Below are 461373 nucleotides of genomic sequence, written 5' to 3' on the forward strand. Positions count from 1 at the left end.
AGAGGTGCGGCGAGGCTCCAAAACTGTGGGAGCGGCTTTAGCGCGATTCCTGCAAACGAAAACATCAAGAGCATCGCGGCTAAAGCCGCTCCTACAGAAGAGAGCTGATCGAGCTGAAACGCTTTAAACCACCTTCAAATTCCGTGCATACCAGGGCCGTCTCGGGCTGCGTTTGAGCAGCTGCGGCACCTCGTCTTCGCCACTGAGCGCGATCCTTAGCGCCAGCTTCATCACCTCGACCTCCATTTCAGCCGCCTGGCCTGCAAACGCCGCAGCGCTCCTGCTCAGCCGGCCCGCAGCCGTGGGTCAGCGGGCCGAGCCACGGGTCGGCCACCTCGACCCAGCGCCCCGGGGCAAACCAGTTCACGCCGTTCACGTCGCGACGCAGCACCTCGCCCGGATGGTGCCGCTCATGCGCCTGGAACCAGTCTTCAACCCGCGCATCCAGCCAGGCATGAAAGCGCCAAAACACCGGGTTGATGTGGGAGGAAAACGGGTCGCCGAGAAAATCGTTCTCGGCACGAAACCAACGCGGGGCGTAATCGGATTGCTCGCGATCCCCGGTTATGGGCATGCCGTTGGACGGGTCTCGGGTCACCGTGGCCCAGCGCATATGCAGCCAGTCGTGAATATTCAACTCCACCTCGGAACCGAACTGGGCGAGCGTCAGGCGACTGAGGTATTGGGGGTCCTGGTACTGCGATTCCCAAACCTGAAAGTTGCTGTAGTGGGTGTCGTGGGCCTTGATCTGGGCGAGCCACTGACTGAGTTCTTCGTCGTCACTGGCTACCCAGGCTGGCGGTACCGAGTTGCCGTCGTGGTTGTCGTAGTAACGGATAAAACCCTGGCGGTCGCGCTCGATAAATACCGGCGGCTGTGGCAGTTCCTGCCAGGTCGGTAAGTCGGACTGCAATGTCCGGGCGCGGCCGAGCATATGGCGGTGCATAAACAGAAAATCCTCGCCCGAGCCGTTCAAGTGCTTACGTCGGCCCCGCGCGCCACGCTCGGCGTCGCGCGGGCCGGGCTGCCAGCCCAGGCCGCGCAGGGCTTTGCGTTTGTCGTCGTCCAGGCGTCGCCATTTGTCGCGGCTCGCATGCCACAGCTGATGAAACAGCCGGTGCTGCGGCGACACCAACCAGGCCAGTAGCGCAGGCGCCAACGGCGTTCGCTCCCGGGCCTCGGGGAACGCGCGTTTGATGGCGACGAATTGGCAAGCCTGTTCCGGCAAGGCCAAAGGCCGCTGCAAATCGCGTATCGAACCATTCAACGAGGCACTACCGGCATCGCTCCACCCGCCCCACACCTCGTCCAACAGCGCAGTGAATTCGTAGCGCGGCACGCCGTTATCACCCAGCAAGCGCCAACGCAATTGCCCTTCAGGCATCCCGGTAAGGTCGCCTTGCACCCGGTATTCGGCCGGTTTGTCGCTACGCAAGGTGCTTGGCAACCCCAAATAACCTCGCACCGCCCGCCCGCTGGGGCCTACGTCCAGCAGCAGTTCCACGCTCTGCGCCAAACCCAGCATCTGACGGTCCATGCCGCTAAAGCGGATATCCCAGATACCCCGCAACTGATCAGCGAACCGCGCGAGCGGCGGCGCTGCCGATTCCACTGTGGCCTCGTCCGGCGTCAGGCGCTGCCCCGGCTGCAAGAGGTCGTCGAAATCACGCTCGCGGCGCGCGTAAAGCACGGCGGGAATGGCCGCGCCGGTGACCACCAGCCCAGCCATAAAGCCCTCGTCGGGAAAACCTCATCGCGCACTCATCAATCCAGACCTGATCCAGCTAGAACGTCTGCTGCGCCAAGAAATTTAGCGGTGCGGTGCACCTCGTCCGCTAAATTTTCCGGCGCCTGGCTCGTTCCTCCCAACAGCACACCTTTAGCCGTTGGTTCGAGCATGAAAAACACCCGTCGTACCTTGCTGGTTGTCTCGCTTTTACTGGTGCTCGCGGTTGTTGGCGCGGCGGCCTGGTTCTTCTTTGTGCGTCCCGCACCGCCGTATTCAGCCGAGGTCATGCGCCGCGCCAACGCGCTGCAAGAACGCATTGTGTCGTTCGATAGCCATATCACCGTGCCGGTAGATTTCGGCACCGAAGGCAACGAGGCCGATAAAGACGGCGAAGGCCGCTTCGACCTGATCAAGGCGGCGCGCGGGCGATTGTCCGGCGCGGCACTTACCGTATTCGGCTGGCCGGAAATCTGGAACGGCCCGAACGCGCCGCACCGCCCTACCCCGGCTTTTGTCGATGAAGCGCGCCATCAGCAAGAGCTGCGCTACACCATCATCACCGGCATGGTTCGCGACTTTCCCAATCAGGTCGGCATCGCCTACACGCCCGCCGACTACCGCCGCCTGGCCAACGAGGGCAAGTTCGCCATCTTTATCAGCATGCTCAACGCTTACCCGCTGGGTGACGACCTCAGCCTGCTCGACACCTGGGCCGCGCGCGGCATGCGCATGTTCGGTTTTAGCTACGTTGGCAATAACAGCTGGGCAGACTCTTCGCGGCCGCTGCCGTTCTTCAACGACCGCGCCGATGCACTCGAGGCCTGTCGGCCCTGGGCGAACAAGCGGTGGCGCGATTGAACGAGCTGGGCGTGATCATCGACGTGTCGCAAATGTCGACTCTCGCACTGGAAGACGTTGCCCGCCTGAGCCGCACGCCGCTGGTGGCTTCGCACTCCGTGCCCCGCGCCTTCGTCGACATTCCACGCAACCTCAGCGACCACGAATTGCAGCTGATCAAAAACAGCGGCGGCGTGGTGCAAATTGTCGGGTTCCCCGCCTACCTGCGCCCCCTCAGCCAACCGACCGTAGACAAGCTCAACACCCTGCGCGCGCAATTCGACCTACAGCCTCTGGACGGCGCCGCCAATGCGTTGATGCCCGGCGATCCGGTGATCGCCACCTGGCCCGAGGCGCGCTTTGGCGAGTACGCCGGCGCGCTGTACAAAATCCTCGAAGAGGAGCCGCTGGCGGGCCTGAAAGAGTACGGCGATGCCATCGACTACACGGTAAAAAAAATCGGCATCGACCACGTCGGCATCGCCTCGGACTTCAACGACGGCGGCGGCCTGGACGGCTGGCACGATGTCGGCGACACCCGCAACGTCACCGCCGAACTGCTCAATCGCGGCTACTCCGATGCCGACATTGCCAAGCTCTGGGGCGGCAATTTTCTGCGCGTCTGGGAACAGACCCAAGCCAGCGCCACCCGCTGATTACCACCGCGTTTCCAGGAATCGAGGCTAAAGCCTCTGCCACAGTAAAACGCCGCCAAACGGGAGCTCCATGACTGATCGCCGCACGTTTCTCAAGCAGGCCGGTTTACTGGCCGCAGCCTTGCCCATGGGCGCCCCGGTCTTTGCCGACGACTCGTCGGCGCTCGCCTTCAGCAGCAATGCCGCCGAGAAATGGCAGCAACTGCGCGCCCTGTTCCCACTCGATTACAGCCTTGCGCACTTCTCGACGTTTCTGCTCACTTCGCACCCGAAACCGGTGCGCGATGCCATCGCCCAGTTTCGCGCCGAGCTGGACCGCAACCCCGCCGCTGCCGTGGATTACGAAAGCGAAGCCATCTGGAAACACGAGGACAACGCGCGCAACTGGGCAGCCAATTACCTCAACGTCACGCCGGCGCAAATCGCCCCTCACCGGCAGCACCACCGAAGGCCTGGCGCTGATCTATGCCGGTATCCACATTCGCCCGGACCAGGAACTGCTGACCACCGAACACGAACACAGCTCAGCCTACGCCGCCATGCGTTTTCGCAAGCAGCGAGAAAACACGCAGATGCGTGAAATTCGCTTGTTCGACGAGCCGCAGGGCATTTCAACCGAGCAGATTGTGCAGCGTTTAAAAAGCGAACTGCGCCCGAACACCCGCGTGTTGGCGCTTACCTGGGTTCAATCGGGCAGCGGAGTGAAGTTGCCGATTGGCGAAATTGGCAAGATGGTGCGCGAACACAACCAAGGCCGTGACGAAGCGGATCGACTGCTGCTGTGTGTCGATGGCGTTCATGGTTTCGGCATCGAAAATGTCACCTTCGCCGACCTGAATTGCGACTACCTGATTGCCGGTGCGCACAAGTGGCTGTTCGGGCCGCGCGGCACCGGCATCATCTGCTCGGCCACGCCGACCATGGCCAACATGACGCCCACGGTTGGCAGTTTTTCGCGCGCCGACGACACCTTTGGTTCGGTGATGTCGCCCGGCGGCTACCACAGTTTTGAACACCGCTGGGCCTTGGGCAAAGCCTTCGAGCTGCACCTTTTATTGGGCAAGGCGGACGTGCAAGCGCGCATTCATGGCCTTAACACCTACCTGAAACAGCGATTGAAAACGGTCAAGGGCGTGCAATTGGTCACACCTGAAAGCCCGCAGTTTTCCTCCGGCTTCACCTTTTTCAAAACGCCCTTAGTGGATGAAGACGCCATTGCCGCCTACCTGACGCGCAACGGCGTAATTGTCGATGCCGTTAACCGCGACGTCGGTCCCGTGGTGCGCATGGCGCCGAGTTTGCTCAACACCGAAGCGGACATCGACCGCGCCATCAATTTGCTAACCAAACAGCTGTGAGAAACCGTTTATGAAAACCCTGCTTATTGCCGCGCTGCTGCTGATCGCACCGCCTGCGAATGCTGCCGACACACACGCTGTGGGCAGTGTATTTCGCGACTGCAAAGACTGCCCGCAGATGGTCGTACTGCCTGCCGGCACGTTCACCATGGGCACCCCAGAAAACGAAGTGGGCCGCCAGCCCGATGAAGGCCCGCTGCACCCCGTCACCTTCGCCAAACCGTTCGCCATCAGCCATTTCCAAATAACGGCGGGCGAGTGGGACGCCTATGTCAAACAAGCAAAAGTGACCATCGCCGATGGCGACGAGCGCCCTGGTCGCGCGTGCGTCGCCAGCAAACCGCGCTACCCGCAGGCACCCAAGCAGCCAGCGGTGTGCATGAGCTATGACGACGTAAAAGCCTACGTCGCCTGGCTGTCGAAGAAGACCGGCAAGCACTACCGCATGCTCAGCGAAGCCGAGCGCGAATATGCGGCGCGAGCCGGTTCTGCCGGGCCATTTCCGTTCCCCTTTGATGAAGGCGCCGACTATGGCATTAGCAAACACGCCAACACCTACGGGCCGGCGGATGGCTTCAGCTACACCTCGCCGGTCGGCAGTTTCCCAGCCAATGCCTTTGGCGTGTATGACATGCACGGCAACGTGTACGAGTGGGTGGCCGATTGCATGCACGACGGCTACGTCGGCGCGCCGAGCGATGGCAGCGCGTGGATGGAAGCCAGCTGCGAGTACCACATGATTCGCGGCAACGACTGGACCGAGGCACCGATTTTTTCGCGGTCGGGAAACAGGAATTATCGCGAGCCGTATGTGCGTGGCGATTGGTTGGGCTTTCGAGTCGCGCGCGAGCTGTAGGCGCCAAGCAGAAGCAAAGCATCGCGGCTAAAGCCGCTCCCACAGATGCTCTGTTTTTTCTGTGGGAGCGGCTTTAGCCGCGATTCCTGAAAAAGAAGAACGCCAAGCTGTCTCCTAATCTGCCGACCCTCCCCGCTAAATTTCCCCTCCCCTCACCCGTCTTTTCCTCAGGCGATCACGCCCGCGCCCTTTCAGGAAAAGCCGATGACCACCCCCACCCCAGCTGCCCCCAGCGCCGTTCGCGAACTGCTCACGCTGCTCAAGCCGTTCTGGCCGTTGGCCACGGCCTGCGTGGTGTTGGGCATACTCGGCGGTTTGAGCATCACGGCATTACTGGCAACGATCAACAATGGCCTGCACGCGCAAAACGGTATGAGCACAGGCGTGGTCATGGCCTTCGCCGGATTTTGTCTGGTGGCGCTGGCTAGCTCGATTGCGGGGGATATCGGCACCAATTACATCGGCCAACACATCATCGCCCGCCTGCGTAAAGACCTAGGTGCTAAGGTGCTGTCGGCGCCCATCGAGCAGATTGAGCGCTTCCGCAGCCATCGCCTGATACCGGTGCTGACCCACGACGTCGATACCGTCAGCGACTTCGCCTTTGCCTTCGCGCCGCTGGCCATTGCCTTTACCGTCACGCTCGGCTGCTTGGGCTACCTGGCCTATTTGTCATGGCCGATGTTCCTGATTACCGCCGTGGCCATCGTGATCGGCTGCACCGCGCAGTTTTTTGCGCAATCGCTCGGGTTGCAGGGTTTTCACCAGGCGCGCGAAGCCGAGGACGACCTGCAAAAGCACTACCGCGCCGTGGCCGAAGGCGCCAAGGAACTGCGCATCAACCGGCCGCGCCGCCAGCGCATGTTTACCCAGCAGTTGCAGGCAACGGCTGAACATATCTGTCGTTTACAGATCCGCTCCATCAGCATTTTCGTCACCGCCAAGGCCTTCGGTTCCATGCTGTTCTTTGTGGTCATCGCCCTGGCCATTGCCACGCAAAGCCTGTGGTTCAACAACGATGCCGCGGTCATCAGCGGCTTCGTCTTGGTGCTGCTGTATATGAAAGGCCCGCTGGAAACCCTGCTCGCCACCTTGCCGATTGTTAGCCGTGCCCAAGTGGCGTTCAGCCATATCGCCGAGCTGTCGCGGTTGTTCTCCTCGCCGGAGCCGCACTTGCTGCTGGACAACCCGCAAACCGCCCCGCCCACGCCCCTGCGCGGCATCGAATTGCGCAATGTGGCCTATGCCTTTCCCGCCGTAGAAGGCGCATCGGCGTTTCATCTTGGGCCGGTCAACCTCAGGGTCGAGCCCGGCGAAATTCTGTTTATCGTCGGCGACAACGGCAGCGGCAAAACCACGCTGATCAAGCTGCTGCTCGGCTTGTACGCGCCGCAGCAAGGCGAGGTGCTGCTTAACGGCCAGGCGATAACGGCTGAAGAACGAGACGATTACCGCCAGTTGTTCACCACGATTTTTGCCGATTACTACCTGTTCGACGACCTGGTTCAAGGCGAGCACGCCCTGCCCGCCGATGCCGGCAAATACTTGCAGCGCCTGGAAATCGCTCACAAGGTCAGCGTGCGCGACGGGGCGTTCACCACCACCGATTTGTCCACCGGCCAGCGCAAGCGCCTGGCACTGGTGAACGCCTGGCTCGATGGGCGGCCGGTGCTGGTGTTTGATGAATGGGCCGCCGACCAAGACCCGGCCTTCCGCAAGATTTTCTACACCGAGCTGCTGCCCGACCTGAAGCGCCTGGGCAAAACCATCATCGTGATCTCCCACGACGACCGCTATTTCGACCTCGCCGACCAAGTGGTGCACCTGCAAAACGGTCAGCTGCAGGCCGCTGCGCATCCCGCCTGAGTAAAAAAGTTCAGAAATCGGAAAATTATTTTTCCGGTTTCCGCCCCCAGCCTCGTCCTATAAATGCGAACCTAACTCAACAACATGCACGGAAGATCATGATGTCCTCCACGAAGCACCTTTCACCACGGATGAAGCTGATGCTTCAGCGCACCTTGCGCCCGTCTTTGTTGGCCAGCAGCGTTGGTCTGTTCCTCGCCAGCCCGTACGCGGCGATGGTGCAGGCCCAGGACGTCGCGCTGGATATTCCAGCACAGTCACTCTCCAGCGCCCTGCAAGAGCTGGGTCGCCAAGGCAATCTGCAGATTCTTTACAGCCCGGACCTGGTCGGCAATCGCAAGAGCGCGGCGGTCAAAGGCAACTTCGCACCGGCGATCGCGCTGGACGTGTTGCTGCGCGGCACCGGCATCAGCTACCAGATTCGCGGCAACAGCGTGACGCTGCTCAAGGCCGACCAGAGCGCCATGGAATTGGGCGCCACCGCCATCGTTTCCAATGGCCTGGGCGAAACGACTGAGGGCACCGGTTCGTACACCACGGCGGCTACCAGCACGGCGACGAAGATGCCGCTGTCGATTCGCGAGACGCCGCAATCGGTCAGTGTGATCACCCAGCAACGCATGCGTGACCAGAACATGATCAGCCTGGAAAACGTTATTTCCGAGGCGCCGGGCGTGCTGTTTAAAAAGAAGAGCAACTCCTCGGACGACGAAGTGGGTATTTTTTCCCGCGGGCTGAAGATCGAGAATTTTCAGGTTGATGGCATCCCGACCGTGTTCCAACCGGAGATGAAAAGCCAGGACAACGACTTGGCCGTCTACGACCGTGTCGAGATCGTGCGCGGCTCCACCGGTTTGCTCAGCGGCACCGGCAATCCGTCGGCCACCATCAACATGGTTCGCAAGCGCCCAACCCGTGAATTCCAGGCATCTATTCAGGGCAGCGCCGGCTCGTGGGACAACTACCGCACGGAAGTAGACGTTTCCGGCCCGCTGACTGAAACCGGCAACGTGCGCGGCCGCATGGTAGCCGCGTACCAAACCGCCGACTCGTTCACCGACCGGCTAAGCACCGAGCGGCAAGTGGCCTACGGCATTCTCGAAGCGGACCTGACCGAGCGCGATACCGTCAGCTTCGGCATCGACTACCAGGTGAAAAACTGCAACGCCTGCGGCTACTTCGGTTTCCCGGCGTTCTTTAGCAACGGCAACCGGACCGACTTCGATCGGGACTATAACTCCGCTACTGACTGGAGCCATGCCGACCGCAAACGCACCTCGATTTTCACCACCTATGAGCACCGTTTCGATAACGATTGGTTGGCGAAAGTGGCCTATACCAACACGCGCGACGACAACGATGTGGAATACGGCTGGTTTAGTAGTGAAGGTTATCCCGATCAGGAAACGGGCGCCGGTACGAGCCTGTATTTCGCCAAGTGGCCGAGCAAGCCCGAACAAAACGCCATTGACGCCTATGCCACCGGGCCTTTTTCCTTCCTCGGGCGCGAGCATGAGTTGATGTTTGGCGTCAGCGCGAATAAATACCGGGCCAACGTCGATGCCAACCCGCTGTGGCGCTTTTATGACCCGACAATCACCTGGGACCCTACCATTCCCAACGTCTACAACTGGCACGGGAACATTGCTCGCCCACCTATCGAGCGCGAAGGCCGGGTTAAATATGAACAACGCAACACCGCCGCCTACGCCGCAGTGCGCTTGAAACCAACCGATGATTTGTCGGTGATCCTGGGTTCGCGCTTGAGCTACTTCAAACTCGATCAATCCACTCAATACGACTGGGATCCGGGTGTGGAATACGCACCCGATGACGGCAAGCGCAAGGAAACCGGCGAGGTCACTCCTTACGCCGGCGTGGTGTACGACCTCAACGACACCTATTCGGTGTACGCCAGCTACACGAAGATTTTCAAACCGCAGACCTCACAAACCATTGAGGGCAAGTTCGTCGATCCGGCTGAAGGCGACAGTTACGAAATCGGCAGTAAAGCCGAGTACTACGGCGGCAAGTTGAACCTGTCCGCTGCGCTGTTCGAAACCAAGCTATCCAACTACCCAGCTTCCACTGAGTTCGGCGATCAGTTGGGCAACAGCTACGTCAACCCGACCAACCTCAAGGTCAAAGGCGCTGAGGTGGAATTGGCGGGCGAAGTGCTCCCCGGATGGCAGGTGCAGGCCGGCTACAGCCACGTCACCAGCTACTACCCCGATGGTGTCGATGTGAACGTCGGGTTCCCGAAGAACACGGTGAAGATGTTTTCCACCTACAACTTCCAGGGCGAGCTGAACCGTCTGACATTAGGCGGTGGGGTACGTTGGGAAAGCGCGACGAGCTACGACAACATCGGCGTATTCGGCCCGGACAACCCCGTCACCGCCAAACAAGAAAGCTACGCCCTGGTCGACGTGCTCGCGCGCTACAAATTCGACGAGCACTTCACCGGCACGCTTAACGTCGATAACGTCTTCGACAAGGAGTATTACGCCAGTACCAGCGTGTACAGCGACTTGTACGGCGAGCCCCGCAGCGTTACCGCCACGCTGCGCTGGGAATACTGACCCCGCGTACCCGCCCAGCAAAAACCGCTTCGCTTGAAGCGGTTTTTTTTCGCCCAAAAAACCTGAACCCCGCTCCTGCCGTCCAGTCGGAACTAGTACTGGACGCCGCCCGACCGCAGCTGTCGCGCTGGCACCGCTCCGTCCACCCCCATTCAGCGAGGAGACAGCATGAAAGCCGTGGTGTTTCACGACGTCGGCGATATTCGCCTCGAAGACGTTCCCGAGCCGACCCTTCAAGCGCCCACCGACGCCATCATTCGCATCACCGCTTCGGCCATTTGCGGCACCGACCTGCACTTCGTGCGCGGCACGTTCAGCGGTATGGTCAAGGGCACCATTCTTGGCCACGAAGCGGTGGGTATCGTCGAGGAGCTGGGCAGCGACGTGCGCAATTTGCAGATTGGCGACCGCGTCGTGGTGCCCTCCACCATCGCCTGCGGCAACTGTTCTTACTGCCGCGCCGGTTATTACGCCCAGTGCGACGTCGCCAACCCCAACGGCAAAACCGCTGGCACGGCATTCTTTGGCGGCCCGCAGGCGACAGGCCCGTTCCACGGTTTGCAGGCCGAAAAGGCGCGCATTCCCCACGCCAATATCGGCTTGATCAAATTGCCCATGGAAGTCAGCGACGACCAGGCGATTCTGCTTTCCGACATTTTCCCCACCGGCTACTTCGGTGCCGAAATGGCCGAAATCACGCCCGGCGACACCGTCGCGGTGTTTGGTTGCGGCCCGGTCGGCCAGTTCGCCATTGCCAGCGCGAAACTGTTGGGCGCCGCTCGGGTGTTTGCCATCGATCACCTCGACGACCGCCTGCGCATGGCCCGTGAGCAAGGCGCCGAAACCATTAATTTCGACAAGGAAGACCCGGTCGCCACCCTGCTTCGCCTTACCGATGAGATCGGTGTGGACCGCGTGATCGATGCCGTCGGCGTCGACGCCAAGCACTCGCGCTGCCACCACGGCTCGCCGTTGCAGGAAGGCGCGTTCCGCGAAGAAATGGCCGCGGTAAGCCCCACCACCCACCCCGACGGCGACAACTGGCATCCCGGAGATGCGCCCAGTCAGGTGTTGCAATGGGCGGTGGCGGCGCTGGCCAAAGCTGGCACGTTGTCGATTGTGGGCGTCTACCCGCCGCAGATGAACAGCTTCCCGATTGGCGCGGCGATGAACAAAAACCTCACCATCAACATGGGCAACTGCCATCACCGTAAATACATCCCCAAGCTGATCGAACTGGTGGTCAGCAAGCGCATCGACCCAGCGGCAATCCTCACTCAGATCAAGCCCATGAGCGATGCCATCGAAGCCTTTAAGCAATTTGATCGCCGCGCCAGCGGCTGGATCAAGGTTGAGTTGCACCCGCAAAAGCAGCACAGCGTGCGCAGCGGCGATGAAGAAACTATCAGCGACACAGCCGTGTCCCACGCGCTGCATAACCCGGACTGAACAATGGCGGCCATTCGAATCGGGATATCCGGCTGGCGTTACGGGCCATGGCGCGGCGAGTTCTACCCAGAGGGGCTGGTGCAGAAGAAGGAGCTCAAATTTGCTTCGCGGGCAGTGAACAGCATTGAGGTCAACGGCTCGTTTTATGCCCTGCAAACGCCTGAGCGCTATCGCGGCTGGGCAGCGGATACGCCGGACGATTTCGTTTTCAGCATCAAGGCGCCGCGCCTGATCACTCACATCAAGCGCCTGCGCGACATCGAACAGCCCATGGCGAACTTCTTCGCCTCCGGTCTCGGTCAGCTGGACACACGCCTGGGGCCCCTGCTCTGGCAGTTTCCGCCGACGTTCAAGTACGACGCGGTGCTGATTGAGGAATTTTTTCAGCAATTACCGACCACGCGGCGCGCCGCGAAAAAAATCGCCAGCGGGTGCGACGAGCGCCGCCAGGTTGAGGGGTATCAAGACTGGCCTGGCAAGCTTCCGATGCGACATGCCATGGAAATTCGTCACGACAGCTTTGTGAACGACGACTACATCGCCCTGCTGCGCAAATACAACGTCGCCCTCGTGGTGGCCGATGCCGCGAAGAAATGGCCGTACGCCGAAGACCTCACCAGCGACTTCGTTTACATGCGCCTGCATGGCGACAAAAAGCTCTACGCCAGCGGCTATTCAGCGCCCGCGCTAAAACGCTGGCACGACCGCATCGAAGCCTGGAGCCACGGCAAACAACCCGCTGACGCGCACCTGATCAGCCCCGACAGCAAACCCAAGCGCGGGGCGCGTGACGTTTATTGCTACTTCGACAACGACATCAAAGTGCGCGCGCCGTTTGATGCGCGCCAGTTGCTGGAGTCGTTCGGCCTCGCCGCCGCGCTGGCGACAAAACCCGGTGAATTACCACAAGGAATCGAGTTATGACCACCGTCACTTCCGTGCCCCTGCCCGTGAATCAGCTGCGGCCCGCCGTGCACAGCGTGCGCATTCTCACCGTGAACATGCACAAGGGTTTCACCTTCTTCAACCGCCGTTTCATCTTGCCCGAGCTGCGCGACGCGGTGCGCACCATGGATTCCGATCTGGTGTTCTTGCAGGAAGTGCACGGCACCCACCAAACCCATGCCAAGCGCTACAGCAACTGGCCGCCGACGCCGCAGTACGAATTTCTCGCCGACGCCATGTGGCCGCAATTTGCCTATGGCCGCAACGCGGTTTACCCGGACGGCGACCACGGCAATGCGCTGCTGTCGAAATTCCCGATTCTGCGGCACGACAACCTCGACGTGTCCGTAGGTGTGCATGAACAACGTGGCCTGTTGCACAGCGTGCTGGATGTGCCAGGACACCGCGAGGTGCACGCCATTTGCGTGCACCTGGGCCTGCGCGAAGGCCACCGTCAGAAGCAGCTGGAACTGCTCTGCACGCTGCTCGATGCACTGCCAAAAGACGCGCCCGTGATTGTTGCCGGCGACTTCAACGACTGGCGCTTGCGCGCCGATGCCGTGCTGGCCAACGCCGGCATGCAGGAAGTGTTTATGCAGCACTACGGCGCCCCCGCGCGTAGCTTTCCCGCGCGCTGGCCGCTGTTGTGCCTCGACCGAATTTATATCCGCAACGCCCAAAGCCATGAGCCGCAGGTGTTGTCGACAAGGCCGTGGTCGCATTTGTCCGACCATGCGCCATTAGCCGTGGAGGTTCGCCTATGAAGTACGAGTGGCGTGAAGGAAATGAAGTACAGCTGCTGATTAATGGCGAGGAATTCTACCCACGCGTGTTTGCCAGCATTCAGGCCGCGCGCAAGGAAGTGCTGCTGGAAACCTTCATCATCTATGAAGACAAGGTCGGCGAAGAGCTTCGCGACGTGTTGATCGCAGCGGCCAAACGGGGCGTGCACGTGGAGGTGACCGTGGATGGCTACGGCACCGCCGACATCGGCAAGCCCTACGTGGCGGCGCTCACCGAAGCCGGCGTGAAGCTGAACATGTTCGACCCGCGCCCGCGTGTGCTCGGCATGCGCACCAACCTGTTCCGCCGTCTGCACCGCAAAATTGTCGTGGTGGATGCTGAAGTCGCGTTTATTGGTGGCATCAATTTCTGCGCCGACCACCTCGCCGACTTCGGCCCCATGGCCAAGCAAGACTACGCCGTGCAAGTGCGCGGGCCGATCGTTACCGACGTTCACCGTGCCGCGTTGGAACTGCTCGCCTGGCGCCGTGGTGAACGCCCAGGGCAACAACCGCCCTCGCCCGCCAATCATTTTCGCGGCACCGTGCGCATGCTGCTGAGCCTGCGCGATAACGAGCAATACCAAGACGACATCGAACAGGCCTACATGAGCGCCATTCGTTCCGCCAACTACCGGCTGGTGATTGCCAACGCCTATTTTTTCCCTGGGTATCGCCTGCTGCGGGAACTGCGCAACGCGGCCCGGCGTGGCGTGAAAGTGACGCTGATCATGCAAGGCATGCCCGACATGCCCGTGGTGCGCCTGTGCACGCGCCTGCTCTACAACTACCTGCTGCGTGACGGCGTGGTGATTCACGAATACTGCCAGCGGCCGTTGCACGGCAAAGTGGCCCTGGTGGACCACGAATGGGCGACCGTCGGCTCCAGCAACCTCGACCCGCTGAGCCTATCGCTGAATCTTGAAGCCAACCTGATCATTCGCGACCACCGCTTCAACCAGCAACTGCACGACCACCTCACCGAACTGGCCAACGCCAGTTGCAAACGCATCAGCCTGGAACGCGTTATGCGCGGCTACTGGTGGCGGGCGCCGATCATCTTTCTCACGTTCCACTTCTTGCGGCATTTCCCGGCGATTGCCGGCTGGCTGCCGGCCCATTCGCCGCGCCTGAAACCCCTGGTGGTCAAGGACGCCGTCGCGCTGCAACAACAACCGGAAAGCGACATGAACCTTAAGGCGGAGGAAAGCCGATGAGCGCCAATACCGCCACTGCCGAGCAGGAAAAGCCGCAACCCGCCTGGAAAATCTGGGCCAAACGGCTGCTCAATGTTTTCTTCTTTTGCCTGGTGCCTGTGTTGCTCTACCTGCTGGTGAAAAACCTCAACTGGCAGGAAGTGAAAACGGCGCTGCACGCCTTCAGCGCGAAAACGCTGTTACTGGCTCTGCTTGCCAGCGCCGTGAGTTACGCGGTGTACAGCTGCTTCGACCTGATCGGCAGCCACTACACGGAACATAAGCTGCCGGCCCGGCAGACCATTCCGGTGACGTTCGTGTGTTACGCGTTCAACCTGAACCTCAGCTCCTGGGTCGGCGGCATCGCCATGCGCTACCGGCTGTACTCGCGGCTGGGGCTGGACGTGCCGACCATCACCAAGGTCATCAGCATCAGCCTGCTAACCAACTGGCTTGGCTACATTTTGCTTGCAGGCGGGGTCTTTTCGCTGCGACTGGTGGACCTGCCCGAACATTGGAAAATCGGCGAATCCACCCTGCAACTGATCGGCTTCGCCTTGCTTGCAGCATCGGCGGTGTACTTGTTCGCCTGCAAATTCAGCAAACGCCGCAACTGGCATTTCGGCAAACAGGAAATCACCCTGCCCAGCCTGCGCATGGCCGGCGCCCAAGTGGTGCTCGGCACGCTGAACTGGGGCTTCGATGGCGGCGATGATCTTCATCCTGCTGCCCGACAAAGTCTCGTACTGGGACATCCTCGGCATTCTGCTCATCAGCAGCATCGCCGGCGTGATTACCCACATTCCTGCCGGGCTCGGCGTACTGGAAGCCGTCTTCATCGCCCTGCTGCAACACCAGGTCGACAAAGGCTCGATTGTGGCGGCGTTGATTGGCTACCGGGTCATCTACTTCCTGATCCCGTTGGCGGTGGCCGTGGTGGTTTACCTGGTGCTGGAAAAGCGCGCCAAGCACATTCGTACTTCGCAGGACGACTAACCCCAAAAAGCATCGCGGCTAAAGCCGCTCCTACAGAAAAAATAAAGATCCTGTAGGAGCGGCTTTAGCCGCGATGCTCTGAACGTAGATGTGTCGTTTCGACGATTCCGACAGGCACAAAAACCATCGCGGCTAAAGCCGCTCCCACAGAGTAAGCAGTTACCCGTAGGAGCGGCTTTAGCCGCGAGATTTTTACTAACGCCCACCGCGCATTTACGGTTTCAACACCAACGTCCCCAACGGCGGCAAGCTGAGGCTCAGCGATTGCGGCTGGCCGTGCGCTTGCGCGTCGTCGGTATGCACGGCGCCTCGCGAGCCTGCGTTCGAGCCTGAGAATTGCTCATCATCGCTGTTCAGCAACACCTGCCATTCCCCCGCCTGCGGCACGCCGATGCGGTAGTGTTCGCGCGGTACGGGGGTGAAGTTGTGCACCACCAGTAACGGCGCGCCGTCGTCGCCGTGGCGCAGCCAGGCGTACACACTGTTGGCAGCGTCGTCGCCGATCAGCCACTGGAAGCCTTCGGCGCGGCCGTCGCGTTGGTGCATGGCCGGGTATTGGCGGTACAGCTGGTTAAGGGTTTTCACCAGATTTTGCGTGCCTTGGTGTTCGCCGTAGCGCAGCAGGTACCAGTCCAGTTCATGGTCGTGGCTCCACTCGCGCCACTGGCCGAACTCGCAGCCCATAAACAGCAATTTCTTGCCGGGATGCGTCCACATAAAGCTCAGGTACAGACGCAGGTTGGCGAATTTCTGCCAGCGGTCGCCGGGCATTTTGTCGAGCAACGAGCGCTTGCCGTGCACCACTTCGTCGTGGGAAATCGGCAGGATGAATTGCTCCGTAAATGCGTACAGCAACCCGAACGTCAACTGGTTGTGATGATGCTGGCGGTTGACGGGGTCTTCGGCAATGTATTTGAGGCTGTCGTGCATCCAGCCCATGTTCCATTTGTAGGCGAAGCCCAGGCCGCCACCTTGGGTGTCATGGCTGACGCCGGGCCAGGCGGTCGACTCTTCGGCAATCACCAGTGCGCCGGGCACTTCGGTGTGCACCACGTCGTTAAGGTGACGAAGGAAGTCGATGGCCTCGAGGTTTTCGCGGCCGCCGTGGCGGTTGGGAATCCACTCGCCCTGTTTGCGTGAATAGTCGCGGTACAACATCGAGGCCACGGCATCCACGCGCAAACCGTCGATGTGGTACAGGCGCAACCAGTGCAGCGCGGAAGCCAGCATATAGCCGTGCACTTCATTGCGGCCGAGGTTGTAGATAAAGGTGTCCCAGTCCTGGTGGAAGCCCTCGAACGGGTGCGCGTATTCGTACAGCGCCGTACCGTCGAAGCGTGCAAGGCCGTGGCTGTCAGTCGGGAAATGCGCAGGCACCCAGTCGAGAATTACGCCGATGCCGGCGCAATGGCAGGCGTCGACGAACGCGGCAAATTGCGCCGGCGTGCCGTACCGCGCGCTGGGGGCAAATTGCGACAGGAGTTGGTAGCCCCACGAGCCACCAAACGGGTGCTCCATAATTGGCAGCAGTTCGACATGGGTAAAACCCATCTCGTGCATGTACGGAATCAGCTGGTCGGCCAGCTCCGGCCACTGCAACACGCGGCCGTCGTCGTGACGCCACGAGCCGACGTGCATTTCGTAAATCGACAATGGCTGGTTATGCGCCTGATGCTGCGGGCGGTTTTCGATCCACTGCTGGTCGTTCCAAACAAACTCCAGCGGCTGCGCCACCACCGAACCGGTGGCGGGTGGATGCTCGGTTGCCAAGGCGATTGGGTCGGCCTTGAGCGGCAGCACGCCGTGGCTGCCGAGAATTTCGTACTTGTACACCTCGCCCGGACCAAGGCGTGGAATGAAGATTTCCCATACGCCCGACGGATGCCGAGCGCGCATCACATGGCGGCGGCCGTCCCAGCCGTTGAAGTGACCGACCACCGAAACACGCCGCGCATTGGGAGCCCACACGGCAAACCGCACGCCGGGAATGCCGTCCACCTCGGCCAATTGCGCGCCAAAGGCTTTGCCAAGATCGCGGTGATTGCCTTCATTGAACAGGTAAATGTCCATGTCGCCGAGCTGCGGGCCGAACGAATACGGGTCTTCTATCTCTTGCTCGCCCGCGCCCCAACGGATGCGTAAGCGGTAGCGGCACAGCTCGGCCGGGCGGATGGTGAACATGCCCGGCACTTCACCCAGGGTCATGGCGCCGAGGTTTTCGCCGTTGTTGGCGTCGATTAAATCGACCCCCAAGGCGCCTGGCAGGTAAGCGCGAATGATCGGCCCCTGCTCGTCGCGATGCGGGCCGAGAAACGCAAACGGATCAGCGTGCTCAGCGCGTACCAGCGCCTGCACTTGCTCGTCAGGCAGGCTGCTGCCACGCGGGGCCAGCACATTGGAATCAATCATCGTGCAGCACTCCCCAACAGGTTTTGCCCCAGTTCCACCAAGCCCTGCACCGGCACGTTCAGCCAGTCGGGACGGTAGCGGGCTTCATACAGAATTTCGTAGGCGGCTTTCTCCAAGCTGAACAGCGTCATGGCCGCCACTTCGCCGTCGCGCTCATGCCAGGCGTGCGGCAGGTCGGCGGCAGCCAGGCGATACGCTTCCTGGAACGCCGTGCGCGCTTGGGTGCGATAGCTTTCCGCGACGTTGCGGCGCACCTGTTCAGCCTCGGGCGAAGCATCGGTGCTCTGCGTGTTGCGGATGGCCATGGCGGCGGCGTAGTCGAACGAACGGATCATGCCAGCCACGTCTTTCATCGGGCTGTGGCGCATGCGGCGCTCTTCCAGGCTGCGGGTCGGCTCGCCTTCGAAGTCGATCAGGTAAGCGTCGCCCTGCACCACCAGCACTTGGCCCAAATGCAAGTCGCCATGAACGCGAATACGCAACCCGCCGAGGCATTGCTTGGCCAGTTTGCCCACCGCTGCCAGCAGCGGTTTGCGGTTGGCCGCCAGCCATTTCACCGCGTCAGCGTTGGCGCTGCTGCTCGCGGCGACCACATCCAGCGCTTCTTCTAATTGCGCGCCGATGCTGCGCGACCACTCTTTCACATCGTCCTCGGTGCTGGTCACGCCACCGAAGTCCGGGTTATCGCTGGGTTGCGCGAGCACACTGTGCATCTCGCCCAAACGACGACCTAGCATGCGCGAAAACGCCGCCAATTCGACGCTCGCCGGGGCCACGCCTTCGTCTGCATCGTTGACGGCCGGCGCCGCAAGCTGGTCGCGAATGGCCCGTTCCAAGGTGTTCTGCGTCCACAGCCAGGCATCGCCTTGGTTGCTCAGGAATTGCTGCAACACCATCAAAGTGTGCGGCACGCCTTCGTTATCCACCCGACGCACTTCACCCAGCAGCTGCGGAATATTGGCGAAGCCCTGCGCGGTCAGGTAGCCACCCATTTCGGTTTCCGGGTGAATCCCCGGCATCACGCGGCGCACCAGCTTAAGCACCATGCTCTCGCCAATCAGCGCCGAGCTGTTGGACTGCTCGGCCGATACCAGATTGATCTCTTCATCCGGGTTGTCGGCTAGCGCCAACAGCTGCGGGGTCGGCAGAAATTGCAGCTCGCAGCCGCCGGAGGTGAGCGTCTGGCTTTCGCGCAGATAACGCACCACCTGCTGGCTGAATTCGCCGAGGGTGAAGGCGTCGGTCAACAGCCCCACCTCGCGACCCCGACGCAAGCGGGCCAGTGCCAACTGTTGCGGTACGGTGCTGCCGGCGGTGTTTTCCGCCACGTAGCTGAGCGGCAGTTGATAGTGCTCAACATGCTCGCCGCTGCGCACTTGCACTTCGCTGAGTACGCTGCGCGCGCCAAACGGCACGGCGTACAGCAATTTGTATTCGGCGTTGGCGGCATCGTCCAGCGCTGAGAACCAGCGACGTTTGGGCAGGTACGCCGGCAACGACTCGCGGCTCAGGGTCGTGCTGCAGCGCGCCTGCATCAGTTCATTGAGGTCACGTTTGATAACCAACGTTGGAAGTTCGGGCATACGGTCCACCGGCGGCACGTGCCACGCAGGCATCTGTGCTTCTTCAGCAAGCAAGAACCAATAAAAGCCATAGGGCGGCAGGGTCAGCAGGTAGTTCAGCTGACCGATTGGCGGGAACGACGTACCGCCGACCATCTCCACCGGCACCATGCCGTTGTAGGCCGACAGCTCCAGCTCGGCAGCCTGCGCAGCGCGCGACACGTTGGCCACGCACAGAATAATTTCGCGCTTGCCGTCGACGCCTGTGTACTCACGCAGGTACGCCAGAATGCGGCGGTTGGCCGGTGCGAGCATTTTCAGGGTGCCGCGCCCGAAGGCTTTCTGTTGTTTACGAATGGCGAGCATGCGCCGCGTCCAGTTCAGCAACGAATGGGTGTCGCGCTGCTGGGTTTCGACGTTGATGCTCTGGAACCCGTAGAGCGGGTCCATGATCGGCGGCAACACCAGGCTGGCTGGGTCGGCGCGTGAAAAGCCGCCGTTGCGGTCGATAGACCACTGCATCGGCGTGCGCACGCCGTCGCGGTCGCCGAGGAAAATATTGTCGCCCATGCCAATTTCGTCGCCGTAATACAGCGTCGGCGTGCCCGGCATCGACAGCAGCATGCTGTTAAGCAACTCGATACGCCGACGATCACGCTCAACCAATGGCGCGAGGCGGCGACGAATACCCAAATTGATCCGCGCGCGCCGGTCGGCCGCGTAGTAATTCCACAGGTAATCGCGCTCGTCGTCGGTGACCATCTCCAGCGTCAATTCATCGTGGTTACGCAGGAAAATCGCCCACTGGCAGTTGTCGGGAATTTCCGGGGTCTGGCGCAGAATGTCGGTGATCGGAAAGCGGTCTTCCTGGGCGATGGCCATGTACATACGTGGCATCAGTGGGAAGTGGAACGCCATATGGCACTCGTCCCCGGGACCGCCGTTTTCACCGCCAAAATACAGCTGAGTGTCTTCCGGCCACTGATTGGCCTCGGCCAGCAACATGCGATCCGGGTAGGTGGCGTCCAACTCCGCGCGAATCTTCTTCAGCACGTCGTGGGTTTCGGCGAGGTTTTCGTTGTTGGTGCCTTCGCGCTCAATCAGGTACGGAATGGCGTCGAGGCGAAGACCGTCCACACCCAAATCGAGCCAGAAACGCATCACGCTCAGCACTTCTTTGAGCACCTGTGGATTGTCGAAATTCAGGTCCGGCTGGTGGGAATAAAACCGGTGCCAGAAGTACTGGCCGGCGACCGGGTCCCAGGTCCAGTTGGACTTCTCGGTGTCGAGAAAGATGATCCGCGTTTCCGGGAATTTCTGGTCGCTGTCCGACCACACGTAAAAATCCCGCGCCTTGGAACCGGGCTTGGCCCGCCGCGCTTTTTGAAACCACGGGTGTTGGTCCGACGTGTGGTTGATGACCAACTCGGTGATGACCCGAATGCCGCGCCGGTGCGCCTCGGCGATAAAACGCTTGGCGTCGGCCATGGTCCCGTAGTCGGGATGCACATCGCGGTATTCAGAAATATCGTAACCATCGTCGCGCCGTGGCGAGGGGTAAAAACGGCAGCAGCCAGATGGTGTTCACGCCCAGATCGGCAATGTAATCGAGCTTGGCAATCAAGCCCGGGAAGTCACCGATGCCATCGTTGTTGGAGTCGAAGTACGACTTCACGTGCACCTGATAAATCACCGCGTCCTTGTACCAGAGCGGGTCATTGATAAAGGCGGCAGGCCGGCGTTTTTTACTGCGTCTGTCGACTGGCGCTTTGCTGCCAGTTGGAGTTTTTTCGTTATTCGCTGCGTCGCTCATTGCGTATTCCCTTAGCCGGTTACGCGCACACGCCAGATACCGAATGGCTGGTGCCACGGCTCAATGCGCATCCATTGGGTTTTGCCATACCAAGTCCAGGTGTGGCCGGTCATCAAATCTTCGCCATGCAAATTGGCGTCGTCGGGCAGCCCGAACTCCCAGAGCGGCAGTTCGAAATGGGCTTCCTGAGCGTTGTGCGGGTCGAGGCTGACGGCCACCAGCACGAAATTGCTGAGGTCGGCCGTGCGTTTGCCAAACAACAAAATGTTGTCGTTGTAGCAGGTGTAAATCTGCAGCCCGAGGTGGGTTTGCAGCGCCGGGTTTTGCCGGCGAATGCGATTGAGCTGGGCGATTTCACTAACGATATTGCCCGGCTGCTGATAATTGCGCGGACGGATCTGGTACTTCTCCGAATCCAGGTATTCCTCTTTACCCGGCACCGGCGCCGACTCACAGATTTCAAAGCCCGAGTACATACCCCACAGCCCGGAACCCATGGTCGCCAACGCGGCGCGAATCAGAAATCCAGCGCGGCCATTGTTGTGCAAAAAGGCCGGGTTGATGTCCGGCGTATTCACAAAGAAATTCGGCTGATAGCAATCGCGCCATGGCGCTTCGTTCAGCTGCGTGAAGTACTCAGCCAGCTCGGCTTTGGTGTTGCGCCAGGTGAAATAGGTGTAGCTCTGGCTAAAGCCCACCTTGCCCAGGCGCGCCATCATCGCCGGCCGGGTAAACGCCTCGGCGAGGAACATCACCTCAGGGTGAGTGGCGCGGATATCGGCGATCAGCCATTCCCAAAACGGCAAAGGTTTAGTGTGCGGGTTGTCCACGCGAAACAGCGTCACGCCCTGCTCCACCCAGCCCTTCACCACATCGCGCAGCGCCAACCACAAATCCGGCATGGCGTCTTTGGAATAGAAGTCGACGTTAACGATGTCTTCGTATTTCTTCGGCGGGTTTTCAGCGTGACGAATGCTGCCGTCCGGCCGCCAACTGAACCAACCCGGATGCTCTTGTAGCCACGGGTGATCGGGCGAGCACTGAATCGCGAAATCCAGGGCAATCTCCAGCCCGTGTTCTTTGGCGGCCTGAACCAGCGCGCGGAAATCTTCAAAACTGCCGAGCTGCGGGTGAATAGCATCGTGGCCGCCATCTTTACTGCCAATGGCATACGGGCTGCCAGGATCATTGGCGCGGGCTTGCAAAGAATTATTGCGACCCTTGCGGTGCGCCTTGCCGATGGGATGAATCGGCGGGAAATACAGCACATCAAAACCCATATCGCGCACATACGGCAGGCGCTCAATCACATCGCGAAAGGTGCCATGGCGGTCTTCATCATCGGTTACCGAGCGGGGAAACAGCTCATACCAACTGGCGAACTCCGCCAGCTTGCGCTCGACATCCAACGGATATGCCGGGCTGTTCACACGGTGCGGATGAGCCTCGGTGTGGCGCATGGCCTCGGTGGTTTCGGCGGACAGGAAAAACGCCACGCGCTCGTCCACCGACTGGGTGTCTTGCAACGTGCGCAAGCGTTCGGCCATCAGCTCGGCATGTTCGGGGCCAGCGTTTTCAGCGGCGCGGCGTAACAGCAATTCGCCTTCTTGCAGCTCGAGGGTGATGGGCACGCCGGCGGAAAACTTCTTCAGCAGTTCATAGGTGAACGTACCGTAGACATCCCACCAGGCTTGCACGGCAAATTGATAGCGCCCGGGTTGGCTGGGGGTGAACTCGCCCTGCCAGAGGTCGTTGCCCAAAGACTGCAACGGCACGCGGTGCCATTTTTCTTCCAGCTCGGCGCGCCAGAGGATGGACGCGTCAATCTTGTCGTGGCCATCGGTGAAAATCACCGCGCTCACCGTCACGGCAGAGCCGGCGATGCCCTTGGCGGCAAAGCGGCCGGCCTCGACCACGGGCGTCACCGCCTCAATGGCAATGCGCGGCAACTGCAAGGCGTCATCCAATTGCAAGGTGGCAGCCTGACGTTCAGCAACCTGATTGAGGGGGGCCAACGGGCTGGCGTGCGACATCGAATCGGGCTCCTTCTTAGCAAACAGCCGCCACCCGTGGTGGAGAATGGGAGGCGGCTGGTTGGAGTTCGTCATCCCTGGCGAAACAGGGGGCGTACAGTTCCGAGCCCCGTGTTTGAGCAAAAGTTCAGGGATTTGATGGATTCATTGGCCAGGCAATGGTGTTTGCAGGGATCGCGGCTAAAGCCGCTCCTACAGAACCCACGAGGGCCGTGGGATGGGCTGGGGGGCATTGCGTTTTATGCGCGAAATTGAGTAGCGCGTGATCTGGCTCGTGATCTGGCTTGTGATCTGGCTTGTGATCTGGCTTGTGATCTGGCTTGTGATCTTCCGCTCTTGATTTTGATCTGCCCCGCGAGGTTTATCGCAGGCCGAGTGGAGTCGTTGCGTAGGGGGTTGAGCGGCCGGGAGCCGCGAGAGGCGTGTCGGGCCAAGGATGGCCCGTCTCGCCGTGCCCCCGGAGTAACGACGGAGCGAGGGAACCTGGAGCGCAGCGGAGGGCCAAGGTAGGAGCTAGACCTTTTGGTTACTTTTGGGTGGTCCGGCAATCCGGCAATGCCAAAAGAAGCTCGCGCGTAAGGCGCGAAACAAAAACGCTCAGGGCGCGCGGTAATGAATACCTGCGCATAGCTTCAGCATTCGGTCTTGCTTTCAAATCTGAGGCGTTCTTCGTTACCACGGTTGCGCGGCATTTTATTTCGCGCCTTACGCGCGAGTCACTTTTAGCATTGCCGGTATGCCGGACCACCCAAAAGTAACCAAAAGGTCTAGCTCCTACCTTGGGTCTACGCTGCGCTCCGACTTCCCTCGCTCCGTCGCCGCTCCGGGGGCACGGCGCAACGGGCCGTCCCTGGCCCGATGCGCCTCTCGCGGCTCCCGGCCGCTCAACCCCCTACGCAACGACTCCACTCGGCCTGCGATGAACCTCGCGAGGTAGATCAAGATCACGGTCAAAAGCGGTAGATCACAAGCCCAATCAAAAGCGGTGAAGCAAGATCAAAAACTCGCGGCTAAAGCCGCTCCCACAGAGTTCACGTGGACTTGGGAGCGGCTTTAGCCGCGATGCTCCCGATTCGCCTAGACCGCCCCGGACCCAATCGATACAGTCCGCGCCCATGCCTATCGCCTACCTCAGCCTATTCGCCAGCGCCTTCATCGCCGCCACCCTGCTCCCGCTGCAATCGGAAGCGGTGCTGGCCGGCCTGCTCCTGGCCGGCAGCTACTCGCCCGCCGCATTGGTGCTGGTCGCCACCATTGGCAACGTGTTGGGCTCGCTGGTGAACTGGGCGCTGGGGCGCGGTATCGAGCGCTTCCGCGAGCGCCGCTGGTTTCCCGCCAACGAAGAGCAGTTGCTGCGCGCTCAAGGCTGGTACCAGCGTTAGGGCTGCTGGACGCTGCTGCTCAGTTGGCTGCCCGTGGTAGGCGACCCACTGACCCTGATCGCCGGTGTGATGCGCGAACCGCTGTGGCGATTCGTGCTGCTGGTAACTATCGCCAAAGCCGGCCGCTACCTGGCATTGGCGGCCGTGGTGCTCTACGCCTAACGCTAATCATCCAGCGGCGCAGGTGCCGGTGCCGGTGCCGGTGCCGCAGCGTCCGCCGGCTTGCTCGCTTCTCTCTCACGCATCGGCATCTCGTCCACCGCGCTGAACAGCTGCTTCGGGTCGATCGCACCGGAGTGCTCCAGCTTCTTCTCGCCGTCCTTGCCAACCAGAATCACTTTCGCATCGGCGCTGGCGCCCAGCTTCAGCGCGCGAATCAGGGCCATGGTGCTTTGCGGGTCGAGGTCTTTGCCGTTGCGTTGGCCGATCGTGTTCACCACGGTGTAGAGCACCATGTTGCGTTCTTTAAACGCGGCTTCATTAGCAGGCTCTTTCAGCGCGGCCAGCAGCTTGACCAGTGCCGGGTCGGCGCTGCTGTTGGCGATCACGATAAGCGGCCGCGACTGGCCCCGGTCGGCCGCGAGCGGGCTATCGTTATCGTCGGCAAACGCCGGGCCGCTGAGCGCGACCATCAACGCCAGACTGAATGAGCGCAAAAACATACACACCTCCGTTGAAAAAACCGTCCCGTCAAAGATTGCCGTAACGGGGCAAAGGTTCACTGGACGGTGGAGATGGGCGGGAATTTTTTCGGTTAATGGATGGGCGATTGTGCACGCAGCCCCCTCACCCTAATCCTCTCCCCGAGGGGCGAGGGGACTAAAAGCAGACCGCGCTTTGGCTCCCCTCTCCCGCTCGCGGGAGAGGGGCTGGGGGTGAGGGTCGGCCTTTACTCGCTGCCCTCACCCGCCCGACGTCGAAACAACGGCCGTGGCTCAATGGCCGAACGCCCATACACCACGCTCATGCCCGTCAACCCTCTCAACGCATCCTCTACAGACTTGTCCGCACGCACGGCAAAGCTGTCGAAGCCGCACTGGCGCATGTGGCTAAGCTGATCGCGCAACACATCGCCCACGGCGCGCAATTCACCGCGCCAACCCAAGCGTTGGCGCAATAAGTACGCCTGGCTGTAACCGCGACCATCGCGAAAGCTGGGAAAGTCGATGGCGATCAACGCCACGCCAGCGAACGGCAGGTCGAGCGTTTCCACGTCATCGTCCGGCCCCAGCAGCAAGCCGTTGCCAGGCTGCCAGGCAGCCAGCGGCACAATTGGGGTGGCGTCGGCCCGGTCGATCACGGCCTGGCCATTGATCAAGCGAATCAGGTTGCTCAGTGCCACCACCTCCGCCCGGTAGACGCGTTCTTTAAACGGTTCCAGGCCGATGCGCTGCACGGTGTCGACGAAGCGTTCCTGCACTTCCCGGTAGTCGGTGAAGGTATTCACGATGCGTTCGATCACCTGCGGCACCTGCTCGGCGGCGAACGAGGGGCCGATGACTTTGCCCAGCGCGGCGTGCTGCCCCTGCGCGCCGCCCAGGGTGATCTGGTACCACTCGCTGCCGTTTTTATCGACGCCCAGAATGCCGATGTTGCCGATATGGTGATGGCCGCAGGCGTTCATGCAGCCGGAGATGTTCAGGCTCAGATCGCCGATGTCGTGCAGGTAGTCGAGGTTGTCGAAGTGCGCCTGAATCGCTTGCGCCACGGGGATGGATTTGGCGTTGGCCAGCGAGCAGTAGTCGCCGCCCGGGCAGGCGATCACGTCCGTGAGCAGGCCGATATTTGCTGTGCCCAGCCCGTGCTCGCAGGCGGCTTGCCACAGGGTGTAGAGGTCGCGTTTGCGCACGTCGGGCAGCACGATGTTTTGTTCGTGGGCGATGCGAATTTCGCCAAACCCGAACGCCTCGGCCCAACTGGCCACCGCGTCCATTTGTGCGGCCGTGACGTCTCCCGGTGGTAACGCAGCGCCCGGTTTGGTCGACAGCACCACGGCGGCATAGCCTGGCACTTTATGGGCGTGCACGTTGCGCTCGGTCCATTGCGCGAAGGCCTTGCTGTTAGCCAACTGCGTGCCGAAGTCCAGGTCTATCGCCGGCAGCGACTCGTAACCTGGCGGCACAAACGCGGCGGCCACGCGCTGGTATTCGGCTTCGGTCAGCTCGGCCGGGCCGTCTTTGATGTGTTGCCACTCGCGCTCCACCTCGGCGGCAAAAGCTTCGATGCCCAGGGCTTTCACCAGGATTTTGATCCGCGCTTTGTATTTGTTGTCGCGCCGGCCGTGGCGGTTGTACACGCGCAAAATCGCTTCCACATACGACAACACGTGCTGCCAGGCCAGGCCGTCGCGAATCGTCTGCGACAGAATCGGCGTGCGCCCCAAACCGCCGCCGACCATTACCCGCAGCAGCAGCTCACCGGCGTCGTCGCGGTACAGGTACAGACCGATGTCATGCATTTGCACGGCGGCGCGGTCTTCGTGCGCCGCACACAGGGCGATCTTGAATTTGCGCGGCAGGAACAGGAATTCCGGATTGACCGTCGACCACTGGCGCAAAATTTCCGCCAGCGGGCGCGGGTCGAGCAATTCGTCTGCCGCCACGCCAGCAAAGGCCTCGGTGGTGATGTTGCGCACGCAGTTGCCGGAGGTCTGAATCGCGTGCATCTGTACCTCGGCCAGGCGCGCGAGAATGTCTGGCACTTGCTCCAGTTCAATCCAGTTGAATTGAATATTTTGCCGGGTGGTGAAGTGACCATAGCCACGGTCGTAGTCGCGGGCGATGGCCGCCAGGCAGCGCAACTGCACGGCACTCAGCGTGCCGTAGGGAATAGCCACCCGCAGCATGTAGGCGTGCTTTTGCAGGTACAGACCGTTCTGCAACCGCAGTGGCAGAAACTCGTCTTCGCTCAGTTCACCGCTGAGCCGGCGCTGCACCTGGTCGCGAAACTGCTCGACGCGCTCGAACACCAGCGCCTGGTCGTAATCGTCGTATTGATACATGCATCTGCCCCCGAATAATGCCAGGGACTATGCCGTGCCTGCCGCCTTACAAAACAGCGGCAGATAACGCGATTAAATGCGGATCAGATGCCGACACTTCAGCCGGCAAAGTGCCGATTGGCCACGCGCTGCAAGCCCAGGTTCTCGCGCAACGTAGCGCCTTCGTACTGCTCGCGAAACAGCCCCTGGCGCTGCAATTGCGGCACCACCTGATCGACAAAATCATCCACGCCGCCCGGCAAATGGGTGAACAGGATATTGAAGCCGTCCGCCGCCCCTTCGTGGTACCACGCGGCCAATTCATCGACGATATGCGCCGCTGTGCCGACTACCAGGCGATGGCCGCCGGCCCCCAGCGTGCGCAGTAACTGGCCGACCGTGGGCCGTTCGCGGCGGATCAGGTCGAGCACCAATTGCTGACGGCTTTTGTGCCGCTCGGTAGTGGGCGGCTGTTCCGGTATCGGTACAGGTGCGTCCAGCGGCAACGCGGCCAGGTCAATGCCCAGATCGAGCAGAAAGCTCAGTTGTTTGAGCGCGCTGCGGGGGTCGACCAATTCCAGTAACTGCTGATGTTTTTCCTCGGCCTCGCTGGCGGTGCGGCCGACGATGGGCGACACGCCGGGGAAGATTTTCAGCGCATCCGGCGTTCGTCCAAACCGGCCGCGCGCGCGTGCAAGTCCTGATAAAACGCCTGCGCCTCGCCCAGGGTTTGCTGCGCGGTAAACACCAACTCGGCGCTGCGGGCCGCCAGTTCCCGGCCCGTGTCCGAAGAGCCAGCCTGGGCAATCACGGGCCAGCCTTGCACCGGACGCGGCGCGTTCAGCGGGCCTTGCACCTGGAAGTGCCGGCCACGGTGGTTGAGCACCCGCATGCGGTTAACGTCCAGCCAGGTGCCGCTGGCTTTATCGAGCACAAAGGCATCGTCGGCCCAGCTGTCCCAGAGGCCGGTGACCACGTCGAGAAATTCCTCGGCGCGCTCGTAGCGTTCGGCGTGTGCCAACGGTTGGTCGTGGTTGAAGTTCTCGGCGCCGACCAGCGCTGGGACCAGGTTCCAGCCGGCGCGGCCGTTGGACAGTTGGTCCAGCGAGGCGAAGCTGCGCGCCAGGTTGTACGGCTGGTTGTAGCTGGTGTTGGCGGTGGCGATCAGGCCGATATGGCGGGTCACCATGGCCAGCGCGGGCAGCAGAATCAGCGGGTCCCAGCGCAAGCTGTACGGCCCGCACGCCAGCACCTCGGGGTCGAGTTCGCCGACGCTGACGTTGTCGTTGAGAAACAGCGCATCGAAGCGCCCGCGCTCCAGGGTTTGCGCGTAGTGCTGGTAGCGCTGAATGTTCAGCGAGGCATCGGCGTCGGCCTGCGGGTGGCGCCAGGCGCCGGTGTGGGCGCCGCTGCCAGACAAGAAGGCGCCCAGGCGTAAACGTCCATCGGCATTAGCCATGGGCGTGCTCCGGCGTTTCCACGGCTTGCGCCGACTGGCGGCGCAACAACAGCACCACCCCGGTTAACGCCACAGTCAGCACCAGGGCCAGGAACACCATCACTGCCTGATAACCGTGCAAAAACGCCTGCTGAACCCAGCCATTGAGCACCTCGGGCGCCTGGCTCAGGTGCTCCGTCAGCAAAGCCACACCCTGCTCCGGCTGGGCCACGGCGGCGTTGACCCAATCGGCCTGACTGCTGCTGACAGCGCTCAGCTCGCGCGCGGCGAAAAAGCGGTACACGCCCACACCTATCGCCAGGCCAAGCCCGCCGCCAATGTTGTGCAAGGTCATCAGCGAGCCCATGGCCACCGAGCTGATCGTCGCCGGCACCGAGCTCATGCCCAGCACCGTTGACGGCCCCAACACGCAGGCCCAGCCCACGCCCATGAGCGCGAAGGCGCCGAGCAGGTAAACCAGCGAGGTGTGGGTGTCGAAGCCCGTTTGCAGCAAGGCGGATACGACAAACAGCGCCAGGCCTGCCTGGATGAGTAACGCCGGCCCTTTGCGGTCGACCAAACGCCCCACCACCGGCGACAGCACCGCCACGCCCAAGGTCGTCGGCAGCAATAAAAGCCCGCTGGTTTGCACGCTGTCGCCCCGAATCAGCGCCAGGTACAACGGCATCACAAAGAACGCCAGGCAGTAGAAAACCGCGAGGGCAAAGCTGGCCACAACGGCCGCCACAAAACGGCGATTGGCAAACAGTGTCAGGTCGACAATGGGCGCCCTCACCCGACGCTCCACTTGAATAAACGCCACCAGCGCCAACGCCGCTACGACCAGCAACGCCAGGCTGATCGGCGACGTCCAACCCCAGGCGCCGCCCTGCACAATCAGCAGCACCAGGCTTGGCAGGCCGATCAACAGCAACAGCGCGCCCCAGCCGTCCAGGCCTTGGCCCTCGCCGCGCGACTCGTCCACCGCCCAGGCGCAAATCGCCAGGCTGAGCAGCACAAACGGCACGTTAAGCAGGAAAATCCATTGCCAGCCCAACGCACTGGCAATCACCCCGCCCAGCACCGGGCCGCTGGCCAAGCCCACGCCGTTAACGCTGAACAGCACGCCAAAAAGCGCGGCCTTGTTCACTGGCCGGGAAGGCATTCGCCACAATCGCGCCAGAGGCCGTGTACAGCACCGCGCATGCCAAGCCTTGGGCGACGCGGGCGGCGATCAGCAGGTCGATGCCCGTGGCGACGCCGGCCGCCAACGACGCCACGCCGAACACAGTCAGGCCGATAAACAACACGCGCTTGCGCCCGTATAAATCGGCCAGCCGACCGACCAGCACCATAAAACTCGACAGCGCCAGAATGAAGCCGTTGATCACCCACTGCAGCGCCTCGAACGAGGTGCCAAGGTCGGCCTGCAACGCCGGCAAGGCGGTGTTGACGATGGTGAAATCAACGCAGCCCAGAAAACTGGCGACGCTCACGCCAAACAAGGCCCACCATTTGCGTTGCGGTTGCGCAAAAACGCCCATGGATTACTCCTTAAAAAGTAAATAACGCGGGCGGCTCGGCCACCCGCCAAAAAAACGCCCAGGCCTATACGGCAATCGCCGTGTGCGACCACGCCGGGTGCACCACGCCGGGCAGGCTGAAGGGAATGGGAATGCCGCGCTTTTTGAACTTCAGCGGCAGCCAATGCACGCGCTCCGGGTGCACCGGTTCGATCAACAGTTCGCGGGCCGTGGCCATGGCGTGGGTCATCTGCTGCGGGTAAATGATGAAGTCGTAACCCTGCTCAGCCCACAGCGGCAAAATGATCGGAATTTCTTCCAGAATGTATTCGCGGCACTGCGCGGCGGCCTGTTGGGTATCCGCTGCCGGGTCACGCAACAACAAGCGCTCGATAAACACGCCAATGGTGGTGTCGATGGCCGCGCGCAAGCGGCTGTCGGGCTGGGCGTACACCTCGTTCACCTGCAAGCGCAGGTCGGCGTAGCGGTCGGAGGCCAGCTCTTCATTCCAGCGGCTGATGGTGACTTTCGCCTCCAGGCCGTCGAGGTATTTACGATTGCGCTTAAGCCACGCCTCGCCATCACGAATCGACGCCGACAACGCCAGGCCCGGCGACTTGCCGTGTTTGTTGTGGCGTTGCAGGGTGTCGGCCACCACCACTTTCACTTCGCTGAAGCCGGACTTGTTAATCAGGTGCACGGTGGAGCTGAGCTTTTGTTCCTCGTGGTATTCCTGCCCCACGCTCACCGCTAGCACGCAGCGTTTGCCGGTGAAATCCAGTTCTTCACCGCCCTTGTTGAAATACGCTTTGAGATTGATCGCTTCCACATCGCTCATGGTCGTTAGCTCCAGTAGGCCAAAGGTTGGTCGTCGCCGAAATAGCCGATAAACACGCCAAGGGTGACGCGCGTGCTGGTGGCCGAGGGGCGCACCGCATGAATCAGGCGGGGGTTAAGCAGAATCAGGTCGCCGGGTTCTGGCTTGATCACAAAGTCCGGCGGCGGCAGCAAATCGCGCTCGATGCCATAGGCGCGGGTGCCACGCAGGCGCTCGTATTGTTCCTCGTCGGGCTCGATGCCCCAGATTTCCAACTCGCCGCCGTCCTCCGGGATTTCCAGGTAAATGTTGGTCGACAGCTGAGTGAGCAAACGCGGCTCGTGATCGCTGGGCGCGTTGCGTTCGAGGTTGTCGGTGTGCGGCGTAAGGTCGACTCCGCTGCCCTGAAACCGGGCGATGCCGACAAAGCATTTCTCGCCGTTTACATCCAGCAACCGCGCGCCCTTGGGCCACACCTCATCGAGCAGCAAACGCAGGTCATCGATGGGCGACGCCAGCGGGCGAAAGGTGTCGCGAATCTTGCGGATATTGGTCAGCGCCTGGGCGTGATACTCCTGGCGACTGTGCTCATCGCCGATTTCGATATAGGCCTTGCCCAGGCGATTGAATTCTTTCTGCTCCGTGAAGGTGCCGCGCAACTCATGACGAGCCAGGCGCTCGCGGGCCAGTTGCACGGTGTCCACTGGGCAAAAACCCTTGAGGCGCACACCGTAAGAACGCTTGTGCAGCACGTCGGCGATATGCGACGGCTGTAGTTGATCGGCAGTAAGGGTGGTGAACATACAAACTCCTGAACGTCCCTGAGTGGAATGGATGGTCGACCAACAGCGGGTTGCGTCACGGGCAACTCAGGTCTTGCAACGGACTCGCTTTGCTCTCTGTAGGAGCGGCTTTAGCCGCGATTGGCCGGGCCTGGAAACGGTGGGCTCGGCCAAGAGCATCGCGGCTGAAGCCGCTCCTACAGGTTTTGCGTTGGGTCATGAGGCTCCGGCTAACTCACTTGCTTTCTGTGGGAGCGGCTTCAGCCGCGATTGGCCGGGCCTGGAAACGGTGGGCCCAGCCAAGAACATCGCGGCTGAAGCCGCTCCTACAGGTTTTGCGTTGGGTCATGAGGCTCCGGCTAACTCGCTGTGCTTTCTGTGGGAGCGGCTTTAGCCGCGATTGGCCGGGCCTGGAAACGGTGGGCTCGGCTAAGAGCATCGCGGCTGAAGCCGCTCCTACAGGTTTTGCGTTTGGTCATGGGGGCGGTTCCTGGTTGAATTGGCGGGCGAAGAAGCCGCTGGCGTCGAACGGCTGGCTGATGATCCCTTCGGCTCGGTACAGATCGGCGGTGCGTTGCACGTCGGCGATTACTTCGGCGTCGATGGGCACGCGGTGCGGTTGCGAGTAGCGGTTGGAGCGGCTGTGAATCTCGACCGGCAAACCGCTGTGGCGCGCCTGGATGGCGGAGAAGGCTGGCTCGTTGGCGTTGGCCCACACGTACGCCCGGGCCAGGCGCTGGAGGAAATCGGCCAACAGCCCAGGCTTGTCGCGAATCGCCGTGTCGTTGGCCACCAGCAACATGTTGCCGGCAAACAAGCCTTCGCCACTGACGAGCACCCGCGTGCCGCCCTCGACCTGGCTCATGCTGGTGTAGGGGTCCCACGTGGCCCAGGCGTCGGCCTCGCCGTTGGCCAGCAGACCTCGGGATTCGGCCGGTTGCAGGAAAATGAACTGCGCGTCCTTGCCCGTCAGCCCTGCCCCACGCAGCGCCGCCAGCGCCAGGTAATGGCCGATGGAGCCGCGCGTGGTGGTGATTTTCTTGCCCTTCAAACTCGCCGCATCACGCAGCGGCGAGTCCTGATTCACCACAATGGCCACTGCCGTTTGCGTGACCTGCACGCGCACCACGCCCACGGTTTTCAGCGGGGCGCCGGCGCCGGCGGCAAACACAAACGGCGCATCGCCCAGCGTGCCGATATCCACCGCGCCAGCGGCCAGCGCTTCGGCGGTAGGCGCCGCCGCACCGAACGAGGCGAACTCGATGCGGTACGGCAGGTCTTTCAACTCGCCGGCCGCTTCCAGCAGAATTTTCAGCGAGGCCTTTTGGCTTGAAACCCGCAGCAGCTCCTCGCCCTGAACACCCGGGGCAAGGGTCAGCAGCGCAGCCAATAGCACGGTGAAAGTCTTCATCAGAACGCCAGGCTCAAGCGGCCGTAGTAGTAACCGCCGCCCAGGCCATAGGGCGAGAACATGCCGTACTCATAAGTGCCGGCCCACGGCACGATGCCGATGCTGTCCGGGTATTCGTCGAACAGGTTGTTGGCGCCTACGGCGACGGTCACGTTCTGCGTGAGGTCGTACGCCACGTCGATGTCGGTAATCCATTTCGGACTGTAGGTGCGGTCGTTGGCCGGGTTGTTATTGCCCTCGGTGTATTCGCCGTAGCGGCTCACGGCCAGGTTCACGTTCCAGCTATCGAGCCGGTAGTTGGTGGAGAAAATCCACTTGTCCTTGGGCGTGGCCTTGGTCAGGTCGGTTTGCTGCTGGCGGTCGAACAACACGTAGCCGCTGCCCAGGCTGGACAACTCGCCCGGCGTTTCGGCCAGGTCACGAATAGTGGTTTTGTTGTGGTTGTACGCCACGCTCCACTTCGCCTGGCCGTACTCCTCGAAGTTCTGGCTGTAGTCGAGCACCAGGTCGATGCCCTTGGTGCGCGTGTCGGCGGCGTTGGCGAAATACTGCCCCGCCAGGTTCGGCGCCAGACCGGCGTTGACCAGAATCTGCGACACCGCAGGGCCCGACAAAATGCCGGTTTGCAGAATGCGGTCATCGATGTCGATCAGGTAGAAGTCGGCCGTAAAGCGCAGGCGCTCGATGGGCTCAGCGGTCAACCCGAGGCTGTAATTGCGCGACTTCTCCGGCTTGAGGGTTTCGGCGCCCAAGGCGATGGCTTCCGGCGAACCGGGTCGCATCTGCTTGGTTCGCGCTGTAGTGGTGGCACCGCCGCCGAGGAACTGGGTCACCGAGCTGGTGGACGAGGAACACGTTCTGCGCCAACGACGGCGCACGGAAGCCATTGCTCACCGCTGCCCGCACGGCGTAACCCGGCAGAAATTCATAACGCGTGGTGAACTTGCCGCTGGTGGTTTCGCCGATGTCCTGGTTGTACTGCTCCTGACGTAAAGCGAAGGCGGCGTACCAGTTGGACGTCACGTTCAAACCGAAATCGACGTACGCCGCGCCGCTGTGGCGAATCTGGTCGCCGGCATCTTCGGGGTTGGTGCCGTTTACCGAGAACAGGCCCGGGTCGGGACGTCGGCCCGCGTACTGCCCGGTCGGAATCACGTAGTTGCCGTAGTTATACGAATTCGCTTCGCCCTCCCCCAGCTCGTATTTTTCCCAGCGGTACTCAATGCCGAACGAGGTTTCCAGCGGGCTGCTCCAGCCGATATCCAGCGCGCGGGTGAAGTCGAGGTTGTTGGTCCATTGATCAAAGATTTCGTCGGCCAGATGAAAGCGCTGCTGACTGAAATCCGGGCCGTTGGAAATGTTCAGGTTGTTGTCGGTGTAGAGCTTGGCTTTGTCGCGGCCATAGGTGGTCGACAGGTCCCAATCCCAGTCGGCCAACAGGCCTTTGGCGCCCACGGCGAATTGGTAGTCGGTTTCCTTTACCTCGCGAGTAGCCTGGCCGCCTTTCGGATAAGGCGCGCCGGCCACGCCGTTGAGCGCGGTGATGTCGGTTGGCGCGCGATGGCCGAGCACTTTCTTGCCGTCGCGATAGCTGAAGGTCGAGAACGAATACAGCGTCACGTCGTTTTGCAGCGGCAACTCAAGGTTGTAAGCCGTGCTGGCCGTGCGGTCGCGGCCCAGTCCGTACTCCTCGCCCCAGCCGTGGGTTTGGCTGGTGCGCGGGTCGGGTTGGCCATTGGCGAGCGTGCCGTAGTTGCCGACCACAGAACCCGAGCGGTCGTAGGGTTCTTGCGACTTGGCATCGAACGACAGGTTAAAGAAACCGCCATCGCCTAACGGCAAACCCAGGTTGGCCGCTTCGTGCCCTGTGGTGCCGTCGCCGCTGTAGTACTGGCCCAACGAGCTGTCGGAGGTGACGCCCGAGTTGTCTTTCTTGAGGATGATATTGATCACCCCGGCGATGGCATCCGACCCGTACTGCGCCGCCGCGCCGTCACGCAAAACCTCGATGCGCTCGATGGCAGCGGTCGGAATCAGGTCCAGATCCACCGGCACCGCCGCCGTGCCCACCCGCGCATTGTTGTTAATCATCGCCGTGTTATGCCGGCGCTTGCCGTTCACCAGAATCAGCACCTGATCGCCACCCAGCCCGCGCATGCTGATGCCACGCACCAGAAACGCCGTGCCGCCGCCGTTAATGGTTGGCGCGTTGAACGAAGGCAGCAGCCGCGTGAGGATGTCCTTGAGGCCGTTCTGGCCGGTTTTCTCCAACTGCTCCGCCGTGATCACATCAATCGGCGCCGGGCTGTCGGTCACGGTGCGCGGCTGGCTGCCGCGTACGCCGGTGACCACCACGGTATCGAGCGTCGGGTCATCGGCCAGGGCGGTAATCGGCACGCCCGCCGCCAGCAAGGCAGCACTGATAGACGACAAAGCAAAGGTTTTACTGAACGCACTACGCATTGAAAAACTTCCTGTTTAAAGCGCCTGGGGCATTTAGTGTTTGGCGGCAGCGGTTGGGGTGGTGTCTGGCGCGGTGGCGGCGATGGCCTCCACCTCGATCAACGCACCGGGCAGCACCAAGCCTGCGACTTGCACCGTGGTGCGCGCGGGTTTGAGCGGTTGTTTGTCGGTGCCGAAAAACTGCCGGAAGCCGGCCTGCAAGCCATCGAAATCCAGGCGTCCGCCCTTGGCCGGGTCGGCGACCAGGTACACGTTCAGCTTCACCACATCGCCAAGCGTCAGGCCGCGTTGCGCGAGCACCGCTTCGATTTTGCGAAACACCGCCACAGTCTGTTGTTCGGTGCTGCTTGCGGCGTGCAAGTCATCTTTGCCGGCCTTGGGGTCAACCGGATCCGGCAGAATTCCGGACACGTACGTGAGCTGGCTGCTCGGCGGCAGCGTGACCGCTTGCAGAATCGGCGAGTTCGGATAAGTAGACGGCACCCGCTCGATACCGGCGGCCTGAGCGCCGCCGGAAACGGCACCGGCCGCGCATAGAATCCCCAACCCCAGCAGGGCTTTTGGTGTGAAAGGCATGGCAGTACTCCAAGGTTTTTATCGCCAGCCTCGGAGGTCCGCTACCTGGCACATCATGGTTATCGGTCGGTAAAAAAGGCGCGGCGGGTTCAGGCCGTTTGCCGGTAAGGCGTGTGTTGCACACGCTCGAAAAGGTTGCGCACCACCCGGCGTGCGGCGCCGGCGGCGGCCTCCTGCCAAATGCCCACGCCACTGTGGGCGAGGCCATCGCTGGTCAGGTGAATGCGGCCCTGGGCCTGGTTGAGCAGGCTGTACGCCGGCTCGGCCACCTCATGGTTAATCCACGGCCCTAAGTTGTACGGAATACGGCTCCAGGCGACGGCGAGCGGATTGCGCAACTCGGCCGAATGGCCCGGATGCAGCAACTCCACCGCCTGTTTTGACGCGGCGATCTGCTCGGCAATGCTCTTCTCACCAAAGACCCGCGCGGTTTCGCCGTTGTTGTAAGCGGCAATCAGAATGCCCTGCTCCTGATTGAACCCGCCGCTTGGATACCAGAGGCCCGACGCCTCCTGATTCACAAACGAGAGGCCGCCATAAATCTGGTAATCGCGCTCCCAGAACCGCCGCGACTGCCACGCCACCTTGTTGGCATAGCCAAACTGCACCGCGCCAATCGCCTGCTGCACCGGCGCGGTGAAGTTGGTGTCCAGCTTGGCCAGCAACGGCAGCGGCAAGGCCACCACCGCGTAGTCCGCCGTCAGCGTGTGCTCGCGCCCGGTTTTGCGCGCCACATAGGTCACCTGCACGCCGTTGTCCTGGTTATGAATCGCGCGCACTTCACTGCCCAGGCGCAAGGCACCGCCCAGGTGTTTTTCGAAGGCTTTGGGAATGCGGTCCATGCCGCCGACCGGCTGAAACATGGTCGGCGAGAACTCCGGGTACTCATCAATCATCAACGCATTGGCCAGCGCCGGATTGAGCAGCGTGCGCAGCGGCAACGGCTCATTCTTCTGCGCCACCTGCTCGCCGGCACCGGGCCAGACTTTGTAGCCCGAACGGGCCGAACCGATGTACTCAAGCTTCTCCGACAAATCGCCAAACGTGCGCAAAAACTGCAACAGCGCGCGTTGGTCATCGGCATTCAATTCATCATTCAGCGCCTGACGATTCACCGCCTTGGCCAGCAGCTCCGCCACATGGCCACGGCTGTCATTCACCGCCTGACGAATCTGCATCGGCGGCTCGGCCAGGTTCGGCCGCACCAGCGCGTTGCGGCTGGTATTGACCAGCACCTCCAACTCCACGCCCAGCTCGCGGCAGTAGCCGAGCATCAACTGATGGTGGCTAGGCAAACGGGCCGGGCCGGCATTGAAATAAAACCCATCGGCAAAGTTCGCCACCTGCACCGTGCCGTCGGTGTACTCAACGCGGTCACCCTTGCGCAGCGTCCAATTGCGACCGCCAACGCGGTCACGGGCCTCAAGCACCGTGACGTTAAAGCCAGCCTTGCGCAGCTCGTAGGCACTGACCAAACCGCCGATGCCGGCGCCGATCACCACCACGCTGGCGCCCTTGCCAACCTGGGCCGAGGGCAAGCTCGCATAATTTTCCGGGCCGCTGGTTGGCTGAGCGAATGCCGGGCTCAACAACCCCAGCGCCCCCGTCGCGCCATACGCCGCCCGGTAACCGCCGATGGCGGCAACCCGTGCAATTAGCGCTCTTCTGGTCAGTGGCATCCCTGTTTCCCCATCGTCTTGACAGGCCGATCCGGCCTGGCAACCTATATCGCGCATTGTTATAGAGCGATGCGCTTAGGCTGCTAAATTCATCTATGGTGGCCATGCTACTGACGGTTACAAAATGTGAGAAATACATTTTAGGCATATGCAAATATTAAAGTGTTTAATCTTATGCGGCGTGCAAGCTGCAAGAAATGCATAACCTGAGAGCGTTATATTTCGCGGAAAGCATCGCGGCTGAAGCCGCTCCTACAGAGTGTGCGATCTGTAGGAGCGGCTTTAGCCGCGATGGGTTTGATAGCGCCACGAAAACAGCGCCCGACGGAAAGCTCTCGATTCCGGCCAGTGACAACGTTCTCCAATCGCACGCGAGACGGAACCAAAACGTCCAGCACACGCGGTAATGAATACGTTCGCCGATCCACCGGGTAAGGCTTGAGATTCTGGATTCCCGCCTACGCGGGAATGACGGGGGATCTTTCAAGCACCACCGTCATTCCCGCGTAGGCGGCGGTCCGACGATTCGGAGTCCAGGCTTCTGGCCAGTGACAACGTTTTCCAATCGCACGTGAGGCGAAACCAAAAGGTCCAGCACACGCGGTAATGAATACCTTCGCCGATCCACCGTGTACGGCTTGAAATTCTGATCCCCGCGTTCGCGAGGATGACGGTGGTGTTGGAATAATCCTCCGTCATCCTCGCGAACGCGGGGATCCAGAGTTTCGGCCAATAACGACGTTCTCGAATCGCGTAAGGCGGAACCAAAGCGTTCAGCGCACGCGGCATAAATGCTTTCGCCGGTCTAACGTGGCGGCTTGAGATTCTGGATCCCCGCGTTCGCGAGGATGACGGTGGTGTTGGAATAATCCTCCGTCATCCTCGCGAACGCGGGGATCCAGAGTTTCGGCCAGTAACGACGTTCTCGAATCACGTGAGGCGGAATCGTCACTCCCGCTTAGACGTCGATCTGACGTTCCCAATTCCCTCAATTGCCTCGCCCAAACCAAACCGCACGACAAGCCAATCCCCCATCCGCCGATAAACCTCATCAACCTCCCCCGTCACCGCCCCCATCCGCAAAAAATCATGGGTCAGTCCCTCACACTCAAGCACCTCAACCGCCACTCCCTCATCCCTCAATCGCTGCGCATACGCCCTGCCCTCATCCACTAACGGATCAAACCCGGCAATGGCCATACAGGCCGGCGCACTCCCCGTCAGGCGGCGCGCCAGCAGCGGTGAAAATCGAGGGTCGAACCGGTCTTCCGCGGTGCGTTGGTAGTGCTGGTAAAACCACTCCAGCGTCTGGCTTTCCAGCAAGTAGCCTTCGGCAAACAGGGTCATCGATTCGCTGATGCACGAGGCATCGGTCACGGGGTAGCAGAGCAATTGCCCCACAGGTTTAAGCGCCACCAACGCCGGCTCATGCTCAGCTTGCGTGGCCAGCACCGTGGCCAAGGTGGCGCCGACGCTGTCGCCACCGAACACCACCCGCTGTTTATCCAACCCATGGGCAGCGGCCTGCTCGGCCAGCCAGGCGATTGCGTCGGCAGCGTCGTGCAAGGCGGTAGGAAATTTGTGTTCTGGCGCCAGACGGTAGTCCACGGCCAGCACGGCGCACCCGGCACGCTGGGCAAATTCGCGGCAGACCCCGTCGTGGGAATCAAGGTCGCCCAACACAAAACCGCCGCCGTGCAGGAACACCAATACGGGTAACGGCGAATCACTGTGCGCCGGCCGGTAAAGCCTCCAGCCCAACCTCATAGCCGTCACGGGCGATGCAGCTCAGCGCTTCGGCCTGCACGCCTACAGGCGCAGCCCAACGCAGTTGTTCGGTGGTGGCGGCGAATACCGCGCGGGCTTCGGCGACTGGCAGTTGGTGCAGCGGTCGTGTGGTGGCGCGGTCGGCGAGGTCGAGAAAGGCGTCGATGTCGGCGTTCAAGGGCATGGCGTTACGCCTCCGGTTGCAGCAGGTGAATGAGGTGGGCCTTGCAGGCGTCCATCAGCCGTTCGATGCGCTGGGTGCGGTAGCGGCGGTTGCTGAAGTTGCAGCGCAGGTACAGCTGCCCGTCGCCGATTTGCGCCACCACTTCCAGTTCGTTGGCAAGCGGCGCATGCGGGCCGTGCTCGTCGCCAACCGGTTCGTTGGCGACGGTAAACGCAGTGCTCGCGGGGCCGAAGTTGGCGTTGGCCTGGCCGAGGTAGCTGAAGCTGACGTGCGGCGTATTGGCGAATTCATTGCGTAAGAAACCGAAGCCAACGCCGTTATCGGGCACACCGTTCAGCGCTTGCTGCACGGCCGCGAGATTCGCGCTCAGGCGCAGGGGAAATTGGCTGGTGAACCAGCCGAGGGTACGGCTAACGTCCGGCGCGCGGTCGTCGTTAACGCGGCCATGGGTTTCCAGTTCAATGGCCACGCTGTCACGGCCGGTCCAGTCGCACAGGGCGCTGGCAAGCGCGGTGAGCAGCAGTTCGTTTACCGCTGCTTTATGGGCTTGCAGGCCTTCGCTGCTGAGCGTTCGGCTAACCGTGACTTGATGCTGCACGATGTTGCTGCCGCGCGGGTTGTCGCAGGGCCAGTGGTCGCCCTCGCCCGCTAACTGTTCGCGCCAGAAGTCGCGCTGCTCGTCAGCCAGAAGCGGCACCTGCGCCTGCCAATGTTCGATCCAGGCGCGGTAGCTGGCGGTTTTTTCGGGCGGGTTGCCGGCGTAGGCCTGGAGCAGGTCTTCGCTCAGTACGCGCCAGGAGACCAGGTCCATGGCCAGGTGATGCACCACCAACAACAACCGCTCGCTGCCGTCCGCCAAGGTGGCGTGAACGGCGCGTAACAGCGGGCCCGTTTGCAGGTTTAGGCTGCGCTGGGCACGGTTGAATAGCGCCAGCAAGGCCGCCTCGTCCGCCACGGTTTCTTCCCACAGCAGCGTGTCGTTATTGACCGGCCCGTAGGCCTGACGCCACTGCCCGCGCTCTTCGCTAAAGCGCAGGCGCAGGCTGTCGTGATGGGCCACCACCGTCGCCAGTGCGCTGCGCAGCGCCTCGCGGTTCAGCGGCTGTGTGGCGCGCAGCAGCAGGCTTTGGTTGAAGTGCTGCGGCTGACTGGTATGCCGGGCAAAGAACGCGGCTTGCACGGGCAGCAAGGCGAACTGACGGTCGTCCACGGGCACGAAAACAGGCGCTCCAATCACTGCCGACTGCGGCTGCCCCAGCAACCCGACAATGGTCGGTTCGCGCATCAGGTCGCGCAGTTTCAATTGCAGTTGCAGCGCCGGGTGATTTCGCACGCGCGAGATCACTTGCAGGCTAAGAATCGAGTCGCCGCCCAGTTCAAAGAAGCTGTCGGTAATCCCCACCTGTTCCACCTGCAACACCTCGGCCCATATCTCGGCCAGCAGGCGTTCCTGTTCAGTGCGCGGCGCTACATAAGCGCTGCTGGTGAAGCTCGGTTCCGGCAGCGCGTTGCGGTCGAGTTTGCCGTTGGGAGTGACGGGAAATGTGGCCAGCACCAGCACTTGCGCGGGCACCATATAGTCGGGCAGTTGCTCACGCAGTGCCGCTCGCAGCGCTTCGCCGTTTGCATTTTCGCCGCTGACTACATAGCCAATCAGCTGTTTGCCCGAAGCGCCATCGCGGGCGATCACCAGGGCGTCTTCCACGCCCGGCTGGCGGCGCAAGCTGGCTTCCACTTCGCCCAGTTCAATTCGGAAGCCGCGCACTTTCACTTGATGGTCGATGCGCCCCACGTAGTCGAGTACGCCGTCGGCACGCAGGCGCACCAGGTCGCCGGTGCGGTACAGGCGCGCGCCCGCTTCGCCAAACGGGTCGGGCACGAAGCGTTCGGCGGTAATCTCGGGCCGCCCGTGGTAACCGCGCGCCACGCCGTACCCGCCGATGTACAGCTCGCCGGCAAACCCGGCCGGCAACGGGTTGAGGTCGACATCCAGCACATGCAACGAACGCTGCCCCACTGCTTTGCCGATGGGCGCATACGCCGCCTCGCAGCGCCCGCTCAGCGGCACGCGCCAGAGCATGGGCGTGACCACGGTTTCGGTCGGGCCGTAGCCGTTGGTGAAGTACGTCGGTCGCAGCGCTGCTTTCACTTGCTCGAAGCTCTGCTCCGGCACCGCGTCGCCGCCAAAGCAGTAGGTGTGTACCGCCGGTGCCGGCACGCCGCTGGCTTCGATGTATTCGGCCAGTTGCTTGAGATACGCCGGCGGGAAGCAGGCGATGCTGATGCGCTGTTCATGCAGCACGGCGCAGGTGTGTTCGGGCGTCCACAAGGTGCCGTCGCGAATCACCAGGGCTCCGCCGCTGGCCAAGGTGCTTAGCCAGCGCTCGTGGGCGCCGTCGAAGGCAAACGACATAAACAGCAGTTCGCGGGTGCTGGCATTCATTTCGTACAGCTGGGCAATCGCCTGGCAGTGCATGCTCAGCGGCCCATGGGTGACGGCCACGCCTTTGGGGCGGCCGGTGGAGCCGGAGGTGTAGATGAGGTAGGCAAGGTTATCGGCCAGCAGCGGCGAGGCCAGCGCGCGGCTGTCGCCGTCGGTGGACAACAGGTCCAGCGCGACCACGCCCACGTTGGGCGGAATCGGCAAGGTGCCCTGCACCTCGCTGCGGGTAATCAGCAGCGCCATGGCCGAGTCGTCGATCATGTAGGCCAGGCGTTCGGCCGGGTAGTCGAGGTCTAGCGGCACATACGCGGCGCCGGTTTTCATCACCGCCAGCAGCGCCACGATCATCTCTACCGAGCGCGGTAACGCCACGCCCACCACCACTTCCGGCGCCGCGCCACGCGCTTGAAGCACACGCGCCAGTCGGTTCGCGGCGCTATCCAGTTCGGCATAACTCAGCTGCGCATCGCCGCATGCAATCGCCAGGGCGTGCGGTTGTTGCCCGGCCTGCTCGGCGATCAGGTCCGGCAGTAGCTGCGCACGATGGCTCGGCGCAGGGGCAGCGCTCCAGTGTTGCAGCTCGGTCAGCGTCGCGGCGGGCAGCCGTTGCAGATTACCCAGGCGCTCCTGCGGCGCGTCCAGCATGGCCTCCAGCGTCGCTTCCATGAGCGCACGAATCTGCGCCACGCCCTGCTCGCTGAAGCTGGCGCGCAGGTACATGTACTCGATCATCAGGCTGTCGCCCAAGTGAACGGCCAAGTCCATAGCAAAGTTGGTCACGCCCAGATCCTTCGATGCACCAAAGCTCAGCCCAGCCGGCTCAGCCTCGCGCAAGCGTTGGTCGATGGGGTAGTTCTCGAACACGATAATGCTGTCAAACAACGCCTGCCCGCCCAGCCCGGACCAGCGCTGCACGTCGGCCAGGGGCGCGTGGGAATAGGCGCGGATATCGAGGTTGTAGGCCTGTAGCTGTTGCAACCACGTGTCCAGCGGCTGCTCGGCGTGCAGGCTCTGAATCACCGGCAAGGTATTGATAAACAGCCCGAGCATGCTGTCGGCGCCGGGCAGGCTTTCCGGCCGGCCCGCCACCGTGGCGCCAAAGCTCACGGTGCGTTGGCCGGTGTAGCGTTGCAACAGCAGCAGCCAGGCGCCCTGAATAAAGGTGTTCGGGGTAATGCGCAGCCGCCGGCAATGCTGTTGCAACCGCGCCGTCCACGCGTCGTTCCAGTTGGAATACAACGCGGCGTGGCCGTTTTCCTCGCTGACGTGACGCGGGTATACGGCCTGGCTCAGGGAAGTCGGTTCGACGTTTGCCAGCTGCGCGCGCCAGAAGCCTTCCAGGGCACTTTTGTCCTGGCTGTGCAGCCAGGCGATAAAGTCGCCGTAGCGCCCGGGTGTGTCGTGCAGCGGACGGCCGGCGTAGTGCTGCAGCACTTCGGCGAACAAATTCGAACTGCTCCAGCCGTCCATCAACAGGTGGTGGCTGGTCCAGATCATGTGGAAATGCTGCTCGCCCAGCTGCACCAGCAGCATGCGTTGCAGCGGCGCCTGGTCCAGCGCAAAACCGCGCGACGCTTCCTGCTGTGCCAGCTCGGCGAGCGCCTCGTCGTTCACGGCACGCTGGCGCCAATCGCGAATTTCCAAGGGCATGCGCGCCTGTTTGTGCACCACTTGCAGCGGCTCGCTGAGCTCGGCCTGCCAGTGGAAACTGGTGCGCAGCACGCCGTGGCGCGCGGTAACAAACGCCCACGCCGCTTCAAAACGCGCCACGTCGAGGCCAGTCACCGGCAGGCTCACCTGGTTGATATACAGCGCTTCGCCGCTGTCTTCCAGGGTGTGAAAGAGCATGCCTTTTTGCATCGGCGACAGCGGGTACACGTCTTCGATATCGCTTTCAGCTACCGGCAGCGAAGCGCGTTGCATGGGGTCGATTTGAATGCGCTGCACGGCCGGTTGCGCCGCTGAACCTGTGACGGCAATGCCCGCCAAGTTGGCGATGGTTTGCTGTTCGAACAGATCACGCGGGCCGAGGGCGATGCCCGCTTGGCGAGCGCGGCTGACGATTTGGATGGAAATAATCGAGTCGCCGCCCAGCTCGAAGAAGTTGTCTTCGATGCCGACCTGCTCGACGCGCAGCACGTCTTGCCAGATGGCGGCGAGTTGCATTTCCAGCGCATTACGCGGCGCAACATAGGCGTGCTGCGCCACGCTCTGCTCCGGCACGGGCAACGCCTTGCGGTCGAGCTTGCCGTTGGGCGACAGCGGCAGCGCCTCCAGCAGCATCCATTGGCTCGGCACCATGTAATCGGGCAGGTGCTTGAGCAGCGTGGTTTTCAAGTCGGCAACCTCGGCGCCCTGCTCGGCCACCACATAGGCGACCAAGTAGTTGCCGTGGCTGCCGCTGTGCGCCACCACCACGGCGTCGCGAACGTTGGGTTGCTCGTGCAGCCGCGCTTCGATTTCGCCCAGCTCAATGCGCAGACCACGGATTTTCACTTGATGGTCGATACGCCCGGCGTATTCGATCACGCCGTCTTCGCGTTGGCGGGCCAGGTCGCCGGTGCGGTACAGCCGCTGCCCGACGTGGAACGGATCGACCACAAAGCGTTCCGCAGTCAGCGCCGGACGATGGTGATAACCGCGCGCCAGGCCGATGCCGCCCAGGTACAGCTCGCCGGTTACGCCGGGGCTGACCGGGTTTAATTCGCCGTCCAGCACATAGGTGTGCAGGTTGGCGATGGGCTGGCCGATGGGCACGGCGTCGCGGCCTTCTTCGACGCAGGTCCAGTGGGTGACGTCGATGGCGGCTTCGGTCGGGCCATAGAGGTTGTAGAGCCCAGCGCTGGGCAGCAACGCCATGGTTTGCCGTTGCAACTCGACCGGCAACGCTTCGCCGCTACAGATAATCCGCGTGAGGTTCTGGCACTGAACGGCCAGTTCATCACTGATAAAGGCCTGCAACATGGAGGGCACAAAGTGCAGCGTGGTGATGTGCTCTCGGGTGATCAGCTCGACCAGTTTTGCAGGGTCGCGGTGATCGCCGACGCCGGCAACCACGAGACGCGAGCCAACCATCAGCGGCCAGAAAAACTCCCACACCGACACATCGAAACTGAACGGCGTTTTTTGCAAAACGCTGTCGCTGACATCCAGCGCGTAGGCCTCTTGCATCCACGCCAAGCGGTTGTACAGCGCGACATGACGGTTACCCGCGCCCTTGGGTTTGCCCGTGGAACCGGAGGTGTAAATGACGTAAGCGAGGTTTTCCGGGTGCAGTTCAACGTTCGGGTTTTCGGCTGATTGATGCGCCCAGGCGTCCGGCGTATCCAGCGTTAAACACGTCAGTCCAACAGGGATCGGCAGTGCGTCGAGCAGGTGCGATTGGGTCATCAGCAAGCCGATGCCGCTGTCTTCAAACATGTACGCCAAACGGTCTTGCGGGTACTCCGGATCGAGCGGCACGTAAGCCCCGCCCGCTTTAAGAATGGCGAGCAACCCCACCACCATTTCCACACTGCGCTCGGCGGCAATACCCACCAGCACATCGGCACCAACGCCCAAGGTTTTCAGGTGCTGGGCCAAACGATTGGCCTCGCTGTTCAGTTCGCCATAGCTCAATGCCGTGTCGCCAAAGACCAAGGCCGGCGCCTGCGGCTGGCGGGCTGCTTGCGTTTCAAACAGCTGATGCACAAACGGCACGTCCGGGTAGTGTTTCGCCGTGTCGTTCCAGCTGTTCACCACACGGGCGTGATCGGCTTCCACCAGCAATGGCACGTCGCCGAGGGCGCGTTCGGGCTGGTGCATAAACTGCGTGAGCAGGCGCACCAGTTGGCCGGCGATGCGCTGGATGCTGTGGGCGCTGAAGTGCTCGGTGAGGAAGTGGAAACCCAGCTCAAGCTCGGCGCCCACCTGAGCGATCAGCGTCAGTGCATACCCGCTCTGTTCGCTGTACGCCAGGTTGGCAAACTTCAGCCCGCCCGGCGCGGCGGCCAGGGCGTCGGACACCGGGTAGTTTTCGAACACCAGCAAGGTGTCGAACAAGGCTTCGCCGTTATGCCCGGCCAGGCGTTGCAGCTCGGCCAGCGGCATGTGTTCGTGCTCACGCAGGGCCAGGTTTTGCGCCTGCACCGCACGGGTCCACTGCACGGCGTTGAGCGCCGGCGGCGGGCTGGTCACTACCGGCAAGGTGTTGATAAACAGCCCTAGCTGTTCCTCGATGCCGGCCAATTCCACCGGCCGGCCAGACACGGTGGCCCCAAACGCAACACAACCCTGCCCGCTGTAGCGTTGCAACAGAACCGCCCACGCCGCTTGCAGCAGGCTATTGAGCGTCACTTGCTGCTGACGGGCGAAGGCTTGCAGCGCATGCGTGAACGCCGCGCCGAGGTTTACCAGGTGCGCGTCTTGCCCTGGCTTGGCGTCCGGGTGGTGACCGCAGGCCAGCGCCAGGCGCGTCGGTTCTTCCAGCGGCGCCAGTTGCTCTTGCCAAAGGCCAGGCTGGCGGCGCGGTCTTGGCGCTGTAGCCAGCCGAGGTAGTCGGCGTAATCGCTCGACGGCGCCGCCACCGCTTGCCCGGCGTAGGCTTGCAGCACTTCGCCGAGCAGGCGTGAATTGCTCCAGCCGTCCAGCAAAATATGGTGGCTGGTGTAGATAAGGTGATAGCGCTGAGCGCCCGTGGGAACCAGGGCCAAGCGCAGCAACGGCGGGCGCGCCAGGTCGAAGCCGCGTTGCAGTTCGGTGGCGGCGACGGCGTCGGCATCGCTGCCGTGCGGGCACACCGAAACCTCCAGCACAGCTTGACGGTGGATGATCTGCCGGGGCGTTTCCAGGCCGTTGTCCCACACGAAGCCGGCGCGCAACAGTTCATGGCGGTCCACGGCCTGCTGCCAGGCGGCGGTAAAACGCGGCACATCGAGGCCGTGAATATCCACGCGCATCTGGTTGATATAGGTCGGCCCATTGGGCTCGTACAGGCTGTGGAACAGCATGCCCTGTTGCATGGGCGACAGCGGGTAGACGGTCGCGATCTGCCGTGCCGGCACCGGCAAGGCGTCGAGTTGCGCCTGGGTCAGTTCGGCCATCGGCACATCGCCTGGCGTAAGGCCGGCGTTGTCGTCGACCAGGCAATGCTCGATCACCGCCACCAGCGCCTGCTGATAGGCGTCGGCCAGTTGCTGAATGCGCGCCTCGCTGAACATCTCGCTGCTGAAGGTCCAGTTCAGGCTCAGCTCGCCGCCATACACCTGCCCGTCCACGCTCAGCCAATTGCCCAGCGGCGCCGCCTCGTCCTGCCCGGCGCCACGGCCTTCGTCGGCCGGCGTCCATAGGCTGTCGGCGGCGAAGTCGGCGTCGAACTGGCCGAGGTAGTTGAAGGTGATGCGTGGCTGCGGCAAGGCGGCAAGCACCTGCTGAATCTCGGCGCTGGCGCAGTAGCGCAGCAGACCGAAACCCAGGCCTTTGTCGGGAATGTTCTGTAGCTTTTGTTTGCTGTGCTTGATCGACGCCGCCAGGTCCGCCGACGGTTGCAGGCACACCGGGAACAGGGTGGTAAACCAACCCACGGTGCGCGACAGATCGATGTCGGCGAACAGCTCTTCGCGGCCATGGCCTTCCAGTTGAATCAGCGCCGAGGGTTGCCCGCTCCATTCGCATACCGCTTGCGCCAGCGCCGTCAGCAGCAGGTCGTTGACCTGGGTGCGATAGGCAGCCGGTGCGTGTTGCAACAACTGCCGGGTGTGCTCGGCGCTCAGCCGTGTGGCCACGCTGCGGGCGTGACGTTGCTGCAGCGAACCGGCAGGATTGTCAGCCGGCAGGTCATGCGGCGCGTGCGCCAGTGCCTGCTGCCAGTAGGCGAGCTGGCCGCCCATGGCCGCGCTGACAGCGTGCTGCTGCAAGCGCCGGCCCCAGGTTTGGTAAGCGCTGGTTTTCGCCGGCAGACGACCCTGGCGGTAAGCGCTTTGCAGGTCTTCCAGCAGAATGCGCCACGACACGCCGTCCACCACCAAGTGATGAATCACCAGCAGCAGCCGTTGCGTGCCATCGGCCAGGTGCAGCAGCGCCGAGCGCAGCAGCGGGCCATCGCTGAGGTTGAGGCTGCGTTGTACTTCGTTGCAGTACGCCGGCAACTGTGCGACGTCGTCGAGGTGCGTTTGCCAGAGCAACCCATCGTTGCCATCAAGCGCCGCGTGTTCCTGCACCCAGCCCTCGTCCACTTGGCGATAACGCAGGCGCAAGGCGTCGTGATGGTTCACCACCGTGCTCAGCGCCAGTTCCAGCAAGGCGGCATCCAAGGCTTCGACCGGCGCCAGCAGCAGCGACTGGTTCCAGTGCTGACGCTGGGGAATGGCCGTGGCAAAAAACGCCTGCTGAATCGGCAGCAGCGGCGCCTCGCCGGTCACCGGTCCCTGCTCCACCTGCAACGCTTCACTGCGCTGCGCCACGCCAGCCAGGCGGCGCACGGTCTGGTGCTGGAACAAATCGCGCGGGGCGAAGCGGATGCCGGCCTGGCGGGCGCGGCTGACGATCTGAATGGAAATAATCGAGTCGCCACCCAGCTCGAAAAAGTTGTCATCGACGCCCACTTGTTCAACGCGCAGCACCTCTTGCCAGAGGGCGGCCAGTTGCTGTTCCAGGGCATTGCGCGGCGCTTGGTAGGTCGTTTGTGTGGGCGCCGCTTCGTGCTTGGGCAGCGCTTTGCGGTCGAGCTTGCCGTTCGGCGACAGCGGCATCCGTTCCAGCAGCTGCCACAGCGTGGGCACCATGTAGTCGGGCAATGTGCTGAGCAGACTGGCCTTGAGCGCGTGCAAGTAGCCGCCTTGTATCTCGGCCTCGGCACGGGCCAGGGTGTCCGGCTCCGGCACCACGTAGGCGAGCAATTGCTTGCCGTCTACCGCGACCACCACGGCTTCGCGCACGGCCGGCAGCTCGTGCAGCCGCGCTTCGATTTCGCCCAGCTCAATGCGCAGGCCACGGATTTTCACTTGATGGTCAATGCGCCCCGCGTATTGGATAACGCCGTCTTCGCGTTGGCGCGCCAGGTCGCCGGTGCGGTACAGGCGTTGGCCGGCACGAAATGGATCGACCACGAAACGTTCGGCGGTCAGTGCCGGACGACGGTGATAACCACGCGCCAGACCCACGCCGCCCAGATACAGCTCGCCGGTTACGCCGGTGCTGACGGGGTTCAGTTCGGCATCCAGTACATAGGTGTGCAGGTTGGCGATGGGTCGGCCAATGGGCACCGCATCCTGGCCTTCTTCGAGGCAGGTCCAGTGGGTTACGTCGATGGCGGCCTCGGTTGGCCCATACAGGTTGTAAAGGCCGGCGTTGGGCAGCAGCGCGAGGGTTTGCCGTTGCAGTTCCACGGGCAAGGCTTCGCCGCTACAGATAATCCGTTTCAGGTTCTGGCATTGCACCGCCAGTTCGTCGGCGACAAAGGCCTGCAGCATCGAGGGCACAAAGTGCAGCGTGGTGATGCCCTCGCGGGTAATAAGCTCCACCAGTTTTGCCGGGTCGCGGTGATCGCCCACACCGGCAACCACCAGCCGCGAGCCAACCATCAGCGGCCAGAAAAACTCCCACACCGAGACGTCGAAACTGAACGGTGTTTTTTGCAAAACGCTGTCGCTGGCGTTCAGCCCATAGGCTTCCTGCATCCAGGCCAGACGGTTGTACAACGCCACATGGCGGTTGCCGGCGCCTTTGGGTTTGCCGGTAGAGCCGGAGGTGTAAATCACGTACGCGAGGTTTTCCGGATGCAGGGTTACATCCAGGTTTTCGCGTGCCTGGCTTGCCCATGCGCCGGGCTCATCCAGCGTCAGACAGCTCAGCCCGGCGGGAACCGGCAACGCTTCCAGCAGGTGCGATTGCGTCAGCAACAAGGCGATGCCGCTGTCTTCGAACATGTAGGCCAGACGGTCCTGCGGATACTCCGGATCCAGCGGCACATAAGCCCCGCCCGCTTTAAGAATGGCCAGCAAGCCGACCACCATTTCCACGCTGCGCTCGGCGGCGATACCCACCAGTACATCGGCACCCACGCCAAGGGTTTGCAGATGCCGGGCCAGACGATTCGCCGCCTCGTTCAGTTGCCCATAGCTCAACGCTGTGGCGCCAAACACCAGCGCGGGCGCGTGCGGCTGGCGCATCACTTGCGCTTCGAACAGCCGGTGCACAAACGGTGCATCCGGATAGCGCCGCTGCGTCTGGTTCCAGCCGATCAGCGCCTGCTCACGCTCCTGCTCGCTGAGCATCGGCAGTTCGCCCAAGCGCGCATCCGGCGCGGCGACGATGGCGTGCAGCAGGTTCTGCCAGTGCTGCGCCATCCGCTGAATACGCGGCGCGGCAAACAGGTCGGTGGCGTAGATAAAATCGGCGCTAATGCCGCCAGGGTGCTCGGTGCAATCCAGACTCAGGTCAAATTGCGCGGTCGGCATCGCCCATTGCACCTGGCTTATTTGCAAGCCCGGCAGGTGCATGCCCTCGCCCGCTGCGGCGCTTACCTGGTGGTTGAACAGCACTTGGAACAGCGGGCTGTGGCTGAGGCTGCGTTCGGGTTGCAGGGCGTCGACCAGTTGTTCGAAGGGCAGGTCCTGATGGGCTTGGGCGTCTACGGCCGTTTGCCGCACGCGCTTGAGCAGGTCGCGGAAGGAGGCCTGGTTGCCGACGGTTGCGCTCAACACCTGGGTGTTAACGAAAAAGCCCAGCAGCCGCTCGGTTTCGCCCCGGTTGCGGTTGGCCGAGGGCACGCCAACGCGAATCTGCGTTCGCCCGCTGTAGCGCTGCAACAGCAACTGGAACGACGCCAGCAGCGCCATAAACGGCGTGCAGCCTTCGCGCTGCGCCAGTTGCTTGATGGCTGCGGCCAGGGCAAACGGCAGGTCCACGCTCAGGCGCGCGCCCTGCCCGGAGCGCTGCGCCGGGCGCGGCCAGTCGCCGGGCAATTCCAGCAGGGTTTCGCCACCGGCCAATTGTTCGCGCCAGTACGCCAGTTGCCGCGCGCCCTCGCCGGCTTCCATCCACTGGCGCTGCCAGGCGGCGTAGTCGGCGTATTGAATCGGCAGCGGTGGCAGCGCGTCTTCAATGCCCAGGCGACGGTTCTGGTACAGGCCGATCAGCTCTTGCACCATCAATTCCATGGACCAGGCATCGGACACGATGTGGTGCTGCACGATCAGCAACACCGCGTCGTCGTCGGCGATTTGTAACAGCTGCACGCGCAGCAGCGGCCCGTGCTCCAGATCAAACGGCCGCTGCGCCTCGCGGCTGATTGCTTCGGTGATGGCCGGCAGTGCCGCGCCGGGCATGGGGACGCGTTCAATCGCCACCGCCGCCGCTGGTTGGATGCGTTGCTGCGGCTGGCCGTCGCGCAGCTCGAACGTCGTGCGCAAGGTGTGGTGACGTGCCACCAGTGCATCGAAGGCATGTTGCAGGGCGGCGAGGTCCAGCGCGCCTTGCAGGCGAATGGCGGTGGGCATGTGGTACGCGCTGGTGTCCGGCTGCAGTTGCCAGAGAAACCACTGGCGTTGCTGGGCGTAACTCAACGGCAAGGCATCGCGCTCGCAGGCCGGCACGATGGGCAAGCGGCCGACGTTAACGCCCTTCTCCGTCAGTTTCTGAAACAGTTCACGGCGCTTGGCAAAGCCCAGCCCTTTGATGCGGTCGACCAGTGCTTGCGTGTGTGCCGAGGGCTGCTTGAGCATTACGCCTCCTCCAGTTCGTCGAGGGTGGCGAAGATGGCGTCGTAGTCGTCTTCGACGCTGCCGTGCTCCCTGCTCTTTTCAATGGACGCGGCCAGTTCGGCCACGCTGCTGGCGCGGTAGAAGTCCTGCATGGGCAGCTCGACGCCGAGGGTGTTTTTCAACCGGGAAATCACTCGAACCAGCAGCAGCGAATGGCCGCCGAGTTCGAAGAAGTTGTCGTGCCGGCCAACGCGCTCAACATCGAGCAGTTCTTGCCAGACCGCCGCCAGCTGCATTTCCAGCTCGCCCTCGGGGGCGACGAAATCGCCGTACACGGCCTGGCTTTCAATCGCCGCCAGCACCTTGCGATCCAGCTTGCCGTTGGCGTTCAGCGGCATGGCCTCGAGCACCACCCATTGCTGCGGCACCATGTAGTCCGGCAGCTGGCGCTTGAGCGCCGCCTTGAGGCGATCACGCAACGCGCGTTGAAGCGCCTCGTCGGCGCAGGGCTCGTTGGTGGTGACGTACGCCACCAGATGCCGGCCGCTGGCTTGATCCTGGGCGAGCACGGCGCACTCGCGCACCTCGGGCTGCTCGCTCAGGCGCGCTTCGATTTCGCCGAGCTCGATGCGCAAGCCGCGAATTTTCACCTGATGATCGCGCCGGCCCACGTACTCCAACACGCCATCAACGCGGCGCCGCGCCAGATCGCCGGTGCGGTACAGGCGTTGGCCCGGCGTGCGGGCGTAGGGGTCTGGCACAAAGGCCAGCGCGGTGCGAACCGGGTCGCCGACATAACCGCGCCCCACCCCCGTGCCGCTCACGCACAACTCGCCCACGGCGCGCGTGCCGACCAGCTCCAACTGGCCGTCGAGCACGTGCAGCGTGTTGTTGTCGGTGGGCAAGCCGATGGGCAGATAGATGCTCGCGGTATGCGCCTCGCTGATGGGCGTCAGCGCCACATCGTCCGAGCACTCGGCCGGGCCGTAGGCGTTAATCAGCGGAATATGCGGGTAACGCTGCAACCAGCGCCGCGCCAGTTCCGGCGGCATCGCCTCGCCGGTGGTCAGCAGCCAGCGTAGGTTGGGCAAGGCATCGGCCTCGCCGTCCAACATGCCTTGAATCAGCGACGGCACGCTTTCCAGCACGCTGATGCCAGTGGCATTCACGTGCGCCAGCAGCGCCTGAGGATCGTGGGCGATGGCGTCCGGCACAATTTCCACCCGCGCGCCGCACAGCGCAGCGGTCAAGAACTGCCACACGGAAATATCGAAACTCTGCGACGCGGTCTGCGCGATGACATCGTCTTGGCTCAGGCGCAAATACGGCAGCTTGCTCAGCTGGTTATTGAGCATGCCGGCCTGCTCGACCATCACGCCCTTGGGCTGGCCGGTGGAGCCAGAGGTGTAAATGACATAGGCCAGGTGACGCGGGCCGATGGGCAGGTTTGGCGCGCTGGCGTGGCTGGTCTGTTGCAGCTGTTCCCAGACCAAAAGCTGCGGCCGCTGGCTGGCCTCGACGGCGGCGAGCAACGGTTGCAACGCCGGCACGCATTCGGCGGTGCAAACCAGCACGGGCGCGCGGCTCAGGCTGAGGATGTGGCGCAAGCGTTCGGCCGGCAGGTGCGGGTCCAGAGGCAGGTAGCCGGCGCCAGCTTTCAGGGTGCCGACGATCATGCCCAGCAGCGGCAAGCCGCGCTCGGCCAGCAACGCCACCGGTTGGTCCGGCTGTACGCCAGCGCGCAGCAGCGCCTGGGCCATGCGGTTGGCGGCGCTGTCGAGTTCGTGGTAATGCCATTGCTCGCCGCCGCAGCGGGCAGCCAATCGGTCGGCGTGCGCCCGTGCCTGTTGTTCGAACATGGTCGCGTAACCGTGCTGCAACGGGTAGTCGCGGGCGGTCTGGTTGAAATCGTCGAGCAACTGCCGGCGTTGTTCAGGGGCCAACAACGGCAACGCATCAAAACGCTGTTGCGGCTGTTCGGCCAGTTGCAGCAGCAGGAAATTGAAGTCGGCCAGCAGCTGCTCGACGGTGCTGCGCTCGAACCAGCGCTGGTCATACGACAGATGCAGACCCAGCGCCTGGCCTGGGTAGATCACCACCGTCATCGGGTAGTTGGTGTGGGTGCGGCCGGAGTCTGAGCTGACGTTAAGGCTTTGCGCCTGCTCCATTACGCCTTCTTCAACGGGCGCGTTTTCGAATACAAACAGGCTGTCGAACAGCGGCTGCCCCTTGCCGATTTCGCTGCACGCTTGAATGTCCACCAGCGGCAAATGTTCGTGCTCGCGCAGGCGCAGGTTGAGGGCGAACAGCGCTTGCAGCCATTCGCCAACGCTTGTCGCACTGCCGGCCTCAGGCAGATGCACGCGCAGGGCGATGCTGTTGATAAAGAGGCCAACAGTGCGCTGCATGTCCGGCATATCGACCGGGCGCCCGGCAACCGTCACACCAAACAGCACGTCGCGCTCGCCGCTGTAACGGTGCAGCGTCAGCGCCCACGCCGCCTGCACCAAGGTGTTGACGGTGAGTTGCAGACGCTGCGCGGTGGCTTGCAACTGCTGGGTCTGTTCGCGGCTCAGCTGGGTTTGCACGTCGCCAATCAACGAATGCCCGGCCTCACGCAGCGGCTGACGGTCGAATGGCAGGCCCGTGGGTTGCTCGAAGCCGGCAAGTTGTTCGCGCCAGAAGCGTTCCGAGGCCGGGCGATCTTGCTGCTGCAGCCAGGCGATAAAGTCGCCGTAGCGCGAAGCCGGCGGCAAGGCGGCGCTGCGGTTTTGCGCCAGCGCCGCGTACTCGGCGAAGAACTCGTCCATCAGCAGCGAACGGCACCAGGCGTCGATCAGAATGTGGTGATTGCTCAGCACAAAACCGAAACGCTGGTCGCTCAACTGGATCAGGCGCAGGCGAAAAGGCACGGCGTTTTGCAGGTCGAAGCCGGCACCACGTTCGTCCGCCAGCATGGCGAACAGCTTGCCTTCGTGCTCGTGGGCCGGCACCTGGCGCCAGTCGTGAATCTGCACATCCGGCGTGGCCACGCGCTGCACCACTTGCACCATGCGCTCGCCCACGTTCCAGGAAAACCGTGTGCGCAGCGCGTCGTGACGCTGGGCCACGGCTTGCCAGGCGCGGCGGAAACGCTCGGGGTCGATGGCGCTGTCGACGGTGTAGCAGTACTGCATCATGTAAATGCCGGAGCCGGGCTCCAGCAAGGTGTGCATCAGCAAGCCTTCCTGCATCGGCGACAGCGGGTAAATGGCCTCGACCTGGCGCAGGTCGAACGGCAGCTGTTGCAACTGCTGCTGCGTGAACCCGGCCAAGGGGAAATCGCTGAGCGTGGCGCCGCCTGCTCTATCGCTCAGGCAATGGCTGATTACCGCGCGCAGTTCTTGGCCATACCGCTCGGCGAGCGCGGCGATGTCGGCTTCGGCGAACATCGCGCGGCTGAAGGTGAAGCCCAGTTCCAGCTCACCGTTCAGCACCTGGCCGTTGATGCTCAGCCAGTTGCCGAGGCGGTTGTCCGGATTCTGCAAAGCACCGATGGCTTCGTCAGCCGGCGCAAACAGGCCGTCGGCGGCCAGGCTCTGGTCGAACTGGCCGAGGTAATTGAACGTCACGCGCGGCTGCGGCAATGCCGCCAGCACCGCTTGTTGCTCAGGCGTGCCGAGGTAGCGCAGCGCGCCAAAGCCGATGCCGTTGTCTGGCACGGCGCGCAGCTGTTCTTTGATGGTCTGAATCGACTCGGCCAGCTCGGCGGCCGGGCTCAGCGCCAGGGGAAACAAGCTGGTAAACCAGCCGACACTGCGCGACAGGTCGATGTCCTCGAACAGCGCTTCGCGGCCGTGGCCTTCGAGCTGAATCAAGGCGCTGGGCTGGCCGGTCCAGTGGCACAAGGTGCGCGCCAGTGCCGTCAGCAGCAAATCGTTTACCTGGGTGCGGTAGGCGGCGGGCGCTTGTTGCAGCAGTTGCCGCGTGTGCTCGGCACTCAGGCGGCAATACAGGCCGTGGCTGTGTTCCAGGTTCAGGCTGGCGCCGGCACGGGCGGCCGGCAACTCGGCGCTGATGCGCTGCAACGCGTGCTGCCAGTGAGTGACCGAAGCCGCGCCTTGTTGCTGGGTCCATTGCGCCAGGCGCTCGGCCCAGCGCTGTTGGCTCGGCGCCGGGTCAAGCGTTTGCCCGGCGCACAGTGCGTGTAAATCTTCCAACAGCACGCGCCAAGACACGCCGTCCACGGCCAGATGATGGATCACCAACAACAGGCGCTGAGTGCCGTCGGCCAGGGTGAACAACACCGCGCGCAGCAGCGGACCCTGACTCAGGTTGAGGCTGCGTTGTGCCTGCTCGGCAATGGCGGTGAGTTCGCTGGCAGTGGCGACATCGCGCTGCCACAACACGTCGCTGTCGACCACCGATCGTGTGCGCGCCAGCCAGCGATCCTCGTGCTGATAGAAGCTGAAACGCAGCGCCTCGTGCTGTTGCAGCAAGGCGTTCAAGGCGCGCCCGAGTGTGTCGGCGCCCAGTGGCTGACGCAGGGTCAGCAGCACCGCCTGGTTGTAATGCTGTGGTTGTTCCAGGGCCATTTCGAAAAAGCGCTGCTGCACGGGCAGCAGGCGAATGTCAGCGCTGCTGGCGACGGCTGCGACCGCTTTAGCCACCACCGGTTTAGCGACCTGCGCCAGTTGCGCCACGGTCTGCTTTTCAAACAGTTGGCGCGGCGTGAGCTTGAGGCCCTGGCGCTTGGCGCGGGCGATGATTTGCAGACTCAGAATCGAGTCGCCGCCCAGTTCGAAGAAGTTGTCGTGCACGCCCACCTGCGCGACTTTGAGCACGTCCTGCCAGATCGCCGCCAAGGTGCTTTCCACCTCATTACGCGGTGCCGCATAGGTGAGTTGCTGCACCTGCGGGCTGGGCAAGGCGCGGCGATCGAGCTTGCCGTTGGCAGTGAGCGGCAGGCGCTCCAGGGTGAGGATGTGGGCGGGAATCAGGTAGTCCGGCAGCAGGGTTTGCAGCTGGTCCTTGATGGCCGCTGCCGACACATCGCCTACGCAATAGGCGACCAGTTGCAGCTGCTCTTGCACCGGCTGAGCCAGCACGGCAGCGTCGCTGATGCCGGGCAGTTGGCGCAGCACTTTTGCCACTTCACCGGGCTCGACGCGGTAGCCGCGAATTTTCACCTGATCGTCGCTGCGGCCGAGGAAATGCAGCACACCATCGGCGCTGCGGCGCACCCGGTCGCCACTGCGGTAAGCGCGTGAACCGGGCGCGCCAAAGGGTCCGGCACAAAGCGTTCGGCGGTTAGCGCCGGCTGGCCCAGGTAGCCGTCGGCAACGTTGGCGCCGCCGATATACAGCTCGCCGGCCACCCGTTCTGGCAGCGGGTTCAGAAAAGCATCCAGCACCTGCACCTGAACGCCAGGCAACACGGCGCCGAGCGGTACGTTGCCTTCCAGCAGCTCGCCGGTTTGCTCATGAGTGAGCACGCCGACGGTGGTTTCGCTCGGGCCGTAGTGGTTGATAAAGCGGCACGCTGGCTTGAGCTGGCGCACCCGCTGATACAGCGCCTGCGAGCACGCCTCGCCGCCCACCAGCAACGCGTGGCTGGGCAATACATCGCTGGGGTTCGCCGCTTGCAGCAAACCGTTGAGGTGGCTGGGCACAATCTTCAGCACGTCGATGTGCTCGGCGGCCATATAGGCGGCGAAGCGATCCGGGTCGAAGCCGAGCTCCGGTTCCACCACATGCAGCGGTCGCCCGGAACACAGCGCGCCAAACACCAGGGTGTGGCCGAGGTCGGCGGCAATGGTGGAGACCAGCGCCATGCTCGCGCCGGCCGGCAAGGCCAGGCGATCCAGCACGCCGTCAACATAACTGGCGAGCGCGCCGTGGTTGACCACCACGCCCTTGGGCTGGCCGGTTGAACCGGAGGTATGAATCACATACGCCGGACTGTTTGGCTGCAGCACCACCGGAAATGGCGTGGCGTTGGCGGGCCATTGCTGCGGGGCGTAAGCCAGTACGGCGCCGCCCAGTTGCTCGCGGCGCTCATCGTCAGCGGCGAGCACCACCAGCGCGGCGTTGGCGCGTTGCAGCATGGCCACTACACGCTCGGTCGGCGCTTTCACATCCAGCGGCATATACACGGCGCCGGCTTTCAGCGTCGCCAGCAACGTCACCAGCCAGGGCATCGAACGGTCCAACAGCACCGCCACCGGCATGCCCGCGCGCACGCCACGGTGTTGCAGATGGGCGGCCAATGCGTTGGCCTGAGCCTCCAGCTCGGCGTGGCTCAGGCGAAGGTCGCCGCACACCGCCGCCAGCGCCTGAGGCTGCTCGGCCACCTGCTTATTCCAGCGCTCCAGCACGGACGGCAGCGCAGCGCGGCTAACCGGTGCGGTCGGCACCGGCGTGTTGTTCAGACTGCACAGCGGCGCGTCCGGCTGGGCAAGTACCTGTTCGAACAACTCGCGCAGGCTGGCAATAAACCCGTCGATGCTGGCGGGTTGGTACAAGTCGCTGGCATAGGTCATTTCACCCAACACGGTGGCGCCGGTGTCGGTGATATCCAGCGCCAGATCAAAGTGCGTGCCGACTTTGTGCAGCGGGTATTCGCTAATGCTCAGCCCCGGCAGCTGCAAGGCTTCGCGCGTTTGCAGGCCGACGTTCTGGTTGAACTTGGCCTGAAACAACGGGTTGTGCCCGAGGCTGCGCTGCGGCTGCAACGCCTCGACCAGTTGCTCGAACGGCAATTGCTCATGGGCCTGCGCCGCCAGGCTGGTTTCGCGAATCTGTGCGAGCAAACTGGTGAAGCTTTGGCGCCAGTCGATTTGGCAGCGCAGCACCTGCGTGTTGATAAAAAAGCCGATCAGGCCTTCCACTTCTTCCCGGCCGCGGTTGGCATTCGGCACGCCGATGCGGATGTCGTGCTGGCCGCTGTGGCGCGCGAGGAATAAGCCGTAGCCGGCCAAGACCAGCATAAACAGCGTGCTGGCCTGGCTGCGCGCCAGCGCCTGCATGCGCTGCGATAGCGTTGCGCCAAAGTCGAAGCGCACGGTGGCGCCGGCATAGCTTTGTACCGGCGGCCGGGGGAAATCCGCGGCTACGTCCAGCAACGGATGCTCATCGCCCAACTGCTCGCGCCAGTAGGTCAATTGCCGCTCGCCCTCGCCCGCCTCCAACCAGCGCCGTTGCCACAGCGCGTAATCGGCGTATTGCACCGGCAATGCCGCGAGGCTGCCCGGGCCATGCTGATAAAGCTGCACGAATTCGCGCACCATCACGTCCATCGACCAACCGTCGGAGACGATGTGGTGCATGCACACCAGCAGCACGTGTTCGTCGCTGGCGAGGGTGATCAGGCTGGCGCGCAGCAGCGGGCCATTGAGCAAGTCGAACGACTGCGCGACGCCGGCTTCTACCAGCGCTTGAACCTGCGCTTCGCGCTGCTCGGCGGGCACTTGGCTCAGGTCGCTGCGCTGCACGACGAGGGGCTGCGCCGGCAGCACTTTTTGCTCGGCCTGCTCGCCCTCGAGATGAAACACCGTGCGCAGGGTTTCGTGGCGTTGCAGCAAACCGTCGAACGCCGCTTGCAGCCGTTGTTCGTCAAGCGCGCCGTGCAAGCGCAAGGCGGCGGCCATGTTGTAGGCCGCGCTGTGGGGCTCCATTTGCCAGAGGAACAGCAGGCGCTGCTGCGCGTACGACAGCGGCACATGCGGCTGCTGATGACGGCTGGCGACGATGGGCAGCAGGCTGAAATCCTTGCCGTCTTGCTGCAATTTGGCGAGGAACTGGCGACGTTGTTCGAGCGACAACCCGATGAACTTTTCGGCGATGCGGGCGGTGGTGTTCGGGGTCATGCTCAAACCTCTTCCAGGGAATTCATAAACGCTTCCATCTCGTCCCAGTCCTGGGCGTTGTGCGGTTGCTGCGCGGCTAACTCGTCGGCCAAGTCAGCCAACAGCGGCCGCTCGAACAGGCTGCGCAGCGGCAGGCTGACGCCCAGTTCGCGCTTGATGCGCGCAACCACTTGCGCGGCCAATAGTGAATGGCCGCCGAGGTCGAAAAAGCTGTCGTCCAGACCGATACGCGGCACCTGCAACACCTCGCTCCAGATCGCCGCGAGGCTGATTTGCAGCTCGCTTTGCGGCGCGCGGTAGTGCCGCTGTAATTGGCTGGGGTCGGGTTCTGGCAAGGCGTTGCGGTCGAGCTTGCCGCTGGCGGTGAGCGGCATTTTGTCCAGCAACAGCCAGTGGCTCGGCACCATGTAATCCGGCAGCGCGGCTTGCAGGCGGGTGCGCAGTTGCTGGCGGAAGGCTTGCTGCGCGGCGGCATCGTTGAGGTCGATGTGTTCCGCTACCACATAGGCCACCAGCGTGGCGCCACTGCCCAGGTCGGGCGCCAGCACCAGCGCTTCGCGCACGCCTTGGCACTGTTGCAGGCGCGCTTCTACTTCGCCCAGCTCCAGGCGGAAGCCGCGAATTTTCACTTGATGATCGACGCGGCCGATGTACTCCAGCGCGCCATCGGCACGGCAGCGCACGCGGTCGCCGCTGCGGTAAAGGCGCTGGCCGGGCGTGAACGGGTCGGCAATGAAACGCTGCGCCGTCAAGGCTGGCTGGCCGTGGTAACCCTGGGCCAAACCAGGGCCGCCGATATACAACTCGCCGATCACGCCCTGCGGACACAGGTTGAGGTCGGCGTCGAGCACATATAGGCGCGTGCCAGGCAACGGTCGACCAATCGGAATGCCGCGCCAAGTCACCTGCTCGGCAGCCAGCCCCGTGCAGTCGTGAATGCTCGACACCACCGTCGCCTCGGTCGGCCCATAGGTATTGAGCAGCCGCACCGCACCCAGCCCGGCCTGCTGCGAAAAGCGCAAACCGTCCACCGCCATGGCTTCGCCGCCGACGTGAATCTGGCGCAGATTGCCGAATGAACGGGCTGGGCCTTTGGCGAAATCCTTGACCAGCATGTGCCAGTACGCGGCGGGCAAATCCGCCACGGTGACGCCGTGTTGCTGCACGGCGTGCAACCAGGTTTCGCTGTCCCACGGGCGTGAATCACGCAGCACCACGGCGGCGCCACGCAGTAACGCGGGGTAAAACTGCTCGACGAAGCCATCGAAACTCACCGTGGCAAATTGCAACACACGGTCGGTGGCCTGGAGTTCGCTGTAATCCGCCGCCAGTTGGCTAAACCCGGCGAGCGCACCGTGGCTGACGGCCACGCCCTTGGGTTGGCCGGTGGAGCCGGAGGTGTAGATGACGTACGCGAGTTGCTGGGGATGAATCGGCAGATTGAGGTTTTCATCGTTGCCGATTTGCTGCACAGCCACGCGGGTGACGCCGGGCAGTTCAAACGCCTGCGGCTCATCGCTGAGCAGCCACTGCGCGCCGCTGGCCGCACAGACTTGCGCCAAGCGCTCGGTGTGGGTGCTGGAATCCAGCGGCACATAGGCGGCGCCGGTCTTCAGTACCGCCAGCAGCGCAACCGGCAAGCTCAGGTGACGCCCCGGCATAACGGCCACTAAGCTGCCGGCGCCGACGCCCAACGCGCGCAAGTGCCGAGCCAAGCGGTTGGCGCTCTGATTCAGTTCGCGGTAGCTCAAGGTGGCTTGGCTGTACGCCAATTGCACCGCCAACGCGTGCGGCGTGCGTTCGGCTTGCTGTTCCAACAGCTGATGCACCGGTGTGTCGGCCGCCGGCATTTGCAGGTAGGCATTGTTGGCGTGCTGGCGTTGCACATCGGCGTCAGTCAGCAGCGGCATAGTGCCGATGGCGGCCTCGGGCGTTTGCGTCACGGCGCGCAGCAACTGGCACCAGTGCGCCGCCAGCTGCTCAATGGTCTGGGCCTCAAACAGGTCGGTGGCGTAGGTAAATGCCGCCAGCAGGTGCTCGCCCTCCTCGCGGGTTTCCAGCATCAGATCGCTGGCGGCTGCATGCTGACGGCCATTCGCCGCGCCCTCGTGCGCCTGCAACAGCGCCACCTGAAGGCCGCCACTCAGCTGCATGGCAGTGACATCGCTAACCAACGGCTGATGATTGAACATCACCTGAAACAGCGGGTTGTGGCTCTGGCTGCGCGACGGCTGCAACGCCTCCAGCACGGCATCGAACGGCAGCTCCTGATGGGCTTGTGCAGCGGTGCTCGCCTGCTTCACCTGCGCCAGCAATTCACTGAAGCGCAACGCACCGCTGAGCTGGCTGCGCAGCACCTGGGTGTTGACGAAAAAACCGATCAACCCTTCGCTTTCCCGGCGCGTGCGGTTGGCAATCAGGCCGCCGACGCGGATGTCTGTTTGCCCGCTGTAGCGATGCAGCAGCACGTTGAAACTGGCCAGCAACACCACAAACAAACTCACCCCACTGCGCACGGCCAGCGCCCTGAGCGCCTGTTGCAAATCGGCATCCACCCGCAGCTCCAAGCGCGCACCGGCATGACTGGGCACGGCTGGGCGCGGGTGATCAGTGGGCAATTCCAGCAACGGATGATCCTCGCCCAGGTGTTCGCGCCAATAGTCCAGCTGCCGCTCGCGCTCCCCGGCCTCCAACCAACTGCGCTGCCACAGCGCGTAGTCGCGGTACTGCACCGTCAGCGCGGGCAATTGCAAAGGCTGCCCGGTGGCGAAGGCGTCGTAACCGGCCATGAACTCCTGAATCAGAATGTTCATCGACCAACCGTCGGCGATGATGTGGTGCATGGTGAGCAGCAGCACATGCTCCTTGTCCGCCAGGCGCAACAGCTGCACCCGCAGCAACGGGCCGGTGCTCAGATCAAACGGCTGCGCCGCCTGCTGCGCGGCCCAGTGCTGGGTTTGTTGCTGTTTGGCGGCGGCATCCAGCGCGCTTAAATCGGTGAACTGCACGGTCAGCTCGGCGTGTTCCGCCACCTGCTGAAACGCCACGTCGCCGCGCTGAACGAAGGTACTGCGCAGACTTTCATGACGCTGCACCAGCGCCTGAAAACTGCGCTGCAAGGCGTCCCTGTCCAAGGTGCCCAGCAACCGCACCGCACTGGGCAAGTTGTAGGCCGCGCTGTGCGGCTCGAGCTGCCAAAGGAACCACATGCGTTGTTGCGCATACGACAGAAAATCCCGCTCGGCGTGGCCTGGCATCGAGACGATGGGATAGCTGCTGAAATCGATTCGCTCATCGCGCAGCGCCGCCAAAAACAAACGGCGCTTTTCGGCGGGCAACTCAAGGAAACGGCGGGCCAGGGAAGATTCAATCGTGCTCATCAGTCGTCCAATCGAAAAGGCGAGCGGGGATTCCGCAATACCCAATGGACGAAAAATGGTGAGGGGGATTTAGGGGGAAGTTGGGGATCGCCGTTTCCAGGGAATCGCGGCTAAAGCCGCTCCCACAGGACGGCGAATTGGCTTGTAGGAGCGGCTTTAGCCGCGATGCTGTTGATCTACCGCTTGTGATCTGGCTTGTGATCTACCCGCCCCATTCATCGCAGGCCGAATGGAATCGACGCGTAGGGGGTTGAGCGGCCGGGAGCCGCGAAAGGCGTGTCGGGCCATGGATGGCCCGTCTCGCCGGCCCCCGGAGCGGCGATGGAATGAGGGAAGTCGGAGCGCAGCGTAGACCCAAGGTAGGGGCGAGCTTTTTTTGCTTACTTTTTCAGCGACTGGAAAAAGTGAGTCGCGCGTAAGGCGCGAAACTAAACGTTCAGCACACGCGGTAATGAATACCGACGCACTTCACATCGGTGTACGGCTTGAGATTCTGGATCCCCGCGTGCGCGAGGATGACGGAGGTTTTGGTTGAAATTCGCGTAAGGCGCTAAAGCAAACGTTCAGCGCACGCGGTAATGAATTCCTGCGCACTTCACATCGGTGTACGGCTGGAAATTCTGGATCCCCGCGTGCGCGAGGATGACGGAGGTTTGGGTTGATATTCGCGTAAGGCGCGAAGGCCATGTTCAGCCTGACGGTGTTGACCGCCGCCTGCGCGAGGATGATCGAAACTCAGATCAGAATCGCGGCCCATAAAAAAACCCGGCCGAAGCCGGGTTTTTTTCATCAAGCCAGACTAATTACTTAGCCTGAGCCTCAACTTCCGCCTCAACGCGACGGTTTACAGCGCGACCTGCATCGGTAGCGTTATCCGCAACCGGCTTGGACTCGCCATAACCCACAGCATTCACGCGATCACCGCCTACGCCATACTGGTTAACCAGCACGTCACGAACGGCGTTGGCACGACGCTCAGACAGTTTTTGGTTGTAGGCATCAGTACCCACTGAGTCCGTGTGACCTTCGACAGTGGTCGAGGTGTCTGGGTATTGCTGCATGAAGTCAGCCAGGTTTTTGATGTCGCCGTAGCTTTCTTCTTTGACTTTCGATTTGTCGAAGTCGAATTTCACGTCCAGCTCAACACGCACCACTTCAGCCACTGCTGGGCAGCCGTCAGCGTCGACGGTCACGTTGGCAGCGGTGTCTGGGCACTTGTCGACGTTGTCGCACACGCCGTCGTTGTCGCTGTCGGTGCAGGTAGCAGGCGCTGCAGCAGCCGGAACCGGCTCAGCCGCTTTCTTGCCACCGCCGAAGTTCACACCGATACCGACGCTTGGCGCCCACTCGGTGTTGCCTTGGTCGATGTTGTACTGCGCTTCAACGCCGGCACGGGCGTAGAAGTTTTCAGTGAAATACAGCTTCGCCCCGCCGCCCAGGTTGGCGAAGGTGGAACGGTCGCGGCTGTTGCTTGCGTTCTGGTCGATGCTCTGGTCAGAGAAGCCAGCCGACAGGTACGGACGCACCATGTCGCCAGGGGCATTGAAGTGGTACAGGGCGTCCAGCGCAGCGTTAGCGCCTTTCACGTTGGTACCGCTGTCTGTACGGGCGTTATGAACTTCGTCGTAGCCCAGTCGCAGCTCTACGTCGTCGGTGAGGAAGTAGCCAATCGAGCCGCCGAACAGGTTGCCGTCATTATCAAAATCACGGGTGCTGTCGAAGTACTGTTTCTTGGCGAAGCCTTCAATCTCAACCGCACCTTGGCCTTGAGCCAACGCTTGGAAAGAGCTGGCGGCGATCAGCGAACCGATTACAACGCCTAAGGTGTTTTTCAATTTCATCCGTAAAGTCCCCATTCAGATTGTGCGCAGTTAAACCAATACAAATTCTCGACTAGGACAACGTAGTAGAAGAACACCACTGCCGCGAACCCTAGCCAAACAAATTTTTACAACTGGCCCTACGCCAGCCGTGGCCTCTAGCTTGCTCAACTGAGATATCGGCGAAATTCTTTCGGTTCAACAAATAAATTCAGGTTGGCCAAATTCGACCGTTTGGGCAGATTTCCGGCCGGCCGCGCAACCCAATCGCCGCACCTAAGCTAATAACCAAATAGTATTTATTTGTTACTTCTTAGAACCATTATTCTCTGCGTCACCGGACCACCGGACCTCTCTTCCTTATTAGTCACTGTCCAGTGGTCCGCCCGCTCTTCTCAGCGCTGCGGAGCCCGTTGAGGAGTATAAAAATGAAAGCGCTCACCCCGCTCCGCCTGCTGGCCGCCCTGGCCATTTCCAGTTTCGCGTTAAGCACCCAGGCCGCCGATTTCACCGTTGCCTACCAAACCACTGTCGACCCGGCCAAAGTTGCCCAGGCGGACGGTGCGTACGAAAAGGCCAGCAACAGCAAGATTGATTGGCGCAAGTTCGACAGCGGCGCCGAAGTGATTACCGCCGTGGCCTCCGGTGACGTGCAGATTGGTTACGTCGGTTCCAGCCCACTGGCTGCCGCTGCAACCCGCCAACTGCCCGTGCAAACTTTTCTAATCGCCACCCAGATCGGCGCCGCCGAGGCGCTGGTGGCGCGTAATGGGTCGGGCATCAATTCCCCGCAAGACCTGGTCGGCAAAAAGGTCGCCGTGCCGTTCGTTTCCACCGGCCACTACAGCCTGCTGGCTGCGCTCAAGCACTGGAACATCGATCCGAAGCAGGTTGAAATCGTCAACCTGGCACCGCCAGCCATCATTGCTGCCTGGCAGCGTGGCGACATCGACGCCACCTACGTCTGGGACCCGGCGCTGGGCAAGGCGAAGGAAAGCGGCAAGGTGCTGATCACTTCGGGCGAACTGAGCAAGCTCGGCGCGCCGACGTTTGATGCCTGGATCGTGCGCAAAGACTTCGCCGCCAAGCACCCTGAAATCGTTTCGGCGTTCGCCAAGGTCACCCTCGACGCTTACGCCGATTACCGCAAAGACCCCAAAGCCTGGCTCGCCGATCAAGGCAACATTGCCAAAGTGGTGAAGCTCTCCGGTGCCAAAGCCGACGACATTCCCCTGCTGCTGCAAGGCAACGTGTTCCCGCTGGCGGCTGACCAGGTTACCGCCCTGGGTTCACCGACCACCCAAGCGATCACCGACACCGCGGGCTTCCTCAAGGAGCAAGGCAAGGTTGACGCCGTGCTGCCGGATTACTCGCCCTACGTCAGCGCCAAGTTCATCCAGAACTGACCCCACCTTTATTCCAGCCCTGGCGGCAGTGCCGACCAGGGCTGTTTGCGGGAGCACGACCATGAGCTTGTCCTTTTCCCGCCGCCTGCTGGCTACTCTGGTGATCGCCGGCCTGAGCGTTTCTGCTCAGGCGCAAGACATCATCATCGGCTACCAAACCGGCATCGACCCCAGCAAAGTGCCGCAAGCCAATGGCGGTTATGAAAAAGCCATCGGCGAAAAACTCGACTGGCGTCGTTTTAACAGTGGCGCCGAAGTGGTTACCGCCATTGCCTCTGGCGATGTGCAGATCGGCAACCTCGGCTCCAGCCCGCTGGCCGCCGCAGCGACACGGGGTCTGCCAATCGTGACCTTTGTGGTCGCCGCGCAAATTAACTCGGCCGAAGCCTTGGTGGTGCGCAACGCCAGCGGTATTCAAAAGCCGGCGGACCTGGTGGGCAAAACCATCGCCACGCCGTTTGTCTCCACGTCGCACTACAGCCTGCTGGGCGCGCTGAAGCACTGGAACATCGACCCCACCAAGGTCAAGGTGGTCAACCTCAACCCGGCGCAAATCACCGCCGCGTGGAAGCGCGGCGACATCGACGGCGCGTTCGTTTGGTCGCCAGCGCTGGGCGAAATCAAGAAAGACGGCAAGGTGCTCACCGACGCCGCCGAAGTCGGCACCTGGGGCGCGCCCACCTTCGAGGTTTGGGTAGCGCGCAAGGACTTCGCCGAGAAGCACCCTGAAGTGTTGGCCAAGTTCGCCAAGGTCAGCATCGACGCCTACACCGCCTACAACGCCAACAAGGCGGCGTGGACGGCCGATTCCGAGCAGGTGAAGGAAATCGCCCGCCTGACTGGCGCCAATGCTGCCGACGTGCCCGAGCTGCTGGCCGGTTCGACCTTCCCGGAAAGCGCCGAGCAGAAAACCCTGCTCAACGGCCAAACCGCCAAAGACATCGCCGCCACCGCCGTTTTCCTCAAGGAACAAGGCAAGGCCGATGGCGTGCTGGCCGATTACTCGCCGTATGTGAGCAGCCAGTTCGTGCAGTGAGTTCAGCGACTACCACGAACCTGTAGGAGAGGCTTCAGCCTCGATTCCTGAAAACGACAATCCAGGCACGCCTCCCCCCACAGCGGCCCCATCACACAGAGAGACACCTCACATGGCCTTACTCCAACTGGAGCGCATCAGCGCACGGTATCCGGGCAATTCTGCCCCGGTGCTGGCCGACATTTCCCTGACCCTGGGCCCACAGCAATTGCTGGTGGCGCTCGGGCCGTCTGGCAGCGGCAAAACCTCGCTGCTTAATTTGATTGCCGGTTTCGTCGCGCCGAGCGGTGGCCGCATCACGCTTGATGGCGTGCCGGTGCAAGGCCCGAGCGCCGAGCGCGGTGTGGTGTTTCAAGACGACGCCCTGCTGCCCTGGCAAAACGTGTTGGACAACGTCGCCTTCGGCCTGCAACTGGCGGGCGTGGCGCGGCCGGCGCGGCAAGCCAAGGCGCGTGAAATGCTCGCACTGGTCGACCTTGCCGGGTTTGAACAGCGCCAGGTTTGGCAGTTGTCGGGCGGACAGAAACAGCGCGTCGGCCTGGCCCGCGCCCTGGCCGCCGACCCACGGGTGCTGCTGATGGACGAACCCTTCGGCGCGCTCGACGCCTTTACCCGCGAACAGATGCAAGAGCTTCTGCTGCAAGTGTGGCAACGCAGCGCCAAGCCGGTGTTCCTGATTACCCACGACATCGAAGAAGCCGTGTTTCTGGCCACCGATCTGGTGCTGCTGGCGCCCAATCCGGGCCAGATTGTCGAGCGGCTGCAGCTGGATTTCGGCCAGCGCTATGCCGCCGGCGAACCGGCACGGGCGATCAAGTCGGATCCGCGTTTTATCGAAACCCGCGAGCACGTGCTGGCGCAGGTGTTTTCACAACGTTTGGCCATTCAAGCGGAGGCCCGCGCATGAGCAGCTACGAAGCCAGCCTGAGCACCAGCAAAACCAGCCCCGCGCTGGATGTGTTGCCCCAGTCGAAACCGCAGCGCCCGGCGCTCACCACCCGCCTCATCAGCGTGCTGACCCTGGTCGCACTGCTGGCACTCTGGTGGGCTGTCACCGCCTTCGGCCTGATCGAACCGCTGTTCCTGCCGCCGCCTTCGGCCGTGCTGCAGAAGGGCTGGCTGCTGGCGACCACCGGTTACATGGAATCGACGCTGTGGCAGCACTTGGGCGCAAGCCTCGGGCGTATTGGTTTGGGTCTGCTGATTGCGGTACTCACCGCCATTCCCGTGGGCATCGCCATCGGCCGCCACCGCATTGCCCAGGGCATTCTCGATCCGCTGATCGAGTTTTACCGCCCTATTCCACCGCTGGCTTATCTGCCGCTGATCGTTATCTGGTGCGGCATTGGCGAACTGTCGAAAGTGCTGCTGATTTACCTGGCGATATTCGCCCCAATCGCCATTGCCACCGCCACCGGTGTGCGCACCGTCGACCCGGCCAAACTGCGCGCCGCGCAGTCGCTCGGCGCCACGCGCGGGCAGCTGATTCGCCACGTGATTCTGCCCAGCGCCCTGCCCGACATTCTCACCGGTGTGCGCATTGGCCTGGGCGTCGGCTGGTCGACGTTGGTGGCGGCCGAGCTGATCGCGGCCACCAGCGGCCTGGGTTTTATGGTGCAGTCAGCGGCGCAGTTTCTGGTCACCGACGTGGTGATCCTCGGCATTTTGGTCATCGCCATCATCGCCTTCGCCCTGGAAATGAGCCTGCGCGCCCTGCAACGCCGCCTCGTACCCTGGCACGGCCAAAGCCACTGACGCGTCGGCTATGACCGACGCGCACCCGCCCTTGTGCGCACACCCTTTTTGCACCACCACTGCCACGTAAGAGAACGACCATGAGCCTGCACATCACCCCCTTGAGTTCCGCCCTGGGCGCCCAGGTTGAAGGCGTTACCCTCAGCGAGCCGCTGAGCGACGCCAACCGCCGCGCCATCGAGCAGGCGCTGCTGGATCATCAGGTGCTGTTCTTCCGCAACCAGCCCATCACGCCGCAGCAACAAGCGCGCTTTGCCGCGCAGTTCGGCGACCTGCACATTCACCCGATTTACCCCAACGTGCCGGAACAGCCCGAAGTGCTGATTCTCGACACCGCCGTCACCGATGTGCGCGACAACGCCATCTGGCACACCGACGTCACCTTTCTGCCAGAGCCGGCGATGGGCGCGGTACTGAGCGCCAAGCTGCTGCCGGCCAAAGGCGGCGACACCCTGTGGGCCAGCGGTATTGCCGCGTATGACGCGCTGTCGGCGCCGCTGAAAAATCTGCTTGATGGCCTGACCGCCACCCACGATTTCACCCGTTCGTTTCCGCTGGAGCGCTACGGCAGCACGCCGAAAGACTACGCACGCTGGGACGAAACCCGGCGCAAGCATCCACCGCAATCGCACCCCGTTGTGCGCACCCATCCGGCGAGCGGGCGCAAGGCGCTGTTTGTGAGTGAGGGCTTTACCAGCAAGATCAACGAACTCGAACCTGCCGAAAGCCAGGCCCTGCTCAACTTCCTGTTCGCCCACGCCACCAAACCCGAATTTTTCGTGCGCTGGCGCTGGCAGGAAAACGACATCGCCTTTTGGGATAACCGCGTGACGCAGCACTACGCGGTGGATGATTACCGACCGCAACGGCGGGTGATGCAGCGCGCGACGATATTGGGCGACCGGCCGTTTTAGAGAGCGTCCAGGCTTGCCGCTTGCCGTTGATGCTCGTCCCAAGGCGCTGGGGTGGGAGAAAATGCCGTCCTGCCCAAACGCAAAAAAAGCCCGCACTCGGCGGGCTTTTTCGTTGTGGCGATTAATCAGCCAGCAATTTTGCGATCCAGCGAGAACTTGCCGGCGCCTTCCACCAGCAGCGTGGCGCTGATAACGGCCAGAATCAGCGCGTATTCAAAGCCGTTGGTGGCCATAAAGAAGCCGTTGCCGATGTGCACCGCGAAAATGGCGACCAGCATGGCGATCACCAGCGACAGGGCCGCTGGGCGCACCAACAAACCGATTACCAGGGCCAAGCCACCAAAGAATTCGGCGCTGCCGGCCATCAGGGCCATCAGGTAGCCCGGGGTGATGCCGATGCTTTCCATCCACTGCCCGGTGCCGTCCAGGCCGTAGCCGCCGAAAAGACCGAAGAGTTTTTGCGAACCGTGGGAAGCGAACGTCAGACCGGTGACGACGCGAAGAAGAGTGATGCCCAAACCTGCACGAGTGGCGAGTACGGTGTTGATCAGCTTGTTCATGGTGCGTTCCTTGTTGAGGCTAAGTAGGTGTTGGTGGGCGTATTCTAAATAATCAATTCGATACGACTAGCGGCATTTTCGCGTTAAACCTATCTAATTTGTAGATGTGTCATTGTTTTTATAGCGAGATTTGCAGGGTTCGCCAGCAAGCTGGCTCCTACCATTCCGGTGTCGGCGGGAAGGCGTTATTTCTTGGTAGTCGCTACTTTCGCTTTGGGGATTAGCTGCTCGCGCTCGCGGTCGTACGCCAGGTAGTACTTGTTCACCGCGTTGACGTAGCTGACCACGCCCATGCCCACCTGCTCCATGGCGATGCGTTCCACTTGGAAGAACCACTGGTTAGGGTTCAGACCACGTCGTTTGGCTTCAGCGCGAAAGCCCTGCACGCGCTGCGGGCCAAGGTTGTAGGCGGCGAGCACAAAGGCCATGCGCTCGCGCTCGTTGATTTGCGCGCTACTGAAGAAGTTGCGGCGAATGCGCGCCAGGTACTTGGCGCTGGCCTGCACGTTGCCCTCCAGACCTTTTACATCGCTGATGCCAACGCTGCGCGCGGCCGCCGGGGTGATTTGCATCAAGCCGGTAGCACCGCCGCTGCCGCGAGCCGCTGGGTTGAGGGTCGATTCTTTGAATGCCAACGCGGCGAGGGCCAGCCAGTCGATGTCCTGCTCGTTGCCGTAGCGCTGCAGCACCGGGCGCACTTTCTCCAGGCGCTGCCGGTCGCTGCGCGCCAGCGGGTCATGGACTTTATAAATGCGGCGGTAAATGCGCTGGAAGGCGACGTCCTGATCGGTTGGCGTGCTATAGCCGCTGAGAAAACGGTCGATGGCGGCCCGCAGCATGGGCGCGTCCGGCCGCACGAACCAGTTGATATCGCCCTGCTCGCTCAGCACCAGTTGCCGATCGATGCGCAGCTTGGGCATCACTTTCAGCCAGCGCTCGGCAATCGGCAGCTCGACAGCGGTGTACGGGAAAATCCCGGCCTCGACCATTTCGAGCACGTCTTCGACGGCCAGGCTGGGGTCGACCCATTCAACGCTGATGGGCGCCAATTTGCGCAACGCCAATTGCTGGTTGACGGTTTCCAACGCCTCCGCCGCCGCGCTACCCGCCGGCAATGCCAGGCTGCGGCCCGCCAGTTGGTCAAGGCGCTGATAGCGTTTGCTGCCTTGGCGAGCAACGAGCACCAGCGGCACTTGGGCGCGAATCGCCACGCTCGGGCTGACGTCCTGGCCGCTGCGGGCGTTAAGCAATTCGCCGGGCACCACCAAATCGCCCTCGCCGCGCTGCAAGGCGCCGAGCAATTGGTCTTTGGCTTTGGGGATGATCTTCAGGGTTAGCGGGCGGCCGTCGCGGGCGTTGCGGTTGAGGTACTGCTCGAAGGCGCGTAGGCGGTGGTATTCAAGGCCGATGGCTTGGCCTTTTACTTCGCCGGAGCTATTACGGCTCTGGTTGACCAGCACTCGCAATACGCCGCTGCTGCGAATTTTACTGAGGTCGCGCACCTGACTCGGATGCTGCCAGCCTTCCTGCGGCCCGGCCAAACGCGCAGCCGCCGGCAACGGCAGCAGCACCAGGCACAGTAAAAGCAGCAACGCTCGGGTCATTCAGTCTCCAGATGCCACGCCTACCAACGGACGCGGCACCATCAATATCGGCCGCCTAAAAGTGGCGGCACCGGGGCGGGTTCCCCGGCAAAGGGCGCGGAGGGTCGCACAGCGCTCGGCAGGACGCCAGCCTAAGCGTGTATCAACTTTAACAAGCGCTCATAAATAGCTGTATTTTATAGCTTTATAGATGTTCATGGGGAGATGGTAAGCTGCACCGCTCCGCAGTGAGGTAGCACGATGCAACTCATCGACATTGGCGTCAATCTGACCCACGACAGCTTTGCCCAGAATTATGAAGCAGTGCTCGCCCGCGCCTTTGAGGCCGGCGTGCGTCAATTGCTGCTCACCGGCACCAGCCTGGAGGGCAGCGAAAAAGCCCTGGACCTGTGCCGCCGCGCCGACGAAACCGGCGCGCGGTTGTTCAGCACAGCGGGCGTCCACCCTCATGACGCCAGCAGTTGGACCGGCGCAACGGCCGGGCAACTTCGCGCCCTATTAAAAGAAGACCGCGTACGCGCCGTTGGCGAATGCGGGCTGGATTTTAACCGGGACTTTTCGCCTCGTCCGTTGCAGGAAAAAGCCCTGGAAGAACAGTTGGCCCTGGCCGTGGAGCTGAAGATGCCGGTGTTCCTGCACGAGCGCGACGCCAACCAGCGGCTGCTGGAGATACTGCGCGATTACCGCGACCAGTTGCCGGCAGCTGTGGTGCATTGCTTCACGGGGAAAAGCGGGCGCTGTTCAGTTACCTGGATTTGGACTTGCACATCGGCATCACCGGCTGGATTTGCGATGAACGTCGGGGCACCCATCTGCATCCACTGGTGAAGGAAATTCCGGCCGGCCGCCTGATGCTGGAAAGCGACGCGCCCTACCTGTTGCCGCGCACATTGCGCCCCAAACCGAAGAACGGCCGCAACGAGCCGGCGTATTTGCCTGAGGTTTTGAAAGAAGTGGCAACGCATCGGCAGGAAACGCCGGCGTATCTTGCAGCGCATACCACTGACTGCGCGCGGGCGTTTTTCGGTTTGCCCGTGGTTGAGGCGCCTGGCGATTAACAGTCAGAACGGGGTCATGTGGGCAATCATCGCGGCTAAAGCCGCTCCCACAGGTTGGGCGCTCTGCGGGGCGGCTTCGCGTTTTACCGTTCCCGCATCCTCAATTCCCCGCTATTGATCATCCAGTGCGTAAACGCCGCCAGCGACACCTGATAGCTGCACACCACCAGCGCACTGGCCCCGGGCCGGTAATTTTCGAAGTAGCAGTTGAGCACCAGGGCGCGCCCATCCTCGGAAACGCTCAAGCCCTCCTCGCGGTAGTGCAATTCGCCGTCATGGCGTTCGATGTCTTGGCGCACCACGAGCACCGGTTGCGGGGCACTAGCCATGGCTTACTCCAGTTCGCAGCCGCGATAGCGCTCGGCCGCGTTCACAGCGCCTAATTTTCCTTCCGCTACCAACCGCGCCCGGGCAGCGGCGGTGGTAGTCGCGCAAGGCGCTGTAGTAGTCGGGCCCGGTTTCCAGTTGATCGGTGAGCGGCAGCGCTTCGGCGCGGCCATCTACGGTGGAGCCAACTGTGTTAATGGTGCCGATGGTGGCCACGGTGTCGCTGTTATCGCCGAACGGGGAAAACAGGAAGTTGGCCACCCGCCCGACGCTGTCGCGACTGTTGGCCGAACCCAGCAGTGGCCATTCCAGCACCGGACCGTCGCCAATGCCCCACACACCAAAGGTCTGGCCGAAATCAGCCTTGTGATGCACCAGCCCCATGCGCCCGGCTGTGTCGAACAGACCCGCCACGCCCAACAGCGTGTTTATGGTGAACCGCCCCACAGTGTTCATGGCCCGCTGGCCGTTGCCTTGCAGCACGTCGTTCACAAATACCTTGGGCTCGGCAAAGTTCGCGGCGAAGTTATGCACGCCGTCTTGCACCGGCTGCGGCAATTTGGCGTAGCCACGGGCCACCGGCTGCAGCACGTATTCATCGGCTACGCGGTTGAAGCCGAACACGCTGCGGTTGACCGGCTCGAGCGGGTCGCGCAGTTCATAACCAATCGCCGCGCAATCAACCTGACGCTCCGTATGGCTGCACCCCCACCAGTGGCGCCAGCACCGCACATACGCCCAGAAGCTGAACCGCTTTTACTGCCGACATAACGCTCTCCTTTGACTGAATGCCGGCGAGCTTGGCGGGTGGTTTTTGCGCGAAGATGTCTGCTTGATGGCGGCGCGGCAGCAATGTTGCACGGTTGAAATATATGACCGGTCGGGGCAAATGGTTTTAGATAGCGGCCTGCCCCACCACCGGAACCGACCACCTGTGAACCGACTGCTGATCGTGGACGACGACGTCGAAATCCTGGCCTTGCTGAAGAAGTTTTTCGTTCAACACTCGTACGAGGTGGCGGTCGCCACCGATGGCGACGCCATGTGGGCCGCCATCGCCCGGCAGCGTCCGGATGTGATTGTGCTCGACGTCATGCTGCCCGGTCAGAGCGGCCTGAGCCTGTGCCAGCGGCTGCACAGCGAGTGGCGAATTCCGGTGATCATGCTCACGGCGATGGCCGAACTGAGCGACCGCATCATCGGCCTGGAGTTGGGCGCCGATGACTACCTGAGCAAGCCCTTCGATGCCCGCGAGCTACTGGCCCGGGTACGTGCGGTGCAACGCCGCGCGGGCGAGGCGCCCAAACCGCTCACTGATAATGAACGGCCAATAGTGATATTTGCCGACTGGCAACTGGACGTTACCCGCCGCGAATTGCGCTCTCCCGACGGCGTGATGATTCCGCTGTCGGCGGGCGAATTCGAGTTGCTGCTGGTATTCGTCGAGCACCCCGGGCGCATTTTGAGCCGCGAACAGTTGCTCGACCTGTGCCACGGTCACGCCCATGACGCGTTCGACCGCAGCATTGATGTGCAAGTAAGCCGCCTGCGCCGCAAGATCGAGCCCGACAGCAAACGGCCGGACATCATTCGCACCGTGCGCAACGGCGGTTATCAATTCAGCCCTAACGTCAGCCGTCGATGAACTGGCCGCGCCGCCCCACCGACACCATCGCCCGCTGGATCGCCCTGACCATCGCCTTGGCAATGGCCGCTGCGCTCGTGCTGAATCTGGTGTTTACCCAATTGGCTGGCGTTTGGGCCAAGCCGGCGCTGCCCCAGAGCGGACTATTGGAGAAGATCGCGCTCAGCGCACGCATCATCGAAGCCGCGCCTGCTGACATGCGCCTGGAATTGGCTCGGGCCAGCGGTGAAGCGAACTTTGTCGTCAACTGGTTTAGCGAGCGCAAACAAATCGACCTGCCCGCCACCGTGGACGGTTACGAAGAAGGTGATGCGTTGCTGCACAAGCTGCTCGGCCCTGCTGCCATCAGCGTTGAAGGTTACAGTCCAGACGACTGGCCAGCGCCCAATCGCGACCGGCCTTACGTGTTGGTGATGCAATTGCGCGATCACAGCTGGCTGACCTTTACCGCGCCAGATCGCAGCTGGGGTCTGGACCCGGCCGTGCGCCTGGCGATTATTGTCAGCCTTGGCTTGATCGCCATCATCGCCGTCGCCTGGTTTGCCACCCGCCAACTGGCCTTGCCGCTGCAACAATTTGCCAACGCGGCGCGACGCTTGGCAGTGATTTTCGGGCGCCGCCCATCGAGCCAATCGGGCCGCAGGAAATTCGCCAGGCGATTCTCGCGTTTAACGCCATGCAGGCGCAGATCCAACATTTCGTGGCAGATCGCTCCCAGATGCTGGCGGCTATTTCCCACGACCTTCGCGCCCCGCTCACCCGCATGCGCCTGCGCGGCGAGTTCATTGAGGACAGCGAGCAGCAGCGCAAACTGTTCCGCGACGTGGACGAGATGCAAAGCATGATCAACGCCGCGCTCGACTTCTTCCGCGACGATGCCCGGCTGGAAGTGGCCACGCCGTTCGACCTGGCCGAATTGCTGCAAACCTTGCGCGACGACTACCGCGACCAGGCCATCGAGCTGCCTTTTAGCGGACCGTCGAAGCTGGTGTACACCGGGCGTCCGGTGGGGCTGAAGCGGGTGATGACCAACCTGGTGGACAACGCCCTCAAATACGCGCACTCGCCTGCGCTGTCGCTGCGCACAACAGATGCCGGCATTGAAATTGAGGTTAACGACAGAGGTCCCGGCATTCCGGAACATGCGTTGCAGCAGGTATTTGAGCCCTTTTTCCGCCTGGACAGTTCAAGGAATCCCAATTCTGCTGGGGTCGGCCTAGGCCTTTCGGCAGCACGAGCCATCGTGCGCGAACACGGCGGGGAGTTACAGCTGGTCAACCGCGCCGACGGTGGGCTGTCGGCACGGCTCTGGCTGCCGTGGAATGGATGAACTCAGTTGGCCGGCACCGTGTGAACTTCAATTTGCAGGCGCAGTGCAGTTCGTAGCGCATTGAAGATGGCGGCCAGGTTATCCATGTTGGGATTGCCGGTGGGCGACAACATGCGGTGCAGGCTTTTGCTCGGTTTTTGCGTTTCGACGGCGAGCTGTTCGAAGCCGATGGTGGCGTTCACCAGATCGCGCAGCACCAGACGCGCAACGTCGGGTTCGCCATTAAGGAAAAGTGTGGCGGCTTCGTGAAGCAGAGATTGGGCGAACGCCGGTTCGCGTTCAACGCGGTCGACGATGGTTTGTTTGAAATCGCGGGTTAGCGCCATGGTGGCGTCTCCTCTATGCCGGCTCCGCTGGCAATCAGCTCGGCTTTACGTGCTTTGTATTCTGCGAACAGCGCTTGTGCCTTGTGGATGTCGGCGGGCTGAGTGGCTTTGGTGCCGCCGCCGAACAAGACGATCAACGTGTCGCGTTCCTTTGCCAGGTAAATGCGATAACCCGGCCCCCAATCGATTCGGTACTCGCCAATACCGCTGAACCACTTGATGGCTGACGTATTGCCCAACTCCATCCGGACCAGCGCAATAGACACCTTCGTAGCTGCCTGAATAGACAGCGAATCGAACCATCGCTTATAGGGGCTGGACTCATCCTTGCGTAAATACTCAACGACTCTTGGCATTCGAATAGTAACCTATGTGTTACTTAGTGGTAAAGCTGATAATCCATTTATCAGCCGAACCAGCATGCCAAGCGCTGCGCGGCTTGCCCGCAGGACTCATTGGAGTTGGGTTTGGGAAGGATCTAGCTAAAGAAGGAGTAATGGCGGCTCGCGCCTAGGCCCGCGCGAAGCATTTCGCGTTTTTCTGAAAGCGCCCGACCGATCGCGGTCGAGCACGGCTTTCTACGCAAGGATCACGTGCCCGCTTTCGCCGCGATGACGGCGCATTGTGGCAAACAGCGTGATTGAGCTTTTTGCGACTTACCACGCCCCACTAATCTGCTCCGTCAACGGCATTTGCTCGCCCAGCTTGAAGCTGCGCACACCGATGCTGGCTTTCTGCGGGCAGTAGACGGCGCGGCAGTTGTCGCCAAGGTCTTCGGCAACCAAACGATCGGCTTGGGCGGAAATACGCAGCACGCATTGGCTGGTGCTTTCCTGATAGCTGTAAACCCCAGGGCTCTGTTTTTTGGCGACGCCGCGCATGCGGCAGGTGAGGTCGTCGCGCCCGGCGGCGGTCAGCGCGAACTTCAGCGTGCCGTCGAGCAGGTTGATTACTTCGATGGTGTCTTGGCCGTTGACCCTTCGACCATCGGGTATTTCCAGCCAATCAGCGTTTGCGGGCAGTACAGCAATAAGCAGAAGCAGCGAAACCACACACTTGGAGTACATGGCAGAGATTCCTTAAGCCAGGGCGGGAGCCTGGCAATGTGCGCGTTTGTCGGCGGTATAACGCAGAACGCCGACGCCCCATAAGTGGTGGCGTCGGCGCAGTGGTTAGACAGCTCGGTATTATTTTGTTTTTTTCGCGCTGGCTGCGTGAAGTGCAGTCAGTTGGTCCGAAGCGGACTGCAACCTGGCCTTGATTGCCAGCAGTTCATCCTGACGTTCAACAATCACTCGCTTCGCCGGGCAACGGCCGGTAAGACCGCGCAGCAACATGATGCTGCCCAAGGCAGCGCGCACACTGCCTATCACGCCCCCGCGGCGCAGGCCGGTGCCAACCATGGCGGCACCGCTGGTAATGCACATTGCGCGTTCCCAGCCATGAACATTTTGCGGGTGGGCCTCGAGCTCGCGGGCCAACGCTTCAAAAGCGACCATAACCTTCTCCTTGTTTTCGTTCGGTGGCCGTAACGACAGTTCGTCACGCCCTACACAACCGACCGGTTCCGATGGCAAGCGTTCACTGTTTGCGGTTTTGTTACTGTCAGGCGTAGCGCGCGTCTTGCGGTTGCGGCAGCTCGGGGTTTTCGCCCGGTTCGCCACGGGGCAGTTCTGGCGGCACGTCATCGGGCACTTCTGGCGGGGTTTCGTCCGGCACCTGGGCGTACAACTCTGGCAGGCGCACCACAAACTCTTCGCCAGCCAGGCGGTCGCTAAAGAAACTTTCCAATACTTTTTGTCGATGCGTTCATGGTCGCCTCCTGCTTTAAACGACGGGTTTAAGACGGGTTAGAAAGAAATACGACGGCGGTTGAACAGGGTCTGCATGGCGCGCAGGCTCAGTTCCTGACCGCTGTAGGTCGGAAGCTTGTGCGCGGTGCAGTGAGCGCTGGTGCCGCTCAATGCGTTATCGCGGATCAGCACTTCGCGTTTGATGCTCAGAATTTCGTCGTTGGCAGCGGCTTGGCTGTAAACGGTTTTTCCGGCGATCACTTTGATCAGCGCTTCGTTATTGGCGCTTTTCAGGGCCAGCACAAAGGTGCCGTCCGGGCGTGGTTGCAACGACACGTCATGGCTTGGGAAGGCAGATACATAAAGATCGGTAAGAAGTTGCATGACGTGCTCCTGAAGAAGGTCTATTCGCTCAGGACTAAAATTGCAAGATGAACGCCAACCTGCAGAAACTATTTTTCTCGTTATATTTCAATCACTTGAAAAACCAACAAAGCGTGCTTCGCAGGCAATCTGCACGAAGTACCCGGTTGGCCATCATGCAAATTGCATCCTGAAACCACCTGAACCCCCTCGCCCTGCCCCGGTCACTAAAACACGCTTAGCCAACAGAGCCCTTTCCGATGCTTGAGGATTTTCAACGCCAGTTTCCTATCGCCGAATTGAAAACAGTGCTCGCCGCTGCCATCACCGTCTTGGTGCTAATGCTTGCAGCACGGCTGGTAACCCGGGTCCTTGCGCGCCTGGCCAAACCCTTTGCGTTTCCTCGTGAATTGGTGAGGCAGCTACGCGATCCGGTCTGCGTGCTGTTGCCCCTGCTCGGGCTGCAAACTGTGTGGACTGCAGCCGACGACAGCTTCCGCCTGATCGGCCCGCTGCGCCACGTCACCACCTTGGCCATCATCGGCGCCTTTACCTGGCTGGGCCTGCGGGCGGTGGCCGCGGTGCAGGAGATGATCCTGATTCACAACCCGGTGGACATCGCCGACAACTTGCGCGCCCGCCGCATCCAAACGCAAACCCGCGTGCTGGTACGCACCCTGAGTTTCTTCGTCCTGCTGTTCGGCCTGGCCGCCATGCTGATGACCTTCCCCAGCGCCCGCCAATTCGGCGGCAGCCTGTTGGCGTCGGCGGGGGTCGCGGGCTTGGCGGTGGGCTTCGCGGCCAAGCCGGTTTTGGGCAATCTGATTGCGGGCCTACAAATCGCCATGACGCAGCCTATCCGCCTGGACGACGTGGTGATCGTCGAGAACGAATGGGGCCGAATCGAGGAAATCACCGGCACTTACGTGGTTGTGCGCATCTGGGACGACCGCCGCCTCATCGTGCCGCTGCAATGGTTTATAGAGAATCCGTTTCAGAACTGGACCCGCTCCTCGTCCTCGCTAACAGGCGCCGTCATCTTCTGGGTCGACTACGCCATTCCGCTTGAGCCGCTGCGCAAGGAACTCGAACGCCTGCTCAAGCAAGTGCCGCAATTGTGGGACGGCCGTGTCAGCGTGCTGCAGGTGGTCGACACGTCCGACCGCGCCATTCAACTGCGCGTGTTGGTGAGCTCGCGCGACTCGTCCAGCGGCTGGGACTTGCGCTGCTATATCCGCGAGAACCTGATCAATTTCATCAGCCACAAACACCCCGATTGCCTGCCGCAATTGCGCGCTGCGTTTCAAAGCAGTCCGACCCACCACGTGGTGGATCCCCACGTGCACGAGCCGATTGCCGAACCGGAACGCCAACCCCCCGTGTAATCGGCCAGCGCGCCTTGCCGCCGCTGCGCACGACGAGCGGTTGACTGGGAAAAAAGTAGAAACTTTTTCGCGGACCGGCCAGTCAGCACTTACGTAGGGGCAAGACCTGTTCCGACAGGGCCAAACCACTCCAACACACTTATTCGAATTCGTATTGGCGTAGCCGATGCGAAGCGTTTTTTTACGCGACTGACAATCTTTTTTTGCGCGGTCGACTTAGCGAAATGAGCGCCGGCTCGTGAACGACCGGCGCCACGGGAGGAACACATGGGAACTGCACTAGCGATGGAACGGTTAGACGATTTCGCTTCGATTGTCGCCCCCAAGGCTCAACCTCCGGTTGAAAGCACCAAGCCAAAAACGCTGTATCCCAATAAGAAAAAAATCCTCTTCGTGACGTCCGAGCTGGCTGACTTGATCAAGGTGGGCGGCCTTGGCGATGTGTCCGCTGCCCTGCCCCGCGCCCTCTCCGGCCAACATGACATTCGGGTGCTGATTCCCGGCTACCCGCAAGTGCTGGAAAGCGGCCACCCGCTGCGCGTGATCGGCGAAGTTAAAGGCCATGCCGCGCTTCCTTCGTGCAAGATCGGCCGCATGGACTTGCCCGACGGCCTGATCGTGTACGTGCTGATCAGCCCCGAGCTGTACGAGCGCGAAGGCACGCCCTATGGCGACGTCAACAGCCGCGACTGGCCAGACAACCATATCCGCTTCGCCCGTCTGGGCATGGCCGCTGCCGACATCGCCGCCGGCACCGCCTGCATCAGCTGGTGCCCGGACCTGGTCCACGCCAACGACTGGCCGACGGCCCTCACGCCCGCCTATATGAAGTGGCAGGAGCAAGACACGCCCTGCGTGTTCACCATTCACAACCTGGCCTACCAGGGAATGATCGACATGCATTGCAGCCCCGAACTCGCCCTGCCGCCGGAAGCCTGCGGGCCGGAAGGCATGGAGTTCTACGGCAAGCTGTCGCTGCTCAAGGCCGGCATCACCTACGCCGACCACATCACCACCGTCAGCCATACCTATGCCCAGGAAATCACCACCGAGGCGTTCGGCTGCGGTATGCAAGGCATGCTTCAGGTGAAGACCAACGAGGGCAGCCTCAGCGGCATCACCAATGGCATCGACGAAAGCTGGGACCCACGCACCGACACCCACCTGATTGCCAACTTCAGCATGCACAACCTGGGCGGGAAGAAACAAAACGCCGAATACGTCGAGCAGCTGTTTGGCCTGGATGCCGATAGCGGCCCCCTGTTCGCCGTGGTCTCGCGTCTGGTGCAGCAAAAAGGTATCGACCTGACCCTCGAAGTGGTCGACACCATCGTTCAAGGCGGCGGTCGCCTGGCGGTGATCGGTCGCGGTGAGCCGGAGCTGGAACAGGCCCTCACCGAAATGGCCAAACGCTACCCCGGTCGGGTCGGTGTGAAAGTCGGCTTCAACGAAACCGACGCCCGCCGCATGTTTGCCGGCAGCGACTTCCTGCTCATGCCGTCGCGCTTCGAGCCGTGCGGCCTGAGCCAGATGTACGCCCAGCGCTTTGGTTCGCTACCCATCGCGCGCAAGACCGGCGGCCTGGCCGACACCATCGAAGATGGCGTCACCGGCTTCCTGTTCCGCGACGCTACCGCCGAGAGCTACAAAGACGCGGTGCAGCGCGCCCTCACGGTTTTCCAATACCCCGAGCTGCTGAACGCCATGCGCTGCCGCGCCATGGCCTCGCCGCTGTTCTGGAAGCAGTCGGTTGAACCCTACGACCGTCTGTACAAAGACCTGCTGCAACAAAAAGCCGCCCGTGCGCGAGGGCAATGGTGATGTCGGCGCCGACCACCCGGCCGGCACACGGCGCCCTCCCCGTAGCGGAGGGACTCACCCGCTTCGCGCTCTGGGCACCGCAAGCCAACACGGTTGACGTGGTGTTTGCCGATGGCAGCGCGCAGCCCTTGCAGAAAGAGACCGAGGGCTGGTTTCGCGCCGAGCTGCCTTGCCCGATTGGAGGCGCGTACGCCTACCGCATCGACGGCGGCCAGCAAGTACCCGACCCCGCCTCTCGCGCCCAGCAAGACACCGTGCACGGCTTCAGCCTGGTAACCGACCCCACCGCCTACGCTTGGCAACAAGCCGACTGGCGCGGCCGGCCATGGCACGAAACGGTGTTGTACGAAGTGCATGTAGGACTGCTGGGCGGCTTTGCCGGTGTTGAGCAGCGGCTCGCCGATTTACGCGAGCTGGGCGTCACCGCCATCGAACTGATGCCGATAAACCAGTTTCCCGGCGAACGTAACTGGGGTTACGACGGCGTGCTGCCGTTTGCGCCGCAGCACAACTACGGCAGCCCCGATGAGCTGCGCCATCTGATCGACACCGCCCATGGCTTGGGCCTGATGGTGTTTGTCGACGTGGTCTACAACCACTTCGGGCCAGACGGCAATTACCTCGGCTTGTACGCCAAGGATTTCTTTCGCGAAGACATCACCACGCCTTGGGGCCCGTCTATCGACTTCCGCCGCGCCCAGGTGCGTGACTTTTTTATCGAAAACGCGCTGATGTGGGTGCACGACTACCGCGTCGACGGCCTGCGCTTCGACGCGGTGCACGCCATCAGCGAGAAAGACTTTCTGATCGAAATGGCCCAGCGCCTGCGCGCCTCGGTGCCCCTGGATCGTCACCTGCACCTGGTGCTGGAAAACGAGCACAACAGCGCCGAATTGCTGCAAGCCGGCTTCGATGCACAGTGGAACGACGACGGCCACAACACCTTGCACGTGTTGCTCACCGACGAGCACGAGGGCTACTACCAGGATTATTGCCAGCAGCCGACCGAGAAACTCGCCCGCTGCCTGCAAGAAGGCTTCGTCTACCAGGGCCAGGAAAATCGTCACGGGCACACCCGTGGCGAACCCAGCGGGCACCTGCCGCCCACCGCCTTCGTACTGTTTCTGCAGAACCACGACCAAGTGGGCAACCGTGCCTTTGGCGAGCGGCTAAGCACCCTCTGCGACCCGGACGCCTTGAAGGCCGCCACTGTGCTGTTGCTGCTGTCGCCGATGATTCCACTGTTGTTCATGGGCGAGGAATGGGGCTCACGCCAGTCATTTCTATTCTTCACCGACCACCATGACGAACTGGCCGTTGCCGTGCGCGATGGCCGGCGCAACGAGTTCAAAGACTTCGCCGTGTTCCAGGATGCTGCCATCCGCGACAGCATTCCCGACCCGAACAAACTCGGCACCTTCAACGCCTCGCTGCCCGACTACGCGCCGGACATCGAGCCCAGCCATCAAGCCTGGCGCATTTACTACCGCAAGTTGTTGGAGCTGCGTCAGCAGCTAATCGTGCCGCTACTTCCCGGCAGCCGCCCCGGCCATGTGCAAGTGCTGGGCGACAAAGCCGTGAGCGCCAACTGGACGCTGGGCGACGGCAGCAAGCTGCGCATTGACCTCAACCTCAGCAGCCAGCCCGTCAGCGCCCCGCCGTTGGGGCCGGCGGCGCGCGTCATCTTCGGCAACCGCATCGACTTGCACGCTGCGCAACAAGGCTTGCGCGGCCCATTTAGCGCATTGGCATCATTAGAGGAAAGCGCATGAGCGACGAGCAACTGGCCAGCCTGTCTACCGCAGCAGGACTGAGCGTCGACTGGGTAGACGCCAACGGCCGGCCGCAACGCGTAGATCCCGACGCCCAACGAGCGTTGGTCGAAGCCCTGGGATACGCGGCCCAAAGCCCGCAACAAATCGCGGCCAGCCTGGCGCACCTTGAACAGCAACAGCACCGCCGCGAACTCGATCCGCTGCTGACCCACGAGATGCACAAGCCGCTGTCACTGGCCAGCGAGTTTGGCGCCAACACGCCCTTCAGCCTGCATTTGGAAAACGGCCGTCGAGTGGACGGGCGTCTCGATGGCCACGGCTGCCTGCCGGCCATTGCCGACTACGGTTATCACCGCCTGCAAATTGGCGAGCGGCTGATCACCGTCGCCGTCGCCCCGCCCGCCTGCCTGAGCGTGGAAGAGTTGACCGACGGCCAGCGCCGGCACATCTGGGGCCTGACCGCACAGGTGTATTCGCTGCGCCGTAATAACGACGGCGGGCTCGGCGATATGCAGGCGCTTGCCGACCTGGCGCGCAGCGCTGCCCACCATGGCGCCGACGCGCTGGCCATCAGCCCCATGCACGCCATGTTCAGCGCCTGGCCGGGCCAGTACAGTCCGTACTCGCCCTCCAGCCGCTTACTGTTCAACGCCTTGCACGCCGCGCCAGACATGATTCTTGGCGACGCGGCCGTCAACGACGCGCTGCAAATCTGTGGCCTGCACGACAACCGCAAACAGCTCGAAAGCCTCGACCTGGTCGACTGGCCGGGCGTCACGGATAGCCGCCAGCGCCTGCTGCGCCAGCTCTATCAAACCTTCCGCGACCAGCACAACGCGCTGACGCCGGACTTCGATAAGTTCTTGCTGTGCGGCGGCGACGCACTGTTGCAGCACTGCCGCTTCGAAGCCTTGCAGGGCTTTATGGTGCGCAACGAAATGTCCGGCGACTGGCGCACCTGGCCGGAGCATTACCGCGACCCGCACCATGCCAATGTCGACCTGTTCGCCGCCGACCACGCCCAGGAAGTTGGCTACCACGCCTTCTGCCAATGGTTGATGGCGCGCAGCATGGGCCGCGCCCAGGCCGCTGCGTTGAACGCCGGGATGAAAATTGGCCTGATCGCCGACCTGGCCGTGGGTGCCGATGGCGCCGGCAGCCAGGCCTGGTCGCGCCAGGACGAACTGTTGCAAAGCCTCACCGTTGGCGCGCCACCCGACATCCTCAACCGTCAGGGCCAGAGCTGGGGCATCTCGGCGTTCTCACCAGACGGCTTGCGCCGCAACGGTTACCGCGCCTTTATCGAAATGCTGCAAGCCAACCTTGCCCACGTAGGCGGTGTGCGCATCGATCATGTGATGGGCTTGCAACGCCTGTGGGTGATTCCGCAGGGCGCGCCGCCGCAAGCCGGCGCGTACCTGAACTATCCGCTCCAAGACTTGCTGCGCCTGGTGGCGCTGGAGTCGTGGCGCAACCGCGCACTGGTGATTGGCGAAGACCTCGGCACTGTGCCCGACGGTTTGCGTGAAGAACTCGGGCGAAGCCGCCTGCTCGGCATGCGCGTGCTGCTGTTCGAGCAAAAGGACGGCGCCTTTATTCCCGCACCGCAGTGGCCGGACGACGCGTTGGCGACCACCACCACCCACGACCTGCCCACCCTGCACGGCTGGATGCAAGGCCGCGATATCGAATGGCGGGAGATGGCCGGGCAATCGACGCCCGAACAGAGCGTCGACGACCGCAGCCATCGCCACTGGGAAAAGCACAACCTGCACAAAGCCTTTCAAGACTGCGCATTGCTGCCCATTCGCGACAACAGCATCACCGAGCAACTGGACGCCAGCGTCTCGTTCCTCGGCAGCACGCCGGCGCCATTGGTGCTGCTGCCGTTGGAAGACGCCATGGGCGAATTCGAACAACCCAACCTGCCCGGCCCCGGCGACACGCACCCCAACTGGCGCCGCCGCTGGAGCATGAACGCCGCCGATATGCTCGACCGCCCCGAACCGAGCCAACGGCTGGAACGCCTCGACCAAGCGCGCCGCGCCCGTGATCACTTAGCGCCATCGAGACACCGCAATGACTAAGCCACTACGTCCACTGACGGCCACAGTCCGTCTGCAATTTCATAAAGACTTCACCCTCGACGACGCCGTGCCGCTGGTTCGCTATTTCGCCGACCTGGGCATCAGCCACCTCTATGCCTCGCCCATTCTCACCGCGCGGCCCGGCTCTACCCACGGCTACGACGTGGTCGACCCGACTCGCATCAACCCGGAATTAGGCGGCGAAGAAGCGCTGCTGCGCCTGGTAGCGGAGCTGCGTGCCCATGGCATGGGCTTGCTGCTGGACATCGTCTCCAACCACATGGCCGTGGGCGGCGACGCCAACCCGTGGTGGCTCGACGTACTCGAATGGGGCCCGACCAGCCCCTACGCGAATTTCTTCGACATTCAGTGGCGCTCCCACGACCCGCTGATGGTCGGCCAACTGCTGGTGCCCTTCCTGCGCACCGATTACGGCGAAGTGCTCGGCGCCGGGGAAATCGAACTGAAGTTCGAAGCCGAAACCGGCAGCTTGTATGCCCAGCACTACGAACACCGCTTCCCGCTCTGCCCTCCCACCTACGCCGACGTGCTGAAGACCAGCGAAGACGCGACGCTGCAAGCCTTCGCCGCGCGCTTCGAAAGCCTCGACGTCGACCCCATGGCCTGGGCACAGCGCCCGACAAATTCGCGCGGATCTTGCCGAGGCGGTCCAGGTGCCGGACGTGGGCTTGGCGCTGGCCGAGGCGGTCAGCCACTTCGAAGTGGTGAGCGGCAAAATCGACGACAGCGGCAGCATTGACCAATACGCCTTCGACAACCTGCACCGCCTGCTCGAACGCCAGCACTATCGCCTGGCGAGCTGGCGCACCGCGGCTGACGACATCAACTGGCGGCGCTTCTTCGACATCAACGAACTGGGCGGCTTGCGGGTTGAGCGCAACCGCGTGTTCGAAGCCACCCACGCGAAAATTTTCGAGCTGATTCAGCGCGGCTTGGTGGACGGGCTGCGCATCGACCACGTCGATGGTCTGGCCAACCCCGGCAGCTACTGCCGCAAACTGCGCCGGCGAGTGAACGGCTTGCTGAACAAACGCCCGAGCGAGCTGCGCGACGCTCAGGGCAAGGCGCTGCCGTTCCCGATTTATGTGGAAAAAATCATCGGCGCCGGCGAGCAGTTGCCCACCAACTGGGCGGTGGATGGCACCACCGGCTACGAATTTATGAACGAGGTGTCGCTCCTGCAGCACGACCCCATTGGCCAACTGCAATTGGCCGACCTGTGGGAAACCCGCAGCGGCCGAACCGCCAACTTTATGGACGAGGTGCGCGAGGCGCGAAACCTGGTGCTCAACGGCACCCTGGCCGGCGACCTTGAAGCGCTGGCGCAGGGCTTGTTGTTGGTCGCCCGCGATGACGTTTATACCCGCGACCTGACGCTCGGCTCCATCCGCCGTGCGCTGCTGGAATTGATCGTGCACTTCCCGGTGTACCGCACCTATGCCGGCGGGCATGGCCGTTCCGAGCAGGATCAGCTGTTCTTCGCTCAAGCCTTGGAAGCCGCGCGCAACAACCTCAGCGAAGCCGACTGGCCGATTCTCGACTACCTCGACCGCTGGCTGGGTGGCGAAGCACTGCGTCAGTTGCCCCCAGGCCCGGCGCGCCGGCAGCGGCAGAAAATGCTCACGCGCTTTCAACAACTCACCTCGCCCGCTGCCGCCAAAGCCGTGGAAGACACCGCGTGCTACCGCAGCGCCGTGCTGCTGTCGCGCAACGATGTGGGCTTCGACCCGCAGCACTTCAGCGCGCCGGTGGCCGAGATCGAAGCGAGCTGGCAACGCCGCGCCGAGCACCTGCCCAACAACCTGCTGACCACCGCCACCCACGACCACAAACGCGGCGAAGACACCCGTGCGCGCTTGGCGGCCATCAGTGAGCGCTCAACCTGGCTGGTGGAGCACATCGACCGCTGGTGGCCGATGGCGGCGCCGCTGCGCCAAGAACTCACCGACGGCATGGCGCCGAGTGCCGGCGACGAAATGATGCTGTACCAAACCCTGCTCGGCAGTTGGCCCCTAGGCCTGGCTGGTGACGACCAAACCGGCCTGGACGCCTACTTCCAGCGCTTGGTTGGCTGGCAGGAAAAAGCGCTGCGCGAAGCCAAACTGCGCAGCAGCTGGAGCGCCAACAACGAGGCTTACGAAGGCGCTTGCCGCAGCTTCTTGCAGCAACTGCTGCAAAGCCCCGAAGCCCTGGAATTGCGCAAAGACATCGCCAACGCGGCGGCCTCGCTAGCGCCCGCCGGCGCCCTCAATGGCCTGGTGCAGACGCTGCTGCGCATGACCACGCCCGGCGTACCCGACCTGTACCAGGGCGCCGAATTCTGGGACTTCAGCCTGGTCGACCCGGACAACCGCCGCCCGGTGGATTTCGCCGCGCGCCAGGGCGCCTTGAGCCAGCCCAAAGCCATTAGCGAGCAGCTTGCGCACTGGGCCGACGGCCCGTTGAAACAGGGCCTGATTCGCCACACCTTGCACCTGCGCGCCTGCCAGCCACAGGTGTTTTCGGCCGGCAGTTACCGGCCGCTGACCGTCGCTGGCAGTCAGGCCGACCGCGTGTTGGCGTTCGCCCGTTATGTCGACGATGAGCAGTTTGTGATCGTGCTGGTACCGCGCCTGGCCGCGAACCTGCTCGGTGACAGCGCCACGCCATTGATTCCTGCCAGCGCCTGGGGTGACACGCACCTCGTGCTGCCGCCCGAACTCAGCCGTCACACGCTGATCAGCGCTTTTACTGCCAGCAGCCACACCCCGGTGGACGGTCGCCTTGACGTCGCCCACCTCCTGCGGGATTTCCCGGTCACTTTGCTTCACCCCTTTCAGGAGCCTCGGCCATGAGCATCGACGAAAAACGCGTTAGTGAATTCGCATTCCAAATCTGGGAATCGGAAGGCAAACCCGAAGGCCAAGCCGAACGCCATTGGCAAATGGCGCTGAAGCTGGCCGCCTCCGAAGCCGGCGTGCCGGCCGCGAAGAAAACGGTCAAAGGTAAAACCTTGCCGGCGCCGAACCCGGCGATTCCAGCGGCGAAAAAACCGGCCGCCAAGGCTGAAAAACCCGCGTTGCTGGAAGCCAAGCCAGCAAAACCTGCGGCGAAAAAAACCGCCGAAAAATCACCTGAACCGAAAGCCGCTGCGCCAGCCAAATCTACTGACAGCAAGCCCGCTAAACCGGCTGCCAACAAACCAGCCGCGGCAAAAAAACCGGCCGCCAAACCGCCTAAGGCCTGAATCACAGGCTAGTCGGCGTGAAGTGATCGTTATCGGAATTCAATGTTGAATCGAAGGAATCGTCACCCATGACCAAGCCGCATAAATCGCCCACTGGGGCGCCGCAAGTCGTGCGGCAATCGCGCATTTCTGAAGGCCATCCGTTCCCCCTGGGCGCAACCTGGGATGGCCTCGGCGTCAACTTTGCGCTGTTCTCCGCCCATGCCACGAAAGTGGAGCTGTGCCTGTTCGACAGCACCGGTGAAACCGAACTCGAACGCATCGTGCTGCCTGAATACACCGACGAAATCTGGCACGGCTACCTGCCCGACGCGCACCCCGGGCAAATTTATGGCTACCGCGTATACGGCCCGTACGAGCCCTCGGCCGGGCACCGTTTCAACCCCAACAAACTGTTGATCGACCCCTACGCCAAACAGTTGGTTGGCAAGCTGAAATGGTCTGAAGCGCTGTTCGGCTACACCATCGGCCACAAAGACGCCGACCTCAGTTTCGATAAGCGCGACAGCGCCAAATTCGTGCCGAAAAGCAAAGTTATCGACCCAGCGTTCACCTGGGGCGAGCGCCCCCATGTGCGCGTGCCGTGGGACAGCACGATCATTTACGAAGCCCACGTGCGCGGCACCAGCATGCGTCACCCCGCCGTGGCTGAAAACCTGCGTGGCACCTACGCCGGACTGATGAACCCGGACCTGCTGCAGCACATCAAAAAGCTCGGCGTTTCCACCATCGAGCTGCTGCCCGTGCACGGGTTTGTCGACGACAAACACCTGCTCGAAAAAGGCATGAACAACTATTGGGGCTACAACACCATCGCCTTCTTCGCGCCCCACGCCGGCTACTCGGCGAGCGGGCATATCAACGAATTCAAAGAAATGGTCGCCCACCTGCACGACGCGGGTTTGGAAGTGCTGCTCGACGTGGTTTACAACCACACGGCCGAGGGCAACGAGATGGGCCCGACCCTGAGCATGCGCGGCATCGACAACGCCAGTTACTACCGCCTGCTGCCCAGCGATAAACGCCATTACATCAACGATTCCGGCACCGGCAATACGCTGGACCTGAGCCACCCGTGCGTGCTGCAAATGGTCACCGACTCGCTGCGCTATTGGGCCACGGAAATGCGCGTGGACGGTTTCCGCTTCGACCTGGCGACCATTCTCGGCCGCTACGCCGATGGCTTCGACGAGCGCCACAGCTTCTTGGTTGCCTGTCGCCAGGACCCGGTGCTGAGCAAAACCAAACTCATCGCCGAGCCGTGGGACTGCGGTCCCGGCGGCTATCAGGTCGGCGGCTTCCCGCCGGGCTGGGCCGAGTGGAACGACCGCTTCCGTGACAATGTGCGCGCGTTCTGGCGCGGCGACGAAGGCCAAGTCGCCGAACTGGCAAGCCGCCTGACAGCGTCCGGCGACCTGTTCAACCAACGCGGCCGCCGCCCGTTTGCCTCGGTGAACTTCATCACCGCCCACGACGGTTTCACCCTGCGCGACGTGGTGTCGTACGACCACAAACACAACGACGCCAACGGTGAAGACAACCGCGACGGCAGCGACAACAACATCTCGTGGAACCACGGCGCCGAAGGCCCGACCGACGACCCGGAAATTCGCACCCTGCGCCTGCGCCAGATGCGCAACATGCTGGCGACGTTGCTGCTGTCCCAAGGCACACCGATGCTGGTGGCCGGCGACGAATTCAGTCGCACCCAGGGCGGCAACAACAACGTGTATTGCCAAGACAACGAGATCGGCTGGGTGGATTGGGAGCTGGACGACGAAGGCCGCAGCCTGATGGAGTTCACGCGACGGGTCATCAGCCTGCGCAAAGCCTTCCCGATCCTGCGTCGTGGCCGCTTCCTGGTTGGCCAGTACAACGAGGAACTCGGGGTCAAGGACGTCACCTGGCTGTCGCCGTGCGGCAACGAGATGACTGAAGAGCAGTGGCAAGACCCTCATGCCCGCTGCCTGGGCATGCTCATGGACGGTCGTGCGCAACCCACCGGCATCCGCCGCAAAGGCGCTGACGCGACCTTGCTGCTGGTGCTTAACTCGCACCATGACGTGGTCAACTTCACCCTGCCGGAAGTCGCCCAGGGCATGAACTGGAAGTGCTTGTTGGACAGCAATCGTCCCGAAGACCACAGCCACGAAGTGTTCGAGTTTGGCGACGAGTTCACCGTCACCAGCCGTTCACTGTTGTTGTTCGAGCTGCAGCGCGACGCCAACGCGTAACGCTGGCCCTCAACGGAGACCGCCGCATGGAACGTCACTACAGCGACGCCGACCTGCAGGCGTTTCTCGCCGCCCTCACCTGCCCGGTTCGACAACCGGGCCAGGTGCTCAAACAGTTGGTCAACGAAGGCCTCGACCGCCTTCCCTATCCCGCCAGCGGCGCCACGTTGCACCGCTGGCGCGGTTTGGCCAGCGTCGCGGCGACTGATCTGAGCCTGTGCAAACTCTACGAAGGCCACACCGACGCCTTGGCCATTCTGGCCGAGGTCGATTGCGTGGACCAAGCCGCGCGCTACGCCATGCCCGCCGACAGCACATGGGGCATGTGGGCCGCAGAACCGCCGCAGGCAAAAGTGCATATCAACTCGCGCACCTCCGCCCAGGATGTTCGCCTGGACGGGCGCAAAGCCTGGTGTTCCGGCGCCACGCAGATTAGCCACGCGCTGCTTACGTGCTGGGACGAAGAAGGCCAACAACAGCTAGTCGCCGTTTCCCTGCAACAGCCAGGCGTCACGGTGCTGGACGAGGGTTGGCACGCCGTCGGCATGGCGGCTACCGGCAGCGTGTCGGTGAATTTCGAACAGGCGCGCGGGCATTGCATCGGGCCTCCGGGCGCCTATTTGCAGCGTCCGGGTTTCTGGCAAGGCGGCGCAGGTATTGCCGCGTGCTGGTTTGGCGCGGCCCAGGCGGTGGGTGAAGCCTTGCGCCGCCATTGCCTCGCCCATGCCGAACCCCATGCATTGGCGCACTTGGGCGCGCTGGACACCGCGCTTAGCGCCGCTGCCGACGGCTTGCGTGCCGGCGCCCAGTGGGCCGACGACAACCCCTACGCCAACGCGGAACTCCTGGCGCGGCGCTTGCGCAGCCTGTGCGAGTGGGCCGCCAACCGGGCGCTCGAGCATGTGGGCCGAGCGCTTGGCGCGGCGCCTTATTGTTTGGATGAAAAATTTGCCCAACTGCTGGCAGACCTGCCTGTCTATCTGAGACAGAGCCATGCAGAACGCGACCTCGCCGCTCAGGGTGAGCGGGTTGCAGATGAACCGGAAGGAAGCTGGATGATATGAAGCCCAACCTGATCAATAGCCAGCTTATCGGTACGCCCTTACACGCCTGGAACCAGTCCCGGCGCCTTGCGGATGTCGCCCCGATCAGCATCGACGAACTGATGCCGGTGGGGTCGCGCGCCGTCATCGTCGCGCCACACCCGGACGATGAAGTCCTGGGCTGCGGCGGCCTGCTGCAACAGTTGGCGGCGCGCCATATTCCGGTATTGCTGGTTTCCGTTACCGCTGGCACGGCGAGCAACCTGGGCTCGCATTACTGGACGCCGCAACGCCTGAGCATCGCCCGCCCGCTGGAAAGCGCACAGGCCCTGCGCCGCCTTGGCCTGGACCAAAGCCAATACAAATGGCTGCATGCCGGGCTGCCCGATACCCAAGTTCACCTGTTCCAGCACGACCTGACGCAGTTTCTGCTCGGTTATCTGCTGCCCACCGACGTGCTGTTTACCACCTGGCGCGAAGACGGCCACAGCGACCACGAAGCCACCGCTGCCGCTTGTTTGCAGGCTGCTGAACGCCTCGACGTGCCGGTCAAGGAAATTCCGATCTGGGCCTGGCACTGGGCCCATCCTGAAGACGCACGAATTCCTTGGGAACGTGCCCGCAAGCTGCCTCTGGACACCTGGACGCAGGCGCGCAAACGCCACGCCATTCAAGCCTTTGCCAGTCAGATTCACGCCGACCCGCAGGCTGATTTGCCACCCGTATTGCCTGCCTGCGCCGTGGAGCGCTTGCAGCAGCCGTTCGAGTTGATCTTTGTTTGAGGGGCGCGTCATGAGCGTGGCGGATAGCTACTTTGAAGGCCTTTTCCGCGCCGATGCCGACCCTTGGGCCATGCGCACACGCTGGTACGAACGGCGCAAACGTAATCTCACCCTCTCGGCCCTGCCCCATCACCGCTACCGCAGCGTGTTGGAGCTGGGCTGCGCCAACGGCGAGCTGAGCGCGCGGCTGGCCAACCGCAGCGGGCAACTGCTGTGCTGCGACACCTCGACCACCGCTTTGGAGATCGCCCGGGCCCGGCTCGGGCAGCGCCATAACGTGCAGTTCTGGCAGGGCCGGCTGCCCAAAGAATGGCCGCCCGGTAAATTCGACCTGATTGTGTTCAGCGAGCTGGGTTACTACCTGGACAGCACCGACCTTACCCAACTGATTTTCACCATGCGCTACGCCCTGGCACCGGGCGGCACGCTGGTCGCCTGCCATTGGCGCCACCCCATCGACGGGTGCCCGCACACCGGCGATGAAGTGCACAACGAATTGCACAAACTGCTGCGCATGCCGCGCCTGGTCTGGCACCAGGAAACGGATTTTTTGATGGAGGTGTGGAGCGAAAACCCCGCCTCTGTTGCTGAGCAAGAAGGCCTGATCAGGAGAGAAACATGATTGGAGTAATCATCCCGGTACACAACGAAGAGGCCCTGCTGGGCAAGTGCCTGCAAGCCGTGCAACGCGCCGCCGCGCACCCAGAGCTGAACGGCGAAACCGTGCACGTTCTGGTGGTGCTCGACAGCTGCACCGACGCCTCGGCGCACATTGCCCTGCAATTCGACGTGGCGACCCTGGCGGTCGATGCCCGCAACGTCGGTGAAGCGCGCCTGCAAGGCATCCGCCTGATGCTCGACCAAGGCGCCCGCTGGCTGGCCTGCACCGACGCCGACAGCGAAGTGGCCGAAGACTGGCTGGTGGCGCAGCTGCGCCAGGGCACCGATGTGGTGTGCGGCACCGTGCAGATCGCCGACTGGGGCGATATCCCCGACGAGGCCCAAGCGCTGTACCGCGCTCGTTATCACAACGGCGATGGGCATCGGCATATCCACGGTGCAAACCTGGGCTTCAGTGCGCTGGCCTATACGCGCGCCGGTGGGTTTGAACCGTTGGTAGTCGATGAGGATGTGGCGTTGATCGGCCGCTTCAAGCGACCGGCGCGAGCATTGCCTGGTCGGCACTGCCGCAAGTGACCACCAGCGCGCGGTTGGATGTACGTATGGCGGGCGGTTTTGCCGATTATCTGCGCGGTTTGGCATATGAGCCGCAAGCCGCTTAGCTAAAACGGACCGCCGCCTGCTCGCGCTCACAATGGGACTGTTTCCCCGATTGTAGGAGCGGCCAGGCGGCGATCCGCTTGAGTCGCCATTGCTGCAACCCTCGTTCTAGCCTCTAAACCCCACCCGCTTGGCCACCATCTCGCCAAACTCCGCCACCGGCCCCTGCAAATTGCCGAGAAAGCGCGGGTGCACCAGCCACAGGTCGATCACCGGCTTGAAATCGCTCACCGGCACAATTTCCAGGCGTTGCCGATGGCTGCTGTTTTCCAGCAGCGGCATTGGCACCAGGCCGTAGCCGAGGCCGTTGGCGATCAAGCCCAGTTGCAGCTCGGTGCCAAAGGTTTCCAGGTTCACTTTCAGTGACAGCCCCTCCGCACTCAGCGCCCGTTGCAGGCCGGCGCGAAAGCCGCAGCCGTCGGGGTTGAGCACCCAGCCGCGTTGGTAGCAGTCGGCGAGTTTGTAGCTGCGTTTGCGCACGTCGCCTTTGGCCGCGACTACCACCAGGTTCATGCGCGCCAGCGAGCGGCCGACCATCGCTTCCGGGAACACTTTGCCGGCGGGAAACAGCGCGGCCACGGCGTCCAGTTCACCGTTCTCGATTTTGCCGAGAAGATGGCTACCCCAGCCCGTCGAGACTTGCGCCTGCAGGTCGGGATACAGCGTTTTCAGCTGGCTGAGGGCATCGAGCAGCACCACGTCGCCGATGGTTTGCGGCACGCCCAGGCGCAGGGTGCCGGTGGGTGCGGCGTCGCTTAATACCAACTCGCGCAAGGCGCCCATTTCGCGCTGCACGTTCAAGCACTGCTCATACACGCGCATGCCCAGCGACGTCGGCTTCAGCGGCTTGGTGTTGCGGTCGAGCAGATTGGCGCCCAGGTCGTCTTCGAAGTTCTGCACGCGCCGCGTTATTGCCGGCTGGGTGAGTTGCAGGGTTTCGGCGGCCTGGCTGATGGACTGACTTCGGATGACGGCCACGAAGGCGTCAATATCGTCTATCTTCATTCTTTTTTCACATAATAAAATAGTGGAAAAATACCAGTTAAGAATAATACCTTTCGCCTGCAGAGGGATAGCGTGATCCCTAACGGATTAATCCAGGCGGAGGGAACCATGGCACAAAACAGCAACGTTGCTCGCTTGCGGGGGTTTATCGGCGGCTTTGCCGACCTGCTCGACGCGCGCCCACAGGAAGATGTGCTGATCGAACGCGGCGCGCAGCTGCTGGGTGACTTGGTCAGTGTCGACGATTGGCTTGCGGCCGCTTTCGCCCAGCCCAGTGCCGAGCGTTATCAGCAATACCTGCTGCATGTCGATTCGGCGCAGCGTTTCAGCGTGGTCGGCTTTGTCTGGGGCCAGGGCAGGAAACACCGGTCGCATGACCACCGCGTCTGGGGCCTCATTGGCATGTTGCGCGGCGCTGAAGATGCCCAGGGGTTCAGCCGCGCCAGCAACGGTGCCTTGCAGCCCAGCGGCCCGGCGCAGCGATTGACGCCCGGCCAGGTGGAGGCTGTGTCGCCGCGCATCGGCGATATCCATCAGGTGCGCAACGCGTTCAGCGACCGTACCTCCATCAGCATTCACGTCTACGGCGGCAACATCGGCGCGGTGAAGCGCGCGGTATACCTCGCTGACGGCAGCGAAAAGCCGTTTATCTCCGGTTATGCCAACGACCACTTGCCCAACATCTGGGACCTGTCCAAAGAGAACCCTGCGCCATGAGTGACTTTGCCCATCGTCAGTACGCGGACCTTCGCACCGCCCTGCTCGCCCGCCAGGAATTGGCGCTGCTGGACGTGCGTGAAGAAGCGCCCTTCGCCGAAGCCCATCCGCTGTTTGCGGCCAATGTGCCGCTGTCCAAGTTGGAGGTGGAAATCTATGCACGCGTGCCGCACCGCCATACGCCGATTACGGTCTACGACGACGGCGAAGGCCTGGCCGAGCGGGCGGCTGAACGCATACTCGCCCTGGGTTACAGCGACGTGGCGTTGCTGCAAGGTGGTTTAAGCGGCTGGCGCGAAGCCGGTGGCGAGCTGTTTCGTGACGTTAACGTGCCGAGCAAAGCCTTTGGTGAACTGGTGGAAAGCCGTCGGCACACGCCCTCGTTAGCGGCCGAAGAGGTGCAGGCGCTGTTAAGCGAAAAGGCCAATGTGGTGGTACTCGATGCGCGGCGGTTCGACGAATACCAGACCATGAACATCCCCGGCTCCATCAGCGTGCCGGGCGCCGAATTGGTGCTGCGGGTGCGCGAGCTAGCGCCAGACCCCAGCACCCAAGTAATCGTCAATTGCGCCGGCCGCACGCGCAGCATCATTGGCACCCAGTCGCTGGTAAACGCCGGCATTCCCAACAAGGTGGCGGCGCTGCGCAACGGCACCATCGGCTGGACGCTGGCCGGCCAGACGCTGGAACACGGCCAGGCGCGGCGCTTCAACCACGACACGCCAACGCATTTGCCCGCTGCCCGCGACAGCGCCCGTCGGGTCGCGGAACAAGCCGGCGTGCGCGAAGCCACGCTGGAGCAGTTGAGCGCTTGGCAGGCCGACGATAGCCGCACCACTTACCTCTTCGATGTACGCACGGCCGAGGAATACGAAGCTGGGCATTTGCCCGGCGCGCGGTGGGTTGAAGGCGGTCAACTGGTGCAGGAAACCGACCACGTCGCCAGCGTGCGCGGCGCCCGCCTGGTGCTGGTCGACAATGACGGCGTGCGCGCGCCCATGAGTGCGTCGTGGCTGGCGCAAATGGGTTGGGAAACGTGGGTACTGGCGCCACAGCCTGTGCAGTCATTCACCGCCACAGGCCCGTGGCAAGCGCCTCTGCCAGCCATTGCGAAGGTGGACAGCATCACAGCGCAAACCCTCAGCGAGTGGCAACAAACAGCCGGCACCGTGCTCCTCGATTTCACCAGCAGCGCCAACTACGTCAAACGCCACATCCCCGGCGCTTACTGGTTATTGCGGGCCCATCTGCGCGAAGCGCTTGAGCTATTGCCGGTGGCAGAACGGTATGTGCTGACGTGCGGCAGCAGTCTGTTGGCGCGATTTGCAGCGGCTGATTTGCAAGCCCTAACGAGCGTGCCGGTGAGCGTATTGGAAGGCGGCACCGCCGCGTGGATTGCAGCCGGCTTGCCGCTGGAGGCAGGCGAAACCCACTTGGTTTCGCCACGTATTGACCGCTATCGCCGCCCGTATGAAGGCACCGACAATGCGGTGGCGGCGATGCAGGGGTATCTGGATTGGGAATACGGTTTGGTGGCGCAACTGGAACGCGACGCCACTCATGGTTTTTTCGTGATCTGACGGCTTGCACCAGCCAGGGCACCGATGCGCCCTGGCACGCCAATCAGGCAACTTTGAACTGACGGACCAACTGACTCAGGTCTACCGCCAGGTACGAAAGCTCGCCGCTGGCAATGGTGGTTTGCTGCGCGCCTTCGTTGGATTGCGACGCCAGGTCGCGGATGCTGATCAGGCTGCGATCCACTTCATAGGCCACATGGGTTTGCTGCTCGGCAGCCGTGGCGATCATCAGGCTGCGCTCGTTGATCTGCTCAATCGCCTGATTGATCAGCACCAGCGCCGCGCCGGCCGCAGCCGACAACTCTTGCGTGCGCCCGGCCTGTTCGCTGGTCAGCGCCATGGCTTCAAGCGCGGCGCCGCTGCGGGTGTGGATGCCGGTGACCATGGTTTCGATGTCCTGGGTGGCAGACTGAGTGCGCCGCGCCAACGCCCGCACTTCATCGGCCACCACGGCAAATCCGCGCCCTGCCTCGCCGGCTCGGGCCGCTTCAATGGCGGCATTGAGTGCGAGCAAGTTGGTTTGCTCAGCCACCGAGCGGATCACCGCCAGCACCTTGTTGATATCCGTGGCAACGCCGGCCAACTCCTCCACGCTGCTTGAGGTGTCTTGCACGCTGTCCACCATCTGCGCGATGGCGGCGAGGGTTTCGTCCACTCGCTCGCAGCCATGGTTGGCCGCCGCGCTGGTTTGGGTGGCCACTTCCAGCGCACCGGCGGCGTTGCGAGCAACTTCTTCGATGGCCGCACTCATTTGCGTAACCGCCGTAGCCGCCAGTTCCACTTCCGACGCCTGGCGCTCCATGCCCTGTGACGCGCCTTCGGTGATGCAGTGCATCTGTTCCGAGGTGGCGGCCAGTTGCGCGGAGGAATCGCTGATTTTGCCCAGTGCCTGGCACAGGTTGTTTTGCATGGTTGCCAACGCTTTAAGCAGGCGCGCCATTTCGTCATTACCGTCGACGATCACGGCGCCGCTCAAATCGTTGTCAGCAATTCGCTCGGCGATGGCCAGCGCCTGGCGCACCGGCTTGAGCACGCTGCGGGTGTACAGCCAGGCCATGCCAATGCACACCAGAACGGCAAACACGTTGTAACCGATTACCCACACAAAGGTGTCGTCGTAGGCGCGCTTGGCCTGGGCACTGTAGTCAGCGGCCAGTTCGTTTTTGGCCGCGGCGAAGTCCTTGATCTGCTGTTGCAACGCGGCGCTGCTGCCACGCAATGTGGCTTCGTTGAAGGCGGCAGCGCCAGCCACGTCGCCCGCATCGATCAGGCGCAAATACTGTTCCTGATTGCGGTCGAACAGCACGACCGCTGCACGCAAGGTGTCCAGCGCAGTCTGCTCATCCGTACTCAAGGGCAGCGCGGCGATGCGGTCGAGGTTGGCGTCGATCTTGGCGCGCCAACGCTGAATCTCGGCGGCGGCCGCCTCGCGTGAATCCTGGGTTTCCACGGCGTTGCGCAAAATGCTGTCGGCGGCGTTGATTTTGGAAAAGTTGCTGTCCAGATCACCCAGCTCCTTAACGGCCGGCACGATCTGCATCTGGAAGTAGGTGCTGACATCGTTCAGCGTGCTGGCTTGGCGCAGCGCGGCGAAACCGAGCCCGGCAATCACCACACAAAACAGGCCGAAGCACAGGGTTGAGCGAAAGCCGAGGTTAATCCGTCGAAGCATCATGAGAGTCGTCCAGTGGGGTGGGAAACCACATCGCACCGGAAAGCAAGCAGCGGCTTCAGATAGGTGCGAAGTACAGGACTGAATTAGGCTCGCGAAAGGGTCTGCGGATTAATGCGAAACGGATTACACCCGTGTAGGGCGATACCACAAAGCGGGCCACCCAGGACCAGTAACAAGTGCGCCAGCCCTATCACCTCACCGGCGCATACCGCGCCATCACCTCCACCACCCACTCAATAAACACCCGCAGCTTCAAACTCACATGCCGGTTCGGCGGATACGCCAGGTAAAGCGGCATCGGCTCCATCTGCCAGTCTTCAAACAGCGGCACCAACTGCCCCGCCGCCACCGGCGCTGTGGCCATATAAGCCGGCAGCCACAACATGCCCAAGCCGGCAATACCGGCGGCCAGATACGCATTGCCGTCGTCTACCGCCAGCGCGTACCGGCCCCGCAAATGCACGGTGTCGTCTGCCTTGTGCAAGGAATAGGGCAAGGTTTTGCCGGTTCGCGCCCACAGGTAGCCGACCACGCGGTGCGCCGACTCTTCCAGGTCGCGCGGGTGAGCCGGGGTGCCCATGCGCCGCAGATAGTCCGGCGCGGCGTACACGCCCAACTGCAAATCGCCGACCTTGCGCGCCATCAGCGATTGGTCGAGCAGCTCGCCGCCGCGCACCACGCAGTCCACCTTCTCGCCGATCAGGTCGACCATGCGGTCGCTCACGCCCATGTCGATCTGAATATCCGGATAGCGCGCGTAAAACTCAGGCAACGCCGGTATCAGCAAGGTGGTCGCCAGCGGACTGGGCACATCGACCCGCAGCCGGCCGCGCGGCGCCGTGGCGGCACTCGACAGACTGGTCTCGGCATCGTCCAGCTCGCCCAGCAAGCGCACCACGCGCTCGTAATACACGGCGCCATCGGCGGTGAGGTTGAGCTTGCGCGTGGTGCGGTTCAGCAGCTTTACCCGCAGCCTGGCTTCCAGTTGCTGAATCAGCTGCGTGACTGTGGTTTTGCTCATGTGCAGGGTGTCGGCGGCCTTGGTGAAACTGCCCGCTTCCACCACCCGGGCGAAGGCCAGCATTGCGTCGAAACGGTCCATGGGCGGGTTCCTTGGCGGCTTGATTGTTTGGAAAGCACAAACAGTGCTGGCCAAGGTTGCGCGTTTATTGACTGCAGGCCAAGACCTAGAGTGGCCGCACATCCACTGATACGAGGCTTTGCCATGAACAACCGCGACGTCGTTTTCCCCGAAGGCCGCCAGGCGCTGTACGAGATCAACCGCTACTCGCCAGCCGTTCGCTCCAACGGTTTTCTGTTCGTTTCCGGCCAGGTCGGCAGCCGCGAAGACGGCTCGCCGGAACCGGACCTGCTCACCCAGGTGCGTACCGCTTTCCGTAACCTCAACGCCGTGCTCGCCGCTGCCGATTGCACCTTCCACGATGTGGTGGACGTAACGGTATTCATCGTCGACCCGCAGGAGAAATTCGAAGCCATCTGGACCGTGGTGCCCGAGTTCTGGGGCGAAGCACCGTTCCCGAATATCACCTGCGTGGGCGTGACCTGGCTGTACGGTTTCGACTTTGAAATCAAAGTCATCGCCAAACTGCCGAACGGCGCCTGAGCATCATCAAGTCGTCATAAAGCCGGTTCACCCTACTTCCACGCAGCTTATTGCGTGTGTGCTCGATAATTTGCCGACCCTGGGTTGGCATTTTTTTTGACCGGCTGAAACCCAGCCGCAGGAGGCGAACATGGACATCGCAGTACAAAAACAGACGACCGCTAACCGTGAAACCTGGATGGTCACCACCGGCAACATGGCCATTTCCTTTTCCGACCAGGATTCGGCCATGCACTTCGCCGACAAACTCAAAGAACGCGTAGAAGCGCCGCATCCGCTTCTGGGCGAGGTGCTGTTGTCCACTTATGCCGGGCTTGGCGAGGCCGCGCAGTAAGGCAAGCACAGCGGCGATTTATTCTTGCAACCAAAGCTCAGCGGCCTGGGTCAATGAGGCAACAGCTGGCCGATAACGGAACCAAACCGTCGTCAGCCAGCCATCAAATCGCAATATCGCCGCCCTACAGTGCAGCCTCGAATTCAGGAGTAAGGCTTGTGAATCGCAGCATCCGTAACCTGTGCAAAACCCTCGACAACGTTGCCGCCAACAATCAAACCGCCGCCATCGCCATGATGCGAGCCGCCGAAGCGAGCAACGATCAATTGCTGAAACAGCAGCTGCTTAATGTGATTCACCGTCTGAACGTCGACGCCGAATTGCTCCAGGCGGCTCGCCACGAAATTGCCAGCGAAGGCCTGAAACGCGCCTGAGTAGTGCCCCCCGAGCGCCTGCAATGGGCGCTTCGGGCTGATATCGAACTTGCAGTTTGCAATCGCCTCCCCGCCTCACCATGCAGTCTGCAAATACTACGGTGATATCAGCGTAAGCTAACTGCTTGATTTTAAAAGGCTTTCATCCCAGTTAAAAATTGGCACGCCTGCTGCTCTCTTGTTTGCATCTCAAACAAAAATCGGAGAGCACAAACAATGCAACTGGCGATCAACTACCTCTTCCAATCCTTCCCAGACCAACAAGTGGCCGTGACCCCTCGCCCGGACGGTACGCTGCTGCTGAATTTGCAGTGCGGCGAGCAACAGATCACCAAGGTGATTGCCAGCGAAGCGGTATTCAACGAAGCCAAAATCAAAGACGTGGTGCGCGACATTCAGCGCGACATGAAGCTGGCCTCTGGCGAGCTGTGCTGGAAAGGCGCCGGTGCTCATTGGGTGTGGCAACGCCTGCCCACCTATGAAGGCCCGATCCACGTCACCAAGGCCAAGCGCCTGTCCCAGCGTCCACTGGCTCACATGCGTCCGCATCTCAATGCGGCCATGTCGGCCTAAGCGTCGCAGCACGATTTCCCTCAGCGATAGACTTGCCCGGCTCCGTAAGGCGCCGGGATTTTTTTGCCCAGCATCAGGAGACCATTCCCATGCGCGCACTGACCTATCACGGAAGCCATAACGTCAAGGTCGACAACGTACCCGACCCCATCATTCAAGAGCCGGACGACATCATTCTGCGGGTGACCGCCACCGCCATCTGCGGCTCGGACTTGCACCTGTATCGCGGCAAGATTCCCGCCGTAAAACACGGCGATATTTTCGGCCATGAGTTCATGGGCATCGTCGAAGAAGTTGGCAGCGCGGTGACTGCCGTGGCCAAAGGCGACCGCGTCATCGTGCCGTTTGTGATTGCCTGCGGCAGCTGCTTCTTCTGCGACATGAACCTGCACGCGGCCTGCGAAACCACCAACCCGGACCGTGGCGCCATCCTTAATAAAAAGCAGATTCCCTCGGGCGCAGCGTTGTTCGGCTACAGCCATTTGTATGGCGGCATGCCGGGCGGTCAGGCCGAACTGGTGCGCGTGCCGAAGGCCAACGCCGGACCGTTCAAAGTGCCGGATGAACTCGACGACGAACGCGTGCTGTTCCTGACCGACATTTTGCCCACCGGCTACCAGGCCGCCGTAAACGCGGGGATAAAACCAGGCAGCAGCGTCGCCATTTACGGCGCCGGGCCGGTCGGTTTGATGTCGGCGGCTTGCGCGCGACTGCTCGGCGCCGAGCAGATTTTCATTGTCGACCAGCACCCCTATCGCCTCGACTACGCCATGCGCACCTACGGCGCGATACCGATCAACTTCCGCGACGTCGACGACCCGGCCGCCGCCATCATCGAGCAAACGGCCGGCCACCGTGGCGTGGACGCGGTGATTGACGCCGTGGGTTTTGAAGCCAAGGGCAGCACCACCGAAACCGTGCTCTCCACCCTGAAAATAGAAGGCAGCAGCGGCAAGGCGTTACGTCAATGCATCGCCGCTGTTCGCCGTGGCGGCACCGTGAGTGTGCCGGGCGTGTATGCCGGCTTCATCCACGGCTTCCTGTTCGGCGATGCCTTCGACAAAGGCCTGACCTTCAAGATGGGCCAAACCCATGTGCACGGCACCCTGCCGACCTTGCTCGAACACATTCAACGCGGCGAGCTGCACCCGGAAATCATCATCAGCCACCGCATGAACCTGTCCGATGCGGCCGAGGGCTACAAGATCTTCGACAAAGCCGACGACGAATGCCGCAAGGTGATTTTGCGGCCCTGATCCACCGGGTAAAAAACGAGACCTTATGGCCAAGAAATCCGCTGCCGCCGACACGCTGCGCATCGCCACCTTCAACGTCAACGGCATCAACACACGCCTGTCGGCATTGCTGGCCTGGCTGCAGCGCGAGGCGCCCGACATCGTTTGCCTGCAAGAGCTGAAAGCCGCGCAGCAAAAGTTTCCCGCCAGCGCGATACGCGAAGCCGGTTACGGCGTGATCTGGAAAGGCCAGCCGGCATGGAACGGCGTGGCGATTCTGGCCAAAGGCATGGAGCCGTTGGAAATCCGCAACGAACTGCCCGGCGACCCGGACGACACCCAGAGCCGCTACCTGGAAGCGGCGGCTCATGGTGTGGTCGTCGGCTGCTTGTACTTGCCCAATGGCAACCCGCAACCGGGGCCGAAGTTCGACTACAAACTGGCGTGGTTTGAACGTTTGATCAGCCATGCCGAAGGCTTGGTCGACAACGGTCACCCCGTGGTGCTGGCCGGCGACTTCAATGTGGTGCCCACCGACTTCGATATCTACAACCCCAAATCCTGGCGCAAGGACGCGTTGCTGCAGCCGGAAAGTCGCGAGTGTTACCAACGCCTGCTGGCTCAGGGTTGGACCGACTCGCTGCGCGAGCGCCACCCCGATGAGCCGATCTACACCTTCTGGGATTACTTCCGCCAACACTGGCAACGCAACAGCGGTTTGCGTATCGACCACTTGCTGTTGAGCAAGCCGCTGGCCAAGCGTTTGGTCGACGCCAACGTCGACCGCTGGGTGCGCGATCAAGAACACGCCAGCGACCACGCCCCCACCTGGATCACGCTCAAGCGCTGACGACCCGCGACGAAACGCAACGAACTCCCGCCAACCGGGGCAGGTCATCTGCTTAGCAAGCAATCCACTACCACCCGCAGCGGAGAACCCCATGGCAGGCACGTTGGTATCGCTGGGCAGCATTAACGCGGACTTCCAATTGCGCGTGAACGACGCCCTGAGCGACGTCGAAACGCAACTGGCCACCGGCTTTGCAAGGCGGCCGGGTGGCAAGGCCGCCAACACGGCGTACATCGGTGCCCTGTTCGGTCATCGCAGCGTATTACTGGGCCGCGTGGGCAACGATGACCTGGCCGAACAAGCCCTGGCGCCGTTGCGCGCGGCCGCAGTCGAGCTGAGCGGTGTCAGCCGTTCCCATACAGAACCGACCGCCGTGTCGATGATTGTGGTGCCGCCCGATGGCAAGAAGCAGATCGTGCTGGCCGCCAATGCCAATGATGAATGGGACCCGGCCGCCCTCGACGTGGCACTCGAGCCGCTAAATGGGCTGACGGCGCCTGCTTGTCTGGTGGTCGATTGCGAAGTGCCCACTTGGGTGGTCGAGCACGTGGTGCAGCAGGCGCACCGCCTGCACATTCCGGTGATCCTCGACCCCTCCTTCCCCGACCGTGTGCCGCCTGCCCTGCTCCACGGCCTGACCGCAATCACCCCCAATTGCGAAGAAGTGGCCGCGCTGTTGGGCCTGGAACCTGGCGAACTGAACGAGCTTGAAGCCCTCGCCCACGCCGCCCGTGAACTGTGCGCACGCGGAGTGAAATTGGCCTGCATCAAACTTGCCGATGGCGGTGCCGTCATGGCCTACGAGCAACGGGTTTTCTATGTGCCGGCCGCCGAAGTCAACGTGGTCGACAGCACCGGCGCCGGCGACGCCTTTACCGCCGTGCTGGCCATCACATGGCTCGAAGGCCTGGCGCCGTTAGAAACCGTGGCGTGGGCCGTGGCCGCCGCGCAACAGGCCGTCACCGGCTATGGCTCGCAGGAAGCCTACGCCGACCGTGAACACCTCGAAGCCCTGGCCGGGCAGCGGTTTTTCCAGGCGCGGGAACTGCTCAATGATTGACCACTGTGGCGGCGCGATGCTCGCCTTCGCCGCGTTCGACCCCCACGATGAACGTCGCCGCGAAGCCCTGTTCACCCTTGGCAACGGCGTGCTGACCTGGCGTTCCAGTGCGCCGGAAGCGGCCTTCGGCGGCGCGCCGGGCATGCGCTACGCCGGCCTTTACCGCGGCGGCTGGTACGACGCCGCGCCGCGCTCGGTCAATGGTGTAACGCAGACTCTGGAAGCGCTCGTTAACCTGCCCGACCCCTTCGGCCTGAGCGTTTCGCTGGACGGCGAGCAGTGGTTCACCGGCGAGGCGCTGGACTATCAACAGCACCTCGACCTGCGTGCCGCGCAGCTCAATCGCACGTTAAGTTTTCGCTTGGGCGAGCGACACATTCAGCTGCATGAAGAACGCCTGGTGAGCATGGCCGAGCCGACGCTCGCCTTGCTGCGCTGGACGCTCAGCAGCGACCAGCCGCTGCCGCCGTTGCACGTTCGTTCGCTGTTGGACGGCGGCGTCAGCAACAGCCTGGTCAGCGGCAGTCATCCGTACGAAGGCTCGCGCTTGCGACCGGGCACCTTTACCCACCGCGCCGATGGCCATGCGCAGGTGCGCGCCCGGTTAATTTCCGCTATCGGCGAGGTGCTGGTGGCCTGCCAACTGCGAAGCGACGAGCCGCTGAATTGGCGCAGCGACATCCAAGCGCAGCGGCTTATCCAGCACACCGTGATCGAGCAACCCGGCACCCGCGTCACCCTGGAAAAACGCGTTCGGGTGTTGGTGGATGACGAGATTCCGGCCGGCACGGTGGAACTGCCCACCGCACCGTTTGCCAGCTTGCGTGCAGCGCATCAGCGCGCTTGGGAAACACTCTGGCGCGCTGCCGATGTGCAGCTGGACGACACCGTACTCGATACGCCGCTGCGCCTGGGCGCCTGGCATGTGCTGCAAGCCGCCTCGCCACTGAGTGCCGAGCGCGACCAGAGCTTTCCGTCACGCGGTTGGCACGAGGGCTATTTCGGGCAGATTTTCTGGGACGAGCTGTTCGCCTATTCGTTTCTTTCCAGCCGCCTGCCGGCCATTACGCTGAGCATGTTGCGCTACCGCTACCGGCGCCTGGATGCCGCCCGCGAAAACGCGCGCCAGGCCGGCCTAGAAGGCGCCCTGTTCCCGTGGCGCAGCGCCCGCAGCGGCCGCGAGCAAACGCCGCCGTTCAACTACAACCCGCTATCGGGACGCTGGATGGCCGACCACACGTACCTGCAACGGCACATCGGTGCTGCCGTGGTGTATGGCGTTTGGCAGCACTATCAAATCAGCGGCGAGAAAGAGTTTTTAGCCGACTGGGGCGGCGAAATGGTGCTGGAGATCGCCCGCTGCTGGGCCAGCCTGGTCAGCTACGACGAAACCCTGGAGCGCTTTGTCATCAATGGTGTGATTGGTCCCGACGAATACCACACGGGCTACCCGCACACCGGCCAGCCGGGCTTGAACAACAACGCCTACACCAACCTCATGGCTGCCTGGGTGCTGCACCGGGCCGTGGATTTATTGCACTGTCTGCCAGCCGACCTGGAAGCTGCGTTGCGCAGCCGGCTTCAGCTCAAAGACAGCGAAGTCGCACACTGGCGCCATATCGGTTCACGGATGTATCTACCCTTTCTACCCGACGGCGTGCTCAACCAGTTCGACGGCTACGAGCACCTGCAACCGGTGCCGAGGGAATGGATGACCACCGAGCACCCGCGTCTGGACTGGATGCTCGAGGCGCGCAACGACTGCTGCGAGTGCTACCAAGTCAGCAAGCAGGCCGACGTGCTCGCCTTGTTTCATCTATTCCCGCCAGCCGAGCTCAGCGACCTGTGTGAACACCTTGGCTATCACTTCGACGTGCCCGCCATGCGCCGCACCGCCGACTTCCATCTGGCGCGACTGAGCCACGAATCGAGCCTGTCGAAACTGGTGTGTGCCGGCGCGCTGGCTCACTTGAACCCGCAAGCCTCGTGGGACAGTTGGTGCGATTGCCTGCGCACCGACCTCGACGCCCCGGCCGACAGCGGCACCCTCGAAGGCGTGCACCTGGGCGCCATGGCCGGTTCGCTGGACGTGTTGCAGCGTCATTACCTGGGCCTGCACCCCACCGCTGAATGCCTGCGCATATTTCCTGCCGTGCCGCCCGCGCTCGACGGCGTGCACATGGGCTTCACCTTTCAAGGCCGCTACCTGCGCGTGCAACTGCGCGACAAGGTGCTGAGCCTGCACCTGGCGGAAAACGCCGAGCCATTGGACGTCTGTCACCCCGGCGGTAGCGAAACGCTGACCCCCGGCGCGGTGTTGCGTCTGGACTGCCACGCGCCAGCGGCGCACTAAACGAGGATGGGCTAATGAACACACTGAGCGGACAAATCGTTATCGTCACCGGCTCGGATTCGGGCATGGGCCGCGCCATGGCGCTGGCCTTCGCCCGAGAAGGCGCCGACGTGGTGATCACCTACCACAGCGACCAAGAAGGCGCGCAATCAACCCTTGATGACGTTAAACGGCGCGGCAATCGCGCGCTGATGCGCCAGGTCGATGTCGGCGATGAAAGCAGCGTGGTAGAGCTGTTCAACGCCGTCACCGCCGAGCTCGGCACGCCGACCGTTTTGGTCAACAACGCCGGCATTGGCATGAGCAAAGCCTTTATCGAGCTGACCGCCGAGGACTTCGATAAAACCATCCGCACCGACCTGCGCGGGCCGTTCCTGTGCAGCCGCGAATTTGTCCGCCTGCGGGAAAAAGCCGGTGGCGGCGGGAAAATCCTCAACATCACCTCGGTGCACGACTCCATCCCCAGCCCCGGCAACGTGCCCTACGGCGCAGCCAAAGGCGGCCTGTTGACCATGACCCGCAGCCTGGCTCTGGAACTGGCGCCGATGGGCATCAACGTCAACGCCGTAGCACCCGGCATGATCGACACGCCGATGACCCACAAACGCCTGGAAGACCCGCAAACCCGCACCAAAGAGCTGCCGAATATTCCCTTCAAGCGGCCCGGCCGTCCGGAGGAAATCGCCGAGATGGCGCTGTTTCTGATCGGACCGGATTCGGCGTATATCACCGGGCAGAATTTTGTCGTGGATGGCGGCTTGGAGATGAATTGGGGACAAGGGGCTTAAGCAACGTGAAAGCTGGGCTTCGCTTGAAACGAAGCCCAACGAGCCAGCGTTACAAAATCGGCTTTCCGCCCGTTACCCCATAGCGCGTGCCGGAGATGTAGCTGCCTTCATCCGAAGCCAACAGCACATAAATCGGCGCCACTTCCACCGGCTGCCCAGGCCGACCCAACGGGGTTTGCGAGCCAAAGCTGGTGATGTCTTCTTCGGTCATGGTCGAGACAATCAACGGCGTCCAGATCGGTCCCGGCGCCACCGAATTTACGCGGATGCCCTTCTCGCCCAACAACTGCGCCAGTCCGGCAGTGAAGTTAGCGATGGCGCCTTTGGTGGTGGCATAGGCGAGCAAGGTTGGCTTCGGTGTGTCGGAGTTGACCGAGCTGGTGTTGATGATTGAGCTGCCCGGTGCCATGTGCGGCACGGCGGCTTTGCAGATGCGAAACATGGCCGTGATGTTGATATCGAAGGTGCGCACCCACTCTTCATCGGGGATATCGGCCAAGTCGCTGTGGGTCATCTGGAACGCGGCGTTGTTGACCAACACGTCGATGCGGCCAAAGGTTTCCACGGTCTTGGCCACCAGCTGTTCGCAGACGTTTTTGTCGGCGATATCACCGGGCAGCAACAGGCACTGACGCCCAGCCTGCTCGACCCAACGCGCGGTTTCCTTGGCGTCTTCGTGCTCGTCCAGGTAGGCGATGGCCACGTCCGCGCCTTCACGGGCGAAGGCGATGGCGACGGCGCGGCCAATGCCGCTGTCGGCGCCGGTGATCAGCGCAATTTTATTGGCTAAGCGATGGTGGCCGGTGTAGCTCTGCTCGCCGCAATCGGGGTACGGCTCCATACGGGTTTGGCTGCCTGGCACGGCTTGTTTTTGCGAAGGGAATGGGGGCGTTGGGTACTCTTTCATCGGTTCGCTCCAGTCAGTTGATCGAGTAGGGTCGACTGACGGCGCGCGGTGGCCGTTCAACTTTTACGATGAGGGGCGTGGAGCTTTCGGTCGAGTCTGGGGATGGCGATTGCAGGTCAGACCAATCGCGGCTAAAGCCGCTCCCACAGTAGAGCTCCGGTGCTGGCCGGCATCGGCATCAAACCGCTTCCACCGACCCTGTGGGAGCGGCTTTAGCCGCGATGCTTTTCAAGACTCCACTGGAATGATCGAAATCTTGCCGTTCTTCTCGACAATCGCGAATTTGATCTGCTGCAAGCTCACCAGCCCCTGTTTTTCCCGCGCGGCTTCGAGAATATCCTCCTCACGCAGGTGCATGGCGCGCAGGCGGCTCTGTAGCGGCACGCCGTTTTCTACGACGATGGTAGGCGAGCCCTCCATCCATAAATCAAACGACGGCCAGCGGTATTTCAGCCGCGACAGCACCACGTCGATGGTCACCAGCGTGACGATCACCAAGGCGGCGTTGGTGAAGGAAAAGTCGTCGCCCAGCAGCGCCTGCTGGGTGGCTTCGCTGATGATCAGCAGCAAGATGAAATCGAAAATAGTCAGTTCCGACAACGAACGACGCCCGGCAAAGCGCAGGATGATCAGCAGCGCAAAGTAGATACCAGCGGCGCGTAATACAGCGTCCATAAAGGCCTCGAATCACGGGTAGATAAACTGGTTGAGCGTCACGCTGCCGCCCGGTCCACGCACCACCGAGCGATACGCGCCGACGCCGTCAGAGCGCACGGCCAAGTGCACCCGTACCTGGCCGCCAGCGTCGGCGCGAAGCGCCAGCTGCATGCCGGTTTTGTCGAAGGTGGCGGCGTTTTTCGCCGGTGGCGTGATGCTTTCCACGGTCAGGCCGTCGAGCAATTCGCCCTCGATACGCAACGGCAGGTCGGCGTTGGGCGCGCCGCGCAGGTCGACAACAATCACGGACGTGGCGCCGTTGCGCAGAAAGCGTTCGTAACTCACGGCCAGCTGATCCTGGCCAGTGCTGGCCTGGCTGCTGCTCAACAGGCCTTTGGAAAACAGCCCGAGCAATGTCAGCAGCACCAGCACGGTCATGCCCACCAGGCCGAGGCGTTCGAGCAGCCATAAGCGCCGCTGTACGGCCATGTTTTCGTGCACCGGCGTGAGGCGGCTGCGCGCATCGTGTTCAGTCAGTTTTACCCGGAACATGCCCATGGTTCGGCTCCTCCATAAAAATGGACTGAGCCGGCGCGGCAATGGTTCGAGGTGTTTGCTAGGGTGAGGCGCTGCACTGAAACCAAGCGAACCTATCGGCCGGTGTGCCCCTCTTAACTGAACCGAAACCGCCAAGGTGCCTGCATGGAGCTGGTGATAGCTCGACCCGAAGGCCTGTATTGCCCACCCGGTGATTTTTACATCGACCCGTGGCGCCCCGTGGAGCGCTCGGTCATCACCCACGCCCACGGCGACCACGCGCGCACCGGCAACCAACGCTATCTGGCGGCGGCGCCGGGCGAAGGCATTTTGCGTTCGCGCCTGGGGCAAGACATCAACTTGCAAACGCTGCCCTACGGCGAGCGCCTCAATCACCACGGCGTGACCTTGAGTTTTCACCCGGCCGGCCATGTGCTGGGTTCCGCGCAGGTGCGGCTGGAATACCAGGGCGAAGTCTGGGTGGCCTCCGGCGACTACAAGGTCGAAGCCGACGGCACCTGCACGCCATTCGAGCCGGTGCGCTGCCACACGTTTATTACCGAGTCGACCTTTGGCCTGCCGATTTACCGCTGGCAGCCGCAGCGCGAGATTTTCGCCGGCATCGACAGCTGGTGGCGCGACAACGTCGCCGCCGGACGCGCCAGCGTGTTGTTCGCCTATTCCTTCGGCAAGGCGCAGCGGATTCTGCATGGCATCGACGACAGCATCGGGCCGATTCTCGTGCACGGCGCCGTCGAGCCGTTGAATGCGGTTTACCGCGAAGCCGGCGTGCGCATTCCCACCACGTTGTATGCCGGCGACATCGCCAAGAACGACCCACTGTTGCGCCAGGCGCTGATCCTGGCGCCTCCCTCTGCTGCCGGCAGCACCTGGATGCGCCGCTTCGGCGAGTACAGCGACGCCTTCGCCAGCGGCTGGATGTTGCTGCGCGGCACACGTCGGCGTCGTGGCGTAGACCGAGGCTTTGTGCTCTCCGACCACGCCGACTGGCCGGGCCTGCTCTGGGCCATCGAGCAAACCGGCGCCGAACGGGTGATGGTCACCCACGGCCAGGTCAACGTGCTGGTCCGGCATTTGCGCGAACAGGGCCTCGACGCGCGCGGTTTCAAAACCGAATACGGCGATGAAGACGATGCGCAGGTGCCCGAATGAAAGCCTTCGCCGAGCTGTACGCGCGCCTCGACGCCACCACCTCCAGCAACGCCAAGTTGCAAGCCATGCAGGACTACTTCGCCGGGGCCGAGCCAGGCGACGCGGCGTGGGCCACCTACTTTCTCGCCGGCGGCCGGCCCCGCCAAGTGGTGCCAACCCGCGTGCTGCGTGAACTGGCCAGTCGCTTGGCGGGGCTGCCCGATTGGCTATTCGAAGAAAGCTACCAAGCGGTCGGCGACTTGGCGGAAACCATCTCCCTGCTGCTGCCCGAAGCCGAGCACAGCAGCGAACACGGCCTGGCCTGGTGGCTGGAAGAACACCTGCTGCCGCTGCGCGGTTTGCCGCCGGAAACCCTGGCCGACCACCTCCCGCCGCTGTGGGCGCAACTGGACCGGCAAAGCCTGATGGTCAGCCTGAAACTGCTCACCGGCTCGTTTCGCGTCGGCGTCTCCAAGCTGCTGGTCACCCGCGCCCTGGCGGCATTGGCGGGCATCGATGCCAAGCGCGTGGCGCAGCGGTTGGTGGGCTACACCGACTTGTCGCACCGTCCCACTGCCGCGCGTTACCTGGCGCTGATTGCCGCCGAGTCCGACGACGAACACGCCCAGCGCGGCGGCCAGCCGTATCCGTTTTTCCTCGCCCATCCGCTGCAACAGGAGCTCGACAACTTCGACACGGTACTCGGCCCGGTCGAGGACTGGTTGGTGGAATGGAAGTGGGATGGCATTCGCGCACAGCTGGTTAAGCGTGAAGGTCGCCTGTGGATCTGGTCGCGCGGCGAAGAGCTGGTGACCGAGCGCTTCCCCGAGCTGCACGAGCTGGGCGAGGCGCTGCCCGACGGCACCGTGGTCGACGGCGAGCTGGTGGTGTGGAAACACGACAGCGACAAAGCCTTCGGCATTCAACCCTTCGCCCTGCTGCAACAACGCATCGGGCGCAAAACCCTGAGCAAGAAACTGCTCGATGACGTGCCCGTGGTGCTGCTCGCCTACGACCTGCTGGAGTGGCGCGGCGAAGACTGGCGCAGCCGCACCCAGGACGAGCGCCGCGCGCGCCTGGAATTGTTGGTAGCGGAGATGGGCGATGAACGCTTGCGCCTGTCGCCCGAGGTGCGCGGCAGCGACTGGGCCGACCTCGCCCGCCAGCGCGAAGCCTCTCGCGAGCTGGGTGTGGAAGGCATGATGCTCAAGCGCCGCGACTCGCTGTACGGCGTCGGCCGCACCAAGGACATGGGCCTGTGGTGGAAGTGGAAAATCGACCCGTTCAGCATCGACGCCGTGCTCATCTACGCGCAACGCGGCCACGGCCGGCGCGCCAGTTTGTACAGCGACTACACCTTTGCCGTGTGGGACGACGCCAGCCCTGGCGAGCGCGTACTGGTGCCGTTCGCCAAAGCCTATTCCGGGCTCACCGATGAAGAAATGCGCAAAGTGGACGCCATCATCCGCAAGACCACGGTAGAGAAATTCGGCCCGGTGCGCAGCGTCACGCCCAGCCTGGTCTTCGAACTGGGCTTCGAGGGCATCGCCCTGTCCAAGCGTCACAAGAGCGGCATCGCCGTGCGTTTTCCGCGCATGTTGCGCTGGCGCACGGACAAAACCGTGGACCAAGCCGACACCCTCGCCACCCTGCAGGGCCTGCTGTGACCAGCCCCGCCAGCGCCTGGTTTGCGCTGCGTCAGTGGGAAACCTTTCCCCTTTCAAAAAGGAGGTGTGGGCCGCCGTGAAAGGCGGCGAGTCCGGCTTGCTGCACGCCACCACCGGCGCGGGGAAAACCTATGCCGTGTGGTTCGCTGCGCTCAATCGCTTCGCCAAGATTCCCGCTGCACTCCGCGCCCACCGCGCGCCCTCGAAAACCGACAGTGGCGCCGCTGACCGTGTTGTGGATTACCCCCATGCGCGCCCTGGCCGCCGACACCGCGCGCGCTTGCAGGCGCCGCTGGATGATTTGCACATTCACTGGAGCGTGGGCCTGCGCACCGGCGACACCGGCAGCGCCGAGCGCGCGCGGCAAAGTCGCAAATTGCCCAGCGCGCTGATCACCACCCCGGAAAGCCTGACGCTGCTGCTTACCGGCGCCAAAGCCCGCGACACCTTCGCCAGCGTGCGCATGGTGATCGTCGATGAATGGCACGAACTGCTCGGCAACAAGCGCGGCGTGCAGCTGCAGTTGGCCCTGGCGCGCCTGCGGCAATGGACGCCGGAACTGATGGTCTGGGGCTTGTCTGCCACCCTCGGCAACCAACCCCACGCCATGGAAGTGCTGATGCCGACCGGGCGTTTGGTGCAAGGCAAAATGGCCAAAACCTTGCGCGTCGATACCCTGCTGCCGCCCGGCATCGAACGCTTTCCTTGGGCCGGCCATCTGGGTTTGCGCATGTTGCCGCAGGTGGTTGAAGAGCTGGAAAGCAGCAGCACCACACTGGTGTTCACCAATACGCGGTCGCAAGCGGAAATTTGGCACCAGGCGCTGCTCGAAGCGCGTCCTGACTGGGCGGGCTTGCTGGCCTTGCACCACGGTTCGTTGTCACGTGAGGTGCGCGACTGGGTGGAACTGGCTCCCAAGCAAGGCTCGCTGAAAGCCGTGGTGTGCACCTCCAGCCTCGACTTGGGCGTGGACTTTCTGCCAGTGGAGCGCGTCCTGCAAATCGGCTCACCGAAAGGCGTGGCGCGCCTGATGCAGCGTGCCGGCCGCAGCGGCCATGCGCCAGGGCGGCCTTCGCGCGTGACCTTGGTGCCGACCCATGGCTTGGAACTGCTGGAGTCGGCGGCGGCGCAAACGGCAGTCGCCGAGCGCCGAATCGAGGCGCGCCAGTCGCCGGAAAAACCCCTCGACGTGCTGGTTCAACATTTGGTCAGCATGGCCTTGGGCGGCGGCTTCATGAGCGAGGCCATGCTCGCCGAAGTGCGCAGCGCCTGGGCTTACCGCCAGCTCACCGACGAGGAATGGGACTGGGCCTTGGCGTTTATTCGCCATGGCGGCCACTCGCTCACCGCCTACCCCGACTACCGCCGCGCCGAACCCGACGCCGACGGCCGCTGGCGCGTGCCGGATGCGCGCTTGGCGCGGCGGCACCGCATGAGCATCGGCACCATCGTCAGCGATGCCAGCCTGAGCGTGAAGTACTGGACCAAAGGCGGCAGCGGCGGCTCGATTGGGCAGCGTCGAAGAAGGCTTTATCGCCCGCCTGCGCCCCGGCGACGGCTTCCTGTTCGCCGGGCGCCTGCTGGAACTGGTGCGGGTGGAAAACATGACCGCCTACGTGCGCCGCGCCACCGGCAAAAAAGCCGCGGTGCCGCGCTGGAATGGTGGGCGTATGCCGCTGTCCAGCGAGCTGGCCGACGCCGTGGTCGACAAACTCGGTGCCGCCGCCGAGGGCGAATACGCCAGCGATGAGATGCGGCTGTTGCGCCCGTTGCTCGCGGTGCAGGAGAGCTGGTCGGCGCTGCCAACGGCGCACACCTTGCTTGCCGAAGTGGTGAAATCACGCGAAGGCTGGCACCTGTTTCTGTACCCGTTCGCCGGGCGTTCCGTGCACCTGGGGCTGGCCAGCCTGCTCGCCTGGCGTCTGGCCGAAGGGCAACCGCTGAGCTTTTCCATCGCCGTTAACGACTACGGCCTGGAACTGCTGTGCGCCAGCCCCATCGACTACGCCCACGCCCTAACCCCGGCGCTGTTCAGCACCGAGCACCTGTTGCGCGACGTGCTCGCCAGCCTGAACGCCGGCGAGCTGGCGCGTCGCCGCTTCGGCGAAATCGCCCGCATCGCCGGGCTGGTGTTTTCCGGCTACCCCGGCGCGGCCAAAAGCGCCCGGCAACTGCAAGCCTCCAGCGCCTTGTTCTTCGACGTCTTCCAGCAATACGACCCGAGCAACCTGTTGCTGACCCAGGCGCAACAGGAAGTGCTGCGCCAGGAACTGGAAGTTCAGCGCCTGCAGCACACTCTAGAACGCCTGCAAACGCGGCGCCTGGACGTGCACGTGATCAAACGCGCCACGCCCCTGGCCTTCCCGCTGCTGGTGGAACGTTTTCGCGAAAGCCTCAGCTCGGAAAAACTGGCCGACCGCATCAAACGCATGGTGCAAGACCTGGAAAAGCCGCCGGCCCTGGCGGCTACGAAGCCGAAACCGACGCCCGATTCGCCATCGACAACGAGCGCCCTGCCCCACGCAAAGGCCGCGCCCCGCGCCAAGGCAAAGACGGCCGACCCCGTCCCGTTAAGGAGCGTCCCTGAGCGAACATCTGCCCGTGCAACTGGCTGGAACTGAACTCTGGCTACTCGCCGACAAAGCCATCTGGTGGCCCGACTATCAGGCGCTGCTGATCGCCGACCTGCACCCTGGGCAAGGCCGCCACCTACCGCCAACTGGGCCAACCCGTTCCCCACGGCACTACCGCTGAAAACTTCCAACGCCTCGACCAACTGCTGCACCGCTACCCCAGCCGGCGGCTGATCGTACTTGGCGACTTTCTCCACGCCCGCCAAGCCAAAACCCCGCCACCTTGGCCGCCCTGCAGCAATGGCGCAGCGGCCATGTGGCCATGGACATCACCCTCATCCGCGGCAACCACGACCTGCAACGCTGGCGATCCCCCGGCGCATTTGGGCATCGAAACCGTCGCCGAGCTGCTACTGGTGGGCCCGCTGGCCCTGCAACATGAACCGGACGCCCACGCCACCCACCATGTTCTGGCCGGGCATGTGCATCCTGCGTATCGCCTGCGCGGCAAAGGTCGGGCAGAGCCTGCAGGCTGCCGCGCTTTTTGATTGGCGAACGGGTGAGCCTGATGCCCGCGTTTGGGAGTTTTACTGGCGCATGGGCGTGTTGCCTGAGGATGGGGAGCGGGGTTTTGTGGTGGGGGATGGTGGGGTTTGCGGGTGGTTTAAGGGGCAATCGCCTTTAGCAGGGATGTTAAAAAACACCTTCGCCGATCTACCGCGTACGGCTTGAGACTCTGGATCCCCGCGTTCGCGAGGATGACGGTGGATTTTTCAAACACCACCGTCATTCCCGCGAAGGCGAGAATCCAGAGTCTCGGAGCGGAGTGCAATGGCGGGTTCTTCACGTCGCAATAGACACCTATGCCTCGATTGCTTTGCCCGGCGGGAGATACTGGATCCCCGCGTTCGCGAGGATGACGGTGGTGTTTGGTAAATCCTCCGTCATTCCCGCGCAGGCGGCGGTCCGACGATTCGGAATCCAGAGTTTCGGAGCGAAGTGCGGTGGCGGGTCTCGCGAGGATGACGGAGGCGCCGTTACCGGCCTCAACCAAACCCCAACGGAACAACCCCACTCCCCACCGGTCTCTAGCCATACACCAAGCCCGCAAAAAAACAGCAACCCCCATCGCCCTGTGACATCCCCCCTCCCACACGGCAAACTACCCCCACACCGGAGCCGGAGTGCCCCTGTCCACCGCTCCTCTTTATGGAAAACAGAATGCGCCACAGACAAGTCATCAACGCCTCCGTCAGCCCCAAAGGCAGCCTGGAAACATTGTCCCAACGCGAAGTGCAACAACTCAGCGAAGCCGGTTCCGGCAGCATCTACGATCTATTCCGCCAGTGCGCCCTGGCCATCCTCAATACCGCGCGCCCATATCGATAACGCCAAGACCATCCTCGACGCCTATAAAGATTTCGAAGTGCGCATCCACCAGCAAGACCGTGGCGTGCGCCTGGAGTTGTTGAATGCGCCGGCCGACGCGTTCGTCGATGGCGAAATGATCGCCAGCACGCGCGAGATGTTGTTCAGCGCCCTGCGCGACATCAAGCTTACACCGAGAACGAACTCGACAGCCAACGCATCGACCTGGACACCTCACAGGGCATCACCGATTACGTGTTCCACCTGCTGCGCAACGCCCGCACCCTGCGCCCCGGCGTGGAGCCGAAAATCGTGGTGTGCTGGGGCGGTCACTCGATCAGCACCGAGGAATACAAGTACACCAAGAAGGTCGGACATGAGCTGGGCTTGCGTAGCCTCGACGTGTGCACCGGCTGCGGCCCCGGCGTGATGAAAGGGCCAATGAAGGGCGCGACCATCAGCCATGCCAAGCAACGCATCACCGGCAGCCGCTACCTGGGCCTGACCGAGCCGGGCATCATCGCCGCCGAGGCACCGAACCCGATCGTCAACGAGCTGGTGATTCTGCCGGACATCGAAAAACGCCTGGAGGCGTTCGTGCGGGTCGGTCACGGCATCATCATTTTCCCGGGCGGCGCCGGTACGGCCGAAGAGTTCCTGTATCTGCTCGGCATTCTGATGCACCCCGACAACCAGGACCTGCCTTTCCCCGTCATCCCCACCGGGCCGAGAAGCGCCAAGGCGTATTTCCGAGCAGCTGCACGCGTTTATTGGGGCGACGCTGGGGGAATCGGCGCAGGCGCATTATCAGATCATTGTCGACGACCCCGCTGAAGTGGCGCGGCAGATGACGCTCGGGCTGAAGCAGGTGAAACAGTTCCGCCGCGAGCGCAACGACGCGTTCCACTTCAACTGGCTGCTGAAAATCGATGAAGGCTTCCAGCGCCCATTCGGGCCGACCCACGCCAACATGGCCGCGCTGAAACTCAACCGCAGCATTGCCCCACATGAGCTGGCGGCGACTTTGCGTCAGGCGTTTTCCGGCATTGTGGCGGGCAACGTGAAGGCGACCGGCATTCGTCTGATCGAAGAGTTCGGCCCTTATGAAATTCTATGGCGACCCCGCCGTAATGTGAGCCGCTGGACAAACTGCTGCAAGCCTTCGTTGAGCAACACCGCATGAAACTGGCCCGGCGGCGCGGCCTATGTGCCGTGCTACCGCGTGATTAACGGCTAACCCCCCCGTACCTGTGGGAGCGGCTTTAGCCGCGATGTTTTGTAGGAGCAGCGCGGTTAATCGCCCTCCCACAGAGAGCACTTGAGGTCCCCCATGCGCGAATTCCATTTCTACGAACCCAAACTCGGCCACGGCATGAAGCACGACCTGCTCAATTCCATCGTCGCCCCACGGCCGATTGGCTGGATCTCGTCGCAGAGCCCCGACGGCGTGCTTAATCTGGCGCCGTACAGTTTCTTCAATGCCTTCAACTACACACCGCCGATCATTGGATTTTCAAGCATCGGCTGGAAAGACAGCGTACGAAATATTGCGGCCAGCAAAGAGTTTGTCTGGAACCTGGCCAGCCGCCCGCTGGCGGAGCAGATGAATGCCTCGTCGGCGCTGGTGGCGCCTGAGGTCAACGAGTTCGAACTGGCGGGCCTCGACACCGCGCCCTCGCGCCTGGTGAAACCGCCACGGGTGCTGGCCAGTCCGGTGTCTTTCGAGTGCCGGTTGAGCGACATCGTGCAGCTGCAGAAGGCCGACGGGGGGCTGATCGATACCTGGCTGGTGTTGGGCGAAGTAGTGGCCGTGCACATCGACACGGCGGTGTTGGAAGACGGCGTGTACAACACGGTGTTGGCGCAACCGATCATGCGAGGCGGCGGCCCGACGGACTATTTCGCCATCGAAGAAAGCCAGCGTTTCCACATGCATCGCCCGGTGGTGGACAAATAACCGCAGCGCTTTTACTGCGGGTTTCCGCTGCCCTGACGAAACCCGCTTGCCGGCGCAAAAATATCGCTCGAACCTTCCAGCCGCTGCGCCCTTCTACTTAACACCGCAGCTTCTTACAGGATGTAACTCATCATGCTGGAACCCTTCTACTCGCCGCTACGCGCGTGTCCACGTACGACCTGGACCGCCCACTCACCAACGCCAGTGGCTTTTTTTTCCAGCGCGAACAACGCCTGTTTCTAGTCACCAGCCGCCACGTGGTTGTCGACGCACCGACCGGAGCATCACCCGAGCCGGCTGGAAATCGAGTTGCACACCAATAAGGACAACCTGGCGGAGTCCATCGGTTTTTCCATTCCGTTGTTTAAAGACGGTAAGAGCCTGTGGCGTCAGGGCACCGATTCGGGCGGTGAAATTGACATTGCCGTTGTGGAAATCGAACGCAGCGCGCTGCCGCCAACCACCGCGTACCTGGCCTTCACGCCCGAGCACCTGGCCGATCTGACCAAGCCCATCGAAATTGGCAGCCCCTTGCTGGTGGTCGGCTTTCCGCTGGGTTTTCACGACACCTTGCACCACATGCCTGTGGCGCGTCAGGCCAGCATTGCCTCGGCGTTTGGCCTGCGTTTCAAGGGCGAAGGTTATTTCCTCACCGACGCGCGCACGCACCGTGGCTCTAGCGGCGCACCGATTGTGATGCGCATGGCCGCCGACGATAACCGCGAGCTTCCGTGGCTGCTGCTGGGCGTGCATTCATCGCGTCTGGACGTTAACCGCGATCAGGAACTGGACGAAGCGCTGGGCCTTAATTGCGCCTGGTATTCCGATGTGCTGATGACCCTGACCGAGTAAATCGCGGGTGGCGGTATCGGTTTTCGTTGTGTAAGGTTGCCGGCGGGTGTCACGGCTGCGGTTCTGCAGCCGGGCAGGTTTTTTGTGTTGGTCGGGCCGCCGCACAGTCTGGAAAAAGTGAGCGACCATGAACCGACCCCCTTCCCCCAAAGGCTCTTCCGGCTGCGCGCCGCGTAGCCGACAAAGCGTTTAGCGCCCTCGAGCATTTCCTTCATATCGAAGCCGTCAGCGGCATCGTTTTGATGCTCGCCGCTGCCATCGCCCTGATCTGGGCAAACTCTTCAGCAGCCGACAGTTACCACCACCTCTGGCACATGCCCGTCAGCCTTGGTTTAGGCGATTGGCAGCTTTCACAGTCGCTGCATTTCTGGATTAACGACGGCTTGATGACCGTGTTCTTTCTGGTGGTCGGCCTGGAAATTCGCCGCGAAATTCACGAAGGCGCCCTCGCCACACTCAAGCTGGCGACGCTGCCAATGGCCGCCGCGCTCGGCGGCGTAGTGGTGCCAGCGCTGATCTACGTTGCCCTTAACGCTGACCCAAACCTGCGCTCCGGCTGGGCCGTGCCCACGGCCACCGATATCGCTTTTGCCATGGGCGTGCTGGCCTTGCTGGGCAAATCGATTCCGCCGTCCGTGCGGGTATTTTTGCTGGCGTTGGCGATCATCGATGACATTGCCGCCGTGCTGATCATTGCCGTGTTTTACTCCGGCGGCCTGGAGCCCATCGGTTTCCTGATCGCCGCTGCCGGCATTGTGCTGGTGCTGATCTTTCAGCAAATCGGCATTGGCTCCGCGTTTGCCTATGTGCTGCCCGGCGCCATTTTGTGGTTCGGCCTGTTGAAAACCGGCGCCCATCCCACCCTGGCCGGCGTGGTGTTGGGTCTGATGACGCCAGTGTTTTCCCGCCCCGATACCGAGGGTCCGCTGGACAAGGCCAGGGGCGCCCTGCACAACCTGACGCACCGTGCCGAGGAAGACACCGGCGAGGTCTTGCACTCGGTCAAACAGCTGCGCACCGCACAGCGCGAACTGTTGCCGCCGGTGATTCGCGTGCAGGCAGCGCTGCATCCGTGGGTGGCCTACGGCGTGATGCCGCTGTTCGCCCTGGCCAACGCCGGCGTTAGCCTGGGCGGCGTCGACCTCAACAATTCAGCCTCGCTGACGGTGATGTTCGGCGTGCTGTGTGCGCTGGTGATTGGCAAGCCAATTGGCGTGATGTTCAGCACCTGGCTGCTGGTGCGCCTGGGCTGGTGCGTGCTGCCGCCGGGCATGACGTGGTCGTGGCTGGGCTTGATCGGCTGCCTGGCGGGCATCGGCTTCACCATGTCGATCTTTATCGCCTCACTGGCCTTTACCGACGATGGCCTACTCAGTGCCGCCAAGCTCGGTGTGCTGCTCGCCTCGGCCATTGCCGCGACGCTCGGCCTGATAATTGGCGCCATCGTGGTTCGCCGCGCCAAGGCGAACCCTGCCTAGACCCGCCCAAACCACGCCGTCTGTGGGAGAGGCTTTAGCCTCGATGCTTTTTGAGCTTTAAAAGCAGGCCGTGGCGGCTAACGATAAGCCGCCACCCTCGCCAGCCACGCTTCGTCGTCATCCAGCGCCTCGATGGCCTTGTTCAGCGCCGGCACTAAGCGTGCGTAGGCAGTGGGCACCAGTAGGTGACGCTGATAGCGACTCAGCGGCCCGGCAACAAACAACTGGGCCTGCAGGGCGGGTCGTTCAAACCAGAAAAACTCCAGCGTGCGCTTGCCGACAACGGTGGCATCGATCCAACCGCGTTGCAGGCGTTCGACATTGACGCGCTCATCCACGCTGTCTTGTCGACTGACCGATCCACTCGTCAGCAGCGGCGTCAGCTCCGGGTAATAGTGCCCGGCCACCAAGCCCAAGCGATGCCCCTGCAGCGTGGCAAGCGTGAGCCGTGAGACCTCGCCGCTGTTGCGCGACACCAGCAAATTGACGTCATCGATAAACGGCTCGGTCAGCGTAAAAGCAGGCGAATTGGGAAACCACGCGGGGCCCACGCCGAGCACCAGCCCCGGCAGCCGGCCCTCGTTCAACTGACGATCCAGACGCCGGCGAGGAATCTCGCGCACGGCGAAGTGGTAATCCGGCATCAGCGCTTCCAGCCGCTGCGCCAGGTCGAAATACAGCCCTTTTTGGGCGGCGTAATCTACGACGTAAGGCGGTTTGTTCTGGTAGCAAAACAAGGTGATGTCTTCAGCAGCCGATGCCGCCGCACTGTGCACAAGCCAGACCACAGCCCAGAACATTGCTCTCACCGCACACCCCTGTTTTGCCGAATCGTTACCGATTGACTATAGATCAGCAGGCGCGTGCGACATGCCGCACTGCCTATCAGCGTTTTCACCTTCGGCTTGGATGCCTGGGTGGAGGACGGTATAAGGAACGCCACGAAATAGACGTGTTTGATTGGCTACGGATGGGGACACATGGCGCAGTGGCTCAAAGGTGACGAGCAGATGGTGGAGCGGATTCGGGCCTACGACTGGGCCTCGTCGCCGCTGGGGCCGATCGAGGATTGGCCTGATGTGTTGAAAACCACTGTGGCCCTGAGCCTCGGTTCAAGCTTCCCGCAAGCCATTGTTTGGGGCGACAGCCTCACTACCCTGCACAACCAAGCCTTCAATCAAATTCTCGGCAATAAACCCTCTGCGTTGGGCCGCTCGTTCAGCGACGTGTGGAGCGAAGCGTGGCCCGATATCAGCGCCTTCGCCGACGCCGCATTTGCAGGCCAGGCCACCTACCTGGAAGACTTCCCGCTGCTGATCGAGCGCGGTGGCGCGCCTGAACAGGCCTACTTCACCTTCTGCTACAGCCCCATTCGCGACCACACCGGCAAGGTCGTTGGCATCCTCGACACCGTGGCTGAAACCACGGCCACGGTGGTCGCCAACCAGCGCCTGGCCTTTCTCGATGGCCTCGGGCGTGCGGTGGCAACGGCCACCAGTGCCGATGTGATTCTGGCCGCCACCACGCGCATGTTGGCCCAGCAGTTGGGGCTGTCGAATTGCGCCTACGCCGACATGCATGCCGATGAGGACGGCTTCACCATTCGCGGCGATTGGGCAGCGCCCGGCTCGCCGCACGTTCTGGGTATTTACCGTCTGGCAGACTTCGGCGCACTGGCCGTGCGCAACCTGAACGCCGGCTTGCCGTTGATCATCCACGACAACCTGGGCGAGCTGCCCAGCCACGAATCGGCGGCATTTCAGGCCCTTGGCATCACGGCAACCATTTGCATGCCACTGATCAAAGATGGCCGCCTCACGGCCTTGATGGCTATTCACGACAACGTGCCCCGGCAGTGGACCGACGCAGACCTGGGCCTGCTTCGCGAAGTGACTGAGCGTTCGTGGGCGCACATCGAACGAGTGCGCGCCGACGCCGAACTACGTGAAGCGGTGAACGCGCTGGCCACGCTCAACAGCACCCTGGAAGAACGGGTGCAGGAGCGCACGGCGCGGCTGGTCGAAACCGAAGCCGAGCTGCGCCAGGCGCAGAAATTGGAGGCCATCGGACAACTCACCGGCGGCGTGGCCCATGACTTCAACAACTTGCTGACTATCATCCGCTCCTCGATCCACTTCTTACGCCGCACCGATCTGCCACTGGAACGCCGCAACCGTTACATCGACACCATTTCCAACACCATCGAGCGCGGCGCCAAGCTCACCGGCCAACTGCTGGCCTTTGCTCGCCGCCAACCGCTGCATCCGCAAGTGTTCGAAGTGGGCCAACGCCTGGAGGCCTTGCACGACATGCTCGACCTCGCCGCCGGTGCGCGAATTCAGGTGGTGCTGGAATTGCCAAGGCAGCCCTGTTTTGTCCGGGCCGATCTCGGTCAATTGGAAACCGCGCTGATCAACATGGCCATCAACGCCCGCGACGCCATGGGCGGCGAAGGGCAACTGACGGTGCGCCTGACGTGCAACCAGCGCATGCCATCGGCCTCCCAGTCAGCGGCCGAGGCCGGCTTGCTGGCCGCGATTGCCGTTACCGACACCGGTGCCGGAATCGCCCCAGCGGTGATGTCGCGAATATTCGAACCCTTCTTCACCACCAAGGAAATTGGCCAGGGCACCGGTCTTGGCCTGTCGCAAGTGTTTGGCTTCGCCAAGCAATCGGGCGGCGACGTCGACGTGTACTCCGTGCCTGGGCAAGGCACCACGTTCACCCTGTTTCTGCCGCAGGTGGAAGCGCAAGCCGGGCTTACTGAACCTGCCCCGCCACCGATGCTGCAGACCCTGCATGGTGCGCGGCAGCGAGTGCTGGTGGTGGAAGACAACCGCGAGATCGGCAGCTTTGCCGCCGACATGCTGCAAGACCTGGGCTACGACGTAACCTGGGCCAGCACTGCCGAAGAAGCCCTGCAACGCATGGGGCCTGAGGCGCTGGAATTCGATGCCGTGTTTTCTGACGTGATGATGCCCGGCATTGGCGGCCTGAACCTGGCCACCGAACTGCGCCGCCGCCGCCCCGGTCTACCCATTATTCTCACCTCCGGTTACAGCCAGACGTTGTCCGCCGGAGGCTTCCAGGGTTTCGCGTTTCTGCGCAAACCGTACTCGGCTGAACAGGTGGCGCAGATGTTGAGTGCGGCGCTGAATCGTAAGGATTAGTGCACGTGCTACGGCCGCGTCGTCAAAATCGGCGTTCACCATGCAAGCCTGGATCCCGAATCGTCGGACCGCCGCCTGCGCGGGGATGACGGTGGTCTTTAATGCAACGCCGTCATTCCCGCGTAGGCGGCGGTCAGACGACCTGGGATCCAGGCTTAAACAAAGCTATCTAAAAAACCACCGTCATTCCCGCGCAGGCGGCGGTCCGACGATTCGGAATCCAGGCTCGTTCATGTATCGGTACTCGTCTAAACCCCTCCAGCGTGCATGCGCTTAAAACCAAAAAAACCTACCCCAACTCACCCCACCGTACCGCTCGGCAAATAATCGAAACCTTCCGCCAAACCCACCCGTCCACTTATTAGCGACGACCCGTTCGCGTCACAGTGGAGAAAAATGGAATGAACACTACCCCGCTCAAACACTTCGGTCTGGCTTGCGTTCTCAGCTTCAGTGCCCTGGCAAGTGCCGTGGCCGCCGAGTCCAACTCCTTCGTTGAAAACGCCACCCAAGGCGGCATCCTGGAAATTGAAGCCGCCAAGCTGGCGCTGGAAAAAAGCAAAAGCACCGACGTGCGCGAGTTCGCCACCACCATGCAGGCGGACCACACCAAGGTGAATCAAGAGCTCACCGCCCTGGCCAAGAAGCAGAACATCGAAGTGCCAGACGAAGCGTCGATGATCGACAAAGCCAAAAAGCTGCTGCTGGAAATGCGCGACGAGTCGTTCGATAAGGGCTACGCCGGCAACCAGGTAGCCGCCCACGAACAGACCATCGAGCTGTTCAAGAAACAAGCCGAGTCCAAAGAAAACCCAGAGCTGCAAGCCTTCGCCAAAGAGAAGCTGCCCGCCCTGGAACATCACCTGGAAATGGCCAAACAGTTGAAAGCCAAGCACGACCACTAAGCCCAGCGGAGGTTGTATGAACGCTCAACACACCGCGCCGCCGGATCGTGACGGCGCCACGCTCGACGCCGAGCAGTGGCCCGCTCAGGACACGCCGGCCGATACCCGAGGCCTTCCCGGGTATCCGCGTCAGCAAGCCGGCAAGCAGGTCGATTCCGAAGCGGACTTCGATCCTGATTCGCCGGACCTTGCCGATCCGCAAATCGACCCGAGGCATCCACCGCGCATTCCCGACGATGCGCCGGACCCACGGGCTGAGAAGCGCGCGCCAAGCGATGAGTACCCGCCGTACGAAAAACCCTGAGGTCGCTAACGCTTGCGTTAGCCCCTGTCGTTCACGTTAAGGAAAGCTGTCCATGCCACTGCACTATGTCGCCTGCTTGGCAGACTTGCCCGACGGCCAGATTGGCCAGGGCAAGATCGGTGAGCAATCGTTGATTCTGTTGCGAACCGGCGACACGGTGCAGGCGTTTCAGGGCAATTGTCCGCACGCCGGCGCGCCGTTGGCCGAGGGCGCGGTGTGCAATGGACGCCTGATATGCCCGTGGCACAAAGGCACATTCCGCCTCAGCGATGGGCACGTGTGCGAACCGCCAGCGCTGGAAGATTTGCAGCGCTATGCGGTGACCATTCGCGACGGCCAGGTGTATGTGGACGATCAACCGCTGCCTGCCTCAACCGACAAATCCCAATCACCAGACGAGCGTTTATTCGCCATCGTCGGCGGCGGCGCTGCGGGTACGGCAGCGGCTTCGGCATTGCGCGAGCACGGCTTTGCCGGCCGCCTTCTGCTAATCGACCGTGAAGAAGCACCGGGCTTTGATCGCACGGTGTTAAGCAAATTTGTCATCGCTGGCGAGATGGCGCCGGCGCAGATTCCCGATCTTAAAAACGATGACTATTACCGCGAACAGCGCATCGAGCGCGTCCACGGCCATGTCAATCGCATGGACGCCCAGCGACGCGAAATCGAACTAAGCGATGGTCGCCTGTACCGATACGACTCGGCGCTACTGGCCACCGGCGCCAAGCCGAAAACCCTCGACCTGCCCGGCGCGCAGTTGGACAACGTGCATGTGCTGCGCTCGCGTGCGCATGCCGCGGACATCCTGCACGCCACGCTACCGGGTGATCGGGCGGTCATCATCGGCGACAGCTTTATCGGCCTGGAGGCGGCCAGTTCGTTGCGCAAACGTGGCCTCGGCGTCACCGTAATCGCCCGCCACGAAGTGCCGTTCGCCAAGCAGTTCGGCATTGAGGTGGGCCGCGCCATCCGCCTGCTGCACGAGAGCAACGGCGTGGTGTTTCGCGTGGGAGAAGAAGCCGTGAGCTTCGAGGCCGACGAAGCCAATGAAGACCAACATGTGAAGGCGGTGCGCCTGGCCTGCGGCGAGCGCATCGCCGCCGACCTGGTGCTGGTCGGCGTGGGCGTGAGCCCGGCAACAGACCTGTTGCAAGGCCTGCGCTTATGCGACGACGGCGCGCTGGTGGTTGACCAACATATGCGCGCCGCGCCCGGGCTGTGGGCGGCTGGCGACATCGCGCGCTTTCCCTTGGCCGATGAGCACCTGCGCATCGAGCATTGGCGCGTAGCCCAGCAGCACGCGCGCATTGCGGCGCAAAACATGCTCGGCGGCGAAGTGGCCTACGACAGCGTGCCGTTCTTCTGGACCCAGCATTTCGGCAAGCGTTTCGACTACCTTGGCCACGCAAAAGACTGGCAGGAAACCGTTATTGAAGGAGATCTGGTGAACCTGCACTTTATCGCCCTGCTCTGCAGCCATGGCCAGGTGGAAGGCGTGGTGGCGTGCCAACGACAGGCGGCGACGGCATTGTTGGCTGAACGTATGCGTGAACCGCTGTCGGTCGAGCAAGCGCTGAGCTTGGTCCGCCAATGCGACGGTGAGACGGGTTAAACCTCGTGGGCAGGCCCGCCTAGACGGGCTCACCAGGTTGCTCGCCAGGTTGATTGGATCGGCCGGCTATTTGGGGAAAATGCCGGTGATGGTAATGCCGTAGTCCTTCAGCAGCTTCAGCGGCAGCTCGGTCGCCTCTTCCTGTGGATCACCAAATTCGCCCTTCTCCAGATTCTGCTCGGCCCATTCCCAAACGTATTCCACCGCTTGCTCGACGCTCGGCTTTTCGTCCTGCTCGACATCCAGAACGGAGGTGTTTTGGTCCCGGTTGTAACTGATCACCCAATGGGTCATACGCTGATCTCCGCGTTAAATGTGTCGGTGTCTTAGCTGCTGACTGGCGCAACGCCAGATCGGTTCAGGGAGGTTTGTAACCGCATCCATTCGTGGTCGAAGTTCGCCGTCTACGTCGTTATCTGCTTGAAAACTTGAACTTTCCGAGCCATGGCTTCCTCTCAAGCCCATGCACGACATGGCGTTCGCCGCCGTCTTAAAGGAATAGGAGTTTTCCAATGCCGGAACAGGCATGGCCTGAGCGCAAGCCGTCGACCGTCGCGATTCTGCTGGCCATTGCCGCCTGCCTGGCGCTCGCTGGCTGTAACGACAAACAGCAATCGCCGCCCCATACCCGCGTGCTGGTGCAGAGCGTAAAACCCGGTGATTTCAGCGACCAAGTGGAGCTGACCGGCGACATTCAGGCGCGCGTCGAAGCGCAGCAGTCTTTCCGTGTCGGCGGCAAGATCATCGAGCGCATGGTCGAGGTCGGCGATCGGGTGAAGGCCGATCAAGTGCTGGCGCGCCTCGACCCACAAGAACAGCAAACCAACGTCGACAACGCCCGCGCCGCCCTGCAAGCGCAAGAGGCGCAGCTGCGTCTGGCTGAAGTCAGTTTTAAACGCCAGCAACAGCTGCTGCCCAAGGGCTACACCAGCAAAAGCGAATTTGACCAAGCGCAAGCGCAGTTGCGCTCCAGCCGTAGTTCGTACAGCGCCGCTCAGGCGCAGCTGGCCAACGCCCGCGACCTGCTCACCTACACCGAACTGCGCGCCTCCGCCGATGGCGTAATCACCCAGCGTCAGGCGGAGGCCGGGCAAGTGGTGCAAGCCACGGTGCCGATTTTCACCCTGGCCCGCGCGGGCGAGCGCGACGCGGTTTTCGATGTGTACGAATCGCTGTTCAACGCTGAGCTGGCCGAACAACCGGTGACCGTCAGCCTGCTGAATCGCCCCGCCGTCACCGCCCAAGGCAAGGTGCGCGAAATAACCCCGACCATCGACGCGCAAAGCGGCACGGTGAAGGTCAAGGTGGCGCTGGAAAATGCACCCGAGGAAATGAACCTGGGCGCCGTGGTCACCGCCACCGTGCGCCCGAAAACCAGCAACCGCGTGGTATTGCCATGGTCGGCGCTGTTTAAAAGCCAGAATCAGCCAGCCGTGTGGCTGGTGGATGAGCAGCAGAAAGTCACCCTGCAACCGGTCAGCGACGTGGCGTATGGCAGCGGCACGGTGATGATTGGCAAAGGGCTGGCAGCAGGCCAACACGTGGTTGTCGCCGGTGGGCAGTTGCTCCACCCGGGACAAGTGGTGGAAATCGCCACGCCGGACAAAGCCGCCGAACCCGAAAAAGCGAAAATCGCCGCGCCGCCACCGGCTGATAAACAGCTGGAGGGCGCGCAATGAATCGTTGCCTGCCGCTCGCTGTGTCGCTATTGCTGGTCCTCGGCCTAACCGCCTGCTCTGACGAAGAACCGCCAAAACCGGCGCCGCGTCCAGTGCTCTACAGCGTGGTCAGTACCCAGCAGCAAGCCACGGTGGGCCGCTACGCCGGCACCATCGAAGCGCGTTACGAAACCACCGTCGGTTTTCGCACAAACGGCCGCATCGCCTCGCGCGCCGTGAACGTCGGCGACAAAGTCGACAAAGGCACCCTCCTCGCCACCCTTGACCCTAGCGATCAGGAAAATCAGCTGCGCGCCCGCGAAGGTCAGATGGCCAGCGCTAACGCCCAGTGGATTGACGCGCAAGCCGACGCGCGTCGTCAGCAGGAGCTGTTCGACCGCGGCGTGGGCGCCAAAGCCAACCTCGACGACGCGCAAACACGCTTGAAAACGGCGCGCGCCAGCCTCGATCAAATGGCCGCCGATGTGCAAAACGCCAAAGACCAGGTGGAGTACACCCGATTGCTCAGCGACTTCCCTGGTGTGGTCACCGCCTGGCGCGCAGAAACCGGCCAAGTGGTCGCGGCCGGCCAGGAAGTGCTGACCCTGGCCCGCCCCGACGTACTCGAAGCGGTGTTCGACCTGCCTGACGAACAAGTGGCGCAATTGCCCGCTGACGCGCGCTTTACCGTGCGCTCGCAGTTGCAGCCGGACGTTCAGGCCCAGGCACAGGTTCGCGAAATGGCACCGCAGGCCGATCCCACCACTCGCTCGCGACGCGTGCGCCTGAGCTTAATCGACAGCCCGGAAGAACTGCGCCTGGGCACCACCGTGAACATCGAGCTGAGCAGCCAGACGCCTGCTCACAGCACCTTGCCGGCCAGCGCATTGATTGCGGACCGGGTCGAAAACGGCCGCGCGCACGTGTGGGTCATCGACCCTACGAGCCTCGCGGTCAATCAGCGGGCCGTGCAGGTGTTAAGTCGTGAAGGCGACTCGGTGGTAATTGGCGAAGGCCTACGCGACGGCGAGCACGTGGTGCGCGCCGGCGTGAATAGTTTGCAACCCGGACAAGTCGTCAAGCTGGACCCAGGAGCAGTGCAATGAGTCGGGAAACGGGCGGTTTCAACCTGTCGGACTGGGCCCTGCGCCATCAATCGTTAGTCTGGTATTTGATGGCGGTTTCCCTGGTCATGGGGATTTTTTCCTACTTCGAATTGGGTCGCGAGGAAGACCCCCTCATTCACCATCAAAACCATGGTTATCCAGACCCGTTGGCCGGGCGCGACGGTGAACGACACCCTTTACCAAGTCACCGACCGCATCGAAAAGAAACTCGAAGAACTGGACACCCTGGACTACGTGAAAAGCTACACGCGGCCCGGCGAGTCGACTGTGTTCGTGTACCTGAAAGACACCACCAACGGCAAAGACATCCCCGACATCTGGTACCAGGTGCGTAAGAAAATCACCGACATTCAGGGCGAATTTCCCCAAGGGTTACAGGGGCCATTCTTCAACGATGAATTCGGCGACGTGTTCGGCAGTATCTACGCCTTCACCGGCGACGGGCTGAGTTACCGGCAACTGCGCGATTATGTGGAACAGGTGCGCCTGGATATCCGCAGCGTCGACAACCTGGGCAAGGTGCAGTTGATCGGCGAACAAAACGAAGTGCTGTACCTGAACTTCTCCACCCGCAAGCTGGCGGCGCTGGGCTTGGACCAAAGCCAGGTGGTGCAAAGCCTGCAAGCGCAAAACAGCGTGACGCCATCCGGTGTGATTGAGGCCGGGCCCGAGCGCATTTCGGTGCGCACCTCGGGCGAATTCCGCTCGCAGGAAGACCTGCAAGCGGTGAACCTGCGGGTTAACGATCAGTTTTATCGCCTGGCCGACCTGGCTACCATCGAGCACCGTTTTCAGGATCCGCCGGAATCGTTGTTCCGCTTCAACGGCCAACCTGCCATCGGCTTGGCCGTTGCCATGCGCGACGGTGGGAACATTCAGACCTTCGGTAAGCAATTGCACCAGCGCATGGAGGAAATAACGGCGGAGTTGCCGGTCGGCGTCGGCGTGCATCAAGTGTCGAACCAAGCCGAAGTGGTGAACAAAGCCGTAGGCGGTTTCACCAGTGCGCTGTTCGAAGCCGTGGTGATTGTGCTGGTGGTGAGTTTTATCAGCCTGGGCGTGCGCGCCGGCTTGGTGGTGGCGTGCTCCATTCCGCTGGTGTTGGCCATGGTGTTTGTGTTCATGGAATACAGCGGCATCACCATGCAGCGGATTTCGCTCGGCGCCTTGATCATCGCCCTCGGCCTGCTGGTGGATGACGCGATGATCACCGTGGAAATGATGGTCACGCGCCTGGAGGCCGGCGACACCCGCGCCCAGGCCGCCACTTACGCCTACACTTCCACGGCTTTCCCGATGCTCACCGGCACGTTGGTGACGGTGGCAGGCTTTGTGCCGATTGGTCTGAACGCCAGCTCGGCGGGCGAATACACCTTCACCCTGTTCGCCGTGATTGCCGTGGCGCTGTTGGTGTCGTGGCTGGTGGCGGTGTTGTTCGCGCCGGTTATCGCCGTACACGTTTTGCCGGAATCGCTGAGCCACAAAAAAGACAAAGAACCCGGCCGGCTGACCCGAGGCATGGACCGTGGTTTGAAATGGGCGATGCGCCATCGCTGGCTAAGCATCGGCCTCACGGTGGCACTCTTCGTCACGTCCATAGTGCTGATGCAATTCGTCCAGCAGCAATTCTTCCCCTCCTCCGACCGCCCGGAATTGCTGGTGGACCTTAACCTACCGCAAAACAGCAGCCTGGAGGAAACCCGCCAAGTCGTTGACCGTTTGGAAGCGACCATCAAGGACAGCCCCGACATTCAGCGCTGGAGCACGTATATCGGCGAGGGCGCTGCGCGCTTCTATCTGCCGCTCGACCAACAACTGCAAAACCCCTTCTATGCCCAGCTAGTGATCGTCAGCAAAGACCTGGAAGCGCGCCAACGCCTGGCCGCTGAACTGAAGGCCCGTTTGCGGGAAGACTTCGTTGGCATCAGCAGCCTCGTTCAACCGTTGGAAATGGGCCCGCCTGTAGGACGGCCGATTCAGTACCGCATCAGCGGACCCAACATCGAACAAGTGCGCGAATACGCCATGCAAGTGGCCGGTTTGCTCGACGGCAACGCCGATATCGGCGACATGATCTATGACTGGAACGAGCCTGGCCGGGTGCTGAAAATCGACGTGGCGCAAGACAAAGCCCGGCAGTTGGGGCTGTCGTCACAAGACGTGGCGCAGACCATGAACAGCGTGGTGACCGGTGCGAATGTCACGCAGGTTCGCGACAGCATCTATCTGATTAACGTGGTCGGCCGTTCCGAGGAAGGCGAACGACGTTCTCCTGAAACCTTGGAAAACCTGCAAATCACCACGCCGCGTGGCACCTCGATACCCTTGCGCGCATTCGCCACGGTCAGCTACGAGCTAGAGCAGCCACTCGTTTGGCGCCGTGATCGCAAACCCACCATCACGCTCAAGGCGAGCGTCCACGGCGATAAGCAGCCCACCGATGTAATGGCCGAATTGCAGCCGAAGATCGACGAGTTCGCCGCGAAGCTGCCAGCCTCGTATCGGATCAAACCGGGCGGCACCGTGGAAGAAAGTGGCAAGGCGCAAGGACCGATTGGCAAAGTCATACCGCTGATGCTGTTTTTGATGGCGACCTTTCTGATGATTCAGCTGCAAAGCGTGAAGAAGCTGTTTCTCGTTGCCAGCGTCGCGCCACTGGGCTTGATCGGCGTGGTCGCCGCGCTGCTGCCCACCGGCACACCGCTGGGCTTTGTGGCAATTCTTGGCGTGCTCGCGCTTATCGGCATCATCATTCGCAACTCGGTGATTCTGGTGACGCAAATTGACGAATTCCGCGAGGCAGGTTCAGACGCGTGGGATGCCGTAATTGAAGCGACTCACCACCGAACCCGCCCCATTCTGCTCACCGCTGCAGCGGCGAGCCTGGGCATGATTCCCATCGCACGCGAAGTGTTTTGGGGGCCGATGGCCTTTGCGATGATCGGCGGCATCATCAGCGCCACCCTCCTGACCCTGCTGTTCTTGCCGGCGTTGTACGTCGCTTCATACCGCATTCAAGAACCAGCGCGGGAAAGCGCCCAACGTGGCGGCGAACCTTCCGAGGTGCGTTAGCTGGACAACAATGCGTCGTGCGGAAAAGGGAACCGAACGGCGCATTCTTCCTTCTCACGTTATGCCCGTCCGCGCAGCCCGCGGGACGATGCTCAACGACAGAGAGCCCGGATGAACACAAAACGCGCCGTCGCACTGCTGACCCTCGACACGCCACTGGCCGACCACGAGCGCGCGGTTCAGCAGGTACTGGCAGAGAAAATCGGCGACCTGCTCGGTCTGCCCGTACAGACGTCTCCCGAAAAAAACAGCGCCTGTTATTGGATCCCCAGCGAAACGGTAACGGGCGTCCAGCAGATGAAGGCGCTCGGGATCGCCAGCGCCGAGGATTTCTTCGGCGGCGCCGTGCGGTTCCCCTTCATGGCGACCAAAGCCATTAGCCACCCCTTGATCGAGCAGCCGACCGTGACGCCCGAAGGCTGGACCGCGCAGTTTCACCAACAGGCGGCCGATGCGGTATTGCGCGGCGCCACGGTGTTTGACCTGAGCGATGCCGAGCGGGCCGGATCGGCCCTGCTGGCGCATGGGCCCGTGCGGATAAAAGCCGTGCGAGGCAAAGCCGGTCGAGGTCAGACGTTGGTGGAAAACGCCGCTGAACTCAGCGCGTGTTTGCGCCAGGCGGATGCTCAGGAAGTCTCGGAATGGGGTCTGGTACTGGAGGAACACCTGAAGGAGGTGGTGACGTTTAGCGTGGGACAAATCCAAGTCGCCGGGCTCGTCGCCAGCTATTACGGCTCGCAACGCTTAACCCAAGACGACAGCGGCGCGCAGGTGTACGGCGGCTCTGATTTGATGATCGTGCGCGGCGGCTATGAAGCGCTTGATGCGCTGCCGTTATCCACGCACGCCCGTTTGGCGATTAAGCAGGCCGTTACGTATGAACAGGCCGCGTTCGATTGCCTGGGCCTGATCGCCTCGCGTCGCAACTACGACATTGCCCAGGGCATTGACGCCTTGGGGGAAGAACGCTCTGGCGTTTTGGAACAGTCGTGGCGCATCGGTGGCGCCAGTCCTGCTGAAGTCTTCGCGCTGGAAGCCTTGCAGCAACACCCCGAAATCCTGTGCCTGAAGGCAAGCACCTACGAAACATATGGCGATGACGCCCCAGCGGGTGCGACGCGCCTGTTCCAAGGCGAGGTTGCGCCCCACGGCACTATCAGTAAATTCGTAAAGGTTGACCTCAATGCCTGCCCATAGCCAGACCATAGACATTCAAGTTGATAACGAAACAATCGCCGGAACCCTGATGTCCCCGGAACAGAAAGTGCCAGGCATACTTTTCGTTCATGGTTGGGGTGGCAGCCAACAGAGGGACTTGGCACGCGCCAAAGGCATCGCCGGATTCGGCTGCGTATGCCTGACCTTCGACCTGCGCGGCCACGAGCGCACGTCCGGCAGTAAACAGACGGTGACACGGGAACAGAACCTGGCGGACATCGTTGCAGCTTACGACCAATTGGCGAGCCATCCCGCAATCGATCCGGACAAAATCGCGGTGATCGGCAGTAGTTACGGGGGGTATCTGGCGACGTTTCTTACCGACATGCGTCCGGTACGGTGGCTCGCATTGCGCGTGCCCGCGTTGTACTGGGACGAAGAGTGGACGGTGCCCAAACAGCTTCTGGACCGCGAGCGCCTGGCGCGTTACCGGCGCACGCTGTGCTTGCCAGAACAGAATCGCGCCCTGGCCTGCTGCGCAAAATTCAAGGGGGACGTGCTGTTAGTGGAGTCGGAGCACGACGACTATGTGCCCCACACCACGCTGATGAGCTACCGCGCTGCTTTCGAAAAGGCTCACTCGCTTACCCATCGCATCGTGGACGGCGCCGATCATGCGCTCAGCCAGGACAGCGACCAAAAAGCCTACACCTCGATTCTCAACAGTTGGATTGGGGAAATGATCATGGGCGCGAGAACCGCAGACTATCCCCATCATTCCGCTATCTATTCGTAAGTGTGGCGAGTCAGTGCAAGGTGTACGCCGGCTCCAGGCCGTTATCTAGGCAGCTGGTCTCGCTGCAAAGCGGATCGGCAAGACGATCAAATTGAAAACCGCTGCGGTAGATCACCACATTACGAAAGCTGCTTAGTGTTTTGAGTGCGTCGGTGTATTCATGCCCTAGAAGACGACGGTTAATCAGCACTCGGTCAAACGGCTTGCCGCCAAAGTCGATCAACGAAAGCAGCTCATCCAGCGTGCCGACCGAAGCAATGCCGAAACAGCCGGCGTTATTCATGAGTTTTTCGACGTTGGCGCGAACCAGCGGGTCGGCGTCGGCAATCAGGATGCGCATGTGCTTGGCTAACATGGTCAAAGCTCTTAAAGAATGAGCCGGCAAGTCTCCTTAGGGTGACCAATCTATTGAATTCGATGTTTCCTCAAAGGCGGTAGGACATTACCTCTCGAAGCGTTCCAACCCGTCGGCAACCATGGCTAATTCCTTCACGAGCGCCTGCAAATGGCCTTCCAATTCCGCCTGCGATGTTTGCTCCTGACAGGCACGATTCAATGCTGCTGCCGCACGCTGCGCGCCAAAAGCTCCGATGTTTCCGGCAGTGCCCTGCAGCGTATGAGCTAGGCGCGTAGCCAACACGGTGTCATTCGCCTCGACGGCGGCATGGAACTCCGCCGAGAAGTCCTGCGCTTGTTTGCGAAACATCTTCAACAATTTGGTGTAAAGCGCCGCGTTGTTCATGCAAACGGACAGGCCCGCTTGAACATCTACACCGGGAAGTGTCCCAAATGTTTCGGAAACCGGTTCGGGCTCAGTCGAGGCTTGCGCATTGGATGAAATAGGAACTGGTTTAATCCACTTGGCGATTGTGGTGAACATGCTCAAGACATCGAGAGGCTTGGTGATGTAATCATCCATGCCCGCTGCCAGCGCCTTCTCACGGTCGCCTTTCATAGCGCTGGCCGTCATGGCAATAATCGGAATTTCCTGTGTATTCAGATCGGCGCGTATGTGCTGCGTGGCGGTATATCCGTCCATCACCGGCATCTGGCAGTCCATCAAAATGAGACTGTATGAGCGGTCTTTGGCGAGAAAGTCCAGCGCACGCTGGCCATTGCCAGCCACCACAACCTCGGCGCCAGCCTGGGCGAGCAATGCCACCGCCAGCTCCTGATTCATCTCGTTATCTTCAACGAGAAGGATGCGATGGCCGGCCAAGCGCGAACGAAGATCAATGGATACGTTGTCGTCTCGAACCTTACGGGCAGGCATCGGCTTGGAATGACTTAGGGCTTCGCTGAGCGAGCCCGCCAGTTTGGCGGCGGTCAACGGTTTCACCATCACGGCGTTGAACGCTTCAGCGTCTTGCACCTGAGCACTGCCCTCACCGCCAGCTGAGCCGATCAGAATAGCCCGCACGTCGCGATGGCTTGGCCGCTGCCGAATGAGCCGCAAGCAGTGCGCCCCGCCCATGATAGGCATGTGTTCGTCGAGTAAGATGAGATCGTACCGCCTACCGGAGCGCTCCATTTTATCGATGGCAATCAGTGCCTCGATTCCGTTGGCAACTTGATCAACTTGCATTCCCAACGACAGGCCCATCGTCGCAACAATTTCCCGAGCTGACGCATTGTCGTCAACCAACAGTGCGCGGATATCGCTCAGTGAATTCGCAGTCGACGATAATAAGGTGCCCGGCGCTTCGACGCAGTCGAGATCGACGTGAACATGGAAGATCGAGCCCTCGCCGTACTGGGACTCCACCCAAATTTGGCCGTCCATCAATTCCACCAATTGCTTGCAGATAACAAGCCCCAGGCCACTGCCACCGTACCGTCGAGTGGTAGATGAATCCGCCTGGGTGAAACTATTGAACAGCTTCGCCCTTTGCTCCTCGGTAAGCCCTATCCCGGTGTCTTTGACCCAAAAATGCAACGTGAGCCGTTTTTCTACAGCCTCTACCAATTCGACCCCGACGATGACTTCACCCCGGTCGGTGAATTTCACCGCATTGTTGCCCAGATTAATAAGCACCTGCGCCAAACGAAGTCGGTCCCCTACTAACAGAGCGGGAACATTGGCCGAGATATCAAAGAGCAACTCGATGTTCTTCTGATTGGCCCGAAGACTGATAGCGTTTGAAAGATCCTCAAAGGCATCTTCCAAGCGGAACTCTTCGTGCTCAATCTCCATCTTCGCTGACTCGAGCTTGCTGAAGTCCAAAATGTCATTTATCAAATCCAGCAACGAGTTAGCGGCCTGGTGAACTTTTTCAATGTAATTACGTTGCAGCGGATCCAAATCGCCCCGCAGCGCCAATAACGACATGCCCATAATGGCGTTCATGGGCGTGCGGATTTCATGGCTCATATTGGCCAGGAATTCACCCTTTATCTTATTGGCAGACTCGGCGGCGCTCATCGCCGTAGACATTTCCCGCTCGGCTACTTTCTGCGCCGTAATATCGATAAGCCATCCAAGCGTGCCGGTCTCACCCAAAAAATCGATGCGGAGAAAGTTAACTAAGACGTCGCGAATTTGATGGTTGTTGTCATAAACCTGCGTTTCATGCTGTTCCACCACTCCTTCACGGCGCAACATGTCGCGCAATTTTTCCCGTTCATCAGGGCGGACATATAGACGCGGCATGGGCACATCGACCCGGACATCGAACGTATTGGTGAACAGAGGATTGGCAAACCTGACAATGCCAGTAGTCCCGATCTGAAGATCGTCGGCAATAATGCACACCGCGACGGGGGCGTTATCTAAGATCAATTGAAGGCGTTGATGTTGCCGGGCTATTTCTAACGAATCGCTGCGGCGGATACGCATATCCGCCAGCCGCCGAAGGAAAAACCACATTAATAAACCGCAGGATCCGGCGGTTAAAAAAGAAATCCAGAATCCTTCCTTAAAGCTGTAAACCGGAGCGAGCGCGCTGATTGTGACGAGCTTCCATTTACCGCTGGGATCATTCCAATCGACCGGAGCTGACGAGACAGCGTAACGCTGACCTTCGATGGTTACGGTATCTTCAGACAGGTTGAAAGGTAGCGCTCTGACCTTGCTTTCATCGTCAAAATACGCGCCGAACTGCTTGGTTTCCGCGATTTCCTTTATTTGCGCAGAACTTTTTGGCTCTGTCGTGCGCAGGCTCCACTCCAAGCGCCCGGAAGTAAACACAATTCCTTGGGGAGAAATCACTAAACCGATGCGAGAACCGTCATCTTTGACGAAATCTCCTAATTCACTGGCTTCAAATCGCCCCACCACGGCGCCTGTCACCTCATCCGACGCAGCCTCCAAATACACGGGGGCCGCCACGTAATACACAAGTCGGCCGGACACGGGGCTCACACCGCCGCTTACGCTTGGCAGCCCCTTCATCGCCTGTTGGAAATAGGGACGATTGCGAACGTTTACCCCAATCGGCGATATGTTTTCACCGCTCCAATCACTTTTGACCACTCCTTCCCCGTCGACGACAAAGGCGAGACTTGCGCCCACGCGCTTAGCGATTACCTTCAGGGCCGGTTGGGCGATATTGAATTGTCGAGCGTGGCGGATGTCCGGCTCTAGTGAAGCGGTCCTAACCGAGGAGTTAATTAACCCCGCCAACAGCAGCGCTCCCATCCCTTTGCCGTTTAACGTAACGCCTTCAAGGCTGAACGCATTTTCTCGGATCAGCGCCCGCTCCGCGTCACGAAACCGCCCCTCCACCATTAGCCGATAAGCTTCGGTGGCCGCGAAACCAAGCACACACGACAACGACAAAGCCCCCACAAGAACCGGAACACGGTAAGCCCCAATCCACTCAGAAATTTTATTCACCTGGATACTCGTAAAAGTTAAAGAAGCGACAAGCAAAGAATTGGTTAGCTTGGCTTAAAACTGTAGCACCACAATTCGCTAGACGTGGTGCAAAAACTTTAAATCGATTTGAGCGGCGCGCAGCAAAATAGCGGATATAGGGATTTTCCTACAGATCAGGAAGAGTCGTTGTACATCGCCAGAATTAAGCGGGTGCGATATTTCGGCTACTTAACTCGCGTAGGAACACCTCAATGTCCCAGCCGAAAATCCTTATCTCCGAAAGCCACCCCCTTGCGCAACAAGCGTTAGTAAGCGTTTTAAAATCGCTCGGGCACACAAAGCTTCATGTTGCACCTACGAATGACATCGCAGAAAAATTCATCTTGGAAGAAAAGTCATTCGACATACTATTTTTCTCATTAAGCTCAGCGAATTGCTCCGCCCTGAACTTTTTACGTCATGCAAACCGTACCGGAGCCATTCGAACCGTAATCTTCGTCACCGATGTGTCGGCAGATATTTATACCGCTCTATGCAAACTCGCAAAGTTTTCGGGGATTCACGTAGCTGGACGTCTGGGCAAGAAATACACAAAACGTGAGTTACAAGCGGCATTAGAAAGCGCATCCGTACGAAAACCGCAATCACAATCTATTTCGCGGAGCAAGATGCCGTCTGCAAAAGCGGTGGCGGCAGGTGCACTAAATGATGAATTCATTCCATACTTCCAGCCAAAAATAGACCTCGACTCCATGAAAATAGTCGGAGCCGAGATACTAATGCGTTGGAAACATCCAAAATTAGGCATTATCGGCCCACAAATCTTTATTGATCTAGCGAAGCGCTTCGGCCACTTGGACGCAATGACGTTTTCAATTTTTCAGAGCGCGCTAGAATTTTTAAATCATAAAGACTTGGACAAAGAATTTAAACTCTCAATAAATATAGACGCCGCCCAACTTACTCGGCCCGCTTTCAGCTCAAAAGTATTAAAGATCCTGAAAGCCAACCATGTTCGCCCGGATGCCGTGATTTTAGAAATCACCGAAACCGGGCTTCTTAAATCACCGGCTGAGTGCTACGCCAATTTAATTCATTTACGGACGATTGGCTGCGGTATATCCATCGACGACTTTGGAACAGGACTTTCTTCGCTGCAGCGAATCTGCGAGATACCCTGCACCGAAATCAAACTAGACATGAGTTTTGTGAAAGATATCGTCCTAAATAAGCGAACTCAACTAGCCGTAGCCAGTATGGCTCACCTCAGCCAACAGATGGGAGTATCACTGGTAGCTGAGGGTATCGAAACAGTTGAGCAACTAAGACTTCTTCAGGACCTAGATTGCCAGTTCGGACAGGGCTACCTATTCTCACCCGCTGTGTCAGGCGAAAAATTAATTGAATGGATGTCGAGTCGCAAAATGGAGGATCAGTTTCTTTTACTTTGATCATGCAATTCTGGACCAATCCGGCCACGAGCATGAACTGCATTTGTAAAGTTCAGGAAAATCAAAGGATACATCTGAGCGAGAGCGTCGATGTCGACGAGCCGTCACTCCCAGAAATGGCAGAAAAAACGATGCACGCCCACCCGCGTACACAGCTAAGCCGGTAGAAATGAAATTTCCTACATGGTTTAAAGAAAACAATTTAATAAAGCTGAACTAAACTCGACCGAGGAGTTGCCGTTAATGGGGAACATAATGGACCGTAAAGACGCGATGGATGGAATTTCGGTATCAGGAAAATCTTTCAAACGGGAAGCAGATGGAAACGTTGAGCAATCAGCGAATTTTCCTACCCCGAGAACGGATCGCGCCCACTGCAAAAAGACTTCATTAAATGTTCTATTAGTGGACGACCACCCAGCCAACCTGCTGATACTAGAACAACAACTTATATTCCTGGGGCATACAGCCCAAAGTGCGGAAAATGGAGCTCAGGCGTTAATGCTCACGTACCAAACGCAATTCGACCTGATCATCACCGATTGTAGAATGCCGGTAATGGATGGGTTCGAGTTAACCAAGCAACTCCGAGCGCAGGAAAAAAATCTAGCACAGTCGCTTTACTGGATCGTAGGTGTAACTGCAAGTACGGACGAGGATGAACGCAGCTACTGCATTAAGGCGGGAATGAATGATTGTCTTTTCAAGCCAGTTGGTGCATTGGAACTCGAAAACTGCATTAAAAGGCTTGAGGGACCGATCAACCCATCGACTTCAACTGAGCCAAAGCATATCTCGCAGCTGGTTGACGATAAGAGCATCCACGCACTAACAAACGGCGACGATGACCTAAAATCTCTTTTCCTGCAGCAGTTATACACCACTAACCAAGTTGACCTAAACAAACTCTATGGATACTTGAAGTTGTTAGACTGGGAGGAATTCTCGTTCATGACGCATCGTGTGAAAGGCGTGGCTAGGCTAATTAACGCCAAGTCACTAGTTGATTCGATCGAGAAATACGAAAAAGCGATGAACATCGACAATCAACCGTCTGATATTACAATCATCGCTACCGCAGTATGTTGTGCAATTGAAGACCTACAGCGATCGCTTGAGATAGAAATTGGCGCTTCGTAACCATAAACCATCAGAAGTTAATAACGGAAATACAATGGGAAAAGTACTCATCGTCGACGACCACCCCGTAGTGCGGATGGCTGTCAGGCTTTTATTAGAGCGCGAAGGCCATACATTACTAGGCGAGACGGATAATGGTGTAGACGCTTTGACCGTGATCCGCACTCAGCGGCCTGACTTGATTATTTTGGATATCGGCATCCCAAAAATCGACGGATTGGAAGTTCTAGCCCGAATCAGTACATTAAAACCAAGGCCGCGGGTGCTTATCTTAACCTCACAGCCGGCCGACTTATTGGCGTTTCGTTGTATGAAAGCCGGGGCGGCAGGTTTTGTAACGAAAGGCGACAATCTTGAGGAACTGCAGCGCGCCGTTTGGGCGGCCCTCTCCGGATATAGCTTTTTCCCTACTGACATTCTCAGCACCGTCAACCCCACTATTACTGATAGCAGCGAGCAATCAATGCTTAACAGTCTGTCAGACCGCGAAATAATGGTGTTGCAAATGCTCGCCCAAGGGAAATCGAACAAAGAGATTGGTGACTCTCTGCTCCTAAGCAACAAGACGATCAGCACTTACAAAACTCGCCTTCAACTTAAGCTCAACGCTTTCAACTTAGTTGCTCTCGTAGACTTCGCTAAACGCAATGGATTGGGTTAATTAGCGAAATTTAGACGCTTTCCAAATTACTTCGGCCTCTTGCGCTTCGGAACCCTCCTGCATCGGTTCGACTGGGCTAACCTTAATCTCACTAATTACTTAGATGGTTAAGGGAGCGCAGGAAGCGCATGCTCAGTATTTTATTAGCTAGCGACCGAATTACGGTACGGAAACATTTTCAAAAAATCTGCGAGGTTTCTGGGTTACATGTCTGCGGCGAAGCGCTGAGTTTGGAGGAGACAGCAGCGAAATGCGCGCTACATTCGCCGGACGTGGTGATCCTTGGGTTCCGTTGCTCGGTATCACGCCAGACAGAAACCATCCTGGAAATATCCCGCCTCTCCAACGAGATCAAGGTGCTCATATGCACCTCCCGCGACTCCTATCGGTCTACTCAAGCTTTTATCAGCGCGGGAGCGGCTGCGCTGGTACCCCGCCAGTGCACCAGCGCAGAATTTCTAAAAATACTTTCAGGAGCCACCGCAGGGTTCAGCATGGTGCCGATTAGGTCCTTACAGCACACGAAGGTAAAAATTGCGTACCGCACCGCCGAGTCACTCGCCAAAGTGAATTTAGTGGAACCCTAGCGTCTGCCGCCCCGGCCACCCTGGTTCGATGTTGGACGAACCCACTCAGACCGCTTATCCATTTTTCAGAACGCCTGAACGTAACACAGGCCCAATTCCTGACACCTTCGATAAGGGAATTTACGATGAATAGGCTCGCCTACGCTTTGCTCTTGATGCCTGGATTGCTAATGATCGGTCCTAGCAGCCTAGCGGCTGATGCTATCGATAGTACTGGCCCGAGCTCCACTCCAGGCCCGACAAACCCTACACCTCCAACATTACCCACTCCGGGTACCGGCAAGAGTGACAGCAACGGACCTGCGACCGATGTCGAGGGCCGTGACAGCGCTCCACGGCCAGGCACAGACGGAACCGGGATAGAAGACGCCCCCTCATAGCGTTTTAAAGAGTTCTCCAAACGAACCCGGCACCGAACCTGAGCGAAAGACTGACAATAAGTAACCGGTCGAGCAAAACGCTGGCCGCCCTCCGCTATCCCTCCTCCCGCCGAGTGGCTTGCCGCTCGGCGATCAGCGCGTCCTGGCTAGAACTTTTTTAGAACCTTATGTATCAGACCTATAACCTGATATTAGGCGAGAGTTCCTGGCTATCTCCGCCTAGCCCCGCTGAGCAGCGCAACACGGTTCCTCGCCGCTGGCGCTGCGAGAGGAATAAGAATGACAAGCCCCCTGCTTCAGCGTTATTTGAAGGTTCGCCGGCACAGCGAATCGTTAGTCGCAACACTCACCGATGAGGACATGGTCGCGCAATCCATGCCCGATGCCAGCCCCGCCAAATGGCATCTAGCGCACACGACTTGGTTCTTCGAAACCTTCGTGTTAATGGTTCATCGACCCGGATACAAACCTTTCGACCCCGCTTACGCTTACCTTTTCAACTCCTATTACGAGTCCCTCGGCCCACGGCAACCACGCCCCCAGCGTGGCGTGTTAACGCGACCGGCTATGACGGAAATTCGCCGCTACCGTGACTACGTAGATGAGCACATCCAAGCGCTAATGGGAGAACCTGCGCCGGCCGAGTTAACGGGCCTGTTTGAATTGGGCCTCGCACATGAACAGCAGCATCAAGAGTTGCTGTTGATGGATATTCTCCATCTTTTCAGCCTGTCGCCCTTGAAACCTGCTTACAGCGAAGAGTGGCGCACGCCACAAAATGACCGCCCCGGCCAGTTTCAGCTAATGGCCGGCGGCATGGTCGAACTCGGCCACATTGGCGACGAGTTCTCTTTCGATAATGAAAACCCGCGCCACGCCACGTGGCTTCAACCCTTCGAAATCTCCGATCGACTGGTGACCAACCGCGAGTGGCTCGCCTTTATGGCTGATGACGGCTATGCCCGAGCCGAATTCTGGCTCGCCGATGGTTGGAGCAAGGTTCAGGCTGAAAGCTGGCAAGCCCCACTGTACTGGCAGCGACTCGAAGGCGATTGGCAGCAGATGACCCTGGCGGGCGCGCAAAAGATTTGTCTCGACGCCCCGGTGATGCACATCAGTTATTTCGAAGCTTGCGCCTACGCCAGTTGGGCGAATGCTCGACTTCCAACCGAAACGGAGTGGGAGATCGCCGCTCGCTCAGGGCTACTGGAGCAAATCGATGATTGCGCCTGGCAATGGACCCAGAGCGCGTATACGCCCTACCCCGGTTTTAGACCGGCGGCGAGTACCGTAGGCGAATACAACGGAAAATTTATGGTGAGCCAATTGGTGCTTCGAGGCGGCGCCTGCGCAACACCTCCCGGGCATTCGCGCCTCAGCTACCGAAACTTTTTCTACCCGGGCCAACGCTGGATGTTTTCTGGTTTGCGCTTAGCCCGCGACCTGTCGTCGCATCAAAACCAAACCGAGGCTGACGAGCATCAACACAGCAGTGACTTCGCCAAAGACGTGCGCGTAGGATTTTCTGCAGAATCAAAAACCTGGCGCCCAAGTATTTTTATGATGCCGTCGGCTCGGAATTATTCGAGGCGATCTGCCAGACGCGGGAGTATTACCCCACTCGCGCAGAAACCGCCCTGTTAAAAGACATCGCTCACGAGCTATCCACCTTCATTCCCGATGGAGCCGCGTTGATCGAATTTGGCAGCGGTGCCAGCGTTAAAACACGGCTGCTGCTCGAGGCCTCGCCACAGCTCGACGTATACATTCCACTGGATATCAGCGCGTCGGCGTTGCACAAAGCAACGGAACAACTTCAGCATGCCTATCCAGCGCTGTGGGTCGCCCCTGAAATTGGCGATTTCTGCCATCTAAAAGATTTGCCCGCCGCCGCACGAACACGTCCTCGAGTAGGATTTTTCCCGGGATCCACGCTCGGCAACTTTTGCAAGCGCGACTCCGTAGATTTCCTACGCAACGTGCGGCGTTTTTTGGGTGAAGGCGCACGGCTGATCCTCGGTCTGGATATGCTCAAAGACATCGCCACACTCGAAGCGGCGTACGACGACGCCGACGGCATCACCGCTCAATTCAACAAAAACCTGCTGGCCCGCATCAATCGCGAGCTGGACGGCAATTTTGAACTGGAACAATTCCTTCATCTGGCGCAATGGAACCCCCAGCAAAGCTGCATGGAGATGTTCCTAGTAAGCACGCAGGACCAAGACGTTTACGCTGCAGGCGAAACATTCCACTTTGCCGAAGGTGAGCGCTTACACACCGAGTGCTCGCACAAGTACACCCCGGACTCGGTAGCGCGCTTGGCTGAATCCGCAGGTTGGACCTTAGAACGGCAATGGTTAAGCCCTGCGCCGCAGGTGGGCATCTTCGTACTACAGGGCTGAGCGCATACGGAAAAAGCCCTGCAACTTAATAGCTGCGGGGCTTTTTGATTTTCTATGTTGTTGAGCATTTGACGAAAGCGCGCTCACGCTGTCGCTTGGTCACGCGCACTTCTATCGACTACCCGCTACCAATTCGCCAATGGGCTAGCCACTACGTGCTGTAACGCTCGCTCGTGGCCGCAATAACTTTGTTTGCGATAAAACATAGACAAAACAGACGAAGATAATAATTAGAGTTAACGAATAAAATGTTGCCAGCGACGGAATCGCCGACGGTAGTTGTACGATAAAGGCGACGCCTTCAGTGTCCATGACGTGACCAACAACACCCCAGAACGCGCCGCTTACCGCACTTAAAACCACTACCGGTATATAGGTTGCCAGAATAACCATGTTCGAATTAACGGCGTTAGCTGGCGTTATCAACTCAAGTGACACATGGAAGGCTTGTAAAAAGCACTGTTGCATAGACCCCTACATTGAGTGCCCCAGTGGACGCTGGGACGGCTCCCAAGCGTAGGGAGCGCGACACAGAGCAGTAGCAGTGCGAACGCCCCGACCAAGCTGATAAGTACAATATTAATAGCGCGCATATTATTCACCCCTGAACCAGGGCCGATACTGGCCGTTAGATATTCATTTTGGGCAAACGAACTAACCAGCCGATGCAGTTAATTGGCATGAGCACCACACCAACTAACGTTTTTAGCTTTAATATGCTGCGCTGCGCCACAAGATCTAAGCCACATTTGAAATGAGACATACACAGCAAGCGGAATAGAAATCCAAAAAAATACATATCCAAAAAAATAACCGGCGAGCCAGCTCTTGATATCAAGATCCCCCCACATACATGGTTGCGGTGCCCCCTTGCCGCCTTGACACCCGAAATAGTGATAGAGGTAAAGGCTAAGTTTCCACCACCCAAGAAACAGGGCACTGGGTATCCAGATAAACACATAACGAACGGTCCATTGCACGCGTCTGACATCCTTTTCTGTTCACGCAGCCCAACGGCGCGCTAGCGCATTTTCCCGGGGGATGGTCATTTCCTAACCAATATTATCGGCCATCGATAGAGAGAAACCCACGTTCCGACGTCGCTCGACACCCGCAATCTTCTAAAAGCAAAAAAGCCCCGAAAACTTCTCAGTTTTCAGGGCCTTAGGCGTTTCAATATGGCGGTGAAGGAGAGATTCGAACTCTCGATACGATTTCTCGTATCCACACTTTCCAGGCGTGCTCCTTAAGCCACTCGGACACTTCACCGTGTCTCGACGACGGGTTAGGTCTGTCGAAGGCGCGCTAATCTAGCCGAAGCGTTCGCTAAAGGCAAAGTTTTTTTAACGGATTCATGCGGTTAAGCGAAGGTGCTGTTCGAAGAATGCAGCTCAAGTGCGTCGGTTCCATAGAAGTCCAGCGCGACCGTACGGTCAGCCTTAGCGCTTTACCTGCCGTCTGCGCCTCGGTAACGTCTGCCCACCTTATATAGCTGCCCGAGCAAGGATTTGTGCCATGAGCGATCTGATCAGTTACCAACTCGATGACGGAATTGCCACCCTGACGCTGAGCAATGGCAAGGTCAATGCCATTTCTCCCGATGTGATCGCGGCGTTCAACGCGGCGCTGGATCGGGCTGAGCAAGACCGCGCGGTGGTGATTATCACGGGCCAGCCGGGCATTTTGTCGGGTGGGTACGATTTGAAGGTGATGACGTCCGGTCCAGAGAACGCCATTAACCTGGTCGCCGCCGGTTCTACCCTCGCCCGCCGCATGTTGTCGCATCCGTTCCCGATCATCGTGGCGTGTGGCGGTCATGCTGTGGCCAAGGGTGCGTTCATTTTGTTGTCTGCCGATTACCGCATCGGCGTAGAGGGACCGTTCAGCATTGGTCTGAACGAAGTGCAAATCGGCATGACCATGCACCACGTGGGTATCGAGCTGGCGCGTGATCGTGTGCGCAAGTCGGCGTTCCACCGTTCGGTTATCAATGGCGAGATGTTCAATCCGCAAACGGCAGTGGATGCCGGCTTCCTTGATACCGTGGTCCCCGCCGAGCAGTTGATGGCAACCGCGGTTGCCGCCGCGCAGCAGTTGAAGAAAATCAATATGAAGGCGCACAAGAACACCAAGCTCAAGGTTCGCAAAGCGTTGCTGGAAACCCTGGACTGGGCGATTGAAGAAGACAAGAAGCACGCGGTTTAACCACAATCGTGCAAACGAGCCCGGCCATCGAGCCGGGCTTTTTTATGGCGCAAAGCCCCGTAACGCCTGGCTTGCAGCTTGTAACAAAACGCCCAACGAACGGTCATTGCTGAAAATAGTGCACATCCGTACACTGCGCGACCTCTTCCGAAACGGGCGTCTCAATGCTTTTCTTTCTGCGCATGTTGCTCATGGGTCTGCACTTTGTTCTGGCAGGCGTGTTGGGCATTTTGATTGGCCTGTGCCGTCCGTTTAACCCTGATAACAGTCGCCTCTGCGCTCGCCTCTATTCACGCCCCGCCTTGTGGATCCTGCGGCTCAAGCTCAAAGCTGAAACCGAAGCGCTGCGCAACCAGTCGGCGTCGTGCGTCTACATTGCCAACCACCAGTCCAACTACGATCTGTTCGTGTTGGGCGCCGTGGTGCCCAAACGCACCGTAAGCATTGGTAAAAAGAGTCTGAAGTGGGTGCCGTTTTTCGGGCAGTTGTATTGGCTCGCCGGCAACGTGCTGATCGACCGTGGCAACGCGGCCAAAGCCAAGCACGCCATGCTGACGACCACCGAGACCCTTCAGCATAAAGACACGTCCATCTGGGTTTTCCCTGAAGGCACACGCAATTTGGGCAACGGCCTGCTGCCGTTCAAGAAAGGCGCGTTCCAGATGGCGATCGCCGCTGGCGTGCCGATTGTTCCCGTGTGCGTGAGCACGTACAGCACGCACATGCAGCTCAATCGTTGGAACAGCGGTTGCGTAACCATCCGTTCGCTGCCAGGCATTTCCACCAAAGGCATGACGGCAGACGACATTCCCGCCCTCATGCAGCAGTGCCATGAGCAGATGCAGACGACCATCGCCGAGCTGGATCGCGAGATAGCGGCGCCCGCCTTGGCCACCAGCAAACCTGTGCTGCCTTAAGCGCCCGATGCTCGTTAATAAAAAAGCCCCGCCCTGCGGGGCTTTTTTATTAACGCTCGCTTACGGTGGTGCCGCGTTCAAGCGCTTAAAAATTCAGGTTCTGCACGGAGCCGTCTCGTCGCTGCGCTTGTCATAGCCTCAGCGATACACGTCAGCGATACACCATGCGCGCCATGCATTACCCTTGGCGCCATGCGCAAAGCGCCACTCAAAACCGGAGCGTACGGATAACAACCATGACAAGCGTCGTTGCAGCAGCGGTTTATTCCCAAGGCAAAAAAGTTACCGACATCAAGCTCGACGAGGGCAAAGCCTGGGCGGCCAAGCCCGATCATTTTGTTTGGATTGGGCTTCACGATCCAGGGCAGCGCCGAGCTGCTGAACCTGCAGAAGCAATTCAACCTGCATGAATTGGCGATCGAAGACGCCCTGCTTCAGCACACCCGACCCAAGCTGGAAACGTTCGGCGATGCACTGTTTATGGTGCTGTACTCGCCGGTTATGGAAGACGACAAGCTGGTGTTCGTCGAAACCCAGCTGTTCGCCGGCAAGGGCTACGTAATCAGCTGCCGCTACGGCAATTCGCCGTCCTACGCTCGCGTCAGACAACGCTGTGAAGCGCAGCCAATAATGCTCGAGCATGGCGAAGATTTCGTGCTGTATGCCCTGCTTGGTTTTGTGATCGAGAACTACCGGCCGCGTCTGGAAGAGTTCAACGCCAAGCTGGAAGACATGGAACAGCATGTGCTGCGCAATCCGCTGAGCCAGGAGGATGTCGAGCGCATCCAACGCATGCGCCGCCGCTTGTTGCGAATCCGCCGTTACATCGCGCCGATGGTGGAAATCTGCACCGAGCTGCAGCAGCTCGACTTCCCCTTCATTGATAAGCACATGCGCCCGTACTTTCGTGACGTGCAGATTCATGTGCAGCGCTTGATGGAAGACCTCACCGGTCTGCGGGAAATGGCCGATCACGCCATTGAGATCGGGCTGCTGTTGGAGTCATCCCGACAGAGCATTACCCAGCGAAAATTCGCCGCCTGGGCAGCGATTCTGGCCTTTCCCACGGCGATTGCCGGCGTGTACGGCATGAACTTTCAATACATGCCCGAACTCACCTGGCACTACGGTTACGCCGGGGTGATGACGGTCATTACCGTGGGCTGCGTCGGTTTGTTTGCCAACTTCAAACGTATGGATTGGCTCTGAAACAACGAGGCTGAACCGGCTTCTCAACGCCCTTATGGCGCGGCAAGAAGAAGGTTCAGCCTCGGCATTACCTACGCGTTGCGCGCAAGGCGTAGCGGATTAATTGCCCGATTTGATCTTGTTCCACAACCGCGTGCGGATGCGGTCGGTGGCCAGCGGCATGGCTTCCAGGGCAAACATCGTTTTCATCGTGTCTTCGCTCGGGTACACCTTGGTGTCGGCTTTAAGCTCCGGGCTCACCAACGCATCGGCCTTTTCGTTGCCGTTGGCGTAGCGCACGTAGTCGCTGATCGGGGCCATCACTTTCGGGTCGAGCAAGTAGTTCATGAAGGCGTAGGCGGCTTTCTCGTCTGGCGCATCGGCTGGCATCGAGACCATATCGAACCACATCGGCGCGCCCTCTTTCGGAATCACGTAGCCGATATCCACGCCGTTTTTGGCTTCTTTCGCACGGTTAGCGGCTTGCATGATGTCGCCCGAGAAACCGACAGCCACGCAAATCTCGCCGTTGGCCAGATCGGTAACGTACTTGGACGAGTGGAAATAGCGCACGTACGGGCGAATCTGCATCAGCGTGGCTTCGGCCTTTTTGTAGTCGGCCGGGTCTTTGCTGTGATGGGGCAAGCCGAGGTAATGCAGGGTAATCGGCAGCACTTCAGGGCCGTTGTCGAGAATCGCCACGCCGCATTCGCTGAGCTTTTTCATGTTCTCGGGCTTGAGAATCAGGTCCCAGGTATTGAGCGGCACGTCGCCCAGCACCGCTTTCACTTTGGCCACGTTGTAACCGATGCCAGTGCTACCCCACAGGTACGGGAAGCCGTATTGGTTGCCCGGGTCGTTGGTTTCCAATGCTTTGAGCAGCACCGGGTTGAGGTTGCTCCAGTTCGGCAACTGGCTCTTGTCGAGCTTTTTCAGCGCGCCGCCCTGAATCTGACGGGCCATGAAGTGGTTGGAGGGAAACACCACGTCGTAACCGGATTTGCCGGTCATCAACTTGCCGTCCAGGGTTTCGTTGCTGTCGTACACGTCATACACCGAGGCGATGCCGGTGGCGGCCTGGAAGTTCTTCAAAGTGTCTGGCGCGATGTAGTCGGACCAGTTGTAGATCTTGACGGTGTCGGCAGCCTGACTGACCGAGGCCACGAGCATGAGCGGAGCGATGAACTTGAGCATGGTGTTATCCAGGTATTTTTGTTTTTAGGGAGCGTGTGCGGCTTATTTGAAAATAAGCACGTAGGTTTTTTCGTACGGTCTCTTTGATGTCCCAGACGCCAACGGTGTTGGCCGGCATCATCAGCGCGTCGCCGGCGCTGATTTCCATGGGTTCACCGCCGTCCGGGGTAAAGGTGCAACGGCCGGCGATGATGTGGCAGAACTCCTGCTGCACGATCTGGCGGCGCCACACGCCAGGGGTGCATTCCCAGATGCCGGTTTCCACGCCGTCGTCGCGCTCCACGCAGGTGGTCGACGCCACAGCCACGACTTCGCTCAGGGGCACGGCCACCGGGAAGGATTCTTCGAGCACGGCAGCGGGGGTGTTTTTGAAATGGGTGATGGTCATGGGTTTACTCATTCTTCGGTTAAACAGTGATCAGTCCCCTCTCCCGCTTGCGGGAGAGGGCTAGGGAAGAGGGAGCGGATTCGCGCCGGGCAAAACGTTGCGTAACGCCCTGGCCCTCTCCCCCGGCCCCTCTCCCGCACGCGGGCGAGGGGGGTGAAGGGCGTTGATTTCATAAACCCTTCCGCAAACCCCGCCAGCCCTTGGGCGAAGTGGCGGCGCCAGGGTGCGCTGCCGGGGTCGGCGAGCACTTTGTCTTCGTGGACGAAGCTGCGGATGATGGCGTTGTAGCCGAGCCAGCGGCACGGTTCAGGTTCCCAGGTGCGCAGGCCGTGTTTGATGCTGCTGTCCAGCTTGCACCACGGCTGGCGAGTCCAGAACGCTGGTTTCGCCGAGAATCAATTGCGCCAGGGTGCGCCCGCCCAGGTTGCTCGCGCCCACGCCTTCGCCGCCGTAGCCACCGGCCGGCGCCACCTGGTTTTTGCGGTCGCAGATCATGTGCGGATGGAAGCGACGCGACATGCCCAGGTTGCCGCCCCACGAGTGGGTGATCGGCACTTTCTTCAGCATCGGGAACAGTTCACCGAACAGGTAGCGGCGTAGCTCGACTTCACCTGGCGTAAGGCTCGAGTCCTGGCGCAGCTTGCCGCCAAATTGGTAACCGCCACGGGCGCCGAGTACCAGCCGGTCGTCTTTGGTGCGTTGCCCGTAGGTGACTTGACGACTGGCTTCGCTGAAGGCCTGACCCCGATCCAGGCCGATTTCCGCCCAGGTCGCGGCCGGCAGTGGCGCGGTGGCGACGATCAGGCTTTGCACCGGCAATTGATAGTTGCCCAGCGGCGGCAACGTCACGGAATAACCTTCCACCGCCGGCACCACCCACTGCGCGCGCACTTCGCCTTGCGCGGTGCGCACCACGCCGGGCTGCCACTGGTTCACGCGGCTTTGCTCAAATATCTGTACGCCCATGCGCTCAACCGTGCGGGCCAGGCCGCGTACCAGTTTGGCCGGCTGAATGGTCGCGCAATGGGGGGTGAAGATGGCGCCGTAAGGCTTGGCGACGCGCAGTTCCTGGTTCAGTTCGTTGACTGACAGCCAGCGGTAGTCGGCTTCGGTGGTGCCGTTAGCGTGCAGGGCGCGCAGTTGGCTCCGCAGCGACGTCTCTTGCTCTGGGTAACGGGCGGCGGTGTAAAGGATGCCGGCCTTGCGGTAGTCGCAGTCGATGCCTTCACGTTCGAGCACCTGGCCCACTTCATCGGGAATGTGGTGCAGCAGGTCGAGCGACTCATGCCGAGCGGCCGGCGACAATCCCGCCAACAGGCGGTCCTCGCCCAGGATGTTGCCCATCAGCCAGCCGCCATTGCGCCCGGACGCGCCGAAGCCGGAGATCTCGGCGTCGACCATCACAATGCGCAGTTCAGGCGCTTGGCGTTTGAGTAGTAGGCGGTCCACAGGCCCGTGTAACCGGCGCCGATAATGGCCACGTCCGCTTCGACAGTGCCGGTTAATGGCGCTCGCGGAATCAGCGGCTCGTCGAGCTGATCCATCCACAGACTTACGTTGCGCCACGCGCTCATGTACCGCTCCAGAAACTGTTCGCCATCGAGTGGCGCAGAGACTAGAGGCTAGATTCGCGGCGTGTCTTGCGCGCGGCCCGCGAAGAAATTTGTTAGCCGGCACGCTGTTTGAGGTATGCCTTGGGCGTGAGCCCGGTGTGCTGGCGGAAGCAGCTGTAGAACGCCGACAGCGAAGTTGAAACCCGCGGCAAACGCCAGGTCGTCGATGCGCACCGGCCCGGCAGCGTTGTCGATAGCAGCCAGCAAATGCTGCAAACGCGCGTGGTTTACATAGCGGTAGAAGCTCTGCCCCAGCACTTGGTTGAGCAAGTAGGAAATCTGGTTGCGGCTGTAGCCGGTGGCGCTGGCCACGTGTTGCAAATTTAAGTCGGGGTCCAAATACGGCTGATGCTGCTGGAAGTAATGCTGCAAGTCATCGGCTAGAAACCCCAGCTGCCGCGCCGACAAACCCAGGCGGCTGATGGCCAGGCGATTGTCCACCGCCTCCTTATTACCGCTGCCGCTGGTTTCGTGCATCAGCGAGGCGTATTCGTTCACCTGCCAAATCAAGCCGTCGCGCACCGTTAATGCCTCGCTGGTGCGAAACGACACCAGCCCTTCGCCGCCGCGCAAGGTGATGCGGTACTGAATAAAGGCGGTGTCACCGTCTACGCGAATGCGGTCGCTGTGCTCCAGCGCTTCTTCCGGCGCGCGCGGCATGGTGGCGAGCACGTAGTCGCGCAGCTCAGCCAGTGCCAGCACACGGTTTTGGAAGAAGTCGTGGTACTCGACGTCCGGGTGATACAGCGCCATCACCCCGTCGAGGTCGCGGTTTTCCAGCAATAGTGATAGCGCAGCACCACGTCGCGGGTGATATCGGTCTGTTCCGGGCTGTCGAAACGCTCGGTCGGCGATACGGCGAAGTTGGGGCTGCGCGCCATGGCCCACGGCTGAGCCGCGGTCCAGTCGATCAGGCCGAACTGCCAGGTCGCCAGAATCAGCAAGCCGAAGGCAATGCGGTACCAGGCGAACAGCGCATGGCTGTGGTTGGCGATGAACTTCAACAAGCCGCGCACGGCGATCATGGCGAAGATAAACGCGGTGACGAAGCCGATGGCAAACACCGGCAAATCACTTTGCTGGAACAGATCGCGGTACTTGTAGCCCGAATACACCGCCGCGCCGACCATGGTCGGCATCGCCAGAAAGAAGGAAAACTCAGTAGCCGTTTTGCGCGAGAGGCCGAACAGCAGGCCGCCAATAATCGTGGCGCCGGACCGCGAGGTGCCGGGAATCATCGCAAGGCACTGGGCAAAGCCGACCTTCAAGGCATCTTTCCAGGTCATTTCATCGACCGTTTCGGCGTGCACCACATGCTGGCGGCGCTCGGCCCACAGCATGATCACACCGCCAATCACCAGCGCGGCCGCCACAGTGATGGGGTTGAAGAGATAGTGGTGAATCAGGTCGGCGAAGATCACGCCCAGGATCACCGCCGGGAAGAAGGCAATCAGCAAGTTGCCGGTAAATCGCTGCGCCTGACGGTCTTTAGGCAGCCCCAGCACCACGTCAAAGATCTTTTTACGGAATTCCCAGACCACCGCCAAAATGGCGCCGAGCTGAATAATGATGTTGAACGCCATGGCCCGTTCGCCGCCGAAATTCAGCAGGTCGGCGACGATAATCTGGTGCCCGGTACTGGAAATCGGCAGGAACTCGGTAAGCCCCTCAACAATCCCCAAAATCAACGCCTGCGCAGCGTCTCCAAGATCCATGCAGCTTCCCCCATCGGCAGTGCCCCGCACCGCCCTCAAAATGTTGTCGACGAAAAAGTGTCGGACGAAAAAACCACGCCCCAGCAAAAGGCGTCAGCGCCCGGGCAAACCCCCTGCCCTGTCGACTGAAAATGCCCTGCAAGCGCTTGGGAATGCCACTTTGGCGCCGAAATGTAGCAGACAACTCCTACCGATGCTGCTGCCTTTACCTACATTTCCCCTGTACTGTTGCAAAGCCATCACCAGCGCCTACTTTCAAGGCAGCACAACAACAAAAACGGTTGGAGTTCCGCACCATGCAAACCTTGCGCAAACTACCGATTCATCGTCGGCTTTGGCTCATTCTCGCTGTCGCGTTGGTCATGCTGGTCGGCCTTGGCCTGTTGATGCTCAAGCAGATCAACCACGACCTGCACTCGGCCAAGGTTCAAAAGACCCAACATGTTGTGCAAAGTGCCACCGGCGTACTGACTTATTTTTACGGCCTGGAAACCGCCGGCACGCTGACGCGCGAGCAGGCGCAGAAACAGGCGATGGAAGCCGTGCGTGGCTTGCGCTACGCCAAAGATGATTATTTCTGGATCAATGATCTGGGTCCGAAAATGATCATGCATCCCACCAACCCGAAACTCGAAGGGCAAGACCTCAGCGCCCTGAAAGACCCCGACGGCAAATTCCTCTTCAACGAGATGGTCGCCATCGCCAAGGCCAAAGGCTCGGGCATGGTCGAATACCGTTGGCCGAAGCCGGCGCCAGTGAGCCCGTGCCGAAAATCTCCTATGTGCAGCTGTTCCAGCCGTGGAACTGGATTGTCGGTTCCGGCGTGTACAGCGACGACATGCAGGCCGAATTCCGCGAACAGGCCATGAGCGCCTCGATGCTGGGCTTGGGCATCGCCATCATCGTGGCGCTGGTGGTGCTGTACATCAGCCGCAGCATTACCCGACCGCTCAACGAAGTGGTCAGCGCCATGGCCAACATCGCCAGCGGCGAAGGCGACCTGACCCGCTCGCTGACCAGCGATGGCGACGACGAACTGGCTGACCTGGCCAAGCACTTCAATACCTTCACCAACAAACTGCGCACCGTGATCAGCCAAATGCTGCAAGCCGCGACGGCACTCAACCAGTCCGCCGACACCCTGGGCAGCGTCGCCACGCAATCGCAACAAGATGCGCAACAACAAGCCATGCAAATGGAACAAGTGGCCACCGCCATCAACGAGGTCACCTATGGCGTGCAGGATGTGGCCAAGAATGCCGAGCAAGCTTCCGGCGAAGTGCAAGGCGCCGAGGCCAATGCCCAGCAAGGCCAGGCCAACATCGAGCGCAGCCTGCAACAGGTGAACAAACTCTCCGGCACCATTAATGAAGCCGTGGAAGTGATCCAGTCCTTAGCCCAGGAAACAACCCAGATCGGCGGCGTTCTGGAAGTGATACGCTCCATCGCCGAACAAACCAACCTGCTCGCCCTTAACGCCGCCATCGAAGCCGCGCGGGCCGGTGAACAGGGTCGGGGGTTCGCGGTAGTTGCCGATGAAGTTCGCTTACTGGCCCAACGCACGCAGAAGTCGACGGCCGAAATCCAAGGGATGATCGAGCGCCTGCAAAGCAACTCGCAGGCGGCGGTAAACGTCATCAACGAAAGCAGCAAAGCCTCGCAACTGACCGTCGACCAAGCGCGCCAGGCCGGGGAAAGCCTTAACCAGATCAGCCAGTCGTTACGCAACCTGACCAGCCTGAACGCCTCGATCGCCAGTGCTACGTTGCAACAGGCGCATGTGGTTGAAGACATCAATCAGAACGTCACCGACGCCGCCAGCCTGGCCCACAACACGGCAATGGCCGCCGAGCAATCGAGCAGCGCCAGCCAGCACCTGAATCAACTGGCCGATGAGTTGAACCGGCTACTGCGCCAATTCCGCGTATGAGGACTGCATGACCAGCATGGAACACCAGGAGATCAACCTCCAACAGCCGGAAAACCAGGACCTGATCTGGGATATGGAAAGCATGGCCCGGCGTGAGCTGGCCGAGCGTTTTATCCGGCTGTTCGAGAACCGCTTCTGCGTGTATTCCGAATCGGTGCGCCAGCTCTACACCAACTACACCCTGCACTTCCCCACCGACCTGGGGCGCAAAATGGTGGTACTGCCCAACGCCTACGCGTTCCACGACACCCTGCACGGCATCGACGCGGCGGCCGTGCGCAAAACCGGGCTGTGCGTATTGCCCGGCGTATTGGTCGGCAAACCGGGGCTGCTGCTGAGCACGGAAATGAAAGACGACGGCAGCACGCCGAAAACCATGCCGTTCAAACCGGCGCTGGCGCAGATCATCAACAGCCAAAAGAAGCTCGGCGATGTGTTCCTGCCGATCATGATGAAAGGCGACCTGCGCGAGTTTGACCAGCAGATGCCCTACATCCACCTGCACCGCTTGCAAGTGAACAAGCTCACCCACCTGTCCACCTTCGAGCGCGACGACATCCACCAGACCATCACGCGCAAGATGCTGATGCTGTATCGGCAGGCGGATAGTTTGGTGTGTTGAGGAGCACGATCAACAACCGCGCCCCCACGCGCCCGAGCCCGTCACCCCGGCCACCTGCGTAACCCCGACGCCCCCGTAACTCCCGACACCCGTCACCGTCACCCCCGCGAAGGCGGGGTCAAATTTCGACTCGGCCGACGATCTTCGTTCCAGTCGAGGGCCGAAGAATCGAACGAAAAGCGTCTTTCAGTCCTGACTCACCGCCCCAATCTTGTGAATCGACAAATCCGCCCCGTAGTACTCGTCTTCCTGATTCAAGCGAATCCCACTGGTGGCCTTCAACACGCCGTACACCAGCAAGCCACCCAGCAGCGCCACCACTACGCCGAGCCCGGTGCCAATTAGCTGGCTGATAAGGCTCACACCACCCAGCCCGCCAAGCATCTGCTGACCAAAAATGCCGCAGGCGATGCCGCCCCACACGCCGCACAAACCGTGCAGCGGCCAGACGCCGAGCACGTCGTCGATGCGCCACTTCGCTTGGGTGGCGGTAAACGCCCAAACGAACAAAGCCCCGGCCACCAAGCCGGTCACCAGCGCGCCCACCGGGTGCATCAGGTCGGAACCCGCGCAGATCGCCACCAGCCCGGCAAGCGGGCCGTTGTGCAGGAAGCCTGGGTCATTGCGGCCGACAAACAGCGCCGCCACGGTGCCGCCGACCATGGCCATCAGCGAATTGACCGCCACCAGGCCGCTGACGCCCTCCATGGTTTGCGCGCTCATGACGTTAAAGCCGAACCAGCCGACGATAAGAATCCACGAGCCCAGAGCCAGAAACGGAATGTTGGACGGCGCGAATGCCACCAGCTTGCCGTCGCGATAGCGCCCGTTACGGCTGCCCAGCAACAGCACGGCGCCAAGCGCCAGCCAGCCGCCCATGGCGTGAACCACCACCGAGCCTGCGAAGTCGTGGAAGCTGGCGCCAAAGCGCTCGGCCAGCCAGGCCTGGAAGCCGAAGTTGCCGTTCCAGATCAGCCCTTCGAAGAACGGGTAAATAAACGCCACAATCAGCAAGGTCGCGCACAGCTGCGGGCCGAACTTGGCGCGCTCGGCAATGCCGCCGGAAATGATCGCTGGAATGGCGGCGGCGAAGGTCAACAGGAAAAAGAACTTCACCAAGGCGTAGCCGTGGTCGGCAGTCAGCTCAGCTGTCGGCACCAGGAAGGTCACGCCATATGCCACCCAGTAGCCAACGAAGAAGTAGGCCAGCGCCGACATGGCGAAGTCGGAGATGATCTTCGACAAGGCGTTCACTTGGTTCTTTTGCCGGACTGTGCCAACTTCCAGAAACGCGAAACCGGCATGCATGGCCAGCACCATGACGGCGCCGAGCAGAATGAAGACCGTGTTGGAACCGTGGATCAGGGTTTGCACGGCGCTGTTAAGGTTTTCCATCGATGAAGCGACTCCGGCAGCGAAAAAGCACAAAGCGGCTCAACGCACCACCCGCACGCACCATGATGACGCCACAGCGCACCAGTTCTGCTCAAGCGAGCGAACCGATTTAGAACCAGGGAAACGGGCAGATAACGTGAGCGATCAGTTCTTTTCTTTATTTTTCATTCGGTTGAGCAACACTGTTGCCACCTGGGTTAACGCAGAAAATGCGCGATTACGGCGCAATTGCTGGGCGTTGCGCACCAGCACAATGCAAGCGCTATACCAGCTGCATCGGCCGGCCAGCGAGCGCGCGGCGGCCGTTATTAGATGGAACCATCCATCGGAGCGGCAACTCGAAACCCAAAGACCTACACTCACCGACCCCACCACGGAGAACCACTATGGTTAGCAAGGCCAATGAACGTGCTCAGGAAGAGCTTGTCGCCGAATTCCAAGCCCTGATCGCAGACACCGAGAAGCTGCTCGAACACACCGCCAGCCTGGCCGGCGCCGAAGCAGACGAATTGCGCTTGAGCATTCACGACAGCCTCAAGCGCGCCCGCGACACCCTGCAACTCACCGAGTACACCGTGCGTGAGCGTGCTGAAGAAGCCTTGGCTTCGACCGAAGCCTACGTTCAGCAAAACCCTTGGCAGGCCGTCGGCATCAGCGCTGGCATCGGCTTCCTGCTTGGCCTGCTGGCTACCCGTCGCTGATCATGAGTGACGGAATGGAATCCCTACCCCCACCTCCGCTGCAAGGCGTCGGCCCATCGCCCAAGCGACTGGGCGCGGCGTTTTTGGGCTTGTTGCACAGCCACGTCGAACTATTCGGCATTGAGCTGCAAGAGCAAAAAAGCCGCAGCCTGAACATGCTGTTGTTCGCCGGCTTGGCCCTGGTTTTCGCCCTGCTGCTATTGCTGGGGTTGTCGGCGCTGGTGCTGATTCTGGTGTGGGACAGCTACCGTCTCACGGGCATTATCGGTTTGTGTGCGTTCTACGCCTTGGCAGCGCTGTTTTGTGGTTTGCGCCTGCGCGCGGCAGTCACCGACGAATCGTCCCTTTCAGCGCCACGCTCGAAGAGCTGGCCCGTGACCGTGAGCGCCTGATGCCATGAATCCTGCCAAACCTACCCGCCAGGAATTGCGCAAACAGCTGGTTCGTTTGCGCATGGAAATGCACCGCCACGAACTGCGCCACGAAACCCAGCAACTGCTGCACCCGCTGCGCAAAATGCGCGGTACGGCGAGCAGTTGGCAAAGCAGCCTCAGCACCAGCCGTGCGCCGTTGTGGGGCATGGCCGGGGTTTCGTTGCTGGGCTTTTTCGGCGGCAAAAGCAAAAAAACTCAGCCGTTGGCTGAAAATCGGCCTGGGCCTTTATCCGCTGGTTGCCGTTGCGCTGAAGAACCGCAAACAGGTCTAATCCGGCCCATGTAGGGCGCTGTCCTACAACTGGCCACTTTCTTGCAAACGCAACGTGATGAACAGCAACGGCGCTGTTCATCGCCTTGCCGTGTGCGGGCTGAACTGCCAACCGCTACTAAGGATGTGACTGTGATCGACGGGCAACCGCTTGCCTGCTTCCAGCCGTTTATAGATACCGCCACCGGGCGTATCGCCGGTATCGAAGCGCTGGGCCGCCTGCAGCAAGACGACGGCCGCCTGGCGTCGGTAGGGCCTTTATTCGCTGACCCCAAATTCCCCATGGCCGCCCTGCGCCGCCTCGACCGTGAAATTCGTGCCGACGCCCTGCAGCGCTTCCATGGCGCCCCGGCTGACTGGTTTCTCAGCATTAATATTTCGCCGCGCTGGATTGGCCGCCTGCGCCCGAACCAACCGTTGCCCAGCTTGAAGCAACTGGAAAAATACGGCGTCTCTCCCGAGCGCATCGTCTTTGAAATTACTGAGCTCGGCGGCGGCAGTTGCGCTTGCCGGAAGTGGTGGCGCGCTACCGCGAAGCGGGCGCACGTATTGCCATCGACGACTTCGGCGCTGGCTACTCGCAGCTCGACCGCGTGCTCGCCTTGCAGCCCGACATTCTCAAGCTCGACATGCGCCTGTTCCAGGAAGCCGCGCGCGGCGGACCGAGCAGTGAAGTGGTCAAAGCCCTAGCGCAAATGGCGGAAAAAACCGGCTGCTGGATCATCGCCGAAGGCGTGGAAACCGAAGCCGAACTGGACTTCGCCCTCGGAATGCGGGTCGCGCTATGTGCAGGGTTACCTGTTCGCCAAACCCGAGCGTGAGTTCTTTCCCGCCGACGCCTTCGTCGAGCGCTTCGCCGAGCTGCGCAACCGTTATGTGCGCAATAAACTGTCGGAGCGCGCGCGCCTGGTTTCCCTGCGTCAGCAGCTCAGCGGCTTGATGAACAGCTTCAAGACCTGGGCCGAAGCCGACGCCCCCTTGAGCGCCCTGCCCGCACCCACCGACTACCCCTGGCTGCTGCGGGTTTACCAATGCGACCCCAACGGCACCCAGCTCACGCCGAACCTGGAATGGACCGGCACTGGCTGGCGCGAAGACGGACGCTACCTCGGACATAACTGGTCATGGCGCCCTTACTTCTATCAATTGCTGGCCGAAGGCTGGGATGAACGTCGGCTGATTCTTTCATCCACCTACCGCGACGCTACGAGCAACCAGTACTGCCTCACCGCCGGGCAATTTATCGACAACGGGCAACGGTTGTTGCTGTTGGATATTGATGTGGCGGGTTTGTAAAAGCTCGAGGCTAAAGCCTCTCCCACAGTAAAACTTGATGCCCCTGTAGGAGAGGCTTCAGCCTCGAGCTCTTCAATTCAAGACCGCAATCACCCTTGCAGCCAACCCCGGAACCGGGAAGCTAGGCGCCATCAGCCACTGAACGGCGAGGACAGGCCTTGGACTGGCACACACTGCTCAACCGCGAACGACTCGGCAAACCCACTTACAGCGCCACCGAGTTGGGTCGCAGCCCCTTTCACAAAGACCACGACCGCATCATCTTCTCCGGCGCCTTTCGCCGGCTGGGCCACAAAACCCAGGTGCACCCCGTGTCGAGCAACGACCACATACACACCCGCCTGACCCACTCACTGGAAGTCAGCTGCGTGGGCCGTTCGCTGGGTATGCGCGTGGGTGAAATGCTGCGCGATGCCCTGCCGGATTGGTGCGAACCGAACGACCTGGGCATGATCGTGCAGTCGGCGTGCCTGGCCCACGACATCGGCAATCCGCCGTACGGCCACTCCGGTGAAGATGCTATTCGGCACTGGTTCCAACAGGCCGCTGGGCGTGGCTGGCTTGATGGCATGAGCGAGGTGGAGCGCCAGGACTTCCTGCATTTCGAAGGCAACGCCCAAGGTTTTCGTGTGCTCACGCAGCTGGAATACCACCAGTTTGACGGCGGCACTCGGCTGACTTACGCCACCCTCGGCACCTACCTCAAATACCCTTGGACCTCGACGCACGCCGAAGCGCTTGGCTACAAAAAGCACAAGTTCGGTTGCTACCGCAGCGAGTTGCCGTTGCTGGAGCAAATCGCCGCCAAGCTCGGCTTGCCGCAGCTGGAACACGAACGTTGGGCGCGCCATCCGCTGGTGTATCTGATGGAAGCGGCCGACGACATTTGCTACGGCCTGATCGACCTGGAAGATGGCCTGGAAATGGAGCTGCTTGATTACCCCGAAGTGGAATCGGTGTTGCTTGGCCTGGTCGGCGACGACCTGCCGGAAACCTATCGCCTGCTCGGCCCGCATGACTCGCAGCGGCGCAAGCTGGCGATTCTGCGCGGTAAGGCCATCGAACACCTGACCAACGCCGCCGCCCAGGCTTTCGTCGAGCAGCAAGACGCCCTGCTCGCCGGCACGTTGCACGGCGACTTGGTGGAACACATGCACGGCGCCGCCAAGCGCTGCGTGCTCGGGGCGAAAAACATGGCGCGGGAGAAAATCTTCCAGGACAAGCGCAAAACCCTGCACGAGATCGGCGCGTACACCACGTTGGAAATTCTGCTGAACAATTTCTGCGGTGCGGCCCTCGAACTGCACAGCGGCGAAAGCCTGTCGTTTAAAAACCAACGCATTCTCGACCTGCTGGGTTACAACGCGCCCAAGGCGGACTGGACGCTGCATCGCTCGTTCCTGCGCATGATCGACTTCATCGCCGGCATGACCGACAGCTACGCCACCGAAATGGCAGCGGAAATGACCGGGCGCTCCAGCCCGGTGTAATGGGAATGTTGAACGCTCTGGAATAGAAACGCTTATGCCCACGCTCTTGCGGCAACTGTTCAGTTGGCAATCCGGCCCGCCCGCCTGGGGCCCGCCATGGTGGCGATGCTCGGCTGCGCGTTGCCGCTGATTCTTGGATTGTTCAGCGGTCACCCTGGTTTTCTGTGGGCTGCCGTGGGGGCTTTCCAAGCGGCCAAGGCCAACCCGCTGCACCGCTTTGGCATGTTGCGCATGTTGCTGCTGATCGGCCTCGGGGCGTGGAGTGCCGGCCTGGGGTTTTGGGGCGCGGATCATCCCTTGATCAGCCTCGGCTTGTTTGCCCTGTTCGGCTTTTTGCTGGCCTGGCTGCAACGCTTCGGCGCCGAGGCCGGCAAGCTTGGCATCGGTTTGGCCATCTGCCTGTGCCTGGGCCAAGGCCAGCACGGGGTCGGCAACCTGACCAATCCCTACGCCGTCGGCATGCTGTTTATTCTTGGCGGCCTTTGGGTGACCTTGCTGGCCTTCGCCCTGCGTGGCGGTGCACGGCCTGCGCATGTGGCCGCGGATGCCGCGTCTGGTCGGCATCTTGAAAGTGCTGCGCCGCCACGCCAAACGTCAACCGCGCCGTCAATGGCTGCTGCACGCCTTCAGTTGCACCCTGGCGTTCGCCCTGGCCGGCCTGACCGTTGAACTGGCCGACCTGCCGCGCGGCTACTGGCTGACCATTACCGTTATCGCCACCTTGCAGCTCGAATTCCAGGGCAGCCTGGTGCGCGCGCTGCAGGCGAGCCTGGCCAGTTTTTGCGCCGCGTCGCTGCTGATTTACTTTGGCCACAGCCTGCAAAGCCCGCCGGTGATGGTGGCGGTGATGCTGCCCTTAATCGCCATGAGTCGTGCCTTTCAGGCCCATCACTACGGGCTGTTCGTGCTGCAAACCACGCTGTGTTTCCTGCTGCTCACTGAAAGCCTTTCCCATGACTGGCACTTGGGTCAGGTGCGGGTGCTCAACACCTTGACCGGCGTGGCAATCGCCCTGTCTGTGGCGTTGCTGATGCATTGGGTTCGGCATTACCTGAACCAATACCTCAACCGCCGTCAGAGCAACCAGCCGGAGCCTGCGCCCGTTACCGTCACGCCCTCTTCGCAAGAGTGACGCACGCACGCTTTTGCCCCGGCAGAAAAGCCATCCGTTCACTATGCTTGCCTCTTGCTTCGGTACGGGGTTGAGCGCAGCGATACCCGCGAACAATCGGAGCAAAAGATTTCCCTCTGCGCTGTTCAAGGAGTGATGCGCAATGAGCAAGTCCCGCCGCGTGGAACGCCGCTACTCGCTGCACGTGCACATCAGTGTGCTGTTTACCTTTTTACTGCTGATCACCGGCATCGTGCTGGGCCTTTTCAACTACCGGCAAACCACGCAAATCATCTACTCCAGCAGCGCCGAGTTGTTCAGTCGGATTCAGGAAGACGTCCAGCACGACCTGCTCAATACCTACCAGCCGATTCGCCACCTCCTCAGCCTGCTTGCCCTGCAAGAGCAAAACCACGGCACCGACCACTATCAGCGCATGGCGCTGCTGCCCTCGTTTGCACAAGCGCTGCGCGACAACCCGAAACTGGCCTCGCTATTTCTCGGCTACGACGACGGCGATTTCTTCATGGTGCGCCCGCTGCGCACGCAAGCCTTGAAGGACAAATTCGACGCGCCGCAAAACGCCGCGTACCAGGTGTGGTCCATCGATCGCGTGGGCGAATCCGCGCAAACCGAATCGGCGCAGTCGGAATCGGCCTACTACGATGCCGAACTGAACCTGATCAGCCGCCGGCAGAATCTCAAAGAACGCTACGACCCCCGCAACCGCAGCTGGTTTGCCAGTGCGTTGAGCCGCAAAGAGCAGATCACCACGGCGCCTTATGTGTTTTTCTCCACCGGCAATGTCGGCACCACCCTGGCCCGTGCCACGGGCGAACATGCGGTGATTGCCGCGGACCTGACGCTGGATGATTTGTCCGCCACGCTGGCCAAACACAAAATCACGCCCTCCACCGAAGTGGTGCTGTACGACGGCAACGGCAATGCCATCGCTTACCCCGACAGCAGCCGCCTGATTGTGCAAAGCGAAAAAGCCCAGTTGGCCAAAGCCCGCGACCTGAATCCGGTGCTGGCCGCCCTGCTGGACCGCGACCCAAACGTAGCCTTACGCGGCATCCGCCTGGACCAGCGCGACTGGGTGGTCTCGCGCAGCCATTTGATCGAAGGCGGGCCGCAAGGCTTGGAGCTGGCGTTGGTGGTGCCCAAAGACGAATTGCTCGCCGATGCCTACCGTATTCGCTGGCAAGGCGCGCTGGTGACGCTGGCCATTTTGCTGCTGTGCCTGCCGTTGGGCTGGCTCAGCTCGCGGCTGATCATTCGCCCACTGCGCGACCTGGTGCGCGAAGCCGAAGCCATCCGCCGCTTCGACTTCAGCCAACCCAGCAGCGGCCATTCGCCGATTCTGGAAATCGACCAACTCGCCACCTCAATGGCGCGCATGAAAGAAACCATCGCCAGCTTTCTGAACATCGCCTCCAGCCTGTCCGCCGAAACTCGCTTCGATACGCTGCTGGCACGCGTGTTGGAAGAAACCGTAGAAATCAGCGGCGCCCAAGGCGGGCTGATTTATCTGATCGATGCCGACACCGGCAGCCTAGAGGCCAAGGGTCTGATCCTGGACAAACAGACCCGCGAGCTGGAGCCCTTTCATCTGGCCAGCTACCCGGCCGCCGCCGACGACCTACCCGATTGGCTCGACGGCCCGGCCAACGGCGGCGCCAGTAGCACGCGCAGCCTAGAGCTTCGATCAGGCCGGCGCGTTGCGCGACATCTTCCTGAAACTGGACAGCCCACGGCTGCACCTGGCCGCCACGGGTTTGCACAACCGCCAAGGCCAGACGCTCGGCGTATTGGTGCTGTTGCAGCGCGACACCGGCCACGTCGACGATCAAGCCATGCTGCGGCCCGAGCGCATTGCCTTTGTCGAAGCGGTGTCTCGGCGTAGCGGCGCTGTGCATCGAAAGTCAGCGCCTGTTGGAAAGTCAGAAAAAACTGCTGAATGCGTTTATTCAGTTGATTGCCGGCGCCATCGACGCCAAGAGCCCGTACACCGGCGGCCACTGCCAACGCGTGCCGGAGCTGACACTGATGCTCGCCCGCGCTGCCGCCAACAGCGACGAGCCAGCCTTTGCCGCCTACCAACCCACCGACGAGCAGTGGGAAGAGCTGCACATCGCCGCCTGGCTGCACGACTGCGGCAAAGTCACCACGCCCGAATACGTGGTGGATAAAGCCACCAAACTGGAAACCCTTTACGACCGCATCCACGAAATTCGCACGCGCTTCGAAGTGCTCAAACGCGACGCCTGGATCAGCTATTGGCAAGGCGTGGCCGGTGGCGGCGATGAAGCGCAACTGGCGGCATTGCGCGATGACCTGCTCGCCGCGCTGGACGACGAATTCGCCTTTGTCGCGCGCTGCAACCTGGGCGGTGAAGCGATGGCCGAGGCGGACCTGGAGCGCCTGGCACAGATCGGTATGCGCACCTGGACGCGCACCCTGGACGACCGCCTGGGCGTGTCGTGGGAAGAAAATCAGCGCCAGAGCCGCACCCCAGCACCCGTCCTGCCAATCAGCGAACCCTTGCTGGCCGACAAACCCGAGCACCTGTTCGAGCGCGGGCCCAAAGACAGCGTGCCGGTGGACAACCCGTGGGGCTTCAAACTTAACGAGCCCACCTACAAATTCAATCGCGGCGAACTGTACAACCTTGGCATCGCGCGCGGCACGCTGACGGCTGAAGAGCGTTACATCATCAACAACCACATGGTGCAGACCATCATGATGCTCAGCCATTTGCCGTTCCCGCCGCACCTGGCCAACGTCACCGAAATCGCCGGCGGACACCACGAAAAAATGGACGGCACCGGCTACCCCAAACGCCTGCGCCGCGACGACATGAGCCTGCCGGCGCGGATGATGGCAATTGCCGATATTTTCGAAGCGCTGACGGCCGTGGACCGCCCATACAAACGCGGCAAAACCTTGTCGCAGGCCCTGGGCATCATGGTCGGCATGGCCAACGGCGCGCACATCGACAAAGACCTGTTCGCCCTGTTCGTCCGCAGCGGTTTGCACCTGGAATACGCCCAGCGCTTTTTGCAGCCTGAGCAGATCGATGACGTGGATGTGGAGGCGTTGCTGGCAAAGGTAGCGTGAGCGCCGCCGCAACCTGCTAGGAGCCAGCTTGCTGGCGAACCCTGCAAACGACGATGCGGGGCGATCCGCGTTTGCCTCCTTCGCAGGCAAGCTCGCTCCTACAAAAGCGCTGGCGGGATCAGCGTTTTCAGGAAATCGCGACTAAAGTCGCTCCCACAATGAAAGCAGTCCGTGAGTCGCCAATGCGAATCAGCGAAAACAACAAAGGGGCCCGTAGGCCCCTTTGTTTTACATCTGCTTAAACCGTAACGGCTTAGGCGTGTTCAGCGTTGATTTCGGTCTCTGGGTACCAGACGTCGATCAACGGGCTGGCTGTGTAGTCGGTGACTTCACTGCGGCCCTTGAGCCAGGCTTCAACGGCGGCGCGTTGTTCCTCGCTGACCGAACCGCGTTTGGCCAGGCAAACCAGACCGTAGTCTTCGCCGCCAACATAGCCCAGGCCGTTGTCTTTCATGGCCACACGCAGGAATTCGTCGAGGAAAGCGTCGATGTCCGCTTCGCTCAGGTCCGCCTTGAGGTTCAGGTTCAGCTCGAAGCCGAGCTCCTGGAATTCATCTACGCAGAGTTTTTTGCGCAGGCGGCGGGAACGGTTAGTAGCCATGGAACAATCCTCAAAAGTGATAACGCGCGGCACTTTACCAGCAAAGGCTGCGCCGTGCCCGACTCTCTGCCGGGCGCCCGTAATGCAGCGGACAAAATTGCACCACTACTCGGCAAACTGTAGAACGCTTCGGGCATAATGCCGGCACTTTCTCCGCGCATTTGGGAACCTGTGAGCCCAAGCGCTTTCTTCTTTACGCCATCTTTCTTTTTTGGCCCTTGCCTGAAGGGTTTCTGCCAATGATCAAATCGTTTCGCCACCTCATCATCGCCAGCCTTTTGTTACCCGCCGCGCTGCCGGCATTTTCCGCCCCGCTCAACACCACCCTGCCCGCCTCCGTCCAGAAAGCCATGAAAGCCGGCAAGATCGGCAACGACTCGCTCTCCGTTGTGACCTTGCCCGCTGACCGGCGCCGGCACCCCCACCATCATTAACGCCGATGTCTCGGTGAATCCGGCTTCCACCATGAAGCTGATCACCACTTACGCCGCCCTGGAATTGCTCGGCCCCACCCATCAATGGAAAACCGAGTTCTACGGCGACGGCCCGCTCAAAGACGGCGTGCTCAACGGCAACCTCTACCTTAAAGGTGGCGGTGACCCGAAGCTGAACATGGAAAAACTCTGGCTGCTGATGCGCGACCTGCGCGCCAACGGTGTGCTGCGGGTAACGGGCGATCTGGTGCTGGACCGGTCATTTTTTGTACAGCCGCAACTGCCGGTATTCGATGACGACGGCAAGGACGACAACAAGCCCTTCCTGGTGACGCCCGACTCGCTGCTGGTAAACCTCAAAGCCGTGCGCATGATCACCCGCGCCGAGGGCGGCAAGGTGAATGTGATGATGGAGCCGCCGCTGACCAATGTGCGCATCGACAACCGCGTCAAGTACGTGGCCAAAGGCAAGTGCGCCGGCGACGTGCGCTACAACCCGGTCACCGAATTCGACGGCACCACCTTGGTGGTCACCGGCCAGCAAAACGAAGGCTGCAACACCCAGTCGTACTTGTCGCTGCTCGACCACGCGGGCTACGCCGCTGGCGCCGTGAGGGCGATCTGGCAGGAACTGGGCGGCACCATCATGGGTAAAGACCGCATCGACCTCGTGCCCAAAAGCGGCACCTTGCTCGCCCGCGCCTTTTCGCCGGACCTCACCGAGATCATCCGCGACATCAATAAATTCAGTAACAACACCATGGCGCGCCAGCTGTTCCTGAGCCTGGGCGCCGAATTTCGCAACAGCGCCGATGGCGACGACGCCAAGGCGGCGCAACGGGTGATTCGCCAATGGCTGGCGAAAAAAGGCATCACCGCCACCCATCTGGTCATGGAAAACGGCTCGGGGCTTTCCCGTGCTGAGCGGGTCAGCGCGCGGGAAATGGCGACGATCCTGCAAACCGCCTGGAAAGGTCCGTACGCCGCCGAGTTCATCAGTTCGCTGCCCATCGTCGGCATGGACGGCACCATGCGCAAACGCCTGAAAAACACACCGCTGAATGGCGATGCACACATCAAGACCGGCACCCTCAACACCGTCCGCGCCATCGCCGGCTTCAGCCGCGACGCCAAGGGCGAGACCTGGGCGGTGGTCGCCATCCTCAACGACCCACGCCCTTGGGGCGCCTCGGCGATCCTCGATCAGGTGCTGCTCGACCTGTATCGCCGCGCGGATTGATAAATGCATCGCGGCTAAAGCCGCTCCTACAGACTCCCGGACCTTGTAGGAGCGGCTTCAGCCGCGATCCCTGGAAACTCCATTACCCGACAACATTAAGCATCCCCCTACGGCGCGACGGGAAATTGGCTACAGATGATTCCCCCCGGCAGCAGATTGCCCAGTACTCGCCAAACAACCGGCAACCCGGCGGCAAAAATCAGCCGCAAACACCTCAAACACAATCACAACCCATTGTTTTATAACGCATTTATAAGACAAATCCGCACCTGGCACACTATTCGCTATAGGCACCTTGTCGCCGCATTTCGCGCATGAGGTTCCCCCGACATGGTCCCGCCAAGCAAAACAAATACAATCGACTTTGACGCCGCCAAACTGCAGCGCTTGGGCTTTGCCAGCAACCGCAGTCAGTCGCTGCGTCCAGTCTCGTTGGCGCAATTGCGGCAGAAGCTGAACCTGCAATTGCAGACCAGCCTGGAAGTCGAGCGGATCCTGGAAATCTTCTTTCGCGAGGTGCAACGCCTGGTGCCGCTGCACGCTGTGGCGTATCAACAGCCCTCCGCTGACCTGCGTCTGGAGCTTGGCGTGCGTGCTACCCACTCGGCCGGCTACCGCTTGAACCACGACGGCGAATACTTGGGCGAGCTGATCTTTCGCCGCAACCAGCGCTTCTCTGAAGAAGAATTGAGCCAACTGGAATCGCTGCTGGCGTGCATGCTGTTTCCATTGCGCAACGCCCTGCTCTACCGCAAAGCCGTGCAGTGCGCGTTGCGCGATCCATTGACCGACACCGGCAACCGCATCGCCATGGACCAGGCCTTGCAGCGCGAGATCGACTTGGCGCGCCGCAACCTGCAACCGTTGTCGGTGCTGATGCTCGACGTCGATCATTTCAAACACATCAACGACACCCACGGCCACAGCACCGGCGACGAAGTGCTGCGCGCCATGGCCGATACGCTGAAAGCACAGCTGCGCAATATCGATATGATTTTCCGCTTTGGCGGCGAAGAGTTTCTGGTGCTGCTGTCCAACACCAGCCGCGAAGGCGCAGCGATGGTCGGCGAGCGACTGCGCTTCGCCGTGCAAGAATTGCAATGCACCGCTCAGGGCCAGCACATTGATGTATCGGTCAGCCTCGGCTGCGCCTGCCTATTGCCGGGCGAATCAGTGGACAGCCTGATGCGCCGCGCGGACAACGCGCTGTACGTGGCCAAACGTGAAGGCCGTAATCGCTTGACCATGGCGGGTTGAACACACGCCGTCATTCGCGCGGGAATGACGGTTGGTTTTTACGGCGGTGAACCTCAACGCGAAAAAAAAGGCCAGTCAATCGACTGGCCTTTTCCGTTACAGCGCAACCCGACTTATTGCTCTTCGGGCGCTTCTTCCGGCATTTCTTCCGGGGCTTCTTCGTCGAGCGCGCCAGCGTCTGGCAATGCTCTTCGTCCGGTACGTAGCCTTCCGGCTGCTCTTCACCGGCACCGCCGCCCAGGCCACCGGCCTTGGACATCACCAACATGGCGAACTCTTCCACCGACATTTTCTGGTCGTTGAAGGTGACTTCGTTGTTGGCGTAATGCAGGTTCGATTCGAGCTTGTCGCCTTTGAGCACGATCATCTCGGTAGACAGCGCCATGCCGCTGCCCATCTCGGTGAACATGGCGGCTTGGTCGTCGATGGCCTTCTGGTCGGTTTCGCCGGCAATTGCCGCCTGAACGCGCACGCCATCACCGATCACGGCTTTGTCGATCGACAGTTTGGCATCGAGCTGCGTCAGCACTTGCTTGGCCATTTCTGGCGGCGGCAGGTCGAAGGACGTCGGCTTGTTGAAGTCCATCGCCAGGCTCACCAGCGCTTCGCCGTGGGCGGTTTTAACGCTGAATTTCTCCAGCGCTACGTGCGGTTTACCGGCCAGCAATTGGCCGACGTCGGCTTTGAGCTTTTCTTCTTCGGCTGGGGTGAACGCCATGTCTGGCGCTTCCTGGCCGAGTGCCTGGGCTTGCTGCACCGGCGCCAGTTTGTCTTTGTAGAGGTTGACCAACGACTGCACGGCAGCGGCGTCGAAGTCTTTCATGCGCCAGATCATGTGCAGACCGGCGATGTCTTTGCCGTCGAAGCTGACCTGTTCAATGTCGTAGGAGACATGACCGGCCAACTTGCCGTCATTTTCTTCAAAGGTGCCGGCCTGAGCGATATTTTTGATCACTACCGGCGGCTTGCCGGCCACGGCGATCGAGGCAGTGGCCAGCTTGACGCTGCTGTCGCCGAGGTAGAACTCACCGCTGCCCAGCTTTTGATCGCTGTCTAGGGTCAGGTCTTTCAGCTCGATTTTGATGGCTTCGCCATTGGCGTCGGTGCCGCTCAGTACCAGGCTGTCCATGCCGCCGGTCAGGGCCACGTCTTTAGCGTGGGCGCTGGCGTCGACTTCCAATTTCAGGCCGGAGAATTTGACGTTCTGCCCTTCCTGCGGCGCGAAGTCCAGCGGGGTCAGTTCGATGGTGCCGGTGGTGGACTGGTCGTAGCCGAGGCTGACCTGGCCGGTCAGTGGCGACTCGCCTTTGGCGGCGTCGAACCATTTCTGCGTCAGTTCGTTGGGTTCCAGCGCGTAGTTGCTGGTGGCCAGAACCGGCCAGAGGTTGAGCTTTTTCAAGCGCGCGGCGGGCAGTGGGCCGTGTTGGATGTTGTCGACCAGCAGCACTTCCATATGACGGGCCTCGCCTTCAGAGGCGGGCATATCCAGGGTCAGCTTGTAGTGCGCGGTGCTGGTGAACAGGTGGCTGTCGAGCGACAGCAGTTCCAGCTTGCTGGTGATGCCGGTGCCCAGCAGCGCATCGGCGCCTTTCTGGTTAGCTTCGGCGATGGAGTTCTGCAATACGGTGGGCAATTGGGTGCCGGTGTACCAGGCGCCTGCGGTACTGATGACGCCTACCGCAACGATGATGCCTGCAGCGATTCCTGCTGATTTTTTCATGAGTCGACTCAACGAATGTCCATGTTTATGTATGCGCCTTCCTGGCCGGAGGAGACCCGTGCGCCACAGGCGCCGCACAGCGAAAGCGGCGGCGATGGTAGCACTGTGGCGCGGTTCGAGGCTGTGTCGCTTATCGCTCTTCGAGAATTTTCACCGTGGGCGTGGTTGGGTCGGTCTTGACCCAGTCCGTGAGCAGGCTATACGCCACCGCCAACAAGGTCGGCCCGAGGAACAAGCCCATAAAGCCGAACGCCAACAAGCCGCCAAACACCCCGAGAAGCACCACCACCAGCGGCAGGTTGCCGCCACGGCTGATCAGGTACGGCTTGAGCACGTTGTCTACGCCACTGACGATAAACGTGCCCCAGACACCGAGGAAAATCGCGAAGCCGTATTCGCCTCTCCATGCCAGCCACACCGTGGCGGGAATCCACACCAGCGGCGGGCCCATGGGAATCAGGCTGAACACGAAGGTCAGAATGCCCAACAGCAAGGCGCCCGGCACGCCGGCAATCCAGAAACCAATCAAGGCCAACACCGCCTGGGCAGCAGCGGTGCCGATCACGCCATTGACCACGCGTTGCACGGTGCCGGCCACCAGGTGCTGGTAATAATCGGCGCGCTCACCGATCAAGCGGTGCAGGCCTTTGCTTACCAACGCCGCCATGGCCGGGCCGTCGCGGTAGAAGAAAAACACCAACACCAGACTCAGGGTCAGCTCCAACATGCCGCCGCCGATTTTGGCGCTGCGGGCTAGCAGCCAGTTGCCCACTTCGCCGAGGTACGGTTTCACGCTGGCGAAAATCGCCGCGCCTTGCTGGTCGATGGTCATCCACCAGCCCACCAGGCGCTCGCCGAGCAACGGCACGCGGCCCAGCCATTCGGGCGGCGCCGGCAGGCCTTGCACTTGCAGGTCTTTGACCAGGTTGACGGCATCGCGAACGTGGTCGGCCAGGTTGAAGCCCAACCACACCAGTGGCACCGCCACCAGCACCATCCAGCCCAGGGTCAGCATGCCGGCGGCCAACGACACGCGGCCACCCAGCCAACGCGTGAGCAGCGGCATCAACGGCCAACTGGCAAAGGCCAGCACGGCGGCCCAGAACAGCGCTGAGAAGAACGGCGCCAACACCCAGAGCGCAGCGCCCAACAGGGCCAGCAAGAGAATCTGGACCAGCAATCGGTCGTTATTGAGCATGTAAAGCTCCGAAGGGATGGGTAGCGATCTGGATGTGGCGACAGGGATAAAACTAGCGCAGCAGCTTAAAGGATAGGCCGTCGTTTTGCGCTGCATCGATTTCCAGGCGCGCCGCCCGCACGCGCTGCGCCACCAACGCATCGCGCCAGGCCTGAGCGTGTTTGCCAGAGAGGCTCACGCGTAGAGTGCTGTCCTGATTAAGGGTGCGCCCCAACAGCTCGGCCCAGGCCGCCACCGGCTCACCGTCCAGGGCGGCGAAATCCAGTTCACCGGTATTGCGCAATTGCCGCAGCAAAGTCGCCGGCCCGGGCAGCAACTCGCCGAGCGCAGCGCCGTTATCCAACTGCTCCACATGCAGATACGCCCGACGATTGCCGCGCGTGATGCTGTACAGCGCCACCAAGGTATTCTGCTTTGGCTCCGCCAGACGCAGCAGCAAATAGGCTTGCTGATCATCAGCCCCTAGCAGCTTGGCGTTACCAAACACTGAATTCGCCCACAGGCTGCTGGAGCCACACTCGCGGCTTTCGCACCAATACAGCACCTCGGCGCCCTGCTCTTGCAGCGCATCGCGGGCCGCATTGAACGCTTGTCCGGAAGTGTGCTCGGGCGGCAATTCATAGGTAACTGAGCGCATATAGCCGAGGCTGTCGACCTGGCGCTCATAGCGCAACGTGCCGCTGATGCGGCGGATGGAACCGAGGGGATAGATGCGTTCTTGCGCGGGCACATCGCGAAAGTCGACGATTTCGGCGCGGGGGAAGCGCGGCAGAATGTCCAGGTCCTGACTGCCGGGCAGATCCGCAGCAAGGGTGGCAGAACTAGCCAAGGCAGCCAGGGCGATGGCCAACAGGCGGTACACGCGCATAAAAGGTCTCGTTGTTCGTGTCAGCAAACGGGGCAGCCCTAACGAGCGCTGCCCGGCGAAGTCGCCCAGACTCCGCAGTTGCCCGGAGCAAGTCAAGACGCGGAAAAAAACCTATTGAAACAGGCTGCTACCGCTTCGGCGCCGGCTTCGTCGTCCAGATGCAAATGATGGCCGCCGGCCAGGCGCTGCACCTCGAATGGCAACCCCTCCAATGCCGACACCACCGTCGGCTGCGCATGCAACATGCCGCCCTCGGCCACCACCAGGCAGGCTGGACACGCCACGCTGCGCACAAACACCTCGGTGTGCGCCTGGGTAAAACGCAGCGGCGACGGCAGCGTCAGGCGGCTGTCGGTGCGCCAGGTGTAACCGCCAGGCACCGGCATCAAGCCGCGCTGAGCCAGCAACTGCGCAGCCTCGAAACTGACGCCGCCAACGCCTTTCATCCGCGCCTTAACCGCTTGCTCCACCTTCTCGTACACCGGCTTGCGCTTGCCCGCCAACGCCAGTTGCTCACGCAACGCCGACCCGAGCTTGGCCGGCGCGGATTCTGCCTCACCGGTGAACGGCACTAACCCATCGATAAGCGCCAGCCGCTCAATGCGCTCGGGCATCGAGGCCGCGAGGAACACCGAAACAATCGCGCCCATCGAATGCCCCAACAAGGAAAAACGCGACCAACCGAACTGCTCCGCCACCAGCAACACGTCGTAGGCGTAGTCCCACATTTGATAGTGCGCGCCGGCCGGCCGGTGATCGGAATGGCCGTGGCCGGCAAAATCCAATGCAATGATGCGCAGCCCTTCCAGCTTGGGCGCCAGGCGGGCGAAGCTCATGGCGTTGTCCAGCCAGCCGTGCAAGGCGATAACCGGCTTGCCGTCTTCAGGGCCGAACACATGGGCCGACAGTTCGATGTGCGGCAGGCTCAGGCGCACTTCTTCAAAGGAATAATTCATGCGGACTCCAGGCGGGCTTGCCAGCGATCAAACAGGGATTTGAGCAACTCGGCGGTCGCTTGTGGGCGCTCCAGCGGAAACATGTGCCCGCCCGGCAGCGTCAGGTACTGGCAATGCGGCAAGCGCCGAATCGAGCGGGTGTGATGAGGCAACACCACGCGGCTGTGGCGGCCACGCACCATCGCCAACGGCACCTGCAACTGCTGCGGCCGCCCCGGATTGCTATGGGGCACGCTGCGATAAATGCTGATTTCGGTGGCCGGGTCGAACAACAGTCGCAGGCCTTCGCCGTTGGCTTGCAGGCCGTGCTGCACGTAAGCGTCGAGGCAGTCCGGATCGAAGCGGCGAAACAGCGATTTGGCCGAAAAATAATCGCGCGCCTCGGCGATATCGCTGAACTCCTCACGGCGCCCCAGCGTACGACCGGCCGGGGTGATGCGATCAATAAAACCAAAGCGCTTGGCGGCGCGAATGACAATGCGGTCGGCCAGGGTAAGCACCGGCGAATCGAGCATCACCACCCCGCGATACAACTCGGGATGACGCAACGCCGCGTGGTAATGCAGCACCCCGCCTAACGAATGCCCAACCCCCCACACCGGCTCTGGCCGTTCGCGCAGGTGATGCACCAGCTCGTCGACAAGGTTTCCCCAGTTGTCATCCACCGGGAAACGCGGGTCATGGCCGTGTTGCGGCAAATGCGAGACCTCGTATTCCGGCGCCAGCGCGGCGAACAACTTGCCGTACGTGGCTGACGGGAAACCGTTGGCATGGGCGAAAAAAACCGATTGCGGCATACAGGGAAGCTTCCAGGACAAACCTGTGGCGATTGTCCGTAAGCGGTGGCGGCGCGGCAATGACTGTAAGTGCCGGGAATGATGGCAATACGGCCAGGGAGTATGGGCGCGAGGATTCGCGCGCCCGGGCATCGAAGAGCATCGCGGCTAAAGCCGCTCCTACAGAGTTGCGTGGATGCTGTGGGAGCGGCTGGGCGGCATTCCGCTTTAGCCGCGAGTTTTTCATCTTGCGTCACAGCCGTTGATCTTGCTTCAACGCTTTTGATCTTGCTTGTGATCTGCCCCGCACCGTTTATCGCAGGCCGAGTGGAGTCGTTGCGTAGGGGGTTGAGCGGCCGGGAGCCGCGAGAGGCGTGTCGGGCCATGGATGGCCCGTCTCGCCGTGCCCCGGAGTAACGACGGAAGGAGGGAACCTGGAGCGCAGCGTAAGGCCAAGGTAGGAGCTAGACCTTTTGCTGACTTTTGGGGCAATGCCAAAAGTCAGTCGCGCGTAAGGCGCGAAATAAAATGCCGCGCAACCGTGGTAATGAAGAATTCTTTTGGTTTAAAAGCAAGGTCGAATCTTGAAGTCGAACGCAGGTATTCATTACCGCACGTGCTGAACGTTTTTGTTTCGCGCCTTACGCGCGAGTCACTTTTGGCATTGCCCCAAAAGTAACCAAAAAGTCTAGCTCCTACCTTGGCCCTCCGCTGCGCTGCGGGTTCCCTCGCTCCGTCGCCGCTCCGGGGGCACGGCGCAACGGGCCGTCCCTGGCCCGATGCGCCTCTCGCGGCTCCCGGCCGCTCAACCCCCTACACGTCGACTCCACTCGGCCTGCGATAAACCTCGCGAGGTAGATCAAAATCAAGAGCGGAAGATCACGAGCCAGATCAATAGCAGTAGAAGCAGATCAAAAACCTCGCGATTGAAGCCACTCCCACAGGGTCGATGGAACCTGTGGGAGCAACTTTAGCCGCGATGCTTCTAACCGGTCACACCGGCGGCGCCATATCCCCCAACGGCACAATCGCCATGGTCAGACGCGAAATACAGCTCGGCTTCCCCTGCTCATCCGTCAACCGAATATCCCAAACATGCGTCGTACGCCCCAAGTGAATGGGCCGCGCCACGGCCGTGACGCGCCCGCTGCGCACGCCGCGCAGGTGGTTGGCGTTTACTTCCAGGCCCACACAGTAAAACTTGGAGCTGTCGATACACAGGTAACTGGCGGTGCTGCCAAGGGTTTCGGCGAGCACCACCGAAGCGCCGCCGTGCAGCAGACCGTAGGGTTGGTGGGTGCGTGAGTCGACCACGATGCTGGCGGTGATCGACTCGTCATCGAAGGCGTCGAAACGGATGTCCAGCACTTCGCTGATGGTGTTCTTGCGCAGGCTGTTAAGGGCCTGCAGATCGGGGGTTGTGCGCCACAGGCTCATGCCGGTTCCTTCTTGTCAGTCATGCCAAACCAGGGCTTCGCGCCGGCCCGACCATTCGGCAAAGCGCGCGGCGTAAGCGTCTTCTACCACGCTGCGTTTGATTTTCAGCGTGGGTGTGAGGAAGCCGTTGTCCACTGCCCACACTTCTTTGAGCAGCACCAGGCCGCTGAGTTGTTCGTGCTTGTCGAGCGCGGCATTAACGTCGGCCAGCAGCGTTTTGAAGCTGCCTTCTAGCGCCGGTCGCGAGCCATTCAGGGCTTCTTCCCGGCCCACGTCGGACAGCACACACAAGGCCATCGGCTGTGGCATGCCATCGCCGACTACACAAACCTGCTCGATACGCGGATGCACGGCCAAGAGGTTTTCGATGGGTGCCGGGGCGACGTATTTGCCTTTGCTGGTCTTGAAGATCTCCTTGATGCGGCCGGTCAGGCGCAGGTAGTGCTCGCTGTCTTGCTCGCCTTTGTCGCCGGTGCGCAGAAAGCCGTCTTCGGTGATGGTTTCGGCGGTGCGTTCGGGGTCTTTGTAGTAGCCCTGCATAGTCGCCGGGCTGCGTACTTGCACTTCGCCCAGTTCGCTAATGCGCACTTCCACGCCGGGGCTGGACTGGCCGATCCAGCCGGGGCGGTTTTTGCCTTTGCGGCAGATGTGCGAGTAGCCGCAGTTTTCGGTCATGCCGTATACCTCGAGCACATCCAGACCCAAGCGCTGGTACCAATGCAGCAACGCTTCGGGCACCGGCGCGGCGCCAGAAAGCGCGTAACGCACGGCGTCCAGGCCCAGGCCGGCGAGCACTTTGTGGCCGACGCGTTTGCCGATAAACGGAATTTTCAGCAGGAAATCCAGGCGCTCGGCGGGCATTTTGCTGTACACGCCCATCTGGAATTTGGTCCAGATGCGCGGCACGCCGAATATCAAAGTCGGGCGTGCGCGGCGTAGGTCGACGAGAAAAGTGTCGAGGCTTTCGGCAAAAAAGATCGTTTCGCCGGCGTACAAGGAATTCAGCTCGACGAACATGCGCTCGGCCACGTGGCACAGCGGCAGATACGAGAGCAGGCGATCGTCTTCGGTGGCTTGGAACAGCTCGGTGCCGTGGCCGGCGGCAAAGGCGAAGTTGCCGAAGTTGTGCATCACGCCTTTGGGGGTGCCGGTGGTGCCGGAGGTGTAGACGATGGTGGCGAGTTGGTCGTGGGCGCCGATGGGGTTGTCGCGGATCGGCGTGCAGGCTTGCAAGTCGCTCCACTGCACGTCGAAGGTGCCTTCGGGGTGCAACGGCAAGGCGATGGTGCGAATGCCTTCAGGAATGCCCGGCGCCATGGTCGGCCAGTCGTCGAGCTTGCCAACAAACACCAGCGCGGCTTCTGAGTGGGTGAGCACCTGGCGCACAGAGTCGGCGGTGAGGTTGGGGTAAAGCGGCACCGACACATGGCCGGCCATCCAGATCGCCAGGTCGGTGATGATCCAGTGCGCGCAGTTTTTCGACACCAGCGCAATGCGGCTGCCCATCGGCAGCTCCTGGGCGCGCAGCCAGTTCGCGGCGCGGCGGGCTTGGTCGCCGACATCCGACCAGCTCAGTTCCAGCACCTGGCCGCCTGGTAACGGCTGAACCATGTAGCGTTTATCGGGATGGCGAGCTTCGCGTTGGAAGAAAATCTCTAAGGGCAACACAGCAGCATTCGTCACAGGGCCTCCTCCTAATTATTTTTGTGGGGAAACAACATGCGGACTACAACGTGTGAAACGGGAAACCTTGAAACCAAAACCAGCGAGTCAAAGAAAAAACCAAGCACTTGCTTGGTTGGACTATTCCACGGCAAATGCGAATCGCGCAAGGGGAGAAATGTTTAGAACTGTAGCCAAGCCAAACGCGGCCTTTTAGCGCCCTGCCCGCGCTTACCACCTGGCGCACCATGTGGGACTTTTCTGAGGCACAATAGGCGACGCTTTTTTTATCGCCCGGACCGTTCATGTTCAAACTTTTCCCGCTCCAGCGCGCCGCCCTGGCGCTCGTGCTGGCAGGTGTTGCCGGCTGTTCCTCCAACAACAAAGCCGTTTATGAGCACGAAAACTTCGCTGACTCCGGCACGTTTTCGCGCAACTACGCCAGCACCGACGCTGCCTCCTGCGAAGCCGCGCGCCGTGCCTTGTTGAGCCAGGGTTACATCATCACCAGCGCCGACCCGAAGCAAATCAGCGGGCACAAAAGCTTCCAGCAGTCGGGCGACGACCACCTGGAAATCACCTTTAACGTGGTGTGCACGGACGGCGGCGCTTCGGACCATCACTCGACGATGTTTGCCAACGCGCTGCAAGACCGTTACGCCCTGAAGAAACTCAACAACTCTGCCAGCCTGGGCGTAGGTGTGCTGGGTTCGGTGTCGATGCCGATTGGCTCGACGGATGATTCGCTGGTGAAAGTGGCCAGCGAGACGGTGTCGTCGGCGAAATTTTACGAGCGCTTCTTTGCTCTGGTGGAAGTGTTCCTGCCGCCGCCGGTAAAAGCCGCAGAGCCTGCGCCGGAGCCTGTGCCAGTTCCGCAGCAGCTCGGCGTTCCGGAACCGCAGGCCGCCGCGCCTGCCGCAGCGCCGGCTATTCAGCCAGAAGTAACGCCGGTAACTGAGCCGGCGCCCGCGCCGAGCGTTGAACCGTTGGACGAGCCGCCGCTGGAGCCGATGATCATCCTGCAGCCCAGAAGTGAAGTGCCCGCCGCTACGCCCTGACGTCGATTCCGGCCCGTAGCAGCCAGCTTGCTGGCGAACCCTGAAAACATCGGCTTAAGGCGGTGGCGCGGTTCGCGAGAGAGCTCGCTCCTACAGAAACGGCAACAGCCGCGCCGCTACTCCGGATGGTTCAGCGACACCAGTTCCATCAGCCCGGCCGCTGCAAAATCCCCTTCCAGTTCTACCAAGCTCGCGGTGCGCAAGGCCACCGGTTCCTGGCGATGCCCGTGAATCAACAGCCCGGCCAGCTCGCCGAGAAACGGGTTGTGGCTGACCAGCAAAATCTCCCCTTCCTCCCGCTCATCCAGGTACGCCAAGGCGTCGCGCACGCTGCTTTCGGGCGTGGCCCATGGCGCCGCGCCCACCGCGCCGCGAAAGGCGATGGCGTTGCGAACCAGGTCGGCGGTTTGCTGCGCGCGCAGGTACGGGCTGGCGAGAATGGCGCTGATGGCCTGCCCTTTCAGGCGCTCGGCGCTGCGCAGCACTTCATCGCGACCGCGCGGGGTGAGGGGTCGCTCGGCATCGGTTGCGGCTTGGGGAAAGGCTTCACCGTGGCGCAATAACCACAGGCGCATCAGAGCTTGGGCTCTTCGTCGCGTACCGGGTGCGGCGCGGGCGGAATGCTATGGGCCACTTCGCCGTCCGGCGCACGGGCGGTGGGCCAATCGGCGAACGGCCAGGGTTTTTCTTCGGTGTTGAAGGTGCCGAAACGGCCGATCTGCGCCAGGTACTGGCTAACGCTGTCGCCAAAGGCCAGCAACGTGGCGTTGGGTGCGCCGTAGAACAGGCGATAGCCCAATTGCAGCAGGACCACGAAGCCCAACAACGTCGCGGCAACTTGCCAACACAGGGTGAACACCAGCATCCAGATGATGCGCAAGCCAATGGACTCACGCTCGAGGTTCTTGTTGAGGGTGTCGCTCATGGCATGTTCCTTTTCAAGAAACGGTCAGAAACCGGTGGTGGAAATAAAGTCGACGTCGGTTTTCGGCTCGGCCAGCATCAGCCGCTCGATCACCTGCGCCAGCGTGCGCCCTTCGAAGAGAATGGCGTGCAAACCGGTCACCAGCGGCATGTAGGTTTGCAGTTCTTCGGACTTCACCTTGAGCACTTTCAGGGTGTTTACACCTTCGGCCACTTCGCCCAATCGGGTTACGGCGTCTTCAAGGCTCAAGCCTTCGCCCAAGGCATAGCCAACCTGGAAGTTGCGGCTTTTCGGCGACGAGCAGGTGACGATCAAGTCGCCGACGCCGGCCAAGCCCAGAAAGGTCATGGGGTTGGCGCCGAGCTTGACGGCGAAACGAGTCATTTCCGCCAAGGCGCGGGTAATCAACATGCTCTTGGTGTTCTCGCCCATTTCCAGCGCAGCGGCCATGCCGGCGATGATGGCGTAGACGTTTTTCAGCGCCCCGCCCAACTCCACGCCAAAACGGTCGGCGCTGGCGTATACGCGGAAGGTGCGGCCATGTAAGGCGGCTTGCACGCGCTGGCAGAGTTCGTCGTCTTCGCTGGCCACTACCGTTGCGGTCAGCTCATGGCCGGCGATTTCCTTGGCCAGGTTTGGCCCGGACAACACGCCAATGCGCGCCTGTGGCGCGATTTCTTCGATGATTTGGCTCATCAGCTTGAACGTCTGCGCCTCGATGCCTTTGGTCAGGCTGACCAGCATTTTGCCGGCCAGCACTTCGGCGAACGGCTGCAGCACGGTACGCAGGGCGCTGGACGGCAACGCTACAAATACCAACTGGCACGCGCTTAGCGTGGCGGCGAGGTCGGTTCCGGGGACCACGTTCGGGTGAATTTTCACGCCTTTGAGGTAACGCGGATTTTCGCGGTTGGTGCGAATGGCCTCGGCCTGCTCGGCGTCGCGCATCCATTGGTGCACCGGGTTGCCGTTCTCGGCCAACAAGTTGGCGATGGCGGTGCCAAAGCTGCCGCCGCCCAGAACGGCAATGGCGGGTACTGCGATGGAGTGCTGATCTGTCATAACCAATCCGTAGTGAGCCATCGTGCGTGGCGAGCTGCCGGCATTATTACGGAGCAACCGGGCCGCGGCCAGTGTTGCACGCTACCCTTGGACAGGCCGTGGGCAAAAACCGCTAGTGCTGCGCAAAGGCGCTGCGCCGATGGCGGTTTGAACAGGTAGACTTGCCGGTTTTCACAGAACGCCCCCGCAGCACTAAGCATCGGTACGGTTCTTAGCTGCGACAGAGAACGTCGAACGTAGCGAGCGCAGCGTTTTTGAAAGGAGAGTTTTGATCCCATGAACCTTCGCCGAGGCTGGGACATCCACACCCGCACACAGCTGATCAGCGTAGGCCCGGCCCTGTTGCTGACGCTGTTACTCACCGGTTTTTTTACCTTTGTGCGCTTGCAAGACCTGCGTCAGGAGCTGAACCACACCGGCCAACTGATCGCCAACCAGCTGGCGCCCGCGACCGAATACGGCGTGATTGCCGGCAATATCCAAGTGCTCAACACCCTGCTCAAGGCCACGCTCGATACGCCCCATGTGCGCTTTATTGAAGTGCGCGACCGGCAAGACAATATTCTCGCCTACGAAGAACAAGCCTCCCCGCAAGACAAAAGCGCCACGCAGGTGGAAATTTTCCACGCGCCCATTCATTTGCAGCGGCTGGCGTTGAGCAAAGACATGCCCTACTCCGCCGGCGCGGGCGGCAATCACCTCGACAACGACTACCTCGGCCGCGTGGTGGTGGGCATGTCTAACGATGCGTTTAACAGCCAGCAGCAGACCATTCTGCTCAAGGCCACGGTGCTCGCCCTCTTCGCCCTGCTGCTGACCTTTCTGGTGGCCCGGCGCCTGGCGCGGCGGTTATCGCAACCGATCAGCACCATGGCCGATGCGGTGAAGGCGATTCAGGCCGGCAACTACCGCACCGCCCTGCCGGAGGTCGACGACAACGAGCTGGGTGGCCTGGCGCGGCACATCAACAACCTCGCCAGCGCCTTGGAACAAGCCAGCACCGAGCAGCAGCAAAGCATCGCTCAACTGGTGAAGGCGCGAGAAGAATCGGAGCAGGCCAACCGCGCCAAGTCCGACTTCCTGGCGATGATGAGCCACGAATTGCGCACGCCCATGAACGGCGTGCTGGGCATGTTGCAGTTGCTGGAAACCACGGAAATGACCGACGAGCAGGCCGAATACGCGGCGCTGGCGACGGAGTCCACGGAGCACTTGCTCAAGGTCATCAACGATATTCTCGACTTCTCGCGAATCGAGCGCGGCGCGCTGGAGTTGGAGCGCATCACCTTCAACCTGCTGGACCTGATCCAGAGTTCGGCGCAGGTGTTTCAGCACAGCGCCAGTCAGCGCGGCCTGACGTTGCAGTTGGATACCCAGGCCGGCCTGGAGCAATTGGTGGTCAAAGGCGACCCCACGCGCATTCGGCAAATTCTGGTCAACCTGCTCGGCAACGCGCTGAAGTTCACCGAAGAAGGCAACATTCGGATCGAAACCCGCTGGCAGGCGCTCGACAACGAGGTGCTGTGGTTCAGCTGCGCCGTGCGCGACAGCGGGATCGGCCTTTCCCCGCAGCGCTTGGAGCACATGTTTGACGCCTTCCAGCAGGCCGACACGTCTATCTCGCGGCGCTACGGCGGTACCGGACTCGGGCTGCCCATAGCGCGCACCTTGGCCGAACGTATGGGCGGCACGCTGAACGCGCAGAGCCAGGAAGGCAGTGGTTCGGTGTTCACCTTGGAAATTCCACTGCCGTTCGCCCGTCAAAGCGAACGCCCCGCCGAGCAAAGCGTGGACGACGCCAGCTCCGGCAGCGGTCATAAAGTGCTGCTGGTCGAAGACAACCCGGTGAACCAGACGGTGATCGAAGCCATGCTGCGCAGTTTGGGTTACCAGGTCAGCCTGGTCGGTGATGGCGCTCAGGCGCTGAGCAGCGTGGAGCGCCACGAGTTCGCCGCCGTGCTGATGGATTGTCGGCTGCCGGTGATGGACGGTTATGAAGCGACGCGGCAGATCCGCCGCCTGGTTGATCGGGCCGATCTGCCGATCATCGCCCTGACTGCCAATGCATTGCAGGGCGACCGCGAGGCGTGCCTGCAAGCGGGCATGAATGACTATTTGGCCAAACCGTTTAAACGCGCCGACCTGCAACGCATCTTGCAAGCCTGGGTGGCACCCCGACCTTTGGCGAGTAGTCAGAGCAACGCGTGAAAACGGAACATGCCGGGCTGTCACATACTCGTAATAGCGTTACAACATTGTGCTCAACAGGGTGAAACCCAGCCGCCGCAGACAGTGGTAGAGTGCGTCGGGCACGGTGTGGGGCATGGCTCTTGAGGGCGCACGGAACATTCGGTGTACAACTGTGCTCAGAGCCTGTGACTTTCATTTCAACGCAACAGTCTATGACTACGCTGGTCGCGACAACGCCCTACAAAACGGGCAATGCAGTGAACGTTCGCACCGGCCTAGATGATTCGCTTAGCCCTGCCGCACGGGGATTATTGAGGAGCTCGCATGTCCAAACAGAACGCTTACACTCGGGAAGACTTGCTGCGCTGCAGTCGTGGCGAGCTATTCGGCCCAGGTAACGCGCAACTGCCCGCCCCCAACATGCTGATGGTCGATCGCATCACGCATATCAGCGACACCGGCGGCAAATACGGCAAAGGCGAGTTGGTTGCCGAACTCGATATCAACCCGGACCTGTGGTTCTTCGCTTGCCACTTCGAAGGCGACCCGGTGATGCCAGGCTGCCTGGGCCTGGATGCCATGTGGCAGTTGGTAGGTTTCTACCTCGGCTGGCAGGGCAACCCCGGCCGCGGCCGCGCCCTGGGTTCGGGCGAAGTGAAATTTTTTGGCCAGGTGCTGCCCACCGCCAAGAAAGTCACCTACAACATTCATATCAAACGCACCATTAACCGCTCCCTGGTGTTGGCGATCGCCGACGGCACCGTGAGTGTTGATGGTCGCGAGATCTACAGTGCCGAAGGTTTGCGCGTCGGCCTGTTCACTTCCACTGATAATTTTTAAGGGTTATCCGCATGCGTCGCGTCGTGATCACCGGTTTGGGCATCGTCTCCTGCCTGGGCAATGATAAAGACACCGTCTCCGCCAACCTGCGTGCTGGCCGTGCCGGTATCCGCCACAACCCGTCCTACGCTGAAATGGGGCTTCGCAGCCACGTTTCCGGCTCCGTTGACCTGAACCTTGAAGAGCTGATCGACCGCAAGGTGTTCCGCTTCATGGGCGACGCTGCCGCCTACGCTTACCTGTCGATGGAACAGGCGATTAAAGATTCGGGTCTGACCCCGGAACAGATCTCCAACCCGCGTACCGGCCTGATCGCCGGTTCCGGTGGCGCCTCCACCATCAACCAGATGGAAGCCATCGACACCCTGCGCGAAAAAGGCGTTAAACGTATTGGCCCGTACCGCGTAACCCGCACCATGGGCAGCACCGTGTCGGCCTGTTTGGCGACGCCGTTCCAAATCAAAGGCGTGAACTTCTCGATCTCCTCGGCCTGCGCCACGAGCGCGCACTGCATTGGCCAGGCGATGGAGCAAATTCAGTTGGGCAAACAAGACGTCGTGTTTGCCGGCGGTGGCGAAGAAGAACACTGGAGCCAAAGCTGCCTGTTCGACGCCATGGGCGCCCTCTCCACCCAATACAACGACACCCCGGAAAAAGCCTCTCGTGCTTACGACGCCAAGCGTGACGGCTTCGTGATTGCTGGCGGTGGCGGCATGGTGGTAGTCGAGGAACTGGAACACGCCCTGGCTCGCGGCGCCAAGATTTACGCCGAAATTGTCGGCTACGGCGCCACCTCCGACGGCTACGACATGGTTGCCCCAAGCGGCGAAGGCGCGATCCGCTGCATGCAGCTGGCGCTGTCCACCGTCGACGGCCCGATTGACTACCTCAACACCCACGGCACTTCGACGCCGGTGGGCGATGTGGCAGAAATCAAAGGCGTGCGCGCAGTGTTTGGCGACAAAGCGCCGCCAATCAGCTCGACCAAAAGCTTGTCTGGTCACTCCCTGGGCGCCGCCGGCGTGCATGAAGCGATCTACTGCATGCTGATGATGGAAGGCAACTTCATTGCCGGCTCGGCCAACGTTGACGAGCTGGACCCGGAAGTGGCTGACATGCCAATCGCCACCAAAACCCAGGAAAACGTCACGCTTAACCACGTGATGAGCAACAGCTTCGGCTTCGGCGGCACCAACGCCACGCTGGTGATGAAGCGCTGGGCGGGTAAGTGATCTGATTTAGCGATCACGCAAAATCGAGGCTGAAGCCTCTCCCAAAACAGCTGAATTTCACTGTGGGAGAGGCTTCAGCCTCGATGCTGTTGAAGGCATAAAAAAACGGGGCTCACCAATGTGAGCCCCGTTTTTTTTATGCGTGTAATTCAAAAAGCATCGCGGCTTAAGCCGCTCCTACAGACCGTGTTTAGTCTGTGGGAGCGGCTTCAGGCTTACTTTGGCTTGCGACCAAACCCTGGACGCTGACCCGACCCACTCGCCGGCCCGCTGCGCTTGGGCGCTGGCTTGCGTGCCGGGCGATCGGCCAATTCGATACCCACACGCACCGGCTTGGCCGGACGTTTCTTGTTGGTGTCGCTTGGACGCTCCGCTACCGGTGTGCCACGACCACGCGGTGCGGAATCGGGACGTGGGCCGCTGCGTTGCGGACGCTCGCCATTTCCGAACGAGGCGTACGAACCGGACGCTCAGCACCTTCACCACGCGGTGTACGGGCCGGACGATCAGCACCCTCGCCACGAGGCGCACGAACCGGACGATCAGCACCCTCGCCACGCGGCGCACGAACCGGACGCTCAGCGCCTTCACCACGCGGTGCACGGGCCGGACGCTCAGGGCCGCCGTCCAGCGCTGGGCGCAAGGTGCGCTGCGGACGCTCGCCACGGCCAACCGGCTTGGCCGATTTACGCTGCAAGCGGTCGAGTTTTTCTTTGGTTTTGAGCTTCATGCCTTGCTGCTGCACGGACGCCAGGCCCACTTCAGCGGCAAGAATGTCCACTTCGCTCTGGCTCATTTCACGCCAGCGGCCCATGGTCAGGTCGGAGGTGAGAAACACCGGGCCAAAACGCACGCGCTTCAGACGGCTGACCACCAGACCCTGGGATTCCCACAAGCGGCGAACCTCACGGTTACGGCCTTCCATCACCACGCAGTGGTACCAATGGTTGAAGCCTTCACCGCCAGGCGCTTCCTGAATGTCGGTGAAACGCGCCGGACCGTCTTCGAGCATCACGCCGGTCTTCAGGCGTTCGATCATTTCCTCGTCCACTTCGCCACGCACACGCACCGCGTATTCACGGTCCATCTGATAGGAGGGGTGCATCAAGCGGTTGGCCAGCTCACCGTCGGTGGTGAACATCAAAAGGCCGGTGGTGTTGATGTCGAGGCGACCAATGTTGATCCAGCGGCCATCTTTGGGCCGTGGCAAACGGTCGAAAACGGTGGGACGCCCTTCCGGGTCGTCGCGGGTGCAGATCTCGCCGTCGGGCTTGTTGTAGATCAGCACGCGGCGGGTTTCTTCGCTGATTTCTTCGCGTTTGAGCAAACGCCCATCGACGGCGATGGCGTCGTGCAGGTCAACGCGTTGACCCAAGGTGGCGACATTGCCGTTCACCTTGACCCGACCTTCGGCAATCCAGGCTTCAACGTCGCGACGTGAACCCATGCCAATACGGGCCAGGACTTTCTGCAGTTTTTCCCCTGCTGGGCTGTATTCTTCCGACTCACTCATTCTGGGCACCTCCCGGTGTAGGTAACAATTCGCCGCCGGCGAGGACTCGCCAGCGGGCGCGCATCATACGCTGCGCCGCCTTTCAAGCCCTAGCGCAGGATGTCGCAGGTGTAAGGCCTTTCCTTTATTTCATCGCCGATTACGGCCATGCCTGCACGAAGTCATCAATCGACAGGTCTTGCGGTGTGCGCAATTCCCGCTCTGGTGTGCCCAGATACAGGAAGGCGATGATCTGCTCGTTGTCAGCCAAGCCTACAGCCTTTGGCCACCCGCGCGTTGTACGCCATGTCACCGGTGCGCCACACGGCGCCAATGCCCTGGGCGTGAGCGGCGAGCAGAATGCCGTGGGTCGCGCAGCCTGCGGCCAGCACTTGTTCCTGAGCGGGTACTTTGGCGCTTTCCTGCACACGGGCGATCACGATCACCATCAGGGGCGCTCGCAGCGGCATGGCCAAGGCTTTGGCCAGGGCTTCGGGCGGCGCATCGGCACCGAGCGCCGAAGCAAACAACTCGCCCAAGCGATTACGCGCACTGCCTTCCACGGTCAGGAAACGCCACGGCCGCAATTGGCCATGGTCCGGTGCGCGCAATGCGGCGCGAAACAGCACTTGGCGCTGCAATTGATCCGGCGCAGGTTCAGTCAGTCGGGGGGCGGAAACACGGTTGAGCAGAGCGTCGAGCGCATCCATGGGGACCATCTCCTGAATAAGTACAGCGGGCATTCTAGTGGGGTAAACGGAAAATAACCGGGCGGATTTATCCGCCGTTTGCCATTGAGACCGTGCTCGCGCAGAAACCGCGCGCCTTGCCGGGCGTGATATCGCTAGAATGTGCGACTGTCCTTTCCAGAGCCTGTCTGCATGGTCTCACCGACGCTGCGCACCATTGGTTTCATCATCGGCATTTTCCTTATCACCCTGGCCATCAGCATGGTCGTGCCCGTGGTGACACTGCTGATCTTCAACCGCGCGGCGGAGATCAACACCTTCCTGTGGTCCAGTCTGATCACCTTTCTCGCCGGCCTGGCCCTGGTGCTACCCGGCAAGCCCGAACATGTACACCTGCGCCCGCGCGACATGTACATGCTCACCGTCAGCAGCTGGATTGCCGTGTGCATTTTCGCCGCGCTGCCGTTCTTGCTGACCCAACACATCAGCTACACCGACTCGTTTTTTGAAAGCATGTCTGGCATCACCGCCACCGGCTCCACGGTGTTGAGTGGGCTGGACAGCATGTCACCGGGCATTCTGATCTGGCGCTCGCTGCTGCACTGGCTCGGCGGCATCGGTTTTATCGGTATGGCGGTGGCGATTCTGCCCTTGCTGCGCATCGGCGGCATGCGCCTGTTCCAGACGGAATCGTCCGACCGCTCAGAGAAAGTCATGCCGCGCTCGCACATGGTGGCCAAGTACATCGCCCTGGCGTACACCGGCATCACCGTGCTCGGCACCCTCGCCCTGTGGTGGGCGGGCATGAGCTTTTTTGATGCGCTGAACCACGCCATGTCGGCGATTTCGACCGGCGGATTTTCAACCTCCGACCAGTCTCTGGCGCACTGGCCGCAACCGGCTGTGCATTGGGTGGCGGTGGTGCTGATGATTCTCGGCAGCCTGCCCTTCGCCCTGTACGTCGCCACCCTGCGCGGCAACCGTCGGGCGCTGCTGCGCGATGAACAAGTGCGGGGCTTTTTTGGCTTGTTGTTCACCACCTGGCTGGTGATGACGCTCTGGTACTGGCTGACCACTGATCTGCCCTGGTACGAAGCGCTGCGCCACGTGGCCGTGAACGTCACCTCGGTAGTGACCACCACGGGCTTCGCGCTGGGCGATTACAGCCTGTGGGGCAACTTCTCGCTGATGATTTTTTTCTACCTGGGGTTTATTGGCGGCTGCTCTGGCTCGACGGCCGGCGGCATCAAGATTTTCCGCTTTCAGGTGGCCTACATCCTGCTGCGCGCCAACCTGCACCAGCTGATCCACCCGCGCGCGGTAATCAAACAAAACTACAACGGCCACCGCCTCGACGAAGACGTGGTGCGCTCGATTCTGACCTTTTCGTTCTTCTTCGCCATCACCATCTGCGCCATGGCGCTGGGCCTGTCGCTAATGGGGTTGGATTGGATTACCGCTCTGACCGGCGCCGCAAGCACCGTGTCGGGCGTGGGTCCGGGTCTGGGCGAAGTGATTGGCCCGGCGGGCAACTTCGCCAGCCTGCCGGACGGCGCCAAGTGGCTGCTGTCGTTCGGCATGCTGTTGGGGCGGCTGGAAATCATCACCGTGTTGGTGCTGTGTGTTCCAGCGTTCTGGCGGCACTGAGAACGTCCTGCGCCGAAACCCAAAGGCCCGGCGCAGCGTTACGAGACTTAGCGCAACTGCGACGGCGACTTACGGACGATTTTGATCGAGTGCGTAAGGGTTGGTTTGCGCGTCACGCTGATGGCTTTGCGTGACACGGTGTCGATGGTGATGTTCCAGAAGCCGCTGCTGGGCACCACGATTTTGGCCGGGAACTTGTCGAACGCGCCGCCGTGGTAAGTGTGCCGACCGCCGTTTTTGAAGCTGCGGAAGTTGGCGTCGTTCATCAGGCGGATGTTGCAGGTTTGCGAGCAGTCGATCACGACAATGTCGTCTTCGTTGAGGTGTTCGCGCTGGTGTATGTACTTCATGAAGGCTCCGCACGGCGTTGCAAGAACGAGCGTAAGTAAAAGGGCAAAAAATCGAGGCCGCTAGTATGGCGGACGGCGGGCCTCATGGCGATCTTCGACTATGGTTGCAACAAGGGATGCGAACCAACGGAGCGCACGATGGACAAGCCCAACGACCACGATAAACCGCCAACCCTCTGGCAAGTGTTCCACAGCGTAATGGCCGCCGCGTTTGGCGTGCAAAGCGGCAAGAACCGCGCCCGCGACTTTCGCCACGGCAAGCCCAGCCACTTTATTTTTATCGGTCTGCTGTTCACCGGCCTGTTCGTGGTGGTGCTGTTCGCGCTGGTGAAACTGGTGCTGCACCTGGCGACGAGTTAGTCGCCGACTTACTGCAGCAGCGGCCGCAGCGAGAATGCGTAATCGCGCAGCGTCGGCTGGTTTTTCAGCGTGTAACGGCGAAAATCGACGCCGAAGTTATCGGTGCCGGCCACCCGCTTCGCCAGATTCGCGGCCTGGGTTTCGTTGAGGCTGACGTACATAGTTAGCGTGCGGTCTTTGCCGCCGTGCTTGGCGAAATCCACACCGTTTTCGTAGTCGTGCAGCATCACCAGCGCCCAGCCGCCGATGGTGAACTGGCCGCTCACCAATATCTCCAAGCGCCCGTCGATTCGCGCCTGCAACGCTTCAAGGCTGGAATTGATGGCGGCGAAGTGAATGTCTTTACCCGGCACCAAACCTGACTCTTCTGCGGCCTGCATCGCACCAAAGGCCATGTCATCGCTCGCCGCCCACACCATGTTGATGCCGCGATAACGCGGCAATAGCGTGCGCGCCTGGTCATACGCGCGTTTGCGCTGCCATTCGCCATACGCCAGCACTCGCAAACGAACGTCCGGATTTTCAGCCAAGGCTTTTTGCAACCCGCGCTCACGCAACTGGCTGGACGGCGTTTGCTTGATGCCGCCGAATGCCAACATTTCCAAGGGGCCATCCGGATGCCGCTCGCGGGCACGCTGGATCAGGCTGGTGGCCAACATGTAGCCGGCCTCGGCGTCGTTGGGCACCAGGCTGCCGATCCAATCGGGGTAGGTTTCTCGGCTGCTGCCGATCACGCGTTGCTGGTCGGGCGTCAGGGTGTTGCTGACGGCAAACAGCTTCACCCCGGAATCCTTGGCCAAGCGCAGAATTTCCGGGGCGGCGTATTGTTCGTTGATAAATAGCAGGTAGTCGGGCTTGTGGTCGCCCTGCAGCACATCGCGTGCTTGCTCCAGCATCAGGTCGCGGTCGCGCTGGGCGTCGAGCACGGTCAGCTGCATGCCCAGATCGCTGGCAGCGGCCTGCATGAACTTGACGTAGCCATCCCAGAATTCCTCACCGGTCTTACCCGGATTAAGAAACACCACGCTAGCTGCGTTGACGCAATTCCATGCGAGTAATCCCACTACCGCTACGACGGCGCGCACCAACCGCTTCAACTTCATGCACTCATGCTTGACCCAGCCGCGCAGTATACGCAGTTGTGTAGTGGCTATCTGTCACCACTTGTCAGCAAATGCTTACAAGCCTTGTCGGCTTTCCCTACTGGTGGCTCACCCAGAACACCGCAGTAGATACCGCCAGCGCAATAAGAATGAGGATGGCCCAGGCGTCTACCACGCTGTCGCGGGTGTTTTCGAAGGGTTCGTGATTGGCGTGTTCGTCGTGGACGTGAGAATGGTCGGTCATGGCTGGCCCTGTTGTTGTGGTTTTGGGATGGTCCGCTTTGCAGTTAAGACCACCTCTGGCGCGCCGACAAATCAGCCACGCATCGCGGCGTAAACCGCGATGCGCTATAGGCTTACAACACTTCTTTCAGCAGATGCGCCATGGTGTGAAACGCCCGCGCGGAAACGGTGGGGTTGTACTTCATCATCGGCAGGTTGTCGGCGCTGGGGTCGGTAAACGAATGCACCGCGCCGCCGTAGCTGACCAACTGCCAATCGACGCCAGCGGCGTCCATTTCAGCCTCGAACGCCGGAAGCTGCTCTTTGGGCACCAACGGATCGGCCGCGCCGTGCAACACCAGCACCTTGCCTTGGATGTTCTTCGCATCATCCATGTTGGGCGTGTCCAGCGTGCCGTGGAACGACACTGCTGCTTTCACCGGCGCCCCGTCGCGGGCGAGCTCTAGGGCGCAGCAGCCGCCAAAGCAAAAACCGAACACCGCCAGTTTGTCGCCCGCCACGGCGGCGTGGGTCTGGCTTTGCAGGACGGTCAGGCTGGCTTGCATACGCGTGCGCAACAGCGCGCGGTCATTCTTCAGCGGCATCATGGCGGCGGCCGCTTGTTCGTGGCCGTTCGGGCGGACTTCGGCGCCGTAGATGTCCGCAACCAGCACCACATATTCCGTGCCGGCCACCTTCTTAGCCAGCTCGACGGCGCCGTCGGTCACGCCCATCCAATTCGGCGCCAGCAGCAGGCCAGGGCGCGCGGTGGTGACGCTGGCGTCGAAGACCAATTGGCCTTCGTAGGCGTGGCCGTCGACGGTGTAAGGCACGGGGATAACGCTGAAGTTGGTCATGCTTGGCTCCTTGGTTTCGGATTCGGTGTGGGATTCTGTGGGATTTCTGTAGGAGCGACTTTAGTCGCGATCCCTGGAAACGGTGATCGACTGCAGATCGCAATCGCGGCTAAAGCCGCTCCTACAGCGAACGCGTCGGCCTAGACGCCCGCGTGCCTTGCCTTGTGTGGGAGCGACTTTAGTCGCGATCCCTGGAATCGGTGATCGGCGGCAGATCGCAATCGCGGCTAAAGCCGCTCCTACAGGGGATGCGTTCGCGTTGAGGCATGCGCCCAGCCTAAAAAAATAAAACCCGCCGAAGCGGGTTTTGTTTTAGCGCCAGTGGTTAAACCGACAGCTCGACAAGCAGCTTGTTCAGCCGGCGAACATATGCGGCCGGGTCTTTCAGGCTGTCGCCGGCGGCCAGCGCCGCCTGGTCGAAGAGGATGTGCGACAGGTCGCCAAACCGCTCTTCGCTTTGCTCGTTGTCGAGTTTCTCGATCAGCGGGTGCGCCGGGTTGAATTCAAAGATGGGCTTCGAATCCGGCACTTTCTGCCCGCTCGCTTCCAGAATCTGGCGCATTTGCAGCCCCAGATCCTGTTCGCCGATGGCCAGAATGGCGGGCGAGTCGGTGAGGCGGTGGGAAACCCGCACTTCGCTCACCTGGCTGCCCAGTGCGGCTTTCAGGCGTTCAACCAAGCCTTCTTTGGCCTTGGCCGCTTCTTCCTGGGTTTTCTTGTCTTCTTCCGAATCCAGGCTGCCCAGGTCGAGGTCGCCACGGGCCACGTCGACGAATTGCTTGCCGTCGAAGTCGGTGAGGTAGCTCATCAGCCACTCATCGATACGGTCGGTGAGCAGCAGCACTTCGATGCCTTTCTTGCGGAACACTTCGAGGTGCGGGCTGTTTTTCACCTGGGCGTAGCTTTCGCCGGTGAGGTAGTAAATCTTGTCCTGGCCTTCCTTGACGCGGGTCAGGTAGTCGGCCAGGCCAACGCTCTGCTCGCCGCTGTCGTCGCTGGTAGAGGCGAAACGCAGCAGGCCGGCAATCTTTTCTTTATTGGCGAAGTCTTCCGCCGGACCTTCTTTGATCACCTGACCAAAGTTCTTCCAGAAGCCCTTGTATTGCTCAGGCTCGTTTTTCGCCAACTTCTCCAGCATGTCCAGCACGCGCTTGGTCAGCGCCGACTTCATGGAGTCGATGATCGGGTCTTTCTGCAAGATTTCGCGCGATACGTTGAGCGACAGGTCGTTGGAATCGACCACACCCTTCACAAAGCGCAGGTACAGCGGCAGGAACTCGTCGGCCTGATCCATGACAAACACGCGCTGCACGTAGAGCTTCAAGCCTTTCGGCGCTTCGCGGTGGTACAGGTCAAACGGCGCGCGGCCCGGCACGTACAGCAGCGAGGTGTATTCCAGCTTGCCTTCGACCTTGTTATGGCTCCAGCTCAGCGGGTTCTCGAAGTCGTGGGCGACGTGTTTGTAGAACTCTTGGTATTCCTCGTCCTTCACCTCGGTGCGCGGACGGGTCCACAGCGCGCTGGCGCGGTTGACGGTTTCCCATTCAGTTTCCGCAGGCGCGTCTTCACCCTCCTGCTCTTTGGGCAACTCAATCGGCAGGGCGATGTGGTCGGAGTATTTCTTGATGATGTTGCGCAGGCGCCAGCCATCGGCGAACTCGTTTTCGGCGGCCTTCAAGTGCAGAACAATGCGGGTGCCGCGTTCGGCTTTCTCAACGGTGGCAACTTCAAACTCGCCCTCGCCTTTGGACGTCCAGTGCACGCCTTCGCTGGCCGGTGCGCCGGCGCGGCGGCTGAACACTTCAACCTGGTCGGCGACAATAAACGCCGAATAGAAGCCCACACCGAACTGGCCGATCAGGTGCGAATCTTTCTTCGCATCACCGGACAACTGCTTCATAAAGTCGGCGGTGCCGGACTTGGCAATGGTGCCCAGGTGGGTGATGGCGTCTTCGCGGCTCATGCCGATACCGTTGTCCTCAAGGGTCACGGTGTTGGCGGCCTTGTCGAAGCTGACCCGAATACGCAGCGCATCGCCGCCTTCCAGCAGCGCCGGGTTGGCCAGCGCTTCGAAACGCAGCTTGTCGGCGGCGTCGGAGGCGTTAGAGATCAACTCGCGAAGGAAGATTTCCTTGTTGGAATACAGCGAATGGATCATGAGGTGCAGCAATTGCTTCACCTCGGTCTGGAAGCCCAGGGTTTCTTTTTGAGTTTCCACACTCATGGTCGTTTAACTCCAAGCAGATGGCACAAGCCGTAAACCGGCGATGACCAACAGATGGGGGCAACGACTTGGATTTCAAGTGGTTAGGTTGGAGGGGGGTGCTGGGGCTATCGCGGCTAAAGCCGCTCCTACAGGTTTCCGAACTCGCCACGATTGACGGAGTGTTGGAAAGCCGTGGCTGGAGGCTGCGCCCTACCTGTAGGAGCGGCTTTAGCCGCGATGGTTTTGGGCTGGGTGCATGACTTTAGACTCTGGATCCCCGCGTTCGCGAGGATGACGGAGGTTGTTAGGGGAGGACATCATCATTGCCGCGAAAATGGCTGCCCGACGATGAGTCATCAAGCGCAATCGCCTCCCCCTCTAAGGCTCCAACAACTCAATCGACGTAATCTGCGCCGGCACCACCGAAAAACTCGCGCCGCCCTGCCCCTTCAAGTTGCGCTGCACCACAATCTGCCCGTCAGTATCGATGCCATTAAACCGACCCTCCACCATGCTGCCGCGCTCGGTGACGATGCGCATCTGCAAGTTCTGGTAGCGGCTCGGGTTGCTCTGCAAGCGCTCCAGACTGAACCGCACGCGGCGGTCCAGTGAGCTGGCCGGCGCAGCCGGAGCGCCCGCCAGCGACGGTTTCTCGGCCGGCTCAGCGGCAACCGCCTTGGCCTTTTCTTCCACCTGATACCGATCACCCACCACAACCCAGCCCAGCGTCGGGCTTTTACGCAGCGCCACCGGCAATTGCTGCGTCTGTCCATCAATCTGCGCCTCTACCTCCAGACTCATGGTCGACGCCGGAAAATTCACCACAGGCAAAATGCCCAGCTCAACACGCTGGGTGGCGTAGCGCCGTTTCAGGTAGTCGGTGATCACGTATTCCAGCGTTTCCCGCGAGTCGTAGCGGGTGTCGACCTTGTTGTCTGCATAGCGCAGGTGGTCGGTAAACAGCTCTACCGTGCCGCTCAGGGTGGTTTTGAACTGCGGCGGCAACACCAGGTGGAAGTCGCCCGCCAGCTTGTTTGGGCCTTGCGGCTCGAGCTTCAAATGCAGGGTGTAGGAATGGTTCAGGCGGCGCGCTTCGGGCAATTCCTGTTCGGGCAGCAGCCAGCTCAGTTGCACTTCCGGCAAGTTGCCGGTGTCTTGCGGCAGCACATCCACGCGCACCGGGGCGTTGCCGGCTTTGGCCAGGTTGGGCATGCGGATGGTGACTTCGCGGCGGGCAAAAATGTCTTCGCCTTCGCGCAGGCTCAGCACGCCGTCAATTAACTCGCCTTGCTGGGGCGCGAACGGTTGGCCGTTAAGGCTACCGCGCAGGTGAATCGCCAACTCCGCCGGCGCCTGCGCCGGCGTGCGCGCCCAGTCCAGGCTGAGAATGGCCTGCAAACGCTGGGTATCCTGATTGGCCAGCAGCGTGAGCCCGACAATCAGCGGAATAAACCCCAGGCCGCTGAGCATCACCGCCTTGCGCGCCACTCGCCAATGGCGCAGCACGAAGGCCAGGGTCAGCGGCGGCAACAGGCTGCCCAGGCCCCACAGCAAACTGACGTCAAACGCCAGAATCACCAACCACACCAGACCGACCAGAATCAGCAGCAACCCGCCGAGGATCAGCAACGCATCCATCTACACATCCTTATCCAGTTGGCCCGCCCGCAAACACCTTCAGCAACCGCGCGGTTATGGCTCATCTACCTTGAAGTGCGCGCGTGCCGTGGCAATCGGTTCACTGCGCGTGGTTTGCCAGGCAGTAATCGCCACGTTCGCCACGCGCCGGCCCTGGCGCCACACCTGGCACGAGGCGAAGGTGTCACGATAGTGACCGGCGCGTAGGTAATCTATCGAGAAGTCGATGATTTTCGGAAAGTGCGGCGTGCCCATGAACATCAGCAAATGCAGCATGGCGCTGTGCTCCATAAAGCCCGCAATCACGCCGCCATGAATGGCCGGCAGAATCGGGTTGCCGATGCTGTCTTTGTTCGCCGGAATGCGGAACACCATGTCATCGCCCAGGCGCAGGCACTCAATGCCCAGCAGCTTGGCGTACGGCGTCAGTTCCAGCAGCTCGTCGTAGTTATTGCTCTGGTGCGCGGCCTGCACCACTTGGCTCAGGTCTAGCGGCGGCAAAGTGTTCTCGCTCATGCCTGACCTCCATCAATCGCGCCCTTCAATTGCTCAGGCTTGAGCGCCGAGCTTTTCAACGCCGTGTCGCCCTGCGGGCCTTTGCCCATGCGCATAAAGGTGCCGACCACATTGGCGATGGGCTGCGAGGGGTCGTCCTGATAGGCGTAGCCGCGGGTAAAAATGATATTGGGCGTCACGCGATAGCACTCGGCCACGCCGAACACGTCTTTATTGGGCTCGGCGGGGCGCATGTAATCGATGCGCAGGTCCAGCGTCGGGCAGATTTCGAAGTCCGGCAGCACGCAGATGGTGGAAATGCCGCAGGTGGTGTCCATCAGCGTGGTGATGGCGCCACCGTGAATCACGCCGGTTTCCGGGTTGCCGATAATTTGGCGGCTGTACGGCAAACGCAGGGTCAGGCGCTCGTTGTCGATGGCATGCACGGTCAAGCCCAATACCTGACAGTGGCGCAACGCCGAGAGGAAACGCTGAGCGCGCTCTAGAATCAGGCTATTGCTCATGTTCAAGGCCTATCTCATTGATCCATAAGGGCCGCATCATACCTGTCCCGACTTAGGTTTGAAGATAGACAGCGACTTTGGTTGGAACTTCGCGCAGCAGGTCACGCTCCAAAAACGCAGCGATGAGAAAAATCGCCCCAATAAAGCGAAAAAGGACCCGAGCCCATGAAAAACCCAATTGCCTACGCCCTGCTGCTTGCCGCCACCATGACCCTGGCCGCCTGCGACAACACCCCAGAAGACAAAATGGAATCCGCCCGCGAATCGGCCCAAGACTCCGCCGAATCCGCACAAGACGCCGCCAACAAAACTGGCCAGGCCATCGAGCAAAAAGCTGAAGAAGCACACGACGAAGCCACCAAGTAATCGCTTACCCGTGACGAAAACCGGAGCCACAAGCTCCGGTTTTTTTATGCCTGAAATTCAGCGCATCGCCGGGCCATACATAAATCGGCCCCCTCTCCCGCTCGCGGGAGAGGGCTGGGGTGAGGGCAACATTCTCCGCCCCATCGAAAACTCGGGATCCCCGCCTTCGCGGGGGTGACGGAGGTTTCACTCCAGCACACTGCCATTGCTCCAATGCTGCTACCGTTCGCCCCGCCTGTTTTCAGAACTCAAACCCATGAAACGCCAACGCCCTCCGCGCCTGCTCTCCTCGCCCCCTGCGCCGGCCACCCCGCCCGTGCACCCGGACATCTGGCTTGCCGACGAAGGCCCGGACATCGGCGCCGCCAACGGTGCGGCGACGCTCGCGTTCATCTTTGTATTGGTGGTCACGTTGCCGGTATACGGCCTGGCCCTGCTCTTGATCACCGCCGTCGAAGCGGCGAAAGGTATTCCGCTTTCCTATGCACAAAGCCTCACGGACCCGACGCTTTTGGTGCCGCTACTGGGCACAGCACTGCTGGCGGCGGGGTTGCTGCGCTGGGGCGCTTCTTCGCAGAAAGTGCTGAGACTTACGTTCGACAGCCCGCAACAGGTACTACGCGCCACCGTGCGGCGGCCGCTGCGCAAGCCGGTTGAATGGTGCGTACCGTTCGCGGATATCCACAGCGTCACGCCTTACGTGATGGCCAGTTACGACAGGCATGGGCATTTCCACCTGACCTTTAAAGCGCCGAACGGCAAATGGATAACGCATCAGTTTGGCTGGCACATGCCACTTGAGCAGGTGGACTTTCACGCGGCGTGGTTGCGCGGGTTTATTGGCGAGCGCATGCAGGACGTGTTGAATCTGGATTCGTGACGGGAAGAGCCGGAAGCCACTTGCGAAAATCACCTCTGGCCCTGTAGGAGAGGCTTTAGCCTCGATGCTCTTTTGGATCAAGAGCATCGCGGCTAAAGCCGCTCCTACAGAGAGTTTGCGATCCCTGCAAACGGTACTTAGCGCTTTTTCTTCTTTTTGACCTTGCCGCCCATGGCCTTCAAGCGCACTTGCGCTTCAGCCAGCACGTCGCGTTTCTCAGGCTTGTCCATTTTCTTCCAGGCTTTGATTTCATCCCTACTGCGCCCACAGCCAATACAAATCCGTTCTTCGAATTCGCACACACTGATGCAAGGATTCTTGGTATCGCCCATTCGGTAATCACTCAGTCTCGGGAATATTCCTGCTCTTCTCGGATGGCGCGTGCCAGCGCTTCTTCTTCGCTCTCTTCTTCAGGCTCTGGCGCCGGCGGCGTTACCACCTGCGTGGCGACTTTATGGCGCAGCACTTCCAAGGCCTCTTCCGCCGACATCGGCTCTTCGACTTCGTCGTCTTCAGCCAGCGCCATATCGGCGCGCGCTTGCAGGCTTTCGGGTACCGGTGGGTCGTAGTCGTCGGGCAAATCGTCGAAGTCGGTTTTCAGACCTTGTTCCATGGAGTCCAGTTCGGCCAGCAGGCTGCCGAAGCTTTTCTCTTCGCTCGGCGCCGGTGCCGTGCCCTCTTCGCCTTCGCCGGCCATGTCGGCGCGGGCTTGCAGGCCCTCGGGTACGGGCAGGTCGTCGGTGTCGAAGCCAAGCATGGGTTCGGGTTCGAGTTCGCGCAGGGCGGCGAGCGGCGGCAGTTCGTCGAGGTTTTTCAGGTTGAAGTGGTCGAGAAACTGCTTGGTGGTGGCGAACATGGCCGGTTTGCCGGGCACGTCGCGGTAGCCGACGACGCGGATCCATTCACGTTCGAGCAGGGTTTTGACGATCTGGCTGTTTACGGCCACGCCGCGGATGTCTTCGATTTCGCCACGGGTGATCGGTTGGCGGTAGGCAACCAACGCCAGGGTTTCAAGCATGGCGCGCGAATAGCGTTGCGGGCGCTCTTCCCACAGGCGGCCGACCCACGGCGCGTAGATTTCGCGCACTTGCAGGCGGTAGCCGGTGGCCACTTCCTTGAGTTCAAAGGCGCGGCCCGAGCAGGATTTTTCCAGGAGCGTGAGGGCCTTTTTGAATACGGCAGGTTCGGGCCGCTCGGCTTCTTCGAACAGCTCGTACAGGCGCTCCAGGGACTGCGGTTTGCCGCTGGCGAGCAGGAACGCTTCGAGCAGGGAGGCCAGTTCTTTGGGTTCGTTGAGGTTCATGCTTGGTCCAGTCTCACTCTGCACGCGCACGCACGTGAATCGGCCCGAAAGATTCGTTTTGCACGAGCTCCACAAGCTGTTCTTTGATCAATTCCAGCACGGCCATAAAGGTCACGACCACGCCCAGCTTGCCTTCCTCGGCCAGGAACAGGCTCACGAAGGGCACGAAGCCGGCGCCTTTGAGGCGTTCCAGCACTTCGCTCATGCGCTCGCGGGTAGACAGCGCTTCACGGGTGACCTGGTGGCTTTCGAACATGTCGGCGCGGCGCAGCACTTCGGCCATGGACAGCAGCAGTTCTTCCAGGCTGACGTCGGGCAGCAGTTTGCGCGCGCGCGCTTCGGGGGCGTCGAGGCGCGGCACGGTCAGGTCGCGGCCTACGCGGGTGAGCTGGTCGATGCCTTCGGCGGCGGCTTTGTAGCGTTCGTATTCTTGCAGGCGGCGGATCAGCTCGGCACGCGGATCGTCTTCTTCTTCCTCGGCTTCGCTGGAGCGCGGCAGCAGCATGCGCGATTTGATTTCGGCGAGCATGGCGGCCATTACCAGGTACTCGGCGGCCAGCTCCAGGCGCACGGACTGCATGAGTTCGACGTAGCCCATGTATTGCCGGGTGATTTCAGCGACCGGGATGTCGAGCACGTCGATGTTCTGTTTGCGGATCAGGTACAGCAGCAGGTCGAGCGGGCCTTCGAAGGCTTCGAGGAACACTTCCAGGGCGTCGGGCGGAATGTACAGGTCCACCGGCATTTCGGTGACGGCTTTGCCGTAGACCAGGGCGAAGGGCAGCTCTTGCTGGGCGCCGGCCTGGCTGTCGACTTCGCTGGGGGTGGTGTCCTGCATAGATTCCTTAACGCGTACTGAGGGCGGCGGGTTAACGGTAATTCAAACCCATGGCGGCGCGTACTTCTACCAGAGTTTCGCGGGCTTCGTCGCGGGCGCGCTCGGCACCTTCGGCGAGAATATTGCGCACCAGCTCGGGGCTGTCCTGGTAGTCCAGTGCGCGCAGTTGCAGCGGTTTCAGTTCGGCTTTTACCGCTTCGATTACCGGGCCTTTGCAGTCGAGACAGCCAATGCTGGCGCTGCGACAGCCCTGTTGGGCCCAGTATTGGGTGGGTTCGTCGGAGTAAATCTCGTGCAACTGCCATACCGGGCAGCGCGTGGGCTCGCCGGGGTCGTCGCGGTGCACCCGCGCCGGGTCGGTGGGCATGCGCCGCAGTTTGTCTTCGATCTCGGCTGCGGTGTCGCGCAGGTAAATGGCGTTGCTGTTGCCGCCCTTGAGTGGCGAGGTGGCCATTTTTCCGCCGTCCAGCCCGGTCATGCGCGGCGCCGCGCTGAGCAGGGCTTGGGGTTCGGGCAGCAGCACTTTGCCGCCGCCTTCGAGGTAGCCGTACAGGCGCTCTTTGTCGCCGAAGGTGATGCTTTGCACTTCTTTGAGCAGCGCGCGGGCGGTGTCCAGGGCTTCGCTGTCGCCCTGTTCCTGATAGGCCTTGCGCAGGCTGTTGTAGAGCTTGGCGGTCTTTTTGCCGAGTCGCAAAATGGCGGCTTCGGCTTTGGCTTCGAAGCCTGGCTCACGGCCGTATAAATGGTTGAAACGCCGCGCCACTTCGCGGGCGAATTCCACGTGGGGCAACTGGTCGGCGCCCACCGGCACCAGGCCGGCGCGGTACAGCAGAATGTCGGCGGCTTGCAGCAGCGGATAACCGAGAAAGCCATAGGTGCCGAGGTCTTTGTGGTGCAGTTGGTCTTGCTGCTCTTTATAAGACGGCACGCGTTCGAGCCAGCTCAGCGGACAAATCATCGAGAGCAGCACATGCAGTTCGGCGTGTTCGGGCACTTGCGATTGAATGAACATGTTCGCAGAACTGGGGCTGACGCCGGCGGCCAGCCAGTCGACGGCCATGTCTTGAACGTGTTCGGCGATCTGGCCGACTTCGTCGTAGTGAGTGGTGAGCGCGTGCCAGTCGACGATGCAGAAAAAGCAGTCGTACTCGTGCTGCAGCTTCACCCAGTTTTTAAGTACGCCGTGGTAGTGGCCCAGGTGCAGCCGGCCGCTGGGACGCATGCCAGACAGTACGCGGCGTTGGGCATCGATCACGCTCAAGCGACAGTTTCCGTCGGCATTCAGGCATCGGCCTCGAAGGGCGTGGGGTCTCCGCAGCCAACGCGCACCAGCACCACTTCGTCATCGACCAGGCTTACCACTGTGGAAGCTTCCAGCCCGCCGAAGCCGCCGTCGATAATCAGGTCGACCTGATGTTCGAGGATCTGGCGCATGTCGTAGGGGTCGCTCATGGGCTCTTTTTCGCCCGGCAAGATCAGGCTGGTGCTCATCAGCGGCTCGCCGAGTTCTTCCAGCAGCGCCTGGGCGATGGGATGGCTCGGCACGCGCAGGCCGATGGTGCGGCGTTTGGGGTGCAGCAGCATGCGCGGCACTTCACGCGTGGCGTTGAGAATGAAGGTGTACGGCCCCGGCGTGTGGCCTTTGAGCAGGCGGAAGGCGCCGGTGTCGACCTTGGCGAACAGGCCCAGCTGCGACAGGTCGCGGCAGACCAGGGTGAAGTTGTGTTTGTCGTCGAGCTGGCGCAGGCGGCGGATGCGCTCGACGGCGGTTTTGTCGCCGATGTGGCAGCCAACCGCGTAGGACGAGTCGGTGGGATACACGACCACGCCGCCGGCCTTGATGATTTCGACCGCTTGCTTGATCAGCCGCGCTTGCGGGTTTTCCGGGTGCACCTGGAAAAATTGACTCACGGGAGCTCTCTTATCAAAGGCCGGCAGTTCAGCCGGCAGCAGCGTGTTGGACATGATCGAACCGCAACCACAAAGGCGCGAGGTCGTCGGGCAACGGGCGGTACATGCCCAGTTCCGACCAGTCTCCCGGCGCGTGGAAGTCACTGCCGACGCTGGCCAGCAGACCAAATTCACGAGCAAGAATTGCCAAGCCGCCGATTTGCTCGGCTGGCTGCATGCCGTTCACCACTTCCAGCGCCTGACCGCCGGCGGCGACGAAGTCGATCACCAGTTTGCGGCGTTTGCTGCGGGTGAAGTCGTATTGCCAGGCGTGGGCCAGGCTGACCCATGCGCCGGCTTCGCGCAGGGTGCCGACGGCTTGTTCGAGCGTTGGCCAGTGCTGTTTGACATCGCCGAGCTTGCCCGACCCCAGCCATTTGCGGAACGCTTCGCCGCGATCTTTAACGTAGCCGGCGCGCACCAGGAAGTCTGCGAAGTGCGGGCGCGCCGGGGCGTTGCCGCTGTCGCCGAGTTCTTGCTGAATGGCGCGGGCGCCGTCCAGTGCGCCGGGCATGCCTTTGAGGGCCAGGCGCCGGTCGATTTCTTCGGCGCGTAACCAACGGCCGCTGTGCAGGTCGGAAATGGCTTGAACCAGTGCAGGAGCATCAGCAGCAAAACCGTAACCGAGCACATGAATCGTCGCGCCGCCCCAGGTGCACGACAGTTCGATGCCGTTGACCAGTTGCATGTCCAGTTTGGTGGCGGCGGCGCGGGCTTCGTCGAGGCCTTCGAGGGTGTCGTGATCAGTCAGGGCCAGAACCCGCACGCCGCGCTCATGGGCGCGGGCGACCACCACGGCGGGCGCGAGGGCGCCGTCGGAAGCGGTGCTATGGCAGTGCAGGTCTACAGTCATCAATCAGAATCTCGGTCATTGGCCACTGTTTGCAATAGATCGCGCAGGCGGCAAACAGTTAGTACGAAAAAAACCGCGCGGCGGCACAAAGTCTGCGCCCCTGCGCCTAGCTCTACGGTTCGGGTTTGTTATTATGCCGGCACATCCAGCTTCTGGCTTGCCACTGTGAAACAATTCCTCGACTTCATCCCGCTCATCCTGTTTTTTGTTGTTTTCAAGCTTGAACCCCGCGCCATCGACCTCTTCGGTCATACCTACATGCTAGGCGGTATTTTCAGTGCCACCGCCGTGTTGATCGCCAGTTCCGTGGTGGTTTACGGCATTTTCTTCATCGTTCAACGCCGCCTCGAGAAAAGCCAATGGCTGACGCTGATTGCCTGCCTGGTGTTCGGCAGCCTGACGCTGGCGTTCCACAGCGAAACCTTCCTTAAATGGAAAGCGCCGGTGGTGAGCTGGCTGTTCGCCCTGGCGTTCCTGGGCAGCCATTTCATCGGCGACAAGCCGCTGATTCAACGCATGATGGGCCACGCCGTGAGCCTGCCGGAGCCGATCTGGGTGCGCCTGAACATCGCCTGGATCGTGTTTTTTATCGTCAGCGGCTCGGCTAACCTGTTTGTCGCCTTTACCTTCCCGAGCATCTGGGTGGACTTCAAAGTATTCGGCAGCCTGGCCATGACCGTGCTGTTCCTGATCGGCCAGGGCATTTTCCTGGCCCGCCATATCCACGATGGCGACGCTGACGCCGCCACGCCCAAGACTAAGGACTGACATGCTCTACGCGATCATCTCCACCGACGTAGCCAACTCCCTGGAAAAACGCCTGGCCGCCCGCCCTGCTCACCTCGCGCGTCTTGAGCAATTGAAAACTGAAGGCCGTCTGGTACTCGCCGGCCCGCACCCGGCCGTAGACAGCACCGACCCCGGCGCCGCCGGTTTCAGCGGTAGCCTGGTGGTGGCGGAGTTCGAATCGCTGATCGCCGCACAAAGCTGGGCCGACGCCGACCCGTACAGCGCCGCTGGGGTGTACGCCAACGTGATCGTCAAACCGTTCAAGCTGGTATTGCCGTAACCCCCAGGCAACCGTTGCCCTCAACGTTACTAAGGAAAGTCGATGCGCCAAGGCCCTGTGTTCCTGTTGTTCGCTGCATCGTTGTTGATTGCCAACGCTTACGCCGAAGAAGCCGCGCCCGCCCCGGCACCGGCTGTTAATGAACAGGTGCAGTTGCAGGGCCAGGTCGACAGCCTTGAGCAACGCCTGGCTGAGAGCGAGCGCATGCGCGCCGAGCTATCTACTGAAATGCAAGGCAGCGCCGAGTCGCGGGAAAGCGCTCTGGTGAGCCGCCTGCGCCAGGAAAACCAGCGCCTGAAACTGCAACTCAAGCAAGCGCAGGCCAGTCAGCAGGCGCCGCTGTTCAGCGAAGAACAAACCTGGTTTGCCGTGGGCGCAGTGGTCACGCTGGTGGCGTTGCTGTGCGGAGCGCTGCTGCGGGGCGGCCGCAAAACCCGTCGCGAATGGACCAACTGAACCGCCTGATCCGAGTTAAACGCCGCCTATGTCAACTCTCCTACTGATCGACGATGACGTGGAACTGTGCGAGCTGCTGAGCAGCTGGCTGGGCCAGGAAGGCTTTCACGTACGCGCTTGCCACGACGGCCGCAGCGCACGCGCGGCGCTTAGCAGCGAGTCACCCGCCGCCGTGGTACTCGATGTGATGCTGCCCGACGGCAGCGGTTTGGAATTGCTCAAGCAGCTGCGCAGCGACCACCCGGATTTACCCGTACTGATGCTTTCAGCCCGAGGCGAACCGCTGGACCGCATTCTTGGCCTGGAACTGGGCGCTGACGATTACCTGGCCAAACCCTGCGACCCCCGCGAACTCACCGCCCGCCTGCGCGCCGTGCTGCGCCGCAGCGTGCCGGTGGCCACGCCCAGTCAGTTGGAACTGGGCGATCTGGTCTTCAGCCCGGTGCGTGGCTCCGTGACGATTGCCGGGCATGACGTGGTGCTCACCGTGTCCGAAAGCCGCCTGCTCGAAGCCCTGCTGCGCCAGCCTGGCGAGCCGGTCGACAAACAGGAACTGGCGCAATTGGCCCTGGGCCGCAAGCTCACCCTGTACGACCGCAGCCTGGACATGCACGTGAGCAACCTGCGCAAGAAAATCGGCCCGCACACCGACGGCCGCCCGCGCATTCTGGCGCTGCGCAGTCGCGGGTATTACTACAGCGCGTGAGCTGTTGCGCCCGGTGTGGGAGCGGCTTGAGCCGAGATGCTTCTGAGCCTGAAAAGCATCGCGACTAAAGTCGCTCCTACAGAAGCCAGGTTGTATGTCAGTAACCTGCGCCATGGCCTTTACCTAAGCTTTACCCACCCCTGACCGCGCCTGACCTTGCGCTCCCTAGACTGGGCACATCCGGCAAATACGCCGGTTTGCAGACAAGGAGATACCTCATGCGCAAGACCCTCATCGCCGCTCTGTTCGCCGCTGCCCTGCCAACCATGACCATGGCCATGCCGTCACCGGGCGAAGAAGGCCCACGCCACATGATGGACGGCGGCCCACGCGGCGAACACCGCGGCCCGGGCATGTTCCGTGACCTGGACCTGAGCAAGGAACAACGCAAAGCCATTGGCGAGATCATGGGCGAGCAAATGCACAGCCGTGACGAAGTGACCAAGCGTTACCTCGACAAGCTGCCCGAGGCCGACAAAAAGGCCATGCATGACGAAATCAAAGCCAAGCGTGAGGCCACCAACGGCAAGATTCGCGCACTGCTTAACCCTGAACAGCAGAAGGCGTTTGATGAAAAGCAAAAGAAAATGGAAGCTCGCCGGGCGGAATGGCAGGAGTTTCAGGCTTGGAAGGCTAAGCAGGGGAAGGTGCAGTAAGGTTGGTGTGAGTCGGGGGCGGGTTGACGGTTAGTTGAGTCGTTTCCGGATTTGCGCATGGAATGTAGAGTCGCGCAGAAATCAGTACGGCTTGAGACTCTGGATCCCCGCCTGCGCGGGGATGACGGAGGTTTTTATACCGTCCACCGTCATTCCCGCGAAGGCGGCGGTCCGACGACTCGGAATCCAGAATTCTGGACGTTGCACAGATTGATGCACGACTAGAGAGCCTGGATCCCCGCGTGCGCGAGGATGACGGAGGTTTTTAAATAGTCCTCCGTCATCCTCGCGCATGCGGGGATCCAGAATTTTGAACGTTGCACAGCCTTCAAACCGTAGACCATCTGCCCCTAACATTAACCGGCCACACCCCAACCCAACCGAGCCCTCCTCGGCTGGGTTTTATCCGTTAAACAGGAGTCCACGTGCGCTCACTCTTTTGGCGAATCTTCGCCAGTTTCTGGCTAGCCATCGTGCTGGTAGCCGGCCTGTCGATGCTGCTAGGCCGCGTGCTCAATCAGGACGCCTGGATTCTCAGCCAGCACCCCGCGCTCCAAGGCGTGCCGGAAGACTGGGTGCGTATCTATGAAAGTGAGGGCCAGCAGGCGGCGCAGGATTATCTGGAGCAGCGCAAACGCGATTTCCACATCGACACGCAGGTGCTGGACGACAACGGCAACGTGCTGATTCAAGGCACTTTCCCCCGTCGAGCCGCCGCTTTTTGAGAAGCGCCAACACGACGACCCACGCCGCCTGCCGTGGCGCCGAATAACCACCGACTACACCAGCCCCAGCGGCGAAACCTATCTATTTATCTACCGCATCCCGCACCCGGAACTGGACAACTGGCACCGTGGCAGCCTGCTCTGGCCGTTGAGTGCGTTGTTTATCGCCTTGGTGGTGCTCACGGCCCTGAGCCTGCTGCTGACGTTGTCGATCACCCGCCCGCTCGGCCAATTGCGCGGGGCGGTGCATGACCTCGGTCAGGCGGCGTATCAGCAGCACACTCTGGCTCGCCTGGCGAATCGGCGTGATGAGTTCGGCGTGCTGGCCGGCGACTTCAATCGCATGGGCGAGCGTTTGCAAGATTTGATCAGCAGCCAGCGTCAGCTGCTGCGCGATGTGTCCCATGAGCTGCGTTCACCGCTGGCGCGTTTGCGCATTGCCTTGGCGCTGGCCGAACGCGCCGGGCCGGAGGAACGGGCGAAGCTGTGGCCGCGCCTGGAGCGCGAGTGTGATCGGTTGGAAGCGCTGATTAGCGAAATTCTCGCCCTGGCGCGCATGGACGCCAACCTCGGCGCTGCGCAGCCGGTGGATATCGCCGCGCTGTTGAAGAATCGCCAGGAAGAAGCGCAGCTCAACGAGGCCGAGCAAACGGTGACGGTGGAGGTTGAACCGGGCCTGACGCTGGCCGGCTGGCCAGACATGCTCGAACGCGCGCTGGATAATCTGCTGCGCAACGCCCTGCGCTTCAACCCCGCGGGGCAGCCCATCGAATTGCGTGCGGAGCGTGTGGGAGAGCAGGTGCGCTTGAGCGTGCGTGACCACGGACCGGGCGTGTTGCCCGAACATGTGGCGCGGCTGGGGGAACCGTTTTTCCGTGCGCCGGAGCAGAGTGCGCCGGGGCATGGTCTGGGTTTGGCGATTGCCCGTCGTGCGGCGGAACGGCATGGCGGCACGCTGGAACTGGCCAATCATGCCGAGGGTGGATTTGTGGCGAGTTTGGTGTTGCCGGTTGTGCATTCGGAGCAAAAGCATCGCGGCTAAAGCCGCTCCCACACGGGTCTTTGGGGGTTTGTGTAGGAGCGGCTTTAGCCGCGATCCAACAGCGTGCCGCCCCGCCGTTCCCACAGAACTCCTAAGACCTGTGGAAGCGGCTGGGCGGCACTCCGCTTTAGCCGCGATCAAGCAAACGCGATTATTCAGCCGTCCAACAACGCCAACGCATCCTTACTCACCTGCGTCACCCGCGCCCAATCGCCCGCCTTGGTCCACGCGCTGTCGAGCATCCAGCTACCGCCTACGCACATCACGTTCGGCACGGCCATATAAGCCAACAAGTTGTCGGGCTTCACGCCGCCGGTGGGGCAAAAGCGCACTTGGTTAAACGGCCCTCCCAAGGCTTTTAACGCCGGAATACCGCCGCAGGCTTCGGCCGGAAACAGCTTGAAGCGCCGATAGCCCATGGCATAACCCAGCATCAAATCCGACGCCCCGCCAGCCCCCGGCAGGAACGGCACCGAGCTGTCGACGGCGAAGCGCAGCAGCTCGGCGGTGCAGCCGGGGCTGACGATAAATTGTGCGCCCGCCTCCTCCGCCGCCTTGAACATCTGCGTGTCGAGAATGGTGCCAGCGCCGATGCACAGGTCCGGGCGTTCCTTGCGCAGCAGGCGAATGGCGGTGAGGCCGTGTTCCGAACGCAGGGTGATTTCCAGGGTGCGCAACCCGCCTTCGGCCAGCGCGTCGGCCATGGGCAGAATCTGCGCTTCGTTGTCGATGGTCACCACGGGAAGGATGCGCGCCTGACGGCAGATGGCATCAATCTGTGCGGTTTTTTCATCCATGCTCGGGGTCACGCTGTTGAGGAGTGTCATGTCAGGGGCACCAGTAAATGGACAGCGGCGAGCGCAGGAAGGCACGGATTGGCATGGCGTGAACGTCATCGCCCGCCAATGCGGCTTGCAAGGTGTCCAGCTTGGCTGGGCCTTGCAGGGCAAGAAATATCGAGCGCGCCGAACCCAGTATCGGCAGCGTCAGGGTGATGCGTTGATGCGGCACGGTCGGCGCCAGCATTGACAGGCAGCGCTGCGGGCAATCGGCGCTGAGGGCCGAGGCCAGCAACGGGCTGTTGGGGAATAGCGAGGCGGTATGACCGTCGTCGCCCATGCCCAGCACGAGTACATCAATCGGTTGCGGCAGTTCGCTGAGCGCGAGCTCCGCGCCAGCCACCGAAGCGTCGAGCGACGCCGGGCTGCGGTACAAGCCGATGAAATGTGCACGCGCCGCATCGCCGCGTAGCAAGTGGCGTTTTACCAACGCTTCGTTGCTGTCGCTGTGTTCGGTGGGCACCCAGCGCTCGTCAGCGAGGCTGACGACAACGCGCGCCCAGTCGAGCTTTTGCGTGCTCAGCGCGTCGAGAAACGCCGCCGGACTGCGGCCGCCGGACACCACCAAACTGGCGAAATCGCGTTCACGCAACGCCGTACTCAGGGCCTCGGCCACTGCTTCGGCCAAGTCGTGTGCGTGCTGTGTTGCCGATGCCTGGCTAAACGCCTGCACACCAGCGGGGAATTTCAGTTCAGAGATCGCCATACCAGGACCTCCCATCACGGGTAATCAGCGCCATGGCCGCCATGGGTCCCCAGGACCCGGCCGCATATGGCTTGGGTGGGTCGCCGAGCTGTTTCCAGCCGGCGATTAACTGGTCGCACCACAGCCAAGCGTGTTCGACCTCGTCTTTGCGCACGAACAGGTACTGGTTGCCTTGCGTCACTTCCAGCAACAGCCGTTCGTAGGCATCGGGAATGCGTGCTGCCTTGTAGGTTTCGGAGAAGTTGAGCTGCAACGGGCCGCTGCGCAGTTGCATGCCTTTATCCAGGCCCTGATCTTTGGTCATCACTTGCAGGGAAATGCCTTCGTCCGGTTGCAGGCGAATGATCAGCCGGTTGCTCACCAGCGGCCGTTGTTCCGGCGCGAAGATGTAGTGCGACGACTCTTTGAAGTGAATAACGATCTGCGACAGCTTCTGCGGCATGCGTTTGCCGGTGCGCAGGTAGAACGGCACGCCGGACCAGCGCCAGTTGCGAATTTCCGCGCGCACCGCCACATACGTTTCGGTATCGCTCTGCAGGTTGGCGTTGTCTTCTTCGAGGTAGCCCGGCACCGGTTTGCCGGCGCTGCTGCCCGCCACGTACTGGCCCCGTACCACTTGGCGGCTGAGCTGTTCCGGGGTGATGGGCGCCAGCGCTTTAAGCACTTTCACTTTCTCATCACGAATGCTGTCGGCCGACAGGTCGCTGGGCGGGTCCATGGCGATCAGGCAGAGCAGTTGCAGCAGGTGGTTCTGAATCATGTCGCGCAGTTGCCCGGCCTGATCGAAGTAACCCCAGCGCCCTTCAATGCCCACCACTTCGGCCACGGTGATTTCCACGTGGGAAATGTGGTGCTGGTTCCACTGGGTTTCGAACAGGCTGTTGGCAAAACGCAGGGCAATGAGGTTTTGCACCGTCTCTTTGCCCAAGTAATGGTCGATGCGGTAGATCTGGCTTTCCGGGAAATGCGCGGCGACGGCATCGTTGATGGCGCGTGACGATTCCAGGTTGTGGCCGATGGGCTTTTCCAGCACCACGCGGGTTTTCTCGGCCAGACCGCAAGCGGCGAGGTTGGCGCAGATGGCGCCGTACACGAACGCCGGCGTGGCGAAATAGGCGATCAGCGTGTCGGCAGTGCCCACTTCGTTCACCAGCGCGGCGTAATCGTCCGGCTGGGCGAATTCCATGCTGATGTAGCGCAGGCGCTGGCGAAAACGTTCGAGCACTTCGCCGTCCAGGTCCATGACCGGGATGTAGCGGTGCATCCAATCATCGATAAACGCCAGGTGTGTAGCGGGTTCGCCCTTGTCCCGGGCCAGGCAGATGATGCGCGTATCGGCGTGCAGCAAGCCGGCGCGATCAAGCTGATACAGGGCGGGAAAGAGCTTGCGCAACGCCAGGTCGCCCAGAGCGCCGAACAGGATAAGGGTGCAGGGTTTTGCAGTGATCACGGGCATGATATTTGTTCTTTTATCAAGTATTGGAAGAAATACCGCGTTAACCGGCTGAAATCAAGCTTAAATGTTGTAAACAAAACAACATTTTGCCCATCTCACTGTCGACAGTGGCCGTTTGCAGGGCCTCACAGTTAGGATAGGCCGCCCTGCCCGCGCCTCAAGCGTAGCGGCTGCAATTGGCCCGTATCACCGAGGAAACCAGATGGAACGCGTGCGTAACCTGTTGGAGCAGATCCAAAGCCGACTGGCCGAGCTGAACAAAGCCGAACGTAAAGTGGCGGAAGCCATTCTGCGCAGTCCGCAACAGGCCACCCGTTTCAGCATCGCCACCCTGGCCCAAGAAGCCCAAGTGAGCGAGCCGACGGTGAATCGCTTTTGCCGCTCGTTTGGCGTCAGCGGTTACCCCGAACTGAAAATGCAGCTGGCGCAAAGCCTGGCCAGCGGCGCGGCATATGTAAGCCGGGCAGTGGAAGCCGACGATGTGCCCGAGGCCTATACCCAGAAGATTTTTGGCAGTGCCATCGCCTCGCTCGACAGCGCTTGCCGCCAGCTTGATCCGCAGAAAATCAGCCGCGCCGTGGACCTTCTGATTCAGGCCCGGCAAATCAACTTCTTCGGCCTCGGCGCCTCCGCCTCGGTGGCGCTGGATGCGCAGCACAAATTCTTCCGCTTCAACCTCGCCGTCACCGCCCATGCCGACGTGCTGATGCAACGCATGCTCGCCTCGGTGGCCCATACCGGCGATTTGTTCGTGATCATTTCCTACACCGGCCGCACCCGTGAACTGGTGGAAGTGGCGCGCGTGGCCCGCGAAAACGGCGCCTCGGTGTTGAGCCTGACGGCAGCCAATTCGCCGCTGGCCAAGACCAGCACCTTGAGCGTGGATATTCCCCTGCCGGAGGACACCGACATTTACATGCCGATGACCTCGCGCATCATCCAGCTCACCGTGCTCGACGTGCTTGCCACCGGCGTAACCCTGCGCCGAGGCGTGGATTTCCAGCCGCATTTGCGCAAGATCAAAGAGAGTTTGAATGCCAGCCGGTATCCGAATGAGGATGATCCGGGGTAGTTCATTTCTATATCGGCGTTGCGCCAATCGCGGCTGAAGCCGCTCCTACACGTCGTGCAATTTGTGGGAGCGGCTTTAGCCGCGATGCTTTTAAAGGTCACACCGCCCGAACATGCAAGCGCAACTCCGCCTCTTCCCCCGGCCCAATCGTCACGCTGTCTTCCCGGCAACTCGCCGCCTGCACCGAGACAAACCCCAACGCCTCATGCCAACCGACATCGGCTAACGGCCGCGCGCCGGGGTGCCAGATCACGGTGTTGGCGCCGCCGCTGGTGTCGATCTGTAACCGGCGCCGCCACAGTTGGTCATCCAGGTCGATGCGCCCTGCCCGCCGGTACACGCGGTGGCAGCCGTTGTCCAAACGCAGCGGGCTGTTTTGCTGGAAGTCGTCGCGCAATAACAGGTCGTAGCCGTGCGCGCGCTCCAGGCCGCGCAGCGCCACCTGGGCCATGTCGCCCACGCGCCAATAGCCGTGTAAGGCATGGCTGAGCTGGCACGGTTCGCTGTCCTGATGCTGGGTGACCAGGCGCAATTTCAGCTCGGCGCCCAGTTCGGCAAACAGTTCTACTTGCCACTCGCACAAGTCCAACCGCCAATGCAGGCGCACGCCGGTGGCGTCGGCTTCATGGCTGATCAACTCCCAGTCGCTGAGCCGCGCCCAGCCATGGGACGGCCAGCCGCTTTCGGTCGGGTGTCGACTGAACCACGGCCAGCACACCGGCACACCGCCACGGATGGCGCCATGTTTAGGCCAGCGCGCGGCGCACCACAGCCAAGGCCGTTGGCCGCGCGGTTGGAAATGCAGCAACTGCCCGCCCTGCCGGCTAAACACCGCCTCGCAGGTGGGATGGCTGATTAGAAAAAGGTCGCGCTCCTGATGGCGCGTCCAACTGAAAAGGGGCTTGCCGGCGTCAACCAGCAGGGCGTGCAGAGGGTTGTCCTCTATACGCATCTGCTCGCTGGCCGCCACAAGTTCCGGGCGCGGCACGATAGGCCTGACTGTCTTTCGGCTCATCGACCGCGCTCAGGCATCACTTCCACCAGTATTCGACTTGCGCACCAAAGTTTGAGCCGTGCAGATCGGTGCCAAAGGCGCCGGTGTCGAGACAGTGCCGAACCCGCTGCGACCATGCTGGCCGAGCGTTGGGCTGCTTCGTTCCAGCTTGCGTAGGTGTAATACAAGCGGAATTCAGGACGGGTGGTGAAGCCCGGACCCATCGGCGACCACGTCGGGGCGACGGTGAATTTGGTCAGCTTGCGCGTACCGCCAGGGGCTTCAACCTGGTCGCGGCCCAGTTCGGTGACGAACTTGAAGGTGTCGGTAATTGCATACACCGGACGCACGCCAACGGAGAGCCAGTTCTGGTCCTGGCCGTCTTCGCGCTTGTCTTTTTCGTAGACGATTTCGAACTGACCGCCGAAATGTTTGGTCACCTGCCAATCGAAGAATTCCACCACGCGCCAGTTGGTTGCACTGTCGTCCAGCGTCGGATCGCCGGTGTAGCCAAGACCAGTGCCGGGGCCGACGCCGTATTGGAAGGCCAGGGTGTTAACGCCGCCGAGGAATTCTTTCTGTTTGTGCTGCACGGTTACCGAGTAACCGCTGTGGGCGTCGGTGCTGTCGGGCTTGTCGATGTAGCTGACGCCTACTTGCACGGTGCCGTTGGGGTTGGTGTTGAAGCCGTCGACGTTGAAGTCGTGACGGTTGATGTACGGTTCCTGGTCGTAGTTGTCTTTACGCGAGAACACGTAGCTGTACTTCAGGTCACCGATCTGAACTTCGTCGAAGCCGAAACCGGTGGCGCTCTGGTTCCAATAGTAGAAGTCGGAGATATGGATGTCGTTTCGTTTGTAGAAACGCCGACCGGCCCAGAACGAACCGCCATTGAGCGCGGGCATGTTGCTCCACTCGGCGTACATCTGGTTCATGCGGGCGAAGCCGTAGTCGCCAGTGTATTTCGGGGTTTTGTCGTACTGGTTGTAGAGCTGGGCCATGCCCTCGACGCTCAACACCGAACCGTCGTCGAGCTTGAACAGGTCCTGACGCAGGTCCAATTCAGTGTATTGCTCGCATTCGTTACCCAACCGGTATTTGGACTTCGCGCCTTGCAGCTGGAAGCACTGCTGGCCGGAACTGTTTACCGAGGTGCCGATGCCGTTACGGGTATAGCCGCTGAACTCCAGGGCCTGGGCCGACCACGGGAACATTGCCAGGGCGCACGGCAGTGCCCAGAGACTTTTTTTCATTGTGCTCATATCCACTCCACTCATTTTTATTGTTGTTGCGCTTCGGATAACGGTTGCGCGTCGGTACATATCAAGGGCCCCGCCTTGCGGTGGGGGTACTGCTTAAATCGGTGTTTGCCCTATCGCGGCTAAAGCCGCTCCTACACGGTTTTGTAGGAGCGGCTTTAGCCGCGATGCGCTTAGCCTTCGCGCGGAATCAACCGCGTCACACGCCCTGCTTTTTCAGCGGGTTGCGACTTTCCCAGCAGCCCCAGGCGCTCTCCACTCTTGGCGTCGAACAGCAGCACTTTGTCCGGGTCGAATTGCAGCTCCAGGGTGTCGCCCACACGCGGCGCCATGTCCGGTGCCAGGCGGCAGCAGACTTTGGTTTGGTTGAGGTTGACGAATACCAGGGTGTCGGGGCCGGTCGGCTCGATCACTTCCACTTCGGACAAAATGCTCGGCAGGCTGGAGCCGGCCGCAGCCAGGCAAATTTGCTCGGGGCGAATGCCCAGAATCACTTCGCGGTTTTCCAGCCCTTCGTCCTGCATGGCCAGCGGCAACTCGCAACGCGCCTGCCCGGAATCCAGCAGTGCCAACAGACGGCCGTCGCGACGTTGCAGGCGCAGGGGAATGAAGTTCATGGGCGGCGAACCAATAAAGCTCGCCACGAACAGGTTGGCCGGGTCGTTGTAAATCTGTTGCGGGGTGCCGAATTGCTGCACCACGCCATCTTTCATCACCGCCACTTTGTCGCCCAAGGTCATGGCTTCAATCTGGTCGTGGGTGACGTAAACGGTGGTGGTTTTCAGGCGCTGGTGCATCAGCTTGATTTCGGTGCGCATCTCAACGCGCAGCTTGGCGTCGAGGTTCGACAGCGGTTCGTCGAACAGGTAAATCTTCGGCCGCCGTGCCAGTGCCCGGCCCATGGCCACACGCTGTTGCTGGCCGCCGGAAAGCTGGCCCGGCTTGCGCGCCAGCAGGTGTTCGATCTGCAGCAGCTTGGCCACGCGAGACACTTCTTCTTCGATGGCCGCCGCGCTCATCTTGCGCATCTTCAACCCGAAGGCGATGTTCTCGCGCACGTTCATGGTCGGGTACAGGGCGTACGACTGAAACACCATGGCAATGTCACGGTCTTTCGGGCTCATGCCGCTGATGTCAGCGCCGTCGACGAGAATCTCGCCACCGGTAATATTTTCCAGGCCGGCGATGCAGTTCATCAGGGTCGATTTACCGCAGCCAGACGGGCCCACCAAAATCAGAAACTCGCCGGACTCGATCTTCAGTTCGATGTCTTTGAGGGTGTCCGGCAAGCCGCTGCCGTAGGTTTTCTTGACGTTTTTAAGTTCGAGAGTTGCCATGTTTCACCCCTTGACCGCGCCGGCCGTGAGTCCACGCAGGAAGTACTTGCCCGCGACGATGTAGACCAGCAGCGTTGGCAGGCCGGCGATCATCGCCGCCGCCATGTCTACGTTGTATTCCTTGGCCCCGGTGCTGGTGTTCACCAGGTTATTGAGGGCCACCGTGATCGGTTGAGCGTCGCCACTGGCGAACACCACACCAAAGAGAAAGTCGTTCCAGATCTGGGTGAACTGCCAGATGAGGCAGACCATGATGATCGGCACCGACATGGGCAGCAGAATCCGCCCGAAAATGGTGAAGAAGCCGGCGCCGTCGAGGCGCGCGGCCTTGACCAGGGCATCGGGAATCGCCACGTAGAAGTTGCGGAAGAACAGCGTGGTAAAGGCCATGCCGTACACCACGTGAATCAGCACCAGGCCGGTGGTGGTGTTGGCCAGGCCGAGTTTGCCGAGGGTGAACGAGGCCGGCAGCAGCACGGTCTGGAACGGCAGGAAGCAGCCAAACAGCAGCAGACCGAAGAACAACTGCGACCCGCGAAAGCGCCACATCGACAGCACGTAGCCGTTCATGGCACCGATAAAGGTGGAGATCAGCACCGCTGGCACGGTGATTTTCACCGAGTTCCAGAAGTAGCCGCCGACGATGTCCCAGGCCTTGATCCAGCCGATGCCGTCGATCATTTGCGGCCAGCTCAGCAGGTTGCCGGTGCGAATGTCGTCGGGGCTTTTGAAACTGGTCAGCAGCATCACCACCAGCGGCACCAGGTACACGGCGGCGGCGCCGAACAAGGTGACGTAAATCGCCAGGCGGCTGAAGCTGAACGACGTTTTACCGTACGGGCGGGCCATTGGGCTTACAGCAATGGAATCAGTCATGGCGTTTGTTCCGCAGCTCGGAGTACAGGTACGGCACCAGAATGGTCAGGATCGCGCCCAGCATCAGCATGGCGCTGGCTGAACCGATGCCCATCTGGCCGCGGCTGAAGGTGAAGGAATACATGAACATCGCCGGCAGATCGGACGAGTAACCAGGACCGCCTGCGGTCATGGCCGCCACCAGGTCGAAGCTCTTGATCGAGATGTGCGCCAGAATCATGAAGGCGCTGAAAAACACCGGCCGCAGACTCGGCAATACGATGCGCAGGTAGATGGTCGGCAGGCTGGCGCCGTCCACTTGTGCGGCGCGAATAATCGATTGATCAACACCGCGCAGACCGGCGAGGAACATCGCCATCACAAAGCCCGAGGCCTGCCACACGGCGGCGATCACCAGGCAGTACACCACGCGCTCCTGATCCACCAGCCAGTCGAGGCGGAAGCCTTCCCAGCCCCAGTCACGCAGCATTTTGTCCAGGCCGAGGCCCGGGTTGAGCAGCCATTTCCAGGCGGTACCGGTGACGATCATCGAGAGCGCCATCGGGTACAGGTAAATGGTGCGAATGAAGCCTTCTTTGCGAATGCGCTGGTCCAGCAGCACCGCGAGGAACACGCCGAGTATCAGGCTGATGGCGATAAACATGCCGCCAAACAGCACCAGGTTTTTACTCGCGACCCACCAGCGGTCGTTGTCGAGCAGGCGCACGTATTGCTGCACGCCGACCCACTTGTAGCTCGGCATGAAGCTGGAATTGGTAAAGGACAGAATGAACGTCCAGAGGATGTATCCGTAGAAGCCCACCAGAATCAGCAACATGCTCGGCGCGACGACCAGTTTCGGAAGCCAGCGCTGCAAGGTGTCGAACGGTGAGGCCTTGTTAAATACCGCCACGGTGCTCATCGGCATAACCCAGTCTTAGAGAAATTCAGTCCAAACGCTCCCCGCGACGCAGGCGTGGCCGTTGTCGAGGGGCTGCCGAGGCAGCAGAGCGTTGGAGGTAAAGCTGCCGGCGAACCGGCAGCGGTCAAGCACTTACATCGCGGCCTTGATAGCCGAAGCCATCTGCGCACCGGCCTTGGTTGGGTCGGCGTTCTTGTCGCTCATGAAGTTGGTCACCACATCGAAGATCGCCCCTTGTACCGCCAGGGAGGTCGCCATGTTGTGGGCCATGCTTGGCTTCAGGGTGCCGGCTTTGTCGGCGGCCTTGAAGTCGGCCATAGCGGCCTGGCCACAGCTGTCGAACTTGGTCATATCCAAGTCGTCACGCACCGGGATCGAACCTTTGTTCTGGTTGAACACGTACTGGAATTCAGGCTCGAGGATGATCTTCGCCACTTCGTTCTGCGCAGCGATGTTGCCCGGCGTGTTGTTCTTCGCCGAGAGCTTGAACATGGCCAGCGAGTCGATGTTGTAGGTGAAGCTGCCTTGCGTACCTGGGAACGGCACACACTCGAAGTCGGTGCCGGCTTTCTTGCCTGCCGCGCTCCACTCGCTCTTGGCCCAGTCACCCATGATTTGCATGCCGGCTTTGCCGTTGATGACCTTGGCCGCTTCCAGGTTCCAGTCCTGGCCGGTGCCGTCCGGATCCATGTAGCCCTGAAGTTTTTTCAGGGCTTTGAACACTTCGGTCATTTTGGCGCTGGTGAGGGTGTCTTCGTCTTGCTCGATGAACGCTTTGGTGTAGCCGTCTGCGCCCATGATGCTCAGCACCAGGTCTTCAAAGACGGTGCTGTCTTGCCACGGTTGACCACCGTGAGCCAACGGAATGAAACCGGCGGCCTTGAATTTTTCAGCAGCGGCGAACAGTTCGTCGAGGGTAGTCGGCGCCTTGTCGATGCCAGCTTTTTTCATCGCGACGGGGTTGATCCACAGCCAGTTAACGCGGTGAATGTTCACCGGTACGGCCACGTAGTGATCGTCGTACTTCATGGTGTCGGCGACGGTTTTGGACAGCAATTTGTCCCAGTTATTGGCCTTGGACACATCGTCCAGCTCGGTCAGCAAACCGAGGGCGCCCCAGTCTTGCAGGTCAGGGCCTTTGATCTGGGCGGCGGAAGGTGGGTTGCCGGAAACGGCGCGGGTTTTCAGTACGGTCATGGCAGCAGCACCACCACCGCCGGCCACGGCACTGTCTTTCCAGGTGTAGCCGTCTTTTTCCACCAGTTTGCGCAGCACGTCGATGGCTTTGGCTTCACCGCCAGACGTCCACCAGTGCACCACTTCTACAGTGCCTTTGGACTCTGTAGGGGCATCGGCGGCAAGGGCGCTGAGGGGAAATAGGGAGGCGAGGGAAATAACAGCGGCGAGTCGGTTGATCGCGTTCATCTGAAGTACCTTCTTGTTGTTATACAGGCAAGTCGGAAGCTTGCGTTGCGATGGATTCTAATCAAGCGTTTTAGCTCCTGAGGTAACGAAGGGACGCGTAAATGTCACAGCTCCGTGACAAAACTTTTAGGTTCTTGGCACTAGCCTGGAAAGCTCGGCCAGCGCGGCTGTGAGGCTCGGCGCCAGGCCAATTTGCGGCAGGCAAACTGCCTGATACGCGTGATACAAATCCGGTTTTCCCGCCCAAATAGTGGCCGATGGCACGTTGTGAACATCCAGCTCGTGGTGCCAGCTGCCCTGCTCGCGGTCGATGAAATAAGCCTCGATAAAATCCCAGAACCGCCGGTACCACACTTCATAACGCTGCTCGCCGGTGCGCTTGAGCAGCGCCGCCGCCGTGGCGCTCGCCTCGGCATGCACCCAGTGCAAACGGGGGCGCACCACGGGCTTATTTTGCCAATCCAGCGTGTAGACCAACCCCGGTGCCCCATCGACATTCCAGGCGTAGCGGCAGGCCGCATCGAACAACCCAACGGCGTCATGCAGCAGCCAATCGGGCGCTGCGTAGTTGGCGCGTTGCAGCGAAGCTTCCAGGTGCAGCACCAACCGGGCCCATTCAAATGCGTGGCCGGGCGTGGTGCCGTATGGGCGAAAACCATCGGCTGGATTGGCCAGGTTGTAATCCAGTTGCGGCTGCCATTGACGGTCGAAATGTTCGATGACGCCGTAGCCGTTGTCGGCCGCGTGGCCATGAATCAGTCGCTCAACCATCCGCAGCGCGCGCTCTAGCCAGCGGGTTTCGCCGGTGGCGTCGGCCAGGGCGAGGAATGCTTCGGTGCCGTGCATATTGCTGTTGGCACCGCGATACGCTTCTTCGTCGGTCCAGTCGCGAGCGAAGGATTCGCGTAGCGCGCCCTCCTCCTCGCTCCAGAAATATTCATCAATTATCTGCACCGCCTGCGCCAACAACTGCCCGGCACCCGCAGCGCCCGCTTGCAGCGCTGAGCTGGCGGCCAACGCCACGAACGCATGCAAATAAGCGGCTTTGCCAGTGTTGCCGTCGCGGTGTTCAGCCACCGCAAACCAGCCGCCATGCTCGGCATCGCGCAACGGCCCGAGCAACGCGGCGACGCCGTGCTCAACCAACTCCAGGCAACCGGGAATGCCCTGCACATGAGCCATGGCGAAACTGTGGGTCATGCGCGCCGTGTTCATGGTTTCGGCCACCGCATCGGCGGGCAAACGACCCTGCGCATCGAGGTTGGCAAAGCCCTGCGCAACCCGAGCGGCCTTGGCAAAACTCAGCAAGCGCAGGCCCTCGGTTTGCAACCAAACGTGGTGCGCGGGGGCATGCAGCCAGCTGGAAAAAATTCGCGTCGATGCGGTCGCCGGTCATGGGCGTTCCCTGTTTAAGTGGGTTGGCGGTGAGGTGCGCCAAATTCTACGCAGCGTATGAGCGAGAAATTCCGATTCAGTGCCAAGAAAAGTGTCACGGGTCTGTGACAAATGCCCGCGCTAGAGGCGCTGCGCGGATGTGGGGCGGGGAACCGTCAGCCGCGCGGGTCGGCTGACGGGTTTTGCAGAAGGCGTTACTGACCGGCCGGTTGGCTTTGCGCCGTGGCTTGGGTGACGTTGCTGCCGGCCGGCACGCTGCGCGTGAGCCAGACGTTGCCGCCGATGGTCGAGCCTTTGCCCAACGTGATGCGCCCCAGAATGGTGGCGCCGGCGTAAATCACCACGTCGTCTTCCACAATCGGGTGACGCGGCTGGCCTTTGTGCAGCTGGCCATTTTCGTCGGCGCTGAAGCGTTTGGCGCCCAGGGTCACGGCTTGGTAAATGCGCACGTGGTTGCCGATGATCGCGGTTTCGCCGATCACCACGCCAGTGCCGTGATCGATGAAAAAACTGTGGCCAATTTGCGCGCCAGGGTGAATGTCGATGCCGGTCGCCGAGTGCGCCAGCTCGGCACTGATACGCGCCAACAATGGCAAACCGGCGCGGTACAAATGGTGCGCCATGCGATGGTGAATCACCGCCAGAATGCCGGGGTAGCACAGCAGCACCTCGTCGACGCTGCGGGCGGCTGGGTCGCCTTGGTAGGCGGCGATTACGTCGCTGTCGAGCAAGCGGCGAATGCCGGGCAAGGCGCTGGCGAAATCCCGAACGATGGCCACTGCTGCCGCCTCGCCATTAGGCTCTTCGCCGCGGTGACGCGCCGCGTAAGCGAGCTCCAGGCGCACCTGAATCAGCAGGCAGTTAAGGGCGTTATCGAGGGTGTGGCCGACGTAGAAATCTTCGCTTTCCTGACGCAGATTGCTCGGCCCCAACCGCATGGGAAACAGCGCGCCAATCAGCCCATCGAGAATATTCGCCATGGCCTGACGCGACGGCAATTCGCGCCCCACTAACTCGCGCGAACGGCCCGTGCTACTGCGCCACTCGGCGCGCACCGCATGCAGTTCGCCGACGATTTTCTCCAGCTGCCAATTCACCGGTTGGCTGACGGCCTCGGTGGGCGTTGGCGTCAGCTTATCGAGGCCGGCATTGAGCAGTTCAGACATGGCAATCCCAAGGCGCGAGGCCGAATTAGGCGGGATGGCTACTCTAAGTCGCGGCTCGGAAGGCGCCTAAATAATTAATTCGTTTAGGCATAGAACGGAATCGTCTAGCCCGACGCCATTCTGTAGGAGCGGCTTCAGCCGCGATGCTCTTAAACGACGTGCTAGGCAGGTCTGGCCAATCGCGGCTAAAGCCGCTCCTACAGGATGGCGGGGGAACGCTCAACTTCCATGCCCCTGCGCCATCGCCACGATCACTTTGCGTTTGCCGGTGAAGGTAGAGCGGGCGTGGGCGGCGAGCATGTTGTCGAGCATCAGCACATCGCCGGCTTGCCAGGGAAAGCGGATTGCGCAATCGTCGAGCACGCTGCGTATTTCATCCAGCAGGCTGTCTTCGATGGGGCTGCCGTCGCCGTAGTAGACGTTTCGCGGCAGGTCTTCTTCATCAACGATGTCCAGCAGGTTTTCGCGGATGTCGGCCGCCAGGTTGGAGAGGTGAAACAGGTGCGCCTGGTTGAACCACACGTCTTCCCCCGTCACCGGATGCCGCGCCACGGCTTGGCAAATCTGGCGGGTGCGCAGCTCGCCGTCGTCTTTCCATTCACAGGTGATGGCGTGGCGCGCGCAATAGGCTTCGACCACGGCCGGGTCGTCGCTGTTGAATACTTGCTCCCACGGCACGTCGAGGCCATTGCCGAAGTTGCGTACGTACATCAGGCCGTGACGGTTAAAGCGCTCGTGAATGCGCTGGGGAGTGCGGCGGAAAATCTCACGGCTGTCGGCAATCGGCGTTTCGCCGCCGGTTTCGGCGGCGATCATGCTGTAGAACCAAATCTTCATCGGCCATTCGCGGGTGTAAGCCTGCTCGTTGTGCAGTGGAATGCGCTGATGGGCCGGGTATTCGGTGGAGGTGTAAACGCCCTGCGTCACGTTGCTGCGCGGCGTGGAGCCGAATTCGTAATTGAGCAGGTCGTGACCAAAGCCGGCGGCGAAGGCGCGGAAACGCTCGGGCTCGCCCACCTCGAAACCGCGAAACAAAATGCCGCCCGCCTTGAGCAAATGGCTGTCCACCAGCGGCCGGATTTGCCCAAGCATTTCCAGCAAATCCAAGCCCGGCGCGGGCGCCTGAATCAGCAGTGGCAGCACGCCGCCGCTACTGAGCAGCGGCCTGATCGTCAGCGCCGGGGCAATGGCGTTCATGCCAGCGCGTCCACTGCAGCGGCGAACGCGCGGGCGAAGCGCGCGGCCACTTCATCGATCTGTTCGGCGCTGATAATCAGCGGCGGCAGAAAGCGCACCACGCTGCCATGGCGGCCGCCGAGTTCCAGAATCAGTCCGCGCTTGAGGCACTCCGCTTGAACCCGCGAAGCCAGCGCCGTGAATGCAGGCGGATGGCCGAGGTTGTCGACCCTGCCGCGCGGGTCCACCAGTTCAACGCCGAGCATCAGGCCGCGCCCTCGAATGTCGCCCATCTGCGGATAGTCCCGTTGCAGCGTGCGCAAATGCTCGGTCAGCCGTTCGCCCATGGCCGTGGCGTGGCTGGCGATGTCGTGTTCGCGCAGGTAACGCAGCACGGCGGAACCAGCCGCCATCGCCATTTGGTTGCCCCGGAACGTGCCGGCATGGGCGCCGGGTGCCCAGGTGTCGAGCCACTCGCGATACACCACCACGGCCAACGGCAGGCTGCCGCCGATGGCTTTGGACAGCACCACTACATCGGGAATGATGCCGGCGTGTTCAAAGGCAAACATTTTCCCGGTGCGGGCAAAGCCGCTTTGTATTTCATCAACGATCAGGGCGATGCCGGCGCGTTCGGTGATCCGTCGCAGGCCTTGTAGCCACGCAATGTCGGCAGGAATGACACCGCCCTCGCCTTGCACCACTTCCACAATCACCGCTGCTGGCAACAGCACGCCGCCTTCGGGATCGTTGATCAGGTTTTCCAGGTAATTGAGATTGACCTGCACGCCCTGCTCGCCGCCGAGGCCAAACGGGCAACGGTAGTCGTAGGGATACGGCAAAAACTGCACGCCATTGCCGAGCACCGCACCCAAGGGCTTCTTCGGGCCGTGGTTGCCCATCAGATTCAGCGCGCCGAGGCTCATGCCGTGGTAGCCGCCCTGGAACGACAGAATGCCGCTACGGCCGGTAGCCGTGCGCACCAGCTTCAGCGCGGCTTCCACCGCGTCGGTGCCCGTGGGGCCACAGAACTGGATTTTTGCCTCGCGGGCCAGGCCTTCGGGCAGCACGGCGAAGAGGTCTTGCACAAACTGGTCTTTGACCGGCGTGGTCAGGTCGAGCGTGTGCAGCGGCAGTTCGTCGTTGAGCACTTGGCGAATGGCGTCGATCACCACCGGATGGTTGTGGCCCAACGCCAGGGTTCCAGCGCCGGCGAGGCAGTCGATAAAGGTGCGGCCTTCGACGTCTTCCACGTAGATGCCACGGGCGCGCTTGAGTGCCAGAGGGATGCGCCGCGGGTAGCTACGGGCGTTGGATTCCTGGCGCTTTTGCCGCGCCAGCAATGGGCTTTCTTCGAAGTGGTAAAGCGCTTCTTCCGGGGCGGTGACACGCGAGGCGGCGACTTGCATGGGGTGTGGAACTCCGTGGGTAGGCAGCGACGCAACCAAAGGCGCGCCCGCGCGTTCGGTGGCTGTTGGAAGAAGGGACGTGTGGGTGGGGGGGAAATTTAGGCGGAAAGGGTTTTGCGCTGGGGAAAAGTGGGCAGGTATTCAGACCTGACCCATCATTCGAAAAAAACCTCCGTCATTCCCGCGAAGGCGGTGGTCCGACAGTTCGGGATCCAGCGTTTCCAGTCGTACACGGTGTGAAGTGCGGCGGTATTCATTACCGCATGTGCTGACCTGACTCATCACTCGAAAAAAACCTCCGTCATCCTCGCGAATGCGGTGGTCCGACAATTCGGGATCCAGAGTCTCAAGCCGTACACCGGTGTGAAGTGCGGAGCTATTCGTTACCGCGTGCGCTGACCTAACTCATCACTCGAAAAAAACCTCCGTCATCCTCGCGCACGCGGGGATCCAGAATCTTAAGCCGTATGCATATGGCACGGGCGGCGGTATTCATTACCGCGTGCGCTGAACGTTTTTGTTTCGCGCCTTACGCGCGACTCACTTTTTCCAGTCGCGGAAAAAGTAAGCAAAAACGCTTGCCCCTACCTTGGGTCTCCGCTGCGCTCCGACTTCCCTCCCTCCATCGCCGCTCCGGGGGCACGGACTAGGCGTCCCCGCGATAAGGGCCATCCATGGCCCGACACGCCTTTCGCGGCTCCCGGCCGCTCAACCCCCTCCACGTCGACTCCACTCGGCCTGCGATGAATGGGGCGGGTAAATCACAAGCCAGATCAAAAGCGGTAGATCAGAAGCGGTAGATCAAAAAAACATCGCGGCTAAAGCCGCTCCCACAGGTTATTCGCCGTCCTGTGGGAGCGGCTTTAGCCGCGATTCCTGCAAACACCAATCTCAAAACGGCCGACTTCCCGCCAAGCTGATCCGTTTAAGGTTACGCCGCTCTTTAGCGTCAAAGGCGTTGCGGGCATGCAGGGTGGCTTGGTTGTCCCAGTAGACGATGTCGCCGACCTGCCATTTGTGGGTGTAGTAGAGCGCGGGGTTTTGCAGGTGTTGGCGCAGGCGGGCGATCAGTTCTTGGCCTTTTTCGGGGTCGTAGCCGGGGATTTCCACTTCGGTGTGCACGCTGAGGAAGAGCAGTTTTTTGCCGCTGTCGGGGTGTACGCGTACCAGCGGGTGCTCGGTGCCTTGGATGGGTTCGATGTCGGGCGTTCGGTAGGTGGCGAAGGTGCCGCCGTAGCCGCCGCTTTTCAGGCGTACGAAGGGGTTGTAGTTGATCAGGCGTAGGCCTTCGATTTCGGCTTTGGTGGTTTCAGGCAGCGTTTCGTAGGCCAGGGCCAGGTTGGTCCAGCTGGTCTCCCCGCCCTTGCTCGGCACTTCCAGCGCGTAGAGCAACGAGCCGGCTGAGGGCGTGGGCGTCCATTGGTGGTCGCTGTGGGCGGGCAAGGCGAAGTTGCCCAGTTCACCGCCTTCGGTATTGGCGACGCGAACGATGGCCGGCGCTTTGCCGTCGGCGCCGGAGGACAGTACGGGAATGTCGGCCGGTGGCTGAAATACCGAGCCGAAGTAGCTGGTGAAGTGCAGGTACTGCGGGTCGTCCAGTTGCTGGTTTTTGAAGATCAGAATGTGGTGGTCGCGCAGGGCTTGTTTCAGCGCCAGTACCTGCTCGGCAGTCAACGGCTGGCGGGCGTCGAGACCGTGCACTTCGGCGCCCAGCGGGGCGTGGTGCAGCGGCACGATGGCGAAAGCGGGTTCGGTGTGGCGCAACGCGGTGGCGGCGTGGCTCATGGTGCAGTTTCTCCAGGTGTGAAAAGCCCGCCGCACTCGACGGGCTACTGAGTGGCTCAGGCTTTTTTGATGGTGTGGCTGCGCTGACCGTTAACGCCGTAGGGCACTTCGCCGTGCAGGGTCACGCGGCGCACGATGCGCGACTGGTTGCCGTAGTCGTCGACGGCGTAGTGCTGGGTGGAGCGGTTGTCCCAGATCGCCACGTCGCCCACTTGCCAGGTCCAGCGCACGGTGTTTTCCAGGCGCGTGACGTGGCTTTGCAACAGGTTGAACAGGTGCGCCGAGTCTGGCGCGCTGTAGCCTTTGATGCGTTTGACGAAATGCCCGAGCAACAAGCTGCGCTCGCCGCTGACTGGGTGCACGCGCACGACCGGGTGCTCGGTTTCGTACACGGTGGAGGTGAAGACTTTGCGGTAGTGCTCGGCCGCTTCGACCTGAGCGTTGGGCTTGATGGCGGCGTAGTCGTATTCGTTGCTGTGGATGGCCACCAGTTTGTCGGCCAGCTCTTTCAGCTCGCTCGGCAGGTGTTCGTAGGCGGTGGCGGTGTTGGCCCAGGTGGTGTCGCCGCCGTATTCGGGTACGACTACCGAACGCAGAATCGAGGCTTTCGGGTAGGCGTCGACGAAGGTCACGTCGGTGTGCCAGGAGCTAGCGCGCGCGCCTTTGGCGGAGTCCAGTTCGAGCAGGAAATGGGTGCCGTCTACCACCGGCACGGTCGGGTGTGCCACGGGTTCGCCGAGCAGTTTGGCGAAGGCTTCCTGGCTGGCGTCGTCGAGATGAGTCTGGCCACGGAAGAAGATGACTTTGTGTTCGACCAGCGCTTGCTGGATGGCGGCAACGGTGTCGGCATCCAGGTCGGCGGACAATTTCACGCCGCGAATTTCGGCGCCGATTCGGCCGGCCACGCGGCGAATGTCCAGGTGCAGGGTGTTGCTCAGGGGAGTGGCCAGTGCTGCATTGCTCATGGGTGGTTCCTCACTTTCGGCTTGATTTTTTAAGGGCAGGCTCGGGGTTAAAAGTCGTAACGCAGGGTCACGCCGGCAGTGCGCGGCTGACCCACCGACGCGGTGTAGGCGCCGTTCAGGTAGGCAAAGGCGCTCAGGTAATACTCTTTGTCGGTGGCGTTTTTCAGCCACAAGGAGGCGTCGAGCTGGCCGTCACCGAGGTCGGTTCGCACCCCGGTTGAAAGGTTGACCAGGCCGTAGCCGTCGATTCGCGAGAGGTCGGAGTTGTCTAGCGTGCCTTCGGCTTCGGAGCGGTACGAATAGCTGGCGTTGACGTACGGTTCGAAGCCGCCGTCGGTTTGCCATTTGTATTCGCCGTTGATGTTGCCAATCCACTTCGAGGCGCCGACCACGGGCTCGCCGGTGAGATCGCAGGTGGCTGGCGCACCGGGTGCCGTGGACACTTCGCCAGGGCATGGGGCGTTTTCGAACGACAGGTAGGTGACGTCGTTGTACGAGCCGTTGACGTTCACGGTCAGGCCGCGCGTCAGCAGCGCCGTGGCTTCGAATTCCACGCCACGGCTGCGCACACTCCCGGCGTTGGCGAGCACTTGTACGAGGTTGGTGCTGCCGGCCGGTTGATACAGCGTGGTGGCCTGATAGCCGTGGATGCCGGTCCAGAACAGGTTGGCGTTCAGCAACAGTCGCCGGTCCAGCAATGTGCTTTTGAAGCCCAACTCGGCATCGTTGGCGCGCTCAGGGCCGACCAGCAAAGAGTCGGCACCGGCCGTTGGCGCGCTGGCGACTGCCAGGTTCACGCCGCCGGATTTCTCGCCATGGGACAGGCTGGCGTAGCCCAACACTTCGTCGCTGAATTTGTAACTCAGGCTCAACAATCCCGATGGCGACGCGTTGTGCAGGCTCAGGTCGCCAGAGTCGTAGGCACCCAATTGACGGTTGCGCACGGTCAGCCCGGCGCCCGTAACAGGCGCGCCGCCCTCTGGTGTGAAACGTTCGACCTTGGCTTGTTTCTCTTCATAGGTGCCGCGTAACCCGGCGGTAAAGTCCAGGCGGTCGGTGAGGTGGAAGGTGCCTTGGCCGAACAGCGCGTAGCTGTCGGTAACCACTTTGCCGTTGGCTTTGGTCGACACGTTATTCAGCGCGCCCAAGCTGTTCTGCGGGCTTGGTAACAGGAAACGGTCGGCATCGGGGCCGTAGTCGGTGAAGGTTTTGTTGCCCAGGTTTGAATTGAAAACGTAGGCACCGACGACGTAATCGAAGAAGCCGCCGGTGGGCGATGCCAGGCGAAATTCCTGGGAGAACTGGCGGTCGTGAACTTCCACGCCGGTGTTGTTGATGGCCGACACGTCGAGGCTTTCGTCGTTGGCCGGGGTGAAGTGCCAGTAGCGGTAGGCACTGACCGAGGTGAGCGTGTAGCCGCCATTGAGGTTCCAGTTCGCCTCTACCGAACTGCCGCCCTGGTGCACGCTAACGTTTTGCCGACCATTGATATTCACCACCTGGCGATCACGGTCGTACACCGGCGAGGCGCCGACCAGCGCCGCGCGGCTGCGGTACAGCGCCGGCGCGCCGTAGACGACCATGGTGCCGGTGCTGGAATCCTCCTCATTGTAGTCATTAATCCAACGCAGGCTGAAGTCGTCGTTGGGCTGGAACAACAACTGCCCGCGCACGCCCTGGCGCTCGCCGCCGTTGAGGTCGTCGCCGTTATAAATGTTGTGGGTGTAGCCATCGTCGCGGGTGCGGTAGGCCGACAGGCGCCCGGCCAGGGTGTCGGTCAGGCCGCCGGATACCGTGCCCTTACCTTGGAAATAGCCGTTCTCGCCGCCGGACACTTCCACCGTGCGCTCGGGGCTGAAGGTGGGTTTTTTCGTGCTGATATTGAGCACACCCGCCGTGGTGTTCTTGCCGAACAACGTGCCTTGCGGGCCGCGCAGCAGTTCGATTTGTTCGATGTCGAGCATGTCGAACACGGCCATGCCGGGGCGGCCTAGGTAGACGTTATCGAGGTAAATGCCGGCGCTGCCTTCCAGGCCGTCACTGGCCGGGTTATTGCCGATGCCGCGCACCGCCACGCTGGATTGGCGCGCATGAATAAAAGCGACGTTGACGCTGGGCAGCACTTGCTGCAGATCCTGCACGCGGTAGATGCGCTGGGTTTCCAGAGTCGCGCCGCTGAGGGTGGTGATCGGCGTGGGCACGTCTTGGGCGTCTTCTTCGCGGCGTCGGGCGGTGACGGTGACTTTCTGCAGGGCCGTATCGCTTTTTGCGGTTTTGCCGGCAGTGGCCGTGGCAGCAGCGCCCTCCTCGCTGGCGCCGGTATCGACGGTTTCGCTGGCCCAGGCACCGGCACTGCTCAGGGCCAGAATCAGGGTCAGGGCATAGTCCGGGGTGGCGACGCGGCTCAAGCTCAAGGGCCGCGCCAGGCGCTGGGTAAACGGGTGACTGGTCGAACGCATCGTGCACATCCTTATCTGCTCGTTTGCCCGAACGGCGGGCAAAACGATCCCCCACCGCGCAATCGCGGTGCTCGAAAAATTGGCTGGGTTAACGGGGCGAGTACGTGGGCGCGAGGCCTACGTCTGCCGGTTTTTTAGGCCTGGCAACACAGGCGCATGCTGCCGTCGGTACGGGCTCGGGCTAGACGCAGACGATGATTAAGCGAATTGCGGTGCTGTGTGGCCATGCGGCTCCCCTTGTGCGCGTCGCCATATTCATATTCGTTTATGTTCTAACCAATACAAACATGCTTTGTTGACGGAATAAGAGCCTGCATTTAAAACCAGCACCCATACAGCAGCAAATGCCTTCGACTTATTTTTTCGATGCCAGGAAAGCATATGGATCTCAGACAACTGCGCTATTTCATAGCCCTACTGGAGCACCGCAGTTTCGTGCGCGCAGCCGATGCCATCGGCATTACGCAGCCGGCGTTCAGCCGCAGCATTCAAGGCTTGGAACAGGAATTCGGCTGCGCCCTGGTGGACCGTGGCAACAAAGACCTGCGCCCCACGCCCGAGGGCCAGGTAGTGCTGCAACACGCGCTGCGCCTGGTGCAAGGCGCCGCCAACCTAAGCAGTGAAATTGAGCAGATGACCAAGCTCGACGCCGGCGACCTGCGCTTCGGCTGCGGCCCGGCGCCGGCCGTGCAGCTGGTGCCGTCGGCGGTGGCGCGGTTTCTTCAACTCTACCCGCGCGTAAACCTGGGGTTCGAGGTGGACAACTGGGAGAAACTCGGGCGCAGCCTGGCCCGCGATGAAATTGAATTTTTCGTCGCCGACATCACCCAGTTCGAAGCCGACCCGAATTTTCAGACGCAAGCCATTACCCCGCGCCGGGGCATGTTCTTTTGCCGGCCGGGGCACCCATTGCTGGCCAAGGAAAGCCTGTCGACCAACGACATGTTCGACTACCCGCTGGCTTCGCCGAAAATTCCCGCCGGTGCGCGCAAGTTCATCGCCAACCTGAGCGGGCGCAGTGACTTCGCCCCCAGTGTCACCTGCGAGCATATTCCGGCGCTGGTGCAGATCGTGCGGCACACCGATGCCATCGGCATTGGCACCGAGGAAGCGTTTCATCAAGAGTTGCAACGGGGCGAACTGCTGCCCCTGTACTGGCGCAACCTGCCGACCGATATCGACAGTCTGCAAGCGCGCTGCGGCGTGGTCAGCCGCGCCGGTTATCGGCTTTCAGCAGCGGCGCGGGCAATGATCGCCATGCTGGTGGACGTTGACGCCGAGCTGGGCCAGCCGCCGCGTTTTCAGGCAAACGCCTGTGCGTGAGGGCTGGCGGTAATGGCATCGACAGCGCCGACGGCGCCGCTGAAAGTGTGCAGGTCGATTTCGCGAACCAGGTACTCGCCGATCAAGCCGCCCAGCACTTGCAGCGGCGGTTGGCACAGGTAGGCGTTCAAGGCATCGGTGGACTGCCAGGTGCCTTGCAGCAGCCACAGTTGCTGATCGGTGAGGGAACGTTGCAGCGAATACGCCAGGCAACCCGGCTGGCCGCGCGACTGGCTGACCAACTGTTGCAAGCGGCCTTCCAGCTCGGTGCGGGCGCGTGGGGTTTCACTGGCTTTGATAAATACCAACGTGCTGACTTGCTCAGACATGAGTCGTTCTCCTTGAAAGTCAGAAACAGAATCGCGGGACGCTGGCCGGGCGGCCGTGCGTGATTTCCACGCTTGCCAGATTACGCAGTGGCGCGCCGGGGAGTTATCCGTTTCCTGCTTTCGTTTTGCCTAATCCTGCAAATGTCTGTCGAGCACTGAGCCGCGCTTGCGCAGGCTAAGGCCATGGGGATTACGGCGTTTATCCAATCCTGTCTTATGCTTGCCTAATCCTGCTCAAACACGCGGCGGGCGCTAGGCAAACGGCGCTCGCGTGCGCAAGCTGCGCGGCAGGATCGAATCACCCTCGATTCAGGTGCTTGTTTATTGAAGGAGGCCCGTATGGAAACCGAAGTCCAGCAACGCCAACACGAATTGGCGACGTTGATTCAACGCTTCACGCCTGCGCAAGGCCCCTTTCAAACCGCCATCGGGCCGCTGAGCCTGATTCGCATCGACGAGCCCACGCCCATGGCGCGCGGCGTGCACAAACCGGCGTTGTGCATCATTGCCCAAGGCCGCAAAGAAGTGACGCTGGCAGGCGAAAGTTATGTGTACGACGCGCTGAATTTCCTGGTGGTGTCGGTCACCTTGCCGATCACCGGACGCGTCACCGAAGCCTGCCCGGACAAGCCTTACCTGTGTCTGCGCCTGGACCTCGACCCGGCGGAAATCACCCGCATGATCACCGACGTCGGCCCCGTGGGTTTGCCGGCACGCCCTGCCAGCCGGGGCATGTACGTCGACCGCATCGACGCCTCGTTGCTCGACACCGTGCTACGCCTGACCCGCTTGCTCGATACACCACGGGACATCGCCATGTTGGCGCCCCTGGCCCTGCGGGAAATTTACTACCGCTTGCTGCGCAGTCCGCAAGGTCAGCAACTGATCGAAATCGCCATGGCCGACAGCCAATCCCACCGCATTACCCGCGCCGTCGAATGGCTTAACTGCAACTTCGACCAGCCGCTGCGCATTGAAGACTTGGCGCGCGTGGCCAACCTCAGCGTCTCGGCCCTGCACCATCGCTTTAAGGCCGTCACCGCCATGAGCCCGCTGCAATACCAGAAGCAACTGCGCCTGCAGGAAGCGCAGCGGCTGATGATGAGCGAAGGCCTGGAAGTGGCGGCGGCCGGTTACCGTGTCGGCTATGAAAGCCCGTCGCAGTTCAGCCGCGAATACCGTCGTCTGTTCGGCGCGCCGCCGTTGAAAGACTTGGCACGCCTGAAGAACATCGCGTAGCTACGGCGCCACCGGCGGCGTGTACTGCAAGGTGGTGCCCAGCGCCCAGAGCAAAAACAGCACCAGCGGCGTGTGCACCAGCAATTGCACAAACGAGAAGCCGATCAGGTCACGTGCGCGCAAGCCCAACACGCCCAGCAGCGGCAACATATAGAACGGGTTGATCAGATTCGGCAGCGCCTCGGCGGCGTTGTAAATCTGTACCGCCCAACCGCGGTGGTATTGCAGCTCATTGGCCACCTGCATCACGTACGGCGCCTCGATAATCCACTTGCCGCCGCCCGAGGGAATAAAGAAACCGAGCACCGCCGAGTACGCGCCCATCAGTAGCGCGTAGGTGTCGTGGGAAGCGATTTGCACAAAGAACGTGGAAATGTGGTGCGCCACCGTCTGGCCGTCGCTGCCGTTGACGGTGGTCATCAGCGCGGCGATGGAGCCGTACAGCGGGAACTGAATTAGCACGCCCGTGGTGGTCGGCACCGCGCGCGCCACGGCATCAAGAAAACTACGCGGCCGCCAATGCAGCAACGCACCGACCATCAGGAACAGCAGGTTGTACGTGTTCAAGCCAGAGATGGCGACGATGGCCGGCTTGCTGGCGAACTCCTGGGCCAGCCAACCGGCGGCCAACAGCACCAGCAGAATAATCAGCAACGGGCTGTGCTCCAGCCACTCGCCGGGGCGGCTTGGCTTTTCCAGCTTGGCGACCGTGAAGCTGGGGTCGATGCCGCACGCTTTGGCATCACGCGCACTGGTGGCGCTGGGCGCCGTGACGTAAGCAATCACCAGTGACACCACCACCAACGCCAGCAGCAACACGCCGGACTGCCAGAGAAAAATGGTTTCGGTAAACGGAATGACGCCGGTGATCGCCAGAATGGAAGGCGGCAAGCTGGTGGGGTTGGCTTGCAACTGCGCCGCTGACGACGACAGCCCCAACGCCCACACCGCGCCCAAGCCCAAATACGCCGCCGCGCCGGCTGCGCGGTAGTCCATATGCAGCTCTTCGCGACGCGCCAGCGCACGCACCAGCAGGCCGCCGAACACCAAGCTCAAGCCCCAATTGAGCAACGAGGCGGCCATGGAAATCAGCGCCACCCAGGCCACCGCCGAGCGCCCGTTTTTCGGCACGCGGGCCAGCACGTCGATCAATCGCGATGCCGGCCCGGAACTGGCCACCACGTAGCCGCCGATAACCACAAAGGCCATCTGCATGGTGAAGGGAATCAAGCTCCAGAACCCATCGCCAAACGCTTTCGCCGCCTGTGCCGGCGGCGCGCCCATCGCCAACACCGCCACGGTAACCAACAGCACTGCCAAGGTGGCGAACACCCAGGAATCCGGGAACCAGCGCTCCGCCCAATTGGAACAGCGCATGGCGAAACGGGCGTAGCGGCTTTTTTCGACTTGAGTATTCACGGCGAACCTCATGTTTGTTGTGTTGTTGGCTCGGTCTGCGCGACCGCATCGCAGCTAAAGCCGCTCCCACAGTTCGCACCACCTGTAGGAGCGGCTTTAGCCGCGAAGCTTTTTCCAGCCAGATGCTCTAGACCGCACAGTGTGGTAGTTCCACGCCGCTGCGTTTAGTTCCACCTGTATGCGTGGGCGCGGGTTTTCTGGCACGCTGGCGCCCTCCTCTGCACCAAGGCCCACGCCCATGAAAGACGCCGACAACCTCAAGGACTACAAGCAGGTACGCCAACTGGCGATCCGTTCGTTGTTCGAGATTGTTGAGCAGTCGAGCGAGGGCACGGTGATTGTCGATAAAGAGGCGCGCATCGTCTGGATGAACGAGCGCTACGCCCACCGCTACGGCCAGCCAAATGCCAAAGCGGCGGTCGGCCAGGAAGTGGAAAAAGTCATTCCCGGCAGCCTGATGCGCCAGGTAGCGGAAACCGGCGAGCCGATCTTGTTGGACATGCTCGACACCCCGAACGGCCCGTTGGTGGTCATGCGTCTGCCGATTCACGATGCGGCGGGCAAGGTAATCGGCGCCATTGGTTTCGCCCTGTTCGACCAACTCACCCGCCTGGCGCCGCTGGTCACGCGTTTCACCCAGATTCAAAAAGAACTCGCCTCGACCCGCTCACTGCTGCAAGCGCGGCAGGCGAAGTACAGCTTCTCGAACTTCATCGGTACCAGCGCCCGCAGCCTGGAAGTGAAGCGCCATGCGCGGCGGGCGGCCGGCAGTGAAAGTCCGGTGCTGTTGCTGGGCGAAACCGGCACCGGCAAGGAACTGCTCGCCCATGCCATTCACAGCGCCAGCACGCGGGCTTACAAACCCTTCGTCAGCGTTAACTGCGCGGCCATTCCTGAGATGCTATTGGAAGCGGAATTCTTCGGTACAGCCCCCGGCGCGTTTACCGGCGCCGACCGCAAGGGCCGCTCCGGCAAGCTGCAACTGGCCGAAGGCGGCACGCTGTTTCTCGACGAAATAGGCGACATGCCGTTGGCGCTGCAAAGCAAACTGCTGCGGGTGTTGCAAGAGAAAGAATACGAACCGGTGGGCTCGAACCAGATGTTGCGCAGCGACATCCGCCTGATCGCCGCCACCTCGTTGGACTTGGAAACCGCCGTGGCCGACGGCCGCTTCCGTGCCGACTTGTACTACCGCCTGAACGTGCTGCCGATTCAGGTGCCCGCCTTGCGCGAACGGCTGGATGATTTGCCGGCGCTGTGCGATGCGATTCTCGATGAGCTGCTATTGCGCGACGGGCGCGGGCATTACGAACTGGGCGGTGACGCACTAGGGTTGCTGGCCAGCCATGCGTGGCCCGGCAACATTCGCGAACTGCGCAACGTGCTGGAGCGCGCGGCGTTGCTGAGTGATGAGCCGCTGCTGACGGCTGCGGCGTTGCGCACGGCGATTGGGCGGTTTAGTCCGGTGCCGGCGGCTCAGTCGGCGCCGCGGGCAATGGGCGAGCAGGACTTCTACCGCGCCCGGGCGGCGTTTGAGCGCGAGTTGATAGAACAGAGCCTGGCGGCGCATAACGGCAACGTGATTGAAGCGGCCAAGGGATTGGGGCTGGGGCGGTCGACGTTGTACAAGAAGATGGTGGCGTTGGGGATTGGCGGGAATTAACGCAGATCGGCTCCCCTCGCCCGCTTGCGGGAGAGGGGCTGGGGGTGAGGGCCGGGGAAAACGCTGATCCAGTTCTTACACGGCATCTACGTTGAGCCTGCCCCTCACCCCAACCCTCTCCCCGGAGGGGGCGAGGGGGCTGATCGTGGATGCTACAGGTCCGCATATCGGCTCCCCTCGCCCGTCTGCGGGAGAGGGGCTGGGGGTGAGGGCCGGGGAAAACGCTGATCCAGTTCTCACACGGCATCTACGTTGAGCCTGCCCCTCACCCCCAACCCTCTCCCCGCAGGGGCGAGGGGAGCTGATCGTGGATGCTACAGGTACGCATATCGGCTCCCCTCGCCCGCTTGCGGGAGAGGGGCTGGGGGTGAGGGCCGGGGCAAACGCTGATCCAGTTCTTACACGGCATCTACGTTGAGCCTGCCCCTCACCCCAACCCTCTCCCCGGAGGGGCGAGGGAGCTGATCGAGTCCGACCTTAACCCGTCAAACCTTCAACAACCGATCCCGCAATTTCTGAATCTCGTCGCGCATCTGCGCTGCCGCTTCGAATTCCAGGTCCCGTGCCAGTTGGTACATCTTCTCTTCCAACTGACGAATGCGTTTGTTGATTTCACTCGGCGAGCGCAGTTCGGCTTCATACCGCGCGCTTTCTTCGGCCGCCTTGGCCATGCCTTTGCGTTTGTTGCTGCGCGAACCTGGCACCACGGCGCCTTCGAGGATGTCTTGCACGTCCTTTTTCACGCCCTTCGGGGTGATGCCATTGGCCAGGTTGAAGGCGATCTGCTTGTCCCGGCGTCGTTCGGTTTCGCCGATGGCGCGTTCCATGGAGCCGGTCATGCGGTCGGCGTAAAGAATGGCGCGGCCGTTGAGGTTACGCGCGGCGCGGCCGATGGTTTGGATCAGGGAGCGCTCGGAGCGCAGGAAGCCTTCTTTGTCGGCGTCCAGAATCGCCACCAGCGACACCTCGGGCATGTCCAACCCTTCACGCAGCAGGTTGATGCCCACCAGCACGTCAAACGCACCAATGCGCAGGTCGCGGATGATTTCCACGCGCTCCACAGTGTCGATGTCCGAGTGCAGGTAACGCACCCGCACGCCGTGGTCGGAGAGGTAGTCGGTGAGGTCTTCGGCCATGCGTTTGGTCAGGGTGGTGACCAGCACGCGCTCGTCAATGGCGCTGCGTTTTTTGATTTCCGAGAGCAGGTCGTCCACTTGCGTGGTGGCCGGGCGCACTTCGATTTGCGGATCGACCAGGCCGGTTGGGCGCACCACCTGTTCGATCACGCGGCCGGCGTGCTCGGCTTCGTACGGGCCGGGCGTAGCGGAAACGAAGATGGTCTGCGGGCTGATGGTTTCCCACTCGTCAAAGCGCATCGGTCGGTTGTCCAGCGCTGACGGCAGGCGGAAGCCGTATTCGACCAAGGTTTCCTTGCGCGAGCGGTCGCCTTTGTACATGGCGCCCACCTGCGGCACGCTGACGTGGGACTCGTCGATCACCAGCAAGGCGTTGGCCGGCAGGTAGTCGAACAAGGTCGGCGGCGCCTCGCCTGAGCCACGACCGGAGAGGTAGCGCGAGTAGTTTTCGATGCCGTTGCAGTAGCCCAGCTCGATGATCATTTCGATATCGAAGCGGGTGCGCTGTTCCAGACGTTGCGCTTCCACCAGTTTGTTGTTGGCGCGCAGGTAGTCGAGCCGTTCTTTAAGCTCGACCTTGATGTTTTCCACGGCGCTCAGCAGGTTTTCCCGTGGCGTGACGTAGTGGCTTTTCGGGTAAAGGGTGTAGCGCGGCAGCTTGCGCAGCACCTCGCCGGTGAGCGGGTCGAACGAGGCGATGTTTTCGATTTCTTCGTCGAACAGCTCAACGCGAATGGCTTCCAGGTCCGATTCCGCCGGGAAGATGTCGATCACATCGCCGCGCACGCGAAAGGTGGCGCGGGCGAAGTCGATGTCGTTGCGGGTGTATTGCAGGTCGGCCAGACGGCGCAGCAGTTCGCGCTGGTCCATGCGGTCGCCACGGTCCAGGTGCAGGACCATTTTCAGGTACGACTGCGGGTCACCCAGACCATAAATGCACGACACGGTGGTGACGATGATGGCGTCCGAGCGCTCCAGCAGCGCTTTGGTGGCGGACAGGCGCATCTGCTCGATGTGGTCGTTGATCGAGGCGTCTTTCTCGATAAAGGTGTCCGAAGACGGCACATACGCTTCGGGCTGGTAGTAGTCGTAGTACGAGACGAAGTACTCGACCGAGTTGTTCGGGAAGAAGCTTTTGAACTCGCCGTACAACTGCGCGGCCAGCGTTTTGTTCGGCGCCAGCACCAGCGTCGGGCGCTGCACCTGGGCAATGACGTTTGCGATGCTGAAGGTCTTGCCCGAACCCGTTACGCCCAGCAGCGTTTGATGGGAAAGCCCGGCTTCCAGGCCTTCCACCATTTGTCGAATCGCTTCTGGCTGATCGCCAGCCGGTTGAAAACGGGTCACTAACTGAAACTGCGACATTACCTACCTCGACAAAAGGCTGTGACGCAGCGAAAAACCCTACGTCATACCTGGCGAAATGCGTGCGACGTTATCGCCCCACGCAACCTTGGTCGCTATACTAGCGGCCCACTTGCGCAACCCCTAACACCGGGGTTGTTTTGGTTTACCACCCTCTTCTTCGAGCTCCCGCATCATGAGTTTGTTCTCTGCCGTCGAAATGGCTCCGCGTGACCCTATCCTTGGTCTCAATGAAGCATTCAACGCCGACACCCGCACCACCAAGGTAAACCTTGGCGTGGGTGTGTACTGCAACGAAGAGGGCCGCATTCCGTTGTTGCGCGCCGTGGCCCAGGCTGAACAGGCGCGTATTGCGGCACACGCACCGCGCGGCTACTTGCCGATCGAAGGCATCGCTGCCTACGACCAGGCCGTGCAAACCCTGATTTTCGGCGCCGACTCGGCGCTGCTCGCCGAAGGCCGTGTGGTCACCACTCAAGCCTTGGGCGGCACCGGCGCGCTGAAAATCGGCGCGGACTTCATCAAGCGTCTGCTGCCAAACGCCGTGGTTGCCATCAGCGACCCGAGCTGGGAAAACCACCGCGCGCTGTTCGAATCCGCTGGCTTCCCGGTGCAGAACTACCGCTACTACGACGCCAGCACCCATGGCGTGAACCGTGCCGGTCTGCTCGAAGACCTCAAAGCCCTGCCCGCCCGTTCCGTGGTGGTGCTGCACGCCTGCTGCCACAACCCGACCGGTGTTGACCTGGGCACTGACGATTGGCTGAACATTCTCGAGGTGTTGAAAGAGCGCGAGCACGTGCCGTTCCTCGACATCGCCTACCAGGGTTTCGGCGATGGCATTGAAGAAGACGCCGCCGCCGTTCGCCTGTTCGCTAAATCGGGGCTGACCTTCTTCGTTTCAAGCTCGTTCTCCAAATCGTTCTCGCTGTACGGCGAGCGTGTAGGCGCGTTGTCGATCGTCACCGAGTCGAAAGAACAAGCCGCCAAGGTGCTGTCGCAGGTTAAACGCGTCATCCGCACCAACTACTCCAACCCGCCAACCCACGGCGCCACCGTGGTTGCTTCCGTGCTCAACAGCCCGGAACTGCGCGCATTGTGGGAAGAAGAACTGGGCGAAATGCGCAGCCGTATTCGCGACATGCGCGTGGCCATGGTTGAACAACTGGCCGCCTTGGGCGCCAAGCGCGACTTCAGCTTCGTAGCGCAACAGCGCGGCATGTTCAGCTACTCCGGTCTTACCGCCGAACAAGTTGAACGCCTGAAAAGCGAATTCGGCATTTACGCCGTGAGCACCGGCCGCATTTGCGTGGCAGCGTTGAACAAAAGCAACCTCAACGCCGTGACCCAGGCCATCGCCGCCGTCCTCTGAAAAACGACCTAGGGAAGCTTGCGCAGGCTTGACTTCCCTTTTTGAATCAGTAGGATACGCACCGTTGCCGCAAGGCAGCTGTTCCGCGATAGCTCAGTTGGTAGAGCAAATGACTGTTAATCATTGGGTCCCTGGTTCGAGTCCAGGTCGTGGAGCCACATTCAAAGCCTCGGTTTAGCCGGGGCTTTTTTATGGGTGGTACAAAAGATCAAAAGCATCGCGGCTAAAGCCGCTCCTACAGGGTTGCGTTTTAAACTGTGGGAGCGGCTTCAGCCGCGATGCTCTTAGCGATGCCGCAAGCGATAAACCCGCTCATCCAGCCGGCTTAACCCGCGCTGCAAAAACTTCCAGTTCTCTTCGGCCTGCAAGCCGTTTTCGATGTGCAGCAGCTGCGGCTGCCAATCGTCAAGCAAATTCAGCACCTCTTCATCCGGCACCGAAAACGGCGGGCCGTCCATTTGGCTTTGTTCGTAGTCGAGGCTAACGAGCAGTCCCTGGCAGCCACTCGGCACGATGCGGGTTAAGTGCTGCGCATAGGCTTCGCGCATAGCCGCTGGGAAGGCGATCAAGGCGGCGCGGTCGTACAGGGCGGTGCAGTCGCGCACGTCTTCGGCGGTCAGGGCGAAGATGTCGCCGCACCACAACTCAAGGTTGCCGGCCTGATAAATACGAAACGCGCCATGCTCGCGCACCTGCGGTTGCAGGTGCTGTTCGCTGAAGAAGTCTTGCACCGCCTGCTCGATCAGTTCCACGCCGAGCACACGCAAGCCCTGCCCCGCCAGCCACAGCAAGTCCAGACTTTTGCCACACAACGGCACCAACACCTGCGCGCCGTCCGCTACGTTCAGCTGCGGCCAGTACTGCTGCAAGTAGGGGTTGGCCGTGGCGGCGTGGAAGCCAATCTGGTTGTTTTGCCAGCGTCGTAGCCAGAAGTCGGGCTGCATGGATTGCCTCGCTTTTTCGATCAATGTGCTCAAAATTTTATACTGGTTTTCGATAGATCCAAGCTTGAAGATGCGCCCATGTTTTTCGAGGACTCAACCATGTCGTTGCCCAGTCTGTTTATTTCCCATGGCTCACCCATGCTCGCGCTGCAGCCCGGTGCCAGCGGCCCGGCGTTGGCTAAGCTGGCGGCTGAGTTGCCGCGCCCAAAGGCGATTCTGGTGGTGTCGGCGCACTGGGAAACCAATCAGCTGTTGGTCAACAGCAATCCGCAACCGGATACCTGGCACGACTTCGGCGGCTTCCCGCCTGAGCTGTATGCCGTGCAGTACCCGGCGCCCGGCGCGCCCGACGTCGCCAAAGCCGCGCGCGATTTATTGCTGGCCGCCGACCTGCCGGCCCAGCTGGATGCCAGCCGCGTGCTCGACCACGGCGTATGGGTGCCGCTGCTATTGATGTACCCCAACGCCGATATTCCGGTGGCGCAGGTATCCATCCCCACCCGCCTCGGCCCAGCGTTTCAGCACAAGGTCGGCCGCGCGCTGGCGAGCTTGCGTGAGCAAGGGGTGTTGCTGATTGGCTCCGGCAGCATCACCCACAATCTGGGCGAACTGAATTGGCGTGCCGGCCCGGAGGTGATCGAGCCGTGGGCTAAAGCGTTTCGCGACTGGATGGTGGAGCGCCTCGCAGCCAACGACGAAGCGGCCCTGCTGGATTACCGCAGCCAGGCGCCGTTTGCGGTGCGCAGTCACCCGCGCGATGAGCATTTGCTGCCGCTGTACTTCGCCCGTGGCGCCGGCGGTGCGTTCAGCATTGCGCACCAGGGCTTTACCCTCGGCGCGCTGGGCATGGATATCTACCGCTTCGACTAATCGCCCAGCCATAAAAAAGGTGCGCTCGTGGCGCACCTGGGGGTGAAGCGAACAGCTCTATGGGAAACGCACCCTCGCTTGTGACGGGGGCGCGGTTGGCGGGCGAACCCGCGAACATCACAGCGGCGTCAGCAACTCGCCGCGCTCAGCAAAACTCTGCAAGTTGGCCAGCACCAACTCTTCCATCTGCAACCGGGTTTCTTCCGTGGCGCTGCCAACATGGGGCAGCAACATGACGTTATCCATCTCCAGCAACGCCGCCGGCACCTTGGGCTCGGCTTCGAACACGTCCAGCCCTGCCCCGCCCAGCGTGCCGTTTTGCAACGCCGTCACCAGCGCCTGCTCGTCGATCACAGAGCCGCGGGCGACGTTGATGACGATGCCTTTCGGCCCTAACGCCTCGAGCACCTGTGCGTTGACGATATGGTGCGTCGCCGCCCCGCCTACGCACGTCAGCACTAGAAAGTCGGCCCAGCGCGCCAACTCCACCAAGCTGGCTTCGTAGGTGTAGGGGCTGTCTTTGAGTGGCGAGCGGTTGTGGTAGCGCACGTCCATGTCGAACCCGCTGGCGCGCTTGACCACCACTTGGCCAATGCGCCCCAAGCCGACAATGCCCAGGCGCTTGCCGCTCACCCGACGGGCCAAGGGGAAGTTGCCCTTCAGCCAACCGCCGGCGCGCAAGAAGCGCTCGGACGCGGCGAGTTTGCGCGAGGTATCGATCATCAGGCCCATGGCCAAATCGGCCACGCAATCGTTGAGCACATCCGGCGTGGTGCTGATGGCGATGCCACGGTCACGGGCGGCGTCGACGGCAATCGAGTCGTAGCCAACGCCAAAGCTGCAGATGGCTTTCAGGTTGGGCAAGGCCGCAAGTTGCTCAGCGGAGCAGCCGAAGCGAGCTGAGGTGGCGAGCAGTTCGAACTCGGCGCCGTGGCTTTGCAGGAAAGCCTTGGGGTCGGGTTGTTGCCACAGCGCGGTGACGTCGAAGCGCTCGGCGAGGTTGTGCTGGAAACGCTCGGTCAGCGGGCCGACCTGGAGAACCTTGGGGGTGGTCATGCGTGCTCCTGGCAGATGTTATTTTTCAGGAATCGAGGCTAAAGCCTCTCCCACAGGAGACGCGATTCGGTGTGGGAGAGGCTTTAGCCTCGATGCTCTTAAGCCGCCGGCCTCAAGTAATCGGCGCCGGGTTGAACAGGGTAATGTCGTTGTGCAGTTTGTGCTGCTCGGCCCAGGTTTTTTCTTGCCGCTGGCGACATCCAGGTAGTAGTGGAACAGCTCCCAACCCAGTTCTTCGATGCTGGCACGGCCCGTGGCGATGCGGCCGGCGTCGATGTCGATGAGGTCGGGCCAGCGCTGGGCCAGCTCGGTGCGGGTCGATACCTTTACTACCGGCGCCATGGCCAAGCCGTACGGCGTGCCGCGGCCGGTGGTGAACACGTGCAGGTTCATGCCGGCGGCCAATTGCAGCGTGCCGCAGACGAAGTCACTGGCTGGCGTCGCGCAAAAGATCAGGCCTTTTTTCTCGAAGCGCTCGCCTGGGCCAAGCACGCCGTTGATGGCGCTGTTGCCGGATTTGACGATGGAGCCCAACGACTTCTCAACGATGTTCGACAGCCCGCCTTTCTTGTTGCCCGGCGTGGTGTTGGCGCTGCGGTCGGCTTCGCCTTTGGCCAAGTAGCGGTCGTACCAGTCCATTTCGCGCACCAGTTCTTGCGCCACTTCCTTGGTTTGCGCCCGCGAGGTGAGCAGGTAGATGGCGTCGCGCACTTCGGTGACTTCCGAAAACATCACCGTGGCGCCGGCACGCAGCAGCAGGTCGCTGGCGTAGCCCAGTGCCGGGTTGGCGGTGATGCCGGAAAAGGCGTCGCTGCCGCCGCATTGCATGCCCAGAATCAGCTCGGAGGCCGGCACGGTTTCGCGGCGGCGCTGGTCGAGCTTTTTCAGGCGCACTTCGGCCAGGTCCATGATCTGTTCGATCATTTCGGTGAAGCCGTGGCTGGAGTCCTGCAGGCGGTAGAGCCACGGTTCGCTGAGGTCTACCGATGGGTCGTTTTCCTGCATCACCTGCCCGGCTTGCAGCTTTTCGCAGCCCAGGCTGATGACCAGCGCTTCGCCGCCCAGGTTGGGGTTGCGCGCCAGGTTGCGCACGGTGCGAATCGGGATGTACGCGTCGGTGGCGGTAATCGCCACGCCGCAGCCGTAGCTGTGGGTCAGCGCCACCACGTCGTCGACGTTCGGGTACTTGGGCAGCAACTCGTCCTTGATGCGTTTCACCGCGTGGTCAAGCACGCCGGTGACGCACTGCACGGTGGTGGTGATGCCGAGAATATTGCGCGTGCCCACGGTGCCATCGGCGTTGCGGTAGCCCTCGAAGGTGTAGCCCTCAAGTGGCGCCGCCTGCGCTGGCACTTCGGTGGACAGCGGCAGGCTGTCCAGCGGTGGCGCTGTGGGCATGCGCAGTTGGTCTTCCTGCACCCAACTGCCACGGGGGATCGGCTTCAAGGCGTAACCGATGGTTTGCCCGTAGCGAATGATGCGCCCGCCTTCGGGAATATCTTCAAGGGTGATCTTATGGCTTTGCGGCACGCGCTCGAGGGTGGTCAGGCCATCGGCGAAGGTGGTGCCGGCTGGCACCCCTTGGTCGTTGACGACGATCACCACGTTATCCAGCTCGTGCAAACGGATGTAGCGCGGCGAGTCGGAATGTTCAATTAACTGCATGACACTCGCTCCTCAGGAGTGGGCTGGTGTGAGTTCTGCGCTGCGTTGAGCGCCGCCGCTGGTAGGCGGCTCTTTGAGTTCAACGCGCTGAATCTTGCCAACGATAACCAGGTAGCTGAACACCGCCAGCACGGCGTTGGCGCCCACGAATACCAAAGCCCATTTGAACGAGCCGGTAGCGGCAATGATGTAGCCGATAACAATGGGCGTGGTGATCGAGGCGATGTTGCCGAAGGTGTTGAACAGGCCGCCAGACAACCCGGCAATCTGTTTTGGCGAGGTGTCTGCCACCACGGCCCAACCCAATGCGCCGATGCCTTTGCCGAAGAACGCCAGGGTCATAAACCCTACCACCATCCAGTCGGCATCGACGTAGTTGCAGAACACCATGGTGGTCGACAAGGTCAGGCCGCAGACGATGGGCAGCTTACGGGCGAAGGTCAGCGAATGGCCTTTGCGCAGCAGGTAGTCGGAGATCAAACCGCCGAGCACGCCACCGATAAAGCCGCAGATGGCCGGCAGGCTGGCGATAAAGCCGGCTTTGAGAATGGTCATGCCGCGTTCCTGCACCAGGTACACGGGGAACCAGGTGAGGAAGAAGTAGGTAATGGCGTTGATGCAGTACTGGCTCAGGTATACGCCGAGCAGCATGCGGTTGGTCAGCAGCTGGCGAATGTAGTCCCAGCGCGGGCCATCGTTTTTGCGGGTCTGGTCCATGTCGACCAGGCCGCCGTTGCTTTCGATGTGGTCGATTTCCGCCTGGTTGATGCGCGGGTGTTCCTTAGGGTTGTAGATGGTCTTCATCCAGATGCCGGAGAAGATGATGCCGAGCACGCCCATGACCACGAACACGTGCTCCCAGCCCATGGCGTGCACGATCCAGCCCATGATCGGAGCAAACAGCGCGGTCGCGAAATACTGCGCCGAGTTAAAAATTGCCGAGGCCGTACCGCGTTCTGCGGTCGGAAACCAGGCCGCCACAATGCGCGCGTTGCCGGGGAACGACGGCGCTTCGGCAAAGCCCACCATAAAGCGCAGCACGAACAAGGTGGTCACTGCCCAGGCCACCGGCAAACCGCCGACGAAGCCTTGCAGCAAGGTGAACAACGACCAGATGAAAATGCCGGCCGCATAGACTTTTTTCGAGCCGAAACGGTCGAGCAACCAGCCACCGGGAATCTGCCCGAGCACATAGGCCCAGCCAAAGGCGGAGAAGATAAAACCGAGGGTGACGGCGTCAATGCCGAGGTCTTTCTGCAAGCTGGAGCCGGCGATGGAAATAGTCGCGCGGTCGGCATAGTTGATGGTGGTGACCAGAAACAGCATCAGCAGAATCAGGTAACGCACGCGAGTCGGTTTGGTGTCATGCATGGCAAGTTGCTCCCACGTTTTTTTGTTTTCGAGCGAGGCGCGCAATCAGCGCACCAGGCAAGGTCGCTTGTTATCGAAGGTCCAGTTGGGAATCAGGAACTGCATGGCCACGGCATCGTCGCGGGCGTTCAAGCCCATGCCCTGATACAGCTCGTTGGCTTTGGCCAGCGCGTCCCAATCCAGCTCGACACCCAGGCCCGGCGTCTTCGGCACCTGCACCAGACCGCCTTCGATTTTCAGCGGGTTGCGGGTCAGGTGCTGGCCGTCCTGCCAGATCCAGTGGGTGTCGATGGCGGTGACTTTGCCCGGCGCGGCGGCGGCCACGTGGGTGAACATCGCCAGGGAAATATCGAAGTGGTTGTTGGAGTGCGAACCCCAGGTCAGGCCCCAGTCGTTGCACATCTGGGCGACGCGCACGGAACCTTGCATGGTCCAGAAATGCGGGTCGGCCAGCGGGATGTCGACCGATTGCAACTGAATGCAGTGGCCCATCTGGCGCCAGTCGGTGGCGATCATATTGGTGGCGGTGAGCAAGCCGGTTTCGCGGCGGAACTCGGCCATTACTTCACGACCGGAGAAACCGTTTTCGGCGCCGCACGGGTCTTCGGCATAGGCCAGCACGCCGTGCAGATCACGGCACAGGCTGACCGCTTCTTTCAGCGACCAGCCGCCGTTGGGGTCCAGGGTGATGCGAGCATCGGGAAAGCGCTCGGCCAGGGCACGAATCGCTTCCACTTCGGCAGCACCAGTTTGCACGCCACCTTTGAGTTTGAAGTCGTTGAAGCCGTAACGCGCATGCGCGGCTTCGGCTTGGCGCACGATGCTCTCGGGGTCGAGCGCCGGCTGGTTGCGCACGCGAAACCAGGCGTCGTCGGCATCGTCTTCGCTGCGGTAGCCGAGGTCGGTTTTGTTGCGGTCGGCGATGTAGAACAAATAGCCCAGCATTTCCACCGCGTCGCGCTGCTGGCCTTCGCCGAGCAGTGCCGCCACGGGCACGCCGAGGAACTGGCCGAGCAAGTCGAGCAGTGCCGACTCCAGCGCGGTGACGGCATGAATGGTGATGCGCAGGTCGAAGGTTTGCAGGCCGCGGCCGCCGCTGTCGCGGTCGGCGAAGGTCTGGCGAACCTGGTTGAGCAAACCGTTGAAGTTGCCGATGGACTGCCCCAGCAACAGGCTGCGGGCATCTTCCAGGGTCTGGCGAATGCGTTCGCCGCCCGGCACTTCGCCAACGCCAACATGGCCAGCGCTGTCTTTGAGAATGAGGATGTTGCGGGTAAAGAACGGACCGTGGGCGCCGCTCAGGTTGAGCAGCATGCTGTCGTGGCCGGCAACCGGAACCACTTGCAGCTCGGTAATTACGGGCGCGCTGGCGATCGCCTGCGCTGGGCTTGCTGTGCTCATAACCGTTTCCCTATTTATTTTTATGCGGGGACTGGCTGAATTTCGTGTGTATCGGGCGAACGCGTCGCCTGGTTCGCGAGCGAGCTCGCGCCTACAACAGACGGAGCAGCAGGCGCTGCCCCGTCTTCGGGGTTAGCCGATGTAGGTGGTTTTAACGGTGGTGTAGAACTCGGCCGCGTAGCGACCTTGCTCGCGCGAACCGTAGGACGAGCCTTTACGGCCGCCGAACGGCACGTGGTAATCCACGCCAGCGGTAGGCAGGTTGATCATCACCATGCCGGCCTGGGCGTGACGTTTGAAGTGGTTGGCGTACTTCAGCGAGGTGGTGGCGATACCGGCCGACAAACCGAATTCGGTGTCGTTGGCCATCGCCAGTGCTGCTTCGTAATCCGCCACTTTCACCACGTTGGCCACCGGGCCAAAGATTTCTTCGCGGCTGATGCGCATCTCGGCCGAGCTGTCGGCAAACAGCGTTGGCGCCAGGAAGTAACCTTCGGTGTCGCAGGTCACCAAGCCGCCGCCAGTCACCAGACGGGCGCCCTCTTCCTGACCGATGCCGATGTACTTCATGTCCTGGTCGAGCTGGGCCTGGGAAACCACCGGGCCGATGTCGGTGCCGGCTTTCAAGGCGTGACCGACTTTGATCGACTTCATGCGCTCAGCCATGGCTTCGACAAATTTGTCGTGGATGCCGGCGGTAACGATCAAGCGGCTCGAAGCGGTGCAACGTTGGCCAGTGGAATAGAAGGCGCTTTGAACCGCCAGCTCCACCGCCACTTTGAGGTCGGCGTCGTCGAGGATGATTTGCGGGTTTTTGCCGCCCATCTCCAGCTGCACTTTGGCGCCACGGGCCACGCACTGAGCGGCAATGTTACGACCCACGCCCACGGAACCTGTGAAGCTGATGCCGTCCACTTTGCTGTTCTGCACGATGGTTTCACCGACCACACGGCCTGCGCCCATCACCAGGTTGAACACGCCAGCCGGGAAGCCGGCGCGGGAAATGATTTCGGCAATCGCCCAGGCGCAGCCCGGAACCAGATCAGCCGGTTTCAACACCACGCAGTTGCCATAGGCCAATGCCGGTGCCACTTTCCAGGCCGGAATGGCGATGGGGAAGTTCCACGGGGTGATCAGACCGACCACGCCCAGCGGCTCGCGGGTGACTTCTACCGATACGCCGGGGCGTACCGAGGCCAGCACTTCGCCGGCCTGACGCAGGCATTCGCCGGCGAAGAATTTGAAGATGTTGCCAGCACGGGTCACTTCGCCGATGGCTTCGGGCAGGGTTTTGCCCTCTTCACGGGCCAACAACGTGCCGAGCTCTTCACGACGGGCAAGAATTTCGCTGCCGACTTTATCCAGCGAATCGCTGCGCGCTTGGATGCCGGAGATCGACCAGGCCGGGAACGCGGCGCGGGCCGCTTCGATGGCTTCGTTTACCTGGGCGGCGTCGGCCTGGGCGTATTCGCCGATGACATCGGCAAGGTCAGACGGGTTGACGTTTTTCGAGTAGCTGGCACCGGCCACCCATTGGCCGCCGATGTAGTTGTCGAAACGCTGTTGTTGATTGGCCACGAGGAAAGCCTCCTTTAAAGAAACGGCAGCCGCTGAAGAGCGGCTGGCTGTTTTTGAACCCGACTTATTGCGGGCCTTGGGCGTGGATCAGAGCGGCGAGTTGTTCGTACTCGTCTTTGCTCAGGTCGGTCAGCGGAGCGCGAACCGGGCCGGCGTCGTAGCCGGAAATCTTGGCACCGGCTTTAACGATACTCACGGCATAACCGGCGCGCTTGTTGCGGATGTCGAGGTACGGCAGGAAGAAATCGTCGATGATTTTGCCGACGGTTTCGTGATCGTCACGGGCGATGGCATGGTAGAAATCCATGGCCGTTTTCGGGATGAAGTTGAACACCGCCGAGGAATAAACCGGTACGCCCAGTGCTTTATAAGCAGCGGCATACACTTCTGCGGTTGGCAGGCCACCGAGGTAGCTGAAACGGTCACCGAGGCGACGACGGATCGAGACCATCAGTTCGATGTCGCCCAGGCCGTCTTTGTAGCCGATCAGGTTCGGGCAACGCTCGGCCAGTTGTTCCAGCAGCGCTGGCGTCAGGCGGCAGACGTTACGGTTGTAAACCACCACGCCAATTTTTACCGACTTGCACACTTGCTCAACGTGCAGTGCCACGCCGTCTTGGCTGGCTTCGGTCAGGTAGTGCGGCAGCAACAGCAGACCTTTGGCGCCCAGGCGCTCAGCTTCTTGCGCCATCTCGATGGCTTGGCGAGTCGGGCCACCGACGCCAGCCAGAATCGGCACACTGCCGGCGCAGGTGTCTACTGCGGTTTTGATAACGGAGGAATATTCGCGGTTGGTCAGCGAGAAGAACTCGCCGGTACCACCTGCTGCGAACAAGGCCGACGCACCGTATGGCCCGAGCCATTCCAGGCGGCGGATATAGGATTCGGGGTTGAAATCGCCAGCCGCGTCGAAGTCAGTCACTGGGAAAGACAGCAGGCCGGAAGAGAGGATGGACTTCAGTTCTTGTGGATTCATTATTCGAACACCCTGTAAAGCGCGTAGTGGATTAAGGCGTGGCAGACCGATTGCCCTGATGCAAAACGAAAACAACGGGATCAATCGCAAACGCAGAGTTACGTTATCGTACAACTGTTGAGACTGTCATCCTCTTTTCTTAGCCGCTCATCTACGACTATAGGCGTACTGGTGTAGGAAACGTTCGCTGCCTTAGCCTAGAAAGGCAAGCCCGACTCGGCTATAGCCATTGAGCTAGAAGGGTTACTACCAAAGGCGCGTGACTCGCCGGTCGCGTTTCCCGATGACCGTTTATGTAGTCTAACGAGCAACCGAGGTGAGGAATTTTCTACCTAAGTCGCGTTGACAAACTTTACGGGGGCTGTTGATAATCGAGTCCAAGTCATACGACAACCGATAACAGCGCACCTCCCCTGGGTCTGTTATCCGAACGAACAAACCCATAAAAACAAACACAAGAATTTCAGGGACCAGTCATGACCACTCCAACTCCCTTCAATCGCCTTCTACTCACCGGTGCCGCTGGCGGCCTGGGCAAAGTGCTGCGCGAAACCCTGCGTCCTTACACCAAGGTGCTGCGCCTTTCCGACATCGCCGACATGGCCCCGGCCGCTGGCGAGCATGAAGAAGTGCAGCGCTGCGACCTCGCCGACAAACAAGCCGTGCACGATCTGGTTGAAGGCGTCGATGCCATTCTGCATTTCGGCGGTGTGTCGGTTGAGCGGCCGTTCGAAGAAATCGTCGGCCCGAACATTTGCGGCGTTTTCCACATCTATGAAGCGGCTCGCCGCCATGGCGTAAAGCGCGTGATCTTCGCCAGTTCGAACCACGTGATCGGCTTCTATAAGCAAGACGAAAAACTCGACGCCCTTTCCCCTCGCCGCCCGGACAGCTACTACGGTTTGTCCAAGTCCTACGGCGAAGACATGGCCAGCTTTTACTTCGACCGCTACGGCATCGAAACCGTGAGCATCCGTATCGGCTCCTCGTTCCCGGAACCGCAAAACCGTCGAATGATGCACACCTGGCTGAGCTTCAACGACCTCACCCAACTGCTCGAACGCGCCCTGTATACGCCCAACGTCGGCCACACCGTGGTCTACGGCGCCTCGGCCAACGCCACGCAATGGTGGGACAACCGCCTGGCCAGCCACTTGGGCTTTGAGCCCAAAGACAGCTCGGAAGTATTCCGCGCCAAAGTCGAGGCGCAGCCAATGCCGGCCGCTGATGACCCGGCGATGGTTTACCAAGGCGGTGCGTTCGTAGCGGCTGGCCCATTCGGCGACGACTGAGCCGCCCTGCTCTACCGCTGTAGCTGTTCTCATAAAAACAACACAAGAGAATGCGCTGTCATGGAAGCTGAACTGATTGTCGACGCCCGCAATGCCACCGGCGAAAGCCCGGTGTGGAGCGTGGCCGAACAAGCCCTGTATTGGGTGGATATTCCCGCCCAGCGCCTGCATCGCTGGGCTGCCAGCGATGGCCAGAGCACCAGTTGGCAAGCGCCAGAAATGCTCGCCTGCATTGCCCGCCATGTAGACGGCAGCTGGATTGCCGGCATGCAAAGCGGCCTGTTTCGCCTGAGCGCCAAAGACAACGGCAGTCTCGCCAGCAGCCCGCTCGCGGCGGTCAAACACGCCCACGCCGATATGCGCTTCAACGACGGCCGCTGCGACCGTCAAGGCCGCTTCTGGGCCGGCACAATGTTGCTCGACATGGCCGCCGGTTCACCGGTCGGCGCCTTGTATCGCTACAGCGCCGAGCAAACCGAACCGCTGACCGCGCAACTCACCGATTTCATCGTGCCCAACGGCCTGGGCTTTAGCCCGGATGGCCGCACCATGTACCTGTCCGATTCGCACCCCAGCGTGCAGAAAATCTGGGCCTTCGATTACGACATCGACAGCGGCACGCCGCACAACCGTCGCCTGTTCGTCGACATGAACCATCACCTGGGCCGCCCCGATGGCGCCGCCGTAGACGCCGACGGCTGCTACTGGATTTGCGGCAACGATGCCGGCCTGGTGCACCGTTTCACCCCCCAGGGAAAGCTCGACCGTTCCCTTGCCGTACCGGTGAAAAAACCGGCCATGTGCGCCTTTGGCGGCGCCGGGCTGGACACCTTGTTCGTCACCTCCATCCGCCCCGGCGGCGACCTCAGCGACCAGCCGTTGGCCGGTGGCGTGTTCGCCCTGCAGCCCGGAGTAAAAGGCCTGGAGGAACCGTTGTTCGCCTGCTGAACAACACGCCTGCGTCCCGATAACAAAGCGTCACCCAAGCCACCCGCAAACAAAAACAAAACCGGAGCTTTACGATGAACTTCAAACGTACCTTGCTGACCGCCGCCCTGCCCCTGGTGTTTTGCCTGTCCAGCAGCGCCCACGCCCTGAACATCAAATTCGCTGAGGTGCACCCCACCGGTTACCCGCCTGTCGTGGCTGAGCAAGCCATGGGCAAAAAACTCGAAGAACAATCGGGTGGCGAAATCACCTTCAAAATGTTCGCAGGCGGTGTGTTGGGTTCGGAAAAAGAAGTGGTTGAACAGGTGCAGCTCGGCGCCATTCAGATGACCCGTGTAAGCCTGGGCATCGTCGGCCCGGTTGTGCCGGATGTGAACGTGTTCAACATGCCGTTTATCTTCCGCGACCAGGCGCACATGCGCGCCGTGATCGATGGCCCGGTTGGCCAGGAGATTCTCGACAAGATCACCAACTCCGACTTCAACCTGGTGGCCCTGGCGTGGATGGATGGCGGCACCCGCAACCTCTACACCAAGAAACCAGTACGCAAGATGGCCGATCTCAAAGGCATGAAAATCCGCGTACAAGGCAACCCGCTGTTTATCGACACCATCAACGCCATGGGCGGTAACGGCATTGCCATGGCCACCGGTGAAATCTTCACCGCCCTGCAAACCGGCGTGATCGACGGCGCAGAAAACAACCCGCCAACCATGCTTGAACACAACCACTACCAGAACGCCAAGTTCTACACGCTCACTGGCCACTTGATTCTGCCGGAGCCGGTAGTGATCTCGAAAACCACCTGGGAAAAGCTCTCTCCCGAGCAGCAAGCCCTGGTGAAAAAACTGGCCCGTGAAGCGCAGTTTGAAGAACGCAAACTGTGGGATGAAAAATCCGCCAGCAGCGAAGCCAAACTGAAAGCGGCCGGCGTGGAATTCATCACCCTGACCGACGCTGAGAAGAAAGAGTTCGTCGACGCCACCGCGCCAGTCCGTGCGCAATACGGCGCGCCGTACGCCGAGCTGATCAAACGCATCGAAGCCGTTAAATAAAAAACTACTGCGCTCGGTTAGGCGGCGTTAAAGACAGATTCAAAAATGCTCATTGGCTACAGCCACCTGTCTTTTGCGCCTTGCCTAACCTTCGCTCGCTACGTTTTTACGCAATCGCAATTCAACAAAGCAGAAACACTCCCTCACCCTGACAACGCTGCTGGTGAAGTCCCATGAGAAACACGCTGTTGAGCATTAATGACCAGCTGTATCGACTCTGCATCGGCATTGCCGGGCTGTCGATTCTGGTCATGACTCTGATAATTCCCTGGGGCATCTTTGCCCGCTACGTGCTTGGCAGCGGTTCCAGCTGGCCTGAGCCCACGGCCATCTTGTTGATGGTGGTGTTCACCTTTTTCGGCGCCGCCGCCAGCTACCGCGCCGGTGCCCACATGGCTGTAAACATGGCCACCGAGCGCATGCCACCGGCTGTGCGTCAGGTACTGTCGGTTGTGGTGCAGCTGCTGATGGCGCTGATCTGCGTCTTCATGATTACCAAAGGCGCCAAGCTGTGCGCCGGCACCTGGAACCAGTTTCTGGGTGAAATGCCCGCGTTGCGCGTTGGCATCTCCTACCTGCCGATTCCAATTGGCGGCGTGATCACACTGATTTTTGTCTTGGAAAAACTCTTCCTGGGTGACCAGAGCAAGCGTCGCGTCATGAGCTATGACGTTGAAGAACCGATGGAGGCCAAATAATGGACGCGCTCATACTGCTCGGCAGTTTCGTTGTGCTGATCATGATCGGCATGCCGGTGGCGTACGCCCTGGGCCTGTCAGCGCTTATTGGCGCTTTCTGGATCGATATTCCGTTCGATGCGCTGATGATTCAGGTCGCAGGCGGCGTGAACAAATTCTCCCTGCTGGCCATTCCGTTCTTCGTACTGGCGGGCGCAATCATGGCCGAGGGCGGCATGTCCCGGCGCCTGGTGGCGTTGGCAGGCGTGTGCGTCGGCTTCGTGCGTGGCGGTCTGTCGTTGGTCAACATCATGGCCTCGACGTTCTTCGGCGCCATCTCTGGCTCGTCGGTAGCGGACACCGCTTCGGTCGGTTCAGTGCTGATTCCAGAAATGGAAAAAGCCGGCTATCCGCGCGAATACTCCACTGCCGTAACCGTCAGCGGTTCGGTACAAGCGCTGCTCACGCCGCCCAGCCACAACTCGGTGCTCTACTCGCTGGCTGCCGGTGGTTCGGTATCCATTGCGTCGCTGTTCATTGCCGGCATCGGTCCGGGCCTGCTGCTGAGCGCCGTGATGATGGTGCTGTGCATGGTGTTCGCCCGTAAGCGCAACTACCCGAAAGGCGAAGTGATCCCGCTGCGCCAGGCCATTAAAATTGCCGTTGAAGCGCTGTGGGGTTTGATGGCCATGGTCATCATTCTCGGCGGCATTCTGTCGGGCGTGTTCACCGCAACCGAGTCCGCTGCCATTGCGGTGCTGTGGTCGTTCTTCGTGACCATGTTCATCTACCGCGACTATAAATGGCGCGACCTGCCCAAACTGATGCACCGCGCGGGTCGGACCATTTCCATCGTGATGATCCTGATCGGCTTCGCCGCCAGCTTCGGTTACATCCTCACGCTGATGGAAATCCCGACCAAGATCACCACCGCGTTCCTGACCCTGTCAGACAACCGCTACGTGATCCTTATGTGCATCAACGTGATGCTGCTGATGCTCGGCACCGTCATGGACATGGCGCCGCTGATCCTGATCCTCACCCCGATTCTGCTGCCAGTGGTAACCGGTATCGGCGTCGACCCGGTGCACTTCGGCATGATCATGCTGGTGAACCTGGGGATCGGTTTGATTACGCCACCGGTGGGTGCGGTGCTGTTTGTCGGGGCTGCGGTGGGCAAGGTGTCCATCGAGTCGACCGTGAAAGCGCTGCTGCCTTTCTATGCCGCACTGTTCGCTGTGTTGATCGCCGTTACTTACATTCCAGCTATCAGCCTCTGGCTGCCAAGCGTGGTGCTCTAACCCGAACGTACGTCCTGTAGGAGCGGCTTTAGCCGCGATGCTCTTGACCCTCAAAAGCTCGCGGCTAAAGCCGCTCCTACAGTGACCCTCGGTTCCAAATGGATCCTTTTGTTTTAAGCAGCATTGGCCGCCCCCGTTTTCTTAGGTGCGGCCTTTTTTATAAGGATGGTCATGCCTAGCTCCGCCCTCTTCCCCCGTCATATCGCCGTGCTGATTCTGGCCCTGCTGGCCAGCAGCTTCGCCGGCAACCACATCGCCGCACGGATTGCGTTCGATCACGACACCGGCTTGTTGCTGGCGATTCTGTGTCGCTCGGGCGTGACCACGTTGGTGCTGGCGGGGCTGGTGTGGTGGCGGCGTGATTCGTTGCAGCTGCCCGCCGGCACCTGGCCGTGGCAGTTGGCGTTGGGGCTGTTGATCGCCACTCAGAGCTTTTGTGTGTATTCGACCGTGGCGCGTATTCCGGTGGCGTTGGCGCTGTTGATCGTCAATATCGCGCCCATTTTGTTGGTGCTGCTCACCTGGGCACTGGGCGGCGCACGGCCGACCCCGGGCGCCATGTTGCTGATGGGCGTGATTCTGTTTGGCCTGGTATTCGCGCTGGATGTGCCTTCGCGGCTCAACGGCGTGGACGACGGTATCGAGTGGGTCGAAGGCGTGCTGTTCGGTATTGGCGCGGCCATGGTGTTTGCCGTGGCGCTGTGGATTACCGACCACAAACTCGCCGGCATGGTCGGCACCGTGCGCAGCATGTTGACCATGCTCATCGTGTTTTCCAGCGTGGCCATTGCCGGCGTCAGCGGCGTGATGCCGGGCGGCCTCGGCTTGCCCTCGGCGCCCACCGGCTGGGTCGCGCTGGCGTGTTTGGTAGTGCTCTATGGCGTCGCGTTTTCCACCTTGTTCATCTGCATGACGCGCTTGGACATGGCGCGCAACGCGCCCGTGATGAACGTCGAACCGGTGGCCAGCCTGGTGTTCGGCTGGCTGATTCTGGGGCAGTTGCTCAGCCCCGGACAGATCATCGGCGGGCTGATTGTGGTGAGTGGCATTGTGCTGCTGACCTACCGGCGCAGCGGTCCGCGCCGTGGCTGAGGCCAGTTATTCCTGGCCGGCCTGGGCGGCTTCGTGGGCCTGACGCAGCCGTTCGCGGCTGTTGGTCAGGTGCAGGCGCACAGCAGCGCGAGCTGCATCGGAATCCTGGCGGGCAATGGCTTCGAAAATCTGCTCGTGCTCACGTTCAAGCCGGGCCATGTAATGGCGCTGATCATCATGGGCCAGGCGCGCCGAATTGATCCGCGTACGCGGAATGATGCTGGTACCCAGGTGGCTCATGATGTCGGTGAAATAGCGGTTGCCGGTGGCTTCGGCAATCAGCAGGTGAAACTGGAAATCCGAGGCCACCGCATCGCCCGAATGAGCCGCGCTTTCGCGCAAGGCATCCAGCACTTCACGCATGGCTTGCAGCTGCGCCGCGGTACGACGCTGCGCCGCCAGGCCAGCCGACTCCACTTCCAGGCTGATACGAAATTCGAGAATGGCCAACACGTCGCGCAGGGTGACGATGGTTGCCGGGTCGATGCGAAAACCGCTGGGGCTTGGGGTGTCGAGCACGAAGGTGCCGATGCCGTGACGGGTTTCCACCAGGCCCGAGGCCTGCAAACGCGACAGGGCTTCGCGCACCACGGTCCGGCTAACGCCCTGCGCTTCCATGATGGCCGACTCGGTGGGCAGTTTCTCACCCCGCTTGATCAAGCCATCGCGAATCTGCTGCGACAACTCGGTCACCAACTCTTGAGCGAGGCTGCGATGCTTGCGGCGCACACGTGGCTGGGGGCTTGGGATTTCCATGTCGACGGTCTTTCTCGGCTAACGGGCAGGCGGCCATCATATCCCAGCGGTTGTACGATGACACCCCTGCAAACGCGGCAAATCTGCGGCATAACGACACCAATGCGCACAGCAACGTGCGCCTTTCCCTACAGGCTGATGACCCCATGAATGCTAGCGATTTCGTCAGTATCGAAGACGCCCTCACCCGCCTCACCGTGGCCCCTTCCATTGGCGGCAGCCTGGTGGCCTGGAAGCGCCTGAGCGATCAGCTCGATTTGCTGCGCCCATGCCCGCCGGATATCGAAGGTCCACGGCAACTAGGCTGCTACCCATTGGCGCCTTGGTCCAACCGCATCAGCAACGGTGGCTTCGATTGCCCGCAAGGCTGGCTGGCACTGGAACCCAACGCCGCCAACGATCCCTTACCGATTCACGGCAGCGCCTGGCAGCAAGCGTGGCAGGTGGTGGAACACGGTCAGTCGAACCTGGTGCTGCGGCTGGACAGCAGCCTGCCGTTCGCCTACCGCGCCGAACAACATATTCGCCTGAACAACGGACGCCTTAGCATTCAGCTTCAGGTCACTCACCTGGCCGAACAACCGTGCTGGCATGGCCTGGGCTTGCATCCGTATCTACCGCGCACAACAAGCACGCGCTTACAGATTCATGCAGACCAGGTATGGCTGTGTGATGAAGGACGGTTGCCGACCGAACTGACTGAGCTGCCGCCAGCGTGGAATTTCCGCGACGGCGCCTCGCTACCGAACGAGCTGGTGGATAACGGCTTTACCGGCTGGGATGGTCGCGTGTTGATCAGCCAGGCGGATGCTGGCTATGAACTGGAAATGCAGGCGACGGGCAGCGAATTCTTTCTGCTGTTTTGCCCGCTCGATAAGCCGTTCTTTTGCGTGGAGCCGGTGAGCCATCCGGTAAACGCGCACCACCTGCCAGGGCGGCCGGGGTTGCGGTTGTTGGCGCAGGGAGAATCGTGTGAGCTGGGGTTTGAAGTGCAGTATCGGGCGCTGGTTTAGGCCGGCCGCCGCAGCCGTTGTAGGAGCGAGCTTGCTCGCGAAGCGCTTAACCCTCAAAAGCTTCGCGAGCAAGCTCGCTCCTACGGGATCGGCGAACATTCGCAGTCATTCGCGAGTGCGGTTGGCCGCGATGAATCAAACCCCAATCAAATAGCAGTCGACCCACCATCCACTGCCAACGAATGACCCGTGGTAAACGCGGCGTTGTCGCTGCACAGGTACATCACCGCGGCGGCAATTTCCTCAACCTTGCCGATACGGCCGACCGGGTGCATGGCGGCGACGAAGTTGGCTTTGGTTGGATCGGCCTCGTGGGCACGGCGGTACATGTCAGTGTCGATCACGGCCGGGCACACGGCGTTCACGCGAATTTTCTTCTTCGCATATTCAATCGCTGCCGATTTGGTCAGGCCGATCACGGCGTGTTTCGAGGCCGCGTAAATGCTCATCTTCGGCGCAGCGCCAAGGCCGGCCACCGAGGCGGTGTTGACGATGGCCCCGCCACCCTGCGCCATGATCAACGGCAGCTCGTACTTCATGCACAGCCACACGCCTTTGACGTTGACGCCCATGATCGCGTCGAACTCGGCTTCGTTGCCTTCAGCCACGCGGCCTTTTTCGATCTCGATGCCGGCGTTGTTGAACGCGTAATCCAAACGGCCATATGCCTCGACCACACCGGCCATCAGCGCTTGTACTTCCGCGTCTTTGGTTACGTCGCAGCGGATAAACGTGGCGTCGCCGCCGGCCTCGCGAATCAACTGCACCGTGCCTTCGCCGCCCGCTACGTCCACATCCGACACCACTACTTTCAGGCCTTCGGCCGCGTAAGCCTGCGCTGTGGCTCGGCCAATGCCGTTGGCACCGCCGGTGACCAGAGCAACCTGGCCGGAGAAAGTCATGCCCATTCCCTTATCCCTCTTTAGTGGTATCGAATTGTTCTGGCTGGCAAGTCTAGCCAGCCCCACGCACCGCGCGTCAGCACTATTGAAGGCCGCGAGTAGCCGTAATCCAGCGCAGTGATAAAGCACGGCGGCTGACCATTTAGCAGATGGATAAGCCTGCATTCCGCTAACGACCAAACCTTGCCCTCGGGCCGGCGGAGGTCTATCACCACTGTTTCCCTGCCACGAGTGAATGCCATGACCACCCAACTCAATCGCCAATTTCTGCTCGCCCAACGTCCCGTGGGCCTGCCGAGCCGCGACACATTCAGCTATGTGGAAAACGCAGTCGGCGAACCCGGCCCCGGTCAGATTCTGGTTAAAAACGAATACCTGTCTCTGGACCCGGCCATGCGCGGCTGGATGAACGATGCCAAGTCGTACATCCCGCCGGTGGGTATTGGCGAAGTGATGCGCGCGCTTGGCGTGGGCAAAGTAATCGCCTCGCAAAACGACAAATTCCCGGTCGGCACTTATGTGAACGGCGCACTGGGCGTTCAGGATTATTTCCTTGGCGAGCCCAAAGGCTTCTATCCGGTAGACCCTAATCGCGCGCCCCTGCCGCTGTACCTCTCGGCACTGGGCATGACAGGCATGACCGCCTACTTCGCGTTCCTGGATGTGGGCCAGCCAAAAGAAGGCGACACCGTGGTGATTTCCGGCGCGGCCGGTGCGGTGGGTAGCGTGGTCGGCCAGATCGCTAAAATCAAAGGCTGCCGTGTGATCGGCATCGCTGGCGGCGCCGAGAAGTGCAAGCTGCTCAAAGACGAGCTCGGTTTTGACGGCGTCATCGACTACAAAAACGAAGACCTGCACGCCGGCCTGAAACGTGAATGCCCGAAAGGCGTCGATGTGTATTTCGATAACGTCGGCGGCGAGATCCTTGACGCCGTGCTGACCCGCATCGCGCCGAAAGCACGCATCGTCATCTGTGGCGCCATCAGCCAGTACAACAACAAAGAAAACGTAAAAGGTCCGGCCAATTACCTGTCGCTGCTGGTCAACCGCGCACGCATGGAAGGCTTCGTGGTCATGGACTACGCCAGCCAATTCGCCGACGCCGCCAAAGAAATGGGCGGCTGGATGGGAGCCGGCAAGTTGAAGAGCAAGGAAGACATTGTCGACGGTCTGGAAACGTTCCCCGAGACCCTGTTGAAACTGTTCAGCGGTGAAAACTTCGGCAAGTTGGTGTTGAAGGTCAGCTAATTTAAACCCGCACCAATGCCCAATAAAAAAGCCTGGTGGCGGGTGACCGCGACCAGGCTTATGTTCGGATAATTACCGATCAGTAGATGACTAAAGCGTGTGTGACGGTGCCGATACCGATTTTTTTGACACTTTCACGATTTCAATTTTTTTGACTGCCAAGTTGTTGGATAGCTTACGGGACAGCGCGGCAACCACGCCTTTCTGTGAAGTAGCGTCTCCCACCGCTGATGAGTCTCTCAACACAGTGATTTTTGCGGTTCTAGTTGTATAGTCGTTAGGCGTGACAAACTGGCCAGCGACGTATTCCAGCCGACCACCGCCGAGATCCTTGAGCAGCAATGTATTCACTGGGTACTTTTGCAGCAGTTTATTGGCTTTAACCTGTGAACCGGAGTTGTTAGCCGAGTCGACGACTATTCGGTTCTGATATTTGGCTGGAACGTAACTCAGCTTTCCATCGTTCTGACCTTTCCAACCAATCAGTGATGAATTGGTTTTTTTAGCTTCCAGTGAGTTCATATAAATCCCAGGGTCGGCCACGTCGCCTTTACTTAACTCGCCCCAGCGCGGATGAAACTTCCCTGTCTCAAAATCTTGAAAGGCTGGGGTCAGGTTATAGACCCTTGAATTATCGATACCCGCTAATTCTTGGAGTGTCGGAATTAGGCGGCCGTTATGTTCGGAAATTGTTGTATGAAGCGCACCGAATGAACCGATCGTTCCCGGTCCGTTCAGACCTGGTAGTTTTTTTATGTTCCACGCCATGTATTTGTTGCGAAAATCCCTGTCGTAGTCGGGTCCAGTAAGCTCCTTTCGGCGAACATCAATAGGATAGATGTTGATGCCTGCTCTCATCGCGTCAATCAGCGTCTGACTATACGAACTGGAAAAATCTTCGCGACTTGAATAGAAATCAACAAGCCCGCGCAAAATTTCAGGATCTCTCCTCAGACGAGGACTAATTGTGGAAGTATCTAAATAATGCTCGACCGAGTCGTAACCTTTTTCCTTTACCAACTTTAGGACATTTTGCCCTCCATTGACCGCTAAATCCCTACTAAAAGGAACGTCTTCCACTAGCAGATTCTTTACCATTCCATCAGCAATTAGACTGCGGATGACTGTGTGCTGATCTGCAAAACCGTGATTTTCGCCAAACAGGACGGGGCCGTTAGAAAGTTGCGTTGAGACTTTATTTCTTATCTGCCGTAAGAAGTCATAACGCTCGCCGCTGATTGTCTCATTGGACTCGTACCACCTAACTATCTTCGCCTTGTAAGGCGTATTGGCCGATTCAAAACCGTCAGTGATCTTATTCGCCGCATCATCAGAGCTGCTGGATTGCGGCGCTTGCGCTTCTTTCGCCTGGGGCATTGCCCCTTTCCCATCAGCCGCTTTGGTTGCACCTTTTTTCGCAAGTGCGTTGTTGTCCGTTGCATCAACTTCGTAACGCTTGCCGTCCTTGTTAATGGCAATGGGTTTTTCGAAACCCTTGACTCTAACGAACGGCAAATCATCTTGCAGCTGGCCAGCCAAGCAGTTAGTACGGCAGCCGTTCAGTGTTAACTTATCTACCGGCTTGCCGAACTGGGATTCCACTTCTTTAACGAAACCGAGTACTTCCGTCGCATTCGCTGCGCCGATATGGTTTCCGATGCCATGTCCAACCACTTGCACTTTAAGCGTTTGCGTCGGATTCACTTGAGGCTCCCCGCCCACCAGAATCAAGCTGCCGTCTTTCAACCGAGCATATTGAGTGGTGTTGAAAGGATGCTTCTGGGCGAGATTTGCCGCGGCCTCGCGCACAACCTGATCTGTACCCACCTGCACCACAACGTGATGAGCATCGTCTGATCTCAACCGCGCCGTATCGAAAACACCGCCGGTCCGCTTGGTTGGCGCAGTGTTGTTAGCCTTACGCCTTAACACCGGCTCTGCAACGCTGCTCTCACCAGCCACATCGGTTTGCGCAACATTCTTCGCGGGACGGCTGGCAACGGGGGGCCCTTTCTTGGTCGCGCCGGCAACACTGCTCTCACCAGCCACATCGGTCTGCGCAACATTCTTCGCGGGACGGCTGGCAACGGGGGGCCCCTTCTTGGTCGCGTCGGCAACACTGCTCTCAACGGCCGCCGTGGTTTTAGGCGGCACGAGCATGTTTTGATATGGACTTTCTTCAGTGCTTCCTTTGCTCGTGTCTTTCAAGTTGGCATAAACATGTTCATCGGCATCGAAGCGTCCAGAGGCTAGATCCTTCGAGTATTCCAATAATTTCTCGTACTGCACGGCCGTCTGAACCATTAAATTGGCGATCTCGATCACCGGCACGCGATTGACGGCGCTGGATACCGTGGCGCCGGTGCTGCGATCCAGCAAAATTTCTGCGGTGGCCCAACTTGGAACAGCGGCCACCCACATAGAAAGTGCGAGATGCTTAATCGAAAAAGCCGGCGGTTTAGGTGCAACTGCACTAGCAGCAGGCCCCTGCCGCTGCCCAGGTTTGCGTTGGGCAGTAGCGATTTCGGCGACCGGAATTAAAAAACCTAAGGGTTTGCTGAAGATGAGGCGAAAACAATGTTTGTTCATAATGAGCTCAAGTTAAATAATCGTGATTTTGATTGCAGAAACCGGTTCTATATAAGCCGCCCTCCGCAACGCTAGTCGCCTTCTTCTTTTTGTTTAGGCGAAACTTTCGGGCTCGCCGACGAAGCCTCGCTCTTGCTTTGCTGCTTTATTTTTTGTTGGTTTTCCTTTAATTCCCGCGCGATTTTCTCCTCAAGTAATAACTTTTCGCGCCGGTCCGACTCCTGCTCGATAGGAGTTACACCTGAGGGATAATAAGATGTCGGTTTATCGGCACTAGCGGGGAGGCACACAAGAAGGGTAAAGCCGCCCACAGCAACGCCTGCGGCGTACTTTCGCAGCCACTCCTGACAACTCACGGTGAAAATATAAGACTTCCAGCTTTTTATATGCACGGCAGCAGTTCTATGCGGCGAAGAATAAAACTAAAGCTACGCCAAACAAGACAACGCGTGTGCAAGGGGCGACCGTGCCAAATGTATGAAACCTCCCTTAAAACAAGGGAAACTAATAAAACTACCGGCTGTTATTTATTTCAGCAGAAAAAATCGTACATAACGAAGTATTGTTTCTACAACAAGTAACGTACATTCATCGAGCGCAATGACCCTATCTTTCACGACTACAAATAAAAAAGGCCCGCAGCATGCGGGCCTTTTTATTTGTAGTCGTAAGTTATGCAGCGTTGGCTTCCATGGATTGCCGCATGGCCAGCGCATCTTTTGGCAAATGCCGCGCGGCCTGAATCAATGCCAACAGGGTCAGCAGCATCGCGATCGGTATAAGGTACATCGCGTCGTGCAAGCCAACCGCTTTAAACGCCTCGCTCATTTCGGCAGCACCTGCGGCATACATCGCTGAATGCGCGAAATGGTCGGACAGCCAACCAACCACGACTGGACCAAGCCCACCACCGAGCAGGTACAGACCGGCAAAGAAAAGTGCCATTGCGGTTGCACGCAGTCGCGGTTCGATTACGTCTTGAATCGAGGTGTAAACACAGGTGTAGAAGTTGTAGGAAAACAGCCAACCAAGACTAAAAATTGCCACGAACAAAGCAATGCTTCCGGCACCAAGCGATAACGCCCAGCCTGTCGCGACCGTAGAAATGGCCAGCGACGCCGCAGCCATCCACAGACGACCACGCTCGGAACGTTGGTGCGCCTTGTCGGCAAACCAGCCGCCGACCGTCAAGCCAACAAGCCCGGTAATGCCGACAATGATGCCGGTAGCAACTGCGGCCTGCCCCAGCGGCATCAGGAAGTAGCGCTGCAGCATCGGCACCATGAACGAGTTACAGGCATAGGTTGCGAAGTTGAAGCACAGCCCGGCGACCACCAGCCACCAGAATGTACGGATGCTCAACACCTTGAGAACCGGGCGATCGACCTTGACCGCCGCCACTTGCACCACCTCGGCCGCGCCACGCTGTGGTTCGCGGATGAAGAACATAAAGACGGCCAGGATCATGCCCGGAACGGCGGCGATGAAAAATGGCGCCCGCCAACTGCCAAAGGCTTCCACCATCGCACCGATGGTAAAGAAGGCGAGCAACAAGCCCAGCGGCAGGCCCAACATGAAAATACCCATGGCACGGGCGCGCTTGTTGGCGGGAAAGAGATCGCCGATCAGCGAGTTGGCGGCAGGCGCGTAACTTGCTTCACCGATGCCAACGCCCATGCGCACCAGAAGAAAGCTCCAAAATCCCGAAACGAAGCCGTTAACCGCAGTCAGACCGCTCCACACCATCAGTCCCCAGCCCATGATTTTGCTGCGCGAACCAGTGTCGGCCATGCGCCCCAACGGCACGCCGGCGATCGCGTAGACGATGGTAAAAGCGGTGCCAATCAGGCCGAGCTGCAGGTCGCTCAGGCTCCATTCATGGCGCAAGGGCTCGATGATGATCGCCGGAATGCTGCGGTCGAAGAAATTGAACAGGTTCGCAAGGAACAGCAAAAACAAGACACGCCAAGCATTGGCCGCCTGAGTAGCACTGGACATAAAGGAGTTCTCTTTTGTTGTTCTTATCTACGCTGACGTCGCCGCTACGCAAAAAACTGTAGGACAAAGCCCGAGGGTCCAATCTAGAGCCTCTGCGATGCGGTGTCTGTGAACATTCGTAAACCTTATGTAACGCGATTTTTTCTCGCTTTCTGCGCGGAGCTCTGGCGGAACGCGGCAGTTACCGCTGGTCGAAACGGCTTGCCAGATCTATACGATATATCTTACGTTATATCTTAGAAACCCGAGACGAGAGTAAAACGATGAGAGACCACCATCACCATCCCTTCCATATGCGTGAAACCGATGAGTTCGAACGCCGCCCCGGTGGGCGCGGCGGACGCGGACCACGGGTGTTTGCACCAGGCGATTTGAAACTGTTGTTGTTGGCGCTGATCGCTGAACAACCCAGCCACGGCTACGACCTGATCCGCCGAATTGAAGATATGTTTGAAGGCGCGTATGCCCCAAGCCCAGGGGTTATTTACCCAACGCTAACCTTTCTTGAAGAAAGCGACCTGATTGCCGGCGATGCGCAGCACGGCAAAAAGCTCTACACCGCGACCGACACTGGCCGCGCCTCGCTCGCTGAGCAGCAAGTGGCGCTGGACGGGCTCAGGGTGCGCTTGGAAGTCAGTAAACGCTCAATGCGCGGCCATGACCGGCCGGCACAAATTCACGAGGCGGTGCATAACCTGCGGCACGCGTTGCAGCTGCACCATGGGCAATGGAGCGAGGCGGAAATCATCCGCGTGCGCGATTTGCTGAATGCCGCCGCCACCGCCATCGCTGCCGGCCCACAGCCGGCTCCAACCAACCCGGAGAGCGCGCAATGACACAACCCAACGCAGCGGGCATTCACCGCGTGATGCATGAAATTAAACGTCGTCGCCTGGATGTGATCCGCGTTACCGAGCTGACCCCCCATATGCGCCGCATCACCCTTGGCGGCCCGGACCTAGCGGGTTTTATCAGTTTGGGAAGCGACGACCATATAAAACTGTTTTTCGCCCAGACACCGGAGCAGCAAGCGGCGCTGGAAGCACTCCACGCTGGAGCGGAAACCGAGGGGCCCAAGCCGGCGATGCGCGACTACACGCCGCGCCGTTACGACGCGGCGGCGGGCGAGTTGGATATCGATTTCGTGCTGCACGGCGACGGCCCCGCTTCCACCTGGGCAGAGCAGGCAGCACCGGGGCAGCACCTGTATGCAGGCGGGCCACGCGGTTCGATGATCGTGCCCGACATGTTCGACAGCTACTTACTGATCGGCGACGAAACCGCTCTGCCCGCTATTGCACGGCGCCTAGAGGAACTACCGCCCGGGCGTCAGGTGCTGGCGTTGATCGAAGTGGCCGACGCCGCCGAGCAGCAAACCTTGCGCAGCGCGGCGAACGTGGCGGTGCAATGGTTGCACCGAGACCAGGGGGAGAATCTGCTCAGCGCGGTGAAAACCATCACGCTGCCGAGTGGCTCGCTGTACACCTGGATCGCCGCGGAGTCGGCAACATCGCGTCGCGTGCGTCGCGTACTGCTCAATGACTTCGGTGTTGACGAGAACTTTCTGAAGGCCGCTGGCTATTGGAAGCTCGACAGCACTACTGAGGACTAAGCATCCCGGCGCTGCGCCATTGCGAAAGCCAGGCCAGGGAAGCGTCGGTCCCCTCGCTGGGGCGGTATTCGGCACTCAGCCAGCCCGTGTATCCGGCCTGGCGCAACGCCTCCAAGGCCGAGGCGAAATCAATGCTGCCGGTGCCTGGCTGATTGCGGCCAGGACAGTCGGCGAACTGTACGTGGCCAATCACTCCTGCCAAATCGGCAATTGCCTGAGACAAATCCAGGCCCTGGCGCGCCATGTGGTAAAGGTCGAGCTGGGCGGCGAAATTTTCGTGATTCACGGCGTTGACTAGCGCGCGCAATTGCTCCGGCGTGTTGATTAAGAAGCCTGGCATATCCAGGGGATTGATCGCCTCGCTGAGCACTTTAATTCCCAAAGGCCGGAAGGCTTCGGCTGCCATCCGCACGTTATCGACGAGCGTCGCAAGCGCTTGGTCGCGGCTCACGCCTTGAGCCAGGCGCCCTGGCAACACGTTGACACATTGCGGGCGCACCATGGCAGCGTAGGTAAGCGCCTCCTGCAAAGCCTGGGCAAACGCCTCGCGACGCTCGGGCACGGCGGCCAGGCCTGGGCCGCCAGAGGCAAGGTCGGGCGCAGCGATGTTGAGTAGTAGCAACGGCAGCCCGGCAGCCGCCAAGGCTTCCTTGAACTGAATAGCCGGGACTTCATAGGGATATTGCACTTCGACGCCTGAAAAACCCGCCGCAGCGGCAGCGCCGATACGCTTGAGCAGCGGTAGCTCGGTGAACAGCAGGGAGATATTGGCCGCGACGTTCATCAATGCTTCTCCCGGTACAGTTCAATAAGCGTTGCCGGGTCGCGCTCAAGATTGCCGACGTTGGCGCCATGCAAGCGCATCAGTTGCGCAGCCAATGCGCTGATCGGGGTACTTGAGTCATGCTCACGAGCAAGTTTCACGGCAGTATCCAAGTCTTTCAGTAAGGTGCGCACATGCCACTTGATGGGCTCGAATTGGCTCGCGGCCATTTGCGGCGCGAGAATTTGCAGCGGCTTGGAATCAGCGAAGCCACCGGCCAAAGCTGAAGCCAGCACACCCGCATCGACGCCGGATTTTTCCGCTAGCGCGACGACTTCAGCAATCACCAGCGCATTGCAGGAAACGATCATTTGATTGCATACCTTGGTGACTTGGCCCGCCCCTACGGAGCCCATACGGGTGAGACGCTGCCCCAGGTTCATCAGGACAGGGCGAACGCGCTCAATGTCCACTTCGCGCCCACCGGCCATAATGGTCAATGTGCCCGCCTCGGCACCGGCCACGCCTCCCGATACCGGAGTGTCCAGCCAATGCATGCCAGTACGGCTTTCCAATTCAGCGGCCATTTCCCGGGTGGCGGCAGGTTCCAGGCTGGAGAAATCGACAAGTAACTGCCCCGCTTTCGCGCCGTCCTTTACGCCGTTTTCGCCGAACACGACCTTGCGCACGACGCGCGTATCGGCGAGGCACAACATCACCACATCGGCGTGAGCGCACAGCTCGGCAGGGGTGCTGACCTGGCGGGCACCGGCGGCTACCAACGGCGCGCATTTCTCCGGTGAACGGTTCCAGACGGTCAGGGTGTAGCCGGCCGACAACAACCGCTGACACATGGGCAGCCCCATCAGGCCGATGCCAGCAAAGGCAATAGAAGGAAGGGACGCGTGCATCGAAGACTCCAACGGCGGCAGAAAACGGCCATCTTAACGCTCGCCCTCTGCCGCCGGCACCCCAATAAAAAGCCCCGCATAACGCGGGGCTTTTTATTGGCTAAATCGAATGCTTAGAAACGCTCGATTTTCGCCTTGGCTTCCAGTTCGGCGCGGAACGCAGCGAAGTCTTGCTGGCCACTGCGCGACGCGAGGAAGCGGCGGTACATCGCCTTGTCTTCTTCGCTCAAGCTTTCCTTCGGCTCGCTGACACCTTTGAGCTGCACGACGACATAGTCGCCGTTAGCCAGGGTGACGCCGGTGAAGGTGGGTTTGTCGGCCGATTCCGGTTTGCTCATGCGAAACAGCGCCTGCAACACGGAAGGTTCGATACCTTCCTGGCTACGGGTTGCAGCTTCCACGACCTTCCAGTCTTGCTGACCTTTGGCCTGAGCGACTGGGGTTTTGCCCTCGCGCAGATCAGCCACCATCGCCTTGCCTTTGGTTTCCACCGCCTCAGCGGCGCGCAATTGAATCAAGTGCTCGCGAATCGCAGCGGTGACTTTTTCAAGCGGCTGCTGCTCGGGCCTTTTGTGCTCTTTGACGCGCACAATCACCACGGTGTCGGGATCGAGTTCGATGGCTCCGCTGTTCGAGCCTTCTTCCAACACTTCCGGGCTGAACGCTGCCTGCAACACCTGACGGTTCGCGGTCAGACCCTCTCCCCCTTCGCGACCGAACGGCGCGCTGGTTTGCACCTGCAGGCCCTGTTCTTGCGCGGGTTGGCTGAGGTCCGACGCTTCGAATGCGGAGTCTTCGAGCGCCTTGCTGGCCTCAACGAATTTCTGCTCAACCTGCGCGGTTTTCAGCTCGCGGGTCAGTTTATCTTTCAAGCTGGCGAGGGTCGGTATTTCGGGTGCCTGAACGCCCAGCAACTTGATGATGTGCCAGCCGAAACTGCTGCGTACCGGGGCCGAAACAGCGCCTTTGTCCAACGCATAGAGTGCTTCTTCGAAGGCAGGATCGTAGACACCTTTACCGGCATAGCCGAGGTCGCCACCGCTAGCTTTGGAGCCTGGATCTTCGGACAGCTCTTTGGCCAACTTGGCGAAATCTTCGCCTTTGTCCAGACGCTGCTTGATCTCATCAATCTTCGCTTTAGCCTGCTCGTCGGTTTGCTTGTCGGTCACTTCGATAAGAATGTGCGCGGCCTCGCGTTGCTCAGCGAGGTTGGCAATTTCTTTCTCGTACGCGGCTTGGAGGTCCTCATTGCTGACCTCCACCTTGCTGAAGAACGCTTCTTTCTTCAGCTCGATATAATCAAGAACGACCTGTTCCGGACTCATGAACTGACTGGCGTTTTCGTCGTAGTAGGCTTTGATGTCATCGTCAGAAAGCTTCACCGCTTTGGGATCCGCCTTGAGCGTCAACGTCGCGAAGTCACGGGTCTGTTTTTCCAGACGGGCGAAGTTTTGCACTTCTTCGTCAGTCACAAAGCCGCTACCGGACACGCCTGCACGCAACTGGCCGATGAGCATTTCTTGCTCAAGCATTTGACGGAACTGGAGACGGGTGTGCCCCATCTGCCGAATAACCTGGTCGAAACGGTCGGAGTTGAATTTGCCGTCTACCTGGAACTCTGGGGTGTTCAGAATCAACTGATCCAGAGCGGGCTGGGAAAATGCGAAATGTGCGTCTTTGCTGCTCTGCAGCAGCAGTTTGCGCTCGATCAAACTTTTCAAAGCTGCTTCACGCAGCAGTTTATCGTCGAGCAGCGAAGCGTCGAAATCTTTACCGAGGCGTTGCATCAACTGGCGACGCTGGGCTTCCATCGCCTGGCTCAGTTCGTTTTGGCTTACTTCTTCACCATTGACCTTGGCAGCCTGTTGCGCGGTGCTTTGAGAAGTGAAAATAGCCTCAATGCCCGTGAATGCCATTAAGGCAACGATGACACCGATGATGGTCTTGGCAATCCAGCCTTGTGAATTGTCCCTGATGTTCTGCAGCATGCGTCCCCCAGAAACGACCGTACTGAAATAAGCGGCCGTGGAGCGTGGGTAGAATCCGGATAGAAGAAAGGCGCATCCGAGGATGCGCCTTCTCGTAGCTGGCGGGGCGATCAAGGCTCGTATCGAACCTCGTTGCGCGGAGCCGGTAATCTAACCAGCTCTGCTCTACCGCCTCGCGACTCGGCCAGCATTACGCTGGCCGAGGTGGGCAAAACCAGAAAGACGCTTAGTTAACGGCGTCTTTCAGAGCTTTACCAGCTTTGAAGCCTGGGATCTTAGCAGCAGCGATGCTGATCGGCTTACCAGTCTGTGGGTTACGGCCAGTACGAGCAGCGCGCTCTTTAACAGCGAAAGTACCGAAGCCTACCAGTACAACCGAATCACCAGCCTTGAGAGCGCCAGTTACGGATTCGATTACTGCGTCCAGCGCACGGCCAGCTACAGCTTTCGGGATATCAGCAGATGCAGCGATAGCATCAATCAGTTCCGACTTGTTCACTCTAAGTCCCCTTATTCCTGTTTGAGTTTATTTCTTAATTTTTGGGTGAAAGCAAAAACGGTGCTGGAAGGCCATTTGGCACAAGAAGAGCCGCTTTATAACAAGGGCTCTAAAAATGTGTCAAGGAAGCCCCCCGGCTAATGCGTGCTAATTCGCTCCTTGGAATCAGTCTCGCGTTTGTCATCCTTTGCAACCATCTCCGGAGCCGCATCGGGCAAGGGCTCCGGCGCGTATTGCAGCGCAATTTGCAGGACCTCGTCAATCCATTTAACCGGTTTAATCTGCAGGTCAGCCTTAATATTCTCTGGAATCTCTTTCAGATCACGAACGTTCTCTTCGGGAATAATCACAATCTTGATTCCGCCGCGATGAGCCGCAAGAAGTTTTTCTTTCAAGCCGCCGATTGCGAGAACTTGACCGCGCAAAGTGATCTCGCCAGTCATGGCCACATCTGCTCGAACCGGTATTTGCGTAAGCGCTGAAACCAGGGCCGTACACATGCCTACGCCGGCGCTGGGGCCATCTTTAGGGGTCGCCCCTTCCGGCATGTGAATGTGAATGTCGCGCTTCTCATGGAAGTCGAGCGCGACCCCCAGACTCTTGGCTCGACTGCGCACCACGGTGAGTGCTGCGGTAATGGATTCCACCATTACATCGCCCAAAGAGCCGGTCTTTATCAACTGGCCTTTGCCAGGCACAACAGCCGCTTCGATCGTCAGCAACTCGCCGCCAACCTGGGTCCACGCAAGCCCGGTGACCTGCCCAATCTGATCTTGCTGCTCGGCCAGTCCGTAGCGGTATTTACTGACTCCGAGAAAGTGCTCGAGCGAGTCAGCAGCCACGACGACTTTCATACGCTTCTCACGGAAATGCTCTTTAACGGCCTTCCGGCAAACCTTCGCAATCTGACGCTCGAGACTACGGACACCCGCTTCGCGTGTGTAGTAGCGGATCATGTCGCGGATCGCAGCCTCCTCGAACTCAAGCTCACCTTTCTTCAAACCGTTGGCTTGAAGCTGTTTCGGTGCGAGGTATTTCACCGCGATATTGACCTTTTCGTCTTCCGTATAGCCTGGTAGACGAATCACTTCCATACGATCCAGCAAAGGCGCTGGAATGTTCATGGAGTTCGCTGTACAGAGGAACATCACATCTGACAGGTCGTAATCAACCTCCAGGTAATGGTCGTTAAAATTGTGATTTTGCTCTGGGTCGAGCACCTCGAGCAACGCCGAGGCGGGATCCCCGCGCATGTCCTGTCCCATCTTGTCGATTTCGTCGAGCAAGAAGAGCGGGTTGCGCACGCCAACCTTCGTCATCTTCTGAATCAGGCGACCCGGCATGGAACCAATATAGGTACGGCGGTGACCGCGGATTTCAGCCTCGTCGCGCACGCCCCCTAGCGCCATACGTACGAACTTGCGGTTGGTCGCGTGAGCAATCGACTCCGCCAGGGAGGTTTTACCCACACCAGGTGGGCCAACAAGACAGAGCACGGGACCTTTCACCTTTTTCACGCGCTTCTGCACGGCGAGATATTCGAGGATGCGCTCTTTTACTTCTTCGAGGCCGTAATGGTCGGCGTCGAGAATGTCTTCGGCTTTGGCGAGATCCAGGCGAACTTTACTTTCAGCTTTCCACGGCACATTCACTAGCCAATCAATATAGGAGCGAACCACAGTTGCTTCGGCTGACATCGGCGACATCTGCTTCAGCTTGTTCAGCTCAGCCTGTGCCTTGGTGTGCGCTTCCTTAGTAAGGCCGGCGTTCTCGACTCGCTTCTTCAATTCGTCGAGTTCGTTATGGCCTTCGTCGCCATCACCCAATTCTTTCTGAATGGCCTTCATCTGCTCATTCAAGTAGTACTCGCGCTGGCTCCGTTCCATCTGCTTTTTAACGCGGCCGCGAATGCGCTTCTCGACCTGCAGCAAATCGATTTCAGCATCCAGCAGAGCCAACACGTGCTCAACCCGCTGGGCGAGCTCAGTTATCTCGAGGATTTCTTGCTTCTGTTCGATTTTCAGCGCCATGTGCGCCGCCATGGTGTCAACCAGGCGGCTGGGCTCATCGATACTATTGAGGGAAGACAAGACCTCGGCCGGCACCTTCTTGCCGAGCTGAACATATTGCTCGAACTGGCTCAGAAGGCTGCGGGTGAAGACTTCCGATTCGCGCTCGGCGGCATCGACTTCTTCAATCAACGCGACCTGCGCACGGCAATGGCCGTCGATCTCGATGAAGCGCTCGATAGCGCCGCGCTGCTCGCCTTCGACCAATACCTTTACTGTGCCGTCGGGCAGTTTCAGCAATTGCAGCACGGTGGCTACGGTACCGACGCGGTAAAGCGCGTCTTCAGTAGGATCGTCATCTGCAGGGTTCTTTTGCGCGACTAGCAAGATCTGCTTGTCGCCGCTCATCGCAGCCTCAAGGGCTTCAATAGATTTTTCGCGCCCCACAAACAGCGGGATCACCATGTGTGGGTAGACCACGACATCACGCAGTGGCAAGAGAGGCAATTCGACTGTTGTCTTCATGATTTTCAGCTCTACGGCGGCCATTCGGCCGTAAACAGGTGGGAAATACCCTTGGACCTAAGATGGGGGCAGCCCAAACAAAAAACAAGCGCTCGTTCAGGAAAAAGCAAAGGGGCCCGCAGGCCCCTTTGGTTTAACCATGTGACAACCGAGCTTTATGCGTCTGGCGCAGCTTTTGCCGGCGGCTCACTGTTTTCGTAGATCAACAGCGGTTTGGATGTGCCCGCGATTACGCTCTCGTCGATCACCACTTTGCTCACGTCCGTTTGAGACGGGATTTCATACATGGTGTCGAGCAATACGCCTTCAAGAATGGATCGCAGCCCACGGGCGCCGGTTTTGCGCTCCAAAGCCCGGTGAGCAACAGACTTCAGGGCATCCGGGCGGAATTCCAGGTCCACGCCTTCCATCTCGAACAGCTTGGCGTATTGTTTGGTGAGCGCATTTTTCGGCTCGGTGAGAATCTGCATTAACGCAGCCTCATCCAATTCGTCCAACGTCGCGATAACAGGCAAACGACCTACAAATTCAGGAATCAAGCCAAACTTGACCAAGTCATCAGGCTCAACCTGACGCAAGGATTCTCCGACTTTTTTGCCCAGGTCGATGCTGCGCACTTCAGCGTTGAAGCCGATCCCGCCTTTGGCCGAACGGCCTTGAATAACCTTCTCAAGACCCGAAAACGCGCCGCCACAAATGAACAAAATGTTGCGCGTATCCACCTGCAGAAACTCCTGCTGCGGATGCTTGCGACCACCTTGTGGTGGAACGGAGGCGACCGTGCCCTCGATAAGCTTCAGAAGGGCTTGCTGCACGCCCTCGCCAGAAACGTCACGAGTGATCGACGGGTTATCGGATTTGCGGGAAATTTTGTCGATTTCGTCGATATAGACGATGCCCATCTGAGCTTTTTCTACATCGTAATCACACTTTTGCAACAGCTTCTGAATGATGTTTTCAACGTCCTCACCGACGTAGCCGGCTTCGGTCAGCGTGGTGGCGTCAGCGATGGTGAACGGCACGTTCAGCAAGCGAGCCAGCGTCTCGGCGAGCAGGGTTTTACCCGAGCCGGTCGGACCAATCAGCAGAATGTTACTTTTGCCCAGTTCGACATCATCTTTCTTGTCGCGCTGGTTGAGGCGTTTGTAGTGGTTATATACCGCCACCGCCAACACCTTTTTCGCGCGTTCCTGCCCGATCACATACTGATCAAGGATGGTGCTGATTTCCTTGGGCGCGGGAAGTTTGTGAGCGCTGCTCTCGGCCTGAGCTTCTTGCACCTCCTCGCGGATGATGTCATTGCACAGGTCAACGCACTCGTCGCAGATAAAGACCGAAGGGCCGGCAATCAATTTGCGTACTTCGTGCTGGCTTTTGCCGCAGAAGGAGCAATAAAGCAGTTTGCCGTTGTCCTCGCCGTTGCGGGTGTCAGTCATTCGTTCAATCCAATCCGATAGGCTTGAAACACAAGATGAGGGCAAATGCGGGCATTTTCAAGCCCGCATGGCGGCCATGTATTACTGACCGCTGCCAAAAGGCTTACTGAGCAGCCATTTCCCGCTTGCTCAGAACCTTGTCGATCAGACCGTAATTCACGGCGACTTCGCCGCTCATGAAGTTGTCACGGTCGGTGTCGCGGGCAATCACCTCGATCGGCTGACCGGTGTGGTGCGCCAGAATTTGGTTCAGGCGATCACGGATCGTGAGGATTTCACGGGTGTGAATCTCGATATCCGAAGCCTGCCCCTGGAAACCACCCAATGGCTGGTGAATCATCATGCGCGAGTGCGGCAGGCAGTAACGCTTACCAGCGGCGCCGCCAGCCAACAGAAGCGCACCCATACTGCAGGCTTGGCCGATGCAGATGGTAGACACGTCAGGTTTGATGAACTGCATGGTGTCGTAGATCGACATACCCGCAGTCACCGAACCGCCTGGGGAATTGATGTAGAGGTGGATGTCTTTGTCCGGATTTTCCGCTTCCAGAAACAGCAGTTGGGCTGCGACCAGATTGGCCATGTAGTCTTCGACTGGACCGATGAGGAAAATCACGCGCTCTTTGAGCAAGCGCGAGTAGATGTCATAAGCGCGTTCGCCGCGGGCGGACTGCTCGATGACCATTGGCACCAAACCACCAGCGGCCTGGATGTCATGCATTTGCGGCATAAAAGGATTACTGGACATGTATCCGACGCTCCCTAGCTTTTGTCATGTCTCAAATACACATAAGCCAGCACGAAGGCTGGCTTATGGTTGCTCGTACGACGTTAGGGTCAGGCTGCTTGTGGAGCTTCCGCCGGCTTGACCGCTTCTTCGTAAGAGACCTGCTTATCGGTCACATTGGCCTTCTGCAGAACAGTATCTACAACTTGTTCTTCCAGTACAACCGAACGCACTTCGTTCAGTTGCTGGTCGTTTTTGTAGTACCAGGACACCACTTGCTCAGGCTCTTGATAGGCCGAAGCCATTTCCTGAATCATCTCGCGAACGCGGGCTTCGTCAGGCTTGAGCTCGAACTGCTTGACCACTTCGGCCACGATCAGACCCAGCACAACGCGACGCTTGGCTTGTTCTTCGAACAGCTCGGCGGGCAATTGGTCAGGTTTAATGTTGCCGCCAAACTGCTGCACCGCTTGTACGCGCAAACGGTCAACTTCGTTGCTCAACAGTGCTTTTGGCACTTCGATAGGATTGGCCGACAGCAGCCCTTCCATCACTTGGTTTTTAACTTTCGATTTGATGGCCTGACGCAGCTCGCGCTCCATGTTCTTGCGAACTTCGGCGCGGAAGCCTTCGAGGCCGCCTTCTTTGATACCGAACAGGGCGAAGAAATCGTCGTTCAGTTCTGGCAGTTTTGGCTCGGCAATGCTGTTCACGGTGACGGTGAACTCGGCTTCTTTACCGGCCAGCTCCAGGTTTTGGTAGTCAGCAGGGAAAGTCAGCTTCAGCACGCGCTCTTCGCCAGCTTTAGCGCCGACCAGACCGTCTTCGAAGCCAGGGATCATGCGTCCAGAGCCGATAACCAGTTGAGTGCCTTTGGCCGAGCCGCCAGCGAACGCTTCACCATCTACTTTGCCAACGAAATCGATATTGACCTGGTCGTCTTTCTGAGCGGCGCGGTCAGCGGTTTCGAAACGGGTGTTTTGCTTGCGCAGGATTTCCAGCATGTTGTCGAGGTCGGCATCAGCGACTTCGGCTTGCAGGCGTTCGATGGCGATACCGTCGAAGCCCGCGACCTGGAACTCAGGAAACACTTCGAAGGTGGCGACGTATTCGAGGTCTTTGCCCTTTTCGAAGGTTTTTGGCTGAACTGCTGGCGCGCCAGCCGGGTTCAATTTCTGCTCAACCACAGCTTCGTAGAAGGTGGCTTGGATCAGGTCGCTCAGGGCTTCCTGACGAGCAGCGTCTTCGTAACGCTGACGGATAACGCTCATCGGCACTTTGCCTGGGCGGAAACCCGGCACTTTGGCACGGCGTGCAGTCTGCTGCAGGCGCTTGTTTACTTCGGTCTCGATGCGCTCAGCAGGAACGCCAATGGTCATACGACGCTCAAGAGCGGAAGTATTTTCAACAGAAACTTGCATGAATATTCCTCGTTGCACAGACGTTAGCCGGCCGTTTCCGGCCCCAGAAATCAAGGGCATGCATTCTAGTGGCGAAAACTCAAGAAGTCACCACACAGTGCGTCAGTCGTGGATTCATAAGGGAATTCCTACATAAGCCGAGCCATGCATGTCGCCCGTGCTTATTAAAGGAAGGAAAATTACACACTGGAAAAACGGCAAACCGGAAAACAAAAAAGGCAGCCCTTAACGGAGCTGCCTTTTTTGTTCGCCGAGATCAGCGCTAGTTGGTGCGGACGGAGAGACTCGAACTCTCACGCCTTGCGGCGCTGGAACCTAAATCCAGTGTGTCTACCAATTCCACCACGTCCGCGAAGCTTTGAAGCAAAGACGCCAGACTGTTTAAAGTCTGGCGTCTTTTCGAATATGGGGTGGACGATGGGGATCGAACCCACGACAACAGGAGTCACAATCCTGTGCTCTACCAACTGAGCTACGCCCACCATATTGCGTTGTTGCTGTGTTGCTTTGCTTGTATTGCCAAACAGCCTTGTGGCGTGCCCGGCAGGACTCGAACCTGCGACCATCCGCTTAGAAGGCGGATGCTCTATCCAGCTGAGCTACGGGCACTTGGCTGTGCTCGACAAGCGGGGCGAATGTTATAGACGAGCTCATCAGCCGTCAACACTAAAACGTAAAAAATTCAGTGAGATAAAGGAGTTACGGGAAAATGCTGACCGCCCGCCTTTGCCCGCTCGGCCGGTCATGCGAGAATGCGCGTCCTTTTTCAATCATTTCCGATGGTTAACCAAGCGTCATGACCGCACAACTTATCGACGGCAAGGCGATCGCCGCTAGCCTGCGCAAGCAGATCGCCCAACGTGTCGCCGAACGCAGCGAGCAAGGGCTTCGTACCCCGGGCCTGGCTGTAATTCTGGTCGGCAGCGATCCCGCTTCTCAGGTGTACGTTTCCCATAAGCGTAAAGACTGCGAAGAAGTCGGCTTTCTCTCCCATGCCTATGACCTACCGGCCAGCACCACTCAGGATGAATTGCGCGAGCTGATCGACCGGCTCAACGATGACGCCACCATCGATGGCATCCTCCTGCAACTGCCTCTCCCCGAGCACCTCGATGCCTCGCAACTGCTTGAGCGCATCCGCCCCGACAAAGATGTCGACGGTTTCCACCCGTTCAATATCGGCCGCCTGGCCCAGCGTATTCCGCTGCTTCGTCCGTGCACGCCTAAAGGCATCATGACGTTGCTGGCCAGCACCGGCGTCGACCTTTACGGCATGGATGCGGTGATCGTCGGCGCGTCCAATATCGTCGGCCGTCCGATGGCGATGGAGCTGTTGCTGGCCGGTTGCACCGTGACCGTCACACACCGCTTCACCAAAGACCTCGCTGGCCACGTCGGCCGCGCTGATCTGGTGGTGGTTGCGGCGGGCAAGCCGGGCCTGGTGAAAGGCGAGTGGATCAAGCCTGGCGCCGTGGTCATCGACGTGGGCATCAACCGCCAGGAAGACGGCAAGCTGGTGGGCGACGTGGTTTACGACACCGCCCTGCCCCGCGCCGGCTGGATCACGCCAGTGCCTGGCGGCGTCGGCCCCATGACCCGCGCATGCTTGCTGGAGAACACACTGTACGCCGCTGAGCATCTGCACGACTGATATCCCTGTGGGAGCGGCTTCAGCCGCGATTCCTGCAACCGGCAAAGCCAAAAGCATCGCGGCAAAAACGCTCCCACAGGTTTTGGGATCGCAATAAAAAAACGGCACCCTCAAGGTGCCGTTTTTTTATGCCTTACGAAAAACGCCGCTTACTTACGCGCCGCTTCCCACTGCTTCAACAGATCGTTGTAGTTAACGGTCTCGCCTTTGGGCTTCTCGTTAGCCAGTTTCGGCTTCGGTGCGCCCGGCTGGTCGAACCAGTATTGCGCATCCTTTTCCGGGTTCATTTTCGGACCACAGATTGGCTGCACTTTCGAGCGTTCAAGACGCGTCATGATCGCGTCCTGGTCTTTAGCCAAGCCGTCGAGCGCTTCCTGCGGGGTTTTCTCGCCGCTGGCTGCTTCCGAAATATGGCTCCACCACAACTGCGCCAAACGCGGATAGTCCGGCACGTTGGTGCCGGTCGGCGTCCATTGCACGCGGGCCGGGCTGCGGTAGAACTCAACCAATCCGCCCAGTTTGGGCGCCATGTCGGTCATGGCTTGCGAGTTAATGTCCGACTCACGAATCGGCGTCAGACCCAGAATGGTCTTTTTCAGCGAAACGGTTTTCGAGGTCACGAACTGCGCGTACAGCCATGCGGCGAGACGCTGCTTTTCCGGGGTCGATTTCAGGAACGTCCACGAACCTACGTCCTGATAGCCGAGCTTCATGCCCTCTTCCCAGTACGGGCCACGCGGCGACGGCGCCATACGCCATTTCGGCGTGCCATCGGCGTTCACCACTGGCAGGCCCGGTTTGGTCATGTCGGCGGTGAACGCGGTGTACCAGAAGATTTGCTGAGCAATGTTGCCCTGCGCTGGCACCGGGCCAGACTCGGAGAACGTCATGCCCTGGGCTTCTGGCGGCGCGTAGGCGCGCATCCAATCCACGTATTTCTGCGTGGCGAACACAGCGGCCGGGCCGTTGGTGTCGCCACCGCGGGTCACGCTGGAGCCCACCGGATGGCAGTCCTCTACGCGAATGCCCCACTCGTCCACTGGCAAGCCGTTAGGCAAGCCTTTGTCGCCGCCGCCGGCCATGGAGAACCAGGCATCGGTGAAGCGCCAGCCCAGGGACGGGTCTTTTTTGCCGTAGTCCATGTGCCCGTAAACGCGTTTGCCGTCGATTTCCTTGACGTCTTCGCTGAAGAATTTGGCGATGTCTTCATAGGCGGACCAGTTCACCGGCACGCCCAGCTCATAGCCGTACTTCTCTTTGAACTTGGCCTTCAAATCGGCGCGTTCAAACCAGTCGGCACGGAACCAGTACAGGTTGGCGAACTGTTGGTCGGGCAATTGATAAATCTTGCCGTCCGGCGCGGTGGTGAACGAGATGCCGATGAAGTCCTTTAAATCCAAGGTCGGCGAGGTGAACTCTTTGCCTTCGTTGGCCATCAGGTCGGTGATGGATTCAGTTTTGCCGTAGCGAAAATGGGTGCCGATCAGGTCAGAGTCGTTTACCCAGCCGTCGTAGATGTTCTTGTCAGACTGCATTTGCGTTTGCAGTTTTTCCACCACGTCGCCTTCTTGCAGCAGGTCGTGGGTCAGGGTGATGCCGGTGATTTCGCTGAACGCTTTAGCCAGCACCTTGGATTCATATTCGTGGGTGGTCAGGGTTTCCGACACCACGTTGATTTTCATGCCACGGAACGGCTCAGCCGCCTTGATAAACCACTTGAGCTCTTCGAGCTGCTGCTCAGGCGTGAGCGTGGACGGTTTGAACTCGCTGCCAATCCATTTCTTTGCCGCGTCTTCGTAAGCGTCCGCCCAGGCTGTTGCACTCAAGCCACTCAGGGCGAAAATCGCCGCCAACGTCACGCTATGTCGCAGTTTGTTGTTTTTGTTCAACATAGACACCTCCTGGTAATTATTAGGTAGAGCTCCAACCTCGCGGGGCAGACAACAACGACAGCTGCGGCCCGCCTGCCGGTTAACCCCAACGCATCACAACCAACAGCCACACCAGGGACAGCGCGGACGCCACCCAGATGCTCCATTCAGTCGCGCCGATCACCAGCAAATGCAGGTAGGCGCTTCCGAGAAGACCAATAAACAGCCGATCACCACGGGTGGTAGCAATCGGTAAAAACCCGCGCCGCTCAACGCAAGGCGAGCGCAGTTCCCACACCGTCATGCCCACCAGCAACAACGCGATTGCCGCGAAGAACGCTGCGGTGGGGGTCGTCCAAGCCATCCATTCCATCGTCAGTTCCTCACACCCGGCCCAGGGCAAAGCCCTTGGCTACATGGTTTCGCACGAACCAGATCACCAGCATGCCCGGCAAAATAGTCAGTACCCCGGCGGCCGCGAGCACGCCCCAGTCGATGCCCGATGCCGACACCGTGCGGGTCATTACCGCAGCAATCGGCTTGGCATTTACCGAGGTCAATGTGCGCGCCAGCAGCAGCTCGACCCACGAGAACATGAAGCAGAAAAACGCGGTTACGCCGATGCCCGAGCCAATCAGCGGGATGAAAATCTTGGCGAAGAATTTCGGGAAGCTGTAGCCGTCGATATACGCGGTTTCGTCGATTTCTTTCGGTACGCCCGACATAAACCCTTCAAGAATCCACACCGCCAACGGCACGTTGAATAAGCAATGCGCCAACGCTACGGCAATGTGGGTATCGAACAGGCCAATCGAGGAATACAGCTGAAAGAACGGCAGCAGAAACACCGCCGGTGGCGCCATGCGGTTGGTCAGCAGCCAGAAGAACAGGTGCTTGTCGCCAAGGAACCGATAGCGAGAAAACGCATAGGCCGCCGGCAGCGCAACAGTCAGCGAAATCAGCGTGTTCAAGCTCACGTAGTACAGCGAGTTGAGGTAGCCGGTGTACCAACTCGGGTCGGTAAAAATCACCTTGTAGTTGGCCAGGGTGAAATGGCTGGGCCACAGGCTGAGGCCGCCGAGAATCTCGTTATTGGTTTTGAACGACATGTTCAGCAACCAGTAAATCGGCACCAGCAGAAACAGGACATAGAGCACCAGCACCACTTTTTTCGTGTTGTCATGGTCGGGCCTCAGCGGGATTTATCGTTGTGGGTCATGGCGGTGTAGAACACCCACGACACCAACAGAATGATCAGGAAGTACACCAGCGAAAACGCCGCCGCCGGGCCCAGGTCGAATTGGCCAATTGCCATTTGCGTCAGGGTTTGGCTGAGGAACGTGGTGGCGTTGCCCGGCCCGCCGCCGGTGAGCACGAAGGGCTCGGTGTAAATCATGAAGCTGTCCATAAAGCGCAGCATCACGGCAATCAGCAGCACGCTTTTGAGCTTGGGCAGTTGAATGTGACGGAACACCGCCCAGCCCGACGCCCGATCAATGCGCGCAGCCTGGTAATACACATCGGGAATGGCGCGCAAACCGGAGTAACACAGCAGTGCCACCAGCGACGTCCAATGCCACACATCCATGATCAACACCGTGGCCCAGGCATCGCCCGTGTTGGCCGCGTAGTTGTACGAGATGCCCAGCTTGTTGAGCGTGTAACCCATCAAGCCGATGTCGGCGCGGCCGAAAATCTGCCAGATAGTGCCGACCACGTTCCAGGGAATCAGCAGCGGAATGGCCAGCACGATCAACACCAGCGAAGCCATTTTGCCCTTGGTGGGCATGCACAATGCGATGCCGATACCGAGGGGAATTTCGATCAGCAACACGCAGGCCGAGAAGATGAACTGGCGCAGCAACGAGTCATGCAAACGGTCGTCGGCCAATACCTGGCGGTACCAATCGGCGCCGACAAAGTAGCGGCTGGATTGGTCGAAAATATCCTGCAGCGAGTAGTTGACCACCGTCATCATCGGCACGATGGCGCTGAACGCCACCAGCAGAAACACCGGCAATACCAACCACCACGCCTTGTTGTTCTGCACCTTCATGGCGTCACCTCCGCAGGCACGTCTACCGCTGCTTCAACCAGATATTCATCGGCGTACAGCATCAGCCACTGTGCTGGAAAACTCAGGTACACCTTCTGCTGCGGCACCGGCTGGTCTTCCTGCAAGCGCACTTTCAGTTTTTGCCCGTCGAGCGTCAGAGTCAGAATTTTGTAGGTGCCCAAATCTTCAACATGGGCGACCTCGCCACACAGCGCGTCGTCGTAGGGGCCATCCCAGATGTGCACGAACTCGGGGCGAATACCGACTTTCAGCGTCGCATCCGGCAGCGCGGCGAGGCGTTGATTCAGCGCGGCGCTCAGCGGCAGCACGGTGTTGGCAAAGCGCACGCCACCGTCGCAGCGGGTCACGTCGATCAGGTTCATACCCGGACTGCCGATGAAGTAGCCGACAAAAGTGTGGCTCGGGCGCTCGAACAACTCGCGCGGCGTGCCGAATTGCACGATCTGGCCGCCGTACATCACGGCAATCTTGTCGGCGAAGGTCGAGGCTTCGAGCTGGTCGTGGGTGACGTACACCATGGTGATGTTGAACTGCTCGTGAATCTGCTTGAGCTTGCGACGCAGCTTCCATTTCAGGTGCGGGTCGATCACGGTCAGCGGCTCGTCGAACAGAATCGCCGACACGTCGTCACGCACCAGTCCCCGGCCCATGGAGACTTTTTGCTTCTCGTCGGCGGTGAGGTTTTTGGCCTTTTTGTGCAGCAACGGGTGCAGGTCGAGCACCTCGGCAATCTCGTTGACCTTGCTCAGCACTTTGGCTTCGTTCAGCCCCTGATTGCGCAGCGGGAAGGCCAGGTTGTCGAACACCGTCATGGTGTCGTACACCACCGGAAACTGGAAAACCTGGGCAATGTTGCGCTCTTCAGGCGGCAGCAGATTCACCACCTTGCCATCGAACTGAACCTCGCCTTCGGACGGACTCAACAGCCCGGAAATAATATTCAGCAAGGTCGACTTGCCACACCCGGACGGCCCGAGCAGCGCGTAGGCGCCGCCCTGCTCCCAGATATGGTTCATCTCCCGAATGGCGTAATCGTCCGGCCCGCTCGGGGTTTTGCTGTAGCTGTGAGCCAAATGGTGCAAACGAATCTCGGCCATCAGGCAACCCTCCCGACACGTCGACTGGGGCCTGAATCAGGCGGCCATCGGCGGCGAATACGAACAGCTTGTGGGTGGGGATATAGATGAGGATCGAGGTGTCGACGTCGTACTCATGCACGCCTGGCAAATGCAGCACCAACACAAACTGCTCGTTGCGCACATGCAGAAAGGTTTCCGAGCCGCTGATTTCGGCGAGCTCGACGGTTACGGCCAATTCCAGGTCATCGTCATTGGACGGCACCAGGCCGATATGGCTGGGGCGCACGCCGAAGCGGTACTCACCTTCGCCGATGCTTTGCAAATCCGGATTCAGCGGAAAGTGCACCGCCTCGGCGAAACTCACCTCGGTGCCACTGATCCGTCCGGGCATCAGGTTGATGGGCGGCTCGGAGAACAACTCGGCGGCCAGCACCTGTTGCGGGCGGTGATAAACGTCGGCAGTTTTGCCGCTCTGCACCACGCGCCCTTCATGCAGGATCGTGGTGGTGCCGCCCAACGCCAGCGCTTCGTTCGGCTCGGTGGTGGCATAAATCGCGATGGTGTGGCGGGCCTGGAACAGCTCGCGCATTTCCTGGCGCAGCTCTTCGCGCAGCTTGTAATCGAGGTTCACCAGCGGCTCGTCGAACAGAATCAGCGAGGCGTCCTTGACCAGCGCGCGAGCCATGGCGGTGCGTTGCTGCTGGCCGCCAGACAATTCCAACGGGTGGCGTTTAAGCAGCGCATCAATGCGCAGCATCTTCGCCGTGGCGTGAACCTTCTCGGCAATTTCCGCGTCTTTGAGGCCGGCCTGACGCAGCGGCGAGGCGATGTTCTCGAACACCGTCAACGTCGGGTAATTGATGAACTGCTGGTAGACCATCGACACGTTGCGCTTGCGCACCGGCACGTTTGTCATATCGGCGCCGTTCATCAAAATGCGGCCGCTGTTGGGTTTGTCGAGTCCAGCCATCAAGCGCATCAAGCTGGTTTTACCGGACAGGGTCCGACCCAGCAGCACGTTGAACGAACCCGGTTCGAAACTTAAACAGGCGTCGTCGATGTGCAACTCGCCATCGACCACACGGGTGACGTGTTCGAGCACTAAAGACATAAGTGTCCTTTTCTTGTTGTTCTACGTTGGTTCGACCGAGGGTGCGCCGGCCAGACCGCATTGAACGCTCGCTTCAGGTGTTCACGTACTTGAGTACGCTGCGCCTTTGAGCTTCCGTTCGCCTTGCCTGGTTCTGGCACCCTCACTCTCAATTCGCCAAACTAGAGCCAGTTCTGTGCCAACCCGCGATTAACGCTCGCAACTTACTGTTATTAAATTGATTATCTAAATATTCAAAGGAACAAGAACGGTCAGTTTGAACACCTGTGAACACTCATCTGTGAACAACTGAACAGTGGCCACTGTTGACTTTGAACAGTCATCAACGACACTGAACCGACCCGGCGAAGACCGGTCGATTGCTGGCTGAAAATAAAAACAACTCCACGCGAGACCCGTCATGGCCGAAGCCGCCCTGCCCCACGACACGATCATTCAAGACTCCCTGGACGCGCTGCCGCAGTTTCGGCCTCACGCACCAGAGCGCGCCGACGTTCAGCCAACCGAGCGCGGGCGAGGTGTCGGCGCTGCTGGAGAGTCAGCACGCGCTGGTGCAAACCACCCATAAAGAAGTGCTGCCCTACTACGGCAACATTCTCGCCAACTCCAACTGCCTGATCATGCTGGCCGACAACCAGGGCCAGGTGCTGCAGAGTTGGGGCGATCAGCGTTTCATCGAGCCCAACCATGCCGCCGGGTTTGTCGCCGGGGCCAGTTGGCTGGAGCGCTACACCGGCACCAACGCCATCGGCACCGCACTGAGCTGCGCGCAGCCGGTGCACATTCAGCACGACGAACACTTTCTAAAAGCCAACCGGTTTATGACCGGCTCGGCCTCGCCGATTTTCAACGAGCAGCGGCAGATGATCGCCGTGCTCGATGTCTCCAGCGACAGCTACCTGCCGCCCTCGCACACCTTGGGCATGGTGAAAATGATGAGCCAGTCGGTGGAGAACCGGCTGATCCTCAACCTGTTTCAGCAGCGCTATTTCCAGCTGACCTTCAACACCAGCCTGAACAACCTCGACAGCCCGTGGGCCGGCCTGGTGGTGTTCGACGAAAGCGGCCAAGTGGTGTCTGCCAACCGGCGTGCCGACAGCCTGCTCGGGATCAGCCTGGCAGCGGTGAACATCGAGCGCCTGTTCGATATCCCGCTGCAACAGCTGCTGAACCAGCCGCAGGACTTGCCCTTTAACCTGCGCGCCGGCGGCCGTTTTCGCTTCCATGCCCAGCTCAAACGCCCGCAGCAACCCGTGCCGATCCAGGCGCGAGATTTCCGCACCGCCCCGCTCAGCCCGCCGCCCAGCCCGGCACCGGCAGCGCAAAGCCCCTTCACCCTGGCCGCTATCAACCTTGGCGACCCGCGCGTCGACAAAGCCGTGCGCCAGGCTGAGCGCTTGCTGGAGAAAGACATTCCCATCCTGGTGTACGGCGAAACCGGCGTTGGCAAAGAGGTGTTTGTCAAAGCCCTGCACCAGGCCAGCTCACGGGCGCAGCAAAGCCTGATCGCCGTGAACTGCGCAGCCATTCCTGCCGAGTTGGTGGAGTCGGAATTGTTCGGCTACGAAAAAGGCGCCTTCACCGGTGCCAACCAGAAAGGCAGCATCGGCCTGATCCGCAAGGCCCACAAAGGCACGCTGTTTCTCGACGAAGTCGGCGACATGCCACTGCGCGTACAAGCGCGGCTGCTGCGGGTGCTCCAGGAACGCTGCGTGCAGCCCTTGGGCAGCAGCGAGTTGTACCCAGTGGACATCCGCCTGATCTCCGCCACCAACCGCGCCTTGCGCCAAGACGTCGACAGCGGCCTGTTCCGCCAAGACCTCTACTACCGCATCAGCGGCCTCAACCTCGAACTGCCGCCGCTGCGCGAGCGCACCGACAAACAGGCGATGATCCAACGCCTCTGGGAGCACCACCGCGAGCCCTACCAATGGGCCGGGTTAAGCAACGAAGTGATGGAAATGCTGCTGCGCCACCCCTGGCCCGGCAACCTGCGCCAACTGAGCAGCGTGCTGCAGATCGCCCTGGCCATGGCCGACGATCAACCTATACGCCCCGAGCATTTACCCGACGATTTTTTCGCCGACCTGCCAGGCAGCGAGACGCCGCCAGTGGTGGAATACCGCGCCACCAGCGATGCCGATCTGAAAAGCCAATACGAACAATGCGGCGGCAACATCTCCCACCTTGCCCGCAGCCTCGGGCTTAGCCGCAACACCTTGTACAAGCGCTTGCGGGAACAAGGCGTGAAGGTGTGATGAGACCGCGCTCGTAGCGTTTGCAGGAATCGCGGCTGAAGCCGCTCCTACAGAAGGCAACGGCCCCTGTGGGAGCGGCTTTAGCCGCGATGCTTTTCGGCAGTAGAGGCTGAGGCCGCCACCGTCACGCCGCCGAAACGGTGCGCTCAACCACAGGCGGCGCCATGCCTAGGGCGGGAGCGCGGCGAAAAGTCAGGGTGCCGTCCTCCACTGGCGAGTAGCGCAGGTTGAACAGGTCGAGAATGTAGTTCTGTTTCAACTGCCACGGCGCAGCAGGCCCTTGTTTGGGCAACACGTCCGCCGCTCGCAGTACATAGCCGGCGGAAATATCCAGCAGCGGCCGTTTCTCCAGCGAGCCACCCACCTGCTGCGCCACGCACATTTTGTAGGCGTTCTCGTCCATGTAATTCAGCACACGGCACACGTAGCTAGAGGCCAGGTCAGCACGTAGCGTCCAGGAGGCGTTGGTGTAGCCCACGCACAGGGCGAAGTTGGGCACGTTGCCGAGCATCACGCCTTTGTAGGCGAGCGTGTCGCCGATATCCACGGACTTGCCGTCCACGACCAGGGCCATGCCGCCGCATGCCTGCAACTTCAGGCCCGTGGCGGTAACGATGATGTCGGCCGCCAGTTCCTGACCCGACTTCAGACGAATACCGGTCTCGGTGAAGCGTTCGATGTGGTCGGTGACCATTTGCGCTTTACCGCTGCGCAGGGCTTTGAACAAGTCACCGTTGGGCGCCATGCACAAGCGCTGGTCCCACGGTTGATAGGTTGGGTTGAAATGGGTGTCGACGGCGTAGTCAGCCGGCAACTCGCGCTTCACGCCGTGGCGCAGCATTTTGCGCGCGAGGTTGGGCGCGCGGCGGCAAAACTGGAAGAAGCCCAAGGTCAACAACACGTTCTTCCAGCGCGCCAGGCGATGGGCGCGCTGTTCGGGCAAAAACTTGCGCAGCACATCAGCGATGGCGTCTTTGGCTGGCAGCGAGGCGACATAGCTCGGCGAACGCTGTAACAACGTGACCTGGCGGGCCTGCGCCGCCATGGCCGGCACCAGCGTGACGGCGGTGGCGCCACTGCCGACGATGACGACGTTCTTGTCGGTGTAATCGAGGTTTTCCGGCCATTTCTGCGGGTGGATGACCTGCCCTTTGAACTGCTCGCGACCTGGAAACTCCGGCGTGTAGCCGCCGGCATAGTCGTAATAACCGCTGCACACGTAGAGGAATTTGCAACGGTAAACGCTGCAGCCGCCGCTTTGCGGGTTATGCACCTGCACCGTCCACAGCGCTTCGTGGGACGACCAGGTGGCCGAGGCCACGCGCTGGTTAAAGCGGATGTGCTGGTCGATGCCGAATTCGCTGGCGGTGTCTTTGATGTACCGCAGAATCGAGGCGCCGTCGGCGATGGCTTTGGCGTCTTGCCAGGGGCGGAAGGGGTAACCGAGGGTGAACATGTCGGAGTCTGATCGCAGCCCCGGGTAGCGGAACAGGTCCCAGGTGCCGCCGATATCGCTGCGCCCTTCAAGGATGGCGTAGCGCTTGGCTGGGCAGGTGGTCTGCAATCGGTACGCCGCCCCGATACCCGAGAGCCCTGCCCCAATGATCAATACATCAAATTGTTCGCATGCCATAGGTCACTCCGTTTGCTCACGCGCTTCGAGAGAAACGGCGGGCATTTTTTATTGTTTTAGCCACGGCCAACAGCGCAGGTGGGCCAGGGACGATGGTCACTTTTTACTTCCACTCGCTTGAGCATAGCCACCGAATGCACAGCGTTCGGCAGGAAAGTACGAAAAAAGGCGTAAATGCCACCAAACCGCTGTTAAAAATTGGCAGCACGTAGCTGCTGACGACGGGCGAAACCCGTGCGCATACCGTCTGGCCGTGAGGGCGCGAGTTTTCAGGACGCGCATTCAACGCGAAAATTCTCGTGTCGGCCACTGTCCGAATGGCTGATTTGCCACTGACGCTAACGATCACACTCTCTGCAATTTCGACTTGTGCAGGCCCTGGCCGCCCGCGTCTAATTCGCTGCCGTTGGCTTTATCCACCCGCTATCACGGACGACCCACCATGCGTTTTTCCATGCGCCTGTGCGCCCTGCTCGCCTTTACTGGCGCACCGCTGCTTCCCTCTGTTGCGCTGGCCGCTGACTGCCACGCCTTTGAAACCGAAACCGTCACCCTGACGGGCACCCTCTACCCCGACACCTTTCCCGGCTCGCCAAATTATGAGGACGTGACACAAGGTGATGAAGCCGAGGTCGGCTTTTACCTCGCCGTGCCCGAGCCGCTGTGCATGGTCGCCAACGATGAGTTCGAGACCAGCCCCGACCAGCGCCTGGACTATTTGCAGCTGATCCTCGACCAGAAAGGCTACGACCAGTTGCGGCCGTACCTGATGAGTGAAGGCAAGCTCACCCTCAAGGGCACCATCACCGGGGCGTTGACCGGCCACCACCACACGTCGCTGTTGCTACAGGAACTGGAGTTCGTCAGCGGTACGCCGGCCGAGCCGGTGGACTGCGAAGTGCTCGCTGAAAACGCTTCACTGGACCAACAGTTGCCCGCACCACTGCCCGGCAAAATCACCGGTGAAGGCCGCCTGTACTTCCACAATGCACCGAATGACAGCTGCACCGACCGCAAGGCGTACATCGTGCCCGGCGACAGCGTAGCCGTGAGCAACATCCACAGCTTTGGCTGGGCCGAGGTCAGCTACACCACCAAGAACGGTGCGGTTTACAGCGGCTGGGTCAAGCAAGGTCAGGTGCTGATTAACAGCGAGTAATGCCCTTGGGCGTGGGCACATTCACGCCAGGGATATCGCTTCGTTTTATGTTGTCTGCCATTCACCGCTCACTTGCACAGGCCTTCTATGCGCCCCGTTCAATACATCATCCGCCATCCCTCCGCCGGCTTGCTCTTCGTGCAGTTGCTCGGGGTGCTGCTGTACCCGTGGATGGAAGACACGCCACTGGGCCGTGCGCTATTCGGCGCATTTGGGTTGGTGGTGCTGGGCCTGGCGCTGCACGTGGTCAAACGAAGTTCCTCGCACACATGGGTGGCGGTGGTGCTGGCCGTGGTGCTGGTTGGCTTATCCGTGCTTAACAAGGTGACGCCGGCGGTGAGCCTGGAATCGCTGATCGCCCTGCTCGAAGCGCTGTTCTACTTCTACGCGGCAGGCAGCCTGATCGCCTATATGAACGCCGACTACCGCGCCACCACCGATGAGCTGTACGCCGTCGGCGCCACGTTCACCCTGCTCGCCTGGGCCTTCGGGCACCTCTACACCTTTTGCCAATTACTGTTGCCGGGCAGCTTTGGCGCACTGATTAATCCCGAAGCGGCGCGCAGTTGGATGGAGTTGTTGTTCCTCAGCTTCACCACGCTGTCGGGCGTCGGCCTGGGCGACATCATTCCGCTCACACCCATGGCCCGGTCGCTGGTAATGGTCGAAGAATTCGCCGGTGTCATGTACTTGGCGTTGGTGGTGTCGCGCCTGATTGCCTTGACTGCGATCAAGCGTTAGCCGCGCCGACAGACTGAACGCGATCGCCGCTCGGCCGGTCTACACCGCGTACTTCTCTGATCTGGAACGCTGATGTCTGCTGTTGAATCTGCCCTCGCCTTGCCCTCCCACGCGCGCCAGAAAAGCTCGACGCGCTGGGCCTTTTTTATCGCCGGTTTCGCCATGGCCGCGTGGGCGCCATTGGTGCCCTTCGCCAAGGCGCGCGCGGGTTTGTCCGAAGGCTCTCTCGGTTTGCTGTTGCTATGCCTGGGCGCCGGCTCGCTAATCACCATGCCGCTGGCCGGCGCGCTGGCGGCACGCATTGGCTGCCGACGGGTGATCGTTGGCGCGGCGGCGCTGGTGTGCCTGATGCTGCCGCTGCTGACGGTGTTTTCGTCCTGGCCATTGCTGGCCGTCAGCCTCGCCCTGTTTGGCGCCGGGCTCGGCTGCATGGATTGCACCATCAACTTGCAGGCCGTGCTCGTGGAAAAAAACAGCGAAACGCCCTTGATGTCGGGCTTTCATGGTCTGTTCAGCGTGGGCTGCATTGTCGGCGCGGCCGGCGTGAGCCTGCTCTTGGCGCTGAACCTCAGCCCACTGCTGGCAGCACTGGCAGTGGTTGCGGCAGTCATCGCCGTGCTGCTGCACGCTGCCCGTGACTTGCTGCCCTTCGGCAGTACCAGCAACGGCCCGGCCTTCGCCATTCCCCACGGCGTGGTGCTGCTGATTGGCGCGGTGTGCTTCATCTTGTTCTTGGCAGAAGGCGCGATGCTCGACTGGAGCGCCGTGTTTCTCACCGAAAGCAAACATCTGGCCTCGGCCCATTCCGGCATCGGCTATGTGGCGTTCGCCTGCGCCATGACGATGGGTCGCCTGACAGGCGACAAGGTGGTGCACCGGATTGGCCGTCAGCGCGTGGTGCTGCTCGGCTCGCTGATGGCGGCGGCCGGCTTGGTGGTGGCGACGTTGAGTCCATCGTGGCCGCTATCGCTGGTGGGCTTTTTGCTGGTGGGTGCTGGCTGCTCGAATGTGGTGCCGGTGATGTTCAGCCTCATCGGCAAACAAAAGGTGATGGCCGAAAACGTGGCTATTCCAGCGGTCTCCACCTTGGGGTATGGCGGCATTTTGTTGGGCCCAGCCTTCATCGGCTTTATCGCTCATGGCAGCAGCCTGACCACCGCCTTGCTGGTATTGGCGGGTTTGTTGGTGAGCGCGGCCGCCCTGAGTTTGACGCTGAAATTGAACGATTAAAAAGACAGGCACAAAAAAGCCCGCTTCGCAGCGGGCTTTTTGTTTAGCGGACCAGAAGGCGAACCTTCTTAGTCTTCGCGATAACGACGCAGCTTCAACTGCTTACCGGCTACGCGAGTGTCCTTCAGCTTGGTCAGCAGACGCTCCAGACCTTCTTCCGGCAGTTCAACCAGGCTGAAGCTGTCGCGCACTTGGATGCGGCCGATGGCTTCGCGGGCCAGGCCGCCTTCGTTGAGGATGGCACCCAGCAGGTTTTTCGCGGCGATACCGTCACGTGCGCCCAGGGCGGTACGGCAACGGGCACGGCCTTCGGCCAACGGCATTGGCGCGCGACGTTCACGCGGCTCGCTACGCTCACCAGCAGGACGCTCGGAACGCTCACGCGGTGCGCTGTTCGGCACCAGTGGTTGTTCACGTTCAACGTCGGCGAGGGTCAGCGCTTGGCCGTTGGTGGCTTTGCGCAGCAGCGCAGCGGCCAGGGCACGCGGGCTGCAACCGATGTCGGCGGTCAGACGGTCGAGCAGATCACCATGGCTGGCTTCAGCATCAGCCACCAGCGGCGCGAGGGCGTTGGTGAGTTTCTTGATGCGTGCGTCCAGCACTTGCTGGCCGTTCGGCAGGCGAACTTCGGCAACCTTCTGGCCGGTTACACGCTCGATCACTTGCAGCATGCGACGCTCACGCGGCGTTACCAGCAACAGGGCGCGACCGGTACGGCCAGCACGGCCGGTACGACCGATACGGTGAACGTAGGATTCCGGGTCGTACGGCATGTCCACGTTCATTACGTGGGTGATGCGCGGCACGTCGAGACCACGGGCGGCAACGTCGGTGGCAACCACGATGTCCAGACGGCCATCTTTGAGCGAGTCGATCACGCGCTCACGTTGGTTCTGGGCAATGTCGCCGTTCAGGGCGGCAGCCTTGTAACCCTTGGCTTCCAGCGCGGCGGCCAGGTCCAGGGTGGCTTGTTTGGTACGCACGAAGGCGATCAGCGCGTCGAAATCTTCCACTTCCAGCAGACGCAATACAGCGGCGTGCTTCTGGTCAGCGTGAACCAGCAAGTGAGCCTGCTCGATGGCAGTCACGGTCTGGGTTTTGGTTTCGATCTTGATGTGCTTCGGGTCACGCAGGTGCTTTTCAGCAATGGCGCGAATCGAGTGCGGCAGGGTGGCCGAGAACAGCACGGTCTGACGGGTAGCGGGCATGGCCTTGAAGATAACTTCCAGGTCGTCCATGAAGCCCAGCTTGAGCATTTCGTCCGCTTCGTCGAGTACCAGGTGCTGAATAGTGGACAGCACTTTCTCGTCGCGACGCAGGTGGTCAACCAGACGACCCGGGGTAGCCACAACAATCTGAGCGCCATTACGGATGGCTTTCAGTTGTGGGCCCATCGGAGCGCCGCCGTAAACGGCAACCACGTTCACGCCTGGCATTTGCTTGGCGTAGGTTTCAAAAGCGGTAGCCACCTGCAGAGCCAGCTCGCGAGTTGGCGCCAGAATCAGCGCTTGTGGCTCACGTTTGGCCGGGTCGATGCGGGTGAGGATTGGCAGTGCGAACGCGGCGGTTTTGCCGGTACCGGTTTGCGCCTGGCCGATCATGTCGTGGCCGGCGAGAATCACTGGAATAGCTTGCAGTTGAATAGCCGATGGCTCTTCGTAACCGGTAGCGATTACTGCAGCGAGAATATTGGGGTTAAGTCCGAGCGCGGCGAAGCCGCCGGATACCTGGGTCATGGGTCTGCCTCAAAGTGCATCCGCAAAGACCCATGTTCCAAAAGCTGCGCATGCCGTGTAAGACCCGAAGGTAACCCTGGCAGCCCTGTAGGCGGGGATTTGCGAAAACGTATTAATGAAAAAAGAAGATATCCAGGACGTTCACTTGGTGAACTGCACCCAGAGCTCGCTCTGGGAAAAACCTGCAAAACCTGAACACGGCCGTTTGAAGCCGGCGCGCACTATACCGGAAAAAACTTGACCTCGGTGTAAGTTTCGCGAAGAAAATCCTTACACGCCGCCAGCCGGTCGCCGAGATAGACACCTTCAGCGCCAGCCGCGCGGCGGTTTGACCGGCTGCACCAGGCCAGCTATACCGCACCAGCCACTTCCGCCCGCCATAAGGATAATTCGCCATGAACAGCACCAGCCCCGGACGCGTCAGCCGTGAAAAACGTGGGGCGATCATGCTCATTGGTCTCGACCGCCCCAGCAAACGCAACGCGTTCGACCTGGCTCTGCTCAACGACCTGACGCTCGCCTACGGCGAGTTCGAGCGTGACAGCGAAATGCGCGTTGCCGTGGTATTTGCCCATGGCGAACATTTCACCGCCGGGCTGGACTTGGCCAATGTCGCCGCCACCTTCGCCAGCGGCTGGCAGATTCCCGAAGGCGGTTGCGACCCGTGGGGCGTGTTCGGCGGCCCGCGCGTGAGCAAGCCAGTGATCGTCGCCGCCCAGGGTTACTGCTTCACCATCGGCATCGAACTGATGCTCGCCTCCGACATCAACCTGTGCGCCAGCAACACGCGCTTTGCGCAAATGGAAGTGCAACGCGGCATCTTCCCGTTCGGCGGCGCCACCTTGCGCATGCACCAGGCAGCTGGCTGGGGCAACGCCATGCGCTGGCTGCTGACGGGCGACGAATTCGATGCGCACGAAGCTTGCCGGCTGGGCTTGGTTCAAGAAGTGTTGGCCAGCGAAGACCTGCTGCCGCGCGCCTTGCACCTGGCCGAACGGGTCGCGGCGCAAGCGCCATTGGGCGTGCAAGCGACCTTGGCCTCGGCGCGCCAGGCAGTGGCCGAAGGCGAAGTGGCGGCCGCTGCTGCCTTGCCCGCCACCATGCGGCGCCTGATGGCCAGCGAAGACGCTCAGGAAGGCGTGCGCGCCATGCAAGAGCGCCGCCCCGGCGCATTCAAAGGCCGCTGAGTCAGGTGGCTGGGCGTACCAGGTCGATCAAGGGTTGCAGCGAATAACCCAGCTGCGCCTGCAATGCCTCGGCGCGTCTGCTGAGGGCGGCGGTATCCAGCTGCTGATCCAGATCGGCGGGCACGATCAGAATCACGTTGCCCTCCTTCACCGGCAGTTCCCAGTAGTGCCGGTGGTACAACCCGCGCAGCAGCGCCGCGCCCAGCGGCTTGCCGTCGTCGCTGGCCCACTGGTTGATCACCAGCCAGCCGCCAGGATTCAAGCGCTGCTGGCACCCTTCGAGAAAACGCCAGGCCAGATGGCCAACGGCCGGGCCGGTGTCGGTATATAAGTCGACGAAAATCAGGTCGGACGATTCGGCGCTTTCCAGCAGTTCGATGGCATCGCCAATGCGCACATACAGACGCGGATCGTCGTCCAGGCCCAGAAACTCCATGGCCAGGCGCGGCACATCGGGGCGCAGCTCGATGGCTTCCACATCATCCAACGGCAGAAAACGCAGGCACGCCTGGGTTAAGGTGCCGGCACCGAGGCCAAGAAACAGCGCGCTCTCTGGCTGCTCGTGGCACAGCGCGCCGATAAACATGGCCCGCGTGTAGTCGTACTCCAGCCAGGTCGGGTCGGGCAGGAACACGCAGCTTTGCTCAATGGCGTCGCCGAATTCGAGGAAGCGGTAGTCGCCCACCTGCATGACCTTGATCACGCCGTATTCGTCGTGCACTTCGGCCAATAGCAGTTCTTCGGTCAGCTCGTCCCGTGGCGGCTGTTCAGGCATTGCGGTCTCCAGCATTTATGACATCCCCGACCAGCGCGCGACAGGGAAAGGCGCCGATTGTCATTGAAGAGCCTGGCGCCGGTCACGCAATAATTCGCCCACAGTTAAGCCCCCAACCAGAACAATAATCAGCAGGTCGCCGGCCGCGACGTGCAAGGGAGAACGCTATGTACGCCATTATCGGCGCGGGCCCCATGGGCCTGTGCACGGCCCGCCAGTTGCAAAAACATGGCATTGCGTTTGTCGGCTTCGAGCTGCACGACGACGTCGGCGGTTTGTGGGATATCGATAACCCACACAGCACCATGTACGAATCAGCCCATCTGATTTCGTCCAAAAGCACCACGCAGTTCAGCGAATTCCCCATGGGCGACAGCGTGGCGCCCTACCCGCACCACAGCGAAATGCGCCGCTACTTTCGAGACTACGCCAGCCATTTCGGCCTGTACGAACATTTCCAATTCGGCACCCGCGTAGTGCGCCTGGAGCGCCGGGAAACAGGCTGGGCGCTGTTCACCGAAAAAGCCGGCGTCACCCGCGAATGGCAATTTGAGGGTGTGCTGATCGCCAACGGCACCTTGCACCAACCCAATCTGGCACAACTGCCGGGCACCTTCAGCGGCGAGCTGATGCACTCCAGCGACTACCGCTCGGCCGAGGTTTTTGCCGGCAAACGCGTGCTGATTGTCGGCTGCGGCAACTCGGCCTGCGACATCACCGTAGACGCCGTGCACCGCGCCGCCTCGGTGGATTTGTCGGTACGACGGGGCTATTACTTCCTGCCGAAATTTCTGCTCGGACGCCCCATCGACACCTTCGGCGGCGCAGTGAAATTGCCCCGCGCGCTGAAGCAACGCATCGACGGCCTGCTGATTCGCGCCCTGATCGGCAAGCCCTCGCAATATGGCCTGCCCGACCCCGACTACAAGCTGTACGAATCGCACCCGGTGGTGAATTCATTGGTGCTGCATCACCTCGGTCACGGCGACATCAAAGCGCGCCGCGATATCGCGCGCATCGACGGTAAAACGGTGACCTTCACCGACGGTGAGCACGCCGAGTACGACCTGATTCTGCAAGGCACCGGCTACAAGCTGGACTATCCGTTTGTTGCACGCGAGCACCTCAACTGGCCCGAAGGCGCCGGCGCACCGAAGCTGTACTTGAACGTGTTCCACCCCGAGTACGACGACCTGTTCATGATGGGCATGGTGGAAGCCTCCGGCCTGGGCTGGCAGGGCCGGGCCGAGCAAGCGGAGCTGGTGGCACTGTTTATCCGGCACTTGCAGGCAGGCAGCGCTGCCGCCGAGGCGTTCAAGACCATCAAGCGCGAGCGCGCCAGCATTCGGCTGGACGGCGGTTACCGCTATCTGCAACTGGAGCGCATGGCTTACTACGTGCACAAAGACACCTACCGCCAGAGCATGGCCGAACACAGCGCCGCGTTGCGCCTGCCGGCGGAGCGAACCGAGGCGTTAAGCGCAACCGTGAATGCCTCATAGCGGTTGACGGGCACGGGCGTATGCAGCGGCTCTATCGCGCCTATCGACAGGCGCTGCGCTTGTGAGCGCAAGCCGATCGGTTACCATGCCCGTCCGCCTAATTCGCTTGAGCCGAGAACGTCGATGTCGCAACCATGGAGCCCCAGCAGCTGGAGAGCTAAACCCATCCAGCAGCAGCCGCAGTACCCAGATGCCGCCCACCTGAGCCAGGTTGAGCAAACCCTCGCCGGTTATCCGCCGCTGGTATTTGCTGGCGAAGCGCGCGAGTTGCGCCGCCAATTTGCCGAGGTCACTCAGGGCCGTGCGTTTCTGCTGCAAGGGGGCGACTGCGCTGAGAGTTTTGCCGAATTCAGCGCCGCGAAAATTCGCGACACCTTCAAGGTGCTGCTGCAAATGGCCATCGTCATGACCTTCGCCGCCGGCAGCCCGGTGGTAAAGGTTGGGCGCATGGCCGGCCAGTTCGCCAAGCCGCGCTCGGCCAATGACGAAACCATCGACGGCGTCACCCTACCCGCCTATCGCGGCGACATCGTCAACGGCATCGGCTTCGATGCCACCAGCCGCGTGCCCGATCCCGAGCGCTTGCTGCAGGCGTACCACCAGTCCACCGCCAGCCTGAACCTGCTGCGCGCCTTTGCTCAGGGCGGCTTCGCCGACCTGCATCAAGTGCACAAGTGGAACCTGGAGTTCATCGAGAATTCGGCGCTCGGCGAGAAGTACAACCAGTTGGCCGACCGCATCGACGAAACCCTGGCCTTTATGCGTGCCTGCGGCATGGACACCTCGCCGCAACTGCGCGAAACCAGTTTCTTCACCGCCCACGAAGCGCTGCTGCTCAATTACGAGCAAGCCTTTGTGCGCCGCGACAGCCTCACCGGCGGCGACTACGCCTGTTCGGCGCACATGCTGTGGATTGGTGATCGCACCCGTCAGGTAGACGGTGCGCATGTGGAATTTCTGCGCGGCGTTGGCAACCCGATCGGGGTGAAGTGCGGGCCGAGCATGAGCAGCGAAGACCTGATTCGCCTGATCGACATCCTCAACCCCGACAATGATCCGGGTCGCCTCAACCTCATCGTGCGCATGGGCGCCGACAAAGTCGAAGCCGGCTTGCCGCGTCTGCTGCGCACCGTTAAAGAGGAAGGCCGCCACGTGCTGTGGAGTTCCGACCCCATGCACGGCAACACCATCAAGGCATCGAGCGGCTACAAAACCCGCGACTTCGCGCAGATTCTTGCGGAGGTGAAACAGTTCTTCCAGGTTCACGAAGCGGAAGGCACGTACGCCGGAGGCATTCACATTGAAATGACCGGGCAGAACGTCACCGAATGCATCGGCGGCTCGCGGCCGATTACTGAAGATGGCTTGTCCGACCGCTATCACACGCACTGCGACCCGCGGATGAATGCCGATCAGTCGTTGGAGTTGGCGTTTTTGATTGCTGAGACGCTGAAGCAGGTTCGGCGGTAAACCTCGCGTTCATCAATTCAACACCGTCATTCCCGCGAAGGCGGGAATCCAGAATGTTGTGACGAACTCCCAACCGCAACACAACGCAAATTCTGGATCCCGAATGCTCGGACCGCCGCCTTCGCGGCGATGACGGTGCTGGTCGCTGAGCGCTCGTCAGCCGCGCAACCCAGGACTCAACCGCAACATATCCAGCGCCACGTCCACCAGCCGCTCCGCCTCTTTGCCCATGGCAAAGCTTTTCGGCGCCAGCAGCCATTTCGCCAGCACGCCATCAATAAACGAATGCAAGCACGTGGCTGCCCACTGGGTGTTCAGGTCGGCCGGCAATTGGCCTTTGTTGATCGCGTTACGCAGGGTCAGTTCGATGCGCTGGTCGCAGTCGATACTGTTGTCTTGCATTTGTTGGCGCAGGTCATTGAGCTCCGCCGTGTATTCACATTTGTGGAACAGAATCTCGTTGATGCGCCGTACCTGCGCGTCATTGGCAGTTTGTCTGAACAGCTGAACCAATAATTCGCGCAGGCGACCCAAGGGGTCAGGCTCAGTGGCACTTTCGCTGGCCTTGGCCAGTTCTTCAAACGGCAGGTGCGCGCGCTCGAGAATTGCCTGAAACACGTCGCTCTTGTTGCTGAAATGCCAATAGATTGCGCCGCGCGTCACGCCGGCCACATCGGCAATTTTGGCCAGCGTCGTCCGCCCGACACCGTGCTCGTAGAACGCCTGCTCGGCGGCATCGAGAATCTGGCTACGGGTTTCCTGTGCTTCTTCTTTGGTGCGTCTGACCATGCCAATACAGCCCTGGGTTATCGACACGTAAGCCCAATGTCAGCGTCGTGTCAGTTAAAAGCAAAGCTTGAAAAAAGCTTATGTAACAGTGGGTTTTAGGCGTTTACAAACAACCGTGAATGTAAGTATATTTCTTAGCATCCTACCTATCCACAAGAAAATCCTTATTTTTTGATCACGCTTTGATCAGCCGCCTACCCAAAACGCTTAAAAACTAACCAATCGTACCGGCGCCTTCCAAAGCGCTGATCGACATGAGGCCTTTCATGCAATTCAAGCCAGCCCACCCCGCTCTGGTTTCCGCCCTCGCCCTGGCAACCTTGTTGCTCACCGGTTGCGAAAAAAGCAGCAGAAGCGCCGCCACAACAGACCCCGCAAGTGGGTGTGGTGACCTTGAAACCGCAAGCCTATTCCCTCGTCAGCCAATTGCCCGGCCGCACCAACGCTTACCGCGTTGCTGAGGTTCGCCCGCAAGTGAACGGCATCATTCTCAAGCGTCTGTTTACCGAAGGCCGCGAGGTCAAGGCCGGCGAGCAGCTGTATCAAATCGACCCTTCCGTGTACGAAGCCACGCTGAAAAGCTCGCAGGCCACCCTGCAATCGGCCAAGTCCCTGGCGGATCGCTACAAGCAGCTTGTGAACGAACAGGCCGTGAGCCGTCAGGAATACGACAACGCCGTTTCCCAGCGCCTGCAAGCCGAAGCGGCTCTGCAAAGCGCCGAAATCAATCTGCGCTACACCAAAGTGCTGGCGCCAATTGCCGGCCGTATCGGTCGTTCGGCTGTGACCGAAGGCGCACTGGTCAGCAATGGCCAAACCAATGCCATGGCGACCATCCAGCAGCTCGATCCCATCTACGTCGACGTCACCCAGTCCTCCGCGCAACTGCTCAAGCTGCGTCGTGAACTGGAAAGCGGCAACCTGCAAAAAGCCGGCGACAACGCGGCCAAGGTCAAGCTGGTACTCGAAGACGGCAGCCTCTACGAGCAGGAAGGCAAGCTGGAATTCTCCGAAGTGTCGGTGGACGAAGGCACCGGGTCGGTCACTATTCGCGCAGTGTTCCCCAACCCGAAACACCAGTTGCTGCCCGGCATGTTCGTGCACGCCCAGTTGCAAGCCGGCGTGAACGAAAACGCCATTCTTGCCCCGCAACAAGGCGTCACCCGCGACCTCAAAGGCCTGCCGACCGCGCTGGTAGTAAACGCTGAGAACAAAGTGGAACTGCGTGAGCTGAAAGCCGAGCGCACCTTGGGTTCCGATTGGCTGATCAATGACGGCCTCAAAGCCGGCGATCGCCTGATCACCGAAGGCCTGCAATACGTGAAGCCGGGCGTGGAAGTGAAAGTGGCCGAAGCCACCAACGTCACCCCAGCAAACGGCGGCGAAGCCAAGCCGGCGGCCCCGGCCACCGAACAAGCCCAAGGCGAAGGGAAGTAATTCATGTCGAAATTCTTTATCGACCGCCCCATTTTCGCCTGGGTAATTGCCCTGGTGATCATGCTGGTGGGCACCTTGTCCATCCTGAAATTGCCGATTAACCAGTACCCGGCGATTGCGCCACCCGCCATCGCCATTCAGGTGACTTACCCAGGCGCGTCCGCACAAACCGTGCAGGACACCGTGGTGCAGATCATTGAGCAGCAGCTCAACGGTATCGACAACCTGCGTTATGTGACCTCGGAAAGTAACTCCGACGGCAGCATGACCATCACCGCCACCTTCAACCAGGGCACCAGCCCTGACACCGCTCAGGTGCAGGTGCAGAACAAGCTCAACCTGGCCACCCCGCTGCTGCCACAAGAAGTGCAGCAACAGGGTATTCGCGTCACCAAGGCGGTAAAGAACTTCCTGATGGTGATCGGCCTGGTGTCGGAAAACGGCAGCATGACCAAGGACGACTTGGCCAACTACATCGTTTCCAACATGCAAGACCCCATCTCGCGTACCGCCGGTGTGGGTGACTTCCAGGTGTTCGGCGCCCAGTACGCCATGCGTATCTGGCTCGACCCGGCCAAGCTGAACAAATTTCAGCTGACGCCCGTGGATGTGAAAACCGCCGTGGCCGCGCAGAACGTGCAGGTCTCGTCTGGTCAGTTGGGCGGTTTGCCGGCCGTGAAGGGCCAACAGCTGAACGCCACCATCATCGGCAAGACCCGTTTCCAGAGCGCCGAGCAGTTCAAAAATATTCTGCTCAAGGTCAACACTGACGGCTCGCAGGTACGCCTGGGCGACGTCGCCACGGTTGAACTGGGCGGCGAAAACTACAGCATCAGCGCGCAGTTCAATGGCAAGCCGGCTTCCGGTCTGGCGATCAAATTGGCCACTGGCGCCAACGCACTCGACACCGCCAAAGCCATCCGCGCCACCATCGCCGACCTGGAACCGTTCTTCCCGCAAGGCATGAAAGCGGTGTACCCGTACGACACTACGCCGGTGGTGACCGCCTCGATCGAAGGCGTGGTGCACACCCTGATCGAAGCCGTGGTGCTGGTGTTCCTGGTGATGTACCTGTTCCTGCAAAACCTGCGGGCCACCATCATCACCACCCTCACCGTTCCGGTGGTATTGCTCGGCACCTTCGGCATTCTCGCCGCCGCCGGTTTCACCATTAACACCCTGACCATGTTCGGCATGGTGTTGGCCATCGGCTTGCTGGTGGACGATGCGATTGTGGTGGTGGAAAACGTCGAGCGGGTGATGGCCGAGGAGCATTTGTCGCCCAAAGAAGCGACGAAGAAATCCATGGGCCAGATTCAGGGCGCGTTGGTCGGTATCGCCATGGTGCTGTCGGCAGTATTGCTGCCAATGGCGTTCTTCGGCGGTTCTACCGGTGTGATTTACCGGCAGTTCTCCATCACCATCGTCTCGGCCATGGGCCTGTCGGTGCTGGTGGCGTTGATCTTCACCCCGGCCCTGTGCGCCACCATGCTCAAGCCACATAAAGAAGGCACTCAAGGCGTTCCCAAACGTGGCTTCTTTGGCTGGTTCAACCGCAACTTCGACCGCAGCGTGCGCGGCTACGAGCGCGGTGAGCAGCATGCTGCGCAATAAAGTTCCGTACCTGCTGGCCTACGCCGTGCTGATCGTCGGCATGATCTGGCTGTTCACCCGCATTCCTACCGCGTTCCTGCCCGAAGAAGACCAAGGCGTTCTGTTTGCCCAGGTGCAAACCCCGGCGGGCTCCAGTGCCGGTCGCACCCAGGTGGTAGTCGATGAAATGCGCGCGTATTTGCTCAAGGATGAAGCCGACACGGTGAACTCGGTGTTTACGGTTACCGGCTTTAACTTTGCCGGTCGCGGTCAGAGCTCGGGTATGGCCTTCATCATGCTCAAGCCCTGGGGTGAGCGTTCCGCGGAGAACACCGTATTCGCCCTCGCCCAACGCGCCCAGCAGCACTTCTTCAGCTTCCGCGACGCCATGGTGTTCGCCTTCGCCCCGCCTGCGGTACTGGAGCTGGGTAACGCCACCGGTTTTGACGTGTTCCTGCAAGACCGTGGCGGCGTTGGCCACGAGAAGCTCATGGAAGCGCGTAACCAGTTCCTCGGCATGGCCGCACAAAGCAAGAAACTGATGCAAGTGCGCCCCAACGGCCTGAACGATGAACCGCAGTTCCAGCTGACCATCGACGACGAGCGCGCCAGTGCCCTGGGCATCACCCTCTCGGACATCAACAACACCTTGTCGATTGCCTTGGGCGGTAGCTACGTCAACGACTTCATCGACCGTGGTCGGGTCAAGAAGGTCTACATCCAGGGCGAAGCAAAAATCGCGCATGACCCCTGAAGACCTGCAGAAATGGTACGTGCGCAACAACCTCGGGCAGATGGTGCCCTTCTCCGCCTTCGCCTCCGGTTCGTGGATTTACGGCTCGCCGAAACTGGCCCGTTACAACGGCGTAGAAGCCATGGAAATCATGGGTTCGCCGGCGCCGGGGTATTCCACTGGTGAGGCCATGGCCGAAGTCGAAGCGCTGGCGAAAAAGCTGCCAGCCGGTGTCGGTTATTCCTGGACTGGCCTGTCGTACGAAGAACGTTTGTCCGGCTCGCAAGCACCGGCGCTGTATGCGATCTCGCTGTTGCTGGTGTTCCTGTGTCTGGCCGCGTTGTATGAAAGCTGGTCGATTCCGGTGGCGGTCATTCTGGTAGTGCCGTTGGGGATCATCGGTGCGTTGATGGCCACCAGCTTGCGCGGCTTGTCGAACGACGTGTTCTTCCAGGTGGGCCTGTTGACCACCGTTGGTTTGGCGGCGAAAAACGCCATTCTGATCGTCGAGTTCGCCAAAGAGCTGCACGAACAGGGCAAGTCGCTGGTCGACGCCGCCCTGGAAGCCTGCCGCATGCGCTTGCGCCCGATCATCATGACGTCGATGGCGTTCATCCTCGGCGTGGTGCCGTTGGCCATCTCGACCGGCGCCGGTTCGGGCAGCCAACACGCCATCGGTACCGGCGTGATCGGCGGCATGATCACCGCCACCGTGCTGGCAATTTTCTGGGTGCCGCTGTTCTTCGTCACGATCTCCTCGCTGTTCAAAGGCAAGCAGACCGAAACCCCACGCAATGAGGCTGGCCACTAATGCGCAAGTCCCTACTGTCCCTCGCGATTGCCAGCCTGATTCTGGGCGGCTGCTCGCTGATTCCTGACTATGAGCAGCCGGCTTCGCCGGTTGCCGCCACCCTACCCGCAAGGCCCGGCGTACGGGCCAGCGGAGTCGGCGCGGGTGGCGCAGGCCGAACAAGGCTGGCGCCAGTTCTTCCACGACCCGGCGCTGCAGCAGCTGATTCAGACCTCGCTGGAAAACAACCGCGACCTGCGCGTGGCCGCGTTGAACCTCGACGCCTACGCCGCGCAGTACCGCATTCAACGTGCGGAACTGCTGCCCAACGTAAGCGCCGACGGCACCGGCGTGCGCCAACGCACGCCGGGCGATTTGTCGCAAACCGGCCAAGCCACCACCAGCGGTCAGTACTCGGCCACTGTCGGTATCAGCGCTTACGAGCTGGACCTGTTCGGCCGCCTGCGCAGCCTGAATGAAGAGTCGTTGCAGACTTACTTCTCCAGCGAGCAAGCGCGTCGTAGCACCCAGCTGAGCCTGGTGGCCAACGTCGCCAATGCCTACCTGACGCTGACCGCCGACCAGGAGCTGCTGCGCCTGACCGAAGAAACCCTGAAGACCTACGAAGACAGCTTCCGCCTGACCCAACGCAGCAATGAAGTGGGCGTGGCCTCGGCCCTGGACCTCAGCCAGTCGCGCACCTCAGTGGAAAGCGCCCGCGTGGCCCTGGCGCAATACCAGCGCCTGGTCGCGCAAGACCGCAACAACCTGGCGCTGTTGCTCGGCACCTCGGTGCCTGACAACCTCAACGCCAGCAGCCCATTGGCCGACGACTTGCTCGAAGAGTTGCCAGCCGGCTTGCCGTCCGATTTGCTCCAGCGTCGCCCAGACATCCTTGAAGCCGAGTACCTGCTCAAAGCCGCCAACGCCAACATCGGCGCCGCGCGGGCTGCGTTCTTCCCGCGCATCAGCCTGACGGCCAATGCCGGCTCCAGCAGTGCCGACTTGTCGAACCTGTTCAAAGGCGGCTCGGGCAGTTGGTACTTCTCGCCGTCGATCAGCATTCCGATCTTTAACGCCGGCAGCCTGAAGGCCAGCCTGGACTACTCGAAAATCCAGAAAGACATTCGCGTGGCTCAGTACGAGAAGTCGATTCAGACCGCCTTCCGGGAAGTGTCCGACGGCCTTGCCTCACGCCAAACCTACAACCAACAGTTGCAGGCCCAACGTGACTTCGTTGCCGCCAACCAGGATTACTACCGCCTGGCTGAACGCCGTTACCGCACCGGCATCGACAGCAACCTGACCTTCCTCGACGCCCAACGCTCGTTGTTCAGCGCGCAACAAGCGCTGATCACCGACCGTTTGGCGCAGCTCACCAGCGAGGTCAATTTGTACAAAGCGCTGGGCGGAGGCTGGGTGGAAAACACCGGCTCGGCGCCCGCTGAACCGGCTAAGCCATAAGGTTTTGCCCGCAACAAAAAGCCCGCCAATTGGCGGGCTTTTTTGTTGGCCGGGTGTCACGACCGTCGAATCCTTCATCCGTCATTCCCGCGAAGGCGGGAATCAGGTTCGGTGATATTTCAAACGACACCGTAACCTTCAAAACTCTGGATTCCGAATCGTCGGACCGCCGCCTTCGCGGGAATGACGGTGTATCAGCGGTCTGGTTCCTGAACCGGTCAACCCGTAAGGTTTCGCCCACAACAAAAAAGCCCGCCAATTGGCGGGCTTTTTTGTTGTTTCCGATGACTCGATTCTGTGGGAGCGGCTTTAGCCGCGATGCTCTTGCTCTGAAAAAAGAATCGCGGCTAAAGCCGCTCCCACAGGTCAGCCATGCTAAACCAGCTCTGCCAAGGTCAAATCCAGACACTTACGCGCCTTCTCCACCAGCTCATCAATCTCGGCTTTGCTGATCACCAGCGGCGGCGCAATGATCATGGTGTCGCCCACGGCGCGCATGATCAGGCCGTTGTTGAAGCAATGCCCACGGCAGATCATGCCCACGCCCTTGCCTTCGTACCGAGCGCGGGTGGCTTTGTCTTTCACCAGCTCGATAGCGCCCAACATGCCCAATCCACGCACTTCCCCTACCAACGGATGGTCGGCCAGTTCACGCAGACGCTGTTGCAGGTACGGCGCCGTTTCAGCTCGTACGGTTTCCAAAATCTTTTCTTCGCGAATGATCCGCAGGTTTTCCAACGCCACCGCCGCCGCCACCGGGTGACCGGAATAGGTAAAGCCGTGGTTGAAATCACCGCCTTCGTTGATCACCTGCGCGACCTTGTCGCTGACGATCAGGCCGCCCATGGGGATGTAACCGGAGGTCAGGCCCTTGGCGATGGTCATCAGGTCGGGCGTGTTGCCGTAGTAGTCGCTGCCGAACCACTCGCCGGTGCGGCCGAAGCCACAGATCACTTCGTCAGCGGCGAACAGAATGTCGTACTTGGCGAGAATCTCGCGCACCTTCGGCCAGTAGGTGTCTGGCGGAATAATCACGCCGCCTGCGCCTTGGATGGGCTCGGCAATAAACGCCGCAACCCTGTCTTCGCCGACTTCGAGAATTTTCTTTTCCAGTTGCTCGGCGGCCCAAATACCGAACTCGGCCGGGCTCATGTCACCGCCCTCGCCAAACCAGTACGGCTGCGGAATGTGCACGATGTCCGGCAGCGTGCCGCCCTGCTCGTGCATGCCCTGCATACCGCCCAACGCGGCGCCGGCCACGGTGGAACCGTGATAGCCGTTGACGCGACCGATGATGACTTTTTTCTGCGGCTTGCCCTTCACCTGCCAGTAGTGACGGACCATACGCAGCATGGTGTCGTTACCTTCCGAGCCCGAGCCGGTAAAGAACACGTGATTCATGTGCGGCGGCGCCAGCTCGGCGATGGTTTTAGCCAGCTCGAGCACTGGCGGGTGCGCGGTCATAAAGAAGGTGTTGTAGAACGGCAGCTGCTTCATTTGCTTGGCAGCTGCATCGGCCAATTCGTCGCGGCCGTAGCCGATGGCCACGCACCAAAGGCCGGCCATGGCGTCGAGAATCTTGTTGCCTTCGCTGTCCCACAGGTACACACCGTCGGCGTTGGTGATGATGCGCGGACCGACCTGTTTCAACTGTTTGTAATCGCTAAACGGCGCCAGGTGGTGGCTGTCGCTCAACGCTTGCCATTCCAGTGTTTTCGGGTTGTTGGCTGACTTGCTCATACGCACTCCTTACGGCCCGGCGCGATGCGCCCGGCGGAAAAAATTAGAGGAACCAGCGGTATTCGCGGGCGCTGATTTCCTGCAGAAAGGCCAGGTGGTCTTGGCGCTTGTTCTCGCAGTACACGTCGACAAACTCGGCGCCCAAGCCGGCGCGCAGCTCGGGTTGCTGCTGCATGTCCCGCACGGCTTGGAGAATATCCAGGGGGAAATCCAGGCCGCTGTTGCGGTCTTCGTTGAGCGGCGCAATCGGCTCGCGGCCGTTGGCCAAGCCCTGTTCGAGGCCGACCAAAATAGCCGCCAGCACCAGGTACGGGTTGGCGTCGGCGCCGGAAATACGGTGTTCGATGCGCAGATTTTTCGCGTCCGACTCAGGAATGCGCACGCAAGCATCGCGGTCTTCGTAACCCCAACTGGCACGCGTAGCGGCGTTCACCGTGCCGCCAAGGCGACGGTAGGCGTTCTGGTTCGGCGCGAAAATCGGCATGCAGTGCGGCAGCAATTCCAGGCAGCCGGCCACGGCATGGCGCAGCGCTTGTTGCTCATTGGCGGCCAGCACATTGTTGCCCTCGGCGTCATACAGGCTGACGTGCACATGCATGCCGCTGCCAGGATGCTCGAGGTACGGCTTGGCCATAAAGCTGGCGCGATAGCCGTGCTTGAGTGCAACGCCACGGGTGCTGCGGCAGAACAAGGCAGCCCAGTCGGCGGCCTTGAGCCCATCGTCGAGGTGGCCGAAGTTGATTTCAAACTGACCCGGGCCTAGCTCAGCGGTAATCACGGTGGTGTCGATGCCTTGTAACCGGGCGGTCTCCACCATCTCGTCGAGCACCGGCGCAAAACGCGAGAGGCGTTCGATGTGCATATTCGGCATGTCGTCGCCGTCGTCGCTCAGCGCGTCGCGGGGGAATTGCGGCAGGCCGTCGCGCAGCTTTTTGTCGAACAGGTAAAACTCCAACTCAAACGCCACCACCGGGTGAATGCCCTTGCTGCGCAGGCGTTGCAGCACCTGTGCGAGCACTTCACGGGGCTCGAATTCAATCGGTGCGGCGGTGCCGTCGGAGGTGATCAACATTTGCCCGACTGGCTGCGCTTCCCAGGTGACCAATTTGAGTGTGCCCGGCACCAGGCGGCGCTCGGCATCGGGATCGCCGTCGTGGAAGCAGTAATCGCCAATCTTGAACAAACCGCCCTGCACGCCCAGCAGCACGCAGTTCTGCGGCAGCTTGAGAGCGCTGCCGGCGGCGACTTTTTCGAGCATGTCGATCGGGTAGCGTTTGCCGTAGAAGTGCCCCGGAATATCCAGGCAGATCAGGTCGACATAACGCACCTCGGGGTGGCGCTGGCGAAATGCGCGCACTTCGGCCAACAGGTCGGCGTGCTCGGCGCTCACGGGAACGGCGGTCATAACGGGGCTTCCTTCAGCGTTGATCATGTGTACACCCACAGCACGCGGGTGGGGTGTTCAGAGCGGTTGCCGTAACGGCAATGGGCGTGGCGGTCGAGCTGGAAGGCATCGCCGGCGCGCAAGGTGACGGGCTCGTCGGAGTCGGCGAGCCATAACGTCAGTTCGCCTTCCAACACATAACCGCCCTGCTCGGAAATGTCGCTCAACGTTCGTTCACCGGAGCTGGAGCCCGGCTCCAGCAAGCTCTCGAGCATGGAGAAACTGGCCGACATGTTGGGCGATACCAGAATGTCGGTAATGCCGTTGGCGAAGTACAAGGTGCGGCGTTCATCTGGCCGGGTTACCCACGGCACCTGCTTGGGTTTGGCCAGGTTGTAGAAATAGGTGGTGGTCACGCCCAGCGCCTGACTGATGGCGGTGAGATCGGCCACGGTTGGGCGCGACAAACCGCGCTCAACTTGCGAAACAAACCCCACCGAGCGGCCGATTTTGTCGGCCAGCTCTTTGAGGGTGTAGTTCTTATGCTTGCGCAGGTCATGAATCAGAATCGCCAGCGCGGCAATTTCTTCCTCTTTGGTCATCGGGGTGCGCTCCATCACAGGCTGTCCCGCAGGCGATACCAGGCCTTACCTACCGCTTCCAACGGCGCCGCCAGGTAGCGGCCGCCAGGGAAACCGGGGTTGTTCAGGCCTTGGTAAAGGCTGAGCAAATCGTCGTCGCCCAAGATCGCCTCGCTGACGGCCCGCGCGCCTGCGAGCGTGGGCAGCACGCCATGCCCGGAATAGCCTTGCAGCCAGTAGCGGTTGCCGTCGCGACCGATGTCTGGCGTGCGCTTGAGGGTGATGTCGATATGGCCGCCCCAAGCGAATTCGATGGGCACGCCGGCCAGTTGCGGGAAAACCCGCTCGAGAAACGGTCGGGTAGCGCCGGCAATGTCGCTGGGCATGCCGCCGAGGTAGGTGCAGCCGCCCCCGAACAGCAGGCGGTGATCGGGCGTTAAGCGGAAATAATCGAGCACGAATTGGTTGTCGGTGACGCACGCATCCGTCGGCAGCAGCGCCTTGGCCTGCGCTTCGTCCAGTGCGGCGGTGGCCACCTGGTAGGTGCCGACTGGCAGTACGCGCTTGGCGAGTTGCGGGTCCAGTTCATCGATATAGGCATTGCAGGCCAGCACCAACACGTCGGCGCGCACGCTGCCCTGCTCCGTCTTCACCACGTACCCGGCGCCTTCCTGCCGGTAGCTGAGCGCCTTGCTGTGCTCGTAAATCTGCCCGCCCGCTGCTTCAATCGCGGCGGCAAGGCCCAGGGCCAGTTTCAGCGGATTGAGATGGCCGCCTTCGGGATCGTACAAGCCCGCTTGGTAACGCTCGCTGGCGACCCAGTCGGGCAGTTGTTCGCGGGGAATAAATTGCAGGGCATCGTGGCCCCACTTGTGACTGGCCTCGTGCTGCCATTCGTGAAGGATGGCGGTGCGTCTTGCTAATACGGAGGTCCACAGGTGGCCGGCGCGGTAGTCGCAGTCGAAGCCATGGCGGCCGGGTAACTCGCGCAGCTCTTGCGCGGCCCCGCGCATGCTGTCCCATAGGCGCCGCGCACGTTCCAGCCCCAATGCGGCTTCCAGTGGCGGCATGTCGCACGACCACCCGAGAATCGCCTGACCGCCGTTGCGTCCACTGGCTGCCCAGGCCACACGACTGGCTTCAATCAGCGTCACACGCTTGCCGGCCAGCGCCAGGCGCAACGCGGTGTGCAGGCCACTGAAACCGGCACCAATCACTGCCACCTCGGTGCTGTGCTCACCCTGCAGCGAGGCGCGAGGCTTTAGCAGGTGGGCGCAGCTGTAGGCATAGTAACTGTCAACGTGCTGGGCGGAACGCTGAAACATAGAACATCCAAATTCACGAGCGTGAAATTAATGGCTAATAATTTCACGCACGCTAGCGGAAAAAACCTTACAACGGCAACCGGCGAGTCTTGACCTTGCCACCGTGACAAGCCGGAGGCTGCCGCCCGCAGGGCTTTGCGCGCCTTGCGCAGTCACCACGTTGAGATCGGGACATCCACCTATGACGAGCAGACGCACCTTTGTAAAAAGCCTGGCCGCCGGCACCGTACTCGGCGGTTTGGGCCTATGGCGGCAACCCGCATGGGCACAGGGCGCCGTCACGCAATCGGCCACGCTTAGCGGCACCGAATTCGATTTGCTGATCGGGAAAACGCCGGTCAATTTCACTGGCGCACCGCGTAGCGCCATCACGATCAACGGCACCCTGCCCGGCCCTTTGTTGCGTTGGCGTGAAGGCGACACCGTGACCCTGCGGGTTAACAACCGCCTGAGCGAGGTGACCTCGCTGCATTGGCACGGCATTTTGCTGCCGGCCAACATGGACGGCGTGCCCGGCATGAGCTTCGACGGCATCGAGCCGAATGGTCAGTACACCTACCGTTTCACCGTGCAGCAGCACGGCACCTACTGGTACCACAGCCATTCGGGGATGCAGGAACAAGCGGGGCTGTATGCGCCGCTGGTGATCGATCCGCGCGAACCGGAGCCGTTTTCCTACGAGCGCGAGCATGTGCTGCTGCTCAGCGACTGGACCGACGAAAACCCTGATCGGCTGCTGCCCACGCTGAAAAAGCAGGCCGACTATTACAACGGCCATAAACGCACCCTCGGCGACTTTATTGAGGATGTGGGCCGCGATGGCTGGCGCGCCACGTTCAGCGAGCGCCTGAGCTGGGCGCAGATGCGCATGACGCCGACCGATATCGCCGACATCAGCGGCCTGACCTACACCTACCTGGTCAATGGCCATGCGCCCGATAGCAACTGGACCGGCCTGTTCCAACCGGGGGAACGCCTGCGCTTGCGCCTGATCAACGCCAGCGCCATGACCTATTTCGACCTGCGCATTCCCGGTTTGCAGTTGACGGTGGTGGCTGCCGATGGCCAGTACGTCGAGCCCGTTGCCGTCGATGAATTGCGCCTGGCGCCGGCGGAAACCTATGACGTGATCGTGCAACCGCAACACGCCGAGGCCTACACCGTATTCGCCCAGGCCATGGACCGCAGCGGCTATGCCTGCGCCACGTTGGCCACGCGCCAAGGCCTGCGCGCGCCGCTGCCGCCGCTGGACCCGCGCCCGCAACTGACCATGGCCGATATGGGCATGGACCACGGCGCCATGGCGACCATGGACCACAGCCAAATGGCGGGCATGGACCACTCGGCAATGGCCGGCATGCAAAGCCATCCGGCTAGCGAAACCGACAACCCGCTGGTGGACATGCAAACGATGCAGCCCAGCGCCAAGCTCGACGACCCCGGCCTGGGCTTGCGTGACAACGGCCGCCGGGTGCTGCGCTACGGCGACCTGCGCAGCCGTTTTGCCGACCCCGACGGTCGCGAGCCCAGCCGCACGTTAGAAATTCACCTGACCGGGCATATGGAGAAATTCGCCTGGTCGTTCGATGGCGTGCCGTTTTCGGCGGCCGAGCCGATTCGCCTCACTTATGGCGAGCGGGTGCGCATTGTGTTGGTGAACGACACGATGATGAGCCACCCCATTCACCTGCATGGCTTATGGAGCGATCTGGAAGACGAGCACGGCAATTTCCAGGTGCGCAAACACACCATCGACATGCCACCCGGCACCAAACGCAGCTACCGCGTCACGGCCGACGCCCTCGGCCGCTGGGCTTATCACTGTCACCTGCTGATGCACATGAGCGCCGGCATGATGCGCGAAGTGCGCGTGGAAGAAGGACAGCCGACATGAAGCCGTTTATTTCACTGACGCTGGCCGCCGCCCTGGCCACCAGCGCCCACGCCGCCGAGACGATGGACCAATCGATGCACGGGAGCACGCCGGGCATGGATATGTCAGGCATGGACCACGGCGCCATGGACCACGACATGAGCGCGGGCAGCACGCCGTTACCGACCGTCAGCCAGAGCCGAACACCGATTCGCGCGGTCACCGAGGCGGATCGTCTGGCCGCCTTCCCGCCCCTGCACAGCGGCCACGACAGCCACGCGCAAGGGCTGAATCACTACCTGCTAATCGACCGCCTGGAATGGCAAAACCTCGACGCCGGCAGCGCCCTGGCGTGGGATGTGGATGGCTGGATTGGCGGCGACGTTGATCGGTTGTGGCTGCGCAGCGAAGGTGAACGCCTTGATGGCCGCACCGACAAAGCCGAACTGCACGCCCTGTGGGGCCATGCGCTCAGCCCTTGGTGGGACGTAGTGCTCGGTGTCAGGCAAGACTTCAAACCCGGCCCGGCACAAACCTGGGCCGCGCTCGGCGTTCAAGGCACGCCACTCTACGGCCTGGAAACCGAGGCCACGGCCTACCTCGGCGAAAGCAGCCAAAGCGCCCTGCGTTTGAACGCCGAATACGACCTTCTGCTGACCAACCGCTGGATCCTTCAGCCGCTGGCCGAGGCGAATATCTACGGCAAAAACGATGAAGCGCGTGAGGTGGGTTCAGGGCTAAGTAACACGGAACTTGGGCTGCGTTTGCGCTATCAAGTGCGACCCGAATTCGCGCCGTATGTGGGCCTTACCTGGAACAAGAGCCATGGCAATACGCCTGCCGAGGACGACGACGCCGAGGCGCGACTGGTGCTTGGGGTTCGCGCCTGGTTTTGACGGTGCCCCCTGCTCCTACGCCGCCGCCGCGCTTTTCCAGCGGCGCGGCGTCCAGCCACGCTGCATGCCGGCGACAGCGAGCAGAATCATGCTGACGCCGAGCCATTGCAGCGCGCTCAAGCGATGGTCGAAGGCCACCCAGTCGACCAAGATCGCGGCAATGGGGTACACAAACGACAGCGCACCGGTCAGCGCCGTCGGCAGTCGCTGAATGGCACTGTAAAGCAGCACATACATCACGCCGGTGTGCACCACGCCCAGCGTTAGCAAACTGCCCCACGCCACAGCGGCGGTCGGCAGCGCCTCGGTGTTCAGCCACGGCGCCAGCATCAGCACGCCGGTGCACACCTGAATCAGAGCAATCAGGTGCGGTGGCGTGCCGGTGAGGCGCTTGATGATCAGCGCCGCAATGGCATAGAGAAACGCGGCGCCGCACGCCAGAGCGATGCCAAGCAGGTAATTTGCGCCGCTTCCCGTGCCCGCGCCATGGGCGCTGACAATGGCCAACATGCCGAGAAACGCCACGCTCAGCCACGTGATTTTCACCCGGGTAACTCGCTCGCCTAGAAACAACGCTGCCAGGCCCACCAACATAAACGGCTGCACGTTGTAGACCGCCGTGGCGATGGCAATCGAGGCACCTGAGTAAGCGGCGAAAAGCAGCAACCAGTTGCCGACGATGGCCACGCCGCTGAGCACAGCCAAGGCAAAGGTCGCGCGGGTTAATACGCCCGCGCGCAAAAAGCCCATGGCGGCGCAGATCACCAGCAGCGTGACGGCGCCGATCAGGCAGCGCCAGAACACCACCTCCAGCACCGGCCGTCCCGAGATCAGAACAAACCAACCGATGGTTCCGGAAATGAGCATGGCGGCGACCATTTCCAGCATTCCGCGTCGTTGTGAGTGCATAACGGGCTCCTCGAATCAGTGGGCACCAGTATCGCTGGCTGCCACGTCGGTTCTCCAGACGACACGAAAGGCGTATACAGGCATATGCCTTTTTAATCGTGGGTAGATTGCCCACTTCACCTTTCTTTCGAGAGAGCCACTATGACCGACAAGATTGATCAGCAACTGATTGAGGCGTTGATGGAAGATTCGCGCCGCTCTTTGAAGGCGCTCGCCCAGATTACCGGGCTGACTTCACCCAGCGTCGCCGAGCGGCTGCGTCGGCTGGAAGAACGCGGCGTGCTGCGCGGCTATACGGTGGATGTCGACGCGAAGGCCTTCGGCTATCAACTTCAGGCCATCGTACGAATACGCCCGCTGCCTGGGCGTTTGCAGGAAGTGGAGCGGCAAATTCAAGCCATTGGCGAGTTCACCGAGTGCGACAAGGTGACGGGCGAGGATTGCTTCTATGCACGGATGCACGTGCGCTCGATGGAGCAGTTAGACACCCTGCTCGATCGGCTCAATCACTACGCCGAAACCAACACCGCCATCGTCAAGAAAACCCCAGTGAAACGGCGGTTGCCGCCCATGGAATTGCCGGCGGACTAGGCCTTAGCCAAAGACGGTGACGGTCTGACGGCTCAGCGCCACGAGCTCGCCAGAAGGGGTCCACAGTTGCGCAGCGATGTGGCCATAACCGTCGCGAGCGTGCTCAATTTGCGCGCGGTACAGGCACCAGTCGTCGGTGGTCAGCTTGGGCACCGGCTGCACGAACTCGATGGTCCAGGTCAGCGAGCTGCCAGGCGCTGGCGTGCGCAGATGCGGCAATACCGCCGGCGGCCAGGCGTCGACCAGGGCGAGCAGGTGCGATTCATCAACGGCGCTGACCGTTTCCTCGCCACGCAAGCGCACATAGCCGCCCATTTCGCGCGACGGATTGTTGCTGAAAGGCATGCCGCCAATGGCCCAACGCATGGCCAGGTAGCGTGTGAACTCTGGCGTTACGCCTTTCACATAGGGCAACTCAGGACAGTCGTCGACCGGCTTCATGCTCGGCGCTGGCTCGGCCTGAACACTAATAGCCGATTCGCGCGAGGCGCCGAAACTGCCTTGCACGATGGTCACCACCTGACCGTTCTGGACCGCGCGGCCCAGCACCTGGCTGACGGCTTTACCTTCGCGTAGCACTTCGGCTTCCAGGCTGACCGGTGTATCCACCGCCAATGGCCCCACAAAAGTGATGGCCAGGGAGCGCACCGGGCGGCCTTCCGGCACGGCCGCGCGCATGGCTTCGTACACCAGCATCGCCGCCAACCCACCAAAACCCGCGCGGCCTTGGCCCCACTCAGCGGGCACCACCACGGCTTGAGGGTTGGTGCGAACGGCCTGAATCAACTCGGAAAAAGTCATAGAAATCTCGGACAGAAAAATGCGTAACCGATGGTAGGGGATGTAGGCCGCAGGACGGAAGCCGCTGAATGTGCCGGTTTAGCCAATTGGCGTGGGGATTTGACCTTTGTTCGCCTGAACCGGCGACGCGCTGGCTAACGAAGAAATTCGGCCACCTTGGCGGCGGTGCTTTGCAAGTGCTCGTCATGGGTGAAGCCGGACGCTTTTAGCGGCTTGAGGTCGTGGTCGGCCGCAGCCAGCCAGCACAGCTCAATGTGCGCGGACAGGCTGTACTGCTCAACCGTTGCCCGGTTGCCAAGGGCGTCACGCTCGCCCTGCACGATCAGCGTTGCCGTACGCAAATCGGCCAAATGCGCGACGCGGGGTTTTTCCGATTTACCCGCGGCATAAAACGGGTAACCCAGGCACACCAGTGCATCCACCTGCAGCTCGTCCGCCAGCAAACTGGCCATTCGCCCGCCCATGGACTTGCCGCCGATTGCTAACGGTCCTGCGACCTGTTGGCGCACGCCGGCATAAATCGCACGCCACGTTTCGAGCAAACGCGCCTGCGGATTGGGTGGCCGCCTGCCTCCGTCGATGCGTCGCTGGGCCATATAAGGAAACTCGAAACGCACCACCATTACGCCTTGCCCTGCAAGGCGTTCGGCGATGGACGTCATAAACGGGCTGTCCATCGGCGCACCCGCGCCGTGCGCAAGGATCAACGTCGCGAAAGACGCGCCCTCGGGTTTGTTCCACATCAACGGGGCGGGTATTCCATCGGCGGAAACCACTTGATACAGATCAATATCGCCGCTTATCCGTTTCGCCATGCTTGCGCCGCCTTCAACAACTAGAGAAATCCGCGGATGGGCCTGACATGAGCACAACAACCACGACCGCTTACGATTATAAAGTGGTTCGCCAGTTCGCCATCATGACGGTGGTGTGGGGCATCGTCGGCATGGGCCTGGGCGTATTCATCGCCTCCCAGCTGGTATGGCCACAGCTGAACTTCGACCTGCCCTGGCTAAGCTTCGGGCGCCTGCGCCCCCTGCACACCAACGCCGTGATTTTCGCCTTCGGCGGCTGCGCGTTGTTCGCCACCTCCTACTACACCGTTCAACGCACCTGCCAAACCGCTCTATTCGCGCCACGCCTCGCCGCGTTGACGTTCTGGGGTTGGCAATTGGTGATCGTGCTCGCCGCCGTCAGCCTGCCGCTGGGCTACACCAGCTCAAAAAGAATACGCGGAACTGGAATGGCCCATCGACCTGCTGATTACTGCGGTGTGGGTTGGCTATGCAGTGGTGTTCTTCGGCACGCTGCTCAAACGTAAAACCAAGCACATCTATGTCGGCAACTGGTTTTACGGTGCATTTATTCTCACCGTCGCGGTGCTGCACATCGTCAACAACTTGGAAGTGCCGGTCACGCTGACCAAGTCGTACTCGCTCTATTCCGGCGCCACCGACGCAATGATTCAGTGGTGGTATGGGCACAACGCCGTGGGCTTTTTCCTCACCGCAGGCTTTCTTGGAATGATGTATTACTTCGTGCCCAAGCAAGCCAACCGCCCGGTGTACTCGTACCGCCTCTCCATCGTGCACTTCTGGGCATTGATCACCCTGTATATCTGGGCCGGGCCTCATCACTTGCACTACACGGCTTTGCCGGATTGGGCTCAGTCGCTGGGCATGGTGATGTCGCTGGTACTGCTGGCACCGAGCTGGGGCGGCATGATCAACGGCATGATGACCCTCTCGGGCGCCTGGCATAAGTTGCGCGACGACCCGATCTTGCGCTTCCTCGTGGTTTCGCTGGCCTTCTACGGCATGTCGACCTTTGAAGGCCCGATGATGGCGATCAAAACCGTCAACGCCCTCTCCCACTACACCGACTGGACCATCGGCCATGTACATGCCGGCGCACTCGGCTGGGTGGCAATGATCAGCTTTGGCGCGCTGTATCACATGATCCCAAAACTCTGGGGCCGCCCACAGATGCACAGCATGGGCCTGGTCAACGCCCACTTCTGGCTCGCCACTATCGGCACCGTTCTGTACATCGCCTCGATGTGGGTCAGCGGAATCACCCAGGGTTTGATGTGGCGTGCCATCAACACCGACGGCACGCTCACCTACTCCTTTGTGGAAGCGCTGGAAGCCAGCCACCCGGGCTTCGTCGTACGGATGGTCGGTGGTGCGATTTTCCTCATCGGCGTTCTGCTGATGGCCTACAACACCTGGCGCACCGTGCGCAGCGCGCAGCCGGCTGAAATCGCCAGCGCCGCGCAGATGGCTTGAGGAGAAACGGCCATGAGCAAACATGAAGTACTTGAAAAGAACGTATTCCTGCTGGTCCTGTGCATGGTGCTGGCGGTCAGCATCGGCGGCCTGACGCAAATCGTGCCGTTGTTCTTCCAGGACGTGACCAATAAACCGGTCGATGGCATGAAGCCGTACACAGCACTGCAGCTTGAAGGGCGCGACATTTATATCCGCGAAGGCTGCGTAGGCTGCCACTCCCAGATGATCCGCCCCTTCCGTGCTGAAACCGAACGCTACGGCCATTACTCCGTAGCCGGTGAAAGCGTCTGGGATCACCCGTTTCTGTGGGGTTCCAAACGCACCGGGCCAGACCTCGCCCGCGTCGGCGGCCGCTACTCGGATGACTGGCACCGCGCGCACTTGTACAACCCGCGCAACGTCGTGCCCGAATCGAAAATGCCTGCATACCCGTGGTTGGTGCAACACCAGCTCGACGGCAAAGACACGGCCGCGAAACTCAAGGTCATGCGCCTGATGGGCGTGCCTTATAGCGACGCAGATATTGAAGGCGCCAGCGCCTCGGTACAGGGCAAAACCGAGATGGACGCGCTGGTCGCGTACCTGCAGATGCTTGGTACTTCCATCAAGAACAAGCGCTGAGCGAGGAGAATTCGGACATGACAGTTTTCTGGAGTTGGTACGTTTGTGTGCTCACGCTAGGCAGCCTACTGGCGCTGCTCTGGCTGGTGTTCTCCACCCGCAGCGGCGAAACGCCAAACGGCGGCGACAAAACCATGGGCCACGCATTTGACGGCATTGAGGAATACGACAACCCACTGCCCCGCTGGTGGCTTCTGTTGTTCGTCGGCACCATCCTGTTTGCTTTCCTTTATTTGCTCCTTTATCCGGGCCTCGGAAATTGGAAGGGCGTATTGCCGGGCTACAGCGACGGCTGGACCCAGGTGAATCAGTGGCAACGGGAAATCGACAAGGCCGACGCGCAATACGGTCCGCTATTCGCCCGCCTCGCTGCCACGCCGTTGGATGCACTGAGCAAAGATCCCGAAGCGCTGAAAATCGGTGGTCATCTGTTCGCTACCAACTGCTCGGTATGCCACGGCTCAGACGCGAAAGGCACCGTCGGTTTCCCTAACCTCACCGATACGTTGTGGCGCTGGGGTGGGGATGCCGAGACAGTCAAAGCCACCATTCTTCATGGCCGCATGGCCGCCATGCCTGCCTGGGGCCCCGTTATTGGCGACGCGGGGGTTAAAAATGTCGCGGCTTACGTGCGCACTGAGCTGGCAGGTCTCCCCGCCCTGGCCGACAACGATGCCGATCTCGCCGCAGGCGCTACTGTTTACGCCAGCACCTGCCAGGCCTGCCACGGCGCGCAAGGTAAAGGCACGCCGGCGATGGGCGCTCCTGATCTCACCCACCCAGCTGGATGGATTTACGGCAGCAGCCTGGCGCAGCTGCAGCAAACCATCCGCCATGGCCGCAACGGCCAAATGCCAGCGCAAGAGCAATACTTGGGCAACGACAAAGTCCATGTGCTGGCCGCTTACGTGTTGAGCTTGTCTCACCCGCAATAACAGCGGCCAACGGAAGAACATGGCGCGACGGACTGCGGGTCCTGTTCTTCCAATGACGCGCAATAAACGCCGTAAATGCTCGGGTCGAGCGAGTTGACCGAACGGACAACCTCGCCTGCGCAACGGCTGCGACTCAGTGTCGCACCCCAAGGATTGATAACCGTCAAGGTCAGTTTTGTTCAACTATGCTGGCGCATTAGCCGTCAGTGTTTGCTATGAGGCACACAACACATAATTGGACGGTTAGGGATAAGGGCGAACACCTGAGAACCAACCTCATTTAGAGGGCGAAATACTTGGTTTCATGTGCTTGAAAGCCTTATCGCAGCGGCCTGTGACGTTGCAATGACTACGTCGTTTCTACATACTTGCCGCCGATTTTTACCCCCCTAAAAAACACCCTAAACCGTGGAACCTTAGAATGAGCACAGCAATCAGTCCGACTGCTTATAACTATAAGGTGGTCCGCCAGTTCGCCATCATGACGGTGGTCTGGGGGATCCTTGGCATGGGCATGGGCGTATTCATCGCCTCGCAACTGGTTTGGCCGGATTTGAACTTCGGTCTGCCATGGACGAGCTTTGGTCGCCTGCGCCCCCTGCATACGAACCTGGTGATCTTCGCCTTCGGTGGCTGTGCTCTTTTCGCAACGTCCTACTACGTTGTTCAACGTACCTGTCAGACGCGTCTGATCTCGGACAGCATGGCTTCCTTCCACTTTTGGGGCTGGCAAGCCGTTATCGTCGGCGCGGGTATCACCCTGCCGCTCGGTTACACCACCTCGAAGGAATACGCTGAGCTGGAATGGCCGCTGGCCATTTTGCTGGCGGTGGTTTGGGTGACCTACGCTGCGGTGTTTTTCGGCACCATCATCAAGCGCAAAACCAAGCACATCTATGTCGGCAACTGGTTCTACGGTGCCTTCATTTTGGTAACGGCGATGCTTCACATCGTCAACCACATGTCGCTGCCGGTGTCGCTGTTCAAGTCGTACTCGCTGTACTCCGGCGCGACCGACGCCATGATCCAGTGGTGGTACGGCCACAACGCAGTAGGTTTCTTCTTGACCACCGGCTTCCTGGGGATGATGTACTACTTCGTTCCGAAACAAGCCGAGCGTCCGATCTACTCGTATCGCTTGTCCATCGTGCACTTCTGGGCGCTGATCACCCTGTACATCTGGGCCGGTCCCCACCACCTGCACTACACCGCTCTGCCAGACTGGGCTCAGTCGTTGGGTATGGCCATGTCGATCATTCTGCTGGCACCAAGCTGGGGCGGCATGATCAACGGCATGATGACCCTCTCGGGCGCCTGGCATAAATTGCGCACCGACCCAATCCTGCGCTTCCTGGTCGTTTCGTTGGCGTTTTACGGCATGTCGACCTTTGAAGGTCCGATGATGGCCATCAAAACCGTTAACTCCCTGTCGCACTACACCGACTGGACCATTGGCCACGTACACGCCGGTGCTTTGGGTTGGGTGGCGATGATCTCAATCGGTGCCCTGTACCACATGATCCCGAAACTCTGGGGCCGCCCACAAATGCACAGCGTTGGTTTGATCAACGCGCATTTCTGGCTCGCCACCATCGGTACCGTGCTGTACATCGCTTCGATGTGGGTAAACGGCATCACTCAAGGCCTGATGTGGCGCGCAATCAACGAAGACGGCACCCTGACCTATTCGTTTGTTGAAGCCCTGCAAGCCAGCCATCCGGGTTACATCGTGCGGGCAATGGGCGGTGCGTTCTTCGCCTCCGGCATGTTGCTGATGGCTTACAACACCTTCCGTACCGTGCGCGCCTCCCAGCCAGCTGCAGCCGAAGCCGCCGCTCAGATCGCTGTAGTTGGAGCTCATTGATGAGAAATCATGACGTAGTCGAGAAGAACATCGGCCTACTGGCCTTCTTCATGGTTATCGCCGTCAGCATTGGCGGCCTTACCCAGATCGTTCCTCTGTTTTTCCAGGACGTTACCAACAAGCCGGTGGAAAACATGAAGCCGCGCACCGCCCTGGAGTTGGAAGGTCGCGACGTGTATATCGCCAACGGCTGTGTGGGCTGCCACTCGCAAATGATCCGTCCGTTCCGTGCCGAAACCGAGCGTTACGGTCACTACTCGGTAGCCGGCGAAAGCGTATGGGACCACCCGTTCCTGTGGGGTTCCAAACGTACTGGTCCGGACCTGGCCCGTGTTGGCGGTCGTTACTCCGATGACTGGCACCGCGCGCACCTCTACAACCCGCGCAACGTGGTACCGGAGTCGGTCATGCCGGCCTACCCGTTCCTGGTTGAACACAAGCTCGACGGCAAAGACACCGCCAAGAAAATGGAAGTACTGCGTTCCATGGGCGTGCCTTACACCGACGAAGACATTGCTGGCGCTCAAGCAGCGGTCAAAGGCAAAACTGAAATGGATGCTGTGGTCGCCTACCTGCAAGGGCTTGGCACCATCATCAAAAGCAAACGGTGACGGGTATGGACATCGGGATGATTCGCGGTCTTGGCACCGTAGTAGTGATGGTGGCGTTCGTAGGCTTGGCTCTCTGGGTATTCAGCGGCCGACGCAAGAAGGACTTCGACGAAGCCACACTATTGCCGTTCGCGGATGATCCCGAAGCCATTAAGCACGTCGAGCAAGAGCAAGCTTCTAGGAGTAACAAAGAATGACCGTCTTCTGGAGTCTGTACGTCACTGTACTTACCCTGGGCACCATCGCCACGCTGACTTGGATCTTGCTATCCACGCGCAAAAGGCCAACGTGCTGAAACCACCGACGAAACCGTCGGCCACTCCTTCGATGGCATCGAGGAATACGACAATCCGCTGCCGAAATGGTGGTTCTGGCTGTTCGTGCTGACCATCATTTTCGCCCTCGGTTACCTGGTCCTCTACCCTGGCCTGGGCAACTGGAAAGGCGTGCTGCCGGGTTATTCCTACCTGAACAACGAGACGAAACAAGAGTTCTCGAACGGTCAGCCAGGCTGGACCGGTGTGCACGAGTGGGAAAAGGACATGGCAAAGGCTGACGCCAAGTTCGGCCCAATCTTCGCCAAGTTCGCAGCAATGCCGATTGAAGAAGTGGCCAAAGACCCGCAAGCCCTGAAAATGGGCGGTCGCCTGTTCGCTTCCAACTGCTCGGTCTGCCACGGTTCGGACGCCAAAGGTAACTACGGCTTCCCTAACCTGACCGACGCCGATTGGCGCTGGGGCGGCGAAGCGGCCACCATCGAGACCACGATTCTTGGCGGTCGTCACGCTGTGATGCCGGCTTGGGGCACCGTGATTGGTGACCAAGGCGTTCGCGACGTCGCCGCGTTCGTATTGACTCAACTGGACGGCCGCAAGCTGCCAGAAGATGCCAAAGCGGATCCGGCCAATGGCCAGAAAATCTTTGCAGCTAACTGTGTGGCTTGCCACGGTCCGGAAGGTAAAGGCACCCCAGCAATGGGCGCACCTAACCTGACTCACCCGGCGGCATTCATCTACGGTTCGAGCTTTGCTCAACTGCAGCAGACCATTCGTTACGGCCGTCAGGGCGTGATGCCTGCTCAAGAGCAACTGCAAGGCAAAGACAAGGTCCACCTGTTGGCGGCCTACGTTTACAGCTTGTCGCATGGCAACAAATCGGACGCTGAAAAAAGAGCAAGCCGAGTAATTCGATGCACTGCTTAGGAGTCTGCCTACACGGCAGACTCCTGATGCGCCCCCCTCGCTGCACCCTCCCCTGCATCATTTCAGACTCACGCGACGCCACGTCGCAGCAATAACCCTGCATTCAGCGCGTATAATTTAGAGCGCATTAGTCGCTTTGACCTCCGTCGGCAAGCATCGACGAGGCTTTCTCCACTGCCGTGGTACGTATCGATGAGTAAGCAGATTCCGGTTCAAGACATCACTCCGTCTTCCAAACCTGCGGATAAATCCGTAGAGCTCTATGCCTCCCGGGAAAAAAATCTACACCCGCGCTTTTACGGGCTTTTTCCGCAACCTGCGCATGCTCGGTGGTGCAGGCCTTTTCCTCCTCTACTTCGGCACCGTATGGCTTAACTGGGCTGGCCATCAGGCCGTCTGGTGGAACCTGCCGGAACGCAAGTTCTACATATTCGGCGCAACCTTCTGGCCTCAAGATTTCATCCTGCTCTCCGGCATTCTCATCGTCAGCGCGTTCGGCTTGTTCTTCATCACGGTATTTGCCGGGCGCGTCTGGTGCGGCTACACCTGCCCACAGAGCGTCTGGACCTGGATTTTCATGTGGTGCGAAAAAGTCACCGAAGGCGACCGCAACCAACGCATGAAACTCGACAAAGCGCCGATGAGCGCCAACAAAGTTCTGCGCAAATTCAGCAAACACAGCTTGTGGTTGTTAATCGGCTTCGTGACTGGCCTTACCTTCGTTGGCTACTTCTCTCCAATACGCGATCTGACCATTGAATTCTTCACCGGCGAAGCGGACGGCTGGGCCTATTTCTGGGTCGGGTTCTTCACCCTGGCCACCTACGGAAACGCCGGCTGGCTGCGCGAACAGGTGTGCATTTACATGTGCCCTTACGCACGATTCCAGAGCGTGATGTTCGACAAAGACACGCTGATCGTTTCCTACGACCCACGTCGCGGCGAACGTCGTGGACCACGTAAAAAGAATGCGGATTACAAAGCCGAAGGCCTTGGCGATTGCATCGATTGCACCATGTGCGTACAGGTCCGCCCCACCGGCATCGACATCCGCGACGGCCTGCAAATCGAGTGCATCGGTTGCGCCGCCTGTATCGACGCCTGCGACACCATCATGGACAAGATGGAGTACCCGCGCGGCCTGATCAGCTACACCACCGAACACAACCTCTCGGGGCAGAAAACCCACTTGGTACGGCCGCGTCTGATCGGCTACGCGATTGCGTTGATGGCCATGATGGGCCTGCTCGCCACAGCCTTCGTGCTGCGTCCATTGGCCGGTTTCGATGTCAGTAAAGACCGTGTCCTGTTCCGCGAAAACGCTGAGGGGCGCATTGAAAACGTCTACAACCTGAAAATAATGAACAAGGACCAGCACGCGCACACCTACGTTCTGAGCGCTAAAGGCCTGGATGACCTGCAGTTGGCCGGCAAGCGCGAGTTCACCGTTGATGCAGGCGAAATCGTGTCCCAGCCAATTGAACTGTCGGTGGCGCCTGAAAAACTGCCATCGAGTACAAATGAAGTCATTTTCGTGTTGGAAAGCGCCGACGACCCGGACACCCACATCGAAACGAAGAGCCGCTTCATTGGCCCGCATATGCGCTGAGCCGATTGCTGCTTACACTAGCGCCCCGCTCGGACACCCGGTCGAGCAGGGCCAACGATTACAGAGAGTCCTAGATCAATGCCCGCAACAGCAAGCAGTCCCTGGTACAAACACATGTGGCCCTGGATCATCATTGGCATGTTGGCCACCTCGGTGGGCCTGACGATGCACATGGTTTTTATCGCCGCAGAGGGTCAGGACACGCTGGTCACTGACAACTACTACGAGGCTGGCAAAGGCATCAGCCGCTCGCTCGACCGCGAGCGCCTGGCCAAAGACTTGCACCTCGAAGCGCGTGCCCAGTTGGATGAGGTGACCGGCGAAGTCAGCTTGATCCTCACCGGCGACAGCCGTCCCGACACCATTGAAATGAACCTGATTTCTCCGACCCAAGCGGAGAAAGATCGGCACTTGACGCTCAAGCGCAGCAGCAGCGAGCCGAATCGCTACATCGGGCAACTGCCGGAAGCCGTCGAAGGACGCCGGTTCGTTGAGTTGCTCGGACAGCAAGGCGAGCAAACCTGGCGCCTGTTCGAGGAAGAAAAAGTCGGCGCTGGCGTTGAGCTGAAACTGGGCGACGAACCGATTCCTGGCGCCGAAGCAGAACAGCGCTAAGCCATAGTCGACCCGCTGAATGAGCGCTCTCCTTCCCTGCTACCACTGCAGCCTGCCGGTTCCCGCCGGCAGTCGTTTTTGTGCGACCGTGCTTAACGAGCGCCGCGAATTTTGCTGCCCTGGATGCCAGGCGGTAGCCGAGGCAATTGTTGCGGGCGGTCTGGAAAGCTACTACAGCCATCGCAGCGAAGCGTCGGTTAACCCGCAAGCGTTGCCGCAGCAGTTGCAGGACGAGCTAGAGCTTTACGACCGCGCCGATGTGCAACAAGCGTTCGTCCACCATCAGGCCGACCTCGCCGAAACCACTTTATTGCTTGAAGGCATCAGCTGCGCAGCGTGCGGCTGGCTTATCGAGCATCGCCTCAGACAACTGCCCGCCGTAGCCGAAGCCCGACTCAACCTGTCGAACCATCGGTTGCAAGTGCGCTGGGCAGACAGCCAGTTACCGCTCAGCGCCTTGCTCAGCGAGTTACGCCACATTGGCTACGCGGCCCACCCGTACCAAGCCGATCGAGCAGCCGAGCAGTTGGCCGCCGAGAATCGCCTGACCTTGCGGCAACTGGGAGTAGCCGGCCTGCTGTGGTTCCAGGCCATGATGGCGACCATGGCCACCTGGCCCGAATTCAATATCGACTTGAGCCCTGAACTGCACCAAATCATGCGCTGGGTGGCGATGTTCCTGACCACGCCGATTGTTTTCTACAGCTGCGCGCCGTTTTTCAAAGGCGCTTTCCGCGATTTGCGCACCCGACATCTGACCATGGATGTTTCCGTTTCGCTGGCCATTGGCAGCGCTTATGTGGCGGGTATCTGGACCGCGATTACCGGCGTTGGCGAACTGTACTTCGACGCGGTCGGCATGTTCGCCCTATTCCTGTTGGCCGGCCGCTATCTTGAACGCCGCGCCCGTCAGCGCACGGCGGCGGCGACTGCGCAACTGGTCAACCTGCTGCCGGCCTCGTGTTTGCGCTTGGACGCCGACGGCCAAAGCGAGCGAATTCTGCTGCGTGAACTGCAACTGGGCGACCACGTGTTGATTCAGCCAGGCGCCGTAGTGCCGGCAGACGGCCGCATTACCCAGGGCCAATCGAGCGTCGACGAATCTCTGCTGACCGGCGAATACCTACCGCGGCCCCGTGACGTCGATGACCACGTCACCGCTGGCACGCTAAACGTAGAAGGCCCGCTACAGGTGGAGGTGCTGGCCTTGGGCCGGACACTCGCCTTTCAGCGATTGTCCGTTTGCTTGACCGCGCCCAGGCCGACAAGCCGCGACTGGCAGAAATGGCCGACCGCGCGGCGCAGTGGTTTTTGCTGGCAACGCTATTGGCGGTAATCGTGATCGGCGCGGTGTGGTGGTACCTGGATTCAAGCCGCGCGTTTTGGGTGGTCCTGGCCATGCTGGTTGCCACCTGCCCCTGCGCGCTGTCCCTGGCAACCCCTACCGCCTTGACTGCCGCTACCGGCACGCTGCACAAGTTGGGTCTGCTGCTGACACGCGGCCACGTGTTGGAAGGCCTCAACCAGATCGACACGGTGATTTTCGATAAGACCGGAACGCTCACCGAAGGCCGCCTGACTCTGCGTGCGTTCCGTGCGTTAAACGGTGAAAGCGACGATGCCTGTCTGGCCTTGGCTGCGGCCTTGGAAAACCACTCCGAACATCCGATTGCCCGTGCCTTCGGCCGCGCCCCGGCGGCGGCAGAAAACGTGGTCAGCATGCCAGGCCTTGGTTTAGAGGGTGCAGTAGACGGTCGACGCCTGCGCATTGGCCGCGCTGACTTCGTCGCACAGTTGAGTGGACAACCCGCTCCGGTCATGCCCGACGAACCCGGACAATGGCTACTTCTGGGTGATAGCGCAGGGCCAATCGCCTGGTTTGTACTCGACGACCGGTTGCGGGCTGATGCCCCTGCTCTGCTGGCCGCCTGTAGGGCGCGGGGCTGGAAAACGTTGCTGCTCTCTGGCGACACCTCACCGATGGTCGGCAGTGTCGCGGCGGAACTGGGCATCGACGAAAGCCATGGCGGCCTGCGCCCGGACGACAAACTGGCGATGCTGCAAACACTGCATGGCCAAGGTCGAAAAGTGTTGATGCTTGGCGATGGGGTCAATGACGTGCCGGTGCTTGCCGCTGCGGATATCAGTGTTGCCATGGGCTCGGCCACCGACCTTGCGAAAACCAGCGCCGACGCGGTGCTGTTATCCAATCGCCTGGACGCACTGGTACAGGCTTTCACCCTCGCCCGCCGTACACGTCATGTGATCATCGAGAACCTGCTGTGGGCCTGCCTGTACAATGGCCTCATGTTGCCCTTTGCCGCCCTGGGCTGGGTAACGCCGGTCTGGGCCGCAGTGGGCATGTCGATCAGCTCGCTTACGGTGGTGCTTAACGCCCTGCGCCTGACCCGTCATCGCGCCACGTCGCAACCTGCAGTCGTCGCCTGACCGCCCCTTCGCACTCGGAGCTTTTATGCCCGCTTTGTACGTGTTGATTCCAATCGCGCTGATGATCGTCGCGGTGTGCATTTACATTTTTTTCTGGGCAGTCGACAGCGGCCAATACGACGACCTCGACGGCCCGGCACACAGCATTCTGTTTGACGACCAGGACCCCAATCACTTGGCCGGCGTCGACCAGGCCAGCGGCCACAGCGACGCCGACCAAGACGAGCAGGAACCGCCCCGTGCTTGAGCTAGCCCCCTTATTGGTGTCGGCCGTCATTCTCGGTCTGCTTGGCGGCGGGCATTGCCTGGGCATGTGCGGCGGCTTGATGGGCGCGCTCACGCTTGCCATTCCTCCCGAACAACGCAGCCGGCGCTTTCGCTTGCTGCTGGCCTACAACCTCGGGCGCATCCTGAGTTATGCCTGCGCCGGCTTGCTGATCGGCATGGCGGGTTGGGCCGTGGCCAACAGCCCGGCGGTGATGGTGTTGCGGATTGTCGCGGCGTTGTTGCTGATCGCCATGGGCTTGTATCTGGCGGGATGGTGGAGCGGTCTTACGCGAATTGAAGCGTTGGGACGCGGCTTATGGCGTCATATCCAACCATTCGCCAGCCGCTTGATGCCGGTTTCGAGTGTGCCGCGCGCCTTGCTGCTCGGCGCGCTGTGGGGTTGGTTGCCTTGCGGGTTGGTCTACAGCACCTTGCTGTGGGCGGCGAGCCAGGGCAATGCACTAAACAGTGGCTTGCTGATGCTCGCGTTTGGCTTGGGCACGTGGCCAGTGCTGCTGGCCACGGGCATGGCGGCAGAACGCCTCACCGCCGTGCTGCGCAAGCGCAACGTGCGGGTCGCCGGTGGTGTATTGGTCATTGTGTTTGGGCTGTGGACCTTGCCGGGCCCGCATCAAGCGTGGCTAATGGGCCACGCGATGCATCACTGATTGGCGAATCACGCCATCATCAAACCGGACATTTCCTGCAGCTGATCAGGCGACAACGCCGCGTCATGAATGGCCTGAAGCAGCGCGCCATTGGCAGTGGAAATCGCCCCAGTGATTGAGGCAATTTCACTCTGCAGGCCCTGAGCCTTCTGCATTCTTTCTTCGTCAGATAGATCCTGGTCGGCCATCAGTGCTTGAAGCTCGGCCTGTTTCTCGGCCAGTTGCTGGCGCAATTCGCGGATCATTTTTAGCGCCTGCTTGACGTTATCCGGCAGGCTGCTTTCATCGATGTCTTTGTTCTTTTCACCGGCCTCTTTGATTTGCTTAGCCCGCTCCGACAGGGTCACTTTTATGCTTTCCAAAGCGGTTTGCATGTCTGCCGGCGCATCCGGATCGCGCGCCACTTTGGCGGCCACTTGTTGAGCCAAATGGCCGATGACCGTGCTGCTGTTGATCGGCAACATTTCCCTTCTCCCTGGTAGCGACACAAGGATGTCGGCGAGAGCCCGGCGAACTTTAGGCGCATGGCCCGTCTATGTCCTAAGCTGATACCCTTACGCTTTGTGCGTGCTTGGCCAGTTAAGGATCCCTCGCAATGAGTGAAATGATTAAAGCCCGCGGCCTACCGGCCGTGCATTGCAAAGATTGCAGCCTCAGCGGTTTGTGCCTGCCGTTGTCGATGGATATGGAAGACATGGATGCGTTGGACGATATCGTCAAACGCGGTCGCCCCCTGAAGAAAGGCGAATTTCTGTTTCGCCAGGGCGACCCCTTCACGTCGGTGTTCGCCGTCCGCTCCGGCGCCTTGCGCAGTTTCAGCGTCTCGGATGCTGGCGATGAGCAAATCACCGGCTTCCACCTGCCGAGCGAGCTGATGGGCATGTCGGGCATGGACGAGGAGTCTTATCCCAACTCCGCGCAAGCACTGGAAACCACTACGGTGTGTGAAATCCCCTTCGAAAAACTGGACGACCTGTCGCTGCAACTGCCGCAACTGCGTCGCCAATTGATGCGCATCATGAGCCGGGAAATTCGCGACGATCAGCAAATGATGCTGTTGCTCTCGAAGAAAACCGCTGACGAGCGAATCGCCTCGTTTCTGGTCAACCTGTCCGCCCGCTTCCGCGCGCGGTTACTCGGCCAACCAGTTCCGCCTGGCCATGTCGCGCAACGAAATCGGCAATTACCTGGGTCTGGCGGTGGAAACGGTGTCGCGGGTCTTCACTCGCTTTCAGCAGAGCAATCTGATCGCCGCCGACGGCAAGGAAGTGCAGATTCTCGATGCCGCTCAGCTGTGCGCCCTCGCAGGCGGCAATCTCGACGAGTAAACAGCGCGCGCGGCTTGTTAGAATCGCGCCTTTGCCACGCTAGCAGGCCCCCGCGATGATCTCCGACGACTTCAGCATCAAATCCCTGATTCGCCCCGTGCCGGACTTTCCCAAGCCCGGCGTGATTTTTCGCGATATCACCCCGCTGTTTCAGTCACCCAAAGCCATGCGCATGGTCGCTGACAGCTTCGTTCAGCGTTATGTCGAAGCAGACTTCAGCCACATCGGCGCCATGGATGCGCGCGGTTTTCTTATCGGTTCGATCATCGCCTACGCCTTGAACAAGCCGCTCGTGCTATTCCGCAAGCAAGGCAAGTTACCGGCTGACGTGTTGGCGGAGGGCTACCAGACCGAATACGGCGAAGCGTTTCTTGAAGTGCACGCCGACAGTCTGTGTGAAGGCGACTCGGTGCTGATTTTCGATGACCTGATCGCCACGGGCGGCACGCTGCTGGCGGCCACGAAACTGGTTCGACGCATGCGCGCCACGGTGTTCGAAGCGGCGGCCATTATCGATTTGCCAGAACTCGGCGGTTCGCAAAAGTTGCAAGACGCCGGCATCTCCACCTTCTGCCTCACCAGCTTCGCTCTCTCCGACCGCTAAACGTCGGGCTCCACCTGTTACCTGCGCGCGCCCCGGTCAACCCTGTTGCCCGGGGCGCTGCACTTAGGTTGGGTGTTCGTGTTGTCAGCTTGGGCCAACTCATTGAAAGCAATCGGCTGTGATAGCAACCAGTGATTCCGCCCAAGCCGTACAACAACAAGAGATCGCCGCCGGCGATCCCCGGAGCCTTTATGAACGCGATTCCAACGCCTTCCAAAATGACCAAACCCAACGCCAGCTTTCCCGTGCGGCGCATGGACTTCAGCTTCTCGCAAACTGAAAAATACTGGTGGAGCGGCGACCCGTTCATGACCCACTTCATGAACAACCTGTCGTCACTGTTCCCCTATGGCGAGATGTTTTTCGTCGACAGCGTGCGTGCCGTGCGCGACACCATCACCGAGCCGCAGCTGAAGAAAGACATCAGCGCCTTCATCGGCCAGGAAGCCATGCACTCCAAAGAGCATGCGACCTACAACGAATACGCCGCCAAGCACGATATCAACCTGGAAAAACTCGAGCTGCGCATCAAAGTGCTGCTGGAGTGGGTAACCAAAATCACCACCAAGAAACAGCGCCTCGCCGCCACCTGCGCCCTGGAACACTTCACCGCGACCATGGCCCAGCAGTTGCTGCTGCGCGAAGACCTGACCACGCAGATCGACGATCCGAAGATGTACCAGCTGTGGATGTGGCACGCGATTGAAGAGAATGAGCACAAAGCCGTGTGCTACGACGCTTACCAAGCGGTAGGCGGTGGTTACTTCACGCGCGTGGCGATGATGGCGATCTCGACGGTAATTTTCTTCGGCGTCATCGGATGGTTTCAAGTGCACCTGCTGCGCAAAGACCGTCAGCTGTTCAACCTGCGAAGCTGGGGCCGTGGTTTGCGAACCCTGTTCAGCCTGCGCAACGGCTTTTTGACCAAGCTGATTCTGCCGTACCTCGACTACTACCGCCCCGGCTTCCACCCGTTCGACCACGACACCAAGGTGCTGGAGCAACGCTGGAAGGACCGGTTGGGGTTTAGTGGTTAAGCACCCGTCGGTGATCGGCCCCTCTCCCGTCGCGGGGAGAGGGTTGGGGTGAGGGGCTTTGTTGGCCGCAGAGCAAAACCCTCACCCTAGCCCTCTCCCGCAAGCGGGCAGAGGGAACGTATTACGTCAGGGCTTCAATCACCGCTCAACCGCAACTCCCCCACCGCCTGCAACACCGTCGCGCCAGCAAACATCATCAGAATCTGCGCCTGCGCTTCAGCACAGATTGCGGGACGGCGGTCGACCTGTTCGATGTAATCCAACGACTGCTGAAACAACTGCCGACTGATCATCGAGGACACCTGGCGCACCGCCGAAGGTTCCAGATTCGGCAGCAGTTGCAGCTTCTCCAAGTCTTCGGCCATGTCCAAAGCAAAGGCTTCCATCATCTGTTCGAGCGCATCGCGCAGCGGCTTCGAGCTGCCATGCAACTCACGCACACCGACGATAAAGGCTTGCGGATTCTGCGCGGCATAGTCGAAGAACAGCTCGACGGTTTCCTGGCAAACCCGCTGACCACGGCGCAAATCGACGCCAAACATCAGCTTCACCTCCGTGTCCTGGCCTGCCCGCTGAGCCGCCTCGAAACGCAAGTCGCGCAGCGGCTGGCGGATGCGCGCGCCCATCTCGGTAATCATCTCGAGCCCAAGGTCGTCCACGGTTTTGAAGTGCCGGTAGAAGGTGTTCGGGTTCAAACCGGCTTCGCGCGCCAGTTCGCGCAGGCCCAATCCGCTCAAGCTTCGACTGACCGCCGCCAGACGTAACGCGGCGTCCAGCAGCAGGCGCTTGCCCTGAGCGGTAACGGTTTTTGTGGCGGTTTGTTCGGCCGGTGTGGTCATCGCAGCGCGTCGCCCTCACGGAAGGTTGGGTTGAGTTTTCGGTATACGGGTGTATACATAACGCCAAGGTATACGACTGTATACGTCGGTATTCACAGTAACAGTATTGCTCAAGTAGACAACTGTAGACAGCGACAACAATCATAACAGGAGCTTGTTCATGGGCGCACAACCTGCCGTTTCACCCGCAAACGCCACCCCTGCCGACGCCACGCCCGGCGCCGTGCGGCATACCAAAATCGCCATCATCGGTACCGGCTTTTCCGGGCTGGGTATGGCCATCCGTTTGAAGCAGCAAGGAGACAACGACTTTCTGATGTTCGAGAAGGAAGCCGGCGTCGGCGGCACCTGGCGCGTCAACAACTACCCCGGTTGTGGCTGCGACGTGCAATCGCACCTGTACTCGTTTTCCTTCGAGCCCAACCCGCAATGGACGCGTATGTTCGCCCGCCAGCCAGAGATCAAAAGCTATCTGGAAGGCTGCTGGGACAAGTACCGGTTGCAGCACAACACCTTGTTGCAAACCGAAGTTGCCGGCATGCGCTGGGACGACCAAGCCGAGCTGTGGCGCATTCACGACACCGCAGGCAACCACTACACCGCGCAGTTCGTGGTGTCCGGCATGGGCGCACTTTCCACGCCGTCGATTCCGCACCTGAACGGCCTCGAACGCTTCACCGGCAAGGTGTTTCACTCCCAGCAGTGGGACCACGAGTACGACCTCACCGGCAAACGCATTGCCGTCGTCGGAACCGGCGCCTCGGCCATCCAATTCGTACCGCGTATTCAGAAACAGGTCGGCTAGCTTGATCTCTACCAGCGCACGGCTCCGTGGATCATGCCCAAACCCGACCGCGCCATCAGCGACAAAGAGCGCGACCGTTTCAAGCGTTTCCCGCTCGCACAAAAAATCTGGCGCGGCGTGATTTACGCCATGTTGGAAAGCCGCGTGATTGGTTTCGCCCTGTTGCCGCGCATCATGAAAGCGGCGCAATGGGTGGGCAAAGCGTTCATAAACAAGCAGATCAAAGATCCGGTGCTGCGCGCCAAAGTCACGCCCAACTACACCATGGGCTGCAAGCGCGTGCTGATCTCCAACGACTACTTCCCAGCCCTCACCCAGCCGAACGTCGACGTCATCACCGACGGCATTCAAGAAATTCGCGCCACTAGCATCGTGACCGCCGACGGCCAGGAGCGGCCGGTCGACGCGATCATCTTCGGCACCGGTTTCACCCCCAGCGACCCCATGCCCCGTGGCGTGATTTTCGGTCGTGAAGGCGTCGACCTGCTCGACACCTGGCCCGAAGGTCCGCAAGCCTACAAAGGCACGCTGACGGCCGGTTTCCCTAACCTGTTTTTCCTCATGGGCCCGAACACCGGCCTTGGCCATAACTCGATGGTGTACATGATCGAGTCCCAGATTAACTACGTGCTGGGCGCCCTGAAGGTGCTGGACAAAGGCAACCTGCAAAGCCTGGAAGTGAAGCGCGACGTCCAAGACCGCTTCAACGCGAAAATTCAGGGCCAACTGGGAAAAACCGTGTGGAACGCCGGTGGCTGCATGAGCTGGTACTTACACCCGGTCAGCGGGCCGGAACTGCACGGTGTGGCCGGGCTTCACCTGGCGCTTCCGCCTGCTGACGCGCAACTTCGACCCGGCGGCCTATCATTTCAATCGCGCCCAGCCGGCGCATCCCGCCCAGGGCTATTTGCCATCCGTGGCGCAAACCAGCGAGGTGGCAGCATGAAGTCCTTCGAAAACAAAGTGGCCGCCATCACTGGCGCAGGTTCTGGTATCGGCCGCGCGCTGGCCTACGCCCTCGCCCGTCAGGGCTGCCATCTGGCCCTGGCCGATGTGAACAGCGAAGCCCTGGCTGAAACCGCTGCCACGGCACGCACCCTGGGCGTTACTGTTACCGACAATCAGGTCAACGTCGCCGACCGCGACGCCGTGCACGCCTGGGCCAACCAGGTGGTGCTTGACCATGGCCGCGTCAACCTGGTGTTCAACAATGCCGGCGTCGCCCAGGGCGGCACCGTGGAAGGCAACGACTACGCCGACTACGAATGGATCATGAACATCAACTTCTGGGGCGTGGTGTACGGCAGCAAAGCCTTCCTGCCGCACCTGAAGGCCTCGGGCGACGGGCATATCATCAACGTGTCGAGCGTATTCGGCTTGTTTTCCCAGCCCGGCATGAGCGCCTACAACGCCACCAAGTTTGCCGTGCGCGGCTTTACCGAATCGTTGCGTCAGGAATTGGATATGGCCGGCGGCGCGGTGTCGGCCAGTGCGTGCACCGGGCGGGATCAAAACCAATATCGCCAAGACCGCACGCATGAACGACAGCCTCAGCAACGTCACCGGCCAGGCCGCCGACCAGGCGCGGCAGCAATTCAACGACCAGCTGCTGCGCACCACCCCGGACAAAGCGGCGCAGGTGATTCTGCGCGGCGTGCTGCGCAACAACCGACGCATCTTGATTGGTGCCGATGGCATGGGCGTTGGATGCTATGCAACGGCTGCTGCCATCGCTGTATCAGCGTTTGGTAGTGGGCTCGATGCGCCTGGCCGCGAAGTTTGCGCCCAAGCCAAAGCGGGAGGTAAGTGAGGCGAAGGCGGCGAAGTAATTGCGCTTTGCGCTGCGCTCAGTGACGGAGGTCGCCACCCCACCTCCCCCCCCCCCCCCCCCGTCATCCCCGCGCAGGCGGGGATCCAGAGTTTCGGACTGAACGGCCATTTACGTCACAGATAAAAACCTACCCTCACCCCAACCCTCTCCCGCTCGCGGGAGAGGGAGCCAAACCCAGTCGGTAGGCAATCGTGCCTCAACCCATATCCGATCTCGGCAACCACACCCGAATCAACGAAAACAATCGCTCCAGATCCAGCGGTTTGGCCAGGTAATCGCTGGCCCCCGCTTTCAGGCACTGCTCCTGATCGTCCTTCATGGCCTTGGCGGTCACGGCAATAATCGGCAGCTTGGCAAAGCGCGAATCCTGGCGAATGCGGCGCGTCGCCTCGTAGCCGTCCATTACCGGCATCATCACGTCCATCAGCACCAAGTCGATGTGCGGATTCTCGTCGAGCTTGTCCAGCGCCTCCTGCCCATTGCCAGCACTGATGACGGTCACGCCCTTCTCGTCCAACGCACTGATCAATGCATAAACGTTGCGCATGTCGTCATCCACCACCATCACCTGGCGATTCTGGAATACCTCATCGCGGTTCACAGCACCCTTGTTGGGCGAGCGGCGTGAACGGCCGTCGGGGCTTTCGACTTTGTGCAGGAACAGCGTCACTTCGTCCAGCAAACGCTCCGGTGAGCGTGCACCTTTGATGATGATCGACCGCGAATGCTTGCGCAGGCTCTCTTCTTCGCCGCGTGTGAGCGGGCGAGACACATACACGATCACCGGCGGGTAGGCGTCAATGTGCTCGTTGGCCATGCGCGTCAGCAGTTCGTTGCCGTGCATGTCCGGCAGTTCCAGGTCGATGACCATGCAATCGAACGGGGTTTGGTGCAGCAGCGCCAGGGCCTGCTCGCCATGGGAAACAGCGGTCACTTCGATGTCGAGGTCATCGACCAGTTGGGCGATGCTGTCGCGCTGCCGGGCGTCGCCCTCGACGATCAGCAGCCTCTGCACCTTCTGGGTCAGGCGCGCCTCAAGCAATGAGAACACCTCAACCAGCGACTCGCGGGTGGTCGGCTTTTGCGCATAGCCGACGGCGCCCAGATGCAGCGCCAGTTCGGTGCGATCGTCGGCGGAAATCACGTGCACGGGAATATGCCGCGTGCGCGGATCTTCTTTCAGGCGTTGCAGCAGCGACAAGCCAGGTTCGTCGGGCAAGCGCATGTCCAGCAAAATGGCGTCCGGTTGGTTAACGGCCAGCAGTTCGTAGGCCTCCGTTGAGCTGTGGGCCACCAGGCAGCGGTAATGTAGCTCGTGCGCAAGGTCGAACAGAATTTGCGCGAACTTCACTTCGTCCTCAATCACCAGCACGCAGCGGCCGGGCATGTCGGGCTTGTGGCGGTCGTCCGGGAAGTGCGCTTGCGGGCGGGCCGGTGGCTCGTTGCGAGCGGCTTCTGCAACCTTGCTTTCGCTGGCTGCGGTCCGCCTCGCAGGCTCGCTGTTAATAAACAGACGCCCCACATCGAGCGCGCGCCCCGCCATCGGCTCGGCATAGTTGAGCGGCAGCCAGAGTGTGAACTGGCTGCCTTTGCCCGCCTCGCTTTGCACTGAAATGTGCCCGCCTAAGACCTCGGCGAGATTGCGCGAAATGGACAGTCCCAACTCGGTGCCACCGAAGTGCCGATTGATGCTGCCATCGGCTTGGCGGAAGGCCTCGAAAATGACGCCTTGCTGTTCAGGGCTGATGCCGATGCCCGTGTCGCTGACCACAAAGGCCACGCCGGCGTCAGCCGGCTCGATGCGACAAACTGACGCTGCCAGACTTGGTGAATTTGAAGGCGTTGGAGAGCAGGTTCTTCACCACCTGCTCTCAACGCGCTGCGCATCGCTGACAAAATGCACGGGCGCATCGCTCGCCACGCGCACGTCGAAGTGCAGGCCTTTCTCTGCTGCTTGCGGCTGGAACAACCGCTCCAGGCCATCGGCCAAGCGCTTCAGCGAGGTTTCTTCAGGGCGAATTTCCAGGTGGCCGGCCTCGACTTTAGACAGGTCGAGAATGTCGTTGATCAGGGCCAACAAGTCTTTGCCCGAGGAGTAAATCAGCTCGGCGTGCTTGGTTTGTTGTTCGTCGAGATTGCCCTTGGCGTTGTCTGCCAACAGCCGCGACAGAATCAGTGAACTGTTCAGCGGCGTGCGCAGTTCATGGGACATGTTGGCCAGGAATTCAGATTTATAGGTGCTGGCACGTTCCAGTTCAGCGGCGCGCTGTTCCAGTTCGGCGCGGGCTTGGGCCAAGGCGTGGTTGCGCTCGTCCAGCTCATCGCGCTGGCGGGTGAGGAACTGCGTTTGCTGGTTGAGCTGATCATTGGTCTGCTCCAACTCGGCTTGCTGCTGTTCCAAATTGACCTGCGATTCCTGAATCAGGCGCGATTGATCTTCCAATTCCTCGTTGGCGCTTTTCAGCTCTTCCTGCTGAACCTGCAATTCTTCATTGAGCTGTTGGGTTTCGTGCAGCGACTCGTGCAAGCGCTGACGATAGCGGGCGACGTCGATAGAGGTGCCAAGGCCATCGGTAATCGACTGCACAAAGGTTTGCTCGCGTTCACTCAGCTCGCGCATAAAGCCCAGTTCGAGCACACCGTTGACGTCACCATTGTTCTGGATCGGCGCGAGCATTACCGCCATCGGCGTGTCCTGCCCCAGCCCGGAGTTGACCTTCAAATATCCCGCGTTGAGCCCCGGTATAACCCGGGCGCGACGCTCAACCGCCACCTGGCCCACCAGGCCGGTGCCGTCGCTGAAGGACTGCGGCGTGGCTTGGTGCTCGGCATCAAAACCGTAGTCCGCCACTCGCTCCAATTTGCCGTGGTCTTGGCGCACATAAAACGCACCGACGACCATGTCCAGGTAATGCCCCAGAAACGTCAGCGCGGTCATGCCGATAGACGCGGTGTTGGGCTGACCGATGATGCGCTCAGCCAGTTGCGACTGGCCTTCACGCTGCCAGGCCTGCTGCTGCAACTGCTCGTTCACGACTTCGCGCTGTTGCAACAGGCTGCTGTAAAACCGCGACAGCCGGACTAACTCGCGGCGGCCGAAGAACGCCAGAATGCCGCTGAATGACAGGTTGAATATCGCGTACAGGCTGATGGTGAGAATCGCCATAAAGCTGGCCCGCTCGTTGCGGTCATGGCGCAGTTGCTGCTCGGTGCCGATGAGGTCGGCGAATTGTTTGCGGATGGAGGTCATCAACGATCCGCCGGCGACTTTCACCGAGGCCGGCGGCGCATTGGTGGCTTGGCGCTGCTTGATCAGGTCGGCGGCCATTACGGCCCAGCGCTCCTGCAAGTCCTGAATGTCGCGCACCCGTTCCAGCTGCGCGGGGTTGTCGGCGACCAATTGCTTGAGGCCATCCATATGACTGCCGATTCGGCTACGCGCTTCTTCATACGGCGCCAACACCTCGGTTTCGCCGGCAATCAGAAAGCCGCGCAGACCCGATTGCTGGTCGATGGTTAGCCGATACCCTTCGTTGGCTTGGGCAATAACCTGGTCGGTGTGCTCCACCCAACTAAGGACATACAACAGGTAGGCGACCAGGGCGATAAACAGCCCCGTACCCAGAACGCCCGAACCAATAGGCAAAGCCAGGTTGCGGGTCAGCATTCGGCGAAAGGCGTGCTCATCAACTGCGGCACTGTTCATCTCGAGTCCTCCGATTGAACCAGTCATAAAGCTAGAGCATGGATGCCGGTTCCCTGACATCCGTTCAAACAACCTGAGGAATACTCCAGAGTCGTTTGGAGATTAGCTGCATTGCAGACGGCTTGCGTCATCCTGCGATCTTGTAGGAGCGCCCTAGCCGGCCAATACCCGCGCCAAGGTGGCGCGCACCTTGTCCATGCCGTTGTCCAGCGCACGCTCGATCTCAGCCATAGTGATGATCGCGTGGCTTTTGCCGGCCGCCGGATTCACCACCAGGGCCAAACAGGCATAGGGCATTTCCAACTCGCGGGCTAGGGCCGCTTCGGGCATACCGGTCATACCGATGATGTCCGCCCCATCGCGCTCCAAACGCGCCACTTCCGCCACAGTTTCCAGACGCGGCCCCTGAGTGCAGGCGTAAACGCCGTGACTGCTGTAGGCCACGCCTTCAGCGGCCAGGGCTTCGATCAGTTGGTCGCGCAGGATGTCGTTGTAGGGGTAGCTGAAATCGATGTGAGTAACGTGCTCCAACTCACCAGCAAAGAAGGTGTGCTCGCGGCCATGGGTGTAGTCGATGATTTGATGCGGCACGCAAAAATGACCGGTGCCCATGGCGGCATGAATGCCGCCGACTGCGTTCACCGCGACGATGACTTCAGCGCCGGCATGTTTAAGCGCCCAGATGTTGGCGCGGTAGTTCACCTGATGCGGCGGGATGCGGTGCGGGTGACCGTGGCGGGCAAGAAACAGCACTTCGCGATCAGCATAATTGCCCCGCAAGATCGGCGCAGACGGCGCGCCGTAGGGCGTCTCGATGTTCAGCACGGCGCTGATGGTCAGGCCTTCCAGTTTGGTCAGGCCGGTACCACCAATAATTGCGAAAACGGTCATGTCGATTTCCTGGGAAAAGAAGGCCTGGCCTAGATGAGCTGGGCCGCTTGCAGTTCACCCACAGCCTGCAACCAGCGCGGGTTCTGTTTGTAATCAGTGCTGGAAACGGCTTGGCCACGCATACGTGCTAAGCCAGTGGGCGGCGTTACGCGCAGGCGCTGTAACGCACTCAATGCCAGCTCAGCGGCGGCGCGGTCGTTGCACACCAAGCCCATGTCGCAACCGGCAGTTAATGCGGCCTCAATTCGGTCGGCAGCATCGCCAACCACGTGCGCACCGGCCATGGACAGGTCGTCGCTGAAAATCACACCGTCAAACTGCAATTCGCCGCGCAGAATCTCCTGCAGCCAGCGACGCGAGAAGCCGGCTGGCTGGTCGTCTACCTGCGGGTAAATGACATGGGCGGGCATCACGGCAGCCAGTTGCTTGCTCAGGCGGGCGAAGGGCTGCAGGTCGTTGGCGCGGATATCGTCCAGGCTGCGCTCGTCCACGGGGATGGCCACGTGGGAGTCAGCTTCGGCCCAACCGTGACCGGGAAAGTGTTTGCCGGTGGCGGCCATACCGGCCGCGTTCATGCCGCGAATAAAGGCACCCGCCAGCAAGCGCAGCGCGCGCGGATCGCCATCGAACGAACGGCTGCCCACCACGGCGCTGCGCTGGTAATCCAAATCCAGCACCGGGGCGAAACTGAGGTCGAGCCCCACGGCCAGCACTTCAGTGGCCATCAGCCAACCGCACTGCTCGGCCAGGCGCTCGGCGTTGGCGTTGTCGGCAACCGCGCGCATGGCCGGCAGGCGTACAAAGCCTTGGCGCAGCCGCTGCACGCGGCCGCCTTCCTGGTCGACCGCCAACAGCAGGTCGGGACGTACAGCGCGAATGGCGGCAGACAGTTCGCGCACCTGGCGCGGGTCTTCAATGTTGCGCGCGAACAAGATCAGGCCGCCCACTTCGGGCTGACGGAGAATCTGGCGGTCTTCAGCAGTCAGCCAGGTGCCGCCGATATCCAGCATCAATGAGCCTTGCAGGCCAACGGTCATAACAAATCCTTAGCTGAGAGCGGCCGTCGCCCACTGCGGGCAGGCGGCTTCGTCAATTTTTACCGGGCAATGGAGAGGCACGCGGGGGGGAACAGTTCCAGCACGTCGGTGTTGCGCAGGCGAATGCAGCCATGGGAAAGCGCAATGCCCATGGGCTCGCTGTCGGGCGTGCCGTGTAAATAGATGTAGCGGCGGAAGGTATCGACCGGACCGAGGCGATTAACGCCGGGCTCGCAGCCGCTGAGCCAGAGAATGCGGGTAAGAATCCAGTCGCGGCCTGGGAACTGCGCGCCGAGTTCGGCGGACCAGATTTCCTGGGTCCAGCGCCGCCCGCAACACCGCGCCCAGAGGCAAACCGTCGCCGATTTTCGCGCGAACCTGGTGCAGGCCGCGGGGCGTGCAGTTCGAACCGTTCTGCTCCCTGCCCCGTTCAATGCCGTAGAAACGGGCAAGCGCAACACCAGGCGCCCTTCGGCAAAACCGTAGAGCAGCTGGTCGGCGATGGAAATGTGCAGCGAGTCGAGGATCGTCATGGGCGGCAAGCTTAGCCGATCACGCCCGCTGCTGGCAGCGGGCGATTTGAGGGTTTTACACCTTGCTGGGCTGAGGTGCCGGCGCGGAGGTTTTGGTCCGTGGGCGCAGCTGGGCGCTGGCCAGGGCATCGTCGGTGACGCCGGTTTCCGAGCGCATGCCAGCGGCGAGGAACGGCACCATCAAGCGCATCACCTGCTCGATGGACGTGCTCACGCCGAAATCGGTCTCGGCAATCGCCCGCAGCGCCTTGATACCCGACATGCTGAACGCCGCCGCGCCGAGCATAAAGTGCACGCGCCAGAACAGCTCAATTGGGGGAATGCGCGGCGCCGCTTCGTGGACCAGCTGCATATAGCGGCGGAACACCTTGCCGTACATGTCTTCCAGATAACGACGCAAATGGCCCTGGCTCTGACTGAACGCCAGGCCCAACAGCCGCATGAAAATCGACAGGTCGTTGCCACTTCGCGGCTTCACCGCCAGGGCCTGTTCCACCAGCATTTCCAGCAACTCTTCGAGGCTGGCCTTGCTTTCGGGTTTGGCTTGGCGGCGATCCAGCTCGCGCTCGAGGCTGGCGCGGAATGGACCCAGGAAACGGGAGAACACCGCTTGAATCAGCGCTTTCTTGGAACCGAAGTGGTAATTCACAGCGGCCAGGTTGACCCCAGCTTTACTGGTGATCAAACGGAGGGATGTCTCGGCGAAGCCTTTTTTCCGCGAAGAGCTGCTCTGCGGCATCCAGGATGCGTTCGACTGTTTCTGACTGAGCCATGGGAATCACCTGACAAACACTTGTTTGAAACATACGTTTCAAGCGGTGAAGTTGTCAAGTCGCAGCAACCGTAATTTGGCTGGCCAGTCACGTTGCGCTGTAACTATCACTTTCGCCTACGAATTTCACTTATTAAAGGGAGAAACTTTCGCCCCGCAACGCATCCAGGCATTGCCAAGCGGCAATCACTGTATATAATCCCAGTCACTGTATAAAAAGACAGAGACCGGACATGCTCAAACTCACGCCACGCCAAGCCGAGATTCTCGCCTTCATCAAGCAATGCCTTGAAGACAACGGTTACCCGCCCACCCGCGCTGAAATCGCGCAACAGCTTGGGTTCAAATCGCCCAATGCTGCGGAAGAACACCTGAAGGCCCTGGCGCGTAAAGGCGCTATCGAGATGACGCCCGGCGCTTCCGTGGCATTCGCATTCCCGGTTTTGAACCGAGCAGCGACGAAGAAACAGGCCTGCCCATCATCGGACGCGTCGCAGCCGGTGCGCCCATTCTGGCGCAGCAGCATGTCGAGGAATCTTGCCGTATCAACCCTGAGTTTTTCCACCCTCGCGCCGACTATCTGTTGCGTGTACGCGGCATGAGTATGAAAGACGTCGGCATCCTCGACGGCGACCTGCTCGCGGTGCACACCACCCAACAGGCCCGCAACGGCCAGATTGTGGTGGCACGCATCGACGATGAGGTGACGGTGAAACGCTTCAAGCGTGAAGGCGATAAGGTCTGGTTGATCGCCGAAAACCCCGAGTTTGCCCCCATCGAGATCGACCTGACCGAACAGGATCTGGTGATCGAAGGATTGAGTGTCGGCGTTATTCGCCGCTGAGGAGGCTGTATGCAGTTCCCACAAGCGCTGGACCGTTCCCAACTGCCATTGTTCGACGCCTTCCTGACGCAATCGTCGGCGCCGTTGTTGACCGATATCGTTGAAACCGGTTGGTTCGAAGAGCCAGAACCAGAGACATTCAGCGAGCTGTCGCTGCGTGGCGCTGCCGGGAACTGCCTGCACTTGCTGGCGCCGATCCTGCGCGAACTGAGCCAGGAGCAAGACGCTCGCTGGCTGACCCTGATCGCCCCGCCCGCCAGCCTGACTCAGGCCTGGCTGCGTGATGCGGGCCTGAACCGCGAGCGCATTCTGTTGCTGCAACCGCGCTCGGGGCAAAGCCCATTGGAGCTGGCCTGTGAGGCGCTGCGACTGGGCCGTAGCCACACGGTGGTGAGCTGGCTGCATCCGCTGCACCGCCCTGCCCGCGACCAGCTCGCCATGGCAGCGCGCACGGGTAAAGCGCAGAGCTTGAACATTAGCTTGGGCTAGTGGCGTCGGCTGGATTAGTGGCGTCGGCTGGAATTGGTTGGATTGCGCTGCACGGGGTAACCCAACCGATGGTTTGAACCTGTGATGTTTTTTTGGGCGCGGCTGGGCGGCATTTCGATTAGCCGCGATGCGTGATCCACAGCATGCTCGGTCAACCCAACCGGCACGCCATGCGCTCGTTCCCGGCCCCATAAAAAAAGGCACCTGATCAGGTGCCTTTTTTTATGGGGCTGGGTTCGGCTCAGCAATCAATGCAGAACGCGCGGGCCTTCGTCTTTTTCAAAGTCGCCTTCTGCCAATCGGCCGGCCATTTGAACGCCGACGTTGAGCATGGCTTTGGCCACTTCAACGTGGTGGCCTTGAAGGAATGCTTTGGCATCCGCCGAGGAAATCCAATACCACCAACGCCTCTTCATCCTCGGCGCGACGCAGGGCAATTCGCCCGTCGGGCAACTCGACAAATTTCTAGAAAGGATGTAGGCATAAACTTAAATCTCCACGTGAGGCCGGCAGTGTATCCAGCCCGTCGGCCCTCTTCCCTAGCCCAGCCATCCATTCACTTGACGCAACGGCCAGAAAAACTCAGCACTCGCTCAAGGTTTCACGAAAGCGCAAAGCCAGGGTTTTCAGGTGCTGACGCCAGCTTTCCAGCTCTGCTCGAGGCAGCAGCGGCTGCTCTTCATCCAGGCTGTAGGCTTCGATCAACGGTAGCGTCGGGTCGACTTTGGCCTTTGCGGGCGCTTTTGGGCGGCAGGAACAGTGCCTGGTAGGCGCTGATCATTTGTGCCAGCCAGGTTTCCGACTGCTGAGCCAATTCCACCAGCTCCGCTAATTCCGGGCTCGGCGTAGCGCTCAACACGGCCGGCGTCAGAATCGCTTCCACACGAGGCACGTTAACCTCGTCGAAGCGGTAGTAGCCGGCTACTTCGCTGGCACAAACCAAGCAGCGCGCCATAGAGATGAAACAGGCACGCCTCGCGCTCGGCCAGAATCAGTGCCGGTGCGTTGACCGCCTGGCCTTCCTCGGCACGACGCCAGGCTTCCAGCGACAAACCGGCGAAGAATAATTTTTGGTTGGTGCGGGTATAGAGTTCATGGGCCATTGCGGCACCCTCCACGGCAGGCAGACTCACCATACGCGCGCCAGCCGAAACTGGCGCGCGTGCTGAGAATTAACGCTTGTCTTCGACTTTCCAGGCATTGCCGTCGTAGAACGCACGCCAGCCCGTCGGCTTGCCTTCCACTTCGGTCTGCACGTACTGCTCTTTGGTCTTGCGACTGTAGCGTATGACCGCAGGACGGCCATCCGGGTCTTTCTTCGGCGCCGACATCAGGAAGTGGTACTTCGGATCGATCTCGTCTTTATGCGGGATCAACTCCAGCACCAACGGCGCGCGGGTTTCGCGGTTTTCAGGGAACTGGCTAGCGGCGAGGAACAAGCCGCTGGCGCCGTCGCGCAGCACGTAGGTGTCGTTCACCTTCTCGCACTTGAGCTCCGGCATTTTCACCGCGTCCATTTTGGGTGGCGCCGGCTCGCCGCTACGCAGCAATTTGCGTGTGTTCTTGCACTCGGGGTTGGTGCAACCGAAGAACTTGCCGAAACGGCCGGTCTTCAGTTGCATCTGACTGCCGCACTTGTCGCACTCCAGGCTCGGCCCTTCGTAGCCTTTGATGCGGTAGCTGCCCTGCTCGATCTCGTAGCCGGCGCAATCCGGGTTGTTGCCACAGATGTGCAGCTTGCGGGTTTCGTCCAGCAGATAAGCATCCATCGCCGTGCTGCAGATCGGGCAGCGGTGTTTGCCCAGCAGTACCAGCGATTCCGACTCGCCTTCATCATCGGCGGCAATTTCGTCGCCGGGAATCAGGTTGATGGTCGACTTGCAGCGCTCTTTCGGCGGCAAGCTGTAGCCCGAGCAGCCGAGGAACACGCCGGTGGACGCGGTACGAATCATCATCGGCCGACCGCATTCGCGGCAGGCGATATCGGTAGGCGTCGGCTGGTTGGCACGCATGCCATTGTCGCTTTCCGAGGCCACTTCGAGTTTCTTCTTGAAGTCGCCGTAGAACTCGTCGAGCACGTTTTTCCACTCGCGCTCGCCCTGGGCGACGTCATCGAGGTTCTCTTCCATGCCGGCGGTGAAGCCGTAGTCCATCAGATTGGAGAAGCTTTCGCTCAGGCGCTCGGTAACGATGTCGCCCATCTTCTCCGAGTAGAAACGACGGTTGTGCAACGCCACATAGCCGCGTTCCTGGATAGTGGAGATGATCGCTGCGTAGGTCGAAGGACGACCAATGCCACGTTTTCCATCTCTTTAACCAGGCTGGCTTCGGAGTAGCGTGCCGGCGGCTTGGTGAAGTGTTGGCTCGGGTCGAGCTGGATCAGTTTCAGCGCTTCGCCTTCACTCATGTCGGGCAGCACATCGTCATCGCCGGGCTTGCTGATTTGCGGCATGGCGCGGGTGTAACCGTCGAACTTGAGAATGCGGCCTTTGGCACGCAGTTCGTATTCGCTGGCTTTGACGCTGACGGTGGTGGACAGGTATTCGGCCGGTGGCATCTGGCAGGCCACGAATTGGCGCCAGATCAGCTCGTACAGGCGCTCGGCATCACGCTCCATGCCCGACAGCTGGGTCGGCTTGAGGTTGACGTCAGAAGGACGAATCGCTTCGTGCGCTTCCTGGGCGCCTTCCTTGCTGCTGCTGTACACGTTCGGCTTGGCCGGCAGGTATTTCTTGCCGAACTCGCCTTCGATGAAATCGCGAACCATGGTCACGGCATCGGCCGAGAGGTTGGTCGAGTCGGTACGCATATAAGTGATGTAGCCAGCCTCGTACAGACGCTGGGCCATCATCATGGTTTTCTTCACGCCGAAGCCCAGGCGGTTGCTCGCGGCCTGCTGCAAGGTGGACGTGATGAACGGTGCCGACGGCTTGCTGCTGGTCGGTTTGTCTTCGCGTTTGACGATGCTGTAGCTGGAGCTTTTCAGCTTGGCCAGCGCGGCATCGGCTTGCTGCTTGTTCAGCGGCTTGAACGCTTCGCCGTTTTCGCGCGCAACTTCAAAGCGCACGTTGGCGCCTTTAGCGGTGCCCAGGTCAGCGTGAATTTCCCAGTATTCTTCAGGGTTGAACGCACGGATTTCGCGCTCACGCTCCACGACCAGTTTCACGGCAACCGACTGCACGCGGCCAGCGGACAGGCCACGGGCGATTTTTGCCCACAGCAGCGGCGAGACCATGTAGCCCACAACGCGGTCGAGGAAGCGGCGTGCTTGCTGGGCGTTGACGCGGTTGATGTCCAACTCGCCCGGTTTGGAGAACGCTTCCTGAATCGCCTTCTTGGTGATCTCGTTGAACACCACGCGCTTGTAGCGGCTGTCGTCGCCGCCGATGGCTTCGCGCAGGTGCCAGGCAATGGCTTCCCCCTCGCGGTCCAAGTCGGTTGCGAGATAGATGGTGTCAGCATCTTTGGCGAGACGGCGCAGCTCTTCGACGACCTTTTCCTTGCCAGGAAGAATTTCGTACTTGGCTTTCCAGCCGTGCTCCGGATCGACGCCCATACGCGCCACCAGTTGGCGCTTGGCCTTGTCCTTGGCGCTCAGCACCGGCGCTTCGGCTGCAGCAGCCTTGCCCCGTTTGACTGGCTCTTTGGCTGCACTGGCCGAACCGCTGGTAGGCAGGTCACGGATATGGCCGATGCTCGACTTCACCACGTACTGGTTGCCCAAATACTTGTTGATGGTCTTGGCCTTGGCCGGGGATTCCACGATGACCAGCGATTTGCCCATGGATCGGAAATTTCCTGAATGCTGAGAACTGAATGGCGGGAGCCGCCCCTTTCGCGGCACCGCTATATATAGTGGCGACTAAGCCGAGGTCAAGGGCGGATCACGTCTGATGCCAGCTCAAGGCCGCCACAAAGCGATCCGGTTCGGCCTCGATCAGAGCAAAGCGCAGCATAGTCGCGCCGTCCACTTCGACGGTGGAGGTAAACATGCCTCAGCGGCCCGCACCAGAGGCCGTACTCGCCGTATAACGCTTGGTACACGACCACCTCCTCTTCGGTCTCGGAGTGCCGCGCGACACCGAACACGCGGTACTCGGGGCCTTTGTAGTGACGATAGAGGCCGGGTTGTACGTGCATCAAAGCTTCCCTCATGTCGGTAAAAAATAAAAGCGTGGTCTGACAAAAATAAAAACCGGGGCACAGGGCCCCGGTTGTTCACCGCCCTCGCATGTGGAGTCCGCTCGTTGCCGAGCGTTCCCTTAGATGCGTTCGAAGACGGTGGTGATGCCTTGGCCGGAGGCCGACGCACATGGTCGACACGCCAAAGGTACCGCCGTTCTGCTTCATCACGTTCAGCAAGGTGCCGGAAATGCGCGCACCAGAGCAGCCGAACGGGTGACCGAGGGCGATGGCGCCGCCGTGCAGGTTAACCTTCTCGTCCATCTTGTCGAGCACTTTCAAGTCTTTCAGCACTGGCAGGGCCTGTGCGGCGAAAGCTTCGTTGAGTTCGAAGAAGTCGATGTCGTTGATGGTCAGACCGGCGCGTTTCAGGGCTTTCTGAGTCGACGGTACTGGACCATAACCCATGATTGCCGGGTCAACGCCCGCCACTGCCATCGAGCGGATCACGGCCATCGGCTGAATGCCGAGGTCTTGAGCGCGCTGAGCCGACATCACGATCATGCACGAAGCACCATCGGTGATTTGCGACGAAGTACCGGCAGTTACGGTGCCGCCTTTCGGGTTGAACGCAGGCTTCAGAGCAGCCAGGCTTTCCACGGTGGTTTCCGGACGAATGGTTTCGTCGTAGTCGAACACCTTCAGGAAGCCGTTCTCGTCGTAGCCTTGCATCGGGATGATTTCATCCTTGAACTTGCCTTCGACGGTGGCCTTGTGGGCCAGACGGTGGGAACGCTCACCGAATGCGTCCTGCGCTTCACGGCTGATGCCGTGCATTTTGCCGAGCATTTCAGCGGTCAAACCCATCATGCCCGAGGCCTTGGCGGCGTACAGGGACAGGTGCGGGTTTGGATCCACGCCGTGCATCATGCCCACGTGGCCCATGTGCTCCACGCCGCCGATGACGAACACGTCACCGTTGCCGGTCGCGATTGCTTGAGCGGCGGTGTGCAGTGCGCTCATCGACGAGCCGCACAGGCGGCTGACGGTTTGGGCAGCACTGGTGTGCGGGATCGGGGTCATCAGCGACGCCATGCGCGCGATGTTCCAACCTTGTTCCAGGGTCTGGTTTACGCAGCCCCAGATCACGTCTTCCACTTCAGCTGGATCCAGCTTCGGGTTGCGTGCCAGCACGCCGGTAATCAGTTGCGCAGACATGGTCTCTGCGCGGGTGTTGCGGTGCATGCCGCCTTTGGAACGACCCATCGGGGTGCGACCGAAGTCGACAATCACCACGTCTCTTGGATTCAGGCTCATAAATTCACTCTCGCTCTATGCGTTACGCGCTTAACCGAAGAAGCTCTGGCCGTTGGCGGCCATCTCACGCAGCTTCGCGGTGGGGTGGTACAGCGCGCCCAGGTCGGCGTATTTGTCAGCCAGGGCGACGAACTCGGCTACACCGATGGAATCGATGTAACGCAGTGCACCACCACGGAAGGGAGGGAAGCCGATGCCGTAGATCAAGCCCATGTCGGCTTCAGCTGCGGTTTCGACAATGCCGTCTTCCAGGCAACGAACGGTTTCCAGGCACAGCGGAATCATCATGAAATTGATGATGTCTTCGTCAGTCACTTCACGCTGTTCGGTGATAACGGGCTTGAGCACTTCGTAGGCAACCGGGTCGGTCACTTTCTTCGGCTTGCCGCGCTTGTCCATCTCGTAGGCGTAGAAACCTTTGCCGTTCTTCTGGCCCAGGCGGTTGGCTTCGTACATCACGTCTACCGCGGTACGACCTTCAACAGCCATGCGGTCTGGGAAGCCTTCAGCCATTACGTCACGGCCGTGGTGGCCGGTGTCGATGCCGACTACGTCGGAGAGGTAAGCCGGGCCCATGGGCCAGCCGAATTTCTCCATGACTTTGTCGATACGCACGAAGTCGACGCCAGCGCTGATCAGCTTGGAGAAGCCGCCGAAGTACGGGAACAGCACGCGGTTGACCAGGAAGCCTGGGCAGTCGTTGACCACGATCGGGCTCTTACCCATTTTCTTGGCGTAGGCAACGGTGGTGGCCACAGCCACTTCGCTGGACTTCTCGCCACGAATGACTTCAACCAGCGGCATCATGTGCACCGGGTTGAAGAAGTGCATGCCGACGAAGTTCTCAGGACGCTTGAGCGCCTTGGCCAGCAGGCTGATGGAGATCGTCGAGGTGTTGGAAGCCAGAATGGCGTCTTCCTTAACCACAGCTTCCACTTCGGCCAGTACGGCTTGCTTGACCTTCGGGTTTTCGACCACAGCTTCAACCACGATGTCGACGTGACCGAAGTCGCCGTAAGACATGGTTGGGCGAATGGCAGTCAGTGCCTCAGCCATTTTGGCTGCGGTCAGACGACCTTTGGCGACGCGGCTGCCCAGCAGTTTGGACGCCTCGGCCAGACCCATCTGGATACCCTCTTCGCGGATATCTTTCATCAGGATCGGCGTGCCTTTGACGGCCGACTGGTACGCAATACCGCCACCCATGATGCCAGCGCCGAGTACGGCGGCCAGTTTCACGTCTTTGGCGACAGCGTCATACGCTTTGGATTTCTTCTTCAATTCCTGATCGTTCAGGAACAGGCCAACCAGGCTCTGCGATGCAGAAGTTTTGGCCAGCTTCACGAAACCGGCGGCTTCTGCTTCCAGGGCTTTGTCACGACCGAAGTTGGCCGCTTTCTGGATGGTTTTGATCGCTTCAACCGGCGCCGGGTAGTTCGGGCCAGCTTGACCGGCTACGAAACCTTTGGCGGTTTCGAAGGCCATCATTTGCTCGATAGCGTTGAGCTTGATTTTTTCCAGCTTCGGCTGACGCTTGGCCTTGTAGTCCAGCTCGCCCGAAATGGCGCGCTTGATCAGGTCCAGAGCGGCTGCTTGCAGTTTTTCGGGAGCGACTACGGCATCGACAGCGCCTGCTTTCAGGGCGTCTTCTGCGCGGTTTTCTTTACCGCCAGCAATCCACTCGATGGCGTTATCGGTACCGATAACACGCGGCAGACGAACGGTGCCGCCGAAACCCGGGTAGATGCCCAGTTTGACTTCTGGCAGGCCGACTTTGGCGCTGCTAGCGATGACGCGGTAATCCGCAGCCAAGCACATTTCAAAACCGCCGCCCAATGCGATGCCATTGATGGCCGCAACGGTCGGAACGCCAAGGTCTTCGAAATCACTGAAGATTTTGTTGGCTTCAAGGTTGCCGGCTACCAGCTCTTCGTCGGACATTTTGAAGTTGTCGACGAACTCGGTGATGTCGGCGCCGACGATGAACACGTCTTTGCCGCTGCTGACAATTACGCCTTTAACAGACGCGTCGGCCTTGATGGCGTCCACGGCCTGGCGCAGTTCGGCCAGTGTGGAGACGGTTGAATTTGTTGACGGACTCACCCTTGAGGTCGAATTGCAATTCGACGATGCCACTCTCAAGAGCCTTAACCGTGATGGCTTTACCTTCGTAAATCATCAACTGATCTCCACGGTATGGAAGCTGAACGTACACGTCGGACGCCAAGCAGCGGACTGGTCCGCAGCAGGACCGTCGAGAATAGTCTCGAACAGCCTGACACACCCGCCGACGCGATATTCGGGCGGCCTATGAACCGTGCTGCGCAAAGCAAACACTTGATTCATACGCCCGTTTGATTCGGGTGCGCACACCTTCGTAGAAAAGATTGCGCTTGTCAATTGGAGCGATATTTCGTCTTACCTCGTAAGGAAATATCGACCGTGCTGTCAGGGAAAACATTCCAACTGCTCTAGCACGCGCTTACTGCGCTGTAGGGGAATGCCATCATTGTGATGCCGGTGAGCGCTAGTAAAAGCCAAACGGCGCAGGTACAGTCGTCTCAACACGCTGCCAACGCGTGACAAAAAATAAAAACAATGAAGCCCCACGGAGTAACCATGACGAGCCGTCCGCTTGCCATACTGCTGAGCCTCGTACTGACCGCCGCTTCTCCCTTTAGGCGCCCACGCCGCCACCCCCGCCGCCGGAACCGACGCGCTGCTGAAGTTGCATCAGCTACGCCTGGCTGCGCAGAAAAGTCTGGGTGACTTCTACATGTACAACAGCATGGACGGCGATCAGCGCTACGCGCGCTTGATTGAAGAATCGGTACAAAACGCCAACGCGCGTCTGGCCGAGCTAACCGACCTTCCTGGCGACGCTTCCAAGGCCATGCGCGCGCAACTCGCGCAACAGCTCGGCGCGTATGAAAGCGAGTTGAAAAGCCTCACCACCGCGATGAAAACCCAAGGTTTCACCGACCTGCAGCCCGTGGCCGATCTGGCCACTCGCAATCAGCAGCTGATGGCGCTGAGCAACGAGCTGTATGGGAAAATTCAACAAGAAAGCGGCCAGATTGTGCCGCCTATGACTCAGCAGAGCCGCGAGCAAAGTTTGCTCATGCAAGCCATCGCCGTGGACTATGCTTCGCGCGCAGTGCCTCGGTGGGCGGCACCTTTATTGGCAGCGCCGCCGGGGATGAGCAAACCATTGACGACCTGGTCACCCAGTTCGCCGGCAAGCTGACTACGCTTGAGCAGTCGCCACAAAACACCGCGCAGATCCGTGAATCGCTCAACGGCATCAACACCAAATGGCGCTACATCGAAAAATCGCTGAAAAATTACAACGAGAACTCTGTACCTTTCGTGGTCAGTAAGTACTCAGACAGCATTATCGATGGTTTGGAAGGAGTCTCGGCGCAGTACCTGGCCGCCAAGCTTTGACCACAGCACTCGAATTTCCGGCCTGCCTGGCCAACCCAGCCCGAATATGTTTTCGGGCTTTTTTTATGGCGTTTCCAAACCGTAGGAGCCAGCTTGCTGGCGAACCGTGGAAACGCCGTTCGAAGGTCGTGGTTGCAGGATTCGCCAGCAAGCTGGCTCCTACAACAGCGCAGGTGCTAAGCCAGCGCCTTCAACACCGCCGCTACGGGCTCGAGGCCTTGCACCTCACCCGCCTCGCCCCAGCACAGGGAAATCATCTGCGTCGTTGCTTCGACTTTATAAACGTCGGCCGGCAGCGTGTGCAGATGCGGCAGCAGCACGGCGTCGGTGCAGGGCTCACGCCATTGGTTTACCCAATTTCCCGCGCTCATTTGCCAATAACACCAGCTATCGCTCGCCCCTCGGCGGCGGGCGCGGTGGTATTGCGGGCATGGGCTGGGCGGCTCTTCGGGCAGCCAGTGCGGCCATTCCTGACGCGACAACTGCATTCCCAACCCTTTGCTACGCGCGGCCATGCGAATGGCCATACGCCCTTGCTGACGCCGCGAGGGGCGCAGCCAGGCCAACGGGCTCAGCACAACGGCAATAAGCAGCACCACGATCCACACGGTCATACGTTAAATCTCACCATTAAAAGTGCTGCATTTAGCTAACAATCACAGCCATACTTTGATCATTCGCCTCAGGAGGAGTCACCGTCATGCCCTATCAGCACATTCTGGTTGCCTTGGATCTTTCCGAAGAATGCGACCCGGTGATGAAGCGCGCTTATGCGCTCGCCGCCGCCAGCCAGGCCAAGCTTTCGCTGGTGCATATTGTCGAACCGATGGCGATGGCCTTTGGTGGCGACGTACCGATGGACCTGTCCACCCTGCAACAGCAGCAATTCGAACAAGCCCGCGAGCGACTGGACAGCTACTCCGCTAAATATCCCGAACTGGGCCCCGACACGCGCCACCTCGTCTACGGCCAACCGCGCCAGGAAATCCACCGCCTGGCCGCCGAGCAAGGCGCTGATTTGATCGTCGTGGGCAGTCACGGCCGTCACGGCCTGGCGTTGCTGCTGGGTTCCACCGCCAATGACGTACTGCACGGCGCGCCGTGCGATGTGTTGGCCGTGCGGTTGAAAAAGCCGGAATAAATTACTCACCGTCATTCCCGCGAAGGCGGGGATCAAGAATATCGAGGCGTACGCTCATTGCGTGTAACACCGACTATTCTGGGTCCCCGCCTACGCGGGGACGACGGTGCTGGATGTTTAGTTACTCCGGCAAATCCCCCGCACTCATCACCATCGGCCGAATCTTCTGCAACTGGGTTTCCAGCGAGTGGGTGATGCTGGTCGACATCGAAAAAAACGTCAGAAACGCCTTAAGGTTCGAGTCGCCTTCGCACACGTCGTGAATGCGCTGCCAGAACGCCTGATTGACCAGCTGTAATTGTTGGAACAGCCGCACCAGCCCTTCAATTCCCAATCCGCATGCCGCCCTTCACGGAAGTTGAAGTACTGGCGCGACAAGTACAGCGACACCGCGCGCAGAATAAATTCCTGGTTATTGGCAAACGGCAAATGGTTGAACGCCATCGGCTTGAGCTTGCTCAGCACCGGGCAGGCGCTGGTCGGCATGATCAGCCCCAGCAAGGCGCGCAAGCCCTCCTCCAGGCCGACTTGCTTGCTATATTCGCCTCCGGTGTGCGCACCCAGAAATGCGCTTTCTGGAACGCCGGCAAGCCTTGGAAATCCTCGATGACCCGATGCAAATCCACAGCCGCCGGGCAGTGGCTGTACTGCTCGCGCTTGAGCGGGCAGTTGCTGCGTGGTGATACTCAAGCCGCGTCCAGGCCGGCGCCAACAGTGCGCGCTCCTAGTCGTACTCGCGGTCGAGCTCGATGCGATAGCCAAACTCGTGACTATCGTCGAGGAAATCCGGTACTCGATGGCCATTCAGGTCTCCGACAAACAGATCAGGCGTCCAACTCTGCCCAGCGCTCCAACAGCGCGTCCAGTTCTTGCTGCAGCGTTTCCAGCTTGGCCAACACCGCCGCGGTTTCGGCGGCTGGGCGTTGGTAAAAGGTCGGCCCGGCAATTTCTTCATTAACCTGCGCGATCTTGGCTTCCTGCGCGTCAATCAGACCCGGCAGGCTTTCCAGCTCGCGTTGCAGCTTGTAGCTCAATTTCTTTTTCGCAGGCTCTTGTGCCGGTGCGGCAGCCGGCGCAGCAGCGCTAGGCGCAGGCGCCGTGGTTTCCGGTTTGCCCGACTTGCTCTCGCCCACGCCGAGCAAGCGCGGCGATCCGCCTTGGCGCAGCCAGTCCTGATAACCGCCCACGTATTCGCGCACCTTGCCTTCGCCTTCGAACACCAGCGTGCTGGTGACCACGTTGTCGAGGAATGCCCGGTCGTGGCTGACCATCAACACGGTGCCGGCGAAGTTGGACAGCACTTCTTCCAGCAGCTCCAGGGTTTCCACGTCGAGGTCGTTGGTGGGTTCATCCAGCACCAGCAAGTTGGCTGGCTTGCTGAACAGCTTAGCCAGCAACAGACGCGCACGCTCACCACCGGACAGCGCTTTTTACCGGCGTACGGGCGCGCTGCGGGCTGAACAGGAAATCACCGAGGTAACTGAGCACGTGGCGGTTCTGGCCGTCGATTTCGATAAAGTCGCGGCCTTCGGCGACGTTATCGATCACGGTTTCCAGATCCAGCTGATGGCGCAACTGGTCGAAGTACGCCACCTCCAAACGCGTGCCCACTTCCACTTTGCCCTGGGTCGGTTGCAGGTCATCCAGCATCAGCTTGAGCAGGGTGGTTTTGCCGGTGCCGTTGGCGCCGAGCAGGCCGATACGGTCCTGGCGCTGAAGCACCATGGAAAAGTCCTTGATCAACATCGGACCGCCGGCGTGGGCGAAGCTGACGTTGTCCAGCACCATCACCTGCTTGCCGGACTTCTCCGACGTATCCAGCTGGATATTCGCTTTGCCGGTGCGCTCGCGGCGTTCGCTGCGTTCTACGCGCAACGCTTTCAGCGCACGTACGCGGCCTTCGTTACGGGTGCGGCGGGCTTTGATGCCCTGGCGAATCCACACTTCTTCCTGGGCCAGACGCTTATCGAACAAGGCGTTGGCGGTTTCTTCGGCCGCCAGTTGCTGTTCTTTGTGCTCCAGGAAGCTGGCGTAGTCGCCGTTCCAGTCGATCAGGCCGCCACGGTCGAGCTCGAGAATGCGCGTAGCCAGGTTTTGCAGGAAGGAACGGTCGTGGGTGATAAACAGCACAGCGCCCTGGAAGTCTTTGAGGGCGTCTTCCAGCCAGGCGATGGCGCCGATGTCCAGGTGGTTAGTCGGTTCATCGAGAAGCAGCAAGTCCGGCTCGGACACCAGCGCCTGCGCCAGCAGCACGCGGCGACGCCAGCCGCCGGACAGTTCGGCCAAGGTTTTGTCAGCCGGCAATTGCAGGCGGCTCAAGGTGCTGTCGACCAATTGCTGCAAGCGCCAGCCATCTTTGGCTTCGAGTTCTTGCTGCACGTGCATGAGCTTGTTGAGGTCTTCGTCGGTGACGATGTTCATGCTCAGGTGATGGTATTCGGCGAGCAGCGCGCCAACGCCATCAAGGCCCTCGGCCACCACGTCGAACACGGTACGGCCATCGGCTACCGGCAGTTCCTGCGGCAGCTCGCCGATTTTCAGACCGGGGGCGCGCCATACGCTGCCGTCGTCTGGCACACGGTCGCCTTTGACGATACGCAACAGGCTGGATTTACCCGTGCCGTTGCGGCCAATGATGCACACCCGCTCGCCTCGGGCGATCTGCCAGGAAATCTTGTCCAGCAGCGGCATTGCGCCATAGGCCAGGGAAACATCAGTGAACTTGAGCAGCATGGTCGCCTCGAGGGAATAGCTGCGGCCGTGGCGCGATGCACGACAGCCGCTGGAAATCTCTTCGCCACACGCTTTTGGCGTTGGCAAAACTGGGCGCGCATTCTACCGAGTTGCGCCCCTGGCCGGGTGGCATTTTTTTGCGCAAGCGGTCTCTGTGGGAGCGGCTTCAGCCGCGATTGCTGCAAACGCCTTGGCAAAAGCATCGCGACTGAAGTCGCTCCCACAAAACCTCCCGACAGGCACATGGTGCTTTCGCTTTCTCGACCGCCCGGCAAAAGGCTAAGCTACCCAACTTGAGCGCCCAGTCATCGGCGCGCCTTTCAGAATTTTCAGCTCGGAAGTGTCATGCGCGGTCGTCTGCTATGCCTGTTTTCCTGCCTGCTTCTCTCCTCGGTCACCCTCACCGCCTCTGCGGCCACCAGCCTGGCGCAGCAGCGCTTGTTTTATGACGAGGCCAAACGCGCGCTCGCCAAAGGCGACAGCGGCCCGTATCGGATGTACGCCAACGCCCTGTCCGACTATCCGCTTGAGCCATACCTGGCCTACGACGAATTGACCGCCCGGCTGAAAAGCGCCAGCAATGCCGAGATCGAGAAATTTCTGGCCGAGCATGGCGACCTGCCGCAAGCGAACTGGATGAAATTGCGCTGGTTGCGCTGGCTGGCGGAGCGTGGCGACTGGAAGCCGTTCGTTAAGTACTACGACCCGAAAATGAACTTCACCGAACTGGACTGCCTTAACGGCCAGTACCAGCTCATCCATGGCCTGACCGCCGAAGGCTACGCCAGCGCGGAAAAACTGTGGCTGGTGGGCAAGTCGCAGCCCGACGCCTGCGAACCGCTGTTCAACATGTGGGCCAACGCCGGCCAGCTCACCGAAACCATGCGCTGGAAACGCCTCAAGCTCGCCGTGCAAGCGCGTAATTACAGCCTGGCCACCCACCTGACCCAGACGCTTACGACCCTGGCACCCCAGGGCAAACTGATGATCGACGTGGCGCAAAAGCCGACCATGCTGACCCAGACTGGCCGCTTCGCCCCGCCCAGCCAAACCATGGCCGATGTGGTCAGCATTGGCCTGCGCCGTCTGGCCAAGCAAGAGCCGGAAAAAGCCATCAGCCTGCTTAACGATTACACCCAGCGCTTGCCGTTTTCGATGGAAGAAAAAGTGGCCATCGCCCGCGAAATCGGCCTGACCCTGGCGAAAAGCTTTGATGATCGCGCGCTGCCGATCATGACCCAGTACGACCCGGAGCTGCGCGACAACACCGTCACCGAATGGCGCGCGCGGCTGCTGCTGCGCTTGGGCCGTTGGGGCGAAGCGAACCAGCTGATTCGTCGTATGCCGGCTGACCTGGCCAACACCAACCGCTGGCGCTACTGGCAGGCGCGTAGCCAGCAACTGGCCGAGCCAAACAATCCGGGCGCGCTGGTGCTTTACCAACCGGTTTCGAAAGAACGCGACTTCTACGGCTTTATGGCCGCCGATCAGTTGAAAACGCCGTACCAGTTGACCAACAAGCCGCTGCTGCTTGATCCGAAGCTCGTGCAAAAAGTGCGCAACACACCGGGCATTCGCCGTGCGCTGGAATTTCATGATCGCGGCCAGATCGTCGACGGGCGCCGCGAGTGGTACCACGTCAGCCGCTTGTTCAGCCGCGACGAGTTGGTGGCGCAAGCGCGTTTGGCCTATCAGAAACAGTGGTACTTCCCGGCCATTCGCACCATCAGCCAGGCGCAGTACTGGGACGACCTGGACGTGCGTTTCCCCATGGCCCACCGCAATACCTTGGTGCGCGAGGCCAAAGTGCGCGGCCTGCATTCGAGTTGGGTGTTTGCGATTACGCGCCAGGAAAGCGCGTTTATGGACGACGCCCGTTCCGGCGTGGGCGCCAGCGGGCTGATGCAACTGATGCCGGCCACGGCCAAAGAAACCGCACGCAAATTCAGCATCCCGTTTGCCCCGCAGCAATTGCTGGACCCGGACAAAAACGTGCAACTGGGCGCGGCGTACCTGAGCCAGGTACATGGCCAATTCAACGGCAACCGCGTACTCGCCTCTGCCGCTTACAACGCCGGTCCCGGGCGCGTGCGCCAATGGCTGAAAGGCTCGAACCACTTGGCGTATGACGTGTGGGTGGAAACCATCCCGTTCGACGAGACCCGCCAGTACGTGCAAAACGTGCTGTCGTACGCCGTGATCTACGGCTTCAAACTCAACGCGCCACAGCCGCTGGTTGATTGGCATGAGCGGTTCTTTGACGATCAATAAATCGGCGCGCCTGTAGGAGCGGCTTCAGCCGCGATGCTCTTCGGACCAACAGCATCGCGGCTAAAGCCGCTCCCACACTCCAACGCCACGCCGTCATCCCCGCGCAGGCGGAGATCCAGAATCTCGAAGGCAACCAACCCGAGCGAAGCGCCGCGAGCTACTCAACACCTCTACATCCATCCCCACCGCAATCTCCCCAGCCCCTTCATTAATCAGGTTTTGCCCGAAATACACTTCGCCTTCGCGCTCGCGGTAGGTTTTTCAGGGTGGTGAGCGGTTCGCGGTCCAGGCTGCGCTGGCCGGTTTGCGGGTCGATGGTGGTCATGATGCAGCGGGTGCAGCCTTTAACCACGCGGAACTCTGTGGTGCCGATGCGGATGCGTTTCCAAGTGTCTTCGGCATAGGGCTCGCTGCCCTCCACCACCAGATTGGTGCGAAAGCGCAGCATCTCCAGCGGACGGCCGACACGGGCAGACAAATCGTCCAACGAAGCCTGACCAATCAGCAGCAATGGAAAGCCATCGGGAAAACCCACTTTCTCGGTAGGCCCGAGACTGCCCGGAATATCCCGCGCGCGTTCCACTGGCACATGCACCAGGCGGCAGGCTTTGCCGAAAGCGACTGAGCCAATCAGCCGCTTCGTCGCCGGCATCCGGTACCACCATGTTGTCGCTCCAGATAAACGCGCCGCGCACGTTAGCGTCCGGGTCGGGCACCGGCACATCCAGCGCGGGGAAACCTTCGGCGTTCAGCGTCAGGCCGCATTCGGCGTTCCATAACGCTGAGAGCTGCGACATATGCGCCATCGCCCGCTGCGTGAAAAACCGCCCATTGCTGGCATCCACCAACATCCAACGGCGGTCGCCGACCATGCCGATGCTATCGATCTGCGCGCGCTGCAAGCTTTCGCCAATGGCGGATTTCAACGGAAAGCGGTAGAGCGCGGAGAGACGCATAACGAGGTCCTGAAAGGAGGCACAGGCGACCGTTATACGGAATGGATGGGGTGGCGCTCAAGGGGCAAAGCATCGCGGCTGAAGCCGCTCCTACAAACAGCTCGGTCACTGTGGGAGCGGCTTCAGCCGCGATTGGCTGTCACGCCTGGAAGCAAATCGTTACTCGTCGAGCATTAACCGCTCGCGAATGACGTCCACCAACTTGTCCGGCTGAAACTTGGACAGGAAGTTATCGCAGCCCACTTTCTTCACCATCGCTTCGTTAAAGCTGCCCGACAGCGAGGTATGCAGCACCACGTACAGATCTTTCAGGCGCGGGTCGCTGCGAATTTCGGTGGTGAGGCGGTAGCCGTCCATTTCCGGCATTTCGGCGTCGGTGAAGATCATCAGCAGCTTGTCGGTCATCACGTGACCTTCGTCGGCCCACTTTTTCAGCTGATTAAGACCTTTCAGCCCGTCGGTGGCCACATGCAGTTTGAGGCCGAGCTGGGACAAGGTATCGCGCAGTTGCGCCAGGGCGACGCTGGCAGTCATCGACCAGCAGCACTTCGCTGGCCCCGGGCTTTTTCCAGCACCGGGTCGGTGAGGCGGTCGCCGGTAATGGTGGCGTTGTACGGCACGATTTCGGCCAGCACTTTTTCCACGTCGATGATTTCCACCAACTGCTCTTCCACTTTCGTGATGGCCGTCAGGTAGTGCTGGCGGCCGGCGCCACCGGGCGGCGGCAGGATGGAATCCCAGTTGAGGTTGAGAATGCGGTCAACGCCGCCGACCAGGAACGCCTGAACCGAGCGGTTGTATTCGGTAACGATGATGGTGCTGCGCTCATCCGGCACGATGGGGCGCATGCCGATGGCTTGGGACAGGTCGATGACTGGAAGCGTCTGGCCACGCAGGCTGACGACGCCGCACACGAACGGATGGCGGTGCGGCATCAGGGTCAGTTTTGGCATTTGCAAAACTTCCTGCACCTTGAACACGTTGATGGCGAAAAGCTGCCGGCCTGCCAGGCGGAACATCAGAATTTCCAGGCGGTTCTCACCCACTAGCTGGGTGCGTTGGTCCACTGAGTCGAGAATGCCGGCCATGCTGTGCTCCTGTTGTGTCTGTCGAGTCTAGCTGTTGCTTGCAACCTTATCGGCTGCATGTGACACAACTGAAATGTGTCCGCGCCAAAGGGTGCCATCATGCCGTGCCATCACTGCAAGCACCAGCACAGCGCCGAGTCTGCGCTGCCTTGGCGGGCGCGTCCACGACCTCTAATCAGGGTAGCAGTGCCTGGCCCAATAGCGGCGAACCAGGCGGCAGGTGCACGCGCAACGCCGCCGGCCGGGCATTGAAGCGCAGCGCGCGGCTTTCCAGCGGTTCGCCATCCAGATTGAGGTCGAGCCCTTCCGGCGCCTCGATTTCAACCCAGGGCAGGCGCGCATTGATCGACACACTCTCCAGCCCAAGAATGCCGCCCGACAACAGCGTGCCCAACGTACCGACTACATCCTGTGGCGCCGGCACGATGCAGATATCCAGCAGCCCATCGTTCACGCACGCCTGCGGGCAGAGCATATGGCCGCCGCCCGCCTGCCGACCGTTGCCGATGCCCAGGGCCAGAAAGTCGCCTTCCCAGGAAAAGTCCGGGCCTTTGAAGCGCCCGAACGCGGCGTGCACATCCGAAAACCGCGTCAGCCCGGTGAGCAAATACGCCGCCCCGCCCAATACGCGCTTGAGTTCTTCCGGCGTATTCGCGGTGATTTTCGAACCGAAGCCGCCCGTGGCCATGTTCAGGAATAGCTGCCCGTCGACCTCGCCCATATCAATGGGCAGCGCCTCCTCATCCAGCAGTGCCAGCGCTTCGAGCGGCAAAAGCGGCACGCCAGCGGCGCGGGCGAAATCATTGGCGGTGCCCAGCGGCATCAGCGCCAGGCTGGCATCGCTGTCGGCCAGGGCCATGGCTTCGGCCACATCGCGCAGGGTGCCGTCGCCGCCGCCCGCGATGATCGTTGGATAACCGGCGGCCAGCGCCTCGCCGACCAGACGCTGGGCATCACCGCCCTCCACGTCACGCGTACGGCCAAGTCCCAGCCGGCATCGCGCTGGGCTTGTACGGCGGCGCGCACGTCTTCGTTGAGGGCTTGTTTGCCATGCAGAATCAGTAAGGCTTTGCGCTCGTTCATCAATTAATCCTTTAGTGCCCCCGCCAGGCCACCCAGACGTGACGACGTCGCTGTGACACGCCTAGGACGGGTAGCCGGTGATGCTTCGAATGCTTTGGTACAACGGTTTGAGTTGCTTATACATCCGTTGGTACACCTCGCGGTACAAGCGTTCATAGATTCGTTGCGCCGACGGGTTGGGCTCGAACACGCGACCCACGCGGGTCATGGCCGCGATGGCGGTGGGAAAGTCCGGATGCAGGCCCAACCCCACGGCACAATCGATAGCCGCGCCCAGCCCCGAGGTTTCGTAAACGTGCGGTCGCTCGGCGGGCAGGCCGAAAATATCCGCCGTAAGCTGCATGGCCGCATCGCTTTGCAGGAACCGCCGCCCGATACGCGCAGACGGGTGATTTTGCTGCCCGAGCGTTTCTCGATCTGCTCCTTTTCCCCCTGGCGCAGCGCATACGCCAGCCCTTCGAGAATGGCGCGGTAAATATGCGCGCGGGTGTGCACATCGCCGAAACCGATGATCGAGCCCTTGGCCTCCAGCCCCGGCTCACGGATGCCGGGCGTCCAGTACGGCTGCAACATCAGGCCCATGGAGCCGGCCGGCACGCTGTTCACCAGTTCGTCAAACAACGCCTCGGGCTCGACGCCCAGTTGTTTGGCGCGCTGCATCTCGCGCAGGCCGAACTCTTGCTTGAACCAGCTGACCATCCAGAAGCCGCGATAAATCATCACCTCGGTATTGAAGTGATCGGGAATCGCTGCCGGAAAAGGCGGAATCAGCGGCACCGTTTCCAGGTAAGTGCGCCGCGTGGTGTTGATGGTTGCTGTGGTGCCATACGACAAACACGCCGTGCTCGGCTCCACCCCGCCCGCCCCCAGCACTTCGCAAGCTTTATCGGCGCCAGCGGCAATCAGCGGCAAGCCTTCGGGAATGCCGGTATGGCGGCTGGCCTCGGCACTGATCACGCCCAGGCGCTCGCCCGGCTTTACCAATTCCGGCAATTGCTGCTCACGCACCGGCATCGCCTGCCATTTCCAATCACGGCGGCTGGCCCATTTCAGGCGCTTGTAATCGAACGGCAGGTAACCCACGCAGCACGCCACCGAATCCACGAACTTCCCGCACAAACGGTGGGTAAGGAAACCGGAGAGCAGCAGTACTTTGTCGGTTTTTGCCCACAGGGCCGGCTCCTGTTGTGCCAACCAGTTCACCTCGGCCTGGGCGCGAAAATAATCAACGGTGGCCTCTTCGCGAATCAGCTTGAACAGCCAGCCCCACGGCCCCTTGATCGCGCCGCGCACCTCGGCGCGGCGCTGGTCGAGCCAGAGAATGGCCGGACGCAGCGGCGAGCCTACGGCGTCGACGGTGATGATGGTGCCGCGCTGGGTGGTCAGCGACACGCCTTTGATCTGGTTTTTATCGATGTCCACTTGCTGCCACAACAGCCGGCACGCTTCGCCCAGGCTGTGCCAGTAATACTCGGGATCTTGCTCGGCCCAGCCGGGTTGCGTGGAGTAATACGCCTGCAAATCTACCTTGCCCTTGCCGAGCAGATTGCCCTGCAAATCAAACAGCAAGGCGCGCACGCTCTGGGTGCCGTTATCGATGGCCAGCAGGTAACTTTTTTCGCTCATGGCTCGGGCCTTTATTGTTCTTTTGCCGGCAGGCTGTAGCAGCGCTGCCATAGGCTCAGGTACTGCTGTTGTTCCTGCTGCCAGCGCTCATCGCTCCAGCCGAGGCGCCCCTGGCAGACCTGCTGAATGCGCGGTAAAAACGCGGCGCCGCCGTTGGCCAGCAGCAAACCCAGCCGCGTGCGGCGCAGGAGCAAGTCATCCAGGTGCAGCACCAATTCGTGTTCCGCCGCGAAAGCCAATTCGGCCCACAACGTGTCGGGTGGCGCCGACGCTTTCAGCCCCGAGCTGTTCCAGCAGCGCCTGCAACAACGGCAACTGGCAACCGTAGCGACCCGCCAGGCGCCGCTGTTGCATAGCGCCCAACCCGGCCAGCATCACGCTCGGCATCGGCCGAAACACGGCGCTGCCGTTATCGCTGACGGTTTTGCCCAGCATCGGCGCGCAAGCGTTGAGCACGTCCAAAGCCAGTAAGCGAAAGGTGGTGAGCTTGCCGCCGGCCAGCGTCACGGCGCCGGGTTCGGTCCACAGCACATGCTCGCGTTTTTCATCCGACGGTTTCAGGCTGCCCGCGCCGCTGGTAACCACCGGCCGCACGCCGGCCCAGGTCGACAGCACGTCAGCTGCGCCAATGTTGGCCTGGGGAAACTGCTGCTCGCAGGCGCTGAGCAGGTAGTCCACTTCGACTTGGCTAATGCGGGCTTCCTGGTCGATGTCGTCGGCGTGGTCGAGGTCGGTGGTGCCAATGACCGTGGCGCCTTCCCACGGAAAGACAAACACCGGCCGCCGATCACTGGCATGCATAAAGCTGAACGCGTGAGCCACCGGCAAGCGCCAGGCCGGCACCAGCAAGTGACTGCCGCGCAGCGGGCGGATGTGCTCGTCGGTGTGCGTGCTGCGCAAGCGGTCAGCCCAGGCGCCCGTGGCCTGCGCCACCACCCCGGCCTTGAAGTGGATAGCGCTCACCGCTTTCGCTGTCTTCAGCCGTAAGGCCCACCACCCGGCCGTCAGCGCGGTTCAGCTCCAGCACTTTCAGGCCATTGAGCGCTTCGGCGCCGTCGGCCCGCGCTTCGCCGAGCACGCGCATCACCAGGCGGGCGTCGTCGGTGACGGCATCGTAAAAACGCGTGCCGCCCTGTAGTGCGTCGTCCTTCAAACCCGGCGCCAGGTAGCTCAGCTCGGCTTTGCGAAAAAACTGATGGTTACGTTTGCCCGCCAGCGCGTCGTACACCCGCAGCAAGCCACCGAACACCTTCGGGCCGGGAAATTGGCCGCTGTAATGCGGCATCACAAAGCTGAGCGGCTCGACCAAACCCGGCGCCTCGCCCAGCAAGCGTTGGCGCTCGTGCACGGAATCGCGGGTCAGCTTGAACTGGCCTTTGGCGATATACCGCAGCCCGCCGTGGACCATCTTCGACGAGCGACTGGACGTGCCCCAAGCAAAGTCGCGCTGCTCAATCAGCAGGCAACGCCAACCGCGCCGCGCCGCCTCGCGCAAAATTCCAGCACCACTGATGCCGCCGCCGACCACAATCACATCCCACTCGCGCGCGGCCAATTCAGCGAGCGCCGTTTCTCGCCAGGCGGCGTTCCACCGGGCGACGGTCATTTCAGCAGCACGCCCGGATTAAGGCGCTGGTCCGGGTCGAAATGGTTGGCCATGGCCTGCAACGCGGCGATGCCCAGTTCGCCCTTCTCCACCGGCAAATACGGCGCATGGTCGCGGCCAACGCCATGTTGATGGCTGATGGTGCCGCGGTTATTCACCACCGTGCTGCTGGCCAGGTGCTTGAGCTTCTGCCAGCGCGCGTGGGTGGTGGCGTAGTCGGTACCGGGGCGAAACACGTAGGTGGTGTAGATGCTCGAGCCTTCGCCGTAGACGTGGGACAAGTGGGTAAACACGTGCACCTGCTCACCTTCGTCCGTCAGACCGCCGCGCAGGCTGGCTTCGATTTTGTTCAGCAGGTTGTCGACATTGGCCCAGTCGGTCGCGGTTTCCAGCGTGTCGACGGCATAGCCGGCCTGCCACAAACCTTCGCGCAGGTACGGAAAGCGAAAACGCCCCTCTGCCCATTTCTTCCCAAGCAAGGTGCCGGTGAACACGCCACCAAAACCCTTCAGCAACTTTTTCGCTTGCTTCAACGACAGCGCGTTCTGCGCGCGATTGCCGGTAACACCAAAGGTCAGCATGCACTTGCCGTCACGCGCGCCGCGCAGGGCCAGGTATTTCTCAAGCCAGGCGATCTGCTCGGGGTGGCCGGCCAGGGCCAGTTGGGTTTTGGTTTCGATGGCGTTGGACAAACGCAGCATCGACAGCGGCACCCGCGCCTGCCCCAAGGTGCGAATCGCCTCCAGCGCCTGCGGCCACGAAGGTAAAAACACGGAATAAAATTTTTCGTCGACCGCCAGTTTGGTGACCCGCACCTGCACCGAGGAAATCACGCCAAAACGTCCTTCCGACCCCAGCACCATTTCGCGCAGATCCGGCCCGGCGGCCGAGGCTGGAAAGGTCGGAATCTGCAAGGTGCCAGCAAAGGTCTCCATCGTTCCGCCGGCAAACAGCTGCTCGATGCGCCCATAGCGCAACGACTGCTGACCACTGGAACGGCTGGCCACCCAACCGCCGAGGGTCGAGAGCTCCCACGACTGCGGGAAATGGCCGAGCGTATAACCGCGCGCGCGCAACTGGCTTTCCACCTGCGGGCCATTGGCGCCGGGGCCGAAGGTGGCGATCAGGCTCTGCTCGTCCAGCTCCAGCAGGCGGCTCATGCGCTCCAGCGACAGGGTGAGCACCGGCTTGTCGCCGGCTTGCGGATTGATATGCCCCGCCACCGAGGTGCCGCCGCCGTAGGGGATAACCAGCACGTTTTGGGCCGCAGCCCAGGCGAGCAGCTCGCGAATTTGCGCGGGGGTTTCCGGGAAGGCGACGCCATCGGGAAACACCTCGAAGCGCCCTTCGCGCATCGCCAGCCAGTCCGGCAGGCTTTGGCCACGGGCGTGACGCACGCGGGTTTCAGCATCGGTGCTCACCAACGGGTGAATGGCCAGGCGCGAGACCGGCACCTGGGCCAGCACGTGGGCCAGAGTGGCATCCGGCAATGGCTGACCGGGGCCGATCAACTCAGCCAGAAACGCGCCGCCATGTGCCGGCAACTCCACCACCGTGGCCTCGTCACCCCAACCGTTCCAACGCCGCATTGCTGTCTCCTTGTGCCAGTTTCGAACGTGCTCTATGGGTACGTATACTAGCGAGCCGCTTGGGAAGGTCACTGTCGAAACAAGACAGCCAAAGTGGCCAATCAAGACAGTCCACCCAGAACAAGAAAAACGCCATGCAAGCACTTGGCTACACCTCCGTTCCCGCCCTGCTCAAATACCTGCGCCACGCCGAGCACCTGGGCGTAGACACGGCCGCCGCGCTCGCCGCTGCCGGCCTGACCGCCAGCGACCTCGACGACAACAGCCGGCGTCTGCCCAGCGAAGCCCACGAAAAACTCCTCGAGCATTTGCTGCGTGAATCCGCCGACCCGCTGTTCGGGCTGCACGCCGGGCACTTTACTCAGCCGGGGTCGTGGAGCGTGCTGGGCTACATCACCATGAACTGCGCGACGCTGGGCGAAGCCATGAGCCGCATCGTGCCGTACGAAAAGTTGGTGGGCGACATGGGCGTCAGCCGCCTGGAACCGGCGGGCGACCACCTGCGGCTGATTTGGAGTTGTCGGCACCAGCCGGCCGATATTCGCCGGCATATGGTCGAAAACGTGCTGACGTCCTGGCTGCTTTACGCGCGCTGGATCGCCGACATGGACCGCTCGCCCCAGGCCGTGTGGTTCGAGCATCCGCAACCGCCCGGCACCGAGCTGGCCGAGTATGAACGCGTGTTCGGTTGCCCGGTGCACTTCGAACAGCCGGTTAATGCCCTGCTGGTGCCGATGGAGTACCTCCACGTGCCGCTGCGCCAGGCCGATGCCAACTTGCTGCGCACCTTGGAAGAACACGCCCTGACCCTGATGGCCGGGCTGGACGAAGGCGAGCCGCTACCGCTGCGGGTGAAAAACGCCCTGCGCTTGCTGCTCAAAGATGGGCTGCCGCGCAAGGAACGGGTGGCAGAAAAATTCGACATGACCGTGCGCACCCTGCAACGGCACTTGCAACTGGCGGGCACCAGCTATCAAGAGATTCTCGACCAGTTGCGACAGGAACTGGCTGAGCACTACCTGACGCGCAGTACGTTGCCGGTGCAGGACATTGCGTATTACCTGGGGTTTACCGAATCACGGTCGCTTTCACCGCAGCTTTAAAGGCTGGACGGGGATTACGCCGGGGGAGTATCGGGAGCGGCATCGTAAGGCGGGGGTAGGTGTTGGGTTGGATGAGGTGCGCGTCTGCTCGATGGGGTTTCGGATTGGCTCAGTTGCTTCGCTCTGGCTTGAGATTCTGGATTCCGAATTGTCGGACCACCGCCTGCGCGGGAATGACGGAGGATTTTCCAGACACCACCGTCATTCCCGCGAAAGCGGGAATCCAGAGTTTCTGAGCGGAGTTCGGTTCCGGGTTCGCCACATTTCCCGCGTCGGAATAGATCACCAAGCGCCTCGATTGCTTTACCCGGCGAGAGATTCTGGATTCCCGCCTGCGCGAGGATGACGGTGATGGATGAAAAAACCTCCGTCATCCCCGCGTAGGCGGTGGTCCGACAATTCGGGATCCAGAGTTTCGGAGCGGAGTGCAGTGCTGGATTCGCCACCTTTCCCGCATCGGATTGGATGGCCGATCGCTTCGGTTGGTTTGTTCGGCGAGAGATTCTGGATTCCCGCCTGCGCGGGAATGACAGTGATGGATGAAAAACCTCCGTCATCCCCGCGTAGGCGGTGGTCCGACAATTCGGGATCCAGAGTTTCGGAGCGGAGTGCAGTGCTGGATTCGCCACCTTTCCCGCAACGGAATGGATGGCCGATCGCCTCGATTGCTTTGCCCGGCGGAAGACTCTGGATCCCGAATCGTCGGACCGCCGCATTCGCGAGGATGACGGTGATAGATGAAAAAACCTCCGTCATCCCCACGCCTCTAATTCAACACTTCACTCAACGGAATAAAATTCACGCTATCCCCTTCCCCCAACGTCCGCCCCTCTGGCACTTCCACCAGCCCTTCAGCCCACGCCGCACTGCGCAGCACGCCCGAGCTTTGGTTGCTGTAAAGCACCGCCCTGCCGTCTTCAATCCGCGCCCGCAAATATTCGCGGCGCTCGCCGGCAGTACGCCAGACAAACCCGGCCGGCACGGGTAACCGCAGCGGCGTGACTTCGCTCACCCCCATGCGCCGCAACAGGTACGGCCGGGCCAGCAGCGCAAAGGTCACCAGCGTAGACGCCGGGTTGCCCGGCAAACCAATCACCGGCACGCCACGGAAATGGCCAAACGTCAGCGGCTTGCCCGGTTTAATCGCCAATTTCCACAGCGTCAGTTCGCCTTCTTCGCGCAGGGCATGGCCGAGGAAATCCGCCTCGCCCACTGACACGCCGCCGGTGGAGAGAATCAGGTCCACCCGGTCAAAACCGCCGAGGCGCTCGCGGGTTTGCTCGAGGTTGTCCGGCAAAATGCCGCCGTCCACGACCTCGCAACCCACCTGCCGTAACCATTGGCAAAGCAACGTGCGGTTGCTGTTGTAGATTTGCCCAGGGCCAAGGGGCTGGCCGGGCTCGATCAGTTCATCGCCGGTCGACAACACGGCCACACGAGGACGGCGAACCACGCTGAGTTCCGCCACGCCAAGGGTGGCGCACAGGCCGAGTTTGATCGCGTTCAAACGCGTGCCAGCGACTAGAACCGTCTCGCCGACTCGCGTTTCCTGGCCTTGCGGGCGGATGTTCTGGCCGACTTTCAGTGGCTCGGTAAAACGCACGCGACCGTCTTCCAGCACCTCGGCGTTTTCCTGCATTTCCACCACATCGGCACCCGCGGGAACCGGTGCGCCGGTGAAAATCCGCGCGCAGGTTTCGGGCTGCAGCGGTTGCGGCGCCTGGCCGGCGAAAATGCGTTGGCTCACGGGCAATGGCTCGCCCTGCCAATCACCCACGCGCAGGGCGTAACCGTCCATGGCGCTGTTGGGCCAGGGCGGTAGATCCAGGGTGGCGATCAACGGTTCGGCCAACACCCGACCGTGAGCGTCTGCTAGCACCACGCGCTCGGTTTCGGCGATGGGCGTGGTTTCGGCCAGCGTCAGCAAGCGCTCCAGGGCCTGCTCGACCGGCAGCAGCGCGCTGCGTTTGCCCTCACTCATCCGCGCGTCTCGCAGGGCGCGGCTTGCTTGAGGTGCGGCACGAAATTGCATGGGCGGTGACGGTTATCCAACTGTTCGGCGAGGATGCCGTCCCAGCCGGTGCGGCAGGCGTTGGTCGAGCCCGGCAGGCAGCAAACCAACGTGCCGTTGGCAAGCCCGGCGAGGGCGCGGGATTGAATGGTGGAGGTGCCGATATCCGGCACGGATATCTGGCGGAACAGCTCGCCAAAACCATCGACTTGTTTGTCCAGCAAACACGCCACCGCTTCCGGCGTGCTGTCGCGGCCGGTGAAGCCGGTGCCGCCAGTAATCAACACGACTTGCACGGTGTCTTCGGCAATCCAGGTGGCGACCTGGGCGCGAATTTTGTACAGATCATCTTTAAGCAGCACGCGGGCGGCGAGGTGATGGCCGGCGGCGGTGAGGCGGTCGACAAACAGCTGACCCGAGGTGTCGGTTTCCAGCGAGCGGGTGTCGCTGACGGTGAGAACGGCGATATTCAGGGGCACAAAGGGTGCATCAGCCTTGGTGTTCATAGGCTCAAATCCGGTTGTGGGGGAGGCAGGTCGGTGTTTATATCACAGCCCTCGCCTCTCTCGCGCCGGAAGCCTGCATGACCGATTTGCCCACCCTGCCCGCCTGTTCCGTTCTGCTGTTAGCCGGTGGCCGTGGCCAGCGCATGGGCGGCCAGGACAAGGGCCTGGTGCACTGGCGCAACCAGCCATTGATCGCCCATTTGCACGCCCTCACCCGGCCGCTCACGGACGACCTGATTATTTCCTGCAACCGCAACCACGCTTCCTACGCGCCTTATGCCGATGGGCTGGTGAGTGACGACAACGCTGATTTCTGCGGCCCGCTGGCCGGCATCCGTGCGGGTTTGGCGGTGGCGAAACACGATTGGTTGTTGGTGTTGCCATGCGATGCGCCGCTGATTGATTTGGCGCTGATCGAAGCCATGCGTGCCGCCGCGCATCAGCAACAAAAGCCGCTGATGCTGCGTCGCGGCGCGCAATGGGAACCGCTGTTCAGCGTGGTGCCCACCTCCATCGCCGCTGGTGTTGACCAGGCCTGGCAAGCCGGCAAGCGCAGCCCCCGGCAGGCGTTCGAATTGCAGGGCGCGGTGTATTTGGATTTGGCGGAAGACGATGGGCGTTTGGCGAATTTGAATACGCCGGAGTTGCTGCACGAGACGGAGCGCCCGTCAGGTTTCGAACATTCGTAGGCCACGGCAGTTCTGTAGGAGCGACTTCAGTCGCGATTCCTGGAAAAGGTGTTCTGTTGGAAAACCGAGTAAACGCCATCGCGACTAAAGTCGCTCCCACAAGTTGGCCTGCGCTACTGAACTTGGCCGCTTCGCTTGCGTCTCATGCTTCGTGAAAAAAAGCTGAACCACCTGCGCAGACGTCGGTCTGCGCGCATCGGAGAATAACTATGAATCAGCGGATCATCCCCGCCTTTGTTTTAGCCGCTGGCCTTGTTGCCCTTGCCGGCTGTTCGTCGCCGTCAGTGATCACCTTGAACGACGGTCGCGAAATTCAAACCGTTGACCAACCCGAGTACGACAGCGACTCCGGTTTCTATGAATTCGAGCAGTTGGACGGCAAGCGCACCAAGGTCAACAAAGACCAGGTACGCACGGTCAAGGAACTCTGAGGCTCGGCTCAAGCCAAATAAAAAGGGGCTAGCGCGGCCGAGAAAAATTTCCGCCTAACCCCTTGTGCGCTAAAACTTTTTCAGTAAAATCTGGCCTCATTCGGAGTGTAGCGCAGCTTGGTAGCGCGTCTCGTTCGGGACGAGAAGGTCGCAGGTTCGAATCCTGTCTCTCCGACCAATCCCTGAAAAACCCGCCCTCTTGGCGGGTTTTTTATTGGCCGCGGTTTAGCCTTTACTGGATGCTGTGCAGCCAGCCACTTTTTTCTTAAAAGAGAGCAAACAATGAGCGCGGAAAAAACCGTAAACGGTTATGTGATCAAGCAGATCGGCGCCGGCAATTGGTGGGTGTGTTCGGCCGCTGGCGAGCAAGTGGCCGGCCCGATGCCCACCGAGAAAATGGCTTGCGAAGTGGCCGAGGTCTTTCAGGACACGCCCGCCTCTCCTCGCCGTCGCGGCGAGTCGCGGGACGATTAACGCTTACTGAAGAAAGGCGACAATCTGGTCGGCATCGAACGGCCAGTTCAACTCCGCACCGGTGTCGCAGCGGCGCAGCACCGGAATGCGCAGGCCGTAGGTTTCCACCTGCGTTTCGTCTTCACCAATGTCGACCAGTTCGACCAGCAAACCGTGTTCAACAAACGGCATCAGCAGCGCCTCGGCCACCTCACATAGGTGACAACCCAGGGTGCCGAAGAGTTGGCATTCGGGAAGCATGACTGCGCCTCAAGCAAAAAGATGAGGCGCAGTTTAGCTGACTCACTGACCGCTGGCAGCGGCGGTCGCGGTGGTGCTTTGCGCTTGCGGGGTGATCAAGCCTTTGAGGCCGTCAAGCAGGCGGTCGTTGAGCGTTTGCGCCTTGTCGAGATCTTCCTGGTCGAAGCGGTCATCCAGACTGAACGCGCCTTTGAGCAGGTCGGACATAACCTTCGCCGGATTATCCGACAAGCCGCTGGCCGTCTGCAGACCGTCCACCAAACTCTTGGCGTAGTCGTTGAGCGCACTGTTGCTGGCGCCGGCTTTGCTGCCGCCCGCCACCGAGCCATAGGTTTCGGTGGCGCGTACGCTGGCGGTGGTCATGTTCAGCGACATGCTCGCCAGTTGCGTGCCGTTGATATCCAGCTTCACCGCCTGGTCAAACGCGCCTTGAAGATCGCCGGAATAGAACTTGTCGGAGATGTCGGAAACTTTGCTGAACAAGTCCTTCAGTGAAGCCATCTCCTCTTCATTCAGGTCGCCGTCCACTTCCACCGAATAGCCGGCCACCTGCATGGTTTTGGTCGATGAGCCATCTGCAGATTTAGTGCTCTCGCTGGACGACGCATTGGCGGCCAGAATGCGTACTTTGTCGCCGTCCAGCGTGGTCAGGCTCATGTCAAAGCTCTGCGCCTGCGCTTGGTAATTGCGGTCGCTGTAGTCGCCGGTGATCGAGGTGCTTTCACCCGGTTGGGTGCCGCTGGCGAGGCACGCCCAGGCTTTCGCCGAGCTTGTCCAGGCCAGCGGTAATTTTGCTGTAGGTTTCTTCGATGTCGGCGGCGACCTTGCCGCCCAGCACACCCAGCCCATCGAGAATTTTCTTCGCCTCAGCGAAGCCTTTTTCAATGCCTTTGCGTGCCTGCTCGAGCATGTCTTGCAGCTCGGCGTTGTCGGCGCCAGAGGCCGCTTTGCTTTTGATACCGCCTTCCACAAAGCCAAGAATCCGGTCGGCCACTTTGTCGGGCGTGTAGTTGCTGGCTTTGTCGTTCAGGTCGCCGGGCTTGAGGCCCAAACGGTCGGCCAGACGGTTGGCCAAGGTTTTCTGCGGATCGATGGCACCGGCGCCAGCGGACGAAGCGCCCACATTTCCAGTGCGCAGGTTGGTCGGCAGAAAAGCAGCAGATGAAGTAGCCATGGTCGTTTTCCTCGACGAGACATCTGCAAGGTTGACGACACCGTTTGCCAAAAGTTGAGGGCATTTCGCCACACGGCCGACCGATGGTCCTACGGCTATTTGGGAAAAACCCTATAGCAGAAGCCCTAGCATGCGGCTTAGCGGGCGGACGAAACGGCGCCTCGACTTGGCCCGAGCGCCCGGCCGACTAAGGTCTAAAAGGCGCTATTGATTTCCCCGTGCTTAGATTCACACGCGGTCACAAAACGGTCCACCACCACCGACCGATCCGCACACGAGGAGAAAACAATAATGAGCAAAGCTCACCTCGCCCACGCTGTAGCCCTGGCTACCGTTGGCACTTCGCTAACCCTTCCCACGCTTGCCTATGCAGACTTCATCAAAGACAGCAAAGCCAGCCTGGAGCTGCGCAACTTCTATATGAACCGCGACTATCGCCAGGATGGCAGCCCCAACCCGCCGGGCGTGACGGGCAAACCCGGCGAATTTCGCAGTAAGTCTGAAGAATGGGCGCAAGGCTTTTTGCTGCGCTATGAATCGGGCTATACCGACGGCACTGTTGGCGTTGGTGTCGACGCGTTGGGCACGCTGGGGGTGAAACTGGATTCCGGCCGTGGCCGCACCGGCACCGGCCTGTTGCAAGTAGACCGCGACACCGGCGAGGCGCAAGACACCTACGGCGACCTTGGCGTGACGGCAAAACTGAAAGCCTCGAAAACCACGCCTCAAGGTTGGCGCCTTGATGCCCAAGGTGCCAGTGCTGCAAGCCAACGACTCGCGCCTGTTGCCGCAGATTTTCCAGGGCGGCCAGCTCAACTCGCTGGACATTGACAACCTGACCCTGGATGCCGGCCAACTGAAGCGGGTGAACTACCGCGACTCGTCCGACTACGAAGAAATGGTCATCAACGGCGGCGGCCGGCGCAACATCGTCGCCACGGCCGGGCTGACCAGCGATGAATTCAACTTCGCCTCTGGCAGCTACAAATGGAACGACCAGCTCACCACCGCCTACAGCTACGGCAACCTGGACGAGTTCTATAAACAGCACATCGTCAACCTCACCCACGTGCTGCCGCTGGCGGACAAACAGTCGCTGAAATCCGACATCCGCTACGCCCGCTCCCGCGACGACGGCAGCAGTAATGTCGATAACAACGCCCTGGGCGCCATGTTCACCTACAGCCTCGGTGGCCACGCCTTTGGCGCCGGTTACCAACGCATGAGTGGCGACACCGGGTTTGCCTACGTCAACGTCACCGATCCGTTCCTGGTCAACTACGTGCAGATCGGCGACTTCGCCAACAAAGACGAAAAATCCTGGCAGCTGCGCTACGACTACAACTTCGCCGCCATCGGTCTTCCCGGCCTGACGTTTATGACCCGCTACCTGAACGGCGACGATGTGGAGCGTGCAGGCGGCGACAACGATGGCAAGGAATGGGAACGCAACATGGACATCGCCTACGTGTTCCAGGACGGCCCGTTGAAAAACCTCGGCGTGAAATGGCGCAACGCCACAGCGCGGTCGAACTTTGGCAATGACCTGGATGAGAACCGGCTGATTGTGAGTTACACGGTCGGGTTGTGGTGAGGCGCTAACGCCCGGCCAGCACTTCGCGTGGCTTTTAAACTGTGGGAGCGACTTCAGTCGCGATGGCCGTTTATGCGATTTGTCGCCGGGGTAACTTTTCCAGGGATCGCGACTGAAGTCGCTCCTACAGGATCGCGAAAGAATCCACCCACAAAAAAACCCGCCAATCGGCGGGTTTTTTTGTGATGCGCTAAGGATCAATCCGCCAAGCGCCAGGTGGTCCCGCCCTTGCCATCCTCCAGCACCACGCCCATGGCGGTGAGCTGGTCGCGGATGCGGTCGGATTCGCCCCAGTTCTTGTCGGCTCGAGCTTGCAGGCGCGCGGCGATCAAGGCGTCTACTTGCGCGGCGTCCACTTTGCCTTCGGCGCCGGCACGCAAGAAGTCGTCCGGCTCCATCTGCAACACGCCCAGCACGCTGGCGAGCTCTTTCAAGCGTGCGGCCAAACCGGCAGCGGCCTGAGCGTCGCTGTCGCGCAGGCGGTTGATCTCGCGGACCATTTCAAACAACACGGCGCACGCTTCCGGCGTGCCGAAGTCGTCGTTCATGGCGGCACTGAAGCGTTCAACGAATGCCTCACCACCGGCAGCCGGCACCGAGGGCAACCCTTTGAGCGCGTGGTAGAAGCGCTCGAGCGCGCCCTTGGCTTCTTTGAGGTTGTCTTCGGAATAGTTGATCGAACTGCGGTAGTGGCTCGATACCAACAGGTAGCGCACCACTTCAGGCTGATACTTTTCCAGCACGTCGCGAATGGTGAAGAAGTTGTTCAACGACTTGGACATCTTCTCGCCGTTGATACGGATCATGCCGCAGTGCATCCAGGCGTTGGCGTAAGGCTGGCCGGTGGCCGCCTCGCTCTGGGCAATCTCGTTTTCGTGGTGCGGGAATTCCAGGTCGTTGCCGCCGCCATGAATGTCGAAGGTGTCACCCAGGCAGCAGGTGGACATCACCGAGCATTCAATATGCCAGCCCGGACGGCCCGCGCCCCACGGCGACTCCCAGCTCGGCTCGCCGGGCTTCACGCCTTTCCACAGCACGAAATCCAGCGGGTCTTCCTTGGCTTCGTCCACGTCGATACGGGCGCCGATGCGCAGGTCTTCAACCTTCTTGCGCGAGAGCTTGCCGTAGCCGAGGAACTTGTTGACGCGGTAGTACACGTCGCCATTGCCGGGGGCGTAGGCGTAACCCTTGTCGATCAGGGTCTGGATCATCGCGTGCATGCCGTCGATATGGTCGGTGGCGCGCGGTTCCATGTCCGGCTTTTTGATGTTCAGGCGCGCTTCGTCTTCGTGCATCGCATCGATCATGCGCGCGGTCAGGGCGTCGAAGCTCTCGCCGTTTTCGCGGGCGCGGTTGATGATTTTGTCGTCGATGTCGGTGATGTTGCGCACGTACGTCAGGTCATAGCCGCTGAAACGCAACCAGCGGGTGATCAGGTCGAACGCCACCATGCTGCGGCCGTGGCCGAGGTGGCAGTAGTCGTACACGGTCATGCCGCACACGTACATGCGCACCTTGTTGCCATCCAGGGGTTTGAACGGCGCTTTGGTTTTGGTCAGCGTGTTGTAAATCGAAAGCACGTTATGTCCTCACGCCCACGAATCGCGCAGGGTCACGGTGCGGTTGAACACCGGCCGGCCAGGTTGCGAGTCTTGATATCGGCGCAGAAGTAACCTTCACGCTCGAACTGGAAGCGGTCTTCCGGCTTGGCCTGGGCCAGCGACGGCTCGGCGCGGCAGCCGGTCAGCACTTGCAGCGAATCGGGGTTGATGTTGTCGAGGAAGCTTGCGCCCTCTTCCGCTTTCTCCGGATTCGGCGAGCGGAACAAGCGGTCGTACAGACGCACTTCGCACTCGATGCTGGCTGCAGCCGGCACCCAGTGGATCACGCCTTTCACCTTGCGGCCTTCCGGGTTCTTGCCGAGGGTGTCCGGATCGTACGAGCAACGCAGCTCGACGATGTTGCCGTCGGCGTCTTTGATCGCTTCGTCGGCACGAATCACGTAGCTGCCGCGCAGGCGCACTTCACCGCCCGGCTCCAGGCGCTTGTAGCCTTTGGGCGGCTCTTCCATAAAGTCGTCGCGGTCGATGTAGATTTCGCGCTCGAACGGCAAGGCGCGCACGCCCATGTCGTTCTTCGGGTGGCAGGGCAGCTCGAGGTTTTCGACCTGACCTTGCGGGTAATTGGTGATTACCACCTTCAACGGACGCAGTACGCACATGGCGCGCGGCGCGTTGTGGTCGAGGTCGTCACGAATGGCGAATTCCAGCATGGCGAAATCGACCACGCCGTCGGAACGGTTGGTGCCGATCATTTCGCAGAATTTGCGGATAGACGCAGCCGTGTAACCGCGACGGCGGAAACCCGACAGCGTCGACATGCGTGGGTCGTCCCAGCCATTAACGTGCTTCTCGTCAACCAGTTGCTTGAGCTTGCGCTTGCTGGTCACGGTGTAGCTCAGGTTCAGGCGCGAGAACTCGTACTGACGCGGCGTGGCCGGCACCGACAAGTGCTCCAGGAACCACTCGTACAGCGGACGATGGCCTTCGAATTCCAGGGTGCAAATGGAATGGGTGATGCCTTCGATGGCGTCCGACTGACCGTGGGTGAAGTCGTAGTTCGGGTAGATGCACCAGGTATCGCCAGTCTGGTGGTGATGGGCGTGACGGATGCGATACAGGATCGGGTCGCGCAGGTTCATGTTCGGCGAGGCCATGTCGATTTTGGCGCGCAGCACCCGGGCGCCATCTTCGAATTCACCGGCTTTCATGCGCGCGAACAGGTCGAGGTTTTCCTCAACCGAGCGGTCACGGAACGGGCTGTTCTTGCCAGGCTCGGTCAGCGTGCCGCGGTATTCCTTGGCTTGTTCGGGGCTCAGGTCATCCACATAAGCGTTGCCGGCCTTGATCAGCTCGACGGCCCAGTCGTGCAGTTGGTCGAAATACTGCGAGGCGTAACGCACGTCGCCGTTCCACTGGAAACCCAGCCACTGCACGTCGCTCTTGATGGCGTCGATGTATTCCTGGTCTTCCTTGGCCGGGTTGGTGTCGTCGAAGCGCAGGTTGCACACGCCACCAAACTCCTCGGCCAGGCCGAAGTTCACGCAGATCGATTTGGCATGGCCAATGTGCAGGTAGCCGTTGGGCTCCGGCGGAAAACGGGTGACGATCTGGGTGTGTTTGCCGGAATCGAGATCAGCCTGAACGATTTGGCGCAGGAAGTTGGCAGGAACAACGGGGGCAGCTTTGCCATCAGCAGCAGGAACGGTGGCGGAGTCGTGAGTAGGCTTGCTCATAGGATCCTTGAACGTACAGGTGCGCAGCCAGGGTAGGCCGACCAAAACAAAGCGCTTATCATAGCCGAAGCTGTCAACCCCCTGACAGGCCTTCGAATTTCTCGACAGAGTGGATTTTCCCCATGATCAAGCTGCACACCAACCACGGCGTTATCACCCTGAACCTGTTCGCTGACAAAGCGCCAGAGACCGTTGCCAATTTCGAGGAATACGTGAAAGCCGGTCACTACGACAACACCGTTTTCCACCGCGTTATCAGCAATTTCATGATTCAAGGCGGCGGTTTCGAGCCAGGCATGAAGCAAAAAGCCACCCGCGCCACCATCAAGAACGAAGCCAACAACGGCCTCTCCAACAAAGTGGGCACCGTGGCCATGGCCCGTACCATGGAGCCGCATTCGGCCTCCGCGCAGTTCTTCATCAACGTGTCCGACAACAACTTCCTCGACCACAGCGCACCGACCGTTCAAGGCTGGGGCTACACCGTATTTGGTGAAGTGGTTGAAGGCATGGACGTGGTCAACAAAATCAAAGGCGTGGCCACCACCATGAAGTCGGGCCACCAGGACGTACCGGTTGATGACGTGATCATCGAGCGCGCCGAGATCGTTGCTGAGTAAGGCGTTTGATCACTCTTCTGATCTCGGATCTGCACCTTGAAGAACAACGCCCGGACATTACCCGGGCGTTTGTGCATTTTCTCGCTGGCCGCGCCCGCACGGCCGGCGCCCTTTATATCCTTGGCGATTTCTTTGAAGCGTGGATCGGCGACGACGCCATGACCCCGTTTCAAGCCTCTATTGCCCAGGCCATGCGCGAACTGAGCGACAGCGGCACCGCCATCTACCTGATGCACGGCAACCGCGACTTTATGCTCGGCCAAGGTTTTTGCCGCGCCGCTGGCTGCACCTTGCTGACCGACCCGACGAAAATCGAACTGAGCGGCGAACCGGTTTTGCTCATGCACGGCGACAGCCTGTGCACCCGCGATGAAGCCTATATGCGCCTGCGCCGCTACTTGCGCCACCCGCTGACCCTGTTCATTTTGCGCAACCTGCCCCGTCGCACCCGCGAACGGCTGGCGCGCAAACTGCGTAAGGAAAGCAGCGCACAAACGCGGATGAAAGCGGCGGATATCGTCGACGTCACGGCTGAAGAAGTGCCGCGCCTGATGGCGCAATACGGCGTGCGCACCCTGATCCACGGCCACACCCACCGCCCCGCCGTTCACCGTTTGCAAGTAGACGGCGAAGCGGCACGACGAATCGTGTTGGGCGATTGGGATAAACAGGGCTGGGCGTTGCAGGTGGACGATCAGGGGTTTGCGTTGGCGGCCTTTGAGTTTCCCGGGGCCTGACGACGTTCTGTAGGGGCGAGCTTGCTCGCGAAGCGGTGCCTACGCCGACGTTGCCGCTGGCCTTGGCACCGCTTCGCGAGCAGCTCGCTCCCACGGGGTTAGTTTCTCGATAACGCCAGCTCAGCCATAGCCTCGCGCACCTTTGCGCTAAATGCCCATCCCTTTCTCATACCCCTCGGCGAAAAAAAACCTTACGCACGAAGAAGACGTTCCTTCACGCCTCAGAGACAGCCTGCTTATTGCCTTTATGTGGTGAGCGACTCTGGCGCTTCGGGTCCCGCAACACCTTATGCGGGCCCGGTGCCACCTCATCTCCACATCAGGGACATATGCCATGACCAGGCTCACCACTCCCCGCCTTACCGCCCTCAGCCTGGCTTGTTGCGCCGGCCTGACGCTAGGGTCCGCCGCCCACGCCTCGCACAACGGAAAATTACTGACGGGGTAATGAGGTTCCCGATTGGGCCGTTGGCAACCAATACCAGTGTTCTGGAACTCTGGTTACGCCGCGTGTCGTGATCTCGTCTGCCGAATGCCTTTATTCCACCGGTTACTTCCATCGCAAGACCGGACTCAACTATTCCGGCACGACGATTCCCTTTCCCACCATTCAAAACGTGTGGGGCAACGTTAGCGTATTCATCACGGACGAAAAATTTGGCGGCTCCTCGTCCATCGAGACCGCCCCGGTCGCCAGTTACGCCGAGCAACGCAAAAAGCTGATTAATGGCAATGACTCGCTTACCGAGGGAGCCCGCCTGGAGTTCTACACCACGGACTCATTAGGCGTATTTCCCGGCCAGAGAGCCAACCGGCAGATGCGCCTAATTGATGCTTACGTCGATTGGAGCACATACAGAGCAACCTCAGCGCGGGCGATGTGGTTCCCGATGGGCCTCCACTCATCTACCGCTCCATGGCCGCATACATGATGTCGGACTTTGAGTTCGCCAATACCTTCTCGTATCTCTTTGACGTGGCCGGACCTGGTTTCGCGTACTTCGATGTCGACGACGCGATCATCCTTACCGCTGGTCTGCCTGATTGGTCCCGAAACATTGACCCGCCAATTCGAGATTCCGGGGCGGGCATATTCCTGCGTGAAGCCAACGGCAAACGCGCGTTGGTGGGCACATCGTTCCGTGGTTGGGGTCATGTGCGTCTTAGCCACTATTGGCCATGGGTAGTCAAAACGCTGGTAGACAAAGGCCTACATGACGACGCTCGGATATTGAGCCAGAAGGTTCTAGGAACCAGCGAGTGGGGTGACCACGTAGGCGAGTTCGGCCAGATATTCGTCTACGACAACCCCTACAGCAGGCGCCTTGAGTACTTGCGCCTGGTAAATGTCGCCGCAAACGGTAGTTACGGGGCTTTCCCCATCAATCAGCGGGACAACGAGACGTGGGAATACTTGGGAACGGACCTTCCCGATATGGAGCAAGCCACCCGGCCTATCAGGCAGTGGAACCCCAACAATCTCTCGGAAGCTTTGGGCGGTGAATTCTTCGTCTATAACAACCCGCACACCCACGACGTCGAGTATTTCCGTCTTAAGGCATCTGGGCGGATATAGCTATTTCCCAACCAATAAAACCAGTAACGCCGAATGGACGTATCTGGGTACTAACCTTCCAACCCGCGAAATGAAGTTCGCCGGCCTGAATGTTCAGTCCGACGAGTCATATATCCAATCCGGGGAAAGCACATCAAACGCGAAGCCCGGCATGCAAGCGGATCAGGGCATCATAGCCATGCCGGCGCAATAAAGTTGAAAGCCCCAAAGGGCTCAAAAACGAGCCCTTCTGGGCGTTACGCCAACTCAGCCACAACTGCCGCCAGCGCTTGCGAAGGGCTGGCGGCCTGGCTAATCGGCCGACCAATAACCAAATAATCCGAACCGGCATCCAGCGCCTGACGCGGCGTGAGAATGCGGCGCTGGTCATCTTGCGCGCTGCCCGCCGGACGAATGCCGGGGGTTACGAGTTGCAGGTTCGGGTGCGCCGCTTTCAACGCTTGCGCTTCCTGGGCCGAACACACCAGCCCATCCATGCCCGCCCTCGACGCCAACCCGGCCAGGCGCAAGACCTGCTCCTGCGGCTCGATATCCAGACCGATACCGGCCAGGTCTTCACGTTCCATGCTGGTCAATACGGTAACGCCAATCAGCAGCGGCGTCGGGCCGTTGAACTTGTCCAGCGTTTCGCGGCAGGCCGCCATCATGCGCAGGCCGCCCGAGCAGTGCACGTTCACCATCCACACGCCCATTTCCGCCGCGGCTTTTACTGCCATGGCGGTGGTGTTGGGGATGTCGCTGAAATTTCAGGTCGAGGAACACCTCGAAGCCTTTGTCACGCAGGGTGGTGACGATGTCCGACGCGCAGCTGGTGAACAACTCCTTGCCGACCTTGACCCGGCACAGCGCAGGATCGAGCTGATCGGCCAGCTGCAATGCAGCTTCGCGGGTGGGGAAATCCAGGGCGACGATGATAGGAGTCTGGCAGGCGGACATGGGCGACGGGTCTCGGAGGTCGGTGATGTGTGCGGTGGTCGAAATCGGCGCGCATTGTAGCGCAAGCCACCCGCGCTGCGGCATGGCCGGCGATCAGCATTGCCGGCTTGGCCAAGCCGGGCGGTAAACGGGCATACTTGCCCGGTCATTTTTCACGCAGACGCCGCCACCCGCATGCGCATTCACGTCACCTTTATTGACCGCGTTGGTATCACCCAGGAAGTACTCGCCCTACTTGGCGGGCGCAATCTCAACCTGGATGCCGTGGAGATGATTCCGCCCAACGTCTACATCGACGCCCCGACCCTGAGCCCGCAAGTGCTCGAAGAATTGCGCGACGCGTTGCTGCAACATAAACGGTGTGCAGAGCATGAACGTGGTCGACATCCTGCCCGGCCAGCGCCGCCGCCTGCAGCTCGACGCCCTTCTCGCGGCCATGACCGACCCGGTGCTGGCCGTGGACGACTCCGGCCACGTACTGCTGGCCAATCCTGCCCTCACCGCACTCTGCGGCCACGAAGCGGCGGGCGAACCGCTGACCGCCTTGTTCGACGACGAAGGCCTGCAACAGGCGTTGATCGACCACGGCTTTCGCCTACCCATGCGCGAAGTGTCGCTAAAAGGTCAGGCGCTACTGCTGGACGCCATGCCCATCACCGACAACCTGGCCAGCGAGCAACCGCACCTGGCCGGCGGCCTCCTCACGCTTTACCTGCCCAACCGCATCGGCGAGCGGCTGTCGGCGCTGCACCACGATCACGCCGAAGGTTTCGACTCGCTGCTTGGCGACTCGCAGCCAGTGCGCAACCTCAAAGCCCGCGCCCAGCGCATCGCCACCCTTGATGCGCCGCTACTGATTCGTGGCGAAACCGGCACCGGCAAAGAATTGGTCGCCCGCGCTTGCCACGCTCTGAGTCCACGCCGTAACGCGCCGTTTCTGGCGTTGAACTGCGCAGCACTGCCGGAAAATCTCGCCGAGAGCGAACTGTTCGGCTATGCCCCGGCGCTTTTACTGGCGCCCAACGCGGCGGCAAGCCCGGTCTGTTGGAGTTGGCGCACCAAGGCACGGTATTTCTCGACGAAATCGGGGAAATGTCGCCCTACCTGCAAGCCAAGCTGCTGCGCTTTCTCAGCGACGGCAGCTTCCGCCGCGTGGGCGGCGACCGCGAAATGAAGGTGGATGTACGCATCCTCAGCGCCACCCACCGCGACTTGGAACACATGGTCAGCCAGGGCAGCTTTCGTGAAGACCCTGTTCTACCGCCTCAACGTGCTGACCTTGGAAGTACCGCCGTTGCGCGAGCGCGGCCACGACATTCTGGTGCTCGCCCGCCACTTTATGCAGCAAGCCTGCGCGCAGATTCAGCGCCCCATCTGCCGCCTTACGCCTGGCACTTACCCGGCGCTGCTGAGCAACCCGTGGCCGGGCAATGTGCGGCAACTGCAAAACGTCATCTTCCGCGCCGCCGCCGTGTGCGACAGCCCGTTGGTGGACGTGGGTGATCTGGATATCGCCAGCACGGCCGTCTCCACGCCGGGGCGATGGCGAGGTGCGCAGCTTGGAGGAAGCGGTGGACGGGTTTGAGCGGGGATTATTGGAGAAGTTGTACAGCAGCTACCCATCGAGCCGGCAGTTGGCAGCGCGGTTAATGACATCGCATACGGCGATTGCCAAGCGGCTTAGGAAGTATGGGATTTCGAAATAGGCGGTTAGACCGAGCTTAGGATTCCGGATCGTCGCAGAGTCGGCTGCGCGGGAATGACGGTGGTTCCAAGCAGTACACCGTCATCCTCGCGAAGGCGGCGGTCCGACGATTCGGGATCCAGTATCTCGGACTGGACGCCGCTACAAGGCCAATCGCCGTCATGCCCGAGAGGAAAGGTGGGGTTTCGTAATCGGGGTCTCATCCAAAACTCTGGATTCCCGCGTGCGCGGGAATGACAGTGGTTGGGGTTACGTACACCGCCCTTCCCTTACACCGTCATCCCCGCGCAGGCGGGGATCCAGTATCTCGGATTGAATGGAGATCGGTTGCCACCCACCAATATCGCTCTGAAAAACCGTGGGGTTTCCAAATAACCGTCTCATCCGAAACTCTGGATTCCCGCGTTCGCGGGGATGACGGTGATGTGTGTAAGTCCACCGTCATCCCCGCTTAGGCGGCGGTCCGACGATTCGGGATCCAATATCTCGGATTAGAAAGAGCTAGACCGCCAATCCACTTACTTAATCACCCCACACGCAAACCGAGCCCCGCCACCGCCCAACGGCGCCGGATGATCCGCGTGGTTATCACCACCGGCATGCACCATTAACGCATGCCCTTCCAATTCCGAAAGCTTCTTCAAGCGCGGCGCCAGCACAGGTTGGGTGGCCTTGCCATCAGCCGTCACGAACAACGCCGGCAAGTCGCCCAGATGGTTGCCGTCTTCCCATGGATACCCATGCTTACCGGTTTTCTTCGGATCCCAATGCCCACCCGCCGCGCCGGCCGGGGTCAGTTTGCCGTCCACTTCAGCCGCGTCACAGCTCGGGTTCATGTGCAGGTGAAAACCGTGAACGCCCGGTTGCAGGCCTTCCAGCGTCGGGGTGAAGACCAGGCCGTACTTCGATTCGGTGACCACCACCTTGCCCACCGCCGCGCCGGCGCCTTTTTCCGTGGCCTGGCTGAGATCGACAGTGACCGAATCGGCAGCCTGAGCGGTGCCCAGGGCGCACACGGTCAAAGCGGCGGCGAGCAAAGAGCGAGAGAGCTGTTGCATGGCAAACATCCTATTTTCCAAGGGCAGGACTTTTACTGACTGCCCCTGCCCGCTCGGGTTCCCCCTGCGCCCGATCCGTAACGCTATCAATACGCCGGAACGAATTCATTACATAGTCCGCGACAGCTAGGTGTTTCAAGGGTCGAAAGCAATCTAGCGTGCGACTGCCACGTCGCCGTATCGTTTTCATTCCACACCCGCTGACCCTGAAATCCCCCACAGTCCGCAAAGCCGCGCCCTGCTTGCGGCCACCCAACCTGGCACCGCCCTTGCTAACAGCTATAGCCATTACTCCAAGCGATGCCCCGCTAGCCTTTATAAAAGCGGGCACGCCCTTGACCATAGGAAGCGACATGAGCGAATTGCGATTCACCAGCGAACACGAGTGGCTGCGTCTGGACAGTGACGGCCTGGTTACCGTCGGCATTACGCCCTACGCTCAAGAAGCCCTCGGTGATGTGGTGTTTGTGCAATTGCCGGAGCTCGGCGCCCATGCCACGGGCAGCGAAGTGGCGGTGCTGGAGTCGGTGAAAGCCGCCAGCACCATCGCCATGCCGGTGGACGGCGAAGTGATTGAAGTGAACGCCGCCCTGGAAAACGCGCCGGAAACCGTGAACGAAGATGCCCTTGGCGCCGGCTGGTTCTTCCGCATGAAGCTGGCCGATAACAGCGTGCTGGCCACTCTGCTCGACCAAGCCGCCTACGACCGCCTGCTGAAAGCCAACGACGACGCCTGAGACGACGATAATGACCATTTCTCTCGACACCCGTAACGAATTCATCGCCCGTCACATTGGCCCGCGTGAGCGTGATATCGCCGCCATGCTGCAACGCCTGGGCTACGACTCGCTGGAAGCCATGAGCGCCAGCGTGATCCCCGACAGCATCAAGGGCACCAGCGTACTGAACCTGCCCGAAGGTCTGAGCGAAACCGCTGCCCTGGCAGAAATCAAAGCCATCGCCGACAAGAACCAGCAGTTCAAAACCTACATCGGCCAGGGCTACTACGGCACCCTGACCCCGGCGCCGATCCTGCGTAACCTGCTGGAAAATCCGGCCTGGTACACGGCGTACACCCCGTACCAGCCAGAAATTTCCCAAGGGCGCCTGGAAGCGCTGCTGAATTTCCAGACCATGATCTGCGACCTCACCGGCCTGCAAATCGCCAACGCCTCGTTGCTCGACGAAGCCACCGCCGCAGCCGAAGCCATGACCTTCTGCAAGCGTCTGGCGAAAAACAAAGCCAGCCAGGCCTTCTTCGCTTCGCAACACTGCCACCCGCAAACCCTCGACGTGCTGCGCACTCGCGCCGAGCCGCTGGGCATTGAGGTGGTGGTGGGCGACGAAACCGCCATTGAAGACTTCTCTGCCTACTTTGGTTGCCTGCTGCAATACCCGGCCAGCAACGGCGACATTTTCGACTACCGCGCCCTGGTTGAACGCTTCCACGCCGTTGGCGCGCTGGTGGCGGTCTCTGCCGACCTGCTGGCCCTGACCTTACTGACTCCGCCCGGCGAATTCGATGCCGACGTGGCGCTGGGCAGCGCGCAGCGCTTCGGTGTACCGCTGGGTTTTGGTGGCCCGCACGCCGCTTACTTCGCCACCCGCGACGCATTCAAGCGCGACATGCCGGGCCGTTTGGTCGGCGTGTCTATCGACCGTCACGGCAAGCCGGCTTTCCGTCTGGCCATGCAGACCCGCGAGCAACATATCCGCCGCGAGAAGGCCACCAGCAACATCTGCACCGCGCAGGTTCTGCTCGCCAACATCGCCGGCATGTACGCCGTGTATCACGGCCCGCAAGGTCTGACCGACATCGCCAAGCGCGTGCACGCGCTCACTGTGATCGCGGCCAAAGGCCTGGCCCAGCTGGGCCTGCCGGTCGCGCAGCAGCACTTTTTCGACACCGTGACGCTGAACACCGGCGTCCGCACCGCCGAGCTGCACACCAAGGCGTGGGCCGCGCAGATCAACCTGCGCCAGATCGACGCCGCGCAGTTGGGCCTGTCGCTCGACGAAACCACCACCCAGGCCGACATCGAAGCCCTGTGGACCCTGTTCGCCACTGACGGCCAGGCGCTGCCGGATTTCGCCGCCCTCGCCGCCAACGCCGGTTTGCAACTGCCCGACGCCTTGCTGCGCTCGTCCAGCTTCCTGCAGCACCCGTCGTTCAACCGCTATCACTCGGAAACCGAGCTGATGCGCTACCTGCGCCGCCTGGCGGACAAAGACCTGGCGCTGGATCGCACCATGATCCCGCTGGGCTCGTGCACCATGAAACTCAACGCCGCCAGCGAAATGCAGCCCGTCACCTGGAGCGCGTTCGGCGCCCTGCACCCATTCGTGCCGGCCGAGCAAAGCCAGGGCTACCAGCAACTCACCGACGAACTGGAAGCCATGCTCTGCGCCGCCACCGGTTACGACGCCGTGTCGCTGCAACCCAACGCCGGTTCGCAAGGTGAATACGCCGGCCTGCTGGCCATTCGCGCCTACCACGCCAGCCGTGGCCAGGGCGAACGCGACATCTGCTTGATCCCCTCCTCGGCCCACGGCACCAACCCAGCCACCGCCAACATGGCCGGGATGCGCGTGGTGGTCACCGCCTGTGACGCCCGTGGCAACGTGGACGTGGAAGACCTGCGCGCCAAGGCCCTGGAACACAAAGACCGCCTCGCCGCATTGATGATCACCTACCCGTCCACCCACGGCGTGTTCGAGGAAGAAATTCGCGAAATTTGCGCGATCATTCACGACAACGGCGGCCAGGTGTACATCGACGGCGCCAACATGAATGCCATGGTCGGCCTCTGCGCGCCGGGCAAGTTCGGCGGCGACGTGTCGCACCTGAACCTGCACAAAACCTTCTGCATTCCCCACGGTGGCGGCGGCCCGGGCGTTGGCCCAATTGGCGTGAAATCGCACCTGGCGCCATTCCTGCCAGGCCACGGCCACATGCAACGCAAAGAAGGCGCCGTCAGCGCCGCGCCGTTTGGCAGCGCGAGCATCCTGCCAATCTCGTGGATGTACATGAAAATGATGGGCGGCGAAGGCCTGAAACGCGCCTCGCAGCTAGCCATTCTCAGCGCCAACTACATTGCCAACCGCCTCGAAGAGCACTTCCCGGTGCTGTACGCCGGCAGCAATGGTCTGGTGGCCCACGAATGCATCCTCGACCTGCGCCCGCTTAAAGAAACCAGCGGCATCAGCGTGGATGACGTGGCCAAGCGCCTGATCGACTACGGCTTCCACGCGCCGACGATGTCGTTCCCGGTGGCCAATACCCTGATGATCGAGCCGACCGAAAGCGAATCCAAGGAAGAGCTGGACCGCTTCTGCGACGCCATGATCAGCATCCGCAACGAAATTCGCGCCATCGAACGCGGCGAAGCAGACGCCCAGGACAACCCGCTGAAAAACGCCCCGCACACCGCCCAGGAACTGCTCGGCGAATGGCCGCACGTTTACAGCCGCGAGCAAGCCGCCTACCCGGTGGCCAGCCTGATCGAAGCCAAATACTGGCCGCCCGTGGCACGCATCGACAACGTCTACGGCGACCGCAACCTGGTCTGCTCCTGCCCGTCGATCAGCGAATACGCTGAGTAATAAAGCAATCGCGGCTGAACCGGAAAGCCGGACCGGCATTCCGGTTCAGCCGCGATACGCCCCGCCGCATAACCCGAGGTCTGTATGGCACTCAGCGTGTTTGACCTGTTCAAGATCGGTATCGGCCCCTCCAGCTCCCACACGGTCGGGCCCATGCGCGCCGCCGCGCGGTTTGCCGAAGGGCTGCGCCGCGACGACCTGCTCGGCGCCACCCACAGCGTGAAAGTCGAGCTGTACGGCTCGCTTGGCGCCACGGGCAAAGGCCACGGCAGCGACAAAGCCGTGTTGCTCGGCCTGGAAGGCGAACAGCCCGACACCGTCGACACCGCCACCGTCGACGCCCGTCTGGCAACCATTCGTAAAAGCGGCCAGCTCAATCTGCTGGGCGAAAAATCCATCGCCTTTGTGGAAAAACAGCACCTGGCGATGATCCGCAAACCCTTGCCGCAGCACCCCAACGGCATGATCTTCCGCGCCTTCGACGAAGCCGGCCTGCAACTGCGCAGCCGCGAGTACTACTCCGTCGGCGGCGGTTTTGTGGTGGACGAAGACGCCGCCGGCGCCGATCGCATTGTCGAAGACAGCACCGTGCTGCCCCACCCGTTCACCACCGGCGCGCAACTGCTGGGCCATTGCACCGCCCATAACCTGTCGATCAGCCAGGTGATGCTCGCCAACGAAAGCGCCTGGCGCCCGGAAGCCGAAACCCGCGCCAGGCTGCTGCATATCTGGCAAGTGATGCAGAACTGCGTCGAAGCCGGCTGCCAAAACGAAGGCATCATGCCCGGCGGGCTCAAAGTGAAACGGCGGGCAGCCGCGCTGTACCGGCAATTGCGCAACAGCCCGGAAGCCTCGCTGCGCGATGCCCTGTCGGTACTCGACTGGGTGAACCTGTACGCCCTGGCCGTCAACGAAGAAAACGCCAGCGGCGGCCGGGTGGTCACCGCCCCCACCAACGGCGCGGCCGGCATCGTGCCGGCGGTGCTGCATTACTACGTGCGCTTTATTCCCGGCGCCAACGACGACGGCGTGGTGCGCTTTCTGCTCACCGCCGCTGCCATCGGCATCTTGTACAAAGAAAACGCCTCCATCTCCGGTGCCGAAGTGGGCTGCCAGGGTGAAGTGGGCGTGGCCTGTTCCATGGCCGCCGGCGCCTTGTGCGAAGTGATGGGTGGCAGCGTGGCGCAAGTGGAAAACGCTGCGGAAATCGGCATGGAACACAACCTCGGCCTCACCTGCGACCCCATCGGCGGATTGGTGCAGGTGCCGTGCATCGAACGCAACGCCATGGGCTCGGTGAAAGCCATCAACGCCGTGCGCATGGCCCTGCGTGGCGACGGGCAGCACTTCGTCTCGCTCGACAAGGTGATCCGCACCATGCGCCAGACCGGCGCCGACATGAACAACAAATACAAGGAAACAGCGCGGGGCGGGTTGGCGGTGAACATTATTGAATGTTGAACACCGCGTCGCCTGCTGCCCTCACCCCCAGCCCCTCTCCCGGCACGGGCGAGGGGAGCAGATTGGCGAGCGGGCAGATAAATCGAATACCCCATAGATCAGTCCCCTCTCCCGCCGGCGGGGAGAGGGTTAGGGTGAGGGGCCTTTCCCCCGCCAGAACACATTTCAAGGAGCAAACCCATGTCCACCGAAAACCTGGCCAAAACCCCTCTCCACGCCCTGCACCTGGAACTCGGTGCGCGCATGGTGCCGTTCGCCGGCTACGACATGCCGGTGCAATACCCGCTCGGCGTGCTCAAGGAACACCAGCACACCCGCGACCAGGCCGGGTTGTTCGATGTGTCGCACATGGGCCAGATCGTGCTGCGCGGCGCCAACGCCGCCCGCGCCCTGGAAACCCTGGTGCCGGTAGACATCATCGACCTGCCCGTGGGCATGCAGCGCTACGCCATGTTCACCAACGAAAACGGCGGCATTCTCGACGACCTGATGGTCGCCAACCTCGGTGACGACACGCTGTTTCTGGTGGTCAACGCCGCCTGCAAAGACCAGGACCTGGCCCACCTGCAACAGCACCTGAGCGGCCAATGCGAGGTGATCGCCCACTTCGACCGCGCCCTGCTCGCCCTGCAAGGCCCGGCCGCCGTCACGGTGCTGGCGCGCCTGGCGCCGGAAGTGGCGGGCATGACCTTTATGAACTTCCGCCCGGTGACGCTGCTGGGCGTGGACTGTTTCGTCAGCCGCTCGGGCTATACCGGCGAAGACGGCTACGAGATTTCCATTCCCGCCGACCAGGCCGACACCCTCGCCCGCGCCCTGCTGGCCGAGCCGGAAGTACAAGCCATCGGCCTCGGCGCCCGCGACTCGCTGCGCCTGGAAGCCGGCCTGTGCCTGTACGGCCACGACATGAACACCGACACCACGCCGATTGAAGCCGGGCTGCTGTGGGCCATCTCCAAAGTCCGCCGCGCCGATGGCGCCCGGGCCGGTGGTTTCCCTGGCGCGGCGCGGGTGTTTGCGCAGCAGCAGGATGGCGTTGCGAGCAAGCGCGTCGGCCTACTCCCGCAAGAGCGCACGCCGGTGCGTGAGGGCTGCGAGATTGTGGATGCCGATGGGGTGGTGATAGGCAAAGTGTGCAGCGGTGGTTTTGGGCCGAGCCTGGGTGCGCCGTTGGCAATGGGGTATGTGGATGCGGGGCACAACGCGCTGGAGAACACGGTGTGGGCGTTGGTGCGCGGGAAGCGGGTGCCGATGAAGGTGGCGAAGACGCCGTTTGTACCGCAGCGGTATTTCCGGGGTAACTCGTCGTTTATGCGCGGTATCTGCTCGATACCGCGCGTTCCACGGCCTCCGACCGTCATCCCCGCGCAGGCGACGGTCCGACGATTCGGGATCCAGAATTTCCAGTCGAACGAGGTGGTGGCACAAACCTCCGTCATTCCCGCGCAGGCGGGAATCCAGAGTTTCCAGCCGTACACCGATGTGAAGTGCGGCGGTATTCATTACCGAGTGCGCTGAACATTCTTTTCGCGCCTTACGCGCGTTTCAACCAAAGCCCCGTCATCCTCGCGCACGCGGTGGTCCGACAATTCGGGATCCAGAATTCTGAGTCGTATGCATTGGGTACGGACGGAGGTATTCATTACCGTGTGCCCTGAACGTTTTGTTTCGCGCCTTACGCGCGACTCACTTTTTCCAGTCGCCGGTATGCCGGACCATGAAAAAGTAAGCAAAAACGCTTGCCCCTACCTTGGGTCTACGCTTCGCTCCGACTTCCCTCTCTCCGTCGCCACTCCGGGGGCCGGCGTGACGGGCCATCCATGGCCCGACACGCCTTTCGCGGCTCCCGGCCGCTGAACCCCCTACGCGACGACTCCACTCGGCCTGCGATGAATGGGGCGGGTAGATCACAAGCCAGATCACAAGCCAGATCAGAAGCGGCAGATCCAAAGCATCGCGGCTAAAGCCGCTCCCACAGATCGCATCAATCCTGTGGGAACGGCTTTAGCCGCGATGCTTGTGGGCTTAGTGAAAATCCCGACTACTCACGTCCAGCCCACTCAAGAGCGGCGTGAGGTCGTACAGGCGTTTGGCGATCAGGTGTTGCACGCCATCTTTGGCTTCCAGCTTCCCTTCAATTTGCATAAGGCTGGAGCCGACCAGCACCCGCCGTTGCCGTTCGGCCAGGTCGTTCCAGACCACGACGTTGACCATGCCGAATTCGTCTTCAAGGGTGACGAATATCACGCCGCTGGCGGTCTGTGGCCGTTGGCGGCCGCGGACCAGGCCGGCGACTCGCACGTTGCTGCCGTCTTCGGTAACGGCCAGTTCCGCTGAGCTGCGGCAGCGGCGGTTGCGCAGTTCGCTGCGTAACAGGCGCAAGGGGTGCGGGCCGAGGGTGGTGCCCAAGGTGGCGTAGTCGACCCACACGTTTTCCACCACGCTCGGCGCGGGCAAGGCGACGCTGTCGTCTATTAAGGGCAAGTCGGCGAATAGCGGCGCCTGGGCTTCGACGCCGGCCACGGCCCAGCGGGCGTTGTGGCGGTGGCCGGCGAGGCTGCGCAAGGCGCCGGCGTCGGCGAGCTGTTCGCGGGCGCGGGCGTCGAGGTGGGCGCGTTGGATCAGTTCGCTGACGTTTACGAACGGCCCGCGCGCCCGCACTTCAACCACGCGCTCGGCGTCGTCTTGGCGCATGCCTTTGATCATGCGCATGCCCATGCGAATGGCCGGGTCGCCGCTGCGCTGCGGGTCATCGTCGGCAAATTCCAGGGAGCAATCCCAGGTGCTGATTTGTACATCCACCGGGCGGATTTCGATGCCGTGGCGGCGGGCGTCTTGCAGCAGTTGGTCAGGGCTGTAGAAGCCCATGGGCCAGCTGTTGATGAGGGCGCAGATAAACGCCGCCGGTTCGTGGCATTTGAGCCAGCAACTGGCGTAGGTGAGCAAGGCGAAGCTGGCGGCGTGGGATTCGGGGAAGCCGTAGCTGCCGAAGCCTTTGATCTGCTCGAAAATACGCGCGGCAAATTCGGCGCTGTAGCCGCGTTCGAGCATGCCGCTGGTCAGCCGTTCACGGTGCGGTTCCAGGCCGCCGTGGCGTTTCCAAGCGGCCATGGAGCGTCGTAGCTGATCGGCCTCGCCGTGGGAGTAACCGGCCGCCACCACGGCCAGCTCCATCACCTGCTCCTGAAACAACGGCACGCCCAGGGTGCGTTCGAACACGGCGCGCAAGGCCTCGGAGGGATAGGTCACCTCCTCTTCGTTATTACGCCGACGCAGGTACGGATGCACCATGTCGCCCTGAATCGGCCCCGGCCGCACGATGGCGACCTGAATCACCAGGTCGTAGAACGTTCTCGGGCGCAGGCGCGGGAGCATGGCCATTTGCGCGCGGGATTCAATCTGGAACACGCCGATGGTGTCAGCGCGGCTGATCATTTCGTAGGTGGCCGGGTCTTCGGCGGGAAGGGTTGCGAGGGTCCATTGCCGGCCGCGGTGGTAGCTGATCAGGTCGAAGGTGCGGCGAATGGCGCTGAGCATGCCGAGGGCGAGAATGTCGACCTTGAGCAGGCCCACCAGGTCGAGGTCGTCTTTATCCCATTGAATGATGGTGCGCTCGGCCATGGCGGCGTTTTCCACCGGCACCAGGGTGCTCAACGGCTGCTCGGAAATCACGAAACCGCCGGGGTGTTGGGACAGGTGGCGAGGAAAGCCGATCAGCTCGCCGGTCAGCGCCAACACCCGGCGCAGTTCCGGCAATGTCGGGTCGAAGCCGGCTTCACGCAGGTCGTCCAGCGGCGGGCCATCTTTGCTCCAGCGCCCGCAACAGTCAGCCAGGGCATTGATCTGGTCGGGCGGCAAACCGAGGGCGCGGCTGACGTCGCGCACCGCGCCGGCGCCGTGGTAGGTGCTGGCCACGGCGGTGAGCGCCGCCCTCCCCCGGCCGTAGCGCTGGAAGATGTATTGCAGCACTTCTTCGCGGCGGTCGTGTTCGAAGTCGACGTCGATGTCGGGCGGCTCGTTGCGTTCTTTGGAGAGGAAACGCTCAAACAGCATATTCATGCGCGCCGGGTCGATTTCGGTGATGCCCAGGGAAAAACACACCGCTGAGTTAGCCGCCGAGCCACGGCCTTGGCAGAGAATGCCTTCACCACGGGCGAAGCGCACGATGTCGTGAACGGTGAGGAAATAGCTTTCGTACTTGAGCTCGGCGATCAGCGCCAACTCCCGTTCCACAAGGTCGATGGCCTTTTGCGGAATGCCCTCGGGCCAGCGCCAGCGCATGCCTTTTTCGGTCAGGTGACGCAGCCAGGAGCTGGCGCTGTGGCCTTCTGGCACCAGCTCGCGCGGGTATTCGTATTTCAGCTGGTCGAGGCTGAAGGTGCAGCGCGCGGCGATGTTCACGGTTTCGGCCAGCAGTGCTGGCGGGTACAACGCCGCCAGTGCAGATAAGGGCCGCAGGTGCCGTTCGCCGTTGGCAAACAAACGCAGCCCGGCCTCGGCCACCGTGCAGTGGTGGCGGATGGCGGTCATGGTGTCTTGCAGGGCGCGGCGGCCACGGGCGTGCATGTGCACATCGCCGGTCGCGACGGCGGGAATATTCAAGCGCTCGGCCAGGCTCAGCAAATTCTGTAGCCGACGATCATCGTCTGGCCCGCAATGCAGCTCCACGGCCAGCCACAGCGTTTGCGCAAAGCGCGCACGCAGCCAGGCGCCCTGCTCGTCGACGTCGTCGGCGAGGTCCGCCAGCCACAAGGCGCACAGGCCATTCAGAGGCCCGTCGAAGTCTTCGCGCAGCACGCGGTATTGGCCTTTTTCGCTGCGGCGTCGGCCTTGGGTGATCAGCCGGCACAGGTGTTGATAGCCGCTGAGGTTTTCTGCCAGCAGCACCACGTTCGGGCCGTCTTCCAGGCGGAATTCACTGCCGATAATCAGCGGCAACCCGGTTTCCTTGGCAGCCTGCCAGGCCCGCACAATGCCGGCCAGGGTGCATTCATCGGTGATCGCCAGCGCTTGGTAACCGTGGCGTTTGGCGCGCTCGAACAGCTCCTTGGCGCTGGACGCACCGCGCTGGAAACTGAAATTGCTCAGGCAATGCAGCTCGGCATAGGCGCTCATGAAAACCAGCCCTGGACCATAAACGGCCCCGCTTCTTCGCGGCTGCTGACGCTGCGGTAGGCCCACACGCGCTGGCCACTGCGGGTTTGCAGCAGGTAATAGTCGCGGCGGATGTCGCCACCGTCCCACCAGCCAGACTCAATGCGCTCGGGGCCCGCCAGCACCTGCGGTGCCCGCTCGCGCAAGGGCTGTGCTTCGGTCAGCAACCAGCCGGGGCGCGCGGCGTTGGCGGTCACTGCCTGCGTTTTGCTGCTGTCGTCGGCCAGCCAGGCGCATTCAGGCCGGTGGTCGGCGTGTGCCTGAATGCCATGCACGGCGTCATCGCCCAAACGCGCGCGCAGGCGTTCGCGCAGTTGCGCCCAGGGCACCGATTGTTGCGGGCGCTCATCAAACAGCTCGCGGTGTTCGGGCACAAAGGCGGGCAAATCCTTGGCTTGCAAACTGATCGCCCGCACGGGCGCCTGCACCACCAGCCGTTCCAGGCGACCACGGGCCAGTTCGAAGAGCAGGTTCGGCTCGCGCTCGGCGCTGAGCAGGCCGACGTCGACCTGGCTGCGGCTGCCATCGACATGCTCCAGGTGCAGCACAAAACCCAGCACGCCGCTGTCGCGCCCGGCCAGAAAAGCCGCCAGGTCGGCGGTTAAACGGCGCAGGGGAAAGAGCAGCGCCTGGGTCGATTCCACATCGAAATTCAGCTCGATGCGTATCTCGAAATGCTCTGGCGGCTGGTAGCAATCGAGCGCCACGGCGCGCTGGCCGAGCAAGGTGTCCAGGTGCAACAGCAGCGCAGCGTCGAAGCGCTTGGCCAGGGTATGCCGGGGCAGCGCCAGCACATCGTGCAGACGACGCAGGCCCATGCGCGCCAGGGAACTGGCGGTTTTGCTGTCCAGCCCCAGGCGATTGAGTGGCATGGCGCCGAGCACTTCGTGCAGCGCCTGGCTGTCGCTCACGGCCAGGCCGTCATAGGCGTTGGCGAGCATGCGCGCAGCCACCGGATTGGGCGCGGCCACCAGGCGATGACGAAAGCCCAAGGCCGTCAACTCACTGCGCAAGCGCGCCTCAAAACGTGGCCACGGGCCAAACAACGCGAGGCTGGACTCGATCTCCAGCAGCACGGCACGCGGATAACGCAAGCTGACCTGCGAGCTGAAGGAATACGCCCAGGCGGCGAGGAACTGATGCCACTTGGCGATGGCACTGTGGTCGTATTCCACCTGAATGAACTCACGGCTCAAGGCCAGCGCGGTGGTCAGGCTTTGCCCCGGCTTCAAGCCCAGCTCGCGGGCGGCGTCGTTCACCGCTTGCAGCACCCGGCGCTGGGGCGTGCCGCTGATCAACGCAAGCGGCGCCTCGGGGTTGTCGCAAGCCCGCAACACGGCATCCAACGCCAACTGCGGCAACACAATGCACACCCAACGCATAACCGCCTCAACGCGCCAATGGCACAGGCATGGCCGGCGCCAACCCGCCCCGGCACTTGAGCACCCGCAACTGCGCCGGCTGGGTGTCGATGGCAATACGCAACGCCGCCGGCGACGGGTTCACCGCCTCTTTCAGCGAGCGATAAGCAAACGCCAGGGTTTGCCCGGTTTCCGCCGCCACCTGCAACCGGCGCAGCGCGCGGTCATCCGCCTGCTGCGGCCAGCCCACCACCGCCCCGCAACTGCCCGAACGCAAACACTGCTCCGTCGCCCACAACGCATCGCGGCCATTGGCTTGAATGATGCTGACCCAGCGCAAATCCACCCCGGCCGCGAGCCAGGCCTGCGGAAACGGCACCCCCGGCGGCGCCACCAACACCACCCGCTCACCGGCCGACGTCAAACGCGCCAGCGTCGGCCACAGCAACTGCAACTCCCCGACGCCGGGCGCGCCCAGCAAAATCTCGCTCAACGCCCCTTCAGGCCAGCCGCCAGTCGGCAACAACGCATCCAGCTCCGCATGCCCCGTCGCCACATGCCCCGCCTGCTGCGGCATGGCACGGCCCTTCCACACACGACGACGCTCCAGCAACGCATCAAGAGAGACGACATTGCCTGCCACAGCGGAGTCAGCAAGAGAAGGAGAGGTAGGAAACATGGTAAAGCTCAATCGGAAATTACTGTATGGGTATACAGTAAACCTAAATCCACAGGGGCTGGTCAATGGCGACCGACAAGAGGTGTGAAGGCGGAAAAGCATCGCGGCTAAAGCCGCTCCCACAGAAAATTTGCCATCTGTAGGAGCGGCTTCAGCCGCGAGATTTTGATCTAAAGCTTGTGATCCAAGCCTTTGATTTTGTTTGTGATCTAAGCCGTTGATCTTGCTTGTGACTTGGCTTGTGATCTACCCGCCCCGTTCATCGCAGGCCGAATGGAGTCGGTGCGCAGGGGGTTGAGCGGCCGGGAGCCGCGAAAGGAACATCGGGCCATGGATGGCCCGTTGTGACGGCCCCCGGAGTGGCGACGGAATGAGGGGACCTGGAGCGCAGCGCAAGGCCAAGGTAGGGGCTAGCGTTTTTGGTTACTTTTGGGTGGTCCGGCATACCGGCAATGACAAAAGTGACTCGCGCGTAAGGCGCGAAACCAAACGTTCGGCGAATACGGTAATGAATAACGAATAACGAATAACGAATGCCGCTGCCCGGTGCTCGACTCCAAATTCTGGATCCCGAATCGTCGGACCGCCGCGTTCGCGAGGATGACGGAGGTAGGTTGAGATGCGCGTAAGGCGCAAAACCAGAGTCATTTGGTATGACGATAAAAACCGCCTTACCCCTTAATCACCAAACTCAACGCCTCCTTCGCCAACTCATCCAAACTCATCGGCCCATCCGCCCGGAACCACGTCGTACTCCACGACAACGCCCCGGTCAAAAACCGTCGTTGCACAAATGGATCCCCAGTGAAATACCCGGCGTCCTTGGCCTCTTGCAGCACCGCCAGCCAAATCTGTTCATACGTGTCACGCAAATCCAGGATGTACGCCTGCCCTTCCGGCGACAGCGACCGCCATTCATACACCAACACCGCCATGGCCTCGCCGGTGCCGCCCATGATCGATTGCAGTTCACAGCGGATCAGCGCCAACACCCGTTCGCGCACGTCGCTGGCGTCGGCCAGGGCGGCGGTCATCAGGGCGGTGTTGTAGCGGATGGTTTCCTCCATCACCGAACGAAGAATCTCGTCCTTGCTCTTGAAGTGATGAAAGATGCTGCCCGATTGAATGCCCACCGCGCCTGCCAGGTCGCGCACCGTGGTGCGGTCGTAGCCTTTGCTGCGGAACAGGTGGGCAGCGGTTTGCAGCAGTTTGCCGCGCGCGCTGTCCGGGTCGGTTACCTGACCGGCGACCACCAGTTCGTGCATCACCGTTTGGGCTTGTTGCTCATCCACGCGTATTCCCCCTAGCCCAACGCCCGGCCTTAAAGGTGGCAAGTGCTTGTCGGCATTGGTGAAATTTAAGCGTGAAGGGTTTACCAAGCAAGCGCTTGGCCGTGCTTTCGTTGAGAAAGACAAAAACAGGGCTTCCATAACCAAGCGCTTGCTTGGTATGGTCGGCATATCGATCGGCAAACGGGCACAATTCCAATGACTAAAACCGTACGCATCGGCTGCGCTTCCGCGTTCTGGGGCGACACCTCCACCGCCGCCGCCCAATTGGTGAATGGCAGCGAGCTGGATTACCTGGTGTTCGATTACCTGGCCGAAATCACCATGTCGATCATGGCTGGCGCACGCATGAAGAACCCGGAACAAGGCTACGCCGGCGACTTCATCGAGGTGCTCGCTCCGCTGCTGCACACCATTGCCAGCAAAAAAATCCGCGTCATCAGCAATGCCGGCGGCGTCAACCCGCAAGCCTGCGCCACCGCGCTGGCGGCGGCCTGCGAGAAAGCCGGGGTGGCGCTGAAAATTGCCGTGCTGCATGGCGACAACCTGCAAAGCAAACTCCCCGACTTCTATAAAGCCGGCGCCCGCGAAATGTTCACCGAGCAGCCGCTGCCGCCCATGTGCGTATCGGTAAACGCCTACCTGGGCGCGCCGGGCATTGTCGAAGCGCTGGCCCTGGGTGCCGACATTGTCATCACCGGCCGCGTGGTCGACAGCGCCGTGGTCAGCGCCGCGCTGGTGCACGAGTTCGGCTGGAGCTGGCAGGACTACGACAAACTCGCCCAAGCCGCCCTCGCCGGCCACATCATCGAATGCGGCGCGCAGTGCACCGGTGGCAATTTCACCGACTGGGAAAGCGTGCCGAACTACGAGCACATCGGTTTTCCGCTGATTGAAGTGGTCGCCGACGGCAGCTTTGTGGTCAGCAAACCAGCCGGCACCGGCGGCCTGGTTACGCCGTTCACGGTCGGCGAGCAGATGCTCTACGAAATCGGCGACCCCCGCGCGTACCTGTTGCCCGATGTGGTGTGCGATTTCACCCAGGTGCAGCTCAGCCAGGTCGACACCGATCGCGTGCACGTTCAGGGCGCCAAAGGGCTGCCGCCTACGCCGCAGTACAAAGTGTCGGCCACCTACCCCGACGGTTTCCGCTGCACCGCCAGCTGCCTGATTGCCGGCATCGATGCGGTGAAAAAAGCCGAGCGCGTCAGCCAGGCCATTCTCAATAAAACCGCCGAAATGTTCGCCGACCGCGGCTGGCCCGGTTACGTGGAAACCCACGTTGAATTGCTCGGCAGCGAAGCCACTTACGGCCCCCACGGCCAGCGCCACGACAGCCGCGAAGTGGTGGTGAAACTGGCCGTGCGCCACGCCAAGAAAGAAGCCCTGATTCTGTTCTCCCGCGAAATTGCCCAGGCCGCGACCGGCATGGCGCCTGGTCTGACCGGCATCGTTGGCGGCCGCCCGACCGTGTACCCGGTGATTCGCCTGTTCTCGTTTCTCGCCGACAAAACCGCGTGCGCGCTCAGCGTCGACATCAACGGCGAACGCCACCCCGTCACCCTGCCCGCTGTCGATGCGCTGAACATCGCCGACCTGCGCGAAGGCGAGGAAGCGCCCGTGGCGGTGGAGCTGGCCGACGCCAGCGTGCCGCTGATCAAACTGGCCGTGGCGCGCTCCGGCGACAAAGGCAACCACAGCAACATCGGCGTGATGGCCCGCGAGGCCGAGTACCTGCCCTGGATCGCGGCGGCGCTGACCGTGGAAGCGGTCGTCGACTGGATGCGCCACGTACTCGACCCCATGACCGGGCGCGTCAACCGCTGGTATTTGCCCGGCTGCCACGGCTTCAACTTCCTGCTGGAAAACGCCCTTGGCGGCGGCGGCGTCGCCAGCCTGCGCATCGACCCACAAGGCAAAGCGTTTGCCCAGCAGCTATTGGAATTCCCGGTGCCGGTGCCGCAGGCGTTGGCAGATAAATTGAAGTGAGCAACGCAACTTTGTAGGAGCGGCTTCAGCCGCGATGCTGTTGCCTTGAAGAGCATCGCGGCTGAAGCCGCTCCCACACGTACAAAAAATTGAGAGCCGAACATGACCTACGACTCCATCTACAAGCCCACCCTCTTCAGCGGCCAGACCATCATGGTCACCGGCGGCGGCAGCGGCATCGGCCGGGCCACGGCGCATGAATTGGCGTTTCTCGGCGCCCATGTGGTGCTGATCGGGCGCAAGTGGGAAAAGCTGCAAGCCACTGCCGAAGAAATCATTGCCGATGGCGGCAGCGCCAGCTGGAAGGCCTGCGACATCCGTGAAGAAGACGTGGTCAAAGCGATGGTCGCCGAGGTGCTGAGTGAGCACGGGCGCATTCATCACCTGGTCAACAATGCCGGCGGCCAATACCCGGCGCCGCTGGTGTCGATCAATCAGAAAGGCTTCGAAACCGTGGTGCGCACCAACCTGGTGGGCGGCTTTCTGGTGGCCCGCGAAGTGTTCAGCCAGAGCATGAGCAAACACGGTGGCAGCATCGTCAACATGCTCGCCGACATGTGGGGCGGCATGCCCGGCATGGGCCACTCCGGCACCGCCCGCGCCGGCATGGAAAACTTCACCAAGACCGCCGCCGTGGAATGGGGCTACGCCGGCGTGCGGGTCAATGCCGTGGCGCCGGGCTGGATCGCCTCCAGCGGCATGGACACCTACCCCGACTCGATGAAAAACATGATCCGTTCGCTCAAGGATCACGTGCCGCTGCAACGCATCGGCACCGAATCGGAAGTGGCCTCGGCCATCGTCTTTCTGCTCACCCCGGGCGCCAACTTCATCAGCGGCAACACCGTGCGCATCGACGGCGCCGCCAGCCAGGGCAGCCGCGCCTGGACGCTGGGCAAAGCCAAGAGCGCCGAGTCGTACAACGGCTTCCACCGCGCCTACCTGCCCGACGTGCTGAAACCTGCGGATAACAAGGAGTAAGTCATGCCGGTGATTCAATCCGAACTCGACGCCCACAGCGAAGACTTCGCCCGCAACCGCGAGGCCATGCTGGCCACCATCGCCGGGTTCCGCGACGTGGAACAGAAGGTGTTGGACAAAGCCGCCGAAGCCAAAGCCAAGTTCGACAAACGCGGCCAGTTACTGCCGCGCGAGCGCCTGAACCTGCTGCTCGACCCCGGCGCACCCTTTCTGGAACTGGCCTCACTGGCTGGCTACAAACTGCACGACGACAAAGACGGCACCCAGGCCGGCGGCGGCATCATTTCCGGCATCGGTTATATCGCTGGCGTGCGCTGCCTGGTGAATGCCAGCAATAGCGCGATCAAGGGCGGCACCATTTCCCCCAGCGGGTTGAAGAAAACCCTGCGCCTGCAACAGATCGCCTTCGAAAACAAATTGCCGGTGGTCACCCTCGCCGAAAGCGGCGGCGCCAACCTCAACTACGCCGCCGACATTTTCGTCGAAGGCGCGCGCGGCTTTGCCAACCAGGCGCGGATGTCGGCCATGGGCTTGCCGCAAATCACTGTGGTGCATGGCTCCAGCACCGCTGGCGGCGCGTATCAGCCGGGGTTGTCGGACTACACCGTGGTGGTGCGTGGCAAGGCGAAAATGTTTCTCGCCGGCCCACCGCTGCTTAAAGCCGCCACCGGCGAGGTGGCCACCGACGAAGAACTGGGCGGCGCCGAAATGCACGCGCAAACCGCGGGCACCGCCGAATACCTGGCCGAAAACGACGCCGACGGCGTGCGCATCGCCCGGGAAATCATGGCCATGCTGCCGTGGAACGCCCAACTGCCGCACCGTCCGCGCAAGCCCGTGCGCGAACCGTTGTACCCGGCCGAAGAGCTGCTGGGCCTGATTCCCAGCGACGCGAAAAAACCCTACGACGTGCGCGAAATCATCGCCCGCATCGCCGACGGTTCCGAGTACCTGGACTTCAAACCCGAGTTCGACAACCAGACCATTTGCGGCCATCTGCACATCGAAGGCCTGGCCTGCGGCTTTATCGGCAACAACGGCCCCATCACACCGAAAGGCGCGGCCAAGGCGGCGCAGTTCATTCAGCTGTGCGACCAGAGCAACACGCCGATTCTGTTCTTCCACAACACCACCGGTTTTATGGTCGGCACCGAATCGGAACAGCAAGGCGTGATCAAGCACGGCTCCAAGCTGATTCAAGCCGTGGCCAACGCCCGCGTAGCCAAGCTGACCATCGTCGTCGGCGGCTCTTACGGCGCCGGCAACTACGCCATGTGCGGCCGTGGCCTGGACCCGCGTTTTATCTTCGCCTGGCCCAACAGCCGCACCGCCGTGATGGGCGGCGCCCAGGCCGGCAAAGTGCTGCGCATCGTGACCGAAGACAAGCATTTGAAAGAAGGCAAAGAAGCCGACCCGAAGATGCTCGACATGTTGGAAACCGTGACCGCACAGAAACTCGACAGCCAGTCCACCGCCCTCTACGGCACCGCCAGCCTCTGGGACGACGGCCTGATCGACCCGCGTGACACGCGCAAGCTGCTGGGTTTTCTGCTGGATATTTGCGCCGAAGCCGAGGTGCGGCCGTTGCAGGCCAATACCTTTGGCGTGGCGAGGTTTTAATCGCTTCGTCCCCTCTCCTTCCGGGAGAGGGCTAGGGTGAGGGCCGCCGCCAACGCCGCTCTCGAACAGACCGAAATTCACGCGTGGAGAACAACAACAATGATCATCACCCAGGAACACGAAGAACTTCGCCGCACGGTGCGCAATTTCGTCGACAAGGAAATCAATCCCCACGTTGATGAATGGGAAAAGGCCGGGCGCTTTCCGATCCACGACATCTTCAAGAAAGCCGGCGACCTCGGTTTGCTGGGCATTTCCAAGCCGGAAAAATTCGGCGGCATGGGCCTGGACTACAGCTACTCGGTGGTGGCGGCGGAAGAGTTCGGCACCATTCAGTGCGGCGGCATTCCGATGTCTATCGGCGTGCAAACCGACATGTGCACCCCGGCGCTCGCCCGTTTCGGCTCCGATGAGCTGCGCGAGGAATTCCTGCGTCCGGCCATTGCCGGCGACATGGTCGGCTGCATTGGCGTGTCGGAAGTGGGCGCCGGCTCCGACGTCGCCGGGCTGAAAACCACCGCCCGCAAAGACGGCGATGACTACGTGATCAACGGCAGCAAAATGTGGATCACCAACTCGCCATCGGCCGACTTTATTTGCCTGCTGGCCAACACCTCGGACGACAAACCCCACGTCAACAAATCGCTGATCGTGGTGCCGATGAAAACGCCGGGCATCAGCGTGTCGCCGCACCTGGACAAACTCGGCATGCGCAGTTCTGAAACCGCCCAAGTGTTTTTCGACGATGTACGCGTGCCCCAGCGCAACCGCATCGGCCACGAAGGCGCCGGTTTCATGATGCAGATGCTGCAATTCCAGGAAGAGCGTCTGTTCGGCGCCGCCAACATGATCAAGGGCCTAGAGTTCTGCATCGACAGCACCATCGACTACTGCAAAGAGCGCAAAACCTTTGGCCAGCCGCTGATCGACAACCAGGTCATTCACTTTCGCCTGGCCGAGCTGAGCACCGAAATCGAGTGCTTGCGCGCCCTCGTCTACCAAGCCACCGAGCAATACATCAAAGGCCGCGACGTCACCAAACTCGCCTCCATGGCCAAGCTCAAAGCCGGCCGCCTGGGCCGCGAAGTGACCGACAGCTGCCTGCAATATTGGGGCGGTATGGGCTACATGTGGGACAACCCCGTCGCCCGCGCCTACCGCGACGTGCGCCTGGTCTCCATCGGCGGCGGTGCGGACGAAATCATGCTGGGCATCATCAGCAAGTTGATGGGCACCCTGCCGGGCAAAAAGAAGGGCTGAACCATGACGTTACCCACCGTGACCACCCTGCTGCTCGACCACGCCGACGGCGTGCTGACCATCACCCTCAACCGGCCCGAGGTGCGCAACGCCATGAGCCTGGCGATGGTCGAGGAGCTGCGCGCCGTGCTGCGCACCAGCGCCGCCGACGCCAGCATTCGTGCGCTGGTATTGCGCGGCGCCGGTGAGCATTTCTGCGCCGGCGGCGACATCAAAGACATGGCCGGCGCCCGCGCCCGTGCGCAAACCGAAGGTGAAGACGCCTACCGCCAGCTCAACCGCGCCTTTGGCGCCTTGCTGGAAGAAACGCAGAACGCGCCGCAGGTAGTGATCGCCGTGCTCGAAGGCGCGGTGCTCGGCGGCGGGTTTGGGCTGGCGTGTGTGTCCGACATCGCCATCGCCCACCCGAGCGCCAAATTCGGCCTGCCGGAAACCAGCCTGGGCATTATTCCCGCGCAGATCGCGCCGTTTGTGGTCAAGCGCATCGGCCTCACCCACACCCGCCGCCTGGCCCTGACGGCAGCGCGATTTGATGGTGAAGAGGCGTTGCGACTGGGCCTGGTGCATGTGTGCGACGCCGAAGTGGAGCAGCGGTTGGCGCAGGTGCTGGAGCAGGTTCGGCAATGTGCGCCAGGAGCCAATGCGGCGACCAAAGCGCTGCTGCTGGCCACCGAACGGGAGCCGCTGAACAGCTTGCTCGACGACGCAGCCGGGCTCTTTGCGGCGGCCGTGGTGGGCGAGGAAGGGGTGGAAGGGACGATGGCGTTTATGCAGAAGCGTAAGCCTGGGTGGGCGGTGTGATGGCCTTTACCCCTCACCCCAGCCCTCTCCCACAAGGGGAGAGGGAGCTTGACCGCGACTCGGTCTGCTCCCCCTCTTCTGTCAGCGGTCGCCCGGATCAGGGGAGAGGGGCTGGGGGTGAGGGTCGGCGCAACCACAATAAGAAAAGGAGCCCACTAACATGCCAGCCTTCAACAAAATCCTCATCGCCAACCGCGGCGAAATCGCTTGCCGTGTGATGCGCACCGCCCACGCCCTGGGCTATCGCACCGTGGCGGTGTACAGCGAAGCCGACGCCGACGCGCGCCATGTGCAGCTGGCCGACCAGGCCGTGTGCATCGGCCCGGCGCAGGTGAATCAGTCGTACTTGTCGATTGAGGACATCATCGCCGCCGCGCAAAAAACCGGGGCCGATGCGGTGCATCCGGGTTACGGCTTTCTCTCCGAGAACGCCGCGTTTGCCCAAGCCTGCGAAGCGGCCGGCATCGTATTCATCGGGCCGACCGTGGAAGCCATTCACCTGATGGGCAGCAAACGCCTGTCGAAAATTGCCATGCTCGAAGCCGGCGTGCCGTGCATTCCAGGCTACGAAGGCGCCGAGCAAGACGACGCCACCCTCAGCCGCGAAGCCGAGCGCATTGGCTATCCGCTGATGATCAAAGCCAGCGCCGGCGGTGGCGGCCGGGGGATGCGGCTGGTCACCGAGGCCAGCGAACTGGTGGCGCAGATTCGCACCGCGCGCTCCGAGGCGCAAAACGCGTTTGGCTCCGGCGAGCTGATTCTGGAACGCGCCGTGTTGCAGCCACGGCATGTGGAAATTCAAGTATTCGGCGATCAGCACGGGCACATCGTGTACCTGGGGGAACGCGACTGCTCGGTGCAGCGCCGCCACCAAAAAGTCGTCGAAGAAGCGCCCTGCCCGGTGATGACGCCAGAACTGCGTCAGGCTATGGGCGAAGCGGCGGTGAAAGCGGCGGCGTCGGTGAATTACGTGGGCGCGGGCACGGTGGAATTTCTGCTCGACGGGAGCGGCGAGTTCTTCTTTCTGGAAATGAACACCCGCCTGCAAGTGGAACACCCGGTCACCGAGCTGATCACCGGACAGGACCTGGTCGCCTGGCAACTGCAGGTTGCGGCCGGGCAGCCTTTGCCGCTGCGTCAGGAAGACATCCGCCTCACGGGCCATGCCATGGAAGTGCGCCTGTATGCCGAAGACGCGGCCAATAATTTTCTGCCGCAAACCGGCGCCGTGCTGCGCTGGGAGCCGGCGCTGGTCGATGGCATTCGCATCGATCACGGCCTGGTCGAAGGCCAGCGCATCACGCCGTTTTACGACCCAATGCTGGCGAAAGTCATCGCCTATGGCGCCACCCGCGACGAAGCGCGGCGCAAGCTGGTGCGCGCCGTGGAAGACTGCGTGCTGTTGGGCGTCAACGGGAACCAGCGCTTTCTCGCCAACCTGCTGGCCCACGAGCAATTCGCCGCAGGCAACGCCACCACCGCGTTTATTGCCGAGCACTTCCATGCCGACCCGAGCCTGAGCCCGCAAGCACCCAGTGCCGCCGAACTGGCCAGCGCCGCCGCCCTGCTCTACCAAGCCGGCGCCCAAGCCCGCGCGCACCAGCCCGAGCTGGCCGGCTGGCGCAACGCTGGCAATGCGCCGTGGCGCTTCGTGCTCAAGCACGGCGAACACAAATACCCGGTGGAACTCAGCGTGCAGCAATCCGGCCCGCAGCCGCGTTTGCTCGCGCAGGTCGGCGAGCAGCAGGTTGAGCTGCAGCTGCTCAGCAACGACGGGCGCTGGGCCACAGTGAATATCGACGGCGTGCGCCAGCGTCTGGCCTATCACCACAGCGCTCAGCAGCTGTGGCTATACGGCCACGCCGGCAACCTCGAACTGCACGACGTCACCCACGAACCGGTAAGCGCTGCCGGTGCTGCGGCATCCGGTGTGGTGAAGGCGCCTATGGATGGCGCCATCGTCGAAGTGCTGGTCAGCGAAGGCGAGCGCGTCAGCAAAGGCCAACTGCTGGTGGTGCTGGAGGCGATGAAAATGGAGCATCCGCTTAAAGCCACCAGCGATGGCGTGGTGCGGCGGGTGCAGGCCAATAAAGGCGATCAGGTGAAGGGGCGGCAGGTGTTGGTGGAGGTTGAGGTAAGCGACTAAAAAGCATCGCGGCTAAAGCCGCTCCTACAGGTACGCGTGTTTTCTGTGGGAGCGGCTTTAGCCGCGATGCGGTTGATCTACAACGAACAACAACAAAAACCCAGGAGATCCACGCCCATGTCCCTATCCGGCAAAACCCTGTTTATCTCCGGCGCCAGCCGTGGCATCGGTCGTGAAATCGCGCTGAAGGCCGCCGCCGATGGCGCCAATATTGTGATTGCAGCGAAAAGCGCCGAGGCCCACGCCAAGCTTGAGGGCACGATTTTCAGCGTCGCCGCTGAAGTTGAAGCGGCAGGCGGCAAAGCCCTGGCGCTGCAGTTGGATGTGCGCGACGAAACCGCTGTGGCCGCCGCCATGGCCAAGGCGGCTGAGCATTTCGGCAGCATCGACGCGTTGGTCAATAACGCCGGGGCCATCAAGTTGATCGGCGTGGAGCACCTGCAACCCAAGCGCTTCGACCTGCTGTTTCAAATCAACACCCGCGCCGTGATGGTTTGCAGCCAGGCCGCGCTGCCTTATCTGAAACAGAGCAAGGGCCACATTCTCAACCTGTCGCCGCCGCTGAATATGGACAGCAAATGGTTCGCCCAGCACGGCCCCTACACCGTGACCAAATACGGCATGAGCATGCTGACCCTGGGCATGAGCGAGGAATTCGCCAAGTACGGCATCAGCGTCAATTCGCTGTGGCCGAAAACCATGATCGCCACCGCCGCCATCGAGTTCGAGCTGGGCAGCCGCGACGCCTTCAAACGCGCCCGCGTGCCGGCGATTATGGCCGACGCCGCACACGCCATTCTGGCCAGCAGCGGTCGCGCCATAACCGGCCGCTTGCTGATCGATGAAGACATTCTGCGCGAGCAGGGCCACAGCGATTTCGAGCACTACCGCTTCGACCCGGACGGCGGCCCGCTGATTCAGGACTTGTTTGTCGACTGACCGTTAGCCTCGCCACCGCCCTCGCCCGGCACCGGTCGCCGGGCCGGGGCGGTGTACCAGTTTTCCGGCGGCACCAGCTTGGCGTCGGGCGGATCGCCGAGGTAATGCGGCGACATGATCTGCACGCCGTATTCGTTAAACACATCCTGAATATGCGCATGCAGCGCCGACATCAGCAGCGCACGCGGGCGCGGCAAGGTGAAGATCGCTTGGGCGACCAAGCGGTATTCAGGGTAGAAATCCGACAGCGATGTCTGGAACACCAGCGGCGCAGGGTCGCTGACGATGCCGTCGGTGCGCCGCGCCGCCTCGATCAACATGGCCTCCACCTGCCGCCATGGCGTGTCGTAGCCAATGGTGACCACCGTGTCGACGATATAGCCGGTGCCCTGCACAGCGCGCGAGTAGTTCTTGGTGACCGCGCCGGTGATCATCGAGTTGGGCAGCGTCAGCACCTCGCCCAGGCCGGTGCGGATACGCGTGGTGAACATGCCCATTTCCGTGACCGTGCCTTCGTGCTCGCCAATGCGCACGAATTCGCCGATGCGCAGGGTGCGCGTGTAGGTGAGGATCAGCCCCGACGCCGCCTGGCCCACCAGGCTCGACGCGCCGAGTGAAATCATCAACCCAATCAGCACCGACAACCCCTTGAACGCCTCCGTGCCGCTGCCCGGCAGGTACGGATAGGCCATGGCCAGGGCGAACAGCCAGATGCCCAGCGAGGTCAAGCGTGTGGTCGGTTGCAAGGTTTCTTCGTTGAGCCATTCCACGCTATGGCTTTGCAGCGCCACGCGCTTGAGCAAGCGTTGGGCAAAGGCGCTGATGCCGCGCGCAATAAAAAAGATCAGCACGGCAATCAGCAGTCCCGGCACGGCATTGACCACGCCTTGCAGCACATAGCTGAGCAGGTCGAGCAGGTAGCTGTTGAGGCGCTCGCCCCAAGGGCGCGTATAGGGAAATTGCGACAGCACAAAGCTCAGCCATTCATAGGCGAGCAGCAGCACGAGGGTCCAGCGCAGCAGGTCGAACAGGCGGTTGGCCAGGGTGAAGAGAAAACGCAGATCGAGAATCTGCGCACCGCCGACTTTCAGGTCGCGGGCCTTTTGCTGCATCAGCATCGGCAGCGCTTTGTATAGCGAGCGACGCAGCCACTGGATGGCCCACAGCAACAGCACAAACAACACAGTGGCCGCCACGCTGTAGCCCAAGGCTTTGAGCATGGCGCTCCACGAGCGGATTTCACGGGTTTCAGCCACCACTTGACGCAACCGCTCGGCTGCCTGCCGGGCCGCTTCTTCGGTGCTGTGCGCCTCCAACGGGTCGACATCCAGCGGCGTCACCATAAAGCTGCGGCGGCCATTAAGCAGCACGATAAAACTGCGCTGCACGGGCTGCACGGTGACGGGCGCATCGACACCGTCTTGCAGCACTTCTTCAACCGATGCCTTGGCCCGCGCGGCGCGCACGGCAGGCGACTCACCCAGCAGCACAGCGCGAAACACCATCACCGTGCGATTGGCCACCTGCAAGGTGGCGGTTGTGTCGGTGGCCGTCGCCGTGGGGTCGACGCTTTGCTCGGTCTCGGCTGCTACGGCGGCCACACTGCCCAGCAGCACCGTCATCAGCAGCACCAGAACGTGAAACACCCTGCCCATGCCGCTCTCCTTAATGGCTCGGTGGTTGCGCCCAGGTTCCGGCAACCTGCTCTGATGTATAGACGGATGTTGAGCGTTTGCCCCGTCTATTTGCCCATCTGCCCGCCGCTCGGCGCACCACGGTCATAGTCCGAGCGGTACGGGCAAACTAGAGTGAGGTTCGTTCCCGATAACAGCACAACGACGCGAACATGAGCCAAGCCGACCTGATCACCCCTGCCCGTTTTATCGCCCACCTGCCCGCCACCCTTGGCCGCGTGCCGCGCATGTTGCGGGGTTTGTATTACGCCGGCATTCGCAATCGTGAGAAAAATCTGTCGCTGGCCTGGGCGCTCGAGCGCGCTGCCGACCTGTACCCGCAGCGCCCCGCCGTGCTGGAGGAGCAGCGCCAGCTCACCTACGCGCAGTTCAACGCCTGGGCCAATCGCCTGGCCCGCGCCCTGAAAAAACAAGGCGTGAGTCACGGCAGCGTGGTGGCGGTGATGCTGGAAAACCGGATCGAGGTGCTGTTGCTGCTGGCCGCCCTGGCCAAGCTCGGCGCAGTGGGTGCGTTGGTCAACACCACGCAGCGCGGGCAGGTGTTGGTGCACAGCCTGAACCTGGTGAAGCCCAGTCATTTCGTGATTGGCGAAGAGCTGCGCGAGCCGTTCGAAGCCGTGCGCGAGCAGGTACACGGCAGCGATCGCCACTGTTATTGGCTGAGCGATGGCGACAGCCTGAACGTGCCAAGCAGCGCCCCGCAGGGCTGGGAAAACCTCATGGACCTGGCCTGGAGCGAACCGCACACCAACGTCGCTGACAGCGCCAACGTACGGCTCAAAGACCCGTGCTTCCTGATTTACACCTCCGGCACCACCGGCCTGCCGAAAGCCTCAATCATGAGCCACGGCAAGTGGATAAAAGCCTACGGCGGCTTCGGGCATTCCGGGCTCGGCCTTACCGACCAGGACGTGCTTTACCTGACGCTGCCCTGCTACCACAACAACGCCGTCACCGTGTGCTGGAGCGCGGCCCTGGCCGGCGGCGCGGCGATTGCCCTGCGCCGACGCTTTTCCGCCAGCGCCTTCTGGAAAGACGTGCAGCACTACCGCGCCACCTGTTTCGGCTATATCGGCGAGCTGTGCCGTTATCTGCTCAATCAACCGCCGTGTGCCGAAGAACAGGGCAACACCCTCACCTGCATGATCGGCAATGGCTTGCGTCCTTCGATCTGGGGCGAGTTCAAGCAGCGTTTCGGCATCCAGCGCATCACCGAGTTCTATGCCTCCAGCGAGGGCAATATCGGCTTTACCAACGTGTTCAATTTCGACAATACCGTCGGCTACTCGCCCGCCACCTACGCCATCGTGCGCTACGACCTGGAAAACGATCGGCCGCTGCGCACCAAGAAAAACTTTCTGCAAAAAGCCGACAAGGGCGAGCCCGGTTTGCTGATCACCGAAATCAGCGCCAAGTGGCCCTTCGACGGCTACACCGACCCGGCGAAAAGCGAGGCGGTGATCCTGCGCAACGTGTTTAAAAAAGGCGATGCCTGGTTCAACACCGGCGACCTGATGCGCGACATCGGCTTCAAACACACCCAATTCGTCGACCGCCTGGGCGACACCTTTCGCTGGAAAGGCGAAAACGTCTCCACCACCGAAGTGGAAAACGCCCTGGGCGCGTTTGCCGGCGTTGAGGATGCCGTGGTGTATGGCGTGGAAATTCCCGGCACCAACGGCCGCTGCGGCATGGCCGCCTTGCGCCTGGCGCCTGGCCAGCAGTTGGATGGCGCGGCGTTGGCCGCGCATCTGGACCGCGAACTGCCCGCCTATGCCGCGCCGTTATTTGTACGGCTGCTGCGCGAGGTGGAGACGACGGGGACGTTTAAGTACAAGAAGAATGATTTGAAGGTGGCGGGGTTTGATCCGGCGCGGGTGAGTGACCCGTTGTATGTGCGGTTGCCGGGTGGGGCTGGGTTTGAGGTGTTGGATGGGCGGGTGTTTGCGGGGATTCAGGGGGGGGAGTATCGGTTTTAGGGTGGGGGTGTTGGGGATTGAGGTTGGGGGGCGGGCTGCGTCACCTGACAGACTCTGGATTTCGAGCCGTCGAACCGCCGCCTGCGCGGGAATGACGGTGTGAGTTTTTTCCTCCGTCATTCCCGCGCAGGCGGGAATCCAGAATGTGACGTCGAGCGCCGACCTCGGACACCCGACAATCCCAACCTACACAAACTCACTCGTACCGCAACGCCTCAGCCGGCTGAATCTGCGCCGCGCGCCACGACGGATACACCGTCGCCAAAAAGCTCAAAATAAACGCCGCACTGCAAATCAACACCACGTCCAGCCCTTGCAGTTCAGACGGCAAATTGCTCACGAAGTACACGTCCGAGCTAAAAATCTGCTGCCCGCTGATGCGTTCGATCCAGCCCACCAGCGCGCTCACGTTCAAGGCCGCCAACACGCCCAGCACGCCGCCGACCACAGTGCCGATCACGCCGATCACGGTGCCCTGCACCATAAACACGCCCATGATCTGCCCGGGCGTGGCGCCCAGGGTGCGCAGGATGGCGATGTCGCCGCCCTTGTCGGCGACCACCATGATCAGCGTGGCGATGATGTTGAACGCGGCCACGGCGACGATCAGCAACAGCAGCAGGCCGATCATGGTTTTTTCCATTTTCATGGCGCTGAACAGGCTGCCTTGGGTCAGCGTCCAGTCGCTCGGGCGGTAACCTTCGCCGAGCTGTTTGGCCACGGCCGCCGAGACTTGTGGCGCCTGGTACAGGTCTTTCAGCGCCAGACGCACGCTCTGCACCTGGCCGCTTTGCATGCGCTGCAATTGGCTGGCGTCGGCGATGCTGATCAGCGCCATGGAGCCATCCAGCTCGGCGCCGACTTTGAATACGCCGACCACGTTCAGGCGCTGCATACGCGGGGTAATACCGCCGGGTGCGCTGCTCAATTCGGGGATGATCAGGGTGAGCTTGTCGCCGACGTTCAGGCGAAAACGCCGCGCGGTGATTTCGCCAATCACCACGCCGAACTCGCCGGGTTTCAGGTCGTTCAGGCTGCCCTGCACGATGTGCTGGCCGATGATCGACACCTTGGTTTCTTCCTTGGGGTCGATGCCGTTGATTTGCACCGGCTGCATCAGGCCTTTGTACGACAGCATGCCTTCCAGTTCGGCGAACGGCACGGCGGCGGTCACTTGCGGGTTTTTCAGCGCCTGGTCGGCGATCTGGCGCCAGTCTGAAATGGGCTGCACGCCAGCGATGGTGGCGTGGGGCACCATGCCGAGAATGCGCGAGCTCATTTCTTTCTGGAAGCCGTTCATTACCGACAGCACCACGATCATGGCCAGCACGCCGAGCGCCAGACCGATCATGGAGGTCAGGGAAATAAACGAGATGAAGTGGTTACGGCGCTTGGCGCCGGTATAACGCAGGCCGATGAATACACTGAGCGGGCGGAACATCAGGCGGCCACCAACTTGCCGTCTTCCAAACGCCACACGCGGTCCATTTGCTGGGCCAGTTGCAGGTCGTGGGTGACCACCAGAAAGGCGGTTTTCGAGTCGCGGCTCAGTTCCAGCATCAGGTCTTGAATGCCCTGCGCGGTGTGGTGGTCGAGGTTGCCGGTGGGCTCGTCGAGCAGCACCAGGCCGGGGTTGTTGACCAGCGCGCGGGCAATGGCCACACGCTGACGTTCACCGCCCGACAGCTCTGCCGGTTTGTGCGCCAAGCGGTGACCCAAGCCGACGCGTTCGAGCAATTTGGTCGCGCGTTGACGGGCTTCGGGAATCGCCACCTTGCCGATCAGCAGCGGCATGCAGACGTTTTCCAGGGCGGTGAATTCGGGCAACAAGTGGTGGAATTGGTACACGAAACCCAGGGCGCGGTTACGCAGCAGGCCACGGTTCTTTTCGCTCAGGGCCGACAATTCTTCGCCCGCCAGCCAGACGCTGCCGGTGCTCGGTGTGTCCAGCCCGCCGAGCATATTGAGCAAGGTGCTTTTGCCCGAGCCGGAACTGCCGACAATCGCCACGCGCTCGCCGGGGTACAGCTCCAGTTGCAGGTCGGCGAGCACGGTGACCGATTGCGGACCCTCGTCGTAGCTTTTGCCCAGGTTGCGGCAGCTGAGAACGGCGTTGTGTTGCTTTGCTTGCATGGCGACATTACTCATAACGCAGGGCCTCCGCAGGCTGGGTGCGCGCCGCGCGCCAGGCCGGATAAAGAGTGGCGAGGAAACTCAGCACCAGGGCCGCGCCGCAAACCAGCAGCACGTCCTGGGCCATCAATTGCGAAGGCAGGTAGTCAATGAAATACACGTCGGCGTTGAGGAATTTGATTCCCAACAGGCGCTCGACGCCGGCAATCCAGCTGCTCACGTTCAGCGCCGCAACAATGCCCAGCAGCGCGCCGATCACGGTGCCGACCACGCCGATCACCGTGCCCTGCACCATGAAGATCATCATGATCTGCCGGGGCGTGGCGCCGAGTGTGCGCAGAATGGCGATGTCGCCTTTCTTGTCGGTGACCACCATCACCAGCGTGGAAATGATGTTGAACGCGGCCACCGCCACAATCAGCAGCAGCAACAGGCCGATCATGGCTTTTTCCATGCGGATGGCCTGGTACAGATTGCCGTGGGTGCGGGTCCAGTCGCGGGCGTAGTAATCGCGGTCGCCCAACTGGCCGGCGATTTCCCACGCGGTGCGCGGCGCCTGGAACAGGTCGGCAAATTTCAGCCGCAAGCCTTGCACCTGGTCCGGCTTCCAGCGGTGCAGGCGAGCGATGTCGTGAATGTTGGCCAGGGCCAGGAAACCGTCGATTTCACCGGCGCCCACATGAAAGATGCCGGCCACGGTGAAGCGTTTGAGACGAGGGAACATGCCGGCCGGGGTCACGGTGACTTCCGGGGCCACGAAGGTGACCTTGTCGCCGACTTTCACGCCCAGCTTGGCGGCGGCCTTGTCGCCGATAATCAGCGCGAACTCGCCAGTTTTTAGCGCGTCGAGGCTGCCCTCTTTGAAGAACTTGTCGATGATCGACACCTTCGCCTCTTCCACCGGGTCGATGGCGTTGATCAACACCTTCTGCACCTTGCCCTCGTGGGTCAGCAGGCCTTGCATCTGGGTGAACGGTGCAACGGCGACCACCTGCTTGTGCTGCAGCACTTTGTCGGCCATGGCGTGCCAATCACTGATGGGCTCCGGCGACTCGACCGTGGCGTGGGGCACCATGCCCAGCACGCGGGTGCGCATTTCATAGTCGAAACCGTTCATGACCGACAGCACGACGATCATCACCACCACGCCCAAGGCGAGGCCGATCATCGAGGTCAGCGAGATGAACGAAACAAAATGATTTCGGCGTTTGGCACGGGTGTAACGTGCGCCGATAAAAACGGACAGCGGTCTGAACATAGAAAATGAGGTTTCGCTGCGAAGGAAGGGGGCATCCTGCTGTACAAAATCCAACAGTGGCGAGGCTCGGCTGGCGGCCTTACACTTTGGGCACACTGCGCTGAGCTCAGGCTCAGACAACCACCGCTGCCATGGGTTCGCCATGACGTCTAACGATGAAAGTGACCGCCGCGAATACTATCGCATCGCCGATACGATCGCACTGGAATTCAGCCTGCTGTCCGGCGCCGAAGCGGTGGCCAGCGAGGCCCTGCACGACGACTCGCCGCTGTTCAATCTGCTCAGCGATCTGCACCTTTCCGACTTCGAATCCCAGCACTTGCTGCGCCATATTGGCGAACGTGATCGCACCCTTGCCAGCTACCTGAAGGTGGTCAACAAGCGTATCGATCTGCTCGGCCAAGCCCTGGCGCAGAACCTGGTGCGTGAAGTGGGCGCACCGAAACGGGTGACGTTGTCGGAGGGCGGCGTGAGCTTCGAGCATCCGCAAGCGGTGCCGGCCGGCAGCCATCTGGCGGTAAAAATGGTGCTGATGCCGCAAGCCCTCGGCCTGCTGTTGCGGGCGCAGGTGGTGCATTGCCGACAGCAGCCCAACGGCCAATACGAAATCGGCACCGAGTTCGAAGCGCTAACCGACGCACAACGGCAATTACTGGCCCGGCATATTCTGCAAAAGCAGGCGATGGAACGTCGCCAAGCCCGCGAAACGCCCCTCAGCTAACGGTCGCACGAGAGAAAAACCATGCCCCGCCCCGCTCTTTTTTTCAGCCTGCTACTCGGTGCGCTGCCCTTGGCCGCGCAGGCCGACACCCTGGAAATTCCCGTCGGCGAGCAAGGCGCCAGCAGCACGCCCCTGCCCGTTCGCGGCCAATTGCAGCGCAGCGTGCTCGACCAGTTCGGCTTGCCAGATGAAGAACACAAACCGGTCGGCAACCCGCCGATCACGCGCTGGGACTACCGTGACTTCAGCGTTTATTTCGAAAACACCCATGTGGTCGACAGCGTGCGTCACCATGAGCCGCGCGCGGCCCAGCCGGCACCGGCGTCCAACTAAGCATCCATCAGCAAGGAGCAACCGTGACCCTGATCTACGGCCACCGCGGCGCCAAGGGCGAAGCACCGGAAAACACCCTGGCAAGCTTTCAGCAGTGCCTCAAACACGGCGTGCGCCGCTGCGAACTCGACCTGCACCTGTCTCGCGACGGCGAGCTGATGGTGATTCACGACCCGACCCTGAAACGCACCACGGGCCATCGCGGCAAAGTGGTGGAACACGACGCCGCCGAATTGGTGACCTACGACGCCCGCAAAGGCGGCCCCGGCTGGGTGCAACCCACACCGATTCCACGCCTGACCGAGTTGTTCGAGCAGTGCGATTTCGAGCATTGGCAACTGGAAGTGAAAAGCGCCTCGCGCGTGCGGGCAGCGCGCACCGTGCTGGCGATTCGTGAGTTGGCGCAGCAGTACAACCTGCTGGACAAGGTCACGGTCACCTCAAGTTCGCGGGAAGTGTTGCGTGCGCTGGTGCGCCTGACACCGGATCTGGCGCGCGGCCTGGTGGCGGAATACGCCTGGCTCGACCCACTGAAAGTGGCGCAGAACTATGGCTGTTCGCTGCTGGCGTTGAACTGGACGCTGTGCACGCCCGAGCGCCTGATCAAAGCGCAGAAACAAGGGCTGCATGTGTCGGTGTGGACGGTCAACGAACCGGCACTGATGCGCCGGCTCGCTGATTTCGGGGTGGACAGCCTGATTACAGACTTTCCCGGTTTGGCCAGCGCCACTCTCGCGAATCGCTGACCCCGAAACAGTCCTGCTCCCCGACCGGCTCAGGCCACCGGTCGGTGCCGCTCAAAAAAGCCGGTTGAGGCCGTCGAACGCCGCCACCCGATACGCCTCGGCCATGGTCGGGTAGTTGAAGGTGGTGTTGACGAAATACTTGATGGTATTGGCCTCACCCTGCTGGTTCATGATCGCCTGGCCGATGTGCACAATCTCCGAAGCCTGATAGCCGAAGCAGTGCACGCCAAGAATCTGCAAGGTTTCGCGGTGGAACAAAAGCTTGAGCATGCCCACCGGCTCGATGGCGATTTGCGCACGCGCCATGCCTTTGAAAAACGCCTTGCCCACTTCATACGGAATTTTCGCCGCCGTCAGTTCCTGCTCGGTTTTACCGATGGAGCTGATTTCCGGAATCGTATAAATGCCGGTGGGTACGTCGTCGACAAAGCGCCAGCTGCCGTTCTCGATAATGCTGCCCGCCGCCGAACGACCCTGGTCGAACGCCGCACTCGCCAGGCTCGGCCAGCCGATCACATCACCGGCCGCATAAATGTTCGACACGCTGGTGCGGTAGTGCTCGTTCACTTCCACCTGGCCACGGCTGTTGACCTTGATGCCGATATTTTCCAGGCCGAGTTTGTCGGTGTTGCCGGTACGGCCGTTACACCAAAGCAAGGCGTCGGCCTTGATCTTCTTGCCGGATTTCAGGTGCAGCACCACACCGTTGTCCATGCCCTCGATGCGCTCGTATTCCTCGTTGTGACGCACCAGCACGTTGTTGTTGCGCAGGTGGTAGCTCAAGGCATCGGAGATTTCGCCGTCGAGGAAACTGAGCAGTTGGTCGCGGTTGTCGATCAGGTCGACCAGCACGCCCAGCCCGCTGAAAATCGAAGCGTATTCACAGCCGATCACGCCGGCGCCGTAAATGATCAAGCGGCGCGGGGTGTGGCTCAGGGTGAGGATGGTGTCGCTGTCGTAAACGCGCTCGTGGTGGAAGTCGATATCCGCCGGGCGATACGGACGCGAGCCAGTGGCGATGATGATTTGCGCCGCCACCAGTTTTTCCACCACGCCGTTGGGGCACACCACTTCAATGGTTTGCTCATCGGAGAAACTGCCGGTGCCGTAGAACAGGTCGACGCGGTTGCGCGCGTAGTAACTGGTGTGCGAAGTGACCTGTTTGGAAATCACCCGCTCGGCGCTTTTCAGCACGTCGGGAAAGGAGAACCAACGCGGCTCGCCAATCTGGCGAAACATCGGGTTGGTGTTGAACTGCATGATCTGCCGAACCGAGTGACGCAGGGCCTTGGACGGGATGGTGCCCAGGTGCAGGCAGTTGCCGCCCACCTCGCGACGGTTGTCGACCACGGCCACTTTTTTCCCGGCCTTGGCGGCGTTCATCGCTGCGCCTTCCCCTGCCGGGCCCGACCCCAATACCACCACGTCGTAGTTGTAGACCGCCATGTTCACTCCTCTGGTACAGACCAGGACGCCTGTGCGTCCGTGGCAACACCGCGACCGCCTCGTTACATGGACCTCGTAACGCGTGTCGCGACAGCTCGAAACAGGTGCGCAGCTTAACTGCGGCTTTGCGTTGCGCACATTAGCGATTGGTCGCGCGGTAGGCGAGCATTGTCTGCACTACATGGCGCGATACAGCCTACGGCGTCGCAGGAACATCAAATTCGCGGCTGAACGCGCTGGTCGCCTGGCTGATAAAACCGCTCGCCGTGCGGGTAACAAACAGCGCGGCAATATCATGCTGCTGTGCAAACGCCATGCCGCGCTCCGGGCCCAACACCATCAGTAAAGTCGATAGACCGTCGGCGCGCAGGGTCGAGTGATCGAGCACCGTTACTTCCGCCAAGCGATGGGTAATCGGCGCGCCGGTTTGTGGGTCTAGCGTGTGGGAATAACGCTGGCCGTCACGCTCGAAATAGGTGTGGTAATCGCCCGACGTGGACACCGCCCAACCGTCCAGCGTCAGCACGCGCTCGGGCACCCGCACGTCTTCACGCGGCGCTTCGATGGCCACCTTCCACGCCTCGCCATCCGGCTTGCGCCCCGCCGCTTTCAACTCGCCTGTGACATTCAGCAGGAAACTGCCGATACCCAGCGAGCGCAGGTGCTCGGCGATACGGTCGACCGTGTAGCCGGCGACGATGCTGTTGAAGTCCAGCTGCACGGCGAGGTCTTTGCACAGCTGGTGCCCGTCGATGCGCAGATGGGTTTGCCCCACGAGCGCCTTCGCCTCGGCAATCTGCGGCGCCGACGGCACCTCGTGACGGCGCGACTGCGGCCCGAACCCCCACAGGTTCATCAGCGGTTCAACGGTGATATCAAAGGCGCCGCTGCTGTCTTTCCACAGCGAATCGGCAAAGCGCACCAGGGCCAACACCGACTCGGGCACCGCCGCACAACTGCCGGCGGGCAAGGCATTGAAGCGCGACACCACGGAGTCTGCGCGCCAGGTTGAAAACTGCTGATCCACCTCCGCCAACAGCCCCTCCACCTGCGCCTGCACAATCGCCGCGGCGGGCGTGTGCTCGCCCGGCACATACTTCACCGCGTAATGACTGCCCATAGTCGGGCCGCCAAACTCGGCCACCTGCGGCCCGCAGCCCAGCAAACAAACGCACAGCACTAGCGGCAACAGATGACGAAACACGGCAGCGCTCGGCAAGCAAACAAGAAGGCGCAAGGATAGCCGCTCGACAGCCGCCCCCGCGACCAACAGCCGTCGCGTTTGGCAACAGATACCGGCGCGCAACTGTCATCCACAAACCCGTATGCTGGCACCGCCTCTGCCATCACGAGCCTTGTCATGCGCCTGACCGCCACCCTGCTACTTCTGCTCATCAGCACCTTGCTGTGGGCCAGCGAACCGCTGCAACAAGCCGCCTTCCCTAACGAACGGCAAACCCTGCAACGCCAGAGCCAGGGCGTACTCAATTATTTGTGGGTGGACGTATACGCCGCCGCCTTTTACACCGAGCCGGGCGTCACCCCGAGTGAGGCCGTCGCGCAGATGCGCAACCAGCGCCTGGAGCTTTACTACCTGCGCGCCATCGACCGCGACGATGTAATCAAAGCCGCCTGGGCCACCATTGAACGCCAGCAGCCACCCGCGCGCCTGCAAGCCCTGCGCGCCGACATCGAACCGCTGCAAGCCACCTTCAAAGACATCAACCCCGGCGACCGCTACGCCCTCACCTACACCGCCGAAGAAGGCCTGGTGCTGGAGCTCAACGGCCAGAAGGTCTACCGCAACGGCGACAAAGAATTTGCCCGGGCGTATCTGGGCTTGTGGGTGGCCAAAGACGGGCTGTCCGAAGAACTGCGCACGCAACTAATGACCCCGCAATAACCCAAACCCCAGCGCTGAACCGCGCAACAGCACAGCCCTTCAATCCAGCCCCCTGCCCTTACCCGGATACTCCAGCTTTACCACTGGAGTTCCGCCATGCGGTTTACCCTGCTGTTCTGCACACCGCTACTGGCGACCACCTGGGCCGCCGCCGCACAGGCCGACGTTTCGCCGCTGTTGGACGACGCCTCGCTCAACCTGCTCAGCCGCAACTTCTTCCTCAACAACGACACCCGCACCGGCCACAGCGGTAACAGCTACAACCGCGAATGGGCGCAAGGGTTTATCGGGCGTTTCGAATCGGGCTACACCGCCGGCACCGTGGGCGTTGGCGTAGACGCCCATGGCTTTGTCGGCGTGCGCCTGGACAGCGGCGGCGGTCGCGCCGGCACCGGTTTGCTGCCAGTCGGCGATTCCGGCGAAGCCGCCGACAACTACTCCAGCGCCGGTGGCGCGCTCAAACTGCGCCTGGGCGACACCCGCCTGAAACTCGGCGAAATGGAAGTGGAAACCCCGGTATTCGACACCGCCGACAAACGCCTGCAACCCGAATACGCCACCGGCGCCCTGCTTCAAGGCTTGGCCGGCACAGGATTGAGCTGGACCGCCGGCCACTTCAACGCCTTTAAAAACCAGGACGAAAGCAGCTCACGCAGCGACTTCGACGGCTATGGCGCCACCACCCGCCACCAGAGCATCAGCCTGCTCGGCCTGCAAAGCATCGGCGACGACACCTGGGGCGGCGCCGTGTACGCCAGCGAACTCAGCGACACCTGGCGCCAGTACTACGGCAACCTGCACCTCAAACAAACCCTGAGCGCCAGCAGCCGCCTCAACTGGGACGCCAATGTTTATCGCACCCTAGGCACCGGTGCCGAACGGGCCGGCGCCATCAACACCACCGCCGCCAGCCTGCTGGGCAAACTGAGCATCGGCGAGCAAGCCTTCATCCTCGGCTACCAGAAAATCAGCGGCGACACCCCGTTCGACTTCGTGGGCGGCGACTCCATCTACCTCGCCAACTCCATCAAATACGCCGACTTCAACGGCGCCAACGAACAGTCCTGGCAACTGCGCTACGACCTTGACCTCAGCCAATTGCTGACGCCCGGCCTCACCTTCATGACCCGCTACGTACGCGGCAGCAACATCGACGGCACCCACGCCCCCCAAGGCGGCGCCTACAACCCCTACGACGCCGACCTGGGCGCCTACGCCCCCAACCAGGGCGACGGCGGCAAACATTGGGAACGCGACATCGAAGGCAAATACCGCGTGCAATCCGGCGCCGCCAAAGACCTGGCCCTGAGCGTTTCCTACGTCACCCATCGCGGCAACGACGCCCAAGCCGGGCGCGATATCGACCGGCTGTACGTGGTCATCGAATACCCGCTAGACGTACTGAGCGGCCGCTAAAACGGCCCGCTGTTCGACTGCACCTGACGGAAGATGACCTCGCCGCTGTCGAGGTTTTCAATCCGCGAATTGATCCGAACAAACGTCGCCTGGCCCTCGAACGACTTGGCATCGCTCCACCGAACCACATACCGCTGCCCCGCCTTGAACACCACGCCGTCCGCCTCGAAACCACAGCGCTCACTGCCCGGCCCAATGGCGTTTTTCGACAGCCAGCACCACTGCAACGAGTGCGTGCCCGGCGGAACCTTCAGCGCCTGAAAACCCTTAGCCGCAGGGCTGACCGCAGCGCCGGGCAGCAACTGGCCGTCGAGGTGCGTGGCGACTAACAAGCGATGTACCGAGAGGCCGGCTTCTCGGATTGTGTAGGTGTCGAAATAGATGATTGGGGAAGCCACAGCGCCGTGAGACAGGTCGTACGGCTGCATCGCGTCAGGCGTTAAGTTGGCTTGGTAGTCGCTGTAATTGAAGCTCGAGCAGCTTGCGAGGCAAGCGCCTAAAGCCAGGGAAATAACGAAGGAAAGGTAGCTTTTCATGGAAGGCCTGATGGACGGACTTAAACGAAAGGGTGGTGGCTAGCTCAATAAAACCGCTCTTCCTCAGTGTGCTTCATCAGCTTTTTCAAACTCCAGAAGGAATACAGCACACAGAGCAACATCAACCCCAAGCAGGAAACAAAGATATAAAAGCCAGTCGTGCCTCGCTCAAACACGGCCTCGATGGCGTCCGCATCATCAAACCACCGTGAGTACACAATCTGGACCGGCTGCCCCGGAGAATAAACCGCCGGGTGGTTAACGTCGTTCTGCGAATACCCGCTCTCAATCACGCGCCCATCGGCCGTGGTGAAACGATAGTGAACGAGGCGATAGTCGCGAAAAGTCGGATGCGGCTCGACAACCCCAACCACCCCCTGCGCAGTACCCTTCGCCAGCAACACCTTCAAATGCGGAATGCCGTCGCCTTTGGACATCAGCATCAGCAAGGCCAGCGGGATCAGCAATAGAAGTGATACGAAAGAATGGGTGTAGAGGTGGTCTTTGGTGGCTTCGCGGGGGGAATACATGGGAGTCCTGTGGGGAACAGTTAAAAAGAGATTATGAATGCAGCGGAAAGTGATGATTTAAGTATCGCTGGCAGAACTCAATGAGGTGGAACGATTTCCCTTGGCCATTAGCCGAGTCGAAATTAGAGCAGCTTAATAAAGCTGCCCCTTTTCCCCTAGAGAATTAGAGCAGATAATAAATCTGCCCCCTTCGCGCGGAGACAACATAGTCCCTACTCTCCATCTATCCATGCATGTTTGATCCAACTGGCGAGGCTGGGCCAAGTCTCACTAGAGTATCCATCATGCGACCAGTAACTAACAGTCCCATCTTCAAGGAGACAGTAGTAGTTTCCATTATCTTCGCAGATGGGCAGCCAAGAGTATGGCACTCCCTGTTCCCGAGCCTCGCTAATCACGCTCAACAGCTCCCTTGGGCTATTCCTATTTTCCGTTAATCGAAGCGCGTCCTTCCCATTAAAAACACTATCGCTAGCCTCCTTGGCGAAAATCTTGTAGTCATCTAAGAAGGAGATTCCCAGCTCATGCTCATAGGCAGCGATCAAAGCATCATCAGGCAGCATCTGTTTATTCGGAAGAGGCATTCTTACTCGTTTCAACTCTGCAATTGCATCATTAATATCCACAACATTCACCATCCCAAAGAAAAATTGGGACGTTTTATTAGACAGCTCTAAAACACCATTTATTAGCGAACTAGAGCAGACAAATAAACCCGCCGCCTTTTTGGTACGAAGTGTCGCACTCGAAGTAATTGTCCCAACTGCCTGAACTGTCCGTTTTAGACTATTAACCTACCCAAGAAATGTGCTCCCCATCTAAGTAATATAGTCCCTCAAGCCTTCCTGAAATTTCTGGCAACTCGAGAAGAGGATCTGAAACATATGAAAAAGGAAGTCCGCTCCTTAGCTCTTGAGCTCTTGCAGAATAGTCCGCCCAAGATGGCTCAACCATCCCGTTCCAGAACGTAACAAACGAGCCATCTTCAAGAAGAATGACAGGCTTTAAGTATTCAACCTCCCCACCGCCATTCCAGTACAGATAGCCCAAGTAACTGGAACCATCGCTTCCAACAAAACTAGCACGAACGATCATCTGAGCGTCAGTACACGTTTCATTATCAAGGAGAGGGCGCACTGTTAACTCATCTTCCGCAGACTCATCCATAGGGAAGTACCAAACACCAAAACAAGTAAGATCATCGATGGCTAATTCATATATCTGTTTATCTGTCATGCCTGCAGACCTATTTAATTAGGAGCTTGATTGAGTTAAACAATTCGGGGCAGCCTATTTCCTCTTTACTTATTTTTCTTTACGCAACCTTTCTGCCAATACGCAGTACGGGACATCAACACCGTCGACATCAACTAACAAAGAAGGCCACCTTTTTCCGAATTCAGAAGCGACTTCCAAGCATAAATCGCGCGCTTTGGGCGCGTGATCTAGTCGCATTTCTATTATCGCTTTAGGCGCTCCTCTTAAATACGCCTCCCAATCTAACAAATTTTCCTCATAAAAGTCTCGAAATTCATCTTCATATATTAGTCCAACCCAAACGGTCGATTCATCACATGCGACCGAACCGCGAAATGGACGAATTAAATCACCGCCCAGAGAATTGATTAGTGAATGAAACTCCTCTTCTGTAACTTCATGTGAGGAAACGATCATTGCTGAGTCACTCACTACAACCCCCCTCTGCTTTTCCCGTAAGCCATAAGCTCTTCCATGCTACTCACAACTTTTATACCAGCATTTCCGTGATCCTACCTTATCCCCCGGCGGCTAGCTCCATTGCTATCGACAGCTTTGATTGCGACTCACGCCCTCGAAGGGTCTTACGATACTCGTCAACGCTAATAGCGACTAAATTTTCGGGTTCAGCATCACAGTTTCTTGGAAGCTCAAACTTAGCAATGATTGAGCCAGTCACAAGCACAACATAAAAGTCCTCACCTTGATCTGGAGTGTGACCCAGTACATAAACGGATGAGAGCGGGCCAAAAATTCGTTCAAGAAATGTAAGAACAATTAGGCAATTCAAAAAATTAGAGCAACTTAATATATCTTTTCTAGCGCTTATTTTTGGTAATACAGCTCTAAAAACTTTGCGATATGCGCAGCAAGTTTGTTCAAGTCCTCAAAAGCAACAGATGCAAAATCACAATCATGTTTAAATAAATATTGGCTTGCCGTAAGCCCTTCTGCTTTAGCCCTTTCAGAAACCTCACTCAGCCTAACAGGTTCTATTGTCCAGTTAGTACCTGGAAGCGCTTCTCTCTTATGCTCCGATAAAACCCAACTGATCCCTCCGCGATAGCAGGCTATTGCTTCATTAAGAACCTTAATCACCTGCGAATCTTCCACTTTGAATCGGAAAGAAACTGTAGGAACAGTATGTGGTTGCTTCTTGAGCACCCACACACCTTGCTCCTTTGCAACGTATTCACTAGCTGACCCTTTCCGCCACTCGGTCTCGCCCAAAGCTTCTATTACCTCAAGGAGAGGCAGGCTTTCATTTTTAGCGTCTGGAATACTCATTACAACCCTTTTATCTTGTCGGAAATAGAAACACCGTCTGGATTTATGTTTTTAATACACTGTTCCCAGTCGCCCTTCGGGATAGGATTTGCAGAAATACGCGGATCGCAAACATACCGACCATCGGTATAAACCTGGTGATACCACTGATCTGGAACGGTATCTCGATTCTCAAAAACGTTTAACTTCCCCTTGGAAGAAGGTACGACCTCAATTATTTTCCCCTACCCTCCAGCAGCTTCTAAAAGTTTAGAGGCTATATCTGAGCAGTCTGTCCCCGAGCAACTTTTCATGTCTTTAATTTTGACTGTTCATAGCTTCAACAACCGGAAAAAAAGGGGACAGATTTATTAAACTACTCTAGTTTCGGCCGCCCCGGCCCTAGCCTTTCAACGTAGCCCCCTTGGATGCTCAATCTCATCAACAAACCGATCGGTTCCTTGTAACCGCCCGCGTTGATTCTGGGTCTATGTAGCTCGTAAATTAGAGCTGTTTAATAAATCTGTCTCCTTTTTTCTCAGACTCCAAGACCGCCTTCCACATATATTCTCAACTGCCTTTCAGAACTTACCCCCCCATAAACGGCAAAATACGCATCTAACAATTCAAAACCAATATTTATAATCACTTAATCTTCTCCAGTACTGTGGCGGGCATACTAGAAAGATCCAGAACAGGTTTTACCCCGCCGGATTGCATAAATGTTTTAAACCGCAGAATTAAAGCAGCGAAACGCTCTCCTTACAAATACCATCATGGATATATGCCAGCGCATTCTAATTCAGAAAACACAAAATCCATTCCGGCTCGCATAATGTCAGTATCCTTCCTGATTACCACGTCGTGACTTGAAGATAGATTCAGGACAAAAGTATAGATGTCCGCCACTCTCTCACCATCTACTTTCAATAAAAAAACCCTCTGTGTTTCGTGGCTACCAGTTCTAATACCTGCATAAATTCTTCCAGGCTAACACTACCCATGCTTGGAAAACCAAATCGTGCTGCGTACTTATCTGAAAGCTCACACACAGACATTAATTCAACCCTCTTGGTGCTTTTGAGATATCTTGAACATTTTTCAATGAGAGAAAGGGGACAGATTTATTAAACTACTCTAGTTTCGGCCGCCCCGCCCCTCGCCTTTCAACGTAGCCATCTTGGATGTTCAATCTAATCAACAAACCGATCGGTTCCTTCTAATCGCCCGCGTTGATGCTGGGTCTATGTAGCTCGTAAATTGGAGCTATTTAATAAATCTGTCCCCTTTTTCCCCTTCGCGCGGAGACAACATAGTCCCTACTCTCCATCTATCCATGCATGTTTGATCCAACTGGCGAGGCTGGGCCAAGTCTCACTAGAGTATCCATCATGCGACCAGTAACTAACAGTCCCATCTTCAAGAAGACAGTAGTAGTTTCCATTATCTTCGCAGATGGGCAGCCAAGAGTATGGCACTCCCTGTTCCCGAGCCTCGCTAATCACGCTCAATAGTTCCCTTGGGCTATTCCTATTTTCCGTTAATCGAAGCGCGTCCTTCCCATTAAAAACACTATCGCTAGCCTCCTTGGCGAAAATCTTGTAGTCATCTAAGAAGGAGATTCCCAGCTCATGCTCATAGGCAGCGATCAAAGCATCATCAGGCAGCAGCTGTTTATTCGGAAGAAGCATTCTTAATTGTTTCAACGCTGCAATTGCATCATTTGCAGAAAAAGGGGACAGATTTATTAAACTACTCTAATTTCGGCCGCCCCGGCCCTTTCAACGTAGCCTTGGATATTCAATCTCATCAACAAACCGATCGGCTCCTTCTGACCGCCCGCGTTGATGCTGCGTCTATGCAGCTCGTAAATTAGAGCTGTTTAATAAATCTGCCCCCTTTTCTGAACCCATATTCTGACTATAAAAAATCTAACCAATCGCTCGAGACTATACGTTTTCCTTTCAAAAAATTCTCATAACTCGACTTGTATTTTTCCATACTATCATCATCCACGCTTACAGAAAGGAAGCCCCCCGTCCTTTCCATTACCGATAAAAAATTTGGCTTAACTTTTAATGGCGAAGCTACAACAACCTCACCGAAAACTTTTACTCTATGGAATAAAAAACTCTTCCCTCCTCCCAGCGGCAGCACTATATCCAACACTGAAAATATTAGCTCCGGACTAGTCAGCTCTGTTTTTTCGCCATTTTCATAATCCTCTGGATAATCCTCCGGTATTACAAAAGGCCTATAATCTATAATCACTAACCATCCACTTAACTCCACAACATCGCCAGCACTCATATTCATCTACCTATTAAAATGGCATTTACGCCCGCCGAAATAGCATTATCCAATATGCCTTGCTGCACTCCTTCTGGTCCAATCCATGATCCCTTGTCATAATAATTTACGGAGAAAAGGGGACGGAGAAAAGGGGACAGATTTATTAAACTACTCTAATTTCGACCGCCCCGGCCCTTTCAACGTAGCCCTCTTGGATATTCAATCTCATCAACAAACCGATCGGTTCCTTCTAACCGCCCGCGTTGATGCTAGGTCTATGTAGCTCGTAAATTAGAGCTGCTTAATAAATCCGCCCCCTTTTCTTCACTATATATCTTTACTTTTTCATAAGAAAAGAATTAAAGGAGAGCAATATATTTTGGTCAACATCTTTGTACTCTTCATCTAGTTGCGATCCTACATAAAATCCCTTTCTTTCACAAAGCACTGCATATACGGAGCCAGACGGATTACTGCTAAAAACATCAAGGGAAGGACTACTAATTTCACTCCCACACCACGACAGCGTGGCGCCGCGATTCAAGAACCACCTTAGCGAGCTGTTTATATAATTGGTCCAATCGGCAGGAACCGGCCAATCGTTGACCTTTACATCGATGGATAAACTGCAATTTGTCAGGGACTGCCAGCGCCGCGCTTTCGCCTCTGCGCGCCCACACCAAATATCAGGAAAAGTTTGTATATCTATAGACTCGGGAACCGCGCCAGACCAGTACGCATAAAAAACCAGCCCTTGTACTTCGTCCTGGTATACCTCCCCGCTCTCCGGGTCTGAGAACGACCAAAAAATACCCAAGCTATCGATAGTTTTCATAGTCCAAAATTCTTCATTTGTTGACTAGACGGTTTGATGTCGGTAACGAAGTCTCAGCAGAAAAGGGGGACAAATTTATTAAAATAACCTAATTTCGGCCGCCCCGGCCCTTTCAACGTAGCCCTCTTGGATATTCAATTTCATCAACAAACCGATCGATTCCTTCTAACCACACGCGTTGATGCTGGGCCTATGTAGCTCGTGAATTAGAGCTGTTTAATAAATCTGCCCCGTTTTTTTCTTCTTACGAACCTAAGAAACAATAAGCCTTTTAATATCTCCCTCAGAAGGCACGCCCAACATGTAAATATTGCACAAAACCTCCTGCGGCAACTCAACACTGTGTCTTCCACCCTTAGGCATAGCAATTAATTTATATCCGCCATCACAAACATCGTAACTAAACAGCCCTTTTTTTGCCATTTTAAGAAAAGAATTCAAATAGCGTTCCCGCTGACGTGCATCTTTAAATTCTGGAAGATTACTTTCGATAATTTCAAAATCAAACGCCTCCTCTAACGATTGAAAATACTCAACGACCGACTCGTACTTAGCTATTGAACTTCTTATAGAGGCGGGAACAAACCCTCTCCCTCCTGTCGCAAAATGCGCGAGCAAACCATTTTGGTAACAACAAAACCAGTCTAAATCGGTTGCCTCTAAAAACTCATCATTCATTTCCATTATTCGGCTCAAAATACTATTTACTGGCAGGAGCTTAACCAGATAAAACAACACCGGAGCGAGGCCGGTGTTGAGCGCGAGTAGTGTTCAAGAAAACTCTATTTTGCAATGTGATAGAGGAATCGAGCGACCATCAGTAATAACTAATTGATCACCTTCGATTCGAGCCAGCAGCAAACCAAGGCCTTCTGCACCGGCTTCGATATCTTTTCTCCAACCCTCAAGGTCGCCGTGATAGGAGATAGCATGAAAAAGAGGCCCTGAAGGAGGGGTAATCTTGCACCCTCTTTCGTTCACTCCTCAACGAACTGCGTTAGGTGGTTCAGTAAAACATGTTATGCCATCAAACTGCTTTCGAAATTTGTTTTTTCCATCATCCGAAAAATACACAACTTGCTGCCCATCAACAATCGTAACCCCCGGTACAATTCGCGAGTCAGACTGTTCAATCTTCCCGCCAAGAATTTTCTCTAATATTTCCCGATCTTTACACATTACACACCTCACTTCATCACAGGGGTAATTACAAACTTAAAGTTTGTAACACCCGCCTCGGCAAATACTTTTGAATAGTAACTAGCCAGCTCTGGGCTGTTCGTATGATAAATAGCGCCGCCATCAAAACTTGAATACGACACTTGCAAGTCAGGCATGGGCGCATTCCTCCTTGAACGCAACACTTTAAAAAAAGCGAAAAAAGGGGACAAACTTATTAAACTACTCTAATTTTGGCCGCCCTAGACCTCGCCTTTCATCTCGTAGCCCTGATGGAAGTTCAACCTCATCAAAACCGATCAACTCCTGTAAATTGCCGGCGCTGGATGCTGTGTTTATCTAGCTCGTAAATTACAGCTGTTTAATAAACCCCCCATTTCTCATCCATAATATTTTAGAAACTCCTTCGCCATCAGACCTTCCGAATTCGTCCCTTTGGCCAAACTCAAAAAATCGTCAAAGGAAATGAATTCTTGATTTAAGTATTTACAAAACCCTGATTCTGAGGCGGCCTCTTTGACCGCGATAACACCAAACTCCTCAAACGCACTTTCAAACGCAACCCAATCGAAGCTTCGATTAAATAGCACGATAGGATATCCGACCTTCCCACAAAAAAATCAAGGGAATTTCTGGACAGCCACTCGATTTTCGCCTCAGTTTTCTCCCGATCCACGCAAAAAAGCAAGTTTTCAGCAATCTCGCTGCCCGAAAACTTCACTAATAGATCGGTTTCATAATCGATGTAGCTTCGTAAAGCGAGGCCCTGAACGAGATCCGTATAGCCCAAAAGTGGCCTCTCGAAGAACCAAAACTTATACGTTTCTCCCTTGAAAAGGTTTAGAGGTAAATCTTTTTTAAAATCAACTAAGGTCGAAAGCTTATTAATCAGATAGGTCGTTTCCGCCAAGCCAATTTGGGTAGCATACATTTCATTCTCCAGAAAATCTGATTTCACTAATAGCTCGTTTAAATAATCGAAATGAACGGTGCGAAAAATGGGAAATAGCGCAATACCCCTATTTTTCTCACTCCCCTCTTCCCTCCGCCTTTTTTCTAAGCTCAGCTAATAACGCAAGAAAATCATTCTCGGTGTATTCGAACTCAGCTCCTTCTTCCATAGCTATAAGCGATAACAAAATCGTGTCGATCTTTTTGGAAATTTTAATGTCTGGATCTTGATATATGGCCAACGCCTCTTTCGATACTGATTGAATATCAAACCCACCTTTAACCGCTAAGATAAGCCTTTCGACAATTATTTCTTCAGCTTTCATCGTTGCCCCCAGCCGTTTAATTCCGCGCCAGTTGGTGGATAGTGCTGAGCGTCCACCGTTTGGCCGTTTATGCTTTTCGGATGCACACGAATTACTGCTCCCGAATGGTCATAGCTGTCCATCCGTTGTCTGGTGGAGAAAAAGGGGACAGATTTATTAAACTACTCTAATTTCGGCCGCCCTGGCCCTCGCCTTTCAACTCGCAGCCCTGTCAGATGTTCAACCTCATCCACAAACCGATCGGCTCCAGTTAACTGCCCGCGATGGATGCTGGGTCTACGCAGGTCGTAAATTAGAGCCGTATAATAAATCCGTCCCCTTTCTCTCTCAAACCCAGACCTCTAATTTTTTGGCTCACGCCTTATGAATACAGGCACCAAACCGTTATCGGTATAGCTTATATGTTCCAATCCAAAATAAACCTTGTACGTAATCTTCACTGAATCCACCGCCATTACCAACGAATCAAACTCGGTGATCACATCCTCAATCTCCTCCTCATCGTCACTTGTACTTTTATCCAAGTAAAACCTCACTTCTACACCTTCTGAAAACACCGCTACTACAGCTCTAAAAGAAGGGAGATATTGACCCCAAAAGCGCCTGCACCAAACAAACTACTATCTTATTTCTTACATTTAAATCCATTTATTTCACCAATTTTGGAGTTGGGCTAGTCGGGACAACACTTGGACTTTTTGAAGGAAAAAAGGGGACTAGGATAAAAGGAGACAGATTTATTAAACGACTGGTACTGCCCCCTTTCAGGGGTGTCCGAAATATCGGGGGTGTTTCCATCTGTCCCCTTTTTCCAGTCCCCTTTTTCCACTGCCTTACTAAACCATTGCAGTTTGGCTTCACTCCGGACTTACCATCTGCTGCACGAAAACCACCTCGCCGCCCTCGCAGGTCGCGTACACACATTCGAACTGGAACGACAGGACGAATTTCAACGGCTGCTGCTTGGCTAGTCGAATATGGAAATTTTTAATGTCCTCCCAACTTTCCGATAGGACATTAGCACGACAATGGAACGCTCCTTCAATGCCGACCAACCAACTCGCGTCGGCTCCCTCAGCAGCGACGCTTTCCAAACCATTTGTGTAGCCGAACACAAAATAACAGTTCGATTTCTGAAAATTACCTACAACACGTCCATCTACAAGCTCAACACTTGCACCCATAACGAAGAGGACATTGGAGACATTCTCTAACGAAACTCCTTTTTCAATTTCCACATTCATTGTCATCGTCATTTCGCGCCTCTGATCACCTGAAACTCTCCGTTCTTAATAAGATACAGGGTCTTTAACCCGTCCACAGGCTTATCGCTGAGAGCTTTTTCAATCTGCCTAAATGTTAGCGGGGAATCAGCTAGATTTACGACGATAGAATTCGCCTGCGTACTGACCTTACTTGAGATCGTCTTGAGTACCGAAATTGGGCTGTTAGTAATTGGGGAGAAGACATCGGCCACCTCGCCATTTATTTCTAAATCTGGATTCGGTCCTTTTCTTCCAGTATTAGGTAACCAAAAAAAGGGGACAGATTTATTAAACTACTCTAGTTTCGGCCGCCCCGGCCCTCGCCTTTCAACGTAGCCCTCTTGGATATTCAATCATCAACAAACCGATCGGCTCCTTCTAACCGCCCGCGTTGATGCTGGGTCTATGTAGCTCGTAAATTAGAGCTGTTTAATAAATCTGTCCCCTTTTTTCTCACTTTTTTTCACTTCGGCACTTCTCCAAACTTCTCTCGGACGCAAAGCCTCTGTGAACTCTAAAGAAAAAGGGGCAGATTTATCAAACTACTCTAGTTTCGGCCGCCCCGGCCCTCGCCTTTCAACGTAGCCCTATTGGATGTCCAATCTAATCAACAAACCGATCGGTTCCGTCTAACCGCCCGCGTTGATTCTGAGTCTATATAGCTCGTAAATTAGAGCTATTTAATAAATCTGTCCCCTTTTTCCTTCAGATCTTTATCCTCAAAAGAATTGAGCTCGGCTATTAGATCCTTGATGGTTTTTCCTCGACGTTCCCATCCAATATCACGCTCACTCATTTTCTAATCACCTATACGGGACGAAGGGTAAATATTTATTAAACTACTCCAATTTCGGCAGCCTTGGCCCTCGCCTTTCAACGTAGCCCTCTTGGATGTTCAATCTCATCAACAAACCGATCGGTTCCTTCTAACCGCACGCGTTGATGCTGGGCCTATGTAGCTCGTAAATTAGAGCTGTTTGATGTCCCCTTTTCTGCTTTTCTATTTCTCCCAGTCGCCCTTCGTGATGGGGTTTTAAATATTTAGAGCGAATTTACCTCTTAAAAACTTAATAATGTTATGCATGGCAATTAGTGGTGGCAAACCATCTTGGGAATATATGCTGCAATAAGCCATATCCTCCGGATAGTCGAAATCTGCGTAGACTTCCTGAAGCCGGCTAATTTTCTCATCATTGGTATCGTTTGAGGCTTCGATACATGATAAAAAAAGCCAATCGCCATTTATCCAAATAAGCAACACTATCCGGCCTTTCTGTTTGCTTGAGCATCAAGCCGAGCAGTTCCTCGTCGCTCAGATATTCTCCGCCCGCAATAACAGAAACATCTCCACTGTTCGCGTCTTCGCCGCTCATAAGCAGACTGATAGCGTAGTCAAAAACGTCACCCCTTGTTACCCATCCCCTCCTAAATCCCAGAACAATCGTCGACCAACACATCAAACCTAATCCAATCAGTATCTTGAACGGAGACATTTTTTCCTCCTATTTTCTGGGTATCTGATTCTAGTTTAGAGCACCTTAATAAATCTGCCCCCTTTTCTTCCGATCCAATATTAGAGCAACTTAATAAAATGCCCCGTTTTTCTTTTTATTGACCGCCAAAATGAGCTCCTATCTCCTTTATCTCCAACATCCATGCTTCAACTGAAGAGCAACAAAAAATATCGAGACTTGAACCATCGGATAGCTTTAAAGATAGATCAATCGGCTGATCTGCGATGAGCCAACTTATACCAGTTAAAAACTTTCCCGAGAGCCTTGACCCTAATTCGCTCGAATCTCTGTCCCAGCAAGCAAGAATTAGCTGATTGTTTTGGGAAATGCGCCAAGTGCTTTCTGTTCGCAGTAGCAATTTTGAGCAAGCCAGTTCGAGCGCTTCGCCATCCCAAGAAACACGTTCGATTTTGCTTGGCAAGAACATGCCAACTTTTTTAAGAAATTCCACGATCTTTAATCCACCTGTCCCAAAAAAATCAGAACTGTTTAATAAATCTGCCCCCTTTTCTTCATTTTTTATTTATTTACTTCCTTGATATATGACCGAAACATCCCGCCACCCTCATCTATATGTAATCGATCACACTTAGGGCAAATATAAACCACAGAAGAACCTTCGGAGATCTTTTCGTAAAATCGTTCTTCGGATAATGCGCCGGCTGCGAGTAGAACACCTAATTCATCGATTCTCTTCTCAGGAACCAGACTAAATTCTGCGGCTCCGGTTTCACCGGATAAATTTATTACACATCCACATACACATCCAAACTTTGGCATATTTGATGCTCCCTATGGTCGGTTATAAGAGAAAAAAGGGGACAGATTTATTAAACTACTCTAATTTCGGCCGCCCTGGCCCTCGCCTTTCAACTCGCAGCCCTGTTAGATGTTCAACCTCATCCACAAACCGATCGGCTCCAGTCAACTGCCCGCGTTGGATAGCGTTTTTTATCAGCTCCAATTCGCCTGGTGGAATAGACTGCGCAACAAACTCAACATAATTCCTGCTTCTTTCTTCCGGCGTTTCGCCGAGCGAACCAAAAGCGGGATCTAGGTCAATCCAGCTTTCCTCTGGCGATGCATGCGCCGAATAGCTGGACCACTCGTATTCCGAAGCGTTCGCGACCATCCGCGCCCGCACCGGATTTAGTTCGATATACCGGGAACATGCGAGCAAGTAATGATCGCTCTGGACCAAGCTTGACCTGTATCGGCTTTCCCACAATGTTCCGGTACGCCCTTCCAGCTTGTTACGAAACCGAGTCGCACGAGCAGCCAGGGTTTTCATGAATTGACTCAGGCCTGCAATTGAATCGCCGGGAGCAAGAAGGAGGTGGACATAATTGTTCATCAAACAATAGGCGTAAACTTTTACGTCAAACGCTTCTTTAAGCTCGCGCAGGTCTGCGACGTAGCGTTGATAGTCTGCGGCCTCCACGAAAACAAGCCCGCGATTATGGCCTCGCTGGACGATGTGGTGCGGGTAATTCGGCAATACGATTCTTGCAAGTCTAGGCATGGGAGCGTTCCTCCTTGAACGCTACATTTTAAAAAACGAAACATTAAATTTGGGCTTATAGACGACGTTTACTCACGCAGTTCAAAAATTAGAGCAACTTAATAAATCTGTCCCCTTTCCCCCAAACTAGAGCTGCTTAATAAATATGTCCTCTTTTTCGGTGTTGAGAAAGCCAACAATGTATGTTTTAAAACTACGACTTCAAACCCTTCAGGTGCTTGAATGGCCCTACCTCTAAGTCAAAACCCATATCAACGGCTAATTTTACAGCCTCGTGATATTCCTCATCCGTAATAGATACATCATATTCACAAATATGATCACACAGAACTTCAAAGGCCAGACTTTCCTCATTGTAACCAACATAGTCTAGCGCCCCCTGAAGCAGCGTAGCTTCTAGCCGCCCCTGGAATTTCTCCCCAAATTTGACAATACGATCGGCGTACATAAACGACCCATTTAATTAGCTTATAAGGTGGAATAGGTGCGTTGTCTCGAGAAAAAGGGGACAGATTTATTAAACTACTCTAATTTCGGCCGCCCTGGCCCTCGCCTTTCAACTCGCAGCCCTGTTAGATGTTCAACCTCATCCACAAACCGATCGGATCCTGTTAACTGCCCGCGCTGGATAGCGTTTTTTATCAGCTCCAATTCGCCTGGTGGAATAGACTGCGCAACAAACTCGACATAATGCCTGCTTCTTTCTTCCGGCGTTTCGCCGAGCGAACAAAAAGCGGGATCTAGGTCAATCCAGCTTTCCTCTGGCGATGCATGCGCCGAATAGCTGGACCACTCGTATTCCGAAGCGTTCGCGACCATCCGCGCCCGCACCGGATTTAGCTCAATATATCGGGAACATGCGAGCAAGTAATGATCGCTCTGGACCAAGCTTGACCTGTATCGGCTTTCCCACAATGTTCCGGTACGCCCTTCCAGCTTGTTACGAAACCGAGTCGCACGAGCAGCCAGGGTTTTCATGAATTGACTCAGACCTGCAATTGAATCGCCGGGAGCAAGAAGGAGGTGGACATGATTGCTCATCAAACAATATGCGTAAACTTTTACGTCGAACGCTTCTTTAAGCTCGCGCAGGTCTGCGACGTAGCGTTGATAGTCTGCAGCCTCCACGAAAACAAGCCCCCGATTATGGCCTCGCTGGACGATGTGGTGCGGGTAATTCGGCAATACAATTCTTGCAAGTCTAGGCATGGGAGCGTTCCTCCTTGAACGCAACATTTTAAAAACGAAACATTAAATTTGGACTGATAGACGACATTTACCCACGCAGTTCAAAAAATTAGAGCAACTTAATAAATCTGCCCCCTATGCGGCTCGTAAATCATGGCTGTTTAATAAATTTGTCCTTTTTTCTGTTTTTTCTCTTAAGACCGGGTGCGGTTGAGTAAAAACAGAGCCAGCTATTCATAAACTTTCGATGCGCACAATATCTTTGCGAAGGTACTCCAGCTAGGGCTAGTCACATCACTATCACCAGAGTTTTTTGCATACATATCTATTGACCTAACCCAAGCTTCCATCGCAGATAGAAAACTCCCCAAATCCGGATTTTCCCAATCGCCAGGGCTCAGCAACAACCCCTCCCTGAATTCTCGAACGAAATCCGCAAAATCATCTCTTGTCTGTATATTTCTAAGTAGTTGAAAACTCATAAAATCCTCACTCACAAACGCCTCGAACACAGATAATTGATCCACTATTTGGCGTTGTCATTTTCCACGCCTCCTTGGCAATCTCTTTCTCCGTAGCGGGAATAATTTTGATTGGAACGCCGGCTACAGAAGCGGCGAGCAGCCGTCTATTATCCAAACTGTACAACGCTCCGTCCTTATGAAACACCCGGATAGGAGGCAAGTCATCTGGGGAAATTTTTCCTGACTTCAGCGCTTCAATAGTGGACTGGAGGGTTTTGTCATCCTTGAAGGCATTGGAAACACTGTCTTGCGTAAACCGGATATCTTTCGGGTTCGCATAAGCAGACAACTCTCCAATAGCCGCCTTCTGACCCGAATTCCCTGCCAACGCTTCAGCAAATTTCTTTTCAATGCTCTCCGCTGCTTCCTTCGAGACCTCACCAGCAACCTTCGCGGTTTTGGCTTTCCCTCCGATCCCTGGATAAAAAATGTCTATCAGCCACTTCGAGACATTAAGCGAAGTTTCCTCCGCTGTCTCCGGAAGAAAAATCTCGTAATGCAGATTTTCATCACTGCGCAACATATACGCTGCGAAGCGCAGAGACTCCGCGTCGAGTTTTAAAACAGCGGCTTCATCCTTCGAGGCGAGCGCGTCCAGAGCTGCCAGAACACTTGAAGGGTCAACGTTTTGGCCGCCATCCGGGCAACGCGCATCAATTGCGCAGCGTCCTTTAGCCTCTTCAATCGCCTTTTCAGCATTCTTTCGGTGAAGCAGATAGTTGTAATTAGTCGCATCCTTAGCAATCCCCGCCCCTTGCTGCAGGTCTCCATCCACCGTGGCCGCGGCCGCAACGCCTACCAGCTGCGACGACATCAGCAGTAAATTCGAATCGTTCTGCACCAACTGATCAAGCTGAGCGACCAGCGCTTCGTTCGCGCCTGCGGCCAGGGCTCCAGTCTTGAAGTCGCCGCCTGCCGCTTTGTTGAGCATTCCGCCAACCATGGCGTGCAAAGCGATCTTCTGAGGACTTCCGTCTGCCCAGTTTTGATCTTTGGCGAAATCTCCAACGGCGCTGAAGGCCACTGCGTTTAAGGTGCTTAAGAGGGCGCCTTTGAGGGCATCGCCGTAATCGACGTCCCGACCTACGGCTTGGTTCAGCGCTGCGGTGGTAACACTCTGCAGCGTCTGATTTGCAGCAAAGCGGCCAACCCCACCGACCGTATTGAGGCTCGTCGTATTTATTTTGTCGATGTTCGGGTTGGTTTGGGTGCCTGTCAGCTTGTCGTAAACCCCAGCAGTCAGCCCAGCTGCAACACCCGCTACCGCATAGTCTTTAAGGCTTTCCTTCGAGGTAACGTCTTTCGCCACCTGGCTCAGATCCCCGCGATTGTTGATGACGCTAACAGTCGCTTTGGTTGCCGCGCTTGTGGCAATTGCCGCGCCGCCAGCGGCGAGCGTGGTTCCTGCGCCAGCGAGCGCGCCCAATGCGGCAGGACCTACCACGGCGGCCATGACAATAGCGATGATCAGTTGCGCGCCAGCCCCAAGGCCTGAGTTTTGGTATTTGAACGACTCGTGGATTTCCTTAACACGACGCCAATCCACGTCACCGCGCGCTTCCGCCTCTTTGATCCAGGCAAGACTTGGGTCTGCCGCCACCATGGTGTCGATGGTCTGGCTGACGGTCTTTCTGTCGATGTGCTTGATGTCGATGTTCAGCCCATCGACGGCACGGATAACGACGTCGCCCTTGGCGACCATTGAGCTTTGGCGCAGGGTCTCATCGGTGTCGCCTTTACCCTTGGAGCTGGTCCAAGCCCAGTCGCTTTTGCTTTCCTCGTGGCTTTCCTGCTCCAGATCTTTCACGGCTTCGAAAGTAATCGCGCCGCCGCTGTCCAGTGTCAGGTCACCGCCACTTTGCAGACTGGCTTTCTGGTAGAGCTGGTCGCCTTCGCTTACAAGACTCAGGTCGCCGCCGGTGACGATGGTGGTGCCGACGTTGCGCACGCTGGTGGTTTCGTCTTTTCGGCTTTCTTTGGCGCCCCACCCGCCTTTCTTCTTCATGTCGAACAGGTGGTGGTCGCTGTTTTCTGCGCTCAGCAGCGCCAATTTGTCACCGGCATAGAGGAACGCCTCGTCGCCGGCTTTAAGCTCGCTCGCGCTTACAACAAGGTTGTTGCCCGCGTCGATGTTGAGGTCGCCGCCCGCTTCAATCTCAGCCGCCTGTTGGCGTATGACGCTGTCCTGCGAGGTGACTTTTTTACCGCCACTCTTCGATATGAGTCGCTCGTGCTTTCGTTGGCCGCGGCGGCAATCGTGATGTCGCCTGCTGCCGACAGATCAACATCGCCTTTCGCCTTGACGCTGCTTGCCACTACAGCGAGGTCTCGCCCCGCCTCAGCCGTCAAATCCCCACCCACCTCAACCACCGAACCAAACTGCTTCACCTGCTCGCGATTGCTATACCCCTTGCGATTGCGGTTGTTGGCGACGTCGGTCTCGCTCTGGCTAACGATCAGCAGATCGCGCCCGGCACTCAGGTCGGCGTTGCCGCCGGCCTTGAGGTTGCCGCCCTGGTTAACGATGTCGCGCCCTGCGGACAAGGTCAGTGCATTGCTGGCTTCGATGCCGGCGGCGTTGTCGACGAAGTCTTCGCGGCGTTCGAAGCCCTTCTGGGCGGATTGGTGGGTGGTGACGCTGCGTTCGTTGGTGATGTTCCCGGTGAGGGCGATGGCGCTGACGTTTTTGCCGGCGATGATGCCGCCCTGGGCGTTGCGAATGCTGTCGGTGGCGAGCAAGGACAGGCGTTCGTTGGTTTGCATCAGGCCGCTGTTGGCGATGCTGTTGGCGCTGACGTTTAGGGCATTAGTGGCGCGCAAGGTGCCGCTGTTGGTGAGGTCGCTGCCGGCGATCAGGGTGACGTCGCGGCCCTGGATCAGGGCGCCGGTCGGCGCTACGCGGTCGGTGGCCTGGGCGAGGTAAAGCACCGGTACCAGCACTTTCTGGCCGTTCACTTCTTGCTCTTGCATCCACACGATGTCGTGGGTGAGCGCGGCCACTTGCTCGGCGCTCAGGGCAATGCCGGGCACCAGGTTGAGCGCGGCTTTGCTGGCGATGGCGTTGTCCATCAGGTATTTGAGTTGCGCTTCGTCGGAGGCCAGGCCGTCGAGGAAGCGTTTGCCGGTGCGCTGGACGATGGCTTGTTGCACCAGACGTTGTTCGTACAGGCCGTCGCCGAGGCGGCGCTGGGTCACGTCCTGGTTGTAGCCGATGATGTTGAGCAAGTAGTCGGAGCTGAGAAAGCCACGCAGCGTGGCGAACGCCGGGTTGGTTTCGATCAGGTACGGGTGGCTGTTGTCGGTGTTGACGTGGAACAGGCCGTTTTGCCCTTGGGGCAAGGTGAAGGTGGGCAGCGTGACCGCTTGTTGGGTGGTGTCGGGCGGTAGCTGCGGGTTGATGCTGATGGCGGTGGCGAAGTTGCTGCCGGCGCTGCTGGTGTCGGCGGTGTTGCCACCGGCAACGTAAGCGAAGGTTGGGCGCACTACGCTGCTGTCGAAGTCGGCCTGGGCGGTGATGTCGACCGCGCCGGCTGTCTGGATGATGCCGGAGTAGCTGAGGTCGCCGCTGGGCATTGGGGTGATGACGCGGAAAGCCTCGTTCTCGCGTTCGGTACGGCCGATGAAGTGGGCGAGCGCGGCAATCAGGCTGTTGGAGTCGACGCTGCTCTTGTTCCAGTACGTGGCGGTGAATTGCTGGGCTTCGCGTTGCCAGCTGCCGATGTTCTCGGTGCGCTCGGATTTGAACACGCGGTACGTGTGCACTTCGCCGGGTTCAATGCCGGTGTTTTGCAGGTTGGCCACGCGCACGGTGAGGTCGCTGCCCGCGCTGATGGAGCTGCTCTGGTTGGTGAGCGTGGTGCCGCGCAGGTTGAGCGTGCCGCCTGCGGTGAGAGACGACGCAGCGGTACTGTCGGCGCTGACGGCGAGGCGGTCGAATTCTTCTATTGCCCACACGCCATTGCGCTTGCCGTCACAGTCACTGGCGCCGTAGTAACGGCTGCACGGCAGCTCGGTAATGCGCGCGCTGTATTTGCTCTGGGTGGTTTTCAGTACGTCGCGGATGTTGCTGATGGTGGTGGCGTGAATGCTCAGGTTGCCGCTGCTTTCGAGGGTGCCGGAGCGGTTTTCCACCAGGGTGGCGGCATCGCCGGCGTCGTTGGCGGCGATGTCGAGGTTGCCGAGGCTGTATACATCGGCCAAGCGGTTAACAAAGCTCCCGGTACGCAACGCCATATCCGCGCCGCTGAAGATCAATCCGCCGTCGTTAAGCAAGCTGTCGGCTTCGATGCGCAAGGTGGTGGCCGCGCCAAAGGTGCCGTAGTTGTTGAGGGTGTTGGCGCGTGCGAGCAGGCGTTGGGCGGCGGTGATGTTGCCGCGGTTGATGAGGGTGCCGCCGACGCTGAAGTCGGCATCGCCACCGGCTTTCCACTGTGCGTCTGCGCCGGTGTCGACGCTGGCGGCGACTACCGTGAGGTCGCCCTGGCTGAGCAGTGCGCCGTTGCCGCTGTAGGCGCCGGTGAGGGTCAGGCTGAGGGCGCCGTCGGTTTCGATGCTGCCGTCGCTCTGCCAGGTGTCGCCGGTGGCGGTGATGCTTTGTTTGGAGAGCAGCTTGCCGGTGGCGGTTTGGCTGAAGTTGCCGACGTTGAGGCTGATGCTGTTGGCTTGCAGCTGGCTGGTGTTGGTCCAGTTGGCGACGTTGAGGGTCAGGTCGCCGTTGGTGATAAAGCTGCCGCCTGCGTTGCCGACATCGGCGAGGGCCAGGGCGAACTGGTTGCCGAGGTGGCGCACGGTGCCGAGCTGGTTGCTGAGGCTGGCGCTGGTGAGGCTGAGGGTGGCGTCGCCGACTTCGACCAAGCCGCCATCGTTGCTGAACAGCCCGCCTATTTCGAAGGCGCTGGTGCCGGTGGTGCCGAGGGCGCGCAGTTTGCCGCCGCTGTTGCTGACGCTGCCGGCTTTGAGTTGCAAGGCGGTGGCAGATTCGACCAGACCATCGGTGTTGTCGAGGTGGCCGCTGAGGTTCAGGTCGACGGTGTTGGCGCCAACGGTGCCGTCGCTGTTGTTCAAGCTGGCGGCGTTAACGGTGAGACCGGTTTTGGCCAGCAGACTGCCGGCCTGGTTGCTGACGGCGCCTGCGGTGAGCGTTTGTTGGCCTTGGGTGGCGGCGATGCGGCCGGCGTCGTTGGTGAGTGTTCCCGTGGTGGTGAGGTTGACGCTGTCGCCTTGCAGGTTGCCGGCGCTGTTGTCGGTATCGGTGGTGACAACGGTCAGCGTGTTGCCGTCGGCCTGCACGGTGCCGCCCGCGTTGTTCAGCGTTTTAGCGGTGAGGGTCAGGCCATCGGCTTTGCTCAGCAGCAGGCCGTCGGCGCTGTTGTTGAGGGTGTCGGCCAGGGTGAGGCTCAGGGCTTTGTTGCTGGCGAGGGTGCCGGCGCGGTTGTCGAGGTTGTCGGCGGTGACGGTGAGGGTTTTCTGGCCGACGAGCTTGCCGCCACGGTTGTCGAGGGTGGTGGCTTTTACGCTGGCATCTCCCACGGCGACGATGGTTTTGCCGGCGTTGTTCAGACGTTGCAGATCGGTGTTCAAGCGCCCTTGCGAGCTGACGCTGCCGTTGTTGTATAGCGTGCCGCCTTTCAGGTCCAACAGTGCGGTGCTGTTGCCGCTGCCGTCGGGGTTTACCCCGGCTTCAAGGCTGCCGCTGTTGGTGATGGCGGCACTTGTGAGGCTCAGGCTGGCGCCGCTGGCGAGGCTGCTGGCGATGTCGATCTGGTCGGCGGTTAGCGTGGCGTTTTGGGTGGCGTAAACGCTGTCGGTGAGGTCGATGTGCTTGGCGGTGGCGCTCACGCTGCCGGCACTGGCGACGCGCGCAACGGTGAGCTTGCCGTTGGCGTCGATGTGGATGTCGCCGCCGCTGGCGGCCATGTCGGCGGCGAGTTTTACGCCCACGCCGGCCTCGGTGCCGACCAGGCGGATGGCGCCGGCGTACATGCCGCCGAGGGCTGAGCTGTCGATGGCCAGTAGCGGCTTGGCGCTGCCGTCGTCGGCTTTGGCGGTGGCGGCCAAAGTGGTTGCGTCCACCTCGTTGCGACCGGCGATGATGTTCAGGCGCTGGGCTTGCAGCTCGGCGTTGAGTTTGGCGCTGCGGGTGATGAGGTCGAACTGGCTGATGTTCGAGGCGTTGAGGCCGGCGCCTTCGATGTTGATTTCGCCGCCGTTGACGTCGAAGTGGTCGAGCTTACCGTTGTCGATTACCGGCGTGCCGGTGGTGAGCGTGGCGCGCGGGGTGTTGATAAAGCCGCAGCCGTCGCAGGTGATGCCGTGGGGGTTGGCGACTACGACATGGGCGCCCTGCCCGGCCACTTCGGTGTAGCCCTTGAGCTGGCTCTGATTGCCACCGGTGACTTCGTTGAGGATCAGGTTCGCGGCACGACCGTTGAGGTTGCTGTTGCCGAGAATGACGCCGCCCAGTTGGGTTTCGTTGAACGCAGCGGTGCCGTTGTTGAGGATCAGGCCTTGCTGGCCGACGTTGTAGTCGGTGAATTTGTTGTGGGACAAACCGCTGCCGTTAGGCGTGGCGATGTTCACCACCGGCACGCCATTTTGCGCGCTGCCCAATTGGGTGTTGCCGCCCGCCGCCGCGTCCACCGTCAGCTCTGCAGCGGTGCTGACAATAGGGTTTAGAAACATCACCCCCATCAGGATGCAGGCGATGTTTTGGAACAGCGGGCTACGAACGTCCATTTCGGTACTCTTTTATCGGTGTTTGAAGGGCGCTACCGGTGAAGGCGTTGCCTCACTTCCAAGGTGCGTAGGCGGCGCACACAAGCGGGGTTTGCGGCGAGCGATCTGATGTCTAGTGTTGAAAATTAAAGGCCCCTCACCCCAGCCCTCTCCCGCAAGCGGGAGAGGGGGCAGACCGAGTCAGTCCCGGGCAATCGTCACCCCTCGCCCGCTTGCGGGAGAGGGGCTGGGGGTGAGGGGCTTTTAAACCAAACCATCCAATTACCGTCCGCGCATGGAGTTGCGGGGCGGTGTTTGCAGCACGTAAACGGGTTAGTCGCTTTGGTACTTGGGCGAACGCGGGCCATACAGCAGGCCTGAGCCTTTGGCCGTGGAGAGCAGCCTGCCGCTGGTGGTGCCAGCGATGGGGTACGCCGCATCGTCCATGGAGCTGTTGATGATCTGCGTGACGGCAGCCGTCACCAGCATGCCAACCAGCCCGCCTCCGGAGTTGTTGTTACCTTCGTTGCTGGAGGCCGTGGCCGAACCGGTCCACAGGGTGGTGCCGGTTTTCAGGTCGACCAGCTTGGCGCTGGCGGTCACGGTGGTGGCACTGCTCAGGATCAGGTACTGGGTGCCGTACTGGCTCACGGTGATGTACAGGCCGGCATCGGCACCGAAAATCTCGTGCAGTTTGGCGGGAGCCACCTGGTGGGCGTCGCTGGCGGTGCTCAAGCCGTTCTGGCGAAAGGTTTCATCGGCCAGCGCGACCGGCACCACGTAGTAACCGGCTTCGGCGAGCGGCACGGTGACTTGCGCGAGCACGCCATAGGTGGCTTTCACGTCGGGCGATTCGTTTACCGGCGGCAGTACCAGAATGGAGCGCGGCCGCGCTTGTTTGTACGCCGAATAATCCAGGCTCTTGGGCGGTGCGACGCAGCCGCCCAACAGTGCCAGTGCCAAAAGCCATGCACAGGTGCGATAGGTGCGCGCCATTATTTAGCCTCCGGGGTTTTCTTCTTCATCAAGAAGTCCATGTACGGCGCCGACTCCGGGAACAATGCCTTCTCGTTCTCGAAGGAACGCATCGTCAGTTCCTCGTCACCCAAGCTGGAATACAGCAAGCCCATTTGCGCGTAGAAACCGGGCGGTATCGCGCCGTTTTTTGCCTGGATTTTCTGCAGATCGGCTTTCAATACGTCGAGCTGCGCTTCAGGCGAGCCACCGTTGAAATGCTCGCGCAGTTGAGGTTGATAGTTGCCCCACTGGTACAGCGCTGGCTGCCGCGCGCAACCGCCCAATGCCATGCTGCCGATCAGCAACATGGCGGCCATGCCCCGGCCTGAAAACGTCAAATTCATTCCCTGTTATCCCTTTTTCAAATGCTTCAGTTGCCTAGCGTTACGGCTTCCATGCGCCGCTATCGACTGCGCCTACGAGTTTGTCCACGGCTTCACGCATGGCCAGGTCGAGCACCTTGCCGTTCAACGTGGAGTCGTAGCTGGCGGTACCACCAAAGCCCACCACTTCGCGGTTGGAGAGCGAGTACTCGCCGGCGCCCTGGGCCGAATACACCACTTCGGAGGTGGAGATGTTGACGATGTTGAGCGCTACCTTGGCGTAGGCAACCTGGGTTTTGCCGCGCCCCAAAATGCCGAAGAGTTGGTGGTCGCCCACTTCCTTGCGACCGAACTCGGTCACATCGCCGGTCACTACGTAGTCGGCTCCGCTCAGGCGCTGAACCTGCCCTTTGATTTGGGCTTCCTGGAGGGTTTCGCCCATGTTGTCGCGGTCCAGAACTTTGAAGCGGTTGCTCTGTTGCAGGTGGGTGATAAGGATGGTTTTGGCTTGGCTGCCCAGACGATCCACACCATCCGAGAACACGCCGCGCATGTAGCTCGAGCGGTTATCGAACTTGCCCACGGCGATTGGGCTGCGGGCGCCGTTGTAGGCGGTAGCGGCACTGACCACTTGCTGCACAGGCACGCTACGCGAGGACTCGGTGGCGCAGCCGGCCAGCCCCATTACCAACAGCGCCAGCAGCGCTGGAGAAGCCACGGTTTTATTCATCAACATGCGGTGAAACTCCCTGGGTAAACAGTTAGAAGAAAACGTCGACGCGAAAATAGACGGGGTGCTCCTGGCGCTCGATGGCGTCGGGGCGTTCCAGCGAGCGGGCGAAGGTGACGCTGGCCGCTACGTTGCGACCGCGCGTGCTGAATTCCACGGCGTTACCGGACAGGCGCCCGTGTTGCGTGCCGTTGTGGCGGTTGCCGTGAATCACGCCGAGGTCGTAGGCCAGCGCCACGCCGTATTCCTGCAGGAACGGGCGCAGTGGTTCGAAAGCCATGGGCCGCCGCCAGCGCACCTGGTTGCGCCAGTAGGCGCCGCTGTCGCCGGACAGTGATTGCTCCTTGAAGCCGCGCACCGAGCTGAGGCCGCCCAGGCTGATGCGCTGCGGGTTGAACAGCACGTCTTCACTGCGCTGGCCGTTGACCAGGCTGTCGACGCTGAAGTTTTCGTTCCACAGGGTGAAGGGCTGCAGGTAGCTCGCGGTGAGGCTGTATTTGTTGTAACGGGCCACCGGCTGGTTGTGGTGCGGGTTGCCTTCGGCCTGGGCATCGAATGCGCCGGTGCCTTGCTGCCAGCCGACGTCGAGGTTGACGAAGGCGTTGCCGATGCGGCGGCCGTGGTTGAGGCCGAGCTGGTTTTCGGTGAGGCGCTGGCTGGAGACGTCGATCAGGTTGTTGTTCAGGTAGTTGCGGGTTTGCAGATGGCTTACGCCGAAATTGGCGGCGGTCTTGCTCACGTCGTCGCGGTGCAACACGCGTTCGGCGCGCAGGCTATGGGTTTTGCTGTCGCCGTCGGAGCCGAACACAAAGCCCGCGCCTTCACTGCGGGTGCGGTAGTAGCTCTGGCTGTAGCTGTAATTGAACGACCACCAGCCGTACGGCACGTTGTAGCCGACGCTTTGGTTGGCGGAGTGTTTCCAGTGATCGCTGACGGTGTCGCCACCGCCGCGCAGGCTCAGTTGATCGGCAAGGCCCAGCGGGCTGTCCCAGGTGAAGCCGGCGCCCCACTGCTGTTCGCCGGTCGAGGTCTGGCCGTCGTTGTGGCGGTTGAGGTTGGCTTGCCACGGCTTGCCGCGCTCGCCTTGCAAGCGCACGCGGCTGCCGCCCACTTCGCTGCCGGGCACCAGTTCCATTTGCGCCGGGCGCGACGGCAGGCGATTGAGTTGGTCGACCAGTTGCTCCAGTTCGCGCAGGTCGAGCACTTCACCCGGTGTGCCAGGGAACGCCATGTTCAGCTCACGCGGGCTGGCGATGGCGGAAGGCTCCAGCCCTTCGAGGCGACCTTCCACAACGAGCACTTCCAGCGTGCCGTCGGCCAGGTCTTGCTGGGGCAGGTAAGCGCGCGAGGTGACGTAGCCGTGGTCGAGGTAGTACTGGGTGACGGTTTTCAGCAGTGCGTTGAGCTGTGTACTGCCCAGGCATTGGCCTTCGTAGGGGCGCAGCAGTTCGGCCTGACGGCTGGGGGAAATCAGCGTGGCGCCTTGCAAGGTAATGCGGGTGATGGCGAAGCACTGCTCGTCCGGGTTGATGGCCGGCGCCGTGGCCTCGGCACTTTTGCCTGGCAGTTGTTGCAGATCTTGAAGGCGTTGTTGCTGCTCTTGCAGGACTCGCTCCTGACGGTCGCGGATCAGGTCGCGGTCGGCTGGCAGCTCGGCAAATGCGGTGGAAGAAACAGCCAACAAGGTGCAGAGCAGCACCCTAAAACGTAGCGCGGGCATAAGCCTTCAATCCCTTGAAGAATAAGGTTTGGAAAAGCGAAGGCGCGGATTAAACAGGACACGCAAAAATTTGGCGACGCTTTATTGACCGGATGGCCACTATTGCGACATCACTCACAAGTCGGATAGCGAATGGCTTACACCGCGTAAGCAATTGGTACGGCAGTGCGACACGCAACCGTTGCGGGGCGGGGGTTTCAGCGGGTTTCGGGTTATGGTCGAGTGAGGGCGAGTGGGATAAAGAGCATCGCGGCTGAAGCCGCCCTTACGGGGTTGTGGGAGGCTGGGCTGAGGCGTTGCGAAGCAGCCTTCAACACATTGGCGGAACGCTCTCAGCGGCGGATGATCCAACCTGCACAGCGGACGGCTATCTGCCCCGCGTATAAAGTTAAGGAGAACGTTATGCCTTGGTATGCCTGGCTGATTTTGGCGTTGGCGCTTGGCTCGATCGTCGGCGGCTTGATGATGTTGCGCGACACGGCGAAGAAGCTGCCGCTTACGGATGAGCAGCTAAGAAAGGTCCATGAGCGCAACGCGGAGATGGACGCCAAGGAAGCGCAAGACCGCTAACCGGCGGTCACGCGTTCAGGCCAGCCGCAGCACCACGGCGCCAGCAACGATGATGCTGGCGCCAACGATGCGCGCGGTGCTGAGCCTTTCTTTAGAAACAGTCCGGCGATCAGTACGCCGAACAGAATCGAGGTTTCCCGTAGCGCCGCGATCACCGCGACCGGCGCCAGCGTCATGGCCCACAGCGCCAGGCCGTAAGAGGCCAAGGTGCCGAACGCGCTGACTATTCCCATCCGCCAATACCTTGCCGCGTAGACCACGAACGCGCGCCTGCGCATTAGCAGCACCCAGCCTATTAACACCAAGCCCGTCAGCAGAAACAGCCACAAGGTGTAGGCCGCCGGTGCGCCAGAACGGCGAACGCCGAGGCCGTCGACCAAGGTGTACGCGGCGATAACGCCGGCGTTGAGCAGCGCCAGCAGCAAGCCGAGCCGTTGGCTGGGCGTAGGGCGGACAGCTCGGCGCGAAAACGCCATGGCCAGAATGCCCAGGCAGATAAGCCCGATACCGAGCAGCGCCAGCGGCGGCAGATGTTCGTGAAGAAAACCCACACTGACCAGCGCCACCAGCAAGGGCGCGGTGCCGCGCATGATCGGGTAGGTCTGGCTCATGTCGGTCAGGTGGTACACCCGCGCGACCAAGATGAAATACACCACCTGCAAACCCACCGACGCGCCGAGATACGGCCAGCTCGCCGCTGCCGGTTGTGCAAGCCAGGGCAGCAACAACAGCGCCATCACCGCGCCGCAGCCGGTGAGCAAGACAGTGCTTAACAGCTTGTCGGTACCGCCTTTGACGATGGCGTTCCAACTGGCGTGCAGCAATGCGGCGAACAGCACCACCAAGTAGACCGACAAACGTGCTCCTTAACAGCGTGGCGCTGGCGCCTTAGTGGGGCTTGTTCAATAGCTTGGCGACGGCTTCGAGCAGCGTGTCCATGGCCACCGGCTTTTGCAGGTGCAGATTGAAGCCCGCCGCCACCGCGTCGTCCACGTCCTGCTTGGTGCTGTAACCCGATAACGCAACGGCGGGGGTGTGCGGGTTGGCGCTGGCTTGGCGGATGGCGCGCATCATTTGGTGGCCGTCGAGCAGCGGCATACCGATGTCCGAGAGAATCAGGTCGTAGCGGTTGTCTTTGGCCAACGCCAAGCCGCGCTCGCCGTTTTCAGCGGTGGTCACGGTGGCGTCTTCGCCTTCTAACAGCATTTCCATGACGCTGAGAATATCGGGCGAGTCGTCGACCACCAGCACCTGCACGCCGGTGAGACTGCCCGCCACGGCGGCGGCCTCGATGCCGGTTTTAAGTTGCAGCTCGGTTTGCAGACAGATCGGCAACCACAGGCTGAAACGCGCGCCCCGCCCTCGCCCTTCAGAGAACGCTTCGATACGTCCGCCGTGGGCTTCGACCAGTTGATGCACCAGCGCCAGGCCAATGCCCAGGCCGTTTTTAGAGCGGTGCACGTGTTGCATGTCGGCCTGGCCAAACAGGTCGAACACTTTGCCGAGGAAATCCGGGTCGATGCCCTGGCCGGTGTCGACCACATCGAGCCGGGCGGCATCGCCATCACGGCTCACGGCCAGACTCACACGCCCGCCGGCCGGGGTAAATTTCAGGGCGTTGTTGAGCAGGTTCCAGATCATTTGCTCAAGGCGCGTGTTGTCGGCGCTGACGAACAGAGGCTCGCCCTCGTCGTGGTAGGTCAGTTCGATGTGTTCACCCTCGGCGATGGGCTTGAACATGTCGAAGGTGTTGCGCACGGAGTCGCTGAAGTCGCGCACGGCCATGCTCAGGTTGAGCTTGCCGGTGCGCACGCGGGAAATGTCCATCAGGTCGTCGATAATGCGCGACTGGTTGCGCACGGCGGCCTGAATGGCATCGCCGGCCCGGTTGAGCGGCGGCGAGGCTTTGAACAATGGCGTGCGGGTCATCACGTCCATGTTCAGTTGAATCAAGTTCAGCGGGTGTTTGAGTTCGTGGGACAGCACGGCAAAAAACTCGTCTTTACGCTCGTTGTTGGCCTGGGCAGTGAATAACAGGTTTTCGCTTTCGTGGGCGCGGCGTTGCTGTTCGGTGAGGTCGTGCGCCACCAGTGCAAAACCGTGCAAGGTGCTGTTGAACATCGGTTGCAGCAGGCAATGGCTGGGAACGTGGGTGCCGTTGTTGCAGACGAAACTGCGCGCCTCGCTGAGCTGGCCTTCGCGCTCGGCGCGCTGGCGGTCGCGCTCGGGCAAGCCTTGGGCGCGATCCTCTTGCCGGTAGAGCAAGTCGATCGACTTGCCGACAACCGTGCTGGCTTCGTGACCGAAGAGCAATTCAGCCCCGCCGTTCCATGAAGTGATGATGCCGGCGCAGTCCACCGTGACGATTGCATACGCCTTGATGCTCTGGGCCAACAATTTGGTGTGGGCTTCGCCGGCGCGCATTTTTTCTTCGGCGAAGCGCCGGCTGGTGATGTCGATAAAGGTCAGCACCGAGCCTTGAATGCGGTCGTCGGTGGTGCGGTACGGCAGGAACCGCGCCAGGTACCAGCGGCCATCGGCGCTGGTGACTTCCCGTTCGATCAGACGCAGTTCTTCAAAGGCGCGCGTGGCATCGCTGATCAGATCGGGGTAATCGAGGCGATGGGTGATGTCGAGAATCGAGCGGCCGGCGTCGTTGCGTATCACGTTGAAGATGTCGCCGGTGCGCGGGGTAAACCATTTGATGCGCATCTGCCGGTCGACAAACAGCGTCGCGATATCGGTGGAGGAAATCAGGTTTTGCAGGTCGTCGGTGATCTTGCTGGCTTCGTCAACTTTCACCTTCAGCTCGGCGTTCACCGTCACCAGTTCTTCGTTGATCGACTGCAGCTCTTCCTTGCTCGTTTCCAGCTCTTCGGTGGCCGAGCGAAGTTCTTCGTTGATGGCCTGCAGTTCTTCGTTCGAGGCGCGCAGTTCTTCGGTGGAAGCATCGGAATGCTCCATGGTTTGTTGCAGCTGTTCTTTGGTCTGCTGCAGCTCGGCTTCCAGATGAGTGAGCACCGAATCTTTGCTGGCGCCACGTTGCAGCGGGCCCGGGTCGAGGCTGTCATCAACCTTGTCGAACAGCACCAGCACGTAGTCGCTGGCCGACTCGGTATCGCGGAACGGCTTGACCACCATGTTGACGTAACTGGCGCTGCCGCCCTGCTCGAGCTTCACGCGCCGGGCATCCACGCTCTTGCCGGTCTTGATCGCCTGATACAGCGCGGTGCGCAGTTCCAGTCGCAGTTCCGGGTGAACGACAGCAGGCAAGTTGAGCGTTGGCTCGCCACCGATGTAGCGCAGGAATTCGCCGGCCCGGGCCGACATATGCACGATGTCGGAATCGAAATTGACGATCACGCTCGGCGGGGCGTACTGCTCCAGCACACGCTGGTGCACATCGGCAAACGAGGGTTTGCGCTGCGGCACATTCAGCCCTCGCGGCACGGGCATCGGCAACGGGCCGGAGAACGTGCTGATGGGCATGCTCGGCCGTTTGTGGGAAGAATTTTTAGCGCGGTAGATGCGATTTTTCTTGTCCACCACAGCGAACAAATTCGGGCACGCATCGGCTGTTTCCGAACTGCCGAGAAACAGCAGGCCGCCTGGGTTCAGGGCGAAGTGAAACATGCGCAGCACTTCGGCCTGAATGTCGCGGTCGAGGTAAATGAGCAGGTTGCGGCACGAGATCATGTCCAGCCGCGAGAACGGCGGGTCGCGCAGAATGTTGTGGGTGGCGAACAGGATTTTCTCGCGCACCTCTTTCTTCACTCGGTAGTAGGCCGCTTCCTTGGTGAAGAACTGGCGCAGGCGCGTGGGGCTGACGTCGGTGAGGATCGATTCCGGGTACAGACTGGAGCGGGCAATGGCCAGGGCGCTGTCGTCGATATCGGTGGCGAACACATGCAGTTCGGCGTTGCTCATGGTTTGCTCGGCGTGCTCACTGAGCAGCATGCACAACGAATACGCCTCTTCGCCGGTGGAACAGGCCACCGACCACACGCGAATCTGCGCGTCGCTGTCGCCGTCGATGGGTTTGTCGAACAGCGCGGGGATCACCTCGCGCTCCAGCGCTTCGAACGCTTCCACGTCGCGAAAGAAGTTGGTCACGCCGATCAGCATGTCATCCAGCAGCGCCGGGGTTTCTTCCATGTGCTCGTTAAGCAGCGTGGCGTAGGCCGGCATATCGCTGATGCCGTTGACCTGCATGCGCCGCTCGATTCGACGCAACACGGTGGCTTGTTTGTAGTGCTTGAAATCGTGACCAGTGCGCGCTCGCAGCAGGCTGAGGATGTCGCGAAGGGCAATTTCGCTGGATTTGGCCAGCTGTGCGTCTGGCTCCTTGCGCACCTCGTCCGGGGCATCCGGCAAGGGAATGTGCAGTTCCTGAATGTTGTTGCTCAGGTGCACCAAGCGGGCTGCCAATTCGGCTACCGGCAGCACGATATCGACCACGCCAGACTCAATAGCGCTGCGTGGCATGGAGGCGAATTCGGCCTCGTCGGGCGACTGCGCGAGGGTGATGCCGCCCTTCTCTTTGATACGTGCCAGGCCCACGGCGCCATCTGCGCCAGAGCCGGACAGCACCATGGCAATGGAGTGGGTTTGGTGCACTTCGGCCAGCGCGCGGAAGAACAGGTCGATGGCGACGTGCATGCCACGGGTGCGTTGCGGCGTGGCCAGGCGCAAGTGGCCGTCGTTCATCGACAGGTCCATGCCCGGCGGAATCACGTAAACATGGTTGGCTTCGATGGGAATGGCCTGGGCCACCTCGTGCACGGGCATGGCCGTGGCTTTTTGCAGAATGTACTCAAGCTGACTTTCGTGTTCAGGCGACAGGTGCATGACCACCACAAAGGCCATGCCGCAATCGTCAGGCATTTGCTCGAAGAGTTTGATCAGCGCCTGTAAACCACCTGCCGAGGCACCAATGCCTACAACCGGAAACGTGAGATGGCTGCGCGTCAATGACGGCGAATCCGAATCGCGCGGTTCTGGGGTGTCGCTCATGAAGACCTCAGGCAGTGAGGCGGGCGACGGGAAAAGTTCCTGATCGACGGCCTTGTGATCGGTGGAAAGCAAAAAATAACGCGCAGCAGGCAAACGGCTGGGCACAGAGTTTAAAGCGCAAAGACGCCTCTATGGCAGGCCTTTTTAATAGGGCTGCCCGTGGCCGGAAAGTTCAAGGGGAATACGGCTCGGAGCAAGGCCGGGGCGCTCTATGCACGCCGGCCAGCTGCCGTTGCAATGGCAACGTGAGCGAGTTTAACCAAGCGAGTACAAGGCCAGGCTTTGCTTGAGCAGTTGCGGCTGTAACAAGCGGATGTCGGATTCGATTTCATCGATGATCCGTTCGATGTCATCGCGGTGCAGGCTGGCACTGCAGGCGATGCCGGCGATGGACAGCAGCGTGGCGCCGCTGTCGGGTTGGTAGATACGCACCAGCATCGAATGGGTGCTGTCCATGCTGGCTTCCAGGCCCAGGGGTGCGAAATGCTCTTGAAGCAACACACAGGCGGCGGGAAAGGATCGTTTCACGGCCAAACCTCGCGGGTTTCGCAAAAGGTGCAAACCAGCCTAGGCGAGGTTCAGCCGCCCTGCCCCGCATTTGGTCTGATAGCACGGCAGTGCCATGGCAATTGCTCGCCTGGACACTTTCTCTCTGCGCTGTAGGAGTGCCGGCAACGTCGTTTTGATAGCGCCATTCAATCAGCCTGATAGCAAGATTCCCTGAACCTCTGCGTGCCGCCGGCTCTCGATAACCCATAAGCCCACCGTGGGGCTTAACGGGATATTCAGCGAGGGACCTGCCGTAACGGTCGCTCACTCCCCCCAAAGGACCTACCTGATCAGGAGCATCTAATGGCTACGCCGAAAAAACCCGCCGCCGGTAAACCTTCCGCCAATCAAGCCACGCAGCCGCAACCACCGGCCACCGCTGGCCAACCCGCCAGCGCAACACCGGCACAAGCGGCACAGGCCGAGGCCGTGCAACAAACCGTTGCCGCCTGCCCGTTCAACACCAACAAAGCCAAGGAATATGGCGCTGCCTCGACCCGGCCAAGCCCAGGCGAAACCGCTGCCGCGCCACCGGTGGTCGGCGCCAGCACCTTGAGCGAAGACAATATCAACGAGAAGATCGGCGCCGCGCAGCCGGGCTTCAATGCCAATAGCGGCGAGCTGCCGCGCGTGCAAGCAGACAGCGCTGGCCAAGGGTTGACCACCAACCAAGGCGTACCGGTGGGCGATAACCAAAGCTCGCTGAAAGCCGGCCTGCGTGGCCCGGCGCTGCTGAAAGATTTCATCCTGCGCGAGAAGATCACCCACTTCGACCACGAGCGCATTCCAGAGCGCATCGTGCATGCCCGTGGCTCGGCGGCTCACGGTTTTTTTGAAGCCTACGAAGATCTCAGCGAAATCACTCGCGCTGCGCCTTTCGCCGCTGCCGGCAAGCAAACGCCGGTGTTTGTGCGCTTCTCCACGGTGGCCGGTGAACGCGGCTCGAAAGACACCGCCCGCGATGCCCGTGGTTTCGCCGTGAAGTTCTACACGGACCAAGGCAACTGGGATCTGGTGGGCAACAACATTCCCGTGTTCTTCATTCAGGACGCGATGAAATTCCCTGACCTGGTGCACGCGGTGAAACCTGAACCGCACCACGGCATGCCGCAAGCAGCGTCGGCGCACGACACCTTCTGGGACTTCATCTCGCTGTCGCCAGAAGCGGCTCACATGATCATGTGGGTGATGTCTGACCGTGGCATTCCGCGCAGCTACCGGATGATGCAAGGCTTCGGGGTGAACACCTTCCGCTTCGTCAATGCGCGCGGTGAATCGCACTTTGTGAAGTTCCACTGGAGCCCACTGCTGGGCACCCACTCGCAGGTGTGGGATGAAGCGGTGAAAGTGTCCGGCGCCGACCCGGATTACCACCGCCGCGACCTGTGGGAAGCCATCGAAGCTGGCGCCTATCCTGAATGGGAGCTGGGTGTGCAGGTGGTGAGCGAGGCGCAGGCTGAAGCGTTTAGCTTCGACATTCTCGACCCGACCAAACTGATTCCCGAAGAATTGGTACCGGTGCGGCCTGTGGGGCGCATGGTGCTCAACCGCAACCCGGATAACTTTTTTGCTGAAACCGAACAGGTGGCGTTCTGCGCGGCCCATGTGATTCCGGGCATCGACTTCAGTAACGACCCGTTGCTGGCTGGCCGAATTCACTCGTACGTCGACACGCAAATCAGCCGTTTGGGTGGTGCGAATTTCCACGAAATCCCGATCAACTCGCCGCTAGCGCCGGTGCACAACAACCAGCGCGATGGTATGCATCGGCAAACCATCAACCGCGGCCGTGTGGCGTATGAGCCGAACTCGCTGGCAGGCGGCTGTCCGTTCCAGACCGGCGAGATGGGCTTTGTGCCCTTCCCCGAGCCGGTGCAAGGCGACGAGGTGCGCGGCAAGCCGGAGAAATTCGCTGAGCACTACAACCAGGCCACGCTGTTCTTCAACAGCCAGGCACCGTTCGAGCAGCAACACATCATTGATGCGCTGCGTTTCGAATTGAGCAAAGTGACCGTGCCGGCCGTGCGCACGCGCATGTTGGCGCAGCTGCGCAACATCTCGGAAAAGCTGGCCCAAGGCGTGGCCGACGGCTTGGGCGCGCCGCTGCCAGAGCCGTTGCCAAAAGCATTGGTGACGCCGGTTAAGCCGGAAGTCGAACTGTCGCCGGCACTGTCGTTGTTGGCGCGGCCGGGAGACGGCAGCATCAAGACTCGCCAGATCGCCATTCTGGTGGCCCACGGCATTGATGAGGCCAGCGTGAAAACCGTCGCCGATGGCTTGATTGCCGAAGACGCAGTAGTGCGTTTGGTAGGCCCGCGGGTGGGTGCGTTCACCGGTGCGGCAGGCGGCGAAGTGGTGGCCGATGCGTCGCTGGAAAACCAACCTTCGCCGTTGTTCGATGCGGTGTATGTGCCCAATGGCCAAGCCGCCATCGAAGCGCTGAAAGCCGATGGCCGTGCGTTGGAGTTTCTACGCGACGCGTTCCGCCATGGCAAAACCATTGCCAGCGCGGGCGGTGGCAGTGCCTTGCTGCAACAGGCGAATATCGATATCGGCAGCAGTGTGCCGGGGGTAATCGTGGCGAAGGCGGCCGATAAAGGCTTGGTGAAATCGTTCGTGGAAGCGGTGGCTAAACACCGCCATCCAGAACGCGAAACCAATCCGCCGAAGGTGTAACCCGCAGCGGTGCAGAGCGGCTGACGACGGTGTTCGTCGGCCGCCCTACCCTGGCGTTAAAACAGATATCGCGCACCCAGATTGACTGCCCAGGGTTGGTCTACTTGACGGCCTTGCGCATGTTCGACATCTAGAGAAATCTTGGTTGCCTGACTCACCTGCAGCACCCCGCCAAAGCCGACTTCGACGCGAGCATCAGCCACCTTGTTGTCCAAGGTGTAGCCGTTAACTTCAACCGAACTTTCACCGGCGAACTCGTGCACATACGAGGCTTTCACGTAGGGCTGAAACGCCAAGCCATTGGGCTGAGTGAGCGTTCTGCCAAGCAACGCGCCGACCCGGCCTTGCAACGAGCTGGCGTCGCCAGGCGCCACATTTAGTCCGTTACTCGCGGTGTAGCGCTCGGCGCCTATGTGGGTATAGGTCAGCTCGACTTGCGGCTCGACGAACCAGTTGTGTTGCAAGCTAATCTGCCGCCCGAATTCGATATCGGCGGCGTACCCGCTGGCGCGATAGCTGCCCTTAATGCGGCTTCCCGTGTTGGCCTGGGTTTTAACCTCGCTCTCCATCCAGTTGTACTTCGCCACGCTGTCGAGGTAGTAGCCGTGGTCATCCATCCACGTTGCGTACACGCCAAGCAGACGGCTATTGATTTCACCGTTGGCGCCTGCGCCGAAATGCTGCGATGACGTTGCCGCGCCGACCATGGCGCCGAGGTACAGCTTGGCGTCTGGAATGTCGATGGCCTGGTCGGCCCCCATTTCCAGGCCACGAACCTGCTGAGTGAATGCGCGGCTGTGGCCATTCTCGACGTTGAAGCGCTTGGCAATGCCGCGCGTCCAGACGCCGCCACGGTCATCGCCCATGCGCAACTCACCCAGGCGTTTGACCAGCGCATTCATTTCCGCGCCCCAGAGCACGGCAGCCGCCACCTGATTGCCCAACGCCACATTGCTGCCGTCGGAGATACTGTCGACGGCGTTAATCGAGGTGTTGCGCAGCAGCCAGTCGTCGCCTTCCTGTTCCAGGGTGTAGCGGAACGCGCCTGCATCCACGTAAGGCCGACCTGCCAGGGCAAACTGCCCCGCGCCGCCGTTGCCATCGACCACCAGCAGTTCGCCGTTGGCAGCGCCCGGCTCACGCCCGGAGTCGGCGATGATTAACGTCTGGTTGTCCTGCACGGCGCCGAGCACCTTGAGCAGATCACCGCGTTCGGTGGCCAAGTCGGTGTTGAGGGCGAAGATTCCAGCGCCGGTGAGATCACCCTCGACGGTCAGCGTTTTGAAGGTTGTGCCGGGCTGGAAGGCCACGGTGCCGCTGTTGTGCAAGTCGACGAGCGTGGAATCGCCGGTGACGTTCCAGCGACTGCTACCCAGCACATCCAGACGGTCCAGGTGCTGCACCGCGCCCGTTAATGTCGAGTCATCGAGCTTCAGCTCGGCCGTTCCGGTACTGGCGCCCGCCACTTGGACGTCGCCTGTCAGCACGCTGTTCTGCGCCAATACCCGCACGGCGCCATGGGCGACGCTGGCGCCGTTGACCAGGTTCTCATTGATGTCGAGCAGTCGCTGCCCGCTGACGGTGGTGTTGCTCAGTGTCACGTCGAGTTTGCCGCCAATTACGGCGATGGCCGAACCCTGCCCTGCGGTCAGGCTGCCGCCCTCGACCGTCGCTTGGTTCAACTGGTCATCGGCGGTGCCCATGGCGCCCAGAGCGATGCTGTCCACGCCGGCTGCACTTGCCCGAACATTTTCCAGCGTTAGCGTGGCGCCTTGGTTCATAAGGGCGGCGGCCGCGCCATCACCCTGGGCTGTCACCTCCATGTCGGTGGCGGCAATGCGCGAATCTATCGCCGCCATCAAGCCGACTCCGCCATTGCGGGTATTAACCGTGCCCGTGTTGAGCGTGACCATGCCGCCCGATACGGCAAACGCTCCAACGCCGGCGTCATCAAGGGATATAGAGATACCGGTGGCATCGATTCTCGCGGTATCGCCTTGGCTATATAGCCCATGGGCTTGCTCGCCCAAGGTCGTGATGGTTACGTTGCGCAAGGTCGCCGTGCCGTCTTGGCTGGAGACTCCGACCGCGCCATTGCCCTCGGTGCGAATGCTCACGTCATCGAGATTGGCCGTGGCATCTACGCTGGCTAGCCACACACCGTGGGCGTCTTCACCCAAGGTGTTGATCTGGCTGCCGCTGACTTGAACCGTGGCGTCGGAATTAACATTGATGCCGATCGAAAAAATCCCCACGTGTGGTTACGCGGCTATCGACGATGTTGGCGGTTGCCGGCATCGCAGCACTCATGCCCATGAGCATCAGGGCATGGGCTTCGATACCTGAGGTTTCGACTGCGCTATGGGTCAGCGCCACCCCTGCGTTGTCGAAAACGCCCATACCAATGGCCGACCCACCGGCCGTAGAGACCGTTACGTTTTCCAGCTCCACCCGGGAGGACGTATCGCTAAACACGCCGTAGCCCATGGTTTTGCTGGTAGAAACGCTGCCGTTGTTCAGCCAGATGCGTGCGCGGTCTGTCGCCGACACGCCGATAGCGCCTGAGCCTTCCGTGCTGATCTGCGCTTGTACGAGGTCGATGCGCCCGTCGTTGCTGGCTTCTACCGCTGAGGCGCTGGAACCGGTAGTGCCCAAGGTGAGGCTATTGCCAGTCAGCGTGCCTTCTGACCTGAGGGCCGCAGAAGCGTAGCCACGCGTTGTGACGCTTGAGTGGGTGACGTGCACCACGTCGCCGGCATTGACCGAGACTCCCGTTGCTTGGCTAGCGCTGGTATCGATGGTTTGCCCGGTGATTACGGTGGGCGCCGCGACGGCATACGGTTGCATAAGCGTCAGGTTGATCATGCCCACCAGCAACAGCTGGCGCCCCTGCGCTCGCCCCTTTCGGCCTAAAGGGCCTAGGACTTTTCCTGTTTGTTTCATGACTCAGACTCCGGCAATTTTGATTGCCGGCAGTCTTCCTAGTCAGGCGCACGCGACGCCACGGGAGCTTTCGGTTACTGGCCTAGTCCCGTTCCGAAGCTTTGCAACCAACCCTTTTTCCAAGCCGCTAGCGCAACACCTGCCAGCGCGCCCTTTAGCGGGGGGATTAATCCTCTAGGGACAAAGCTCGACCAGCGCCTGCACCAATTCCGCCTGGCTAAACGGCTTGCCTATGTGGGGCAACGCTGCATCGGTTTCGCTGAGTTTGTCGGCGTAACCGCTGGCGAGCAGCACAGGCAAGGTGGGCCAGCGTTGTTTGATGTGTTGAGCCAGCTCGGCTCCGGTCATCCCGGGCATGGCCAGATCTGTCACCACCACGTCAATGCGCGCACCGTTGGCCAGCAGGTGCAACGCGTGGTCGGCGGACGAAGCTTGTACGGCGGTGCAGCCCAGGTCGTCGAGCATGGCCGCCGTGCTCAGCAGTACCAGCGGATCATCGTCTACCACTAGCACGTTCAATGGTTGCAGCACGGAAGCGATCGGCGCCAGCGCGGTTTGCGCGCTCAGGTCCGCCACCTCACCGTCGGCTACCGGCAACCACATTTCTGCGGTAGTGCCCTGCCCCAGCACGCTGCTCAGCAGCAGTCGCCCGCCGGATTGCTGGGCGAAGCCATGCACCATCGACAGCCCCAAGCCGGTGCCTTTGCCGACGCCCTTGGTGGTGAAGAAGGGTTCGCGGGCGCGTTCCAGCGTTTCGCTGTCCATGCCCTCGCCGCTGTCAGTGACGGACAGGCATACGTACCGTCCGGCCTTGAGTTCACCTTCGTCGGCGGCAAGTTCTTCTTCACGCGCAGCAATCACGATCTGCCCGCCGCTGGCCATGGCGTCGCGGGCGTTTACGGCGAGGTTGAGCAAGGCCATTTCCAGCTGATTGCTGTCTGCCAATAGCGGGCTCAAACGCAGCGGAAAGCGCACTTCAATGCGGGTTTGCGGCCCCAGCGCACGTTGCAGCATGTCGGACATACCGCGCACCAGCGCCGGTGCATCAAGCGCTTCAACCACCAATTTCTGGCTGCGGGCAAAGGCCAGCATGCGTTGGGTCAGCGTGGCGCCGCGCTGGGCGCCCTGAATGGCGTTGTCGAGCAGGTTGAGCACTTTCGGGTCGTTGGGCACGCGCCGGCGCACCACCTCCAGACTGCCCAACACCACCATCAGCAGGTTGTTGAAGTCGTGGGCGATGCCGCCCGTAAGGCGCCCCAGCGATTCCATTTTCTGCGCCTGGAACAGCGATTCGCGCGCTTTCTCCAGCGCGCGCTGGGCTTCCATGCTTTCAGTAATGTCGCGGGTGATTTTGGCGAAGCCGATAAGCATGCCGAGGTCGTTGCGGATGGGATCGACCACCACGCTGGCCCAGAAGCGCGTGCCGTCTTTACGGATGCGCCAGCCCTGACTTTCAAAACGCCCCTCGCTCACGGCGCGGCTCAGGCCCCGTTGCGGCTCGCCATTGGCGGCGTCTTCGGCGCTGAAAAACAGCGAGTAGTGCTTGCCGATGATTTCCTGCGGCGTGTAGCCCTTGATGCGCTGCGCGCCGGTGTTCCAGTTGGTGATCACGCCCGTGGGGTCGAGCATGTACAAGGCGTAATCGGTAACGCCTTCCACCAGCAGGCGGAACTGTTGCTCGCTCTGCTTCAGCGATTCTTCGGCGAGCTTGCGCTCGGTCAGGTCGCGGGTGACTTTCGCGTAGCCGATCAGAGTGCCGTGCGCGTCGCGGATGGGGTCGATGACCACATGGCACCAGAAGCGCTCGCCATCCTTGCGTTGCCGCCAACCTTCGCCTTCGAACCGCCCTTCCACTTCGGCGGTAGACAACGCGCGTTCGGGCATGCCCCGGGCGCGGTCTTCTTCGGTGTAAAAGCGGGAAAAGTGC

General features: G+C 60.6%; 314 protein-coding genes, 6 tRNA genes and 72 pseudogenes (1 of these 392 running past the window's edge). 180 read left to right on the plus strand and 212 right to left on the minus strand.

The window, feature by feature from the left end; all coding sequences use genetic code 11:
- Positions 1 to 123: 123 nt before the first annotated feature.
- Positions 124 to 1754, minus strand: a pseudogene (pvdP, locus tag ACZZZP_RS11410) (pyoverdine maturation tyrosinase PvdP).
- 143 nt (positions 1755 to 1897) lie between these two features.
- On the opposite strand from pvdP, the pseudogene pvdM reads away from it, so the two are divergent.
- The 10 genes and pseudogenes from pvdM (at position 1898) to ACZZZP_RS11460 (ending at position 15252) form a co-directional block, all read left to right on the plus strand.
- A pseudogene (pvdM, locus tag ACZZZP_RS11415) lies at positions 1898 to 3222 on the plus strand (pyoverdine-tailoring dipeptidase-like protein PvdM).
- A gap of 70 nt (positions 3223 to 3292) precedes the next feature.
- Positions 3293 to 4580: pseudogene (gene pvdN / locus ACZZZP_RS11420) on the plus strand (pyoverdine-tailoring periplasmic protein PvdN).
- Between the two features lie 10 nt (positions 4581 to 4590).
- The gene (pvdO, locus tag ACZZZP_RS11425) at positions 4591 to 5436 is read left to right on the plus strand and encodes a dihydropyoverdine dehydrogenase (protein ID WP_463382788.1); all 846 of its coding nucleotides are present in this window, start codon (positions 4591 to 4593) and stop codon (positions 5434 to 5436) included.
- Between the two features lie 204 nt (positions 5437 to 5640).
- On the plus strand, positions 5641 to 7302 hold the full coding sequence (locus ACZZZP_RS11430; protein ID WP_463382789.1) for a cyclic peptide export ABC transporter: 1662 nt from the start codon (positions 5641 to 5643) through the stop codon (positions 7300 to 7302).
- Between the two features lie 140 nt (positions 7303 to 7442).
- Positions 7443 to 9884: a TonB-dependent siderophore receptor gene (locus tag ACZZZP_RS11435; protein ID WP_463382790.1), complete on the plus strand. Its 2442-nt coding sequence runs from the start codon at positions 7443 to 7445 to the stop codon at positions 9882 to 9884.
- Positions 9885 to 10052: 168 nt separating this feature from the next.
- A complete protein-coding gene (locus ACZZZP_RS11440) occupies positions 10053 to 11333 on the plus strand; it encodes a zinc-dependent alcohol dehydrogenase (protein ID WP_463382791.1) in 1281 nt (426 codons plus the stop codon).
- A gap of 3 nt (positions 11334 to 11336) precedes the next feature.
- Complete coding sequence (locus ACZZZP_RS11445; protein WP_463536528.1) at positions 11337 to 12257, plus strand: DUF72 domain-containing protein; 921 nt, start codon at positions 11337 to 11339, stop codon at positions 12255 to 12257.
- Complete coding sequence (locus ACZZZP_RS11450) at positions 12254 to 13042, plus strand: endonuclease/exonuclease/phosphatase family protein (RefSeq protein ID WP_463382792.1); 789 nt, start codon at positions 12254 to 12256, stop codon at positions 13040 to 13042. Before ACZZZP_RS11445 ends, ACZZZP_RS11450 begins: the two co-directional genes overlap by 4 nt.
- A complete protein-coding gene (gene clsB / locus ACZZZP_RS11455; protein ID WP_463382793.1) occupies positions 13039 to 14277 on the plus strand; it encodes a cardiolipin synthase ClsB in 1239 nt (412 codons plus the stop codon). Before ACZZZP_RS11450 ends, clsB begins: the two co-directional genes overlap by 4 nt.
- Positions 14274 to 15252, plus strand: a pseudogene (locus ACZZZP_RS11460) (lysylphosphatidylglycerol synthase domain-containing protein). Before clsB ends, ACZZZP_RS11460 begins: the two are co-directional and overlap by 4 nt.
- A 213-nt stretch (positions 15253 to 15465) precedes the next feature.
- On the opposite strand, the gene glgB reads toward ACZZZP_RS11460, so the two are convergent.
- The 3 genes and pseudogenes from glgB to ACZZZP_RS11475 all read right to left on the minus strand — a co-directional run bounded on the left by glgB (position 15466) and on the right by ACZZZP_RS11475 (position 23069).
- Positions 15466 to 17661: a 1,4-alpha-glucan branching protein GlgB gene (gene glgB, locus ACZZZP_RS11465; protein WP_463382794.1), complete on the minus strand. Its 2196-nt coding sequence runs from the start codon at positions 17659 to 17661 to the stop codon at positions 15466 to 15468.
- Positions 17658 to 21036: pseudogene (treS, locus tag ACZZZP_RS11470) on the minus strand (maltose alpha-D-glucosyltransferase). The gene glgB and the pseudogene treS overlap by 4 nt, the downstream one beginning before the upstream one ends.
- 11 nt (positions 21037 to 21047) lie before the next feature.
- Complete coding sequence (locus ACZZZP_RS11475; RefSeq protein ID WP_463536529.1) at positions 21048 to 23069, minus strand: alpha-1,4-glucan--maltose-1-phosphate maltosyltransferase; 2022 nt, start codon at positions 23067 to 23069, stop codon at positions 21048 to 21050.
- 1115 nt (positions 23070 to 24184) lie between these two features.
- Between ACZZZP_RS11475 and ACZZZP_RS11480 the strand changes: the two are divergent.
- Positions 24185 to 24613: pseudogene (locus tag ACZZZP_RS11480) on the plus strand (YqaA family protein).
- A 2-nt stretch (positions 24614 to 24615) separates the two neighbouring features.
- Here ACZZZP_RS11480 and ACZZZP_RS11485 read toward each other — a convergent pair.
- The 20 genes and pseudogenes from ACZZZP_RS11485 to ACZZZP_RS11580 all read right to left on the minus strand — a co-directional run bounded on the left by ACZZZP_RS11485 (position 24616) and on the right by ACZZZP_RS11580 (position 65261).
- Positions 24616 to 25113: a DUF4174 domain-containing protein gene (locus ACZZZP_RS11485; protein ID WP_463382797.1), complete on the minus strand. Its 498-nt coding sequence runs from the start codon at positions 25111 to 25113 to the stop codon at positions 24616 to 24618.
- 227 nt (positions 25114 to 25340) lie between these two features.
- Positions 25341 to 25796, minus strand: coding sequence for a DUF934 domain-containing protein (locus tag ACZZZP_RS11490; RefSeq protein WP_463536949.1), 456 nt, complete (start codon positions 25794 to 25796; stop codon positions 25341 to 25343).
- A 9-nt stretch (positions 25797 to 25805) separates the two neighbouring features.
- Positions 25806 to 27452: pseudogene (locus ACZZZP_RS11495) on the minus strand (nitrite/sulfite reductase); the annotation flags it as partial.
- A 98-nt stretch (positions 27453 to 27550) separates the two neighbouring features.
- Positions 27551 to 28890: pseudogene (locus tag ACZZZP_RS11500) on the minus strand (LLM class flavin-dependent oxidoreductase).
- Complete coding sequence (locus tag ACZZZP_RS11505) at positions 28883 to 30034, minus strand: MFS transporter (protein WP_463536530.1); 1152 nt, start codon at positions 30032 to 30034, stop codon at positions 28883 to 28885. The pseudogene ACZZZP_RS11500 and the gene ACZZZP_RS11505 overlap by 8 nt, the downstream one beginning before the upstream one ends.
- Positions 29979 to 30413: an MFS transporter gene (locus tag ACZZZP_RS11510; RefSeq protein ID WP_463536531.1), complete on the minus strand. Its 435-nt coding sequence runs from the start codon at positions 30411 to 30413 to the stop codon at positions 29979 to 29981. The genes ACZZZP_RS11505 and ACZZZP_RS11510 overlap by 56 nt, the downstream gene beginning before the upstream one ends.
- 64 nt (positions 30414 to 30477) lie before the next feature.
- The gene (locus ACZZZP_RS11515) at positions 30478 to 31230 is read right to left on the minus strand and encodes a tRNA-dependent cyclodipeptide synthase (protein WP_463382802.1); all 753 of its coding nucleotides are present in this window, start codon (positions 31228 to 31230) and stop codon (positions 30478 to 30480) included.
- A gap of 5 nt (positions 31231 to 31235) precedes the next feature.
- Positions 31236 to 32012 carry a 2OG-Fe(II) oxygenase family protein gene (locus tag ACZZZP_RS11520; protein ID WP_463382803.1) on the minus strand — a complete coding sequence of 259 codons (777 nt, stop codon included), beginning with the start codon at positions 32010 to 32012 and terminating at the stop codon, positions 31236 to 31238.
- Positions 32013 to 32466: 454 nt separating this feature from the next.
- Positions 32467 to 33402, minus strand: a complete 936-nt coding sequence (locus ACZZZP_RS11525) for an ABC transporter substrate-binding protein (RefSeq protein ID WP_463382804.1) — start codon at positions 33400 to 33402, stop codon at positions 32467 to 32469.
- The gene (locus ACZZZP_RS11530; protein ID WP_463536532.1) at positions 33402 to 34184 is read right to left on the minus strand and encodes a TonB-dependent receptor domain-containing protein; all 783 of its coding nucleotides are present in this window, start codon (positions 34182 to 34184) and stop codon (positions 33402 to 33404) included. The genes ACZZZP_RS11525 and ACZZZP_RS11530 overlap by 1 nt, the downstream gene beginning before the upstream one ends.
- Complete coding sequence (locus tag ACZZZP_RS11535) at positions 34093 to 35865, minus strand: TonB-dependent receptor plug domain-containing protein (protein ID WP_463536533.1); 1773 nt, start codon at positions 35863 to 35865, stop codon at positions 34093 to 34095. The genes ACZZZP_RS11530 and ACZZZP_RS11535 overlap by 92 nt, the downstream gene beginning before the upstream one ends.
- A gap of 33 nt (positions 35866 to 35898) precedes the next feature.
- Positions 35899 to 36441, minus strand: coding sequence for a RidA family protein (locus ACZZZP_RS11540; RefSeq protein ID WP_463382806.1), 543 nt, complete (start codon positions 36439 to 36441; stop codon positions 35899 to 35901).
- An 89-nt stretch (positions 36442 to 36530) separates the two neighbouring features.
- Positions 36531 to 38120, minus strand: a complete 1590-nt coding sequence (locus ACZZZP_RS11545; RefSeq protein ID WP_463382807.1) for a flavin monoamine oxidase family protein — start codon at positions 38118 to 38120, stop codon at positions 36531 to 36533.
- Between the two features lie 948 nt (positions 38121 to 39068).
- A complete protein-coding gene (locus ACZZZP_RS11550) occupies positions 39069 to 39887 on the minus strand; it encodes an alpha/beta hydrolase (RefSeq protein ID WP_463536534.1) in 819 nt (272 codons plus the stop codon).
- Positions 39847 to 40071 carry a hypothetical protein gene (locus tag ACZZZP_RS11555; protein WP_463536535.1) on the minus strand — a complete coding sequence of 75 codons (225 nt, stop codon included), beginning with the start codon at positions 40069 to 40071 and terminating at the stop codon, positions 39847 to 39849. The genes ACZZZP_RS11550 and ACZZZP_RS11555 overlap by 41 nt, the downstream gene beginning before the upstream one ends.
- A gap of 4 nt (positions 40072 to 40075) precedes the next feature.
- Positions 40076 to 52215, minus strand: a pseudogene (locus tag ACZZZP_RS11560) (non-ribosomal peptide synthase/polyketide synthase).
- Positions 52215 to 57416 carry an amino acid adenylation domain-containing protein gene (locus ACZZZP_RS11565; protein ID WP_463536536.1) on the minus strand — a complete coding sequence of 1734 codons (5202 nt, stop codon included), beginning with the start codon at positions 57414 to 57416 and terminating at the stop codon, positions 52215 to 52217. The pseudogene ACZZZP_RS11560 and the gene ACZZZP_RS11565 overlap by 1 nt, the downstream one beginning before the upstream one ends.
- Entirely contained in the window at positions 57359 to 60040 is a 2682-nt protein-coding gene (locus tag ACZZZP_RS11570) for a condensation domain-containing protein (protein ID WP_463536537.1), read from the minus strand. Before ACZZZP_RS11570 ends, ACZZZP_RS11565 begins: the two co-directional genes overlap by 58 nt.
- A 2-nt stretch (positions 60041 to 60042) precedes the next feature.
- Positions 60043 to 63420: an amino acid adenylation domain-containing protein gene (locus ACZZZP_RS11575; protein ID WP_463382809.1), complete on the minus strand. Its 3378-nt coding sequence runs from the start codon at positions 63418 to 63420 to the stop codon at positions 60043 to 60045.
- A gap of 803 nt (positions 63421 to 64223) precedes the next feature.
- A complete protein-coding gene (locus ACZZZP_RS11580; protein WP_122495867.1) occupies positions 64224 to 65261 on the minus strand; it encodes an OmpA family protein in 1038 nt (345 codons plus the stop codon).
- 407 nt (positions 65262 to 65668) lie between these two features.
- Between ACZZZP_RS11580 and tauA (ACZZZP_RS11585) the strand changes: the two genes are divergently transcribed.
- The 5 genes from tauA (ACZZZP_RS11585) (at position 65669) to tauD (ending at position 70351) form a co-directional block, all read left to right on the plus strand.
- Entirely contained in the window at positions 65669 to 66646 is a 978-nt protein-coding gene (gene tauA / locus ACZZZP_RS11585; RefSeq protein ID WP_463382810.1) for a taurine ABC transporter substrate-binding protein, read from the plus strand.
- Between the two features lie 61 nt (positions 66647 to 66707).
- Entirely contained in the window at positions 66708 to 67682 is a 975-nt protein-coding gene (gene tauA, locus ACZZZP_RS11590) for a taurine ABC transporter substrate-binding protein (protein ID WP_463382811.1), read from the plus strand.
- 112 nt (positions 67683 to 67794) lie between these two features.
- Positions 67795 to 68589, plus strand: coding sequence for a taurine ABC transporter ATP-binding subunit (gene tauB, locus ACZZZP_RS11595; protein WP_463382812.1), 795 nt, complete (start codon positions 67795 to 67797; stop codon positions 68587 to 68589).
- On the plus strand, positions 68586 to 69437 hold the full coding sequence (gene tauC, locus ACZZZP_RS11600; RefSeq protein WP_463382813.1) for a taurine ABC transporter permease TauC: 852 nt from the start codon (positions 68586 to 68588) through the stop codon (positions 69435 to 69437). The genes tauB and tauC overlap by 4 nt, the downstream gene beginning before the upstream one ends.
- 80 nt (positions 69438 to 69517) lie before the next feature.
- On the plus strand, positions 69518 to 70351 hold the full coding sequence (gene tauD, locus ACZZZP_RS11605; protein WP_463382814.1) for a taurine dioxygenase: 834 nt from the start codon (positions 69518 to 69520) through the stop codon (positions 70349 to 70351).
- A 125-nt stretch (positions 70352 to 70476) separates the two neighbouring features.
- On the opposite strand, the gene ACZZZP_RS11610 is transcribed toward tauD, so the two are convergent.
- Both ACZZZP_RS11610 and ACZZZP_RS11615 read right to left on the minus strand, forming a co-directional pair.
- Positions 70477 to 70911 (minus strand): DoxX family protein, encoded by a 435-nt coding sequence (locus tag ACZZZP_RS11610; RefSeq protein ID WP_463382815.1) that lies wholly within the window; start codon positions 70909 to 70911, stop codon positions 70477 to 70479.
- A gap of 185 nt (positions 70912 to 71096) precedes the next feature.
- Positions 71097 to 72515 carry an MltF family protein gene (locus tag ACZZZP_RS11615; protein ID WP_463382816.1) on the minus strand — a complete coding sequence of 473 codons (1419 nt, stop codon included), beginning with the start codon at positions 72513 to 72515 and terminating at the stop codon, positions 71097 to 71099.
- A 240-nt stretch (positions 72516 to 72755) separates the two neighbouring features.
- Here ACZZZP_RS11615 and ACZZZP_RS11620 point away from each other — a divergent pair.
- Positions 72756 to 73573: pseudogene (locus ACZZZP_RS11620) on the plus strand (TatD family hydrolase).
- Between the two features lie 83 nt (positions 73574 to 73656).
- Here the strand turns inward: ACZZZP_RS11620 and ACZZZP_RS11625 are convergent.
- Together ACZZZP_RS11625 and ACZZZP_RS11630 are read right to left on the minus strand one after the other, a co-directional pair.
- A complete protein-coding gene (locus ACZZZP_RS11625; protein ID WP_463382818.1) occupies positions 73657 to 73902 on the minus strand; it encodes a hypothetical protein in 246 nt (81 codons plus the stop codon).
- A 3-nt stretch (positions 73903 to 73905) separates the two neighbouring features.
- Positions 73906 to 74632 (minus strand): annotated as a pseudogene (locus ACZZZP_RS11630) (MlaA family lipoprotein).
- Between the two features lie 202 nt (positions 74633 to 74834).
- Between ACZZZP_RS11630 and ACZZZP_RS11635 the strand changes: the two are divergent.
- Positions 74835 to 75545, plus strand: a complete 711-nt coding sequence (locus ACZZZP_RS11635; RefSeq protein ID WP_463382820.1) for a response regulator — start codon at positions 74835 to 74837, stop codon at positions 75543 to 75545.
- A pseudogene (locus tag ACZZZP_RS11640) lies at positions 75542 to 76875 on the plus strand (ATP-binding protein). Before ACZZZP_RS11635 ends, ACZZZP_RS11640 begins: the two are co-directional and overlap by 4 nt.
- Positions 76876 to 76877: 2 nt before the next feature.
- Here the strand turns inward: ACZZZP_RS11640 and ACZZZP_RS11645 are convergent.
- The 6 genes from ACZZZP_RS11645 to ACZZZP_RS11670 form a co-directional block, all read right to left on the minus strand.
- Positions 76878 to 77201, minus strand: a complete 324-nt coding sequence (locus ACZZZP_RS11645) for a transcriptional regulator (RefSeq protein WP_122495845.1) — start codon at positions 77199 to 77201, stop codon at positions 76878 to 76880.
- A complete protein-coding gene (locus ACZZZP_RS11650) occupies positions 77192 to 77557 on the minus strand; it encodes a type II toxin-antitoxin system RelE/ParE family toxin (protein WP_122495843.1) in 366 nt (121 codons plus the stop codon). The genes ACZZZP_RS11645 and ACZZZP_RS11650 overlap by 10 nt, the downstream gene beginning before the upstream one ends.
- A gap of 300 nt (positions 77558 to 77857) precedes the next feature.
- Positions 77858 to 78268, minus strand: a complete 411-nt coding sequence (locus ACZZZP_RS11655) for a hypothetical protein (RefSeq protein ID WP_463382822.1) — start codon at positions 78266 to 78268, stop codon at positions 77858 to 77860.
- 120 nt (positions 78269 to 78388) lie between these two features.
- The gene (locus tag ACZZZP_RS11660) at positions 78389 to 78700 is read right to left on the minus strand and encodes a YgaP family membrane protein (protein WP_163016667.1); all 312 of its coding nucleotides are present in this window, start codon (positions 78698 to 78700) and stop codon (positions 78389 to 78391) included.
- Between the two features lie 106 nt (positions 78701 to 78806).
- Positions 78807 to 78992, minus strand: a complete 186-nt coding sequence (locus ACZZZP_RS11665; RefSeq protein ID WP_463536538.1) for a hypothetical protein — start codon at positions 78990 to 78992, stop codon at positions 78807 to 78809.
- Between the two features lie 59 nt (positions 78993 to 79051).
- Positions 79052 to 79378 carry a hypothetical protein gene (locus ACZZZP_RS11670; RefSeq protein WP_122495836.1) on the minus strand — a complete coding sequence of 109 codons (327 nt, stop codon included), beginning with the start codon at positions 79376 to 79378 and terminating at the stop codon, positions 79052 to 79054.
- Between the two features lie 239 nt (positions 79379 to 79617).
- Here ACZZZP_RS11670 and ACZZZP_RS11675 point away from each other — a divergent pair, with 239 nt between their 5' ends.
- The 11 genes and pseudogenes from ACZZZP_RS11675 to ACZZZP_RS11725 all read left to right on the plus strand — a co-directional run bounded on the left by ACZZZP_RS11675 (position 79618) and on the right by ACZZZP_RS11725 (position 95014).
- Positions 79618 to 80742, plus strand: coding sequence for a mechanosensitive ion channel family protein (locus ACZZZP_RS11675; protein ID WP_463536539.1), 1125 nt, complete (start codon positions 79618 to 79620; stop codon positions 80740 to 80742).
- A 285-nt stretch (positions 80743 to 81027) separates the two neighbouring features.
- Positions 81028 to 82563 (plus strand): glycogen synthase GlgA, encoded by a 1536-nt coding sequence (gene glgA, locus ACZZZP_RS11680; protein WP_463384702.1) that lies wholly within the window; start codon positions 81028 to 81030, stop codon positions 82561 to 82563.
- The gene (treZ, locus tag ACZZZP_RS11685; protein WP_463382825.1) at positions 82563 to 84335 is read left to right on the plus strand and encodes a malto-oligosyltrehalose trehalohydrolase; all 1773 of its coding nucleotides are present in this window, start codon (positions 82563 to 82565) and stop codon (positions 84333 to 84335) included. The genes glgA and treZ overlap by 1 nt, the downstream gene beginning before the upstream one ends.
- Complete coding sequence (gene malQ / locus ACZZZP_RS11690; RefSeq protein ID WP_463382826.1) at positions 84332 to 86425, plus strand: 4-alpha-glucanotransferase; 2094 nt, start codon at positions 84332 to 84334, stop codon at positions 86423 to 86425. Before treZ ends, malQ begins: the two co-directional genes overlap by 4 nt.
- Positions 86418 to 89280, plus strand: a pseudogene (locus tag ACZZZP_RS11695) (malto-oligosyltrehalose synthase). The gene malQ and the pseudogene ACZZZP_RS11695 overlap by 8 nt, the downstream one beginning before the upstream one ends.
- Positions 89277 to 89672 carry a DUF2934 domain-containing protein gene (locus ACZZZP_RS11700; protein WP_463536540.1) on the plus strand — a complete coding sequence of 132 codons (396 nt, stop codon included), beginning with the start codon at positions 89277 to 89279 and terminating at the stop codon, positions 89670 to 89672. Before ACZZZP_RS11695 ends, ACZZZP_RS11700 begins: the two are co-directional and overlap by 4 nt.
- A gap of 68 nt (positions 89673 to 89740) precedes the next feature.
- Complete coding sequence (glgX, locus tag ACZZZP_RS11705) at positions 89741 to 91906, plus strand: glycogen debranching protein GlgX (RefSeq protein ID WP_122495821.1); 2166 nt, start codon at positions 89741 to 89743, stop codon at positions 91904 to 91906.
- Positions 91907 to 91932: 26 nt separating this feature from the next.
- A complete protein-coding gene (locus ACZZZP_RS11710; RefSeq protein WP_463382828.1) occupies positions 91933 to 92970 on the plus strand; it encodes an acyl-CoA dehydrogenase in 1038 nt (345 codons plus the stop codon).
- Positions 92967 to 93731, plus strand: coding sequence for a PIG-L family deacetylase (locus ACZZZP_RS11715; protein WP_122495818.1), 765 nt, complete (start codon positions 92967 to 92969; stop codon positions 93729 to 93731). Before ACZZZP_RS11710 ends, ACZZZP_RS11715 begins: the two co-directional genes overlap by 4 nt.
- Before the next feature lie 10 nt (positions 93732 to 93741).
- Positions 93742 to 94353, plus strand: coding sequence for a class I SAM-dependent methyltransferase (locus tag ACZZZP_RS11720; RefSeq protein WP_122495816.1), 612 nt, complete (start codon positions 93742 to 93744; stop codon positions 94351 to 94353).
- Positions 94350 to 95014, plus strand: a pseudogene (locus ACZZZP_RS11725) (glycosyltransferase family 2 protein). The gene ACZZZP_RS11720 and the pseudogene ACZZZP_RS11725 overlap by 4 nt, the downstream one beginning before the upstream one ends.
- A gap of 106 nt (positions 95015 to 95120) precedes the next feature.
- Here ACZZZP_RS11725 and ACZZZP_RS11730 read toward each other — a convergent pair.
- The gene (locus tag ACZZZP_RS11730; protein WP_463382830.1) at positions 95121 to 96017 is read right to left on the minus strand and encodes a LysR family transcriptional regulator; all 897 of its coding nucleotides are present in this window, start codon (positions 96015 to 96017) and stop codon (positions 95121 to 95123) included.
- A gap of 108 nt (positions 96018 to 96125) precedes the next feature.
- On the opposite strand from ACZZZP_RS11730, the gene ACZZZP_RS11735 reads away from it, so the two are divergent.
- Together ACZZZP_RS11735 and ACZZZP_RS11740 are read left to right on the plus strand one after the other, a co-directional pair.
- Positions 96126 to 96734: a cysteine dioxygenase family protein gene (locus ACZZZP_RS11735; RefSeq protein ID WP_463536541.1), complete on the plus strand. Its 609-nt coding sequence runs from the start codon at positions 96126 to 96128 to the stop codon at positions 96732 to 96734.
- A complete protein-coding gene (locus ACZZZP_RS11740) occupies positions 96731 to 98314 on the plus strand; it encodes a rhodanese-related sulfurtransferase (RefSeq protein ID WP_463382832.1) in 1584 nt (527 codons plus the stop codon). Before ACZZZP_RS11735 ends, ACZZZP_RS11740 begins: the two co-directional genes overlap by 4 nt.
- A gap of 43 nt (positions 98315 to 98357) precedes the next feature.
- Here the strand turns inward: ACZZZP_RS11740 and ACZZZP_RS11745 are convergent, their stop codons facing one another.
- Positions 98358 to 99989 carry a methyl-accepting chemotaxis protein gene (locus ACZZZP_RS11745; RefSeq protein WP_463382833.1) on the minus strand — a complete coding sequence of 544 codons (1632 nt, stop codon included), beginning with the start codon at positions 99987 to 99989 and terminating at the stop codon, positions 98358 to 98360.
- 190 nt (positions 99990 to 100179) lie between these two features.
- Positions 100180 to 101091 carry a LysR family transcriptional regulator gene (locus ACZZZP_RS11750; protein WP_463382834.1) on the minus strand — a complete coding sequence of 304 codons (912 nt, stop codon included), beginning with the start codon at positions 101089 to 101091 and terminating at the stop codon, positions 100180 to 100182.
- Between the two features lie 123 nt (positions 101092 to 101214).
- Here ACZZZP_RS11750 and ACZZZP_RS11755 point away from each other — a divergent pair, with 123 nt between their 5' ends.
- The 9 genes from ACZZZP_RS11755 (at position 101215) to ACZZZP_RS11795 (ending at position 109180) form a co-directional block, all read left to right on the plus strand.
- On the plus strand, positions 101215 to 101613 hold the full coding sequence (locus ACZZZP_RS11755; RefSeq protein ID WP_463382835.1) for a RidA family protein: 399 nt from the start codon (positions 101215 to 101217) through the stop codon (positions 101611 to 101613).
- Between the two features lie 130 nt (positions 101614 to 101743).
- A complete protein-coding gene (locus ACZZZP_RS11760; protein WP_122495801.1) occupies positions 101744 to 101947 on the plus strand; it encodes a hypothetical protein in 204 nt (67 codons plus the stop codon).
- Positions 101948 to 102105: 158 nt separating this feature from the next.
- Positions 102106 to 102321, plus strand: coding sequence for a hypothetical protein (locus tag ACZZZP_RS11765; protein WP_463382836.1), 216 nt, complete (start codon positions 102106 to 102108; stop codon positions 102319 to 102321).
- Between the two features lie 216 nt (positions 102322 to 102537).
- Positions 102538 to 102894 (plus strand): DUF3509 domain-containing protein, encoded by a 357-nt coding sequence (locus tag ACZZZP_RS11770; RefSeq protein WP_122450971.1) that lies wholly within the window; start codon positions 102538 to 102540, stop codon positions 102892 to 102894.
- An 89-nt stretch (positions 102895 to 102983) separates the two neighbouring features.
- Entirely contained in the window at positions 102984 to 104150 is a 1167-nt protein-coding gene (locus ACZZZP_RS11775) for a zinc-dependent alcohol dehydrogenase (protein ID WP_122495798.1), read from the plus strand.
- A gap of 25 nt (positions 104151 to 104175) precedes the next feature.
- Entirely contained in the window at positions 104176 to 104979 is an 804-nt protein-coding gene (locus ACZZZP_RS11780; RefSeq protein ID WP_463382837.1) for an exodeoxyribonuclease III, read from the plus strand.
- A gap of 91 nt (positions 104980 to 105070) precedes the next feature.
- Positions 105071 to 106039: a PfkB family carbohydrate kinase gene (locus ACZZZP_RS11785; protein ID WP_463382838.1), complete on the plus strand. Its 969-nt coding sequence runs from the start codon at positions 105071 to 105073 to the stop codon at positions 106037 to 106039.
- Positions 106032 to 108392, plus strand: a complete 2361-nt coding sequence (locus ACZZZP_RS11790; protein ID WP_463382839.1) for a glycosyl hydrolase family 65 domain-containing protein — start codon at positions 106032 to 106034, stop codon at positions 108390 to 108392. The genes ACZZZP_RS11785 and ACZZZP_RS11790 overlap by 8 nt, the downstream gene beginning before the upstream one ends.
- Positions 108393 to 108406: 14 nt before the next feature.
- Complete coding sequence (locus ACZZZP_RS11795; protein ID WP_463382840.1) at positions 108407 to 109180, plus strand: SDR family oxidoreductase; 774 nt, start codon at positions 108407 to 108409, stop codon at positions 109178 to 109180.
- Between the two features lie 49 nt (positions 109181 to 109229).
- Here the strand turns inward: ACZZZP_RS11795 and ACZZZP_RS11800 are convergent, their stop codons facing one another.
- From ACZZZP_RS11800 to ACZZZP_RS11810, 3 genes are all read right to left on the minus strand, one after another.
- Positions 109230 to 110087 (minus strand): SDR family oxidoreductase, encoded by an 858-nt coding sequence (locus tag ACZZZP_RS11800; protein ID WP_463382841.1) that lies wholly within the window; start codon positions 110085 to 110087, stop codon positions 109230 to 109232.
- A 228-nt stretch (positions 110088 to 110315) separates the two neighbouring features.
- Positions 110316 to 110762, minus strand: a complete 447-nt coding sequence (locus tag ACZZZP_RS11805) for a YetF domain-containing protein (RefSeq protein WP_122495787.1) — start codon at positions 110760 to 110762, stop codon at positions 110316 to 110318.
- Positions 110763 to 110774: 12 nt separating this feature from the next.
- Complete coding sequence (locus ACZZZP_RS11810) at positions 110775 to 111302, minus strand: hypothetical protein (protein ID WP_463382842.1); 528 nt, start codon at positions 111300 to 111302, stop codon at positions 110775 to 110777.
- Positions 111303 to 111446: 144 nt separating this feature from the next.
- Between ACZZZP_RS11810 and ACZZZP_RS11815 the strand changes: the two genes are divergently transcribed.
- From ACZZZP_RS11815 to nhaA, 10 genes and pseudogenes are all read left to right on the plus strand, one after another.
- Positions 111447 to 112454, plus strand: a complete 1008-nt coding sequence (locus ACZZZP_RS11815) for a ligase-associated DNA damage response exonuclease (protein WP_463382843.1) — start codon at positions 111447 to 111449, stop codon at positions 112452 to 112454.
- On the plus strand, positions 112451 to 114100 hold the full coding sequence (locus ACZZZP_RS11820; protein ID WP_463382844.1) for an ATP-dependent DNA ligase: 1650 nt from the start codon (positions 112451 to 112453) through the stop codon (positions 114098 to 114100). Before ACZZZP_RS11815 ends, ACZZZP_RS11820 begins: the two co-directional genes overlap by 4 nt.
- A gap of 76 nt (positions 114101 to 114176) precedes the next feature.
- Positions 114177 to 115535, plus strand: a pseudogene (locus ACZZZP_RS11825) (DEAD/DEAH box helicase); the annotation flags it as partial.
- 73 nt (positions 115536 to 115608) lie between these two features.
- Positions 115609 to 115686: pseudogene (locus ACZZZP_RS11830) on the plus strand (hypothetical protein); the annotation flags it as partial.
- Positions 115687 to 115770: 84 nt separating this feature from the next.
- On the plus strand, positions 115771 to 116721 hold the full coding sequence (locus ACZZZP_RS11835; RefSeq protein WP_463536950.1) for a hypothetical protein: 951 nt from the start codon (positions 115771 to 115773) through the stop codon (positions 116719 to 116721).
- Positions 116684 to 117405, plus strand: a pseudogene (gene pdeM, locus ACZZZP_RS11840) (ligase-associated DNA damage response endonuclease PdeM). The gene ACZZZP_RS11835 and the pseudogene pdeM overlap by 38 nt, the downstream one beginning before the upstream one ends.
- A gap of 489 nt (positions 117406 to 117894) precedes the next feature.
- Positions 117895 to 119278: pseudogene (gene ppnN, locus ACZZZP_RS11845) on the plus strand (nucleotide 5'-monophosphate nucleosidase PpnN).
- Positions 119279 to 119371: 93 nt separating this feature from the next.
- Positions 119372 to 119998 (plus strand): flavin reductase family protein, encoded by a 627-nt coding sequence (locus ACZZZP_RS11850; RefSeq protein WP_463536542.1) that lies wholly within the window; start codon positions 119372 to 119374, stop codon positions 119996 to 119998.
- A gap of 309 nt (positions 119999 to 120307) precedes the next feature.
- On the plus strand, positions 120308 to 120850 hold the full coding sequence (locus ACZZZP_RS11855; protein ID WP_463536543.1) for a S1 family peptidase: 543 nt from the start codon (positions 120308 to 120310) through the stop codon (positions 120848 to 120850).
- Between the two features lie 242 nt (positions 120851 to 121092).
- Positions 121093 to 122328 (plus strand): Na+/H+ antiporter NhaA, encoded by a 1236-nt coding sequence (nhaA, locus tag ACZZZP_RS11860; RefSeq protein WP_463536544.1) that lies wholly within the window; start codon positions 121093 to 121095, stop codon positions 122326 to 122328.
- A gap of 77 nt (positions 122329 to 122405) precedes the next feature.
- On the opposite strand, the gene ACZZZP_RS11865 is transcribed toward nhaA, so the two are convergent.
- On the minus strand, positions 122406 to 123128 hold the full coding sequence (locus tag ACZZZP_RS11865) for a substrate-binding periplasmic protein (protein WP_463382850.1): 723 nt from the start codon (positions 123126 to 123128) through the stop codon (positions 122406 to 122408).
- 180 nt (positions 123129 to 123308) lie between these two features.
- Between ACZZZP_RS11865 and ACZZZP_RS11870 the strand changes: the two genes are divergently transcribed.
- The 4 genes from ACZZZP_RS11870 (at position 123309) to ACZZZP_RS11885 (ending at position 128319) form a co-directional block, all read left to right on the plus strand.
- Complete coding sequence (locus ACZZZP_RS11870) at positions 123309 to 125498, plus strand: ATP-binding protein (RefSeq protein ID WP_463536545.1); 2190 nt, start codon at positions 123309 to 123311, stop codon at positions 125496 to 125498.
- 401 nt (positions 125499 to 125899) lie between these two features.
- Entirely contained in the window at positions 125900 to 126403 is a 504-nt protein-coding gene (locus tag ACZZZP_RS11875; RefSeq protein ID WP_463536546.1) for a DUF4142 domain-containing protein, read from the plus strand.
- Between the two features lie 16 nt (positions 126404 to 126419).
- The gene (locus tag ACZZZP_RS11880; protein WP_122495761.1) at positions 126420 to 126707 is read left to right on the plus strand and encodes a DUF6021 family protein; all 288 of its coding nucleotides are present in this window, start codon (positions 126420 to 126422) and stop codon (positions 126705 to 126707) included.
- Between the two features lie 52 nt (positions 126708 to 126759).
- On the plus strand, positions 126760 to 128319 hold the full coding sequence (locus ACZZZP_RS11885; protein ID WP_463382852.1) for an FAD-dependent oxidoreductase: 1560 nt from the start codon (positions 126760 to 126762) through the stop codon (positions 128317 to 128319).
- A 66-nt stretch (positions 128320 to 128385) separates the two neighbouring features.
- On the opposite strand, the gene ACZZZP_RS11890 is transcribed toward ACZZZP_RS11885, so the two are convergent.
- On the minus strand, positions 128386 to 128613 hold the full coding sequence (locus ACZZZP_RS11890; RefSeq protein WP_463382853.1) for a hypothetical protein: 228 nt from the start codon (positions 128611 to 128613) through the stop codon (positions 128386 to 128388).
- A 218-nt stretch (positions 128614 to 128831) separates the two neighbouring features.
- Between ACZZZP_RS11890 and ACZZZP_RS11895 the strand changes: the two genes are divergently transcribed.
- The 5 genes and pseudogenes from ACZZZP_RS11895 (at position 128832) to ACZZZP_RS11915 (ending at position 136130) form a co-directional block, all read left to right on the plus strand.
- Positions 128832 to 129998, plus strand: coding sequence for an efflux RND transporter periplasmic adaptor subunit (locus ACZZZP_RS11895; protein ID WP_463382854.1), 1167 nt, complete (start codon positions 128832 to 128834; stop codon positions 129996 to 129998).
- Entirely contained in the window at positions 129995 to 131083 is a 1089-nt protein-coding gene (locus ACZZZP_RS11900; RefSeq protein ID WP_463382855.1) for an efflux RND transporter periplasmic adaptor subunit, read from the plus strand. The genes ACZZZP_RS11895 and ACZZZP_RS11900 overlap by 4 nt, the downstream gene beginning before the upstream one ends.
- Positions 131080 to 134176: pseudogene (locus ACZZZP_RS11905) on the plus strand (efflux RND transporter permease subunit). Before ACZZZP_RS11900 ends, ACZZZP_RS11905 begins: the two are co-directional and overlap by 4 nt.
- A 111-nt stretch (positions 134177 to 134287) precedes the next feature.
- The gene (locus ACZZZP_RS11910; protein WP_463536547.1) at positions 134288 to 135373 is read left to right on the plus strand and encodes a DUF3182 family protein; all 1086 of its coding nucleotides are present in this window, start codon (positions 134288 to 134290) and stop codon (positions 135371 to 135373) included.
- Positions 135360 to 136130, plus strand: coding sequence for an alpha/beta fold hydrolase (locus ACZZZP_RS11915; protein ID WP_122495747.1), 771 nt, complete (start codon positions 135360 to 135362; stop codon positions 136128 to 136130). Before ACZZZP_RS11910 ends, ACZZZP_RS11915 begins: the two co-directional genes overlap by 14 nt.
- A gap of 10 nt (positions 136131 to 136140) precedes the next feature.
- On the opposite strand, the gene ACZZZP_RS11920 is transcribed toward ACZZZP_RS11915, so the two are convergent.
- Together ACZZZP_RS11920 and ACZZZP_RS11925 are read right to left on the minus strand one after the other, a co-directional pair.
- Positions 136141 to 136485 (minus strand): hypothetical protein, encoded by a 345-nt coding sequence (locus ACZZZP_RS11920; RefSeq protein WP_122495745.1) that lies wholly within the window; start codon positions 136483 to 136485, stop codon positions 136141 to 136143.
- 87 nt (positions 136486 to 136572) lie between these two features.
- Positions 136573 to 139965 (minus strand): response regulator, encoded by a 3393-nt coding sequence (locus tag ACZZZP_RS11925; RefSeq protein ID WP_463382857.1) that lies wholly within the window; start codon positions 139963 to 139965, stop codon positions 136573 to 136575.
- A 233-nt stretch (positions 139966 to 140198) separates the two neighbouring features.
- Between ACZZZP_RS11925 and ACZZZP_RS11930 the strand changes: the two genes are divergently transcribed.
- The 6 genes from ACZZZP_RS11930 (at position 140199) to egtD (ending at position 146571) form a co-directional block, all read left to right on the plus strand.
- A complete protein-coding gene (locus tag ACZZZP_RS11930) occupies positions 140199 to 141398 on the plus strand; it encodes an EAL domain-containing response regulator (RefSeq protein WP_463382858.1) in 1200 nt (399 codons plus the stop codon).
- Positions 141399 to 141653: 255 nt separating this feature from the next.
- Positions 141654 to 142538 carry a response regulator gene (locus ACZZZP_RS11935; RefSeq protein WP_463382859.1) on the plus strand — a complete coding sequence of 295 codons (885 nt, stop codon included), beginning with the start codon at positions 141654 to 141656 and terminating at the stop codon, positions 142536 to 142538.
- Positions 142539 to 142572: 34 nt separating this feature from the next.
- Positions 142573 to 143199, plus strand: coding sequence for a response regulator transcription factor (locus tag ACZZZP_RS11940; RefSeq protein WP_122495738.1), 627 nt, complete (start codon positions 142573 to 142575; stop codon positions 143197 to 143199).
- A gap of 128 nt (positions 143200 to 143327) precedes the next feature.
- Positions 143328 to 143786 carry a response regulator gene (locus tag ACZZZP_RS11945; protein ID WP_463382860.1) on the plus strand — a complete coding sequence of 153 codons (459 nt, stop codon included), beginning with the start codon at positions 143328 to 143330 and terminating at the stop codon, positions 143784 to 143786.
- A 659-nt stretch (positions 143787 to 144445) separates the two neighbouring features.
- On the plus strand, positions 144446 to 145810 hold the full coding sequence (gene egtB / locus ACZZZP_RS11950; RefSeq protein WP_463536548.1) for an ergothioneine biosynthesis protein EgtB: 1365 nt from the start codon (positions 144446 to 144448) through the stop codon (positions 145808 to 145810).
- Positions 145759 to 146571, plus strand: coding sequence for an L-histidine N(alpha)-methyltransferase (gene egtD / locus ACZZZP_RS11955; protein ID WP_463536951.1), 813 nt, complete (start codon positions 145759 to 145761; stop codon positions 146569 to 146571). Before egtB ends, egtD begins: the two co-directional genes overlap by 52 nt.
- 671 nt (positions 146572 to 147242) lie before the next feature.
- On the opposite strand, the gene ACZZZP_RS11960 is transcribed toward egtD, so the two are convergent.
- Both ACZZZP_RS11960 and ACZZZP_RS11965 read right to left on the minus strand, forming a co-directional pair.
- Positions 147243 to 147551 (minus strand): hypothetical protein, encoded by a 309-nt coding sequence (locus ACZZZP_RS11960; protein ID WP_463536549.1) that lies wholly within the window; start codon positions 147549 to 147551, stop codon positions 147243 to 147245.
- 199 nt (positions 147552 to 147750) lie between these two features.
- Positions 147751 to 147840, minus strand: a tRNA-Ser gene (locus ACZZZP_RS11965).
- A gap of 246 nt (positions 147841 to 148086) precedes the next feature.
- Between ACZZZP_RS11965 and ACZZZP_RS11970 the strand changes: the two genes are divergently transcribed.
- The 3 genes and pseudogenes from ACZZZP_RS11970 (at position 148087) to ACZZZP_RS11980 (ending at position 150902) form a co-directional block, all read left to right on the plus strand.
- A complete protein-coding gene (locus ACZZZP_RS11970; protein WP_463382862.1) occupies positions 148087 to 148776 on the plus strand; it encodes a crotonase/enoyl-CoA hydratase family protein in 690 nt (229 codons plus the stop codon).
- A 164-nt stretch (positions 148777 to 148940) separates the two neighbouring features.
- A complete protein-coding gene (locus ACZZZP_RS11975) occupies positions 148941 to 149693 on the plus strand; it encodes a 1-acylglycerol-3-phosphate O-acyltransferase (RefSeq protein ID WP_463382863.1) in 753 nt (250 codons plus the stop codon).
- 236 nt (positions 149694 to 149929) lie between these two features.
- Positions 149930 to 150902, plus strand: a pseudogene (locus ACZZZP_RS11980) (magnesium and cobalt transport protein CorA).
- A 99-nt stretch (positions 150903 to 151001) separates the two neighbouring features.
- Here the strand turns inward: ACZZZP_RS11980 and ACZZZP_RS11985 are convergent.
- From ACZZZP_RS11985 to ACZZZP_RS12005, 5 genes and pseudogenes are all read right to left on the minus strand, one after another.
- Positions 151002 to 152075, minus strand: a complete 1074-nt coding sequence (locus ACZZZP_RS11985) for a polyamine ABC transporter substrate-binding protein (protein WP_122495702.1) — start codon at positions 152073 to 152075, stop codon at positions 151002 to 151004.
- A 42-nt stretch (positions 152076 to 152117) separates the two neighbouring features.
- A pseudogene (locus ACZZZP_RS11990) lies at positions 152118 to 152463 on the minus strand (cupin domain-containing protein).
- Between the two features lie 170 nt (positions 152464 to 152633).
- A pseudogene (locus ACZZZP_RS11995) lies at positions 152634 to 154037 on the minus strand (NAD(P)/FAD-dependent oxidoreductase); the annotation flags it as partial.
- A gap of 92 nt (positions 154038 to 154129) precedes the next feature.
- A pseudogene (locus tag ACZZZP_RS12000) lies at positions 154130 to 154957 on the minus strand (AraC family transcriptional regulator).
- A gap of 12 nt (positions 154958 to 154969) precedes the next feature.
- A pseudogene (locus tag ACZZZP_RS12005) lies at positions 154970 to 155791 on the minus strand (undecaprenyl-diphosphate phosphatase); the annotation flags it as partial.
- Between the two features lie 386 nt (positions 155792 to 156177).
- Here ACZZZP_RS12005 and ACZZZP_RS12010 point away from each other — a divergent pair.
- The 3 genes and pseudogenes from ACZZZP_RS12010 to ACZZZP_RS12020 all read left to right on the plus strand — a co-directional run.
- A pseudogene (locus tag ACZZZP_RS12010) lies at positions 156178 to 156815 on the plus strand (cache domain-containing protein); the annotation flags it as partial.
- Between the two features lie 318 nt (positions 156816 to 157133).
- Positions 157134 to 157721 (plus strand): annotated as a pseudogene (locus tag ACZZZP_RS12015) (methyl-accepting chemotaxis protein); the annotation flags it as partial.
- A gap of 7 nt (positions 157722 to 157728) precedes the next feature.
- The gene (locus tag ACZZZP_RS12020; protein WP_108097644.1) at positions 157729 to 158343 is read left to right on the plus strand and encodes a hypothetical protein; all 615 of its coding nucleotides are present in this window, start codon (positions 157729 to 157731) and stop codon (positions 158341 to 158343) included.
- 186 nt (positions 158344 to 158529) lie between these two features.
- Here ACZZZP_RS12020 and ACZZZP_RS12025 read toward each other — a convergent pair whose 3' ends face one another.
- On the minus strand, positions 158530 to 159738 hold the full coding sequence (locus ACZZZP_RS12025; protein WP_463536550.1) for an ammonium transporter: 1209 nt from the start codon (positions 159736 to 159738) through the stop codon (positions 158530 to 158532).
- A gap of 386 nt (positions 159739 to 160124) precedes the next feature.
- Here ACZZZP_RS12025 and ACZZZP_RS12030 point away from each other — a divergent pair, with 386 nt between their 5' ends.
- The 7 genes and pseudogenes from ACZZZP_RS12030 (at position 160125) to ACZZZP_RS12060 (ending at position 168161) form a co-directional block, all read left to right on the plus strand.
- Positions 160125 to 160439 carry a DUF883 family protein gene (locus ACZZZP_RS12030; protein ID WP_122495688.1) on the plus strand — a complete coding sequence of 105 codons (315 nt, stop codon included), beginning with the start codon at positions 160125 to 160127 and terminating at the stop codon, positions 160437 to 160439.
- A gap of 2 nt (positions 160440 to 160441) precedes the next feature.
- Positions 160442 to 160839 (plus strand): annotated as a pseudogene (locus ACZZZP_RS12035) (phage holin family protein).
- Positions 160836 to 161159 carry a hypothetical protein gene (locus tag ACZZZP_RS12040; RefSeq protein WP_463536551.1) on the plus strand — a complete coding sequence of 108 codons (324 nt, stop codon included), beginning with the start codon at positions 160836 to 160838 and terminating at the stop codon, positions 161157 to 161159. Before ACZZZP_RS12035 ends, ACZZZP_RS12040 begins: the two are co-directional and overlap by 4 nt.
- 117 nt (positions 161160 to 161276) lie before the next feature.
- A pseudogene (locus tag ACZZZP_RS12045) lies at positions 161277 to 162440 on the plus strand (EAL domain-containing protein).
- Positions 162441 to 162598: 158 nt separating this feature from the next.
- The gene (locus tag ACZZZP_RS12050) at positions 162599 to 163930 is read left to right on the plus strand and encodes a deoxyguanosinetriphosphate triphosphohydrolase (RefSeq protein WP_463536552.1); all 1332 of its coding nucleotides are present in this window, start codon (positions 162599 to 162601) and stop codon (positions 163928 to 163930) included.
- Positions 163931 to 163964: 34 nt separating this feature from the next.
- Positions 163965 to 165062: pseudogene (locus tag ACZZZP_RS12055) on the plus strand (FUSC family protein).
- Positions 165063 to 165204: 142 nt separating this feature from the next.
- Positions 165205 to 168161: pseudogene (locus tag ACZZZP_RS12060) on the plus strand (HD domain-containing phosphohydrolase).
- Between the two features lie 253 nt (positions 168162 to 168414).
- On the opposite strand, the gene ACZZZP_RS12065 reads toward ACZZZP_RS12060, so the two are convergent.
- Positions 168415 to 168762: a YggL family protein gene (locus ACZZZP_RS12065; RefSeq protein ID WP_122495675.1), complete on the minus strand. Its 348-nt coding sequence runs from the start codon at positions 168760 to 168762 to the stop codon at positions 168415 to 168417.
- 239 nt (positions 168763 to 169001) lie between these two features.
- Between ACZZZP_RS12065 and dacB the strand changes: the two are divergent.
- A pseudogene (gene dacB, locus ACZZZP_RS12070) lies at positions 169002 to 170436 on the plus strand (D-alanyl-D-alanine carboxypeptidase/D-alanyl-D-alanine endopeptidase).
- Positions 170437 to 170766: 330 nt separating this feature from the next.
- Complete coding sequence (locus tag ACZZZP_RS12075; RefSeq protein WP_463382872.1) at positions 170767 to 171693, plus strand: GGDEF domain-containing protein; 927 nt, start codon at positions 170767 to 170769, stop codon at positions 171691 to 171693.
- Between the two features lie 10 nt (positions 171694 to 171703).
- Here the strand turns inward: ACZZZP_RS12075 and ACZZZP_RS12080 are convergent, their stop codons facing one another.
- The 7 genes from ACZZZP_RS12080 to ACZZZP_RS12110 form a co-directional block, all read right to left on the minus strand.
- A complete protein-coding gene (locus ACZZZP_RS12080) occupies positions 171704 to 173413 on the minus strand; it encodes a YdgA family protein (protein ID WP_463536553.1) in 1710 nt (569 codons plus the stop codon).
- Between the two features lie 130 nt (positions 173414 to 173543).
- Positions 173544 to 174611: an AI-2E family transporter gene (locus ACZZZP_RS12085; protein ID WP_463382874.1), complete on the minus strand. Its 1068-nt coding sequence runs from the start codon at positions 174609 to 174611 to the stop codon at positions 173544 to 173546.
- A 52-nt stretch (positions 174612 to 174663) separates the two neighbouring features.
- The gene (locus ACZZZP_RS12090) at positions 174664 to 175479 is read right to left on the minus strand and encodes a DUF4892 domain-containing protein (protein WP_463382875.1); all 816 of its coding nucleotides are present in this window, start codon (positions 175477 to 175479) and stop codon (positions 174664 to 174666) included.
- Between the two features lie 92 nt (positions 175480 to 175571).
- Entirely contained in the window at positions 175572 to 176435 is an 864-nt protein-coding gene (locus ACZZZP_RS12095; RefSeq protein ID WP_122495662.1) for an alpha/beta hydrolase, read from the minus strand.
- Positions 176432 to 177232 (minus strand): alpha/beta fold hydrolase, encoded by an 801-nt coding sequence (locus ACZZZP_RS12100; protein WP_463536554.1) that lies wholly within the window; start codon positions 177230 to 177232, stop codon positions 176432 to 176434. Before ACZZZP_RS12100 ends, ACZZZP_RS12095 begins: the two co-directional genes overlap by 4 nt.
- 972 nt (positions 177233 to 178204) lie before the next feature.
- Positions 178205 to 178648, minus strand: a complete 444-nt coding sequence (locus ACZZZP_RS12105) for a hotdog fold thioesterase (protein WP_463382876.1) — start codon at positions 178646 to 178648, stop codon at positions 178205 to 178207.
- A gap of 15 nt (positions 178649 to 178663) precedes the next feature.
- Positions 178664 to 180331 (minus strand): AMP-binding protein, encoded by a 1668-nt coding sequence (locus tag ACZZZP_RS12110; RefSeq protein ID WP_463382877.1) that lies wholly within the window; start codon positions 180329 to 180331, stop codon positions 178664 to 178666.
- Positions 180332 to 180615: 284 nt separating this feature from the next.
- Between ACZZZP_RS12110 and ACZZZP_RS12115 the strand changes: the two genes are divergently transcribed.
- Positions 180616 to 181368, plus strand: coding sequence for a DUF2242 domain-containing protein (locus ACZZZP_RS12115; protein ID WP_463382878.1), 753 nt, complete (start codon positions 180616 to 180618; stop codon positions 181366 to 181368).
- Between the two features lie 116 nt (positions 181369 to 181484).
- Here ACZZZP_RS12115 and sixA read toward each other — a convergent pair whose 3' ends face one another.
- The 3 genes from sixA to ACZZZP_RS12130 are packed head-to-tail and all read right to left on the minus strand — an operon-like array spanning position 181485 to position 183355.
- Positions 181485 to 181943, minus strand: a complete 459-nt coding sequence (gene sixA / locus ACZZZP_RS12120) for a phosphohistidine phosphatase SixA (RefSeq protein ID WP_463382879.1) — start codon at positions 181941 to 181943, stop codon at positions 181485 to 181487.
- Positions 181943 to 182293 (minus strand): DUF4389 domain-containing protein, encoded by a 351-nt coding sequence (locus ACZZZP_RS12125; RefSeq protein ID WP_463382880.1) that lies wholly within the window; start codon positions 182291 to 182293, stop codon positions 181943 to 181945. Before ACZZZP_RS12125 ends, sixA begins: the two co-directional genes overlap by 1 nt.
- Positions 182294 to 182317: 24 nt before the next feature.
- Positions 182318 to 183355 (minus strand): NAD(P)H-dependent glycerol-3-phosphate dehydrogenase, encoded by a 1038-nt coding sequence (locus ACZZZP_RS12130; RefSeq protein WP_463382881.1) that lies wholly within the window; start codon positions 183353 to 183355, stop codon positions 182318 to 182320.
- A gap of 276 nt (positions 183356 to 183631) precedes the next feature.
- Here ACZZZP_RS12130 and ACZZZP_RS12135 point away from each other — a divergent pair, with 276 nt between their 5' ends.
- From ACZZZP_RS12135 to fabB, 3 genes are all read left to right on the plus strand, one after another.
- Positions 183632 to 185563: an ATP-binding protein gene (locus ACZZZP_RS12135; protein ID WP_463536555.1), complete on the plus strand. Its 1932-nt coding sequence runs from the start codon at positions 183632 to 183634 to the stop codon at positions 185561 to 185563.
- A 306-nt stretch (positions 185564 to 185869) separates the two neighbouring features.
- Positions 185870 to 186385 (plus strand): 3-hydroxyacyl-[acyl-carrier-protein] dehydratase FabA, encoded by a 516-nt coding sequence (gene fabA, locus ACZZZP_RS12140; RefSeq protein WP_122453141.1) that lies wholly within the window; start codon positions 185870 to 185872, stop codon positions 186383 to 186385.
- Between the two features lie 11 nt (positions 186386 to 186396).
- A complete protein-coding gene (gene fabB / locus ACZZZP_RS12145) occupies positions 186397 to 187617 on the plus strand; it encodes a beta-ketoacyl-ACP synthase I (protein WP_463382883.1) in 1221 nt (406 codons plus the stop codon).
- 215 nt (positions 187618 to 187832) lie between these two features.
- Here fabB and rluB read toward each other — a convergent pair.
- Both rluB and ACZZZP_RS12155 read right to left on the minus strand, forming a co-directional pair.
- Positions 187833 to 189130 (minus strand): annotated as a pseudogene (gene rluB, locus ACZZZP_RS12150) (23S rRNA pseudouridine(2605) synthase RluB).
- Between the two features lie 139 nt (positions 189131 to 189269).
- Positions 189270 to 189819, minus strand: a pseudogene (locus tag ACZZZP_RS12155) (nitroreductase family protein).
- 171 nt (positions 189820 to 189990) lie between these two features.
- Between ACZZZP_RS12155 and ACZZZP_RS12160 the strand changes: the two are divergent.
- Positions 189991 to 191445: a TrkH family potassium uptake protein gene (locus tag ACZZZP_RS12160; protein WP_122495642.1), complete on the plus strand. Its 1455-nt coding sequence runs from the start codon at positions 189991 to 189993 to the stop codon at positions 191443 to 191445.
- A 47-nt stretch (positions 191446 to 191492) separates the two neighbouring features.
- Here ACZZZP_RS12160 and ACZZZP_RS12165 read toward each other — a convergent pair whose 3' ends face one another.
- A complete protein-coding gene (locus tag ACZZZP_RS12165; RefSeq protein ID WP_122453656.1) occupies positions 191493 to 191795 on the minus strand; it encodes a DUF1883 domain-containing protein in 303 nt (100 codons plus the stop codon).
- 138 nt (positions 191796 to 191933) lie between these two features.
- Here ACZZZP_RS12165 and ACZZZP_RS12170 point away from each other — a divergent pair, with 138 nt between their 5' ends.
- The gene (locus ACZZZP_RS12170; RefSeq protein WP_122495640.1) at positions 191934 to 192155 is read left to right on the plus strand and encodes a DUF2970 domain-containing protein; all 222 of its coding nucleotides are present in this window, start codon (positions 191934 to 191936) and stop codon (positions 192153 to 192155) included.
- 8 nt (positions 192156 to 192163) lie between these two features.
- On the opposite strand, the gene ACZZZP_RS12175 is transcribed toward ACZZZP_RS12170, so the two are convergent.
- The 7 genes from ACZZZP_RS12175 to ACZZZP_RS12205 all read right to left on the minus strand — a co-directional run bounded on the left by ACZZZP_RS12175 (position 192164) and on the right by ACZZZP_RS12205 (position 199200).
- On the minus strand, positions 192164 to 193258 hold the full coding sequence (locus ACZZZP_RS12175; protein ID WP_463382885.1) for an ABC transporter substrate-binding protein: 1095 nt from the start codon (positions 193256 to 193258) through the stop codon (positions 192164 to 192166).
- A gap of 97 nt (positions 193259 to 193355) precedes the next feature.
- On the minus strand, positions 193356 to 193502 hold the full coding sequence (locus tag ACZZZP_RS12180; protein ID WP_163016638.1) for a hypothetical protein: 147 nt from the start codon (positions 193500 to 193502) through the stop codon (positions 193356 to 193358).
- 112 nt (positions 193503 to 193614) lie between these two features.
- The gene (locus tag ACZZZP_RS12185; RefSeq protein ID WP_463382886.1) at positions 193615 to 194337 is read right to left on the minus strand and encodes a dienelactone hydrolase family protein; all 723 of its coding nucleotides are present in this window, start codon (positions 194335 to 194337) and stop codon (positions 193615 to 193617) included.
- A gap of 325 nt (positions 194338 to 194662) precedes the next feature.
- Positions 194663 to 196561 (minus strand): molecular chaperone HtpG, encoded by a 1899-nt coding sequence (htpG, locus tag ACZZZP_RS12190; protein ID WP_122495634.1) that lies wholly within the window; start codon positions 196559 to 196561, stop codon positions 194663 to 194665.
- A gap of 360 nt (positions 196562 to 196921) precedes the next feature.
- Positions 196922 to 198181 (minus strand): MFS transporter, encoded by a 1260-nt coding sequence (locus ACZZZP_RS12195; protein WP_463382887.1) that lies wholly within the window; start codon positions 198179 to 198181, stop codon positions 196922 to 196924.
- A 54-nt stretch (positions 198182 to 198235) separates the two neighbouring features.
- Entirely contained in the window at positions 198236 to 198697 is a 462-nt protein-coding gene (locus ACZZZP_RS12200) for a PaaI family thioesterase (protein WP_122495630.1), read from the minus strand.
- Positions 198694 to 199200 carry a PaaI family thioesterase gene (locus ACZZZP_RS12205; protein ID WP_463382888.1) on the minus strand — a complete coding sequence of 169 codons (507 nt, stop codon included), beginning with the start codon at positions 199198 to 199200 and terminating at the stop codon, positions 198694 to 198696. Before ACZZZP_RS12205 ends, ACZZZP_RS12200 begins: the two co-directional genes overlap by 4 nt.
- 165 nt (positions 199201 to 199365) lie before the next feature.
- Here ACZZZP_RS12205 and ACZZZP_RS12210 point away from each other — a divergent pair, with 165 nt between their 5' ends.
- Positions 199366 to 199566, plus strand: coding sequence for a hypothetical protein (locus tag ACZZZP_RS12210; protein ID WP_122495628.1), 201 nt, complete (start codon positions 199366 to 199368; stop codon positions 199564 to 199566).
- A gap of 256 nt (positions 199567 to 199822) precedes the next feature.
- Positions 199823 to 200446, plus strand: coding sequence for a hypothetical protein (locus ACZZZP_RS12215; RefSeq protein WP_463382889.1), 624 nt, complete (start codon positions 199823 to 199825; stop codon positions 200444 to 200446).
- Between the two features lie 137 nt (positions 200447 to 200583).
- On the opposite strand, the gene ACZZZP_RS12220 is transcribed toward ACZZZP_RS12215, so the two are convergent.
- The 6 genes from ACZZZP_RS12220 to ACZZZP_RS12245 all read right to left on the minus strand — a co-directional run bounded on the left by ACZZZP_RS12220 (position 200584) and on the right by ACZZZP_RS12245 (position 205390).
- Positions 200584 to 200778 carry a DUF1289 domain-containing protein gene (locus ACZZZP_RS12220; RefSeq protein ID WP_463382890.1) on the minus strand — a complete coding sequence of 65 codons (195 nt, stop codon included), beginning with the start codon at positions 200776 to 200778 and terminating at the stop codon, positions 200584 to 200586.
- A gap of 11 nt (positions 200779 to 200789) precedes the next feature.
- The gene (gene scpB, locus ACZZZP_RS12225; RefSeq protein WP_463382891.1) at positions 200790 to 201749 is read right to left on the minus strand and encodes an SMC-Scp complex subunit ScpB; all 960 of its coding nucleotides are present in this window, start codon (positions 201747 to 201749) and stop codon (positions 200790 to 200792) included.
- A gap of 13 nt (positions 201750 to 201762) precedes the next feature.
- Entirely contained in the window at positions 201763 to 202461 is a 699-nt protein-coding gene (locus ACZZZP_RS12230; protein WP_463384705.1) for a segregation and condensation protein A, read from the minus strand.
- A 157-nt stretch (positions 202462 to 202618) separates the two neighbouring features.
- Positions 202619 to 203848 (minus strand): tryptophan--tRNA ligase, encoded by a 1230-nt coding sequence (locus ACZZZP_RS12235; RefSeq protein WP_463382892.1) that lies wholly within the window; start codon positions 203846 to 203848, stop codon positions 202619 to 202621.
- Positions 203849 to 203868: 20 nt separating this feature from the next.
- A complete protein-coding gene (locus ACZZZP_RS12240) occupies positions 203869 to 204498 on the minus strand; it encodes an L-threonylcarbamoyladenylate synthase (protein ID WP_463382893.1) in 630 nt (209 codons plus the stop codon).
- Between the two features lie 28 nt (positions 204499 to 204526).
- Entirely contained in the window at positions 204527 to 205390 is an 864-nt protein-coding gene (locus tag ACZZZP_RS12245; RefSeq protein WP_122495616.1) for a PHP domain-containing protein, read from the minus strand.
- A 165-nt stretch (positions 205391 to 205555) separates the two neighbouring features.
- Here ACZZZP_RS12245 and ACZZZP_RS12250 point away from each other — a divergent pair, with 165 nt between their 5' ends.
- From ACZZZP_RS12250 to ACZZZP_RS12275, 6 genes and pseudogenes are all read left to right on the plus strand, one after another.
- Positions 205556 to 206158, plus strand: coding sequence for a septation protein A (locus ACZZZP_RS12250; RefSeq protein ID WP_122453643.1), 603 nt, complete (start codon positions 205556 to 205558; stop codon positions 206156 to 206158).
- 1 nt (position 206159) lies between these two features.
- Complete coding sequence (locus ACZZZP_RS12255; protein WP_122453642.1) at positions 206160 to 206459, plus strand: YciI family protein; 300 nt, start codon at positions 206160 to 206162, stop codon at positions 206457 to 206459.
- Positions 206460 to 206501: 42 nt separating this feature from the next.
- Positions 206502 to 206915, plus strand: a complete 414-nt coding sequence (locus ACZZZP_RS12260) for a hypothetical protein (RefSeq protein ID WP_463382894.1) — start codon at positions 206502 to 206504, stop codon at positions 206913 to 206915.
- Between the two features lie 28 nt (positions 206916 to 206943).
- Positions 206944 to 207621: a response regulator transcription factor gene (locus ACZZZP_RS12265; protein ID WP_463382895.1), complete on the plus strand. Its 678-nt coding sequence runs from the start codon at positions 206944 to 206946 to the stop codon at positions 207619 to 207621.
- A 218-nt stretch (positions 207622 to 207839) separates the two neighbouring features.
- The gene (locus tag ACZZZP_RS12270) at positions 207840 to 208277 is read left to right on the plus strand and encodes a Spy/CpxP family protein refolding chaperone (protein WP_463382896.1); all 438 of its coding nucleotides are present in this window, start codon (positions 207840 to 207842) and stop codon (positions 208275 to 208277) included.
- Between the two features lie 425 nt (positions 208278 to 208702).
- Positions 208703 to 210044: pseudogene (locus ACZZZP_RS12275) on the plus strand (sensor histidine kinase).
- A 155-nt stretch (positions 210045 to 210199) separates the two neighbouring features.
- Here ACZZZP_RS12275 and ACZZZP_RS12280 read toward each other — a convergent pair.
- From ACZZZP_RS12280 to zwf, 3 genes are read right to left on the minus strand one after another with little or no spacing between them, the layout of a single operon-like run.
- Entirely contained in the window at positions 210200 to 210871 is a 672-nt protein-coding gene (locus ACZZZP_RS12280) for a bifunctional 4-hydroxy-2-oxoglutarate aldolase/2-dehydro-3-deoxy-phosphogluconate aldolase (protein WP_463382898.1), read from the minus strand.
- Position 210872: 1 nt separating this feature from the next.
- Entirely contained in the window at positions 210873 to 211589 is a 717-nt protein-coding gene (gene pgl / locus ACZZZP_RS12285; RefSeq protein WP_463382899.1) for a 6-phosphogluconolactonase, read from the minus strand.
- A complete protein-coding gene (zwf, locus tag ACZZZP_RS12290) occupies positions 211576 to 213045 on the minus strand; it encodes a glucose-6-phosphate dehydrogenase (protein ID WP_463382900.1) in 1470 nt (489 codons plus the stop codon). Before zwf ends, pgl begins: the two co-directional genes overlap by 14 nt.
- A 211-nt stretch (positions 213046 to 213256) precedes the next feature.
- Between zwf and ACZZZP_RS12295 the strand changes: the two genes are divergently transcribed.
- Complete coding sequence (locus ACZZZP_RS12295; RefSeq protein ID WP_205898642.1) at positions 213257 to 214117, plus strand: MurR/RpiR family transcriptional regulator; 861 nt, start codon at positions 213257 to 213259, stop codon at positions 214115 to 214117.
- Positions 214118 to 214214: 97 nt separating this feature from the next.
- On the opposite strand, the gene ACZZZP_RS12300 is transcribed toward ACZZZP_RS12295, so the two are convergent.
- The 13 genes and pseudogenes from ACZZZP_RS12300 to ACZZZP_RS12360 form a co-directional block, all read right to left on the minus strand.
- Positions 214215 to 215063, minus strand: coding sequence for a D-hexose-6-phosphate mutarotase (locus ACZZZP_RS12300; protein WP_463384706.1), 849 nt, complete (start codon positions 215061 to 215063; stop codon positions 214215 to 214217).
- Between the two features lie 85 nt (positions 215064 to 215148).
- Positions 215149 to 216364, minus strand: a pseudogene (locus ACZZZP_RS12305) (carbohydrate porin).
- Between the two features lie 179 nt (positions 216365 to 216543).
- On the minus strand, positions 216544 to 217707 hold the full coding sequence (locus ACZZZP_RS12310; protein ID WP_463382901.1) for an ABC transporter ATP-binding protein: 1164 nt from the start codon (positions 217705 to 217707) through the stop codon (positions 216544 to 216546).
- 3 nt (positions 217708 to 217710) lie between these two features.
- Positions 217711 to 218556 (minus strand): carbohydrate ABC transporter permease, encoded by an 846-nt coding sequence (locus tag ACZZZP_RS12315; protein WP_122496522.1) that lies wholly within the window; start codon positions 218554 to 218556, stop codon positions 217711 to 217713.
- A 19-nt stretch (positions 218557 to 218575) separates the two neighbouring features.
- Positions 218576 to 219484 (minus strand): carbohydrate ABC transporter permease, encoded by a 909-nt coding sequence (locus ACZZZP_RS12320; RefSeq protein WP_122495602.1) that lies wholly within the window; start codon positions 219482 to 219484, stop codon positions 218576 to 218578.
- Positions 219485 to 219616: 132 nt separating this feature from the next.
- Complete coding sequence (locus ACZZZP_RS12325; RefSeq protein ID WP_122495600.1) at positions 219617 to 220909, minus strand: ABC transporter substrate-binding protein; 1293 nt, start codon at positions 220907 to 220909, stop codon at positions 219617 to 219619.
- 126 nt (positions 220910 to 221035) lie between these two features.
- On the minus strand, positions 221036 to 222280 hold the full coding sequence (locus ACZZZP_RS12330) for a D-mannose isomerase (protein ID WP_463536952.1): 1245 nt from the start codon (positions 222278 to 222280) through the stop codon (positions 221036 to 221038).
- Positions 222281 to 222498: 218 nt separating this feature from the next.
- Positions 222499 to 223470 carry a serine O-acetyltransferase EpsC gene (gene epsC / locus ACZZZP_RS12335; RefSeq protein WP_463536556.1) on the minus strand — a complete coding sequence of 324 codons (972 nt, stop codon included), beginning with the start codon at positions 223468 to 223470 and terminating at the stop codon, positions 222499 to 222501.
- A gap of 219 nt (positions 223471 to 223689) precedes the next feature.
- Entirely contained in the window at positions 223690 to 224667 is a 978-nt protein-coding gene (locus tag ACZZZP_RS12340; RefSeq protein WP_463382903.1) for a TauD/TfdA family dioxygenase, read from the minus strand.
- Positions 224664 to 226055 carry a diaminobutyrate--2-oxoglutarate transaminase gene (locus ACZZZP_RS12345; RefSeq protein ID WP_463382904.1) on the minus strand — a complete coding sequence of 464 codons (1392 nt, stop codon included), beginning with the start codon at positions 226053 to 226055 and terminating at the stop codon, positions 224664 to 224666. Before ACZZZP_RS12345 ends, ACZZZP_RS12340 begins: the two co-directional genes overlap by 4 nt.
- Positions 226056 to 226946: 891 nt before the next feature.
- A complete protein-coding gene (locus tag ACZZZP_RS12350; RefSeq protein ID WP_463382905.1) occupies positions 226947 to 227840 on the minus strand; it encodes a TauD/TfdA dioxygenase family protein in 894 nt (297 codons plus the stop codon).
- 56 nt (positions 227841 to 227896) lie between these two features.
- A complete protein-coding gene (locus ACZZZP_RS12355; RefSeq protein ID WP_463382906.1) occupies positions 227897 to 228805 on the minus strand; it encodes a TauD/TfdA dioxygenase family protein in 909 nt (302 codons plus the stop codon).
- Between the two features lie 47 nt (positions 228806 to 228852).
- Positions 228853 to 231264, minus strand: a complete 2412-nt coding sequence (locus tag ACZZZP_RS12360; protein WP_463382907.1) for a TonB-dependent receptor — start codon at positions 231262 to 231264, stop codon at positions 228853 to 228855.
- A 381-nt stretch (positions 231265 to 231645) separates the two neighbouring features.
- Here ACZZZP_RS12360 and ACZZZP_RS12365 point away from each other — a divergent pair, with 381 nt between their 5' ends.
- Positions 231646 to 232587, plus strand: coding sequence for a LysR family transcriptional regulator (locus tag ACZZZP_RS12365; RefSeq protein ID WP_463536557.1), 942 nt, complete (start codon positions 231646 to 231648; stop codon positions 232585 to 232587).
- On the opposite strand, the gene ACZZZP_RS12370 is transcribed toward ACZZZP_RS12365, so the two are convergent.
- The gene (locus tag ACZZZP_RS12370; protein WP_463382908.1) at positions 232566 to 232916 is read right to left on the minus strand and encodes a putative quinol monooxygenase; all 351 of its coding nucleotides are present in this window, start codon (positions 232914 to 232916) and stop codon (positions 232566 to 232568) included. The two genes, ACZZZP_RS12365 and ACZZZP_RS12370, sit on opposite strands and share 22 nt — an antisense overlap.
- Positions 232917 to 233255: 339 nt before the next feature.
- On the opposite strand from ACZZZP_RS12370, the gene ACZZZP_RS12375 reads away from it, so the two are divergent.
- Positions 233256 to 234155 carry an AraC family transcriptional regulator gene (locus ACZZZP_RS12375; protein ID WP_463382909.1) on the plus strand — a complete coding sequence of 300 codons (900 nt, stop codon included), beginning with the start codon at positions 233256 to 233258 and terminating at the stop codon, positions 234153 to 234155.
- On the opposite strand, the gene ACZZZP_RS12380 is transcribed toward ACZZZP_RS12375, so the two are convergent.
- Complete coding sequence (locus ACZZZP_RS12380) at positions 234156 to 235532, minus strand: short-chain fatty acid transporter (RefSeq protein ID WP_463384707.1); 1377 nt, start codon at positions 235530 to 235532, stop codon at positions 234156 to 234158. It abuts the gene before it with no gap.
- 280 nt (positions 235533 to 235812) lie between these two features.
- Between ACZZZP_RS12380 and ACZZZP_RS12385 the strand changes: the two genes are divergently transcribed.
- A complete protein-coding gene (locus ACZZZP_RS12385; protein WP_463382910.1) occupies positions 235813 to 237237 on the plus strand; it encodes a sigma-54 interaction domain-containing protein in 1425 nt (474 codons plus the stop codon).
- A gap of 485 nt (positions 237238 to 237722) precedes the next feature.
- Here the strand turns inward: ACZZZP_RS12385 and uvrB are convergent, their stop codons facing one another.
- Positions 237723 to 239738, minus strand: a complete 2016-nt coding sequence (uvrB, locus tag ACZZZP_RS12390; protein ID WP_122450827.1) for an excinuclease ABC subunit UvrB — start codon at positions 239736 to 239738, stop codon at positions 237723 to 237725.
- A gap of 175 nt (positions 239739 to 239913) precedes the next feature.
- Between uvrB and ACZZZP_RS12395 the strand changes: the two genes are divergently transcribed.
- Positions 239914 to 241110: an amino acid aminotransferase gene (locus ACZZZP_RS12395; protein WP_463382911.1), complete on the plus strand. Its 1197-nt coding sequence runs from the start codon at positions 239914 to 239916 to the stop codon at positions 241108 to 241110.
- Between the two features lie 82 nt (positions 241111 to 241192).
- Positions 241193 to 241268, plus strand: a tRNA-Asn gene (locus ACZZZP_RS12400).
- Positions 241269 to 241394: 126 nt separating this feature from the next.
- Here ACZZZP_RS12400 and ACZZZP_RS12405 read toward each other — a convergent pair.
- Positions 241395 to 242054: a thiopurine S-methyltransferase gene (locus ACZZZP_RS12405; RefSeq protein ID WP_463382912.1), complete on the minus strand. Its 660-nt coding sequence runs from the start codon at positions 242052 to 242054 to the stop codon at positions 241395 to 241397.
- 99 nt (positions 242055 to 242153) lie between these two features.
- On the opposite strand from ACZZZP_RS12405, the gene ACZZZP_RS12410 reads away from it, so the two are divergent.
- Positions 242154 to 242924 carry a DODA-type extradiol aromatic ring-opening family dioxygenase gene (locus ACZZZP_RS12410; protein ID WP_463382913.1) on the plus strand — a complete coding sequence of 257 codons (771 nt, stop codon included), beginning with the start codon at positions 242154 to 242156 and terminating at the stop codon, positions 242922 to 242924.
- A 117-nt stretch (positions 242925 to 243041) separates the two neighbouring features.
- Here ACZZZP_RS12410 and ACZZZP_RS12415 read toward each other — a convergent pair whose 3' ends face one another.
- The 6 genes and pseudogenes from ACZZZP_RS12415 to kdgD form a co-directional block, all read right to left on the minus strand.
- Entirely contained in the window at positions 243042 to 243980 is a 939-nt protein-coding gene (locus ACZZZP_RS12415; protein WP_463382914.1) for a 2-hydroxyacid dehydrogenase, read from the minus strand.
- 112 nt (positions 243981 to 244092) lie between these two features.
- Positions 244093 to 245645: pseudogene (gene garD, locus ACZZZP_RS12420) on the minus strand (galactarate dehydratase).
- Between the two features lie 12 nt (positions 245646 to 245657).
- Complete coding sequence (locus tag ACZZZP_RS12425; RefSeq protein WP_463382915.1) at positions 245658 to 247061, minus strand: MFS transporter; 1404 nt, start codon at positions 247059 to 247061, stop codon at positions 245658 to 245660.
- The gene (gudD, locus tag ACZZZP_RS12430; protein WP_463382916.1) at positions 247062 to 248417 is read right to left on the minus strand and encodes a glucarate dehydratase; all 1356 of its coding nucleotides are present in this window, start codon (positions 248415 to 248417) and stop codon (positions 247062 to 247064) included. It lies immediately after the preceding gene.
- A 132-nt stretch (positions 248418 to 248549) separates the two neighbouring features.
- Complete coding sequence (locus ACZZZP_RS12435) at positions 248550 to 249995, minus strand: aldehyde dehydrogenase family protein (RefSeq protein ID WP_122495566.1); 1446 nt, start codon at positions 249993 to 249995, stop codon at positions 248550 to 248552.
- 64 nt (positions 249996 to 250059) lie between these two features.
- Entirely contained in the window at positions 250060 to 250971 is a 912-nt protein-coding gene (gene kdgD, locus ACZZZP_RS12440; protein ID WP_122495564.1) for a 5-dehydro-4-deoxyglucarate dehydratase, read from the minus strand.
- 476 nt (positions 250972 to 251447) lie between these two features.
- Here kdgD and ACZZZP_RS12445 point away from each other — a divergent pair, with 476 nt between their 5' ends.
- From ACZZZP_RS12445 to ACZZZP_RS12470, 6 genes are all read left to right on the plus strand, one after another.
- Positions 251448 to 252263, plus strand: coding sequence for an NAD-dependent epimerase/dehydratase family protein (locus ACZZZP_RS12445; RefSeq protein WP_122495561.1), 816 nt, complete (start codon positions 251448 to 251450; stop codon positions 252261 to 252263).
- A 60-nt stretch (positions 252264 to 252323) separates the two neighbouring features.
- Entirely contained in the window at positions 252324 to 253211 is an 888-nt protein-coding gene (locus tag ACZZZP_RS12450; RefSeq protein ID WP_122495559.1) for a glucurono-1,5-lactonase, read from the plus strand.
- A 74-nt stretch (positions 253212 to 253285) separates the two neighbouring features.
- Complete coding sequence (locus tag ACZZZP_RS12455; RefSeq protein ID WP_463382917.1) at positions 253286 to 254266, plus strand: TRAP transporter substrate-binding protein; 981 nt, start codon at positions 253286 to 253288, stop codon at positions 254264 to 254266.
- Between the two features lie 173 nt (positions 254267 to 254439).
- Complete coding sequence (locus ACZZZP_RS12460; RefSeq protein ID WP_463382918.1) at positions 254440 to 254964, plus strand: TRAP transporter small permease; 525 nt, start codon at positions 254440 to 254442, stop codon at positions 254962 to 254964.
- Complete coding sequence (locus ACZZZP_RS12465; RefSeq protein ID WP_463382919.1) at positions 254964 to 256244, plus strand: TRAP transporter large permease; 1281 nt, start codon at positions 254964 to 254966, stop codon at positions 256242 to 256244. Before ACZZZP_RS12460 ends, ACZZZP_RS12465 begins: the two co-directional genes overlap by 1 nt.
- 171 nt (positions 256245 to 256415) lie before the next feature.
- Positions 256416 to 257336 (plus strand): EamA family transporter, encoded by a 921-nt coding sequence (locus tag ACZZZP_RS12470; RefSeq protein ID WP_463382920.1) that lies wholly within the window; start codon positions 256416 to 256418, stop codon positions 257334 to 257336.
- A 6-nt stretch (positions 257337 to 257342) separates the two neighbouring features.
- On the opposite strand, the gene ACZZZP_RS12475 is transcribed toward ACZZZP_RS12470, so the two are convergent.
- Complete coding sequence (locus ACZZZP_RS12475) at positions 257343 to 258092, minus strand: FadR/GntR family transcriptional regulator (RefSeq protein WP_463382921.1); 750 nt, start codon at positions 258090 to 258092, stop codon at positions 257343 to 257345.
- A 146-nt stretch (positions 258093 to 258238) separates the two neighbouring features.
- Between ACZZZP_RS12475 and ACZZZP_RS12480 the strand changes: the two genes are divergently transcribed.
- On the plus strand, positions 258239 to 259105 hold the full coding sequence (locus ACZZZP_RS12480) for an aldose 1-epimerase (protein ID WP_463382922.1): 867 nt from the start codon (positions 258239 to 258241) through the stop codon (positions 259103 to 259105).
- Positions 259106 to 259251: 146 nt separating this feature from the next.
- Here ACZZZP_RS12480 and ACZZZP_RS12485 read toward each other — a convergent pair whose 3' ends face one another.
- Positions 259252 to 260013 carry an SDR family oxidoreductase gene (locus ACZZZP_RS12485; RefSeq protein WP_463382923.1) on the minus strand — a complete coding sequence of 254 codons (762 nt, stop codon included), beginning with the start codon at positions 260011 to 260013 and terminating at the stop codon, positions 259252 to 259254.
- Positions 260014 to 260247: 234 nt separating this feature from the next.
- On the opposite strand from ACZZZP_RS12485, the gene ACZZZP_RS12490 reads away from it, so the two are divergent.
- Positions 260248 to 261255, plus strand: a complete 1008-nt coding sequence (locus ACZZZP_RS12490; protein ID WP_463382924.1) for an NADP-dependent oxidoreductase — start codon at positions 260248 to 260250, stop codon at positions 261253 to 261255.
- Positions 261256 to 261345: 90 nt separating this feature from the next.
- Here the strand turns inward: ACZZZP_RS12490 and ACZZZP_RS12495 are convergent, their stop codons facing one another.
- The 3 genes from ACZZZP_RS12495 to ACZZZP_RS12505 all read right to left on the minus strand — a co-directional run bounded on the left by ACZZZP_RS12495 (position 261346) and on the right by ACZZZP_RS12505 (position 265842).
- Positions 261346 to 263844: a C80 family cysteine peptidase gene (locus ACZZZP_RS12495; protein WP_463536558.1), complete on the minus strand. Its 2499-nt coding sequence runs from the start codon at positions 263842 to 263844 to the stop codon at positions 261346 to 261348.
- Positions 263845 to 263915: 71 nt separating this feature from the next.
- The gene (locus ACZZZP_RS12500; protein ID WP_463382929.1) at positions 263916 to 264236 is read right to left on the minus strand and encodes a hypothetical protein; all 321 of its coding nucleotides are present in this window, start codon (positions 264234 to 264236) and stop codon (positions 263916 to 263918) included.
- Between the two features lie 280 nt (positions 264237 to 264516).
- Positions 264517 to 265842: a spinster family MFS transporter gene (locus ACZZZP_RS12505; RefSeq protein ID WP_463382930.1), complete on the minus strand. Its 1326-nt coding sequence runs from the start codon at positions 265840 to 265842 to the stop codon at positions 264517 to 264519.
- A 263-nt stretch (positions 265843 to 266105) separates the two neighbouring features.
- On the opposite strand from ACZZZP_RS12505, the gene ACZZZP_RS12510 reads away from it, so the two are divergent.
- Entirely contained in the window at positions 266106 to 266678 is a 573-nt protein-coding gene (locus ACZZZP_RS12510; protein ID WP_463382931.1) for a PadR family transcriptional regulator, read from the plus strand.
- Positions 266675 to 267454: a siderophore-interacting protein gene (locus tag ACZZZP_RS12515; protein ID WP_463382932.1), complete on the plus strand. Its 780-nt coding sequence runs from the start codon at positions 266675 to 266677 to the stop codon at positions 267452 to 267454. The genes ACZZZP_RS12510 and ACZZZP_RS12515 overlap by 4 nt, the downstream gene beginning before the upstream one ends.
- Here ACZZZP_RS12515 and ACZZZP_RS12520 read toward each other — a convergent pair.
- The 11 genes from ACZZZP_RS12520 to ACZZZP_RS12570 all read right to left on the minus strand — a co-directional run bounded on the left by ACZZZP_RS12520 (position 267441) and on the right by ACZZZP_RS12570 (position 278342).
- Complete coding sequence (locus ACZZZP_RS12520; protein ID WP_463382933.1) at positions 267441 to 268238, minus strand: hydroxypyruvate isomerase family protein; 798 nt, start codon at positions 268236 to 268238, stop codon at positions 267441 to 267443. The two genes, ACZZZP_RS12515 and ACZZZP_RS12520, sit on opposite strands and share 14 nt — an antisense overlap.
- The gene (locus ACZZZP_RS12525; RefSeq protein WP_463382934.1) at positions 268238 to 269128 is read right to left on the minus strand and encodes an NAD(P)-dependent oxidoreductase; all 891 of its coding nucleotides are present in this window, start codon (positions 269126 to 269128) and stop codon (positions 268238 to 268240) included. The genes ACZZZP_RS12520 and ACZZZP_RS12525 overlap by 1 nt, the downstream gene beginning before the upstream one ends.
- A 113-nt stretch (positions 269129 to 269241) precedes the next feature.
- Positions 269242 to 271116, minus strand: a complete 1875-nt coding sequence (locus ACZZZP_RS12530) for a SurA N-terminal domain-containing protein (RefSeq protein ID WP_463382935.1) — start codon at positions 271114 to 271116, stop codon at positions 269242 to 269244.
- Positions 271117 to 271342: 226 nt separating this feature from the next.
- The gene (gene hupB, locus ACZZZP_RS12535; protein WP_003239952.1) at positions 271343 to 271615 is read right to left on the minus strand and encodes a nucleoid-associated protein HU-beta; all 273 of its coding nucleotides are present in this window, start codon (positions 271613 to 271615) and stop codon (positions 271343 to 271345) included.
- A gap of 137 nt (positions 271616 to 271752) precedes the next feature.
- A complete protein-coding gene (lon, locus tag ACZZZP_RS12540; protein WP_463382936.1) occupies positions 271753 to 274149 on the minus strand; it encodes an endopeptidase La in 2397 nt (798 codons plus the stop codon).
- A gap of 155 nt (positions 274150 to 274304) precedes the next feature.
- Positions 274305 to 275585, minus strand: coding sequence for an ATP-dependent Clp protease ATP-binding subunit ClpX (clpX, locus tag ACZZZP_RS12545; protein WP_122495527.1), 1281 nt, complete (start codon positions 275583 to 275585; stop codon positions 274305 to 274307).
- A 103-nt stretch (positions 275586 to 275688) separates the two neighbouring features.
- On the minus strand, positions 275689 to 276333 hold the full coding sequence (clpP, locus tag ACZZZP_RS12550; RefSeq protein WP_463382937.1) for an ATP-dependent Clp endopeptidase proteolytic subunit ClpP: 645 nt from the start codon (positions 276331 to 276333) through the stop codon (positions 275689 to 275691).
- An 89-nt stretch (positions 276334 to 276422) separates the two neighbouring features.
- The gene (gene tig, locus ACZZZP_RS12555) at positions 276423 to 277733 is read right to left on the minus strand and encodes a trigger factor (protein ID WP_463382938.1); all 1311 of its coding nucleotides are present in this window, start codon (positions 277731 to 277733) and stop codon (positions 276423 to 276425) included.
- A 267-nt stretch (positions 277734 to 278000) separates the two neighbouring features.
- Positions 278001 to 278085: transfer RNA gene (locus ACZZZP_RS12560), tRNA-Leu, on the minus strand.
- A gap of 54 nt (positions 278086 to 278139) precedes the next feature.
- Positions 278140 to 278215: transfer RNA gene (locus ACZZZP_RS12565), tRNA-His, on the minus strand.
- A 50-nt stretch (positions 278216 to 278265) separates the two neighbouring features.
- Positions 278266 to 278342: transfer RNA gene (locus tag ACZZZP_RS12570), tRNA-Arg, on the minus strand.
- A gap of 187 nt (positions 278343 to 278529) precedes the next feature.
- Here ACZZZP_RS12570 and folD point away from each other — a divergent pair.
- Positions 278530 to 279384 (plus strand): bifunctional methylenetetrahydrofolate dehydrogenase/methenyltetrahydrofolate cyclohydrolase FolD, encoded by an 855-nt coding sequence (gene folD / locus ACZZZP_RS12575; protein ID WP_122450797.1) that lies wholly within the window; start codon positions 278530 to 278532, stop codon positions 279382 to 279384.
- 149 nt (positions 279385 to 279533) lie between these two features.
- On the opposite strand, the gene ACZZZP_RS12580 is transcribed toward folD, so the two are convergent.
- The 6 genes and pseudogenes from ACZZZP_RS12580 to ACZZZP_RS12605 form a co-directional block, all read right to left on the minus strand.
- A complete protein-coding gene (locus tag ACZZZP_RS12580) occupies positions 279534 to 281276 on the minus strand; it encodes an ABC transporter substrate-binding protein (RefSeq protein WP_463382939.1) in 1743 nt (580 codons plus the stop codon).
- A 79-nt stretch (positions 281277 to 281355) separates the two neighbouring features.
- Positions 281356 to 281628, minus strand: a complete 273-nt coding sequence (locus tag ACZZZP_RS12585) for a DUF2160 domain-containing protein (protein WP_122495517.1) — start codon at positions 281626 to 281628, stop codon at positions 281356 to 281358.
- A 10-nt stretch (positions 281629 to 281638) separates the two neighbouring features.
- Complete coding sequence (locus ACZZZP_RS12590; protein WP_463382940.1) at positions 281639 to 282421, minus strand: carbohydrate ABC transporter permease; 783 nt, start codon at positions 282419 to 282421, stop codon at positions 281639 to 281641.
- A 26-nt stretch (positions 282422 to 282447) separates the two neighbouring features.
- Positions 282448 to 283311: a carbohydrate ABC transporter permease gene (locus ACZZZP_RS12595; RefSeq protein WP_122495514.1), complete on the minus strand. Its 864-nt coding sequence runs from the start codon at positions 283309 to 283311 to the stop codon at positions 282448 to 282450.
- Positions 283308 to 284429, minus strand: a complete 1122-nt coding sequence (locus ACZZZP_RS12600; RefSeq protein WP_122495512.1) for an ABC transporter ATP-binding protein — start codon at positions 284427 to 284429, stop codon at positions 283308 to 283310. Before ACZZZP_RS12600 ends, ACZZZP_RS12595 begins: the two co-directional genes overlap by 4 nt.
- Positions 284429 to 285522, minus strand: a pseudogene (locus ACZZZP_RS12605) (ABC transporter ATP-binding protein). The gene ACZZZP_RS12600 and the pseudogene ACZZZP_RS12605 overlap by 1 nt, the downstream one beginning before the upstream one ends.
- Before the next feature lie 518 nt (positions 285523 to 286040).
- On the opposite strand from ACZZZP_RS12605, the gene ACZZZP_RS12610 reads away from it, so the two are divergent.
- On the plus strand, positions 286041 to 287780 hold the full coding sequence (locus tag ACZZZP_RS12610; RefSeq protein WP_463536559.1) for a sigma-54-dependent Fis family transcriptional regulator: 1740 nt from the start codon (positions 286041 to 286043) through the stop codon (positions 287778 to 287780).
- Positions 287781 to 287904: 124 nt separating this feature from the next.
- Here the strand turns inward: ACZZZP_RS12610 and ACZZZP_RS12615 are convergent, their stop codons facing one another.
- Positions 287905 to 289413, minus strand: coding sequence for a flavin-containing monooxygenase (locus ACZZZP_RS12615; protein WP_463382942.1), 1509 nt, complete (start codon positions 289411 to 289413; stop codon positions 287905 to 287907).
- Positions 289414 to 289855: 442 nt separating this feature from the next.
- Here ACZZZP_RS12615 and ACZZZP_RS12620 point away from each other — a divergent pair, with 442 nt between their 5' ends.
- From ACZZZP_RS12620 to ACZZZP_RS12630, 3 genes are all read left to right on the plus strand, one after another.
- On the plus strand, positions 289856 to 290572 hold the full coding sequence (locus ACZZZP_RS12620) for a DUF4431 domain-containing protein (RefSeq protein WP_463382943.1): 717 nt from the start codon (positions 289856 to 289858) through the stop codon (positions 290570 to 290572).
- Between the two features lie 87 nt (positions 290573 to 290659).
- Entirely contained in the window at positions 290660 to 291313 is a 654-nt protein-coding gene (locus ACZZZP_RS12625) for a potassium channel family protein (protein WP_463382944.1), read from the plus strand.
- Positions 291314 to 291385: 72 nt separating this feature from the next.
- Entirely contained in the window at positions 291386 to 292543 is a 1158-nt protein-coding gene (locus ACZZZP_RS12630) for an MFS transporter (RefSeq protein ID WP_463536560.1), read from the plus strand.
- A 68-nt stretch (positions 292544 to 292611) separates the two neighbouring features.
- On the opposite strand, the pseudogene ACZZZP_RS12635 reads toward ACZZZP_RS12630, so the two are convergent.
- A pseudogene (locus ACZZZP_RS12635) lies at positions 292612 to 294313 on the minus strand (DEAD/DEAH box helicase).
- 361 nt (positions 294314 to 294674) lie between these two features.
- On the opposite strand from ACZZZP_RS12635, the gene ACZZZP_RS12640 reads away from it, so the two are divergent.
- Entirely contained in the window at positions 294675 to 295466 is a 792-nt protein-coding gene (locus ACZZZP_RS12640; protein WP_463382945.1) for a crotonase/enoyl-CoA hydratase family protein, read from the plus strand.
- Between the two features lies 1 nt (position 295467).
- Here ACZZZP_RS12640 and ACZZZP_RS12645 read toward each other — a convergent pair whose 3' ends face one another.
- A complete protein-coding gene (locus ACZZZP_RS12645) occupies positions 295468 to 296241 on the minus strand; it encodes a spermidine synthase (protein WP_463382946.1) in 774 nt (257 codons plus the stop codon).
- A gap of 167 nt (positions 296242 to 296408) precedes the next feature.
- On the opposite strand from ACZZZP_RS12645, the gene ACZZZP_RS12650 reads away from it, so the two are divergent.
- Positions 296409 to 297743: a flavin-containing monooxygenase gene (locus tag ACZZZP_RS12650; protein WP_463382947.1), complete on the plus strand. Its 1335-nt coding sequence runs from the start codon at positions 296409 to 296411 to the stop codon at positions 297741 to 297743.
- A 123-nt stretch (positions 297744 to 297866) separates the two neighbouring features.
- Positions 297867 to 299213: a class II 3-deoxy-7-phosphoheptulonate synthase gene (locus tag ACZZZP_RS12655; RefSeq protein WP_122495488.1), complete on the plus strand. Its 1347-nt coding sequence runs from the start codon at positions 297867 to 297869 to the stop codon at positions 299211 to 299213.
- Between the two features lie 156 nt (positions 299214 to 299369).
- Here ACZZZP_RS12655 and ACZZZP_RS12660 read toward each other — a convergent pair whose 3' ends face one another.
- Positions 299370 to 300002, minus strand: a complete 633-nt coding sequence (locus ACZZZP_RS12660; protein WP_122495486.1) for a TetR family transcriptional regulator — start codon at positions 300000 to 300002, stop codon at positions 299370 to 299372.
- Between the two features lie 266 nt (positions 300003 to 300268).
- Between ACZZZP_RS12660 and ACZZZP_RS12665 the strand changes: the two are divergent.
- The 3 pseudogenes from ACZZZP_RS12665 (at position 300269) to adeC (ending at position 306019) form a co-directional block, all read left to right on the plus strand.
- Positions 300269 to 301439, plus strand: a pseudogene (locus ACZZZP_RS12665) (efflux RND transporter periplasmic adaptor subunit).
- 3 nt (positions 301440 to 301442) lie between these two features.
- Positions 301443 to 304576 (plus strand): annotated as a pseudogene (locus ACZZZP_RS12670) (efflux RND transporter permease subunit).
- A pseudogene (gene adeC / locus ACZZZP_RS12675) lies at positions 304576 to 306019 on the plus strand (AdeC/AdeK/OprM family multidrug efflux complex outer membrane factor). The pseudogenes ACZZZP_RS12670 and adeC overlap by 1 nt, the downstream one beginning before the upstream one ends.
- Before the next feature lie 375 nt (positions 306020 to 306394).
- Here adeC and ACZZZP_RS12680 read toward each other — a convergent pair.
- Genes ACZZZP_RS12680 through ACZZZP_RS12695 form a run of 4 tightly spaced genes read right to left on the minus strand, consistent with a single transcriptional unit; the run spans position 306395 to position 311049 of the window.
- Positions 306395 to 307759, minus strand: coding sequence for an aspartate aminotransferase family protein (locus ACZZZP_RS12680; RefSeq protein WP_463382948.1), 1365 nt, complete (start codon positions 307757 to 307759; stop codon positions 306395 to 306397).
- A 43-nt stretch (positions 307760 to 307802) separates the two neighbouring features.
- Positions 307803 to 309164 (minus strand): glutamine synthetase family protein, encoded by a 1362-nt coding sequence (locus ACZZZP_RS12685; protein WP_463382949.1) that lies wholly within the window; start codon positions 309162 to 309164, stop codon positions 307803 to 307805.
- A gap of 23 nt (positions 309165 to 309187) precedes the next feature.
- Positions 309188 to 309745: a helix-turn-helix domain-containing protein gene (locus tag ACZZZP_RS12690; protein ID WP_122495476.1), complete on the minus strand. Its 558-nt coding sequence runs from the start codon at positions 309743 to 309745 to the stop codon at positions 309188 to 309190.
- Between the two features lie 14 nt (positions 309746 to 309759).
- Positions 309760 to 311049: an NAD(P)/FAD-dependent oxidoreductase gene (locus tag ACZZZP_RS12695; protein WP_463382950.1), complete on the minus strand. Its 1290-nt coding sequence runs from the start codon at positions 311047 to 311049 to the stop codon at positions 309760 to 309762.
- Between the two features lie 181 nt (positions 311050 to 311230).
- Between ACZZZP_RS12695 and ACZZZP_RS12700 the strand changes: the two genes are divergently transcribed.
- Together ACZZZP_RS12700 and ACZZZP_RS12705 are read left to right on the plus strand one after the other, a co-directional pair.
- Positions 311231 to 312943 (plus strand): copper resistance system multicopper oxidase, encoded by a 1713-nt coding sequence (locus tag ACZZZP_RS12700; protein ID WP_463382951.1) that lies wholly within the window; start codon positions 311231 to 311233, stop codon positions 312941 to 312943.
- Complete coding sequence (locus ACZZZP_RS12705; protein ID WP_463382952.1) at positions 312940 to 313818, plus strand: copper resistance protein B; 879 nt, start codon at positions 312940 to 312942, stop codon at positions 313816 to 313818. The genes ACZZZP_RS12700 and ACZZZP_RS12705 overlap by 4 nt, the downstream gene beginning before the upstream one ends.
- Before the next feature lie 15 nt (positions 313819 to 313833).
- On the opposite strand, the gene ACZZZP_RS12710 is transcribed toward ACZZZP_RS12705, so the two are convergent.
- Entirely contained in the window at positions 313834 to 314727 is an 894-nt protein-coding gene (locus ACZZZP_RS12710) for a DMT family transporter (protein WP_463382953.1), read from the minus strand.
- A 141-nt stretch (positions 314728 to 314868) separates the two neighbouring features.
- Here ACZZZP_RS12710 and ACZZZP_RS12715 point away from each other — a divergent pair, with 141 nt between their 5' ends.
- Entirely contained in the window at positions 314869 to 315318 is a 450-nt protein-coding gene (locus ACZZZP_RS12715) for an Lrp/AsnC family transcriptional regulator (protein ID WP_122450607.1), read from the plus strand.
- 3 nt (positions 315319 to 315321) lie between these two features.
- On the opposite strand, the gene ACZZZP_RS12720 is transcribed toward ACZZZP_RS12715, so the two are convergent.
- Positions 315322 to 316119 carry an acyl-CoA thioesterase gene (locus ACZZZP_RS12720; RefSeq protein ID WP_463382954.1) on the minus strand — a complete coding sequence of 266 codons (798 nt, stop codon included), beginning with the start codon at positions 316117 to 316119 and terminating at the stop codon, positions 315322 to 315324.
- Between the two features lie 134 nt (positions 316120 to 316253).
- Positions 316254 to 316862, minus strand: coding sequence for an alpha/beta family hydrolase (locus ACZZZP_RS12725; protein ID WP_463384708.1), 609 nt, complete (start codon positions 316860 to 316862; stop codon positions 316254 to 316256).
- Between the two features lie 119 nt (positions 316863 to 316981).
- On the opposite strand from ACZZZP_RS12725, the pseudogene ccoN (ACZZZP_RS12730) reads away from it, so the two are divergent.
- The 12 genes and pseudogenes from ccoN (ACZZZP_RS12730) to ACZZZP_RS12785 all read left to right on the plus strand — a co-directional run bounded on the left by ccoN (ACZZZP_RS12730) (position 316982) and on the right by ACZZZP_RS12785 (position 329250).
- Positions 316982 to 318407 (plus strand): annotated as a pseudogene (gene ccoN / locus ACZZZP_RS12730) (cytochrome-c oxidase, cbb3-type subunit I).
- Positions 318408 to 318419: 12 nt separating this feature from the next.
- Positions 318420 to 319031 (plus strand): cytochrome-c oxidase, cbb3-type subunit II, encoded by a 612-nt coding sequence (ccoO, locus tag ACZZZP_RS12735; RefSeq protein WP_463382956.1) that lies wholly within the window; start codon positions 318420 to 318422, stop codon positions 319029 to 319031.
- A 17-nt stretch (positions 319032 to 319048) separates the two neighbouring features.
- Positions 319049 to 319966, plus strand: a complete 918-nt coding sequence (ccoP, locus tag ACZZZP_RS12740; RefSeq protein WP_463382957.1) for a cytochrome-c oxidase, cbb3-type subunit III — start codon at positions 319049 to 319051, stop codon at positions 319964 to 319966.
- 421 nt (positions 319967 to 320387) lie between these two features.
- Entirely contained in the window at positions 320388 to 321830 is a 1443-nt protein-coding gene (gene ccoN, locus ACZZZP_RS12745; protein ID WP_463382958.1) for a cytochrome-c oxidase, cbb3-type subunit I, read from the plus strand.
- Positions 321830 to 322441: a cytochrome-c oxidase, cbb3-type subunit II gene (gene ccoO, locus ACZZZP_RS12750; protein ID WP_122495455.1), complete on the plus strand. Its 612-nt coding sequence runs from the start codon at positions 321830 to 321832 to the stop codon at positions 322439 to 322441. Before ccoN (ACZZZP_RS12745) ends, ccoO (ACZZZP_RS12750) begins: the two co-directional genes overlap by 1 nt.
- Before the next feature lie 5 nt (positions 322442 to 322446).
- A complete protein-coding gene (locus tag ACZZZP_RS12755) occupies positions 322447 to 322638 on the plus strand; it encodes a cbb3-type cytochrome c oxidase subunit 3 (RefSeq protein ID WP_110614741.1) in 192 nt (63 codons plus the stop codon).
- Positions 322635 to 323643 (plus strand): annotated as a pseudogene (gene ccoP / locus ACZZZP_RS12760) (cytochrome-c oxidase, cbb3-type subunit III). Before ACZZZP_RS12755 ends, ccoP (ACZZZP_RS12760) begins: the two are co-directional and overlap by 4 nt.
- Positions 323644 to 323835: 192 nt before the next feature.
- Positions 323836 to 325252, plus strand: a pseudogene (gene ccoG / locus ACZZZP_RS12765) (cytochrome c oxidase accessory protein CcoG).
- Between the two features lie 78 nt (positions 325253 to 325330).
- Positions 325331 to 325867, plus strand: coding sequence for a FixH family protein (locus tag ACZZZP_RS12770; protein WP_463382960.1), 537 nt, complete (start codon positions 325331 to 325333; stop codon positions 325865 to 325867).
- Positions 325868 to 325886: 19 nt separating this feature from the next.
- A pseudogene (locus tag ACZZZP_RS12775) lies at positions 325887 to 328315 on the plus strand (heavy metal translocating P-type ATPase).
- A 25-nt stretch (positions 328316 to 328340) separates the two neighbouring features.
- Entirely contained in the window at positions 328341 to 328562 is a 222-nt protein-coding gene (gene ccoS, locus ACZZZP_RS12780; RefSeq protein WP_122495445.1) for a cbb3-type cytochrome oxidase assembly protein CcoS, read from the plus strand.
- A complete protein-coding gene (locus tag ACZZZP_RS12785; RefSeq protein WP_122495443.1) occupies positions 328555 to 329250 on the plus strand; it encodes a sulfite exporter TauE/SafE family protein in 696 nt (231 codons plus the stop codon). The genes ccoS and ACZZZP_RS12785 overlap by 8 nt, the downstream gene beginning before the upstream one ends.
- A gap of 8 nt (positions 329251 to 329258) precedes the next feature.
- On the opposite strand, the gene ACZZZP_RS12790 is transcribed toward ACZZZP_RS12785, so the two are convergent.
- A complete protein-coding gene (locus tag ACZZZP_RS12790) occupies positions 329259 to 329666 on the minus strand; it encodes a hypothetical protein (RefSeq protein WP_463536561.1) in 408 nt (135 codons plus the stop codon).
- 179 nt (positions 329667 to 329845) lie between these two features.
- On the opposite strand from ACZZZP_RS12790, the pseudogene fnr reads away from it, so the two are divergent.
- The 3 genes and pseudogenes from fnr (at position 329846) to ACZZZP_RS12805 (ending at position 332219) form a co-directional block, all read left to right on the plus strand.
- Positions 329846 to 330578, plus strand: a pseudogene (gene fnr / locus ACZZZP_RS12795) (fumarate/nitrate reduction transcriptional regulator Fnr).
- Positions 330579 to 330633: 55 nt separating this feature from the next.
- Positions 330634 to 331182: an adenine phosphoribosyltransferase gene (locus ACZZZP_RS12800; RefSeq protein ID WP_122495439.1), complete on the plus strand. Its 549-nt coding sequence runs from the start codon at positions 330634 to 330636 to the stop codon at positions 331180 to 331182.
- 218 nt (positions 331183 to 331400) lie between these two features.
- On the plus strand, positions 331401 to 332219 hold the full coding sequence (locus ACZZZP_RS12805; protein WP_241000626.1) for a metal-dependent hydrolase: 819 nt from the start codon (positions 331401 to 331403) through the stop codon (positions 332217 to 332219).
- A 134-nt stretch (positions 332220 to 332353) separates the two neighbouring features.
- Here the strand turns inward: ACZZZP_RS12805 and ACZZZP_RS12810 are convergent, their stop codons facing one another.
- Positions 332354 to 333058 carry a TetR family transcriptional regulator gene (locus ACZZZP_RS12810; protein WP_122495435.1) on the minus strand — a complete coding sequence of 235 codons (705 nt, stop codon included), beginning with the start codon at positions 333056 to 333058 and terminating at the stop codon, positions 332354 to 332356.
- Between the two features lie 160 nt (positions 333059 to 333218).
- Here ACZZZP_RS12810 and ACZZZP_RS12815 point away from each other — a divergent pair.
- A pseudogene (locus tag ACZZZP_RS12815) lies at positions 333219 to 334809 on the plus strand (flavin-containing monooxygenase).
- Positions 334806 to 335692, plus strand: a pseudogene (locus ACZZZP_RS12820) (SDR family NAD(P)-dependent oxidoreductase). Before ACZZZP_RS12815 ends, ACZZZP_RS12820 begins: the two co-directional pseudogenes overlap by 4 nt.
- A 198-nt stretch (positions 335693 to 335890) precedes the next feature.
- Here the strand turns inward: ACZZZP_RS12820 and ACZZZP_RS12825 are convergent.
- The 5 genes and pseudogenes from ACZZZP_RS12825 to ACZZZP_RS12845 form a co-directional block, all read right to left on the minus strand.
- Positions 335891 to 339400: pseudogene (locus ACZZZP_RS12825) on the minus strand (response regulator).
- A gap of 153 nt (positions 339401 to 339553) precedes the next feature.
- The gene (locus ACZZZP_RS12830) at positions 339554 to 340291 is read right to left on the minus strand and encodes an S-methyl-5'-thioinosine phosphorylase (protein WP_463382966.1); all 738 of its coding nucleotides are present in this window, start codon (positions 340289 to 340291) and stop codon (positions 339554 to 339556) included.
- Positions 340292 to 340320: 29 nt separating this feature from the next.
- Positions 340321 to 341316, minus strand: a complete 996-nt coding sequence (gene nagZ / locus ACZZZP_RS12835) for a beta-N-acetylhexosaminidase (RefSeq protein WP_463536953.1) — start codon at positions 341314 to 341316, stop codon at positions 340321 to 340323.
- Between the two features lie 71 nt (positions 341317 to 341387).
- Positions 341388 to 341861: a L,D-transpeptidase family protein gene (locus ACZZZP_RS12840; protein WP_463536562.1), complete on the minus strand. Its 474-nt coding sequence runs from the start codon at positions 341859 to 341861 to the stop codon at positions 341388 to 341390.
- Between the two features lie 55 nt (positions 341862 to 341916).
- Positions 341917 to 342634, minus strand: a pseudogene (locus ACZZZP_RS12845) (TetR/AcrR family transcriptional regulator).
- Between the two features lie 232 nt (positions 342635 to 342866).
- On the opposite strand from ACZZZP_RS12845, the pseudogene lexA reads away from it, so the two are divergent.
- Both lexA and sulA read left to right on the plus strand, forming a co-directional pair.
- A pseudogene (lexA, locus tag ACZZZP_RS12850) lies at positions 342867 to 343477 on the plus strand (transcriptional repressor LexA).
- A 9-nt stretch (positions 343478 to 343486) separates the two neighbouring features.
- A complete protein-coding gene (gene sulA / locus ACZZZP_RS12855) occupies positions 343487 to 343966 on the plus strand; it encodes an SOS-induced cell division inhibitor SulA (protein WP_463382969.1) in 480 nt (159 codons plus the stop codon).
- Positions 343967 to 344214: 248 nt separating this feature from the next.
- Here sulA and ACZZZP_RS12860 read toward each other — a convergent pair.
- The 6 pseudogenes from ACZZZP_RS12860 to fadB all read right to left on the minus strand — a co-directional run bounded on the left by ACZZZP_RS12860 (position 344215) and on the right by fadB (position 351584).
- Positions 344215 to 344450, minus strand: a pseudogene (locus tag ACZZZP_RS12860) (hypothetical protein).
- Between the two features lie 98 nt (positions 344451 to 344548).
- Positions 344549 to 345069, minus strand: a pseudogene (locus ACZZZP_RS12865) (DUF6586 family protein).
- 69 nt (positions 345070 to 345138) lie between these two features.
- Positions 345139 to 347750 (minus strand): annotated as a pseudogene (gene topA, locus ACZZZP_RS12870) (type I DNA topoisomerase).
- A 100-nt stretch (positions 347751 to 347850) separates the two neighbouring features.
- Positions 347851 to 348106 (minus strand): annotated as a pseudogene (locus tag ACZZZP_RS12875) (DUF1653 domain-containing protein).
- A gap of 122 nt (positions 348107 to 348228) precedes the next feature.
- Positions 348229 to 349405, minus strand: a pseudogene (gene fadA / locus ACZZZP_RS12880) (acetyl-CoA C-acyltransferase FadA).
- Positions 349406 to 349435: 30 nt separating this feature from the next.
- Positions 349436 to 351584 (minus strand): annotated as a pseudogene (gene fadB / locus ACZZZP_RS12885) (fatty acid oxidation complex subunit alpha FadB).
- A gap of 549 nt (positions 351585 to 352133) precedes the next feature.
- Between fadB and ACZZZP_RS12890 the strand changes: the two are divergent.
- Together ACZZZP_RS12890 and ACZZZP_RS12895 are read left to right on the plus strand one after the other, a co-directional pair.
- On the plus strand, positions 352134 to 352652 hold the full coding sequence (locus ACZZZP_RS12890; protein WP_463536563.1) for a hypothetical protein: 519 nt from the start codon (positions 352134 to 352136) through the stop codon (positions 352650 to 352652).
- On the plus strand, positions 352571 to 352852 hold the full coding sequence (locus tag ACZZZP_RS12895) for a hypothetical protein (protein WP_463536564.1): 282 nt from the start codon (positions 352571 to 352573) through the stop codon (positions 352850 to 352852). The genes ACZZZP_RS12890 and ACZZZP_RS12895 overlap by 82 nt, the downstream gene beginning before the upstream one ends.
- Positions 352853 to 353028: 176 nt before the next feature.
- On the opposite strand, the gene ACZZZP_RS12900 is transcribed toward ACZZZP_RS12895, so the two are convergent.
- On the minus strand, positions 353029 to 353466 hold the full coding sequence (locus ACZZZP_RS12900; protein WP_122495401.1) for a hypothetical protein: 438 nt from the start codon (positions 353464 to 353466) through the stop codon (positions 353029 to 353031).
- Positions 353467 to 353552: 86 nt separating this feature from the next.
- On the opposite strand from ACZZZP_RS12900, the gene ACZZZP_RS12905 reads away from it, so the two are divergent.
- Complete coding sequence (locus tag ACZZZP_RS12905; protein WP_122450575.1) at positions 353553 to 353993, plus strand: universal stress protein; 441 nt, start codon at positions 353553 to 353555, stop codon at positions 353991 to 353993.
- A gap of 121 nt (positions 353994 to 354114) precedes the next feature.
- Here ACZZZP_RS12905 and ACZZZP_RS12910 read toward each other — a convergent pair.
- Together ACZZZP_RS12910 and ACZZZP_RS12915 are read right to left on the minus strand one after the other, a co-directional pair.
- Positions 354115 to 354797 (minus strand): annotated as a pseudogene (locus tag ACZZZP_RS12910) (DUF6901 family protein).
- Between the two features lie 20 nt (positions 354798 to 354817).
- Positions 354818 to 356726, minus strand: a pseudogene (locus ACZZZP_RS12915) (ATP-binding cassette domain-containing protein).
- 345 nt (positions 356727 to 357071) lie between these two features.
- On the opposite strand from ACZZZP_RS12915, the gene ACZZZP_RS12920 reads away from it, so the two are divergent.
- Positions 357072 to 358997 (plus strand): transglycosylase SLT domain-containing protein, encoded by a 1926-nt coding sequence (locus ACZZZP_RS12920; protein WP_463382974.1) that lies wholly within the window; start codon positions 357072 to 357074, stop codon positions 358995 to 358997.
- A gap of 159 nt (positions 358998 to 359156) precedes the next feature.
- On the opposite strand, the pseudogene ACZZZP_RS12925 reads toward ACZZZP_RS12920, so the two are convergent.
- The 6 genes and pseudogenes from ACZZZP_RS12925 to ACZZZP_RS12950 all read right to left on the minus strand — a co-directional run.
- Positions 359157 to 359953 (minus strand): annotated as a pseudogene (locus ACZZZP_RS12925) (MOSC domain-containing protein); the annotation flags it as partial.
- Positions 359954 to 360112: 159 nt separating this feature from the next.
- Positions 360113 to 361041, minus strand: a pseudogene (locus ACZZZP_RS12930) (chemotaxis protein CheV).
- Positions 361042 to 361216: 175 nt separating this feature from the next.
- Positions 361217 to 362124: pseudogene (gene yegS / locus ACZZZP_RS12935) on the minus strand (lipid kinase YegS).
- 61 nt (positions 362125 to 362185) lie between these two features.
- Positions 362186 to 363750 (minus strand): annotated as a pseudogene (locus ACZZZP_RS12940) (FGGY-family carbohydrate kinase).
- An 11-nt stretch (positions 363751 to 363761) separates the two neighbouring features.
- Positions 363762 to 365356: pseudogene (locus tag ACZZZP_RS12945) on the minus strand (glycerol-3-phosphate dehydrogenase/oxidase).
- Positions 365353 to 366945 carry an FAD-binding oxidoreductase gene (locus ACZZZP_RS12950; RefSeq protein WP_463382980.1) on the minus strand — a complete coding sequence of 531 codons (1593 nt, stop codon included), beginning with the start codon at positions 366943 to 366945 and terminating at the stop codon, positions 365353 to 365355. The pseudogene ACZZZP_RS12945 and the gene ACZZZP_RS12950 overlap by 4 nt, the downstream one beginning before the upstream one ends.
- 134 nt (positions 366946 to 367079) lie before the next feature.
- Between ACZZZP_RS12950 and gliR the strand changes: the two are divergent.
- A pseudogene (gene gliR / locus ACZZZP_RS12955) lies at positions 367080 to 368097 on the plus strand (AraC family transcriptional regulator GliR); the annotation flags it as partial.
- A gap of 717 nt (positions 368098 to 368814) precedes the next feature.
- Here the strand turns inward: gliR and ACZZZP_RS12960 are convergent.
- Positions 368815 to 370029, minus strand: coding sequence for a molybdopterin molybdotransferase MoeA (locus ACZZZP_RS12960; protein WP_463382982.1), 1215 nt, complete (start codon positions 370027 to 370029; stop codon positions 368815 to 368817).
- The gene (moaB, locus tag ACZZZP_RS12965; protein ID WP_463382983.1) at positions 370026 to 370565 is read right to left on the minus strand and encodes a molybdenum cofactor biosynthesis protein B; all 540 of its coding nucleotides are present in this window, start codon (positions 370563 to 370565) and stop codon (positions 370026 to 370028) included. Before moaB ends, ACZZZP_RS12960 begins: the two co-directional genes overlap by 4 nt.
- 77 nt (positions 370566 to 370642) lie before the next feature.
- Between moaB and mobA the strand changes: the two genes are divergently transcribed.
- From mobA to ACZZZP_RS12985, 4 genes are all read left to right on the plus strand, one after another.
- On the plus strand, positions 370643 to 371254 hold the full coding sequence (gene mobA / locus ACZZZP_RS12970; protein ID WP_463382984.1) for a molybdenum cofactor guanylyltransferase MobA: 612 nt from the start codon (positions 370643 to 370645) through the stop codon (positions 371252 to 371254).
- 209 nt (positions 371255 to 371463) lie between these two features.
- Positions 371464 to 371685 carry a YgdI/YgdR family lipoprotein gene (locus ACZZZP_RS12975; RefSeq protein WP_463382985.1) on the plus strand — a complete coding sequence of 74 codons (222 nt, stop codon included), beginning with the start codon at positions 371464 to 371466 and terminating at the stop codon, positions 371683 to 371685.
- Between the two features lie 101 nt (positions 371686 to 371786).
- Positions 371787 to 371863: transfer RNA gene (locus tag ACZZZP_RS12980), tRNA-Pro, on the plus strand.
- Positions 371864 to 371967: 104 nt separating this feature from the next.
- Positions 371968 to 372159 (plus strand): hypothetical protein, encoded by a 192-nt coding sequence (locus ACZZZP_RS12985; RefSeq protein ID WP_122450560.1) that lies wholly within the window; start codon positions 371968 to 371970, stop codon positions 372157 to 372159.
- Between the two features lie 3 nt (positions 372160 to 372162).
- Here the strand turns inward: ACZZZP_RS12985 and ACZZZP_RS12990 are convergent, their stop codons facing one another.
- Positions 372163 to 372399, minus strand: coding sequence for a glutaredoxin family protein (locus ACZZZP_RS12990; protein WP_463382986.1), 237 nt, complete (start codon positions 372397 to 372399; stop codon positions 372163 to 372165).
- A gap of 721 nt (positions 372400 to 373120) precedes the next feature.
- Positions 373121 to 373573 (minus strand): DUF5610 domain-containing protein, encoded by a 453-nt coding sequence (locus ACZZZP_RS12995; protein WP_463536565.1) that lies wholly within the window; start codon positions 373571 to 373573, stop codon positions 373121 to 373123.
- A 291-nt stretch (positions 373574 to 373864) separates the two neighbouring features.
- Between ACZZZP_RS12995 and ACZZZP_RS13000 the strand changes: the two are divergent.
- Positions 373865 to 375167, plus strand: a pseudogene (locus ACZZZP_RS13000) (OprD family porin).
- A gap of 197 nt (positions 375168 to 375364) precedes the next feature.
- Here ACZZZP_RS13000 and cysS read toward each other — a convergent pair.
- Together cysS and ACZZZP_RS13010 are read right to left on the minus strand one after the other, a co-directional pair.
- Entirely contained in the window at positions 375365 to 376747 is a 1383-nt protein-coding gene (gene cysS, locus ACZZZP_RS13005; protein WP_122495367.1) for a cysteine--tRNA ligase, read from the minus strand.
- Positions 376748 to 376756: 9 nt separating this feature from the next.
- Positions 376757 to 378462 (minus strand): annotated as a pseudogene (locus ACZZZP_RS13010) (glutamine--tRNA ligase/YqeY domain fusion protein).
- 122 nt (positions 378463 to 378584) lie between these two features.
- On the opposite strand from ACZZZP_RS13010, the gene ACZZZP_RS13015 reads away from it, so the two are divergent.
- The 4 genes from ACZZZP_RS13015 to ACZZZP_RS13030 all read left to right on the plus strand — a co-directional run bounded on the left by ACZZZP_RS13015 (position 378585) and on the right by ACZZZP_RS13030 (position 381395).
- Positions 378585 to 379082 (plus strand): peptidylprolyl isomerase, encoded by a 498-nt coding sequence (locus ACZZZP_RS13015; protein WP_122495364.1) that lies wholly within the window; start codon positions 378585 to 378587, stop codon positions 379080 to 379082.
- A gap of 8 nt (positions 379083 to 379090) precedes the next feature.
- On the plus strand, positions 379091 to 379819 hold the full coding sequence (gene lpxH, locus ACZZZP_RS13020; RefSeq protein WP_463384710.1) for a UDP-2,3-diacylglucosamine diphosphatase: 729 nt from the start codon (positions 379091 to 379093) through the stop codon (positions 379817 to 379819).
- 515 nt (positions 379820 to 380334) lie between these two features.
- Positions 380335 to 380751 carry a hypothetical protein gene (locus ACZZZP_RS13025; RefSeq protein WP_463536566.1) on the plus strand — a complete coding sequence of 139 codons (417 nt, stop codon included), beginning with the start codon at positions 380335 to 380337 and terminating at the stop codon, positions 380749 to 380751.
- Positions 380748 to 381395 (plus strand): hypothetical protein, encoded by a 648-nt coding sequence (locus tag ACZZZP_RS13030; RefSeq protein ID WP_463536567.1) that lies wholly within the window; start codon positions 380748 to 380750, stop codon positions 381393 to 381395. The genes ACZZZP_RS13025 and ACZZZP_RS13030 overlap by 4 nt, the downstream gene beginning before the upstream one ends.
- A gap of 236 nt (positions 381396 to 381631) precedes the next feature.
- Here ACZZZP_RS13030 and pyrF read toward each other — a convergent pair.
- Positions 381632 to 382331, minus strand: a pseudogene (pyrF, locus tag ACZZZP_RS13035) (orotidine-5'-phosphate decarboxylase).
- A gap of 174 nt (positions 382332 to 382505) precedes the next feature.
- Between pyrF and ACZZZP_RS13040 the strand changes: the two are divergent.
- Positions 382506 to 384037, plus strand: a pseudogene (locus ACZZZP_RS13040) (sigma-54-dependent transcriptional regulator).
- 517 nt (positions 384038 to 384554) lie between these two features.
- Here ACZZZP_RS13040 and sodC read toward each other — a convergent pair.
- The gene (sodC, locus tag ACZZZP_RS13045) at positions 384555 to 385094 is read right to left on the minus strand and encodes a superoxide dismutase [Cu-Zn] SodC (protein WP_463382991.1); all 540 of its coding nucleotides are present in this window, start codon (positions 385092 to 385094) and stop codon (positions 384555 to 384557) included.
- Between the two features lie 353 nt (positions 385095 to 385447).
- Between sodC and gcvH the strand changes: the two genes are divergently transcribed.
- The 4 genes and pseudogenes from gcvH to gcvT all read left to right on the plus strand — a co-directional run.
- Positions 385448 to 385831, plus strand: a complete 384-nt coding sequence (gene gcvH, locus ACZZZP_RS13050; RefSeq protein ID WP_122495353.1) for a glycine cleavage system protein GcvH — start codon at positions 385448 to 385450, stop codon at positions 385829 to 385831.
- A 10-nt stretch (positions 385832 to 385841) separates the two neighbouring features.
- Complete coding sequence (gene gcvP / locus ACZZZP_RS13055) at positions 385842 to 388697, plus strand: aminomethyl-transferring glycine dehydrogenase (protein WP_463382992.1); 2856 nt, start codon at positions 385842 to 385844, stop codon at positions 388695 to 388697.
- 84 nt (positions 388698 to 388781) lie between these two features.
- The gene (locus ACZZZP_RS13060; RefSeq protein ID WP_463382993.1) at positions 388782 to 390158 is read left to right on the plus strand and encodes an L-serine ammonia-lyase; all 1377 of its coding nucleotides are present in this window, start codon (positions 388782 to 388784) and stop codon (positions 390156 to 390158) included.
- Between the two features lie 180 nt (positions 390159 to 390338).
- A pseudogene (gene gcvT, locus ACZZZP_RS13065) lies at positions 390339 to 391457 on the plus strand (glycine cleavage system aminomethyltransferase GcvT); the annotation flags it as partial.
- 726 nt (positions 391458 to 392183) lie between these two features.
- On the opposite strand, the gene ACZZZP_RS13070 reads toward gcvT, so the two are convergent.
- From ACZZZP_RS13070 to ACZZZP_RS13085, 4 genes are all read right to left on the minus strand, one after another.
- On the minus strand, positions 392184 to 395273 hold the full coding sequence (locus ACZZZP_RS13070) for an error-prone DNA polymerase (RefSeq protein WP_463536568.1): 3090 nt from the start codon (positions 395271 to 395273) through the stop codon (positions 392184 to 392186).
- The gene (locus ACZZZP_RS13075; RefSeq protein WP_463382995.1) at positions 395270 to 396694 is read right to left on the minus strand and encodes a Y-family DNA polymerase; all 1425 of its coding nucleotides are present in this window, start codon (positions 396692 to 396694) and stop codon (positions 395270 to 395272) included. The genes ACZZZP_RS13070 and ACZZZP_RS13075 overlap by 4 nt, the downstream gene beginning before the upstream one ends.
- Positions 396695 to 396701: 7 nt before the next feature.
- Positions 396702 to 397352: a translesion DNA synthesis-associated protein ImuA gene (imuA, locus tag ACZZZP_RS13080; protein WP_463382996.1), complete on the minus strand. Its 651-nt coding sequence runs from the start codon at positions 397350 to 397352 to the stop codon at positions 396702 to 396704.
- 671 nt (positions 397353 to 398023) lie between these two features.
- Positions 398024 to 398644 (minus strand): TetR/AcrR family transcriptional regulator, encoded by a 621-nt coding sequence (locus ACZZZP_RS13085; RefSeq protein ID WP_463382997.1) that lies wholly within the window; start codon positions 398642 to 398644, stop codon positions 398024 to 398026.
- A gap of 46 nt (positions 398645 to 398690) precedes the next feature.
- On the opposite strand from ACZZZP_RS13085, the gene ACZZZP_RS13090 reads away from it, so the two are divergent.
- The 8 genes from ACZZZP_RS13090 (at position 398691) to ACZZZP_RS13125 (ending at position 408377) form a co-directional block, all read left to right on the plus strand.
- The gene (locus ACZZZP_RS13090; RefSeq protein ID WP_463536569.1) at positions 398691 to 398843 is read left to right on the plus strand and encodes a hypothetical protein; all 153 of its coding nucleotides are present in this window, start codon (positions 398691 to 398693) and stop codon (positions 398841 to 398843) included.
- Entirely contained in the window at positions 398840 to 400630 is a 1791-nt protein-coding gene (locus tag ACZZZP_RS13095) for an acyclic terpene utilization AtuA family protein (RefSeq protein WP_463382998.1), read from the plus strand. The genes ACZZZP_RS13090 and ACZZZP_RS13095 overlap by 4 nt, the downstream gene beginning before the upstream one ends.
- Positions 400631 to 400732: 102 nt before the next feature.
- Positions 400733 to 401611 (plus strand): SDR family oxidoreductase, encoded by an 879-nt coding sequence (locus tag ACZZZP_RS13100; protein ID WP_463382999.1) that lies wholly within the window; start codon positions 400733 to 400735, stop codon positions 401609 to 401611.
- 3 nt (positions 401612 to 401614) lie between these two features.
- Positions 401615 to 403231, plus strand: coding sequence for a geranyl-CoA carboxylase subunit beta (gene atuC / locus ACZZZP_RS13105; protein WP_463536570.1), 1617 nt, complete (start codon positions 401615 to 401617; stop codon positions 403229 to 403231).
- A 99-nt stretch (positions 403232 to 403330) separates the two neighbouring features.
- On the plus strand, positions 403331 to 404491 hold the full coding sequence (gene atuD, locus ACZZZP_RS13110) for a citronellyl-CoA dehydrogenase (RefSeq protein ID WP_463383000.1): 1161 nt from the start codon (positions 403331 to 403333) through the stop codon (positions 404489 to 404491).
- Positions 404492 to 404494: 3 nt separating this feature from the next.
- Positions 404495 to 405292: an enoyl-CoA hydratase/isomerase family protein gene (locus tag ACZZZP_RS13115; RefSeq protein ID WP_463383001.1), complete on the plus strand. Its 798-nt coding sequence runs from the start codon at positions 404495 to 404497 to the stop codon at positions 405290 to 405292.
- Between the two features lie 160 nt (positions 405293 to 405452).
- A complete protein-coding gene (locus ACZZZP_RS13120; protein ID WP_463383002.1) occupies positions 405453 to 407438 on the plus strand; it encodes an acetyl/propionyl/methylcrotonyl-CoA carboxylase subunit alpha in 1986 nt (661 codons plus the stop codon).
- Between the two features lie 117 nt (positions 407439 to 407555).
- A complete protein-coding gene (locus tag ACZZZP_RS13125; RefSeq protein ID WP_463383003.1) occupies positions 407556 to 408377 on the plus strand; it encodes an SDR family oxidoreductase in 822 nt (273 codons plus the stop codon).
- Here ACZZZP_RS13125 and ACZZZP_RS13130 read toward each other — a convergent pair.
- Positions 408356 to 410032 carry a mechanosensitive ion channel family protein gene (locus ACZZZP_RS13130; RefSeq protein WP_463536571.1) on the minus strand — a complete coding sequence of 559 codons (1677 nt, stop codon included), beginning with the start codon at positions 410030 to 410032 and terminating at the stop codon, positions 408356 to 408358. The genes ACZZZP_RS13125 and ACZZZP_RS13130 overlap by 22 nt on opposite strands.
- Positions 410033 to 410223: 191 nt before the next feature.
- Between ACZZZP_RS13130 and ACZZZP_RS13135 the strand changes: the two genes are divergently transcribed.
- Positions 410224 to 412050, plus strand: coding sequence for a long-chain-acyl-CoA synthetase (locus tag ACZZZP_RS13135; RefSeq protein ID WP_463536572.1), 1827 nt, complete (start codon positions 410224 to 410226; stop codon positions 412048 to 412050).
- A gap of 196 nt (positions 412051 to 412246) precedes the next feature.
- Here the strand turns inward: ACZZZP_RS13135 and ACZZZP_RS13140 are convergent, their stop codons facing one another.
- From ACZZZP_RS13140 to ACZZZP_RS13150, 3 genes are read right to left on the minus strand one after another with little or no spacing between them, the layout of a single operon-like run.
- Positions 412247 to 413491, minus strand: a complete 1245-nt coding sequence (locus ACZZZP_RS13140) for a lipoprotein-releasing ABC transporter permease subunit (RefSeq protein ID WP_463383004.1) — start codon at positions 413489 to 413491, stop codon at positions 412247 to 412249.
- Positions 413491 to 414183, minus strand: coding sequence for a lipoprotein-releasing ABC transporter ATP-binding protein LolD (gene lolD / locus ACZZZP_RS13145; RefSeq protein WP_463383005.1), 693 nt, complete (start codon positions 414181 to 414183; stop codon positions 413491 to 413493). The genes ACZZZP_RS13140 and lolD overlap by 1 nt, the downstream gene beginning before the upstream one ends.
- A gap of 7 nt (positions 414184 to 414190) precedes the next feature.
- Positions 414191 to 415441 (minus strand): lipoprotein-releasing ABC transporter permease subunit, encoded by a 1251-nt coding sequence (locus ACZZZP_RS13150; protein ID WP_463383006.1) that lies wholly within the window; start codon positions 415439 to 415441, stop codon positions 414191 to 414193.
- A gap of 142 nt (positions 415442 to 415583) precedes the next feature.
- Between ACZZZP_RS13150 and ACZZZP_RS13155 the strand changes: the two genes are divergently transcribed.
- Genes ACZZZP_RS13155 through ACZZZP_RS13165 form a run of 3 tightly spaced genes read left to right on the plus strand, consistent with a single transcriptional unit; the run spans position 415584 to position 417241 of the window.
- Positions 415584 to 416162 carry a PilZ domain-containing protein gene (locus ACZZZP_RS13155; protein ID WP_122495314.1) on the plus strand — a complete coding sequence of 193 codons (579 nt, stop codon included), beginning with the start codon at positions 415584 to 415586 and terminating at the stop codon, positions 416160 to 416162.
- A 21-nt stretch (positions 416163 to 416183) separates the two neighbouring features.
- Positions 416184 to 416495, plus strand: coding sequence for a phosphodiesterase (locus tag ACZZZP_RS13160; RefSeq protein WP_463536573.1), 312 nt, complete (start codon positions 416184 to 416186; stop codon positions 416493 to 416495).
- Positions 416496 to 416518: 23 nt separating this feature from the next.
- A complete protein-coding gene (locus ACZZZP_RS13165) occupies positions 416519 to 417241 on the plus strand; it encodes a glycerophosphodiester phosphodiesterase (RefSeq protein ID WP_463383008.1) in 723 nt (240 codons plus the stop codon).
- 51 nt (positions 417242 to 417292) lie between these two features.
- Here ACZZZP_RS13165 and sthA read toward each other — a convergent pair whose 3' ends face one another.
- Both sthA and ACZZZP_RS13175 read right to left on the minus strand, forming a co-directional pair.
- On the minus strand, positions 417293 to 418687 hold the full coding sequence (gene sthA / locus ACZZZP_RS13170; RefSeq protein ID WP_122450530.1) for a Si-specific NAD(P)(+) transhydrogenase: 1395 nt from the start codon (positions 418685 to 418687) through the stop codon (positions 417293 to 417295).
- 196 nt (positions 418688 to 418883) lie between these two features.
- Positions 418884 to 419891 (minus strand): FAD:protein FMN transferase, encoded by a 1008-nt coding sequence (locus tag ACZZZP_RS13175; protein WP_463383010.1) that lies wholly within the window; start codon positions 419889 to 419891, stop codon positions 418884 to 418886.
- A gap of 156 nt (positions 419892 to 420047) precedes the next feature.
- Here ACZZZP_RS13175 and ACZZZP_RS13180 point away from each other — a divergent pair, with 156 nt between their 5' ends.
- Both ACZZZP_RS13180 and ACZZZP_RS13185 read left to right on the plus strand, forming a co-directional pair.
- Positions 420048 to 420590 carry a chalcone isomerase family protein gene (locus ACZZZP_RS13180; protein WP_463383011.1) on the plus strand — a complete coding sequence of 181 codons (543 nt, stop codon included), beginning with the start codon at positions 420048 to 420050 and terminating at the stop codon, positions 420588 to 420590.
- A gap of 96 nt (positions 420591 to 420686) precedes the next feature.
- Entirely contained in the window at positions 420687 to 422006 is a 1320-nt protein-coding gene (locus ACZZZP_RS13185; protein ID WP_463383012.1) for an OprD family porin, read from the plus strand.
- On the opposite strand, the gene ACZZZP_RS13190 is transcribed toward ACZZZP_RS13185, so the two are convergent.
- The 28 genes and pseudogenes from ACZZZP_RS13190 to ACZZZP_RS13325 form a co-directional block, all read right to left on the minus strand.
- Positions 422003 to 422542, minus strand: a complete 540-nt coding sequence (locus tag ACZZZP_RS13190; RefSeq protein ID WP_463383013.1) for a hypothetical protein — start codon at positions 422540 to 422542, stop codon at positions 422003 to 422005. The two genes, ACZZZP_RS13185 and ACZZZP_RS13190, sit on opposite strands and share 4 nt — an antisense overlap.
- 44 nt (positions 422543 to 422586) lie before the next feature.
- Positions 422587 to 423072, minus strand: a complete 486-nt coding sequence (locus ACZZZP_RS13195; RefSeq protein WP_463383014.1) for a hypothetical protein — start codon at positions 423070 to 423072, stop codon at positions 422587 to 422589.
- Between the two features lie 212 nt (positions 423073 to 423284).
- Positions 423285 to 423698: an SMI1/KNR4 family protein gene (locus tag ACZZZP_RS13200; protein ID WP_241000599.1), complete on the minus strand. Its 414-nt coding sequence runs from the start codon at positions 423696 to 423698 to the stop codon at positions 423285 to 423287.
- Between the two features lie 163 nt (positions 423699 to 423861).
- The gene (locus ACZZZP_RS13205; protein WP_122495303.1) at positions 423862 to 424308 is read right to left on the minus strand and encodes a hypothetical protein; all 447 of its coding nucleotides are present in this window, start codon (positions 424306 to 424308) and stop codon (positions 423862 to 423864) included.
- Between the two features lie 69 nt (positions 424309 to 424377).
- Positions 424378 to 424761 (minus strand): hypothetical protein, encoded by a 384-nt coding sequence (locus tag ACZZZP_RS13210; protein ID WP_163016655.1) that lies wholly within the window; start codon positions 424759 to 424761, stop codon positions 424378 to 424380.
- Positions 424762 to 425154: 393 nt separating this feature from the next.
- A complete protein-coding gene (locus tag ACZZZP_RS13215) occupies positions 425155 to 425616 on the minus strand; it encodes a hypothetical protein (RefSeq protein ID WP_463383015.1) in 462 nt (153 codons plus the stop codon).
- A 1298-nt stretch (positions 425617 to 426914) separates the two neighbouring features.
- A complete protein-coding gene (locus ACZZZP_RS13220; RefSeq protein ID WP_463384711.1) occupies positions 426915 to 427343 on the minus strand; it encodes an SMI1/KNR4 family protein in 429 nt (142 codons plus the stop codon).
- Between the two features lie 172 nt (positions 427344 to 427515).
- Positions 427516 to 427905 (minus strand): hypothetical protein, encoded by a 390-nt coding sequence (locus ACZZZP_RS13225; RefSeq protein WP_463536574.1) that lies wholly within the window; start codon positions 427903 to 427905, stop codon positions 427516 to 427518.
- A 319-nt stretch (positions 427906 to 428224) separates the two neighbouring features.
- Entirely contained in the window at positions 428225 to 428722 is a 498-nt protein-coding gene (locus tag ACZZZP_RS13230; protein WP_463383017.1) for a hypothetical protein, read from the minus strand.
- 252 nt (positions 428723 to 428974) lie between these two features.
- The gene (locus tag ACZZZP_RS13235; protein ID WP_463383018.1) at positions 428975 to 429406 is read right to left on the minus strand and encodes a hypothetical protein; all 432 of its coding nucleotides are present in this window, start codon (positions 429404 to 429406) and stop codon (positions 428975 to 428977) included.
- A 503-nt stretch (positions 429407 to 429909) separates the two neighbouring features.
- A complete protein-coding gene (locus ACZZZP_RS13240) occupies positions 429910 to 430059 on the minus strand; it encodes a hypothetical protein (protein ID WP_463383019.1) in 150 nt (49 codons plus the stop codon).
- Between the two features lie 320 nt (positions 430060 to 430379).
- Complete coding sequence (locus ACZZZP_RS13245; protein ID WP_463536575.1) at positions 430380 to 430832, minus strand: hypothetical protein; 453 nt, start codon at positions 430830 to 430832, stop codon at positions 430380 to 430382.
- Positions 430833 to 430929: 97 nt separating this feature from the next.
- Positions 430930 to 431178, minus strand: a complete 249-nt coding sequence (locus ACZZZP_RS13250; protein WP_463383021.1) for a hypothetical protein — start codon at positions 431176 to 431178, stop codon at positions 430930 to 430932.
- A 161-nt stretch (positions 431179 to 431339) separates the two neighbouring features.
- Positions 431340 to 431447, minus strand: a pseudogene (locus tag ACZZZP_RS13255) (transposase); the annotation flags it as partial.
- A 588-nt stretch (positions 431448 to 432035) separates the two neighbouring features.
- Positions 432036 to 432422: a hypothetical protein gene (locus ACZZZP_RS13260; protein ID WP_463383023.1), complete on the minus strand. Its 387-nt coding sequence runs from the start codon at positions 432420 to 432422 to the stop codon at positions 432036 to 432038.
- Positions 432423 to 432430: 8 nt separating this feature from the next.
- Positions 432431 to 432670: pseudogene (locus ACZZZP_RS13265) on the minus strand (CdiA C-terminal domain-containing protein); the annotation flags it as partial.
- A gap of 963 nt (positions 432671 to 433633) precedes the next feature.
- On the minus strand, positions 433634 to 433936 hold the full coding sequence (locus ACZZZP_RS13270) for a hypothetical protein (protein WP_463536576.1): 303 nt from the start codon (positions 433934 to 433936) through the stop codon (positions 433634 to 433636).
- Positions 433937 to 434051: 115 nt separating this feature from the next.
- On the minus strand, positions 434052 to 434408 hold the full coding sequence (locus tag ACZZZP_RS13275) for a hypothetical protein (protein ID WP_463383025.1): 357 nt from the start codon (positions 434406 to 434408) through the stop codon (positions 434052 to 434054).
- Between the two features lie 384 nt (positions 434409 to 434792).
- Positions 434793 to 435479, minus strand: a complete 687-nt coding sequence (locus ACZZZP_RS13280; RefSeq protein ID WP_463383026.1) for a transposase — start codon at positions 435477 to 435479, stop codon at positions 434793 to 434795.
- A 193-nt stretch (positions 435480 to 435672) separates the two neighbouring features.
- A complete protein-coding gene (locus ACZZZP_RS13285; protein WP_463383027.1) occupies positions 435673 to 435927 on the minus strand; it encodes a MafI family immunity protein in 255 nt (84 codons plus the stop codon).
- Positions 435928 to 436001: 74 nt separating this feature from the next.
- Positions 436002 to 436688, minus strand: coding sequence for a transposase (locus ACZZZP_RS13290; RefSeq protein ID WP_463383028.1), 687 nt, complete (start codon positions 436686 to 436688; stop codon positions 436002 to 436004).
- A 209-nt stretch (positions 436689 to 436897) separates the two neighbouring features.
- Positions 436898 to 437149 carry a DUF7660 family protein gene (locus ACZZZP_RS13295; protein ID WP_463383029.1) on the minus strand — a complete coding sequence of 84 codons (252 nt, stop codon included), beginning with the start codon at positions 437147 to 437149 and terminating at the stop codon, positions 436898 to 436900.
- Positions 437150 to 437156: 7 nt separating this feature from the next.
- Positions 437157 to 439412: a DUF637 domain-containing protein gene (locus ACZZZP_RS13300; RefSeq protein ID WP_463536954.1), complete on the minus strand. Its 2256-nt coding sequence runs from the start codon at positions 439410 to 439412 to the stop codon at positions 437157 to 437159.
- Entirely contained in the window at positions 439295 to 443926 is a 4632-nt protein-coding gene (locus ACZZZP_RS13305) for a two-partner secretion domain-containing protein (protein ID WP_463536577.1), read from the minus strand. Before ACZZZP_RS13305 ends, ACZZZP_RS13300 begins: the two co-directional genes overlap by 118 nt.
- A gap of 312 nt (positions 443927 to 444238) precedes the next feature.
- Positions 444239 to 444901: a DUF799 domain-containing protein gene (locus ACZZZP_RS13310; protein WP_463383031.1), complete on the minus strand. Its 663-nt coding sequence runs from the start codon at positions 444899 to 444901 to the stop codon at positions 444239 to 444241.
- Positions 444901 to 445266 carry a DUF4810 domain-containing protein gene (locus ACZZZP_RS13315; RefSeq protein WP_122495285.1) on the minus strand — a complete coding sequence of 122 codons (366 nt, stop codon included), beginning with the start codon at positions 445264 to 445266 and terminating at the stop codon, positions 444901 to 444903. Before ACZZZP_RS13315 ends, ACZZZP_RS13310 begins: the two co-directional genes overlap by 1 nt.
- A 40-nt stretch (positions 445267 to 445306) precedes the next feature.
- The gene (locus ACZZZP_RS13320; protein ID WP_463384712.1) at positions 445307 to 445975 is read right to left on the minus strand and encodes a CsgG/HfaB family protein; all 669 of its coding nucleotides are present in this window, start codon (positions 445973 to 445975) and stop codon (positions 445307 to 445309) included.
- A 31-nt stretch (positions 445976 to 446006) separates the two neighbouring features.
- Positions 446007 to 447695 carry a ShlB/FhaC/HecB family hemolysin secretion/activation protein gene (locus tag ACZZZP_RS13325; protein ID WP_463536578.1) on the minus strand — a complete coding sequence of 563 codons (1689 nt, stop codon included), beginning with the start codon at positions 447693 to 447695 and terminating at the stop codon, positions 446007 to 446009.
- A 402-nt stretch (positions 447696 to 448097) separates the two neighbouring features.
- Here ACZZZP_RS13325 and ACZZZP_RS13330 point away from each other — a divergent pair, with 402 nt between their 5' ends.
- Positions 448098 to 448265 carry a DUF2897 family protein gene (locus tag ACZZZP_RS13330; protein WP_122450515.1) on the plus strand — a complete coding sequence of 56 codons (168 nt, stop codon included), beginning with the start codon at positions 448098 to 448100 and terminating at the stop codon, positions 448263 to 448265.
- On the opposite strand, the gene ACZZZP_RS13335 is transcribed toward ACZZZP_RS13330, so the two are convergent.
- The 3 genes from ACZZZP_RS13335 to ACZZZP_RS13345 form a co-directional block, all read right to left on the minus strand.
- Positions 448262 to 449122, minus strand: coding sequence for an EamA family transporter (locus ACZZZP_RS13335; RefSeq protein WP_463536579.1), 861 nt, complete (start codon positions 449120 to 449122; stop codon positions 448262 to 448264). The genes ACZZZP_RS13330 and ACZZZP_RS13335 overlap by 4 nt on opposite strands.
- Before the next feature lie 31 nt (positions 449123 to 449153).
- The gene (locus ACZZZP_RS13340; RefSeq protein ID WP_463383034.1) at positions 449154 to 453278 is read right to left on the minus strand and encodes a chemotaxis protein CheB; all 4125 of its coding nucleotides are present in this window, start codon (positions 453276 to 453278) and stop codon (positions 449154 to 449156) included.
- 255 nt (positions 453279 to 453533) lie between these two features.
- On the minus strand, positions 453534 to 453806 hold the full coding sequence (locus ACZZZP_RS13345; protein WP_163016651.1) for a DUF1652 domain-containing protein: 273 nt from the start codon (positions 453804 to 453806) through the stop codon (positions 453534 to 453536).
- A 324-nt stretch (positions 453807 to 454130) separates the two neighbouring features.
- Between ACZZZP_RS13345 and ACZZZP_RS13350 the strand changes: the two genes are divergently transcribed.
- Positions 454131 to 456503 (plus strand): catalase, encoded by a 2373-nt coding sequence (locus ACZZZP_RS13350; RefSeq protein WP_463536580.1) that lies wholly within the window; start codon positions 454131 to 454133, stop codon positions 456501 to 456503.
- A 56-nt stretch (positions 456504 to 456559) separates the two neighbouring features.
- On the opposite strand, the gene ACZZZP_RS13355 is transcribed toward ACZZZP_RS13350, so the two are convergent.
- From ACZZZP_RS13355 to ACZZZP_RS13365, 3 genes are all read right to left on the minus strand, one after another.
- On the minus strand, positions 456560 to 458758 hold the full coding sequence (locus ACZZZP_RS13355) for an autotransporter outer membrane beta-barrel domain-containing protein (RefSeq protein WP_463536581.1): 2199 nt from the start codon (positions 458756 to 458758) through the stop codon (positions 456560 to 456562).
- Positions 458727 to 459374: a hypothetical protein gene (locus ACZZZP_RS13360; protein ID WP_463536582.1), complete on the minus strand. Its 648-nt coding sequence runs from the start codon at positions 459372 to 459374 to the stop codon at positions 458727 to 458729. The genes ACZZZP_RS13355 and ACZZZP_RS13360 overlap by 32 nt, the downstream gene beginning before the upstream one ends.
- 246 nt (positions 459375 to 459620) lie before the next feature.
- Positions 459621 to 461373: the 3' portion of a hybrid sensor histidine kinase/response regulator gene (locus ACZZZP_RS13365; protein ID WP_463383035.1), read on the minus strand. 176 nt of this gene lie beyond the right edge of the window; only the last 1753 of its 1929 coding nucleotides appear in the window; the start codon falls outside the window, past its right edge; its stop codon occupies positions 459621 to 459623.

This window comes from Pseudomonas sp. AC211 (genome assembly GCF_979258055.1).

Bases quoted from the DNA above. Each gene is read 5' to 3' on its own strand.
- pvdO (WP_463382788.1), top strand. From the start codon at position 4,591: ATGAAAACCCTGCTTATTGCCGCGCTGCTGCTGATCGCACCGCCTGCG.
- ACZZZP_RS11430 (WP_463382789.1), top strand. From the start codon at position 5,641: ATGACCACCCCCACCCCAGCTGCCCCCAGCGCCGTTCGCGAACTGCTC.
- ACZZZP_RS11435 (WP_463382790.1), top strand. From the start codon at position 7,443: ATGCTTCAGCGCACCTTGCGCCCGTCTTTGTTGGCCAGCAGCGTTGGT.
- ACZZZP_RS11440 (WP_463382791.1), top strand. From the start codon at position 10,053: ATGAAAGCCGTGGTGTTTCACGACGTCGGCGATATTCGCCTCGAAGAC.
- ACZZZP_RS11445 (WP_463536528.1), top strand. From the start codon at position 11,337: ATGGCGGCCATTCGAATCGGGATATCCGGCTGGCGTTACGGGCCATGG.
- ACZZZP_RS11450 (WP_463382792.1), top strand. From the start codon at position 12,254: ATGACCACCGTCACTTCCGTGCCCCTGCCCGTGAATCAGCTGCGGCCC.
- clsB (WP_463382793.1), top strand. From the start codon at position 13,039: ATGAAGTACGAGTGGCGTGAAGGAAATGAAGTACAGCTGCTGATTAAT.
- glgB (WP_463382794.1), bottom strand. From the start codon at position 17,661: ATGATTGATTCCAATGTGCTGGCCCCGCGTGGCAGCAGCCTGCCTGAC.
- ACZZZP_RS11475 (WP_463536529.1), bottom strand. From the start codon at position 23,069: ATGTCGCACGCCAGCCCGTTGGCCCCCCTCAATCAGGTTGCTGAACGT.
- ACZZZP_RS11485 (WP_463382797.1), bottom strand. From the start codon at position 25,113: ATGTTTTTGCGCTCATTCAGTCTGGCGTTGATGGTCGCGCTCAGCGGC.
- ACZZZP_RS11505 (WP_463536530.1), bottom strand. From the start codon at position 30,034: ATGCCTTCCCGGCCAGTGAACAAGGCCGCGCTTTTTGGCGTGCTGTTC.
- ACZZZP_RS11510 (WP_463536531.1), bottom strand. From the start codon at position 30,413: ATGGGCGTTTTTGCGCAACCGCAACGCAAATGGTGGGCCTTGTTTGGC.
- ACZZZP_RS11515 (WP_463382802.1), bottom strand. From the start codon at position 31,230: ATGAGCGATGTGGAAGCGATCAATCTCAAAGCGTATTTCAACAAGGGC.
- ACZZZP_RS11520 (WP_463382803.1), bottom strand. From the start codon at position 32,012: ATGTTCACCACCCTTACTGCCGATCAACTACAGCCGTCGCATATCGCC.
- ACZZZP_RS11525 (WP_463382804.1), bottom strand. From the start codon at position 33,402: ATGAAGACTTTCACCGTGCTATTGGCTGCGCTGCTGACCCTTGCCCCG.
- ACZZZP_RS11530 (WP_463536532.1), bottom strand. From the start codon at position 34,184: ATGCGACCCGGTTCGCCGGAAGCCATCGCCTTGGGCGCCGAAACCCTC.
- ACZZZP_RS11535 (WP_463536533.1), bottom strand. From the start codon at position 35,865: ATGCGTAGTGCGTTCAGTAAAACCTTTGCTTTGTCGTCTATCAGTGCT.
- ACZZZP_RS11540 (WP_463382806.1), bottom strand. From the start codon at position 36,441: ATGCCTTTCACACCAAAAGCCCTGCTGGGGTTGGGGATTCTATGCGCG.
- ACZZZP_RS11545 (WP_463382807.1), bottom strand. From the start codon at position 38,120: ATGCCACTGACCAGAAGAGCGCTAATTGCACGGGTTGCCGCCATCGGC.
- ACZZZP_RS11550 (WP_463536534.1), bottom strand. From the start codon at position 39,887: ATGAGGTTGGGCTGGAGGCTTTACCGGCCGGCGCACAGTGATTCGCCG.
- ACZZZP_RS11555 (WP_463536535.1), bottom strand. From the start codon at position 40,071: ATGCCCTTGAACGCCGACATCGACGCCTTTCTCGACCTCGCCGACCGC.
- ACZZZP_RS11570 (WP_463536537.1), bottom strand. From the start codon at position 60,040: ATGACCCCGAACACCACCGCCCGCATCGCCGAAAAGTTCATCGGGTTG.
- ACZZZP_RS11575 (WP_463382809.1), bottom strand. From the start codon at position 63,420: ATGAGCACGATTGAATCTTCCCTGGCCCGCCGTTTCCTTGAGTTGCCC.
- ACZZZP_RS11580 (WP_122495867.1), bottom strand. From the start codon at position 65,261: ATGAAATTGAAAAACACCTTAGGCGTTGTAATCGGTTCGCTGATCGCC.
- tauA (WP_463382810.1), top strand. From the start codon at position 65,669: ATGAAAGCGCTCACCCCGCTCCGCCTGCTGGCCGCCCTGGCCATTTCC.
- tauA (WP_463382811.1), top strand. From the start codon at position 66,708: ATGAGCTTGTCCTTTTCCCGCCGCCTGCTGGCTACTCTGGTGATCGCC.
- tauB (WP_463382812.1), top strand. From the start codon at position 67,795: ATGGCCTTACTCCAACTGGAGCGCATCAGCGCACGGTATCCGGGCAAT.
- tauC (WP_463382813.1), top strand. From the start codon at position 68,586: ATGAGCAGCTACGAAGCCAGCCTGAGCACCAGCAAAACCAGCCCCGCG.
- tauD (WP_463382814.1), top strand. From the start codon at position 69,518: ATGAGCCTGCACATCACCCCCTTGAGTTCCGCCCTGGGCGCCCAGGTT.
- ACZZZP_RS11610 (WP_463382815.1), bottom strand. From the start codon at position 70,911: ATGAACAAGCTGATCAACACCGTACTCGCCACTCGTGCAGGTTTGGGC.
- ACZZZP_RS11615 (WP_463382816.1), bottom strand. From the start codon at position 72,515: ATGACCCGAGCGTTGCTGCTTTTACTGTGCCTGGTGCTGCTGCCGTTG.
- ACZZZP_RS11625 (WP_463382818.1), bottom strand. From the start codon at position 73,902: ATGGCTAGTGCCCCGCAACCGGTGCTCGTGGTGCGCCAAGACATCGAA.
- ACZZZP_RS11645 (WP_122495845.1), bottom strand. From the start codon at position 77,201: ATGGCGCTAACCCGCGATTTCAAACAAACCATCGTCGACCGCGTTGAA.
- ACZZZP_RS11650 (WP_122495843.1), bottom strand. From the start codon at position 77,557: ATGCCAAGAGTCGTTGAGTATTTACGCAAGGATGAGTCCAGCCCCTAT.
- ACZZZP_RS11655 (WP_463382822.1), bottom strand. From the start codon at position 78,268: ATGTACTCCAAGTGTGTGGTTTCGCTGCTTCTGCTTATTGCTGTACTG.
- ACZZZP_RS11660 (WP_163016667.1), bottom strand. From the start codon at position 78,700: ATGGTCGCTTTTGAAGCGTTGGCCCGCGAGCTCGAGGCCCACCCGCAA.
- ACZZZP_RS11670 (WP_122495836.1), bottom strand. From the start codon at position 79,378: ATGCAACTTCTTACCGATCTTTATGTATCTGCCTTCCCAAGCCATGAC.
- ACZZZP_RS11675 (WP_463536539.1), top strand. From the start codon at position 79,618: ATGCTTGAGGATTTTCAACGCCAGTTTCCTATCGCCGAATTGAAAACA.
- glgA (WP_463384702.1), top strand. From the start codon at position 81,028: ATGGAACGGTTAGACGATTTCGCTTCGATTGTCGCCCCCAAGGCTCAA.
- treZ (WP_463382825.1), top strand. From the start codon at position 82,563: ATGTCGGCGCCGACCACCCGGCCGGCACACGGCGCCCTCCCCGTAGCG.
- malQ (WP_463382826.1), top strand. From the start codon at position 84,332: ATGAGCGACGAGCAACTGGCCAGCCTGTCTACCGCAGCAGGACTGAGC.
- ACZZZP_RS11700 (WP_463536540.1), top strand. From the start codon at position 89,277: ATGAGCATCGACGAAAAACGCGTTAGTGAATTCGCATTCCAAATCTGG.
- glgX (WP_122495821.1), top strand. From the start codon at position 89,741: ATGACCAAGCCGCATAAATCGCCCACTGGGGCGCCGCAAGTCGTGCGG.
- ACZZZP_RS11710 (WP_463382828.1), top strand. From the start codon at position 91,933: ATGGAACGTCACTACAGCGACGCCGACCTGCAGGCGTTTCTCGCCGCC.
- ACZZZP_RS11715 (WP_122495818.1), top strand. From the start codon at position 92,967: ATGAAGCCCAACCTGATCAATAGCCAGCTTATCGGTACGCCCTTACAC.
- ACZZZP_RS11720 (WP_122495816.1), top strand. From the start codon at position 93,742: ATGAGCGTGGCGGATAGCTACTTTGAAGGCCTTTTCCGCGCCGATGCC.
- ACZZZP_RS11730 (WP_463382830.1), bottom strand. From the start codon at position 96,017: ATGAAGATAGACGATATTGACGCCTTCGTGGCCGTCATCCGAAGTCAG.
- ACZZZP_RS11735 (WP_463536541.1), top strand. From the start codon at position 96,126: ATGGCACAAAACAGCAACGTTGCTCGCTTGCGGGGGTTTATCGGCGGC.
- ACZZZP_RS11740 (WP_463382832.1), top strand. From the start codon at position 96,731: ATGAGTGACTTTGCCCATCGTCAGTACGCGGACCTTCGCACCGCCCTG.
- ACZZZP_RS11745 (WP_463382833.1), bottom strand. From the start codon at position 99,989: ATGATGCTTCGACGGATTAACCTCGGCTTTCGCTCAACCCTGTGCTTC.
- ACZZZP_RS11750 (WP_463382834.1), bottom strand. From the start codon at position 101,091: ATGGACCGTTTCGACGCAATGCTGGCCTTCGCCCGGGTGGTGGAAGCG.
- ACZZZP_RS11755 (WP_463382835.1), top strand. From the start codon at position 101,215: ATGAACAACCGCGACGTCGTTTTCCCCGAAGGCCGCCAGGCGCTGTAC.
- ACZZZP_RS11760 (WP_122495801.1), top strand. From the start codon at position 101,744: ATGGACATCGCAGTACAAAAACAGACGACCGCTAACCGTGAAACCTGG.
- ACZZZP_RS11770 (WP_122450971.1), top strand. From the start codon at position 102,538: ATGCAACTGGCGATCAACTACCTCTTCCAATCCTTCCCAGACCAACAA.
- ACZZZP_RS11775 (WP_122495798.1), top strand. From the start codon at position 102,984: ATGCGCGCACTGACCTATCACGGAAGCCATAACGTCAAGGTCGACAAC.
- ACZZZP_RS11780 (WP_463382837.1), top strand. From the start codon at position 104,176: ATGGCCAAGAAATCCGCTGCCGCCGACACGCTGCGCATCGCCACCTTC.
- ACZZZP_RS11785 (WP_463382838.1), top strand. From the start codon at position 105,071: ATGGCAGGCACGTTGGTATCGCTGGGCAGCATTAACGCGGACTTCCAA.
- ACZZZP_RS11790 (WP_463382839.1), top strand. From the start codon at position 106,032: ATGATTGACCACTGTGGCGGCGCGATGCTCGCCTTCGCCGCGTTCGAC.
- ACZZZP_RS11795 (WP_463382840.1), top strand. From the start codon at position 108,407: ATGAACACACTGAGCGGACAAATCGTTATCGTCACCGGCTCGGATTCG.
- ACZZZP_RS11800 (WP_463382841.1), bottom strand. From the start codon at position 110,087: ATGAAAGAGTACCCAACGCCCCCATTCCCTTCGCAAAAACAAGCCGTG.
- ACZZZP_RS11805 (WP_122495787.1), bottom strand. From the start codon at position 110,762: ATGGACGCTGTATTACGCGCCGCTGGTATCTACTTTGCGCTGCTGATC.
- ACZZZP_RS11810 (WP_463382842.1), bottom strand. From the start codon at position 111,302: ATGGGCATGTTCCGGGTAAAACTGACTGAACACGATGCGCGCAGCCGC.
- ACZZZP_RS11815 (WP_463382843.1), top strand. From the start codon at position 111,447: ATGGAGCTGGTGATAGCTCGACCCGAAGGCCTGTATTGCCCACCCGGT.
- ACZZZP_RS11820 (WP_463382844.1), top strand. From the start codon at position 112,451: ATGAAAGCCTTCGCCGAGCTGTACGCGCGCCTCGACGCCACCACCTCC.
- ACZZZP_RS11835 (WP_463536950.1), top strand. From the start codon at position 115,771: ATGCCGCTGTCCAGCGAGCTGGCCGACGCCGTGGTCGACAAACTCGGT.
- ACZZZP_RS11850 (WP_463536542.1), top strand. From the start codon at position 119,372: ATGCGCGAATTCCATTTCTACGAACCCAAACTCGGCCACGGCATGAAG.
- nhaA (WP_463536544.1), top strand. From the start codon at position 121,093: ATGCTCGCCGCTGCCATCGCCCTGATCTGGGCAAACTCTTCAGCAGCC.
- ACZZZP_RS11865 (WP_463382850.1), bottom strand. From the start codon at position 123,128: ATGTTCTGGGCTGTGGTCTGGCTTGTGCACAGTGCGGCGGCATCGGCT.
- ACZZZP_RS11870 (WP_463536545.1), top strand. From the start codon at position 123,309: ATGGCGCAGTGGCTCAAAGGTGACGAGCAGATGGTGGAGCGGATTCGG.
- ACZZZP_RS11875 (WP_463536546.1), top strand. From the start codon at position 125,900: ATGAACACTACCCCGCTCAAACACTTCGGTCTGGCTTGCGTTCTCAGC.
- ACZZZP_RS11880 (WP_122495761.1), top strand. From the start codon at position 126,420: ATGAACGCTCAACACACCGCGCCGCCGGATCGTGACGGCGCCACGCTC.
- ACZZZP_RS11885 (WP_463382852.1), top strand. From the start codon at position 126,760: ATGCCACTGCACTATGTCGCCTGCTTGGCAGACTTGCCCGACGGCCAG.
- ACZZZP_RS11890 (WP_463382853.1), bottom strand. From the start codon at position 128,613: ATGACCCATTGGGTGATCAGTTACAACCGGGACCAAAACACCTCCGTT.
- ACZZZP_RS11895 (WP_463382854.1), top strand. From the start codon at position 128,832: ATGCCGGAACAGGCATGGCCTGAGCGCAAGCCGTCGACCGTCGCGATT.
- ACZZZP_RS11900 (WP_463382855.1), top strand. From the start codon at position 129,995: ATGAATCGTTGCCTGCCGCTCGCTGTGTCGCTATTGCTGGTCCTCGGC.
- ACZZZP_RS11910 (WP_463536547.1), top strand. From the start codon at position 134,288: ATGAACACAAAACGCGCCGTCGCACTGCTGACCCTCGACACGCCACTG.
- ACZZZP_RS11915 (WP_122495747.1), top strand. From the start codon at position 135,360: ATGCCTGCCCATAGCCAGACCATAGACATTCAAGTTGATAACGAAACA.
- ACZZZP_RS11920 (WP_122495745.1), bottom strand. From the start codon at position 136,485: ATGTTAGCCAAGCACATGCGCATCCTGATTGCCGACGCCGACCCGCTG.
- ACZZZP_RS11930 (WP_463382858.1), top strand. From the start codon at position 140,199: ATGTCCCAGCCGAAAATCCTTATCTCCGAAAGCCACCCCCTTGCGCAA.
- ACZZZP_RS11935 (WP_463382859.1), top strand. From the start codon at position 141,654: ATGGACCGTAAAGACGCGATGGATGGAATTTCGGTATCAGGAAAATCT.
- ACZZZP_RS11940 (WP_122495738.1), top strand. From the start codon at position 142,573: ATGGGAAAAGTACTCATCGTCGACGACCACCCCGTAGTGCGGATGGCT.
- ACZZZP_RS11945 (WP_463382860.1), top strand. From the start codon at position 143,328: ATGCTCAGTATTTTATTAGCTAGCGACCGAATTACGGTACGGAAACAT.
- egtB (WP_463536548.1), top strand. From the start codon at position 144,446: ATGACAAGCCCCCTGCTTCAGCGTTATTTGAAGGTTCGCCGGCACAGC.
- ACZZZP_RS11970 (WP_463382862.1), top strand. From the start codon at position 148,087: ATGAGCGATCTGATCAGTTACCAACTCGATGACGGAATTGCCACCCTG.
- ACZZZP_RS11975 (WP_463382863.1), top strand. From the start codon at position 148,941: ATGCTTTTCTTTCTGCGCATGTTGCTCATGGGTCTGCACTTTGTTCTG.
- ACZZZP_RS11985 (WP_122495702.1), bottom strand. From the start codon at position 152,075: ATGCTCAAGTTCATCGCTCCGCTCATGCTCGTGGCCTCGGTCAGTCAG.
- ACZZZP_RS12020 (WP_108097644.1), top strand. From the start codon at position 157,729: ATGACCAGCATGGAACACCAGGAGATCAACCTCCAACAGCCGGAAAAC.
- ACZZZP_RS12025 (WP_463536550.1), bottom strand. From the start codon at position 159,738: ATGGAAAACCTTAACAGCGCCGTGCAAACCCTGATCCACGGTTCCAAC.
- ACZZZP_RS12030 (WP_122495688.1), top strand. From the start codon at position 160,125: ATGGTTAGCAAGGCCAATGAACGTGCTCAGGAAGAGCTTGTCGCCGAA.
- ACZZZP_RS12040 (WP_463536551.1), top strand. From the start codon at position 160,836: ATGAATCCTGCCAAACCTACCCGCCAGGAATTGCGCAAACAGCTGGTT.
- ACZZZP_RS12065 (WP_122495675.1), bottom strand. From the start codon at position 168,762: ATGGCTACTAACCGTTCCCGCCGCCTGCGCAAAAAACTCTGCGTAGAT.
- ACZZZP_RS12075 (WP_463382872.1), top strand. From the start codon at position 170,767: ATGGTCCCGCCAAGCAAAACAAATACAATCGACTTTGACGCCGCCAAA.
- ACZZZP_RS12080 (WP_463536553.1), bottom strand. From the start codon at position 173,413: ATGAAAAAATCAGCAGGAATCGCTGCAGGCATCATCGTTGCGGTAGGC.
- ACZZZP_RS12085 (WP_463382874.1), bottom strand. From the start codon at position 174,611: ATGCTCAATAACGACCGATTGCTGGTCCAGATTCTCTTGCTGGCCCTG.
- ACZZZP_RS12090 (WP_463382875.1), bottom strand. From the start codon at position 175,479: ATGCGCGTGTACCGCCTGTTGGCCATCGCCCTGGCTGCCTTGGCTAGT.
- ACZZZP_RS12095 (WP_122495662.1), bottom strand. From the start codon at position 176,435: ATGAATTATTCCTTTGAAGAAGTGCGCCTGAGCCTGCCGCACATCGAA.
- ACZZZP_RS12100 (WP_463536554.1), bottom strand. From the start codon at position 177,232: ATGCCGCAATCGGTTTTTTTCGCCCATGCCAACGGTTTCCCGTCAGCC.
- ACZZZP_RS12105 (WP_463382876.1), bottom strand. From the start codon at position 178,648: ATGAGCCTGTGGCGCACAACCCCCGATCTGCAGGCCCTTAACAGCCTG.
- ACZZZP_RS12115 (WP_463382878.1), top strand. From the start codon at position 180,616: ATGTTCAAACTTTTCCCGCTCCAGCGCGCCGCCCTGGCGCTCGTGCTG.
- sixA (WP_463382879.1), bottom strand. From the start codon at position 181,943: ATGCGCCTGTGGTTATTGCGCCACGGTGAAGCCTTTCCCCAAGCCGCA.
- ACZZZP_RS12125 (WP_463382880.1), bottom strand. From the start codon at position 182,293: ATGAGCGACACCCTCAACAAGAACCTCGAGCGTGAGTCCATTGGCTTG.
- ACZZZP_RS12130 (WP_463382881.1), bottom strand. From the start codon at position 183,355: ATGACAGATCAGCACTCCATCGCAGTACCCGCCATTGCCGTTCTGGGC.
- ACZZZP_RS12135 (WP_463536555.1), top strand. From the start codon at position 183,632: ATGAACCTTCGCCGAGGCTGGGACATCCACACCCGCACACAGCTGATC.
- fabA (WP_122453141.1), top strand. From the start codon at position 185,870: ATGTCCAAACAGAACGCTTACACTCGGGAAGACTTGCTGCGCTGCAGT.
- fabB (WP_463382883.1), top strand. From the start codon at position 186,397: ATGCGTCGCGTCGTGATCACCGGTTTGGGCATCGTCTCCTGCCTGGGC.
- ACZZZP_RS12160 (WP_122495642.1), top strand. From the start codon at position 189,991: ATGGTCTCACCGACGCTGCGCACCATTGGTTTCATCATCGGCATTTTC.
- ACZZZP_RS12165 (WP_122453656.1), bottom strand. From the start codon at position 191,795: ATGAAGTACATACACCAGCGCGAACACCTCAACGAAGACGACATTGTC.
- ACZZZP_RS12170 (WP_122495640.1), top strand. From the start codon at position 191,934: ATGGACAAGCCCAACGACCACGATAAACCGCCAACCCTCTGGCAAGTG.
- ACZZZP_RS12175 (WP_463382885.1), bottom strand. From the start codon at position 193,258: ATGAAGTTGAAGCGGTTGGTGCGCGCCGTCGTAGCGGTAGTGGGATTA.
- ACZZZP_RS12180 (WP_163016638.1), bottom strand. From the start codon at position 193,502: ATGACCGACCATTCTCACGTCCACGACGAACACGCCAATCACGAACCC.
- ACZZZP_RS12185 (WP_463382886.1), bottom strand. From the start codon at position 194,337: ATGACCAACTTCAGCGTTATCCCCGTGCCTTACACCGTCGACGGCCAC.
- htpG (WP_122495634.1), bottom strand. From the start codon at position 196,561: ATGAGTGTGGAAACTCAAAAAGAAACCCTGGGCTTCCAGACCGAGGTG.
- ACZZZP_RS12195 (WP_463382887.1), bottom strand. From the start codon at position 198,181: ATGGATGCGTTGCTGATCCTCGGCGGGTTGCTGCTGATTCTGGTCGGT.
- ACZZZP_RS12200 (WP_122495630.1), bottom strand. From the start codon at position 198,697: ATGAGCGAGAACACTTTGCCGCCGCTAGACCTGAGCCAAGTGGTGCAG.
- ACZZZP_RS12205 (WP_463382888.1), bottom strand. From the start codon at position 199,200: ATGAGCAATAGCCTGATTCTAGAGCGCGCTCAGCGTTTCCTCTCGGCG.
- ACZZZP_RS12210 (WP_122495628.1), top strand. From the start codon at position 199,366: ATGAAAAACCCAATTGCCTACGCCCTGCTGCTTGCCGCCACCATGACC.
- ACZZZP_RS12215 (WP_463382889.1), top strand. From the start codon at position 199,823: ATGAAACGCCAACGCCCTCCGCGCCTGCTCTCCTCGCCCCCTGCGCCG.
- ACZZZP_RS12220 (WP_463382890.1), bottom strand. From the start codon at position 200,778: ATGGGCGATACCAAGAATCCTTGCATCAGTGTGTGCGAATTCGAAGAA.
- scpB (WP_463382891.1), bottom strand. From the start codon at position 201,749: ATGAACCTCAACGAACCCAAAGAACTGGCCTCCCTGCTCGAAGCGTTC.
- ACZZZP_RS12245 (WP_122495616.1), bottom strand. From the start codon at position 205,390: ATGACTGTAGACCTGCACTGCCATAGCACCGCTTCCGACGGCGCCCTC.
- ACZZZP_RS12255 (WP_122453642.1), top strand. From the start codon at position 206,160: ATGCTCTACGCGATCATCTCCACCGACGTAGCCAACTCCCTGGAAAAA.
- ACZZZP_RS12260 (WP_463382894.1), top strand. From the start codon at position 206,502: ATGCGCCAAGGCCCTGTGTTCCTGTTGTTCGCTGCATCGTTGTTGATT.
- ACZZZP_RS12265 (WP_463382895.1), top strand. From the start codon at position 206,944: ATGTCAACTCTCCTACTGATCGACGATGACGTGGAACTGTGCGAGCTG.
- ACZZZP_RS12270 (WP_463382896.1), top strand. From the start codon at position 207,840: ATGCGCAAGACCCTCATCGCCGCTCTGTTCGCCGCTGCCCTGCCAACC.
- ACZZZP_RS12280 (WP_463382898.1), bottom strand. From the start codon at position 210,871: ATGACACTCCTCAACAGCGTGACCCCGAGCATGGATGAAAAAACCGCA.
- pgl (WP_463382899.1), bottom strand. From the start codon at position 211,589: ATGGCGATCTCTGAACTGAAATTCCCCGCTGGTGTGCAGGCGTTTAGC.
- zwf (WP_463382900.1), bottom strand. From the start codon at position 213,045: ATGCCCGTGATCACTGCAAAACCCTGCACCCTTATCCTGTTCGGCGCT.
- ACZZZP_RS12310 (WP_463382901.1), bottom strand. From the start codon at position 217,707: ATGGCAACTCTCGAACTTAAAAACGTCAAGAAAACCTACGGCAGCGGC.
- ACZZZP_RS12315 (WP_122496522.1), bottom strand. From the start codon at position 218,556: ATGGCCCGCCCGTACGGTAAAACGTCGTTCAGCTTCAGCCGCCTGGCG.
- ACZZZP_RS12320 (WP_122495602.1), bottom strand. From the start codon at position 219,484: ATGAGCACCGTGGCGGTATTTAACAAGGCCTCACCGTTCGACACCTTG.
- ACZZZP_RS12325 (WP_122495600.1), bottom strand. From the start codon at position 220,909: ATGAACGCGATCAACCGACTCGCCGCTGTTATTTCCCTCGCCTCCCTA.
- epsC (WP_463536556.1), bottom strand. From the start codon at position 223,470: ATGTCTGAACTGCTCAATGCCGGCCTCGATAAGCTGACGCCAACGCCC.
- ACZZZP_RS12340 (WP_463382903.1), bottom strand. From the start codon at position 224,667: ATGAACGCCATTGCCCCGGCGCTGACGATCAGGCCGCTGCTCAGTAGC.
- ACZZZP_RS12345 (WP_463382904.1), bottom strand. From the start codon at position 226,055: ATGCAAGTCGCCGCCTCGCGTGTCACCGCCCCGGAAGAAGCGCTTTAC.
- ACZZZP_RS12350 (WP_463382905.1), bottom strand. From the start codon at position 227,840: ATGAGCCACGCCGCCACCGCGTTGCGCCACACCGAACCCGCTTTCGCC.
- ACZZZP_RS12355 (WP_463382906.1), bottom strand. From the start codon at position 228,805: ATGAGCAATGCAGCACTGGCCACTCCCCTGAGCAACACCCTGCACCTG.
- ACZZZP_RS12360 (WP_463382907.1), bottom strand. From the start codon at position 231,264: ATGCGTTCGACCAGTCACCCGTTTACCCAGCGCCTGGCGCGGCCCTTG.
- ACZZZP_RS12365 (WP_463536557.1), top strand. From the start codon at position 231,646: ATGGATCTCAGACAACTGCGCTATTTCATAGCCCTACTGGAGCACCGC.
- ACZZZP_RS12370 (WP_463382908.1), bottom strand. From the start codon at position 232,916: ATGTCTGAGCAAGTCAGCACGTTGGTATTTATCAAAGCCAGTGAAACC.
- ACZZZP_RS12375 (WP_463382909.1), top strand. From the start codon at position 233,256: ATGGAAACCGAAGTCCAGCAACGCCAACACGAATTGGCGACGTTGATT.
- ACZZZP_RS12380 (WP_463384707.1), bottom strand. From the start codon at position 235,532: ATGCGCTGTTCCAATTGGGCGGAGCGCTGGTTCCCGGATTCCTGGGTG.
- ACZZZP_RS12385 (WP_463382910.1), top strand. From the start codon at position 235,813: ATGAAAGACGCCGACAACCTCAAGGACTACAAGCAGGTACGCCAACTG.
- uvrB (WP_122450827.1), bottom strand. From the start codon at position 239,738: ATGTCGCAGTTTCAGTTAGTGACCCGTTTTCAACCGGCTGGCGATCAG.
- ACZZZP_RS12395 (WP_463382911.1), top strand. From the start codon at position 239,914: ATGAGTTTGTTCTCTGCCGTCGAAATGGCTCCGCGTGACCCTATCCTT.
- ACZZZP_RS12405 (WP_463382912.1), bottom strand. From the start codon at position 242,054: ATGCAGCCCGACTTCTGGCTACGACGCTGGCAAAACAACCAGATTGGC.
- ACZZZP_RS12410 (WP_463382913.1), top strand. From the start codon at position 242,154: ATGTCGTTGCCCAGTCTGTTTATTTCCCATGGCTCACCCATGCTCGCG.
- ACZZZP_RS12415 (WP_463382914.1), bottom strand. From the start codon at position 243,980: ATGACCACCCCCAAGGTTCTCCAGGTCGGCCCGCTGACCGAGCGTTTC.
- gudD (WP_463382916.1), bottom strand. From the start codon at position 248,417: ATGAGCACAGCAAGCCCAGCGCAGGCGATCGCCAGCGCGCCCGTAATT.
- kdgD (WP_122495564.1), bottom strand. From the start codon at position 250,971: ATGAATCCACAAGAACTGAAGTCCATCCTCTCTTCCGGCCTGCTGTCT.
- ACZZZP_RS12445 (WP_122495561.1), top strand. From the start codon at position 251,448: ATGACCACTCCAACTCCCTTCAATCGCCTTCTACTCACCGGTGCCGCT.
- ACZZZP_RS12450 (WP_122495559.1), top strand. From the start codon at position 252,324: ATGGAAGCTGAACTGATTGTCGACGCCCGCAATGCCACCGGCGAAAGC.
- ACZZZP_RS12455 (WP_463382917.1), top strand. From the start codon at position 253,286: ATGAACTTCAAACGTACCTTGCTGACCGCCGCCCTGCCCCTGGTGTTT.
- ACZZZP_RS12460 (WP_463382918.1), top strand. From the start codon at position 254,440: ATGAGAAACACGCTGTTGAGCATTAATGACCAGCTGTATCGACTCTGC.
- ACZZZP_RS12465 (WP_463382919.1), top strand. From the start codon at position 254,964: ATGGACGCGCTCATACTGCTCGGCAGTTTCGTTGTGCTGATCATGATC.
- ACZZZP_RS12470 (WP_463382920.1), top strand. From the start codon at position 256,416: ATGCCTAGCTCCGCCCTCTTCCCCCGTCATATCGCCGTGCTGATTCTG.
- ACZZZP_RS12475 (WP_463382921.1), bottom strand. From the start codon at position 258,092: ATGGAAATCCCAAGCCCCCAGCCACGTGTGCGCCGCAAGCATCGCAGC.
- ACZZZP_RS12480 (WP_463382922.1), top strand. From the start codon at position 258,239: ATGAATGCTAGCGATTTCGTCAGTATCGAAGACGCCCTCACCCGCCTC.
- ACZZZP_RS12485 (WP_463382923.1), bottom strand. From the start codon at position 260,013: ATGGGCATGACTTTCTCCGGCCAGGTTGCTCTGGTCACCGGCGGTGCC.
- ACZZZP_RS12490 (WP_463382924.1), top strand. From the start codon at position 260,248: ATGACCACCCAACTCAATCGCCAATTTCTGCTCGCCCAACGTCCCGTG.
- ACZZZP_RS12495 (WP_463536558.1), bottom strand. From the start codon at position 263,844: ATGAACAAACATTGTTTTCGCCTCATCTTCAGCAAACCCTTAGGTTTT.
- ACZZZP_RS12505 (WP_463382930.1), bottom strand. From the start codon at position 265,842: ATGTCCAGTGCTACTCAGGCGGCCAATGCTTGGCGTGTCTTGTTTTTG.
- ACZZZP_RS12510 (WP_463382931.1), top strand. From the start codon at position 266,106: ATGAGAGACCACCATCACCATCCCTTCCATATGCGTGAAACCGATGAG.
- ACZZZP_RS12515 (WP_463382932.1), top strand. From the start codon at position 266,675: ATGACACAACCCAACGCAGCGGGCATTCACCGCGTGATGCATGAAATT.
- ACZZZP_RS12520 (WP_463382933.1), bottom strand. From the start codon at position 268,238: ATGAACGTCGCGGCCAATATCTCCCTGCTGTTCACCGAGCTACCGCTG.
- ACZZZP_RS12525 (WP_463382934.1), bottom strand. From the start codon at position 269,128: ATGCACGCGTCCCTTCCTTCTATTGCCTTTGCTGGCATCGGCCTGATG.
- ACZZZP_RS12530 (WP_463382935.1), bottom strand. From the start codon at position 271,116: ATGCTGCAGAACATCAGGGACAATTCACAAGGCTGGATTGCCAAGACC.
- lon (WP_463382936.1), bottom strand. From the start codon at position 274,149: ATGAAGACAACAGTCGAATTGCCTCTCTTGCCACTGCGTGATGTCGTG.
- clpX (WP_122495527.1), bottom strand. From the start codon at position 275,585: ATGACTGACACCCGCAACGGCGAGGACAACGGCAAACTGCTTTATTGC.
- clpP (WP_463382937.1), bottom strand. From the start codon at position 276,333: ATGTCCAGTAATCCTTTTATGCCGCAAATGCATGACATCCAGGCCGCT.
- tig (WP_463382938.1), bottom strand. From the start codon at position 277,733: ATGCAAGTTTCTGTTGAAAATACTTCCGCTCTTGAGCGTCGTATGACC.
- folD (WP_122450797.1), top strand. From the start codon at position 278,530: ATGACCGCACAACTTATCGACGGCAAGGCGATCGCCGCTAGCCTGCGC.
- ACZZZP_RS12580 (WP_463382939.1), bottom strand. From the start codon at position 281,276: ATGTTGAACAAAAACAACAAACTGCGACATAGCGTGACGTTGGCGGCG.
- ACZZZP_RS12585 (WP_122495517.1), bottom strand. From the start codon at position 281,628: ATGGAATGGATGGCTTGGACGACCCCCACCGCAGCGTTCTTCGCGGCA.
- ACZZZP_RS12595 (WP_122495514.1), bottom strand. From the start codon at position 283,311: ATGAAGGTGCAGAACAACAAGGCGTGGTGGTTGGTATTGCCGGTGTTT.
- ACZZZP_RS12600 (WP_122495512.1), bottom strand. From the start codon at position 284,429: ATGGCCGAGATTCGTTTGCACCATTTGGCTCACAGCTACAGCAAAACC.
- ACZZZP_RS12615 (WP_463382942.1), bottom strand. From the start codon at position 289,413: ATGGCATGCGAACAATTTGATGTATTGATCATTGGGGCAGGGCTCTCG.
- ACZZZP_RS12620 (WP_463382943.1), top strand. From the start codon at position 289,856: ATGCGTTTTTCCATGCGCCTGTGCGCCCTGCTCGCCTTTACTGGCGCA.
- ACZZZP_RS12625 (WP_463382944.1), top strand. From the start codon at position 290,660: ATGCGCCCCGTTCAATACATCATCCGCCATCCCTCCGCCGGCTTGCTC.
- ACZZZP_RS12630 (WP_463536560.1), top strand. From the start codon at position 291,386: ATGTCTGCTGTTGAATCTGCCCTCGCCTTGCCCTCCCACGCGCGCCAG.
- ACZZZP_RS12640 (WP_463382945.1), top strand. From the start codon at position 294,675: ATGAACAGCACCAGCCCCGGACGCGTCAGCCGTGAAAAACGTGGGGCG.
- ACZZZP_RS12645 (WP_463382946.1), bottom strand. From the start codon at position 296,241: ATGCCTGAACAGCCGCCACGGGACGAGCTGACCGAAGAACTGCTATTG.
- ACZZZP_RS12650 (WP_463382947.1), top strand. From the start codon at position 296,409: ATGTACGCCATTATCGGCGCGGGCCCCATGGGCCTGTGCACGGCCCGC.
- ACZZZP_RS12655 (WP_122495488.1), top strand. From the start codon at position 297,867: ATGTCGCAACCATGGAGCCCCAGCAGCTGGAGAGCTAAACCCATCCAG.
- ACZZZP_RS12660 (WP_122495486.1), bottom strand. From the start codon at position 300,002: ATGGTCAGACGCACCAAAGAAGAAGCACAGGAAACCCGTAGCCAGATT.
- ACZZZP_RS12680 (WP_463382948.1), bottom strand. From the start codon at position 307,759: ATGAGCAAGTCAGCCAACAACCCGAAAACACTGGAATGGCAAGCGTTG.
- ACZZZP_RS12685 (WP_463382949.1), bottom strand. From the start codon at position 309,164: ATGACCGCCGTTCCCGTGAGCGCCGAGCACGCCGACCTGTTGGCCGAA.
- ACZZZP_RS12690 (WP_122495476.1), bottom strand. From the start codon at position 309,745: ATGACCAAAGAGGAAGAAATTGCCGCGCTGGCGATTCTGATTCATGAC.
- ACZZZP_RS12695 (WP_463382950.1), bottom strand. From the start codon at position 311,049: ATGTTTCAGCGTTCCGCCCAGCACGTTGACAGTTACTATGCCTACAGC.
- ACZZZP_RS12700 (WP_463382951.1), top strand. From the start codon at position 311,231: ATGACGAGCAGACGCACCTTTGTAAAAAGCCTGGCCGCCGGCACCGTA.
- ACZZZP_RS12705 (WP_463382952.1), top strand. From the start codon at position 312,940: ATGAAGCCGTTTATTTCACTGACGCTGGCCGCCGCCCTGGCCACCAGC.
- ACZZZP_RS12710 (WP_463382953.1), bottom strand. From the start codon at position 314,727: ATGCACTCACAACGACGCGGAATGCTGGAAATGGTCGCCGCCATGCTC.
- ACZZZP_RS12715 (WP_122450607.1), top strand. From the start codon at position 314,869: ATGACCGACAAGATTGATCAGCAACTGATTGAGGCGTTGATGGAAGAT.
- ACZZZP_RS12720 (WP_463382954.1), bottom strand. From the start codon at position 316,119: ATGACTTTTTCCGAGTTGATTCAGGCCGTTCGCACCAACCCTCAAGCC.
- ACZZZP_RS12725 (WP_463384708.1), bottom strand. From the start codon at position 316,862: ATGTGGAACAAACCCGAGGGCGCGTCTTTCGCGACGTTGATCCTTGCG.
- ccoO (WP_463382956.1), top strand. From the start codon at position 318,420: ATGAGCAAACATGAAGTACTTGAAAAGAACGTATTCCTGCTGGTCCTG.
- ccoP (WP_463382957.1), top strand. From the start codon at position 319,049: ATGACAGTTTTCTGGAGTTGGTACGTTTGTGTGCTCACGCTAGGCAGC.
- ccoN (WP_463382958.1), top strand. From the start codon at position 320,388: ATGAGCACAGCAATCAGTCCGACTGCTTATAACTATAAGGTGGTCCGC.
- ccoO (WP_122495455.1), top strand. From the start codon at position 321,830: ATGAGAAATCATGACGTAGTCGAGAAGAACATCGGCCTACTGGCCTTC.
- ACZZZP_RS12755 (WP_110614741.1), top strand. From the start codon at position 322,447: ATGGACATCGGGATGATTCGCGGTCTTGGCACCGTAGTAGTGATGGTG.
- ACZZZP_RS12770 (WP_463382960.1), top strand. From the start codon at position 325,331: ATGCCCGCAACAGCAAGCAGTCCCTGGTACAAACACATGTGGCCCTGG.
- ccoS (WP_122495445.1), top strand. From the start codon at position 328,341: ATGCCCGCTTTGTACGTGTTGATTCCAATCGCGCTGATGATCGTCGCG.
- ACZZZP_RS12800 (WP_122495439.1), top strand. From the start codon at position 330,634: ATGATCTCCGACGACTTCAGCATCAAATCCCTGATTCGCCCCGTGCCG.
- ACZZZP_RS12805 (WP_241000626.1), top strand. From the start codon at position 331,401: ATGACCAAACCCAACGCCAGCTTTCCCGTGCGGCGCATGGACTTCAGC.
- ACZZZP_RS12810 (WP_122495435.1), bottom strand. From the start codon at position 333,058: ATGACCACACCGGCCGAACAAACCGCCACAAAAACCGTTACCGCTCAG.
- ACZZZP_RS12830 (WP_463382966.1), bottom strand. From the start codon at position 340,291: ATGACCGTTTTCGCAATTATTGGTGGTACCGGCCTGACCAAACTGGAA.
- ACZZZP_RS12840 (WP_463536562.1), bottom strand. From the start codon at position 341,861: ATGACGATCCTCGACTCGCTGCACATTTCCATCGCCGACCAGCTGCTC.
- sulA (WP_463382969.1), top strand. From the start codon at position 343,487: ATGCAGTTCCCACAAGCGCTGGACCGTTCCCAACTGCCATTGTTCGAC.
- ACZZZP_RS12900 (WP_122495401.1), bottom strand. From the start codon at position 353,466: ATGACCGTGTGGATCGTGGTGCTGCTTATTGCCGTTGTGCTGAGCCCG.
- ACZZZP_RS12905 (WP_122450575.1), top strand. From the start codon at position 353,553: ATGCCCTATCAGCACATTCTGGTTGCCTTGGATCTTTCCGAAGAATGC.
- ACZZZP_RS12920 (WP_463382974.1), top strand. From the start codon at position 357,072: ATGCGCGGTCGTCTGCTATGCCTGTTTTCCTGCCTGCTTCTCTCCTCG.
- ACZZZP_RS12950 (WP_463382980.1), bottom strand. From the start codon at position 366,945: ATGCGGCGTTGGAACGGTTGGGGTGACGAGGCCACGGTGGTGGAGTTG.
- ACZZZP_RS12960 (WP_463382982.1), bottom strand. From the start codon at position 370,029: ATGAGTGAGGGCAAACGCAGCGCGCTGCTGCCGGTCGAGCAGGCCCTG.
- moaB (WP_463382983.1), bottom strand. From the start codon at position 370,565: ATGAACACCAAGGCTGATGCACCCTTTGTGCCCCTGAATATCGCCGTT.
- mobA (WP_463382984.1), top strand. From the start codon at position 370,643: ATGACCGATTTGCCCACCCTGCCCGCCTGTTCCGTTCTGCTGTTAGCC.
- ACZZZP_RS12975 (WP_463382985.1), top strand. From the start codon at position 371,464: ATGAATCAGCGGATCATCCCCGCCTTTGTTTTAGCCGCTGGCCTTGTT.
- ACZZZP_RS12985 (WP_122450560.1), top strand. From the start codon at position 371,968: ATGAGCGCGGAAAAAACCGTAAACGGTTATGTGATCAAGCAGATCGGC.
- ACZZZP_RS12990 (WP_463382986.1), bottom strand. From the start codon at position 372,399: ATGCTTCCCGAATGCCAACTCTTCGGCACCCTGGGTTGTCACCTATGT.
- ACZZZP_RS12995 (WP_463536565.1), bottom strand. From the start codon at position 373,573: ATGGCTACTTCATCTGCTGCTTTTCTGCCGACCAACCTGCGCACTGGA.
- ACZZZP_RS13015 (WP_122495364.1), top strand. From the start codon at position 378,585: ATGATCAAGCTGCACACCAACCACGGCGTTATCACCCTGAACCTGTTC.
- ACZZZP_RS13030 (WP_463536567.1), top strand. From the start codon at position 380,748: ATGATGTCGGACTTTGAGTTCGCCAATACCTTCTCGTATCTCTTTGAC.
- sodC (WP_463382991.1), bottom strand. From the start codon at position 385,094: ATGCAACAGCTCTCTCGCTCTTTGCTCGCCGCCGCTTTGACCGTGTGC.
- gcvH (WP_122495353.1), top strand. From the start codon at position 385,448: ATGAGCGAATTGCGATTCACCAGCGAACACGAGTGGCTGCGTCTGGAC.
- gcvP (WP_463382992.1), top strand. From the start codon at position 385,842: ATGACCATTTCTCTCGACACCCGTAACGAATTCATCGCCCGTCACATT.
- ACZZZP_RS13060 (WP_463382993.1), top strand. From the start codon at position 388,782: ATGGCACTCAGCGTGTTTGACCTGTTCAAGATCGGTATCGGCCCCTCC.
- ACZZZP_RS13070 (WP_463536568.1), bottom strand. From the start codon at position 395,273: ATGAGCGCCTATGCCGAGCTGCATTGCCTGAGCAATTTCAGTTTCCAG.
- ACZZZP_RS13075 (WP_463382995.1), bottom strand. From the start codon at position 396,694: ATGCGTTGGGTGTGCATTGTGTTGCCGCAGTTGGCGTTGGATGCCGTG.
- imuA (WP_463382996.1), bottom strand. From the start codon at position 397,352: ATGTTTCCTACCTCTCCTTCTCTTGCTGACTCCGCTGTGGCAGGCAAT.
- ACZZZP_RS13095 (WP_463382998.1), top strand. From the start codon at position 398,840: ATGACTAAAACCGTACGCATCGGCTGCGCTTCCGCGTTCTGGGGCGAC.
- ACZZZP_RS13100 (WP_463382999.1), top strand. From the start codon at position 400,733: ATGACCTACGACTCCATCTACAAGCCCACCCTCTTCAGCGGCCAGACC.
- atuC (WP_463536570.1), top strand. From the start codon at position 401,615: ATGCCGGTGATTCAATCCGAACTCGACGCCCACAGCGAAGACTTCGCC.
- atuD (WP_463383000.1), top strand. From the start codon at position 403,331: ATGATCATCACCCAGGAACACGAAGAACTTCGCCGCACGGTGCGCAAT.
- ACZZZP_RS13115 (WP_463383001.1), top strand. From the start codon at position 404,495: ATGACGTTACCCACCGTGACCACCCTGCTGCTCGACCACGCCGACGGC.
- ACZZZP_RS13120 (WP_463383002.1), top strand. From the start codon at position 405,453: ATGCCAGCCTTCAACAAAATCCTCATCGCCAACCGCGGCGAAATCGCT.
- ACZZZP_RS13125 (WP_463383003.1), top strand. From the start codon at position 407,556: ATGTCCCTATCCGGCAAAACCCTGTTTATCTCCGGCGCCAGCCGTGGC.
- ACZZZP_RS13130 (WP_463536571.1), bottom strand. From the start codon at position 410,032: ATGGGCAGGGTGTTTCACGTTCTGGTGCTGCTGATGACGGTGCTGCTG.
- ACZZZP_RS13135 (WP_463536572.1), top strand. From the start codon at position 410,224: ATGAGCCAAGCCGACCTGATCACCCCTGCCCGTTTTATCGCCCACCTG.
- ACZZZP_RS13140 (WP_463383004.1), bottom strand. From the start codon at position 413,491: ATGTTCCGCCCGCTCAGTGTATTCATCGGCCTGCGTTATACCGGCGCC.
- lolD (WP_463383005.1), bottom strand. From the start codon at position 414,183: ATGCAAGCAAAGCAACACAACGCCGTTCTCAGCTGCCGCAACCTGGGC.
- ACZZZP_RS13150 (WP_463383006.1), bottom strand. From the start codon at position 415,441: ATGTTCAGACCGCTGTCCGTTTTTATCGGCGCACGTTACACCCGTGCC.
- ACZZZP_RS13155 (WP_122495314.1), top strand. From the start codon at position 415,584: ATGACGTCTAACGATGAAAGTGACCGCCGCGAATACTATCGCATCGCC.
- ACZZZP_RS13160 (WP_463536573.1), top strand. From the start codon at position 416,184: ATGCCCCGCCCCGCTCTTTTTTTCAGCCTGCTACTCGGTGCGCTGCCC.
- sthA (WP_122450530.1), bottom strand. From the start codon at position 418,687: ATGGCGGTCTACAACTACGACGTGGTGGTATTGGGGTCGGGCCCGGCA.
- ACZZZP_RS13180 (WP_463383011.1), top strand. From the start codon at position 420,048: ATGCGCCTGACCGCCACCCTGCTACTTCTGCTCATCAGCACCTTGCTG.
- ACZZZP_RS13185 (WP_463383012.1), top strand. From the start codon at position 420,687: ATGCGGTTTACCCTGCTGTTCTGCACACCGCTACTGGCGACCACCTGG.
- ACZZZP_RS13190 (WP_463383013.1), bottom strand. From the start codon at position 422,542: ATGAAAAGCTACCTTTCCTTCGTTATTTCCCTGGCTTTAGGCGCTTGC.
- ACZZZP_RS13195 (WP_463383014.1), bottom strand. From the start codon at position 423,072: ATGTATTCCCCCCGCGAAGCCACCAAAGACCACCTCTACACCCATTCT.
- ACZZZP_RS13205 (WP_122495303.1), bottom strand. From the start codon at position 424,308: ATGACAGATAAACAGATATATGAATTAGCCATCGATGATCTTACTTGT.
- ACZZZP_RS13215 (WP_463383015.1), bottom strand. From the start codon at position 425,616: ATGAGTATTCCAGACGCTAAAAATGAAAGCCTGCCTCTCCTTGAGGTA.
- ACZZZP_RS13225 (WP_463536574.1), bottom strand. From the start codon at position 427,905: ATGAGTGCTGGCGATGTTGTGGAGTTAAGTGGATGGTTAGTGATTATA.
- ACZZZP_RS13230 (WP_463383017.1), bottom strand. From the start codon at position 428,722: ATGAAAACTATCGATAGCTTGGGTATTTTTTGGTCGTTCTCAGACCCG.
- ACZZZP_RS13235 (WP_463383018.1), bottom strand. From the start codon at position 429,406: ATGGAAATGAATGATGAGTTTTTAGAGGCAACCGATTTAGACTGGTTT.
- ACZZZP_RS13240 (WP_463383019.1), bottom strand. From the start codon at position 430,059: ATGCCTGACTTGCAAGTGTCGTATTCAAGTTTTGATGGCGGCGCTATT.
- ACZZZP_RS13245 (WP_463536575.1), bottom strand. From the start codon at position 430,832: ATGTATGCTACCCAAATTGGCTTGGCGGAAACGACCTATCTGATTAAT.
- ACZZZP_RS13250 (WP_463383021.1), bottom strand. From the start codon at position 431,178: ATGAAAGCTGAAGAAATAATTGTCGAAAGGCTTATCTTAGCGGTTAAA.
- ACZZZP_RS13260 (WP_463383023.1), bottom strand. From the start codon at position 432,422: ATGAATGTGGAAATTGAAAAAGGAGTTTCGTTAGAGAATGTCTCCAAT.
- ACZZZP_RS13270 (WP_463536576.1), bottom strand. From the start codon at position 433,936: ATGTCTCCGTTCAAGATACTGATTGGATTAGGTTTGATGTGTTGGTCG.
- ACZZZP_RS13280 (WP_463383026.1), bottom strand. From the start codon at position 435,479: ATGCCTAGACTTGCAAGAATCGTATTGCCGAATTACCCGCACCACATC.
- ACZZZP_RS13285 (WP_463383027.1), bottom strand. From the start codon at position 435,927: ATGTACGCCGATCGTATTGTCAAATTTGGGGAGAAATTCCAGGGGCGG.
- ACZZZP_RS13290 (WP_463383028.1), bottom strand. From the start codon at position 436,688: ATGCCTAGACTTGCAAGAATTGTATTGCCGAATTACCCGCACCACATC.
- ACZZZP_RS13295 (WP_463383029.1), bottom strand. From the start codon at position 437,149: ATGAGTTTTCAACTACTTAGAAATATACAGACAAGAGATGATTTTGCG.
- ACZZZP_RS13305 (WP_463536577.1), bottom strand. From the start codon at position 443,926: ATGGACGTTCGTAGCCCGCTGTTCCAAAACATCGCCTGCATCCTGATG.
- ACZZZP_RS13310 (WP_463383031.1), bottom strand. From the start codon at position 444,901: ATGGCGCGCACCTATCGCACCTGTGCATGGCTTTTGGCACTGGCACTG.
- ACZZZP_RS13315 (WP_122495285.1), bottom strand. From the start codon at position 445,266: ATGAATTTGACGTTTTCAGGCCGGGGCATGGCCGCCATGTTGCTGATC.
- ACZZZP_RS13320 (WP_463384712.1), bottom strand. From the start codon at position 445,975: ATGAATAAAACCGTGGCTTCTCCAGCGCTGCTGGCGCTGTTGGTAATG.
- ACZZZP_RS13325 (WP_463536578.1), bottom strand. From the start codon at position 447,695: ATGCCCGCGCTACGTTTTAGGGTGCTGCTCTGCACCTTGTTGGCTGTT.
- ACZZZP_RS13330 (WP_122450515.1), top strand. From the start codon at position 448,098: ATGCCTTGGTATGCCTGGCTGATTTTGGCGTTGGCGCTTGGCTCGATC.
- ACZZZP_RS13340 (WP_463383034.1), bottom strand. From the start codon at position 453,278: ATGAGCGACACCCCAGAACCGCGCGATTCGGATTCGCCGTCATTGACG.
- ACZZZP_RS13350 (WP_463536580.1), top strand. From the start codon at position 454,131: ATGGCTACGCCGAAAAAACCCGCCGCCGGTAAACCTTCCGCCAATCAA.